397 protein-coding genes, 1 tRNA gene and 1 pseudogene (2 of these 399 cut by a window edge) are annotated in these 451,975 nt (G+C 68.2%); 213 read left to right on the top strand and 186 right to left on the bottom strand.

From position 1 onward, the window contains the following. The 4 genes from ACEN9J_RS14990 to ACEN9J_RS14975 form a co-directional block, all read left to right on the top strand. On the top strand, positions 1-559 hold the 3' portion of the coding sequence (locus ACEN9J_RS14990; protein ID WP_413764469.1) for a TauD/TfdA dioxygenase family protein. Its footprint begins 323 nt before the window's first position; the window shows 559 of its 882 coding nt (coding positions 324-882); its start codon lies off the left edge, out of view; it ends in the stop codon at positions 557-559. A 100-nt stretch (positions 560-659) separates the two neighbouring features. Then, positions 660-1,670 carry an ABC transporter substrate-binding protein gene (locus ACEN9J_RS14985; RefSeq protein ID WP_413764468.1) on the top strand — a complete coding sequence of 337 codons (1,011 nt, stop codon included), beginning with the start codon at positions 660-662 and terminating at the stop codon, positions 1,668-1,670. Further along, positions 1,670-2,572 carry an ABC transporter ATP-binding protein gene (locus tag ACEN9J_RS14980; protein WP_413764467.1) on the top strand — a complete coding sequence of 301 codons (903 nt, stop codon included), beginning with the start codon at positions 1,670-1,672 and terminating at the stop codon, positions 2,570-2,572. Before ACEN9J_RS14985 ends, ACEN9J_RS14980 begins: the two co-directional genes overlap by 1 nt. Then, positions 2,569-3,438, top strand: a complete 870-nt coding sequence (locus ACEN9J_RS14975; RefSeq protein ID WP_413764466.1) for an ABC transporter permease — start codon at positions 2,569-2,571, stop codon at positions 3,436-3,438. The genes ACEN9J_RS14980 and ACEN9J_RS14975 overlap by 4 nt, the downstream gene beginning before the upstream one ends. Positions 3,439-3,444: 6 nt before the next feature. On the opposite strand, the gene ACEN9J_RS14970 is transcribed toward ACEN9J_RS14975, so the two are convergent. Next, positions 3,445-3,843: a DUF5329 family protein gene (locus ACEN9J_RS14970; RefSeq protein WP_413764465.1), complete on the bottom strand. Its 399-nt coding sequence runs from the start codon at positions 3,841-3,843 to the stop codon at positions 3,445-3,447. 155 nt (positions 3,844-3,998) lie between these two features. Between ACEN9J_RS14970 and hisN the strand changes: the two genes are divergently transcribed. The 3 genes from hisN to ACEN9J_RS14955 are packed head-to-tail and all read left to right on the top strand — an operon-like array spanning position 3,999 to position 5,938. After that, positions 3,999-4,775 (top strand): histidinol-phosphatase, encoded by a 777-nt coding sequence (gene hisN / locus ACEN9J_RS14965; RefSeq protein ID WP_413764464.1) that lies wholly within the window; start codon positions 3,999-4,001, stop codon positions 4,773-4,775. Positions 4,776-4,784: 9 nt separating this feature from the next. After that, positions 4,785-4,979, top strand: coding sequence for a DUF2905 domain-containing protein (locus tag ACEN9J_RS14960; protein ID WP_057596561.1), 195 nt, complete (start codon positions 4,785-4,787; stop codon positions 4,977-4,979). Between the two features lie 32 nt (positions 4,980-5,011). Continuing rightward, entirely contained in the window at positions 5,012-5,938 is a 927-nt protein-coding gene (locus ACEN9J_RS14955; RefSeq protein ID WP_057596560.1) for an ROK family protein, read from the top strand. 1 nt (position 5,939) lies between these two features. Here the strand turns inward: ACEN9J_RS14955 and ACEN9J_RS14950 are convergent, their stop codons facing one another. After that, entirely contained in the window at positions 5,940-7,403 is a 1,464-nt protein-coding gene (locus ACEN9J_RS14950; protein ID WP_413764569.1) for a PLP-dependent aminotransferase family protein, read from the bottom strand. A gap of 199 nt (positions 7,404-7,602) precedes the next feature. Here ACEN9J_RS14950 and ACEN9J_RS14945 point away from each other — a divergent pair, with 199 nt between their 5' ends. Beyond that, positions 7,603-7,980 carry a hypothetical protein gene (locus ACEN9J_RS14945; protein WP_261216560.1) on the top strand — a complete coding sequence of 126 codons (378 nt, stop codon included), beginning with the start codon at positions 7,603-7,605 and terminating at the stop codon, positions 7,978-7,980. Positions 7,981-7,989: 9 nt separating this feature from the next. Here the strand turns inward: ACEN9J_RS14945 and otsA are convergent, their stop codons facing one another. The 5 genes from otsA to ACEN9J_RS14920 form a co-directional block, all read right to left on the bottom strand. Then, positions 7,990-9,375 carry an alpha,alpha-trehalose-phosphate synthase (UDP-forming) gene (gene otsA, locus ACEN9J_RS14940; protein ID WP_057596558.1) on the bottom strand — a complete coding sequence of 462 codons (1,386 nt, stop codon included), beginning with the start codon at positions 9,373-9,375 and terminating at the stop codon, positions 7,990-7,992. Further along, the gene (locus ACEN9J_RS14935; protein WP_172705435.1) at positions 9,372-11,336 is read right to left on the bottom strand and encodes a glycoside hydrolase family 15 protein; all 1,965 of its coding nucleotides are present in this window, start codon (positions 11,334-11,336) and stop codon (positions 9,372-9,374) included. The genes otsA and ACEN9J_RS14935 overlap by 4 nt, the downstream gene beginning before the upstream one ends. 71 nt (positions 11,337-11,407) lie before the next feature. Beyond that, positions 11,408-12,208, bottom strand: coding sequence for a trehalose-phosphatase (otsB, locus tag ACEN9J_RS14930; protein ID WP_261216571.1), 801 nt, complete (start codon positions 12,206-12,208; stop codon positions 11,408-11,410). A gap of 90 nt (positions 12,209-12,298) precedes the next feature. Beyond that, positions 12,299-14,146, bottom strand: coding sequence for an ATP-binding protein (locus ACEN9J_RS14925; protein WP_412179587.1), 1,848 nt, complete (start codon positions 14,144-14,146; stop codon positions 12,299-12,301). Between the two features lie 98 nt (positions 14,147-14,244). Further along, entirely contained in the window at positions 14,245-15,504 is a 1,260-nt protein-coding gene (locus tag ACEN9J_RS14920; RefSeq protein ID WP_413764463.1) for a multifunctional CCA addition/repair protein, read from the bottom strand. Positions 15,505-15,670: 166 nt separating this feature from the next. Between ACEN9J_RS14920 and ACEN9J_RS14915 the strand changes: the two genes are divergently transcribed. Then, positions 15,671-16,396, top strand: a complete 726-nt coding sequence (locus ACEN9J_RS14915) for an OmpW/AlkL family protein (RefSeq protein WP_057596555.1) — start codon at positions 15,671-15,673, stop codon at positions 16,394-16,396. Positions 16,397-16,442: 46 nt separating this feature from the next. On the opposite strand, the gene ACEN9J_RS14910 is transcribed toward ACEN9J_RS14915, so the two are convergent. The 3 genes from ACEN9J_RS14910 to ACEN9J_RS14900 form a co-directional block, all read right to left on the bottom strand. Next, on the bottom strand, positions 16,443-17,126 hold the full coding sequence (locus ACEN9J_RS14910) for a glutathione S-transferase family protein (protein ID WP_057596554.1): 684 nt from the start codon (positions 17,124-17,126) through the stop codon (positions 16,443-16,445). 113 nt (positions 17,127-17,239) lie between these two features. After that, complete coding sequence (locus ACEN9J_RS14905) at positions 17,240-17,818, bottom strand: MgtC/SapB family protein (RefSeq protein ID WP_057596553.1); 579 nt, start codon at positions 17,816-17,818, stop codon at positions 17,240-17,242. A gap of 1 nt (position 17,819) precedes the next feature. After that, complete coding sequence (locus ACEN9J_RS14900; protein ID WP_296741918.1) at positions 17,820-19,826, bottom strand: lytic transglycosylase domain-containing protein; 2,007 nt, start codon at positions 19,824-19,826, stop codon at positions 17,820-17,822. A gap of 36 nt (positions 19,827-19,862) precedes the next feature. Here ACEN9J_RS14900 and ACEN9J_RS14895 point away from each other — a divergent pair, with 36 nt between their 5' ends. Beyond that, positions 19,863-20,480 carry a 5-formyltetrahydrofolate cyclo-ligase gene (locus ACEN9J_RS14895; protein ID WP_057596551.1) on the top strand — a complete coding sequence of 206 codons (618 nt, stop codon included), beginning with the start codon at positions 19,863-19,865 and terminating at the stop codon, positions 20,478-20,480. A 117-nt stretch (positions 20,481-20,597) separates the two neighbouring features. On the opposite strand, the gene ACEN9J_RS14890 is transcribed toward ACEN9J_RS14895, so the two are convergent. Then, on the bottom strand, positions 20,598-21,581 hold the full coding sequence (locus ACEN9J_RS14890; RefSeq protein WP_057596550.1) for a LysR substrate-binding domain-containing protein: 984 nt from the start codon (positions 21,579-21,581) through the stop codon (positions 20,598-20,600). A gap of 178 nt (positions 21,582-21,759) precedes the next feature. Between ACEN9J_RS14890 and ACEN9J_RS14885 the strand changes: the two genes are divergently transcribed. Continuing rightward, positions 21,760-22,083: a DUF2917 domain-containing protein gene (locus tag ACEN9J_RS14885; RefSeq protein WP_057596549.1), complete on the top strand. Its 324-nt coding sequence runs from the start codon at positions 21,760-21,762 to the stop codon at positions 22,081-22,083. 121 nt (positions 22,084-22,204) lie between these two features. Here the strand turns inward: ACEN9J_RS14885 and ACEN9J_RS14880 are convergent, their stop codons facing one another. Continuing rightward, positions 22,205-22,636, bottom strand: coding sequence for a BLUF domain-containing protein (locus ACEN9J_RS14880; protein WP_057596548.1), 432 nt, complete (start codon positions 22,634-22,636; stop codon positions 22,205-22,207). Positions 22,637-22,813: 177 nt separating this feature from the next. Between ACEN9J_RS14880 and ACEN9J_RS14875 the strand changes: the two genes are divergently transcribed. Then, positions 22,814-23,506, top strand: coding sequence for a Crp/Fnr family transcriptional regulator (locus tag ACEN9J_RS14875; RefSeq protein ID WP_082322025.1), 693 nt, complete (start codon positions 22,814-22,816; stop codon positions 23,504-23,506). A gap of 13 nt (positions 23,507-23,519) precedes the next feature. Here ACEN9J_RS14875 and ACEN9J_RS14870 read toward each other — a convergent pair whose 3' ends face one another. Next, positions 23,520-24,410, bottom strand: coding sequence for a DUF6279 family lipoprotein (locus ACEN9J_RS14870; RefSeq protein WP_413764462.1), 891 nt, complete (start codon positions 24,408-24,410; stop codon positions 23,520-23,522). Here ACEN9J_RS14870 and glmU point away from each other — a divergent pair. Further along, a complete protein-coding gene (gene glmU, locus ACEN9J_RS14865; RefSeq protein WP_413764461.1) occupies positions 24,409-25,836 on the top strand; it encodes a bifunctional UDP-N-acetylglucosamine diphosphorylase/glucosamine-1-phosphate N-acetyltransferase GlmU in 1,428 nt (475 codons plus the stop codon). The two genes, ACEN9J_RS14870 and glmU, sit on opposite strands and share 2 nt — an antisense overlap. 6 nt (positions 25,837-25,842) lie before the next feature. Here the strand turns inward: glmU and ACEN9J_RS14860 are convergent, their stop codons facing one another. Continuing rightward, positions 25,843-26,343 (bottom strand): Lrp/AsnC family transcriptional regulator, encoded by a 501-nt coding sequence (locus ACEN9J_RS14860; RefSeq protein WP_413764460.1) that lies wholly within the window; start codon positions 26,341-26,343, stop codon positions 25,843-25,845. Between the two features lie 158 nt (positions 26,344-26,501). On the opposite strand from ACEN9J_RS14860, the gene glmS reads away from it, so the two are divergent. Genes glmS through ACEN9J_RS14835 form a run of 5 tightly spaced genes read left to right on the top strand, consistent with a single transcriptional unit; the run spans position 26,502 to position 30,907 of the window. Then, positions 26,502-28,385, top strand: coding sequence for a glutamine--fructose-6-phosphate transaminase (isomerizing) (gene glmS / locus ACEN9J_RS14855; protein ID WP_413764459.1), 1,884 nt, complete (start codon positions 26,502-26,504; stop codon positions 28,383-28,385). Positions 28,386-28,404: 19 nt separating this feature from the next. Next, entirely contained in the window at positions 28,405-28,920 is a 516-nt protein-coding gene (gene mug / locus ACEN9J_RS14850) for a G/U mismatch-specific DNA glycosylase (RefSeq protein WP_413764458.1), read from the top strand. A 34-nt stretch (positions 28,921-28,954) separates the two neighbouring features. Then, a complete protein-coding gene (locus ACEN9J_RS14845) occupies positions 28,955-29,548 on the top strand; it encodes a helix-turn-helix domain-containing protein (protein WP_413764457.1) in 594 nt (197 codons plus the stop codon). 11 nt (positions 29,549-29,559) lie between these two features. Further along, entirely contained in the window at positions 29,560-30,090 is a 531-nt protein-coding gene (locus tag ACEN9J_RS14840) for a GNAT family N-acetyltransferase (RefSeq protein ID WP_209546308.1), read from the top strand. A 25-nt stretch (positions 30,091-30,115) separates the two neighbouring features. Continuing rightward, complete coding sequence (locus ACEN9J_RS14835) at positions 30,116-30,907, top strand: class I SAM-dependent methyltransferase (protein ID WP_413764456.1); 792 nt, start codon at positions 30,116-30,118, stop codon at positions 30,905-30,907. Between the two features lie 6 nt (positions 30,908-30,913). On the opposite strand, the gene ACEN9J_RS14830 is transcribed toward ACEN9J_RS14835, so the two are convergent. Then, the gene (locus ACEN9J_RS14830) at positions 30,914-32,008 is read right to left on the bottom strand and encodes an NADH:flavin oxidoreductase/NADH oxidase (RefSeq protein ID WP_261216637.1); all 1,095 of its coding nucleotides are present in this window, start codon (positions 32,006-32,008) and stop codon (positions 30,914-30,916) included. Positions 32,009-32,037: 29 nt separating this feature from the next. Beyond that, positions 32,038-33,030 carry a DMT family transporter gene (locus ACEN9J_RS14825; protein WP_261216603.1) on the bottom strand — a complete coding sequence of 331 codons (993 nt, stop codon included), beginning with the start codon at positions 33,028-33,030 and terminating at the stop codon, positions 32,038-32,040. Positions 33,031-33,167: 137 nt separating this feature from the next. Here ACEN9J_RS14825 and ACEN9J_RS14820 point away from each other — a divergent pair, with 137 nt between their 5' ends. The 4 genes from ACEN9J_RS14820 (at position 33,168) to ACEN9J_RS14805 (ending at position 41,142) form a co-directional block, all read left to right on the top strand. Next, positions 33,168-34,049 (top strand): LysR family transcriptional regulator, encoded by an 882-nt coding sequence (locus tag ACEN9J_RS14820; protein WP_413764455.1) that lies wholly within the window; start codon positions 33,168-33,170, stop codon positions 34,047-34,049. 115 nt (positions 34,050-34,164) lie between these two features. Beyond that, positions 34,165-39,000 (top strand): CapA family protein, encoded by a 4,836-nt coding sequence (locus tag ACEN9J_RS14815; protein WP_413764454.1) that lies wholly within the window; start codon positions 34,165-34,167, stop codon positions 38,998-39,000. Beyond that, entirely contained in the window at positions 38,997-39,950 is a 954-nt protein-coding gene (locus ACEN9J_RS14810) for an alpha/beta hydrolase family protein (RefSeq protein ID WP_413764453.1), read from the top strand. Before ACEN9J_RS14815 ends, ACEN9J_RS14810 begins: the two co-directional genes overlap by 4 nt. A gap of 121 nt (positions 39,951-40,071) precedes the next feature. Beyond that, the gene (locus ACEN9J_RS14805) at positions 40,072-41,142 is read left to right on the top strand and encodes an aldose epimerase family protein (RefSeq protein ID WP_413764452.1); all 1,071 of its coding nucleotides are present in this window, start codon (positions 40,072-40,074) and stop codon (positions 41,140-41,142) included. Between the two features lie 139 nt (positions 41,143-41,281). Here ACEN9J_RS14805 and ACEN9J_RS14800 read toward each other — a convergent pair whose 3' ends face one another. The 3 genes from ACEN9J_RS14800 to ACEN9J_RS14790 form a co-directional block, all read right to left on the bottom strand. Beyond that, positions 41,282-41,968 (bottom strand): Crp/Fnr family transcriptional regulator, encoded by a 687-nt coding sequence (locus tag ACEN9J_RS14800; protein WP_413764451.1) that lies wholly within the window; start codon positions 41,966-41,968, stop codon positions 41,282-41,284. Between the two features lie 69 nt (positions 41,969-42,037). Beyond that, complete coding sequence (locus ACEN9J_RS14795) at positions 42,038-43,006, bottom strand: helix-turn-helix domain-containing protein (protein WP_413764450.1); 969 nt, start codon at positions 43,004-43,006, stop codon at positions 42,038-42,040. A gap of 88 nt (positions 43,007-43,094) precedes the next feature. Beyond that, positions 43,095-44,033 (bottom strand): SMP-30/gluconolactonase/LRE family protein, encoded by a 939-nt coding sequence (locus tag ACEN9J_RS14790; protein WP_413764448.1) that lies wholly within the window; start codon positions 44,031-44,033, stop codon positions 43,095-43,097. A 147-nt stretch (positions 44,034-44,180) separates the two neighbouring features. Between ACEN9J_RS14790 and ACEN9J_RS14785 the strand changes: the two genes are divergently transcribed. Further along, positions 44,181-44,957 carry an SDR family NAD(P)-dependent oxidoreductase gene (locus ACEN9J_RS14785; RefSeq protein ID WP_057594590.1) on the top strand — a complete coding sequence of 259 codons (777 nt, stop codon included), beginning with the start codon at positions 44,181-44,183 and terminating at the stop codon, positions 44,955-44,957. A 140-nt stretch (positions 44,958-45,097) separates the two neighbouring features. Here the strand turns inward: ACEN9J_RS14785 and ACEN9J_RS14780 are convergent, their stop codons facing one another. Next, complete coding sequence (locus ACEN9J_RS14780) at positions 45,098-46,057, bottom strand: LysR family transcriptional regulator (protein WP_057594591.1); 960 nt, start codon at positions 46,055-46,057, stop codon at positions 45,098-45,100. A 145-nt stretch (positions 46,058-46,202) separates the two neighbouring features. Here ACEN9J_RS14780 and ACEN9J_RS14775 point away from each other — a divergent pair, with 145 nt between their 5' ends. The 10 genes from ACEN9J_RS14775 (at position 46,203) to ACEN9J_RS14730 (ending at position 59,280) form a co-directional block, all read left to right on the top strand. After that, positions 46,203-47,669 carry an aldehyde dehydrogenase family protein gene (locus tag ACEN9J_RS14775; protein WP_413764447.1) on the top strand — a complete coding sequence of 489 codons (1,467 nt, stop codon included), beginning with the start codon at positions 46,203-46,205 and terminating at the stop codon, positions 47,667-47,669. A 64-nt stretch (positions 47,670-47,733) separates the two neighbouring features. Then, positions 47,734-48,699: an ABC transporter substrate-binding protein gene (locus ACEN9J_RS14770; RefSeq protein WP_413764446.1), complete on the top strand. Its 966-nt coding sequence runs from the start codon at positions 47,734-47,736 to the stop codon at positions 48,697-48,699. A gap of 8 nt (positions 48,700-48,707) precedes the next feature. Further along, a complete protein-coding gene (gene chvE, locus ACEN9J_RS14765) occupies positions 48,708-49,778 on the top strand; it encodes a multiple monosaccharide ABC transporter substrate-binding protein (RefSeq protein ID WP_057594594.1) in 1,071 nt (356 codons plus the stop codon). A gap of 38 nt (positions 49,779-49,816) precedes the next feature. Continuing rightward, complete coding sequence (gene mmsA, locus ACEN9J_RS14760) at positions 49,817-51,343, top strand: multiple monosaccharide ABC transporter ATP-binding protein (RefSeq protein WP_413764568.1); 1,527 nt, start codon at positions 49,817-49,819, stop codon at positions 51,341-51,343. Beyond that, a complete protein-coding gene (gene mmsB / locus ACEN9J_RS14755; protein WP_413764445.1) occupies positions 51,330-52,538 on the top strand; it encodes a multiple monosaccharide ABC transporter permease in 1,209 nt (402 codons plus the stop codon). The genes mmsA and mmsB overlap by 14 nt, the downstream gene beginning before the upstream one ends. Before the next feature lie 4 nt (positions 52,539-52,542). Further along, a complete protein-coding gene (locus ACEN9J_RS14750; RefSeq protein ID WP_413764444.1) occupies positions 52,543-54,072 on the top strand; it encodes a sugar ABC transporter ATP-binding protein in 1,530 nt (509 codons plus the stop codon). Between the two features lie 298 nt (positions 54,073-54,370). Further along, positions 54,371-55,417: an ABC transporter permease gene (locus ACEN9J_RS14745; protein WP_413764443.1), complete on the top strand. Its 1,047-nt coding sequence runs from the start codon at positions 54,371-54,373 to the stop codon at positions 55,415-55,417. Continuing rightward, complete coding sequence (gene yjfF / locus ACEN9J_RS14740; protein WP_261216626.1) at positions 55,414-56,439, top strand: galactofuranose ABC transporter, permease protein YjfF; 1,026 nt, start codon at positions 55,414-55,416, stop codon at positions 56,437-56,439. Before ACEN9J_RS14745 ends, yjfF begins: the two co-directional genes overlap by 4 nt. 11 nt (positions 56,440-56,450) lie before the next feature. After that, entirely contained in the window at positions 56,451-58,190 is a 1,740-nt protein-coding gene (locus ACEN9J_RS14735; RefSeq protein WP_413764442.1) for an IlvD/Edd family dehydratase, read from the top strand. 172 nt (positions 58,191-58,362) lie between these two features. Continuing rightward, on the top strand, positions 58,363-59,280 hold the full coding sequence (locus tag ACEN9J_RS14730; RefSeq protein WP_413764441.1) for a dihydrodipicolinate synthase family protein: 918 nt from the start codon (positions 58,363-58,365) through the stop codon (positions 59,278-59,280). A gap of 15 nt (positions 59,281-59,295) precedes the next feature. On the opposite strand, the gene ACEN9J_RS14725 is transcribed toward ACEN9J_RS14730, so the two are convergent. Beyond that, entirely contained in the window at positions 59,296-59,544 is a 249-nt protein-coding gene (locus ACEN9J_RS14725; RefSeq protein ID WP_057594601.1) for a DUF3297 family protein, read from the bottom strand. 86 nt (positions 59,545-59,630) lie between these two features. Between ACEN9J_RS14725 and ACEN9J_RS14720 the strand changes: the two genes are divergently transcribed. After that, on the top strand, positions 59,631-60,539 hold the full coding sequence (locus ACEN9J_RS14720; protein ID WP_413764440.1) for a LysR family transcriptional regulator: 909 nt from the start codon (positions 59,631-59,633) through the stop codon (positions 60,537-60,539). Here ACEN9J_RS14720 and ACEN9J_RS14715 read toward each other — a convergent pair. From ACEN9J_RS14715 to cphA (ACEN9J_RS14625), 19 genes are all read right to left on the bottom strand, one after another. Further along, positions 60,520-61,710, bottom strand: a complete 1,191-nt coding sequence (locus tag ACEN9J_RS14715) for an ABC transporter substrate-binding protein (protein ID WP_413764439.1) — start codon at positions 61,708-61,710, stop codon at positions 60,520-60,522. The genes ACEN9J_RS14720 and ACEN9J_RS14715 overlap by 20 nt on opposite strands. Before the next feature lie 56 nt (positions 61,711-61,766). Beyond that, positions 61,767-62,474 (bottom strand): ABC transporter ATP-binding protein, encoded by a 708-nt coding sequence (locus ACEN9J_RS14710; RefSeq protein ID WP_057594604.1) that lies wholly within the window; start codon positions 62,472-62,474, stop codon positions 61,767-61,769. Then, the gene (locus tag ACEN9J_RS14705; RefSeq protein ID WP_093353660.1) at positions 62,461-63,225 is read right to left on the bottom strand and encodes an ABC transporter ATP-binding protein; all 765 of its coding nucleotides are present in this window, start codon (positions 63,223-63,225) and stop codon (positions 62,461-62,463) included. The genes ACEN9J_RS14710 and ACEN9J_RS14705 overlap by 14 nt, the downstream gene beginning before the upstream one ends. Continuing rightward, positions 63,218-64,219 (bottom strand): branched-chain amino acid ABC transporter permease, encoded by a 1,002-nt coding sequence (locus tag ACEN9J_RS14700; protein ID WP_057594606.1) that lies wholly within the window; start codon positions 64,217-64,219, stop codon positions 63,218-63,220. The genes ACEN9J_RS14705 and ACEN9J_RS14700 overlap by 8 nt, the downstream gene beginning before the upstream one ends. Beyond that, positions 64,219-65,085: a branched-chain amino acid ABC transporter permease gene (locus tag ACEN9J_RS14695; protein ID WP_057594607.1), complete on the bottom strand. Its 867-nt coding sequence runs from the start codon at positions 65,083-65,085 to the stop codon at positions 64,219-64,221. The genes ACEN9J_RS14700 and ACEN9J_RS14695 overlap by 1 nt, the downstream gene beginning before the upstream one ends. Before the next feature lie 248 nt (positions 65,086-65,333). Continuing rightward, entirely contained in the window at positions 65,334-66,239 is a 906-nt protein-coding gene (locus ACEN9J_RS14690; RefSeq protein WP_057594608.1) for an NAD(P)-dependent oxidoreductase, read from the bottom strand. A gap of 18 nt (positions 66,240-66,257) precedes the next feature. After that, entirely contained in the window at positions 66,258-67,706 is a 1,449-nt protein-coding gene (locus ACEN9J_RS14685; protein ID WP_413764438.1) for an aldehyde dehydrogenase family protein, read from the bottom strand. 97 nt (positions 67,707-67,803) lie between these two features. Then, a complete protein-coding gene (locus ACEN9J_RS14680; RefSeq protein ID WP_413764437.1) occupies positions 67,804-69,210 on the bottom strand; it encodes an amidase in 1,407 nt (468 codons plus the stop codon). 4 nt (positions 69,211-69,214) lie between these two features. Beyond that, a complete protein-coding gene (locus ACEN9J_RS14675) occupies positions 69,215-70,708 on the bottom strand; it encodes an ABC transporter substrate-binding protein (RefSeq protein ID WP_413764436.1) in 1,494 nt (497 codons plus the stop codon). Positions 70,709-70,744: 36 nt separating this feature from the next. After that, positions 70,745-71,557, bottom strand: coding sequence for an ATP-binding cassette domain-containing protein (locus tag ACEN9J_RS14670; protein ID WP_413764435.1), 813 nt, complete (start codon positions 71,555-71,557; stop codon positions 70,745-70,747). Then, positions 71,554-72,537, bottom strand: a complete 984-nt coding sequence (locus tag ACEN9J_RS14665) for an ABC transporter ATP-binding protein (protein WP_413764434.1) — start codon at positions 72,535-72,537, stop codon at positions 71,554-71,556. Before ACEN9J_RS14665 ends, ACEN9J_RS14670 begins: the two co-directional genes overlap by 4 nt. Positions 72,538-72,787: 250 nt before the next feature. Next, on the bottom strand, positions 72,788-73,675 hold the full coding sequence (locus ACEN9J_RS14660) for an ABC transporter permease (protein ID WP_413764433.1): 888 nt from the start codon (positions 73,673-73,675) through the stop codon (positions 72,788-72,790). Continuing rightward, a complete protein-coding gene (locus ACEN9J_RS14655) occupies positions 73,672-74,622 on the bottom strand; it encodes an ABC transporter permease (RefSeq protein ID WP_057596054.1) in 951 nt (316 codons plus the stop codon). The genes ACEN9J_RS14660 and ACEN9J_RS14655 overlap by 4 nt, the downstream gene beginning before the upstream one ends. 223 nt (positions 74,623-74,845) lie before the next feature. After that, on the bottom strand, positions 74,846-75,928 hold the full coding sequence (locus tag ACEN9J_RS14650; RefSeq protein ID WP_093355354.1) for a tartrate dehydrogenase: 1,083 nt from the start codon (positions 75,926-75,928) through the stop codon (positions 74,846-74,848). 472 nt (positions 75,929-76,400) lie between these two features. Next, positions 76,401-76,667, bottom strand: coding sequence for a hypothetical protein (locus ACEN9J_RS14645; RefSeq protein WP_057593807.1), 267 nt, complete (start codon positions 76,665-76,667; stop codon positions 76,401-76,403). A 212-nt stretch (positions 76,668-76,879) separates the two neighbouring features. Then, the gene (locus ACEN9J_RS14640; RefSeq protein ID WP_261217906.1) at positions 76,880-77,398 is read right to left on the bottom strand and encodes a hypothetical protein; all 519 of its coding nucleotides are present in this window, start codon (positions 77,396-77,398) and stop codon (positions 76,880-76,882) included. 41 nt (positions 77,399-77,439) lie between these two features. Continuing rightward, complete coding sequence (locus tag ACEN9J_RS14635; protein ID WP_057593804.1) at positions 77,440-77,838, bottom strand: hypothetical protein; 399 nt, start codon at positions 77,836-77,838, stop codon at positions 77,440-77,442. 206 nt (positions 77,839-78,044) lie between these two features. Further along, positions 78,045-80,612, bottom strand: a complete 2,568-nt coding sequence (gene cphA, locus ACEN9J_RS14630; protein ID WP_057593802.1) for a cyanophycin synthetase — start codon at positions 80,610-80,612, stop codon at positions 78,045-78,047. A 69-nt stretch (positions 80,613-80,681) separates the two neighbouring features. Next, positions 80,682-82,919 (bottom strand): cyanophycin synthetase, encoded by a 2,238-nt coding sequence (gene cphA, locus ACEN9J_RS14625; protein WP_261217902.1) that lies wholly within the window; start codon positions 82,917-82,919, stop codon positions 80,682-80,684. Positions 82,920-83,058: 139 nt separating this feature from the next. Between cphA (ACEN9J_RS14625) and ACEN9J_RS14620 the strand changes: the two genes are divergently transcribed. Both ACEN9J_RS14620 and ACEN9J_RS14615 read left to right on the top strand, forming a co-directional pair. Beyond that, positions 83,059-85,338: an ABC transporter ATP-binding protein gene (locus ACEN9J_RS14620; RefSeq protein WP_413764432.1), complete on the top strand. Its 2,280-nt coding sequence runs from the start codon at positions 83,059-83,061 to the stop codon at positions 85,336-85,338. After that, positions 85,338-85,823, top strand: a complete 486-nt coding sequence (locus ACEN9J_RS14615; RefSeq protein WP_296742385.1) for a DUF1854 domain-containing protein — start codon at positions 85,338-85,340, stop codon at positions 85,821-85,823. The genes ACEN9J_RS14620 and ACEN9J_RS14615 overlap by 1 nt, the downstream gene beginning before the upstream one ends. 151 nt (positions 85,824-85,974) lie before the next feature. Here the strand turns inward: ACEN9J_RS14615 and ACEN9J_RS14610 are convergent, their stop codons facing one another. The 4 genes from ACEN9J_RS14610 to ACEN9J_RS14595 all read right to left on the bottom strand — a co-directional run bounded on the left by ACEN9J_RS14610 (position 85,975) and on the right by ACEN9J_RS14595 (position 90,287). Further along, positions 85,975-86,685 (bottom strand): hypothetical protein, encoded by a 711-nt coding sequence (locus ACEN9J_RS14610; protein WP_413764431.1) that lies wholly within the window; start codon positions 86,683-86,685, stop codon positions 85,975-85,977. Further along, positions 86,682-88,214 carry an alkaline phosphatase gene (locus ACEN9J_RS14605; protein WP_413764430.1) on the bottom strand — a complete coding sequence of 511 codons (1,533 nt, stop codon included), beginning with the start codon at positions 88,212-88,214 and terminating at the stop codon, positions 86,682-86,684. Before ACEN9J_RS14605 ends, ACEN9J_RS14610 begins: the two co-directional genes overlap by 4 nt. A 31-nt stretch (positions 88,215-88,245) precedes the next feature. Then, positions 88,246-89,715 (bottom strand): alkaline phosphatase, encoded by a 1,470-nt coding sequence (locus ACEN9J_RS14600; protein WP_413764429.1) that lies wholly within the window; start codon positions 89,713-89,715, stop codon positions 88,246-88,248. 161 nt (positions 89,716-89,876) lie between these two features. After that, entirely contained in the window at positions 89,877-90,287 is a 411-nt protein-coding gene (locus ACEN9J_RS14595; protein WP_208512512.1) for a DUF2177 family protein, read from the bottom strand. A 159-nt stretch (positions 90,288-90,446) separates the two neighbouring features. Between ACEN9J_RS14595 and queC the strand changes: the two genes are divergently transcribed. Beyond that, positions 90,447-91,175 (top strand): 7-cyano-7-deazaguanine synthase QueC, encoded by a 729-nt coding sequence (gene queC / locus ACEN9J_RS14590; RefSeq protein WP_413764428.1) that lies wholly within the window; start codon positions 90,447-90,449, stop codon positions 91,173-91,175. On the opposite strand, the gene ACEN9J_RS14585 is transcribed toward queC, so the two are convergent. Both ACEN9J_RS14585 and ACEN9J_RS14580 read right to left on the bottom strand, forming a co-directional pair. Further along, positions 91,133-92,923, bottom strand: a complete 1,791-nt coding sequence (locus ACEN9J_RS14585; protein ID WP_413764427.1) for an ABC transporter ATP-binding protein/permease — start codon at positions 92,921-92,923, stop codon at positions 91,133-91,135. The two genes, queC and ACEN9J_RS14585, sit on opposite strands and share 43 nt — an antisense overlap. 118 nt (positions 92,924-93,041) lie before the next feature. Further along, positions 93,042-93,608, bottom strand: coding sequence for a phosphonate degradation HD-domain oxygenase (locus ACEN9J_RS14580; protein ID WP_413764426.1), 567 nt, complete (start codon positions 93,606-93,608; stop codon positions 93,042-93,044). Between the two features lie 243 nt (positions 93,609-93,851). On the opposite strand from ACEN9J_RS14580, the gene ACEN9J_RS14575 reads away from it, so the two are divergent. From ACEN9J_RS14575 to ACEN9J_RS14520, 12 genes are all read left to right on the top strand, one after another. Next, positions 93,852-94,883, top strand: a complete 1,032-nt coding sequence (locus tag ACEN9J_RS14575; RefSeq protein WP_057593792.1) for a putative 2-aminoethylphosphonate ABC transporter substrate-binding protein — start codon at positions 93,852-93,854, stop codon at positions 94,881-94,883. Between the two features lie 71 nt (positions 94,884-94,954). Next, positions 94,955-96,031, top strand: coding sequence for an ABC transporter ATP-binding protein (locus ACEN9J_RS14570; RefSeq protein ID WP_057593791.1), 1,077 nt, complete (start codon positions 94,955-94,957; stop codon positions 96,029-96,031). Between the two features lie 287 nt (positions 96,032-96,318). Beyond that, a complete protein-coding gene (locus ACEN9J_RS14565; protein WP_413764425.1) occupies positions 96,319-98,031 on the top strand; it encodes a putative 2-aminoethylphosphonate ABC transporter permease subunit in 1,713 nt (570 codons plus the stop codon). Beyond that, positions 98,028-99,161: a TIGR03364 family FAD-dependent oxidoreductase gene (locus ACEN9J_RS14560; RefSeq protein ID WP_413764424.1), complete on the top strand. Its 1,134-nt coding sequence runs from the start codon at positions 98,028-98,030 to the stop codon at positions 99,159-99,161. Before ACEN9J_RS14565 ends, ACEN9J_RS14560 begins: the two co-directional genes overlap by 4 nt. A 29-nt stretch (positions 99,162-99,190) precedes the next feature. After that, positions 99,191-100,015, top strand: coding sequence for a phosphonoacetaldehyde hydrolase (gene phnX, locus ACEN9J_RS14555; RefSeq protein ID WP_413764423.1), 825 nt, complete (start codon positions 99,191-99,193; stop codon positions 100,013-100,015). Positions 100,016-100,090: 75 nt separating this feature from the next. Beyond that, positions 100,091-100,225, top strand: a complete 135-nt coding sequence (locus tag ACEN9J_RS14550; protein WP_412179451.1) for a hypothetical protein — start codon at positions 100,091-100,093, stop codon at positions 100,223-100,225. Between the two features lie 121 nt (positions 100,226-100,346). Further along, positions 100,347-101,609, top strand: a complete 1,263-nt coding sequence (locus ACEN9J_RS14545; RefSeq protein ID WP_413764422.1) for an MFS transporter — start codon at positions 100,347-100,349, stop codon at positions 101,607-101,609. A 67-nt stretch (positions 101,610-101,676) separates the two neighbouring features. After that, the gene (locus ACEN9J_RS14540) at positions 101,677-102,417 is read left to right on the top strand and encodes a GntR family transcriptional regulator (RefSeq protein ID WP_413764421.1); all 741 of its coding nucleotides are present in this window, start codon (positions 101,677-101,679) and stop codon (positions 102,415-102,417) included. A 118-nt stretch (positions 102,418-102,535) separates the two neighbouring features. After that, positions 102,536-103,579: an ABC transporter substrate-binding protein gene (locus ACEN9J_RS14535; protein WP_057593783.1), complete on the top strand. Its 1,044-nt coding sequence runs from the start codon at positions 102,536-102,538 to the stop codon at positions 103,577-103,579. A 4-nt stretch (positions 103,580-103,583) separates the two neighbouring features. Next, positions 103,584-104,399: an ABC transporter ATP-binding protein gene (locus tag ACEN9J_RS14530; protein WP_261217737.1), complete on the top strand. Its 816-nt coding sequence runs from the start codon at positions 103,584-103,586 to the stop codon at positions 104,397-104,399. Next, positions 104,396-105,211, top strand: coding sequence for an ABC transporter permease (locus ACEN9J_RS14525; RefSeq protein WP_057593781.1), 816 nt, complete (start codon positions 104,396-104,398; stop codon positions 105,209-105,211). The genes ACEN9J_RS14530 and ACEN9J_RS14525 overlap by 4 nt, the downstream gene beginning before the upstream one ends. Before the next feature lie 7 nt (positions 105,212-105,218). Continuing rightward, complete coding sequence (locus ACEN9J_RS14520) at positions 105,219-106,460, top strand: pyridoxal phosphate-dependent decarboxylase family protein (protein WP_057593780.1); 1,242 nt, start codon at positions 105,219-105,221, stop codon at positions 106,458-106,460. Between the two features lie 49 nt (positions 106,461-106,509). On the opposite strand, the gene ACEN9J_RS14515 is transcribed toward ACEN9J_RS14520, so the two are convergent. The 23 genes from ACEN9J_RS14515 to gspG form a co-directional block, all read right to left on the bottom strand. Then, positions 106,510-108,522 (bottom strand): lipoxygenase family protein, encoded by a 2,013-nt coding sequence (locus ACEN9J_RS14515; protein WP_413764420.1) that lies wholly within the window; start codon positions 108,520-108,522, stop codon positions 106,510-106,512. A 203-nt stretch (positions 108,523-108,725) separates the two neighbouring features. Further along, positions 108,726-110,150 carry an 8-oxoguanine deaminase gene (locus ACEN9J_RS14510; RefSeq protein WP_413764419.1) on the bottom strand — a complete coding sequence of 475 codons (1,425 nt, stop codon included), beginning with the start codon at positions 110,148-110,150 and terminating at the stop codon, positions 108,726-108,728. Position 110,151: 1 nt separating this feature from the next. Further along, complete coding sequence (locus ACEN9J_RS14505; RefSeq protein WP_413764418.1) at positions 110,152-111,567, bottom strand: nucleobase:cation symporter-2 family protein; 1,416 nt, start codon at positions 111,565-111,567, stop codon at positions 110,152-110,154. A 119-nt stretch (positions 111,568-111,686) separates the two neighbouring features. Then, the gene (locus tag ACEN9J_RS14500) at positions 111,687-112,589 is read right to left on the bottom strand and encodes a LysR substrate-binding domain-containing protein (protein ID WP_413764417.1); all 903 of its coding nucleotides are present in this window, start codon (positions 112,587-112,589) and stop codon (positions 111,687-111,689) included. A 47-nt stretch (positions 112,590-112,636) separates the two neighbouring features. Then, positions 112,637-114,898 (bottom strand): phosphocholine-specific phospholipase C, encoded by a 2,262-nt coding sequence (locus ACEN9J_RS14495; RefSeq protein ID WP_413764416.1) that lies wholly within the window; start codon positions 114,896-114,898, stop codon positions 112,637-112,639. A 32-nt stretch (positions 114,899-114,930) separates the two neighbouring features. Then, complete coding sequence (locus ACEN9J_RS14490; RefSeq protein ID WP_057593774.1) at positions 114,931-115,119, bottom strand: hypothetical protein; 189 nt, start codon at positions 115,117-115,119, stop codon at positions 114,931-114,933. Between the two features lie 235 nt (positions 115,120-115,354). Then, the gene (locus ACEN9J_RS14485; RefSeq protein WP_261217723.1) at positions 115,355-117,607 is read right to left on the bottom strand and encodes a phosphocholine-specific phospholipase C; all 2,253 of its coding nucleotides are present in this window, start codon (positions 117,605-117,607) and stop codon (positions 115,355-115,357) included. A 14-nt stretch (positions 117,608-117,621) separates the two neighbouring features. Next, on the bottom strand, positions 117,622-119,814 hold the full coding sequence (locus ACEN9J_RS14480; protein ID WP_057593773.1) for a phosphocholine-specific phospholipase C: 2,193 nt from the start codon (positions 119,812-119,814) through the stop codon (positions 117,622-117,624). A gap of 46 nt (positions 119,815-119,860) precedes the next feature. Further along, complete coding sequence (locus tag ACEN9J_RS14475) at positions 119,861-120,052, bottom strand: hypothetical protein (protein WP_057593772.1); 192 nt, start codon at positions 120,050-120,052, stop codon at positions 119,861-119,863. A 54-nt stretch (positions 120,053-120,106) separates the two neighbouring features. Then, entirely contained in the window at positions 120,107-122,209 is a 2,103-nt protein-coding gene (locus tag ACEN9J_RS14470; protein ID WP_413764415.1) for a LamG-like jellyroll fold domain-containing protein, read from the bottom strand. Between the two features lie 231 nt (positions 122,210-122,440). Then, a complete protein-coding gene (locus tag ACEN9J_RS14465) occupies positions 122,441-123,415 on the bottom strand; it encodes a 5'-nucleotidase (RefSeq protein WP_413764414.1) in 975 nt (324 codons plus the stop codon). A 17-nt stretch (positions 123,416-123,432) separates the two neighbouring features. Further along, positions 123,433-124,017 carry a hypothetical protein gene (locus ACEN9J_RS14460; protein WP_296735323.1) on the bottom strand — a complete coding sequence of 195 codons (585 nt, stop codon included), beginning with the start codon at positions 124,015-124,017 and terminating at the stop codon, positions 123,433-123,435. Positions 124,018-124,056: 39 nt separating this feature from the next. Then, on the bottom strand, positions 124,057-125,295 hold the full coding sequence (gene gspF / locus ACEN9J_RS14455; protein WP_057593768.1) for a type II secretion system inner membrane protein GspF: 1,239 nt from the start codon (positions 125,293-125,295) through the stop codon (positions 124,057-124,059). 15 nt (positions 125,296-125,310) lie between these two features. Further along, positions 125,311-126,702: a GspE/PulE family protein gene (locus ACEN9J_RS14450; RefSeq protein ID WP_057593767.1), complete on the bottom strand. Its 1,392-nt coding sequence runs from the start codon at positions 126,700-126,702 to the stop codon at positions 125,311-125,313. A gap of 61 nt (positions 126,703-126,763) precedes the next feature. After that, on the bottom strand, positions 126,764-129,094 hold the full coding sequence (gene gspD, locus ACEN9J_RS14445) for a type II secretion system secretin GspD (protein WP_413764413.1): 2,331 nt from the start codon (positions 129,092-129,094) through the stop codon (positions 126,764-126,766). Positions 129,095-129,101: 7 nt separating this feature from the next. After that, the gene (gspN, locus tag ACEN9J_RS14440; protein WP_057598074.1) at positions 129,102-129,902 is read right to left on the bottom strand and encodes a type II secretion system protein N; all 801 of its coding nucleotides are present in this window, start codon (positions 129,900-129,902) and stop codon (positions 129,102-129,104) included. 28 nt (positions 129,903-129,930) lie between these two features. Then, positions 129,931-130,497 (bottom strand): type II secretion system protein GspM, encoded by a 567-nt coding sequence (gene gspM, locus ACEN9J_RS14435; protein ID WP_057598076.1) that lies wholly within the window; start codon positions 130,495-130,497, stop codon positions 129,931-129,933. After that, complete coding sequence (gspL, locus tag ACEN9J_RS14430) at positions 130,494-131,705, bottom strand: type II secretion system protein GspL (RefSeq protein WP_413764412.1); 1,212 nt, start codon at positions 131,703-131,705, stop codon at positions 130,494-130,496. The genes gspM and gspL overlap by 4 nt, the downstream gene beginning before the upstream one ends. Positions 131,706-131,833: 128 nt before the next feature. After that, positions 131,834-132,832, bottom strand: a complete 999-nt coding sequence (gene gspK, locus ACEN9J_RS14425) for a type II secretion system minor pseudopilin GspK (RefSeq protein WP_057594108.1) — start codon at positions 132,830-132,832, stop codon at positions 131,834-131,836. Beyond that, positions 132,829-133,539, bottom strand: coding sequence for a type II secretion system protein J (locus ACEN9J_RS14420; RefSeq protein ID WP_413764411.1), 711 nt, complete (start codon positions 133,537-133,539; stop codon positions 132,829-132,831). The genes gspK and ACEN9J_RS14420 overlap by 4 nt, the downstream gene beginning before the upstream one ends. Further along, positions 133,539-133,931 (bottom strand): type II secretion system minor pseudopilin GspI, encoded by a 393-nt coding sequence (gene gspI / locus ACEN9J_RS14415; protein ID WP_057594106.1) that lies wholly within the window; start codon positions 133,929-133,931, stop codon positions 133,539-133,541. Before gspI ends, ACEN9J_RS14420 begins: the two co-directional genes overlap by 1 nt. Continuing rightward, on the bottom strand, positions 133,928-134,407 hold the full coding sequence (locus tag ACEN9J_RS14410) for a prepilin-type N-terminal cleavage/methylation domain-containing protein (RefSeq protein ID WP_057594105.1): 480 nt from the start codon (positions 134,405-134,407) through the stop codon (positions 133,928-133,930). Before ACEN9J_RS14410 ends, gspI begins: the two co-directional genes overlap by 4 nt. Beyond that, a complete protein-coding gene (gspG, locus tag ACEN9J_RS14405) occupies positions 134,382-134,822 on the bottom strand; it encodes a type II secretion system major pseudopilin GspG (protein ID WP_057594104.1) in 441 nt (146 codons plus the stop codon). The genes ACEN9J_RS14410 and gspG overlap by 26 nt, the downstream gene beginning before the upstream one ends. A 50-nt stretch (positions 134,823-134,872) precedes the next feature. On the opposite strand from gspG, the gene ACEN9J_RS14400 reads away from it, so the two are divergent. Then, complete coding sequence (locus tag ACEN9J_RS14400; protein WP_413764410.1) at positions 134,873-135,499, top strand: type II secretion system protein N; 627 nt, start codon at positions 134,873-134,875, stop codon at positions 135,497-135,499. 51 nt (positions 135,500-135,550) lie between these two features. On the opposite strand, the gene ilvA is transcribed toward ACEN9J_RS14400, so the two are convergent. After that, complete coding sequence (gene ilvA / locus ACEN9J_RS14395) at positions 135,551-137,143, bottom strand: threonine ammonia-lyase, biosynthetic (RefSeq protein ID WP_172705316.1); 1,593 nt, start codon at positions 137,141-137,143, stop codon at positions 135,551-135,553. Between the two features lie 70 nt (positions 137,144-137,213). On the opposite strand from ilvA, the gene ACEN9J_RS14390 reads away from it, so the two are divergent. Then, complete coding sequence (locus ACEN9J_RS14390) at positions 137,214-138,344, top strand: hypothetical protein (RefSeq protein ID WP_057594102.1); 1,131 nt, start codon at positions 137,214-137,216, stop codon at positions 138,342-138,344. 199 nt (positions 138,345-138,543) lie between these two features. On the opposite strand, the gene ACEN9J_RS14385 is transcribed toward ACEN9J_RS14390, so the two are convergent. Then, positions 138,544-139,833 (bottom strand): porin, encoded by a 1,290-nt coding sequence (locus ACEN9J_RS14385; RefSeq protein WP_261210123.1) that lies wholly within the window; start codon positions 139,831-139,833, stop codon positions 138,544-138,546. Between the two features lie 253 nt (positions 139,834-140,086). Here ACEN9J_RS14385 and ACEN9J_RS14380 point away from each other — a divergent pair, with 253 nt between their 5' ends. Then, positions 140,087-140,536, top strand: coding sequence for an OsmC family protein (locus ACEN9J_RS14380; RefSeq protein WP_057594099.1), 450 nt, complete (start codon positions 140,087-140,089; stop codon positions 140,534-140,536). Between the two features lie 12 nt (positions 140,537-140,548). On the opposite strand, the gene coq7 is transcribed toward ACEN9J_RS14380, so the two are convergent. After that, positions 140,549-141,178, bottom strand: coding sequence for a 2-polyprenyl-3-methyl-6-methoxy-1,4-benzoquinone monooxygenase (coq7, locus tag ACEN9J_RS14375; RefSeq protein WP_413764409.1), 630 nt, complete (start codon positions 141,176-141,178; stop codon positions 140,549-140,551). Between the two features lie 280 nt (positions 141,179-141,458). Here coq7 and ACEN9J_RS14370 point away from each other — a divergent pair, with 280 nt between their 5' ends. The 8 genes from ACEN9J_RS14370 (at position 141,459) to ygiD (ending at position 150,954) form a co-directional block, all read left to right on the top strand. Further along, positions 141,459-142,730 carry a porin gene (locus ACEN9J_RS14370; RefSeq protein ID WP_296731284.1) on the top strand — a complete coding sequence of 424 codons (1,272 nt, stop codon included), beginning with the start codon at positions 141,459-141,461 and terminating at the stop codon, positions 142,728-142,730. Between the two features lie 223 nt (positions 142,731-142,953). Then, on the top strand, positions 142,954-143,934 hold the full coding sequence (locus ACEN9J_RS14365; RefSeq protein WP_057594098.1) for an ABC transporter permease: 981 nt from the start codon (positions 142,954-142,956) through the stop codon (positions 143,932-143,934). A gap of 1 nt (position 143,935) precedes the next feature. After that, entirely contained in the window at positions 143,936-145,210 is a 1,275-nt protein-coding gene (locus ACEN9J_RS14360; protein ID WP_057594097.1) for a M20 aminoacylase family protein, read from the top strand. A gap of 32 nt (positions 145,211-145,242) precedes the next feature. Continuing rightward, positions 145,243-146,826, top strand: a complete 1,584-nt coding sequence (locus tag ACEN9J_RS14355) for an ABC transporter substrate-binding protein (RefSeq protein ID WP_261209644.1) — start codon at positions 145,243-145,245, stop codon at positions 146,824-146,826. Between the two features lie 72 nt (positions 146,827-146,898). Further along, positions 146,899-147,810 (top strand): ABC transporter permease, encoded by a 912-nt coding sequence (locus ACEN9J_RS14350; protein WP_057594095.1) that lies wholly within the window; start codon positions 146,899-146,901, stop codon positions 147,808-147,810. 18 nt (positions 147,811-147,828) lie between these two features. After that, on the top strand, positions 147,829-148,899 hold the full coding sequence (locus ACEN9J_RS14345) for an ABC transporter ATP-binding protein (RefSeq protein ID WP_057594094.1): 1,071 nt from the start codon (positions 147,829-147,831) through the stop codon (positions 148,897-148,899). Beyond that, positions 148,896-149,924, top strand: coding sequence for an ABC transporter ATP-binding protein (locus tag ACEN9J_RS14340; RefSeq protein WP_413764408.1), 1,029 nt, complete (start codon positions 148,896-148,898; stop codon positions 149,922-149,924). The genes ACEN9J_RS14345 and ACEN9J_RS14340 overlap by 4 nt, the downstream gene beginning before the upstream one ends. A 91-nt stretch (positions 149,925-150,015) precedes the next feature. After that, on the top strand, positions 150,016-150,954 hold the full coding sequence (gene ygiD / locus ACEN9J_RS14335) for a 4,5-DOPA dioxygenase extradiol (RefSeq protein WP_413764407.1): 939 nt from the start codon (positions 150,016-150,018) through the stop codon (positions 150,952-150,954). A 1-nt stretch (position 150,955) separates the two neighbouring features. Here ygiD and zwf read toward each other — a convergent pair whose 3' ends face one another. After that, entirely contained in the window at positions 150,956-152,425 is a 1,470-nt protein-coding gene (gene zwf, locus ACEN9J_RS14330) for a glucose-6-phosphate dehydrogenase (protein ID WP_413764406.1), read from the bottom strand. Between the two features lie 152 nt (positions 152,426-152,577). Between zwf and ACEN9J_RS14325 the strand changes: the two genes are divergently transcribed. From ACEN9J_RS14325 to ACEN9J_RS14310, 4 genes are read left to right on the top strand one after another with little or no spacing between them, the layout of a single operon-like run. Continuing rightward, positions 152,578-153,591, top strand: a complete 1,014-nt coding sequence (locus tag ACEN9J_RS14325) for an ABC transporter substrate-binding protein (RefSeq protein ID WP_413764405.1) — start codon at positions 152,578-152,580, stop codon at positions 153,589-153,591. Then, positions 153,592-155,877 (top strand): ABC transporter permease, encoded by a 2,286-nt coding sequence (locus tag ACEN9J_RS14320; protein WP_413764404.1) that lies wholly within the window; start codon positions 153,592-153,594, stop codon positions 155,875-155,877. Next, positions 155,874-156,920 carry an ABC transporter ATP-binding protein gene (locus tag ACEN9J_RS14315; RefSeq protein WP_057594088.1) on the top strand — a complete coding sequence of 349 codons (1,047 nt, stop codon included), beginning with the start codon at positions 155,874-155,876 and terminating at the stop codon, positions 156,918-156,920. The genes ACEN9J_RS14320 and ACEN9J_RS14315 overlap by 4 nt, the downstream gene beginning before the upstream one ends. 23 nt (positions 156,921-156,943) lie before the next feature. After that, positions 156,944-157,606, top strand: coding sequence for an HAD family hydrolase (locus tag ACEN9J_RS14310; protein WP_057594087.1), 663 nt, complete (start codon positions 156,944-156,946; stop codon positions 157,604-157,606). On the opposite strand, the gene ACEN9J_RS14305 is transcribed toward ACEN9J_RS14310, so the two are convergent. Next, positions 157,552-158,223, bottom strand: coding sequence for a lipocalin family protein (locus ACEN9J_RS14305; protein WP_057594086.1), 672 nt, complete (start codon positions 158,221-158,223; stop codon positions 157,552-157,554). The two genes, ACEN9J_RS14310 and ACEN9J_RS14305, sit on opposite strands and share 55 nt — an antisense overlap. 263 nt (positions 158,224-158,486) lie before the next feature. Between ACEN9J_RS14305 and tal the strand changes: the two genes are divergently transcribed. From tal to ACEN9J_RS14290, 3 genes are all read left to right on the top strand, one after another. After that, entirely contained in the window at positions 158,487-159,443 is a 957-nt protein-coding gene (tal, locus tag ACEN9J_RS14300; protein WP_413764403.1) for a transaldolase, read from the top strand. 2 nt (positions 159,444-159,445) lie between these two features. After that, the gene (gene pgi / locus ACEN9J_RS14295; RefSeq protein WP_057594084.1) at positions 159,446-161,011 is read left to right on the top strand and encodes a glucose-6-phosphate isomerase; all 1,566 of its coding nucleotides are present in this window, start codon (positions 159,446-159,448) and stop codon (positions 161,009-161,011) included. Between the two features lie 106 nt (positions 161,012-161,117). Further along, the gene (locus ACEN9J_RS14290; protein ID WP_057594083.1) at positions 161,118-161,450 is read left to right on the top strand and encodes a DUF805 domain-containing protein; all 333 of its coding nucleotides are present in this window, start codon (positions 161,118-161,120) and stop codon (positions 161,448-161,450) included. A gap of 73 nt (positions 161,451-161,523) precedes the next feature. Here the strand turns inward: ACEN9J_RS14290 and ACEN9J_RS14285 are convergent, their stop codons facing one another. Continuing rightward, the gene (locus tag ACEN9J_RS14285; RefSeq protein ID WP_413764402.1) at positions 161,524-162,582 is read right to left on the bottom strand and encodes a 4-hydroxythreonine-4-phosphate dehydrogenase PdxA; all 1,059 of its coding nucleotides are present in this window, start codon (positions 162,580-162,582) and stop codon (positions 161,524-161,526) included. Positions 162,583-162,617: 35 nt separating this feature from the next. Beyond that, positions 162,618-163,607 (bottom strand): Bug family tripartite tricarboxylate transporter substrate binding protein, encoded by a 990-nt coding sequence (locus ACEN9J_RS14280; protein ID WP_413764401.1) that lies wholly within the window; start codon positions 163,605-163,607, stop codon positions 162,618-162,620. A gap of 125 nt (positions 163,608-163,732) precedes the next feature. Here ACEN9J_RS14280 and ACEN9J_RS14275 point away from each other — a divergent pair, with 125 nt between their 5' ends. From ACEN9J_RS14275 to xylB, 11 genes are all read left to right on the top strand, one after another. Continuing rightward, positions 163,733-164,668, top strand: coding sequence for a LysR family transcriptional regulator (locus ACEN9J_RS14275; protein WP_413764400.1), 936 nt, complete (start codon positions 163,733-163,735; stop codon positions 164,666-164,668). Between the two features lie 174 nt (positions 164,669-164,842). After that, positions 164,843-166,153, top strand: coding sequence for an ABC transporter substrate-binding protein (locus ACEN9J_RS14270; RefSeq protein WP_261209665.1), 1,311 nt, complete (start codon positions 164,843-164,845; stop codon positions 166,151-166,153). 63 nt (positions 166,154-166,216) lie between these two features. Further along, on the top strand, positions 166,217-167,074 hold the full coding sequence (locus ACEN9J_RS14265; RefSeq protein WP_057594079.1) for a carbohydrate ABC transporter permease: 858 nt from the start codon (positions 166,217-166,219) through the stop codon (positions 167,072-167,074). Positions 167,075-167,087: 13 nt separating this feature from the next. Further along, a complete protein-coding gene (locus ACEN9J_RS14260) occupies positions 167,088-167,921 on the top strand; it encodes a carbohydrate ABC transporter permease (protein WP_261209668.1) in 834 nt (277 codons plus the stop codon). Positions 167,922-167,939: 18 nt separating this feature from the next. Further along, a complete protein-coding gene (locus tag ACEN9J_RS14255; RefSeq protein ID WP_413764399.1) occupies positions 167,940-168,980 on the top strand; it encodes an ABC transporter ATP-binding protein in 1,041 nt (346 codons plus the stop codon). 91 nt (positions 168,981-169,071) lie between these two features. Continuing rightward, positions 169,072-170,454: a D-arabinitol 4-dehydrogenase gene (gene dalD / locus ACEN9J_RS14250; protein ID WP_413764567.1), complete on the top strand. Its 1,383-nt coding sequence runs from the start codon at positions 169,072-169,074 to the stop codon at positions 170,452-170,454. Then, positions 170,451-171,239 (top strand): L-iditol 2-dehydrogenase, encoded by a 789-nt coding sequence (locus ACEN9J_RS14245; RefSeq protein ID WP_057594075.1) that lies wholly within the window; start codon positions 170,451-170,453, stop codon positions 171,237-171,239. The genes dalD and ACEN9J_RS14245 overlap by 4 nt, the downstream gene beginning before the upstream one ends. A 113-nt stretch (positions 171,240-171,352) precedes the next feature. Continuing rightward, on the top strand, positions 171,353-172,024 hold the full coding sequence (locus ACEN9J_RS14240) for a transaldolase family protein (protein ID WP_413764398.1): 672 nt from the start codon (positions 171,353-171,355) through the stop codon (positions 172,022-172,024). 23 nt (positions 172,025-172,047) lie between these two features. Beyond that, on the top strand, positions 172,048-172,998 hold the full coding sequence (locus tag ACEN9J_RS14235; RefSeq protein WP_413764397.1) for a carbohydrate kinase family protein: 951 nt from the start codon (positions 172,048-172,050) through the stop codon (positions 172,996-172,998). Positions 172,999-173,045: 47 nt separating this feature from the next. Beyond that, a complete protein-coding gene (locus ACEN9J_RS14230; RefSeq protein ID WP_057594072.1) occupies positions 173,046-173,999 on the top strand; it encodes an AraC family transcriptional regulator in 954 nt (317 codons plus the stop codon). A gap of 36 nt (positions 174,000-174,035) precedes the next feature. Beyond that, on the top strand, positions 174,036-175,493 hold the full coding sequence (xylB, locus tag ACEN9J_RS14225; RefSeq protein WP_413764396.1) for a xylulokinase: 1,458 nt from the start codon (positions 174,036-174,038) through the stop codon (positions 175,491-175,493). 14 nt (positions 175,494-175,507) lie between these two features. Here xylB and ACEN9J_RS14220 read toward each other — a convergent pair whose 3' ends face one another. After that, entirely contained in the window at positions 175,508-179,170 is a 3,663-nt protein-coding gene (locus ACEN9J_RS14220; protein WP_413764395.1) for an indolepyruvate ferredoxin oxidoreductase family protein, read from the bottom strand. Between the two features lie 91 nt (positions 179,171-179,261). Here ACEN9J_RS14220 and ACEN9J_RS14215 point away from each other — a divergent pair, with 91 nt between their 5' ends. Then, positions 179,262-179,777 carry an Lrp/AsnC family transcriptional regulator gene (locus tag ACEN9J_RS14215; protein ID WP_261209683.1) on the top strand — a complete coding sequence of 172 codons (516 nt, stop codon included), beginning with the start codon at positions 179,262-179,264 and terminating at the stop codon, positions 179,775-179,777. A gap of 84 nt (positions 179,778-179,861) precedes the next feature. On the opposite strand, the gene groL is transcribed toward ACEN9J_RS14215, so the two are convergent. Both groL and ACEN9J_RS14205 read right to left on the bottom strand, forming a co-directional pair. After that, positions 179,862-181,514: a chaperonin GroEL gene (groL, locus tag ACEN9J_RS14210; RefSeq protein ID WP_261209685.1), complete on the bottom strand. Its 1,653-nt coding sequence runs from the start codon at positions 181,512-181,514 to the stop codon at positions 179,862-179,864. Positions 181,515-181,545: 31 nt separating this feature from the next. Continuing rightward, positions 181,546-181,836: a co-chaperone GroES gene (locus tag ACEN9J_RS14205; RefSeq protein ID WP_007835162.1), complete on the bottom strand. Its 291-nt coding sequence runs from the start codon at positions 181,834-181,836 to the stop codon at positions 181,546-181,548. A 205-nt stretch (positions 181,837-182,041) separates the two neighbouring features. On the opposite strand from ACEN9J_RS14205, the gene ACEN9J_RS14200 reads away from it, so the two are divergent. The 4 genes from ACEN9J_RS14200 to arsH are packed head-to-tail and all read left to right on the top strand — an operon-like array spanning position 182,042 to position 184,852. Then, positions 182,042-182,368, top strand: coding sequence for an ArsR/SmtB family transcription factor (locus tag ACEN9J_RS14200; RefSeq protein WP_413764394.1), 327 nt, complete (start codon positions 182,042-182,044; stop codon positions 182,366-182,368). A 29-nt stretch (positions 182,369-182,397) separates the two neighbouring features. Then, entirely contained in the window at positions 182,398-183,684 is a 1,287-nt protein-coding gene (locus ACEN9J_RS14195; protein ID WP_413764393.1) for an arsenic transporter, read from the top strand. A 33-nt stretch (positions 183,685-183,717) separates the two neighbouring features. Beyond that, complete coding sequence (gene arsC / locus ACEN9J_RS14190) at positions 183,718-184,149, top strand: arsenate reductase (glutaredoxin) (RefSeq protein ID WP_057596046.1); 432 nt, start codon at positions 183,718-183,720, stop codon at positions 184,147-184,149. After that, positions 184,118-184,852 (top strand): arsenical resistance protein ArsH, encoded by a 735-nt coding sequence (arsH, locus tag ACEN9J_RS14185; RefSeq protein WP_296741096.1) that lies wholly within the window; start codon positions 184,118-184,120, stop codon positions 184,850-184,852. The genes arsC and arsH overlap by 32 nt, the downstream gene beginning before the upstream one ends. On the opposite strand, the gene ACEN9J_RS14180 is transcribed toward arsH, so the two are convergent. Beyond that, entirely contained in the window at positions 184,849-185,811 is a 963-nt protein-coding gene (locus ACEN9J_RS14180; RefSeq protein WP_261209711.1) for a LysR family transcriptional regulator, read from the bottom strand. The genes arsH and ACEN9J_RS14180 overlap by 4 nt on opposite strands. Before the next feature lie 105 nt (positions 185,812-185,916). Here ACEN9J_RS14180 and ACEN9J_RS14175 point away from each other — a divergent pair, with 105 nt between their 5' ends. Genes ACEN9J_RS14175 through ACEN9J_RS14165 form a run of 3 tightly spaced genes read left to right on the top strand, consistent with a single transcriptional unit; the run spans position 185,917 to position 188,281 of the window. Next, positions 185,917-186,888 carry a Bug family tripartite tricarboxylate transporter substrate binding protein gene (locus ACEN9J_RS14175; protein ID WP_413764392.1) on the top strand — a complete coding sequence of 324 codons (972 nt, stop codon included), beginning with the start codon at positions 185,917-185,919 and terminating at the stop codon, positions 186,886-186,888. An 11-nt stretch (positions 186,889-186,899) separates the two neighbouring features. Continuing rightward, the gene (locus ACEN9J_RS14170) at positions 186,900-187,286 is read left to right on the top strand and encodes a 5-carboxymethyl-2-hydroxymuconate Delta-isomerase (RefSeq protein WP_413764391.1); all 387 of its coding nucleotides are present in this window, start codon (positions 186,900-186,902) and stop codon (positions 187,284-187,286) included. Continuing rightward, positions 187,283-188,281 (top strand): polysaccharide deacetylase family protein, encoded by a 999-nt coding sequence (locus ACEN9J_RS14165; RefSeq protein ID WP_413764390.1) that lies wholly within the window; start codon positions 187,283-187,285, stop codon positions 188,279-188,281. The genes ACEN9J_RS14170 and ACEN9J_RS14165 overlap by 4 nt, the downstream gene beginning before the upstream one ends. A 14-nt stretch (positions 188,282-188,295) precedes the next feature. Here ACEN9J_RS14165 and ACEN9J_RS14160 read toward each other — a convergent pair whose 3' ends face one another. Both ACEN9J_RS14160 and ACEN9J_RS14155 read right to left on the bottom strand, forming a co-directional pair. Then, complete coding sequence (locus ACEN9J_RS14160) at positions 188,296-189,462, bottom strand: calcium:proton antiporter (RefSeq protein ID WP_413764389.1); 1,167 nt, start codon at positions 189,460-189,462, stop codon at positions 188,296-188,298. Positions 189,463-189,600: 138 nt separating this feature from the next. Then, a complete protein-coding gene (locus ACEN9J_RS14155; protein WP_261209722.1) occupies positions 189,601-190,236 on the bottom strand; it encodes a TetR/AcrR family transcriptional regulator in 636 nt (211 codons plus the stop codon). A gap of 350 nt (positions 190,237-190,586) precedes the next feature. Here ACEN9J_RS14155 and ACEN9J_RS14150 point away from each other — a divergent pair, with 350 nt between their 5' ends. The 10 genes from ACEN9J_RS14150 to ACEN9J_RS14105 all read left to right on the top strand — a co-directional run bounded on the left by ACEN9J_RS14150 (position 190,587) and on the right by ACEN9J_RS14105 (position 203,173). Continuing rightward, the gene (locus ACEN9J_RS14150; protein WP_413764388.1) at positions 190,587-191,258 is read left to right on the top strand and encodes a TetR/AcrR family transcriptional regulator; all 672 of its coding nucleotides are present in this window, start codon (positions 190,587-190,589) and stop codon (positions 191,256-191,258) included. Continuing rightward, positions 191,255-192,004 carry a winged-helix domain-containing protein gene (locus ACEN9J_RS14145; RefSeq protein ID WP_261209726.1) on the top strand — a complete coding sequence of 250 codons (750 nt, stop codon included), beginning with the start codon at positions 191,255-191,257 and terminating at the stop codon, positions 192,002-192,004. The genes ACEN9J_RS14150 and ACEN9J_RS14145 overlap by 4 nt, the downstream gene beginning before the upstream one ends. Before the next feature lie 312 nt (positions 192,005-192,316). Further along, positions 192,317-192,844, top strand: coding sequence for a fimbrial protein (locus ACEN9J_RS14140; protein ID WP_296741117.1), 528 nt, complete (start codon positions 192,317-192,319; stop codon positions 192,842-192,844). A gap of 180 nt (positions 192,845-193,024) precedes the next feature. Continuing rightward, positions 193,025-193,768: a molecular chaperone gene (locus ACEN9J_RS14135; protein WP_413764387.1), complete on the top strand. Its 744-nt coding sequence runs from the start codon at positions 193,025-193,027 to the stop codon at positions 193,766-193,768. Continuing rightward, positions 193,755-196,508: a fimbria/pilus outer membrane usher protein gene (locus ACEN9J_RS14130; RefSeq protein ID WP_413764386.1), complete on the top strand. Its 2,754-nt coding sequence runs from the start codon at positions 193,755-193,757 to the stop codon at positions 196,506-196,508. The genes ACEN9J_RS14135 and ACEN9J_RS14130 overlap by 14 nt, the downstream gene beginning before the upstream one ends. An 83-nt stretch (positions 196,509-196,591) precedes the next feature. Next, positions 196,592-197,620 carry a fimbrial protein gene (locus ACEN9J_RS14125; RefSeq protein ID WP_413764385.1) on the top strand — a complete coding sequence of 343 codons (1,029 nt, stop codon included), beginning with the start codon at positions 196,592-196,594 and terminating at the stop codon, positions 197,618-197,620. A 341-nt stretch (positions 197,621-197,961) separates the two neighbouring features. Then, positions 197,962-198,468, top strand: a complete 507-nt coding sequence (locus ACEN9J_RS14120) for a fimbrial protein (RefSeq protein ID WP_413764384.1) — start codon at positions 197,962-197,964, stop codon at positions 198,466-198,468. A 184-nt stretch (positions 198,469-198,652) separates the two neighbouring features. Beyond that, positions 198,653-199,462 (top strand): molecular chaperone, encoded by an 810-nt coding sequence (locus ACEN9J_RS14115; RefSeq protein ID WP_413764383.1) that lies wholly within the window; start codon positions 198,653-198,655, stop codon positions 199,460-199,462. Positions 199,463-199,490: 28 nt separating this feature from the next. Further along, positions 199,491-202,160 (top strand): fimbria/pilus outer membrane usher protein, encoded by a 2,670-nt coding sequence (locus ACEN9J_RS14110; RefSeq protein WP_413764382.1) that lies wholly within the window; start codon positions 199,491-199,493, stop codon positions 202,158-202,160. After that, positions 202,157-203,173: a fimbrial protein gene (locus ACEN9J_RS14105; RefSeq protein ID WP_413764381.1), complete on the top strand. Its 1,017-nt coding sequence runs from the start codon at positions 202,157-202,159 to the stop codon at positions 203,171-203,173. The genes ACEN9J_RS14110 and ACEN9J_RS14105 overlap by 4 nt, the downstream gene beginning before the upstream one ends. A gap of 15 nt (positions 203,174-203,188) precedes the next feature. Here the strand turns inward: ACEN9J_RS14105 and ACEN9J_RS14100 are convergent, their stop codons facing one another. After that, positions 203,189-203,461, bottom strand: a complete 273-nt coding sequence (locus ACEN9J_RS14100) for a hypothetical protein (protein WP_413764380.1) — start codon at positions 203,459-203,461, stop codon at positions 203,189-203,191. A 310-nt stretch (positions 203,462-203,771) separates the two neighbouring features. On the opposite strand from ACEN9J_RS14100, the gene ACEN9J_RS14095 reads away from it, so the two are divergent. Beyond that, entirely contained in the window at positions 203,772-205,040 is a 1,269-nt protein-coding gene (locus ACEN9J_RS14095) for a hypothetical protein (RefSeq protein WP_413764379.1), read from the top strand. Positions 205,041-205,200: 160 nt separating this feature from the next. On the opposite strand, the gene ACEN9J_RS14090 is transcribed toward ACEN9J_RS14095, so the two are convergent. Next, positions 205,201-206,802 (bottom strand): phospholipase D-like domain-containing protein, encoded by a 1,602-nt coding sequence (locus ACEN9J_RS14090; protein WP_413764378.1) that lies wholly within the window; start codon positions 206,800-206,802, stop codon positions 205,201-205,203. 212 nt (positions 206,803-207,014) lie between these two features. Here ACEN9J_RS14090 and ACEN9J_RS14085 point away from each other — a divergent pair, with 212 nt between their 5' ends. From ACEN9J_RS14085 to ACEN9J_RS14070, 4 genes are all read left to right on the top strand, one after another. Continuing rightward, positions 207,015-209,126 carry a TonB-dependent siderophore receptor gene (locus ACEN9J_RS14085; RefSeq protein ID WP_413764377.1) on the top strand — a complete coding sequence of 704 codons (2,112 nt, stop codon included), beginning with the start codon at positions 207,015-207,017 and terminating at the stop codon, positions 209,124-209,126. A 52-nt stretch (positions 209,127-209,178) separates the two neighbouring features. After that, complete coding sequence (locus ACEN9J_RS14080) at positions 209,179-210,369, top strand: PepSY-associated TM helix domain-containing protein (RefSeq protein WP_413764566.1); 1,191 nt, start codon at positions 209,179-209,181, stop codon at positions 210,367-210,369. Positions 210,370-210,373: 4 nt separating this feature from the next. Next, the gene (locus ACEN9J_RS14075) at positions 210,374-210,580 is read left to right on the top strand and encodes a hypothetical protein (RefSeq protein WP_261209750.1); all 207 of its coding nucleotides are present in this window, start codon (positions 210,374-210,376) and stop codon (positions 210,578-210,580) included. Positions 210,581-210,670: 90 nt separating this feature from the next. Then, positions 210,671-212,809, top strand: a complete 2,139-nt coding sequence (locus ACEN9J_RS14070; RefSeq protein ID WP_413764376.1) for a TonB-dependent receptor domain-containing protein — start codon at positions 210,671-210,673, stop codon at positions 212,807-212,809. Between the two features lie 63 nt (positions 212,810-212,872). Here ACEN9J_RS14070 and ACEN9J_RS14065 read toward each other — a convergent pair whose 3' ends face one another. Genes ACEN9J_RS14065 through ACEN9J_RS14055 form a run of 3 tightly spaced genes read right to left on the bottom strand, consistent with a single transcriptional unit; the run spans position 212,873 to position 215,609 of the window. Further along, complete coding sequence (locus ACEN9J_RS14065) at positions 212,873-213,748, bottom strand: ABC transporter permease (RefSeq protein ID WP_209544717.1); 876 nt, start codon at positions 213,746-213,748, stop codon at positions 212,873-212,875. Positions 213,749-213,777: 29 nt separating this feature from the next. After that, positions 213,778-214,596 carry an ABC transporter ATP-binding protein gene (locus ACEN9J_RS14060; RefSeq protein WP_413764374.1) on the bottom strand — a complete coding sequence of 273 codons (819 nt, stop codon included), beginning with the start codon at positions 214,594-214,596 and terminating at the stop codon, positions 213,778-213,780. A gap of 2 nt (positions 214,597-214,598) precedes the next feature. Further along, positions 214,599-215,609: an ABC transporter substrate-binding protein gene (locus ACEN9J_RS14055; protein WP_261209759.1), complete on the bottom strand. Its 1,011-nt coding sequence runs from the start codon at positions 215,607-215,609 to the stop codon at positions 214,599-214,601. A 161-nt stretch (positions 215,610-215,770) separates the two neighbouring features. On the opposite strand from ACEN9J_RS14055, the gene ACEN9J_RS14050 reads away from it, so the two are divergent. Then, complete coding sequence (locus ACEN9J_RS14050) at positions 215,771-216,445, top strand: response regulator transcription factor (protein ID WP_261209761.1); 675 nt, start codon at positions 215,771-215,773, stop codon at positions 216,443-216,445. Continuing rightward, positions 216,442-217,875 (top strand): sensor histidine kinase, encoded by a 1,434-nt coding sequence (locus ACEN9J_RS14045; protein ID WP_261209763.1) that lies wholly within the window; start codon positions 216,442-216,444, stop codon positions 217,873-217,875. The genes ACEN9J_RS14050 and ACEN9J_RS14045 overlap by 4 nt, the downstream gene beginning before the upstream one ends. 3 nt (positions 217,876-217,878) lie before the next feature. Here the strand turns inward: ACEN9J_RS14045 and metK are convergent, their stop codons facing one another. Continuing rightward, complete coding sequence (gene metK / locus ACEN9J_RS14040; protein WP_093352062.1) at positions 217,879-219,060, bottom strand: methionine adenosyltransferase; 1,182 nt, start codon at positions 219,058-219,060, stop codon at positions 217,879-217,881. Between the two features lie 221 nt (positions 219,061-219,281). Here metK and ACEN9J_RS14035 point away from each other — a divergent pair, with 221 nt between their 5' ends. Together ACEN9J_RS14035 and ACEN9J_RS14030 are read left to right on the top strand one after the other, a co-directional pair. Further along, positions 219,282-220,178, top strand: coding sequence for a lysophospholipid acyltransferase family protein (locus tag ACEN9J_RS14035; RefSeq protein WP_261209767.1), 897 nt, complete (start codon positions 219,282-219,284; stop codon positions 220,176-220,178). After that, a complete protein-coding gene (locus tag ACEN9J_RS14030) occupies positions 220,175-221,059 on the top strand; it encodes a lipid A biosynthesis acyltransferase (protein WP_296741162.1) in 885 nt (294 codons plus the stop codon). The genes ACEN9J_RS14035 and ACEN9J_RS14030 overlap by 4 nt, the downstream gene beginning before the upstream one ends. Here the strand turns inward: ACEN9J_RS14030 and ACEN9J_RS14025 are convergent. Both ACEN9J_RS14025 and yihA read right to left on the bottom strand, forming a co-directional pair. Continuing rightward, positions 221,049-221,957, bottom strand: a complete 909-nt coding sequence (locus tag ACEN9J_RS14025; protein ID WP_413764373.1) for an alpha/beta fold hydrolase — start codon at positions 221,955-221,957, stop codon at positions 221,049-221,051. The two genes, ACEN9J_RS14030 and ACEN9J_RS14025, sit on opposite strands and share 11 nt — an antisense overlap. 74 nt (positions 221,958-222,031) lie before the next feature. Further along, positions 222,032-222,763, bottom strand: coding sequence for a ribosome biogenesis GTP-binding protein YihA/YsxC (gene yihA, locus ACEN9J_RS14020; RefSeq protein WP_261209772.1), 732 nt, complete (start codon positions 222,761-222,763; stop codon positions 222,032-222,034). Positions 222,764-222,834: 71 nt separating this feature from the next. Between yihA and ACEN9J_RS14015 the strand changes: the two genes are divergently transcribed. From ACEN9J_RS14015 to ACEN9J_RS13995, 5 genes are all read left to right on the top strand, one after another. Beyond that, positions 222,835-223,518: a c-type cytochrome gene (locus tag ACEN9J_RS14015; protein ID WP_261209774.1), complete on the top strand. Its 684-nt coding sequence runs from the start codon at positions 222,835-222,837 to the stop codon at positions 223,516-223,518. A 132-nt stretch (positions 223,519-223,650) separates the two neighbouring features. After that, the gene (locus tag ACEN9J_RS14010; protein ID WP_261209776.1) at positions 223,651-225,825 is read left to right on the top strand and encodes a cytochrome c biogenesis protein ResB; all 2,175 of its coding nucleotides are present in this window, start codon (positions 223,651-223,653) and stop codon (positions 225,823-225,825) included. After that, complete coding sequence (ccsB, locus tag ACEN9J_RS14005) at positions 225,822-227,138, top strand: c-type cytochrome biogenesis protein CcsB (protein ID WP_261209778.1); 1,317 nt, start codon at positions 225,822-225,824, stop codon at positions 227,136-227,138. The genes ACEN9J_RS14010 and ccsB overlap by 4 nt, the downstream gene beginning before the upstream one ends. 118 nt (positions 227,139-227,256) lie before the next feature. Continuing rightward, entirely contained in the window at positions 227,257-228,267 is a 1,011-nt protein-coding gene (gene msrP / locus ACEN9J_RS14000; RefSeq protein ID WP_413764371.1) for a protein-methionine-sulfoxide reductase catalytic subunit MsrP, read from the top strand. 46 nt (positions 228,268-228,313) lie between these two features. Further along, positions 228,314-228,934, top strand: coding sequence for a sulfite oxidase heme-binding subunit YedZ (locus ACEN9J_RS13995; protein ID WP_413764370.1), 621 nt, complete (start codon positions 228,314-228,316; stop codon positions 228,932-228,934). A 42-nt stretch (positions 228,935-228,976) separates the two neighbouring features. Here the strand turns inward: ACEN9J_RS13995 and lysA are convergent, their stop codons facing one another. Next, on the bottom strand, positions 228,977-230,260 hold the full coding sequence (lysA, locus tag ACEN9J_RS13990) for a diaminopimelate decarboxylase (RefSeq protein WP_413764369.1): 1,284 nt from the start codon (positions 230,258-230,260) through the stop codon (positions 228,977-228,979). Continuing rightward, the gene (gene lptM / locus ACEN9J_RS13985) at positions 230,257-230,472 is read right to left on the bottom strand and encodes an LPS translocon maturation chaperone LptM (RefSeq protein WP_296741184.1); all 216 of its coding nucleotides are present in this window, start codon (positions 230,470-230,472) and stop codon (positions 230,257-230,259) included. Before lptM ends, lysA begins: the two co-directional genes overlap by 4 nt. A 63-nt stretch (positions 230,473-230,535) precedes the next feature. Here lptM and cyaY point away from each other — a divergent pair, with 63 nt between their 5' ends. Further along, positions 230,536-230,868, top strand: a complete 333-nt coding sequence (gene cyaY, locus ACEN9J_RS13980; RefSeq protein ID WP_261209787.1) for an iron donor protein CyaY — start codon at positions 230,536-230,538, stop codon at positions 230,866-230,868. A gap of 16 nt (positions 230,869-230,884) precedes the next feature. On the opposite strand, the gene ACEN9J_RS13975 is transcribed toward cyaY, so the two are convergent. Then, positions 230,885-233,308 carry a penicillin-binding protein 1A gene (locus ACEN9J_RS13975; RefSeq protein WP_261209789.1) on the bottom strand — a complete coding sequence of 808 codons (2,424 nt, stop codon included), beginning with the start codon at positions 233,306-233,308 and terminating at the stop codon, positions 230,885-230,887. A 238-nt stretch (positions 233,309-233,546) separates the two neighbouring features. Here ACEN9J_RS13975 and ACEN9J_RS13970 point away from each other — a divergent pair, with 238 nt between their 5' ends. From ACEN9J_RS13970 to ACEN9J_RS13920, 11 genes are all read left to right on the top strand, one after another. After that, entirely contained in the window at positions 233,547-234,626 is a 1,080-nt protein-coding gene (locus tag ACEN9J_RS13970; RefSeq protein ID WP_057596021.1) for a pilus assembly protein PilM, read from the top strand. Then, on the top strand, positions 234,623-235,249 hold the full coding sequence (locus ACEN9J_RS13965; protein WP_261209794.1) for a PilN domain-containing protein: 627 nt from the start codon (positions 234,623-234,625) through the stop codon (positions 235,247-235,249). Before ACEN9J_RS13970 ends, ACEN9J_RS13965 begins: the two co-directional genes overlap by 4 nt. Before the next feature lie 6 nt (positions 235,250-235,255). Then, the gene (locus ACEN9J_RS13960; protein ID WP_296741194.1) at positions 235,256-235,936 is read left to right on the top strand and encodes a type 4a pilus biogenesis protein PilO; all 681 of its coding nucleotides are present in this window, start codon (positions 235,256-235,258) and stop codon (positions 235,934-235,936) included. Further along, a complete protein-coding gene (locus ACEN9J_RS13955; RefSeq protein WP_413764368.1) occupies positions 235,933-236,475 on the top strand; it encodes a pilus assembly protein PilP in 543 nt (180 codons plus the stop codon). The genes ACEN9J_RS13960 and ACEN9J_RS13955 overlap by 4 nt, the downstream gene beginning before the upstream one ends. Continuing rightward, on the top strand, positions 236,472-238,628 hold the full coding sequence (gene pilQ / locus ACEN9J_RS13950; RefSeq protein WP_413764367.1) for a type IV pilus secretin PilQ: 2,157 nt from the start codon (positions 236,472-236,474) through the stop codon (positions 238,626-238,628). The genes ACEN9J_RS13955 and pilQ overlap by 4 nt, the downstream gene beginning before the upstream one ends. Before the next feature lie 23 nt (positions 238,629-238,651). Further along, a complete protein-coding gene (locus tag ACEN9J_RS13945) occupies positions 238,652-239,215 on the top strand; it encodes a shikimate kinase (protein WP_261209802.1) in 564 nt (187 codons plus the stop codon). 94 nt (positions 239,216-239,309) lie between these two features. Continuing rightward, a complete protein-coding gene (gene aroB / locus ACEN9J_RS13940) occupies positions 239,310-240,431 on the top strand; it encodes a 3-dehydroquinate synthase (RefSeq protein WP_413764366.1) in 1,122 nt (373 codons plus the stop codon). A gap of 37 nt (positions 240,432-240,468) precedes the next feature. After that, the gene (locus ACEN9J_RS13935) at positions 240,469-241,620 is read left to right on the top strand and encodes a deoxyguanosinetriphosphate triphosphohydrolase (RefSeq protein WP_413764365.1); all 1,152 of its coding nucleotides are present in this window, start codon (positions 240,469-240,471) and stop codon (positions 241,618-241,620) included. After that, positions 241,617-242,882 carry a CynX/NimT family MFS transporter gene (locus ACEN9J_RS13930; RefSeq protein WP_413764364.1) on the top strand — a complete coding sequence of 422 codons (1,266 nt, stop codon included), beginning with the start codon at positions 241,617-241,619 and terminating at the stop codon, positions 242,880-242,882. The genes ACEN9J_RS13935 and ACEN9J_RS13930 overlap by 4 nt, the downstream gene beginning before the upstream one ends. Beyond that, positions 242,879-243,454 carry a DUF1415 domain-containing protein gene (locus ACEN9J_RS13925; RefSeq protein ID WP_413764363.1) on the top strand — a complete coding sequence of 192 codons (576 nt, stop codon included), beginning with the start codon at positions 242,879-242,881 and terminating at the stop codon, positions 243,452-243,454. Before ACEN9J_RS13930 ends, ACEN9J_RS13925 begins: the two co-directional genes overlap by 4 nt. 62 nt (positions 243,455-243,516) lie before the next feature. After that, positions 243,517-244,359, top strand: a complete 843-nt coding sequence (locus ACEN9J_RS13920; RefSeq protein WP_296783229.1) for a class I SAM-dependent methyltransferase — start codon at positions 243,517-243,519, stop codon at positions 244,357-244,359. A gap of 18 nt (positions 244,360-244,377) precedes the next feature. Here ACEN9J_RS13920 and ACEN9J_RS13915 read toward each other — a convergent pair whose 3' ends face one another. Then, complete coding sequence (locus ACEN9J_RS13915) at positions 244,378-245,085, bottom strand: DUF1266 domain-containing protein (protein ID WP_296783053.1); 708 nt, start codon at positions 245,083-245,085, stop codon at positions 244,378-244,380. A gap of 84 nt (positions 245,086-245,169) precedes the next feature. On the opposite strand from ACEN9J_RS13915, the gene ACEN9J_RS13910 reads away from it, so the two are divergent. From ACEN9J_RS13910 to ACEN9J_RS13870, 9 genes are all read left to right on the top strand, one after another. Further along, complete coding sequence (locus tag ACEN9J_RS13910; RefSeq protein WP_413764362.1) at positions 245,170-245,865, top strand: transposase; 696 nt, start codon at positions 245,170-245,172, stop codon at positions 245,863-245,865. 183 nt (positions 245,866-246,048) lie between these two features. Continuing rightward, positions 246,049-250,803 (top strand): glutamate synthase-related protein, encoded by a 4,755-nt coding sequence (locus tag ACEN9J_RS13905; protein ID WP_413764361.1) that lies wholly within the window; start codon positions 246,049-246,051, stop codon positions 250,801-250,803. 39 nt (positions 250,804-250,842) lie between these two features. Continuing rightward, the gene (locus tag ACEN9J_RS13900) at positions 250,843-252,321 is read left to right on the top strand and encodes a glutamate synthase subunit beta (RefSeq protein ID WP_413764360.1); all 1,479 of its coding nucleotides are present in this window, start codon (positions 250,843-250,845) and stop codon (positions 252,319-252,321) included. A gap of 171 nt (positions 252,322-252,492) precedes the next feature. Next, positions 252,493-253,320: an ABC transporter ATP-binding protein gene (locus ACEN9J_RS13895; RefSeq protein WP_261209818.1), complete on the top strand. Its 828-nt coding sequence runs from the start codon at positions 252,493-252,495 to the stop codon at positions 253,318-253,320. Further along, complete coding sequence (gene mlaE / locus ACEN9J_RS13890; RefSeq protein ID WP_261209820.1) at positions 253,317-254,099, top strand: lipid asymmetry maintenance ABC transporter permease subunit MlaE; 783 nt, start codon at positions 253,317-253,319, stop codon at positions 254,097-254,099. Before ACEN9J_RS13895 ends, mlaE begins: the two co-directional genes overlap by 4 nt. 39 nt (positions 254,100-254,138) lie before the next feature. Further along, positions 254,139-254,627, top strand: coding sequence for an outer membrane lipid asymmetry maintenance protein MlaD (gene mlaD / locus ACEN9J_RS13885; protein WP_057596777.1), 489 nt, complete (start codon positions 254,139-254,141; stop codon positions 254,625-254,627). A 26-nt stretch (positions 254,628-254,653) separates the two neighbouring features. After that, positions 254,654-255,406 (top strand): VacJ family lipoprotein, encoded by a 753-nt coding sequence (locus ACEN9J_RS13880; protein WP_261209822.1) that lies wholly within the window; start codon positions 254,654-254,656, stop codon positions 255,404-255,406. A gap of 194 nt (positions 255,407-255,600) precedes the next feature. Beyond that, positions 255,601-256,263 carry a phospholipid-binding protein MlaC gene (locus ACEN9J_RS13875; protein WP_413764359.1) on the top strand — a complete coding sequence of 221 codons (663 nt, stop codon included), beginning with the start codon at positions 255,601-255,603 and terminating at the stop codon, positions 256,261-256,263. A gap of 34 nt (positions 256,264-256,297) precedes the next feature. Next, positions 256,298-256,573, top strand: a complete 276-nt coding sequence (locus tag ACEN9J_RS13870; protein WP_261209826.1) for a lipid asymmetry maintenance protein MlaB — start codon at positions 256,298-256,300, stop codon at positions 256,571-256,573. A 15-nt stretch (positions 256,574-256,588) separates the two neighbouring features. Here the strand turns inward: ACEN9J_RS13870 and ACEN9J_RS13865 are convergent, their stop codons facing one another. Next, positions 256,589-258,169, bottom strand: a complete 1,581-nt coding sequence (locus tag ACEN9J_RS13865) for a serine hydrolase domain-containing protein (protein WP_413764358.1) — start codon at positions 258,167-258,169, stop codon at positions 256,589-256,591. 159 nt (positions 258,170-258,328) lie between these two features. Here ACEN9J_RS13865 and ACEN9J_RS13860 point away from each other — a divergent pair, with 159 nt between their 5' ends. From ACEN9J_RS13860 to ACEN9J_RS13800, 13 genes are all read left to right on the top strand, one after another. Continuing rightward, positions 258,329-259,276, top strand: coding sequence for an ABC transporter ATP-binding protein (locus ACEN9J_RS13860; RefSeq protein ID WP_057596772.1), 948 nt, complete (start codon positions 258,329-258,331; stop codon positions 259,274-259,276). After that, positions 259,273-260,037, top strand: a complete 765-nt coding sequence (locus ACEN9J_RS13855; RefSeq protein ID WP_261209832.1) for an ABC transporter permease — start codon at positions 259,273-259,275, stop codon at positions 260,035-260,037. The genes ACEN9J_RS13860 and ACEN9J_RS13855 overlap by 4 nt, the downstream gene beginning before the upstream one ends. Positions 260,038-260,056: 19 nt before the next feature. Then, a complete protein-coding gene (locus tag ACEN9J_RS13850; protein ID WP_093351969.1) occupies positions 260,057-260,299 on the top strand; it encodes a BolA family protein in 243 nt (80 codons plus the stop codon). Positions 260,300-260,345: 46 nt separating this feature from the next. Continuing rightward, positions 260,346-261,629, top strand: coding sequence for a UDP-N-acetylglucosamine 1-carboxyvinyltransferase (gene murA, locus ACEN9J_RS13845; protein WP_296741234.1), 1,284 nt, complete (start codon positions 260,346-260,348; stop codon positions 261,627-261,629). Next, positions 261,626-262,267, top strand: a complete 642-nt coding sequence (hisG, locus tag ACEN9J_RS13840; protein ID WP_057596768.1) for an ATP phosphoribosyltransferase — start codon at positions 261,626-261,628, stop codon at positions 262,265-262,267. Before murA ends, hisG begins: the two co-directional genes overlap by 4 nt. Before the next feature lie 23 nt (positions 262,268-262,290). Next, the gene (gene hisD, locus ACEN9J_RS13835; RefSeq protein ID WP_413764357.1) at positions 262,291-263,661 is read left to right on the top strand and encodes a histidinol dehydrogenase; all 1,371 of its coding nucleotides are present in this window, start codon (positions 262,291-262,293) and stop codon (positions 263,659-263,661) included. Between the two features lie 68 nt (positions 263,662-263,729). Beyond that, positions 263,730-264,572, top strand: coding sequence for a hypothetical protein (locus ACEN9J_RS13830; protein WP_296783025.1), 843 nt, complete (start codon positions 263,730-263,732; stop codon positions 264,570-264,572). Between the two features lie 8 nt (positions 264,573-264,580). Then, entirely contained in the window at positions 264,581-264,940 is a 360-nt protein-coding gene (locus tag ACEN9J_RS13825; RefSeq protein ID WP_296734732.1) for a hypothetical protein, read from the top strand. Positions 264,941-264,975: 35 nt separating this feature from the next. Continuing rightward, positions 264,976-266,067, top strand: a complete 1,092-nt coding sequence (hisC, locus tag ACEN9J_RS13820) for a histidinol-phosphate transaminase (RefSeq protein ID WP_413764356.1) — start codon at positions 264,976-264,978, stop codon at positions 266,065-266,067. Beyond that, positions 266,064-266,699, top strand: a complete 636-nt coding sequence (gene hisB, locus ACEN9J_RS13815; protein ID WP_413764355.1) for an imidazoleglycerol-phosphate dehydratase HisB — start codon at positions 266,064-266,066, stop codon at positions 266,697-266,699. Before hisC ends, hisB begins: the two co-directional genes overlap by 4 nt. Positions 266,700-266,750: 51 nt before the next feature. Then, positions 266,751-267,416, top strand: a complete 666-nt coding sequence (hisH, locus tag ACEN9J_RS13810; protein WP_261209851.1) for an imidazole glycerol phosphate synthase subunit HisH — start codon at positions 266,751-266,753, stop codon at positions 267,414-267,416. Positions 267,417-267,482: 66 nt separating this feature from the next. Beyond that, the gene (gene hisA / locus ACEN9J_RS13805; RefSeq protein ID WP_261209853.1) at positions 267,483-268,226 is read left to right on the top strand and encodes a 1-(5-phosphoribosyl)-5-[(5-phosphoribosylamino)methylideneamino]imidazole-4-carboxamide isomerase; all 744 of its coding nucleotides are present in this window, start codon (positions 267,483-267,485) and stop codon (positions 268,224-268,226) included. 16 nt (positions 268,227-268,242) lie between these two features. Further along, on the top strand, positions 268,243-269,427 hold the full coding sequence (locus ACEN9J_RS13800) for an AAA family ATPase (RefSeq protein WP_413764354.1): 1,185 nt from the start codon (positions 268,243-268,245) through the stop codon (positions 269,425-269,427). A 12-nt stretch (positions 269,428-269,439) separates the two neighbouring features. On the opposite strand, the gene ACEN9J_RS13795 is transcribed toward ACEN9J_RS13800, so the two are convergent. Together ACEN9J_RS13795 and ACEN9J_RS13790 are read right to left on the bottom strand one after the other, a co-directional pair. Continuing rightward, entirely contained in the window at positions 269,440-270,336 is an 897-nt protein-coding gene (locus ACEN9J_RS13795; RefSeq protein ID WP_413764353.1) for an amino acid ABC transporter substrate-binding protein, read from the bottom strand. A gap of 13 nt (positions 270,337-270,349) precedes the next feature. After that, complete coding sequence (locus tag ACEN9J_RS13790) at positions 270,350-271,657, bottom strand: dicarboxylate/amino acid:cation symporter (RefSeq protein ID WP_413764352.1); 1,308 nt, start codon at positions 271,655-271,657, stop codon at positions 270,350-270,352. A gap of 180 nt (positions 271,658-271,837) precedes the next feature. Here ACEN9J_RS13790 and ACEN9J_RS13785 point away from each other — a divergent pair, with 180 nt between their 5' ends. The 3 genes from ACEN9J_RS13785 to ACEN9J_RS13775 all read left to right on the top strand — a co-directional run bounded on the left by ACEN9J_RS13785 (position 271,838) and on the right by ACEN9J_RS13775 (position 274,908). Further along, the gene (locus ACEN9J_RS13785) at positions 271,838-272,674 is read left to right on the top strand and encodes a D-hexose-6-phosphate mutarotase (protein WP_413764351.1); all 837 of its coding nucleotides are present in this window, start codon (positions 271,838-271,840) and stop codon (positions 272,672-272,674) included. Positions 272,675-272,700: 26 nt separating this feature from the next. Continuing rightward, positions 272,701-273,483, top strand: coding sequence for an imidazole glycerol phosphate synthase subunit HisF (gene hisF, locus ACEN9J_RS13780; protein ID WP_413764350.1), 783 nt, complete (start codon positions 272,701-272,703; stop codon positions 273,481-273,483). Between the two features lie 345 nt (positions 273,484-273,828). Beyond that, on the top strand, positions 273,829-274,908 hold the full coding sequence (locus tag ACEN9J_RS13775; protein ID WP_413764565.1) for a polysaccharide biosynthesis/export family protein: 1,080 nt from the start codon (positions 273,829-273,831) through the stop codon (positions 274,906-274,908). 9 nt (positions 274,909-274,917) lie between these two features. Here the strand turns inward: ACEN9J_RS13775 and ACEN9J_RS13770 are convergent, their stop codons facing one another. From ACEN9J_RS13770 to ACEN9J_RS13730, 9 genes are all read right to left on the bottom strand, one after another. Beyond that, entirely contained in the window at positions 274,918-276,129 is a 1,212-nt protein-coding gene (locus ACEN9J_RS13770; RefSeq protein ID WP_413764349.1) for a glycosyltransferase family 4 protein, read from the bottom strand. After that, positions 276,126-277,985, bottom strand: coding sequence for a heparinase II/III-family protein (locus ACEN9J_RS13765; protein WP_413764348.1), 1,860 nt, complete (start codon positions 277,983-277,985; stop codon positions 276,126-276,128). Before ACEN9J_RS13765 ends, ACEN9J_RS13770 begins: the two co-directional genes overlap by 4 nt. Further along, positions 277,979-280,096 carry a bi-domain-containing oxidoreductase gene (locus tag ACEN9J_RS13760; protein ID WP_413764347.1) on the bottom strand — a complete coding sequence of 706 codons (2,118 nt, stop codon included), beginning with the start codon at positions 280,094-280,096 and terminating at the stop codon, positions 277,979-277,981. The genes ACEN9J_RS13765 and ACEN9J_RS13760 overlap by 7 nt, the downstream gene beginning before the upstream one ends. Before the next feature lie 26 nt (positions 280,097-280,122). Next, positions 280,123-280,875, bottom strand: coding sequence for an AglZ/HisF2 family acetamidino modification protein (locus ACEN9J_RS13755; RefSeq protein ID WP_413764346.1), 753 nt, complete (start codon positions 280,873-280,875; stop codon positions 280,123-280,125). Between the two features lies 1 nt (position 280,876). Beyond that, positions 280,877-281,500 (bottom strand): imidazole glycerol phosphate synthase subunit HisH, encoded by a 624-nt coding sequence (gene hisH, locus ACEN9J_RS13750; RefSeq protein WP_413764345.1) that lies wholly within the window; start codon positions 281,498-281,500, stop codon positions 280,877-280,879. Beyond that, positions 281,497-282,633, bottom strand: a complete 1,137-nt coding sequence (locus tag ACEN9J_RS13745) for an N-acetyl sugar amidotransferase (RefSeq protein WP_413764344.1) — start codon at positions 282,631-282,633, stop codon at positions 281,497-281,499. The genes hisH (ACEN9J_RS13750) and ACEN9J_RS13745 overlap by 4 nt, the downstream gene beginning before the upstream one ends. Positions 282,634-282,653: 20 nt before the next feature. Beyond that, a complete protein-coding gene (locus ACEN9J_RS13740) occupies positions 282,654-283,610 on the bottom strand; it encodes a glycosyltransferase family 4 protein (RefSeq protein ID WP_413764342.1) in 957 nt (318 codons plus the stop codon). Between the two features lie 67 nt (positions 283,611-283,677). Beyond that, a complete protein-coding gene (locus ACEN9J_RS13735) occupies positions 283,678-285,003 on the bottom strand; it encodes a hypothetical protein (RefSeq protein ID WP_413764341.1) in 1,326 nt (441 codons plus the stop codon). A gap of 10 nt (positions 285,004-285,013) precedes the next feature. Continuing rightward, entirely contained in the window at positions 285,014-286,195 is a 1,182-nt protein-coding gene (locus tag ACEN9J_RS13730; protein WP_413764340.1) for a hypothetical protein, read from the bottom strand. Positions 286,196-286,243: 48 nt separating this feature from the next. Here ACEN9J_RS13730 and ACEN9J_RS13725 point away from each other — a divergent pair, with 48 nt between their 5' ends. Beyond that, positions 286,244-286,375 carry a hypothetical protein gene (locus ACEN9J_RS13725; protein ID WP_413764339.1) on the top strand — a complete coding sequence of 44 codons (132 nt, stop codon included), beginning with the start codon at positions 286,244-286,246 and terminating at the stop codon, positions 286,373-286,375. Between the two features lie 32 nt (positions 286,376-286,407). On the opposite strand, the gene wecC is transcribed toward ACEN9J_RS13725, so the two are convergent. From wecC to ACEN9J_RS13700, 5 genes are all read right to left on the bottom strand, one after another. Further along, positions 286,408-287,700 carry a UDP-N-acetyl-D-mannosamine dehydrogenase gene (wecC, locus tag ACEN9J_RS13720; protein WP_413764338.1) on the bottom strand — a complete coding sequence of 431 codons (1,293 nt, stop codon included), beginning with the start codon at positions 287,698-287,700 and terminating at the stop codon, positions 286,408-286,410. Positions 287,701-287,713: 13 nt separating this feature from the next. Next, on the bottom strand, positions 287,714-288,829 hold the full coding sequence (gene wecB, locus ACEN9J_RS13715) for a non-hydrolyzing UDP-N-acetylglucosamine 2-epimerase (RefSeq protein ID WP_413764337.1): 1,116 nt from the start codon (positions 288,827-288,829) through the stop codon (positions 287,714-287,716). Position 288,830: 1 nt separating this feature from the next. Beyond that, positions 288,831-289,202, bottom strand: coding sequence for a MarR family EPS-associated transcriptional regulator (locus ACEN9J_RS13710; protein WP_413764336.1), 372 nt, complete (start codon positions 289,200-289,202; stop codon positions 288,831-288,833). Between the two features lie 279 nt (positions 289,203-289,481). After that, positions 289,482-291,746, bottom strand: coding sequence for a polysaccharide biosynthesis tyrosine autokinase (locus ACEN9J_RS13705; protein WP_413764335.1), 2,265 nt, complete (start codon positions 291,744-291,746; stop codon positions 289,482-289,484). Next, on the bottom strand, positions 291,743-292,177 hold the full coding sequence (locus ACEN9J_RS13700; RefSeq protein WP_413764334.1) for a low molecular weight protein-tyrosine-phosphatase: 435 nt from the start codon (positions 292,175-292,177) through the stop codon (positions 291,743-291,745). Before ACEN9J_RS13700 ends, ACEN9J_RS13705 begins: the two co-directional genes overlap by 4 nt. Positions 292,178-292,483: 306 nt before the next feature. Between ACEN9J_RS13700 and hisI the strand changes: the two genes are divergently transcribed. The 7 genes from hisI to tatC all read left to right on the top strand — a co-directional run bounded on the left by hisI (position 292,484) and on the right by tatC (position 295,706). After that, positions 292,484-292,873, top strand: a complete 390-nt coding sequence (gene hisI / locus ACEN9J_RS13695) for a phosphoribosyl-AMP cyclohydrolase (RefSeq protein WP_413764333.1) — start codon at positions 292,484-292,486, stop codon at positions 292,871-292,873. Continuing rightward, positions 292,870-293,250, top strand: a complete 381-nt coding sequence (locus ACEN9J_RS13690; protein ID WP_057595256.1) for a phosphoribosyl-ATP diphosphatase — start codon at positions 292,870-292,872, stop codon at positions 293,248-293,250. The genes hisI and ACEN9J_RS13690 overlap by 4 nt, the downstream gene beginning before the upstream one ends. A 47-nt stretch (positions 293,251-293,297) precedes the next feature. Further along, positions 293,298-293,687 (top strand): DUF4870 family protein, encoded by a 390-nt coding sequence (locus ACEN9J_RS13685; protein ID WP_296783012.1) that lies wholly within the window; start codon positions 293,298-293,300, stop codon positions 293,685-293,687. Then, positions 293,677-294,036 carry a histidine triad nucleotide-binding protein gene (locus ACEN9J_RS13680; RefSeq protein WP_057595254.1) on the top strand — a complete coding sequence of 120 codons (360 nt, stop codon included), beginning with the start codon at positions 293,677-293,679 and terminating at the stop codon, positions 294,034-294,036. Before ACEN9J_RS13685 ends, ACEN9J_RS13680 begins: the two co-directional genes overlap by 11 nt. A gap of 62 nt (positions 294,037-294,098) precedes the next feature. After that, positions 294,099-294,344: a Sec-independent protein translocase subunit TatA gene (tatA, locus tag ACEN9J_RS13675; RefSeq protein WP_413764332.1), complete on the top strand. Its 246-nt coding sequence runs from the start codon at positions 294,099-294,101 to the stop codon at positions 294,342-294,344. Positions 294,345-294,356: 12 nt separating this feature from the next. Continuing rightward, positions 294,357-294,818 carry a Sec-independent protein translocase protein TatB gene (gene tatB, locus ACEN9J_RS13670; RefSeq protein WP_209544646.1) on the top strand — a complete coding sequence of 154 codons (462 nt, stop codon included), beginning with the start codon at positions 294,357-294,359 and terminating at the stop codon, positions 294,816-294,818. 81 nt (positions 294,819-294,899) lie between these two features. Then, positions 294,900-295,706 (top strand): twin-arginine translocase subunit TatC, encoded by an 807-nt coding sequence (tatC, locus tag ACEN9J_RS13665; RefSeq protein ID WP_413764331.1) that lies wholly within the window; start codon positions 294,900-294,902, stop codon positions 295,704-295,706. Between the two features lie 888 nt (positions 295,707-296,594). Here tatC and ACEN9J_RS13660 read toward each other — a convergent pair. Together ACEN9J_RS13660 and ACEN9J_RS13655 are read right to left on the bottom strand one after the other, a co-directional pair. Further along, positions 296,595-297,668, bottom strand: a complete 1,074-nt coding sequence (locus ACEN9J_RS13660; RefSeq protein WP_413764330.1) for an acyltransferase family protein — start codon at positions 297,666-297,668, stop codon at positions 296,595-296,597. A 290-nt stretch (positions 297,669-297,958) separates the two neighbouring features. Next, the gene (locus tag ACEN9J_RS13655) at positions 297,959-299,122 is read right to left on the bottom strand and encodes a S1C family serine protease (RefSeq protein ID WP_413764329.1); all 1,164 of its coding nucleotides are present in this window, start codon (positions 299,120-299,122) and stop codon (positions 297,959-297,961) included. A gap of 308 nt (positions 299,123-299,430) precedes the next feature. On the opposite strand from ACEN9J_RS13655, the gene ACEN9J_RS13650 reads away from it, so the two are divergent. The 3 genes from ACEN9J_RS13650 to pdxA are packed head-to-tail and all read left to right on the top strand — an operon-like array spanning position 299,431 to position 302,614. Next, entirely contained in the window at positions 299,431-300,783 is a 1,353-nt protein-coding gene (locus ACEN9J_RS13650) for an MFS transporter (protein WP_413764328.1), read from the top strand. Continuing rightward, positions 300,780-301,553 carry a Nif3-like dinuclear metal center hexameric protein gene (locus ACEN9J_RS13645; protein WP_203204648.1) on the top strand — a complete coding sequence of 258 codons (774 nt, stop codon included), beginning with the start codon at positions 300,780-300,782 and terminating at the stop codon, positions 301,551-301,553. The genes ACEN9J_RS13650 and ACEN9J_RS13645 overlap by 4 nt, the downstream gene beginning before the upstream one ends. After that, the gene (gene pdxA, locus ACEN9J_RS13640) at positions 301,550-302,614 is read left to right on the top strand and encodes a 4-hydroxythreonine-4-phosphate dehydrogenase PdxA (protein ID WP_413764327.1); all 1,065 of its coding nucleotides are present in this window, start codon (positions 301,550-301,552) and stop codon (positions 302,612-302,614) included. The genes ACEN9J_RS13645 and pdxA overlap by 4 nt, the downstream gene beginning before the upstream one ends. 37 nt (positions 302,615-302,651) lie before the next feature. Here pdxA and mscL read toward each other — a convergent pair whose 3' ends face one another. Further along, positions 302,652-303,083, bottom strand: a complete 432-nt coding sequence (gene mscL, locus ACEN9J_RS13635; RefSeq protein WP_057595247.1) for a large conductance mechanosensitive channel protein MscL — start codon at positions 303,081-303,083, stop codon at positions 302,652-302,654. A 388-nt stretch (positions 303,084-303,471) separates the two neighbouring features. Here mscL and ACEN9J_RS13630 point away from each other — a divergent pair, with 388 nt between their 5' ends. The 4 genes from ACEN9J_RS13630 to ACEN9J_RS13615 all read left to right on the top strand — a co-directional run bounded on the left by ACEN9J_RS13630 (position 303,472) and on the right by ACEN9J_RS13615 (position 308,279). After that, complete coding sequence (locus tag ACEN9J_RS13630) at positions 303,472-304,086, top strand: sugar transferase (protein WP_413764326.1); 615 nt, start codon at positions 303,472-303,474, stop codon at positions 304,084-304,086. After that, complete coding sequence (locus tag ACEN9J_RS13625) at positions 304,083-304,748, top strand: acetyltransferase (protein WP_413764325.1); 666 nt, start codon at positions 304,083-304,085, stop codon at positions 304,746-304,748. Before ACEN9J_RS13630 ends, ACEN9J_RS13625 begins: the two co-directional genes overlap by 4 nt. 6 nt (positions 304,749-304,754) lie before the next feature. Next, positions 304,755-305,939 carry a DegT/DnrJ/EryC1/StrS family aminotransferase gene (locus ACEN9J_RS13620; RefSeq protein WP_413764324.1) on the top strand — a complete coding sequence of 395 codons (1,185 nt, stop codon included), beginning with the start codon at positions 304,755-304,757 and terminating at the stop codon, positions 305,937-305,939. 345 nt (positions 305,940-306,284) lie between these two features. Then, positions 306,285-308,279, top strand: coding sequence for a polysaccharide biosynthesis protein (locus tag ACEN9J_RS13615; protein WP_413764323.1), 1,995 nt, complete (start codon positions 306,285-306,287; stop codon positions 308,277-308,279). 328 nt (positions 308,280-308,607) lie between these two features. Here the strand turns inward: ACEN9J_RS13615 and ACEN9J_RS13610 are convergent. The 4 genes and pseudogenes from ACEN9J_RS13610 to ACEN9J_RS13595 all read right to left on the bottom strand — a co-directional run. Beyond that, positions 308,608-309,142, bottom strand: a pseudogene (locus tag ACEN9J_RS13610) (transposase); the annotation flags it as partial. 650 nt (positions 309,143-309,792) lie between these two features. Next, positions 309,793-312,891, bottom strand: coding sequence for a YjbH domain-containing protein (locus ACEN9J_RS13605; RefSeq protein ID WP_413764564.1), 3,099 nt, complete (start codon positions 312,889-312,891; stop codon positions 309,793-309,795). Next, positions 312,888-313,649, bottom strand: coding sequence for a YjbF family lipoprotein (locus ACEN9J_RS13600; protein WP_413764322.1), 762 nt, complete (start codon positions 313,647-313,649; stop codon positions 312,888-312,890). Before ACEN9J_RS13600 ends, ACEN9J_RS13605 begins: the two co-directional genes overlap by 4 nt. Beyond that, positions 313,649-313,909 (bottom strand): hypothetical protein, encoded by a 261-nt coding sequence (locus ACEN9J_RS13595; RefSeq protein ID WP_413764321.1) that lies wholly within the window; start codon positions 313,907-313,909, stop codon positions 313,649-313,651. The genes ACEN9J_RS13600 and ACEN9J_RS13595 overlap by 1 nt, the downstream gene beginning before the upstream one ends. Positions 313,910-314,297: 388 nt before the next feature. Here ACEN9J_RS13595 and ACEN9J_RS13590 point away from each other — a divergent pair, with 388 nt between their 5' ends. The 7 genes from ACEN9J_RS13590 (at position 314,298) to ACEN9J_RS13560 (ending at position 319,568) form a co-directional block, all read left to right on the top strand. Further along, positions 314,298-315,026 carry a LuxR C-terminal-related transcriptional regulator gene (locus ACEN9J_RS13590; RefSeq protein ID WP_413764320.1) on the top strand — a complete coding sequence of 243 codons (729 nt, stop codon included), beginning with the start codon at positions 314,298-314,300 and terminating at the stop codon, positions 315,024-315,026. 191 nt (positions 315,027-315,217) lie between these two features. Then, on the top strand, positions 315,218-315,835 hold the full coding sequence (gene petA / locus ACEN9J_RS13585) for a ubiquinol-cytochrome c reductase iron-sulfur subunit (protein ID WP_057596962.1): 618 nt from the start codon (positions 315,218-315,220) through the stop codon (positions 315,833-315,835). 14 nt (positions 315,836-315,849) lie between these two features. Further along, complete coding sequence (locus ACEN9J_RS13580; RefSeq protein WP_261209932.1) at positions 315,850-317,286, top strand: cytochrome b; 1,437 nt, start codon at positions 315,850-315,852, stop codon at positions 317,284-317,286. Between the two features lie 29 nt (positions 317,287-317,315). After that, positions 317,316-318,092: a cytochrome c1 gene (locus tag ACEN9J_RS13575; RefSeq protein ID WP_261209935.1), complete on the top strand. Its 777-nt coding sequence runs from the start codon at positions 317,316-317,318 to the stop codon at positions 318,090-318,092. A 95-nt stretch (positions 318,093-318,187) separates the two neighbouring features. Next, complete coding sequence (locus ACEN9J_RS13570; RefSeq protein WP_057596959.1) at positions 318,188-318,799, top strand: glutathione S-transferase N-terminal domain-containing protein; 612 nt, start codon at positions 318,188-318,190, stop codon at positions 318,797-318,799. Positions 318,800-318,844: 45 nt separating this feature from the next. After that, positions 318,845-319,435, top strand: coding sequence for a ClpXP protease specificity-enhancing factor (locus tag ACEN9J_RS13565; RefSeq protein WP_261209938.1), 591 nt, complete (start codon positions 318,845-318,847; stop codon positions 319,433-319,435). A gap of 57 nt (positions 319,436-319,492) precedes the next feature. Continuing rightward, positions 319,493-319,568 (top strand) — tRNA-Thr (locus ACEN9J_RS13560). Between the two features lie 31 nt (positions 319,569-319,599). Here the strand turns inward: ACEN9J_RS13560 and ACEN9J_RS13555 are convergent. The 7 genes from ACEN9J_RS13555 to ACEN9J_RS13525 all read right to left on the bottom strand — a co-directional run bounded on the left by ACEN9J_RS13555 (position 319,600) and on the right by ACEN9J_RS13525 (position 326,955). Beyond that, complete coding sequence (locus tag ACEN9J_RS13555) at positions 319,600-319,929, bottom strand: hypothetical protein (protein ID WP_413764319.1); 330 nt, start codon at positions 319,927-319,929, stop codon at positions 319,600-319,602. 30 nt (positions 319,930-319,959) lie between these two features. Beyond that, positions 319,960-320,364: a hypothetical protein gene (locus tag ACEN9J_RS13550; protein WP_413764318.1), complete on the bottom strand. Its 405-nt coding sequence runs from the start codon at positions 320,362-320,364 to the stop codon at positions 319,960-319,962. Positions 320,365-320,398: 34 nt separating this feature from the next. Beyond that, a complete protein-coding gene (locus ACEN9J_RS13545) occupies positions 320,399-321,859 on the bottom strand; it encodes a hypothetical protein (protein ID WP_413764317.1) in 1,461 nt (486 codons plus the stop codon). Further along, positions 321,859-322,089 (bottom strand): hypothetical protein, encoded by a 231-nt coding sequence (locus tag ACEN9J_RS13540; protein ID WP_413764316.1) that lies wholly within the window; start codon positions 322,087-322,089, stop codon positions 321,859-321,861. Before ACEN9J_RS13540 ends, ACEN9J_RS13545 begins: the two co-directional genes overlap by 1 nt. Further along, complete coding sequence (locus ACEN9J_RS13535) at positions 322,089-323,411, bottom strand: hypothetical protein (RefSeq protein WP_413764315.1); 1,323 nt, start codon at positions 323,409-323,411, stop codon at positions 322,089-322,091. Before ACEN9J_RS13535 ends, ACEN9J_RS13540 begins: the two co-directional genes overlap by 1 nt. A gap of 2 nt (positions 323,412-323,413) precedes the next feature. Further along, positions 323,414-325,069, bottom strand: coding sequence for an LVIVD repeat-containing protein (locus ACEN9J_RS13530; RefSeq protein WP_413764314.1), 1,656 nt, complete (start codon positions 325,067-325,069; stop codon positions 323,414-323,416). Positions 325,070-325,302: 233 nt separating this feature from the next. Then, on the bottom strand, positions 325,303-326,955 hold the full coding sequence (locus tag ACEN9J_RS13525; protein ID WP_413764313.1) for an LVIVD repeat-containing protein: 1,653 nt from the start codon (positions 326,953-326,955) through the stop codon (positions 325,303-325,305). Positions 326,956-327,225: 270 nt separating this feature from the next. On the opposite strand from ACEN9J_RS13525, the gene ACEN9J_RS13520 reads away from it, so the two are divergent. After that, positions 327,226-328,107 carry a helix-turn-helix transcriptional regulator gene (locus ACEN9J_RS13520; protein WP_413764312.1) on the top strand — a complete coding sequence of 294 codons (882 nt, stop codon included), beginning with the start codon at positions 327,226-327,228 and terminating at the stop codon, positions 328,105-328,107. A 3-nt stretch (positions 328,108-328,110) separates the two neighbouring features. Here the strand turns inward: ACEN9J_RS13520 and ACEN9J_RS13515 are convergent, their stop codons facing one another. The 9 genes from ACEN9J_RS13515 to ACEN9J_RS13475 form a co-directional block, all read right to left on the bottom strand. Further along, entirely contained in the window at positions 328,111-330,243 is a 2,133-nt protein-coding gene (locus ACEN9J_RS13515) for an SWIM zinc finger family protein (protein ID WP_413764311.1), read from the bottom strand. Beyond that, entirely contained in the window at positions 330,240-331,364 is a 1,125-nt protein-coding gene (locus ACEN9J_RS13510; RefSeq protein ID WP_057596088.1) for a VWA domain-containing protein, read from the bottom strand. Before ACEN9J_RS13510 ends, ACEN9J_RS13515 begins: the two co-directional genes overlap by 4 nt. Continuing rightward, a complete protein-coding gene (locus tag ACEN9J_RS13505; RefSeq protein ID WP_413764310.1) occupies positions 331,361-333,757 on the bottom strand; it encodes a DUF5682 family protein in 2,397 nt (798 codons plus the stop codon). Before ACEN9J_RS13505 ends, ACEN9J_RS13510 begins: the two co-directional genes overlap by 4 nt. 1 nt (position 333,758) lies before the next feature. Beyond that, positions 333,759-334,901: an ATP-binding protein gene (locus tag ACEN9J_RS13500; RefSeq protein WP_413764309.1), complete on the bottom strand. Its 1,143-nt coding sequence runs from the start codon at positions 334,899-334,901 to the stop codon at positions 333,759-333,761. Positions 334,902-334,988: 87 nt separating this feature from the next. Then, positions 334,989-338,423 carry a DUF4132 domain-containing protein gene (locus ACEN9J_RS13495; RefSeq protein WP_413764308.1) on the bottom strand — a complete coding sequence of 1,145 codons (3,435 nt, stop codon included), beginning with the start codon at positions 338,421-338,423 and terminating at the stop codon, positions 334,989-334,991. Between the two features lie 61 nt (positions 338,424-338,484). Next, complete coding sequence (locus tag ACEN9J_RS13490) at positions 338,485-342,762, bottom strand: DUF4132 domain-containing protein (RefSeq protein ID WP_413764307.1); 4,278 nt, start codon at positions 342,760-342,762, stop codon at positions 338,485-338,487. Positions 342,763-343,097: 335 nt separating this feature from the next. Then, entirely contained in the window at positions 343,098-343,919 is an 822-nt protein-coding gene (locus ACEN9J_RS13485) for an SDR family NAD(P)-dependent oxidoreductase (protein WP_413764306.1), read from the bottom strand. A gap of 197 nt (positions 343,920-344,116) precedes the next feature. Next, positions 344,117-345,838: a single-stranded-DNA-specific exonuclease RecJ gene (gene recJ, locus ACEN9J_RS13480; protein ID WP_413764305.1), complete on the bottom strand. Its 1,722-nt coding sequence runs from the start codon at positions 345,836-345,838 to the stop codon at positions 344,117-344,119. After that, positions 345,838-346,719, bottom strand: a complete 882-nt coding sequence (locus ACEN9J_RS13475) for a hypothetical protein (RefSeq protein WP_413764304.1) — start codon at positions 346,717-346,719, stop codon at positions 345,838-345,840. The genes recJ and ACEN9J_RS13475 overlap by 1 nt, the downstream gene beginning before the upstream one ends. A gap of 197 nt (positions 346,720-346,916) precedes the next feature. Here ACEN9J_RS13475 and ACEN9J_RS13470 point away from each other — a divergent pair, with 197 nt between their 5' ends. Both ACEN9J_RS13470 and lolD read left to right on the top strand, forming a co-directional pair. Beyond that, positions 346,917-348,173, top strand: a complete 1,257-nt coding sequence (locus tag ACEN9J_RS13470; protein ID WP_261209974.1) for a lipoprotein-releasing ABC transporter permease subunit — start codon at positions 346,917-346,919, stop codon at positions 348,171-348,173. Then, positions 348,166-348,843 (top strand): lipoprotein-releasing ABC transporter ATP-binding protein LolD, encoded by a 678-nt coding sequence (lolD, locus tag ACEN9J_RS13465; RefSeq protein ID WP_261209975.1) that lies wholly within the window; start codon positions 348,166-348,168, stop codon positions 348,841-348,843. Before ACEN9J_RS13470 ends, lolD begins: the two co-directional genes overlap by 8 nt. Before the next feature lie 7 nt (positions 348,844-348,850). Here lolD and ACEN9J_RS13460 read toward each other — a convergent pair whose 3' ends face one another. Then, positions 348,851-349,645: a sigma-70 family RNA polymerase sigma factor gene (locus ACEN9J_RS13460; protein WP_413764303.1), complete on the bottom strand. Its 795-nt coding sequence runs from the start codon at positions 349,643-349,645 to the stop codon at positions 348,851-348,853. Positions 349,646-349,726: 81 nt separating this feature from the next. On the opposite strand from ACEN9J_RS13460, the gene ACEN9J_RS13455 reads away from it, so the two are divergent. After that, the gene (locus ACEN9J_RS13455; RefSeq protein ID WP_413764302.1) at positions 349,727-350,341 is read left to right on the top strand and encodes an ATP-dependent Clp protease proteolytic subunit; all 615 of its coding nucleotides are present in this window, start codon (positions 349,727-349,729) and stop codon (positions 350,339-350,341) included. On the opposite strand, the gene ACEN9J_RS13450 is transcribed toward ACEN9J_RS13455, so the two are convergent. Next, positions 350,338-352,179, bottom strand: coding sequence for an amidase family protein (locus tag ACEN9J_RS13450; protein WP_261209981.1), 1,842 nt, complete (start codon positions 352,177-352,179; stop codon positions 350,338-350,340). The two genes, ACEN9J_RS13455 and ACEN9J_RS13450, sit on opposite strands and share 4 nt — an antisense overlap. A gap of 170 nt (positions 352,180-352,349) precedes the next feature. On the opposite strand from ACEN9J_RS13450, the gene ACEN9J_RS13445 reads away from it, so the two are divergent. Beyond that, a complete protein-coding gene (locus ACEN9J_RS13445) occupies positions 352,350-352,709 on the top strand; it encodes an ankyrin repeat domain-containing protein (protein WP_413764301.1) in 360 nt (119 codons plus the stop codon). Positions 352,710-352,736: 27 nt separating this feature from the next. Here ACEN9J_RS13445 and ACEN9J_RS13440 read toward each other — a convergent pair whose 3' ends face one another. After that, entirely contained in the window at positions 352,737-353,126 is a 390-nt protein-coding gene (locus tag ACEN9J_RS13440; protein ID WP_057597741.1) for a RidA family protein, read from the bottom strand. A 204-nt stretch (positions 353,127-353,330) separates the two neighbouring features. Between ACEN9J_RS13440 and ACEN9J_RS13435 the strand changes: the two genes are divergently transcribed. The 15 genes from ACEN9J_RS13435 (at position 353,331) to ACEN9J_RS13365 (ending at position 369,832) form a co-directional block, all read left to right on the top strand. Beyond that, positions 353,331-354,902, top strand: coding sequence for an ABC transporter substrate-binding protein (locus ACEN9J_RS13435; RefSeq protein WP_261209985.1), 1,572 nt, complete (start codon positions 353,331-353,333; stop codon positions 354,900-354,902). 174 nt (positions 354,903-355,076) lie between these two features. Beyond that, positions 355,077-356,018, top strand: coding sequence for an ABC transporter permease (locus tag ACEN9J_RS13430; RefSeq protein ID WP_261209987.1), 942 nt, complete (start codon positions 355,077-355,079; stop codon positions 356,016-356,018). A 3-nt stretch (positions 356,019-356,021) separates the two neighbouring features. Beyond that, the gene (locus ACEN9J_RS13425) at positions 356,022-356,861 is read left to right on the top strand and encodes an ABC transporter permease (RefSeq protein WP_093351813.1); all 840 of its coding nucleotides are present in this window, start codon (positions 356,022-356,024) and stop codon (positions 356,859-356,861) included. Beyond that, the gene (locus tag ACEN9J_RS13420; RefSeq protein WP_261209990.1) at positions 356,861-357,898 is read left to right on the top strand and encodes an ABC transporter ATP-binding protein; all 1,038 of its coding nucleotides are present in this window, start codon (positions 356,861-356,863) and stop codon (positions 357,896-357,898) included. Before ACEN9J_RS13425 ends, ACEN9J_RS13420 begins: the two co-directional genes overlap by 1 nt. Beyond that, entirely contained in the window at positions 357,895-358,875 is a 981-nt protein-coding gene (locus tag ACEN9J_RS13415) for an ABC transporter ATP-binding protein (RefSeq protein ID WP_261209992.1), read from the top strand. Before ACEN9J_RS13420 ends, ACEN9J_RS13415 begins: the two co-directional genes overlap by 4 nt. Positions 358,876-358,877: 2 nt before the next feature. Next, on the top strand, positions 358,878-360,179 hold the full coding sequence (locus ACEN9J_RS13410; RefSeq protein WP_261210133.1) for an amino acid deaminase: 1,302 nt from the start codon (positions 358,878-358,880) through the stop codon (positions 360,177-360,179). An 11-nt stretch (positions 360,180-360,190) separates the two neighbouring features. Continuing rightward, on the top strand, positions 360,191-361,102 hold the full coding sequence (locus ACEN9J_RS13405; RefSeq protein WP_261209994.1) for a MurR/RpiR family transcriptional regulator: 912 nt from the start codon (positions 360,191-360,193) through the stop codon (positions 361,100-361,102). Next, positions 361,099-362,574 carry an N-acyl-D-amino-acid deacylase family protein gene (locus ACEN9J_RS13400; protein WP_413764300.1) on the top strand — a complete coding sequence of 492 codons (1,476 nt, stop codon included), beginning with the start codon at positions 361,099-361,101 and terminating at the stop codon, positions 362,572-362,574. The genes ACEN9J_RS13405 and ACEN9J_RS13400 overlap by 4 nt, the downstream gene beginning before the upstream one ends. Before the next feature lie 105 nt (positions 362,575-362,679). Next, positions 362,680-363,804, top strand: a complete 1,125-nt coding sequence (locus ACEN9J_RS13395; protein WP_296738175.1) for a substrate-binding domain-containing protein — start codon at positions 362,680-362,682, stop codon at positions 363,802-363,804. A 13-nt stretch (positions 363,805-363,817) separates the two neighbouring features. Continuing rightward, on the top strand, positions 363,818-365,083 hold the full coding sequence (locus ACEN9J_RS13390; protein WP_413764299.1) for a toxic anion resistance protein: 1,266 nt from the start codon (positions 363,818-363,820) through the stop codon (positions 365,081-365,083). Continuing rightward, positions 365,080-365,586 carry a substrate-binding domain-containing protein gene (locus ACEN9J_RS13385; RefSeq protein WP_413764298.1) on the top strand — a complete coding sequence of 169 codons (507 nt, stop codon included), beginning with the start codon at positions 365,080-365,082 and terminating at the stop codon, positions 365,584-365,586. Before ACEN9J_RS13390 ends, ACEN9J_RS13385 begins: the two co-directional genes overlap by 4 nt. Beyond that, a complete protein-coding gene (locus tag ACEN9J_RS13380) occupies positions 365,583-366,674 on the top strand; it encodes a vWA domain-containing protein (protein ID WP_413764297.1) in 1,092 nt (363 codons plus the stop codon). The genes ACEN9J_RS13385 and ACEN9J_RS13380 overlap by 4 nt, the downstream gene beginning before the upstream one ends. Positions 366,675-366,678: 4 nt before the next feature. After that, positions 366,679-367,323: a hypothetical protein gene (locus ACEN9J_RS13375; RefSeq protein ID WP_261210003.1), complete on the top strand. Its 645-nt coding sequence runs from the start codon at positions 366,679-366,681 to the stop codon at positions 367,321-367,323. Between the two features lie 270 nt (positions 367,324-367,593). Next, entirely contained in the window at positions 367,594-369,159 is a 1,566-nt protein-coding gene (locus tag ACEN9J_RS13370) for a TerC family protein (protein ID WP_261210136.1), read from the top strand. Between the two features lie 58 nt (positions 369,160-369,217). Beyond that, positions 369,218-369,832: a flavin reductase family protein gene (locus ACEN9J_RS13365; RefSeq protein WP_261210005.1), complete on the top strand. Its 615-nt coding sequence runs from the start codon at positions 369,218-369,220 to the stop codon at positions 369,830-369,832. Between the two features lies 1 nt (position 369,833). Here ACEN9J_RS13365 and ACEN9J_RS13360 read toward each other — a convergent pair whose 3' ends face one another. The 18 genes from ACEN9J_RS13360 to ACEN9J_RS13275 all read right to left on the bottom strand — a co-directional run bounded on the left by ACEN9J_RS13360 (position 369,834) and on the right by ACEN9J_RS13275 (position 389,074). Continuing rightward, positions 369,834-370,550, bottom strand: a complete 717-nt coding sequence (locus ACEN9J_RS13360) for a CPBP family intramembrane glutamic endopeptidase (protein ID WP_413764296.1) — start codon at positions 370,548-370,550, stop codon at positions 369,834-369,836. A gap of 147 nt (positions 370,551-370,697) precedes the next feature. Next, the gene (locus ACEN9J_RS13355; protein ID WP_261210009.1) at positions 370,698-371,618 is read right to left on the bottom strand and encodes a c-type cytochrome; all 921 of its coding nucleotides are present in this window, start codon (positions 371,616-371,618) and stop codon (positions 370,698-370,700) included. A gap of 126 nt (positions 371,619-371,744) precedes the next feature. Then, positions 371,745-372,308, bottom strand: coding sequence for a methyltransferase family protein (locus tag ACEN9J_RS13350; protein ID WP_413764295.1), 564 nt, complete (start codon positions 372,306-372,308; stop codon positions 371,745-371,747). Positions 372,309-372,353: 45 nt separating this feature from the next. Further along, positions 372,354-373,112 (bottom strand): SDR family NAD(P)-dependent oxidoreductase, encoded by a 759-nt coding sequence (locus tag ACEN9J_RS13345; protein ID WP_413764294.1) that lies wholly within the window; start codon positions 373,110-373,112, stop codon positions 372,354-372,356. After that, entirely contained in the window at positions 373,112-375,175 is a 2,064-nt protein-coding gene (gene paaZ / locus ACEN9J_RS13340) for a phenylacetic acid degradation bifunctional protein PaaZ (RefSeq protein WP_413764293.1), read from the bottom strand. Before paaZ ends, ACEN9J_RS13345 begins: the two co-directional genes overlap by 1 nt. 61 nt (positions 375,176-375,236) lie before the next feature. After that, on the bottom strand, positions 375,237-375,977 hold the full coding sequence (locus ACEN9J_RS13335; protein ID WP_261210016.1) for an ABC transporter ATP-binding protein: 741 nt from the start codon (positions 375,975-375,977) through the stop codon (positions 375,237-375,239). Continuing rightward, positions 375,974-377,890: an ABC transporter permease subunit gene (locus ACEN9J_RS13330; protein WP_413764292.1), complete on the bottom strand. Its 1,917-nt coding sequence runs from the start codon at positions 377,888-377,890 to the stop codon at positions 375,974-375,976. Before ACEN9J_RS13330 ends, ACEN9J_RS13335 begins: the two co-directional genes overlap by 4 nt. After that, positions 377,887-378,915 (bottom strand): branched-chain amino acid ABC transporter permease, encoded by a 1,029-nt coding sequence (locus ACEN9J_RS13325; protein ID WP_261210021.1) that lies wholly within the window; start codon positions 378,913-378,915, stop codon positions 377,887-377,889. The genes ACEN9J_RS13330 and ACEN9J_RS13325 overlap by 4 nt, the downstream gene beginning before the upstream one ends. A gap of 114 nt (positions 378,916-379,029) precedes the next feature. Then, positions 379,030-380,175: an ABC transporter substrate-binding protein gene (locus tag ACEN9J_RS13320; protein WP_261210023.1), complete on the bottom strand. Its 1,146-nt coding sequence runs from the start codon at positions 380,173-380,175 to the stop codon at positions 379,030-379,032. Between the two features lie 45 nt (positions 380,176-380,220). Then, positions 380,221-381,315 carry a 1,2-phenylacetyl-CoA epoxidase subunit PaaE gene (gene paaE, locus ACEN9J_RS13315; protein ID WP_057593735.1) on the bottom strand — a complete coding sequence of 365 codons (1,095 nt, stop codon included), beginning with the start codon at positions 381,313-381,315 and terminating at the stop codon, positions 380,221-380,223. Positions 381,316-381,326: 11 nt separating this feature from the next. Then, the gene (paaD, locus tag ACEN9J_RS13310) at positions 381,327-381,845 is read right to left on the bottom strand and encodes a 1,2-phenylacetyl-CoA epoxidase subunit PaaD (RefSeq protein ID WP_057593736.1); all 519 of its coding nucleotides are present in this window, start codon (positions 381,843-381,845) and stop codon (positions 381,327-381,329) included. A gap of 11 nt (positions 381,846-381,856) precedes the next feature. Then, a complete protein-coding gene (gene paaC / locus ACEN9J_RS13305; RefSeq protein ID WP_057593737.1) occupies positions 381,857-382,636 on the bottom strand; it encodes a 1,2-phenylacetyl-CoA epoxidase subunit PaaC in 780 nt (259 codons plus the stop codon). Between the two features lie 10 nt (positions 382,637-382,646). Next, a complete protein-coding gene (gene paaB / locus ACEN9J_RS13300) occupies positions 382,647-382,943 on the bottom strand; it encodes a 1,2-phenylacetyl-CoA epoxidase subunit PaaB (protein ID WP_057593738.1) in 297 nt (98 codons plus the stop codon). Beyond that, entirely contained in the window at positions 382,940-383,947 is a 1,008-nt protein-coding gene (gene paaA / locus ACEN9J_RS13295; protein ID WP_057593739.1) for a 1,2-phenylacetyl-CoA epoxidase subunit PaaA, read from the bottom strand. The genes paaB and paaA overlap by 4 nt, the downstream gene beginning before the upstream one ends. Before the next feature lie 41 nt (positions 383,948-383,988). Next, on the bottom strand, positions 383,989-386,454 hold the full coding sequence (locus ACEN9J_RS13290) for a penicillin acylase family protein (RefSeq protein WP_413764291.1): 2,466 nt from the start codon (positions 386,452-386,454) through the stop codon (positions 383,989-383,991). A 31-nt stretch (positions 386,455-386,485) separates the two neighbouring features. After that, a complete protein-coding gene (gene paaK, locus ACEN9J_RS13285; protein ID WP_057593741.1) occupies positions 386,486-387,796 on the bottom strand; it encodes a phenylacetate--CoA ligase PaaK in 1,311 nt (436 codons plus the stop codon). A gap of 30 nt (positions 387,797-387,826) precedes the next feature. Then, positions 387,827-388,267: a hydroxyphenylacetyl-CoA thioesterase PaaI gene (gene paaI, locus ACEN9J_RS13280; RefSeq protein ID WP_057593742.1), complete on the bottom strand. Its 441-nt coding sequence runs from the start codon at positions 388,265-388,267 to the stop codon at positions 387,827-387,829. Between the two features lie 3 nt (positions 388,268-388,270). Further along, the gene (locus ACEN9J_RS13275; protein WP_413764290.1) at positions 388,271-389,074 is read right to left on the bottom strand and encodes an enoyl-CoA hydratase-related protein; all 804 of its coding nucleotides are present in this window, start codon (positions 389,072-389,074) and stop codon (positions 388,271-388,273) included. A gap of 165 nt (positions 389,075-389,239) precedes the next feature. On the opposite strand from ACEN9J_RS13275, the gene ACEN9J_RS13270 reads away from it, so the two are divergent. Both ACEN9J_RS13270 and ACEN9J_RS13265 read left to right on the top strand, forming a co-directional pair. Further along, positions 389,240-389,842: a phenylacetic acid degradation protein PaaY gene (locus ACEN9J_RS13270; RefSeq protein WP_057593744.1), complete on the top strand. Its 603-nt coding sequence runs from the start codon at positions 389,240-389,242 to the stop codon at positions 389,840-389,842. A gap of 52 nt (positions 389,843-389,894) precedes the next feature. Further along, positions 389,895-390,530: a TetR/AcrR family transcriptional regulator gene (locus tag ACEN9J_RS13265; protein ID WP_057593745.1), complete on the top strand. Its 636-nt coding sequence runs from the start codon at positions 389,895-389,897 to the stop codon at positions 390,528-390,530. Between the two features lie 22 nt (positions 390,531-390,552). On the opposite strand, the gene ACEN9J_RS13260 is transcribed toward ACEN9J_RS13265, so the two are convergent. From ACEN9J_RS13260 to ACEN9J_RS13245, 4 genes are read right to left on the bottom strand one after another with little or no spacing between them, the layout of a single operon-like run. Then, a complete protein-coding gene (locus ACEN9J_RS13260; RefSeq protein WP_057593746.1) occupies positions 390,553-391,590 on the bottom strand; it encodes a VWA domain-containing protein in 1,038 nt (345 codons plus the stop codon). 55 nt (positions 391,591-391,645) lie between these two features. After that, positions 391,646-392,647, bottom strand: coding sequence for a DUF58 domain-containing protein (locus tag ACEN9J_RS13255; RefSeq protein WP_413764289.1), 1,002 nt, complete (start codon positions 392,645-392,647; stop codon positions 391,646-391,648). A gap of 26 nt (positions 392,648-392,673) precedes the next feature. Further along, positions 392,674-393,693 (bottom strand): AAA family ATPase, encoded by a 1,020-nt coding sequence (locus tag ACEN9J_RS13250; protein ID WP_057593748.1) that lies wholly within the window; start codon positions 393,691-393,693, stop codon positions 392,674-392,676. Positions 393,694-393,736: 43 nt separating this feature from the next. Then, complete coding sequence (locus ACEN9J_RS13245; protein ID WP_413764288.1) at positions 393,737-394,723, bottom strand: S1C family serine protease; 987 nt, start codon at positions 394,721-394,723, stop codon at positions 393,737-393,739. Between the two features lie 113 nt (positions 394,724-394,836). On the opposite strand from ACEN9J_RS13245, the gene ACEN9J_RS13240 reads away from it, so the two are divergent. The 7 genes from ACEN9J_RS13240 to ACEN9J_RS13210 all read left to right on the top strand — a co-directional run bounded on the left by ACEN9J_RS13240 (position 394,837) and on the right by ACEN9J_RS13210 (position 401,739). Further along, entirely contained in the window at positions 394,837-395,697 is an 861-nt protein-coding gene (locus ACEN9J_RS13240; RefSeq protein ID WP_261210042.1) for a TatD family hydrolase, read from the top strand. 154 nt (positions 395,698-395,851) lie between these two features. Then, positions 395,852-396,310: a hypothetical protein gene (locus tag ACEN9J_RS13235; protein ID WP_413764287.1), complete on the top strand. Its 459-nt coding sequence runs from the start codon at positions 395,852-395,854 to the stop codon at positions 396,308-396,310. Between the two features lie 124 nt (positions 396,311-396,434). After that, the gene (locus ACEN9J_RS13230) at positions 396,435-396,989 is read left to right on the top strand and encodes a DNA-deoxyinosine glycosylase (RefSeq protein ID WP_413764286.1); all 555 of its coding nucleotides are present in this window, start codon (positions 396,435-396,437) and stop codon (positions 396,987-396,989) included. 4 nt (positions 396,990-396,993) lie between these two features. Further along, the gene (locus tag ACEN9J_RS13225) at positions 396,994-397,773 is read left to right on the top strand and encodes a spermidine synthase (protein WP_296741606.1); all 780 of its coding nucleotides are present in this window, start codon (positions 396,994-396,996) and stop codon (positions 397,771-397,773) included. Positions 397,774-397,777: 4 nt separating this feature from the next. Continuing rightward, a complete protein-coding gene (locus ACEN9J_RS13220) occupies positions 397,778-399,568 on the top strand; it encodes a GspE/PulE family protein (RefSeq protein ID WP_413764285.1) in 1,791 nt (596 codons plus the stop codon). A gap of 160 nt (positions 399,569-399,728) precedes the next feature. Further along, the gene (locus ACEN9J_RS13215) at positions 399,729-400,214 is read left to right on the top strand and encodes a tripartite tricarboxylate transporter TctB family protein (protein WP_057593755.1); all 486 of its coding nucleotides are present in this window, start codon (positions 399,729-399,731) and stop codon (positions 400,212-400,214) included. A 13-nt stretch (positions 400,215-400,227) separates the two neighbouring features. Then, entirely contained in the window at positions 400,228-401,739 is a 1,512-nt protein-coding gene (locus tag ACEN9J_RS13210; protein ID WP_057593756.1) for a tripartite tricarboxylate transporter permease, read from the top strand. A 78-nt stretch (positions 401,740-401,817) separates the two neighbouring features. Here ACEN9J_RS13210 and ACEN9J_RS13205 read toward each other — a convergent pair whose 3' ends face one another. Next, entirely contained in the window at positions 401,818-402,741 is a 924-nt protein-coding gene (locus ACEN9J_RS13205; protein ID WP_413764284.1) for a LysR family transcriptional regulator, read from the bottom strand. Positions 402,742-402,840: 99 nt separating this feature from the next. On the opposite strand from ACEN9J_RS13205, the gene ACEN9J_RS13200 reads away from it, so the two are divergent. From ACEN9J_RS13200 to ACEN9J_RS13180, 5 genes are read left to right on the top strand one after another with little or no spacing between them, the layout of a single operon-like run. Further along, a complete protein-coding gene (locus ACEN9J_RS13200) occupies positions 402,841-403,824 on the top strand; it encodes a Bug family tripartite tricarboxylate transporter substrate binding protein (protein WP_413764283.1) in 984 nt (327 codons plus the stop codon). A gap of 23 nt (positions 403,825-403,847) precedes the next feature. After that, the gene (locus ACEN9J_RS13195; protein WP_413764282.1) at positions 403,848-405,461 is read left to right on the top strand and encodes a gamma-glutamyltransferase family protein; all 1,614 of its coding nucleotides are present in this window, start codon (positions 403,848-403,850) and stop codon (positions 405,459-405,461) included. Positions 405,462-405,483: 22 nt separating this feature from the next. Continuing rightward, positions 405,484-406,428: a DMT family transporter gene (locus ACEN9J_RS13190; protein ID WP_057593760.1), complete on the top strand. Its 945-nt coding sequence runs from the start codon at positions 405,484-405,486 to the stop codon at positions 406,426-406,428. A gap of 41 nt (positions 406,429-406,469) precedes the next feature. Next, on the top strand, positions 406,470-407,270 hold the full coding sequence (locus ACEN9J_RS13185) for an SDR family oxidoreductase (protein WP_057593761.1): 801 nt from the start codon (positions 406,470-406,472) through the stop codon (positions 407,268-407,270). A 46-nt stretch (positions 407,271-407,316) separates the two neighbouring features. Further along, positions 407,317-409,677, top strand: coding sequence for a DUF5672 family protein (locus ACEN9J_RS13180; protein WP_413764281.1), 2,361 nt, complete (start codon positions 407,317-407,319; stop codon positions 409,675-409,677). A gap of 21 nt (positions 409,678-409,698) precedes the next feature. On the opposite strand, the gene ACEN9J_RS13175 is transcribed toward ACEN9J_RS13180, so the two are convergent. Next, positions 409,699-410,604, bottom strand: a complete 906-nt coding sequence (locus ACEN9J_RS13175; RefSeq protein WP_057593762.1) for a DMT family transporter — start codon at positions 410,602-410,604, stop codon at positions 409,699-409,701. 103 nt (positions 410,605-410,707) lie between these two features. Between ACEN9J_RS13175 and ACEN9J_RS13170 the strand changes: the two genes are divergently transcribed. The 3 genes from ACEN9J_RS13170 to ACEN9J_RS13160 all read left to right on the top strand — a co-directional run bounded on the left by ACEN9J_RS13170 (position 410,708) and on the right by ACEN9J_RS13160 (position 413,372). Then, the gene (locus tag ACEN9J_RS13170) at positions 410,708-411,694 is read left to right on the top strand and encodes a quinone oxidoreductase family protein (RefSeq protein ID WP_082321973.1); all 987 of its coding nucleotides are present in this window, start codon (positions 410,708-410,710) and stop codon (positions 411,692-411,694) included. 131 nt (positions 411,695-411,825) lie between these two features. Beyond that, entirely contained in the window at positions 411,826-412,281 is a 456-nt protein-coding gene (locus ACEN9J_RS13165; RefSeq protein WP_057593763.1) for a response regulator, read from the top strand. A gap of 71 nt (positions 412,282-412,352) precedes the next feature. After that, positions 412,353-413,372 carry a bile acid:sodium symporter family protein gene (locus tag ACEN9J_RS13160; protein WP_057593764.1) on the top strand — a complete coding sequence of 340 codons (1,020 nt, stop codon included), beginning with the start codon at positions 412,353-412,355 and terminating at the stop codon, positions 413,370-413,372. A gap of 621 nt (positions 413,373-413,993) precedes the next feature. Here ACEN9J_RS13160 and ACEN9J_RS13155 read toward each other — a convergent pair. From ACEN9J_RS13155 to ACEN9J_RS13130, 6 genes are all read right to left on the bottom strand, one after another. Continuing rightward, the gene (locus ACEN9J_RS13155; protein WP_413764280.1) at positions 413,994-415,340 is read right to left on the bottom strand and encodes an amidase; all 1,347 of its coding nucleotides are present in this window, start codon (positions 415,338-415,340) and stop codon (positions 413,994-413,996) included. 14 nt (positions 415,341-415,354) lie between these two features. Next, the gene (locus ACEN9J_RS13150) at positions 415,355-416,077 is read right to left on the bottom strand and encodes a DUF2848 domain-containing protein (RefSeq protein WP_208511290.1); all 723 of its coding nucleotides are present in this window, start codon (positions 416,075-416,077) and stop codon (positions 415,355-415,357) included. 4 nt (positions 416,078-416,081) lie between these two features. Then, on the bottom strand, positions 416,082-417,398 hold the full coding sequence (locus ACEN9J_RS13145) for an MFS transporter (RefSeq protein WP_093348525.1): 1,317 nt from the start codon (positions 417,396-417,398) through the stop codon (positions 416,082-416,084). 41 nt (positions 417,399-417,439) lie between these two features. Further along, positions 417,440-418,123, bottom strand: a complete 684-nt coding sequence (locus tag ACEN9J_RS13140; protein ID WP_413764279.1) for a hypothetical protein — start codon at positions 418,121-418,123, stop codon at positions 417,440-417,442. Between the two features lie 144 nt (positions 418,124-418,267). Then, a complete protein-coding gene (locus tag ACEN9J_RS13135; RefSeq protein WP_208512148.1) occupies positions 418,268-419,185 on the bottom strand; it encodes a LysR family transcriptional regulator in 918 nt (305 codons plus the stop codon). 65 nt (positions 419,186-419,250) lie between these two features. After that, on the bottom strand, positions 419,251-420,369 hold the full coding sequence (locus tag ACEN9J_RS13130) for a serine hydrolase domain-containing protein (RefSeq protein WP_413764278.1): 1,119 nt from the start codon (positions 420,367-420,369) through the stop codon (positions 419,251-419,253). Between the two features lie 212 nt (positions 420,370-420,581). Here ACEN9J_RS13130 and ACEN9J_RS13125 point away from each other — a divergent pair, with 212 nt between their 5' ends. The 3 genes from ACEN9J_RS13125 (at position 420,582) to ACEN9J_RS13115 (ending at position 424,600) form a co-directional block, all read left to right on the top strand. After that, on the top strand, positions 420,582-421,094 hold the full coding sequence (locus tag ACEN9J_RS13125; RefSeq protein ID WP_057596386.1) for a sigma-70 family RNA polymerase sigma factor: 513 nt from the start codon (positions 420,582-420,584) through the stop codon (positions 421,092-421,094). Then, a complete protein-coding gene (locus tag ACEN9J_RS13120) occupies positions 421,091-422,065 on the top strand; it encodes a FecR domain-containing protein (RefSeq protein ID WP_413764277.1) in 975 nt (324 codons plus the stop codon). The genes ACEN9J_RS13125 and ACEN9J_RS13120 overlap by 4 nt, the downstream gene beginning before the upstream one ends. 111 nt (positions 422,066-422,176) lie before the next feature. Then, positions 422,177-424,600, top strand: coding sequence for a TonB-dependent siderophore receptor (locus ACEN9J_RS13115; RefSeq protein ID WP_413764276.1), 2,424 nt, complete (start codon positions 422,177-422,179; stop codon positions 424,598-424,600). Positions 424,601-424,612: 12 nt separating this feature from the next. On the opposite strand, the gene ACEN9J_RS13110 is transcribed toward ACEN9J_RS13115, so the two are convergent. Genes ACEN9J_RS13110 through ACEN9J_RS13090 form a run of 5 tightly spaced genes read right to left on the bottom strand, consistent with a single transcriptional unit; the run spans position 424,613 to position 429,537 of the window. Then, on the bottom strand, positions 424,613-425,395 hold the full coding sequence (locus ACEN9J_RS13110; protein ID WP_413764275.1) for a citryl-CoA lyase: 783 nt from the start codon (positions 425,393-425,395) through the stop codon (positions 424,613-424,615). A gap of 10 nt (positions 425,396-425,405) precedes the next feature. Next, the gene (locus ACEN9J_RS13105; RefSeq protein WP_413764274.1) at positions 425,406-426,140 is read right to left on the bottom strand and encodes an SDR family oxidoreductase; all 735 of its coding nucleotides are present in this window, start codon (positions 426,138-426,140) and stop codon (positions 425,406-425,408) included. Then, the gene (locus tag ACEN9J_RS13100) at positions 426,137-427,693 is read right to left on the bottom strand and encodes a class I adenylate-forming enzyme family protein (RefSeq protein WP_413764273.1); all 1,557 of its coding nucleotides are present in this window, start codon (positions 427,691-427,693) and stop codon (positions 426,137-426,139) included. The genes ACEN9J_RS13105 and ACEN9J_RS13100 overlap by 4 nt, the downstream gene beginning before the upstream one ends. Positions 427,694-427,697: 4 nt before the next feature. Beyond that, complete coding sequence (locus ACEN9J_RS13095; protein WP_261217760.1) at positions 427,698-428,675, bottom strand: tripartite tricarboxylate transporter substrate binding protein; 978 nt, start codon at positions 428,673-428,675, stop codon at positions 427,698-427,700. A gap of 40 nt (positions 428,676-428,715) precedes the next feature. Next, on the bottom strand, positions 428,716-429,537 hold the full coding sequence (locus ACEN9J_RS13090) for an SDR family NAD(P)-dependent oxidoreductase (RefSeq protein WP_413764272.1): 822 nt from the start codon (positions 429,535-429,537) through the stop codon (positions 428,716-428,718). A gap of 69 nt (positions 429,538-429,606) precedes the next feature. Here ACEN9J_RS13090 and ACEN9J_RS13085 point away from each other — a divergent pair, with 69 nt between their 5' ends. Continuing rightward, positions 429,607-430,635: a LacI family DNA-binding transcriptional regulator gene (locus ACEN9J_RS13085; RefSeq protein ID WP_413764271.1), complete on the top strand. Its 1,029-nt coding sequence runs from the start codon at positions 429,607-429,609 to the stop codon at positions 430,633-430,635. 18 nt (positions 430,636-430,653) lie between these two features. Here ACEN9J_RS13085 and ACEN9J_RS13080 read toward each other — a convergent pair whose 3' ends face one another. From ACEN9J_RS13080 to ACEN9J_RS13065, 4 genes are all read right to left on the bottom strand, one after another. Beyond that, positions 430,654-431,025 (bottom strand): nuclear transport factor 2 family protein, encoded by a 372-nt coding sequence (locus ACEN9J_RS13080; RefSeq protein ID WP_261217756.1) that lies wholly within the window; start codon positions 431,023-431,025, stop codon positions 430,654-430,656. A 130-nt stretch (positions 431,026-431,155) separates the two neighbouring features. Next, the gene (locus ACEN9J_RS13075; protein WP_413764270.1) at positions 431,156-431,503 is read right to left on the bottom strand and encodes an NIPSNAP family protein; all 348 of its coding nucleotides are present in this window, start codon (positions 431,501-431,503) and stop codon (positions 431,156-431,158) included. A 70-nt stretch (positions 431,504-431,573) separates the two neighbouring features. After that, positions 431,574-432,335 (bottom strand): hypothetical protein, encoded by a 762-nt coding sequence (locus ACEN9J_RS13070; protein ID WP_057596396.1) that lies wholly within the window; start codon positions 432,333-432,335, stop codon positions 431,574-431,576. Between the two features lie 104 nt (positions 432,336-432,439). Continuing rightward, a complete protein-coding gene (locus tag ACEN9J_RS13065; protein ID WP_413764269.1) occupies positions 432,440-438,460 on the bottom strand; it encodes an alpha-2-macroglobulin family protein in 6,021 nt (2,006 codons plus the stop codon). 183 nt (positions 438,461-438,643) lie between these two features. On the opposite strand from ACEN9J_RS13065, the gene opgC reads away from it, so the two are divergent. Continuing rightward, positions 438,644-439,786 carry an OpgC domain-containing protein gene (gene opgC / locus ACEN9J_RS13060; protein ID WP_057596398.1) on the top strand — a complete coding sequence of 381 codons (1,143 nt, stop codon included), beginning with the start codon at positions 438,644-438,646 and terminating at the stop codon, positions 439,784-439,786. A 37-nt stretch (positions 439,787-439,823) separates the two neighbouring features. Here opgC and ACEN9J_RS13055 read toward each other — a convergent pair whose 3' ends face one another. The 8 genes from ACEN9J_RS13055 to ACEN9J_RS13020 form a co-directional block, all read right to left on the bottom strand. After that, entirely contained in the window at positions 439,824-440,084 is a 261-nt protein-coding gene (locus ACEN9J_RS13055) for a hypothetical protein (protein WP_261217747.1), read from the bottom strand. Next, the gene (locus ACEN9J_RS13050) at positions 440,081-441,226 is read right to left on the bottom strand and encodes a hypothetical protein (RefSeq protein ID WP_057596400.1); all 1,146 of its coding nucleotides are present in this window, start codon (positions 441,224-441,226) and stop codon (positions 440,081-440,083) included. Before ACEN9J_RS13050 ends, ACEN9J_RS13055 begins: the two co-directional genes overlap by 4 nt. Next, a complete protein-coding gene (locus tag ACEN9J_RS13045) occupies positions 441,226-441,573 on the bottom strand; it encodes a PAAR-like domain-containing protein (protein ID WP_413764268.1) in 348 nt (115 codons plus the stop codon). Before ACEN9J_RS13045 ends, ACEN9J_RS13050 begins: the two co-directional genes overlap by 1 nt. After that, complete coding sequence (locus tag ACEN9J_RS13040) at positions 441,570-442,736, bottom strand: DUF2169 domain-containing protein (RefSeq protein WP_413764267.1); 1,167 nt, start codon at positions 442,734-442,736, stop codon at positions 441,570-441,572. Before ACEN9J_RS13040 ends, ACEN9J_RS13045 begins: the two co-directional genes overlap by 4 nt. Beyond that, entirely contained in the window at positions 442,729-444,954 is a 2,226-nt protein-coding gene (locus ACEN9J_RS13035; protein ID WP_412180230.1) for a type VI secretion system Vgr family protein, read from the bottom strand. Before ACEN9J_RS13035 ends, ACEN9J_RS13040 begins: the two co-directional genes overlap by 8 nt. Before the next feature lie 240 nt (positions 444,955-445,194). After that, positions 445,195-445,935 carry an SGNH/GDSL hydrolase family protein gene (locus tag ACEN9J_RS13030; protein WP_057597841.1) on the bottom strand — a complete coding sequence of 247 codons (741 nt, stop codon included), beginning with the start codon at positions 445,933-445,935 and terminating at the stop codon, positions 445,195-445,197. Between the two features lie 88 nt (positions 445,936-446,023). After that, complete coding sequence (locus ACEN9J_RS13025) at positions 446,024-446,782, bottom strand: anti-sigma factor domain-containing protein (protein WP_261208783.1); 759 nt, start codon at positions 446,780-446,782, stop codon at positions 446,024-446,026. Between the two features lie 22 nt (positions 446,783-446,804). Then, complete coding sequence (locus ACEN9J_RS13020) at positions 446,805-447,380, bottom strand: RNA polymerase sigma factor (RefSeq protein ID WP_256222759.1); 576 nt, start codon at positions 447,378-447,380, stop codon at positions 446,805-446,807. Between the two features lie 198 nt (positions 447,381-447,578). Between ACEN9J_RS13020 and ACEN9J_RS13015 the strand changes: the two genes are divergently transcribed. Then, on the top strand, positions 447,579-448,136 hold the full coding sequence (locus tag ACEN9J_RS13015; RefSeq protein WP_261208774.1) for a DUF3455 domain-containing protein: 558 nt from the start codon (positions 447,579-447,581) through the stop codon (positions 448,134-448,136). Between the two features lie 279 nt (positions 448,137-448,415). After that, positions 448,416-449,750 carry a hypothetical protein gene (locus tag ACEN9J_RS13010; protein WP_261208773.1) on the top strand — a complete coding sequence of 445 codons (1,335 nt, stop codon included), beginning with the start codon at positions 448,416-448,418 and terminating at the stop codon, positions 449,748-449,750. Between the two features lie 6 nt (positions 449,751-449,756). Here ACEN9J_RS13010 and ACEN9J_RS13005 read toward each other — a convergent pair whose 3' ends face one another. Next, on the bottom strand, positions 449,757-451,202 hold the full coding sequence (locus ACEN9J_RS13005) for an efflux transporter outer membrane subunit (protein ID WP_413764266.1): 1,446 nt from the start codon (positions 451,200-451,202) through the stop codon (positions 449,757-449,759). Further along, positions 451,202-451,975, bottom strand: partial view of an efflux RND transporter permease subunit gene (locus ACEN9J_RS13000; protein WP_261208770.1) — the end only. 2,400 nt of this gene lie beyond the right edge of the window; 774 of the gene's 3,174 nt are visible here — the last part of the coding sequence; its start codon lies off the right edge, out of view — the gene reads right to left on this strand; it ends in the stop codon at positions 451,202-451,204. Before ACEN9J_RS13000 ends, ACEN9J_RS13005 begins: the two co-directional genes overlap by 1 nt.

The following is a 451,975-nucleotide window of genomic DNA, read 5'->3' as shown; positions in this document are numbered from 1 at the left end:
CGCGGGCGTCTACTGGCATTCCGACATCTCCTACAAGCCCAAGCCCAGCCTCGGCTCCCTGCTGCATGCGCAGGAACTGCCGAGCGAGGGCGGCGACACGCTGTTCGCCGACCAGCACCTGGCCTGGGAAGCACTTTCGCCCGAACTGCAGCAACGCATCCTGCCGCTCAAGGCCGAGCACAGCTACCTCGCCAAGTACGAGGAACTGCGCGCCAGGAACCCGTGGCGGCCCAAGCTCTCGCAGGCGCAGATCGACCAGGTCGCGCCCGCGGTGCAGCCGGTGGTGCGCACGCATCCCGAGACCGGGCGCAAGGCGCTGTTCGTCAGCGAGCACTTCACCACCCGCATCGTCGGCCTGCCGAAGGAAGAAAGCGATGAACTCCTGTCTGAGCTGTTCGCGCACAGCGTGAAGCCCGAATTCGTCTACCGCCACCAATGGGCGCCCCATGACCTCGTGTTCTGGGACAACCGCTCGCTGATGCACCTGGCGGCGGGCACGCCCGACCACCTGCGCCGCCGGCTCAACCGCACCACCATCGTGGGCGACGAGCCCCGATAGACCGACCACCTCCGCAGACGAACGTCCTCGACGGACCGGCGACGCCGGGTCCGCGCGGAGCGCTGCACCCCGAATTTCTTCCCTTGGAGTCCTTCCCGCCATGAACCGCTTCACCCGCCAGGCCGCATCCCTCGTCGCCGGCCTCGGCCTGCTGGCCGGCAGCCTCGCCGCGCACGCCGAGGGCCAGATCCGCATCGCCGAGCAGTTCGGCATCGTCTACCTGCTGCTCAACGTGGCGCAGGACCAGAAGCTGATCGAGAAGCACGCGAAGGCCGCGGGCGTCGACGCCAAGGTCGAATGGGTCAAGCTCTCGGGCGGCTCGGCGGTCAACGACGCGCTGCTGTCGGGCAACATCGAGATCGCGGGCGCGGGCGTCGGCCCGCTGCTCACGCTGTGGGACCGCACCAAGGGCAAGCAGAACGTCAAGGGCGTGGCCTCGCTGGGTAACTTCCCCTACTACCTGGTGAGCAACAACCCGAACGTGAAGACCATCGCCGACTTCACGGACAAGGACCGCATCGCGCTGCCCGCGGTCGGCGTGTCGGTGCAGTCGCGCGTGCTGCAGTTCGCCTCGGCCAAGCTCTGGGGCGACAAGGAGTTCAACAAGCTCGACAAGATCAGCGTGGCGCTGCCGCATCCCGACGCGGCCGCGGCCATCATCAAGGGCGGCACCGAGATCACGACCCACTTCGGCAACCCGCCGTTCCAGGAGCAGGAGCTCGCGGGCAACCCCGCGGCGCACATCGTGCTGAACTCCTACCAGGTGCTGGGCGGCCCCTCGTCGGCCACGGTGCTCTACGCCACCGAGAAATTCCGCAACGAGAACCCCAAGACCTACAAGGCCTTCATCGACGCGCTCGACGAGGCCGCGAAGTTCGTCAGTGCCAATCCCGAGAAGGCGGCCGACATCTACCTCAAGGTCAGCAACGCGAAGCTGGACCGCGAGCTGCTGCTGAAGATCATCAGGAACCCCGAGGTGCAGTTCAAGACCACGCCGCAGAACACCTACGCGCTGGCCGACTTCATGCACCGCGTGGGCGCGATCAGGAACAAGCCGGCCTCGGTGAAGGACTACTTCTTCGACGACGCGCACAACGCCTCGGGCAATTGATGAGCACGGCGGCGGTGCTGGATTCGCGGTCCGATGCCCTGGCCCACCGGCAAAGGGTGGCGCCCGCGGCCGGGTCCTCCTTCCCGGAGCTGGCACGCGGCGAGGCGCGCGCGCGGGAGGCCGCGGCGCCGCTGCTGCAGGTCGACGGCGTCAGCCTCGAGTACCGCACGCCCGAGCGCGTGGTGCGCGCCACCCACCGCGTGAGCTTCGACGTGCACCAGGCCGACCGCTTCGTGCTGCTCGGCCCCTCGGGCTGCGGCAAGTCGACCCTGCTGAAATCGGTCGCGGGCTTCATCGCGCCGGTCGAGGGCGAGATCCGGCTGGCCGGCGAGCGCGTGCTGCGGCCCGGGCCCGACCGCATCGTGGTGTTCCAGGAGTTCGACCAGCTGCCGCCGTGGAAGACCGTCCGGCAGAACGTGATGTTCCCGCTGCTGGCCTCGCGCACGCTGGGCCGCAAGGAAGCGGCCGAGCGCGCGCTGCACTACCTCGACAAGGTGGGCCTGTCGAAATTCGCCGACGTGCATCCGCACCAGCTCTCGGGCGGCATGAAGCAGCGCGTGGCGATCGCGCGCGCGCTCGCGATGCAGCCGCGCGTGCTGCTGATGGACGAGCCCTTCGCCGCGCTCGACGCGCTCACGCGCCGGCGCATGCAGCAGGAGCTGCTGGCGCTGTGGGAAGAGGTGCGCTTCACGCTGCTGTTCGTCACCCACTCGATCGAGGAGGCGCTGGTGGTGGGCAACCGCATCGCGCTGCTGTCGCCGCATCCCGGGCGCATGCGCGCCGAGATCAACAGCCACGGCTTCACGCTCGACAGCCTCGGCGGCACCGAGTTCCAGCAGACCGCGAAACGCATCCACGACATGCTGTTCGACGAAGCACACGGCACCGAGGCTGGCCGATGAGCGCGATCCTTCCCCCCGTGCGCCCCGAGTACGAGCGCACGCTCGAACCCTTCACCGCGCTGCCGGTCGAGCGCCGGCTGCCGCTGGGCGCGCGCCTGGCCTCGCAGGCCTGGCTGCGCAAGGGCCTGATCCTGGTCGCGATCGCGCTGCTGTGGGAACTGGCGGCGCGCTGGCAGGACAACGACCTGCTGCTGCCCACCTTCAGCGCCACCGCGCGTGCGCTGGTCGAGGGCCTGGCCAGCGGCGAGCTGCTCGAGAAGGTGCGCATCTCGCTCGCGGTGCTGGTGCAGGGCTACCTCGCGGGCGTGGCGCTGGCCTTCGCGCTGACCACGCTCGCGGTGTCCACGCGCATCGGCCGCGACCTGCTGGACACGCTGACCTCGATGTTCAACCCGCTGCCCGCGATCGCGCTGCTGCCGCTGGCGCTGCTGTGGTTCGGCCTGGGCCGCGGCAGCCTGGTGTTCGTGCTGATCCACTCGGTGCTGTGGCCGCTGGCGCTCAACACCTACGCGGGCTTCCAGGGCGTGCCCGAGACCCTGCGCATGGCCGGGCGCAACTACGGCCTCACGGGCCTGCGCTACGTGCTGCAGATCCTGGTGCCGGCCGCGCTGCCGTCGATCCTCTCGGGGCTCAAGATCGGCTGGGCCTTCGCCTGGCGCACGCTGATCGCGGCCGAGCTGGTGTTCGGCGCCTCTTCGGGCAAGGGCGGGCTGGGCTGGTACATCTTCCAGAACCGCAACGAGCTCTACACCGACCGCGTGTTCGCGGGCCTGGTGCTGGTGGTGCTGATCGGGCTGCTGGTGGAAAGCCTGGGCTTCAAGACGCTCGAGCGCCTGACGGTGCGCAAGTGGGGCCAGCAGCGCTGACGCGCTTCAGCCGGCCTTGCCGGTCTTCTTCGCGTCCTCGCGCAGGCTGCGCAGCTCGGCGCGCAGGAACTCGTTCGATTCCCTGACCACGCCGTTGGTGAGCTTCACGCGGTAGGCCTGGCCGGTCATCTCCGAGCGCGTGGCGCAGCGCTCGATGAAGTCCTCGGCGGTCACGATCTCCTTTTTGAAGTGCTCGTACTTGGCCTGCATGTGCTTGGCGGCGTCGGCGGCGTTGTACTCGCTGCCGTTGCGCAGGAAGGTCATCGAACCCATCTTCGCCACGCGCTGGATCAGCGTGTCGATCAGCCGGTGCTCCGACTCGGACGGGGTGGCGTGGACGAGGGCGGCGGCGGTGCCGAGCAGGGCCGCGAGCAGCGCGCGGCGCAGGGGCTGGAAGCTGGTCATGTCGTCTCCACTCGGCAATTTTCGGGCCATGCTAGGACGCGGTGCGGCGGCGGTCAAACCCCGGGCCGATCCAAGTTCGGCCTGGACCCCGGCGCAAGGTCGGGTCTAATCCGGGGTCCGCGGCAACCCCGCCGCCTTGCCCGCAGTCCTTCGCCATGAGCACTTCCAACGCCGATCTCCCGAGCCTCGCGCAGGCGCTGGCCGACGCCGCCGCCGCCCAGTCGATGCGCCATTTCCGTACCCCGCTGGACATCATCACCAAGGCCGACGAAAGCCCGGTCACGCTGGCCGACCGCGCGGCCGAGAGCGCCATGCGCGAGCTGCTCGCGCAGCGCGCGCCGGCCGACGGCATCTACGGCGAGGAACACGGCGCCGAGCGCCTCGAGGCCGAGCGCGTCTGGGTGCTCGACCCGATCGACGGCACCCGCAGCTTCATCACCGGCTCGCCGCTGTGGGGCACGCTGATCGGCGTGCTGCAGGGCGAGCGCGTGGTGTTCGGCATGGTCGACATGCCGGTGCTCAAGGAACGCTGGGTCGGCCAGGCCGGCGTGGGCGCCACGCGCGACGGCCAGCCGGTGCACGCGAGCGCCTGCGGCGAGGTCGCCAAGGCGCGCATCGTCACCACCTCGCCCGACATCTTCGCGCCCGCCGACTGGCAGGCCTTCGACCGGCTGAGCCGCCAGTGCGCGATGCGCCGCTTCGGCGGCGACTGCTACGGCTATGCCCAGCTCGCGGGCGGCACCATCGACCTGGTGGTCGAGACCGGCCTGCAGCCCTACGACTACCTCGGCCCGGCCGGCCTGATCGAGGCCGCGGGCGGCGTGATCACCGACTGGGAGGGCCGGCCGCTGGGGCTCCAGTCCGACGGCCGCGTGATCGCGGCGGCCACACCCGAACTTCACCGACAAGCACTGGCCGTCCTGCGGGGCTAGACTGGTTTCATGCTTCGCTGGCTGATCGTCGTCGTCCTGGCGCTGGTGCTCATGAGCGGCCTGACCGCCTGGCTGCGCCGCTTCGGCTTCGGGCGATTGCCCGGCGATTTCGAGTTCCGCGCCTTCGGCCGCGAATGGCAGCTGCCGATCGCGAGCACGGTGGTGCTCAGCATGCTGGCCGCGCTGGTGGCCCGGCTGCTGTAGGCGTTTCGCCCCTGAAAGAGAAGACAACCGCAATGAGAGCCTGCGTCGACATCGGCGGCACCAAGGTGGCCGTGAGCCTTTCCACCTCGAGCGACGCGCCGCTGATCGGCCGGCGCAGCGAGCCGACCGCGAAGACCGGCGACAACGATGCCGTGGCACGGCAGATCATCCGCATGATCGATGCCGTCTGTGCCGAGCAGCACATCGATCCCGCGAGCATCGACCGCGTGGGCGTGTCCTCGGCCGGTCCCTTCGAGCTGCGCGAGGGCAAGGTCGAACTCGCCACGCCCAACATCTGCGGCGGCATCGCGGGCCCCGCGCGCGGCCTGCCCAACGACTGGATGACGGCACAGGTCGAGGCGCCGCTCGCGCAGCGCTACGGCTGGGTGCGGGTCGAGAACGACGCCGTGGCCGCGCTCGAGGCCGAGCGCCACTGGGGCGCGCTGCAGGGCTTCGACCATTGCGCCTACGTCACCTGGAGCACCGGCGTGGGCGTGGGCCTGTGCGTGGACGGCCGCGCGCTGCGCGGCAAGAACGGCAACGCGGGCCATGCGGGCCACAGCTTCGTGGTCGACGACGGCAGCGGCGCGCTCTGCGGCTGCGGCAACATCGGCGACGTCGAGGCGCTGGTGGCCGGCAACTCCATCGACCGCCGCTTCGGCCAGCCCGCGCCCGACCTGTTCGCCGCCGCCTCCGCCGGCGAGCGGCATGCGCTCGAGGTGGTCGACGCGCTCAGCCGCGTCATGGGCCGCATGCTCTACAACCTGGTCGCCACGCTCGACCTGCAGCGCATCAGCCTCGGCGGCAGCGTGTTCTGGCACCACCGCGACTTCCTGCTGCCGCGGCTGCAGGCGCAGATCGACGGCCGGCTGCCGCCGCTGACGCGCGGCGTCGAACTCGTGCCCGCGGGCCTCGGCGACAAGGTCGGCGACTACGCCGCGCTCGCGCTGCTCGATTGAATCAGGCCTTCGGGCGCGGTGCCTCGCGCGCGCGGCACCGCGCCGCGAGTTCGCCCAGCCGCTTCAGGCCCGCGTCGACGGCCGGCGAATAGGGCCAGCCGCAGTTGATGCGCAGGTAGTGGTCGAAGCGCCCCGAGTTCGAGAACTGCGCGCCCGGCGACACCAGCATGTGCTCGCGCAGCGCCGCCTCGAACACCTCGACCGAGGAGCGCTGCTCGGGCAGCTCCACCCACAGCTGCAGCCCGCCGCGCGGCAGGTTCAGCCGCGTGCCGGGCGGGAAGTACTTCGCGATGGCATCGGCCGTCTGGTCGCGCTGCACGTGCAGGCGTTCGCGCAGGCGGCGCAGGTGGCGGTCGTAGGCGCCGCTGGCGATGAACTCGCCCGCGGCGATCTGCGCCAGCGCCTCGTTGTTGCGCGTCTGCGCGTACTTGAGCATTTCCACCTGCGCATGCCAGCGCCCGGCGGTGATCCAGCCCAGGCGCAGCCCCGGCGCCAGCACCTTGTGCAGCGAGGCGCAATAGATCACGTTGCCCGTGCGGTCCCACGACTTCACCGCGCGCAGCGGCACCTCGGTTTCCACCAGGTCGCTGTAGGTGTCGTCCTCGACCAGCGCGATGCCGTGGCTCTCGCACAGATGCGCCAGGCGCTGCTTGTGCGCATCGGGCATCACGCTGCCGATGGGGTTCTGCAGGTGCGGCACCACCACCACGGCCTTGATGTCGTCGTAGGTGTGGATGGCCAGGTCCAGCGCCTCGATGGAGATGCCGGTCTGCGGGCTGGTCGGGATCTCCAGCGCGCGCATGCCCAGGCTCTCGAGCACCTGCAGCAGCCCGTAGAAGGTGGGCGACTCCACGGCCACCGTGTCGCCGGGCTTGGCGACGGCGCGCAGCGCGAGGTTCAGCGCCTCGATGCAGCCGTTGGTGACGAGCACCTCGTCGGGCGACACCGTCATGCCGATGCGCAGGTTGCGCTGCGCGACGGCCTCGCGGAACTGCTCGTGGCCCTTCTGCGACGAGGCGGTGGTCAGCAGCTCGGGCCGCTGGCGCAGTGCGCGCGTCATGGCGTTGCGCAGCGCCTCGGCGGGGTACAGCTCGGGCGCGGCGCGCGCGATGGCGAAGTTCAGCTTCACGCCCGCATGCCGCCCGCGCGCCATGAAGGTGGCCATGCGGGTGCGCATGCTGACGAACTGCGCCGGGTCCGGCGGCATGTCGGCCACCGGCTCTTCCATCGGCGCGATGGCCATGCGCTGGGGCCGTCGCACGAAATAGCCCGAGCGGTCGCGCGCCTCCACCCAGCCGTCGCTCTCCATCGCGCGGCACAGCTGCAGCGCGGTCGAGAGGCTGATGTCGTGCAGGCGCATCAGGCTGCGCAGCGAGGGCAGCTTGTCGCCCTGCTTGAGCGAGCCGGTGTGGATCGCGTCCACGTAGTGCGCCGCCAGTTGTCGGTAGAGCGGTAGCGAGTCCATGGCCTCGATGCTCGCGCGATCGTTCATTGAAAAACAGATGCAGTTGCGAGGGAAAACGACCATAACAGATGGCCGCCGGCCCTGGCTGTTGCGGTGCGAATCGCGCGGCGGTGTGCCTGTTTTCCGGGCGGGGGAATTCCTACGATCGAAGCGCTTCCAGCCCTTCCTTCACCGATTTCCGAACCCCCGAGGTACCGCCATGATCACCACCCTCTCGCAAGCCCCCGATGCCGTCTTCCTCGAGGCCGGCGATTCCTTCCGCACGGCGGTGGACGCCGGCACCTGGCTGCAGGTGGCCGAGGGCCGCGTGCGGGTGTCGTCGCCGCCGCGCTGGATCGGCGAGGCCGTGTGGACCGCGCACACGGTGCTCGGCGAGGGCGAGATGCATGGCGTGGAGCACGGCGGCTGGATCGAGCTGACGGCGCTGTCGCCGGTGCAGCTGCGCCTTCATGCGCCGGTCGCCGCGGGGGGCCGGCTGCCCACGCGGGCCGAGCCGCCGGCCGAGCCGGTTTCGGCCACCTGGGCCCTGCCGCGGCGGCCGGTGATGCGGCTGATGCAGCTGCTCACCGGCTGGTGAGCGGCCGCCTCAGCGCACGCTGGCCGCCTCGCGCAGCGTCTCGAGGAAGCTGCGCCGCCACCAGTGGATGTCCTGCGCGCGGATGCGCGAGAGCAGCGCCTGGTGCCGTTCGCGGCGTTCCTCCAGCGGCATCTGCAGCGCCTGCTGCACCGTCTCGGCGGTGCCGTGGGTGTCGTAGGGATTGACCAGCAGCGCTTCCTGCATCTGCTCGGCCGCGCCCGCGAAGCGCGACAGCACCAGCACGCCGGGGTCGGCCGGGTCCTGCGCCGCCACGTACTCCTTGGCGACCAGGTTCATGCCGTCGCGCAGCGGCGTCACCAGACCCACGGCCGCGGCGCGGCACAGGCCCGGCACGCGCTTGCGCGCCACCATGCGGTGGATGTAGCGCACCGGCATCCAGTCGAGCTCGCCGTAGTCGCCGTTGATGGCGCCGCACAGCGACTCGAGCTCGCGCCGGATGTCGGCGTAGGCATCGACCGTCTCGCGCGTGGGCGAGGCGATCTGGATCAAGGTGGCGCTGCGCCGGTTCTCGGGGTAGTGGGCCAGCAGCTCGCGGAAGGCGCGCACCCGGTTCGGGATGCCCTTGGAGTAGTCGAGCCGGTCGATGCCCAGCAGCAGCCGGCGCTGCGAGTACTCGCGCTTCATGGTCTCGTACATGTCGCGCGCTTCCTTGGCATGGGTGAGCGCCGCGAACTCGTCGACGTCGATGCCGATCGGGAAGGCCGCCGCGCGCACCGTGTTGCCGTAGGCGCGGTACATCTCTGCGCCCAGGCTCTCGCCCTTGGCCTCGTTGTGCACGTAGTGCTCGAAGTGCTGCACGTCCTGCTGCGCCTGGAAGCCGATCAGGTCGTAGGCGAACAGCGAGCGCATCAGCCACTCGTGCTGCGGGATCGCCGCCAGGATGATCTGCGGCGGCAGCGGGATGTGCAGGAAGAAGCCGATGCGCTGCCTGCAGCCCATGGCGCGCAGCTCGGCCGCCAGCGGGATCAGGTGGTAGTCGTGCACCCAGATGACGTCGTCCTCCTTCAGCAGCGGCATCAGCTTGCGCGCGAACAGCTGGTTCACGCGCCGGTAGCCGCCGATGAAGTTGGCGTCGAAATGGGCCAGGTCGAGCCGGTCGTGGAACACCGGCCACAGCACGTCGTTGCTGTAGCCCAGGTAGTAGCTGTCGTGGTCCTCGCGGCTCAGGTCGATGGTGGCCAGCGTGACCTTGCCGGCCTGCTGGCGCCGCAGCTCGCCTTCGCCGGTCGGCCCGTCCTCGACGATCTGGCCGCTCCAGCCGAACCACATGCCGCCCGACTGCTGCAGGCTTTCGCCGAGCGCGACGGCCAGGCCGCCGGCGGCGGGCTTGCGCGGATCGGCCACGCGGTTGGAGATGACGACGAGGCGGCTCATATCGCTGAATCCCAAGGAGCGGACAAGCGCATGGCCGCGTTGATGATGCCGACCATCGAGTAGGTCTGCGGGAAGTTGCCCCACATCTCGCCCGTGACCGGATGCGTGTCCTCGGACAGCAGCCCGAGCGGATTGCGCGCGGCCAGCATGGTCTCGAAGATCTGGCGCGCCTCGGCCTTGCGGCCGATCTTCGCGAGCGCGTCGATGCGCCAGAAGGTGCAGATGTTGAACGCGGTCTCGGGCTTGCCGAAGTCGTCGGCCGCCTCGTAGCGGCGCATGTAGGGACCGTCGCACAGCGTCTTCTCCATCGCGTCGACGGTCGAGACGAAGCGCGGGTCGCGCGCGTCGATCAGCCCCACCTCGGCCATCAGCAGGATGCTGGCGTCGAGCTCGCGGCCGCCGAAGCTCTCGGCGAAGGCCTGGCGCTCCTCGCTCCACGACTTGGCGAGGATCTCCTCGCGCATGCGCGAGGCATGGCCGTGCCAGTAGGCGGCGCGCTCGGCGAAGTTGATGCGCGTGTCCACGGGCTTGCCGGCCGAGGCGGCCTCGGCGCGCGCGTTCTTGTCGAGCGCGCGCGCGATCTTCGCGAGCCGGTCGCAGGCGGCCCAGCTCATGAGCGCCGAGCTGGTGTGCACGCGCGCGCGGGTGCGCAGCTCCCACATGCCGGCGTCGGGCGTGCCGTAGACGGCGATCGCGCGCTCGCCCACGGCCTCGAGGTGCGGGAACTCCGCCTCGCCCGCGCGCTGCAGCAGCCGGTGGTCGTGGAAGGCCTGCGCGGCGCCCAGCACGATGTTGCCGTAGACGTCGTGCTGGAAATGCTCCTGCGCCTGGTTGCCCACGCGCACCGGGCCCATGCCGCGGTAGCCGGGCAGGCTCTCGACGAAGGACTCGGGCAACTCGCGTTCGAGCCCGATGCCGTACAGCGGCTGGATGTGCTCGCCGTGCGAGCCGATCACCACGTTGCCGAGCCAGCGCAGGTAGTCCTCCATGGTGCCGACCTCGCTCAGCGAGTTGAGCGCGCGCACCACGAAGAAGGCGTCGCGCAGCCAGCAGTAGCGGTAGTCCCAGTTGCGCTGGCTGTCGGGCGCTTCGGGGATGCTGGTGGTCATCGCGGCGACGATGGCGCCGGTGTCCTCGTAGAGCGACATCTTCAGCGTGATGGCCGCGCGGATCACCGCGTCCTGGTACTCGAAGGGGATCGCGAGCCGCTTGGACCACACGCGCCAGTAGGCGATGGTCTCCTGCTCGAAGCGGCGCGCGGTGTCGGCGATGCCGTCGAGCAGGGTCTCGTCGACGCCGAACATGAAGTTGTATTCGCGCGAGACCACGAAGGGCTGGCGCGAGAGGATGTGCGAGATCGAGGCGTCGGTGTTGAGCCTGAGCGTCACGTCGGGGCCGACGTAGCGGATGTGGTTGCTGCCGCGCGTGACCTCCACCGGCTCCTGCGCGCCCCACTGGAAGCGCGGGTCGAGCGCCACGCGCATGCGCGGCGCGCCCGCGATCGGGCGCACGCGGCGCACCAGCATCAGCGGGCGGAAATAGCGCGCGCGGCTGTAGAAGCGCGGCGCGAAGTCGGTGATCTCGATGCCCTGGCCCGCGCTGTCGAACAGCTGGGTGCGCAACACCGCGGTGTTCGGCTCGTACCACTGCTTGGCATGCGCGAAGTCCTCGATCTCGAAGCCCCAGGCCGCCGCGCCCTCGCCCGGATGCAGCAGGGCGTTGAACACCGGGTCGCCGTCGAAGCGCGGCAGGCAGCACCAGACCACGCGCGCGCGCCCGTCGATCAGCGCGCTGAAGGCGCAGTTGCCGATCACGCCGAGGTTGAGCGAGCAGTCGGCCGGGCGCGGAAACTCGCGCGCCTTGGGCGCGGTGGCCGTGCCTTCGTCGACCGGGGCATCGTCGTCGGGACCGGCCGCGCCGGCCACCGACTCGCCGCCGCGGTCCTCGGGGGCCTTGGGCATCTGCCGCGCCTGCGGGTCGTCGTGGCGCGCGGCGGGCACGTCCTGTTGTTCTTCCTGCTGCGGGGTGTCGCTCATCCGGGGTTCCTTGGCGATGCTTCTTCGGGGGCGGGCCGGGGCGCGTTGGCGAGCCGGTCGCGCGCCTGCACCAGCCATTCGTAGACGGCGCGCGGCGACTCGAGCCGGTGCAGCGCCAGGCTCGGACCCGAGCCGACCTTGATGCCGATGCCGCCGCGCGGCTGCACCACGGCGAAGCCGCTCTCGTCGGTGGTGTCGTCGCCCGCGAACACCGGCACGCGGCCCGCGAACGGCGGCTCGTGCATGAAGGCGTCGATGGCGATGCCCTTGTTGACGCCGGCGGGCTTGACCTCGAACACGAACTTGCCATGCAGCAGCTCGAGCTGCGGCTGGTCGGCGATGGCGCGCGACATGGCGTCGCCGCACACGGCCTCGAGCTGCGGCGCGAGCCGGTAGTGCAGCGCGATGGCCGCGTGCTTGCGCTCGACCAGCAGGCCTTCGTGCACGCGCGCGAGCTCGTTGGCGATCTCGAGCACGGGCACCAGGTCGGGCGGATGCTGCTCCTGCATCGCGCCCTTGGCGTCGCGGCGCTGCACGCCGTGCTCGCCGGCGGCCGGCAGGCGCAGGGGCGCGAGGAAGCGGTCGAGCACGTCGATCTGGCGGCCCGACACCACGGCGAGGGCGCCGCCGAGCTGGTCCTTGAGGTCGCTCAGCAGCGCGACCAGGGCGGGGGGGACTTCGATCGCCTCGGGCGTGGCCGCGAGGCCCACCAGGGTGCCGTCGAAATCGAGGAAGAGGGCCGCGTCCCGGCCCAGGGGAGGAGGCAGCGAATCGTTGCTGCGGATGGGATTGGACATCGGGAAAGACCTTAGCACGGCCTCCGCGCGCACCGTGTCGGCCAAAACCGGACGTGCCCCGGGGCCGGGGCCGCGACCCGCGCGAGCGGTTCAGCGTGTGCCGTGGGGCGCGAGTTCGGCCAGCGCGCGCAGCAGCGCCATGGCTTCCACCGGCTTGAACAGCACCGGCACGCCCGAGGCGCGCACGCGCTGCAGCCGCTCGGGCGCGGTCTCGCCGGTCACCAGCATCAGCGGCGCCGCGAGTGCGAAGCGCGCGCGCAGGCGCTGGCCGACGTCGAGGCCGTTGTCGCCGTTGGCGAGCCGATAGTCGCACAGCAGCGCACGGAAGGGCGCCGGGCCCGAGGCCAGCAGCGCGGCCGCTTCCGCCTCGCCGGCCACGGCCTCCAGGTCGATGCCGTGGGCCCGCAGCAGCTCGGTCATCGCCGCGCGGATCTCGGCGTCGTCGTCGATCAGCAGGATGCGCCCCGGCACCGGCACCGCCGGGGCGGGTACGGCCTCGGCGCGGACGGCCCAGGGCCCGGGGGCGGCCTGCGCGTCGCAGCGCGGCAGCACGAGCCGAAAGCGCGTGCCGCGTCCCACGCGCGAGCGCAGCTGCACCGGATGGCCGAGCAGCCGCGAGAGCCGGCGCACGATGGCCAGGCCGATGCCCAGCCCGTGCGAGCGCTCGCGCCCGGGGTTGTCGACCTGGTAGAACTCCTCGAACACGCGCTCGAGCTGGCCCGGCGCGATGCCGATGCCCGAATCGACCACCTCGATCCACACCGAATCGCCGAGCCCGTCGCCGTTGCGCCGCACGCGCGCGCGCACCGACACGCCGCCGCGCGCCGTGTACTTGAGCGCGTTGTCGAGCAGGTTCGACAGCATGCGGTGCAGCAGCCGCGGATCGCTGCGCACCCACAGGCCGCTCGCGCGCAGCCGCAGCTGCAGCTGGCGCTGCTCGGCCTGCGCCGAGAACATGGGGTTGAGCGCGCGGAACAGGCCGTCGAGCGAGACCGGCTCGAGCACCGGCTCGACCACGCCGGCATCGAGGCGCGAGACGTCGAGCATGGTGTCGAGCGAGCTGCCGAGCGCATTCACCGCGCGCATCAGCCGCTGCGCGTTGCGGCTGCCCGGATGCTCGTTCTCGAGCGCGGCGCCGAACAGCGCAATCGCATGCAGCGGCTGGCGCAGGTCGTGGCTGGCGGTGGCCAGGAAGCGGGTCTTCTCGATGCTCGCGCGCTCGGCCGCGGCGATCTGTTCGCCCAGGCGCGTGGCCAGCGCCTCGTTCTCGAAGCGCAGCACCAGCGAGTCGGTGAGCAGCCGGTGCTGCTGCCGGCCCACGCGCAGCGTGAACAGCAGGTAGGCCAGGCTGAACATCGACAGGAACAGGTGCATGCCGTCGCCCTGCCAGGCCAGCGCGACGATCAGGCTCAGCATCATCGGCAGGGTGTAGCCGTAGAGCGCGGGCTTGAGCGGCCACAGCAGCTGCATGGCGCGCGCGCAGCTGCCGATGATGACGACCGTGAGCACCGAGGTCGCGGACAGGTCGTCGCGCGAGATGAAGAGCCAGGGCGCCGTGGCGGTCGCCAGGCTCACCAGCATGACGGTGCGCGCATGGCGGCGCGCCCACAGCGGGGTTTGCCGCAGCGGCAGGCCGGCGTGCCAGCGCGGCATCAGGAACAGCGCCAGGCCGAGCAGCAGGTGGGCCGCCATCCAGGCCAGGATCCAGGCGCGCGGCGAGGCGATGTACATCGCGGCCCCGAGCGCGGCGCCGAGGCCGAAGTGCACCACGATCGAGGCGTCGTAGGCGCCGTAGACCGCGGCCAGGTGCTCGCGCAGCACGCGCAGTGCCAGGTCCTGCGGCACGGCGGCCGCGACCGGCGCCGCGGCATGCGTGGCGGTCGGGTCCGGCGAGGAGCGGGGGGGCGGGGCGGCGATCACCCGACCCATGCTAGCCATGGCGCGCGGCGTCGGAAGTGCCCTAAGTCATGGAACCTCCGCCATAGGCATGAAGACATGCCGCGGCGCGCGTGGTATTGCGCGCGCCGCCTGGGTGCTCAGCCGGCCGCGGCCTTCACCGCGTCGATGCGCGCGCGGTGGATCGCCTCGCCGATCCTCGGCCCGGTGGCGCCGGCCTGCTGCGCCTGGCGCGCGACCGCGTCGGTGGCCACGGCCGCGGCCGCGGCCAGCACCGAAAGCAGACGCTCGCGCTGCGGATAGTCGCGCTGCTCGAAGCCGAGCCGGCCGCGCGCGTCGCATTCGCAGGCCAAGAGCGCCTCGGCGAAGCGCGCGGGCTTGCGGAAGGCATCGCAGCGCTCGAGCAGCCGCACCAGCGCGGCGGCATCGAGCTCGCCGCTGCGGTGGATGTTGCCGTGCTCGCGCGCCACCACCTCGGCCAGCTCGCGGATGTCGACCGGCACGCGCCAGCGGTCGCACACCGATTGCAGCAGCTCGGCGCTGCGCTTCTCGTGACCGATGTGGCGCGGCAGGATCTCCGGCTCGGTGGTGCCCTTGCCGAGGTCGTGCATCAGGCAGGCGAAGCGCACCGCGAGCGAGGCCGCGAGCCGCGCGCTGGTGTCGAGCACCATCATCAGGTGCACGCCCGTGTCGATCTCGGGATGGTGCTGCGCGGGCTGCGGCACGCCCCAGAGCCGGTCGACCTCGGGCAGCAGCACCGCGAGCGCGCCGCAGGCGCGCAGCACCTCGAACATGCGCGAGGGCCGCGTCTCCATCAGCCCCCGCGAGAGCTCCTGCCACACGCGCTCGGGCACCAGCGCATCGACCTCGCCGGCCGCGACCATCTCGCGCATCAGTGCCTGCGTGTCGGGCGCGACCTCGAAGTCGTCGAAGCGCGCGGCGAAGCGCGCCACGCGCAGGATGCGCACCGGGTCCTCGCGGAAGGCGTCGGTGACGTGGCGCAGCCGCTTCTCGCGCAGGTCGCGCTGGCCGTGGAAGGGATCGGCCAGGTCGGTGGGGGCGGGGTCGAAGCTGCCGTCGGCGGCCACGCGCTCGGCCGGCAGCGCGATCGCGTTGATGGTCAGGTCGCGCCGCGCGAGGTCCTGCTCGAGGCTCACGTCGGGCGACGCATGGATCACGAAGCCGCGGTAGCCGGGCGCGCTCTTGCGCTCGGTGCGCGCGAGCGCGTATTCCTCGCGCGTCGATGGATGCAGGAATACCGGGAAATCGCGCCCCACGGGCAGGAAGCCCTGTGCCACCATGGCCTCGGGCGTGGCGCCGACCACGAGCCAGTCGTGGTCCGACACCGGGCGTCCGAGCAGGCGATCGCGCACCGCGCCGCCGACGAGATAGGTTTTCATGCGCCCAGTGTAGGGATACCCCGCAGGGCTTAAAAAGAACGGTCGTTCGATAATCCACGAGCAAATCGAACGACCGTTCGCTCGTTCGAGGCGCTCGAACGCTTCACCGGCTGCAGACCGGCACCGCGTTTGGAGGGGGCATTTCAACCAAAGGAGTATTCACATCATGAAAAAGACCATGTTGGCGTTGGCAGCCCTGGGGGCACTGACGTCCGGCAGCGCCTTTGCACAGAAGGCCGGCGACTGGGTCGTCGGCGCGGGCTGGTTCCATCTGTCGCCGCAGGACAAGAGCAAGCCGCTGACGCTCACCGCGCCGGTGCAGAGCGTGCTCGCGGGTTCGGGCGCGAGCGTGAGCGATTCCGACACGCTGGGCCTGAGCGCCATGTACTTCGTCGACGACCACTGGGCCGTCGAAGGCGTGCTGGGCATTCCGCCGAAGTTCAAGCTCAACGGCACCGGCACGCTGGCACGCGTGGGCCAGCTCGGCGAAGCGCGGCAGTGGAGCCCGACCATCCTCGGCAAGTACTACTTCAACGAGGCCAACTCGGCCTTCCGTCCCTTCGTGGGCCTGGGCGCCACCTACGTCTGGTACAGCGACATCAACCTGACGTCGAACCTGCAGGAAGCGCTCGGCAGCCAGCTGCACCAGCGGCCGCTGTCGACCGTGACCACGGCCAAGCTCGACAGCTCCTTCGCGCCCGTGCTCAATGCCGGCCTGGCCTACCAGTTCGACAAGCACTGGGGCATTTCCTTCTCGGTCTCCTACATCCCGCTGAAGACCAAGGCCAAGCTCACGACGACCTCGATCACGGGCCTGCCGATCGCGACCAGCGAGGCGCGCCTGAAGCTCAACCCGATCGTGACCTACGTGTCGGCGACCTACCGCTTCTGAGCGGCGCGACGCGGCCTGGCCGGCTCGCGCAGATCGCGAACGACGATCAGCGCGAGGTCCGGTAGGGCTCGTCGAAGGCCACGAAATCCTGCTCCGCGAGCGCCTGCTCGATCCACGCGGCGACGCCCGGCAGGGCCGCCACCCGCTCGATGTAGGCCCGCGCCGCGGGCGGCACCGGCAGCCCGTAGCCGCGGATGCGCATGCACACCGGCGCGTAGAAGGCGTCGGCGATGCTGAATTCGCCGAACAGCATCGGGCCGCCATGGGTGTCGAGCAGCTCGCTCCACATGCCCGCGATGCGCTGCAGGTCCTCGACCACGCCGGGCTGTTCCTTCAGCACGCGCGCGCCGACCTCGGCCAGCGAGGCCTCGATGTTCATCGGGAAGTGGCTGCGCAGGTTGCCGAAGCCCGAGTGCATCTCGGCGCTGATGCTGCGCGCGCGGGCCCGCGCGGCCTTGTCGCGCGGCCACAGCGCCTTGTCGGGGAACTGCTCGGCCAGGTACTCGGCGATGGCGAGCGAATCCCAGACCGTGAGGTCGCCGTCGATCAGCACCGGCACGCGCGCCGTGGGGTTGACCGCGCCGACCACGGCCTTGAAGTTGGAACCGGCCTCGAAGGCGTCGAAGCGCACCATCACTTCCTCGAAGGGAATGCCGGCCTGCTTGAGCAGCACCCAGGGACGCATGGACCACGACGAGTAGTTCTTGTTGCCGATGTAGAGCTTGAGCATGGGATTCCTCCGGTTGGTTCGTGGCAAAGCCTTCGATGCTAGGGCGCCGGCGCCGCGCGATTGATACCGTTTGCGGCGCGCATTGATGACGGGCGCGGGCGGCGCGCCGCTGTCTATCGCCGGTCGCTGTCGTCGGTGCGCGGCACGGGCTCGGCGCTCGAGGCGATGACGCGCGGCGCCGCCTGGCCTTCGCCCTTGGGCGGCCCGATCGCGCGCTCGATCAGGCTCACGAGCTTCGGCACGAACTGCAGCACCACCAGCGCCAGCAGTGCGCTGATCACCGCCGTGGCCTCGCGGCCCAGGCCGCAGGCCATGCCGATCGCGGCCGTCATCCACAGCCCGGCGGCGGTGGTGAGGCCCTGCACGTGATGCTCGTCCTTGCCCTGCTTGAGGATGGTGCCCGCGCAGAGGAAGCCGACGCCGGCCACCAGGCCCTGGATCACGCGGCTCATGTCGGCCGGCACGATGCCGGTTTGCTGCGGCACGAGCACGAACAGGGCCGAGCCGATGGCCACCAGCATGTGGGTGCGCACGCCGGCCGCCTTGCCCTGCTGCTCGCGCTCGAAGCCAAGCACGAAGCCCAGCAGCGCCGCGAGCAGCAGCCGCACCAGGATGCGCGTGAGCTGGGCGAGATCGCCCACGTCCGAGAACTCCGCGGCGATGGTGTCGAGGACCTCGTCGCGCCAGCTCATCTCAGGGCAGGTCCTTGTTGGGCTCGGGCATCGCGGCGTCGCGCGGGCCGACCCGGCCCAGGCGTTCCTTCAGCGACTGCGGCCGGCCGGTGATGATCGCGGCGTAGTTGGTGGTGTTGGCCAGCACCTTCTTCACGTAGTCGCGGGTTTCGTTGAACGGCACGTTCTCGGCCCAGATCGCGGCATCGAGCACCGGGCCGTTGCGCCAGCTGCGCGGGCGGCCCGGGCCGGCGTTGTAGGCCGCGGCGGCCAGCGCCATCGAGTCGTCGAAGTCGTCGAGCGCGAGCTTCAGGTAGTTGGTGCCGATGGTGATGTTGGTCTCGCGGTCGTTGATCTGGCCCGGCGTGAAGTCGGTCATGCCGATCTTGCGCGCGGTCCAGCGCGCGGTGGCGGGCATCACCTGCATCAGGCCCGAGGCACCGACGCCCGAGCGCGCGTCCATGATGAAGCGGCTCTCCTGGCGGATCAGGCCGTAGACGTAGGCCGGGTCGAGGCCGATGTCCTGGCTCTTGCGCAGCACCGTGTCGTGGAAGGGCATCGGGAAGCGCTGCTCGACGTCGATCACGCCCTTGGTGCGCTCGCTGGTGTTGATGCAGCGGTCCCAGACCTCGCGCTGGCAGGCGAAGTCGGCCGCGGCCAGCAGCGCGCGGTCGTCCATGCCGCCCCGGTCGTGCAGGTTGGTGGCGTAGTTCCATTCGCGCGTGCCCTCGGGGCGCAGGCCGATCGCGATGGCGTAGAGGCCGCGGTTGAGCGAGGGGTTCATGCGCGCGGCATTGCGTTCCTCGGGCGTGAGCGGCGCGGGCCGGGTGGCGGCCATCACGCGCTGGCCCAGCTCCTCGAGCGCCAGCATCTCGTAGAAGCCGCGCGTACCCGCGATGCCCTGGTAGAGCTCGCGCGCCTGGGCGCGGCGCTCGTCGCCGCCGGCATTGACCAGCGCGCGCGCCTTCCAGTAGGTCCAGGTCGGGTCCTGCTGGCTGGCCTCGCTCATGGCGTTGATGGCGGGCGCCACGTCCTTCCACTGGCCGGCACGCAGCGCGGCGCGCACGCGCCAGCCGAGCATGTCGTCCGACAGGTCGGCGTTCTTGGTCACGTTGCCGAAGTAGCTCACGGCCTGCGGCCAGAGCTTGATCGCCGATTGGCGGCCGATGATGCCCCAGATCCAGTTGCGCTCCTCGGCCGAGAGCATCGCGCTCCACTTGGCGTCGAGCTGCGAGGCGGCCTGCTCGGGGTCGGCCATCGCGATCTTGATCAGTGCCAGCGTCACCAGCTCGCGGCGCGACTTGGCGGCCACCGGCCCGCGCGCGACCAGGAACTTGGCCGCGCTCGCGTTGACCTCCTCGAACAGCGGCAGCGCATCGGGCGAGGCCAGCGTGACGGCGCCGCGCGCGGCCTGCGGCCGGTTGGCCTCGATGGCCAGGCGCGCCTTCTTCCAGGCGTCGTTGGGCGTGAGCAGGCGCGCGGCGATCATGCGGTCGGCGGCCGTGAGGCAGCCGTCGTCGCTGTCGCGCTGGGCGAACCAGTTGCGCCGGATCTCGTCGGCCTGGGCCTGGGTGGCGCTGCCGCTGCGCAGCGCGTCGACCAGGATCGCGTAGCAGCGCACCTGGGCGTCGTCGCCCATGCGGAAGCCGCCGATGGCGGCCGAGAAGTTGTCCCAGTCGCGGCGCTGGCCCGTGAGCAGCAGCCAGTCGTTGCGCAGCCGGTCTTCCTGGTAGGTGCCGGGATAGCGCGCGAAGAAGTCCTGCACCTCGTTCGCGCCGGCTTCCTGCAGCCGCGCCTTGAGTTCCCAGTAGGCGGCCCAGGGTTCGAGCACGTGGCCGCGGGCCTGCGGCAGCAGCGCCGCGAGCCGGGCCTTGTCGCCGCGCTGGAAGGCCTGCTTCATCTGCAGCAGCACTTCGTCGTTGGTGTTGCCTTGGGCCGATGCGGACGCGGGGGCGAGGAGGGCCAGCGCGCAGGCCGCCAGGGCCGAAAGAACCAGTGCCGGCGCGGCGCGGCGCGGGCGACGGCACATGGATGCCAAAATGCTTGGAAACTGCATCGGGAGATTATGGACAAGTCAAAGGATGCCGCCACGTCGGCGACGGCGAGTTTTCTCAAGGATCAGCTGCGCAAGGCGTTGATCGAACAACGTCTGGGGATGCCGGACCGGCTGACACGCGCGGACCTGCTGCAGCGCGTGATGCGCATCTGGCTGGTCGGCCGGCCCGACACCGTGATCGGCGCCTACTGGCCGATCAAGGGCGAGTTCGATCCGCTGCCCGCGCTGCATCGGTGGAAGGAGGACGGCGAACTGATCGACGAGCCGCAGCGCCGCCGCATCGGCCTGCCCGTGATCGACAAGGTCCACAAGACCCTGACCTTCCACGCCTGGTACCCGGGCTGCCAGATGGAAGAGGACGCCTACGGCATTCCCAAGCCCAAGGACACCGAGCTGATCGTGCCGACCCTGCTGTTCGTGCCCTGCGTGGGCTACAGCGCGGGCGGCTACCGGCTCGGCTACGGCGGCGGCTTCTACGACCGCACGCTGGCGGCGCTCGAGCCGCGGCCCTTCACGGTCGGCCTGGGTTTCGCGAACGGCTTCCTCGAGGACTTCGAGCCCGAGGCGCACGACCTGCCGCTCGACGCCATCCTCAACGACAACGGCGTGGTCTGGCCGATCGGCTGAAACGCGCAAACAGCCGAATGCAGAAGTCGCGAAAGGAAAACACAGGAATTCTGTTCTGCGACTTCTGCGTGACTTTGGTATTTCTTCTGCGTTCGGCTACCCGACCCCGTATTCGTCTCAGTCCATGTTGTCGATGGTGTCCGGGTCGGGCACCTCGCCGATGGTCTCGCGCGTGGTGCCGGCCTGCGCCAGCAGCCAGTCCCAGAAGGCCTTGATCTCGGGCCGCAGCGCGCTGCGCGGGCCGGCGATCAGCCAGTAGGACATCGGCGAGTCCATGCGGTGCTGCGGCAGCACCTCGATCAGGTCGCCGTTGGCCAGGCTCTCGGCGATCAACGAGCTGCGCGCCAGCACCACGCCCTGGCCGGTGAGCGCGGCCTGCACCATCTGGTAGGCGTAGTTGAAATAGAGCCAGCGCTTGGGCTGGGCGCGTTCCAGGCCGTGCAGCTCGAACCAGCGCCGCCAGGTCAGCCATTCGAGGTGGGTGCGGTGGGCGTCGCCGGCCTCGATCAGCGTGAAGCGTGCGATGTCCTCGGGCTTCTTGATCGGCGGGCTGCTCTTGATGAGCCAGGGGCTCGCCACCGGCGTGAGGTTTTCGCCGAACAACCGCACGGCCTGCGGGGGCATGGCCTCGCGCGGGCCGTAGCGCAGCGCGATGTCGACGTCGGCCACCTCGAGGTCGACCGCGAGGTCGCTGGCGTCGATCCGGATGTCGATCTCGGGGTTGTCGCGCTGGAAGGCCTCGAGCCGCGGGATCAGCCACATCGAGGCGAACGAGGCGAAGGTGGTCAGCGACACGCTCTTGCGCCCGGCGCTCTGGCGGATCTGCCGCACCGCGGTGTCGACGCGCGGCAGCGCCTGCTGCACCGCCAAAAGCAGCTGGGCGCCCGCGCTGGTCAGCTCGACCGCGCGCGTGTGGCGCAGGAACAGCGGCACGCCCACTTCCTCCTCGAGCGACTGGATCTGGCGGCTCACGGCCGACTGGGTCAGGGCCATTTCCTCGGCCGCGGCGCGGAAGTTCAGGTGCCGCGCGACCGCCTCGAAGGCCCGCAGGTGGCCGGCGGAGATCGGGCGGGAGCGCAGGTGGGTTTGCGAATGCTGCATGGATCGGGGGCCGGCGCCTGCCTCGGGATTGATGCGAAACCGGAATCAGTAGGCTACCTCCTTTTCATTGGACTGCCAACGGCCGGGAAACGATCATTCATTCCCGAACCGCGCCATTGCTGCCTCCTTCTCCAAGCACCCATTGATTCGCGATTCGGCAAACACCTAGGAGCCCATCATGTCCACTGCCGTCTGCACCACCTCTACGCTGTCCACCCTGTCGCTGCCCAACCGCAACACCGCCGCCGCGATTCCGCCGGCCGTGCGCCGCGGTGCCTGGCAAATCGCGCCCGGCGAGGCGATGAGCCTGAAGGCGCGCGGCGAGAGCGTGCTGCGCGTGCGCCAGGGCCGGGTCTGGATCACGCCCGATGCCACGCTCGAGAGCCCGAGCGAGGACCTGGTGCTCGCCCCCGGCGAATCGCTCACCGTGGCGGCCGGCCAGCGCATCGTGATGGAAGCCTGGGACGGCTACGGTGCCACGTACACGTGGGACGCCGCCTGATCCCGCGGGTTTCCTGATCGATCCTGGGCCATCGGGCGGCGGCGCGAGCCGCGCCCGTCATACAAGGGGCCGGACGGCGCTTCGCGCATCGTCCGGCCCTTTTTCTTTGGCGCGGCCGTCTTCAGCCGTTGATGTCGAAACTGCGGCGCAGCGCCAGGAAATGCTTGAGCGCGACCTCGCCGTCGAGCGCATGCACGCCGGCCATCAGGTCGGGGCCCTCGCTCTCGGCCAGCCCGAGCCGGAAGCCGCTGTAGCGGCGCGCGGCCAGTTCGCCTTGCCAGGCCACGCGCACGTCGACATGGCGCGGGTCGCGCGCGATGCGATCCATCAGCGAGCGCAGGGCATCGGGCGGTCCCTCGATGTGCTGGCAGAAGCGCTGGCCGTCGAAGACCAGCAGCCCGGTGATGCCGAGTTCGCCGTTGCGCACGCGGGCTCGCGCGACGATGCTGGCCACCGTGTCGGGCGGCAGGTCCGGCGCAAGCTCGCTGCAGTAGAGGATCTCGGAGAGCGCCGGGGCGGGCGCGGGAGCTTGCGTCTGTTCGTCGGAAATCATGGGCCGGGATGGGAAAAGCGAGCGCAGTGTAGGCAGCCGTCCGACATCACGAAATGTAAAAAGACATACCGGGACCACCCCCCTCGATGCCTATAGTCGGTGGTGCTCGACCAGTACCCCACACCCGCCGCCCCGGAGAACGGGCCCCATCCCTGCAGCCGTTGCGCGCTGCGTCAGCTGCCGGCCTTTTTGCCGGTGTCCGCCGACCAGTTGCGCACCATCGAATCGTTCCGCATCGGCGCGCGCCGCGTCGAGGCCGGCGGCTCGATCATCGAGGAACACCGGCGCAGCCCGCAGCTGTTCACGCTCTACTCGGGCTGGGCCTTCCGCTACAAGACCCTGAGCGACGGCCGGCGGCAGATCCTCAACGTGCTGCTGCCCGGCGACTTCGTCGGGCTGCAGGACGAGTTCGCCGATGGCCAGACCCATGGCGTCGAGGCCCTGACCGAGGTCTCGCTGTGCGTGTTCGCGCGCGACCGGCTGTGGGAGCTGTTCCATGCCGAGCCCAAGCTCGGCTACGACATCACCTGGCTGGCCGCGCGCGAGGAAAAGATGATCGACGACAACCTCGTGACCACCGGCCGGCGCAGCGCCGTCGAGCGCGTGGCGATGCTGCTGATGCACCTGTACCGCCGCGCCGAGCGCGTGGGCATGGTGCGCGACGGCTGGGTCGAGTTCCCGCTCAACCAGCAGCACATCGCCGATGCGCTCGGGCTGTCGCTGGTCCACACCAACAAGACCTTGCGGCGGCTGTCGCAGCTCGGGCTCTACAAGCTCGATGACCGCTGGCTGCGCATCCTCGAGCCGCGCGCGCTCGAGGCGCTGGGCGACTACTTCGAGCGGCCGCTGCGGCCCACGCCGCTGATCTGAAGCCGGGGCCGGCTCAACCGGCCGCCTCCGAGAGCTGCCGCAGGTCCTCGCGGTAGCCCTGCAGCCGCTTCACCGCCTGCGCGCGCTGCGCCGCGCTGGTGCCGTTGTGCAGCGCGGCCAGGTTGCGGCAGCCTTCCTGCAGCAGCGCCTGCTGCTGCTCGCGCCAGGGGCCGGGTGGCGGGTCGGCGATGCGCTGCAGGTAGGCGTGCAGCGCGGCGCGCGCCTCGGCCGGCGGCGTGCGGTTCGCGACGAAGCCGCGCAGCAGCACCAGCGCCTCCTGCTGGCGCTTGCGGCGCTCCACGTCCTGCAGCTTCGGGTCGAACACCGACTGCGCCACCTGCTGGCGCAGCAGCTCGCGCTGCTCGGGCGAAAGCCGGCCGTAGAAATCCTCGAAGCGGTCGAGGAACTGGTCGTAGCGCTTCTCCTGCACCCGGGCCGGCGAGCGGTCGAGCCAGTCCTTGCGGTAGTCGGCGTTGTTCTTCGCGTACTTGCGCTCGAGCTGCTGCAGCTGGGCCTCGCCGAGGCTCAACGCCAGCTCGGTGCCCGCGGGCTCGGCGCGCTCGCTGACCGCCAGCAGCCGGTCGCGGATGCGGTCGGTCATGGCGCAGGCCTGGGCCGGCGTGATGTCGCCGGGCGCCAGCGCCTCGGCCTCCTGCAGCAGCGCCGCGATCTTCGGCAGTTCGTTGCGCCGGTGCCATTCGAGCAGCCGCGCGAGGTCGTCGCGCACCTTGGGCGTTTGCGAGCCGTCGAAATCGAGGTAGCCGTCGAGCCACCAGTAGCTGAGCTCGGGCAGGTTGTTGTAGGCCAGCCGGATCGCGCTGCAAGCCCCCAGGACGGCCGCCAGCGCCAGCACGCCGATAATCCGCGCCAGCTTGAAACAACGCATCCGGGTAGAAAAAGGCATGAATCAGATTCCGAAGCAGGGCGACCAGGGACCGGTCGACGTCGTGATCATGGCGGCCGGCAAAGGCACGCGCATGAAGAGCAGGCTTCCCAAAGTGTTGCATCGTTTGGGCGGGCGCGCACTGTTGTCGCACGTGACCGGCACCGCCGCGCGCATCGGCGCCCGGCACGTGGTGATCGTCACGGGCCACGGCGCCGAGCAGGTCGAGGCCGCCATGGCCGCCTCGCCCGAGGCCGCCTCGCTGCGTTTCGCGCGCCAGGAGCCGCAGCTGGGCACCGGCCACGCGGTGCAGCAGGCCACGCCGCTCTTGCCCGACGACGGCACGGTGGTGATCCTCTCGGGCGACGTGCCGCTGATCGCCGAGGACACGCTGCGCACCCTGATCGCCGCCAGCGGCGGCGAGCGGCTGGCGCTCTTGACCATCGAGCTGGACGACCCCGCCGGCTACGGCCGCATCATCCGCAACGCCGCGGGCGGCGAGGTGACCGCCATCGTCGAGCACAAGGACGCCAGCGAGGCGCAGCGCGCGGTGCGCGAGATCAACAGCGGCGTGATGGCCGCGCCCGCGAAGCTGCTCAAGGGCTGGCTCGAGCGGCTGGACAACCGCAATGCCCAGGCCGAGTACTACCTGACCGACATCGTCAAGCACGCCGCGGCCGACGGCGTGCCGGTGGTGGCCCACATCACGACCGACGGGCTGCAGGTGGCCGGCATCAACAGCCCGGTGCAGCTGGCCGAACTCGAGCGCGCCTTCCAGCGCCGCCAGGCCGAGGCCCTGATGACCCAGGGCGTGCGGCTGGCCGACCCGGCGCGCTTCGACCTGCGCGGCACGCTCGAATGCGGCGGCGACGTCGAGATCGACGTCAACTGCGTGTTCGAGGGCCAGGTCGCGCTCGGCGAGGGCGTGCGCATCGGCGCCAACTGCGTGATCGCCAATGCCCGCATCGAGGCCGGCGCCGTGATCCATCCCTTCACCCACATCGACGGCGAGAAGGCCGGCGTGACGGTCGGCGAGCGCGCGCTGATCGGCCCCTTCGCGCGGCTGCGCCCCGGCGCCCAGCTCGGCACCGAGGTGCACATCGGCAATTTCGTCGAGGTCAAGAACTCCACCCTGGCCGCCGGCGCCAAGGCCAACCACCTGGCCTACCTGGGCGACGCCACCGTGGGCGCGCGCGTCAACTACGGCGCGGGCAGCATCACGGCCAACTACGACGGCGCCAACAAGCACCGCACCGTGCTCGAGGACGACGTGCACATCGGCAGCAACTGCGTGCTGGTGGCGCCGGTCACCATCGGCGCGGGCGGCACCGTGGGCGGCGGCTCCACCGTCACCAAGACCACGCCGGCGGGCGCGCTGACCGTGGCGCGCGGCAAGCAGATCAGCCTGTCGAACTGGCAGCGGCCGCAGAAGAAGCCGAAGGCCTGACGGGCCTCAGCCCGCGGGCGCCAGCGGTGTCAGCGGCACCCGCGGCTCGAACTTCGCGCGCTTGAGGCTGAAGAAGGCCTTGACATTGCGCACGTTGGCGTCGGCGGTGAACAGCCGCTGCACCAGCGCCCCGTAGGCGGGCATGTCGCGCGCGGCCACCACCAGCACGAAATCCGGCCCCGGCGACACGCGCCAGCACTGCTGCACCGCGTCGTCCGCGATCACGCGCGCCTCGAAGGCCTCGAGCGACCCGGCGTCCTGCCGGTCGAGCGAGATCTCCACCACCGCCTGCAGCCCGTGGCCCAGCACGGCGGCCAGCCGGTCGGGCGACAGCAGCGCCAGCTGGCGCTCGATCAAACCCTCCTGCCACAGCCGCTGCACCCGCCGCAGGCAGGTCGGCGGCGAGATGCCCACGGCCGCCGCCAGCTTCTGGTTGGTGGCCGAGGCGTCGCGCTGCAGGGCGTCGAGCAGCTTCAGGTCGATGGCGTCGAGTGCGATGGATTCCATGATTCGTGAAATTATGGAATAAAAATTCATTGACCTGAATGTGTGAAAGAAAAGTCCAAATTCATTGAAATTTAGACGGCAAATTTCTTTTCACCCTGCCTACCATTCGCAGCAATTCTTTTCGTTCTCCCTCATTCCTTTCCAAAGGCAAGACAACCATGTGCGGCATCGTCGGCGCGGCTTCCCATCGAAACATCGTCCCGGTCCTGGTCCAGGGCCTGCAGCGGCTCGAATACCGCGGCTATGACTCCTGCGGCGTGGCCGTGCACGCGGGCGGCCTGACGCGCGCGCGCACCACCTCGCGCGTGGCCGACCTCCAGACCCAGGTGGCCGAGGACAGGCTCGAAGGCCTGACCGGCATCGCCCACACCCGCTGGGCCACGCACGGCGCGCCCGCGGTGCACAACGCGCATCCGCACTTCAGCCACGGCCCGGGCGCCGGCGCGCAGGAAGCGCGGCCCGGCCGCATCGCGCTGGTGCACAACGGCATCATCGAGAACCACGAGGCGCTGCGCGCCGGCCTCGAAGCCAAGGGCTACGTGTTCGAGAGCCAGACCGACACCGAGGTCATCGCCCACCTGGTCGACAGCCTCTACGACGGCGACCTGTTCGAGGCCGTGAAGGGCGCCGTGCGCCAGCTCACGGGCGCCTATGCCATTGCCGTGATCTGCCGCGACGAACCGCAGCGCGTGGTCGGCGCGCGCGCCGGTTCGCCGCTGATCCTGGGCGCGGGCAAGGACGGCACCGAGAACTTCCTGGCCAGCGACGCGATGGCGCTGGCCGGCGTCACCGACCAGATCGTGTACCTCGAGGAAGGCGACGTGGTCGACCTGCAGCCCGGCAAGTACTGGATCGTCGACCGCGCCCACAAGCCGGTGCAGCGCCCGGTGCGCACCGTGCAGGCCCACAGCGGCGCGGCCGAGCTCGGCCCCTACCGCCACTACATGCAGAAGGAGATCTTCGAGCAGCCGCGCGCCATCGGCGACACGCTCGAGGGCGTGGAAGGCATCGTGCCCGAGCTGTTCGACGGCATCGGCCAGGACGGCAAGCAGAGCGGCGCCAGCGCGCACCGCGTGTTCAAGGAGATCGACCGCATCCTGATCCTGGCCTGCGGCACCAGCTACTACAGCGGCTGCACCGCCAAGTACTGGCTCGAGGGCATCGCGAAGATCTCGACCCAGGTCGAGATCGCGAGCGAGTACCGCTACCGCGACTCGGTGCCCGATCCGCGCACCCTGGTCGTCACCATCAGCCAGTCGGGCGAGACCGCCGACACCCTGGCCGCGCTCAAGCATGCGCGCTCGCTCGGCATGGAGCAGACCCTGACCATCTGCAACGTCGCCACCAGCGCCATGGTGCGCGAATGCAAGCTGGCCTACATCACGCGCGCCGGCGTCGAGATCGGCGTGGCCTCGACCAAGGCCTTCACCACCCAGCTCGCGGGCCTGTTCCTGCTCACGCTGGCGATCGCGCAGTCGAAGGGCCTGCTGAGCGCGGAAGACGAGGCGCGCTACCTCAAGGAGATGCGCCACCTGCCGGTCGCGCTGCAGTCGGTGCTCGCGCTCGAGCCGCAGATCATCAACTGGGCCGAGGACTTCGCGCGCAAGGACAACGCGCTGTTTCTGGGCCGCGGCCTGCACTACCCGATCGCGCTCGAGGGCGCGCTCAAGCTCAAGGAGATCACCTACATCCACGCCGAGGCCTATGCCGCCGGCGAGCTCAAGCACGGCCCGCTCGCGCTGGTGACCAGCGAGATGCCGGTGGTCGCCGTGGCGCCCAACGATGCCCTGCTCGAGAAGCTCAAGAGCAACCTGCAGGAAGTGCGCGCGCGCGGCGGCGTGCTCTACGTGCTGGCCGACGGCGACTCGAAGATCAAGAGCAGCGAAGGCCTGCACGTGATCCACATGCCCGAGCACTACGGCGCGCTGTCGCCGCTGCTGCACGTGGTGCCGCTGCAGCTGCTGGCCTATCACACGGCCTGCGCGCGCGGCACGGACGTGGACAAGCCGCGCAACCTGGCGAAGAGCGTGACGGTGGAGTGAGCGGGCAGGATCGGCCCGAATGGCTTCCCAAGGCCTGCGGGACCTCCTGGCCCCCGGCCTCGCCATCGTCTTCTGCGGCATCAACCCGGGCCAGCGCGCGGCCGCGTCGGGCCTGCACTTCGAAGGCCGGGGCAACCGCTTCTGGCGCGTGCTGCACCTGGCAGGCTTCACGCCGGTGCAGATGCAGCCCGCCCAGGCGCCGCTGCTGCTGCAAAGCGGCTACGGCCTGACCACGGCCGTCGACCGGCCGACGGCGCGCGCGAGCCAGCTGGCGACGCATGAGTTCGCGGCCGCCACCGAGGCCTTCACCCGCAAGATCGCCGCCTGCGGCCCGCGCCGCCTCGCGTTCCTCGGCAAGGCCGCCTACGCGGGCATGACGGGACACCGGCAGATCGCCTGGGGCCGCCAGCCCGAGCCCTTCGCCGGCATCGAGACCTGGATCCTGCCCAATCCCAGCGGACTCAATCGCGCGTTCTCGCTCGATGAGCTGGTGGCGGCCTACAAGGCGCTGCGCGAGGCCGCCGCGCCGGGTTGACCAGTATTCCATCATGTTGGAAAATAAATCCAACATGAAAGAACAAGAGCCCGTCCCCCTCAACGACCGCATCGCCCGCCGCGTGCGCGAACTGCGCGCCGCGCGCGGCCTCTCGCTCGAGGCGCTGGCGGCGCAGAGCGGGGTCAGCCGCTCGATGATCTCGCTGATCGAGCGCGGCGAGAGCAGCCCCACGGCGGTGGTGCTCGAGAAGCTCGCGACCGGGCTCGGCACCATGCTGGCCTCGTTGTTCGACGAGCCGCGCCCGCGCGCCGATCCGGTGGCGCGCCGCGCCGACCAGCCGCAATGGCGCGATCCCTCGTCGGGCTATCTGCGGCGCAACGTGTCGCCCGGCGGCATCGCCTCGCCGCTGCAGATCGTCGAGGTGCTGTTCCCGCCCAAGGCGCGCGTGGCCTACGAGTCGGGCGCGCGCGAGTCGCAGGTGCACCAGCAGGTCTGGATGCTCGAGGGAACGATCGAGATCACGGTGGGCGAGGAGCGCCACCGGCTCGACGCCGGCGACTGCCTCGCGATGGTGCTCGACCGGCCCGTCGCCTACTTCAATCCCACGCGCGAGACCGCCCGCTATGCGGTCGCGATCGTGAGCCCCCATCCCGATGTCTGGAAGTGAGAACGAACGCCATGAACCCCACCAGCCTCCACCCGGTGCGCCGCCTGCGGGCGGTGGACGCGGCGCAACTGCAATCGCTGGCCGAGCTGCTGATCGACTGCGTCGACGGCGATGCCTCGGTGAGCTTCATGCATCCGCTGTCGCTCGAGCAGGCGCTGGCCTTCTGGCGCAAGGTGGCCGACGGCGTGGCGCGCGGGGAGCGCGCGCTGATGGTGGTGGAGGACGCGCAGGGCATCGTCGGCACGGTGCAGCTCGTGCTCGACCAGCCCGACAACCAGCCGCACCGCGCCGACCTCGCGAAGATGCTGGTGCACCGGCGCGCTCGGCGCCAGGGGCTCGGCGCGCTGCTGATGCAGGCGGCCGAGCAGGCCGCGCGCGACAGCGGCAAGACGCTGCTGGTGCTCGACACCTCGAGCCCCGAGGCCGAGCGGCTCTACGAACGCTCGGGCTGGCAGCGCAGCGGCACCATCCCCGGCTATGCGCTGCTGCCGCGCGGCGGCTTCTGCGACACCACCTACTTCTATCGCACGCTCGCGCCCTGAGGCCGTCATGCGGCAGACTGGCGCGATGACCGAATTCGATCGACTGCTGGCCGAGGCTGCGCGCAAGCCGCTGGTCGGCTGGGACCTGTCCTGCGATGGCCGCATCGCGACCACCGCCGTGCCCTGGGATTTCGAACGGGCGGTGGTCCACCGCGCGCGCCAGTCGCCCGACCTGCTCGACATGGGCACGGGTGGCGGCGAGTGGCTCGGCCGGCTGCCGCTGCGGCCCGCGCGCACCGTCGCCACCGAGGGCTGGGCGCCCAACGTCGCGGTGGCGCGCGAGCGGCTCGCGCCGCTGGGCATCGAGGTGGTGGCGGTGGAGGGCGCGCTCGACAACGGCGCGCGAAGCGATGGCGATGACGATGCGCACGACGAGGCGCCGCTGCCCTTCGCCGACGGCGAGTTCCACCTGGTGGTCAACCGCCACGAGTCCTTCGTGCCGGCCGAGGTGGCGCGCGTGCTCGCGCGCGGCGGCCACTTCCTCACGCAGCAGGTGGCCTCGGACTTCAATGCCGACCACCACCGGCTCGCGGGCCTGGCACCGGCCGAGCCGCCGCCCGAGTGGCGGCTCGACATCGCGCGGCGCCAGCTCGAGCGCGCGGGCTTCGAGATCCTGCGCGCGGAGGCGGGCGCCGAGCTGCTGCGCTTCGCCGACGTGGGTGCCTTCGCCTGGTACCTGAAGAACGTGCCCTATGTCTGCCCCGACTTCACGATCGAGGGCACGCGCGATGCGCTCGAGCAGCTGCATCGCCGGCAGCAGGCGGGCGAGGCGATCGAGGTGCGGCAGACCTTGTTCTGGCTCGAGGCGCTGCGCTGAAGGCGTTCAGCGCGCCCCGAACTTCGCGTTCTCGAACAGGTCCTTGAACTCGCGCGGCTGCGAGCGCCAGTACTGCACCGGCGCCTTCACCTGCGCGCCGAGTTCGGCGGCCGCGTGCCAGGGCCAGCGCGGGTCGTAGAGGATCGCGCGCGCCAGCGAGATGGCGTCGGCCCTGCCCTCGGCGAGGATGGCCTCGGCCTGCCGCGCCTCGGTGATCAGGCCGACCGCGATCACCGGGATGCCGACCTCGGCCTTCACGCGTTCGGCGAACGGCACCTGGTAGCCCGCGCCCAGCGCGATCGCCTGCTTCGGCGACACGCCGCCGCTCGAGACATGGATGGCCGCGCAGCCGCGCGCCTCGAGTGCCCGGGCGAAGGCCACGGTGCCCTCGAGGTCCCAGCCGCCTTCCACCCAATCGACCGCCGACACGCGCACCCACACGGGCCGCTCGGCCGGGAAGACGGCACGCACCGCGTCGAACACCTCGAGCGGAAAGCGCAGCCGGTTCTCGAGGCTGCCGCCGTAGGCGTCGTCGCGGTGGTTGGCCAGCGGCGACAGGAACTGGTGCAGCAGGTAGCCGTGCGCGGCATGGATCTCGATGCCCTCGATGCCGAGCCGCGCGGCACGGCGGGCGGCGGCCACGAAGGCCTCGCGCACGCGCGCCAGGCCCTCGGTGTCGAGCGCGAGCGGCACGTCCTCGCCGGGCGCATGCGGCACGGCCGAGGGCGCGAAGGCCTTCCACCCGCCGGGCTCGCCGGGGCGGATCTGCGCGCCGCCTTCCCAGGGCGCGCGGCTCGAGGCCTTGCGCCCGGCGTGGCCGAGCTGCATTGCCACGGGCATCGACGAATGGGCGCGCATGGCGGCGAGCACGCGTGCCAGGCCCTTCTCGTTGGCGTCCGAATAGAGACCGAGGTCGCCCGGCGTGATGCGGCCCTCGGCCTCGACCGCGGTGGCCTCGAGGATCAGCAGTCCCGCGCCCGACAGCGCGAGATGGCCGAGATGGATCAGGTGCCAGTCGCCCGGCGTGCCCTCGCTCGCCGAGTACTGGCACATCGGCGCGATCAGGATGCGGTTGTCGAGCGAGAGCGGGCCGATGCGCATCGGCTCGAAGAGGCGGGGGGTGTCGCTGCTCACGGTGTCGTGGCTCCAGGGGTGCGGTAGGTGCAGGGATTCTGCGGGGGCGGCGCGATCCTTGCCGCGGGCAGGGCGTTGGCCTTGCGGTTCAGGGCGGTATGGATCAGGAGCGCAGCCACCACCATCGCCATGCCCAGCAGTTCGTTCGCCGTGGGCAGGGTGCCGAGCGCCGCGCTCATCAGCAGCGCCGACACCGGCACGAAGTTGAGGAAGGCGGTGCCGGTGACGGCGCCGAGCGTGCGCACGCCATGGTTGAAGGCCAGCACCGAGGCGGCCGAGGGCACCACGCCGACGAACAGCAGCGCCTGCCACGACAGCCGCAGCCCTTCGAGGCTGGGCGCCGCCGACCAGCCGAGCAGCGCGGCACCGACCGCGGCCGCCAGCAGCACCGGCCACGCGGCCAGCACCGTGAGCGCGCTGTACTCGACCGCGTCGAGTTCGGGAAAGCGCGCCGCGCCGCGCGTGTACCAGACCCAGCCCAAGGTGCCGGCGAAGGCGATGGCGTCGCCGAACAGCGTGGCGTTGCCCGCGCCGCCGTGGCCGCCATGACCGCCGATGAGACCCGAGACGATCGCCACGCCCGCGAGCGCCAGCGCGGTGGCGAGCAGCGCGGCGCGCGTGGGGCGCACGCCGTCGAGCAGCCAGCGCACGAGCTGCGTGGTCATCGGCGTGGTGGCGATGATCACCGCGCCGTGCGAGGGCACCGAGTGCGCGAGGCCGATCAGCAGCAGCACGCTGAACACCCCGAAGCCGGCCGCGCCGCGCAGCGCCAGCGCGCCCGCATGGCGGCGCAGCCTGCGCCAGGGCGCGGCGCCGCGCGGCAGCACCAGCAGCGCGAACAGCAGCGCCGACAGGCTGTAGCGGATCAGCGTGAACCACACGGGTTCGACGTGGTGGAGCACGCCCTTGCTGACGAGGAACAGGGAGCCCCAGCCGGAGGTGGCGAAGAGCAATGCGGCGATGCCGTACAGGCGTTGGGATCGGGACATGGGGGGCTTTCGGACGATGAGGGAGTCGATGTCCGAGGATCGGGGCGGGGCCGCGCGAATGCCATTCGCTTCTTTGGAGCGGGCCCTCCGAAAAAACGAAGGGACCGCGCGCCGCCGCGCGCTCACAATCGGCCGCCATGGAGCTCTACCAGCTGAAGACCTTCGTCGCCATCGCCCGCGAGGGCAGCCTCACGCGCGCCGCCGAGCGCGTGTTCACCAGCGCGCCCGCCGTGAGCGCGCAGCTCAAGGCGCTCGAGGACGAACTCGGCGTGCGCCTGTTCGAGCGCACGCCGCGCGGCATGACGCCCACGCCCGCGGGCCAGAGCCTGCTCGAGGAGGCCGAGCGCACGCTGGCCTCGGCGCTGCGCATGCGCTCGGCCGCCGAGCAGCTGCGCGGCGCCGCGCAGGGCGTGGTGCGCTTCGGCACCGTGGTCGACCCGGTCTCGCTGCGGCTCGGCGACGTGCTCGTGAAGCTGGCCGAGCGCCATCCGCAGGTCACGCTGCAACTGCGCCAGGGCCTGTCGTACGAGACCGCCTCGGCGGTCGAGCGCGGCGAGCTCGACTGTGCCTACACGCTGAGCGACGTGGCTTCGCGCGAAGGCCTGGCGCTGCACCGGCTGGCGCCGGTCGACCTGGTGGTCGTGCTGCCGCTGCCGATGGCCGACGCCCATCCGGGCCTGTCGCTCGAGGCGCTCATCGAGCAGCCCTGGGTCGGCACGCCGCCCACCTGTGTGCTGCGCGCGCACCTCGACCGCCTGTTCGCCGGTGCCGGCCGCGAGTACCGCCAGGGCCGCACCGCCGACAGCGAGAGCGCGGTGCGCAGCATGGTCGCGAGCGGCATGGGCGCGGGGCTGATGCGGCTCGACCAGGCCGAGCAGGGCGAGCGCCACGGCGAGCTCGCGATCTGGCCCGGCTGGCGCGCCCACACCTGGCTGTGCTGGATCGAACCGGCCGCGGGTGCGCGGGCGCCGGCGGTCGAGGTGGTGCGGCAGGCGGTGTTCGAGGCCTGGGGCGTCTGAGGCCATCCGCCCCTGTGGCAAGGCGGCCCCTGTCAGCCTCCGGTCAGCGCGAAACGCCGGCACGCGGGTACGATGCGCGCGGCCTGCCGCTGGCGGGGTCTTCCTCCTTTCTCGCATGCCCGAACCGACCCTTTCTCTCGCCGAACTCCTGAACCGCGCCAGGCAGGCACTGGCGGGTCCCGAGGGCGTGTTGCCCGCGCTGCCGCCGGCCACGCCGGTCACCGGCAGCGTGGTCTTCCTCGCGATCGGCGAGGGCGGCAGCCGCGCGCGCGTGGTCTCGGGCCGCGGCGCCGATGCCGCGCAGGCCTGGGAGGAAGCGGCCGAGGCGCTGGCCGATGCCGCGCAGCGCGGCGAGCGGCCGCCGCAGCGGCTGCGCGCGGAGCTGGTCGAGCACGTGCTGCCGATGCACTGGGGCGAGTTCAAGGAACTGCTCGCGAAGACGCGGCGCAACTACTTCCAGCAGGGCGTGTCCTTCGACAGCCGCTTCGAGTTCGCGCTGCTCGCGCCCGAGGCCAACGGCAGCGCGGTCTTCTACGACGGCAGTGTGGACCACTGCCTGCCCAATCCCGGCAACCTGCGGCTGCACACCCGGCGCCGCTTCGGCAAGGAGCTCGACTTTCCCGACGACGATGCCGCGCCCGTGTGGTGCTTCACCACGCGCGCGGTCTACGTCGATGCGGGCGGCGCCTGGCCGATCGTGCCCGAGGGGCAGGAGGCCAACCTGCGCCGCCTCGACGACTGGAACGCCGCGCGGGTGCGCGGCATGGTGGAGGACGCCAGCCGCTATCTCGCGGCGCAGGTCAAGCCCACGGGCGAGTTCCACTACGGCTGGTTCCCCTGCTTCGACCGCGCCATCCCGACCTACAACACGCTGCGCCACGCGAGCTCGACCTATGCGCTGCTCGAGGCCTGGGAGCTCACGCGCGATGCCGCGCAGAAGGAGGCCATCGACCGCTCGCTGGCCTTCCTCGCGGGCTCGCTGATCCGGCCCGCGGTGCTGCCCGACGGCAGCCGCGCGGCCTTCCTGGTCGACGTGGCGCACGAGATCAAGCTCGGCGGCAACGCCGTCTGCCTGCTGGCCTTCGTCAAGTACACCGAGCTCACGGGCGACCGCCGCTTCCTGCCGCTGCTCGAGCAGCTCGCGCTCGGCATCCGCCACATGCAGGACCCCGAGAGCGGCCGCTTCGTGCACGTGCTGCATCGGCCCAGCCTCGCGGTGAAGGAGGCTTTCCGCGTCATCTATTACGACGGCGAGGCCGCGTTCGGCCTGATGCGGCTGTACGGCCTCACGCGCGATCCGCGCTGGCTCGCGATGGTCGAGAAGGCCTTCGACCACTTCATCGCCGCCGAGCACTGGCGCGCGCACGACCACTGGCTCGGCTACTGCGTCAACGAGCTCACGCGCCACCGGCCCGCGCTGCGCTACTACGAGTTCGGGCTGCGCAACGTGGCCGACTACCTCGACTTCGTGCTCGAACGCGTCACCACCTTCCCGACCCTGCTCGAGCTGATGATGGCCGCGCGCGAGATGGTGCTGCGCATCGAGGCCGATCCCGAACTGCGCCCCCTGCTCGAGGGCCTGGATCGCGACAAGTTCGAGCGCGCGCTCGAGCACCGCGCGCGCTACCTCGCGAACGGCCACTTCTGGCCCGAGCTCGCGATGTTCTTCCGCCATCCCGAGCGCATCGCGGGCGCGTTCTTCATCAAGCACCACAGCTTCCGCGTGCGCATCGACGACGTGGAGCACTACCTGTCGGGCTACGTGGCCTACCACCGGATGCTGAAGGCGCGCGAGGGCGGCGAGATCGCCGCGCCGTCCGTGCCGCAGGCCGCCACGCAGGCGCCGGCCGACACGCCCGCGACGCGCACCGGCACGGTCGCCTTCGGCGGCGACGTGAACCTCGCCCGCCGCCTGCACTACCGGCGCCTCGAGCTCGGCGGCGCGCGCCGCATGCTCAGCGGCATCCCCGCGCTGCGCGAGGCCGACCTGCGCATCGTCAACCTCGAATGCGTGGTCGCCACCACCGGCGAGCAGGGCGTGGACAAGGGCGAGGCCGGCTCCTACTACTTCCGCGCGCGGCCCGAGATGCTGGACGTGCTGACCACCGCGCGCGTCGGCATCGTCGCCACCGCCAACAACCACAGCGGCGACTACGGTCCGGGCGCGCTGATGGAGCAGCAGTGGCACCTGCGCGCCGCGGGCATCGCCTGGGCCGGTTCCGGGCGCGACCTCGAGGCCGCGCTGCGCCCGGCCTTCGCGATGGCCGGCGAGGTGCGCGTGGCGCTGTTCTCGCTCGACGCCACCCAGCCCCAGTTCGCGGCCGGCCCCGACAGGCCCGGCGCCGCCTACCTGCCGCTCGACGAGCCCGCGGCCTGGACCGCGCTGCTCGCGCCGCGCATCGCGAAGGCGCGCGAGTCGGCCGACGTGGTGCTGGTGGCAGTGCACTGGGGCGACAACCTCGAGACCGAGCCCTCCGAGGCCGAGATCGCGGTCGGCCACGCGATCGTCGACGCGGACGCCGATGCCGTGCTCGGCACCTCGGCGCACGTGCTGCAGGGCATCGAGGTCTACCGCGGCCGGCCGATCGTGCACGACGCGGGCGACCTGCTGTTCGAGGCGGTGCGCAACGACTTCGTCGACGCGGGCGTGTTCACGCTCGCGCTGAGCCCGCGCGGCGTCGAGCAGCTGGTCTTCACGCCGATCGGCGTGGGCTTCGGCCGTTCGCGCCAGTACGCGAACGAACGCGCGCGCGGCGCGGCCGCGCGCTTCGCGCGCCAGTGCGAGGCGCTGGGCACCGCCATGACGGTACAGCCCGAGGGCCGCTGCACGCTCGCGCTGGCGCCGCCCGAGCGCGCCTCGCGGCTCGCCGCCGACGCGCCCGCGCTGCCCGAGCAGGTGTTCGCGCGCGTCGCGCCGATGCTCGCGCCGCGGCCCGAATGGCTGGTCGACGTGCTGCCGCCCGATTCGCGCCACATCGCGCCGATGCGCTTCGGCCCGCTCGAGCTGCTCGGCATCCGCTGCACGCCGACGCAGATCTCGGGCCGCCGCATGCTGTGGGTCGAGTCGTTCTGGCGCGCGGTCGAACCGGTGGCCGACGACCTGCGTATCCAGTTCCGTGCCATGCCGATGCGCAGCACCTACATGCCGCCCTGGGGCGAGAGCATGGACCACGATCCCTGCGACTGGATGTGGCCCACCAGCCGCTGGCAGCCGGGGCGCATCCACCGCGACCGCTACGGACTGCGCCCGCCCGCGAGCAGCCTGCTGCGCAGCGACGTGCTGCAGCTCGAGGTGCGGGTGGTCGGCAGCGCCCGGCCCGCGCGCCTGGGCGAGGAGAGCGAGGAGACCGTGCCCGCGCCCGAATGGCCGGCGCGGCGCCTGCCCGTGTGGTGCGGGCTGCGTGCCTCGCAGGTGGCGCTGCCGCTGCCCGAGCGGCCCGCGCCCGCGCTGTTCGCGCTGCGTCCCGGCGCGTCGGCCACGCCCGAGCCGGTGTGGACCGCCGAGGCGCTGCAGCGCATCACGCACGGCCAGTGGCTGGTCGAGCCGCCGCCCGGCTGGCTCGCGCGCTCGGTGGTGCGCGGGCCCAAGCACATGGAGCTGCTGCCGGCGCCGGCGCTGTTCGTCGCCTCCGACTACGAGACGCTGGCCGCGCACGAGCGCTACAGCCGGCCGCGCAGCACCGTCAACTGGGACCGCCACCTGCTGCTGCCCGGCCTGCAGGACCAGCTCGCGGGCGCGATCGTGCAGCACCCGGTCGAGGGCCTCGCGAGCGACTTCCCGCTGCTGCAGGTGGAAGACCCGATCCGTGCCCTGCTGCGCCTGGGCGCCGCCGCGCGCGAGCGCTACCGCGGCCTGCTGGTCGGCGTGACCGGCACCGTGGGCAAGTCCTCCACCATCGCGATGCTGCGCGACCTGCTGCCCGCGCAGGCGCGCGTGCACACCACCATCGACAACTACAACTCGCGCGTCGGCGTGCCGGCGATGCTGGCCAGCCTCGGGCCCGACGTCGACGTCTGCATCCTCGAGATGGCGCAGAGCTCGCTGTGGATGGACCGCGGCCCGATCTCGCTGATGGCGCGCCCGCACGTGGCGATCGTCACCGAGATCGGCCTGTCGCAGACCCGGCAGGCCGTGAGCGTCGAGCAGACGGCCGAATACAAGTCGCGCATCTTCCTCGGCCTCGAGCCCGGCGGCGTGGCGATCGTGCCCGACCACATCCCCTGCCTGCTGCCGGTGGTGCAGGCGGCCGCGCGCACCGCCGGCGCGGTCTGGGTGGTGGGGCCGGGGCCGCAGGCCGACGTGCGCGTGCTCGGCATCGAACCCGAGGGCCACGGCTGCCGCGTGCGCATCGCGCTGCGCGGGCGCACCCATTCCTACCTGTTCCCGGTCGCGAGCGAAGGGCTGGTGCGCAACTCCACGCTCTCGTTCGCGGCGCTGGTCGCGATGGGCTTCGATCCCGAGGCCGCCTGCGCGCGCATGCCCGGCGTGCGGCTGCCGGCCTCGGTGATGCAGGTGCATGCGCTGCGCACCGGCAACGGCGTGCAGGCCACGCTGATCGACGACAGCTGGAACGCCGAGGTGATGTCGATGCGCAATGCGATGGCGTTCGTGCGCGACTACGGACGCGGGAATGGTGCCACGCCGGTCGCGCGCCGCATCGCCATGCTCGGGCGCATCGTCAACCTCGACCACGAGGCCGAGGCCATGCACCGCAGCCTCGCGGCGCCGCTGCTGGCCTCGGGCATCGAGCACGTCGTGACGCACGGCCAGGAGATGCGCTGGCTGCGCGAGGAGATGCCGGCCGCGATGCTGGGTCCGCACTTCGAGAGCGCGGCCGAGGCCGCCGGCTATCTCGGCGCCTTCCTGCGCGACGGCGACCTGCTGCTGGTGAAGGGCGACCGCGACCGCTCCGACTTCGGCGACATCCCCGAACTGCTGCAGAAGCTATGAACCTGCGTTCGACCGCCATGCTGCTGTGCGCGCTCGCCGTGGCGCTGGTGCAGGCTGCCTGCGCGCAGCGCGCCGAGATCCGGCCGCCCGCGATCCGCGCCATCGGCGACGAGGTGCTGCACTGGAACCAGCCGGCGGTGCGCGAGAACTGCCCCGAGGGCCGCTTCGGCTTCCTCTGGGTGCAGCCGGTCGAGGGGCCGGCCTGCATCCGCTATTTCGCGAGCAGCGACATCGAGGGCGCGCGCATTGCCATCGTGCAGTTCTCGGGCGACCGCGACGCCGTGATGGACCAGCCGCCCGCGCGCATCTCGGGCAACACCGAGGCGCTGCGCACGGCCGATGCGCAGAAGAACCGAGACCGCGCTGGCGTGCCGTGGATCTTCGTCGCGCGGCCCGGCACCTACGGTTCCTCGGGCAACCACCGCCAGCGCCGCCAGCCGGTGGAGTTCCATGCGCTCGATGCCGCGCTCGACGCGCTGATGCAGCGCCACCGGATCCAGCGCCTGGTCATCCTCGGCCACAGCGGCGGCGCCACCGCGGGCGCCGCGCTGCTCACGCTGGGCCGCACGCGCGTGGCCTGCGCGGTGCTGACCTCGGGCGCCTACGGCCTGCTCGAGCGCGCGCGCCTGCTCGGGCGTTCGCGCGACGGGCGCACCGACACCACCGGCAGCACGCGCTTCTACGACCCGCTCGATCATGTCGACGGCGTGGTGCCCGATGCGGCGCGCCGCATCGTGCTGATCGGCAACCGCGAGGACCAGAACACGCCCTTCGCGCTGCAGGAGCGCTTCGCCGAGGCGCTGCAGCGCGCCGGCCATCGCGTGGAGATCCGTACCGCGGCCGCGGAGCCGCCCGACTTCCACGACCTCAAGGACCGCGCGGGACCGAACGCCGCCGCGGCCTGCGCGCGCGAAGCCATGTACGCGGAGCCGCGCGGCACCGAGCGCTGAAGGGCGGCCGGGCCGCGTACATTCACGCCCATCGAACGCAAGGCGAAGGCACGTCCATGAGCGCCGCGCCGGGCCGCCCCAAGCAAGCTCGCACCGCAGTGCGAAGCACGAAGGTACTTTAATGAGCGAACCGAGGATCTCCCAGCGCAGCTACGGCCGCATGCCCGATGGCCGGCCCGTCATCGAGTACACGCTCGACAACGGCCTCGGCCTGCGGCTGCAGGCGATCAACCTCGGCGGCATCGTCACCGCGCTGCTGGTGCCCGATCGCCAGGGCCGCGCCGCCAACGTGGTGCTGGGCCTGCCCGACCTCGCGGCCTACCTCGGGCCGCATCCGCATCTGGGCACCATCGTCGGCCGCTTCGCCAACCGCATCGCGGCCGGGCGCTTCGAGCTCGACGGGCAGGCGTACCAGCTCGCGCTCAACGACGGGCAGAACTCGCTGCACGGCGGAGCGCAGGGCTTCGGCAGGCGCTTCTGGAGCATCTACGCGCTGCCGGGCGAGCCCGGGCGCATCGGCATCGAGCTGCGCCATGTCAGCGCGCATGGCGACGAGGGCTACCCGGGCGAGCTGCGGCTCGCGGTGCGCTACGAGCTGAGCACCACGGCCAACACCTGGCGCATCGGCTACCGCGCCGAGACCGACCGGCCGACCGTGCTGAACCTGAGCCACCACGACTACTTCAACCTCGCGGGCGAGGGCAGCGCGATGGCGCACCGGCTCACGCTGCCGGCCAGCCGCTACTGCCCGGTCGATGCCTCGCTGATCCCGACCGGGCTGGCCGAGGTCGAGGGCACGCCCTTCGACTTCCGGCAGCCGATGCCCATCGGCGAGCGCATCCGTGACGGCCATGCGCAGATGCTCGCCGCGCGCGGCTACGACCACAACTGGGTGCTCGACCGCGCGCAGGAACGCGACGGCCTCGCGCTGGCCGCGCGGCTGGTGCACGAAGCCTCGGGCCGCACGATGGAGGTGCACACCACCGAGCCCGGCGTGCAGTTCTATTCGGGCAACTTCCTCGACGGCAGCCTGCTGGGCAGCGGCGGCGCGGCGATTCGCCAGGGCGACGGCCTGTGCCTGGAGACGCAGCACTTCCCCGATTCGCCGAACCGGCCGGAATTTCCCTCCACGGTGCTGCGGCCCGGCGAGGTGTTCCGCAGCGTGACCGAGCACCGCTTCGGCATCGCCTGAAGCCCGGCGCCGGGCTCACAAGGTGTGAAGAAACCGTAGCGAGCGCCCCGAGGTCGCGCCGAGGACCGCAGCCGTACTCACGTACGGTGAGGACCGCAGGTGCGAGATCGGGGCGCGCAGTAGGTTTATTCACACCTTGTCAGGCCGCCGACAGCCGGTCGTCGGGCACCGTGCCGAAATCCGTCAGCGCGAAATCCTCGGGCACGTGCACGGCGCGCGCATCGCGCCGCAGCAGGCCGCGCTGTTCCATGGCGCGCATGGTCTTGTTGACCACCTCGCGCGACAGCCCCGAGTACGAGGCGATCATCGATTGCGAGATGCGCTTGTCGAAGCCGCCCGCATGCGCCGGCGCCAGTTGCGTGAGCTGGTGCAGCACGTGGCCCACCAGCGCGCCCGAGGACAGCGTGGAGACGCGCCGCAGCCGTCCGCGCAGCAGGGCCAGCCGCTTCGCGACCAGGCCCAGCAGGCGCAGCGCGATCTCGGGCCGGCGCGCGCACAGCTCGCGCAGCGCCGCCGCCGACACCAGGTGCACCGACGAGGGCAATGCGGCGACCAGCGCCTGCGTCGAGCGGTAGCGATCCTCCGGCAGCCCGAGATCGAGGAAGAAGTCGTCGGCGCGGATGAACTCGCTCGTGAAGTCGGCGCCCGGCGCGCGGCCGCGCGGCACCACGCGCAGCAGTCCGCTCGCCACGCAGTAGACGCGGTCGGTGTCTTCGCCGGCCTCGAGCACGGTCTCGTTGCGCCGGAAGTAGCGCAGCTCGCTGTGGCGGGTCAGCCATTCCCGTTCCGCCATCGGAAGGCCGGCCGTGAGGGGATGCAGGTACATGGCTGCGATGATTGGCGAGCGCGGCCGCCGCGTCTTCTCATTGCGCGCAGGCGCCCCGCGGCGAAACGATCAGTGGCCGCCGGCCCGTGCGCGCGCGTCGCGCGGCGTCATGGCATAGGCGGCGCGGAAGGCGCGGTAGAAGGTCGCGAGGCTGTCGAAGCCGCTGCGGTAGGCGATGTCGGTGACCGAGCGTTCCGGTGCCGCCGCCAGCTGCCGCGAGGCGTCGGCGAGCCGCAGCGCCGTCAGCGTGCGCGCGAACGAATGGCCGGTGGGCTCGAACAGCACGTGCACCTGGCGCAGCGAGATGCCCAGTTCGCGTGCCACGCCCGAGGGCGAGAGTTCGGGCAGCCGCAGGTCGCGCTGCAGGATCTCGCGCGCCGCGTGCAGCAGGCCCGCGCGCAGCGCGGCACGGCTCTCGGGCAAGCCCGGCGCGAGGCGGCCGCGCGCCAGCAGCGTCAGCCGCACGGCATGCACCACCTCGGCCCCGGCGTTGGCAAGTTCACCGGGTCGCGTCGTCAGCGCGCGGAACAGCGCCAGCAGCGGTCGCGCGAAGGCGGCCGTGCGCGTGAGCGGTGCCGCGAACAGGTCGTCGGCGCGCGCGCCCAGCAGCATGCCGGGCGCGAGCGGTATGCGCAGCGAGCGGAAGTCGAAGCCGTCGCCGCGGATCGGCGTGGCCTCGAACGGCAGGTCGGCATGGTGGACCACGAGGTCGCCCTCGCGCACCAGCAGGGGTTCGCCGCGGCCGCTGCCGACCCAGCCCGGGCCGCGCACCTGCAGGCCGATGCACAGGCTCTGGCCCGCGACGCGCGCGATGTCGGCGCGCGTGCGGCTCACGCGGTAGGAGGAGGCGCGCAGCTCGGAGACGCTGGCGCAGACGCTTGCGTCGCCGACCGGCGTGGAGAGGAAGTGCCCTTCGAAGGCCGTGCGCCGTTCGCGCGGCACCTCGATCGTGACGCCGAACAGGTGCTTGCCGCGCACTTCGCACCAATGGTCGAAGCGGTCCTGCGGGCGGAGGTCGTCGGTCGAGAAATGCAGCATGGCCGTCGGAGCGAAGCGACGGATTCTCCGGCGACTTCGCGTCGCCGGCATGGCAATCCCCGGTGTCCGTGGGGCCGACGGGGTCGGGTCAGCCCGCGAACAGGTTCGCCGCTACGCCAGGGCCGTCGATGCGCACCGCGAACAAACCGCCGGCCAGCGGCTCGGCGGCGAGCTGCGCCTCGCTGCGGCCGTTGCGCGCGGTCGAGATGTAGAGCGTGCGCAGGTCGGGGCCGCCGAAGGCGCAGTCGGTGACGTTGCCCGCGGGCAGCGCGATGCGCGCGAGTTCCCGCGCGCTCACCGGATCGTGGCAGCTCACGCAGGCGCCGTCCCAGTGCGCGATCCACAGCCGGCCGGCCGAGTCGGTGGTCATGCCGTCGGGCAGGCCGTCGGTGGCGGGGAAGCGGTGCCAGAGGCGGCGGTTCGACACCGTGCCGGCCTCCATGTCGAAGTCGTAGGCGTAGAGATGGTTGAGCACCGTGTTGTTGAAGTACAGGGTGCGGCCGTCGGCCGACCAGGTCGGGCCGTTCGTGACCTCGAAGCCGTCGTCGTGACGGCCGCAGCGGCCGTCGCCGTCGAAGCGGTAGAGCGCGCCGGTGGGCGCCTTGCAGTCGAAGTCCATGCTGCCGCCCCAGAAGCGGCCGCGCGCGTCGCACTTGCCGTCGTTGAAGCGGTTGCCCGCGCGCTCGGGCTCGGGCTGGTGCAGGTAGGCGGGCGAGGCGGTCTCGTCCTCGGGCGCCGTCGCGGGATCGAAGAAGGCGAAGCCGCGGCGCTGCGTGATCACCAGGCCCGGGGCGGCGGCGCGCTCGGCGATGGCCGTGATCTCCTCGGCGAAGCGCCAGCTCCGGCGCTCGCCGCTCGCGGGGTGGAAGCGGAACAGCCGCGGCGTGAGGATGTCGATCCAGTAGAGCGCCTGTTCGCGCGGCGACCACATCGTGCCTTCGCCGAGGTTGGCGCCGGCATCCCAGATGCATTCGGGCGTGCCGAGGATCGTCGGCGCGGGGAGGGGGCTTGTCTCTGCGGCGGTCATGCGTGCCTTCTTGGTTGGGTGCCTCGTGGCGGGTCTTCTTGACGCCGCGGATCGTATCAAGGCATATTGATAACTGAAATCAAAAATAACGGTATGCATTGATATTCAATTTGCAATGCATCAAGACCACCCCGTCCGGAGACCTCCTTGACCGCTTCCTCCTTCCTTGCCATCCACCCCAGCCTCTCGGGCCGCACCGTGTTCGTCACGGGCGGCGGCAGCGGCATCGGCGCGGCCATCGTGTCGGCCTTCGCCGCGCAGGGCGCCAGGGTGGCTTTCGTCGACATCGCCGAAGCCGCCAGCGCCGAACTCGCGCAGCGCATCGCACAGGCCGGCCACGTGGCGCCCTGGTGGCGTGCCTGCGACGTGCGCGACATCGCCGCGCTGCAGGCCGCCATCGCCGATGCGGCGGCCGAACTCGGCGACTTCGCCGTGCTGGTCAACAACGTCGCGAGCGACGACCGCCACACGCTCGAGTCGGTCACGCCCGACTACTACGACAACCGCATGGCGATCAACGAGCGCCCCGCGCTGTTCGCGATCCAGTCGGTGGTGCCGGGCATGAAGCGCCTGGGCGCGGGTTCGATCGTCAACCTCGGCTCCACCGGCTGGCAGACCAAGGGCTCGGGCTACCCCTGCTACGCGATCGCCAAGTCCTCGGTCAACGGCCTCACGCGCGGGCTCGCGGTGGAACTGGGCCGCGACCGCATCCGCATCAACACCGTCTCGCCCGGCTGGGTGATGACCGAGCGCCAGGTCGCGCTGTGGCTCGATGCCGAGGGCGAGCAGGCCCTGAAGCGCAACCAGTGCCTGCCCGACAGGCTGATGCCCGAGGACATCGCGCGCATGGTGCTGTTCCTGGCCTCGGACGATGCGCGGATGTGCACGGCGCAGGAGTTCACCGTGGATGCTGGGTGGACCTGAGAGAGACAGCCGAACAGCCGGACGCAGAGGACGCGAAGGTTTCGCGAAGGGCGCGAAAGGAATACCAAATTTTTTGAGGTCTCTTTTGCGTACTTCGCGAAACCTTCGCGTTCTTCGCGTCCGGCTGCCCGCCCCCGAATTCAGTCGATCTCGAGCTTGCGCCCGTAGACGCCCAGGCTCGCCGTCTTCAGCGCCTTCATCATCACCTTGGCCGCCGGCGACAGCAGCCGGTCGGTGCGCGTGATGATGCCGAAGGCGTCCATGTGGCAGGGCATGTCCAGCGGCAGCAGCGACACGATGCCGTGCGCGGCGTAGTAGCGCGCCACGTCGGTCGCCAGCACCGCCACCATGTCGCTCTGCTGCAGCATGCGCGTGATGAACAGCAGCGCCGAGCTCTCGATGGTGTTGATCGGCGGCTGCAGCCCCTCCTCCTGGAACATCAGCTCGAAGCGGTGCCGCAGCACGCTGCCGGCCGGCGGCACGATCCAGCCCTCGCCGACCACGTCGCGCAGCGTGAGGCCGCTCACGCCCAGCAGCGGATGGCCGGGGCGCACCAGCGCGCACACCGGCTCCTCGGTCAGCGCCTCGTAGCGCAGCTGCGACTTGTCGTGCTCGGCGAACAGCCGCGCCACCAGGATGTCGAGCTTGCCCTGCTCGAGCCGCTCGATCAGCACCGGGCTGGTCTCGATCTCGAGCGAGATCCGCAGCTGGGGCTGCTCGCGCTTGACCATCGCCACCGCGGGCGGCAGCAGCGTGAGGCCGGGCGCGGTGATCGCGCCCACGCTCACCTGGCCGAAGCGGCCGGCCTTGAGCGCGGTGAGCTCGTCGTGCGCCTGGTTCAGGCTCGCGAGCGCCACCCGCGCGTGGCGGATCATGGTCTCGCCGTACCAGGTCGGCCGCATGCCGCGCGGCAGCCGCTCGAACAGCGGCACCTCGAGAACGTCCTCCAGGTCCTTGAGCAGCTTGGAGGCCGCCGGCTGCGTCATGTTGAGCACCTGCGCGGCGCGGTGGATGTTGCCTTCCTCGGCCAGTGCCACCAGCAGCAGCAGCTGGCGCGTCTTGAGCCGCGCGCGGATAAACCAATGGGTGTAGTTCGTCATGAAGGCTGAGAACCTCGGTTCGCCGGGTTTTCCAGAATGTCTCGATCGATATTCATTTTGTCGAAAAAATGATTGGATCGATATCCGTTTCATTCCTAGACTGCCGCCCACCCCCCACAACAACAGAGACAAGGTCGGCGCCACGGTGTTCCACGGCGAGATCCATCAGAACGTGCGGCAGTACATCAACGGCCGCTGGGAAACCAGCGCGACCACCGGTGTGAGCACCAATCCCTCGGACACCAGCGAAGTGGTGGCCGAGTACGCACGGGCCGACCGCCGCCAGACCGACGCGGCGATCCGCGCCGCCTCCGACGCCTTCCCCCACTGGAGCCACAGCACGCCGCAGCGCCGCGCCGACGTGCTCGACCGCATCGGCGCCGAGCTGCTGGCGCGCAAGGACGAGCTGGGCCTGCTGCTGGCGCGCGAGGAGGGCAAGGTGCTGCCCGAGGCCGTGGCCGAGGTGGCGCGCGCGGGCCAGGTGTTCAAGTTCTTCGCGGGCGAGGCCTTCCGTGGCGGCGCGGGCGCCGGCGGCGGCGAGAGCCTCGCCTCGGCGCGCGCGGGCGTGCAGGTCGACGTCACGCGCGAGCCGCTCGGCGTGGTCGGCCTGATCGCGCCCTGGAACGCGCCTTTCGCGGTGCCGGCCTGGAAGATCGCGCCCGCGCTCGCGCACGGCAACAGCGTGGTGTTCAAGCCGGCCGAGCGGGTGCCGGCCTGCGGCTGGGCGCTGGCCGAGATCATCAGCCGCGCCGCGCTGCCCGCGGGCGTGTTCAACCTCGTGATGGGCAGCGGCCGCGAGGTCGGCCAGGCGCTGGTCGACAGCCCGCACGTCGACGCGCTGAGCTTCACCGGCTCGGCCGCCGTCGGCGAGCGCGTGCTGCGCGGCGCCACCGCGCGCCGGGCCCGGGTGCAGCTCGAGATGGGCGGCAAGAACGCGCTGGTGGTGCTGGCCGACGCCGACCTCGAGCGCGCGGTCGACTGCGCGGTGCAGGGCGCCTACTTCTCGGCCGGCCAGCGCTGCACGGCCTCGAGCCGGCTGATCGTCGAGGCCTCGGTGCACGATGCCTTCGTGGCGCGGCTGCGCGAGCGGCTCAAGGCGCTGCGCGTGGGCCATGCGCTCGAGCGCGGCGTGGAGATCGGCCCGGTGGCCGACGCCGAACGGCTCGCGGGGCATCTCGCCTGGGTCGACATCGCGCGCGCCGAGGGCGCCGAGCATGTCTGGGGCGGCGAAGCGCTGGAGCGCGCCACCACCGGTCACTACATGAGCCCGGCGCTGTTCCTGGCCGAGCCCGGCCACCGCATCGCGCGCGAGGAGATCTTCGGCCCGCTGGCCTGCGTGCTGCGCGCCACCGACTACGAGCATGCGCTCGCGCTGTGCAACGACACGCCCTTCGGCCTGTGCGCCGGCATCTGCACCAACTCGCTGAAGCACGCGATGCATTTCAGGCGCCATGCCGAGGTCGGCATGACCATGGTCAACCTGCCGACCGCGGGCGTGGACTTCCACGTGCCCTTCGGCGGCCGCAAGGGCTCGGGCTACGGCCCGCGCGAGCAGGGACGCCATGCCGCCGAGTTCTACACGCAGGTCAAGACCGGCTACATGCTGGCCTGACCCGCACCCAGGTCCCCCTAAGGTTTCCGACAAGCAGCCCCCCATCCACAACAGGAGACGACCCATGACCATGAACCGCCGCACCCTCAACGCCGCGCTCGCCGCCGCCGCCCTCGGCGGTCTGCTGCCGGCTTCCGTCCTCGCGCAGAAGAAGCTCGTGCTGGGCTTCGCGCAGGTCGGCGCCGAAAGCGAATGGCGCACCGCCAACACCGAGTCGATCAAGGCCTCGGCCAAGGAGGCGGGCATCGAGCTCAAGTTCTCCGACGCGCAGCAGAAGCAGGAGAACCAGATCAAGGCGATCCGTTCGTACATCGCGCAGAAGGTCGACGTGATCGCCTTCTCGCCCGTGGTCGAGTCGGGCTGGGACACGGTGCTGCGCGAGGCCAAGGCCGCGAAGATCCCGGTGGTGCTGACCGACCGTTCCGTCAACAGCAAGGACGACACGCTCTATGTGACCTTCATGGGCTCGGACTTCGTCGAGGAGGGCCGCAAGGCCGGCCGCTGGCTGGTCGAGAAGATGAAGGACCAGAAGGGCGAGATCAACATCGTCGAGCTGCAGGGCACGGTGGGCTCGGCGCCCGCCATCGACCGCAAGAAGGGCTTCGAGGAAATCATCAAGGCCGACCCGAAGTTCAAGATCGTGCGCTCGCAGACCGGCGACTTCACGCGCGCCAAGGGCAAGGAGGTGATGGAAGCCTTCCTCAAGGCCGAGGGCAAGAAGATCAACGTGCTCTACGCGCACAACGACGACATGGCGATCGGCGCGATCCAGGCCATCGAGGAGGCCGGCCTCAAGCCCGCGAAGGACATCGTGATCATCTCCATCGACGGCGTGAAGGGCGCCTTCGAGGCCATGATCGCCGGCAAGCTCAACGTCTCGGTCGAATGCAGCCCGCTGCTGGGCCCGCAGCTGATGCAGGCGGTGAAGGACATCAAGGCCGGCAAGACGCTGCCCAAGCGCATCGTGACCGAGGAGGGCATCTTCCCGATGGAAGTGGCCGCCAAGGAATTCCCGAATCGCAAGTACTGAGGACGACCATGAAGCGCAACTTCCTCAAGGCGGCCGTGGCGGGCCTCGCGCTCGCCGCCGCCGGCATCGCGCCGCTGGCCCGGGCGCAGGACAAGGGCCTGATCGCGATCTCGATGCCCACCAAGTCCTCGGCGCGCTGGATCGCCGATGGCGCCAACATGGTCAAGTACTTCAAGGAGAAGGGCTACAAGACCGACCTGCAGTACGCCGACGACGACATCCCGAACCAGCTCGCGCAGGTCGAGAACATGGTGACCAAGGGCTCGAAGGTGCTGGTGATCGCGGCCATCGATGGCACCACGCTGTCCGACGTGCTGCAGAAGGCTGCCGACAAGGGCGTGAAGGTGATCGCCTACGACCGGCTCATCAAGGGCTCGAAGAACGTCGACTACTACGCCACCTTCGACAACTTCCAGGTCGGCGTGCTGCAGGCGCAGTCGATCGAGAAGGCGCTCGACCTCAAGGCCGGCAAGGGACCGTTCAACATCGAGCTGTTCGGCGGATCGCCCGACGACAACAACGCCTTCTTCTTCTACAACGGCGCGATGTCGGTGCTCGACCCCTACATCAAGAGCGGCAAGCTGGTGGTGCGCAGCAAGCAGACGGGCATGGACAAGGTCGGAACCCTGCGCTGGGACGGCGCGGTGGCGCAGGCGCGCATGGACAACCTGCTGTCGGCCTTCTACACCAAGGAGCGCGTCGACGCGGTGCTCTCGCCCTACGACGGGCTGTCGATCGGCATCCTGTCGTCGCTCAAGGGCGTGGGCTACGGCTCGGGCTCGCAGCCGATGCCGGTGGTGTCGGGGCAGGACGCCGAGATTCCCTCGGTGAAGTCGATCCTGCGCAAGGAGCAGAGCTCGACCGTGTTCAAGGACACGCGCGAGCTCGCCAAGGTCACGGTGGCGATGGTCGACGCCATGCTCTCGGGCAAGACGCCCGAGGTCAACGACACCAAGACCTACAACAACGGCGTGAAGGTCGTGCCCTCGTACCTGCTCAAGCCGGTCAGCGTCGACGGCAGCAACTGGAAGCAGGTGCTGGTCGACAGCGGCTACTACAAGGAAAGCCAGGTCAAGTGAACGAGCGCGACGCGCACGGCGGCGGCACGATCCTCGAGATGCGCGGGATCACCAAGACCTTCCCGGGCGTGAAGGCGCTGTGCAACGTCAACCTCGCGGTGCGCGCGGGCGAGATCCACGCGGTGGTGGGCGAGAACGGTGCCGGCAAGTCCACGCTGATGAAGGTGCTCAGCGGCGTCTATCCCTGCGACTCGTACGACGGCGAGATCCTGTTCGAGGGCGAGCCGCGCCGCTTCAGGGGTATCGCCGACAGCGAGAAGCTCGGCATCATCATCATCCACCAGGAGCTCGCGCTGGTGCCGCTGCTGTCGATCGCCGAGAACATCTTCCTCGGCAACGAGATCGCGCGCGGCGGCGTGATCGACTGGTTCGCGGCCTATGCGAGGACGCGCGAGCTGCTCGCCAAGGTCGGCCTGAAGGAAGCGCCGACCACGCTGGTGACCGACCTCGGCGTGGGCAAGCAGCAGCTGGTGGAGATCGCCAAGGCGCTCGCGAAGGAGGTGCGCCTGCTGATCCTCGACGAGCCCACCGCGAGCCTCAACGAGACCGACAGCGACGCGCTGCTGCGCCTGCTGCTCGAGCTCAAGCGCCAGGGCATCGCCTCGATCCTGATCTCGCACAAGCTCAACGAGATCGCCAAGGTGGCCGATGCGATCACCGTGCTGCGCGACGGCGCGACGGTCGAGACCATGGACTGCCGCGCCCAGCCGATCAGCGAGGACCGCATCGTGCGCGGCATGGTGGGGCGCGACATGGCGCACCGCTATCCGCCGCGCGAGCCGAGGATCGGCGAGACGGTGTTCGAGCTGCGCGACTGGCGCGTGCACCATGCGCAGCATGCCGACCGCGAGCAGATCCACGGCGTGGGCCTGCGCGTGCGCCAGGGCGAGATCGTCGGCATCGCGGGCCTGATGGGCGCGGGCCGCACCGAGCTCGCGATGAGCGTGTTCGGCCGCTCCTACGGCCAGCGCATCAGCGGCGAGGTGCTGATGCACGGCAAGACGGTGGACGTGAGCACGGTGCGCAAGGCCATCGACCACGGCATCGCCTACGTGACCGAGGACCGCAAGGGCCTGGGCCTGGTGCTCGAGGAGGAGATCCGCAAGAACGTGAGCCTCGCGAACCTCGGCGCGGTGGCCGACGGCCTGGTGATCGACCCGGGCCGCGAGTTCCAGGTGGCGAACGAGTACCGCAAGGCGCTCAACATCCGCTGCGCGGGCATCGAGCAACCGGTGGTCAACCTCTCGGGCGGCAACCAGCAGAAGGTGGTGCTGAGCAAGTGGCTGTTCACGAAGCCCGAGCTGCTGATCCTCGACGAGCCCACGCGCGGCATCGACGTGGGCGCCAAGTACGAGATCTACACCATCATCGATCGGCTCGCACGCGAGGGCAAAGGCATTCTCATGATCTCTTCCGAACTGCCGGAGCTGCTCGGCATGTGCGACCGCATCCACGTGATGAACGAGGGGCGCTTCGTCGCCGAATTCACGGCCGCCGAGGCCACACAGGAACGCATCATGCACGCCATCGTGCGCGCGGGGAGCACGGTCCATGTCGCGGCCTGAAGCGCAGGCGGTGACCGCCGCCGTGGCCGCCGAGCCCCGGGGCCTGCACGCGGGCTTCCTCAAGAACAACCTGCGCGAATACGGCATGCTGATCTCGCTGGTCGCGATCATGGTGCTGTTCCAGGTGCTGACCGACGGCACCCTGCTGCGGCCGCTGAACCTCACGAACCTGCTGCTGCAGAACAGCTACGTGGTGATCATGGCGCTGGGCATGCTGCTGGTGATCGTGGCCGGCCACATCGACCTGTCGGTGGGTTCGGTCTGCGGCTTCATCGGTGCGCTGGCGGCGGTGCTGATGGTGGAGTACGAATGGCATTTCGTGCCGACCGCGATCGTGAGCATCCTCGCGGGTGCGCTCATCGGCGCGGCGCAGGGCTGGTTCGTGGCCTTCCGCAAGATCCCCTCGTTCATCGTCACGCTCGCGGGCATGCTGGTGTTCAAGGGGCTCACGCTGGCGCTGCTCGCGGGCCAGTCGGTGGGGCCGTTCCCCGAGGCCTTCCAGCGCCTGAGCTCGGGCTTCATCCCCGACCCGATCGGCGGCGCGGCGCTGCGCACCACCTCGCTGGTCGTGGGCGCGCTGGCGGCCGCGGCATTGGTGTTCTTCAAGCTGCGCGGCCGTGCGAAGCTCGCGGCGCACGGCATGGCGCAGGAGCCCTATGCCTTCTTCCTGGCGAAGAACCTGTTCTTCGCGGCCATCATCCTGTTCTTCAGCTACCTGCTGGCCACCTACAAGGGCCTGCCCAACGTGCTGATCGTGATGGCGGTACTGATCGTGGCCTACGACTTCGTCACCAACCGCACCACCATCGGCCGGCGCATCTATGCGCTGGGCGGCAACGAGAAGGCGGCGCGGCTGTCGGGCGTGAAGACGCAGCGCCTGGCCTTCCTGACCTTCGTGAACATGGGCGCGCTGGCGGCGCTCGCGGGCCTGGTATTCGCGGCCCGGCTCAACACCGCCACGCCCAAGGCCGGCCTGGGCTTCGAGCTCGACGTGATCGCGGCCTGCTTCATCGGCGGCGCCTCGGCCTCGGGCGGCGTGGGCAAGGTGATGGGTGCGGTGATCGGCGCCTTCATCATGGGCGTGATGAACAACGGCATGTCGATCCTCGGCATCGGCATCGACTACCAGCAGGTGATCAAGGGGCTGGTGCTGCTGGCGGCGGTGTTCATCGATGTCTACAACAAGAACAAGTAGCGCCATGGCCGACTCCGCGACCTCCGCGCCCCTGCCCGTGCTCGCGCTGCGCGGCATCCGCAAGCAGTTCGGCGGCATCGCCGTGCTCGACGACGTGCAGCTCAAGCTGTACCCGGGCGAGGTGCATGCGCTGATGGGGCAGAACGGCGCGGGCAAGTCGACGCTGATCAAGGTGCTGACGGGCGTGCTGCCCTCGAGCGGCGGCGAGATGTTCCTCGACGGGCAGGCGATCCATCCGGCCTCGCCGCTCGATGCGCAGAAGCTCGGCATCAGCACGGTCTACCAGGAAGTGAACCTGTGCCCGAACCTGTCGGTGGCCGAGAACGTGTTCGCGGGTCGCTATCCGCGCCGTGGCGCGCTGCAGGGCTTTCGCATCGACTGGCGCGCGGTGAACCGCCGCGCGGAGGAACTGCTCGCGCGCATCGGGCTCGAGATCGACGTGACGCGCTTGCTGTCGAGCTATTCGGTGGCGGTGCAGCAGATGGTGGCGATCGCGCGCGCGCTCGGCGTGTCGTCGAAGGTGCTGATCCTCGACGAGCCCACCTCGAGCCTGGACGACGACGAGGTCGAGAAGCTGTTCGAGGTGCTGCGGCGGCTGCGCGCGGAGGGCATGGCGATCGTCTTCGTGACGCACTTCCTCAACCAGATGTACGCGGTGTCCGATCGCATCACGGTGCTGCGCAACGGCCACTGGGTGGGCGAATGGAAGGCGGCGGACCTCGGACCGCAGGCGCTGATCGCGGCGATGCTCGGGCGCGAGCTGGCGGCGCAGTCGGCGCGCCCCGCGGCATTGCCGGTCTTCGACGAGGCGGCCCCCGCGCTGCTGCAGATCGAGGGGCTGGCACAGGCCGGCCAGCTGCAGCCGACCGACCTGCGCGTGCGTGCCGGCGAGGTGGTCGGCATCGCGGGCCTGCTGGGCGCGGGCCGCACGGAACTGGCGCGGCTGCTGTTCGGGCTCGAGACGCCCGACCGCGGGGTGTTGAAGATCGAGGGCCGCACGCTGAGCTTCTCGAACCCGGCCGATGCGATCCGCGAGGGTCTGGCGCTGTGCCCCGAGGAACGCAAGACCGACGGCATCGTGGCCGAACTCTCGGTGCGCGAGAACATCGCGCTCGCGCTGCAGGCGCGCCTGGGCACGCGCAAGTTCCTCTCGCATGCCGAACAGACGGCGATGGCCGAGCGCTTCGTGGCCTCGCTGGGCATCAAAACGGCAAGTGTCGAGACCCCCATCGGATTGCTGTCGGGCGGCAACCAGCAGAAGGCCATGATCGCGCGCTGGCTCGCGACCGAGCCGCGCATCCTGATCCTCGACGAGCCCACGCGCGGCATCGACGTGGCGGCCAAGCAGGAGATCATGGAAGAGATCCTGCGGCTCGCGCGCGCGGGGATGGCGGTGATCTTTATTTCTTCCGAGATGAGCGAGGTGGTGCGGGTCGCGCATCGCATCGTGGTCCTGCGTGACCGGAAGAAGGTGGGGGAGTTGCCGGGCGGGGCCACCGAGGACGAGGTGTACGACATGATTGCTGCGGCATGAAGCGCTTGTCTTGCTTTGTTCGTTCGGGACGGGCGCGCGCCGATGGGGTACTCCCCTCCGCGAATGTCCCCCGCCTTCGGCTCCTCCTTTATTTCGCTGCGGGGAGTACCCCATCGACGCGCGCCTGGACGCAGCGGTTGTTGAACCGCCGGCACCACCGCAGCGCCTCTCGTGCACAGGGCAGTGGGTGCTTCCCGCAGCGAAATCAAGGAGGAGCCCGAAGGGCGGGGGACATTCGCGGAGGGAAGTACCCGCTGTCCTGTGCACGCGCCCCAGCCCTCAAGCAGAGACCCTACCAATGACAGCAACAAAAAGCCGAGTGCACAAGGCCATGCACCACCGCCTGACCTGGCCCCTGGTCACGCTGTTCCTCCTGCTGGCCGTCAACACAGCCTTCAACCCCAGCTTCCTCCACCTCGAATGGAGAGAGGGCCATCTCTACGGCAGCCTCATCGACATCCTCAACCGCGCCGCCCCCCTGGTGCTGGTGTCGCTGGGCATGACCCTGGTCATCGCCACCCGCGGCATCGACATCTCGGTCGGCGCCGTCGTGGCCATCGCGGCGGCTCTCGCGGCCTGGATGATCGGCGGCTCGGTGGCCAGCGACGTGAGCCGCTTTCCCATGAGCCTGGCCATCGTGGCGGCCATCGGCATCGCGTTGCTGTGCGGCCTGTGGAACGGCCTGCTGGTCGCCAAGGTCGGCATGCAGCCGATCATCGCCACGCTGATCCTCATGGTGGCCGGGCGCGGCATCGCCCAGCTCATCGCCGACGGCCAGATCATCACCATCTACTACAAGCCCTTCTTCTTCCTCGGCAGCGGCTACCTGCTGGGCCTGCCGTTCTCGCTGTTCATCGTGGCCACCGTGTTCGTGCTGCTGTATCTCGCCATCACCCGCACCGCGCTGGGCCTGTTCATCCAGGCCGTGGGCATCAATCCGACGGCCGCGCGCGTGGCGGGCGTGCAGGCGCGGCGGCTGATCGTCGGGGCCTATGCCTTCTGCGGTGCCTGCGCGGGCGTGGCGGGCCTGCTGATCAGCTCCAACGTCAAGAGCGCGGACGGCAACAACGCCGGCCAGCTGATCGAGCTCGACGCGATCCTCGCCGTGACCCTCGGCGGCACCGCGCTGACCGGCGGGCGCTTCAGCCTCGTGGGCAGCGTGATCGGCGCGCTCATCATCCAGACCCTGACCTATGCGATCTATTCGCTCGGCGTGCCGCCCGAGATCAACCTCGTGGTGAAGGCCGGCGTGGTGTTCGCGGTGATGCTGCTGCAGTCGCCCGAGTTCAGGTCGGAGATCCGGACGCTGGTGCAGCGGCCGGCGCATGACGGAGCCAAGGCATGAGCGCGGTGATCGAGGCGGCACCACAGTCCTCCGCCGTGCGTACAGGGGGGAAGGAGCGCAGCGGGCTCAATCCCAAGTACCTGCCGCTGGCCGCGACCATCTCCCTGTTCGTGCTCGTCGCCACGCTGGGCTCGGTGTTCTACGACGGCTTCTTCTCGGCCCAGGTCTTCCTCAACCTGCTGATCGACAACGCCTTCCTGATCGTCGTCGCCGTCGGCATGACCTTCGTGATCCTCTCGGGCGGCATCGATCTTTCGGTGGGCTCGGTGATCGCGCTCACCACCATGGTGTCGGCCGCGCTGGTCGAGAAACACGGCTGGAGCCCGGCGGTCGTGATCCCGCTCGTGCTCGCCATGGGCACCGCCTTCGGCGCCTTCATGGGCCTGCTGATCGAGCGCTACCGGCTGCAGCCCTTCATCGTCACGCTGGCCGGCATGTTCCTCGCGCGCGGCCTGTGCTACCTGATCAGCATCGACTCGATCAGCATCACCAACGAGTTCTACACCGAGGTCTCGCAGATCCGCATTCCGATCTGGGGCGAGGCCTCGATCTCGCTGAGCGCGGCGATCGCCGTCGGCGTGCTGCTGGCCGCGGTCTTCGTCGCCCACTGCACGCCCTTCGGCCGCGCCGTCTACGCCATCGGCGGCAGCGAGCATTCGGCCATGCTGATGGGCCTGCCGGTGCGTCGCACGCTGATCGGCGTCTACACCCTCTCGGGCTTCTGCTCGGCGCTGGCCGGCGTCATCTTCACCTTCTACATGCTCTCGGGCTACGGCCTGCATGCCGTGGGCCTCGAGCTCGACGCCATCGCGGCGGTGGTCATCGGCGGCACCCTGCTCACCGGCGGCGTGGGCTATGTCGCCGGCACGCTGTTCGGCGTGCTGATGCTCGGGATCATCCAGACCCTGATCTCCTTCGACGGCACGCTGAGCTCGTGGTGGACGCGCATCGTCGTCGGCGCGCTGCTGTTCGTGTTCTGCCTGCTGCAACGCTTCTTCACCTCGCGCGCCCCGCGCCGCTGATCGACCTCCCCATGACCCCCAAGAAATTGCGCTCCGCCGAATGGTTCGGCACGGCCGACAAGAACGGCTTCATGTACCGCAGCTGGATGAAGAACCAGGGCATCCCCGACCACGAGTTCGATGGCCGGCCGATCGTCGGCATCTGCAACACCTGGTCGGAACTCACGCCCTGCAACGCCCACTTCCGCAAGATCGCCGAGCACGTCAAGCGCGGCATCTCGGAGGCCGGCGGCTTCCCGGTCGAGTTTCCGGTGTTCTCCAACGGCGAATCGAACCTGCGGCCCACCGCCATGCTCACGCGCAACCTCGCGAGCATGGACGTCGAGGAAGCCATCCGCGGCAACCCGGTCGATGCCGTGGTGCTGCTGACCGGCTGCGACAAGACCACGCCCGCGCTGCTGATGGGCGCGGCGAGCTGCGACATCCCGGCCATCGTGGTCACGGGCGGGCCGATGCTCAACGGCAAGCTCGACGGCCGCAACATCGGCTCGGGCACGGCCGTGTGGCAACTGCACGAGTCGCTCAAGGCCGGCGAGATCGACCTGCACCAGTTCCTCTCGGCCGAAGGCGGCATGTCGCGCTCGGCCGGCACCTGCAACACCATGGGCACGGCCTCCACCATGGCCTGCATGGCCGAGGCGCTCGGCACCTCGCTGCCGCACAACGCGGCCATTCCCGCGGTCGACGCGCGGCGCTACGTGCTGGCGCAGATGTCGGGCATGCGCGCGGTCGAGATGGCGAAGGAGGGCCTGACGCTCTCGAAGGTGCTCACGCGCGAGGCCTTCGAGAACGCCATCCGCGTCAATGCCGCCATCGGCGGCTCGACCAATGCCGTGATCCACCTGAAGGCGATCGCGGGGCGCATCGGCGTCGAACTCGAGCTCGAGGACTGGACCCGCATCGGCAGCCACACGCCGACCATCGTCGACCTGATGCCCTCGGGCCGCTTCCTGATGGAGGAGTTCTACTACGCGGGCGGCCTGCCCGCGGTGCTGCGCCGCCTCGGCGAGAACGGCCTGCTGCCGCACCCGGGCGCGCTCACCGTCAACGGCCGCTCGCTGTGGGACAACGTGCGCGACGCGCCCAGCCTCGACGACGAGGTGATCCGCCCGATCGACAAGCCGCTGATCGCCGACGGCGGCATCCGCATCCTGCGCGGCAACCTCGCGCCGCGCGGTGCCGTGCTCAAGCCCTCGGCGGCCACGCCGGAGCTGCTCAAGCATCGCGGCCGCGCGGTGGTGTTCGAGAACCTCGAGCACTACAAGGAACGCATCGTCGACGAGTCGCTCGAGGTCGACGCCAGCTCCGTCCTCGTGCTGAAGAACTGCGGCCCCAAGGGCTACCCCGGCATGGCCGAGGTCGGCAACATGGGCCTGCCGCCCAAGCTGCTGCGCCAGGGCATCAAGGACATGGTGCGCATCTCCGACGCGCGCATGAGCGGCACCGCGTACGGCACCGTGGTGCTGCACGTCGCGCCCGAGGCGGCCGACGGCGGCCCGCTGGCGGCGGTGCGCGACGGCGACTGGATCGAGCTCGACTGCGATGCCGGCCGGCTGCACCTGGACATCGGCGACGAGGAACTGGCCGCGCGGCTGGCCGCGCTCGGGCCCTCCGACGCGCAGCCCATGAACACGCGCGGCGGCGGCTACCAGAAGCTCTACGTGAACCACGTGCTGCAGGCCGACGAGGGCTGCGACTTCGATTTCCTGGTCGGCTGCCGTGGCGCTGCTGTGCCGCGCCATTCGCACTGATGAATTCGGGAGCGGACAGCCGAACGCAGAAGGAAGACAAAAACTACGCAGAGGTCGCAGAAGGGAGAAGAAAAATCTTGGAGTTCCTTCTTCGACTTCTGCGCAACCTTCGCGACTTCTGCGTTCGGCTGTCCGATCCCGCTTTCTCGATAACCCACATCCGCCAAACACCATGACCCCCCGATACCGCGGCATCTTCCCGGTGGTGCCCACCACCTTCGACGCGCAGGGCGCGCTCGACCTCGAGAGCCAGAAGCGCTGCGTCGACTTCATGATCGACGCCGGCTCCGACGGCCTGTGCATCCTGGCCAACTTCTCCGAGCAGTTCGTGCTGTCGGACGAGGAGCGCGAGGTGCTCACGCGCACCGTGCTGGAGCACGTGAAGGGCCGCGTGCCGGTGATCGTGACCACCACCCACTACAGCACGAAGGTGTGCGCCGAGCGCAGCCGGCGCGCGCAGGACATGGGCGCCGCGATGCTGATGGTGATGCCGCCATATCACGGCGCCACCTTCCGCGTGCCCGAGGACCAGATCTTCGCGTTCTATGCGCGGCTGTCGGACGCCGTGGGCATTCCGATCATGGTGCAGGACGCGCCGGCCAGCGGCACCGTGCTGTCGGCGCCGTTCCTCGCGCGCATGGCGCGCGAGATCGAGCACCTGGCCTATTTCAAGATCGAGACCGCGGGCGCGGCCGCCAAGCTGCGCGAGCTGATCCGCCTGGGCGGCGACGCGGTCGAGGGCCCGTGGGACGGCGAGGAGGCGATCACGCTGATGCCCGACCTCGATGCCGGCGCCACCGGCTCGATGACCGGCGGCGGCTATCCCGACGGCCTGCGCCCGATCCTGGTGGCGCACCGCGAGGGCCGGCGCGAGGAGGCCTTCGCGCGCTACCAGCAGTGGCTGCCGCTGATCAACTACGAGAACCGCCAGGCCGGCCTGCTGGCCTGCAAGGCGCTGATGAAGGAGGGCGGCGTCATCGCCTGCGAGGCGCCGCGGCATCCGCTGCCGGCGCTGCATCCCGACACGCGCGCGGGACTGATCGAGACCGCGCGGCGGCTCGATCCGCTGGTGTTGCGCTGGGGGCGCTGAAGAACGACTGCCGCGTCAGCGGTAGTAGACCTCGACCGTGCCCTTGAGCTTGAGCAGCAGCGGATGGCCCTTGCGGTCCACCGTCTTGCCGGCCGGCACCTTGATCCAGCCTTCGCTGATGCAGTACTCCTCGACGTCGAGGCGTTCCTTGCCGTTGAAGCGGATGCCGATCTCGTGCTCGAAGGCCGTGGGCAGGTGGAAGGGGCTGCGCGCGTCGGTCGAGAGGCGGTCGGGCAGGGGCGGGCGTTCGGTGGCGTCGGTCATGGCAAGGATTGTCGGTCGAAGGGGTCGGCCGCGGCAGTGGGCGCGCGGCGGCGTGCAATGATAGTGGCCGACCGACCCCCGCCCCCATGAGACCCGACCTGGATTCCCTTGCGCTGTTCCTGCGCGCCGTCGAATGCGGCAGCCTCTCGAAGGCCGCCGCCGAGAGCCACATGGTGCTGTCGGCCGCGAGCCGCCGCATCGCGATGCTCGAGAGCCAGTTCGGCGTGACCCTGTTCCAGCGCAGCTCGCGCGGCGTGACCGTGACGGGCGCGGGCGAATCGCTCGCGGTGCATGCGCGGCTGATCCTGCGCGACGTCGACCGCATGCGCGCCGACCTGTCCGACTACGCGCAGGGCGCCACCGGCCGCGTGCGGCTGCAGGCCAATGCCTCGGCGATGGGGCAGTTCCTGCCCGACGACGTGGCGAGTTTCCGGCGCGGCTATCCCGAGATCCGCGTCGACGTGGAGGAGCACCGCAGCGTGTGGATCGTGCAGGCGATCCGCGAGCGCCAGGCCGACGTCGGCGTGATCACCGGCGAGACCTCGGATGCCAGCCTCAACTTCATCCCCTACCGCATGGACCGGCTGGTGGCCGTGGTGCACCGGCGGCATCCGCACCGCGGCCGCGAGGTCTCGTTCGAGCAGCTGCTCGACTTCGACTTCGTCGGCCTCGAGAGCGACTCCGCGATCGCGCGCACCATCGAGGACGCGGCCGCGATGGCGCGCAAGGTGCTGCGACTGCGCGTGCAGGTCAAGAGCTTCGAGGCTGTGTGCCGGATGATCGAGGCCGGCATGGGCGTGGGCATCCTGCCCGAGGGCGCGGCCGCCACCTACCGCAAGGAGATGGGGCTGCGCTTCCTGAATCTCACCGACGCCTGGGCCTCGCGCCGCATGTACATCTGCACGCGGCAGGAGACGCTGGGCTTTCCGCAGCGCCGGCTGGTGGACCACCTGCTGGCGCGCAGCGTCGCGCCCGTCACTTCATCAGGTCGCTGAGGTTCACCGGCTTGATCTTGCCGCCTTCCACCGTGGCCACCAGCGGGTCGACGATGGTGCCGCCCACGCTGTCCACGCCCTTGAAGCTGCCGGCATTGATCTTCTCGGGCAGCGCCTTGAGCGCATCGCCGAGCTTGGCGCGGATCGCCGCCGCGTCGCTGGTGGTGCCCGCGAGCTTCATCGCGCCGGCCAGCGCGTGCACCAGCGTGTAGTTGTAGGAAGACTCGGTGGTCGCGTCCTTGTCGGCGCCGTAGGCCTTGCGGTAGGCCTCGGCGAAGCTCTTCGGGCCCACGCGCTCGTCGTAGGCCACCGGCAGCACGCCGATCGAGCCCTCGAGCGCGCCGAGGCCGCCCGTGACCTTGGCCATCTCGTCGAACTTGGCCTGGTCCATCACCAGGAAGCCGCCCTTGAAGCCGAGCTCGCGCGCCTGCTTGGCCACCAGCGCGGTGGGCTCCGAGGGGCCGCCGACGAACAGCACGTCGGGCTTCTCGGCCAGCACGCGGCTCACGCCGCTGTAGAAGTCGGCCGAGCGGTTGTAGGACATGGGGTTGTTCGAGGCGATGGTGCCGCCGGCCTTCTCCCAGGCCGGGCCGAACAGCTGGCTCCAGTTCTTCGCGTACTCGTGGTCGCCCGGCAGCATGCCGACGCGCTTGCCGAACTTCTTCATCTCGTAGCGCGTGAAGGGCTCGATGTAGGAGTTGAAGGTCGGCGGGATGCGGATGGTGAGCTTGTTGCCGGTCTCGGTGATCTTCGGCGTGCTCGAGTACGCCATCACGATGAACTTCTCCTGCTCGTTGAAGGCCTGCATCGCGTAGATGCCGCCCGAGTGCGGCACGAACACCGCCGGCGACTGGTGCTGCTGCACCAGCCGGCGCGCGTTGATGGCGGCATCGGCCGGCGAGTACTTGTCGTCGAGCGCGACCAGTTCGAACTTGTACTTCTTGCCGCCGACCTCGAGGCCCGCGGCATTCACCTCCTTGATCGCCATCTCCATGCCGTTGACCACGTTCTTGCCGTAGAGCGCGGCGCCGCCGCTCAGCGGGCCCGTGAAGCCGATCTTCACCGTGTCCTGCGCGAAGGCGGTGCCGGCTCCGAAGGCGGCGGCCAGCGCGGCGGCCACGGGCAGCGCGGCAAGGCGGCGGCGGGTGCGAAGGGGCGTGGTGGATGTCATGGCGTTGTCTCCTGTAGTTGGGGGGCGAGGAAAAAAGCGGGGGACCGGCGCGCGGCTCAGGCGCCGATGTAGGCGGCGCGCACCGCCTCGTTGTGCAGCAGCGATTCGCGATCGCCCTCGAGCGCGATGCGGCCGCGCTCGATGACGTAGGCGCGGTGCGCGATGGCCAGCGCCGAGTAGGCGTTCTGCTCGGCCAGCAGCACCGTGGTGCCCTGCTGGTTGATGCGCTGGATCACCTCGAACACCTGCTTCACGATCAGTGGCGCCAGGCCCAGCGAGGGCTCGTCGAGCAGCAGAACCCTGGGCCGCCCGAGCATCGCGCGGCCGATCGCCACCATCTGCTGCTGGCCGCCCGACAGCGACCCCGCGGGATCGTTCTGCTTGGCCGCGAGGATCGGGAACAGCGAGAACACCTCGTCGAGCGAGCGCTGGATGCCGGCCTTGTCGCCGCGGTGCACGTAGGCGCCCAGCGTGAGGTTCTTGCGCACCGTCATCATCGGGAACAGCTTGCGGCCCTCGGGGCAGTGCACCAGGCCCGAGGCCACGATCTGCGCCGGGCGCTGGCCCGTGATGTCGCCGTCGCCCAGGCGGATGCGGCCCGCGCTCGGGCGGCGGATGCCGCTGGCGGCCATGAAGATCGAGGTCTTGCCGGCGCCGTTGGCGCCCAGCAGCACCACCAGCTCGCCCGGGTCGGCATGCAGGCTCACGCCGCTGAGCGCGCGGAAGCTCCCGTAGTGGAGGTCGACGCCCTCAAACCGCAGCATGGTCGGTCCCCAGGTAGGCCTCGATCACCTGCGGATCGCGGCGGATCTCGGCGGGCGTGCCCTCGGCGATCTTGGCGCCGTTGTTGAGCACGACGATCTTGTCGGCCAGCTGCATGATCATGTCCATCTTGTGCTCGATCAGGCACACGGTCTTGCCGTGCGCCACCAGCTTGCGGATCAGCGCCGCCAGGCCCACGGTCTCCTCGGGGTTCACGCCGCCCGCGGGTTCGTCGAGCAGCAGCAGCTGCGGGTCGGTCGCCAGCGCGAGCGCGAAGGCCACGCGCTTGCGCTCCTCCTGCGTGATGTCGGCCGCGATGCGGTTGGCGATGTGCGAGAGGCCCACGAAGTCCAGCGCCTCCTGCGCCTTGTCGCGGCACAGCTTCTCTTCCTCGCGCAGGCGGCGGCTGCCGATCAGCACGTCCCACAGGCCCGAGTGGGTGCGCAGCCGGTGGCCCACGATCAGGTTGTCGAGCACGGTGGCGTTGTCGAACAGGTGCGTGGTCTGGAAGGTGCGCGCGATGCCCAGCCGCGCTACGTGGTCGGGGCGCATGCCGGTGACGTCGCGGCCCTCGAAGGCGATGCGTCCCGCGCTCGGCTTGTGCGTGCCCGCCACCAGGTTGAAGAAGGTGGTCTTGCCGGCGCCGTTGGGGCCGATGATGGCGCTGATCTGGCCGCGCTCGAAGCGCGTGCTCACGCTGTCGACCGCGGTCAGGCCGAAGAACTGCTTGGTGAGGCCCTCGATCTCAAGCATGGCGCCGCACCTCCTGCACGGTGGCGGCGGAGGCCGCGGCCCGCCGCGCGTCCGCCTTGCGCGCGCGGCGCTTGAGCCAGGTGCCGACGATGCCGTCGGGCAGGAAGATGATCAGCGCGATCAGCACCGGGCCGAACACCACCATGCGGTAGTCCTGCAGGAACTGCAGGCTCTGCGTGAGGCCGGTGACCAGGAAGGTGCCCACCAGCGGCCCGAGCAGCGTGCCGATGCCGCCCACCAGCACGAACATCACGAGGTCGAAGGTCACGGCCTCGCTCGCGAGGTCGGGGCCGAGGAAGCGCACCTGGCCCGCGTAGAGCGCGCCCGCGAAGCCGGCGTAGATCACCGACAGCACGAAGGACAGCGTCTTGGTGCGCATCAGGTCGGTGCCCAGCGCCTCGGCCAGCTCGTCGCTGTTGCGCACCGCCATGAAGCTGCGGCCCAGCAGCGAGCGCACGATGCGCGCCATGACCCAGATGCCCAGCGCGAGGAAGGCCAGCACCAGGTAGTACTGCGACAGCGGCGTGCCGAACTGCAGCGGCCCGATGCCCGTGGGCGAGGGGATGCCCATGATGCCCACCGGACCGTGCGTGAGGCTCTCCCACTTCTCGATCAGGAGGAACATGATGTAGCTCACGCACAGCGTGAAGATCGAGAAGTAGTGGCCCTTCAGGCGCAGCGACAGGATGCCGATGAAAAAGCCCAGCACGCCCGTGACCACGCCCGCGAGCGCGAAGGCGATCCAGAACGGCACCTGGTGGTCGACCGTGAGGATGCCCACCGTGTAGGCGCCCACGGCCATGAAGGCGCCGTGCGCGAGGTTGAACTGGCCCGTGTAGCCGGTGATCAGGTTCAGGCCCAGCGCGGCGATGGCCATGATGAAGGCCTGCGTCGCCACCGAGATCAGGTAGTTGTTGGGCGCGAACAGCGGAAAGGCCAGCGCGATCAGCGCGAGCACGGCCCAGCCGGCCTTGCCTTGCAGCAGCGATCCCATCAGCGCGCTCCCTTCGGCGTGAACAGGCCCTGCGGGCGCAGCGACAGGATCACCACCAGCAGCACGAAGGCGATGATGTCCTTGTAGTCGGTCGAGAAGTAGAAGCCGCCGAAGCTCTCGGCCATGCCGATGATCAAGCCCCCGACGATGGCGCCCGGGAAGCTGCCCATGCCGCCGAGGATGATGATCACGAAGGCCTTGGTGATCACCAGGTTGCCCATGCTCGGGTAGACCAGGTTGATCGGCGCATAGAGCACCGCGGCCACCGCCGCCAGCGCGCCCGAGATCGCGAACACCAGCAGCGTGACGCGCGTGGCGTCGATGCCCACCAGCGCCGCGCCGTCACGGTTCTGCGCCATCGCGATGATGGTCGAGCCCAGCACCGTGTGGTTGAGGAACAGGTGCAGCAGCACCATCAGCCCGAAAGCGCCCGCGATGATCAGGAGGCGCTGCAGCGGCGCCGTGAGCCCGAACACCTCGACGATCTGGCCGTAGGGCGTGGGCATGCGGTGGAAGTCGGCGCCGAAGATGGCCTGCGCGCCGGCCTCGATGAACAGCAGGATGCCGATGGCGGCGATCATGTCGTGCAGCTCGGGCGCGTTGCGCAGCGGATGGAACACCAGCCGCTCGGCCAGCATCGCGATCACCGCGACCACCACCGCCGCGCCGGCCATCGCGAGCCAGTAGTTGAGGCCCAGCCGGGCCATCAGGTAGTAGCCCGCGAAGGCCCCGGCCATGTAGAAGGCGCCGTGCGCGAAGTTCGGCACGTGCAGGATGCCGTAGACCAGCGTGAGGCCCAGGGCCACCAGGCTGTAGACACCGCCCACGGTCAGGCCGTTGAGCAGTTGCTGAAAGAACAGTTCCACGTCGATCCTCGCAGTTGCCGTCAAGGCATTCACCCGCGCACCGGCTCTGGAGGTCGGTGTCGCCGGGGTCCAGCGGGGGATTGTGGAAGCGCGGTGTGGCCGCGTCGACTGAGGTTTGCCCGAACTTGCCTTGTCGCTTCAGCGACTTCGAAAAACGGGTATGGGGTTGCGCGGGGCCCGGCGGTCACGCGGGCGTCGCGCGGATCTGCGCAGGAAACGCCCGCGCGAGGGCGTTCCCGCGCGGGTGCTCAGCGCTTGAGCGCCTCGACCAGGTCCAGCACCATGCGGTCGCCGCCGAAGGTGTCGACGCCGCGCGTGAGCAGCGCGTCGACCGCCTGCGCGATGCCGTGCGCGGCCGCGGACTGCTCGGCCATGTCGTTGTAGTAGCCCAGGTCCTTCTTGGCGTTGGCCATCGAGAACTTGAGCGAATCGGTGCTGCCGGTCAGGAGCTTGGGCTTGACGCGCTCGAGCGCGACACCGTTGCCGCCGCCCTTGGCCAGCACGTCGACGAAGACATCGGGCTTGACGCCCGCGCGCTCGGCGCAGGCCGCCGCCTCGCACAGCAGCGCCACGGTGCCCAGCGAGACGAAGTTGTGCAGCAGCTTCATCGCATGGCCGGCGCCGATGCCGCCCACGTGCGTGACGTTCTCGGCGAAGGCGCGCAAGAGCGGCAGGCAGGAGGCCAGCACCTCGGCGTCGCCGCCCACCAGCAGGTTGAGCCGGCCCTCGGCCGCTTCCTTGGCGGTGCGGGTCATCGGGGCGTCGAGGAAATGGCCGCCCCTGGTCTCGACGGCGCGCGCCACGCGCGAGGTGGATTCGGGCACCGCGGTCGAGCAGTCGACCACCACGGTGCCGGGGCGCAGCGCGGAGAGCGCGCCCTTCTCGCCGAGCATCACGGCCTCGACCTGCGGCGTGCCGGTCACGCAGAGGATCAGCACGTCGACCTCGGCCGCGAGCTTCGCCACGTCGGGCGTGGAGGTCGCGCCGGCCGCGAGCAGGGCGTCGATCGGCTGGTTGCCCGGGTGCTCGAGCACCGTGAGCGCATGGCCGTGGCCCACGATGTTCTGCGCGATGCCGCTGCCCATCAGGCCCACGCCCACCAGGCCCACGCGGCGCTTGGGAGCGGCCGCCTTCTCTTGTTCGTTCAATGCCATGGTTCGTTTCCGCCTTGCTTATCCGTGCTTGATCGCGATGGTCTTGAGGGTGGTGAAGCCGAGCAGGGCCTCGAAGCCCTTCTCGCGGCCGAAGCCCGAGGACTTCACGCCGCCGAAGGGCAGTTCCACGCCGCCGGCCGCGCCGTAATTGTTGATGAAGACCTGGCCGCAGTGCATCTTGTGCGCCATGCGCAGCTGGCGCGCGCCGTCGCGCGTCCAGATGCCGGCCACCAGGCCGAAGTCGGTGCCGTTGGCCAGGCGCACGGCCTCGGCCTCGTCGGCGAAGGGCGTGAGCGCCAGCACCGGGCCGAAGATCTCGCGCTGCGCGATGTCGCTGTCGCCGGGCACGTCGCGGAACAGCACGGCCTCCTGGTAGAAGCCCTGGGCCGATGCACTGGGCGCCACGCTGCCGCGCGCGGCCACCTTCAGGCCCTGGGCCTCGGCGGTGGCGACCATGTCGCGCACCTGGCGGAACTGCTTCTCGTTGATCAGCGGGCCCATGTCGAGGTCGTCGGCCGGCGGCCCGGCGCGCACGGCCGAGAAGCGCTTCGAGAGCCGCTGCACCACCTCTTCGTAGATCGACTGCTCGACCAGCACCCGGCTGCCCGCCGAGCAGGTCTGGCCGGCGTTCTGGATGATGGCGTTGACCAGCACCGGCTCGGCCGCGTCGAGGTCGGCATCGGCGAACACGATCTGCGGCGACTTGCCGCCCAGCTCCAGCGTCACGGGGCAGTGGCGCTCGGCGGCCGCCAGGCCCACGCTGCGGCCGGTGACGGTGGAGCCGGTGAAGGAGATGTGGTCGATGCCCGGGTGCGCGCACAGCGCCGCGCCGGCTTCCTTGCCGTAGCCCGTGACCACGTTGAGCGTGCCGGCCGGAAAGCCGACCTCGGCCGCCAGCTCGGCCAGGCGCAGCAGCGAGAGGCTCGCGTCCTCGGCCGGCTTGACCACGCAGGCGTTGCCCGCGGCCAGCGCGGCGCCCACGCTGCGGCCCGCGATCTGCATCGGGTAGTTCCAGGGAATGATGTGGCCGGTCACGCCGTGCGGCACGCGCACGGTGAGCACGGTGTAGCCGCGCTCGTAGGGCAGGGTGTCGCCGTGCAGCTTGTCGCAGGCGCCGGCGTAGTACTCCATGTAGCGCGCGAGCGCGGTGGCGTCGTTGCGCGCCACGCGCAGCGCCTTGCCGGTGTCGCGCGCCTCGAGCTGGGCCAGTTCCTCGTGGTGGGCGATGACGGCCGCGCCGAGCTTGGCCATCAGCCGGCCGCGCTCGAGCGCGCTCAGTGCGCCCCAGGGGCCGTCGAAGTTCTCGCCGACCGCGCGGCGCGCGGCCTTCACGGCGGCATCGATGTCGCCCGCGGTGCCGCGCGCGAGCTGGCCGAAGCGCTCGCCGTCGCTGGGGTCGATCACGTCGATGGTGGCGTTGCCTTCCGAGGGCACGCGCCGGCCGTCGATGAAGTGGGTGGGGTTCATGGGGGTGTCTCCTTGCGGGCGGCGCCGGCGGGGCGGCGCGGAAAAACGGGGGCGGTGCGCGAGAGGCTCGCGCGCCGCCAAGTGTCGGACAAGCGCTTCAGCCGAGTTCGGGCCAGGGCTTCTGCGGCTCGCGGATCTGCTCGAAGGCGCGGCTGAACTGCAGCACGCCGAGGTCGTCGAAGCGCCGGCCGATGATCTGCAGGCCGATCGGCAGGCCCTCGGCGGAGTAGCCGCAGTTGATCGAGGCCGCCGGCTGTTCCGACATGTTGTAGGGCACGGTGAAGCCGATGTGCTCGAGCGAGCGCAGCGGGTCGTTGGTGGGCGAAGCATGCTCCGCGGGCGCGGGCATGTTGGGCGACACCGGCGAGAGCACGAAGTCGAAGCCGACCGTGGCCGCCACCGCCGCGGCGCGCGTGGCGATGAACTGGCTGTAGGCCTCGTAGATGTGCTCGCCCGAGAACTCGGCCGCGCTCTCGGCCCAGGTCAGGATGTAGGGCAGCATCTTCGCGCGCTGCTCGGCGCTCATCGTGCGCAGGTCGCTCAGCGAGCGCATGCGCCAGAAGTGGTCCATGCCCTGCAGCATCTTCGGCGTCATGAAGGGCTGCATCGGCTCGACGTGCGCGCCTGCGTCCTCGATGCGCTTCGCGGCGCGGCGCACCGCCTCGGCGATCTGCGGATCGAGCGGCAGGCCGCAGCCCGCGTCCATCAACAGGCCCACGCGCTTGCCCTTGATGAAATCGGGCTCGACCGCGAAGGCGGCCCAGTCGATCGCGCCGGGCGGCAGCTCGGAGTAGTCGCGCGCGTCGGGCTGGGCCATCGAGGCCATCATCAGCGCCGAGTCCTCCACGGTGCGCGTCATCGGGCCGGCGCAGCGGCCCATGTAGGGCGTGCTCAGCGGAATGCGGCCGAAGCTGGGCTTGAGCGAGTAGATGCCGCACCAGCTCGCGGGCAGGCGCAGCGAGCCGCCGATATCGGTGCCCACGTGCAGCGGGCCGTAGCCGGCCGCGGCCGCCGAGCCGGCGCCGGCGCTCGAGCCGCCGGGCGTGCGCGACAGGTCCCAGGGATTGCGCGACAGATGGTGGAAGGTCGACAGGCCCGAGGACAGCATGCCCACGTCGGGCATGGTGGTCTTGGCCACCAGCACCGTGCCGTCCTCCTTGAGGCGCGCGGCGGGCGGCGAGTCCTGCGCCATCGGCACCAGCGGATAGGCCGCGGTGCCCAGCGGCATCGGGTCGCCCGCGGTCGCGAGGTTGTCCTTGATGGTGACGGGCACGCCGTCGAGCGCGCCGCGCTGCGTGCCGGCGAGCCAGCGCGCCTCGGAGGCGCGCGCCTGCTCGAGCGCGAGCTCGGGGCGGAACAGCCAGGTGGCGCAGAGCCTGGGCTCGAGCGCCTCGATGCGCGCATTGACCGAGCGCGCCACCTCGACCGGCGAGAGTTCGCGGCGCGCGTAGGCGGCGACTAGCTCGGCCGCGCCGAGGTCGTACAGGTTCTTCGTCGTCGTCATCGCATCAGCTCCACGAGATGGCCGCGAGGTCGTTCACCACGATCGGCATGCTGGGCCACAGGCCCTTGACTTCCTTGCGCGCGATGGTCGGGAACACGGCCTGGTAGAGGAAGCCGTTGACCGCGTCGGTCGCGAGCATCTTCTGCGCGTCGCCCAGCAGGTCGGCGCGGCGCTTCTTGTTCTCCTCGTTCTGGATCGCGGCGAACAGGTCGCGGAACTTCTTCGAGTCGTAGCCCCAGTAGTAGTCGGGCTCGGTGTACTTCACGAGGTCGAAGGGCTCGACGTGCGCGACCATCGTGAGGTCGAAGTCGTGCGCGCCGCCGAAGGTGCTGTTGAGCCACTGGGCCCATTCCACGTTCTGGATCTTCACGTTGATGCCGATCTGCGCGAGCTGCGCGGCGATCACCTCGCCGCCCTGGCGCGCGTACGACGGCGGCGGCAACTGCAGGCGCAGCTCGAGCGGCGTCTTCACGCCGGCCTCGGCCAGGAGCTTCTTCGCCTTCTCGACGTCGAAGGGATTCATCGCGGTGGTGTCGACGAAGCCCGGCGCGCCCAGCGCGTAGTGGCTGCCGATGGGCTTGCCGAAGCCGTCGGCCGCGCCCTGCACGATCGCGTTGCGGTCGATCGCCGCCAGGATCGCGCGGCGCACGCGCACGTCGTCGAGCGGCTTCTTGCGGTTGTTGATGGTGAGGATCACCTTGCCGCGCGTGCCGACTTCGATCACCTGGAAGCGGTTGTTGCCCTTGAACTGGCTCACCGAGCGCGTGCCCGCGCGCGGGAAGATGTCGATGTCGCCCGACAGCAGCGCGGCGGTCTGGGCCGCGGTGTCCGACATGAAGCGGAACACGAAGCGCTCGATCTTGGCTTGAGCCGGATCGCGGTAGGTGGTGGACTTGACCAGCGTGCACGAGGCGCCGCGCTGCCAGCCGCCGAGCTTGTAGGGGCCGGTGCCCACGGGCTGCGTGGCATTGGTGTCGGCGCTCTTGGGCTCGACCAGGCAGGCGGTGGACTGGCCCAGCATGAAGGGCAGGTCGGGATTGGGCAGCGTGCTGTTCACGCCCACCGTGTGCTCGTCGAGCACCACGGTGCCGATCTCGCTGAAGAAGCGCTTGTCCTTGTTGGTGCTCTTGGCGTTGCCCGCGCGGTCGAAGGAGAACTTCACCACCGCCGCGTTGAAGGGCTCGCCGTTCTGGAACTTGACGCCGCGCTTGAGCTTGAAGACGAAGGTCTTCATGTCGGGCGAGGAGGTCCAGCTCTCGGCGAGCATCGGCGTCACCGAGCCGTCGGCATTGACCTTGGTCAGCGTCTCGAAGATGTTGTACTGCGTGATCTCGGCGATGGCCGAGGCCGCGCCCGTGGTCGGGTCCAGGCCCGGCGGTTCGAGCGGCATGCCGATGGTCAGCGTGTTCTTGCCGGCCTGCGCGCGCGCCTGCGGCAGGAAGACGCCCGGGATGGCCGCGGCCATGGCGGACGTCATGAGGGTGCGACGCTTCAACATACTTCGATAGCTCCTGGAAAAGACAACAGAAAAAATTCAGTGGGCCGGTGCCTGCAGCACGGCGCCGAGCAGCGTGCGCGTGTAGGGGTGCTGCGCGTTGGCGAAGAGCTCCTGCGGCGTGCCGCGCTCGACGATCTGCCCCTTGAAGACCACGCAGACTTCGTCGCACAGGTGGTTGACGACGGCGAGGTCATGGCTGATGAGCAGGTAGCTGATGCCGAACTGCTGCTGCAGGTCCTGCATGAGATTGAGCACCTGGGCCTGCACGGAGACGTCCAGGGCGCTCACGGGCTCGTCGGCGACGATGAGCTTGGGGCGGGTGATCAGGGCGCGTGCGATCGCGATGCGCTGGCGCTGGCCGCCAGAGAACTCGTGCGGGTACTTGTCGAGGTCGGTGGGGCGCAGGCCCACGGCGGCGAGGGACTCGGCGGCGCGCTCGCGCTGCTCCTTCCTCGAGACCTGGGCCAGCGCTTCGAGCGGCTCGGCCACGATGCGCGCGACCGTCTGGCGCGGGTCGAGGGAGCCGTAGGGGTCCTGGAAGACCATCTGGAAGTCGCGCCGGGCCGTGCGAAGTTCGTCTCTTGAGAGGGCATGCAACTCGCGCCCTTCGAGCTTCACGCTGCCCGAGGTGGGCTTGTCCAGCGCCATCACGAGCCGCGCGATGGTCGACTTGCCCGAACCCGATTCCCCGACGATCCCCACGCTGCGCCCGGCCTGCACCTCGAAGCTCACGCCATTGAGGGCCTTGACGGTGGGCGGCGGGCCCAGCAGCTTCTCGCGCGGCAGCGCGTAGTGGCGCACGAGGTCGGTGACTTGCAGCAGCGGTGTGTTGGTGGTGGTCGTGCTCATGCCACGGCCTCCGCTTCGATCTCGTCGAGTCGGATGCAGCGCACCGCATGGTCATCTGGCAGCATCACCGCCGGTGGCCGCGTCGACTGGCAGGCATCGACCGTGTAGCTGCAGCGCCCCGCGAACGGACAGCCCGCGGGCAGGTCCACCAGCTCGGGCACGCTGCCGCGAATCGTCGCCAGCCGCTGGCCTTTGGGCGCCCCGATCACCGGCCGCGCCGCGAACAGCCCCTTGGTGTAAGGATGGGCCCGGTTCGCGAAGAGCGCGCGCGTCGGCCCGCTCTCCACCACGCTGCCGCCATACATCACGAGCATGCGCTGCACGCTGTTGGCGATCACGCCCAGGTCGTGCGAGATCAGGATCAGCGCCATGCCCATCTCGGCCACCAGGTTCTGGATCAGGTCGAGCACCTGCTTCTGGATCGTCACGTCCAGGGCCGTGGTGGGTTCGTCGGCGATCAAGAGGTCGGGCCCGCAGGCCAGCGCCATGGCGATGCCGATGCGCTGGCGCTGGCCGCCCGAGAACTGGTGCGGATAGGCATCCAGGCGCGAGGCCGCGTCGGGAATGCCCACGCGCTGCAGCAGGTTCAGCGCCTCGGCGCGAGCCTGCTTCGCTGTCAGCCCGCGGTGCAGCCGCAGCGGCTCGCCGACCTGGCGCGCGATGGTGTGGACCGGGTTCAGGGCCGTCATCGGCTCCTGGAAGATCATGCCGATGCGGTTGCCGCGGATCCGGCACAGGGCCGACTCGGGCTGCCCGATGAGCTCCTGGCCGTCCAGGCGGATGCTGCCGGTGACCTTGGCGGTGGTGGGCAAGAGGCCCATGAGGGACATGACCGTGATGGACTTGCCGCAGCCCGACTCGCCCACGATGCCGAGGGTCTGGCCGCGCTCGAGCGAGAAGGAGACGCCGCGCACGGCCTGGGCGGGGCCGCGCTGGGTCTGCAGGCCGATGTGGAGGTTGTCGACTTCGAGGAGGGGCATGTCAGAAGGCGGGAGCGGGCAGCCGGACGCAGAGGACGCGAAGGATTCGCGAAGGACGCGAAAGAACAGCCTGAAAGGGGTGGGGTGCGCGCGTGCGCAAGCCCTGCCCCGTGGCGAGAAGGCGTGAGCGAAGGTGGCGCGGCGTTCGCCCGGCAACAGCCCACTTCATTTGGTATTCCTTTCGCGTCCTTCGCGTAACCTTCGCGTCCTCTGCGTCCGGCTGTCCGAATTCAGTCATCACCCACCCCCTTCACCGAGCCCGCGCCAGGCGCGGATCGAGCAGGTCGCGCAGGCCGTCGCCCAAGAGGTTCAGGCCCAGCACCGCCAGCGCGATGGCCATGCCCGGGAAGACGGCCAAGAGGGGCTGCTGGAACATCAGGGTCTGCGCCTCGCTGAGCATGCGGCCCCAGGAGGGCTGGGGTGGCTGCGTGCCCAGGCCGAGGTAGGACAGGGCGGCCTCGGCCAGGATCGCGATGGCGAAGCGGATGGTGATCTGCACGATCAGCACCGCCGAGATGTTGGGCAGCACGTGCTGCATGGTGATGGCGAAGCTCCCCTTGCCGCAGGCACGAGCGGCGGCCACGTACTCGCGCGACCAGATGGCGTTGGCCGAGGCGCGTGTGATGCGCGCGAAGGTGGGGATGTTGTAGATGCCGATGGCGATGATGGCGTTGACGATGCCCGCGCCGAAGACGGCCGTCATCATGATGGCCGAGAGGATGGCGGGGAAGGCCAGCGAGAAGTCGGAGAAACGCATGATGGCTTCCTCGACCCAGCCCCGGCGCGCGGCGGCCAGCAGGCCCAGGGCGGTGCCCACCACCAGGCCGATGCCCACGGCGATGACGCCCACCAGGATGGAGGCACGGGCGCCCACCAGCAGCAGCGAGGCCACGTCGCGCCCGAAGGCGTCGGTGCCCAGCCAGTGGCTGGCCGAGGGCGCCTGCATCTTGTTGGCCATGTCCATGGCGTAGGGCGAGTAGGGCGTCCAGAGGTAGGAGACCAGGGCCGCGAGCAGCAGCAAGGCGGCGAGCACGCCGCCGATGACGAAGCTGCGGTGGTGGCGCGCGCGCTGCCAGAAGCCGGGCAGCTTGAGGGCGGCGGCCGAAGGCACGGCCAGGGAAGCGGGAGTGGCGCTCATATGTCGCTCGCCTTGATGCGCGGGTCGATGACGGCATAGAGCACGTCGACCACGAAGTTGACGATGACGACCATGGCCGCGAGCAGCATGACGCAGTTGCGCACGACGATGAGGTCGCGGTTGCTGATGGCCTGGAAGATCAGGCGGCCCAGGCCCGGCAGGTAGAACACGTTCTCCACCACGATGGTGCCGGCGAGCAGCTCGGAGAACTGCATGCCCATGACGGTGATGACGGGGATCAGGGCGTTGCGCAGGACGTGGGTCCAGAGCACGGCGCGCTGGGTGACGCCCTTGGCGCGCGCGGTGCGCACGAAGTCCTCGCGCATGACCTCGAGCACGGCCGAGCGGGTGATGCGCGCGAGGATGGCGGCTTGCACGACGGCCAGGGACAGGGCGGGCAGCAGCAGGGACTTGAGGCCGGCGAAGACACCCTCGCCCCAGCCGTCGAAGCCGCCGGCGGAGAACCACTGCAGCTGCACGGAGAAGACGAGGATCAGCAGGATGGCGAACCAGAAGTTGGGGATGGCGATGCCGACCTGGGTGAGGCCCATGAGGCCGACGTCGCCGAGCTTGTTGTGGCGCGCGGCGGCGGTGACGCCCACGAGCAGGGCGAGCACGGTGGTGAAGGCCATGGCCAGCAGGGCCAGGGGGACGGTGAGTGCGAGGCGCTCGAGGATGAGGTCGAGCACGGGGGAGCTGTAGGCGTAGGAGTCGCCGAGGTCGCCGGTGAGAAGTCCGGCGATCCAGTGCCAGTAGCGGGTCCAGGCGGGTTGGTCGAGGCCGAGCTTGGTGGCCAGGGCGGCGACGGCTTCGGGGGCGGCGTCCGGGCCCATGAGCATCTGCGCGGCATTGCCGGGCAGGATCTCCAGGACGAGGAAGACGATGATGGAGGCGCCGATCAGCGTGCCGATCAGCGTGGCAAGGCGCTTGATTAAGAAGAGGCTCATCGCTTTGCGTGTTTGTTTCTGTTCGGGGCGCGTGCACAGGACAGCGGGTACTCCCCTCCGCGAATGTCCCCCGCCTTCGGCTCCTCCTTTATTTCGCTGCGGGAAGCACCCACTGCCCTGTGCACGGAGGCGCTGCGGTGGTGCCGGCCGTCGGCACGCGCCTGGCCCGACCCACGCACCTCCTCTTGCAGGGTGCGATGAATCGGAAAGCGGAAGCTCGAACTCATGCCGAGATGCACTCGGCGATCGCACGCCCCACGTCGACGGTGTTGGCGGTGCCACCCATGTCGCGGGTGCGCGGGCCTTCGCTGAGCACGGTCTCGATGGCCGAGAGCACGGCGGCCGAGGCTTCGGCGTAGACCGGGTTGTCGCCGCCGAGGTGGTCGAGCATCAGCGCGGCCGACCAGATCTGGCCGATGGGGTTGGCGATGCCCTTGCCCGCGATGTCGGGGGCCGAGCCGTGCACGGGTTCGAACAGCGAGGGGAACTTGCGCTCGGGGTTGAGGTTGCCCGAGGGCGCGATGCCGATGGTGCCGGTGCAGGCCGGGCCCAGGTCCGACAGGATGTCGCCGAACAGGTTGGAGGCCACCACCACGTCGAACCAGTCGGGGTGCTGCACGAAGTGCGCGCACAGGATGTCGATGTGGTACTTGCTCGTCGCCACGTCGGGGTAGCGCTTCGCGATCTCGGCCAGGCGCTCGTCCCAGTAGGGCATCGTGATCGAGATCCCGTTGGACTTGGTCGCGGCCACCAGGTTCTTGCGCTTGCGGCGGCTCGCCAGCTGGAACGCGTAGTCGATGATCCGGTCCACGCCGGTGCGCGTGAACACCGCTTCCTGGATCGCCATCTCGCGCGGCGTGCCCTCGAACAGGCGACCGCCGACCGAGGTGTATTCGCCCTCGGTGTTCTCGCGCACCACCAGGAAGTCGATGTCGCCGGGCTGGCGGTGCGCCAGCGGGCCGGGCACGCCGGGCATCAGGCGCACCGGGCGCAGGTTCACGTACTGGTCGAACTCGCGGCGGATCTTGATCAACAGGCCCCACACCGCGATGTGGTCGGGCACCTTGTCGGGCGCGCCCACCGCGCCGAAGTAGATCGCGTCGTGGCCCTGGATCTTGTCGTCCCAGTCGGCCGGCATCATCAGGCCGGTGCGCACGTAGTGGTCCGAACCCCAGTCGAAATGGTCGAACGAGAAATCGATGCCGAAGCGGCGGCCCACGGCATCCAGCACGCGAAGGCCCTCGGGCATCACCTCGACGCCGATGCCGTCGCCGGGAATGACGGCGATCCTGTGTTTTGCTTGCATTTGATCCAGTACCCGGTTGATGAGGGAGGGCGCGGGGCGCCCGTCATGCGGGGCGCGCGCCTGCCGCGTCGGAGTCTAGGACTGGATCGGCGGGGCGGGATCGGGAATGGCACGTACGCCGGCTTGCCAATATTGGAAGGGGCCGAGGCCGGTCTTTCCAGGGAGGCTGCTGAAAGATCGGGCTCGTTTCAGCGATCGGTCTTCGAATATTTGGAAGGCTGGAGGCCGAATCGGCGACCGCTGGACATGGGCACGACACGCGCGCGTGCCAGCGCCGCGGCCGCCCGCGCTCCCGCCGCGCGCCCGCGCAAAGGCAGGCGCGTCGCGTGGCGCGGGTTCGGGAAGCGGAAGGGAAGCGGATCGGCCGGCTGCGACGGTGCAGCGGTCGCGTCGAACGCGAGGGGAATCGGGGGAAGGGGAGAGGCGGGGAGCGGGAGCGAGGAAAACGAAAAAGGCGCGGGACCGTCGGATCTCAGTTGCTGCTGCTCTTGGTGTCGAGCTCGCTGACCTGCAGCGACAGATCGAACAGCTTGGACTTGCTGGCGTAGTAGCGGTCGAGGCGCCACTCCTTGAGGATGTCCATCGCCAGCTGGAAGCTCTTGTAGTCGAGGCTGTAGAGCGTGACGAGTTCGAAGCTGCGTTCGGATTCGAGGGCCAGCACGAGCTGGGCGAGGATCTTGGCCGATTCGTTGGCCGGGTCCGTTTCGATGAATCGGCGAGCGACCTTGATGGCATTCATGGGTGGAAAGTTTCTCGGTAAGGCAGGAGCCGAGAACTATAGCTAGCAGCCCCCAGGGCTTTTATGACAATTCTGTGACATTGCGGGGCATCGATTTGCAGTCCTGCAAGACCTCGCCAAGAGGGAAAACACCCGGATTTCGGGGCGTCGAGGCAGTTTTTCGCATGAAAAAGGCGCCCCGAAGGGCGCCTCGTGGCGGATGCCGATGGCGATCAGCGGATCGGCTGCGGTGCCGGGTAGGGCATCGGCGCGGCCGGATAGGCGGCCGGCGGCACCATCACGGGCTCGGGCGCGCGCATCATCGGCGCGGGCGGTGCCACCGGGTAGGGCGCGGGCGCCGGCATCACGACCGTGGTGACCGACTCGCGGATCACGCCGCCGCCCATCACGCTGCCGTCGACCGCGGCACGGGTGTTGCCCTCGCCACCGAGCACGCGGGCCTCGCAGTCGGCGCGATCGCCCGGCGGCTGCAGTGCGCAGCGTTGCAGCGCGTTGCGGCGGTAGTCGGGCGCGCTCGTGAGGCCGCCGCGCGCCGCTTCCTGGCGTGCCGCGCCGGCTTCGCGGATGCAGGCCGCGCGGTCCTGCTGGTTGTGGCCGCAGACGGCCAGCTCGCGTTCGTAGGTGGCGTCGCCACGGCGCGATTGCGCGCTGGCGGTGCCCGCGCTGGCCAGGGCGCCGAGCGCCACGAGGGCGGCGATGGCGCCGCGGGTGAAAAGAAGACGGTGGGTCATGGTGTGCTCCTCGAAATGAGCCGATGGAACGGGTGAAGGGTTCAGCGCGCCGGTGCCGGCTGCGCGGGCAGGGGCGTCACGGTTTCGCGGATCACGCCGCCGCCCATCACGCTGCCTTCGGTGGTGGTGCGGCCGGCGCCCGCGCTGCCGCGGATGCGCGCTTCGCAGTCGGCGCGATCGGCCACCGGCTGCTCGCGGCAGCGCGCGAGCGCGTTGGCGTCGTAGCCGCCGGGACTGGCGCTCGTCAGGCCGTTGCGGCCGGCCTCCTGCCGTGCCGCGCCGGCTTCGCGCAGGCAGGCCGCGCGGTCCTGCTGCACGCCGTCGCAGGTGGCGCGCTCCTTCTGCATGCGGGCGTCGGAACCGGGCGCCTGGGCATGGGCGCCGAGCGCGACCAGCCCGGCGGCGAGCGCGAGGATGCGAAGGGAGCGCAGCGGCCGCATCGGCCGGCGGGACGGGATCGTTCCCGCGTGAATCGTTGGGGTCATCGGGCCTCCTGGAAAGGACGCGACTCCCTCGAGAGCGAGGCAGTGCGCGACTGGAGGCCCAGTGTCCGGCCGCGCGGCGCGCGCGGCCTGTGGGACGGCACAGATTGCGGACCCGGCGGGACGCGCCCCCGCGTGTGGGACGAATCCCGCAGGCCGAGGGCTCAGCCCTCGGCGATGCGCTTCGCGAGGTGAGCGAGCGCTTCGTCGACCTGGTCGACCAGGATCAGCGAGAGGTCGCCGGGCTGCAGCCGGGCCAGCGCGGCGTCGATGGCGATGAATTCGCCGCGGATCTCGTCGATCTGGCGCGTGCGGGTCGCGCCCTGCAGGCCCTGGCGCAGCAGGCCCATCACCTCGCCGTCGGCGCGGCCGCGCTGGGCCGCGTCCTGGTAGAGGATCACGTCGTCGAAGGCCTGGCCCAGGATCGCGGTCTGGTCGCGGATGTCGGAATCGCGCCGGTCGCCCGCGCCGCTGATGACCACCGAGCGCTTCTTCGCGGGCATGGTGTCCACGGCCGAGACCAGCGCGCGCATGGCGTCGGTGTTGTGGCCGTAGTCGGCGATCACGGTGGCGCCGCGGTAGTCCATCACGTTGAAGCGGCCGGGCACGCCGGCGGCGTCGTTGAGGAAGCTCGCGAGGCCGCTGCGGATGGTGTCCCAGTCCAGGCCCACGGCCCAGGCCGCGGCCACGGCGGCCATCACGTTGTCGACCTGGAAGCCGATGCTGCCGCCGCGCGTGATCGGCACGTCGCGCAGCGCGATGCGTTCGCGCCACGAGCCTTCGGCCGCCACCACCGTGTCCTGGTCGACGTAGACGGTGCGCTTGCCCTGCGCGCGGTGCGTGGCCATCACCGGATGCTGGCGGTCGGCCGCGAAGAAGATCACCTCGCCCGGGCAGTTGGTGGCCATCGCGGCGACGTTGGGGTCGGCCGCGTTGAGCACGGCGTAGCCGCCGGGCGCCACGTTGCGCACCACCACGCGCTTGAGCACCGCGAGGTCCTCGACGGTGGTGATGTAGTTCAGGCCCAGGTGGTCGCCGCTGCCGATGTTGGTGACCACGGCCACCGAGCAGCGGTCGAAGCCCAGGCCCTCGCGCAGCACGCCGCCGCGCGCGACCTCGAACACGGCCGCGTCCACGTCGGGATGCAGCAGCACGTTGCGCGCGCTCTTCGGGCCGCTGCAGTCGCCGCTGTCGGTCTGGCGGCCATCGACGTACACGCCGTCGGTGTTCGTCATGCCGGTGCGCAGGCCGCTGGAGGCGACGATGTGGTTGATCAGCCGCGTGGTGGTGGTCTTGCCGTTGGTGCCGGTGACCGCGATCACCGGGATGCGGCCGTCGTCGCCATGGGCGAACAGCGCATCGACCACCGCCTCGCCGACCGCGCGGCCGCGGCCGAACGAGGGCGAGATGTGCATGCGCAGGCCCGGTGCGGCATTGACCTCGACGATGCCGCCGTGCTGCTCTTCGAGCGGGCGCAGCACGCTCTCGCAGACCACGTCGACGCCGCAGATGTGCAGGCCGACCATCTGCGCCGCGTCGACCGCGCGCGCCGCCACCTCGGGGTGCACGGTGTCGGTCACGTCGGTGGCGGTGCCGCCGGTCGAGAGGTTGGCGTTGTTGCGCAGCACCACGCGCTGGCCCAGCGCGGGCACGCTCTCGGGCGTGAGGCCCTGCGCCTCGAGCCGGCCGACGGCGATGTCGTCGAGGCGGATCTTGGTCAGCGAGGTGGCATGGCCCTCGCCGCGGCGCGGATCGAGGTTGACCGTGTCGACCAGCTGGCGCACGGTGGCGCTGCCGTCGCCGATCACGTGCGGCGGATCGCGGCGCGAGGCGGCCACCAGGCGGTCGCCCACCACCAGCAGGCGGAAGTCGAAGCCCGGCAGGAATTTCTCGACCATCACCTCGCCGTAGGCGTCGGCGGCCTTGTAGGCGGCGTCGAGCTGCTCGCGCGTCGTGATGTTGACGGTCACGCCCTTGCCCTGGTTGCCGTCCTGCGGCTTCACCACCACGGGCATGCCGATCTCCTGCGCGGCGGCCCAGGCGTCGTCCATGTCGGCCACCGGGCGGCCCAGCGGCACCGGCACGCCGGCGGCGTTGAGCAACTGCTTGGTGAGCTCCTTGTCCTGCGCGATCGACTCGGCCACGCCGCTGGTGCTGTCGACCTCGGCGGCCTGGATGCGGCGCTGCTTCGAGCCCCAGCCGAACTGCACCAGGCTGCCGGTGGTGAGGCGGCGGTAGGGGATGCCGCGCGCGACGGCGGCATCGACGATGGAGCCGGTGCTCGGGCCCAGGCGTTCCGATTCGTCGAGGTCGCGCAGCTCGGTGATGGCGGCGGTGGCATCGAAGGCGGTGCCGTTCTGCGCCGCGGCGATCAGCGCCTCGGCCAGCTCGAGCGCGCGGCGGCCCACGGCCTCCTCGGTGTATTGCACGACCACCTGGTAGACGCCTTCTTCCAGCGTGGGCGAGGTGTGGCCGAAGTTGACCGCGCAGCCGGCCTGGGCCTGCAGCGCCACGGCCGCGTTCTCCAGCACGTGGGCCAGCGCCAGCGGCTGGCCCAGCACCATCGGGTGCAGCTCGCCGATGGTCGGGAAGGCCGCGCGCAGGCGGTCCTCGAAGCCGGCCAGCCGGCCGATGGCGTTCTCGTCGCCTTCGCAGGCAACGACCGCCTCGATGGCGGTGTGGCGGCTCCAGAGGTTGGGGCCGCGAAGGGCGCGGGTGCGGGTGACTTTCATGGGGCGGCGCGGTTCTTCAGGGGGTATCGGCGGGTGCCCCCGCGCGGATGCGCGGAGGAACCGGGTGGATCAGGCGAGCTGGAGCTGGGGCGAGGGCTGGCTCTGCGAGAGCTGCAGCGAGGCCAGTGCCGCCTGCAGGTCGGCCTCGAAGGCCTCGATGCCCGCGCCGATGAGGTTGAGCGGAATGCCCAGCGCCCAGGCCGCGGCCACGGCGGCCAGCAGGCTCTCGAGGCTGACGCCGGCATGGGTGGCGCGCCAAACGGTGAGGCGGCCCAGGCCCGGCAGGAACGACTCGCTGGTGCCGTTGGCCAGCACCACGCGGTCCTGGCGGATCAGCACCGCCTTGCCGCCGGCGGCCTGGTGGGCCGTCAGCGACGCGGCCTGCGCGTCCACGCTGTAGAGGATCACGGCGCCGTCGCACAGCGGCGCCAGGCCGGCCACGCGTTCGTCGTCGGCGTTGAGCACCGCGGTGCCCTCGGGCAGCACCACGTCGACCTGGGTGCGCAGCACCTTGACCATGTGGTCGCTCTCGCGGATGTCGAAGTCGCCCAGCTGCTCGAAGCCGCCGAGGTCGGTCACGATGCCGACCTCGCAGCGGTCGTAGGGCAGGCCGTCCTGCAGGATGGTGCGCGCGCCGTTCTCGATCACCACGGCCTGCACCTGGCGGTTCATCAGCAGGCGGTGGCCGGCTTCCCAGTTGGCGCTGTCGCGCGCGTCGACGCGGCGGCGCTCGAGGAACAGGCCGTCGCGGCAGGCCAGGCCGGTGTGGCGGCCGCCGAGGCCGACCAGCCAGGCCACCAGGCGGGCGATCACCGCGTTGTCGCGCGAACCGGCCACGCCCACCACGGGGATGCGGCCTTGCGAGTCATCGGGGAACAGGTGGTCGCAGATCGCGCGGCCCACCGGGCGCGGCGAGCCGACGGCCGGCTTCAGGTGCATCAGCAGGCCGGGGCCGGCGTTGACTTCGACGATGGCGCCGCCCTGCGGGCCGAGCGGCTTGGAGATGTCCTCGCACACCAGGTCGATGCCCGCGATGTCCAGGCCGACCACGCGCGCGGCCAGCTCGACCATGTGCGCGACCTCGGGATGGACGCTGTCGGTGCAGTCGATCGCGACGTTGCCGTTGCGCTGGATCAGCACGCGGCGGCCGGCCTCGGGCACCGATTCGGGCTCCAGGCCCTGGCGGCGCAGGTCCGACAGGATCGCGCCGTCGCGCGCGCCCAGGAAGGACAGCGGGAAGTCTTCCGTGTCGCCGCGGCGCGGGTCGCTGTTGATCTGCAGGTCGATGAGCTCGCTGCAGTTCGACTTGCCATCGCCCGTGACCCAGACGGTCTCGCCGCGCGCGGCCGCCACCATGCGGCCGCCGACGACCAGCACGCGGTGCTCCTCGCCGCGGATGTAGCGCTCGACCAGCACTTCGCTGCCGTGGCGCTCGGCCACGGAGAAGGCGGCCTCGATGTCCTCGCGCTTGGTCAGGTCCAGGATCACGCCGCGGCCGTGGTTGCCGTCGGAGGGCTTGACCACCACCGGCACGCCCATGTCCTCGGCCACTTCCCAGGCCTCGGCCGGGCTGGCGACCGCCTGGCCGCCGGGCACCGGGATGCCGCAGCCCGCGAGCAGCGACTTGGTCAGCACCTTGTCGCTGGCGATCGATTCGCCGATGGCGCTGGTGTAGTCGGTCTCGGCGGTCCAGATGCGCTGCTGGTTGGCGCCGTAGCCCATCTGGACCAGGTTGCCGCTGTTCAGGCGCATGTAGGGGATGTCGCGGTCGATCGCGGCATTCACGATCGCCTCGGTGCTCGGGCCGAGGTAGCAGTCGTCGACCTTCGACTTGATCGCCTCGATCGCGGCCTGCACGTCGGCCGGGCCGATCGGGTCGTCGTTGATCGCGGCCATCATGATGCGGTGGCCCTCGGCCAGCGCCACCCGCGCCACCTGCTCGTCACGCGAGCGGAACACCATGCGGTAGGTGCCCGAGACCGAGGTCTCGCGGGTCTGGCCGAAACCGGTGGCCATGCCGGCCAGGTTCAAGAGCTCGATCACCACGTGCTCGAGCACGTGGCCCGACCAGGTGCCTTCGCGCAGCCGCTGGATGAAGCCGCCGCGCTCGCCGACGCCGCAGTGGTGCTCGATCAGCGCCGGCAGCAGGGTCGTCAGCCGGTCGCCGAAGCCTTCGATCTTGTTGGAGGGGAATTCCTCGAGCCGGCCGAGGTCCAGCCAGACTTCGAGCACCGGGCGGTAGGTCCAGATGCTCGGGCCGCGCAAATAGTTGATGCGCAGCAGGCGAATGTCGTCGAAACGGGTCATGCAAACGTTCGATGTGCTTTGGCCGAGCACCGCGGCGCCTTCAAGCGCGCCCATGGCGATCGGTCAGAATCGGCGCCCCGCGAAGGGCGTCATGGCGCGGTCCCAACGGGCCGCGACGGGCAAGAGTCAAAGAAACACAATGCAACATCACGATCCAGTCGGCACCCAGGAGGGCGAAAACGAAGCGGTTTCAGAAGCTCTGAAAAGCCGGCTCGCAGTCGCGGAAAACGTTCTGGCAACACTGTCGGTTGACCTCGATGAAGAACTTCGTTTCGGTTTTGGCCTGGTGGCGCTCACAGATCGCCGGCTGCTGGCGCTGGACCCCGGCGGCAAAGGCGTGTGGCGTGAGTGGTCGCTCGCCGACCCGGCGCTCGAACTGCAGCTGAGCGACCAGTCCGGGGTCGGCCTGCTCGATCTCGTCGACGGGCGCGGGCGGCTGGTGCGCTGGCGCTACACCCTGGCCCAGCAGGTCGCCGCGCTGCGCCTGCTGCGGCTGTTCGGCCAGCGCGCCAACGCGGCGGGTGTCGCGCGCGCGACACCCGAGGCCGACGGCGACGAGGTCGACACCGAGCTCCAGACCCCGCCCTCGACCTGGGTGCTGCTGCGGCTGGGCCGCTTCGCCCGGCCCTACCGCAAGCAGCTGATCGCCGGCTTCTTCCTCACGGTGCTGTCCACGGCCGCCACCCTGGTGCCGCCCTACCTCACGATCCCGCTGATGGACGACATCCTGATCCCGTTCCAGAACGGGCAGAAGATCGATCCGATGCGCGTGGGCCTCTACCTGAGCGGGCTGCTCGGCGCGGCGCTGGTCGGCTGGGGCCTGGGCTGGGCGCGCACCTACCTGCTGGCGCTGGTGTCCGAGCGCATCGGCGCCGACCTGCGCACCACCACCTACGAGCACCTGCTCACGTTGCCGCTCGACTACTTCGGCGGCAAGCGCACCGGCGACCTGATGGCGCGCATCGGCTCCGAAACCGACCGCATCAACGTTTTCCTCTCGTTGCACGCGCTCGATTTCGCCAACGACGTGCTGATGATCGTCATGACGGCGGCGATCCTGATCTCGATCAATCCGCTGCTGGCCGTGGTCACGCTGGTGCCGCTGCCCTTCATCGCCTGGATGATCCACGTGGTGCGCGACCGGCTGCGCACCGGCTTCGAGAAGATCGACCGCGTCTGGTCCGAGGTCACCAACGTGCTGGCCGACACCATCCCCGGCATCCGCGTGGTCAAGGCCTTCGCGCAGGAGCGCCGCGAGGCCGAGCGCTTCCGCGCCGCCAATGCCTACAACCTGCAGGTCAACGACAAGCTCAACCGCACCTGGTCGGTGTTCACGCCCACGGTGTCGCTGCTGACCGAGATCGGCCTGCTGGTGGTCTGGGCCTTCGGCATCTGGCAGGTGGCGCGCGGCAGCATCACGGTGGGCGTGCTGACCGCCTTCATCGCCTACATCGGCCGCTTCTACACGCGCATGGACTCGATGAGCCGCATCGTCTCGGTGACGCAGAAGGCCGCGGCCGGCGCCAAGCGCATCTTCGACATCCTCGACCACGTGAGCAACGTGCCCGAACCCGCGAACCCGGTGAAGGTGGAGCGGGTGCAGGGCGCGATCGCGATGCGCGGGCTGGGCTTCCGCTACGGCTCGCGCGCCGTCATCCACGACCTCGACCTGCGCATCGAGCCCGGCGAGATGATCGGCCTGGTGGGCCACAGCGGCTCGGGCAAGAGCACGCTGGTCAACCTGATCTGCCGCTTCTACGACGCCACCGAGGGTGCGATCGAGGTCGACGGCACCGACATCCGCCGCTTCGCCGTGGCCGACTACCGGCGCCACGTCGGGCTGGTGCTGCAGGAGCCCTTCCTGTTCTTCGGCACCATCGCGCAGAACATCGCCTACGGCAAGCCCGACGCCACGCGCGAGGAGATCGTGGCCGCGGCGCGCGCCGCCCATGCGCACGACTTCATCCTGCGCCTGCCGCACGGCTACGACTCGCTGGTGGGCGAGCGCGGCCAGGGCCTGTCGGGCGGCGAGCGCCAGCGCATCAGCATCGCGCGCGCTCTCTTGATCGACCCGCGCATCCTGATCCTCGACGAGGCCACCTCGGCGGTCGACACCGAGACCGAGAAGGAGATCCAGAAGGCGCTCGACAACCTCGTGCAGGGCCGCACCACGATCGCGATCGCGCACCGGCTCTCGACCCTGCGCAAGGCCGACCGCCTGGTGGTGATGGACCGCGGCGAGATCGTCGAGGTCGGCCCGCACGACGCACTCATGGCGAAGCAGGGCGCCTACTGGCGTCTCTACCAGGCGCAGCTGCGCCAGGGCGACGACGACGCCAGCGAAGGCGCGGCCAACGAGCGCGTGGGCGCGCAGGGCATCCCGGTGAGCCATGCGGCGCACCCGGCGGGAGAGGCATGATGGAAACGACGACGATCACCCCGCCCGACTTCGGGCTCGAGCGCGATGCCTTCGGCCGGCTGGTGCTGACCGATGCGCAGGGCCAGCGGCACGTGGGCATTTCCGCGGTGCGGGCCTTTCCGCTCAGCGCGCCGGGCGAGGGCATCTCGCTGGTCGGCGGCGAGGGCCGCGAACTGGTGTGGATCGACCGCGTCGATCAGCTGCCGTCCGCGGCGCGCGCGCTGCTCGAGGAAGAACTCGCGGTGCGCGACTTCGCGCCCACGCTGCTCAAGCTGCACGCCGTGTCGAGCTTCGGCGTGCCCAGCACCTGGACCGTGAGCACCGACCGCGGCGACACCCGCTTCGTGCTCAAGGCCGAGGAGGACATCCGCCGGCTCGAGCATGGCGCGCTGCTGATCGCGAGCGCGCATGGGGTGCAGTTCCGCATTGCCGACGTGAAGGCGCTCGACCGGGCGTCGCGCAAGCTGCTCGAGCGTTTTCTCTGAATACGGGAGCGGGGGCAGAACGCAGAGGGCGCGAAGGTACGCAGAAGTCGCAGAAGTAGAAGAAGGGAACAGCCGAAGCAAATGGGTTTCCTTCTGCGACTTTTGCGAGCTTTGGGTTCCCTTCTGCGTTCGGCTGTCCGATCCCGATTCTTCAGTCCAGCAAATCCGAATAGTCGCCGCGCTCGTAGGCCTCGACCGCCTGCCAGGGTAGCGTCTTCGGCGCCGCGATCGGCATGGCGGTCATCGTGTTGAGCGAGGTGCCGTGCGCGTTGCGCTGCTCGATCCTGCGCGCATAGCGGCCGGCCACGTCCCAGTCGATGCGCACCGTGCTCTCGCCCTGCTGCTGCTCGTAGCGCTGCACGCCCGGGCCCGCGGCGCCCAGGGACTTCATGCGCGGCAGCACCGCCGGGTCGACCAGCCAGTAGGCAGGCGCCCACGAGCCGCCGTAGCCGACGTTGCCGTAGTTGGCCGCATCGACCTCGATCAGCTTGCGCTGCGCGCGCAGCACCATGCCGACCTCCACCTTGCCGCTGGCATCGCGGCGCAGCCACAGGGGCGCGGCCGTGTTGTCGGCATGCGCATGGCCGATGTGCACCTTGGCGTCGCGGGCCTCGTGCTCGTGGTCGGCGCGCAGCGCGGCCGGCAGCTCGCGTTCGATCCACACCGTGCCGGCGCGGCGGAACATGCGGTCGGCGTAGCGGCTCTCGCGCTGCACGCCGTCCTTGCCGATCGACAGCACGTGGTGCTGGATGCGCAGGTTCTGGTCGGGTGCCTGGGCGTCGCCCGCGGCACCCGCCGCCAGCGGGACGGCCGCGAGGACCGTTGCAGCCAGCAACGCCTGGAGCTTCGCGGCCGCCGTCACAGGCCCGCCGCCTGCCGGACCTTGTCGAACACCTTGATGTTCTCGAGGGTGCCCTTGAAGATCTTCGAGCCCGCGCCGCCGGCGAACAGCATCACGTCGCCGCCGCCATGGGTTTCGGAGCCGGGCGCGCCGAGGTTGATGCCGACCTCCTGCAGGAAGTTGTCGTCCTCGGTGTTCATCGCGCTCTGGTCGTCGCGGTTCGGCGCGCGCGCCGGCGCGATCCACGGCTTGTTGCCGTCTTCCGGGTTGACCTGGCTGCCCGCGCTCGCGTTGGGCCGGCCGCCGTTGCCGAACACCAGCGTGGTGTAGGGCTTGCCGTCGGCGGCCTTCGAGGGCTTGCCGTCGGCGTAGCCGTTGACCTTGCCGAGGATCGGGTTGCCGATCTTCGGATAGCCGTTGAAGGCGATCGCGTGGTCGTGGTCGGCCGTGACCACCACCAGCGTGTTCTTCAGGCCCGGGTCCTTCCTGTTCATGTAGTCGAGCGCGGTCTGGATCGCGGCGTCGAAGGCCAGCGTGTCTTCCAGCGCGCGCTTGGCGTTGGTGCCGTGCAGCGCATGGTCGATGCGCCCGCCCTCCACCATCAGGAAGAAGCCCTTGTCGTTGCGGCTGAGCACGCCCAGCGCCTTCTCGGTCATCTCCGACAGGCTCGGCTGGTCGAGGTTCTGCTTCACGCGGTCGAGCTCGTAGGCCATCTCGCTCTGCGAGAACAGGCCCAGCAGCTTGCCGGTGGCGGCGGTGTCGACGGCGCGCAGCTTGGTGCCGGTGTCGACATAGGCGTAGCCCTTGGCCTGCATCGCGGCCACCAGGTCCACGTTGTCGGTGCGCTTGCTGCTCGGGTTGACCGACTTCGGCAGGTAGTTGCGCTGGCCGCCGCCCATCAGCACGTCGATGCCGTCGAGCAGCTTGGGGTTGTAGTTGGCATGGCCCGGCGTGCTCTGCTCGGCGATGGTGTTGTAGCCGTTGCGGTTGCAGATGTGGGCGTAGGTGGTGGCCGGCGTGGCGTGGCCCACGCGCGTGGTCGACACCGCGCCCACCGCGCGGCCCTTGGCCTTGGCGAGCTCGAGCAGCGTGTCCACCGCCTTGCCGTTGGTCGGCGGGCAGGTGGTGTTCTCGCCGTTGATGTACTGGGTGCCCGTGCCGTCGACGGCGGTGGTGTCGCTCGACATCGAGATCACCTCGTTGCGCATCTTCACGCCGGTCATGTAGGCGGCCATCGAGGGCGCGCTGTCGGTGGTCTGGCCGTCGAGCGAGAAGGTCTTCACGCGCGCCGCGAAGGGCAGCGACTGCATGACGAGGTGGGCGCGTTCCGGGCTCGCGAGCGAGCCGGGCCTGGCCGCGAGCTGCTTCTCGCCCTTGTAGATGCGCGCGGCCGTCACGGTGACCGGGCCCATGCCGTCGCCGAGGAAGAAGATGACGTTCCTGGCTTCGCCGGCGGCGTGCGCGCTGCCGGCCAGGGTGCCGGCGGCGGCGCACAGGATCGCGGCGGCCAGGCGGGTGTTGCGGGTGATGCGGTTCATGGTCGTGCTCATGGTGATGGGGTCGGTGGCTGCGGTGCGTGCCTCAGAGGCCGACCGCCTTCCGGATCAGGCCGAACACGTCCGTGTTGGTGATCACGCCGGAGAAGTTCTCCGCGCCCAGGCCCTGCGCGCCGAGGAACACGTCGGCGCCGCCATGCGTTTCGGAGTCGCTGGCCGCGTCCATCGGCACCACGGCTTCCTGCCTGTAGTCCTTGCCTTCGAGCTCGGCGTCGCCGATCGGGCCGCGCGAGGACAGGCGGCGCGGGCCGTTGCCGAAACCGATGATGGTGTACGGGTTGCCGTCCACGTCCTTGCTGGTCTTGCTGGTGTCGACGTAGTCCTTCACCAGGCCGAGCACGCCCGGCTTGCCGGCCTCGGTCTTGCCGGTGCGCGCGGCATAGCCGTTGAGCTGCAGCGTGTGGTCGTGGTCGGCCGTGACCACCACCAGCGTGTTCTTCAGGCCCGGGTCGATGGCCTTCATCTTGTCGAGCGCGAGCTTGATGGCGTCGTCGAAGGCGCCCGTGTCCTGCAGCGCGCGGCGCGCGTTGGTGGCGTGCAGCGCATGGTCGATGCGACCGCCTTCCACCATCAGGAAGAAGCCCTTCCTGCGCGCGGCCAGCGCGTCGATGGCCTTGCCGGTCATCTCGGCCAGGCTCGGTTCCTTGCCGGCGTCGCGGTCCAGGTCGTAGGCCATGTGGCTCTTGGTGAACAGGCCGGCGATCTTGGTCGTGCCGTCGGCCGGCAGCTTGTCGAACTCGGCCTTGCTGGCGGCGAAGCCGTACTTCGCGCTCTTCAGTTCGGCGATCAGGTTGCGCTTGTCGTTGCGCTTGCCGCCGTCTTCCTTGGGCGTGAAGTAGTCGGTGCCGCCGCCGAAGACGACGTCGACGCCGTCGCCCAGCCTGGTGTTGTAGCCGGCGCCGCCGGGCACCAGCGCGGCGGCGATGGTGTTCTCGGCGTCGCGGTGGCACACGTGCGCGTAGGTGGCCGCGGGCGTCGCGTGCGTGATGCGCGTGGTGGTCACCACGCCGGTCGCGTAGCCACGGGCCTTGCTCTGCTCGAGCAGCGTTTCCACCGCGCGGCCGTTGCTCGGGGGGCAGGTGCTGTCGAAGCTGGCGTGGTAGGCCTTGCCCGCGGCATCGGTGGCCTGGGTGTCGGGGCTCATCGAGATGACTTCGTTGTTCATCTTCACGCCGGTCATGTAGGCCGACATCGAGGGCGCGCTGTCGGTCACCTGGGCGTCGTTCGAATAGGTGTGGACGAAGGCCGTCTCGGGCAGCGTGTCGATCGTGAGGTCGCCGTCCTCGCCGACCTTGTAGATGCGCGCGGCGGTCAGCGTGGGGATGCCCATGCCGTCGCCGAGGAAGAACAGGATGTTCTTCGGCGCTTCCGCCGCCGGCGGGTTGGTGGTGGGTGGAATCAGCGGCAGCAGGCCGCCGTGGCTGTCGCTGCCGCCGCAGGCGGACAGCAGCAGTGAAACGCCCAGCAGCGCCGGGGCAATGAAGTGTCGGGTCATGCGACTCCCTTGGTGGTTATCCGTTCGGCGCGCCTCCTGCGCGCCGTTTCTGGAGAAGCAATCTAGGGAGGCCGCATGACTCTCGCGTGACGCGATGCACGCGGGCATGAAAAGTTCGACGCGCCGTTAAAAAAAGCGCGCCATGCCCGGCCGGCGCGATTTCAGCGGGATGCCGCCCAGCGCAGCGCCGCCCCGCCCGCCGTTGCCGCCACGCCGCTCGCGAAGGTGCCCCAGGCCATGTCGAGCAGCGACAGGCCCAGCGGCCAGCCTTTCATGATCGAGAGGTTGGTGAGGTCGTAGGTCGCGTAGGCGAACAGGCCGAGCAGGGCGCCCAGCAGCGCGGTGCGCGCGAGGCTCGCGGCCTCGGCGCCGGGCAGCACCGCGAAGAACACCAGCCCCACCGGGTACAGCAGGTAGAACAGTGCCGCGAAGCCCAGTTTCGGCTCGGAGGCCATCAGGTGGCCCAGCCCCTGCTGGTAGAGGTTCTTGGCGATCACGCCGAGCCAGAGCGAATCGATCAGCGCCATCACCAGGAAGGTGGCGGCCCAGGCGGCGAGGTGTTTGGTGGTCATGGCGGCGGTGCGGATGGGTGGGGTGTCGCGGCCATCGTAGCGAGGCCCGGGGGCCGCGGGTAGCGCCGGCGGCGCGGGCTGCGAAAATCGCGCGTTCGGACTACAGCTCCGTCGTTCCCGCGCACCGATGCGCCTTGCCGTTCATTCCTCGAGCCCATCATGCCCCTGCACACCACCGCCCTCGTCCTGTTCTCCGGCGGGCAGGACTCCACCACCTGCCTGGCCGATGCCCTCTCGAAGTACCAGCGCGTCGAGACCCTAGGCTTCGACTACGGCCAGCGCCACCGCGTCGAGCTCGACGTGCGCGCCGGCATCCTCGCCTCGCTGCGCGAGCGTTTTCCCGACTGGGCGCCACGCCTGGGCCAGGACCACGTGCTCACGCTGGCGGCGCTGGCGCAGCTCGGCGGCTCCTCGCTGACCGAGGAGGTCGCGTTCGAGATGCAGGCCGACGGCCTGCCCAACACCTTCGTGCCGGGACGCAACCTGCTGTTCCTCACGCTGGCCGGCGCGCTGGCCTACCGGCGCGGGCTGCAGGTGATCGTCACCGGCGTCTGCGAGACCGACTTCTCGGGCTACCCCGACTGCCGCGACGACACCATGAAGGCGATGCAGCTCGCGCTGTCGCTGGGGCTGGAGCGTCGGCTGGTGATCGACACGCCGCTGATGTGGATCGACAAGGCCGAGACCTGGCAGCTCGCGCACCGCCTCGGCGGCCAGCCGCTGGTCGACCTGATCGTGGAGGAGACCCACACCTGCTACCTGGGCGACCGCACGCACCGGCAGGCCTGGGGCTATGGGTGCGGCGAGTGTCCGGCGTGCGAGCTGCGCGCCAAGGGCTGGGATTGCTACGTGGCCGCCGCCGGAGCCGCCGAGGCTTCGAGCCGGTAGCGCGCGCCGCCGGCCGCGCCATCGGCCTGCGGCACCAGCGTCCAGCGCTGGCCATGGAACTCGCCCACCGCCGCGCGGTGCGCGATCGACACCATCGAACCGCCCGCTGCCTGCACCATCGCGCCCAGCCGCCGGTAGAGCGTGCTCTCGGCCTGGGCATCGAGCGCGCTCGTGATCTCGTCGGCGAACAGCCAGGCCGGCTTGCGCAGCAGCACGCGCGCGATCGCCAGGCGCTGCTGCTCGCCGCCCGAGAGCTTCTGGCTCCAGGCATCGCTGTCGTCGAGCCGGCCGGCAAGGTCGGGCAGCAGGGCGTCGTTCAGGGCCTGGCGCAGCTGGTCGTCGCTGAAGTCGGTGGCGGGGTTGGGGTAGGTCAGCGCATCGCGCAGCTTGCCGTCGGGCACGTAGGGGCGCTGCGGCATGAAGGCGACGTTGTCGGGCACCTGCAGGCGCCCCTTCGAGAATGGCCAGATGCCCGCGAAGGTGCGGAACAGCGTCGACTTGCCGCTGCCCGAGGGGCCTTGCAGCAGCACGCTCTCGCCGGACTTCACGGCCAGCGCGGCGCCGGCGAGCAGCGATGTGCCGTCGGGCAGCGAGACCGCGAGATCGTCGGTGCGCAGCTCGGCGTTCTGCTCGCGCTGCAGCGGCATGGACTGGGCCGCGTGGGCGCGCATGGCGTCGTCGAAGCTGGTCAGGCGGTCGGTGGTCGCGCGCCAGATCGCCACGCGGTCGTAGTTGTCGACGAACCAGCTCAGCGAGCCCTGCACCTTGTCGAAGGCCGAGCCGATCTGCATCAGCTGCCCCAGCTGGATGGCGCCGCCGAAGAAGCGCGGGCCGGCGACCAGGAACGGGAAGATCACCGCGGCCTGGCCGAAGAACGAGGTGAAGGTGACCAGGTTCTTCTGCTGCTTGATGAGCAGCAGGTAGTTGCGCAGGACGCTGCCGAAGCGCAGGTCGAGCTGGGCGTGCTCCACCTTCTCGCCCTTGTCGAGCGCGATGGCCTCGCTGTACTCGCGCACCCGCACCAGGTGATGGCGGAAGTCGGCCTCGAAGCGCTGCTGGCGGAAGTTGATGCCGATCAGCGGCCGGCCGACGAAGTGGGTGATGGCCGTGCCGACCACGCAATAGACGACGGCCAGCCAGACCATGGCGCCCGCGATCTGGTAGGTGCTGCCGCCCAGCGAGAAGGAGAAGTTGCCCGACAGGCCCCAGAGGATGCCGACGAAGCTCACCAGCGTGACCACGGCATTCAGCAGGCCCATCGACAGCGTCATCGTGTAGTCGGTGAACAGCTGCATGTCCTCCTGGATCCGCTGGTCGGGGTTGTCGGGCGCATGGCCGTTCTGGTTCGCGTAGCGCGCGAGCTCGAGGTGATAGAAGGTGCGGTCGGACATCCAGCGCGACAGGTAGTCGCGTGTCATCCAGGTGCGCCAGCGCAGCTGCAGCAGCTGCGTCACGTAGAACTTGAGCACCTGCACCGCGATGTTGAAGAAGGCGATCCAGCCGAAGACCCGGACCTCGCGCCAGAAGCTCACGGCGTCCTTGTTCTGCAGCGCGTCGTAGAAGCGGCCATACCACTGGTTGCCCAGCACGGCCACGTACACATAGAACAGGTTCAGTGCGACGATGCCCAGCAGCATGAGCCGCGCCCGCCATTTCTCCTCGGAGCGGAAGTAGGGCGCCGCGAGCGCGAAGACGCGCCGCAGCACCTGCAGGAAGCTGCGGGCGCGTTCGTTGACGGTGGGAGACATGCTGGCTTTCCTCGCTGGCGCAGGCGCGCCGGTCATCGTGAGGAGGCCATAGTAGACAAATGTTTCTTAAACCGGGCTGAAACATGCCGGCACGGCATGCGACCGGCCCGCGCTGCCCTCACCAGGTGTTCAGCATCACGCGCGCCGCGGTCGCCAGGAAATGCGAGAGCGGCGGCGTCTTCAGGCCGTCGACCTTCGCCTCCTCGTCCCACAGTCGCAGCCGGATCGCATCGCCCGACCACGGATGGTCGGCGAAGCGCCGCGCGGCCGCGTCGTTCATCGGCCCGCCCTGCAGTTGCAGGCTGCGCACCGAATCGGGCGAGAGCCGCGCGAAGTAGTCGGGCCGGGTCGCGCAGAGGTAGCGCTTGGCATCCACGTGCAGCCGGATCGGTTCGCGCACCTCGAGGCCGAAGGCGCCGCGCAGCAGCGGCAGCGCGATGTACTGGTGGCGGTCGTCGATGCCGAGCTCGGTCGGCGAGCGCTCGAGCGTCTGGTGCTCGGTGATCAGCATGTGGCCCAGGTCGTGCAGCAGCGCGGCCGTGACCAGCGCATCGCCGGCCTCGGCCTGCTCGGCCAGCCAGGCGCATTGCAGCGCGTGCTCGGCCTGCGACACCGGCTCGCCCGCATAGGCGACGCCGCCGCGTTCGGCAAACAGGCGGGCGATCTCGGCGAGGTCGAGTGTCATTGTTCTGAAACGAAGCGCGGGCGACAGCACACCGAAGTTCGCGGATCTCGATGACAAGGCCGTGACCGCTGGTGCGAGCCCGGTCGCGGGAAGGGTTTTGGCATGCCCCAACGCATGCGTTTGACAAATCCCTGTCACACGCCGCTGCCAGCATCGCCGCGTCCACGGCAGGCCTGCGCCACCGTGTTGCGTTTTCGTTTTTCTTTCGCTTTCCGCTTCATTTCTTTCCCGAGGGATCTCACCATGCTGCGTCGTTGTCTTCGCTGGGCCGCCGTGCCCGCCCTGCTTTCGCTGGCCTTCGCCGCCACCGCCCAGGGCCGCACCGAGCTGCTGGTCTATACCGCGCTCGAGGCCGACCAGGTGCAGGCCTACAAGGCCGCGTTCGAGAAGGAGAACCCGACCATCGAGCTGAAGTTCGTGCGCGACTCCACCGGCATCGTCACCGCCAAGCTGCTGGCCGAGAAGGCCAACCCGCAGGCCGACGTGGTGTGGGGCCTGGCCGCCACCTCGCTGATGCTGCTCGACAAGGAAGGCATGCTGCAGCCCTACGCCCCCAAGGGGCTCGACGCGGTGAAGCCCACCATGCGCGATCCGGCCAACCCGCCCAAGTGGGTGGGCATGGACGTGTGGTCCTCGGCCATCTGCTTCAACACCGCCGAAGCGACCAAGAAGAACCTGCCCAAGCCCACGAGCTGGGCCGACCTCACGAACCCGGTCTACAAGGGCCAGATCACGATGCCCAACCCGGCCGCATCGGGCACCGGCTACCTGATGGTCTCGGGCTGGATCCAGATGATGGGCGAGGACAAGGCCTGGAAGTACATGGACGCGCTGCACCAGAACATCGGCATCTACAGCCAGTCGGGCAGCAAGCCCTGCCGCCAGGCCGGCGCCGGCGAGTTCGCGCTCGGCATGTCCTTCGAATACCGCGCCAACAAGACCAAGCGCGACGGCGCGCCGATCGACATCGTGCTGCCCAAGGAAGGCCTGGGCTGGGACATGGAAGCCACCGGCATCATCAAGACCAGCAAGAAGCAGGAAGCCGCCAAGGCACTGGCCGACTGGGCCGTGACGAAGCAGGCCAACGAGCTCTACGCGAAGAACTTCGCGGTGCTGGCGCTGCCGGGCATCCAGGAGAAGCTGGAATTCGTGCCGGGCGACGTGGAGAAGCTGCTGGCCAAGAACGACTTCACCTGGGCCGCCGCGAACCGCGACCGCATCCTGGCCGAGTGGTCGAAGCGCTACGAATCGAAGTCGGAAAAGAAGCCGATGTGAAGAGCTGACGGCTCCTTGCATTCCTCTCTTCCTCTCCCGATTCCTTCTTCTCTCCCAGCAGGCAGCCGCGCATGACGACGAGCTTTCTTTCCCTCCGCGGCATCGAAAAATCCTTCGGCGCGACGCGCGTGCTCGACGGCATCGACCTCGACATCGAACCCGGCGAGTTCGTCTGCCTGCTCGGCCCCTCGGGCTGCGGCAAGACGACCTTGCTGCGCATCGTCTGCGGCATCGAGCGCGCGGACCGCGGGCAGATCCTGCTCGGCGGCCAGGACATCGCGGGCCTGCCGCCGGCGGCGCGCGGCTTCGGCGTGGTGTTCCAGTCGTACGCACTGTTCCCCAACCTGACGGCGGCGCAGAACATCGCCTACGGCCTGCATCCGACTGGCGCGCTGGCGCGCGAGATGGCCAAGCGTTCGCGCGAGATGCTCGACCTGGTGGGCCTGGCGGCGCATGCCGACAAGTACCCGGTGCAGCTCTCGGGCGGCCAGCAGCAGCGCGTAGCGCTGGCGCGTGCGCTCGCGCCCAATCCGCGCCTGCTGCTGCTCGACGAGCCGCTGTCCGCGCTCGACGCGCAGGTGCGAGCGAGCCTGCGCACCGAGATCCGCGCGCTGCAGAAGCGCCTGGGCATCGTCACCATCATGGTCACGCACGACCAGGAAGAGGCACTCTCGATGGCCGACCGCGTGGTGCTGATGCACGACGGGCGCATCGAGCAGGCCGGCACCCCCGACGAGCTCTACCGCCAGCCGCGCACGCGTTTCGTCGCGGGCTTCGTCGGCCGCATGAACATGCTGCCGGCCACGGTGCTGGCCGATGGCAAGGTGCGCGTGCGCGATGCCGAGCTGTTCTGCGCCCCCGGCAACCTCAGCGTGGGTTCGCAGGCCACCGTGGGCATCCGTCCCGAGCATGTGGTGGTGAAGCGCTTCGGTGCCGAACTCGGCGCCAACAGCTTCGCGGCACGCCTGCTCGACACCGAGTTCTTCGGCAACCGCACCGCCGCGCGCCTGGCCTGCGAGCCGCTGGGCATCGAGATCGAGGCCGAGCTGCCGGCCGATGCGCAAGGCAATGGCGGCGAGCCGCTGGTGCCGAGCAGCATGGTGCATATCCAGTTGCCTTTGCATGCGCTGTCGGTGCTGGCGCATTGAATGACGTGTTGTCTTGCGATGCAAGGTTCGGGGCGGACTCACGCCGACGGGGTACTCCCCTCCGCGAATGTCCCCCGCCCTTCGGGCTCCTCCTTGATTTCGCTGCGGGGAGTACCCCATCGACGTGAGTCTGGAGCAGGTCGGTTGAACCGGCTGGCACCACTGCTGCGCCTCCGTGCACAGGGCAGTGGGTGCTTCCCGCAGCGAAATAAAGGAGGAGCCGAAGGCGGGGGACATTCGCGGAGGGAAGTACCCGCTGTCCTGTGCACGCGCCCCGGACAAAAAAAATGAGCAGCACCCCAGACGTCATCGCTACACCCATGGCGCCGATACGCGCCAACGCCGTAGACCGCGAACGCTGGCTCACCGGCGCCGCTGTACTGCTCGTCGTCGCATTGCTGCTGGTCATCGTCGCACTGCCCGTAGGCGCACTCGTCGGCCAGAGCTTCTTCGACCGCGAAGGCGCCTTCGTGGGCCTCGCCAACTTCGCGCGCTACCTCGACAACCCCGCCCTGGTCCAGTCCGCCTTCAACAGCCTCTGGCTGGCCGCGATCAGCGCCGTCATCTGCACCGCCATCGCCTACGTCTACGCGTATGGCCTCACGCTCTCGTGCATGCCGGCCAAGGGCGTGCTGCGCGCCGTCGCGCTGATACCGCTGCTCGCGCCCTCGCTGCTGCCCGCCATCAGCCTGGTCTACCTGTTCGGCAACCAGGGCCTCTTCAAGGGCCTGCTCGGTGGCGCGTCCATCTATGGCCCGCTGGGCATCGTGCTGGGCTCGGTGTTCTGGACCCTGCCGCATGCGCTCCTGATCCTCACCACCGCGATGGCGACCTCCGACGGCCGCCTCTACGAGGCCGCGCAGACCCTCGGTGCTTCGCGCTGGCGCATGTTCCGCACCGTCACACTGCCGTCCACGCGCTACGGGCTGATCGTGGCCGCGATGGTGGTGTTCGTGCTGGTGATCACCGACTTCGGCGTGCCCAAGGTGGTGGGCGGCCAGACCGGCGTGCTCGCGACCGACATCTACAAGCAGGTGGTCGGGCAGCAGAACTTCCAGATGGGCGCGGTGGTGGGCTTCGTGCTGCTGATCCCGGCCGTGCTGTCCTTCCTGGTCGAGCGCCACGTGCGTCGCAAGCAGGCGGCCGCGCTGTCGGCGCGCGCCACGCCCTACCAGCCCGAGCCGGTACGCACGCGCGACCGCGCGCTGCTGGTGTTCTGCGCGCTCACGGCCTGCGCCATCCTCGTGATGATCGGCATGGCCGTGTTCGCCTCGCTCGCCACCTATTGGCCCTACCAGCTCGCGCCCTCGCTGAAGAACTACGACTTCAGCAACATGGACGGCGGCGGCTGGGGCAGCTACTTCAACTCGCTGCGGCTCGCGGTCTGCGCCGCCGTGGCGGGCGCGCTGCTCAGCTTCGTCTCGGCCTACCTGGTCGAGAAGCCGCGCCACTTCGGCCTGCTGCGCGAACTGCTGAACCTGCTGGCCAACCTGCCGCTCGCCGTGCCGGGCCTGGTGCTCGGCGTGGGCTACATCTTCTTCTTCATCTCGCCCTCGAACCCGCTGCGCGCCATCTACGGCAGCATGACCATCCTCGTGGTCTGCACCGTGGCCCACTTCTTCTCGGTTGCGCACCTCACCTCGCTGACCGCGCTGCGCCAGCTCGACCGCGAGTACGAACTGGTCTCCGAATCGATGGGCATCCCGTTCTGGCGCACCCTGTGGCGCGTGCACCTGCCGGTCGCGCTGCCCACGGTGCTCAATGTCGGCGGCTACTTCTTCGTCAATGCGATGACCACCGTCTCGGCCGTCGTGTTCCTCTATTCGCCGCAGACCACGCTGGCCGCCATCGCCGTGCTCAACATGGACGATGCCGGCGACGTGGCGCCCGCCGCGGCCATGGCCTCGCTGATCATGCTCACGGCCGCCGCCGGTCGCGGCCTGTTCGCGCTGGCCGGCCGCTGGGCGCTCGTGCGCACCCAAGCCTGGAGACACCGTTGACCGCCGCTCCCAACTCCTCCTCCTTCGACGTCATCGTCGTCGGCGCCGGCATCGTCGGCCTCGCGCATGCCTACACCGCCGCCAGGCGTGGTCTCAGGGTCTGCGTGGTCGAGCGCGACGCCGCCTGCATCGGCGCCTCGATCCGCAACTTCGGCTTCATCACCGTGACCGGCCAGGCGCCGGGCGACAGCTGGCGCCGCGCCATGCATTCGCGCGACGTGTGGCAGGAGATCGCGCCGCAGGCCGACATCGACATCGTGCACCGCCACCTGTGGCTCGCGGCCTACCGGCCCGAGGCGCATGCGGTGCTCGAGGCCTTCATGCGCACGCCCATGGGCGAGGCCTGCCAACTGATCGATGCCGCCGAGGCCCAGGCCAAGGCGCCCGCGCTGCACCTGGCCGAGGCGCGCTCGGTGCTGTTCAGCCCGCACGAGCTGCGCGTGGAATCGCGCACCGCGATCGGCCGGCTCGCCACCTGGCTGGCGCGCGCGCACGGCGTCACCTTCCGCTTCGGCGAGGCCGTGCTCGAGGTGCAGACGCCGCGCGTGCGCACCTCGCGCGGCGAGCTGCATGCCGAGCGCGTGGTGGTCTGCACCAACAGCGAACTGCACGGCCTGTTCGCCGATCGCATCGCGGCCCACGACCTCACGCTGTGCCGGCTGCAGATGCTGCGCGTGCAGCCCGAGGCCGGCTTCCGGCTGCCGGGCGCGGTGATGATGGACCTGAGCCTGGTGCGCTACGAGGGCTACAGCACGCTGCCCGAGGCCGCCGCGCTGCGCGAGCGCCTGCAGCAGGAAGAAGCGGCTTCGCTCGCGCACGGCATCCACCTGATCGTGGTGCAGAGCGCCGACGGCTCGCTGGTGGTCGGCGATTCGCACCACTACGCCGCCGCGCCCGAGCCTTTCGCGCTGGAGGAGGTCGACCGCCTGATCCTGCGCCACCTGCGCAGCACGCTCGACCTCGAGAGCGCGCAGATCGTCGAGCGCTGGAACGGCGTCTATCCCTCCTCGAAGACCACGCCCTGCGTGATCGACGCGCCCGACGACGCGACCCGCGTGGTGCTGGTCACCAGCGGCACCGGCGCCAGCACCGGCTTCGGCATCGCGCACGACGTGTTCGCCGGCTGGTGATCCCTTTTCATTCACGCGAGTTCTTCTTCATGTCCGCCACGCATTCCTCCAGGCTCCAGGCCGTCGTCTTCGACTGGGCCGGCACCATCCTCGACTTCGGCTCCTGCGCGCCCATGGGCGCCTTCGTGAAGCTGTTCGAGCAGTTCGGCATCGAGATCACCATCGCCGAGGCGCGCGGCCCGATGGGCATGGCCAAGTGGGACCACATCAAGGCGCTGGGCTCGCAGCCGCGCATCGCCGCGCAGTGGGAGGCGAAGCACGGCCATGCCTTCAACGATGCCGATGTCGACCGGCTCTACGAGGTGTTCACGCCGATGAATGCCGCCAGCGCGCGCGACCATGCCGACTTCATTCCGGGCGCGCTCGACGCGATCGCGGCAGCGCGTGCGCGCGGCATGAAGATCGGTTCGACCACCGGCTACAACCGCCCGATCATGGAGGTGGTCGCGGCCATCGCCGCGCAGGGCGGCTACGTGCCCGACAACCTCGTGTGCGCGGGCGACCTCGCGGCCGGCCGGCCTTCGCCGCTGATGATGTACCGCTGCTTCGCCGACCTCGGCGTGTGGCCGGCCCACGCCGTGGTGAAGGTCGACGACACCGGCGTGGGCCTCGAGGAAGGCCTGAACGCGGGCACCTGGGCCGTGGGCCTCGCGGTCAGCGGCAACGTGATGGGGCTGACCCTGGCCGAATGGCAGGCGCTCGGCGCCGACGAGCAGCAGGCACGCCGCGAGCAGGCCACCGAGCAGCTGAAGGCGGCCGGTGCCCACTACGTGATCGACAGCGTGGCCGAGCTCATGCCGGTGCTCGACGACATCGAGCGCCGCCTCGCGGCCGGCGAGCGGCCCGGGCGCTGAGTTCCGTTTTCACGGCGGCGCGATCGGGCCCGCGTCCGACTTGACCGCCCATCGGGCGGGCCTAGCATGCCCGCCATGCGACACCTCTTCCTCGCACTCTGCTGCTGCCTCGGCCTGATGGCCGCCGGTTGCGACGACAAGCCCAGGCCGGGCGGTCCGATGCCCAAGGCCTCGGCCGCGCAGCCGCTGGTCGCGCCGTCGGTGGGCTGACAAGCCCCCGGGCATTGCCGCGCCGTTGGCGCGCGGCGCGTTCGTGCGCCATCGCGGCTGGCCTTGTATGCTCGACCTCGCCGTCGCCCTGACGGACGCATGCAGGACAAGAAAGAGAACGATGACGGAGACGCTCGCCGCACGCCACCCCTCCCACCAGCCCGATTCGCGCTACGCCATGGTGCGGCTGGGCCTCACGCTGCTGATCATGACCGTCGGCAGCAGCGGCATGTACGTGGTGTCGGTGATGCTGCCCTCGGTGCAGGCCGAGTTCGGCATCGACCGCGCGCAGGCCTCGCTGCCCTACACGCTGCTGATGCTGGGCTTCGGCATCGGCGGCGTGCTCATGGGCAAGCTGGCCGACCGCTTCGGCATCATGTGGCCGCTGCTCGGCGGCGCCGTCTGCCTCGGTCTCGGCTACGTCGCCTCGGGCCTCGCCGGCGGCATCGTCTCCTTCACCATCGCCCAGACCCTGCTGGTCGGCCTGCTCGGCAGCTCGGTGGCCTTCGCGCCGCTGGTGGCCGACACCTCGCTGTGGTTCGTCAAGCGGCGCGGCATCGCGGTGGCGATCTGCGCCAGCGGCAACTACGTGGCGGGCGCGGTGTGGCCGCCGATCGTGCAGCACTTCATCGAGACCGTGGGCTGGCGCCAGACCTACATCGGCATGGGACTGTTCTGCAGCGTCACGATGGTGGCGCTGGCCTTCTTCTTCCGCGCGCGTCCGCCGGCGGCCGTCGCGGCACCGCCCGTTGCCGGTCACGGCGGCGCCGCGGTGCGCAACCTCGCGCGGCCCTTCGGCTTCAGCACCGGCGCGGCGCAGGGCCTGCTGTGCGTGGCGGGCGTGGCCTGCTGCGTGGCGATGGCGATGCCGCAGGTGCACATCGTGGCCTACTGCAGCGACCTCGGCTTCGGCGCCGCGCGCGGCGCGCAGATGCTCTCGCTGATGCTGGCCTTCGGCGTGGTGAGCCGGCTGGTGTCGGGCGCCATCTGCGACCGCATCGGCGGGCTGCGCACGCTGCTGCTCGGCGGCGCGCTGCAGTGCGTGGCGCTGCTGCTGTTCCTGCCCTTCGACGGGCTGGTGCCGCTGTACGTGGTGTCGGCGCTGTTCGGCCTGTTCCAGGGCGGCATCGTGCCCTCGTACGCGATCATCGTGCGCGAGCACTTCCCGGCCTCCGAGGCGGGCGCGCGCGTGGGCACGGTGCTGATGTTCACGCTGTTCGGCATGGCGCTCGGCGGCTGGATGTCGGGCAAGGTGTTCGACCTCACGGGCAGCTACCACGCGGCCTTCCTCAACGGCATCGGCTGGAACCTCGTCAACGTCTCGATCGCGGCCTTCCTGCTCTACCGCGTCATGGGGCGCGGCCGCCGCGTCGCGCCGGCCTGAGCCGCCGTCCGGGCGGTCTGGGGCGGCAGAGTATATTCAAGCGACAGATTCTTCGAGCCGACCCCCGATGCCCGCTTCCAAGCCCACCGCCCGCCGACCCGACGTCCGCCCGCGCGCGCGCCGCGCCGCCCATGCGGAAGCGGTGTCGCCGGACGACGCGCAGGGGGCGCGCGCCGACACGCTGACCGATCAGGTCTACCAGCAGCTTCGCCAGTCGCTGATGACCGGCGCGCTGCTGCCCGAGCAGGTGCTGACCGTGCGCGGCGTGGCCGAGAGCCAGGGCGTGAGCCTGACGCCGGTGCGCGAGGCGGTGCAGCGGCTGGTGGTGGAGCACGGGCTCGAGGTGGTCAACGGCCGCACCATCCGCGTGCCGCGCCTCGACGTCGAGACCTACCGCGAGATCCTCAAGATCCGCATGGAGCTCGAATGCCTGGCGGCCAAGGAGGCCGCGCCGCGCATCTCGAACGACGAGATCGAGCGCCTCGACGGCGTGGTGCAGGCGCACCTGGCGGCGATCCGGGCCGGCGACGCGCACCGCACCCTGCTCGAGAACACCGAATTCCATCTCTCGATATATCGAGCCTCGGGCCAAGCCATCCTGATCCGCATCATCGAGAGCCTGTGGCTGCGCGTCGGCCCCACGCTCAACCTGCTGTTCCCGCAGTACTGCGGCAGTCTCACGGGCCACGAGACGCATCTGACCGCGATGGACGCCCTGCGCCGGCGCGACGGCGACGCGCTCGGACAGGCGATGCGCGACGACCTGACGCACGGCTCGCGCTACCTGATCCGGCTGCTCAAGCCCTGAAAAAGCGGCTGGGTCGGGTTTTTGCGTAGACAGAATATATTCTGATCGCCTAAAGTGCGGCCCAAGGCCTCGTTGCCGGGGCTCCAGTTCCTTCGTCTGTTCGAAGAAAGGCCGTCGCATGAAGTTGAATCTCTCCCGCCGCGAGTTCCACCTGGCCAGCGCCCACATGCTGCTGGCCTCTTCCGCCGGCTCGCTGCTGCTCGGGGCCTCGGGCCCGGCCGCCGCGCAGGCGCGTTCGGTCAAGCTCGGCACCTTCGGCGCCATCGATGCGCAGAACTACATCCGCGCGAAGAACATGGCGGCCAAGACCTTCGGCGCCGGCACCAGCGCCGACTTCGTGACCGTGCGCGCGGGCTCCGAGGTGATCGCGGCCATGGCCGGCGGCAGCCTCGACATGTGCAACATCGGCTCCAGCCCGATGATGGTCGGCTACGCCAACGGGCTGAAGGCCTCGATGGTCTACGTCTACAAGAACATCGTCGACAGCGAATGCCTGGTGGTGCAGGGCAACTCGGGCATCACCACGGTGGCGGGGCTCAAGGGCAAGAAGATCGGCCTGCCGTTCAACACCTCGGTGCACTTCGCCGCGGTGGCGGCGCTCAAGACCGCGGGCATCGGGCTGGCGGACGTGCAACTCATCAACATGCGCGCCGACCAGATCGCCTCGGCCTGGCAGCGCCGCGAGATCGATGCCAGCTACATCTGGGTGCCGGTGCTGCCGCGCCTGACCGAGGACGGCGGCAAGATCATCTTCAAGACCGGCGACCTCAACAAGAACAACCTGCTGATCTTCGACGGGCTGCTGGTGCGCGACGAGTTCAAGCAGAAGTCGCCCGACCTGGTGCTGGCCTTCCTCAAGGACTACGAGCAGATCGCGCGCACCTTCAAGCAGGAACCGAAGGAAGTGGTCGAGACCATGACGAAGTTCCTCAACGTCGACGAGGCCGCGGTGATGCGCTCGCTCAACACCTTCTACCCGGTGCCCGCGCGCGAGCAGCTGCAGAGCCACTGGATGGGCAAGCCCGGCGAGAAGGACACGGGCGTGCTCAAGACCTTGCAGACGCAGGCGCAGTTCCTGCTGGAGTCGGCGCAGATCTCGGCCATGCCCAAGGACCTGAGCGGGCTCGTCGATTCGAGCTTCGTCGCCAAGATGGCCGCCTGAGGCCATGGGACTGCCACCGCAGCAGGCGGGCACGCCCAAGGTCCGTTTCGAGGAAGTCTCCAAGCGCTTCGGCGACGGCCCCGACGCGGTGCAGGCGCTGGAGCCGATCACGCTCGACATCGCCGAGGGCGCCTTCGCCTGCCTGCTCGGCCCCTCGGGCTGCGGCAAGAGCACGCTGCTGAACATCCTCGCGGGCTTCGAGCAGCCCACGGCCGGCCGCGTGCTGATGGACGGCCAGCCGGTGCGCGGCCCCGATCCGCGCCGCGGCGTGGTGTTCCAGCAGGGCGCGCTGTTCACCTGGATGCGCGTGATCGACAACGTGGCCTTCGGGCCGCTGGCCACGGGCAAGTCGGCCGCCGAGGCCACGCGCATCGCCTCGCAATACCTCGAGATGGTCGGCCTCGCGGGCTTCGCGAAGCGCTATCCCTACGAGCTCTCGGGCGGCATGCAGCAGCGCGTGGGCATCGCGCGCGCGCTCGCCAATTCGCCCGAGATCCTGCTGATGGACGAGCCCTTCGCCGCGCTCGACGCGCAGACGCGCGAGCTGCTGCAGGAGGAGATCAAGCGCATCTGGCACGAGACGCGCAAGACCGTGCTGTGGATCACCCACAGCATCGACGAGGCGCTGTTCCTCGCGACCGAGATCGTCGTGATGTCGGCACGCCCGGGCCGCATCAAGGCGAAGTTCCATCCGGGCTTCGCGCAGAGCGACGACCCGGCCGTGGTCGCGAGCGCCGAGTTCGCGCGCATGAAGGCCGAGATCTTCGGCCTGCTGCGCGAGGAGGCGCTGGCCGCGCAGCACCAGGAGGCCCAGCGATGAGCGCCGCGCCCAACCGGCCCAACGGCGCACGCACCCGCGCGCGCTGGATCAACCTCGGCTCCTTCGCCGCGCTGTTCGTGCTGTGGCTGCTCATCACCGTGCCGATCGTGGGCGACCAGCCGCTGGTCGCGCCGCTGTTCCTGCCTTCGCCGATGTCGGTGTGGAACACCTTCCTCCAGCTCATGCAGAACGGCTACCAGGGCAAGACGCTCGCGCACCACCTGGGCATCAGCCTGTTCCGCTTCGGCGCCTCCTTCGTCCTCACCGTGCTGGTGGCGGTGCCGCTGGGGCTGTGGATGGGCATGAACGAGACCGTGAAGGCGGTGCTCGATCCGCCGATCGAGATCACGCGGCCGATGCCCAAGCTCGCGCTGCTGCCACTGCTCATCATCTGGTTCGGCATCGGCGAGGTCTCGAAGATCGTGATCATCGTGCTCGCGCTGTTCCCGATCCTCTCGATCAGCGCCATGCAGGCGGTGCGCGCGGTGGGCCGGCGCAAGGTGCAGGCGGCGATGGCGCTCGGTGCCTCGCGCGCCATGATCTTCCGGCGCGTGATCTTCCCGGCCAGCCTGCCGGGCATCTTCACCGGCATCCGCGTGAGCATCGGCCTGGGCGTGACCATGCTGGTGGGCGCCGAGATGATCGCCACCAACGCGGGCATCGCCTACATGGCGATGTCGGCCTCCGACTTCCTGCTCACCAACGTCGTGATCGTCGGCGCGCTGATCATGGCGATCCTCGGCTACCTGCTCGACCTGCTGGCGCGGGCACTCGAAAACAAGGTCGTCCATTGGGGCGGCAAGGAAGGATGAAGCGACCATGGCACTGACACTCCCCGAGCAAGGCACGTCCTGGCCCGAGCTGCAGCGGCGGCTCGAGGAGGCCGGCCGCGGCGACGCCGACTGGCGCAACGGCCGCGTGCCGATGTTCATCCACTACGCGGGCGAGGACGTGCTCGAGGTGGCCAAGAAGGCCTACCTGATGTACTTCTCCGAGAACGGCCTGGGCCCGCGCGCCTTCGCGAGCCTCGCGACCTTCGAGCGCGAGGTGGTGGAGATGGGCCTTTCGCTGCTGCACGGCGGCCCCGAGTCGCGCGGCGCCATGACCACCGGCGGCACCGAGAGCATCTTCCTCGCGGTCAAGTGCGCGCGCGACCGCGCGCTGGCGCGGCGCCCCGGCATGGCCAGGCCCGAGATCCTGATGCCCCGGAGCGCGCATCCGGCCTTCGACAAGGCCGCGCACTTCCTCGGCCTGGTGCCGGTGCGCACGCCGCTGGCGGCCGACTTCCGCGCCGACCCGGCGGCGATGCGCGCCGCCTTCACGCCCGACACCGCGATGGTGGTGGGCTCGGCGCCGGCCTTTCCGCACGGCGTGGTCGATCCCATTCCCGAGATCGCGGCACTGGCGCGCGAGCACGGCTGCTGGATGCATGTCGATGCCTGCGTGGGCGGATACTTCGCGCCGTTCGCGCGCGAGCTCGGCGCCGACATTCCCGACTTCGATTTCGCGGTCGAGGGCGTGACCTCGATCTCGGCCGACCTGCACAAGTACGGCTACACCGCCAAGGGCGCCTCGACCCTGTTCTTCGCCGATCCCGAGGCCTTCGCGCTGATGGGCTACTACTTCGACGACTGGCCGCGCGGCCAGTACTTCACCCACACGCTGGTGGGCACGCGCGCGGGCGGCGCCATCGCCGCGGCCTGGGCGGTGATGAACTACCTGGGCCATGCGGGCTATCTGCGCGTGACCGAGCGCGTGCTCGCGACGCGGCGCGCGATGCAGCAGGGCCTCGATGCGCTGGGCCTGCCCACGCTGGGCCGGCCCGAGCTGTCGATCTTCGCCTTCGGCTCGCCCGCGCGCGACATGGGCGCCATCGGCCGCGGCCTCGGCGCGCGCGGCTGGACCGTGGGCTACGTGAAGAACCCCGACGGCATCCACCACATGCTGAACCTCACGCACGAGCCGGTGGTGGGGCAGTACCTGGGCGACGTGGCCGCGGTGCTGGAGGATCCGGCGACGTTGGCGGATGGCGGTGCTGGCGGGGTGGTGGCGCAGTATTGAACGCGGGAGCGGACGGAAACCCGAATTCGACAACCTGTCCAGCGTCCGCTCAGATGTTCGTGCTCGACGGAATCCGGCTCGGCAGCAGGTGCTCGTAGGGCCGCGAGCGCGTCGTGTTGCGCTGCTTGATCGTCGTTTCGATGTTCGCCAGCGCCGCGCGGAAGCGCTCGAGGGGCCCGCCCTGGCCCGCGATCGCGGGATCGATCAGCACCGGCAGGTGCGGAAACGCGTTGTCCTTGTACTCGCCGAGCGGCCGGTAGTAGACGCCGCCGAGGATGTGGAACAGCAGGATCTGCTCCTGCGCCGCGAGCCGCGCGGGCAGCATCTGCGACCAGGTGGCCTCCGACTGGCCGGCCGTCGAGGCGGGCGCCGGCGTGCCGGCCATGCCCGCGCTGAAGGGCGCGTAGGTCATCACCGAGAGCTGCGGGAAGTTCACGGCCGCATGCTGCGCGCTGGTGTTGAAGACGATGGCCGTGATCACGTCGGCCAGCCTGGCGCGCGTGGAAATGGCCGGCAGCCCCTTCACCTTGCCGTGGGTCGATAGGTCGACGGCCCAGGCCTGCAGCTCGTGGTCGCCGCTCACGTCGGCGTCGCTGAGGTAGTAGGTCGCGACGTACTCGCCCACCCATTGCGCGATCGCGTTCCACAGCAGCAGCGCGTCGTCGCGGTACGGGTACTCGGGCAGCTCGTTCGGGTTGTCGACGCCGCGCGCGCGCAGCTCGTCGGGCAGCATCAGGTTGGCCTGGAAGTCGTAGGCCAGGCGGTCGCGGCCGCACTCGCGCTGCAGGGTCTCGATCGGCGCCGCGAGGATGCCGTCGCCCGTGGTCAGCGGCGCCATGATGATCAGCGTGGCCGCCTCGTTGATGAACATCGCGCCCTCGAGGTGCGGCGACAGCAGGCGGCTCAGCGGATGCGCGGTCGCGAGCTGGCGCTGCGTGGCCATCGCGAAGGCCTCCGACATCAGGTGCGTGCGGCCCAGGTGCACGAACATCTCGTGGTAGTTGAAGTCGGCCACCTGCACCGTGGTCTTGGCCGACTGCCAGGCCCAGTAGGCCTCGGCGTTCGAGGCGTCGTCCACGCGCAGGAAGATCGGATGCTGCGCCGGGTTCTGGCCGCACTGGATGGCCACGGGCACCAACGAACGGCCCGCCCTGGGCCGCGCGAACAGCGCGATCGGCATGAAGACATAGGCGGTGCCGGTCAGCGGCTTGGTCACCGGGCCCGTGGGCGCCATGTCGCCCAGGCCCTCGTAGTCGAGCAGGTAGAGGCGGCCCTCGGCGGCCGCGTCGGCGAGGCTGTCGGCGTTGCCCATGGCCTGCCGGTACTGCGCGTCGGTCAGCGGAAACTTCGATGGCAGCACGCTGGCCTTGCGGATCAGCATCGGGTTCGGGCCGGCCACGCGCATCCAGGCGAACAGCGCGTTGTCGCGGAAGACCTGCGCGATCGACGGCTTCTCGATGGTCGCGAACAGCGCGTCGTACTGCGCCACGGTGCGCGGCCCGCCGAGCAGGCCCTGCGTCATCAGGTCCTGGTGCACCTGGCGCAACTGGGTGGCGATGTCGCCCGCGGTGCCGGTCAGCGTGCCCAGCAGCGCGAGCGCCGCGGCCGGCAGCGTGAGCAGGCCGGCGTTCTGCGACAGCAGCTGCGCGAAACTGGCCTGCAGGGCCGCGAGCCGCGTGCGCAGGTTGTCGAGCGTCTGCAGGCTGCCGCTGGCGAGCGGGCTGGTGGCGAAGGAGGCCGCGAAGTTCACGGCCGCCTCGAGCGCGCGCGACAAGGTCAGCAACTGGTGCTCGAGCGCCGGCAGCTCGGCTGGCGGCACGACAGTGCCCATCGGCACGCCCGCGAGGTTGAGGTGCGACTCGGTCCAGAGGTAGGTGGCCTGCCGGCTCACGAGTTCGAGCCGGCGCAAGGTGGCGCTGATCGGATCGATCTTCTGCGGCAAGGTGGGCTTGAGCACCGGCAGCGCGGCCGAAGCGGTGGATGGCACGCCGGCCAGCAGGCTGCCGAATCCCGCTGCGGTGCCGGCCGCGGCCGCGCCCTTGAGGAGTTCTCTGCGTTTCATCGCTAGTGTTCCCTGTTGTTGTCGTGCATCTGGAACATCGGCCGATGGTTCTCGCCCTGGCCGACAAAATCGAACGCTCGTTCTATTCGAGCCAGCGGATTCTGCGGACGAGGCATGACGCCCGCAATGCGGGTAGCTGCCTAGGGCGAAGGTTCGCATCCGGCGTTGCGGAAGCGCACGCCGGTCAGGTGCTGTTCAGCGTCTCAGGCCGTGTGCGGATGCCGCGCGCGCTCGTACAGCGTGCTCGCGAGCTCGCGGTGCCGCGCGAGCAGCGGCGGCAGCTCGAGATCGACGAAGCGGCCGTCGCGGATGCGCACCTGGCCGTCGATGATGCTGAGCGCGGCCGAGGCCGGCGTGCAGAACACCAGCGCCGCCACCGGGTCGTGCCCCGCGCCCGCGTGCGACACGCCGCGCAGGTCGAAGCCCACCATGTCGGCCGACATGCCCGGCGCGAGCGCGCCGATGTCGTCGCGGCCCAGCACGCGCGCGCCGCCCAGGGTCGCGATCTCGAGCGCCTCGCGCGCCGTCATCGCGGCCGGGCCATGGCCCACGCGCTGCAGCAGCATCGCCTGGCGCGCCTCGCCGAGCAGGTGGGCGCCGTCGTTCGAGGCGCTGCCGTCCACGCCCAGGCCCACCGGCACGCCGGCGCGGCGCATGGCGCCGATGGGCGCGATGCCCGAGGCCAGCCGCATGTTCGAGCACGGGCAATGGGCCACGCCGGTGCCGGTGCGGCCGAACAGGGCGATGCCCGCGGGGTCGAGCTTCACGCAGTGCGCATGCCAGACGTCGCGGCCGACCCAGCCCAGGTCCTCGGCGTACTCGGCCGGCGTCATGCCGAACTTCTCGCGCGAGTAGGCGACGTCGTTGTCGTTCTCGGCCAGGTGCGTGTGCAGCGACACGCCGCGCTCGCGCGCGAGCAGCGCCGAGTCGCGCATGAGCTCGCGCGAGACCGAGAACGGCGAGCAGGGCGCGAGCACGATGCGCCGCATCGAATGGCGCGAGGCGTCGTGCCAGCGATCGATCAGCCGCTCGCTGTCGCGCAGGATCGCGGCCTCGCTTTCCACCACCTCGTCGGGCGGCAGGCCGCCGGCGCTGCGGCCCACGCTCATGCTGCCGCGCGCGGCATGGAAGCGCATGCCCATCGTGGCGGCCGCCTCGATCGAATCGTCGAGCCGCGCGCCGTTGGGGAACAGGTAGAGGTGGTCGCTGGTGGTGGTGCAGCCCGAGAGCATCAGCTCGGCCATCGCGGTTTGGGTCGACACGCGAATCATCTCGGGCGTGAGCCGCGCCCACAGCAGGTAGAGGTTGGTGAGCCAGCCGAACAGCTCGGCGTCCTGCGCCTCGGGCACCGCGCGCGTGAGGCTCTGGTACATGTGGTGGTGGGTGTTCACCAGCCCCGGCATCAGCACGTGGCCGTGCAGGTCGATGGCCTCGGCACCGCCGCTGCGCAACGCCTCGAGGTAGATCGGCGGCAGCTCGGCCGTGGCACCGACCCAGGCGATGGCCGGCCCGTCGATCACCAGCGCGCCATCGGCGATCTCGCGCCGCGCGGCGTCCATGGTGACGAGCACGTCGGCGTGGCGCAGCACGCGCAGCGGCCGGGGCGAGGAGGCGATGGAGGAAGTCATGTCATTCGGTTCCGTGCGAGGTGCGTGCCGCCAGTGTGAAGGAACGCTCCCTCGACTGCACGCCGTTGTAGAAGAGATTGAGCAGCACCGCGGCGACCGTGCCGAGCACGATGCCGCTGTGCGTCAGCGGATGGGTCCAGGCCGGGAAGTGCTGGAAGAAGTTCGGCGACAGCGTGGGAATGAGCCCGAGGCCGACGGAGATCGCGATCACGTAGAGCGCATGGCGCTCGCGCGTGTAGTCGATGCTGCCGAGGATGCGGATGCCGGTCGCCGCGACCATGCCGAACATCACGATGCCCGCGCCGCCGAGCACGAAGGAGGGCACCGAGGCCACCACGTGCGCGACCTTGGGGAACAGCGCGAGCGCGATCAGCAGCACGCCGCCGCCGGCCGCCACGTAGCGCGAGCGCACGCCCGTGACCGTGACCAGCCCCACGTTCTGCGAGAACGAGGTGTAGGGGAAGGTGTTGAACACGCCGCCGATCACCGTGCCCAGGCCGTCGGCGCGCAGGCCGCGCGAGAGCGCGTCGGTGTCGATCCTGCGGCCCGTGATCTCGCCGAGCGCGAGGAACATGCCGGTCGATTCGACCAGGGTGATCAGCATCACGATGCACATCGAGGCGATGGCCGTGAGCTCGAAGCGCGGAAGGCCGAAGTGGAAGGGCGTGGTCACGGCCATCCAGCTCGCTTCCTCGAGGCCGTCGAACTGCATGCGGTCGAGCGCCAGCGACAGCAGCACGCCGAAGACGATGCCCAGCAGCACCGCGATGTTGGCGATGAGGCCCTTGCCGAAGCGCGTGATCGCGATGATCGCCGCCAGCACGGCCGCGGCGATGGCGAGGTTCACCGGCTCGCCGTAGGCCGGGTTGGCCACCGCATGCGCCACGCCCTCGATGCTGCGCGTCGAGGTGGGCTGCCCGCCCGCGGCCCAGTGGATCGCCACCACCATCAGCGAGACGCCGATCAGCGTGATGACGGTGCCCGTCACCAGCGGCGGGAACACGCCGAGCACGCGTCCCATCAGCGGCGCGAGCGCGATGCCGAACAGCCCCGCCACGATGGTGGCGCCGTAGATCGCGGGCAGGCCCAGCGAGGGATCGATGCCGATCGCGATCATCGGGCCGACGGCCGCGAAGGTCACGCCCATCATCACGGGCATGCGGATGCCGAAGCGCCAGAAGCCGATGGCCTGCACCAGCGTGGCGATGCCGGCGGCCAGCAGGTCGGCATTGATGAGAAAGGCGATGTCGGCCTTCGAGAGGCCGAGCGCGCCGCCCACGATCAGCGGCACCGCCACCGTGCCCGCGTACATCACGAGCACGTGCTGCAGGCTCAGCGCGCCGCAGCGCATGATGGGAAGCTTCTGGTCGACCCCTTCGCCGTCTCCTGCGGGGGTCTTTTTGTCGTTCGAAAGCATGGGACTTTTCCTTCCGGCCGATGACCGGCGCGGCAGTCTAGGAGCCATGCCTTCGAACGCGCAAAGTCAATAAATGGCGCGCCCCGTGCACAAAAAGTGGACGGGCCCCGGCGCCGCGCTCAGGGCGCGAGCAGCTCGTCGAGGCAGGTCGTCACGTGGTTGGCGAACAGCTCGGCCGCGGGGCTCGGCGACTGCGCTGCGCGGGTTTCGAGCGTGAGCGTCTGGGCCGGCAGGGTGGCGTCGCGCAGCGGCACGAAGACCAGCGAGCCGTCGTGCATCTCCTCGGCCACGTCGAGCCGGTTGAGCAGCGTGATGCCCTCGCCCTCGCGCACCAGGCGGCGCATCAGCGCGGTGGAGGTGGTCTCGATGACCGGCGAGGTGCGCAGGCCCGAGCGCTCGAAGGCTGCATCGATGATCGGCCGGATCGACAGCGAGGGCGCGGGCAGCAGCAGCGGATGGCCCACGCACTCGGCCAGCACGGTGCTCGCATGGGCCGTGAGCGCGTGGCCGGGCGGCACCACCGCGCCGATCGGCCATTCGCTCGCGAACAGCGTGCGAAAGCCCGCCGTGGCGGGTACGTCGTAGGCCAGCGCGAGGTCGGCATCGCCTTCGCGCACGCCGTGCAGCACGGCCGCGATCGGCAGGCCCAGCAGCTTGAGCTGGATGCCGGGATGGGCCGCGCGAAAGCGCCGCACCACGCCCGGCAGGAAGGCGTCGGCGAGGCCGGCGGTGGTGGCCAGCGTGACCTCGCCCTGGCGCAGCCCGCGCATGGCCTCGATGCGCTGGCGCACGCCGTCGAACTCGCGCAGCGTGCCGCGCGCATGCGCGAGCACCAGCTCGCCCACCGGCGTGAGCTTGAGCGTGTTGTGGATGCGCTCGAACAGCGGCGCGCCCAGTTCCTCCTCGAGGTTGAGGATCTGCCGGTTGATCGCGGTCGGCACCACGTGCAGCTGCGCGGCCGCCTTGCGGATCGAACCCGCGCGAACCACCTCGACGAAGTACCGGACCACCTTGGCGTGCATGACATCTCCCGCGCCACCGTGGGCGCGGGGGGATCATGCATGCGGGCTCAGAGGTCGGGCAAGCCCAGCGCGGGATCGCTGACCGAATGCTTGCCGGTCTCGACGCGGCCGGCGAAGCGGCGGTAGTAGGCCGGATCGGCATCGCAGGTGACGGCGAAGTCGTACCACTGGCCGCTGGCCGCGAGCTCCCAGTGCAGTTCGGCCTTGGCGCCGCCCGCGACGGTCGCGGTCCACGGGCCGTCGTCGCGGTAGGCCTTGGCGCGCACGCTGAACTTCGCCGCGGCCTGGCCGCCGTTCATCATCTCGAGGTAGACGTTGCCGTTGGCGATGTCGTAGCACACGCGCAGCTCGGGCACGGCCGCGCCGCCGGCGCGCAGCGCGTTGAGGTCGCCCTGGAAATGGCGGTGGTAACCGTTGGGGCCGAGCACCCAGAGGTCGTAGCGGCCGGCGTTGTCGGCGGTCGCGTTCCAGCGGTCGTCGAGCGACTTGCCGGCTTCGACCATGTAGCGGCGCGGCAGGCGGTCGAGGTTGAGCCGGTCGTAGACATGGAACACGGCGGCCGCGTTGCCGGTGTTGGCGAACAGCAGCTGCAGCGTGCCGCCGGCCGTGTCGGCGCGGGCGCTGGTGTGCAGCTCGTAGGGCAATGCGCGCGAGGGCCGCGTGCCCGTGGCCTGGCGCGGCAGCAGGCCATTGGCCGGCGGCGTGACCTGCGGCAGCGCCTGCTGCGCGGCGCGCAGCTGGTCGGCCTCGGCCTTGGTGCGGCGGCCCGCGAGCGTGGGCAGCGCCTCGCCGTTGGGATCGGCGAAGTTGAAGGCGCTCGTGAGGTCGCCGTTGACCGCGCGGCGGAACGGGCCGATGTTGCTTTCCTTCACGCCGAAGCGGGCCTCGACGAAGCGCAGCACCGAGGTGTGGTCGAAGGTCTGCGAGTTGACCCAGCCGCCGCGGCTCCAGGGCGAGATCACGTACATCGGCACGCGCATGCCGGGGCCGTAGACGTTGCCGTCGGGCGTGGGCTGCGACTGCGTCATGCCCGGCGGCTTGGGATGGTTGAAGTACTCGAAGCTCAGGTCCGCGTCGGACATCGTGGTCTTGCCCGCGAAGGCCTTCGCCGAGGGATCGGCCGATGCGATGGGCGAGGGCGCCGAGGCCGAGGGCACGTGGTCGAAGTAGCCGTCGTTCTCGTCGAAGTTCACGAACAGCACGGTCTTGCTCCAGACCTCGGGCACGGCGGTGAGCGCCTCCAGCACCTGCTGGATGTACCACGCGCCCTGCACCGGGCTCGAGGGGCCGGGGTGCTCGGAGTACACGTCGGGCGGGATCACCCACGACACCGCCGGCAGCCGGCCGGCCTTCACGTCGGCGCGGAAGGCATCCATGATCGCGCCCGCGTCGAAGGCCGCCTGGTCGGCCACCGGCAGCGTGTTGGCCGTGCCCTTGTAGAGCGGGTTGCCGGCGTCGTCGCCGGGCGCGTAGGCCGGCGATGCGCCCTGCGGCAGCGAGGTGCTGACCGGCTTGGCCGAGGCCTCGTTGGCCTTGCGGAAGTTCTTGAAGCCCAGCAGCGGATTGCAGCCGTAGTTGTTCGGGATGTTCTGGTAGACCATCCAGCTCACGCCCGCGTCCTGCAGGCGCTCGGCATAGGTCTTCCATTCGTAGCCCTCGGTCGAGGGACCGGTCGAGCTCCAGGCATTGACGTTGTTCACGTAGGCCACGTTGCCGCCCGTGGGTCCGTTGGTGCCGGTCCAGTGGAACGAGCGATTGGCGTGCGTGCCGGTGTGCATCGCGCAGTGGTAGTCGTCGCAGATCGTGAAGGCGTTGGCCAGCGCGAACTGGAACGGCAGCTCGGCCTCGGCGAGGTAGCCCATCGACTGCACGTAGGGCGCGGTGCTGCTGACCTTCTTGTAGCGCGGCCACTGGTAGAGGCGGCCGCCGTCCCAGGCGTTGTGCGAGTCGACCCAGGTGTGCGGCGTGCTGCTCACGCGCTGCGCGTTGCCTTTGCTGCCGTCGAGGTGATAGGGCAGCACCACCTTGCCGTTCTCGTCGAGCTGCTGCCACACGTTGAGGCCGTTGGGCAGCGGGATCGGGAAGCGGTCGCCGAAGCCGCGCACGCCCTTGAGGGTGCCGAAGTAATGGTCGAACGAACGGTTCTCCTGCATCAGGATGACGATGTGCTCGACGTCCTGGATGGTGCCGGTCTTGTTGTTGGCGGGGATCGCGAGCGCGCGACGGATGGCGGGCGGAAAGGCCGAGAGCGCGAGCGCGGCGGCGCCGGTGGTGGCGCTGCCGGTGAGGAATTTGCGGCGTGAGGTCATGGTCTTGTCGTGTTGTTTTTCGGGCCGTTGTATCAGGGCGCGCAGCGCATCACGGGCTGCGTGGTGGCGGGCGGGTTCTGCGTGCCGCCGTCGCCGCCGCCGGGGTTGCCCGTGCCCGGCAGGCCGCCGAAGCCGCCGCCGCTGCCGCCACCGCAGGCGGCGAGGGTGCAGGCCAGGATCAGCGCCGGCAGCAGCCGCGCGCGCGAGAAGAAGAGATGCATGGGAAATCCTCGCAGGTGTGTTTTCTTGTGAAGAGGCGACGAGGAGCGCGCCGCCACTGCCCACGGTAGGAAGCGGCAATGACAGTCGAGTGAAGAACGCGGCCGAGGTGTAAGCGCGCGTTGCGCCTGCGCGCGCGATGAATACCAAAGCCGGACAGGCAGCGCGCGAAGGGCTCGCGCGTACCGTGTCCGGCCTGGTGGGAAGGCTGCGGAAGCCCTCAGCGATGCATGGGCCTCAGAGGTCGGCCATGCCCATCGCGGGATCGCTGACCGAGTGCTTGCCGGTCTCGACGCGGCCCGCGAAGCGGCGCGCGAAGGTCGGATCGGCATCGCAGCCCACGACGAAGTCGTACCAGGCGCCGCTCGACGAAAGATCCCAATGCAGCTCGGCCTTGGCGCCGGGCTGCACGGTCGCGGTCCACGGGCCGTCGTCGCGGTAGGCCTTGGCGCGCACCGTGAACTTCACAGCCTTCTTGCCGCCGTTGAGCAGCTCGAGGTAGACGTTGCCGTTGGCGATGTCGTAGCACACGCGGACTTCGGGGGCGGCCGCGTCGCTCGCGCGCAGGCTGCCGAGGTCGCCCTTGAAGTGGCGGTGGTAGCCGTTCGGGCCGAGCACCCACAGGTCGTAGAAACCGCTGTTGTCGCGGCCCGCCATCCAGGTGTCGTCGAGCGTCTTGCCGGCCTCGACCATGTAGCGGCGCGGCAGGCGCGCGAGGTTGAGCTTGTCGTAGACGTGGAACACGGCGGCCGCCTTGCCGGTGTTCGCGAACAGCAGCTGCACCGTGCCGTCGAGCGGTGCCGTGCGCGCGCTGGTGTGCAGCTCGTAGGGCAGGGCGCGCGAGGGCCGCGTGCCGGTGGTCTGCCGAGGCAGCTGCGGATCGAGCGGCAGCGGCACCTGCGACAGCGCCTCCTGGTTGCGCCGGATCTGGTCGACCTCCGCGCGGGTGGCGCGGCCGGTCAGCGTGGGCAGCGCTTCGCCGTTGGGGTTGGCGAAGTTGAAGGCGCTCGTGAGGTCGCCGCACACCGCGCGCCGGAAGGCGCTGATGTTGGGCTCCTGGACGCCGAAGCGGGTTTCGAGGAAGCGCAGCACCGAGGTGTGGTCGAAGGCCTGCGAGCTGACCCAGCCGCCGCGGCTCCACGGCGAGATCACGTACAGCGGCACGCGCGGGCCCGGGCCGTAGACGCGGCCGTCGGCCTTGGGCTGGCCGCCGCTGCCCAGCGGCGCGGCATGCGTGAAGTACTCGGGACCCATCGCCGAGTCCGACAGCGTGGTCTTGCCCGCGTAGCTGCCGTCGCCGTTGGGCGAAGGCGCCGAGGGCGAGGGCAGGTGGTCGAAGTAGCCGTCGTTCTCGTCGAAGTTGATCAGCAGCACGGTCTTGCTCCACACCTCGGGCACGGCGGTGAGCGCGTCCAGCACCTCCTGCAGGAACCAGGCGCCCTGGATCGGGCTCGAGGGACCGGGATGCTCGCAGTAGATCGACGGCGCGTTCATCCAGCAGACCTGCGGCAGCTTGCCTTCGCGGATGTCGCGCTTGAACGCGTCGAGGTAGTCCTCGGGCTTCGTGCCGGGCAGCGTGTTGGCCACGCCCTTGTAGAGCGGGCTCTTCGCGTCGTCGGTGGCGCGGTCATAGGCCTTGTAGGGCAGCGCCTGGCCGGTGTCGGCATAGGGCTTGTTGGGCTCGCCGCCGCTGGAGACCGGATATCCCGAGTCGATGTTGGCCTTGCGGAACTGCCGGAACGCGCCGAGCATGTTGTCGCCCCATTCGTCGGGCATGTTCTGGTAGCTGATCCAGCGCACGCCCGCATCTTCCAGGCGCTCCGCGTAGGTCTTCCAGGTGTAGCCCACGTTCAGCGAGCCGGGCTTGCCGTCGATCCAGTCCCATTCGTTGCGCACGAAGGCGGTGTTGGTCGCGGTCGGGCCGTTGGTGCCGGTCAGGTGGAAGGAGCGGTTGGCGTCGGTGCCGGTGTGCATCGCGCAGTGGTAGGCATCGCAGATCGTGAAGGCGTTGGCCAGCGCGAACTGGAACGGGATCTCCGTCGCCTTGTGATAGCCCATGGCCTTGCTGGTCTTGTAGCGCGCCCACTGGTACATGCGCCCGCCGTCCCAGGCGTTCTGGCTGTCGGCCCAGTCGTGCGGCGTGCCGCCGTCGCGCTGCGCATTGCCCTTCGAGCTGTCGAGGTGGTAGGGCAGGATGGCCTTGCCGCTGGCATCGCTCTGCTGCCAGACGTTCATGCCCTTGGGCAGCGGGATGGTGAAGCGGTCGCCGAAGCCACGCACGCCGGCGAGCGTGCCGAAGTAGTGGTCGAACGAACGGTTCTCCTGCATCAGGATGACGACGTGCTCGACGTCCTGGATGGTGCCGGTCTTGTTGTTGGCGGGAATGGCGAGGGCGCGGCGGATGCTCGGCGGAAAGGCCGAGAGCGCGAGCGCGGCGGCGCCGGTGGTGGCGCTGCCGGTGAGGAACTTGCGGCGTGCGTTGTCGGTCATGGTGCGTGCCTCCTTCACAGATCGCCCAGGCCCATGGCCGGATCGCTGACCGAATGCTTGCCGGTCTCCACGCGGCCCGCGAAGCGGCGCTGCCAGCTCGCATCGGCGTCGCAGCTCACGACGAAGTCGTACCAGGCGCCGCTCGACGAAAGATCCCAGTGCAGTTCGGCCTTGGCGCCGCCCGCGACGGTCGCGCTCCACGGACCGTCGTCGCGGTAGGCCTTGGCGCGCACCGTGAACTTCGCGGCGGCCTGGCCGGCATTGAGCATCTCGAGGTAGACGTTGCCGTTGGCGATGTCGTAGCACACGCGCACCTCGGGCACGGCGGTGCCGCCGGCGCGCAGCCGGCTCAGGTCGCCCTTGAAGTGGCGGTGGTAGCCGTTCGGGCCGAGCACCCAGAGGTCGTAGAAGCCGCTGTCGTCGCTGACCGCGTTCCAGGCGTCGTCGAGCGTCTTGCCCGGTTCCACCATGAAGCGGCGCGGCAGGCGGTCGAGGTGCAGCCGGTCGTAGACGTGGAACACGGCGGCGGCCTTGCCGGTGTTGGCGAAGATCAGCCGCACGCTGCCGCCGATCGCATCGCTGCGCGCGCTGGTGTGCAGCTCGTAGGGCAGCGCGCGCGAGGGCCGCGTGCCGGTGGCCTGGCGCGGCAGCTGCGGATCGAGCGGCAGCGGCACCTGGGCCAGCTTCTCCTGGTCGCTGCGCAGCCGGTCGGCCGCGCCGCGCGTGGTGCGGCCCGCGAGCGTGGGCAGCGTCTCGTTGTTCGGGTTCGCGAAGTTGAAGGCGCTCGTGAGGTCGCCGCACACCGCGCGCCGGAAGGCGCTGATGTTGGTCTCCTTCACGCCGAAGCGCGCCTCGATGAAGCGCAGCACCGAGGTGTGGTCGAAGGCCTGCGAGTTGACCCAGCCGCCGCGGCTCCATGGCGACACCACGTACATCGGCACGCGCACGCCGGGGCCGTAGACGCGGCCGTCGGGCGCGGGCTGGCCGGTGGTGCCCGGCGGCTTCGGATGGTTGAAGTACTCGGGCTTGAGCGCGTCGACCGGCAGCGTGGTCTTGCCCGCGGGCGTGCCGTCGGGGTTGATCGAGGGCGCGGCGGGCGAGGGGTAGTGGTCGAAGTAGCCGTCGTTCTCGTCGAAGTTGATGAGCAGCACGGTCTTGCTCCACACCTCGGGCACCGCGGTCAGCGCATCGAGCGTTTCCTGGATGTACCAGCCGCCCTGCACCGGGCTCGAGGGGCCGGGGTGCTCGGAGTAGGTGGCTGGCGCGACGATCCACGACACCTGCGGCAGCTTGCCGTTCCTGATGTCCTGGCGGAACTGCTCGAGGAAGCCGCCGTCGCCCATGGTGTTGGCGATGCCCTTGTAGAGCGGGTTGCGCGCGTCGTCGCTCGCCGGGTCGTAGACCGGCGAGGGGCCGTCGTTGCTGACCGGCTTGCCCGAGGCCTCGTTGGCCAGGCGGTACTGCTTGAAGCCCGCGAGCGGGTTGTCGCCGAAGTTCTCCGGCATGTTCTGGTAGACGATCCAGCTGACCTTGGCCTCCTGCAGGCGCTCGGGATAGGTCTTCCACTCGTAGCCCTTGGCCGAGCTGTCGATCGAGTCCCACTCGTTGTTGACCGTGGCCACGCCCGCGCCGGTCGGGCCATTGGTGCCGGTCCAGTGGAACATGCGGTTCGAGTTGGTGCCGGTGTGCATGCTGCAGTGGTACTCATCGCACAGCGTGAAGGCATTGGCGAGCGCGAACTGGTAGGGCAGTTCGGCTTCCTTGAAGTAGCCCATCGCCGCGTTGGTCTTGTAGCGCGCCCACTGGTAGGTGCGCCCGCCGTCCCAGGCGTTCTGGCCGTCGCTCCACGAGTGCGGCGTGCCGCTCACGCGCTGGGCGTTGCCCTTGGTGCTGTCGAGGTGGTAGGGCAGGATGGCCGTGCCGCTGGCATCGCTCTGCTGCCAGACGTTCATGCCCTTGGGCAGCGGAATCGTGAAGCGGTCGCCGAAGCCGCGCACGCCCATGAGCGTGCCGAAGTAGTGGTCGAAGGAGCGGTTCTCCTGCATCAGGATGACGATGTGCTCGACGTCCTGGATGGTGCCGGTCTTGTTGTTGGCGGGAATGGCGAGGGCGCGGCGGATGCTCGGCGGAAAGGCCGAGAGCGCGAGCGCGGCGGCGCCGGTGGTGGCGGTGCCGGTGAGGAATTTGCGGCGTGCGTTGTCTGTCATCGCGGGGTCGTCCTTGGCGTTCTTCCGGTTTGGAAAGCTCGAACGCTCAGGGCGCGCAGCGCTTCACGGGCTCGGTGGTGGCCGGCGGATTCGGCGTGCCGCCGCCGGGGTTGCCCGCGCCGGGCAGGCCGCCGAGGAAGCCGCCGCCGCCATCGCCGCCGCCGCAGGCGGACAGCAGGCAGGCCAGCAGCAGGGCGGGCGCGAAGCGAAGCAGGTGAAGGGGACGTGGGACTTGCATGGTGATCCTCTCTCTCGGGGTCGTTGTGTGTGGGGGAACGGAATGCGATGGCGCTCAGGGCTCGAGCGTGGACAGCGGCTGGCCCGACTTGAAGATGCTCGTGAGCTCGTCGGCCGCGAGCGCGCGGTTCCAGATCGCGAACTCGTTGAAGTCGAGCGGGCCGCGCGGCGAGCTGGTCCAGCGCTTGTAGTACTGGCCGGTGCCGTCCTCGTTGAGGCTCAGGCCGTTCTTCAGGCCGCCGAGCTGGGCCACGATGTCCGCGGTCATGTCGGCGCTGCCGGTCTGCAGCGCGCGCGCGGCGTCGAACAGGTAGCCGGTCATCTTGAGGTTGGCCTTGTCGATCACGACCGCCACGTAGGCCCACTGGCCGGCGCTCAGGCGGTAGCCGTTGCTGTCGGCGCGGCCGCCGCCCTTGCCGACGTTGAAGCGCAGTTCGCAGCCGTCGAACAGGCCGATCGCGAGGCCGGCGTTGCTGCCGCTGTCGTAGTTCTTGTTGGCGATCACCGAGGCGCCGTCGCCCGCGCCCACGCTGCAGCTCGCGTCGGTGCGCAGCCAGAAGCCGATGGTGTAGGCCGTGACCGAGGGCGCGGTCGCCACGTCGGCGGTCTGCACCAGGCGATAGCCGGCGGTGCCGTCGGCGGTCTTCACGCTGCTGTCCACGCGCAGGGCCTTGGCCTTGTACGGGGCCTTGAAGCCATCGTCCACGAGGCTGCCGCCGTCGGCGCCGGCGGCCCAGGGCGCGAGCGTGGAGGCGCTCTTGCGGTCGGCGGGCGGCAGCGCGTCGAGCGGGTAGTAGTTGACCAGGCCGTTGCGCAGCGTGGGCGCGAGCGTGGCGGGCTTCACGTAGGTGACGCGCGCCGGCAGCGCGAGGCTCGCATCGCCCGCGACCACGGTGTAGTCGAAGGCCAGGATGCCGTCGCTGGCCGCCTCCACGGGATCGTTGTAGGCGGTGGCACCGGCCGCGAGCGTGGCGACCAGCTTGCCGTCGCGCAGCACCTTCACCGGCACGTTCGCGTTGCCCGCGAGCGTCCACGAGAGATCGACGCTGGCCTTGTCGGCGCCGGTCGTCGCCACCAGGCCGCGCAGCGCGGTGGCGGCCTGCAGCGGCTGGCCGTTGAAGCGATAGGCCTCGGCCGCGGGCAGCGCGCCGAGGTGGCGCAGCACGGTCGGCGCGATGTCGGTCGCGGCGGCCAGCTTCGTCAGCGTGGCGACGTCGGCGGGCGCGGCCTCGCCGGTGGCGGGCAGCGCGGCCAGCGTCTTGTTGCTCGCGACGAAGATCGTCTTGGTCTGCGCGCTCTGCGTGCCGGTCGCGTTGCCGAAGGCATCGAGGCCGTTGGGCGTGGTGAGCACCACGAGCCAGTCTTCCTTCGCATCGTTGGCGCTGCGCCGCGCGATGCGCGCGAGCAACTGGCCGACCGCGGCGGCGGTGTCGGACACGGCGCGCTGGTAGGCCTCGCCGCGCGGGCCGGAGGGCGCCGCCGCGGCGGGCGCGCCGTACTGCGCCACCAGCAGGTCCCAGCCCTGGTCGATGAGCTGCGCGGTGCGTTCGGTCACGCAGGCGTCGGCGCCCGCGCAGTCGACAGCGGCATCGAGCGTGCCGCTCTCGTTCGCGAGCAGCGAGCGGTAGTTGGCGCCGGCCGTCACCGAGGCGGTGAGGTAGCCGGCGTCCTTCTTCAGCTTCGCGAGCGCGAACACCGAGGGCGCGAGCTTGGCGTCGATGCGCTGGTCGGCCGTGTCCCACTGCACCGAGTGGCGCTGCGCCCAGGTGCCGGTCACGAGCGTGGCCCAGCCGGGGCTCGCGGTGGTGCGCTGCTCGGTGAGCGCGCCATTGGCGCCGCCGGTCCAGGCCGGCGCGAGCTTCAGGCCCTGCAGCGCGGGCACCTTGTTCTGCGCCATCGCATCGCGCAGCGCGGCGTGGGTGAGGCCGTCGATCTGCACCACCAGGGCCTTGGGGCCGCTCTTGCCCTGGTTGGTGGTGGGCAGGTTGTCGTCGCCGTTGCCGCCGCCGGCGGGTGGTGTCGCGACCGGCGGGAAGACCACGCCGCCGCCGCCACCGCCGCCGCATGCGGCGAGCGCCATGGCCGCGGTCAGCGGCAGCAGCCAGCGGGTCGCGGCGCGTGATCGGAATGCGGGGAGCGCGTGAAGTTTCGGACGCATCGTGGAGCCCTGGAATGAGATGGAACGGAGTGCCGGTGACAGTCGGCCGGAGGCAAAAAAAAGTGCCCGGAGGGCACGTGTGCGGACGCCGCGAAGATTAGGGAGAACCCGTGACGCAGCAGTGAATCGCGCATGACAATGCGAAGGCATGCGCGTGACAGCGCATCGCCGGTTACTGCGAAAGAATGAAGCTGGAGGTGGCCGGCGGGTTCGGCCCCGCGCCCTGCGCGCCTAGCGCGAGCGCGGCTTCGCGGGCTTCGCCGCGCGTTGCTTCGATGGCGCCTTCGCGGCCTTCGCCGCTTCGCGCACGGGCTCGTTGCTGATCCCGCTCGAGACATGCCCCGCCGGCACATGCCGCGCCGCCGCATCGACATGCCCGGTCTGGTCGTCGAAGAAGAAGTCGGGCTCGAACTCGCGCAGGAACTCGCCCTTGGGCAGGCCGCCGAGGAACATGGCCTCGTCGACGCGGATGTTCCAGTTCATCAGCGTGCGGATGGCGCGTTCGTGCGCGGGCGCGCTGCGCGCCGTGACCAGCGCGGTGCGGATGCGCATCTGCGCATTGCCCGCCATCTGCAGCCGGTGCAGCGCGGCCAGCAGCGGCTTGAACGGGCCGCCGGGCAGCGGCAGGTCGACCTTGCTCGCCTCGTGCGCCTGGAAGGCATCGAGGCCCTCGGCCTGGAACACGCGCTCGGCCTCGTCGCTGAACAGCACGGCGTCGCCGTCGAAGGCGATGCGCACCTCGTTGGGCCAGGCATCGCTGGCCTTCACCGATTCGACCAGCACGCGCGCGGCCGGGAAGCCCGCGGCCAGCGCCTCGCGCACGTCCTGCGCGTTGACCGACAGGAACAGGTGGGCGCGCAGCGCGCGCAGGTAGCCGAAGGGCGGGCGGCCCTGCGTGAACACGCCGCGCTGCAGCTTGATGTCGGCCGCGGCGCTGGAGCGGAAGATGCGCATGCCCGAGACCGGGTCGTTGCGCGAGAGGATCACGACCTCGACGCGCTGCACGCCGTCGTCGTTGAAGCGCAGCAGCTTGCGGATCAGCGAGTAGGCGATGCCGGGCGCGGCCGGCACGTCGAGGCGCTCGAGCTGCAGCTTCATGTAGCCCGCGTCGTCGCCCGACTCGAAGATCTCGTTCTCTTCTTCGAGGTTGAACAGGGCGCGCGAGGAGATCGCGACCACGAGCTTGTCTTCGAGGGTGACGGGCATGGCGTGCGGTTGGACGGTCAGGAGTCGTCGCGGCCATCGTCGGCCGCATCGAACGAGAAGTAGAGCGTATCCGACCAGTGGCCCAGGCCGAGCTCGCGGATCGGCGCCTCGACCACCTGCTGCGCGGGCGGCAGCAGGCGTTGCCAGATGTTCTTCGGCCGCGGCGCGAGCGTGGCGAGCGTGCGCTCGATCTCGGCGTCGAGGTCGCCCAGGCCCTGGCGCAGCTTCTCGACCGCTTCGGCCACGGGCGCGTCGCCCATGCCCAGCACCTCGGCCGGCTCGAGCACGAACCATTCGTCGGGCCGCGTGCGTTCGTTCAGGAAGCGCAGCGCCTCCTCGCGCATCGGCGAGATCGCGGGATGCTCGATGCGCGCGAGGAAGGCGGCCGCGCGCGCGATGCCCGGGCCGCAACGCCCGGCCAGCGCGAGCGGCTCGGGCTCGTTCCAGATCGCCGAGCGGCAGGGCCGCGTCTCGCACGAGACCAGCAGCCGGAACAGCAGCGGCACCGCGTACGCATGCTCGGAGATGCCACGCAGCGTGGACGGGCTGGCCTGCGCATCGGGCAGGGCGGTGCTGGCATAGAGGTAGCTTCGATTCGCCATCGGCTTGCTCCTTGCCCGCGGCCGGACCGCGCGCGGGCGCTACTTCACGAACTGGTTGAGCTGGATGATCGGCAGCATCACGGCCAGCACGATCAGCATCACCACGCCGCCCATCGCCACGATCAGCAGCGGCTCGAGGATGGTGGCCAGGTGCATGGCACGGCGCTGCACTTCGGCGCCGAGCTGGTTGGAGGCGCGCTGCAGCATCAGCGGCAGCGTGCCGGTCTGCTCGCCGAGCCGCGCGAACATCGACACCAGGCCCGGAAAGCGTTTCTTCTGCGCCAGCGCCGAGGCCAGCGGCGCGCCCTCGCGCACCAGCACCAGCGCATCGAGCGCGTCGGCGCGCATGGCGCGGTTGCTCAGGGTCTCGGCGGCGGCCTGCAGCGCGCGCAGGATCGGCACGCCGGCGGTGGCCAGCATGGCGAGCGTGCTCGCGAAGCGCGCCGCGTTGTAGCCGCGCGCGAGCTTGCCCACCAGCGGCAGCTTGAGCCAGGCGGCGTCGAACTTGAGGCGGAAGGCCTCCTGCGCCAGCGCCAGCCGCGCGCCGATGGCGGCCAGCAGCACGGCGCCGAGCATCCACCAGCCGTAGTTGCGCACCGCGGCGCTGAGGCCCAGCATCACGGTGGTGAGGAAGGGCAGCGAGCGCTTGGTGCCCGCGAACACCTGCGCCACCTGCGGCACCACGTAGCTCACGAGGAAGATCACGATCACGATCGCCACCAGCGTGACGATGGCCGGGTAGAGCGCCGCGCCGACCAGCTTCTGCTGCAGCGCCTGGCGTTCCTCGAGATCGTCGGCCAGGCGGTCGAGCACCAGGCCGAGGTTGCCGCTCTGCTCGCCGGCGCCGATCACGGCGGTGTAGATCGGCGAGAACTCGCGCGAATGCGCCGACAGCGCGCGCGCGAATGGCGAGCCGGCGTTGACCTCCGCGCGCAGCGAGGCCACGAGGTTGCGTTGCTGTTCCGATTCGGCCTCGTCCGTGAGCGCCGTGAGCGCGCGCTCGAGCGGCAGGCCCGAGGAGACCAGGCCCGCGAGCTGGCGCGTCCAGACCGCGAGGCCGGTGGAATTGAAGACCCGCTTGCCGCCGCCGAGCCAGCGCGACAGGCCGCTCGCCTGGCCGGTGCCGTTGACGTGGTCGCTGCCGACCGGCTTGACCGACAGCGGGATCAGCGCCTGGGCGCGCAGCATGCTGCGCGCGCTGCGCGCGGTGTCGGCTTCGAGCACGCCTTCGCGCGACTGGCCGGCGGCATCGATGGCTTCGAAGGAATAGGCGGGCATGGCGGAACTCGCGCGCTAGTCGCGCGTGACGCGCAGGAGCTCGGCGCGCGAGGTGATGCCGGCCTGCACCAGCCGTTCGCCGTCCTCGCGCATCAGGCGCAGGCCGCCCTGCGCGCCGGCCTTGAGCAGCTCGCTCTCGGCCGCCTTGCTGTGGATCAGGCCCTGGATGGTCTCGTCGGCCACCAGCAGCTCGAAGATGCCGGTGCGGCCCTGGTAGCCGGTCTGGCCGCAGGCCTCGCAGCCGGCGCCGCCGCAGCTGGTGCAGACCTTGCGCACCAGCCGCTGCGCGAGCACGCCCAGCAGCGAGGAACTCAGCAGGAAGGGCTCGACGCCCATGTCGGTGAGACGCGTGACGGCGCTGACCGAGTCGTTGGTGTGCAGCGTGGCCAGCACCAGGTGGCCGGTGAGCGAGGCCTGGATCGCGATCTGCGCGGTCTCGAAGTCGCGGATTTCGCCGATCATGATCACGTCCGGGTCCTGCCGCAGGATGGCGCGCAGGGCCTTGGCGAAGGTGAGCTCGATCTTGGCGTTGATCTGGGTCTGGCCCACGCCCGGCAGCTCGTACTCGATCGGGTCTTCCACCGTCATGATGTTGCTGCGGCTCGCATCGAGCCGGGCCAGCGCGGCATACAGCGTGGTGGTCTTGCCCGAGCCGGTGGGGCCGGTCACGAGGATGATGCCGTGCGGCTGCGTGATCAGCTTCTCGAAGCGCTCCAGCGTGTCGCCCAGCATGCCCACCGATTCGAGCGTGAGCTTCGACTCGCTCTTGTCGAGCAGGCGCAGCACGGCGCGTTCGCCGTGCGCGCTCGGCAGCGTCGACACCCGCACGTCGACCGCGCGCGTGCCGATGCGCAGCGAGATGCGCCCGTCCTGCGGCAGCCGCTTCTCGGAGATGTCGAGGTCGGCCATGATCTTCAGGCGCGAGATCAGCGCGGCATGCAGCGCGCGGTTGGGCTGCACCACCTCGCGCAGCGTGCCGTCGATGCGAAAGCGCACCGACGACGTGCGCTCGTAGGGCTCGATGTGGATGTCGCTGGCGCCGTCGCGCGCGGCCTGCGTGAGCAGCGCGTTGAGCATGCGGATGATGGGCGCGTCGCCCGCGCTTTCCAGCAGGTCCTCGACCGCCGGCAGCTCCTGCATCATGCGCGAGAGGTCGGCGTCGCTCTGCACTTCGCTGACCACCGCGGCGGCGCTCGATTCGCCCTGGGCGTAGGCGGCGCTGATGCGCTGCGCGAGCGGGCCGTCGGCCAGCACCTCGAAGGCCTGCACGCCGTACTTGCGCGTGACCTCGCCGACGGCGCTGCGCGCGGGGTGGCTCGACATCCACAGCGTGTAACGGCCGTCGTCGGCTTCCTCGAGCAGCAGTTGCTGGCTGCGGGCGAAGGCGTAGGGCAGGGGATAGCGCATGGGGCGGGTCGGCGGGGCGTGGTCGGTGCGTGGTTCGAGCGGGGCGGGCGGCCTTCGGGCCTCAGGGCATTTCGCGTTGCGTGGCCGGGTCGGCGGTGGGCGGCAGGGCGCCGCGCAACGGGCTGGCCGGCAGCTTGCGGTTGTCGGGCGCGGGGATCGGCGGCGGGATCAGCTGCGTGCCTTCCTCGCGCAGGCTGCCCGAGGGAGCGCGCGGCGCGCGCGTCAGCGGCGTGTCGGGCAGGATCGGCGCGGCGTCGACCTTGTTGAGCATCGGGTTGCCGGTGTCGGGCTGGGCCTGGACCTGCAGGGCGCGGATCTGGTCGTAGCGGTCGAAGGCGAAGGCCTCGGTGGAGGCGGCGTCGCGCATCACGACCGGGCGCAGGAACATCATAAGGTTGTTCTTCTCGCGCGAGCGGGTCTCGTTCTTGAACAGGTTGCCCACGACCGGGATGTCGCCGGCCAGCGGCACCTTCTCGATCTTGTTGCCGTAGTTGTCGGACAGCAGGCCGCCCAGCATGACGAGGCCGCCGTCTTCCACCAGCACGCTCGATTCGAGCGAGCGCTTGTTGGTGGTGGGGCCGTTCGGGTCGGTCAGGCTGCCGGGCAGCACGGTCGAGATCTCCTGGAAGATGCTCATCTTCACGGTGCCGTTCTCGTTGATGGTCGGGCGCACGCGCAGCGTGAGGCCGACGTCCTTGCGTTCGACGGTGGTGAAGGGGTTGAGGCCGCCCGTGGTGGGGTTCGAGTAGGAGCCGGTCGGGAAGGGCACGTTCTGGCCGATCACGATCTTGGCCTCCTCGTTGTCCAGCGTCAGCAGGTTCGGCGTGGACAGCACGTTCGTGTCGTTGTCGCTGGCGAAGAAGTTGGCGATGGCGCCCAGCACGTAGTGGCCGCCGATCTTGCCGCCGATGCCGATGTTGAAGCCCTGCGGCAGCGAGATGCCCTGCGGGTTGCGCGTGGCGATCGCCGCCGTGAGCGCCAGCAGGTTGGTGCCGGTCAGGCTCGAGTTGGTGCCGAGCACCGCGTTGTTGCCGAGCGCGCTCTGCCATTGCACGCCGAACTGCGCGGCCTTGGTCGCGTTCACCTCGACCACCAGCGCCTCGATCATGACCTGGGCGCGGCGGCCGTCGAGCCTGTCGATCACGGCGCGCATCTGGCGGTACTGCGGCTCGGGCGCGGTGATGATCAGCGAGTTGGTCGACGGGTCGGCCTGGATCTGGCCGCCGGTCGAGGGCTGGTTGGCGTTGTTGAGCGGCGCGCTCGCCTGCGGCGAACTGCCGTTCTGCGAGTTGCTGTTGCCGAAGTTGACCGGCATGGCGGCCGACAGGTTGGGTTGCGACTGTGCCGCGGCCGCGCCGGCGCCGCCGGTCGCGCCGGGCTGGCCCTGGTTGTTGGTCTGCGCCGCCGCCATCGCCGCGCGCAGCGTGGCCGCGAGCCGTACCGCGTCGGCGTTCTTCAGGTAGACCACGTAGATGTTGCCGGCCGCGCCGTTGCTGCTGTCGATGGCGGGTCGGTCGAGCTTCTCGACCAGCGTGCGCACCAGCGCCGCGCGCGCCGGGTTGGCCGCGCGCAGGATCAGCGCGTTGCTGCGCGGATCGGCCATTAGCGTGGTGCGGAACGAGGCATCCGTGCCGCCCGGGGCCGCGGCCGCGCCGGGCTGGCCGGTGGCGCCGCCGCCGTCGACCAGGCGCTGGATCAGCGGCACGATGTCGGTGGCGATCGAGTGCTTGAGCGGGATCACGTCGATGTCGGAGGCGTTGGGCACGTCGAGCGCCGCGATGATGCGCGCGAGGCGGCGCATGTTCTCGGCGTAGTCGGTGATCACGAGCGAGTTGTTGCCCGGGTTCACGTTGATGGTGTTGTTCGGCGGGATCAGCGGCCGCAGCACCGGCAGCAGGTTGTTCGGCGACTCGTAGTTGAGGCGGAAGATCTGCGTGATGATCTGGTTGCCCGCCACCGCGGCGGTGCCGCCCGTGGTGGTGGTGACGGTGCTGGTCTGCAGCTTGGCGTCGGCCTCGGGCACGATCTTGTAGAGGCCGTCGGCCTCGACCACCGCGAAGCCCTGCAGCCGCAGCGCCGAGGCGAACTGGTTGAAGGCGGCCGAGGGCGGGATCGCGCGGTCGGTCACGAGGTTCATCGTGCCCTTCACGCGCGGATCGACCACCACGTCGCGTCCCGTGACCACCGCCATGGTGCGCGCCACGGCCTCGATGTCGGCGTTGGCGAAGTTCAGCGTGATCGGCTCGCCGCGGCGTGGCGCCTCGCCCTGCGCGAAGGCCGGCATCAGCGCGAGCGGCGCGGCCTGCAGGAAGGTGGCGGCGATCAGCAGCCGGACCGCATGCGCGACCAGGCCACGGGGGGCGCGGGGGAAGGAGCTCAGGGGCGTCGTCATGGTCAGGTCAACCCAGGGTGATGATCGAGCGCGCGTTGTCGCGCCGCCCGATGATGTTCAACAAGTTGGAGAGAGCGTCTTCGCTGCCCGGCGCGGCACTGGCCTCGCCGTTGAAGCGGAATGCGGTGCCGTTCCAGCTGCCGCTGCCGTTGAGCTCGAGGCTGCCCTGGCGCGTGCTCAGCAGCAGCGAGGGGCGGTTGCCGCCCTCGAGCGCGAGGCGGTAGCTGCCCATCGGCCGCAGGGTCGAGAGGCTGGAGGAAACGTCGGTGGCGTCGAGCGTGGCCTGGCCCGCGATGCGCAGCACCGGGCCGTCGGTGCGCAGCGAGAAGGCGCGCGTCGAGAGGTCGAGCGTGCCTTCGAGCTTGAGCGTGTTCCAGGGCGCGCCGAGGCCGCTGAGCATGGTGGCGGGCCAGCGCGAGCGGCCATCGCCCCAGTCGATCTGCACGCCGCCGGCGCGCGGGCCGGCGCGCAGTTCGAGCGGCTGGGCGGCGCAGCAGGGCAGGTCGAGCGAGGCCGACACGCCGCCCCAGCCCGGCCGCAGGCGCCAGTTGAGCGTGCCGGGCAGCGAGACGGCTTCGCCGCCGCCCGCGCCGCTCGCGAACACCACGGCCGCGGCGCCGTTCCAGACCGTGCCGCGCGGATTGACCAGCAGCAGCCGGCCCTCGCTCCAGCTCGAGAGGCCGGCCGCGAGCCAGCGCGCGGGCGCGAACAGCACCAGCGCGACCAGCGCGCCGACGACGATGCCGAGCACGGCCCAGCGCCAGCCGCGGCGCGGCTTGGGGGAAGACAGCGGGGCGCGCGTCAGCATGGACGGGGGCACCGGTGGAGGGGGCGGCTCATCGCGCGGCCGGCAGCGTCATGACGAGGGTGCCCTCCCAGCGGATCTGCGGCGGCTCGGGCGTCTTGTCGCGCGCGGCGGCCTGCGCCGGGCCGGTGGGCGGGGTCGGCGTGGCGGCGACGGCGCGCGTGAGATGCGCCTCGCGCGGCACCGCATGCGCATTGCCGCGCGCCTGCGCGAGCCATTGCGCGAGCGCGTCGGCGGCGGTGGGACGCAGCGTGACGGTGGCGACGTCGCCGGAGCCGCCGCCACCGGTCATCAGCTGGCCGCTGGCGCCGATGCCCTGGCGCACCGAGGTCTCGAGCGCGCGCAGCGCGTCGTCGCGCGCCAGCCGCGGTTGCGACTGCAGCGCCTTGGCGCGGTTCTGCAGGGTGGCCATCTGCTGCAGCTGCGCGTCGAGCTTCGCGTGCTCGGCCGGCGCGGCCCAGAGGGTGCGCAGCGCGGGCGCGAGCGCGATCCACCACAGCAGGGCCAGCGCCACCAGCGAGACGGCGGCGATCACCATGCGGCGCTCGCGCATCGCGAGGACGGCCCAGCGGGCCTTGAGTTCTTCGGTGAATTTCATCGGGTGGCCTCGGCCTGTACCAGCAGCAGATCGCCCTCGGTGCGCACGCCGTAGCCGCGCGGCGCCATCGCGGACGTGAGCTGCGAAACCTCGGAGGGCTGCAGCCCGAGGCCGCGCAGACGCAACTGGCCGGCCACGTAGTCGATGGCGCTCGGCACGCGGTCCGGCGGAAGATTGCCGGCGAGCGCGCCGAGCATGGGTTCGAAGTCGCCGCTGGTCACGTCGCCCACGGCGAGCTGCAGCGCGGCGACTTCGCGCTGCATCTGCACCGGCGCGTCGACCACCAGCTTGACGGCGGGGAAGGTCTGCGTGAGCACGCCCTTGACGGCTTCGCGTTTGGCCTCGAGCGCGCTGCGCTCCTTCCAGGCCCAGGCGTTGAGGCCGACGAGCTGCACCAGCACCAGCACCACCGCGCCCCAGCGCGCGGCGCGCCATTCGGGCGCGTAGCGCAGGGTCTGGACCACGGAGGCGAATTTCTTGCCGGCGCGCGCGCGGCCCGTGACCGCGAGGTCGAACTGCGCGAGCTCCCAGCGCGAGCGCGCGGCCTGCAGCCAGCGCTGCGGCGCCTGCACGATCGGCACGCGTTGCTCGAGCAGCCGTTCGGCCGCCGCGGCCACGGCCGGCTCGGCCGAGATCACGGCGGTGTCGGCCGGCAGGCCGGCCGAGAGTGCGAGGCCGGCGCCCGCGAGCGGCAGCGAGACCACGCCGTCGGCGTCGCAGACCGTGAGCTGCGGGGCTTCGGGCTCGCCGGTGATCAGCAACTGCGGCGGGCCGTCGGCCGGCTGCGGCGCGAACTCGGGAACGATGCGGGTGACGCGCCGGCCGCTGGCCTCGAGCGCCTGCACCACCGAGCGCAGCCAGATGCGGTTGCAGGCCGCGACCCACACCGGATCGCCGGCGCGCGCCTCGGGCTCGAGGGCGAAGTGCAGCGCCTCGGGGTCGTCGAGCAGGTGTTCCTCGAGCAGGCCGTCGAGCACGGCGCGCAGCTTGGAGGCGCTGCCCATGCTGCCCTTGGGCAGCGTGACGCGGTGCCACGAGAGCGCGGTCGACGGCACGCCGAGCGTGACCTCGCTGCCCGAGGGCAGCAGCGCGAGCAGTGCGCGGCCATGGTCGCGCAGCACGATGCCGTCGTCGCCGGCCTGGGCCCAGTCGTACTCGCCCGCGGCGTCGGCCGGAGGCAGGGGAGCGATGAGCAGCAGCGGGGTCATGGGGGTGTGGGGAAAAGCCGGTGATTGTAGGTGGGCGTCTTACAAAGGCGCACTACGTTTTTCATAGCGTACCTGACAGATGTGACGGGCGTTGGAAGGCTTTTATGCTCGGAAAAATGTAACGGGCCTCAGGGTTTGACCGAGGTGTAGGTGGCGCCGGTGCCGCGCGTACGCCACAAGGTCTTGACGGTGACGCCATCGCGTTGCAGCAGCGAACGCTCGTCGACCCAGGTGCGGTCGATGCGCAGGCGGCCGTAGACCTCGAAGAACTGCGTGGCGACGCCGTGCTGCTCGGCGTTGAACAGGCCGCCGTCGGCGGGCAGACCGGCATTGGCGTCCGCGAAGGTCTTGAAGTACGTGCGCGTGCGTCGTTCCACCAGCTGGCGCGCGTTGGCGATGGTGAGCGAGGGCAGGCTTGCGGCAATGACTTCGGCGGACGCCGTGTTGAGGTTGATCGGCGTTCGGATCGGCAGCACCGTGACGTAGGGCTCGAGCGCGGCCGCGGTCGCAGGCGAGAGGCCGAGCCACACGAGCTGCGACACCTCCTGCGGCATCAGCGGCGCGCTGGCGCCGTCGTCGGCCGGTGCGCCGGCCGAGGCATCGGTGGTGGTGTTCAGGGTGCGCGTCAGCGAGGCGACCATCGCGTTGAGTTCGGCGCCCGGCAGGTTCAGCAATCCGAACAGCTTGGTGAAGGCGGCGACCGCCGCTGGCACCGGCTTGCCCGCATTCACCAGCGTCAGCACGTTGAGCTTGGACTGCGCATCGACGATGCGGCCCGAGAGGAAGGCATCGGGCAGGCCCTCGAGCTGGTCGCTCGAGACGTTCTTGTCGGCCGCCAGGAAGCTGGTGAGCCGCGCTTCCTCGAGCGGCACGGCCCAGGGCTCGGCCAGGTGGTCGGGGCCGCCGGCGCGGCCGTCCTCGCGCAGGATCAGGCGCGACCAGTCGAGCGCGCCGACCAGCACCCAGGCCGCCTGCACGCGCGCGCGCTCGGCCGATTCGACCTCGGACGCGCGCCACTGCTGCCACAGCGCGGCGGCGGCGAAGGTGGCGACCAGCGTCACGGTGAGCATCGCGGCCAGCAGCGCGGCGCCGGCCTGCCGATGGCGTTGGTGGTGGCGTGGCGTCATGAGCGTTGCGATCCCACGGTGGGCCGCACCCAGTCGCGCGTGAGCGTGCCCGAGAGGCCGTCGCCCGGCGGCAGGGTGAGCACCAGCCGAACGCCGTCGGGCATGCTGACGATCGAGCCGGTCGGGGCCTGCGGATTGGCTGGCGTGGCCTGCAGTTCGCTCGCGGGCACCCAGACGTCGTTGCGGAAGTAGTAGAGCTGCCAGCTCTGCACCGGGATCAGCACCGTGTCGCTGAAGCCGTTGGGGCCGCCGTAGCTGCCTTGCGCACCGCCGTTTTCCTGCGCCCACGCGGCGGCCTGGGTCCAGGCCTGCTGCCAGGCGCCACGGGTGCTGAAGGGCGGCGACTGCCAGCGGCGCCAGCGCACGCCGTCGGGGCCGGCGCGCAGCGTCCAGGCCACCACCAGCACGCCGGGGTTGGCGGCGTCGCCGCCGCTGCGCGTGAGGCGCAGCACGCGGCCGTCCCAGTCGATCGGCCGCGTCTGCGCGAGCGCGACCACCGCGTCGAGGTCGGTGCTCCATTGCGCCAGCGTGGTCTGCAGCGTGAGCACCGCGTCGGCGCGCAGCTGGTTCTGCGAGGTGGCGCGCGACATGCCGTCGAGCCCACGCCAGCTGACCAGCGCGAGCAGCGCCATCACCGCGATCGCGACCAGCAGCTCGATCAGCGTGAAGCCGCGGGCGCGGGTTGTGCGGGCAGGCCTGCGGTTCATCAGTAGCGCCCCACCACCGTCGACAGGCGCAGGATCGGCGCATCGACCGCGTCGCGCACCTGCACGTCGACGCGGTTGAAATTGGGATTCAGCGTGGGGGACACGGTGGTCGTCACGTTGAAGCTCGCGCCGGCCTGGGCGCAGATGGAGCCCGAGATGCCCACCCCCGGCATCTGGCGCGCGAGCCGGGCTTTGGCCAGTTCGTTCTCGGCGCACAGGTCGGCCAGCAGCAGGTCGGACTGGCGCTGCGCGTTGCGAGTGAGCGCCATCGTCGCCTCGGAGCCCGCGGCCAGCGCGAGCGCGACGATGCCGAGCGCGATCAGCACCTCGATCAGCGTGAAGCCGCGGCGGCGCCGCGCGGCGGCCGCGGCGCGGGGGGCGCGCTGCCTCATGGATTGCTGACCGAGAAGGGGCGCAGGCCGTCGGTCGCGATGCGCAAGGTGCGCGCGGGCGGGCCGTCGGAGGACAGCAGCACCTGCTGGGGCGCGATGATCGGATCGGGGCCGAGCAGCAGCGCCGCGACCGGAATGCCGTTGGCGAAGAAGGCCTGCGCCGTCATGCCCTGCGAGGCCCAGCCGTTGGGCAGCGTGCCGGGCGGCAGGCCGTCGAACACGAAGCTGCCGCCCTCGACCAGGCGCCAGCGCACCGCGATGCCGCTGGCGCGCGACTGGGCACGGGCCGATTCGAGCAGCGCGGCGAGGCGGTCGGCCTCGCGGTCGAGCCGGGCCTGGCCGCTGTCGCGCATCGCGAAGCTCACGCCGGCCGTGGCGATCGCGATCACCGCGATCACCACGATCAGTTCGATCAGCGTGAAGCCCGCGGCCCGGCGGCCGGCGCGGCGTCTATTGCCAGCTGCCGATGTCGGCATTCTTGCCCTCGCCGCCGGCCTGTCCATCGGCGCCGAGCGAGAGCACGTCGATTTCGCCCTTGATGCCTGGGTTCATGTACTGGTAGGGATGACCCCAGGGGTCGTTCGGGAGCTTTTCGACGTAAGGCTTCCAGTTGGGGGCCGCCGGGCCGGTGGTCGGGCGCACCAGCAGCGCCTGCAGGCCCTGTTCGGCCGTGGGATAGCGCTGGTTGTCGAGGCGGTAGAGCTTGAGCGCCTGCATCAGGTTGTTGATGTCGGTCTTGGCGGCCGTCACGCGGGCGTCATCGGCCCGCTCGATCACGTTCGGCACGATCAGCGCGGCCAGCACGCCGATGATGACGAGCACCACCATCAGCTCGATCAGCGTGAAGCCGCGCTGGGCGGAACGGGTGGCGGCGCGAAGGAGTTTGGTCATGGATTTCGGTGACATGGTTCGGAAAGCGCGCTGCATGATAATCCGCGGCCATGACAAGTCCCTATACCGCCGCGCGCTGGCATGCGCCCCTCGCAACCACGGGCCTGTGGGCGCTCGCGGCCGGTGCGGCCGTGTTCTGGGGCCTGCGGCTGGCGTCGCCGGTGCAGACCGTCGCCGCGGCCGCTGCCGCCGGACGGCCCGCCGCGGCGGCCGACAACGACGCGGTGGCGCGGATCTTCGGCGTGCTGCCGGCCTCGAACAACGCGCCGGTGGCGCCCGAGGCGGCCAGCCGCTTCGCGCTCGCGGGCGTGGTGGCCGACCCCTCGAGCCAGGGCGCGGCGCTGATCGCCATCGACGGCAAGCCGCCGCGGCCCTTCCGCGTGGGCTCGCGTGTCGGCGAGGGCTACGTGCTGCAGTCGGTCGGACTGCGCTCGGCGACGCTGGGCACGCGGATGGATGCGCCGGCCGCGTTCACCTTGCAGCTGCCGGTGAAGGCGCCGATCAACGTGAGCGTGCCGCCGCCGATCGGTTCGGCACCCGTGATGCAGGCGCCTCCGAATCCTGGCGTACTGCCTGCGACCATGCCCGCGATGGCGCCTGCCGCCGCCGCGCTGCAGCCGCAGCCAGACGGGGCGGCAACGCCGCAGCCCGGGCAGGGCGGGGCGACCGCGCAGTAGCGCCGCGTTGGGCGGAAAGAAAAAAACCGGCAGCGCGCCGGTTTTCTTCTTTCAGGCCTGGAGGAACAGGCGGTACGCGGGGTTCGCGGTTTCTTCCACGTAGGGATAACCCAGGGTTTCGAGGAAAGCGTCGAATGCTTCGCCGTCGCCGGCGGGCACCTGCAGGCCGACCAGGATGCGGCCGTAATCCGCACCCTGGTTGCGATAGTGGAACAGGCTGATGTTCCAGTTCGGACGCATCAGGCTCAGGAACTTGAGCAGCGCGCCGGGACGCTCGGGGAAGATGAAGCGCAGCAGGCGCTCGTCGTGCGCGAGGCCGGTGCGCCCGCCGACGAGGTGGCGCAGGTGTTCCTTGGCGAGTTCGTCGTGCGTGAGATCGAGCGCGTCGAAACCGTTCTCGCCGAAGGCCTTGGCGATGACCGCCGACTCGCCGCGCGTCGAGGTCGTGAGGCCGACGAAGACATGGGCCTGGGCCGCGTCGCTGATGCGGTAGTTGAACTCGGTCACGTTGCGCAAGCCGCCGCCCGGAGTGGCCGCGTTCGTGTCGGCGTCGCCGATCGGCATCTGGCCGACCAGCTCGCACAGGCGCCGGAAGCTGCCGCGCTCCTCGGGGATCGTGACCGCGAACAGCGCTTCGCGCTCCTCGCCGACTTCCGCGCGTTCGGCCACGAAGCGCAGGCGGTCGAAGTTCATGTTCGCGCCGCTGAGGATCGCCGCGTAGGTCTCGCCATGGCGGCCATGCTGCGCCGCGTACTGCTTGATCGCCGCCACCGCCAGCGCGCCCGAAGGCTCGACGATGCTGCGCGTGTCGACGAACACGTCCTTGATCGCGGCGCAGACCGCGTCGGTGTCGACCGAGACGTAGTCGTCCACCAGGTCGCTCGCGACGCGGAAGGTTTCCTCGCCCACCAGCTTGACGGCGGTGCCGTCGGCGAACAGGCCCACGTCGGACAAGGTCACGCGCTGGCGCGCCGCGACCGATCGCATCATCGCGTCGGAGTCGTTCATCTGCACGCCGATCACCTTGATCTCGGGACGCACGGCCTTGATGTAGTTGGCCACGCCCGAGATCAGGCCGCCGCCGCCGATCGCGACGAAGACCGCATCGAGCCGGCCCTGGTGCTGCCGCAGGATCTCCATCGCGATCGTGCCCTGGCCCGCGATCACCTCGGGATCGTCGAAGGGGTGGACGAAGGTCAGCTTCTGTTCGGCCTGCAGTTCGAGCGCGCGCGTGTAGGCGTCGGAATAGCTGTCGCCATGCAGCACGACCTCGCCGCCGAAGCCGCGCACCGCATCGATCTTGAGCTTGGGCGTCGTCACCGGCATCACCACCACCGCGCGCGCGCCGAGCTTGCGCGCGCCGAGGGCCACGCCTTGCGCATGGTTGCCGGCCGATGCGCAGATCACGCCGTTGGCGAGTTGCTCGGCGCTCAGGTGCGCCATCTTGTTGTAGGCACCGCGCAATTTGAAGCTGAAGACGGGCTGCTGGTCCTCGCGCTTGAGCAGCACCGTGTTGCCGATTCGCTCGCTCAGCGCGCGCGCTTTTTCGAGGGCCGATTCGACCGCCACGTCGTACACGCGGGCGTTGAGAATTTTTCGGAGATAGTCAGCAGGTGTCAGTGCCGACGAGGGTGCATGGCGCACGATTGTTCCTGGGGAGAATTTTGTTAACAACGAATGATAAGAGGCATCGGGATTGCATACGGGAGATGACATGGACACAAATGTCATAACTCTCTTTCCCAACGCGCCTGCCGCCAATGATTCCGGTTTTTTTGGACGCACCTATCCCGCAGTCCCACCGGCCGCCGAAAAGTTCAAAGACGGACAGAATCTGTTATCAATTTCTGTCAGTGATCTTTCCGAAAAGTTGATGCACGCGGAGGCCGCGCGCGTTCAACGTGGGGAGATAGGACGCGCCACCTGGCAGGTGATGGGCAACAGATTGCGTGCGCATGTCCTTCCGCTGCTGGGGGATTTGCCCGCGCAGGCGTTCGGCACTCGCGATGCGCAGCGGCTCATCGATCGGCTCGGCGACGAGGGCTTCACGAGCACGACGATCGCGCAGTACCTCGTGCTGCTGCGCAAGGTCGTGATGCATGGCGTGCACATCGGTGTGTTGCGCGAAGCGCCGCTGTTTCCGAAGGTGAAGGTGCGCAGCCGGCCGCGCGGAAGCTTCAGCGTGGCCGAGTACCGCGCACTGATCGCCGCGGCGCGCAGGTTGCGCGGCCGATCGCATCCCGTGCTCGATGCACTCGCGCCCGGCGAGCGCTTCTGGATCGCGCGCGAACTGCTGGTGATGCCCGACGAGATGCCGTGGCTGATCCGCTGGATGGTCAACACCTTCGTGCGGCCGAGCGACATCAAGCTCATGAAGCACAAGCACATCGAGGTGGTGCGCGCGAAGCATGTCTACCTGCGCATGAACCTGCCGGAGACGAAGCGCCACAGCCAGCCCATCGTGAGCCTGCAGCCCGCGGTGCGTGTCTACGAACGCCTCGTCGCGCACCGCGCGCGACACGGCTTCGATGGCGCGGACGACTACATCTTCCTGCCGCAGCTCAAGAACCGCGAGCACGCGCTCGCGGTGCTCAACTTCCTCTTTCACTGGGTGCTCGAGGTCGAAGGCATCGAGAAGGGGCCGCTGGGGCAGGACCGCACGCTCTACTGCCTGCGCCATACCGCCATCACGTTGCGTTTGCTCTATGGGCAGGGCATCGACATGCTGACCTTGGCGCGCAATGCAAGAACGAGTGTCAACATGGTCGAGCGCTTCTATGCGTCGGTGCTCAATGGGGAAATGAATGTGGGGCTGTTGCAAAGCCGTCGGGGACGCACGGTGTGAGAGGGCTGCGATGAACCCGCCAGTCCTCGAGCCTTGAGGCCGGCGCCGCAGGCGCGGAAGAGGCGGATTCGGAAAGAGCGTCGACACAACGCTCGACACAGACGACCAAAAAGCCGCCCGGCGCGAACCGGGCGGCTTGGGATGAGAAGGATTCGATCTGGCGGGAGCCAGCATCGGAATCGGCTTCTTTCAGATCGGCTTAGAACGCGTGGCGGATGCCGATGTCGTAACCGGTGGCCGTGCGCGGAGCCCAGCCGAGGTTCTTCGCGGCGTCCAGGTAAGCGGGGGTGCCGCCCGTGGTCGCGCCCATCACGCCGGGGTTATTCTGGCCGTCCTTGATGCGGATGCGAGCCACCGTGGCGTACAGCGCGGTGCGCTTCGACAGGTTATGCACGTAGCCGATCGCGAACTTGTTCGCCGAGGCATCGCGGTTGCCGCCGAAGAGCGCTTCCGCGACGCTGAGCGGCGCGCCGTTCTTGAACTTGACCGTCGAGTACGAAGCGCGGATCAGGCCCGGGCCGACCGGCACCGTCACGCCCAGCAGGTAGCCGTTGTACTTGTCGCTCTGCGAGCTGGTGGCGAAGTAGGGGACCGACTGCAGCGTGAGGGGGTTCACGAAGCTCGAGCTCGCGCCCGTTTCGTTCTTGTCCTTCACGCGGGACACCTCGCCGAAGAGCTTGACCGGACCGAAGTCGTACGAAGCGCCGAGGTTGAAAGTGCTGATCTTGCGATCCTGCGAGCCGGTGATGAGCGACAGGTTGTTGATGGTCACGCTGTCGGCGGCGGTGCTTTGCCCGTAGGCGGCAGCCACGTCGATCGGGCCGTTGGCGTAGCCGAAGCGGCCGCCGACGTAGCGACCCTTGGTCGACGGGCTTTCGGGCAGGCCGCTCGACTTCACGTTCTCGTGCAGCGCGTACTGGATCTGGCCGTAGAAACCGCCCAGGTTCGGAGGCAGGAAGTATCCGATGCTGTTGCTGGCGCGGTAGTAGTTGTCGGTCTTGTCCACGGCGGAGCCGGGGCCGGACGAGGTCGACAGGTTGCTGTTGATCGTGGCGATGAGGTTGGTGCCGACGCCATTGGTGCCGAACGGATCGAACACGGTGTCGTTCCAGAAGGTCGAGGTGTAGTCGCGACCGAGGCGGACTTCACCGAAACCACCCGACAGGCTCACGGTCGAGCGGCGGCTGAAGTCGGCGACGCCCTTGGAGCCGTCGTCGTTGCTGATGGGGGCCTCGAGCCAGAAGCTGGCGGCCAGGCCGCCGCCGAGGTCCTCGGTGCCGCGGAAGCCGAGGCGGCTGGAGTTGTAGCCCGAACGCGAGAGCGCGGTCTGGCTTTGCTTCACGCCGACGGGTGCCACCAGGAAGGGGTTCGCGAGCGGGCTGTAGTAGGTGCTCTTCGTCGAGTAGTTGCTGACTGCGGCATCGACCACACCGAACAACGTGACGGAAGACTGGGCCGAGGCAACACCGGCAACAGCCAGGGCAGCCAGAGCAACTGCCCTTTGGAGCGGATGGCTAGAGTGGGCGCGGCGCCCAAGAAAAAAGCCCCGGGCCTTGCGGCTCGGGGCTAAATCCACCAATTGGAAGGGTGGAGGAGACAACTTGCACGCACCGGGGTGCGCAATGAAATAAAGTATATCGGTTGTTTGTTGCGATGCAACAAGCGAGTGACGCTTTTCCCACACAGATAACGATGCCGGGCGTGATTTTTGCCAGACATCCGGAACCGGAGTTCAAAAAAAGATGGAATGCACTGTAAGTTGGACCGGCAATGCGGGCGCGCGTTCGTCGATGGGCTTCGTGGCCGAGACGGGCAGCGGCCACGTCCTGATGATGGACGGGGCGCCCGATGCGGCCAAGCCCGAGAACGGCGGCCAGAACCTGGCGGCGCGTCCCATGGAGACGGTGCTGGCCGGCACCGGCGGTTGCACGGCCTACGACGTGGTGCTGATCCTCAAGCGCGGCCGCCACCAGGTGGAGCGCTGCAGCGTCAAGCTGACCAGCGAGCGGGCCGAGAAGGATCCCAAGGTGTTCACCAAGATCCACATGCATTTCACCGTGGCCGGCAAGGGAATTCCGGCCTCCGCAGTGGAGCGAGCGATCGCTCTCAGCCATGAGACCTACTGTTCCGCCAGCATCATGCTGGCCAAGACCGCGGAGATCACGACCAGCTTCGACCTGATCGAAGCCTGATCCTCCCGGGGGTCAGATCCGGTGCGCCACGGTCGTCATCACCCGTGAGGCGACGCGCATCAGGGCCTTGGCGGGCGGCGGCAGCTCGGCGGCGCCCGCGGCCACGGCGTTGTCGGCGTGCCGGGCCTCGTCGGCCTTCATCTGTTCGACCACCGCGCGCGAAGCGCTGTCCGCGGGGGGGAGCCGGTCCAGGTGGCTGTCCAGGTGGGCCTCGACCTGGCGCTCGGTTTCCGCCACGAAGCCCAGGCTCAGCGGATCGCCGAGCCGCCCGGCGACCAGGCCAAGCCCGAAAGCACCCGCGTACCAGAGTGGATTGAGCATCGAGGGGCGTGCGCCGAGCGCGTCCAGGCGCTCGCGCGTCCAGGCCAGGTGGTCCGTTTCCTCGTGCGCTGCCTCGAGCAGTTGCGCGCGCAGCAGGGGATCGCGCGCCACGGCCGCCTGCGCCGTGTAGAGCGCCTGCGCGCACACTTCCCCGACATGGTTGACGCGCATCAGCGCGCCGGCCTCGCGCCGCTCCGTGTCGCTCAATTCCCCGCCGGGCTGGGCGGGGACGGGGCTCGCGCGGGTGGCATGCGGACGGGCGAACAGCGTCCGCAGCGCGAAATCGGCGGCGGTCAGCAGGGGGTCGAGCGAAGTCGTCATGAAGGGATTGGAACGCAACTTGCCAAAGCACCAATTCCGGCAAGTTTGTTTCACATCATGAGATGGAAAGGCCCTAAGTCCTTTGTTGCATCACTGCAACGAAACGCGGGGAGGGTAGGAGATTTCGGCCGAATTGTTTTGCCCTGCCGCAGCGGCTCTGGTGCAATAGCGACAACTTCCCAAAAGGAGGTTGGCCCGGGGTCCGGTGGGAGCACAGAAGTGCCAGTCACGGTGAGCCCTTCGCGCCGGAGCCCTATGTTTAACCTTGGAGAAACTTGCAATGAAAAAATCTCTAGTTGCTCTGGCTGCCCTGGCTGTTGCCGGTGTTGCCTCGGCGCAATCGTCCGTGACGCTGTTCGGCGTGGTTGACGCTGCAGTCAGCGGCTATTCGACCAAGAGCAATCTGTACTACACGAACCCGTTCGCGGTTCCGTTCACGGTGCCGGGCTCGCTCAAGCGCAGCCAGACCGCTCTGTCGAACTCGGGCTACAACTCCAGCCGCATCGGCTTCCGTGGTACGGAAGACCTCGGTGGTGGCCTGGCAGCCAGCTTCTGGCTCGAAGCCCCGATCACGAACGACGACGGCAAGGGTGGTATCTCCAACTTCGCTCGCCGCTCGACCGTGAGCCTGTCGGGTGGTTTCGGTGAAATCCGTCTGGGTCGTGACTACACCGCCACGTTCTGGAACGACACCGTGTTCGACCCCTTCGGCACCAACGGTGTCGGTTCGAGCGCGATCTTCCGCACCAACGTGAACCTGGCTGCTACGCACGGCGGTACGCCGAACGGCGCCGCAGGCTCGGACAGCTATGTCCGCACCAGCAACGCCATCGCCTACTTCCTGCCCCCGAACCTGGGCGGTTTCTACGGCCAGTTCCAGTACGCTCTGCATGAGAACGTCAAGACCGACGAACTCAACGGCAGCCCGTCGAAGAAGGGTCGCTACATCGGTGGCCGCTTCGGCTACGCGAATGGTCCCCTGGACGTCGCAGCCGCCTACGGCATCGACACCAAGGACAGCCTGACCGACCTGACCGTCGCTGGCAAGGATCGTCTGAAGACCTTCAACCTGGGCGCTTCGTACGACTTCGGTCCCGTCAAGCTGTTCGGTGAACTGTCGCAAGTCAAGGACGCGTACAACCTGAGCTCGACGGTCACCCTGGGTGGCTTCCCGTACCTGCTGACGCAAGGCGTGTCGAACAAGTACAACGGCGCTCTGATCGGTGCGACGATCCCCGTCGGCCCCGGCCTGATCCGCGCTTCGTACTCGCAAGTGAAGTACAAGCCTGACTCGGCCATCGTGCCGTTCAACTTCTACAACAACGGTAGCAGCCGCGCCAGCCAGTTCGCTGTTGGCTATGTGCACAACCTGTCGAAGCGTACGGCTCTGTACGCTACGCTGTCGCGCATCTCCATCAAGGACGGCCAGAACAACCCTGGCGTGATGGGCATCACGACCGGCGGTTCGCCGGCCTACGGCACCCTGACGGGCTACACGTACGCTCCGAAGAGCGCCACGGGTTACGACTTCGGTATCCGTCACGCTTTCTAATTTGATGCTGGCGCAAGCCAGCTTCGAATCGAAAGATCAAAAAGCCGCTCGACGCAAGTCGAGCGGCTTTTTTTCATGGGCATTCCATCGGCCCTGGCGATGCCGGGATACCCTCGCGCACCGTTGCGAGATCGCATGCGCACCAAGCGCGTGCACCCCGGGGGAACCCCCGTGCGGGCACGCAGTTTGCACTGCTAGCATGCCTGCTCTTTTTCAGAACTGAATGATTGCCTTCGTACTGCGCCGCCTGATCCAGGCCGTGATCGTGATGGTCGCGGTCGCGTTCATCGCCTTCCTTCTCTTCCAATACGTGGGCGATCCGGTCGTGTTCCTGCTGGGCCAGGACGCCCGGCCCGAACAGATCCGCGAAATGCGCTCCGCGCTGGGGCTCGATCGGCCCTTCTTCGTGCAGTTCTGGCATTTCCTGGTGAATGCGGCGCAGGGCGAATTCGGCCTGAGCCTGCGCCAGGGCGCCAAGGTCTCGCGCCTGATCGGCGAGCGCTTCCCTGCCACGCTCGAACTCGCGCTGGTTGCGGCCGTGCTCGCGCTGCTGATCGGCATCCCGATGGGCGTGTACACCGCGCTGCGCCGCGGTACCTTCATGAGCCAGGTCTTCATGACCGTCTCGCTGCTCGGCGTGTCGCTGCCCACCTTCCTGATCGGCATCCTGCTGATCCTGGTCTTCGCCGTCACGCTCGGCTGGTTCCCGAGCTTCGGCCGCGGCGACACCGTGCAGATCGGCTGGTGGTCCACCGGCCTGCTCAAGCCCGACGGCTGGATGCACATCGTGCTGCCCGCGATCACGCTCGCGATCTTCCAGCTCACGCTGATCATGCGGCTGGTGCGCGCCGAGATGCTCGAGGTGCTGCGCACCGACTACATCAAGTTCGCGCGCGCACGCGGCCTCTCGAACCGCGCCATCCACTTCGGCCATGCGCTCAAGAACACGCTGGTGCCCGTGATGACCATCACCGGCCTGCAGCTCGGCGGCCTCATCGCCTTCGCGATCATCACCGAGTCGGTGTTCCAGTGGCCGGGCATGGGCCTGCTGTTCATCCAGGCCGTGACCTTCGCCGACATCCCAGTGATGGCCGCCTACCTGTGCCTGATCGCGCTGATCTTCGTCACCATCAACCTCATCGTGGACCTGCTGTATTTCGTGGTCGATCCACGGCTGCGCATCGGCAAGGCGGGAGGACATTGACATGAGCGCCACCCCCACCGCGGCCACTCCGCGCCTGCAGGCCAACGGCCGCGCCTTCGCCCACATCGCGAGCTTCTATCCCGAGATCGAGGCCTTCCGGCGCGACCTGCACGCGCATCCCGAACTGGGCTTCGAGGAGGTCTACACCTCGGGCCGCGTGCGCGAGGCACTGCGCGCCTGCGGCGTCGACGAGATCCACGACGGCATCGGCAAGACCGGCGTGGTCGGGGTGATCCGCGGCCGCTCCACCGCGAGCGGCCGCATGATCGGCCTGCGCGCCGACATGGACGCACTGCCGATGCGCGAGGACAACGACTTCGGCTGGCGCTCGTGCACCGAGGGCCTGATGCACGGCTGCGGCCACGACGGCCACACGGCGATGCTCGTGGGCGCCGCGCGCTACCTCGCCGAGACGCGCAACTTCGACGGCACCGCGGTGCTGATCTTCCAGCCTGGCGAGGAAGGCTACGCCGGCGCGCGCGTGATGATCGAGGACGGCCTGTTCGACCGCTTCCCGGTGCAGTCGGTCTATGCCATGCACAACTGGCCCGCGATGCCGGCCGGCACGGTCGGCATCAACCGCGGCGCGATGATGGCCGCGGCCGACCGCATCACGATCGAGATCAAGGGCAAGGGCGGCCATGGCGCGCATGCCTACCTCACGGTCGATCCCGTGGCCGTGGCGGCGCATCTGATCACCGCGGTGCAGACCATCGTCTCGCGCAACGTGCGGCCCATCGACGCGGCCGTGATCAGCATCTGCGCGATGCAGGCGGGCGACCTCGGCGCCTTCAGCGTGGTGCCGGGCGAGGCCACCCTCGTGGGCACCGTGCGAACCTTCAGCGCGCGCGTCCAGGCGCAGGTCGAGCAGCGGCTCGGCGAGCTCTGCAAGTCCGTGGCCGCGGGCTTCGGCGCCACCGCCACGCTGAAGTACGAACGCATCTACCCGGCCACCATCAACACCGCGCCCGAGGCCATGTTCGCGGCCGACGTGGCCGAGTCGCTGGTCGGCGCCTCCAATGTCGACCGCAGCCTCGAGCCCAGCATGGGCGCCGAGGACTTCTCGTTCATGCTGCAGAAGAAGGCCGGTGCCTACCTGCGCCTGGGCCAGGACGCGCGCCGCGGCGCCTTCCTGCACAACAGCCGCTACGACTTCAATGACGAGATCCTGCCGCTCGGCGCCGCGTTGCACGCGGGGCTGATCGAGCGGGGCATGCCGCTCGCCGCGACCCGCGGCGGGCAGCCGGAGAGAGCTGCCGCCACCGCGGCGCCTTGATTGTTTTGATCCCAACCCGAGGAGTGTTTCCCATGAGTCTCAGAAGAAATGTGGCCGCGGCCGCGGTCGTGTGCGCCCTGGGCGCCGTCAGCATGGTCGCCGGCGCGCAGACCATCCGCATCGCCAACCAGGGCGACGCGCTGTCGCTCGATCCGCACTCGCTCAACGAATCGCTGCAGCTCAGCGTGACGGCGAACGTCTACGAAACCCTCGTGGGCCGCAACAAGGACCTGAGCCTCGCGCCGCTCCTGGCCACCAGCTGGAAACAGACCTCGCCCGACGTCTGGCGCTTCGAGCTGCGCAAGGGCGTGGTGTTCCACGACGGCACGCCGTTCACCGCCGACGACGTGGTGTTCAGCTTCGCGCGCGCGCAGGGCGACGGCTCCGACATGAAGGCCACGCTCAGCGAGATCAAGGCCGTGCGCAAGGTCGGCGAGCTCGCCGTCGAGATCGAGACCAACGGCCCGTTCCCTATCCTGCCCGACGTGATCTCGCTGACGATGATCATGAGCAAGAAATGGTGCGAGGAGAACCAGGCCACCAAGCCGGTCGACCGCCGCAAGGGCATCGAGAACACGGCCTCGTTCAAGGCCAACGGCACCGGCCCGTTCCGCGTGCGCGAGCGCCAGCCGAACGTGCGCACGGTGTTCACGCGCAACGGCACCTACTGGGGCAAGATCGACGGCAACGCGCAGGAGATCGTCTTCACGCCGATCGCCAACCCCGCCACCCGCGTGGCCGCGCTGGTCTCGGGCGAGGTCGACGTGATGGAGCCGGTGCCCGTGCAGGACATCGCGCGCATCAACGCCGCGCCCAACGCGCGCGTGATCACCGGCCCCGAGCTGCGCACCATCTTCCTGGGCATGGACCAGAAGCGCGACGAGCTGCAGTACTCGAACATCAAGGGCAAGAACCCGTTCAAGGACAAGCGCGTTCGCCAGGCCTTCTACCAGGCCATCGACATCGCCGGCATCCAGCGCACCGTGATGCGCGGCGCCTCGCGGCCCACGGGCCTGCTGGTCGGCCCCGGCATCAACGGCTGGACCGCCGAGCAGGACAAGCGCCTGCCCTTCGACGTCGAGGCCGCCAAGAAGCTGCTGACCGAGGCCGGCTATCCGAACGGCTTCGAGGTCTCGCTCAACTGCCCGAACGACCGCTACGTCAACGACGGCCAGATCTGCCAGAGCGTGGCCGCCAACCTCGCGAAGATCGGCGTCAAGATCAACCTCGTGGCCGAGACCAAGGGCACCTACTTCCCGAAGATCCTGCGCCGCGACACCAGCTTCTACATGCTGGGCTGGACCCCGACCACCTACGACTCGCACAACGCGCTGAGCTCGCTGACCTCCTGCCCCGACGACAAGGGCACGGGCCAGTTCAACCTGGGCGCCTACTGCAATCCGAAGCTCGACGAGGTCACGAAGAAGATCCAGTCCGAGAGCGACAAGACCAAGCGCAACGAGCTGATCAAGGAAGCCTTCAAGATCCATGCGGACGACGTCGGCACGCTGCCGCTGCACCAGCAGTCGCTGGCCTGGGGCGTGAGCAAGAAGGTCGAGCTGGTGCAGCTGGCCGACAACTTCATGTATTTCAAGTGGATGAGCGTCAAGCCCTGACGCGGCCCTTCGCTGCTCTTGCGGCCTGACCATGGGCCCGCTTCTTGCGGGCCCATTCCTTTTGCTTCCACGATGAAAAAAACCATAGTCCGCTGGTTCGACAGCGACGTCGGCTACAGCTTCCGCACCTCGCCGGTGGCGATCGTCGCGGCGCTGATCGCGCTGACCTGCCTGTTCTGCGCGGTGTTCGCCGGCTGGGTGTCGCCGCACAACCCCTTCGATCTCGCATCGCTCGAACTCGGCGATGCGCGCCTGCCGCCGGCCTGGACCACCGACGGTTCGGCCAAGTACCTGCTGGGCACCGACGATCAGGGCCGCGACATCCTCTCGGCCGTGATCTACGGCGCGCGCATCTCGCTGATCGTCGGCGTGGTGTCGGTGGTGCTGTCGGTCTTCGTCGGCGTCGTGCTGGGCCTCTTGGCCGGCTTCTTCGGCGGCTGGCTCGACACCTTCCTCATGCGGCTGTGCGACGTGATGCTGTCGTTTCCGCCGATCCTGGTCGCGCTGCTGATCGCCGGCGTGGGCCGCGCGCTGTTCCCGCATGCCAACGATTCGCTGGCCTTCGGCGTGCTCATCATCTCGATCTCGCTGACCGGCTGGGTGCAGTACGCGCGCACCGTGCGCGGCTCCACGCTGGTGGAACGCAGCAAGGAATACGTGCAGGCCGCGCGCGTCACCGGCGTCGCGCCGCTGCGCATCATGCTGCGCCACGTGCTGCCCAACGTGCTCGGGCCGGTGATGGTGCTGGCCACGATCCAGGTCGCGACCGCGATCATCACCGAGGCCACGCTGTCCTTCCTCGGCGTCGGCGTGCCGCCGACCTCGCCCTCGCTGGGCACGCTCATCAGCATCGGCAACCAGTACCTGTTCTCGGGCGAATGGTGGATCACCGTGTTCCCCGGCGCGATGCTGGTGCTGATCGCGCTCAGCGTGAACCTGCTGGGCGACTGGCTGCGCGATGCGCTCAACCCGCGGCTGCGCTGAAGAAGCGGGAGACACGCCATGACACTGCTCCAGGTCAAGAACCTCGTCGTCGAATTCCCGAACCGCCGCGGCACCCTGCGCGCGCTCGACGACATCTCCTTCGACATCGCACCCGGCGAGATCCTCGGCGTGGTCGGCGAATCGGGCGCGGGCAAGTCGCTCACCGGCGCCTCGATCATCGGCCTGCTCGAGCCGCCGGGCCGCGTGGCCGGCGGCCAGATCCTGCTCGAGGGCCAGCGCATCGACAACCTCGGCTTCGACGCCATGCGGCCGATCCGCGGCCGCAAGATCGGCGCGATCTTCCAGGACCCGCTGACTTCGCTGAACCCGCTTTACACGGTGGGCCGGCAGCTCATCGAGACCATCCGCACCCACCTGCCCGTGACCGAATCGGAAGCGCGCAAGCGTGCCATCGGCCTGCTGCAGGACACCGGCATTCCCGCCGCCGAGCAGCGCATCGACCATTTCCCGCACCAGTTCTCGGGCGGCATGCGCCAGCGCGTGGTGATCGCGCTCGCGCTCGCGGCCGAGCCCAAGCTGATCGTGGCCGACGAGCCGACCACCGCGCTCGACGTGTCGATCCAGGCGCAGATCATCCAGTTGCTCAAGCGCGTCTGCAAGGACCGCGGCGCGGCCGTGATGCTGATCACGCACGACATGGGCGTGATCGCCGAGACCTGCGACCGCGTGGCCGTGATGTATGCGGGCCGCATCGCCGAGATCGGCCCGGTGCACGAGGTCATCCACCAGGCGGCGCATCCCTACACCGCGGGCCTGATGGCTTCGATCCCCGACATGGCGAGCGACCGCGAGCGGCTGAACCAGATCGACGGCGCGATGCCGCGGCTCAATGCGATCCCCAGGGGCTGCGCCTACAACCCGCGCTGCCCGCGCACCTTCGCGCGCTGCCTCGAGGAGCGGCCCGAGCTGATGCACGCGGGCGCCACGCGCGCCGCCTGCTGGCTGCACGACGCGACCGATCCGCACACCGGCCAGGCCGAGATCGCGGCGAAGCATCACGACGTGCTCGCGGCCGGCGAACGCGCCACGCCCGAGGCGGCGGAACCGATCGTGGAGGTGACGCGATGAGCGCCGTGATCGAACCCGGCAAGGCCACCGGCGGCGAACCGCTCGTGGTGGCCCACGACCTCGCGCGCACCTTCGACGTCTCGCCGCCCTGGCTCAACCGCGTGCTCGAGCGCAAGCCGCGCGTGCTGCTGCATGCGGTCGATGGCGTGAGCTTCTCGATCGAGCGCGGCAAGACGCTCGCGCTGGTCGGCGAATCGGGCTGCGGCAAGAGCACGGTCGCACGGCTGCTCGTGGGCCTGTACGCGCCCACGCGCGGCGGGCTGCAGTTCGACGGCCAGGACGCGCACGCGGCCTTCAAGACCGCCGAGGGCCGCAAGCTGCGCCGCCGCATCCAGATGATCTTCCAGGACCCCTACGCGAGCCTCAACCCGCGCTGGATCGTCGAGGACATCATCGGCGAGCCGCTGCGCGAGCACGGCATCTTGAGCGATAGGGCCCAGCTGCGCGAGCGCGTGGGCCAGCTTTTGCAGTCGGTGGGCCTGTCGCCGCTGGACATGAGCAAGTACCCGCACCAGTTTTCGGGCGGCCAGCGCCAGCGCATCTCGATCGCGCGCGCGCTGGCCACGCAGCCGGAGTTTCTGGTCTGCGACGAGCCCACCTCGGCGCTGGACGTGAGCGTGCAGGCGCAGGTGCTCAACATCATGAAGGACCTGCAGCGCGAGCAGGGCCTGACCTACCTGTTCATCTCGCACAACCTCGCGGTGGTGCGCCACGTGGCCGACCAGGTGGGCGTGATGTACCTGGGGCGGCTGGTGGAGGTGGCGGACAAGCAGAAGCTGTTTTCGACGCCGCAGCATCCGTACACGCGCATGCTGCTCGACGCGATCCCGCAGATGAAGCACACGGGGCGCGCGCGCACGCCGGTCCAGGGCGAGGTGCCGAATCCGCTCAATCCGCCCGCGGGCTGCGCTTTCCATCCGCGCTGCCCGCATGCCAATGCGCGCTGCTCGGCCGAGCGGCCGAAGCTCCAGAGCATCCGCGGCGTGCAGGTGGCCTGCCATGCGGTGGAGGAAGGGCGGATCTGAAGATCGGGTCGGGCGCACGAAGATGTGCGCAAAGGCACAGCCGGGCGCGCCGCATCGCGGCACAGTGGCGCGGCTCCTTACGCACCGCGCCATGCCCTTTCCGATGACCCCTCTTCCTTCCGACGCCAGTGCGCTGCGCGCGCTCGACCGCCGCGGCTTCCTCATGGGCTCGGCGCTCGGCGCGACCGCCGTGCTGGGCGCGCTGGCCTCGGTCTCGCAGTCGGCGTCGGCCGCCGGTGAGGCGCCCGCGCGGCGCATGCCGGTGATCTTCATCGGCCATGGGTCGCCGATGAATGCGCTGGCCGACAACGGCTTCACGCGCCGGCTCGCGGCCTGGGGCCGCGAACTGCCGCGGCCCACGGCCATCCTCAGCGTTTCGGCGCACTGGCTCAGCAGCGGCGCGACCGGCGTCGGCGTGCAGGCCCGGCCCCGCACCATCCACGACTTCGGCGGCTTTCCGCAGGCGCTGCACGACATCGACTACCCGGCGCCCGGCCATCCCGCGCTCGCGCGCGAGGCGGCCGCGGCGGTGAAGCAGTCGCCGGTGGTCGCCACCGAGCAATGGGGCCTGGACCACGGCACCTGGACCGTGCTCAGGCATCTCTATCCGAAGGCCGACGTGCCGGTGTTCCAGCTCAGCATCGACTACGACAAGCCCGCGGCCTTCCACTACGCGGTGGGGCGCGACCTCGCCGCGCTGCGCGACAAGGGCGTGCTGGTGATGGGCAGCGGCAACGTGGTGCACAACCTGCGCGCCACCGACCGCGGCACGCCCGACGGCCCGGCGGCGAGCCGGCCCTGGGCCCAGACCTTCGACGATGCGGTGAAGGCCGCGCTGGCCGGGCGCGACGACCGCGCGCTGATCGGTTATGAAAGGCTCGCGGGCGCATCGACCGCGGTGGCCACGCCCGATCACTACTTCCCGTTTCTCTACGCGCTCGGCGCCGCGGGCGCGGGCGAGCGCGCGAAGACGGTCCACGAGGGCTTCCAGTCGGGCACGCTGAGCATGCGCTGCGTGCAGTTCGGCTGAGCTACTGCTCCTCGCCCCACGAGAACCCGTCGCGCGCGATCATCGCGCTCGACGCGCTCGGGCCCCAGGTGCCGGCCGCGTAGGGGCGCGGTCCGCCGTCGCTGGCCCAGCTGTCGATCAGCGGCTCGACCCAGCGCCATGCCTCCTCCTGCTCGTCGCTGCGCACGAACAGGTTGAGCCGGCCGTCGATCACGTCGAGCAGCAGCCGTTCGTAGGCACCCACGCGCTCGGAACCGAAGCGCTTGTCGAAGTCGAGGTCCAGCTGCACCGGCGCGAGCTGCGCCGCGCTGTCCTGGCGGCCGTTGCTGCGGCGGTTGTCCTGCGCCTGCGCGAGCATGTGCAGCTCGAGCCCGTCCTTGGGCTGCAGGTTGATCACGAACTTGTTCGCGCTGCCGGCCGGCGCGCGGAAGATCGCGTGCGGCGTCGGGCGGAAGTTGACCTCGATGCGCGCGTCGCGCGAGGCCAGCCGCTTGCCGGTGCGGATGTAGAAGGGCACGCCGGCCCAGCGCCAGTTGGCGATCTCGGTGCGCAGCGCGACGAAGGTCTCGGTGCGGCTCTCGCGGTCGACGCCGGGTTCGTCGCGGTAGCCGGGCACGCGCTCGCCGTAGGCCGTGCCGGCCGTGTACTGGCCGCGCACCGTGTGCAGGCCCAGCGTCTCGGGCGTCCAGGGCTTGAGGGCGCGCAGCACCTTGAGCTTCTCGTCGCGGATCGCGTCGGCGTGCGAGTTGATCGGCGGCTCCATGCCGATGGCGCACAGCAGCTGCAGCGCATGGTTCTGCACCATGTCGCGCAGCGCGCCGGTCTGGTCGTAGAAGGCGCCGCGCTTCTCCACGCCGAGGTCCTCGGCGATCGTGATCTGGATGTTGGCGATGTGCTCGCGGCGCCAGATGGGCTCGAACAGCGCGTTGCCGAAGCGCATCGCGAACAGGTTCTGCACCGAGGGCTTTCCGAGGTAGTGGTCGATGCGGAAGACCTGCTTCTCCTCGAGCACCTTGCCCACCGCGGCATTGATCGCGCGGTTGGAGGCCAGGTCGTGGCCCAGCGGCTTCTCGAGCACGATGCGGGTGCGCGCGCCGTTGAGGCCGGCGGCCGCGATCTGCTCGACCACCTGCGTGAACAGGCCCGGCGCGGTGGCGACATACATCACGACCGTTTCGGCATCGCGCTGCTTGAGCAGGTCGGACAGGCGCGCATAGTCGTCGGGCTTCGACAGGTCCATGCGCAGGTAGTGCAGCATCGAGGCGAACTTCTCGAACTCCTCGGGCGAGGGCCGCTTGGCGCCCTCGACGGCATTGAAGCGCGACTGGATCAGCTCGCGGTACTGGTCGTCCGACAGGTTGTCCCGCGCCACGCCGACGATGCGCCCGTCCTTCGGCAGGCTCCCGTGCCGGAAGGCCTGGAACAGAGCGGGCATCAACTTGCGCCATGCGAGATCGCCGGTGCCGCCGAACAGAACGAGATCGAAGCTCATGGGAACACTTTCCTTGGGTCTGGGGCGAGAGTAGGCAATGCGCCGGTCCGCCAATCGCGATGGTACTTGTACCAATTCCACGCACTTGTACTAAAGCTACGCTGCACCCACGGCCGGGAGGCCTTTTTTTATTGGACAAAGCGGAGAACTCCATGAAGAAGCTTCTTGTTGCGGCGGCGCTGCTGGGTGGATCGGCCATGGCATCGGCCCAGGGCACGGTCAACGTGATCTGCTCGGTGCAGGCCGAGTGGTGCAGCGTGATCTCGACCGTGTATGCGCGCACCACGGGCACCCGCATCAACATGGCGCTCAAGGGCTCGGGCGAGGCGCTCGCCCAGCTCATCGCCGAGAAGGACAACCCCAAGACCGACGTCTGGTTCGGCGGCACCGGCGACCCGCACCTGCAGGCGGCCGAGCAGGGCCTGACGCTCGAGTACAAGTCGCCCTCGCTGCCGCAGCTGCATCCCTGGGCCCAGCAGCAGGCCAAGCAGTCGGGCTACAAGACCGTGGGCATCTACTCGGGCCCGCTGGGCTTCGGCTACAACCCCGAGCTGCTGGCGAAGAAGAAGCTGCCGGTGCCCAAGACCTGGGCCGACCTGCTCAAGCCCGAGTACAAGGGCGACATCCAGGTGGCCAACCCCGCCTCGAGCGGCACGGCCTACACCATGATCGCCACGCTGGTGCAGCTCATGGGCGAGGACAAGGCCTTCGAGTACCTCAAGGCGCTGCACAAGAATGTCGGCCAGTACACGCGCTCGGGCACCGGCCCGATCAAGGCCGTGGCGCGCGGCGAGACCGCGGTGTCGATCAGCTTCGTGCACGACGGCCCGGGCGAGAAGATGCAGGGCTTCCCGGTCGAGACCATCACGCCGAGCGACGGCACCGGCGCCGAGATCGGCTCCATGAGCATCATCAAGGGCGCGCGCAACCTCGAGGCCGCGAAGAAGTTCTACGAATGGGCGCTCACGCCCGCCGCGCAGGAACTCGGCGCCGCCAACAAGCAGTTCCAGCTGCCGAGCAACGTCAATGCCAAGCTCGATCCGCGCATTCCCGACTTCAAGAAGATCAAGTTCATCAACTACGACTACGCCAAGTACGGTGCCAGCGCCGAGCGCCGCCGCCTGATCGCGCGCTGGGAGAAGGACGTCAACTCGCTGCCGCGCTAAGTGGAAGCGCGTTCCATCGGAGCCTCGCCCCGCGCGGCGGCCCCGCGCAATCCGGCATCGGAGGCCGCGGCGCGGCGCACCCAGCGCTGGATTCGCGCCTGGGTCTTGCTGGGCCTCGCGGCCTACCTGTTGCTGCCCTGGTATGCGATCCAGGATGCGACCTGGTACGAGGCCGTTCCGCAGGTCTTCGGCGGCGCCGAGGGCGCCAATGGCCTGATGCAGGCGGCCCTGCAGGGGCGCGCCTGGCTGTTCGTCGGGCTGGCGGGCCTGCTGGTCTGCGCCATCGGCGCCTGGCTGCCGCCGGGCCGCGCGCAGGGGCGTTGGCTGCTGGCCGGCGGCGCGGGCGGTGCGCTCGGGCTCGCGCTCGCGGGCTTCGCGATCGGCGCGCGCGGCTGGGCCTTCGCGGCGCTCGAGGCGCGTTTCGGCGAGCTCGGGGTCAACCAGTTCGGCATCGGCGCCGGCGGCTTCGTGGCGCTCTGTGCGCTGGTGCTGCTCGCGGCCTTCGGCATCGCGCGGCTCGGCCGCTTCAAGGGCGACCTGTTCGTGGCCGCCTCGGTGCTGGGCTGCGGCGTGCTGATGGCGCTGTTCATCGCCTATCCCGTGAGCCGCGCTCTGTCGGGCGCCTTCCTCGACGAGGATGGCCGCGTGTCGATGGCCGCCTTCCTCGCGCGGGTCTTCACCGAGCGCATCTGGGGCCTGGGCTGCCTCGCGGGCGGAGTGCGCTGCGGCGTGGCCTGGAACACGCTGGTGCTGGCGCTGCTCACGGCCGCGGGCACCACCTTCCTCGGCACGCTGATGGCGCTGATGGCCGAGCGCGGCAGCCGGCGCGGACAGGGCGCGCTGCGGGTGCTGGCGCTGCTGCCGATCATCACGCCGCCCTTCGTGGTGGGCCTCGGCCTGATCCTGCTGTTCGGCCGCGCGGGCATCGTCAACCAGCTGCTCGAAAACCTGTTCGGCATCGAGCCCACGCGCTGGTTCTACGGCATGCCCGGCGTGCTGGTGGCGCAGCTGTTCGCCTTCACGCCGATCGCCTTCATGATCATGCGCGGCGTGGTGCAGGGCATCGCGCCCAGCCTCGAGGAGGCCGCGCAGATGCTGCGCGCCGACCGGCGCCGCGCCTTCTTCACCATCACGCTGCCGCTGCTCAAGCCCGGGCTGGCCAACGCCTTCCTGGTGGGCTTCATCGAGAGCATCGCCGACTTCGGCAACCCGGTGGTGGTGGGCGGCCAGTTCTCGGTGCTGTCGACCGACATCTTCTTCGCCATCGTCGGCGCGCAGTACGACCAGGGCCGCGCGGCTTCGCTGGCCTGGGTGCTGACCTTGTTCGCGCTCGGCGTGTTCGCGCTGCAGCGCGGGCTGCTCGGCAGGCAGAACTACACCACCGTCAGCGGCAAGGGCGACGCCGGCATCCCGATGGCGCTGCCCGACGGCGTGCGCCGCACCATCCACTGCATCGCGCTGCCGTGGATCGCCTTCACGGCCGTGGTCTACCTGTTCGCCTTCGCGGGCGGCTTCGTGCAGACCTGGGGGCGCGACTACAGCTTCACCCTGCAGCACTTCAAGACCGCGTTCGCGCTCGAGTGGGGCCAGTTCGGGCTGGTGTGGGCCGGCACGGCCTGGAACTCGCTGCTCACCACGCTCAAGCTCGCGGGCATCTCGGCGCCGATCACCGCGGCACTGGGCCTGCTGATCGCCTGGCTGCTGGCGCGCAACGAGTTCAAGGGGCAGGGCGCCTTCGAGTTCGGCGCGCTGCTGGCCTTCGCGATCCCGGGCACGGTGCTCGGCGTGAGCTACATCCTGGCCTTCAACGTGCCGCCGTTCGAGCTCACGGGCACCGGGCTTATCATCGTGCTGTGCTTCATGTTCCGCAACCTGCCGGTGGGCGTGCGCGCGGGCACGGCGGCCTTCAAGCAACTCGACCGCTCGCTCGACGAGGCCTCGCTGATGCTGCGCGCCTCGACCTCGCAGACGCTGTTCAAGGTGGTGCTGCCGCTGCTCAAGCCGGCGCTGGTGGCGGCGCTGGTCTACAGCTTCGTGCGCGCGATGACGACCGTGAGCGCGGTGATCTTCCTGGTCACGGCCGAGAACGAACTCGCCACCACCTACATCATCGGCCGCGTCGGCAACGGCGACTACGGCATCGCGCTGGCCTATTGCACCGTGCTGATGATCCTGATGTCGCTCGCGATCGCGCTGGTGCAGTGGGTGGTGGGCGAACGCAGGCTGGGACGGCGCGGCACGGCGCCGGGGCACCAGGGGCATCACAAGATGGAGGGGCTGGCATGAGCACGGGCATCGAGTTTCGCGACGTCACCAAGCGCTACGGTGCCGACCGCAACGCGCCGCTGGCGGTCAAGGGCATCAGCTTCGAGGTGCCCGAGGGCACGCTGACCACCATTCTCGGCCCCTCGGGCTGCGGCAAGACCACCACCCTGCGCATGATCGCGGGGCTCGAGTCGCCGACCTCGGGCGCGATCTTCATGGGCGGGCGCGACGTCACCACGCTCGGACCGGCCGAGCGCAACGTCAGCATGATGTTCCAGAGCTATGCGCTGTTCCCGCACATGGACGTGATCGGCAACGTGGGCTATGGCCTGCGCATGAGCGGCGTGAAGAAGGACGAGGCCACGGCGCGTGCGCGCGAGGCGCTGCGCGGCGTGGGCCTGGTGGGCTTCGACCAGCGGCTGCCGAGCGAGCTCTCGGGCGGCCAGCAGCAGCGCGTGGCGCTGGCGCGCGCGCTGGTGCTCGAGCCCGCGGTGCTGCTGTTCGACGAGCCGCTGTCGAACCTCGACGCGCGGCTGCGGCGCGAGATGCGCGAGGAGATCCGCTCGCTGCAGCAGCGGCTCGGGCTCACGGTGGCCTACGTCACGCACGACCAGAGCGAGGCGCTGGCCGTGAGCGACCAGATCATCGTGATGGACCATGGCGTGATCGCCCAGCGCGGCACGCCCGAGCAGCTCTACGGCCGGCCCGAGAGCGAGTTCGTCGCGGGCTTCATGGGCGAGGCGATGGTGTTCCCGGCCGTGGCCGGCGCCGACGGCGACGTCACGCTCGGGCCGCTGCGGCTGCGGCCGCGTCATGCGGTGGCGCCGGGCGCGGTCAAGGTGGCGGTGCGGCCCGAGGCCTGGCGCATCGGCGAGGCTTCGGCGGCCGACACCGGCCTGCCGGCCACGCTGAAGAAGGTGGCCTACCTCGGCAGCTTCTACGAGTACGGCTTCGACACGCCGCTGGGCGCGGTCTTCGTGGTCTCGACCGACCTGTCGAACCCGCTGGCCGCGGGCGCGCAGACCCGGCTCTCCCTGGGGGCGCACGGCGTCAGCGTGGTGTAGCGCGCGCATGGAACAATGGCGCCATGAACGTGGTTTTCGATCTTGGCGCCGTGCTCTTCGCCTGGGAGCCCACCCGGCTGGTCCAGGCCCATCTGGCGGAGCATGCTCCCACTGAATCCGCCGCCGCGGCCCTGGGCCGCGCGCTGTTCCATCACGACGACTGGACCAGCTTCGATTGCGGCACCCGCACGCTCGAGGAATCGGTCGCCCGCATGGCCGCGCGGCTCTCGCTGCCGGCCGACCGCCTGCTGGCCATGCTCGACGGACTCGGCGAACGCCTGGTGCCGATCGATGTCACGGTGGCGCTGCTCGAGGAACTGTTCGAGCGCCGCGAGGCCGGCGAGCCGCTGAAGCTCTATTACCTCTCGAACATGCCCTCGCCCTATGCGCGCGCGATCATGGCGCGCCACGGCTTCATGCGGCGTTTCGACGGTGGCGTGTTCTCGGGCGACGTGAAGTTCCTGAAGCCGCACCGCGAGATCTACGAACTGCTCGCGGTGCGCCATGCGCTGGCGGCGGAGCGGACGGTGTTCATCGACGATTCGGCGCCCAACGTGGAAGCCGCGCGCGCCTTCGGCTGGCACGCGATCCACTGCACCGCGCCGGCCGCGCTCGCGACCCAGCTCTCGCGCTACCTGCCGGTGCGCTCGACCTTGTCGATGTCGAAGCCCAGGCTGCCCGCGTAGTCGAGCTCGGCCTGCAGGGTCGCGTCGTCCAGGCAGGGGGCGCGCGACAGCACCCACAGGTACTCGCGGTTCGGCGTGCCGACCAGCGCCACCTGGTAGTCGCGGTCCAGCTTCAGGATCCAGTAGTCGCCCCACACCACCGGCAGCCAGGCCAGCCACGAGGGCGCGAACCGCACCTCGAGCCGGCCCGCGCCGGGCTGGCCGGCCACCGGCACCACGCGCGCGGTGCCCAGCGATTCCTCGAAATTGCCGTCGGCGCGCTCGCAGCGGTTGAGCACCTCGATCGTGCCGTCGGGCCGCGGCGTGTAGTGGGCCGTGACCGGGCCGGCGCAGGACTTCTGGAAGCGGTTGGGCAGCCGCGCCTGCTCGTGCCAGAGACCCGCATAGCGGTGCAGGTCCACGGGCGCCACCACCTGCAGCGGCGCGCGCATCAGCGGGGCGCCGTCGGCCGGGCCGGCCAGCCGCACGCGCGAGCGGCGCGCGGCATCCAGCGCGAGCCAGGCCGCCGCGCCGCCGATCACGAAGGCCGTGGCCAGCGTGCCGATGGCGGCACTGGTGCGGCGGTCGTCGAAGGGGGCGAGGTCGGTGGAGGCTGCGGGAGGAAGTCTGCGCTGCATGGAGGGGGCTCCTGGGTCGGGACGGCGAATCCGACGATTCGCGAAGGAAGGACTCGCCAGACTAGACGCGCCCGCCAGCCGTCGCCGTCAGCCGTGGACCACAGCGCCTGTAGGGCGGCATGGGGCCGAAACCCTGCTGGCCGCATGTTGTTCGCGCCGTCATGGAACCGGGCCTGAAGCCGTGCTACGGTGCGCATGAAAGCATCGGCCCGCATGCAACAACGTGCAGGCCACGTCGCCATCACCGCAACATAATCATTGCCATGAACCAACTCGATGCACTCCGTCAATGGACCACCGTGGTCGCCGACACCGGCGACTTCAAGCAGCTCAGCGCCTCCAAGCCGCAGGACGCGACCACCAATCCGTCGCTGATCCTCAAGGCGGTGCAGAAGCCCGAGTACCGTCCGCTGCTCGACGAGAGCGTGAAGAAGCATGCGGGCAAGCCGCTCGACGAGGTCATCGACCGCCTGCTGGTGCGCTTCGGCACCGAGATCCTCTCGATCATCCCGGGCCGCGTCTCGACCGAGGTCGATGCGCGCCTGTCGTTCGACACCGCCGCCACCGTGGCGCGCGGCGAGCGCATCACGGCGCTCTACAAGGCCGAGGGCATCGACACCGAGAAGCGGCTGCTGATCAAGGTCGCCTCCACCTGGGAAGGCATCGAGGCCGCGCGCCAGCTCGAGAAGAAGGGCATCCGCACCAACCTCACGCTGCTGTTCTCGTTCGCGCAGGCCGTGGCCTGCGGCGCGGCCGGCGTGCAGCTGATCTCGCCCTTCGTCGGCCGCATCTACGACTGGTACAAGAAGTCCGAGGGCGCCAAGTGGGACGAGGCCGCCAATGCCGGCGCCAACGACCCGGGCGTGAAGTCGGTGCGCCAGATCTTCGAGTACTACAAGGCCAACGGCATCGAGACCGAGGTGATGGGCGCGAGCTTCCGCAACGTGGGCCAGATCAAGGCGCTCGCCGGCTGCGACCTGCTGACCATCAGCCCCGAGCTGCTGGCCGAACTGGCCGCGAGCAACGAGCCGCTCGAGCACGCGCTCGACGCCAAGGCCGCCGCCCAGGGCAAGGCCGAGAAGATCGCCTACGACGAGGCCGGTTTCCGCTTCGCGCTCAACGAGGACGCGATGGCCACAGAGAAGCTCGCCGAGGGCATCCGCGCCTTCGCGGCCGATGCCATCAAGCTCGAGAAGCTGATGCAGGAAAGCGGCCGCTGATCATGGCGACCCCGCTTCGCTGCGACCGCGCGCCGGCCTGGGCGCAGCTGCAGTCCTACTTCGAGACCGCGGGCCGCCAGTTCGACCTGCGCCATGCCTTCGTCGACGACGCCGGCCGCTTCGCGCACTTCAGCCAGGAGGCGCCGTACCTGTTCGCCGACCTGTCGAAGAACCTGATCGATGCGCGCGTGGAAGCGCTGCTGTTCGCGCTCGCGCGCGAGTGCGGCCTCGAGGCGCACCGCGACGCGATGTTCGCGGGCGAGCACATCAACAACACGGAAGACCGCGCGGTGCTGCACACGCTGCTGCGCGCGCCGGCCGATGCCAAGGCCGGCAAGACCGCGCCGCAATTGCGCGAGGTGCACGAAACGCTCGACGCCATGCTCGCCTACGCCGAGAAGGTGCGCGGCGACCACACCATCACCGACGTGGTCAACATCGGCATCGGCGGCTCCGACCTCGGCCCGCAGATGGCGGTGCTGGCGCTCGCGGAGTTCGCGGCGCCGGGCAAGCATTTCCATTTCGTCTCGAACGTCGACGGCCACGAGCTCGACGGCGTGCTCGAGGGCCTCGCGCCCGAGCACACGCTGTTCCTGATCGCCTCGAAGACCTTCACCACGGCCGAGACGATGACCAACGCGCAGTCCGCCAAGCGCTGGTACGAGCAATCGGGCGGCACCGACATCGCGGGCCACTTCGCGGCGCTCACCACCAACGTGGATGCGGCCAACAAGTTCGGCATCGAGACCACCTTCGGCTTCTGGGACTGGGTGGGCGGGCGCTATTCGCTGTGGTCGGCCATCGGCCTGCCGATCGCGCTGGCCATCGGCGCCGAGGGCTTCCGCCGGCTGCTGGCGGGCGCGCATGCGATGGACGAGCACTTCCGCACCGCGCCGCTGGCGCAGAACCTGCCGATCCGCCTCGGCCTGCTCGACGTCTGGTATCGCAATTTCCACCGCTTCACGAGCCGCTGCATCGCGCCCTATCACAGCGCATTGAAGCGGCTGCCGGCCTACCTGCAGCAGCTCGAGATGGAGAGCAACGGCAAGCAGGTCGATGCGACCGGTGCCGCGCTGCCGCCGGGCCTGGGCACCTCGCCCGTGCTGTGGGGCGAGCCGGGCACCAACGGCCAGCATGCCTACTTCCAGATGCTGCACCAGGGCACCGACGTGATCCCGCTGGAGTTCCTCGCGGTGCGCGATGCCTCGCACGACCTCGAGGGCCACCATCCGAAGCTGCTGGCCAACGCGCTCGCGCAAGCGCAGGCGCTGATGGTGGGCAAGCTCGACGCGGGCGGCCACAAGAACTTCCCGGGCAACCGGCCCAGCAGCTTCTTCGTGTTCGAGAAGCTCACGCCCGAGGCGCTCGGCGCCTTCATCGCAATGTACGAGCACCGCGTGTTCACCAGCGGCGCGCTGTGGGGCATCAACAGCTTCGACCAGTGGGGCGTGGAGCTCGGCAAGGTGCTCGCGAAGGACATCGAGCCGCGGCTCGCCTCGGGCGACGTCACGGGGCTCGATGCCTCGACCGCGGGGCTGCTGCAGCGCCTGAGTCCGCCCGCGCAATAGCTGCTTGGCCATTTGAAGTACGCCATTCGTTGCCATTGCCGTTGAAGAAGGCGCCGATATGATGGCCCCGGGAAATTTCCCGGGGACCTCAAGAGGAGCCGAGCAAATGGATTTTCAAACAGCGGTCAAGACCTGCTTTCAGAAGTACACGGATTTCAGTGGGCGCGCCTCGCGCTCCGAGTTCTGGTGGTTCATATTGGCCGAGGTGGTCGTGCTGATCGTCGCCAGCCTCATCCACCAGATCGTCTACCTGATCGCCGCGCTGGGTTTCCTGCTGCCCGTGCTGGCCGCGGGCTCGCGCCGCCTGCACGACATCGGCAAGAGCGGCTGGTTCCAGCTGCTGATGATCATTCCGCTGGTCAACCTCGTGCTGATCTATTTCTTCGTGCAGCCCAGCCAGCCCGAGGCCAACGCCTACGGCCAGCCGCCGGGCGCCTGAAGCCCCCCGGGACTCGCAGAACAACGATTCGACAGGGCCGCGCATGCGGCCCTTTTTTCTGGTCGCCGCCGACTCAGGCCTCGGCCGTCGCGGCCGCGCGCACCGGCGCGCCGCTGGCCATGCGCAGGCACAGGTCGAAGGCCTGCTGCAGGCCCTCGATCTGCGCGATGCCCCGGCCCGCGATGTCGAAGGCGCTGCCGCTGGCCGAGGTGGCCACGGGCACGGGCAGGCCGCCGTGCAGGGTCACGCCCTGCTCGAAGCCCATGAGCTTCATCGCGATCTGGCCCTGGTCGTGGTACATCGAGACCACCGCGTCGACGTCGCCGCGCCGCGCGCCGATGAACACCGTGTCGGGCGAGAACGGGCCGCGCGCGTCGTAGCCCTCGGCGCGCAGCTTCTCGATGGCCGGGCCGATGATCTCGATTTCCTCCATGCCGATCGAGCCGCCGTCGCCGGCATGCGGGTTGAGCCCCGAGACCGCGATGCGCGGCTGCGCCACGCCCGACTGGCGCAGTGCCGCGGCGATGATCTTCACCGCGTCGCGCACGCCTTCGCCTGTGATGTGGCTCGCCACGTCCTTGAGCGGAATGTGCGAGGTCACGCGCGAGGTCCACAGCGCGCCCGTGAGGTTGAACTCGCAGACGAAGCCCGGCACCGCGAAGCGCGCCTGCATGTAGCGCAGCTCGTCCTCGTGCACCAGGCCGCCCAGGCGCAGCGAATGCTTGTTGAGCGGCGCGAACAGGATCGCGTCGACCTGGCCGCGGCGCACGGCCGCGGTCGCGAGCTCGAGCGCCTCGAAGGAGGCGCGGCCCGAGGCCTCGTTCGATTCGCCGAGCACCGGCTCGGCGCCCTCCATCCAGTCGCAGGCCAGCAGCGAGGGCCGGCCGTCCTCGAAGCGCAGCGTGTCGAGGCTCTCGGTCGCGAGCGGATCGAGCCTGGCGCCGGCGATGCGCTCGCCCGCAGCCAGCACCACTGGGTCGGCGATCAGCAGCACGCGCGCGGCGTCGAGGTTGCGCTGGCGCGCGAGCAGCTTGACCGCCATCTCGGGGCCGACCCCGCTGGGGTCGCCGAGCAGCACGGCGATGCGGGGCTTGGCGGAGGTCACGGTCGGGATCTTCGAAGGAGTGGACATGGCGATCGTCGGTGGAGAAAAAGCGGGGGACGGCCTCATTCGGCCTTGATGTTGGCGGCGCGCACGAGCTGGCCGTAGTGCTCGAACTCCTGCCGGTTCATGGCCGCGAAGGGCTCGCCGATCAGGTTGCCGGGCTCGCCGCCCAGGGCCTTGATGCGGGCCTGCACGTCGGGCAGCTGCAGGCTGCGCGCGAGCTCGGCGCTCAGGCGCTCGACGGCCGGGCGCGGCGTGCCGGCGGTCACGTAGAGGCCGTACCAGGTCGAGACGTCGGCGCCCTTGACGCCCTGCTCGGCCAGCGTGGGCACGTCGGGCAGCTCGGGCGAGCGCTGCGGCGCGCTCACGGCCAGCGCGCGGAACTTGCCGGCCTTGATCTGGCCCATGGCCGAGGAGGTGCTGTCGAACATCATCTCGACCTCGCCCGCGATGATGTCGATGTGCGCCTGCGAGCTGCCCTTGTAGGGCACGTGCACCGACTTCATGCCGGTGGCCAGGTTGAAGGCCTCGCCGCCCACGTGCTGGGTGCTGCCGATGCCCGAGGAGGCGTACTTGAAGCCGCCGGGCTTGGCCGCCATCGCGGCCAGCAGGTCCTTCACCGACTTGTAGGGCGAGCTGGCCGACACCACCAGCACGTTGGGCATCACGGCCACCAGGCCCAGCGGTTGCAGGTCCTTCAGCGGGTCGTACTTGAGCTTGAGGATGTGCGGCGCCACCGCCTGCGCGGTGTTGGTGGCCAGAAGCAGCGTGGCGCCGTCGGCCGGCGCGCGCGCCGTGAGTTCGCCCGCGATGGTGTTGGAGGCGCCGGGCCGGTTCTCGACCACCACCGGCTGCTTGAGCGCGGGCGAGAGCTTGTCGGCCAGCACGCGCGCGAGGATGTCGGTGCCGCCGCCCGGCGAGGCGCCGACCATGATGCGCAGCGGCTTGTCGGGGTAGGCGGGCGCGGTCTGGGCGGTAGCAAGGCCGGTGGCCAGCGCGAGCGCGGCGGCGAAGGCGCATCGCTGGCGGAAGGCCGGGGAAAAGGGGCGCATCGGGGTTGTCTCCTGCTTGTTGGTCTTGGATGCCATTGCTTTCCATGCATGGCGAGGCCGCAGGTTAGGCCGTTCGCTCCCCTCGATCCAATCGAAATTGGCGGGGTCTCCATATACTTTTGGTGATGACCCTCCAGAAAGCCTCGCCCGATGCCTCGCTGATGCTGCAGGTGCGACCGCGCCAGCTATTGCTGCTGGTGCGCCTCGACGCTCACCGCCACCTGGGCCGCGCGGCCGAGGCCATGAACATCAGCCAGCCCGCGGCCACCAAGCTGCTGCAGCAGCTCGAGGATTCGCTCGGCGAGAAGCTGTTCGAGCGGCTGGCGCGCGGCATGGAGCCCACGCCCTACGGAGAGATCCTGGTGCGCTACGCCCACCGCGTGGTCAGCGACTTCGGCAGCGCGCGCGAGGAGATGCTGGCGCTGCGCTCCGGCCTCAGCGGCGCGCTGCGCGTGGGCAGCGTGCCGGGGGCGGTGCCCGAGCTGCTGGCGCCCGCGCTGGTCGAGTACCGCCGGCGCCACCCGCAGGTGGCGGTGTCGGTGGTGGTCGAGACCAGCGACGTGATGCAGGCCCAGCTCGAGCAGGGCGAGGTCGACCTGGTGCTGGGCCGGCTCACCGACGGGCACGACGAGTCGCGCTACGCCAGCGTGCCGCTGCTCGGCGAATCGCAGGTGGTGGTGGTGCGCGGCGGCCATCCGGCCTTCGAGCGCGAGGGCCTCACGCTGGCCGACCTGGCGGCCTGGCAATGGGTGCTGCAGCCGCCGGGCTCGCCGCAGCGCGGGCGCTTCGAGGCCGCCATGCGCGAGGCCGGCGTGCAGGCGCGGCTCGACATTCTCGAGACCGCCTCGCCGATCGCCATCACGGCGCTGCTCGAGAGCTCCGACATGGCGGCCGTCATGCCCGCCTCGCAGGCCCGGCACTACGCGCGGCTCGGGCTGCTGCGGGTGGTGCCGATCGAGCTGCCGGTGCGCGTGCCGCCGATCTGCCTGGTCACGCGCGAGGGGCGGCCGCTCTCGCCCGCGGCGGCCCAGTTCCGCCGGCAGCTGCTGGGCACCGGCTGAACCCTTTGGATTGCACAAAACACATGCTGTATTGCATTGACTAGGGATTTCACTAGCCAATCGGTGCATGAAAGTACTGTCGATGACATTCGAAGTACCAAAATCGCAAGCCGGTTTATCCAGAATCCGGGCACGGCGACCCAAGGGGGCGTCGCTCACCCTCTAGGAGACAACATGCAGCGTTTTCTGAAAGCGGGCCTCGTCCTCGCACTCGCCGGCACCGGCCTCGTCGCCCAGGCGGCCACCGAACTCGTGATCGCGACCGTCAACAACGGCCACATGATCGAGATGCAGAAGCTCACGCCCTTCTTCGAGAAGGCCAATCCCGACATCAAGCTCAAGTGGGTCACGCTGGAGGAGGGCACGCTGCGCCAGCGCGTGACCACCGACATCGCCACCAAGGGCGGCCAGTTCGACGTGATGACCATCGGCCTGTACGAAGCGCCGATCTGGTCGAAGAAGGGCTGGCTGCAGCCCATCGCCACCGATGCCGCCTACGACGCCGACGACCTGCTGCCCGCGATCCGCGACGGCCTGTCGTACCAGGGCAAGCTCTACGCCGCGCCGTTCTACGGCGAGAGCTCGATGCTCATGTACCGCAAGGACCTGGCCGACAAGGTCGGCTTCCAGATGCCCGAGCAGCCGACCTGGACGCAGGTGAAGGAACTGGCCGGCAAGATCCACGACCCGAAGGCCGGCGTCTACGGCATGTGCCTGCGCGGCAAGCCGGGCTGGGGCGACAACATGGCCTTCCTGACCACGCTGGTCAACACCAACGGCGGCCAGTGGTTCGACATGCAGTGGAAGCCGCAGATCGACACCAAGCCCTGGAAGGACGCGATCGGCTTCTACGTCGACCTGATGAAGGCCTACGGCCCGCCGGGCGCCTCGGCCAACAGCTTCAACGAGAACCTCGCGCTCTTCAACGAAGGCAAGTGCGGCATGTGGGTCGACGCGACCATCGCGGCCTCGTTCATCAGCGATCCCAAGCAGTCGAAGGTGGCCGACAAGGTGGCTTTCGCGCAGGCACCGGTGGCCGTCACGCCCAAGGGCGCCAACTGGCTGTGGACCTGGAACCTGGCGATCCCCGCCAGCTCGACCAAGGCCGCCGCCGCCCAGACCTTCGTGAAGTGGGCCACCTCCAAGGACTACATCAACCTGGTCGCCAAGGAGCAGGGCTGGGGCGCGGTGCCCACCGGCACGCGCAAGTCGACCTACGCGAACCCCGAGTTCCAGAAGGTCGCGAAATTCGCCGCCGCCGAGAAGAAGGCCATCGACAGCGCCAACCTCAGCGACAGCACGCTGCCCAAGTCGCCTTATGTCGGCGTGCAGTACGCGGCCATCCCCGAGTTCCAGGCCATCGGCGTGGCGGTGGGCCAGCAGATGAGCGCGGCGCTCGCGGGCAAGGTCACGGTCGACCAGGCGCTGAAGACCTCGCAGACCACGGCCGAGCGCGAGATGAAGAAGGCCGGCTACTACAAGTAAGCCGCGCGGCCTGCGCCCCCCCCCTGGGGGCGGGCGCCAGACAGAAGAGAGAAGGGATCACCCATGAAAAGACTCCTGCCCCGCGCGCTCATGGCGCCGGCCGTGCTCACGCTCTTCCTCTGGATGATCGTGCCGCTCGCGATGACGTTGTACTTCTCGTTCGTGAACTACAACCTCATGCAGCCCGGCGACCATCCCTTCGCGGGCCTCGCCAACTTCGAGTACTTCGTCACCGACCCGGACTTCTGGCCCGCGACCTGGAACACGCTGCTCCTGATCGGCAGCGTGATCGGCATCACCGTGGTGCTCGGTGTGCTGCTCGCGCTGCTGGTCAACGAACCCTTCCCGGGCCGCGGCATCGTGCGCGTGCTCTTGATCTCGCCCTTCTTCGTCATGCCCGCGGTCAACGCGCTGCTGTGGAAGCACATGATGATGAACCCGATCTACGGCATCCTGGCCGACGTGTGGCGCATGTTCGGCGCCCAGCCGATCGACTGGCTCACCGACGTGCCCCTGCTGTCGGTGATCATCATGGTGGCCTGGCAATGGCTGCCCTTCGCCTGCCTGATCTTCATCACCTCGCTGCAGTCGCTCGACCGCGAGCAGATGGAGGCCGCGCGCATGGACGGCGCGAGCGCGTTCCAGCGCTTCTTCTACCTCACCGTGCCGCACCTCGCGCGCCCGATGGCGGTGGTGATCATGATCGAGATGATCTTCCTGCTCAGCGTGTTCGCCGAGATCGCCATCACCACCAACGGCGGCCCGGGCAACGAGAGCACGAACATGACCTACATGATCTTCAAGCAGTCGCTCATGAACTTCGACGTGGGCGTGGCTTCAGCGGGCGCGCTGTTCGCGGTGGTGCTGGCCAACATCGTGGCCGTGTTCCTGATCCGCATCATCGGCAAGAACCTGGACTGAGGAGCGCCACGCCATGCAACAAAAAGCGCCCAGCAATTTCCTGCCGCAACTGCTGCGCACCGTCGGTGCCTGGGCCGTCGCGCTGCTGCTGTTCTTCCCGCTCGGCTGGCTGTTCCTCACGGCCTTCAAGACCGAGCTGCAGGCGATCCACGTGCCGCCGCTGTTCATCTTCGAGCCCACGCTCGACAACTTCGGCGAGGTGCAGCGGCGCAGCGACTACCTGCTGTACGCGCGCAACTCGCTGATCACCAGCCTGGGCTCGACCATCCTCGGCCTGTTGATCGCGGCGCCGGCCGCGTACTCGATGGCCTTCTTCCGCACGAAGAAGACGCGCGACATCCTGATGTGGATGCTCTCGACCAAGATGATGCCGGCCGTGGGCGCGCTGGTGCCGATCTACGTGCTCGCGCAGACCGCGGGCATGCTGGACTCGCTGAGCGCGCTGACCATCGTGTTCACGCTGTCGAACCTGCCGATCATGGTCTGGATGCTCTACAGCGCCTACAAGGACATCCCGAACGAGATCCTCGAGGCCGCGCGCATGGACGGCGCGAGCCTGTGGACCGAGTTCCGCCATGTCGTGATGCCGCTGTCGGTCGGCGGCCTCGCCTCCACCGGCCTGCTGTGCCTGGTGCTGAGCTGGAACGAAGCCTTCTGGGCGCTCAACCTCACCTCGGCCAAGGCCGGCACGCTGGCCACGCTCATCGCCTCGTACTCGAGCCCCGAGGGCCTGTTCTGGGCCAAGTTGTCGGCGGCCTCGCTGATGGCCATCGCGCCCATCGTCGTGTTCGGCTGGTTCAGCCAGAAGCAACTGGTGCAAGGCCTGACCTTCGGCGCCGTCAAGTAAAGAAAGGGAGACACCCCCATGGCCTACCTCGAACTCAAGAACATCAAGAAGAGCTTTGGTGACGTCAACATCATCAAGGGCGTCGACCTCGAAATCCAGAAGGGCGAATTCATCGTCTTCGTCGGGCCTTCGGGCTGCGGCAAGTCGACCCTGCTGCGGCTGATCGCGGGACTCGAGCCGATCACCAGCGGCAACCTGCTGCTCGACGGCAAGGACATCACCTGGGCGCCCTCGGGCAAGCGCGACCTCGCGATGGTGTTCCAGAGCTATGCGCTCTATCCGCACATGAGCGTGTACGACAACATGTCCTTCGCGCTCAAGCTCGCGGGCACGAGCAAGTCCGAGATCAAGACCAAGGTCGAGCATGCGGCCAAGACGCTGAACCTCACGCAGTACCTCGACCGCCTGCCCAAGGACCTCTCGGGCGGCCAGCGCCAGCGCGTGGCCATCGGCCGCGCCATCGTGCGCGCGCCCAAGGTGTTCCTGTTCGACGAGCCGCTGTCGAACCTCGACGCGGCGCTGCGCGGCAACACGCGCGTGGAGATCCACAAGCTGCACCGCGCGCTGGGCGCGACCACCATCTACGTCACGCACGACCAGGTCGAGGCCATGACCCTGGCCGACCGCGTGGTGGTGCTCAAGGACGGGCTGATCGAGCAGGTCGGCACGCCGCTCGAGCTCTACGACCGCCCGGCCAACCAGTTCGTCGCGCAGTTCATCGGCATGCCCTCGATGAACATGGTGGCGGCCAGCGCCATCCCGAGCTTCTCGGCCGCCACCGGCGGCCGGCTGCCGAGCGACGGCTTCCTCGGCGTGCGGCCCGAGGGCCTGCGCGTGCATCCGAAGGCCGGCGCGCCGGTGTCGGACGTGCAGGGCCGCGTCGAGCTGATCGAGGCGCTGGGCGCCGACACGCTGATCCACGTCGACGTGGGCGGCGTGCCGCTGGTGGCGCGCCAGAACGACCGCACGCCGCTGCAGGCCGGCGACGACGTGGCGGTCGAGCTCGATCCCTCGGTGCTGCACCTGTTCACGCGCGACGGGCGCGCGGTCGCGGCCTGAATCCCCTCTCTCGTTTCACTCTTCCTCTTCCGGGACATTCTTCGTGACTCTCGCAGCAGCACCCCTTCCACCCGCTCCCTCGGAGTTCACGGTGCTCCACCTCGGCCTCGGGTCCTTCCACCGGGCACACCAGGCGGTCTACCTGCAGCGGCTGATCGACGCGGGCGACACGCGCTGGTCGATCTCGGGCGCCAACATCCGGCCCGACATGGCCGAGGTCGTCGAGGCGCTGCGCGCCCAGGGCGGCCGCTACACGCTCGAAACCGTGTCGCCCGCGGGCGAGTACCGCTACGAGCAGATCGAGGCCATCCGCGAGGTGCTGCCCTACGAGCCCTCGCTCGCCGGCCCGATCGCGCGCGGCGCCGCGCCGTCCACGCGCATCGTCTCCTTCACCGTCACCGAGGCCGGCTACTACCTCGACACCAAGGGCCGGCTCGACCTGTCCTTCGCCGACCTCGCCACCGACATCGCGCGTGCCGCCAAAGGCGAGGCGGGTGGCGCGGGCGTGACCATCTACGGCGCCGTCTGCGCGATCCTGCGCGCGCGCAAGGCGGCCGACGCGGGCCCGCTCACGCTGCTGAACTGCGACAACCTGCGCCACAACGGCGAGCGCTTCCGCGCTGGCCTGCTCGAGTTCATCGAGCGCGCGGGCGATGCCGAGCTGCTGGCCTGGACGCAGGCCAACACCCGCTGCCCCAACGCCATGGTCGACCGCATCACGCCGCGCCCGCCGCCCGAGCTGCGCGCGCGCGTGCAGGCCGCCACCGGTCGCGACGACGCGGCCGCGATCACCGGCGAGAGCTTCATCCAGTGGGTCGTCGAGGACGACTTCGCGGCCGGCCGCCCCGACTGGGCGCGCGTGGGCGTCGAACTGGTCGACTCGGTGCAGCCCTACGAGGAAGCCAAGATCCGCATCCTCAACGCCACCCACAGCTGCATCGCCTGGGCCGGCACGCTGGTGGGGCTCGGCTTCATCCACGAGGGCACGCACGACGCCGCCATCCGCAAGATGGCCTTCGACTACGTGAGCGACGATGTCATCCCCTGCCTGAGCCCGAGCCCGATCGATCTCGCGGCCTACCGCGACGTGGTGCTCGACCGCTTCGGCAATCCCGCCATCCGGGACACCAACCAGCGCGTGGCCGCCGACGGCTTCTCGAAGATCCCGGGCTTCATCGCACCCACCGTGCGCGAGCGGCTGGCCGCGGGTCAGCCCATCGACAGCGTGGCGATGCTGCCCGCGCTGTTCCTGGCCTTCCTGCAGCGCTGGCACCGCGGCACCTTGCCCTATGCCTACCAGGACCAGGGCATGGACGAAGCCGTGGCGCATGCGATCTGCGACGCGGCCGACCCGGTCGCCGCGCTGTGCGCGGACGCGGGCCTGTGGGGCCCGATAGCGGGCGATGCGCGGCTGGTCGATGCGGTGCGCCGCGCGAGCGGGCGCGTCTCGGACTTCGTGAGCGCGAAGGCATGAGCACCCGGCTGCAGGATCGCCATGTGCTGCTGACCGGCGCCGGCGGCGGCATCGGCCTGGCGGTCGCCGAGGCCTGCATCGCCGAAGGCGCGCGCTGCAGCGTGGTCGATCGCGCGGCCGCGCCCTCCGAGGCGGTGCGCGCGCTGCAGCAGCGCCATCCCGATCGCCTGGCCTACATCGCGGCCGACGTGACCGACATGCAGGCCATCGCGCGCCTGCTGGTCGAGGCGCAGGTGGCCTTCGGGCCGATCCACGTGCTGTTCAACAACGCCGCCGTGTTCGATCTCGCGCCGCTGCTGGACAGCGACGAGGCCTCGTTCGACCGCCTGTTCGCCGTCAACGTGAAGGGCATGTTCTTCGTCATGCAGGCCGTGCTGCGCCACATGGTCGAGGCCGGCACCCGCGGTGCCTCGGTCATCAACATGGCCTCGCAGGCGGGGCGGCGCGGCGAGGCGCTGGTGTCGCACTACTGCGCCACCAAGGCCGCCGTGATCAGCTACACCCAGAGCGCGGCGCTCGCGATGGCGCCGCACGGCATCCGCGTCAACGGCATCGCGCCCGGCGTGGTCGACACGCCGATGTGGGACCAGGTCGACAGCCTGTTCGCCCGGGCCGAGGGACTGGCCCTCGGCGAGAAGAAGCGGCGCGTGGGGCTCGAGGTGCCGCTGGGCCGCATGGGCCTGCCGGGCGACATCGCGGGCGCGGCCGTGTTCCTGGCCAGCGACGAGGCGCGCTACATCACGGCGCAGACCTTGAACGTCGATGGCGGCAACGTCATGAGCTGAGGTGGCGATGCACGCTGCAGCGAAGTCAGGAAAGTATCGGAGCGCTTGCCTTCCTTGCGGTGAAGCGCGGGCCGCCCGGTGAGAAGATAGCCGGCCCCCGCCGCACGCGATCCATGAACGACGATTTCCATCTCTACCTCGACAGCGCCGACCTCGCGGAGTTGCGGGCCTGCCTGCCGCACCCGGTCGTCCATGGCGTGACGACCAACCCGACCTTGCTTCGGCGCGCCGGTGTCGGTCGCGCCGACGTGCCCGGCCTGCTGCAGCGCTGCATCGAGCTGGGTGCGCGCCAGGTGCAGGCTCAGGTGTACTCGAGCGAGGTCGACGGCATGCTCGAGGATGCGCGCTCGCTGCTGCCGAAGTTCGACGCCGGCCAGCTCGTCATCAAGATTCCCGCCACGCGCCAGGGCCTGGTGGCCGGCGCGCGGCTGATCGCGCAGGGCGTGCCCGTGACCTGGACCGCCGTCTACGCGCCCGAGCAGGCGCACTTCGCGGCGCAATTGGGCGCGGCCTATGCGGCGCCGTACCTCGGGCGGCTCGAGGATGCCGGCCAGGACGGCCTCGCGCTGATCGCGCGCATGCAGTCGCTGGTCGCGCAACGGCCCGCGGCGGGCACGCGGCTGCTGGTGGCGAGCATCCGCTCGCGCGAGGCCTACCTGTCGCTGCTCGCGCTGGGCGTCGGCGCCATCACCATCCCGCCGCGCCTGTTCGCCGAACTGCTCGACCATCCCGCCACCTTGGCCGCCGAGCGCGGCTTCCTGGACGATGCCCGGGCCCTGAACTGAACGAAGAAAATCCTGTTCCCACCATGCGCATTGCACTCACGGGCGAAGCCCTGATCGATTTCACCGCCAGCGAGGCCGGCGCACTGGCTTTCCTCGGCCATGAGGGCGGTTCGCCGCTCAACACGGCCGTGGCCTGCGCGCGCCTGGGCCAGCACACGGGCTTCTTCACGCAGCTGTCGACCGACCTGTTCGGCGAGCGGCTGATGGCCTTCCTCGAACGCAATGGCGTCGACACCGGCTTCATCCTGCGCAGCAGCGCGCCCTCGACCCTGGCCTTCGTCGAGCGCACGCCGCAGACCAACCGCTATGCCTTCTACACGCACGGCAGCGCCGACGCGACCTGGGCGCCCGAGCCGCTGCCGCAGCTGCCGGCCGACTGCCGCTTCCTGCACTTCGGCTCGATCTCGCTGCTGCAGGAGCCGGCCGCGACGCGCATCGCCGACCTCGTGAGCGCCAACGCGGGCCGCTGCGTGATCGTGTTCGATCCCAACGTGCGGCCCAGCCTGATCCCCGACCTCGCGGCCTACCGGGCGCGTGTCGCCAACTGGTTCGCGATGGCCGACCTCGTGAAGCTCAGCGACGAGGATGCCGCGCTGTTGGCACCGGATCGCCCGGTCGATGCGCTGGCCACCGAGATCCTGGCCGCGGGCGCGCGCGCCGTCATCGTCACGCGCGGCGGCGAGGGCGCCACGCTGTGGCGCGCGGGCAAGGCGCCGCTGTCGGTGGCCGCGCCGCGCGTGCAGGTGGTCGACACCATCGGCGCCGGCGACACCTTCACGGCCGGCCTGTCGGTCGCGCTGCTCGACCAGGGCGTGGAGCACCGCGACCAGCTCGCGGCGCTCGGCGACGACGGCTGGCGCGCGGTGATGCGCTTCGCCGCCACCGCCGCGGCCCTGAACTGCACCCGCGAGGGTGCCGATCCACCGGTGCTGGCGGCCGTGCAGGCGGCGCTGGCGCAGGGAGACAATCTCTAGCACCCTTGCATTGGCAGCGGGCGCGGCCCGCCAGCGAGCATGCAGCCATGACCACCACCACCCGCAAGCGTTCGATTCCCCGCCAGCGCCAGCCCGAGCTGGAGCGCGACTTCGCGCGCTCGCCCTCGCTGGGCTACGAGGCGCCCGAGGAGACTGGCCTGGTGCGATGCCTGGCGCACGGCTTCCCGAGCCCGCTGGTGCGCTGGCACTTCCACGAGGACTACGAGCTGCACCTGATCACCGAGACCTCGGGCAAGGCCTTCATCGGCGACTGGATCGGGCCGTTCCAGCCCGGCCACCTGGTGCTGTGCGGCCCGCGGCTGCCGCACAACTGGATCTCGCTCGACGTGCCCGAGGGCGGTGCCGCCGGGCGCGACCGCGTGATCCAGTTCCGCCACGAGCCGATCGAGCAGGCCGCGGCGCAGATTCCCGAGCTGCGCGAGGTCATGCAGCTGCTCGAGCGCGCGCGCCACGGCATCGAATTCTTCGGCCTCTCGCAGCAGGCGCAGCAGCACTGGGACGACATCAAGGCCGCGCGCGGCGTGCGCCGGCTCGGGCTGTTCCTGGGCTTCCTGGCCGACCTCGCGCAGTGCACCGACTACCGGCTGCTGTCGAGCGTGCAGATGCAGGGCGCGCAGGGCGCCGATGGCGATGCGCAGGTCGATCAGATCAACGGCATCGTCAACCGCATCACCAACAACATGACCGAGCAGCTCTCGATGGCCGACCTGGCCGCCGAGCTCGGCATGAGCGAGAGCCGCTTCAGCCGCTTCTTCCGGCGTTCCACCGGCAACAGCTTCACCGACTTCGTCAACCGCGTGCGCATCAACAGCGCCTGCCACCTGCTGATGCAGACCGACCATTACGTGACCGACATCTGCTACCAGGTCGGCTTCAACAACGTGGCGAACTTCAACCGGCGCTTTCTCGAGATCAAGGGCATGACGCCGAGCGAGTTCCGCCGCCAGGCCGACACCCGCTTCGGCAACGGCATGGCCTGAACGCCGCCTTTCATCCAAACCCACCGGGAGCTTCTCTTGTATCTGGGACTCGACCTCGGCACGTCCGAGCTCAAGGCGCTGCTGCTCGCCGACGATCACCGCATCGTCGGCGTGGCGCGCGCATCGCTGACCGTGGACCGACCGCATCCGCTGTGGTCCGAACAATCGCCCGCGCAATGGTGGCAGGCGCTCGAGCAGGTGATGGCGCAGCTGCGCGTCGACCAGCCGGCGGCGCTCGCGCAGGTGCGCGCCATCGGGCTGTCGGGCCAGATGCACGGCGCAACGCTGCTCGACGCGGCCGGCGAGGTGCTGCGCCCGGCCATTCTCTGGAACGACGGCCGCAGCGGCGCGCAGTGCGAGGCGCTGACGCGCGCGGTGCCGCGCCTGGGCGAAATCGCGGGCAACCTCGCGATGCCGGGCTTCACGGCGCCCAAGCTGCTGTGGGTGCGCGAGCACGAGCCCGAGATCTTCGCGCGCGTGGCGCGCGTGCTGCTGCCCAAGGACTGGCTGCGCTTCATGCTGAGCGGCGAGGCGGTCGGCGAGATGTCCGACGCGGCCGGCACGCTGTGGCTCGACGTCGGCGCGCGCGACTGGTCCGACGAGCTGCTCGCGGCCACCGGCCTCACGCGGGCGCAGATGCCGCGGCTGGTGGAGGGCAGCGAGGTCTCTGCCATGCTGAAGCCCGCGCTCGCCGAACGCTGGGGCTTGGCTGCGGACGTGAAGATCGCCGGCGGCGCGGGCGACAACGCCGCCAGCGCGGTCGGCATGGGCATCGTGGAGCCGGGGCAGGGCTTCGTCTCGCTCGGCACCTCGGGCGTGATCTTCGTCGCCTCGAGCCGCTTCGAACCGAATCCCGCGCAGGCGGTGCATGCCTTCTGCCATGCGCTGCCGGGCCGCTGGCACCAGATGTCGGTGATGCTCTCGGCCGCGAGCGCCGTGAGCTGGGCCTCGCGGCACCTGGGCTTCGGCGACGAGGCCACGCTGCTGGCGGCGGCCGCGCGGCTCGACGACGCGGCGCGTGCGCGCGCGCCGATCTTCCTGCCCTACCTGTCGGGCGAACGCTCGCCGCACAACAACGCGAACGCGCAGGGCGTGCTCTTCGGGCTCACGCAGGCGCACGGCGCCGACGACATCGCCTATGCCGTGGTCGAGGGCGTGAGCTTCGGCCTGCGCGACGGGCTCGACACGCTGGCGCGGCCCGCGGGCGCGCTGGCGCTGGTGGGGGGCGGCGCGCGCAGCAGCTGGTGGGCGCAGCTGCTGGCCGACATCCTCGAGGTGCCGCTGACGCTGGCCGAGGGCGGCGAGGCCGGCGGCGCGCTGGGCGCCGCGCGGCTGGCCTGGCTGGCCGATGGCGGCGCGATCGCCGCGGTCTGCACCGCGCCCGCGGTGCGGCAGCGCTTCGATCCGAAGGCCGAGGCCGCGGCGGGGCACCGCGCGCGGCATGCGCGCTTTCGCAAGCTCTACCCGCTGCTGCGCGCGTCCTTCGAGGCCTGAGTGCCTCCGCGGCCTCAGTGCGCCGCGACGATCGCGATGCCCTTGATCTGCCCCGCGGCCTTGGTCGAGGCCGGCGCCGGATAGCGCTGCGGCCGCAGGCGGTGCAGCAGTTCGGCTTCGCGTGCACGCGCCAGCGCGAGGTTGCCGATCTTCACGTGGCCGTAGCCGCGAATCGTCATCGGCAGCGCGGCGATGTCGGCCAGCAGCTTCTGGTCGGCGGCCGCCATGTCCTGCGCCAGTTCGTCGAGCCGGGCCTCGAAGTGGGCGATCAGCTCGCGCTCCAGCCGCCGCTCCTGCGTATGGCCGAAGGGATCGAAGGGCGTGTGGCGCAGCGCCTTGCCGTGCGCGAGCACGCGCATCGCCGGCAGCATCCAGGCGCCGAAGCGGATCTTGCGCGGGGCCTGGCCGTTCTTCGGCGGTGCGAGGAAGGGCGGGGCCATGTGGAACTCGAGCTGGATCTTCTCGCCCTCGAACTGTTCCATCAGGCTGCGCTGGAAGCTGCCGTCGGTGTACAGGCGCGCCACCTCGTACTCGTCCTTGTAGCTCATGAGCTTGAGCAGGCTGCGCGCCGCGTTGCGCGTGAAGGGCAGCGAGGCATCGCCGCCGAGCGCCGATTCGCGCTGCTGCAGCGCGCGGATGCGGGTCTCGAAGCGCCGCGCCCAGGCGGCGTTCTGGTAGCCCGAGAGATGGGCCACGCCGCGCGCGACGATGGCCTCGAGGTCGTTGCCGTCGGCCGCGTTCGCGAGGTCCATCGTCGACGCGGGCTGCAGCGTGTCGCCCAGGCGCTCGAGCCCTTCGGGATCGGCCGCGGCCATGCGGCCCAGCGCGAAGGCCAGGCGATTGGCGGCGACCGCCACGCCGTTGAGCTCGATGGCGCGCATCAGCGCCTCGAAACCCAGCGGCACCAGGCCGAGCTGCCATGCATAGCCCACGGCGAGGATGTTGGCGGCCAGCGTGTCGCCGATGAACTCCTCGGCCAGTGCCTGCGCGTCGAAGGTCTTCACCTGTTCCTCGCCGGCCGCGAACTGCAGCTTCTCGAGCAGCAGGTCGATGTGCAGCTCGGCGTCGGGATTGCGCAGCGACTCGGCGACCGGGATCTCGTGCAGGTTCGCGAGGATGCGCGTGCGGCCGTGGCGCACCGCCTGCAGCGCCTCGGGCGAGGCACCGACGACGAGATCGCAGGCCAGCACGGCATCGGCCTGCTGGGTGTCGATGCGGGCCTGGTTCAGGCGCTCGGGATGGCTCGCCATGCGCACGAAGCTCAGCACTGAGCCGCCCTTCTGCGCGAAGCCCATGAAGTCGAGCACGCTCGCGGCCTTGCCCTCGAGGTGCGCGGCCATCGCGACCAGCGCGCCCACGGTCACCACGCCGGTGCCGCCGACGCCGGTGACCAGCAGGTCGTAGGGCGCGTTGTCCCAGTCGTGGCCCGGGGGCTGCGGCAGCGCGGCGGCGCGCGCCAGCACGGCGTCCTTCTCGCGCTGCAGCGCGCCGGCCTTGCGGCGCAGCGAGGCACCGGTCACGCCGACGAAGCTCGGGCAGAAGCCCTGGGCGCAGGAGTAGTCCTTGTTGCAGTGGGTCTGGTCGATCTGGCGCTTGCGGCCCAGCGGCGTCTCGTGCGGCACCACGGCCACGCAGTTGCTCTGCACCGTGCAGTCGCCGCAGCCTTCGCACACCGCCTGGTTGATGAACAGGCGCTTGGGCGGATCGGCGAGCTCGCCCTTCTTGCGCCGGCGGCGCTTCTCGGCGGCGCAGGTCTGCTCGTAGATCAGCACGGTGACGCCCGCCACCTCGCGCAGCTCGCGCTGCACCGTGTCGAGCAGGCTGCGGTCGTGGAAGCCGGTGCCGGCCGGGAAGCGGTCCTTCTGGCCGTCGTACTTGCGGATGTCGTCGCTGACCACCACCACGCGCGCCACGCCTTCCGATTCGACCTGGCGCGCGATCGCGTCGACGGAGATCACGCCGTCCACCGGCTGGCCGCCGGTCATCGCGACCGCGTCGTTGAACAGGATCTTGTAGGTCATGGTGGCCTTGGCCGCCACCGCCTGGCGGATCGCCAGGTAGCCCGAGTGGTAGTAGGTGCCGTCGCCGAGGTTCTGGAACACGTGCGGCACGCGCGTGAACTTGGAATGCGAGATCCAGTCCACGCCCTCGCCGCCCATCTGCACCAGGCCCGCGGTGCCGCGCTCCATCCAGCTGGCCATGAAGTGGCAGCCGATGCCGGCGCGCGCGGTCGAGCCCTCGGGCACCTTGGTGCTGGTGTTGTGCGGGCAGCCGGCGCAGAAGTAGGGCAGGCGCTTGACCGCATCGCTGGCGTTGGCCAGCAGGTCGGGCGGCGTGAAGTCGCGCACGCGCTCGGTCGGGCGGCCGATGCCGTCGGCGCCGCCGACGTGGCGCTCGAGCCATTCGGCCACGCGCTCGATCAGCCGCGAGGGCCGCAGTTCGCCGAGTGCCGAGATGAAGGGCCGGCCGTCGCGGTCGTGCTTGCCGACCAGCGCCGGGCGTGCGTCGGCCGGCGCGTTGTAGAACATGTCGCGCAGCTGGCTCTCGACGAAGGCGCCTTTCTCCTCGATCACCAGCACCTCGGCCAGGCCCGCGGTGAAGGCGCGCATGCGCGTCTGCTCGAGCGGGAAGCTCAGGCCCACCTTGTAGATGCGCACGCCGGCCGCGGCCAGGCGCTCGGTCGGGATCTCGAGCCGGCGCAGCACCTCCATCAGGTCGTAGTGGGCCTTGCCGCAGGTCACGATGCCGACGCGCGCCTCGGGGCTCTCGACCGCCACGCGGTCGATGCTGTTGACGCGCGCGAAGGCGGCCACTGCCTCGTGCTTGTCGGCCAGCCGCGACTCGATGCGCAGCGAGGGCAGGTCGGGCCAGCGGTAGTGCAGGCCGTCGGCCGGCGCGTGGTGGCCGGTGGCCTCGCGCACGCCGTCGGCATCGAGCCAGGCGGCGCTGCGCGCGAGGATCAGGTCGAGGTCGACCGTGCTCGAGCTCTCGACCACCTCCGACAGCGCCGGCATGCCGACCCAGGTGCCCGAATAGCGCGAGAGCGCATAGCCGTAGAGCCCGAACTCCACCAACTCGGCCACGTTGGCCGGCTGTAGCACCGGCATGCCCCAGGCCGCGAAGGCCTGGTCGGACTGGTGCGGCATCGACGAGGACACGCAGCCGTGGTCGTCGCCCGCCACCACCAGCACGCCGCCGTTGGGCGAGGCGCCGTAGGCGTTGCCGTGCTTGATCGCGTCGCCCGCGCGGTCCACGCCCGGGCCCTTGCCGTACCACATGCCGAACACGGCCTCGACCTCGCGCTCGGGGTCGGACTCCACGCGCTGGGTGCCGAGCACCTGGGTGGCGGCCAGCTCCTCGTTGATGGCGGGCACGAAGCGCACGCCCTCCTGCTCGAAGCGGCTGCCGGCCTTCCAGATCGCCTGGTCGACCATGCCGAGCGGCGAGCCGCGGTAGCCGCTGACGAAGCCGCGGCTGTCGAGGCCGCGCGCGGCATCGCGCTGGCGCTGCATGCACAAGAGGCGCACCAGCGCCTGCGTGCCGGTGAGAAAGACCACGCCCGAGCTCGCCCAGAGGTTGTCGGCGAGCTGGTAGCCCGGACGGGCGAGGGTGGTCGTGGCGGCGGTTTCGGCGGCGCGGGTGGGGGCTGCGGCCGAAGAGAGGTCATTCGAATTCATTGCGAGATTGTTGTTCTCGCTCAGGAGGAATATTCTCTTGAATCACTACAGGGTGACCCTGCAACCAGGAATATCCATCTCGAAAATCGCCATGAACGACGAATTCATTCCTCTCGACCATCATTCGCTGCGCATCCTCGACGAACTGCAGCGCGACGCGCGCCAGACCGTGCAGCAGATCGCCGACGCGGTGGGACTGTCGCCCACGCCCTGCTGGCGCCGCATCAAGGACATGGAGGCCAGCGGCGTGATCCGCGGCTACACGGTGATCGTCGACCGCGAGAAGGTGGGGCTGAACCTCGCCGCCGTGACGGAGGTGAACCTCGACCGCCACAGCGAGGCCAAGGTGCGCGACTTCGAGCGTGCCGTGGCCGCGAGCCCGCAGGTGGTGCGCTGCGCCTCGGCCACCGGGCCGGCCGACTACATCCTCACGGTGCTGGTGCCCGACATCAAGCACTACGAGCAGTTCCTGCACACCACGCTGTTCGAGCAGGCCGGCGTGACGCACGTGCGCTCGGCGATCGTGCTGCGCGAGGTCAAGGCCGACGCGCCGCTGCCGATCGACATGGCGTCGACCGCGGCGGGGCCGAGACGGCGCTCGAAATGAAAAAGGCCGGGGCGAACCCCGGCCTTCTTCGTGTCTGGACGACCCGCCCGCCGAACGCCGAAGCGCTCGCCGGGCGAGAGGCAATTACATGCCCATGCCGCCCATGCCACCCATGCCGCCCATGTCGGGCATGCCGCCGCCGGCAGGAGCTTCGTCCTTCGGAGCGTCAGCCACCATGGCTTCGGTCGTCAGCAGCAGCGAGGCCACCGAGGCGGCGTTCTGCAGCGCGGTGCGGGTCACCTTGGTCGGGTCCAGGATGCCCAGCTCGAGCATGTCGCCGTACGAGTCGTTGGCGGCATTGAAGCCGTAGTTGCCCTTGCCGGCCAGCACCGCGTTCACCACCACCGAGGCTTCGCCGCCGGCGTTGTTCACGATTTCGCGCAGGGGGGCTTCGATGGCCTTGAGCACCAGCTTGATGCCGGCGTCCTGGTCGGCGTTGTCGCCCTTGACCTTGTCGCCCACGGCTTGCTTGGCGCGCAGCAGGGCCACGCCACCACCGGCAACCACGCCTTCTTCCACTGCAGCGCGGGTGGCGTGCAGGGCGTCTTCGACGCGAGCCTTCTTTTCCTTCATTTCGACTTCGGTGGCGGCGCCGACCTTGATCACCGCAACGCCGCCGGCCAGCTTGGCCACGCGCTCTTGCAGCTTTTCACGGTCGTAGTCGCTCGTGGCTTCCTCGATCTGCACGCGCACTTGCTTCACGCGGGCTTCGATGTCGGCAGCAGCGCCGGCGCCGTCGATGATGATGGTGTTTTCCTTGCCCACTTCGATGCGCTTGGCCTGGCCCAGGTCGGCCAGCGTCACCTTCTCGAGGGTCAGGCCGACTTCTTCGGCGATGACCTTGCCGCCCGTCAGGATGGCGATGTCTTCGAGCATGGCCTTGCGGCGGTCGCCGAAGCCAGGCGCCTTGACGGCCACGACCTTCAGGATGCCGCGGATCGTGTTCACGACCAGCGTCGCCAGGGCTTCGCCCTCGACTTCTTCGGCAATGATCAGCAGCGGACGACCGGCCTTGGCGACTTGTTCCAGAGTGGGGAGCAGGTCACGGATGTTGCTGATCTTCTTGTCGAACAGCAGCACGAAGGGGTTGTCGAGCAGCGCCGATTGCTTCTCGGGGTTGTTGATGAAGTAGGGCGACAGGTAGCCGCGGTCGAATTGCATGCCTTCGACGACGTCCAGTTCGCTGTCCAGCGACTTGCCGTCTTCGACGGTGATCACGCCTTCCTTGCCGACCTTGTCCATCGCGTCGGCGATGAGCTTGCCGATGGTTTCGTCGCTGTTGGCCGAGATCGAGCCGACTTGAGCGATTTCCTTCGACGTGGTGGTGGGCTTCGAAGCCTTCTTCAGCTCTTCGACCAGGGCCGTCACGGCCTTGTCGATGCCGCGCTTCAGGTCCATCGGGTTGATGCCGGCGGCCACGTACTTGAAGCCTTCGCGCACGATGGCTTGTGCCAGCACGGTCGCGGTGGTGGTGCCGTCACCGGCGTTGTCCGAAGTCTTGGAAGCCACTTCCTTCACGAGCTGGGCGCCCATGTTCTGCAGCTTGTCCTTGAGTTCGATTTCCTTCGCGACCGACACACCGTCCTTGGTCACGGTGGGGGCGCCGAACGAGCGCTCGAGCACCACGTTGCGGCCCTTGGGGCCCAGGGTCACCTTGACCGCGTTGGCCAGGATGTTCACACCCTCGACCATGCGTGCGCGGGCTTCACCGCCGAAGACTACGTCTTTTGCTGCCATGTTCTATTACTCCGAATGGGGATCTGTTGAATTACTTCTCGACGACCGCGAACAGGTCGTCTTCCTTCATGACCAGCAGTTCGTCGCCGCCGACCTTGACGGTCTGGCCGCTGTACTTGCCGAACAGGACGCGGTCGCCGACCTTGACGGTCAGTGCGGCCAGTTCGCCCTTGTCGTTGCGCTTGCCCGGGCCCACGGCCAGGACTTCACCCTGATCGGGCTTTTCGGCGGCGGCGTCGGGAATGACGATGCCCGAGGCAGTCTTGGTTTCGCTGTCAACACGCTTGACGATCACGCGATCGGCCAAAGGACGAAGTTTCATTGCATCTCCTGGATAAGAAACTGGGTGGTGGTTTTTTGGGCGCCCATCCCGCAGGACCGGTTGCCCGTCGACTGGAGGCGAGGCTTGTTAGCACTCAACCACAGCGAGTGCTAATCATAAGGGCAATCGCCGGGGTTTCAAGCGCCGGAGCGGGCCGAGCCGGAAGTCGGTTGCCACGATTCAATATTTCAACGATGATTGAAATATGAAAGAAGAAGTCGTCATCCGTTCCCTCATGGCACTTGCCCAGAGCGTGCGCCTGCGCGTGTTTCGCGCCCTGGTCGTGGCCGGCCCGCAGGGCATGACGCCTGGCGCGCTGACCGAAACGCTGGGCGTTCCGGCCACGGGCCTGTCGTTCCATCTCAAGGAGCTGGGTCGCGCGGGCCTGGTGTCGCAGGAGCGGCAGGGGCGCCACCTGATCTACCGCGCCTCGTTCGACCGGATGAACGGGCTGCTGGCCTATCTGAGCGAGAACTGCTGCCAGGGGCAGCCCTGCGAAGTCGATGCGCAAGGCGCGTCCTGCGACTGCTGACGGTCGGCGCCGCATCGTTTGCTCGCCCCATGCTCACCGCCGTTCTCATCTTTCTCGCGACCCTGGTGCTCGTCATCTGGCAGCCGCGCGGCCTCGGCATCGGATGGAGCGCCGCGCTGGGCGCGCTGGTGGCCCTGGCGCTTGGCGTGGTGCACCTCGACGACGTCGCGCGGGTCTGGCAGATCGTCTGGAACGCCACCGCCACCTTCATCGCCGTGATCGTCATCAGCCTGCTGCTCGACGAGGCCGGCTTCTTCGAATGGGCCGCGCTGCACGTCGCGCGCTGGGGCGGCGGCAGCGGCAGCCGGCTGTTCGCCTTCATCGTGCTGCTGGGCGCGGCCGTCTCGGCGCTGTTCGCCAACGACGGCGCCGCCCTGATCCTCACGCCGATCGTGATGGCCATGCTGGTGGCGCTGGGCTTCACGCCGGCCACCACGCTGGCCTTCGTGATGGCGGCGGGCTACATCGCCGACACCGCGAGCCTGCCGCTGATCGTCTCGAACCTCGTCAACATCGTCTCGGCCGACTTCTTCGGGATCGGCTTCAACGCCTATGCGGCGGTGATGGTGCCGGTCAACCTCGTTGCGGTGGTCGCCAGCCTGCTGGCCCTGCTGCTCTACTTTCGTCGCGACATCCCCGCGCGCTACGACGCCAGCCGCCTCAAGCGCCCGGCCGATGCCATCCGCGACCCGGCCACCTTCCGCGCGGGCTGGGTCGTGCTGGTGCTGCTGCTCGTCGGTTTCTTCGGCCTCGAGCCGTTGGGCGTGCCGGTCAGCGCCGTGGCGGCGGTTGGCGCGCTGCTGCTGCTGGCCGTGGCGGCCCGCGGCGAGGTCATCGCCACGCGCAAGGTGCTGCGCGGCGCGCCCTGGCAGATCGTCGTGTTCTCGCTGGGCATGTACCTGGTGGTCTACGGCCTGCGCAATGCCGGCCTGACCGAGCAGATCTCGACGCTGCTCGACGTGTTCGCGCAAGGCGGCATCTGGGGCGCGGCCCTGGGCACGGGCTTCCTGGCGGCCGCGCTGTCTTCCGTGATGAACAACATGCCGACGGTGCTGGTCGGCGCGCTCTCCATCGATGCCTCGGGCGCCACTGGCGTGGTGAAGGAGGCGATGGTCTACGCCAACGTCATCGGCTGCGACCTGGGCCCGAAGATCACGCCGATCGGCAGCCTCGCCACCCTGCTGTGGCTGCACGTGCTCGCGAAGAAGGGCACCACCATCGGCTGGGGCTGCTACTTCAAGGTGGGCGTCGTCATGACGGTGCCCGTGCTCGCCCTGACCCTCGCCGCGCTCGCACTGCGCCTGAGCTTCGGCTGATCTGCTTTCTCACCAGCGACATCCCTCCCTTCCATGAGCGACATCACGATCTATCACAACCCCGACTGCGGCACGTCGCGCAACGTGCTCGCGCTGATCCGCAACAGCGGCGAGGAGCCGACCGTCATCGAGTACCTCAAGCATCCGCCGGACCGCGCAACGCTCGAGCAACTGGTCGCCGACATGGGCATCGGCGTGCGCGACCTGCTGCGCCAGAAGGGCACGCCCCACGACGAGCTCGGGCTGGCCGATGCAAAGTGGACCGATGCGGAGCTGATCGGTTTCATGCTCGCGCATCCGATCCTCATCAACCGCCCGATCGTCGTCACGCCGTTGGGCACGCGCCTGTGCCGGCCATCGGAGGCCGTGCTCGACCTGCTGCCGCACGCCCAGCGCGGCGCGTTCTCGAAGGAAGACGGCGAGCCCGTCATCGATGCGAAAGGCCAGCGTGTCGCCAAGCCCTGACCTGCCGAACCTGGATGCGGAGGCCTTCCGGCTGCCGGACCCACGGCACCTGTGGCCCGCCGAGCGTTCGACGCATGCGCCGCGCATCCTGTTGCTCTACGGCTCGGTCCGCGAGCGCTCGTACAGCCGCCTGCTGACCGAAGAGGCCGAGCGGCTGCTGCGCGCGCTGGGCGCGCAGACCCGCGTCTTCGATCCGCGCGGCCTGCCGTTGCCCGACAGCGAACCCGAGGACCATCCGAAGGTGCAGGAACTGCGCGCGCTCGCGCAGTGGTCCGAAGGCATGGTCTGGTGCTCGCCGGAACGCCATGGCGCGATGACCGGCATCATGAAGGCGCAGCTCGACTGGATCCCGCTGTCGGTCGGCTCCGTGCGGCCGACGCAGGGCAAGACGCTGGCCGTGATGGAGGTGTCGGGCGGCTCGCAGTCCTTCAATGCGGTGAACCAGCTGCGCGTGCTCGGACGCTGGATGCGCATGATCACCATCCCGAACCAGTCCTCGGTGGCCAAGGCCTACCTCGAGTTCGACGAAGCCGGGCGCATGAAGCCCTCGCCGTACTACGAACGCGTGGTCGACGTCATGGAGGAGCTGGTCAAGTTCACGCTGCTGACGCGCGACTGCGCCGGCCATCTGGTCGATCGCTACAGCGAGCGGCGCGAGAGTGCCGAGGCCTTGTCGCGGCGCGTGAACCTGCGAAGCATCTAGCGCCGTGCCTTGCCGGGCGCGGTCCAGCCCGACGGCAGGGCCGGCGCGCCCGCGACCAGCGCATCCCAGAGATGGCGCGACGCGTTCGTGTGATGGCGTGTGCGCGAACGCACGAGGCAGGCCTTGCGCTGCAGTTCGACGCTGTCGATCGGCACCGCGTCGTGCACCGCCAGGCTCGATGCGGCCGCGGCGTTGAGGATCGCGACCATGCCGCTCTCGCGCGCGGCCGCCACCAGGTCTTCGAGTGCATCCGATTCGAGCCGGACCTGCGGCTTGAGGCCCTGCGAGGCGAAGGCCGCGTCGAGCTCGCGGCGCATCATGTATTCGCTCGGCAGCAGCGCGAGCCCGCAGGGCGCGAGCTGCGCCAGCGTGAGCCGCCGCGCGCGCCGCGGCAGGGCGCCGACGGCGACGGCCCGCTCGACGAAGCACTGCGCGATCTCGAGGTCGGCATGGGGATGCGGATCGAAGCTCACCGCGAACTCGAAGTCGCCGCGCAGCACGCCTTCCTCGAGCGCGTGCGCGGTGCGCCGCCGCAGCGCCACGGACAGCGCGGGCCAGCGCGCCTGCGCCGCGCGCATCACCGGCACCACCCAGCAGGCGCCGTAGGACTGCACGAGTCCCACGCGCACCAGGCCCGAGATGGTGTCGGCTCGCTCGGGCACCTCGCGCAAGGCCGACTGCAGTTCGAGCAGGCTGCCCGCGATGCGGCGTTCGAGTTCGTGCCCAGACAGCGTGGGGACCGCGCGGCCGCCGGTGCGGTCGAACAGTGGCACGCCGAGCACCTGCTCGAGCAGCGCGATCTGTTCCGACAACGCGGGCTGCGAGATCGAGCATTCGCGCGCCGCCTCGTTGAAGCTGGGCGCGCGCATCGCGGCGCTGAAGTAGCGCAGTTGCCGCAGCGAAACGAGCTCGAGGGGATCGCGTGCGCGCTGGGCGCGGCTGCTGGGGCGTGCGGTCATGGCGATCGGATTATCCGATGAGGTGTGCCGAAAAATGCGATTTGCCGCGGCCGGCGCATGCTCTGAAACTGCCTCCCGAGACGAGACATCAGGAAGCACCGATTCATGCAGCGACGAAATTTTCTCCAGGCCGGCGCGGCCCTTGCGATCCCCGGCCTTGCCGGCGCATCGCACGCACAGGCCTTTCCCTCCAAGCCGATCCGCATCGTCTGCCCGTATCCGGCCGGCGCCACCACCGACGCGATCTCGCGCCTGATGGCGCATGCGCTGCAGACGGAGAGCGGCGCCACGGTGCTCGTGGACAACCGCGGCGGCGCGGGCGGCAACATCGGCACCGAAGCCGTGGCGCGCGGCGAGGCCGACGGCCACACGCTGCTGCTCGCGGCGCTCGGCCCGATGGCGGCGAATGCGGCGCTCTATCCCAAGCTCAATTACGACCCGGCCAAGGACTTCGCGCCGCTGGCCTGGACCGCGTCGGTGCCGCTGGTGATGGTGGCGCATCCCGCGTTCCCCGCGCCGAACCTGCGCGCGGCGCTCGAGGTGCTGCGCAAGGCGCCGGGCCGCTACTCCTACGCCTCGGCGGGCAACGGCACGCCGCAGCACCTGGCGGCCGAACTCTTCAAGCGCGAGGCGCAGGTGTCGATCCTGCACGTGCCGTACCGCGGCTCGGCGCCGGCGCTCAACGATCTGATGGGCGGCACCGTGCAGCTGCTGTTCGAGGCCACGCCGGCGGTGCTGCAGCACATCGTGTCGGGCCGGCTCAAGGCGCTCGCCGTGACCAGCCCCGCGCGCATCCCCGCGCTGCCCGAGGTCCCGACGCTCAAGGAGAGCGGCGTCGATGCGCAGATCGGCGGCTGGTACGGCTTCGTCGCGCCCGCGGCCACGCCGAGCGAACGCCAGGCCTGGCTGGTCGAGCACATGGGCCGCGCGCTGGCGCAGAAGAACACGCGCGACAAGCTCGCGGAACTGGGATCGATCACGGTCGACAGCTCGCCGCAGGCCTTCGCGCGGATGATGGCCGGCGAGCGCATCCGCTGGCAGCAACTGATCCGCGAGGCCGGCATCAAGCTGGACTGAGGTCGCGCGCCATGCCCCACATCGTTGTCGAGGCGTCGCCTCCCCTGCTCGCGGCCATCGATTGGCCGCGGACCCTGCGGACGCTGCACCGCGCGCTCGCGGACAGCGGATCGGCCGCGCTCGGCGATCTGAAGTCGCGCGTGCAACCCATCGTGGCCGAACTCTGCGGCGACGAGTCCGGCGCGCAGCAACTGATCGCCACGCTGGTGCTGACGAATCCGCGCGCGAGCGAGGTGAGCCAGCGGATGGCCGACACAACGTTCACGGTGCTGTCCCGCGCGGTCGAGGCACTGTCGCCCGGCCAATGGGTGCAGTGCTGCGTGTTCCTGCGCGAACACCCCAAGGCGAACTACTGGAAGCAGCAGTGGAACCCGCCCTCGAAACCCCACCATCCATGAAAGGGATCTTCCAGATGAACGCCAACCCCTCCATCGGCAGCCTCGAGCGCCGCAACATCCTGCGCGGTGGCGCGGGCACGGTGGCGGCCGCCGCGCTGTCCGGCCTCGCGGCGGGCGAAGCGCGGGCCCAGGCGCGACCGAAGGCCGCTACCGGCCGCCACTGGCCGAACGGTGCGCGGCTCGTGATCTCGGTGTCGATGCAGTTCGAGTCGGGCGCGCAGAGCGAGCACGACAACGGCTCGCCGTTTCCGCCGATGGATGCGAAGTACCCGGACCTGCCGGCGCGCACCTGGTTCGAATACGGCGTGCGCGAAGGCATCCCGCGGCTGCTCGACCTGTGGGACCGGCATGGCGTGAAGGTGACTTCGCACATGACCGGCCAGGCCGTGGAGCGCAACCCGCAGCTCGCGCGCGAGATCGTGCAGCGCGGCCACGAAGCCGCCGCGCATGGCCAGACCTGGACCCCGCACTGGGACATCTCGCCCGAGCAGGAGCGCGCCTCGTACCAGGCCAACATCGATGCGCTGCTCAAGGCCACCGGCACCCGTCCCGCGGGCTACAACGCGTTCTGGCTGCGCGGCACGCCACGCACGCTCGGCATCCTGCAGGAACTGGGCTTCACGTACCACATCGACGACCTCTCGGCCGACGAGCCGATGACCACGCAGGTCAACGGCAAGCCCTTCGCGGTCGTGCCCTACACGCTGCGCATGAACGACATCGCGCGCTTCGGCGCGGAGGGTCCGCTCACGGCCGCGGCCTTCGGCCAGGAGCTCAAGGACGAGTTCGACCAGCTCTATGCCGAGGCGGCCGGACGCCGGCGGATGATGTCGATCTCCACCCACGACCGCATCGGCGGCACGCCCGCGCGCGTGAAGGCGCTGGGCGAGTTCCTGGCCTATGCGAACAAGCACCCGGGCGTGGCCTTCGAACGCAAGGACCGGATCGCGCAGTGGGCGCTGTCCATGCAGGGCGTGCCGAGCCGCACCTATTGAACGGGAGCCTCGGCTCAGGGACTGAAGAGGAGCAGCCCGAAGATCGCGAACAGCGCCAGGTGCATCCAGCCCTGGACCGCCGAGGTCTTCTGGCCGTTGAAGCTCAGCATGCCCAGCGCCACGGTGGCGATGTAGAGCACCGTCTCCGTGTTCGAGATGCCCATGATCACCTGCTTGCCGGTCACGAGGCCGATCACGAGCACGGCCGGCACCGTCAGTCCCACGGTGGAGACGAAGGCACCGAGGCACAGGTTGATGGCGCGCTGCATCTCGTTGTTCATCGCGGCCTTCACGGCCGTGATGGACTCGGGCGTGAACACGATGATGGCGATCAGGACACCGCCCAGGGCGGTGGGCGCGCCCGCCGCCGCGATGCCGTAGTCGGTGACCACCGCGAGATGGTGGGCGAGCAGCACGATCGGCAGGATCAGCGCGATCAGCAGGGCCGAGCGCAGCACGAGGAACTTCGTGTCCGTCCGCGCGGGCTGGGGCAGCAGGCCGACGGCATGGCGGGCCGGGTCGGCATCGCCGCCCGGCGCGGGCTCCATGTAGAGCTTGCGGTGGCTGCGCATCTGCAGGCCGAGGAAGACCGCATAGACCACGGCGGTGATGGCCGAGATGCCGATGGCCTGGACGCGTGTGAACGCACCCGCGCCGCTCAGATACTTCGGCAGCACCAGCGCGATGCTGGCGAGCAGCACCACCATCGACAGGTACGAGGCGGTGCCCTGCGCGTTGTAGCGCTGATGGCCGTTGCGGCCGTGGCCCGCGATCAGGCACAGGCCCATCACGAGGTTCATGATGATCATCATGACGGCGAAGATCGAGTCGCGGCCGATGGTGGGGAAGTCGCCCGGCCCCAGCAGCACGGAGGCGATCAGCACCACCTCGATCAGCACGATCGACAGCGTCAGGATCAGGGTGCCGTAGGGCTCGCCCAGCGCATGCGCGAGATGGTCGGCTTCCTTCACCACGCCGAAGGACGCGGCCAGGATCGTGACGAACAGCGCCGCGAACGCGATGCCCGCGGTGACCGGTGTCATCGAGGGGCCGAGCCAGCCGGCGCCGAAGACGGTAAACGCGCCGACGACGGCCCAGGCTGCTATCAGCAGCAGCCAGGTCTGCGGTGGGACGGAGGTGGTGGCGGCGGTGAGGGGCTGCGCGCTGCGAGGATGGACCATGGTTGAACTTCACAGGAAGTGCAGGGTCGTCCCCGGGGCGGCGATCGCGCCCTGGAGTCGTCCCCGGGGCCGAGCGTGGCAGTCACGCTGCGGCGGACTCTATCACGGGGAGCGCGCGTCGCCGGGACCCGGCTGCCCTCAGGTCGCCTTGCGTGGCGGCGAAGGGGCCACCATGGCCATGAGGCTGTCCATGCTCTTCTCGACGATCTCCATGTCGAGGTCGGGCTCGCGCGCCGCGCGAAGCACCAGGCCGTCGATGAAGCAGCCGAGGGCCATGGCGCGGATCTGGATCTCCTTCTCGCTCACTGTCTCCCCGGCTTGGACGGAGAGGTCCGTCAGCCAGGCGATCAGCGACGCCCTGGCTTCCTTGTCGGCGTCGACGATGTGCTTGGCGATCGCCTCGTTGCGCGTGCTTTCCGCGCTCATTTCCAGGATCAGCGGCGGGCTTGGAACATCGGGGTCGCCCGCGAGCCACCGGCGCAGGTATTCGCAGATGCGGGCCGTCACCACCTTCGGCGTCAGTCCGGCGATGCCCGGGCCGAAGCCGGCCTTGACCTGCAGGCGCATGAGGCCGAGAACGATCTCCTCCCGGCTCGAGAAGTAGCGGTAGATCAGCCCCGGGCTCATCTGCGCGGTCTCGCTGATGCGGGCGATGGTGCCCGCATGCAGCCCGTCCTGGATGAAGCAGGTTCTCGCGGCCTTCAGGATCCTCAGCTTCTGCAACTCGGCCCGCTGTTCGCTGCTGGGAGACGAGCGCTTGATCTTGTTATTCACGCGTGAATTTCCTTGAGGTGTGGTGTCGGCTGGCTGGGGAGCTTACGTCGGCGCTCATGGAGTAAAGAAAGTATAAATGCTCATTCATTTTTCATGATCTGAGAGGCAAGCTTTCGCGGCGCTGGCGCCCTTGTTTCTGCTGTTTGCGGTTGCATTCGTTTTCCCCGAAGAAGGCCGCTGTTTGCTGACAATCGACTGATCTTGCCGAGGGGTGGGCGAGAACTAGTTCCTCCTTTCCGGGGAAATATGACACTTGTCCCTAGGAATCTGGTCAGCAGTGTCGTGGTTGCGCGAAGACTGGAGTAACCTAAAAAAAACTGAATGTTCACTCTCTTTTTGTGGCGCGGATTGTGTTTACGAAGAAGTGGGCCGAAAGGATTCAATTGCAGGGAAACAAATTGCAGGCGGCTGGCGCGGTACGGGAGGGTGCGGTCCGCGATCGCATTCTCCTGGCCGCGAGTGCGTGCTTCGCGGAGCGCGGCATCCGGCCCGTCTCCATGGTGCATATCTGCGACGCGGTCGGCATGAGCCCTTCCGAGATTCGCCTTCACTTCGAGACCAAGGACGACATCGTGCTGGCCTTGCTGGAGCGCCTGCAGGGCATGGGCCTCGGCGACTTGCCGGATCTGCGGCCCGAGACCGTGGCGGCGTTCGTCTGCGAGCGGCTGCGCAGTTGGCGCGCAACGGGGGCATCGAATGCCGCCTTCGTGCTGGAGGCGGTCGCCGAAGGTACTCGCAGGGCGCGCGTGGCCGGCGCAACGGCCGAAGCGCTGGCGCTCGAGCGTCATGCGCTCGTCGCGCTGTTGCAGGCCCGCATGCGCCAGGCCTGCAAGGCGCTGCCCGAGGCCGAGGTGCGCGGCCGGGTGTTCGCCTTGCAGTGCTTCGTCGAAGGCGTGGTGCTGCGCGTCGCTCGCGAACCGGACATGGATCTCGACATCGTCGGCGAAAGCGTCAGGCGCTTCGTTGCCCAGGCGGTCCCGAGCTTCGAGCCGGAAACACCGACCCTCGGAGTCTGCGCATGAGTCCCGCCACCAACACCGGGCAGGGCCTTTCGAGGTCGATTTCCTCGCTGGCGCTGGTTTTCGGCGACGAGCGCAATCGCGGCACCCTGCGCAGCGCGCTCGACTCGCAGGGCTTCGCCTCGGCTGCCTTCGATTCGGTGCAGACCTTGTGGGAGTCGATGTCCTCGGGCCGTCACTACGACGCGCTGATCGCATGTGCCGACAAGGGATGGAGCCAGCGGCGCTGGGCGAATCTTCGGACCATGGTGAAGCTGCCCATCCTGGTCGTCGTGTCGCGCGATGCCCTGGAACTCGCGGCCACCTTCGACGAGGACTCGCTGAATGGCGAGCGGATCGAATTCGCCACGGCGCCGGTGGATGGCGCCGAACTGGCGATGCGGTTGCGATTGCTCCACACGCGCAGGCAAGGGGGACACGTGCCGTCTGCCGAGGAAGACCTGATCTGGGGCAGTTTTCATTTCAAGCGAGCGGCGCGCGTGGTGTTGGTCGATGGCGTGGAAGTGCGCTTGCAGCCGCGCGAATTCGAGGTCGCCTGCATCCTGTTCCAGAACCTCGGCAAGGTCGTCGCCCGCACGGAGATCGAGGAGCGGTTGTTCGACCGGCCCAGCAGCCCCGGTTCGCGGGTGCTCGACGTGCACGTGACGCGTGTGCGCCGCAAGCTGGGACTGGGCCCGGAGAAGGGTATCAGGCTGTTGACGATCTACGGAGTCGGGTACCGCCTGGTCGCCCTGAATCCATCGCCCTAGTTGCCGGCCTGGCGAGGCCTTCGCTGCCGTCGACGTGGGTGGGCAGCGTGGCCGACGGTCGTCCGTGAGGCGGCGAGCCACGGGGCATTGTCATCGCGACTCAATCGTCTGAATCGACGTCAAGCCATGCGGGATTCATGCTCAATTCAACTCAATGGGAGATCGCTGATCGAAAACTCGTAGTCAAGAAATCAACCAAGGAATATCAATTCATCTCCGGGCTTTCTGCGTTCCCGCGGCAGCCGGCGATGTTTGTCTCGCAGGGCCTGCCGCCATCGAGCGGGCTCTCATCGATTGAAATCAAGGAATCCAATGCTCAAGCATCCCCTCTCCAAACTCTTCGCGTTCGTGGCCGTCGGCGCCCTCTCTCAAGCCGCGATGGCCTCTGACGGCACCATCAATTTCCAGGGCGAAATCATCGATGCCACCTGCTCGGTGGCGCCCAGCAGCCAGAACAAGACCGTGCAACTCGGCAAGATCGTGAGCCGGGCGTTCACCGGCATCGGCACCATTTCCACGCCGGTCGACTTCAGCATCGATCTGCTCGACTGCAAGACCGACACGCTCAAGAATGCCCAGGTCACTTTCTCCGGCACCGCCGATGGCGACAACCTGGCCATCGCCAATTCCGGGCAGACCGTGGCGGCAGCAACGGGCGTATCGATCCAGTTGAAGGATTCGACTGGCAATCCGATCAAGCTGGGCACGCCGTCTCCCAAGTACATCCTGGGCAACGGCACCAACTCGCTGCAATTCAAGGCGAACTACTTCGCGACCAAGGACTCGGTCACGGTCGGCCCGGCCAACGGCATGGCCCAGTTCACCGTCGCCTACAACTAAGTTCGGGCGTTCCACGGCCGCGGCTCCTGCAGCCGCCGGCCGTTGGCGCCGCCTCGAGGCGGCGCTCCTCTCCGCTTTTCTTTTTTCTTCATGTTTCGTACGGCGGCGCGCCGCCGCATGGGGCGCGTGCGCCCGAAAACTCCTATGTGCAGCAAGCAGACATTCGGTTGGGCCCTGGCCATGGCATTGGGACTGGGCATTTCATGGCACGCCGATGCGGCGGTATCGCTCAGCGGTACGCGCGTGATCCTCGGCGAGAAAGAGCGCGAGGCCTCGATCCCCATGCGCAATACCGGCGGCTCGCCCTATGTCATCCAGGCCTGGGTCGATGCGGGCGAGGGCCTGACCGACGTGCCGCTGCTGGTCACGCCGCCGCTGTCGCGGCTCGATCCCGGCAAGGAAAACATCCTGCGCATCCTGCGGATGCCCGGCGAATTGCCGCGCGACCGCGAATCGGTGTACTGGCTCAACGTCAAGGAGATTCCCGAGAAGACGCAGGAAGAGAACGTGCTGCAGATCGCGGTGCGTACCCGCATCAAGCTGTTCTATCGTCCCGCCGCGCTGTCGGGCCAGCCGGCGGATGCGCGCACGCAGCTGCGCTGGAGCGTCGCTGCCGGTGCGCAGGACCAGGGGGCGGTGCTGAAGATCCGCAACCCCACGGCCTATCACGTGACCTTCACCGGCTTGACCGTCAATGCCGGTCAGCAGGTGATCCGGGCCGTCATGGTCGCGCCGCTCGCGGAGTCGAGCTTTCCGCTCGATGCCATGAAGACGCCGCAACCGATCGAGATCCGATTCACCACGATCAACGACTACGGTGGCGAAACGCCCGAGGAACGCGTGCGCGTGCCCGTGGCCGTCGAGCCCGTGGCCTTGACGCCCGAGGTCGTCGATACGCCATCCACCAGCGATGCAGCACGCTGAGGTCATGCGCCGCATCCTGCGCGCCGCGCCGTTCCGTCGCACGCTGTGTGCGACGGTCATCGCGAGCCTCGGCATTCCTGCGTTGGCGCAGCAGGTCGCCGGTTCGCGTTTCGAGGAAGAATTCCTCGGCATCGGCGGCGGCAAGCAACCGCGCGCCGATCTCTCGATCTTCGCCTTCGGCAATCGGGTACTGCCCGGCACCTATGCCGTCGACGTGACGGTCAACGGGCGGGCCGTTGGCCGCAGCACCATCCGTTTCGACGACGTGCCGGGCACGACCGATGCCGTGGCCTGCCTCACGCGCGGCATGCTGGACGGATGGGGTGTCAACGTGGAGGCCTTCCCCGCGCTGGCCGGCGCGGCCGACGATGTCTGCGTGGACCTGCCGGCCAGCATTCCCGAAGCGACCGTGAGCTACGACGCGGGCCAGCTCGCGCTGTCGCTCGGCATTCCGCAGGCGGCGCTCAAGCGCGCGGCGCGCGGCGCGGTCGAACCGGCGCGCTGGGACAGGGGCATCACCGCCGCCATGCTCGACTACCAGCTGAACTTCGCGCGCCACGGCGGCGACAACCAGCGCGAGCGGCCGAACCTCTTCGCGAATTCGCCGAGCCTCTTCGACGCCAATCCTTTCCTCGACCGCAGGCGCCAGGATGCCCAGCGCAACACGCTGTTCGCGGGCCTGCGCGGCGGCTTCAACATCGGCGACTGGCGCCTGCGCCACTACTCGACCTACAACCGCGACACCAACGGCCGCGGCCGCTGGCAGGCCGTCACCACCACGCTGCAGCGCGACCTGCCTTCGATCCAGGGGCAACTGCAGATCGGCGACGGCAACACGCCCGCCAACTTCTTCGACAGCGTGCCGTTTCGCGGCGTGCAGATCGGCACCGACGAGGCCATGCTGTCCGACAGCCAGCAGGGCTACGCCCCCACCATCCGCGGCATCGCGCAGACGAACGCGCGCGTCACGGTGCGCCAGAGCGGCTATGTCGTCTACAGCACCTTCGTCGCGCCGGGGCCGTTCGTGATCGACGACCTCTATCCCACGGACTCCGGCGGAGACCTCGAAGTCACGGTCACCGAAGCCGACGGGCGCGAAAGCCGATACATACAGGCCTTCTCGGCGGTGCCGACGCTGCTGCGCGAAGGCACCTGGCGCTACGGCGCCACGGTGGGCAAGTACCGCAGCGCCTTCGGCTACAGCAGCAGCTACATCGGCGACATGCGCCAGGGCGGTGCCGGCACGCTGCTGGCACCGTGGCTGCGGGAACAAGGCGCGCGCATCGAGCCGGTCTTCGTGCAGGCGACCCTGGCGCGCGGCCTGGGCAACGACTACACGGTCTACGGCGGCTTCATGGCCTCGAGCCGCTACCAGTCGGTGCTGGCCGGCGTGGGCAGGAACATGCGCAGCTTCGGCGCGCTGTCACTCGACCTCTCGACCGCCAGCACCACGGCGCCGCGCGGCCTGCCGACCGATCCGGCCGGCACGCCGATGGCGTTCGCGCTCGGCGGGAAGGAGCGCCAGAGCGGCCAGTCGCTGCGTTTCCTCTACGCGAAGTCCTTCGTCGACAGCGGCACCAACTTTCGCGTCGCGGGCTACCGCTATTCCACCAGCGGCTACCGCACCTTCCAGGAAGCCGTGGACATGCAGGCGCTGTCGCCGTCCGAGCGCCTCCACAGTCGGCGCAACGAGCTGCGTTTCGAGCTCGCGCAGAAGGTCGGCGACTGGGGCTCGCTCTTCGCCTCCGCGCGCCAGCAGAGCTATTGGGGAACCTCCTTCAAGGACCGGCTGGTGCAGGTGGGCTGGTCGGGCAGCTACAAGCAGTTCAGCTACAGCGTCTTCTACAACCGCAGCGCCTACCAGGACCGCCGTGCCACGAGCCAGCTCATGTTCACGCTGAGCATTCCGCTCGGCACTTCCGCGGCCAGCGCGCAGTACGCGGTCTCGCGCGATCGCGAGGGAAACACCAGCCAGCAGGTGAGCCTGTACGGCGCGGCCCTGGAGGATCGCCGCCTCAGCTACAGCGTGAGCGCCAGCCATGCGAGCGAGCAGGGCGCCGGCGGCAGCGTGGGGGGCAGCTATCTCGCGCCTTTCGGCCGCTTCGACCTCGGCCACTCGCAGGGCCGGGGCTTCCGCCAGACCACCTTCGGCATGGCGGGCGGGCTGCTGGTGCATGGCGGCGGCATCACGCTGTCGCAGCCCCTGGGCGAGACGGTCGCGCTGGTGCAGGTGCCCAAGGCCGGCGGGGTCGGTTTCGACGCGCGTCCGGGCGTGGTGACCGATGGCTCGGGCAGTGCCGTCATCCCGAACCTCAGCCCCTACCGGCTCAACCGCGTGGCGGTGCGCACGCAGGACCTGGGGGACACGACGGAAGTGAAGTCCGCCGCCACCGAACTCGTGCCGACGCGCGGCGCGGTGGTGCTGACGACCTTCGAGACCTCGGTGGGCTACCGGCTGATGCTGACGCTCACCGACGGCCGTGGACAGCCGCTGCCCTTCGGTGCGCGCATCGAGAACGACGCCGGCCAGGAGGTCGGCATCGTCGGCCCCGAGGGCCGGGCCTATGTGACCGGCGCGGGCCAGAACGGCCGCCTCGCGGTGCGCTGGGGCCAGCGCTCGGCGAACCAATGCGCGGTGTCGTACAGCCTGCCCGAAGAGGCCAGTCCCTCGCCCGTTCGCCAGTTCGCGGGCCGGTGCACCGATGAGGCGCAGGCCGTCTCGCTCAAGGGCCGTCGATGAGATCGCGTCCTTCGTTCGTCCAGGCGAATTGCTACAGGGGCGACGCGTGCCCGAACTCCCACGTTTCATGAAGTAGAGAAGACATGTCAATCAGAACGATGGCGCGAAAGATCCGCGTGTTGGCGCTCTGGACTGCTGTCGCCGTGGCGGCGACCGCGGCGCAAGCGGCCGATTGCTTCTATTCGGACGCCATACGAATTGGCGATTTCAGCTTCGACTTCGGCCAGGTGATCGTGGACAACAATCAACCTGTAGGAACTGTCCTGGCGCATCGGGAGGGCAACCTGAGAAATGCCTGGATCGCCGACTGCGGCCTGGGTCAGTCGCTCGCCGTCCAGGCTCGAGGAGGGCAGGGCGCGCTCGTGAGCAACACTTCCATGTGGGAGAAGGTCTACTCGACGAATGTGCCTGGAGTGGGATACCGGATCCAGGTCATGGGAGGACGAGACGATGCCCAGGGCGCTCTTCCCTACGATTTCGTGGTCTACAACGTCATTTCGAGCAATGTCTCGTCGCAGTACCGAGGCTGGTTCAAGTTCAACTTCGATCTGATCAAGACGGCAAAGCGCGTCGGCAACGGGCCGTTGACGCCTGGGCTCTACGGAGAAGTAAACGTCGCCAACAAACCGCAGGACTATTATTTTCGTATTCGCCTGAATGGCGGCAAGGTCGTCGCACCTTCGTGCACCGTGACCGAGCCATCGCGCAAGCTCCTCGTTCCGATGGGCCGCGTGCCGATCCGCGATCTCACCGGTGGCATCGGAACCGTTGCACGCGATACGCCGTTCAACATCGAGGTCGCTTGCCAGGCGGCACCGGGCTCCGTGCAGTCCACCGTATCGATGACCATGGACCCCACGAACGCGACCACGCTGCCGGGCGTGCTGGGGATCAACGAAGCCGGCTCGGCGGGAACCACGGCCAGCGGCGTCGGCATCCAGGTGCTCGACGCCCAGCGCCGACCCGTGGAGTTCGGCAAGGCGATGAGGGTGGGTGAGTCGAAAGACTTCACCTATGCCGTGCCCTTCGTCGCGCGCTACATGCGCACCGGTGGCGAGCTGAAGCCGGGCATTGCCAACGGGACCGCGACCATCACGCTGACGCATCAGTAGGCGGCTGCGCACGCGCGTCGTTTCCGTTCGCCTTCTGCCTTGAATTTCGAGACTTCTCGCGTCGATCGCTAATAAATCCTAGTTAAATTGAATGATAAAAATAAATTCACTATTTCAAATTAACCATTGGTCGCTAATATGAAGGATAGTTAATCACGTTGCCGGATCATATTGTTTTGTGGGATGTGTTTCTATTGCATTGCTGGATAGGATTTCATTGGTCTGCAGAAGATGTGCAGGCTAATTATTAGTATCTACTTTTATTAAGGAATCCAATGCTGAAGAATGCATTCACCAAGCTCGCAGTAATCGCCGCTGTCGGTGCCCTGTCGCAAGCCGCAATGGCCGCCGACGGCACGGTCAACTTCACGGGCGAAATCACCGACAGCATCTGCTCGGTGGCGCCCGAGAGCGTGAACATGACCGTGCCTCTCGGCAAGGTGTCGAAGAACGCCTTCCCCGCAGTGGGATCGGGCTCCACCGTGGCCAAGTTCACCATCAACCTGCGTGACTGCCCCGCGGGTACCAACAAGGCCAAGGTGACCTTCTCCGGCGCCAGCGTCCCCGGCAACATCGCCGCGGCCGAAGGCCTGCTGAAGGTCAACAACTCCGGCTCGACCGTCGAAGCCGCCAAGGGCGTCGGCATCGAGATCGGCGATGCGAATGGCCTGAAGATCCCCCTGGGCGCGGCCTCGTCCGAATACATCCTGGGTGCCGGTGACAACAACCTGAAGTTCCAGGCGCGCTACGTGTCCTTCTTCCCGGTGACGCCGACGGCGCCGTCCACGGACGCCCTGACCGCCGGTCCGGCCGACGGTACCGCGCAGTTCTCGATTGCCTACAACTAATCGGGCTTGATGGCATGGGGTCCTTGCGGCCCTATGCCTTCATCGACGCGCTTTCGGCGGCGTAAGGCCGCGCAGCTTTCGCGTCGGAATTTCCTTTTATCGGCTTTTTCTTCGAGGCGTCGTTGTCGATGCGTCGGGGTGCTTGCGTGCGCGTGATGGGCGTGGCTCGCGCAGGGGACTAGATATGTGCAGCAATCAAAGAATTCGGTGGGTCTTCGGTGCCCTGGTGATGTTCGGGCTTCAGGCGCTGGCGGGTGCGAGCGTGATGCTCTCCGGCACGCGCGTGGTCCTGAACGAGAAGGATCGCGAGACTTCCCTTCCGATGAAGAACACCGGCACCTCGCCCTATGTGGTCCAGGCCTGGGTCGACGCCGGCGAAGGCAACATCAAGACCCCGTTGATCGTCACGCCGCCGCTGTCCCGGCTCGATCCGGGCAAAGAGAATCTCTTGCGCATCATGCGTGTCGGCGGCGAATTGCCGAAGGACCGCGAGTCGGCGTTCTGGCTCAACGTCAAGGAGATCCCCCAGAAGCCGAACCAGGAGAACGTGCTCCAGGTGGCGATACGCAACCGGCTCAAGCTGTTCTACAGGCCCTCCAATCTTCCGGGCTCGGCCGCGGAGGCGCGCGGCCTGCTCAAGTGGTCCGTGAGCGAGGGGCCTCAGGGTCAAGGCGCCGTGCTCAAGGTCGGCAATGCGAGTGCCTTTCACGTCACCTTGCTGAAACTCACGGTCAACAAGGGCCAGGGCCAGGACAAGAAGGACCAGGAGGAGCTCGATGCGGGCATGGTCCCGCCGTTCGGAGAGCTGAGCTTTCCGATCCGCACTCTCAAGAACCCGCAGGCCATTCAGATCAACTTCACGACGATCAACGACTACGGCAGCGAAACGCCCGAGGAGTTCGTCAGGGTGCCCGAAGGCGCTCAACCCGTGGCCTTGACGCCCGAGCTGGTGCCGAAGGCCGAAGCCGCCGCCACCAACCGCACGCAGCGCTAGACCGATGCGGTGCACATATGTCCGGCGAATGCGCGCAGGCGCGCCGTTTCGCCTCAGCCTGTGCGCAGCTGCGCTCGGTGCCATGGGCGTCTCCGCTCTCGCGCAGCAATTCGCCACCTCGACCTTCAACGAAAGCTTCCTCGGCGTCGGTGGCAACCAGCAGAGCGCCGACCTGTCGCTGTTTGCCTTCGGCAATCGTGTACTGCCGGGTCAGTACACCGTGGACGTGTCGGTCAACAGCCGAGGCGCGGGGCAGATGTCGATCCGCTTCGATGCCAAGGAGGGCAAGAACGACGCCGAGCCTTGTCTCACGCGCGGCATGCTCGACGAGTGGGGCGTCAACGTGGCGGTGTTTCCCGCCCTGGCAACGCTCACGGACGAGGCTTGCGTTGATCTGGGCGCGGCTGTTCCCGATGCCTCCTTCAGCTACGACAGTGGCAAGCTGCACCTGGCACTCAGCATTCCGCAGGCGGCGCTGAAGCGCTCGGCGCGCGGTGCCGTCGATCCCGGCAAGTGGGATCGGGGCATCACGGCCGGCATGGTCGACTACCAGATCAACTTCTCGCGCCATGGCGGCGACAACTACCGTCGCGGGCCCGATCCCTTCGCCATACCGCGCAGCGCGTTCGACGGCAATCCCTTCCGCGAGCCCTACGAAGAGCCCCGGCGCAACAGCCTGTTCGTCGGCTTGCGCGGCGGCTTCAACTACCGCGACTGGCGCTTTCGCCACTTCTCGACCTACAGTCGCGGCACGGACGGCAAGTCCCGCTGGCAGGCGGTCAACACCTATGCCCAGCGCGATCTGGGCTCGCTCAATGCCCAGTTGCTGATCGGCGATGGCAACACGCCCGGCAACATGTTCGACAGCATGCCGTTCCGCGGCGTGCAACTCGCCTCCGACGAGGCCATGCTCCCCGATAGCCAGCAAGGCTACGCCCCCACCATCCGCGGCATTGCGCAGACCAACGCGCGCGTGACGGTGCGGCAGAACGGCTACACGATCTACAGCACCTTCGTGGCGCCGGGTGCGTTCGTGATCGATGACCTTTATCCCACGGCGTCGAGCGGCGACCTGGAGGTGATCGTCAAGGAAGCGGATGGCCGCGAGATCAAGTACATCCAGGCCTTCTCCGCAGTGCCCACGTTGTTGCGCGAAGGCACGTGGCGCTTTTCCGCCACGGTCGGCAAGTACCGCCGCGCGCCCGGCGACGACTACATTCCCTACGGCGGCGGAATCGCGCAATCGCCATGGGGCCTGCCGCTGCGATCGCATGCCGAGCCTGCATTCGTGCAGGCCACGGTGGCGCACGGCCTGGGCAACGACTACAGCATCTACGGCGGGTTCATCGCCTCCGGGCGCTACCAGTCGGTGATGGCCGGCGTGGGCAAGAACATGCGCGCCTTCGGCGCCGTTTCCGCCGACCTGTCGGCCGCGCGCGCCGTCATGCCGCTGCCGCTGCTGGTCGACAGGACCTACAACGGCCAGTCGGTGCGCTTCCTCTACTCCAAGGCCTTCGATGCGGGGACCACCGTCCGGGTGGCGGGTTATCGCTATTCCACCAGCGGCTACCGCACTTTCCAGGAAGCCGCGGACATGCAAGGCCTCGATCCGAGCGAGCGTCTCAACAACCGTCGCAATGAACTGCGCCTGGAGCTCTCCCAGTCGCTGGGCGACTGGGGCTCCATGTTCGCCTCGGCGCGCCAGCAGAGCTACTGGGGTACCAGCGCCAAGGACAGCCTGGTGCAGATCGGGTACTCGGGGAACTACAAGCAGTTCGGCTACAGCATCTACTACAACCGCAGCAGCAGCTACCGAAGCAACAAGCCCAGCAATCAGATCATGCTCACCGTGAGCATTCCGCTGGGTGGCTCCGGTGCCAGTGCCCAGTATGCGATGACGCAGGAGCGCAAGGGCCGCGCCAGCCAACAGGTCAGCGTGTTCGGCACCGCGCTCGAGGATTCACGTCTCAGCTACAGCGTATCGGCCAATCGGGTCGATGACTCCGGGTCGACCGGCAGTGCCAGCGCCAGTTATCTGTCGCCGGTGGGGCGCTTCGACCTCAGCCATTCGCAGGGCGCCAGCTATCGGCAGACCAGCTTCGGCGTGGCGGGTGGCCTGTTGGCGCACGGCGGTGGCGTGACCCTGTCGCAGCCGCTGGGGGACACCATCGCACTGGTCCAGGTCCCCAAGGCGTCCGGCGTGGGCATCGAGTCGCGCCCCGGGATCGCCACCGACTGGGCAGGCAACGCCGTGGTCGCCAACGTCAGTCCCTACCGGGAGAACCGCCTGGCTCTGCGCACCCAGGACCTGGGCGAAACGGTGGAGGTCAAGAACGCGGCAATTGCGGTCGTCCCCACGCGCGGTGCGGTGGTCCTGGCGAAGTTCGAAACGGCCGTGGGTTATCGGCTGATGCTGACCCTGAGCGACCGCAAGGGCGAGCCGCTGCCTTTCGGCTCGGTGGTCGAGAACGAGGCGGGCCAGGAAATGGGCATCGTGGGTCCGGATGGACAGGCCTTCGTGACGGGGGCTGAACAGAGCGGGCGCCTCACGGTGCGATGGGGGCAGCGCGAGGAGGACCGCTGCACGGTGGTCTACAGCCTGCCCGAGGAACTCAACCCGCCTCCGATCCGGGAGCTGAACGGCCAATGCGAGACGCCCGCTGGATCGAAGGGCGCGCAACCAAAGGAGGTGAAATGAACCGCAGCCATCCATTCCATGCCATGCAGGCCGCGCGCCGTTTCCTCGGCCTGGCCGCGACGGCGTTCGCGCTGTCGTTCGGCGCCCAGGCCGAGTGCGTCATCACCCCAGGCTACATCGAGAAGACGGTCAACATGTCGATGGGCCGGGTGTACATCCCGAACGATCTCCCGGTCGGCGGCCTGATCAGGCGCGTGCTCTTCCCACTGACCTTCACCGGCAACGACAAGCCCTGGAACTGCCTCCCTAACGGCGGTAGCGTGAGAGGCGTGATGCTGCAGGGCACGGCGGTGCCTGGCTACGACCATGTCTTCACCACCGACGTACCTGGCGTGGGCGTCCGGCTTTCGCGTTACTTCAGTGAGTCCGAAGTCAGCTACTACCCGCACGATCGCTTCACTAGCAACGATTTCGGATGGTTCAAACCGGGCTCGGCCTTCCAGGTGGAGTTGTTCAAGATCGCGGCCCGCACAGGCAGCGGCCCCTTCGCGCAGGGCACCTACACCCGGTATTTCTCCCTGGGGTCGGACCAGCGCTCGGTGCTCACGACCTTCCTGCTGGGGGAAGGCATCACGATCATCACACCCACCTGTTCGGTGGACGCCGGCTCGCGCAACATCCTGGTGGATTTCGGCAAGGTGGCCAAGGGCGACTTCAGGGGCAAAGGCAGCACCGCGGCCGAGCGCAAGTTCAGCATCAAGCTCAACTGCCAGTCGGGACTGGGCGTCCAGAACATGGTGCTGCTGCGCATGGATGCCGTGCAGGACCCGTCGAACGAACCAGGCGTGCTGCGCATCACCCCGAGCGGGACCGTACTGACGGCGCAGGGCGTCGGTATCCAGATCGTCGACGACAAGCAGATGCCCGTGAAGTTCGGCGATGACGCGGAGGTCGGCCTGTCGAAGGACGGCTCTTACATCGTGCCCTTCACGGCGCGCTACTACCAGACCGGCGACAAGATCGGGGCGGGGCGGGCGGACGGCACCGCCACCTTCACGATCATGTACAGGTGATCGCGCCGGCGATCCTTAGAGCTGATCCGTCGGCACGAACCACGAGAACAGCAGCAACTGCAGCCGCGTCAGCATGCTCGAATCGGGCTCGCTGTCGAGCACCTCGTTGTTGACATCCCCCGTGCCGATCCACTGCACGTTCTCGCCATCGGGCTTGAGCACGACGCGGTAGACGCCCTCGATGTCGTCGAGCTGGTAGGCATAGAGGAGGGCCTGGGTCAGGTCGAAGCTGCGCACGCGCACGCCGAATTCGGTGTTGAACAGGGCCGAGCGCGGGTCGAGGCTCATGGATCGGTGCGCCCCTCATTCGCGGTCGATTTACGCGGTGGACCGGATGGAGGGTGACGGTATTTCTTGCGTGGTCGTGAAGGGAAATCAGGCGAAGGACTGCTGCGATTCTCGGAGATCCGCTGCAGCGTCTTGCAGCGACTGTAAGTCGAGTGAAGACAGAAGCGAGGGAAAAGGAGGGCGAAGAGCACGCGTTCTGTCGATCCATGGCAGCCCAGGAGGCGAGCCAATTTTTTCAATTGAATCGAGGAGAGGGATCATGATGTTTATTGCAAGATGGAACAGTCTCAGTAGAGGATGGATTGTCGCGGTGACTGCGTTGCTGGCTGCTTGCGGCGGCGGCGGGGAGCCAGGCATCGGACTTGGAAGCGGCACCGGCTCGCCCCCAATTGCCTCCGCGGAAAAGAGTGCTGCGGAACCGGTGGCCTCGGCGCAGGACGAGAAGCTTCCTCTTCCGGGGTACGCCGATGGCCCTGCCGATTCGGCACGCTTCCGTGTACCACAGGCGATCGCGGTGGACCGCCTGGGCAACAAGTTCGTGATCGACGTGATGGCCTATGGCGATTCGGTCATCCGGAAGATCACTCCCGATGGGAATGTCAGTACCTTGACATCTCCCACAGCGGACAATCCGTACAACCTTCTTCGGTGGAGGCCCCAGCAGAGCTTCTACATGAATGTCCTCGGCGTCGGCCCCGGCATCGTCGTCGATAGCCGGGGCGCGCTCTATGTCTCCAATGCGTCGCGGGGAACCATTGAGAAGGTGGATGTGGATGGTGTGGTGACCCTGTTCGCCGGAGTGCCGGACAGGGCTGGTAACGCCGATGGACCGGCTGGCAAGGCCCTGCTCAATCACCCGATGGCACTGGCGATCGACAGTGAAGACACGATCTATTTCACCGATCACGACGCGCAAAGAGTGAGAAAGATCTCGCCAGCGGGAGTCGTCACCACGATCGCAGGGCGTCCATTGCTCCCATCCCCTAATTATTCCGCGTGGTCCGAGGCTCCTGTCGATGGGACAGGCTTCAACGCGCGATTTGTGTCTCCAACGAAAATTGCCGTAGATGCTCAGAAAAACATTTATGTCCTCGACACCTCTTCCGTCGACAAATCGATGATCCGAAAGATCACTGCGGAAGGTGTGGTCACGACCCTGTTATCGACCAGCGGAAATCTCTGCGGTAGCGATTCAAATCCAGGAGGCACACTGGGTGCGTCGTTCGACGGACTGGCGGTCGACGCCGCTGGCAACGTCATTGTTGCGGACAGCGTCAACCATGTCCTGCGGAAGTTGTCGCCGACCGGTCAGTTCTCGACCTTTTCGGGGGCAGAGTATTCGCCCTGCCTGTCGCTGCCCAAGCCATCGCGCTATGAGAACGGGCCGCCTGCATCGGCGCGCTTTGGATTGGAAATCGGCAACATCGCGATGAGCCCACAAGGCGACCTTTATGTGGTGGATGCGGGGAACCATGTGATCCGCAAAGTGGATGCGGCAGGCAACGTGAGCACCCACGCTGGCGTGCGCAGTTGGTCCCCGTGCGCTCGTGAGGATGCTCCGATCCTCGTGGAACCCTGACCCCCAAAGCGAGTGGCGGTGCCGCTTGGCGCCGTACTCGGATCCGACCGTATTGGGATGTTGCTCGTCGCATCATTCTCGTGCGGTCGTCCGCAGCCTGATCGGCAGCGACCGGGTACAAGGAAACGGTCCGACCCTAACGGTCCAAGCCGGCTTGCACTCAGAGTTGATCGGTCGGCACGAACCATGAAAACAGCAGCAACTGCAGCCGCGTCAGCATGCTCGAATCGGGCTCGCTGTCGAGCACCTCGTTGTTGACGTCCCCCGTGCCGATCCACTGCACGTTCTCGCCATCGGGCTTGAGCACGACGCGGTAGACGCCCTCGATGTCGTCGAGCTGGTAGGCATAGAGCAGGGCCTGGGTCAGGTCGAAGCTGCGCACGCGCACGCCGAACTCGGTGTTGAGCAGGGCCGAGCGCGGGTCGAGGTTCATCGAGCCCAGCATCACCCATTCGCGGTCGATCAGCGCGAGCTTGGCATGCAGCCGGCCGCGCGCCTTCTTCAGCAGGTCGCGGAACTGGCCGCTGCGCTTGAGCTGCTGGGTGCTGACCTCGTAGAGCTCGACGCCGAGCTTGAGCATGTCGACGCGGTAGCGGTTGTAGTTGATGTTGACCAGCGGCTCGTCGCTATCGGCCAGCGAGTTGGTGATCACGCTGACCTGCACGCCGCGCCGGCGGCCTTCGCGGATGCGTGCCATGCCCTCGTCGCCCGGGATGAAGTAGGGCGAGATCACGAGCACGCTCGAGCGCGCGGTGGCGGCCAGTTCGTGGAAGCGCTGCGCCACCGATTCGGTGGGATGCCGCATCACGCCGAGCGCCTTGTTCGGGCTGTCGGCGGTGGCGTGCGCATCGGCGCGCATCCATTGCAGGGTGGTGATGTTCAGCAGCTGCAGGCCGAGCGGCGGGTCGCCGAGCACGTCGCTGTCGCCCGGCGGGTCGGGCCAGGGCGCGAAGCGCAACGAGGTGGCGGTTTCGAAGTCGGCCTTCAGCACGGCCGGCGTGCGGTGGTTGATGGCCACGGTCTCGATCGGATAGACGACGTCGCTGTTCCAGTAGGTGTCGAAGACCGCGGCCGATTCGGCCACCACCGGGCCGGCCATCAGCAGTTCGAAGTCGATGAAGTTGGCGACCTCGCTGCGCAGGAAGTATTCGTCGGCGAGGTTGCGCCCGCCCGCGATGGCGATGGCGCCGTCGGCCACGAACAGCTTGTTGTGCATGCGGTGGTTGAGCCGCCGGAAATCGCCGAAGAACTCCATCCAGCGCGTGGCCGAGTGGTCGCGCGCGTTCACGAAGGGGTTGAACAGCCGCACCGAGGCATTCGACTCGGCCGCCAGGCCGAGCAGCAGCGGGTCCATGCCGGAGGTATAGAAGTCGTCGAGCAGCAGCCGCACGCGCACGCCGCGGCGCGCGGCATCGCGCAGCTCGCGCAGCAGCAGGCGGCCGGTCTTGTCGTTGCCGAGCTGGTAGGTCTGGACGTCGATCGAGCTCTGGGCGCGGCGGATCAGCTCGAGCCGGGCATCGAGCGCGAACGAGGCCTCGATCAGCGGCCGCACGCTCGACAGCCCGTCGCGCGGCGCATCGAGATGGGCGGCGGCGCGGCCGAGCAGGGTGGCATTGGAAGCGGGGATGGCGAGCACCGGCGTGTCGGCCGCCCGTGGCGGCAGGCCGGCACAGCCTGAGAGCACGAAGGCGGCCGCCAGCGCGAGCAGCCATGCCGCGGCGCCGCGCAGGGCGGGGAACCGGGAGGCGAGGGAGGTGTGCATGACGGCGGACGCGAATGTTGCAGGGGCGGCAGGCGAAGCTTGACGGGACTATCCCGCGCCTGGTGCGTGCCGATGCCAGCTGCGTTGCGCCGGAACAACGAATCGCCATCTTCCGCAGCGCCCCCTGCACCCTCCCGGAATTGTCAAAAATGTGAACTACTTCGTTCTAGAATGAGAATGATTCTTAATGTCTTGTGAGGAGCGGAGTGGGAATGGCGGTCTTGTTGACGCGGCGCAACGGTTTGGCGCTGATGGGGTGTCTCGCGATCTACGCGAACCAGCAGGTGCTGGCGCAAACGGCCGCCACGACGGCACTGCCCGAAATCCGGGTCGAGGCCCCGGCCGAAACGGCGACCACGCCGGTGAACGGCTACCGCGCGAGGAATGCGGCGACCGCCACCAAGACCGACACGCCGCTGGCCGAGACGCCGCAGTCGGTGACGGTCGTGACCCGCGACCAGATCCTGGACCAGGGCGCCACCAACCTGCAGGACGCGCTCACTTACGCGGCCGGCGTGCGCTCCGACGCCTACGGCCTGGACTCGCGCTCCGACAGCTTCCTGGTGCGCGGCAGCGATGCCTCGGTCTACCTCGACGGGCTGCAGCTCTTCTCCGCGGGCTGGTACACCGCGACCGCGCGGCCCGATCCCTACACGCTCGAGCGCCTCGAGGTGCTGCGCGGCCCGTCGGGCATGCTGTTCGGCGCCGGCACGGCCGGTGGCGTGATCAACATGGTCAGCAAGCGGCCGCAGACGCAGGCCGCGCGCGAAGTGGGCGTGCAGTTCGGCTCCTGGGGCCGCAAGCAGATCCAGGCCGACCTGACCGGACCGCTGACGGCCGACGGCGACTGGTCGTACCGCCTGGTGGCGCTGCAGCGCAAGTCCGACACGCAGGTCGACTACGTGCCCGACGACCGCACGCTGGTCATGCCCTCGCTGACCTGGCGCCCGAGCGCCGCCACCTCGCTGACCCTGCAGGGCCTCTACCAGAAGGACAAGACCGGCAGCACCTCGCAATTCCTGCCGTGGCAGGGCACGATCCTGCCGAACGTCAACGGCAAGCTGCCCGTGAGCCGCTTCATCGGCGAGCCCGGCGACGGCTACGACACCGAGCGCAAGACCTTCGGCTGGCTGTTCGAGCACCAGTTCAACGACCACTGGTCGTTCCGGCAGAACTTCCGGATGTCGCGCACCTACAACGACTCACACTACCACTATGCGGACTTCTTCTCCATCCCCGGCGGCTGGGGCATGGACCCGATCGGCCAGCGCGTGATCGGCCGCATCAACGACAAGTCGCTGACCTGGACCCGCATGACGGGCATCGACAACCATGTCGAGGGCCACTTCGACACCGGCGCGCTGCGCCACACGCTGCTGGTGGGGGCCGAGTACTCGCGCCAGCGCCAGGACAAGTACGAAGGCTCGGCCTACAGCGCCATCGACGCCTACACCCCGGTCTACGGCCTGGGCTACGTGCCGGTGACCGACCTGAGCTGGAAGCCCCGCACCACGCAGCGCAATGCCGGCGTGTACCTGCAGGACCAGATGAAGCTCGACAACTGGATCTTCGTCGCGGGCCTGCGCCATGACCGCAGCACGGCCGGCACCGAAGGCAGTGCCTCGGAGACCACCACCGCCACCTCGCGCCGGCTCGGCGTGATGTACACGCTGCCCTCGGGCTGGGCGCCCTACCTGAGCTACACCGAGTCGTTCACGCCGCAGGCCGGCACGGACGCCAACGGCCGGCTGTTCAAGCCGCTGCGCGGCGAGCAGGTCGAGGCCGGCGTCAAGTACCAGCCCATGGGTTCGCCGACCAGCTTCACGGCCTCGGTCTTCTCGCTCAAGGAAAAGAACCGCACCGTCTCCGACAGCACCAATCCGAACTACGGCCGCCAGGTCGATTCGAGCAAGAACAAGGGCCTCGAGCTCGAGCTCAAGACCACGCTCGCGCGCGACCTCGACCTGATCGCCAACTACACCTACATCGAGGTCGACCCCAAGCTCACCGACACGCCGCGCAACCAGCTCTCGGTCTGGGGCAAGTACCGCTTCGCCGTCGGCGGCATCACGGGCTTCTCGGCCGGCGCCGGCGTGCGCTACATGAGCGGCTTCCGCGACATCGAAAGCACGGGCGCGGGCCCGCGCGTGCCGTCGGTGGCGCTGCTCGACCTGATGCTGGCCTACGAGTCGGACAAGTGGCGCTATGCGCTCAACATCAACAACGTGACCGACAAGATCTACTTCAGCACCTGCCTGGCCCGCGGCGACTGCTGGTACGGCACGCGCCGCAACGTGGTCGCCACCGCGACTTACAAGTTCTGAGGTTTTTCGAGCCGCCGCCACGCCGAGCCTCGGGGACAATTCCGCCATGTCGATGAACAGCCGAAAAATCAAGACCTGGGCCTGGGTGCACAAGTGGAGCAGCCTCGTGTGCACGGTCTTCATGCTGCTGCTGTGCCTGACGGGCTTGCCGCTGATCTTCCACCACGAGATCGGCCACCTGCTGGGCACCGAGGTCGAGGCGCCGAAGATGCCCGCGGACACGCCGCGCGTGAGCCTCGACCGCGTGCTCGAGGTGGCGCGCGCGCAGCACCCCGACCGCGTGGTGCAGTTCGCCTCGCAGCCCGAGGACGACGACGGCCTCTGGTTCGTCACGCTCACGCCCACGCCCGCACCCACCGACGACTTCAAGTCGGTCGCGGTCGATGCCCGCACCGGTGCCATCCTCGCGCAGCCGAAGTTCGACGAGGGCTTCATGTACGTGATGTTCAAGCTGCACGTCGACCTGTTCGCGGGCCTGCCGGGCAAGCTGTTCCTCGGCTTCATGGGCTTCCTGCTGCTGGTCGCGATCGTCTCGGGCGTGGTGCTGTATTCGCCGTTCATGCGCAAGCTCGACTTCGGCACGGTGCGCCGCGAGAAGCGCCCGCGCCTGAAGTGGCTCGACCTGCACAACCTGCTGGGCATCGTCACGCTGGTGTGGCTGTTCGTGGTGGGCGCCACCGGCATGATCAACACCTGGGCCGACCTGGTGATCAAGTACTGGCAGTACGACCAGCTCAGCACGCTGCTCGCGCCCTACAAGAACGAGCCCGTGGTCGCGGTGAGCGAGCGCGGCTCGGTGCAGCGCTCCTACGAGGCGGCGATGCAGCAGGCACCGGGCAACCGGCTGTCGTTCATCGCCTTCCCGGGCACCTCGTTCTCGAGCCCGCACCACACCACCTTCTTCCTGCAGGGCAAGGAGCCCTTCACCTCGAAGCTGCTGCAGCCGGTGCTGGTCGATGCGAAGACCGCGCAGGTCACGGCGGCGCCGAAGCTGCCCTGGTACCTCACGGCGCTGCTGGTGTCGCAGCCGCTGCACTTCGGCGACTACGGCGGCATGCCGATGCAGATCCTCTGGGCGCTGCTCGACATCGCGACCATCATCGTGCTGGGCAGCGGCCTGTACCTGTGGCTCAAGCGCGGCAACACCGTGCCCGCGGCGGCTTCCAGGGCGACCGCCGAACGTCCGCAGCGCGAGGAGGGCGGCGCACCGCAGGCCGATCCCGCGCCCGCATTGAAAGCCTGAGCCCATGACCGCAAAGCATCCGCAGCACCACGGCTTCTGGCGCCTCTGGGGCTGGCCGATCGCCCTCGGCCTGCTCACCATCTTCGGCCTGATCTCGGCGCTGTTCAGCGATGGCGGCCTGGGCGACGTGCTGGCCTGGATCACGCTCGGCATCCCGGTGGCGGTGGGCGTGTGGTACGGCTGGTGCCGGCCGCGTCCGGCCAGCGAGTAGCGCGTCGCATCGCATCGATGCGCGCATGGCGCGCGCCACGGTGAGAAACCCCGAGGTCCGGCCGCGGCGCGACACCGCAGAATCGGCGGCATGAAACCCGTTGCCGCCGCTGCCGTCGCCTGTCTCCTGCTCGATCTCTCTGCGGCTTCGCGTGCGCAGTCCGTGACCGAGGCGCCGTCGCCGTTCGCGGGTGCCTCTCTGCGCGAGATCACCGTCTCCACGCCGCGCGGCGAGGTCGCGCCTTTCAACGTGCCGGGCTCGGTCGATCGCGTCGACGGCGAGTCCATGCGCGATGGCCGCCTCGGCGTGAACCTGTCCGAGAGCCTGGGCGGCGTGCCCGGGCTGCAGGTGCAGAACCGGCTCAACTACGCGCAGGACCTGCAGCTCTCGATCCGCGGCTTCGGCGCGCGCTCGACCTTCGGCGTGCGCGGCGTGCGGCTCTATGTCGACGGCATTCCCGCCACCCTGCCCGATGGCCAGGGCCAGACCTCGAACATCGACATCGGCTCGCTCGACCGCGTCGAGATCCTGCGCGGACCGTTCTCGGCGCTCTACGGCAATTCCTCGGGCGGCGTGCTGCAGGCCTTCACCGCCTCGGGCGAGGGCCGGCCGAAGCTGGCCTACTCGGCGGCGGGCGGCAGCAACGGCACCTGGCGCCAGTCGCTGCAGGCCAGCGGCTCGCAGGGCGCCGTCGACTACCTGCTGGGCGCCAGCCGCTTCCAGACCGACGGCTGGCGCGAGCACAGCGCCGCGCGGCGCGACATCGCCAACGGCAAGCTCGGCATCGCGCTCGACAACGGCGACCGGCTCACGCTGGTCGTCAACAGCGTGCGCATCGATGCGCAGGACCCGCTGGGCCTCACGGCCGACCAGTACGCGCTGGCCCCGCGCCTCGCGCCGCTGGCCGTGCAGTACGACACCCGCAAGACCGTCGAGCAGACCCAGGCCGGCCTGCTCTACGAGCGCCGCCTGAGCCAGACGCAGCAGCTGCGCCTGATGGTCTACGGCGGCGAGCGCAAGACCACGCAGTACCAGTCGATCCCGCCCTCGGCGCAGCAGAACCCGCTGCATGCGGGCGGCGTGATCGACCTCACGCGCCAGTACGGCGGACTCGACCTGCGCTGGACCGGTGCCTTCACCCTGGCGGATCGTCCGTTCGAGCTGGTGGCGGGCCTGGGCTACGACAGCCTGCGCGAATGGCGCCGCGGCTACGAGAACTACCTCGGCAGCGGCGCGGCCCAGATCCTCGGCGTGCAGGGCCGGCTGCGGCGCTACGAGCGCAACGAGGTCTGGAACCTCGATCCCTATGCGCAGGCCACCTGGCGCTTCGCCGAGCGCTGGACGCTCGAGGCCGGCCTGCGGCGCAGCAGCGTGCACTTCGATTCGGGCGACCGCTACATCGTCGGCAGCAACCGCGACGACAGCGGCAGCGCGCGCTATGCCAAGACCCTGCCCGTGGCCTCGCTGCGCTTCCAGGCCACGCGCGACATCGCGCTCTACGGCTCCATCGGCCGCGGCTTCGAGACCCCGACGCTCAACGAGCTGTCGTACCGCGCGGGCGGCGCGAGCGGGCTCAACTTCGCGCTGCGGCCCTCGGTCAACGACAGCCTCGAGCTCGGCGCCAAGGCGCGGCTCGGCGGCGGGCTCTTGACCGCGGCGCTGTTTAGCACCCGCACGCGCGACGAGATCGTGACCGACACCAACATCGGCGGCCGCGCCACCTTCCAGAACGCGGGCCGCACGCGGCGCAACGGCTTCGAGCTGGCCTGGCAGCACGAGACCGAGAACCACTGGCGCACCCAGCTCGCCTACACCTGGCTCGACGCCACCTACCGCGATGCCTTCTGCTCGCCCTCGCCGTGCGCGGCCGCCAACACGGTGGCCGCGGGCAACCGCATCCCGGGTATCGCGCGGCAGTCGCTGTTCGCCTCCTTGGGCTGGGTACCGCCCGAGGGCTGGCGCGCGGGCGTGGAGATGCGCGCGCTGGGCCGCATCCAGGCCAACGACCTCAACAGCGCGAGCGCGCCGGGCTACGCGGTCGCGGCCGCCTATGCCGGCTATCTCAAGAAGTGGGAGCGCTGGGAGTTCAACGCCTTCGCGCGCGTGGACAACCTGTTCGACCGCCGCTATGCCGGCTCGGTCATCGTCAACGAAGGCAATGCGCGCTATTTCGAGCCCGCGCCGGGGCGCAACTGGACGGTGGGCATGAGCGGTTCGTACCGCTTCTGAATCTTCGAGCCACCATGAAGAACGGCGGGCACTGCCCGCCGTCGCGATGGATGGCCAAGGGCCTCAGAAGGCCGCGGGCCGCCACTTCAGCAGCCGCTTCTCGAGCGAGCTCAAGAGGAAGTCGGCCGCCAGCGCGACCACCGCGAGCACGATCATCGCCGCGAACACGCCGCTGGCATTGAAGGCGCCCTGCGCGGTCGAGATCAGCAGGCCGATGCCTTCCTTGGCGCCGAGGAACTCGCCGACCACCGCGCCGACCAGCGCGAAGCCGAAGCTCACGTGCAGGCTCGCGAGGATCCAGGACATCGCCGAGGGGATCACCACCGCCATCGTGAGCTGGCGCGGCGAGGCGCCGAGGATCTGCGCGTTCGCGATCATGTACTTGTCGGCTTCGCGCACGCCCTGGAAGGCATTGCCGAAGACCACGAAGAACACCATCACCACCGCGAGCGCCACCTTCGAGGCCATGCCCAGGCCGAGCGCGATCACGAAGATCGAGCCGAGCACCACGCGCGGGATCGAGTTGGCGATCTGGATGTAGAGGCTGAACACGTCCGACAGCAGCTTGTTGCGACCGAGCACGATGCCGCAGATCACGCCGGCGATGGAGCCGATCAGGAAGCCGATCACCGTCTCCTCGAGCGTCACCGCGACCTGCATCCAGAGCGACCCCTGGGCCGTGCCGTCGCGCATCCACTCCACGAGCTGGTCGTAGATCATGGTGGGCATCGAATAGAAGAACGGGTCGATCCACTTGAGGCGCGCCGCGATCTCCCAGCCGCCGAGCGCGACCACCAGCACGACCAGCCGCAGCGCGATGATCATGCGGCGCCGGCCGCGGATGGCCGCCTGCGCGATCTCGGATTCGCGCGCGAGCGCGGCGTCGCTGAGGGCCGAGGGAAGCTGCGCGGCGGCAGGCGTGGTGGTGGATGTGCTCATGGCGGCGTGGGAGGGTGTGACAGCGTTGTTCATTGGATGACGACCTCTTCGCGCAGGTCGTCCCAGATGTGCTTGGAGAGTTCGATGAACTGCGGGTCGTAGCGCACCTGCGCCATCACGCGCGGGCGCGGCAGGTCGATCTCGTAGACGCGCTTGAGCGTGGCGGGCCGCGCCGAGAGCACGAACACGCGGTCGGCCAGCGCGATCGCCTCCTCGAGGTCGTGGGTCACGAAGACCACGCTGCCGCCGTTGTTCGACCACAGCTGCAGCAGCTCGTCCTGCATCAGCGTGCGGGTCTGCATGTCGAGCGCGGAGAAGGGCTCGTCCATCAGCAGGATCTCGGGGTCGTTGATGAAGGTCTGGGCCAGCGCCACGCGCTTGCGCATGCCGCCCGAGAGCTGGTGCGGGTAGTGCTTGCCGAACTTGGCCAGGCCCACGCGGTGGATCCACTGCTGCGCCAGTTCCATCGCTTCCTTCTTCGGCTTGCCGCGGAAGATCGGGCCGGCCGCCACGTTGTCCTCCACGCTGCGCCACGGGAACACCGCGTCGGCCTGGAACACGAAGCCGATGCGCGGATCGACGCCGGTCACCGGCTGGCCCATCACGCGCACATTGCCGACGGTGGGCTTGAGCAGGCCGGTGATCATGTTGAGCGTGGTCGACTTGCCGCAGCCCGTGGGCCCGACGATGGCGACGAACTCGCCGCGCGCCACCGACATGCTGAAGTTGCGCAGCGCGACCGTGGCGTTGCCGTCCTGCGAGATGAAGCGCAGCGACACGTCGTCGAAGTCGATCGCGGAGGTGGCCGCGACGTTGCCGCCGCCGGAGGAGGGAGAGCCGTGGCGCATGGTCATTTCGCCGCCGCGAGGTAGGCGTTGCTGTAGGTCTTCGAGAGGTCGATGTTCTTGCTCTTCACGAGCGGCTTGTAGGTGGCCAGCACCTTGAGCACGGTCTCGGGGCCGCCCGCGGGCATCTTCGCGTCGGCGGTGAACATCGGCAGCGAGGCCTTGAGCGCCTGCACGTAGAGTTCCTTGTCGTTGCCGTAGTAGTCGCGCGGCACCTTCTCGGCGATCTCCTCGGCGCTGTGCGACTGGATGTACTGCATGGTGCGCGCGAAAGCGCGCGCCAGCTTGCCGGCCTCGGCCTTGTGCGACTCGGCCCAGGCGTTCTGCACGTAGAGGCTGGCGGCCGGGTAGAGGCCGCCGAGCGCCTTCACCGTGTCGGCCTCGGTGCGCAGGTCGACCAGCACCTTGGCGTCGCCGCTCTTGATCATCTGCGACACCGTGGGCTCGGTCGTCATGCCGGCCTGGATGCGGTCCTGCTTCATCGCGGCGATGAAGGTGTTGCCGGCGCCCACGGGCAGCAGCGAGTAGTCCTTCGAGGCCACGCCCGCGCGGTCGGCGAGGTAGCGCGTGAGGAAGTCGGTCGACGAGCCCAGGCCGGTCACGCCCAGGGTCTTGCCGCCCTTGGCATCGGCCATGCTCTTGAAGCCGGCCGCGTCGGCCTTGGTGCTGACCAGCTCGACCTCGCCCGGCACCTTGCAGAAGACGGCGATCGCCTGGATCTCCTTGCCCTTGCTCTGCAGGTCGATGGTGTGGTCGTAGAAGCCGACCACGCCCTGCACGGCGCCGGCGATCAGCTGGTTCTCGGCGTCGACGCCCGCGGGCTGCGACTGCAGCTCGACGTTCAGCCCCTCGTCCTTGAAGTAGCCCAGCGCCTCGGTGAGCTTGGCCGGCAGGTAGATGATCTTGTTGATGCCGCCCACCATGATGGTGATGGGGGCGTCGGCGGCCTGGGCGAAGGGCGTGGCGAAGGCGGCGCAGAGCGCGGCGGCGAGCAGGGTGCGGCGGGTGGCGGACATGGGGTCGGGTGTCTCCGGTCGGGGTTGTTCGGTCAGGCCAGTCTAGGAATCGCCATCCTTCGGCCAGCTTTCAGCGCCGGGCGCGATTCCTCATGGTTATCCCTAGGCTGCCGCCTTTCCCGTGGCCCTTCCTAGAATCCACGGCCACTCCCGCCGACCGCATGAAGCTGCTGCTGATCGAAGACAACCCGCAACTCGCGCACTGGCTTGCCAGCCTGCTGCGCGAACAGGACTTCGTGGTCGACCACGTCGCCAACGGCGAAGCCGCCGACCTGCAGCTGGCCCAGGCCGCCTACGACGTGGTGCTGCTCGACCTCAACATCCCGGGCCTGCCGGGCAAGGCGGTGCTGCGCCGGCTGCGCGAGCGCGGCGACACGGTGCCGGTGATCATCCTCACGGCCACCGCCTCGCTCGACCAGAAGGTGTTGTGCCTGGAGATCGGCGCCGACGACTACCTGGTGAAGCCCTTCGAGATCCGCGAGCTGGTGGCGCGCATCAAGGTGCTGGTGCGCCGGCAGATGCCGGGCAAGGCCAACGACATCGCCTGCGGCGACCTGCGCTACGACCTGCGCACGCGCCAGTTCGCGCTGGCCGGCGAGGAACTGGCGCTGCCGCCGCGCGAGCGCACGCTGCTCGAGACGCTGATGCTCAAGGCCGGCAGCACGGTGTCGAAGCAGGCGCTGATCGATGCCATCTTCGGCCTCGACGACGAGCCCAGCGCGGATGCGGTGGACATCTACATCCATCGGCTGCGCAAGAAGCTCGAGGCCAGCCAGGCGACCATCATCACGCTGCGCGGCGTGGGCTACCTGCTGCGCACGCGCCAGGAAGAATGAAGCGCTCCAGCCTGCGCCTGCGCCTCGCGCTGTGGCTGCTGCTGCCGCTGTCGCTGTTCGTGGCGGTCTGCGGCTGGCTCAACTGGCGCAATGCGGCGGAAGTGGCCGACTACGTGCAGGACCACGACCTGCTGTCCTCGGCCAAGGTGCTGTCCGACCGCCTGATCTGGGAGGACGACGACGTGCGGGCCAGCGTGCCGCCATCGGCGCTGAGCCTGTTCGTCTCGCCCGAGCACGACCGCGTGTTCCTCAGCGTGACGGGCGCCAACGGCGAGGTGCTGGCCGGTTCGCCCGACTTCCCGCTGCCGGCCCGGCGCAAGCCCGAGGGCGTGGACCGCGCCCAGTGGTACGACGCGGAATTCGCGGGCCTGCCGCTGCGCGCGGTCGTCACCACGCGCTCGATGTACGAGATCGGCGGCGCGCGCGACATCACCATCGCCGTGGGCAAGACCGAGCGCAGCCGCGACCACATGCTGCGCACGCTGTGGTGGCCGTCGATGGAGTACCTGCTGATCGCGCTGGCGCTGGCCATCGCGCTCGCCGTGGCCGCGCTGACGCTGGAGCTGCGGCCCATCGTGCGGCTGAGCCAGCAGCTCGCGCAGCGCGATCCCCTGCATCTCGACCTGGTGGTGGATCCCGGCGCGCTGCATACCGAGCTGCGGCCGGTGGCCGACACCATCAACCGCTTCGTCGCGCAGTTGCGCGCGCACTCGGAGGCGCAGCGGCGCTTCATCGCCGACGCGGCGCACCAGCTGCGCACGCCGCTGGCGATGCAGGCCTCGCAGATCGAGTACGCGCGCTACACGCGCCAGCACCGCGGCGAATGGGACACGCGCCGCGCCGACATGGATGCGATGTGGCTCGCGATGCAGACCAGCAATCGGCGGCTGGTCGACGTCACCAACAAGCTGCTGCTGCTCGCACAGGCCGAGCACGGCGATGCGCACACGCGGCTCGAGCGGGTCGACCTCGCGGCGGTGGCGCTGCGCTGCGTCGAGCAGCTCGCGGCACTGGCCGACCGGCGCCGCATCGACCTGGGACTGGAAGCGCCCGGCACGGCGTTCGTGCGGGCGCAGCCGGCGCTGCTCGATGCGCTGGTCACCAACCTGCTCGACAACGCGTTGCGCTACACGCACGAGGGCGGCCGGGTGACGCTGGGCGTGGGCGTAGGTGAGGCCGCGGACGCGGTCGTGCTGAGCGTGGAGGACAACGGTCCGGGCATCCCCGCCGAGGCACGCGAGCGCGTGTTCGAGCGCTTCTACCGGGTGGCGCAGGACAGCGAGGGAACGGGGCTGGGGCTGGCCATCGTGCGCGAGATCGCGCGGGCCTTCGATGCCGACGTGGACCTGGCGGCCAACCCGCGCGAGGCGAGCGGGCTGCTGGTCACGGTGCGTTTTCCGCCAGCGGGGCCGGCGGAAAACGCGGGGTAGGCCTCAGAGGCCGGCGGCAGCGCGCAGGGCCGCGGCCTGCGTGGTCGCTTCCCAGGTGAACTCGGGCTCCTCGCGGCCGAAGTGGCCGTAGGCCGCGGTCTTCTGGTAGATCGGGCGCAGCAGGTCGAGCATCTGGATGATGCCCTTCGGACGCAGGTCGAAGTGCTCGCGCACGAGCTCGGCGATCTTCTCGTCGGGGATCACGCCGGTGCCTTCGGTGTAGACCGTGATGTTCATCGGCTGGGCCACGCCGATGGCGTAGGCCACCTGGATCTGGCACTGGCGCGCCAGGCCGGCGGCCACGATGTTCTTGGCCACGTAGCGCGCGGCATAGGCGGCCGAGCGGTCGACCTTCGACGGGTCCTTGCCCGAGAACGCGCCGCCGCCGTGCGGGCAGGCGCCGCCGTAGGTGTCGACGATGATCTTGCGGCCCGTGAGGCCGCAGTCGCCCTGCGGGCCGCCGATGACGAAGCGGCCGGTCGGGTTGATCAGGTAGCGCGTGTTCTGCAGCCATTCCTTGGGCAGCACGGGCTTGATGATCTCCTCGATGATGGCTTCGTTGAACGAGGCCTTCATCTTGGTCGGCGTCTCGCTCTGGTCGGGGCTGTGCTGGGTCGAGAGCACCACGGTGTCGATGCTGTGCGGCTTGCCGTCGACATAGCGCATCGTCACCTGGCTCTTGGCGTCGGGGCGCAGGAAGGGCAGGCGGCCGTCCTTGCGCAGCTGGGCCTGGCGCTCGACCAGGCGGTGCGCGTAGTAGATCGGCGCGGGCATCAGCTCGGGCGTCTCGTCGCAGGCGTAGCCGAACATCAGGCCCTGGTCGCCGGCGCCGGTGTTCAGGTGGTCGTCCGATGCGTGGTCGACGCCCTGGGCGATATCGTTGGACTGCTTGTCGTAGCAGACCATGACCGCGCAGCCCTTGTAGTCGATGCCGTAGTCGGTGTTGTCGTAGCCGATGCGCTTGATGGTGTCGCGCGCGACCTGGATGTAGTCGACGTGCGCGTTGGTCGTGATCTCGCCGGCGAGCACCACGAGGCCGGTGTTGGTCAGCGTCTCGGCGGCCACGCGGCTGCGCGGGTCCTGCTCGAAGATCGCGTCCAGGATGGCGTCCGAGATCTGGTCGGCCACCTTGTCGGGGTGGCCTTCGGAGACGGATTCGGAAGTGAAGAGGAAGTCGTTCGCCATTTGTTCAAAGCTCCTTGAAGTGGTTTGGCGCGTTGCCAACTCTGCGGAGCCCTGGCGAACGCTTTAGCAGATTGCCGATGAGCCATCGGCGGGCACAATCGCCATGCGGCGCCTGTGCTTGTCGCCCTGCAAGTTGTTCCGTAACTCGGCGACAATTTCGATTCTATTCGAGCCGCGCCAAACCGTGCGCGCGCGTCCTTGACCCCATTCCCGACCTGTCCATGATCGCTCTCTTCCGATTGCTCGCCCGCGTACCGATGCCCGTGATGCATTGGTTCGGCGCGGGGCTCGGATGGCTGGTATGGGCCCTCGCGCCCGGCTACCGAAGGCGCTTCCGGGCCAATGCGCAGAGCGCGGGCTTCGGGCCCGGCGCCTATCGCCCGGCCATCGCCGCGGCCGGCAAGATGGCCTCCGAGCTGCCCTGGTTGTGGCTGCGTCCCCATGGCGAGACGGTGCTGCCGCGCGTGCTGCGCTGGGAGGGCGTCGAGGCCTTCGAGGCCGCGCTGCAGGCGAAGAAGGGCGTGATCCTGGTCGCGCCCCACCTGGGCAGCTGGGAGATGTGCGGCCAGGCGATCGGCGAACGCTTCCACGAGCGTTACGGACCCATCACCGCGCTGTTCCGTCCCGCGCGCAAGAAGTGGATGGCCGAGTTGATCGCCGCCGGCTCGCGCGACCGGCCCGGGCTGCAGACCCTGCCGACCAGCATCACCGGCGTGCGCGGCCTGATGCGCACGCTGCGCAACGGCGGCTACACAGGCATCCTGCCCGACCAGGTGCCGCCGCTGGGGCAGGGCGTGTGGGCGCCGTTCCTCGGCCGGCCCGCCTACACCATGAGCCTGCTGCCGCGGCTCGCGCAGCAGACCGGCGCGGCCTGCTTCCTCAGCGTGTGCGAGCGGCTGCCGCGCGGCGCGGGCTACGTGATCCGCTTCGAGCCGATCGTGGGCACCGCGCTGACCGATCCGAAGGCGCCGCTCGAGGACGCGGCCGCCGCGATGAACGAGGCCATCGGCCGGCTGATCCGCAGCCTGCCGGGCCAGTACGTGTGGGACTACGCGCGCTACAAGCAGCCGAAGGCCGATGCGCCCGAGATGGCCGAAGTCGGGGGGGCGGCACGATGAGCCTGGGTTCCCGTCTGGGCATCGGCTTCATGCGCGCGATCGCGCCGCTGCCGCTGCCGCTGGTGCGCGGCTTCGGCGCCTTCCTGGGCCGCGTGCTGCACACGCTCGCGCTGCCGCGCCGGCGCGTGGTCGACACCAACCTCGCGGTCTGCTTCCCCGAGAAGTCCGAGGCCGAGCGGCGCGCGATCGCGAAGCAGAGCTTCGTCTACGTGGCGCAGTCGTGGCTCGACCGCAGCTGGCTCTGGCATGCGCCCGAGAAGGTGGTGGCGAGCCGGCTGAAGATCGTGGGCGCGGCGCCGGAGATCCGCGAGATCGCCGAGGGCAGCGCGCCCATGATCCTGTTCGCGCCGCACTTCTACGGTCTCGACGCCGCGGCCACCGCGCTCACGATGCACACGGCGCGGCCCTCGGCCACCATCTACACGACCCAGCGCGATCCGATGGTCGATGCCTGGATCCGCGAGGGCCGCACGCGCTTCGGCGACGTGGCGGCGCTCAACCGGGTCGACGGCATCAAGCCGGTGCTCGCGGGGCTGCGCAAGGGCGGGCTCCTGTACCTGCTGCCCGACATGGACTTCGGCCGCGACCAGACCATCTTCGTGCCCTTCTACGGCGTGCAGGCGGCCACCGTGCCCTCGCTCTCGCGCTTCGCGCGGCTGGGCAAGGCGAAGGTGGTGCCGATCGTCGCGAAGCTCACGCGCGGCGGCTACGAGATCGAGGTGCTCGAGACCTGGCGGAACTTCCCGACCGACGACGTCGAGGCCGACACCGCGCTGATGAACACGCGGCTGCAGGGCTACATCGATCCGATGCCGGCCCAGTACTACTGGGTGCACCGGCGCTTCAAGACCCGCCCCGAGGGCGACCCTCCTATTTACTGAGGAAGGCCTCGATCTCGCCCGCCACGAGCCGCGGCTGCTCGTGCACGATCCAGTGGGTGGCGCCCGGCACCTTCTTGACCACCAGATCGGGCACGTACTCGTCGAGCCCCTCGAGGAGGCCCGGCAGCAGCGCGGCATCGTCGAGCGCCCAGAACACGAAGGTCGGGACGTTCACCACCAGCCGCTCGCGCGGCAGCACCGGAATGCCGTCGACGGTCTGGCCCGGCAGCGGCGGCTTCATCGGCGTCACGCGGTAGAGGTTGCAGGCACCGGTGAGGCCCGCGCTCCAGACCTCGCGGTACTGCTGCTTCACTTCCTCGGTGAGCCAGCCGAAGCCGTCGGGCCCGGCCTTCATCAGCAGGAAGAAGGGCCACATGCGCTTGAAGTCGTCGGCCGCGAGCAGGGCCTCGGCATCGGGCCGCGCGAGGAAGTTCATGTAGGCGCTGGCCTGCTGCTGCGCCGGGCTGTTGCGCAGCTCGCGCGTGAAGGTGCCGGGGTGCGGCGAGTTGATGATCACCAGCTTGCCGACCTGCTGCGGGAAGGCGTTGGCATAGCCCCAGCCGAAGGCGCCGCCCCAGTCGTGCGCGACCAGCGCGGCCATGGTGCCGTCCTTGCTCTCGGTGGCCACCAGTTGCTGGATGTCCTGGATCAGCAGGTGCGCCTTGTATTCGGCCACGTCGGTGGGCGCGCTCGACTTCTCGAAGCCGCGCAGGTTCGGTGCGACGCAGCGGTAGCCGCCATGCGCGGGATCGGCGAAATGGGCGAGCAGTTCGTCCCAGATGAACGCGGCCTCGGGAAAGCCGTGCAGGAACACCATCAGCGGGCGGCCGGGTTCGCCGGCGGCGCGGCAGCTCAGGGTGGTGCCGTTGGGCAGGCTTCGTTGGAAGGTCTCGATCATGCGTCTGTCTCCTCTTTGCTATCGTTTCAATAGTGAATTAGGCAGAAGGGACGGCCGCTGCAGCCGGGTCTGCCTCAGGACTCTTCGGGCGGCTCGGGCTCGGCGGCTGGCTCGTCCGTATGGACCCAGCGCGACAGCAGCTCCGCCGCCTCGCCCACGCCCTGCTTCTTCAGCGCCGAGAACAGTTTGACCTCGCCGCCGCCGGCCTGCAGTCGCACGATGGACAGCACCTTCGCGCCCTCGGAGCGCGTGAGCTTGTCGGCCTTGGTCAGCAGCACCAGGAACTTGAGGCCCTGCTCGACGCGCGGGCGGATCACCTCGAGCAGGATCTCGTCGAGCTCGGTCAGGCCGTGGCGCGGATCGCACATCAGCACCACGCCGCGCAGGTTCTCGCGCGTCATCAGGTAGTTGCCCATCACGCGCTGCCAGCGCAGCTTGGCCTCGCGCGGCACGGCCGCGTAGCCGTAGCCGGGCAGGTCGGCGAGCACCGCGTCGTCGACCTTCTGCCGGCCGATGCCGAACAGGTTGATGTGCTGCGTGCGCCCGGGCGTCTTCGAGGCGAAGGCCAGCCGCGTCTGCTGCGTGAGCGTGTTGATGGCGGTGGACTTGCCGGCGTTGGAGCGGCCGACGAAGGCGATCTCGGGCAGGTCGAAGGGCGGCAGGTGCTCGAGCTGCGGGGCACTGGTCAGGAAGTGCGCGGTGTGCAGCCAGCCCAGCGCGGCACGTTCGCGTTCGGCGGTCTGGGGGTCTTGGGCGGGGGCCGCGCGGGAAGGAAATGCGGTGCTCTTGCGCGACGGCGTGGTCATCAATGGGCTTTCGGAACGGGGCGCCATTGTAGAATCGCGGGGTTTTGCGCCAATAAATTCGAGCCCCCGATATGAAGTTGTTTGCCAATTTTCTGCTTGCGGCCCTCGTGGGGATCGCTGGTACCGCAGTCAGCACTGGTGCTTTTGCCGAGGAGACGGCAGCCGCACCGACCACACCGGTCAAGGCCAAGCCCGACCCGGCCAAGGGCGACACCATCTTCAATGCCACCCCGGCCAACAGCCAGAGCTGCGCCTCCTGCCACAACGCGGACGGCAACTCGGCGATCCCGGCCAACCCCAAGCTGGCGCAGCAGCACCCCGAATACATCCTCAAGCAGCTCGAGGACTTCAAGTCCGGCAAGCGCAAGAGCGCGATCATGAAGCCGCTGGCCTCGGCGCTGTCCGAGGAGGACATGCGCAACATCGCCTGGTTCGTCGGCTCCAAGAAGATCAAGCCCGGCTTCTCGAAGGACAAGGACACGATCGCCCTGGGCGAGCGGATCTACCGCGGCGGCATCGCCGACCGCCAGATCCCGGCCTGCGCCGGCTGCCACAGCCCGAACGGCGCCGGCATGCCCGCGCAGTACCCGCGCCTGGGCGGCCAGCACGCCGACTACACGGCGGCCCAGCTCACGGCCTTCCGCGGCGACGGCACCACGGTGCGCGCCAACAACGCCGTGATGACCGGCGTGGCCGCCAAGCTCAACGACCGCGAAATCAAGGCCGTGGCCGACTACATCGCCGGTCTGCGTTGATCCCGCACGCGCGAGCGTGAACTAACCGCCGAGAACAACCCCAAAACAGGGCGGGCCGATCCAGCAGGATGGCCCGCCCTTTTGCGTTTCGCTTCTTCCGGACGCCTTTTCTTCTCTCTTCTCTAGCAACCGATGTCAGTTTCCACTCACGGCCTTCGCGTCCATCGCGGCCCGCAAGCGCTTCGCGCGGCGGTGGAACTGCTGTCGTCGATGCGCTTCGCGATCGCGCTGCTCACGATCATCTGCATCGCCTCGATCATCGGCACCGTGCTCAAGCAGCACGAGCCGATCAACAACTACATCAACCAGTTCGGGCCGTTCTGGGCCGAGGTGTTCCGCGCCGCGCGGCTCGACTCGATCTACAGCGCCTGGTGGTTCCTGCTGATCCTGCTGTTCCTGGTGATCAGCACCACGCTGTGCATCGTGCGCAACACGCCGCGCATCGTGGTCGAGCTGCGCACCTTCAAGGAAGACATCCGCACCCAGAGCCTCAAGGCCTTCGGCCAGCGCGCGCAGACGCAGCTCGGCGAAACGCCCGACATGGCGGCCAACCGCATCGGCCAGCTGCTCGTGAGCGGCGGCTGGAAGGTCAAGCTGCAGCAGCGCGAAGCCACGGGCGACGGCAAGACGCCGGCCGGCTGGATGGTCGCCGCGCGAGCCGGCGGCGCCCACAAGCTCGGCTACATCGCGGCGCACAGCGCGATCGTGCTGGTGTGCATCGGCGGCCTGCTCGACGGCGACCTGGTGGTGCGCGCGCAGACCTGGTTCAACGGCAAGAGCGTGTTCACCGGCGGCGGCATGATCGCCGACGTGCCGCCGCAGCACCGGCTCTCGGCCAGCAACCCGACCTTCCGCGGCAACATCCTGGTGCCCGAGGGCGGGCAGGGCAGCGTGGCGATCCTCAACCAGGCCGACGGTGTGCTGCTGCAGGAGCTGCCGTTCTCGATCGAGCTCAAGAAATTCATCGTCGACTACTACTCGACCGGCATGCCCAAGCTGTTCGCGAGCGAGGTGGTGCTGCACGACCGCGAGACCGGCGAGCAGGTGCCCGCGCGCATCGAGGTCAACCACCCGGCCAGCTACAAGGGCGTGGAGATCTACCAGTCGAGCTTCGACGACGGCGGCTCGACGGTGAAGCTCAAGGCGGTGCCGATGGCGGCCGCGGCCAAGCCCTTCGAGGTCGAGGGCGTGATCGGCGGACCGAGCAGCGAGATCACCAACGGCAAGGAGAAGCTGACGCTGGAGTTTGCCGCGCTGCGCGTGATCAACGTCGAGAACTTCGCCGACGGCGGCGCCATGGGCAGCGGCGCCGACGTGCGCAAGGTCGACCTGCGCCACGACATCGAGTCGCGCCTGGGCGCGGCCAACAAGACCAACAAGCCCAAGGTGCTGCGCAACATCGGCCCGAGCATCGGCTACAAGCTGCGCGACGCGGCCGGCCAGGCGCGCGAGTACCAGAACTACATGGTGCCGGTCGACACCGGCGACGGCCAGCCGGTGTTCCTGCTGGGCATGCGCGAGAAGCCCGAGGAACCGTTCCGCTACCTGCGCGTGCCGGCCGACGAGCAGGGCTCGATGGACGGCTTCGTGCGCATGCGCGCCGCGCTCGAGGACCCGGCCACGCGCGCGCGCGCCATCGAGCGCTACATCGCCAAGGCCAGCGATCCGAAGCGCCCCGAGATGGCCGACCAGCTGCGGGTGTCGGCCACGCGCGCGCTGGCGCTGTTCGCGGGCAGCGAGCCCGCGCGCGCCGATGCCGCTTCCGCGGGCGGCTGGCAGGCGATCGCCGAGTTCATGGAGAGCAATGTGCCCGAGGCCGAGCGCGAGCGCGCGGGCGCGGTGCTGGTGCGCATCCTCAACGACGTGCTGTACGAGGTGCTGAACCTCAGCCGCGAAGGCGCGGGCCTCGCGGCGCTGCCGGGCGACGAGAAGTCGCAGGCCTTCCTCACGCAGGCGGTGATCGCGCTGAGCGACGCCCACTTCTACCCGGCCCCGGTCGCGATGATGATGACCGACTTCACCCAGGTGCAGGCCAGCGTGTTCCAGGTGGCGCGCGCCCCCGGCAAGAACGTCGTCTATCTGGGCTGTCTGTTGCTGATCGTCGGGATTTTTGCCATGCTGTACGTGCGCGAGCGTCGGCTCTGGGTGTGGCTGACACCCGCCGGCGCCGCCGGAGACAACACCACCGAGACCGCCGCGACGATGGCGTTCTCGGTCAATCGCAAGACCATCGACAGCGATCGGGAGTTCGAGCATCTCAAGCACAAGCTGCTCGCCCTGAAGAAAGAAGAGCCAGCCTCACCATGAACACCACCACCCTCACGCTCAACGAAAGCTGGCTCTCGCGGCGCAACCTGTTCGACTGGGTGTTCGCGGCGCTGGTGCTCGCGGGCGGCCTGTTCGCCTTCGCGCGCCACGCGGGCTCGATGGACTCCTACGAGAAGCCGATCCTGGTGGGCGCGCTGCTGTGCGTGATCGCCATGGGCTGGTTCTGGCGCCCGCTGCGGGTGCTGGCGATCGTGGTCGCGGCAGCCTCGCTGCTGGCCATCGCGTCCTACCAGGGCGACCTGGCGCGGGCCGACACCGTGTTCTGGCTCAAGTACTTCCTCTCGAGCCAGTCGGCCATCCTCTGGATGAGCGTGCTGTTCTTCATGAGCACGCTGTTCTACTGGCTGGGCTTCTTCGGCGGCAAGCAGGGCGATGCGCTCGAGGCGATCGGCTCGCGGCTGGCCTGGGCCGCCATCACCATGGCGCTGATCGGCACCATGGTGCGCTGGTACGAAAGCCACCAGCTCGGCCCCGACATCGGCCACATCCCGGTCAGCAACCTCTACGAGGTGTTCGTGCTGTTCTGCTGGCTCACGGCCGCGTTCTACCTCTACTACGAGGAGCACTACCGCACGCGCGCGCTCGGCGCCTTCGTGATGCTGGTGGTCAGCGCGGCGGTCGGCTTCCTGCTCTGGTACACGCTGGTGCGCCAGGCGCACGAGATCCAGCCGCTGGTGCCCGCGTTGCAGAGCTGGTGGATGAAGCTGCACGTGCCCGCCAACTTCATCGGCTACGGCACTTTCTCGCTCGCGGCCATGGTGGCCTTCGCCTACCTGGTGAAGGAGCAGGCGGGCGAGACCCGCTGGTACAAGCTCACGCCGATCTGGCTGCTGGGCATGGCGCTGTGCTTCGTGCCGGTGGCGTTCCGCCAGCGCGTGCAGGAAGCCGGCGGCAGCTACTGGGTGGCCTATGCGGCGATCTCGGCGCTGATCGCGGCCGGCATCCTGCTGGGGCGCAAGCGCATCGCGGCGCGCCTGCCGGCCAACGAGGTGCTCGACGACGTCATGTACAAGTCGATCGCGGTCGGCTTCGCCTTCTTCACCATCGCCACCGTGCTGGGCGCGCTGTGGGCCGCCGATGCCTGGGGCGGCTACTGGAGCTGGGACCCGAAGGAGACCTGGGCGCTGATCGTCTGGCTCAACTACGCGGCCTGGCTGCACATGCGCCTGGTCAAGGGCCTGCGCGGCACCGTGGCGGCCTGGTGGGCGCTCGCGGGGCTGGCGGTCACGACCTTCGCCTTCCTCGGCGTCAACATGTTCCTGAGCGGCCTGCACAGCTACGGCACGCTGTAGACACGCGCGAACGGGCTTTCGCGAAGAATTGAAACCGCGCGCCCCGCGTGCGCGTAACCGAATCGGGGGTGGCCACGAACTACCTTCCGAACACAACGATTCCAGCGAAAGGCCCGTCATGTCGTTCCATTCCCGTCCGTCGCGCCGCAACAGCGGCTTCATCCATCCGCGCTCCAGCGAGATCACGCCGCGCGCCCTCTATGAAGGGCGGCGCGACCTGCTCAAGCTGATGGCGGGCGGCGCGGCCGGTGCCGCGCTGGCCTCCTTCGCGGGCCGCGAGGCGCTGGCGCAGACGGCGCGGCCGAACAAGCTCGAGGCGCTGCCGGGCGCGAAATCCGCAGTGCCCGGTGCGCAGACGATGGAGAAGCTCACCGACTACAAGGACGCGACGAGCTACAACAACTTCTACGAGTTCGGCACCGACAAGGGCGACCCGGTCAAGAACGCCGGCACGCTCAAGACCCGGCCCTGGACCGTCGAGGTCGAGGGGCTGGTGAAGAAGCCCGGCAAGTACACGATCGAGGACCTGCTCAAGCTCAGCGCGCAGGAAGAACGCATCTACCGGCTGCGCTGCGTCGAGGGCTGGTCGATGGTGATCCCGTGGGTCGGCTATTCGCTGGCCGAACTCATCAAGAAGGTCGAGCCGCAGGGGAACGCCAGGTTCATCGAGTTCGTGACCCTGGCCGATCCCAAGACCATGCCCTTCGTCGGCTCGCGCGTGCTCGACTGGCCCTACACCGAGGGCCTGCGCATGGACGAGGCGATGCACCCGCTCACGCTGCTGGCCTTCGGCATGTACGGCGAGGTGCTGCCGAACCAGAACGGCGCGCCGGTGCGGCTTGTGGTGCCGTGGAAGTACGGCTTCAAGTCGGCCAAGTCGATCGTGAAGATCCGCTTCGTCGAGAAGGAGCCGAGCACGGCCTGGAACAAGGCGGCGGCGCAGGAGTACGGCTTCTATTCGAATGTGAACCCGAACGTCGACCATCCGCGCTGGAGCCAGGCGACCGAGCGCCGCATCGGCGACGGCGGCGGCCTGTTCGCCAAGCGCAACAAGACGCTGCTGTTCAACGGCTACGAAGCGCAGGTCGGCCAGCTCTATGCGGGCATGGACCTGAAGAAGAACTACTGAGGCGGGCGCGCACCCCCGCAACCCGCGGGGGCGCGACCCGGACGCCATGAACAAGCTGCTGCTGCATCCCGCCGCCAAGCCCTTCGTCTTCGTGCTGTGCCTGCTGCCGTTCGCGTGGCTGGCCTACGGCGTGGTGGTCGACCAGCTGGGCCCCAATCCCCAGGAGTACCTGATCCGCGCGACCGGCGACTGGACCCTGCGCTTCCTGTGCATCGTGCTGGCGGTCACGCCGCTGCGCGTGACGACCAAGTGGAACGGCCTCGCGCGCTTGCGCCGCATGCTGGGTCTCTACGCCTACTTCTACGTCGTGCTGCACCTGCTGTGCTACGCGTGGTTCGACATGGGGTTCGACTGGGGCGAGATCGCGAAGGACATCGCCAAGCGGCCGTTCATCCTCGTGGGCTTCTCGGCCTTCGTGCTGCTGACGCCGCTGGCGCTGACCTCGTTCAACCGCGCGATCAAGGCCATGGGCGCGAAGCGCTGGCAGCTGCTGCACAAGCTGGTCTACCTGATCGCGGGGCTGGGCCTGCTGCACTTCTTCTGGATGCGCGCGGGCAAGAACAACTTCGCCGAGGTGTTCGTCTACGCGGCGATCATCGGCGTGCTGCTGGCCTGGCGCGCCTGGCGCTGGCTGCGCGGCCGCAAGGCCGGCGTGCCTGCGGCGTAAGCCGGCGCGCGGGCGCGGCCGTCGAACTAGCCGCGGCCCGGCTCAGCCCCTGGCAGCCTGCAGCTCGGCCTGCAGCTGGTCTTCCATCGTCTCGCGCCGGCGGATCAGCGTGGCCGCCGCGCCGCTCACGAGCACCTCGGCCGCGCGCGCGCGGGTGTTGTAGTTGCTCGCCATGCTCATGCAATAGGCGCCGGCCGAGAGCACGCCCAGCAGGTCGCCGGCCACCACGTTGAGCTCGCGGTCGCGGCCGATCCAGTCGCCGCTTTCGCAGACCGGGCCCACCACGTCGTAGGTGGCGCCTGCGCCGGCGCGCTCGCGCAGCGGCACGATGCGGTGGAAGGCCTGGTACATCGCGGGACGCGGCAGGTCGTTCATGGCCGCGTCGACGATGCAGAAGTTCTTGTCCTCGCCGGGCTTGGTGTAGAGCACCTCGGTCAGGCACACGCCCGCATTGCCGACCAGCGAGCGGCCCGGCTCGATCACCAGCTTGCGCTGGCCGAAGCCGCGCGCGTCGAGCCGTGCGAGCAACTGCTGCCACAGCGCATCGGCCTGCGGCGGCGTGTCGCCGTTGTAGTCGATGCCCAGGCCGCCGCCGAAGTCCAGGTGGTGGATGGGAATGCCCGCGGCCTCGATCGCCTCGACCAGGTCGAGCACGCGCTCGACGGCGTCGAAGTAGGGCGAGGCGTCGGTGATCTGCGAGCCGATGTGGCAGTCGATGCCGACCACCTCGAGACCCGGCAGGCTGGCCGCATGGCGATAGGCCTGCACCGCGCGGTCGTGCGCGATGCCGAACTTGTTGCCCTTGAGGCCGGTGGAGATGTAGGGATGGGTCTTGGGGTCGACGTTGGGATTGATGCGGATGCTGATCGGCGCGCGCGCCTTCTCGGCCTGCGCGACCTCGTTGAGCACGTCGAGTTCGGCCTCGCTTTCGACGTTGAAGCAGGCGATGCCGGCCGCGAGCGCCTGTCGCATCTCGGCGCGGGTCTTGCCGACGCCCGAGAAGATGATCTTCTTCGGATCGGCGCCGACCGCGAGCACGCGCGCGAGTTCGCCGCCCGAGACAATGTCGAAGCCGCAGCCGGCCTCGGCGAACACGCGCAGCACGCCGAGCGAGGAGTTGGCCTTCATCGCGTAGCAGACCAGCGCGTCGCGGCCCTCGAAGCCGCGCTGGTAGGCGGCCAGGGCGTCGAGCATCCACTGCTTCGAGTAGACGAACAAAGGCGTGCCATGCTCGCGCGCGAGCGCGTCGAGCGACACGCCTTCGACCTGGAGCGCGCCGTCGCGCTGCGCGATGTGGGGATGGCCAGGCAGGGGAAGGGTGCTCATCGGGCGGCTCCGCTGCTGGCGGTGGCGGGCTTCGGCGCGGCCTGGCCAGCGCCGGAAGACGGGGTGGCATCGCTGGTGCCGCCGGGCATGCTGGGCGTCAGCAGGTCGGGCAGCGTGGCGCGCTGCGAGGCGGCCGGATCGGTCGGCAGGTAGAGGGCACCGCGTTGTCCGCAGGCGGCCAGGCCGAGGGTGGCGGCGACGAGGCAGACCATGAGCGCAGTGCGGCCGCGGGCGCTCACTAGAATTTGGTGGACATTCAACATAACGAAATTGTAATGACGGACTCCGAATACATGGACCGCGCCGAAGCCGCGCTGGCAGCGATCGAGCAGGGCTGCGATCGCATCAACGACGCCACGGACGCCGACATCGACAACCAGCGCGTGGGCGGCATGATCACGATTTCGTTTCCCAACGGCAGCCAGCTGATCGTGAACCTGCAGAAGCCGCTGCAGGAGATCTGGCTCGCGGCGCGCTCGGGCGGCTACCACTACCGCTTCGACGGCCGGGCCTGGATCGACACCAAGAGCGGCGAGGAGTTCTTCGGCAACCTCTCGCGCGAGGCGACGCTGCAGGCGGGACAGTCGCTGAGCTTCGCCGCGGGCTGAGGCCCGCGGCTCGGACTCAGTTGCGGAACAGGTCGAGGATGCGGCTGCGCTCCTCGGGCGGTGCCGGCGGACTCACCGGCGCGCCGCTCAGCGATTCGGCCGGCGCCGCCGGTGCCGTATCGACACCCAGGCTGGCCACGCCGCGGCCCGGCGCATAGTCGTCGTAGTACCACTCGCCGCCCACGTTCACCACGCCGGAAGGCGGCGCCGTCGAGAGGTCGGTGACCGGCGTGCCCTTGATGGCCGTTTCCATGAAGTTGATCCAGATCGGCAGGCTCAGGCCGCCGCCGGTCTCGCGGTCGCCGAGGTTGCGAGGCGTGTCGTAGCCGATCCACGAGATCGCGGTCATGGTCGGCTGGAAGCCCGCGAACCAGGCATCGAGCGAGTCGTTGGTGGTGCCGGTCTTGCCGTAGAGGTCGGGCCGCTTGAGCATCGCCTGGGCCTTGGCCGCGGTGCCGGCGCGCGCCACCGACTGCAGCAGGCTGTCCATGATGAAGGCGTTGCGCTGCGGGATGGCGCGCAGCGCCTCGTTGAGCAGCGGCGGCTGCTTGTCGACCAGCAGCTTGTCCTTGTGGTCGGTGATGCGCGTCACGAGGTAGGGATTGACGCGGTAGCCGCCGTTGGCGAACACCGAATAGCCCACCGCCATCTGCATCGGCGTGACCGAGCCCGCGCCGAGCGCCATCGGCAGGTAGGCCGGGTGCTTCTCGCGCTCGAAGCCGAAGTTGGTGATCCAGTCCTGCGCGTAGCGCGTGCCGATCGACTGCAGGATGCGGATCGAGACCAGGTTCTTCGACTTCATCAGCGCGGTGCGCATCGACATCGGGCCGTCGTAGCCGCCGCCGTAGTTCTTGGGCTCCCAGGGCTGGCCGCCGGTGGTGCCGGCATCGAAGAACAGCGGGCCGTCGTTGATCACGGTGGCGGGCGTGAAGCCCTTCTCGAGCGCGGCCGAATAGATGAAGGGCTTGAAGCTCGAACCGGGCTGGCGCCAGGCCTGCGTGACGTGGTTGAACTTGTTCTTGCCGAAGTCGAAGCCGCCGACCAGCGCCTTGATCGCGCCGTCGCGCGGGTCCATGGCGACGAAGGCGCCCTCGACCTCGGGCAGCTGGGTGATCTCCCAGGTGTTCTTGGGCGTCTTCACCACGCGGATCACCGCGCCGCGGCGGATCTTGATGTTGGGTGGTGCCTTGTCGGAAAGGCCCGACTGCGCGGGCTTGAGGCCTTCGCCCGTGATCTGCACCGCGTCGCCGTTGCCGCGCACCGCGTCGATCTGCTTGGCCGTGGCCTTGAGCACCACGGCGGCCATCACGTCACCGTTGTCGGGATGGTCGCTGAGCGCGTCGTCCACCGCTTCGTCGAGATCCTTGGCGTCGTTCGGCAGCTCGACGAACTTCTCGGGGCCGCGGTAGATCTGGCGGCGCTCGTAATCCATGATGCCCTTGCGCAGCGCCTTGTAGGCGGCGGCCTGGTCGGCCGCCACGAGCGAGGTGTAGACCTTGAGGCCGCGCGTGTAGGTGCTGTCGCCGTACTGCGCGTACATCAGCTGGCGCACCGTCTCGGCCACGTACTCGGCATGCAGCCGGTTCGGGTCGGCGGCATCGCGCAGGTGCAGTTCTTCCTTCTTGGCGGCCGCGGCCTGCTCGGCGGTGATGAAGCCTGCTTCCTGCATGCGGTCGATCACGTAGAACTGCCGGCCGCGCGCGCGCTGCGGGTTGTTCACCGGGTTGTTCGCGCCGGGTGCCTTGGGCAGGCCGGCCAGCATCGCGGCCTGGGCGATGGTGAGCTCGGACAGCGGCTTGCCGAAGTAGGCCTCGGAGGCGGCGGCGAAGCCGTAGGCGCGGTTGCCGAGGTAGATCTGGTTCAGGTAGATCTCGAAGATCTGGTCCTTGCTCAGCAGGTGCTCGAGCTTGAAGGTCAGCAACACCTCGTAGATCTTGCGCGTGAGCGTCTTCTCGGAACTCAGGTAGACGTTGCGCGCCACCTGCATGGTGATGGTGGAGGCGCCCTGGCTCTTCACGCGGTTCATGTTCGCGAGGCCGGCGCGAATCATGCCCTTGTAGTCGACGCCGCCATGGTCGTAGAAGCGCGCGTCCTCGGCCGCCAGCACGGCGTCCTTCACCACCTTGGGAATGGCGGAGATCGGCGTCAGGTTGCGGCGCTCCTCGCCGAATTCGCCGATCTGGATGCCTTCGGCCGAGAACACGCGCAGTGGCAGCTTGGGCCGGTAGTCGGAGAGCTCGGAGATGTCGGGCAGGTTCGGATAGGCGACCGCCAGCGCCACCGCGACCACGCAGATCACCGACAGCACGCCGGCCGCGGCGATGCCCAGGCCCCAGAACACGAAGCGCAGCAGCCATTTGAGCCAGGCGGGCCGGGTGGAGGCGGGTGGGGTGTTGGCTGGGCGCTTGGAGTTTGGCGTTGGCCGTGTGTTTTCTTGCATGGAGGGCCCGAGAGTCACCGCGCATTATAAAAAGCCACCCCCTCGGCGGGCCCTCTTGTTTGCCAGGGTCCCAAGTCCTAATCCGAAAGTTACAAAGCGAGGCTTTAACGTCAGGTTTTGGCAACGATCGGGCCTGCCGTCCCGATGCGCCCCTTGGATGGCGTCGGGCGTGCTGCTAGCATGCAACCGAATTCAATTTTTTCCATTGGTTACAAATGCAGGGGAAGAGGGACAGAACTTGGCTGCTCTTGGAACATTGTTTCGTCGTCAGAACGCCCCCCTGCTCGGGCTGGATGTCAGTTCGTCCAGCGTCAAGCTGGTCGAGCTCGGCCGTGAAGCCAGCGGCAAGCTGATCCTGGAACGCTGCGCCATCGAGCCGCTCGAGCGCGGCTGGATCACCGATGGCAACGTCGAGAAGTTCGACGAAGTCGCCGAGGCCGTGCGCCGCGTGGTGCGCAAGAGCGGCACCCGCACCCGCAATGTGGCGCTGGCGCTGCCGCCCTCGGCGGTGATCACCAAGAAGATCATTCTTCCGGGCGGTATGAGCGAGCAGGAGCTCGAGATCCAGGTCGAATCGGAAGCAAATCAATACATTCCTTTCTCGCTCGATGAAGTGAGTCTCGATTTCTGCGTGACCGGGCCGAGCCTGAGCTCGGCGGGCGACGTCGAAGTGCTGATCGCCGCCTCGCGCAAGGAAAAGGTGCAGGACCGCGAAGGCTTGGCCGAAGCGGCGGGCCTCAAGGCCATGATCCTGGACGTCGAGTCCTATGCCTCGCGCCTCGCCACCGCGCGCCTGATCGAGCAGTTGCCGGGCAAGGGCCAGGATGCGATCGTCGCCCTGTTCGAGGTCGGCGCCTTCACCACCAGCATGCAGGTGCTGCGCAACCAGGAAGTGCTGTACGACCGCGACCAGGCCTTCGGCGGCGCCCAGCTGACCCAGATGATCGTGCGCCAGTACGGCTTCTCGGCCGAGGAGGCCGAGGCCAAGAAGCGCAGCGGCGACCTGCCCGACGACTATGGCTCGGGCGTCCTCAAGCCCTTCGTCGAGAGCATTGCCCAGGAAATCGCGCGCGCGCTGCAGTTCTTCTTCACCAGCACGCCGCACAACCGCGTCGACTACGTGATGCTGGCCGGCGGCTCGGCCTCGCTGCCGGGCCTGAGCAACGCGGTGACGCGGCAGACCTCCTTCGCCTGCTCGCTCGTGAATCCCTTCGACGGCATGGAGCTCGGTTCGAACATCCGCGAGAAGAAGGTCCGGCGCGAAGCGCCTTCCTACCTGACCTCCTGCGGCCTGGCCATGCGGAGGTTCCTGCAGTGATCCTGATCAATCTGCTCCCTCACCGCGAGGCTGCGCGCAAGCGCCGGCGCGAGGCCTTCTTCGGCACCCTGGCCGGCGCCGCGCTGCTCGGCGGCCTGATCGCCTGCCTGGGCTACCTCTGGTTCGAGGCCCAGATCTCGGCCCAGCAGTCGAAGAACCGCTTCCTGCAGGGCGAGATCAAGAAGCTCGAGGTCGAGATCAAGGAGATCTCGACCCTGCAGGACGAGATCGCGGCGCTGCGCGCGCGCCAGCAGGCCGTCGAGGACCTGCAGGGCGACCGCAACCTGCCGGTGCATCTGCTCAACGAACTGGTGCGGCAACTGCCCGACGGCGTCTACTTGTCGAACATGAAGCAGGACAACCAGACCGTCACGCTGCAGGGCATGGCGCAATCGAACGAGCGCGTGTCGGAGCTGCTGCGCAACCTCGGCAACAACAGCCCCTGGCTGGTGAAGCCGGAGCTGGTCGAAATCACTTCCGCCACCGTGAGCCTGAGCGCGAACCAGCGCGACCAGCGTCGGGTGGCGAACTTCACCATGCGCATCGGCCTCAAGCGGCCGACCGATGCGCAGAAGGCGGCGGCCGACAAGGCGCTGGCCGCCGCGGCGCAGTCCAAGGGCTAGGCGATCATGGCAAGCACCCGCTCCTCTCCCAAGGTCGATGTCGGCGCCGCGATGCGCCGCTTCGGCGACCAGTTCCGTGGCCTGAACACCAACGACCCCGCGAGCTGGCCTTCCGTGCCGCGCTATGCGCTGTGCCTGGGGCTGACCGTCGTCGTGGTGGTGGCCCTGTGGTTCGTCTGGCTCACGAATTCGAACGACGAGCTCGAATCGGAGCGCGGCAAGGAAGTCGCGCTCAAGGCCGACTATCAGAAGAAGGTGGCCCAGGCGGCCAATCTCGACCTGCTGAAGAAGCAGCGCGAGCAGGTGCAGCAGTACGTCACGCTGCTCGAGAAGCAGTTGCCGAGCAAGGCCGAGATGGATGCGCTGCTGTCGGACATCAACCAGGCCGGGCTCGGTCGCAGCCTGCAGTTCGAGCTGTTCCGTCCGGGCCAGGTCGTGGTGAAGGACTACTACGCCGAATTGCCGATCGCGGTGCGCGTCACCGGCCGTTATCACGACATGGGTGCGTTCGCGGCCGATATCGCGAGCCTCTCGCGCATCGTCACGCTCAACAACCTAAGCGTGACGCCGCAGAAGGACAAGGACGTGCTGACGATGGATGCGACCGCGCGCACCTATCGTTATCTCGACGAGGAAGAACGGTTGGCTCAGAAACGCGCCGCGGCGCCGAAGGGCGCGAAGAAATGAAGGCGATAGTCAAGCTGTCGTGGCTGGCGGTGGCTGCCTTGGGATTGAGTGCCTGCGGCGATTCTGACCAGGAAGATCTGCAGCGTTGGATGGTCGAGCAGCGCGCGCAGGTCAAGCCGAGGGTTCCGCCGATCGCGGAGCCGAAAAGATTCACGCCGCAGGCCTATACGGAGGCCTCCTCGTTCGAACCCTTCAGCATGCAGAAGCTCACACAGGCACTGCGCCGTGAATCGAACCAGCCGGGCAATTCCGATCTGATCGCTCCCGAACTCGCGCGTCGCAAGGAGGCTCTCGAGGCTTTCCCGCTCGATTCCATGGCGATGGTCGGCAGCATGAATCGCAACGGTCAGCCCGTGGCGCTGGTGAAGGTTGACAACCTGCTTTACAAAGTGCGTGTCGGCGAGTACATGGGCCTCAATTACGGCCGCATCACGCGGATCAACGAAAGCGAAGTCGCCCTGCGCGAAATCGTGCAGGACGCGGCTGGCGAATGGATCGAACGCGCAGCATCGCTGCAGTTGCAAGAGAAGGCGAAATGAACCTAGAAAAATCGAAGATGGCGCGGCGGCTGCGAAGCGTCGCCCTGGGACTGCTGGCATGGGGCGCGTTCGCCGTGGCCCAGGCGCAGAACGCCATCGAGGCGGTGACCAGTTCGACGCAGTCGGGCGCGGAGGTGATCCGCATCGATCTGGCGCAACCGCTCACCGCGGTACCGAATGGGTTCGCAGTCCAGACGCCCGCGCGCATCGCGCTCGATTTTCCCGGTGTCACGAATGCCATCGGGCGTTCCGCGATCGAGATGAATCAGGGCAACCTGCGTTCGGTCAATGTGGTGCAGGCCGGTGAGCGCAGTCGCGTGGTGCTGAACCTCAAGCAGGCGACTGCGTACAAGACCGAGATCCAGGGCAAGTCACTGCTGGTGACGCTCGAACCCGCGGCGGGTGTGGCGCTCGCGACACCGGTTTCCGCGACCTTCGCCGAGAACCGGAATCGCGACACCCTGCCGCTGCGCGACGTCGATTTCCGTCTAGGCTCGGACAACACCGGCCGCGTCATCATTGATCTGGCCAACAACCAGGTGGGCGTGGATCTGCGTCAGCAAGGCAAGAGCCTGGTGGCGGAGTTCACCAAGTCCACGTTGCCCGAGGGTCTGCGCCGCCGGCTCGACGTGGCCGACTTCAATACGCCGGTACAGGCTATCACGGCCCAACAAGCCGGTGATCGTGTGCGACTGACGATCGAATCCAAGGGTGACTGGGAGCACAGCGCCTACCAGAGCGACAACCAGTTCGTGGTGGAAGTCCGCGCGCGCAAGGTCGATCCGACCAAGCTGACGCAAGGCACCGGTTACACGGGCGAGAAGCTCTCGCTCAACTTCCAGAACATCGAGATCCGTTCGCTGCTGCAGGTGATCGCCGACTTCACGAACTTCAACATCGTGACTTCCGATTCGGTGACGGGTGCGTTGACTCTGCGATTGAAGGACGTGCCCTGGGACCAGGCACTCGACATCATCATGCAAGCGAAGAACCTCGGCATGCGCAAGAATGGCAGCGTGCTGTGGATCGCGCCGAAGGACGAGATCAATGCCAAGGAAAAGCTCGAGTTCGAGGCCAAGGCCACGATCGAAAACCTTGAACCCTTGCGGACGCAGTCGTTCCAGTTGAACTACACCAAGGCGATCGCTATAGCGCAAGGTTTGACTGGCACCGGGTCATCTGGGGGCGGAGGAAGTTCGGGAACTGCCACTCGTATTCTCAGTCCGCGTGGCAGTGTCATTGCCGAGGCGCGCACCAACCAATTGTTCGTCTCTGATATCCCTTCGCGCTTGGCGCAAGTGGCAGAACTCATCCAGAAGCTTGACGTGCCCGTGCGTCAGGTACTGATCGAGGCGCGAATCGTTGAGGCGACTGATACCTTCGGCAAGTCGCTCGGGGCTCGGTTAGGTGGTGGCATTGCCAATGAGCGGGTCGCTTCCGTCAACGGTAATCGTGCTTTCGGGACCATTGGCGCCATGCCTCTGTCCGGCACGGGGTCTGGTTCCGGTGGCAACAGCGGTGGCGCCACCACGACCACTTGGACCAATTCGAACTTCGTGAATCTGCCGGCCAGCGATCCGACAGGCAATGGCTCTTCGCCCGGCACCTTCGCCATCTCGCTGTTCAACTCCAGCTTCTCCCGCATGCTGAACCTCGAGATCTCGGCGCTCGAAGCCGACGGCAAGGGCAAGCTGGTCTCCAGCCCCCGCGTCATCACGGCCGACCAGACGAAGGCCCTGATCGAGCAGGGCGAGGAAATCCCCTACCAGCAGGCGACCTCGAGCGGCGCCACCTCGATCTCGTTCCGCAAGGCCGTGCTCAAGCTCGAAGTCACGCCCCAGATCACGCCCGAGGGCAACATCATCCTGACGCTCGACGTGAGCAAGGATGCCCGGGGTATCAACACCACGGCCGGTCCGGCCATCAACACCAAGCACGTCCAGACCGAGGTGCTGGTCGAAAACGGCGGCACGGTCGTCATCGGTGGTATCTTCGAGCTCAACGAATCCAATGACGAGTCGCGCGTGCCGGTGCTGGGTGAAGTGCCCTATCTGGGGGCGCTGTTCCGCACACGCACTCGCATTGCGAACAAGACCGAAATGCTCGTCTTTATCACCCCGAAGATGATTACCGACCGCAACGCCGCGCGCTGACGCGCGGGCGTAGCAGCCACGGCGTGGCCGTCGCACTCGTCGGATTGCCCGGCGCCGGAAAGTCCGCGGTGGGCCGGCGGCTGGGGCAGCGTCTCGACCTTCCCTTCGTCGACACCGACCACGAGATCGAGCAGCGCATCGGCTGCTCGATCCGCGACTACTTCGAGCGCGAAGGCGAAGCCGCCTTCCGCGACCTCGAGCAGCAGGTGATCGCCGAGCTGGCTGCTGGCGCGCACGGCGTGCTGGCCACCGGGGGAGGCGCGGTGCTGCGCGAGGCCAACCGCCGGCAACTGCGCGGTCATTTCCACGTGATCTACCTGCGGTCCTCGCCCGAGGACCTGTTCCGGCGGCTGCGCCACGACGTCAAGCGCCCGCTGTTGCAGGTGGCCGATCCGCTGGGCCGGCTGCGCGAGCTGCACGACGCGCGCGATCCCTTCTACCGCGAGACGGCCCACGACGTGGTCGACACCGGCCGTCCCACGGTCGCGACGCTCGTGAATATCATCGTGATGCAGCTCGAGCTGGCGGGCATCGTGTCGCCCGGCGCGCATCCCGAGGGGCCCGAGCCGACCGTGTCTTCGGACTGAGCCCGCGCGACCCGAGGCGCATCGACCCTCGCGCGCCCGGGCGCTTGGCGCCGGCGTTCCGGCCCGTCGGCGCCGCACCGCCTAAACTCCCGCCATGCCATCGCCCGCCGCCTCCGTTTCCCCGCCCCCCCTCGAACGCGTCGACATCCCGCTCGGCGACCGCAGCTATCCCATCCTCATCGGCGCCGGCCTGTTCGACGATCCCCGGACCTACGGCGTCGTGCCGCAGGCGGCCAGCGCGCTGATCGTCAGCAACACCACGGTCGCGCCGCTCTACGCCCAGGCGCTTCGCGAGGCGCTGGCCGGCCGGTTCCGGCAGGTGCATCTGCTCGAGCTGCCCGATGGCGAGGCCTACAAGAACCTCGAAACGCTGAACCTGATCTTCGATGCGCTGCTCGGTCACGGCAGCGACCGCAAGACCGTGCTGTTCGCGCTCGGCGGCGGCGTGGTGGGCGACATGACCGGCTTCGCGGCCGCCAGCTACATGCGCGGCGTGCCCTTCGTCCAGGTGCCGACCACGCTGCTGGCGCAGGTCGATTCCTCGGTCGGCGGCAAGACGGCCATCAACCATCCGCTGGGCAAGAACATGATCGGCGCGTTCTACCAGCCGCAGCTGGTGGTCTGCGACCTCGGCACCCTGCAGACCTTGCCGCCGCGCGAGCTCAGCGCCGGCCTGGCCGAGGTCATCAAGTACGGACCGATCCACGACATGGCCTTCCTCGACTGGATCGAGTCGAACATCGAGGCCCTGGTGGCGCGCGATCCCGCCGCGCTCGCGCATGCGGTCAAGCGCAGCTGCGAGATCAAGGCGCTGGTGGTTGGCCAGGACGAGCGCGAGACCGGCCTGCGCGCGATCCTCAATTTCGGCCACACCTTCGGCCATGCGATCGAATCGGGCCTGGGCTATGGCGAATGGCTGCATGGCGAGGCCGTGGGCTGCGGCATGGTGATGGCGGCGCGGCTGTCGCAGCGCCTCGGCGGCGTGGATGCGGCCTTCGTCGAGCGCCTGACCCGGCTGATCCAGCGCGCCGGCCTGCCCACGGTCGGCCCCGACCTCGGCGCCGACCGCTACCTGGAACTGATGCGCGTCGACAAGAAATCCGAGGGCGGCGAGATCCGCTTCGTCGTGATCGACGAGCCGGGTTCCGCGATCATGCGCGGCGCGCCCGATGCGCTGGTGCGCGAGGTGCTCGCGCAATCCTGCGCGGCGGCCTGAACCCCCTTCCGATGGCCGGCATCGCCCCCGCGGATCCATGAGCCTCGCGCCCTACGCCTCGCATCCCGCGCGTTCGCGCGGCCGTCGCCATCCCGAGCCGCCCGCGCCCACGCGCGATGCCTTCCAGCGCGACCGCGACCGCATCGTGCATTCGACGGCGTTCCGGCGGCTGGTCTACAAGACCCAGGTGTTCCTCAATCACGAGGGCGACCTGTTCCGCACGCGGCTCACGCATTCGCTCGAGGTGGCGCAGCTCGGCCGTTCCATCGCGCGCGCGCTGCGGCTCAACGAGGACCTGGTAGAAGCCATCGCGCTGGCCCATGACCTGGGCCACACGCCCTTCGGCCATGCGGGGCAGGACGCGCTCAATGCCTGCATGGCCGAGCACGGCGGCTTCGAGCACAACCTGCAGAGCCTGCGCGTGGTCGATGCGCTCGAGCATCGATATCCGCAGTACGACGGCCTCAATCTCAGCTTCGAGACGCGCGAGGGCATCCTCAAGCACTGCTCGCGCGCCAACGCCGAGAAGCTCGAGGCGGCCGAGCCCGGCGGCGTGGCGCACCGCTTCATCGACCGCACCCAGCCAGGCCTCGAAGCGCAGCTGTGCAACCTGGCCGATGCGATCGCCTACAACGCCCACGACATCGACGACGGCGTGCGCTCCGGCCTGATCGCGGTCGAGCAACTGGCCGAGGTCGAGCTGTTCGAGCGCTACCGGCGCGAGGCGCTGGCCGAGTACCCGGCGCTCAGCGGCCGCCGCGTGCTCTACGAGACCATCCGCCGCATGCTCAGCGCCCAGGTCTACGACGTGATCGATGCCACCCGCGCCACGCTCGAGGCGCTCGCGCCCGGCGATGCCGATGCGGTGCGCCGCGCGCCGCCGGTGGTCGCGTTCAGCGAGGGCATGCGCGCGCAGTCGGAGACCCTGCAGCGCTTCCTGTTCCGCAATCTCTACCGCCATCCGCAGGTGGTGCAGACCACCGACCAGGCGCGCGAGGTGGTGCGCGAACTGTTCGATGCCTACCTCGAGCGCGGCGCCGAGATGCCCGAGTCCTTCGCCGAGCGCGCCGACCGCCCGCGTGCCGTGGCCGACTACATCGCGGGCATGACCGACCGCTTCGCGATGCGCGAGCACGAACGGCTGACCGGCCGGCGCGGCATTGCGCGCGCCGACGGGCCGACGGCATGACATCGCCCGGCGCGCGCCCGCGCATCCCCGCGGCCGCCTTCGCGGTCGTGGTCGCGGGCGTCAGCGCCGCGCTGCACCTGGGCAAGCTGCCGCCCGCGGTGCCGGCGCTGCAGGCTTCGCTGGGCATCGGCCTGGTCGAGGCGGGTTTCCTGCTCTCGCTGGTCCAGGTCGCGAGCATGACGCTGGGTCTGCTCGCGGGCCTGGCGGCCGACACCATCGGCCTGCGCCGCAGCATGCTGGGCGGACTGGCGGTGCTGACCCTGGCCAGCCTCGCGGGCGGCGCGGTCGGCAGCCACCTGCCCGCAGAGCAGGCCGTGCCCTGGCTGCTGGTGCTGCGCGCCGTCGAGGGCGTCGGCTTCCTGCTGGCGGTGATGCCGGGCCCGGGCCTGATCCGCGCCCTCACGCCTTCGGGCGCCGACAAGGCCGCGCTGGGGCTCTGGGGCGCCTACATGCCGTTCGGCGTGGCGCTGGCCCTGTTGCTCGGCCCGGTACTGATCGGCTGGAACGGCTGGCCCGGCTGGTGGTGGGCGCTGTCGCTGGTGTCGGCGCTGGCGGCGGCCTGGCTGTTCGTCGCGGTGCCGGCCGACCGGCAGCGCGCGCCGATCGCCGCCGCCGTGCCCGAGAGCGGCTGGTCGCGCCTGCGCACCACCGTCGGCGCGCGCGGCCCCTGGCTCACGGCGCTGAGCTTCGCCGTCTATTCGGCACAGTGGATGGCGGTGATCGGCTTCCTGCCCGCGATCTATGCCGGCGCGGGCGTGCCGGCCGGCTGGAACGCGGTGCTCACGGCACTGGCGGCCGCGATGAACATCGTCGGCAACATCATGGGCGGGCGTTGGCTGCAGCGCGGCATCGCGCCCGAGCGGCTGCTGCAATGGGGCTTCCTGATCATGGCGCTGGGCGGCATCGCGGCCTTCGCGGAACTGCGCGGGCCGGGCGCCGATGCCATCGGGCTGCCCGCCTCGCTGCGCTTCGTGGCCGTCTGCGCCTTCTCGCTCGCGGGCGGCATGGTGCCGGCCACGCTGTTCCTGCTCGGCGTGCGCTTCGCGCCCGGGCCGGCCACCGTGTCGACCACCGTCGGACTGATGCAGCAGGCCTCGTCGCTGGGCCAGTTCCTGGCGCCGCCGACTGTTGCCTGGGTGGCGCACCGCGTCGGCGGATGGCACTGGACCTGGGTCGCGACGCTCGCCTGCTCGCTGACCGGCATCGCGATCGCGCGCCGGCTCGGCCGTGCGCGGCTGGCGCTGGAGACGGCGACGCCATGAGCAGCGGTGCCTTCGTCGCGGCCGAGCAGGCCGTCGCCGACACGCGCCGCTGGCTCGAGCGCGCGGTGATCGGCCTCAACCTGTGCCCGTTCGCGAAGGCCGTGCACGTCAAGAGCCGGATCCACTACGCCACCTACCTGCCCGCCGAGCATGACGACCTGCTCGACGCATTGCTCGCCGAGGCCCGGCAACTCGTCGCGCGCGATGCCACCGAGCGCGACACCACATTGCTGATCGCGCCGAGCGCGCTTTCGGACTTCCTCGATTTCAACGACTTCACGGCACGCGCCGAGCGCAGGCTTGCCAAGGCCGGCTTCGACGGCGTGCTGCAGCTCGCGAGCTTCCATCCGCAATTCCAGTTCGGCGGCACCGAGCCCGACGACATCGGCAACGCCACCAACCGCGCGCCCTATCCCACGCTGCACCTGCTGCGCGAAGAGAGCGTGGACCGCGCGGTCGAGGCCTTTCCCGATGCCGAGGAGATCTTCGGCCGCAACATCGACACCCTCGAGGCCCTCGGGCCCGAAGGCTGGGCCGCGCTCGATGTCGGCCCCGGGAGCACCCCCACATGAATGCCCACGCTTTGAACAAGATCCGCGACGACCATTCCGCCAAGGGCGGCAAGACCGCCAAGATGGCGAAGGCCGATGCCGAGCTCGCCGAGGCCTTGCGCCCGGGCCAGTCGGTCGAGCTGCTCAAGGAGCTGCACATCCTCACGCGCGAGGGCCGGCTCAACCAGGACTCGCGCCGCAAGCTCAAGCAGGTCTACCACCTGTTCCAGTTCATCGAGCAGCTGCTGCGCGAGCTGCCCGAGGGCGGCGCCAACGCCACGCTGGCCGACCATGGCGCGGGCAAGTCGTACTTGGGCTTCATCGTCTACGACCTGTTCTTCCGCACGGGGCAGGGCGGTCACGTCTACGGCATCGAGACGCGCGCCGAGCTGGTCAAGAAGTCGCGCGAACTCGCGCAGCGGCTGGGCTTCGACCGCATGTCCTTCCTCAACCTCACGGTGGCCGAATCGGCCACCGCGGGCGAGCTGCCGCCGCGGATCGACGTGGTGACCGCGCTGCATGCCTGCGACACCGCCACCGACGACGCCATCGCCTTCGGCCTCGCGAAGAAGGCCCGCTGCATGGTGCTGGTGCCGTGCTGCCAGGCGGAGGTGGCGGCCTGCCTGCGCGAGACCAAGGCGCTCGCGCTCTCGCGCACGCCGCTGGCCGAGCTCTGGCGCCATCCGCTGCACACGCGCGAGATCGGCAGCCAGCTCACCAACGTGCTGCGCTGCCTGTACCTCGAGGCCAACGGCTACAGCGTCACCGTGACCGAGCTCGTGGGCTGGGAGCACAGCATGAAGAACGAACTGATCCTCGCGCGCCATACCGGCCAGCGCAAGGCGAGCGCGGCCGCGCGGCTGCGCGAACTGCTGGCGCAGTTCGGGCTCGACGCGTTGGGCGATACGCGCTTTAGTCTCGACTGAGCCTGACGCCGCGCCGGCTCAGCGCGAGGCGAGCAGCGCAGGCAGCGCGTCGCGCGTGGGCCAGGCCAGCGTCTTCCATGGGCTGCGCTCGTCTTCCAGCAGCCGTTCGGTCACCGAAGCCAGCACCTTGCGGCCCATGAAGTTGCTGCCCGCGGCATCGCGCTCGCCTTCGAGGAAGCTGCGGCCGTAGCTCTCCCAGCCATCGAAGCGCTCGACCGCCAGCGCCACCGCCGGCTCGAGCGCGTCCAGCGCCTCGCGCGCTTCCAGGTAGCCGACCGCCGCCGAGCCGGTCGCGAGGTGCGCGAAGCGGGCGATCCACACGGCCAGTTCGCCATCCGTGCTCCGGGCCATCGCCTCGGCCGCGTCGTGGGTGTCGGCGATGGCTTCGCGTGCCTGCGCCTCGCCGTCCGCGTCGAAGTCGCGTGCCAGCAGCTTCTTCCACGGCCCGACTTCCTCGTCGGGGATCGGCACGCACAGCAGGTGCACCGCGCCGCGGTTCGCTTCCCTGGCGGCCTTGAGCTCGGGGGCGAAGGTCTCGCGGTAGATCGCGGCCAGCGCCACGGCCATGTTCTCGTAGCGCGACGAGGCAGCGAGCCGGGCCTCGAGCGCCGCGCCGTCCTGCTGCGCCTTGGCCTCGCGCTCGGCGGTTTCCTGCGCCAGCTCGGCGCGTCCCTCCGCCATGCCTTCCTTGACCGTATCGAGCATTTCCTTGAAGAACTTGAACATCGAATGGCTCCTCCCCCGCCAGGATGGGATGGTTCGGCGGGCGGCTTAGGATACAAGTCCCGCGCGTCAACCCCTTCCTGGCCCATGGCCCGCCTTCCCCGCCTCACCCTTGCCGGCCTGCCGCACCATGCGATCCAGCGCGGCAACAACCGCCAGCCGATCTTCGTGGACCGTGCCGACCACGAGAAGCTGCTCGCCCTGCTGGCCGACAGCGCCACGCGCTTCGGCGTCGCGGTGCACGCCTACGTGCTGATGGACAACCACTTCCACCTGCTGGCCACGCCCGACAGCGCCACCGGACTGCCGCAACTCATGCAGTCGGTCGGGCGCAGCTACGTGCGCTACTTCAACGACCGCCATGGCCGCAGCGGCACCCTGTGGGAGGGGCGCTACAGGTCGACCCTGATCCAGACCGAGCGCTACCTGCTGACCTGCATGGCCTACATCGACCTCAACCCGGTGCGCGCGGGGCTGGTGATCGATCCGCGCGAGTTCGCGTGGTCCAGCCATGCGCACTACGCGGGGTTGCGGCACGACCGGCTGCTCACGCCCCATCCGCTGTACTGGGAGCTCGGCAACACCCCGTTCGCGCGCGAGGCGGCGTATGTCGAACTGGTGCGCGCGGGGGTCCGGGCCGCCGACCAGTCGGCGCTGACCGAGGCCACGCTGCGTGGCTGGGCGGCCGGCGACGCCGATTTCCTGGAAGCGTTGCAGAAGAACACCGAGCGCCGCGTGCTGCCGGCCAAGGCCGGGCGGCCGCCTTCGGGCACCAAGAGCTGAACTGAAAAGGGCGGAAGCCGCTGTCCAGTCGTGGTCTTTCGCTATCTGATTTGATGTGTCCCCAATTAAATTCTGACAAGAAAACTCAAGATTTAATCGGAATCTGACCCCTATTAAAGTGTTTGGCATTCTTTGTGCATCGCAATATGCTCCCAATCCCTGCGAAAACTGAAGGAGTGCGCCATGACGACGGCTGCCGAGATTCAACATCTCCAACAACACGGTCTGTATTCCGGTGCCGACGAGCACGATGCCTGCGGCGTCGGCTTCGTGGCCCACATCAAGGGCGAGAAGAGCCACGCCATCGTGCTGCAGGGCTTGAAGATCCTCGAGAACCTCGACCATCGCGGCGCAGTGGGCGCGGACAAGCTGATGGGCGACGGCGCCGGCATCCTGATCCAGCTGCCCGACCACCTGTACCGCGACGAGATGGCCAAGCAGGGCGTCACGCTGCCCCCACCGGGCGAGTACGGCGTCGGCATGATCTTCCTGCCGAAGGAACACGCCTCGCGCCAGGCCTGCGAGCAGGAAATGGAACGCGCGATCAAGGCCGAAGGCCAGGTGCTGCTGGGCTGGCGCGACGTGCCGGTCAACCGCGACATGCCGATGTCGCCCACCGTGCGCGAAAAGGAACCGCTGCTGCGCCAGGTCTTCATCGGCCGCGGCAACGACGTGATCGTGCAGGACGCGCTGGAACGCAAGCTCTACGTGATCCGCAAGACCGCGAGCGCCAACATCCAGCGCCTGAAGCTCAAGCACAGCAAGGAATACTACGTTCCGAGCATGTCGAGCCGCACCGTGGTCTACAAGGGCCTGCTGCTCGCCGACCAGGTCGGCACCTACTACCTCGACCTGCAGGACAAGCGCTGCGTCTCGGCCCTGGGCCTGGTGCACCAGCGCTTCTCGACCAACACCTTCCCCGAGTGGCCGCTGGCCCACCCGTACCGCTACGTCGCGCACAACGGCGAGATCAACACCGTCAAGGGCAACTACAACTGGATGAAGGCGCGCGAGGGCGTGATGTCCTCGCCCGTGCTGGGCCCCGACCTGCAGAAGCTCTACCCGATCAGCTTCGCGGGCCAGTCCGACACCGCCACCTTCGACAACTGCCTCGAGCTGCTGACGATGGCCGGCTACCCGATCAGCCAGGCCGTGATGATGATGATTCCCGAGCCCTGGGAACAGCACAGCACCATGGACCCGCGCCGCCGCGCGTTCTATGAATACCACGCCGCCATGCTCGAGCCCTGGGACGGCCCGGCCTCGATCGTGTTCACCGACGGCCGCCAGATCGGCGCCACGCTCGACCGCAATGGCCTGCGTCCCTCGCGCTACTGCGTGACCGACGACGACCTCGTCATCATGGCTTCGGAGTCGGGCGTGCTGCCCGTGCCCGAGCAGAAGATCGTGCGCAAGTGGCGCCTGCAGCCCGGCAAGATGTTCCTGATCGACCTCGAGCAAGGGCGCATGATCGACGACGAGGAGGTCAAGGCCACCCTCGCCAACAGCAAGCCCTACAAGCAGTGGATCGAGAACCTGCGCATCAAGCTCGACAGCGTGCAGGCCGAGCCGGTGGCCGCGCCGATCTCGCAGGTCGCGCTGCTCGACCGCCAGCAGGCCTTCGGCTACACCCAGGAAGACATCAAGTTCCTGATGAGCCCGATGGCGCAGGCCGGCGAAGAGGGCATCGGCTCGATGGGCAACGACAGCCCGCTGGCCGTGCTCTCGAGCAAGAACAAGCCGCTGTACAACTACTTCAAGCAGCTGTTCGCCCAGGTCACGAACCCGCCGATCGACCCGATCCGCGAAGCCATCGTGATGTCGCTGGTGTCCTTCATCGGCCCGAAGCCCAACCTGCTCGACATCAACCAGGTCAACCCGCCGATGCGGCTCGAGGTGAGCCAGCCGATCCTCGACTTCGCCGACATGGCGAAGCTGCGCGACATCGGCAAGTACACGCAGGGCAAGTTCAAGAGCTACGTGCTCGACATCACCTACCCGCTCGCCTGGGGCGACGAAGGCGTCGAAGCCAAGCTGGCCTCGCTGTGCGCCGAAGCCGTCGATGCCATCAAGGGCGGCCACAACATCCTGATCGTCAGCGACCGCGGCGTCGGCCCGACGCAGGTCGCCATCCCCGCCGTGCTGGCGCTGTCGGCCGTGCACCAGTACCTGGTGCGCGAGGGCCTGCGCACCACGGCCGGCCTGGTGGTGGAGACCGGCTCGGCGCGCGAGGTGCACCACTTCGCCGTGCTCGCGGGCTACGGCGCCGAGGCGGTTCATCCCTACCTCGCGATGGACACCCTGGCCGGCATGCATGCCGACCTGCCGGGCGCGCTGAGCGCCGAGAAGGCGATCTACAACTACGTGAAGGCGATCGGCAAGGGTCTGTCGAAGATCATGTCGAAGATGGGCGTCAGCACCTACATGAGCTACTGCGGCGCCCAGCTGTTCGAGGCCATCGGCCTGAACAGCGAGACCGTCAGCAAGTACTTCACCGGCACGGCCAGCCGCGTGGAAGGCATCGGCGTGTTCGAGATCGCCGAGGAAGCCATCCGCATGCACAAGGCCGCCTTCGGCGACGACCCGGTGCTCTCGAACATGCTCGACGCCGGCGGCGAATACGCCTGGCGCACGCGCGGCGAGGAGCACATGTGGACGCCCGACGCGATCGCCAAGCTGCAGCACAGCACGCGCGCCAACAACTGGAACACGTACAAGGAATACGCCCAGCTCATCAACGACCAGAACCGCCGCCACCTCACGCTGCGCGGCCTGTTCGAGTTCAGGATCGATCCGGCGAAGGCGATTCCGGTCGACGAGGTCGAGTCGGCGGCCGAGATCGTCAAGCGCTTCGCCACCGGCGCGATGTCGCTGGGCTCGATCAGCACCGAAGCGCACTCGGTGCTGGCCGTGGCCATGAACCGCATCGGCGGCAAGAGCAACACCGGCGAGGGCGGCGAGGACCCCGCGCGCTACCGCAACGAACTCAAGGGCATCCCGATCAAGCAGGGCGACACGCTGCGCAGCGTGATCGGTGCCGAGAACGTCGAGGTCGACCTGCCGCTGAAGGACGGCGACTCGCTGCGCTCGCGCATCAAGCAGGTGGCCTCGGGCCGCTTCGGCGTCACGGCCGAGTACCTGCATTCGGCCGACCAGATCCAGATCAAGATGGCCCAGGGCGCGAAGCCGGGCGAGGGCGGCCAGCTGCCGGGCGGCAAGGTCACCGAGTACATCGGCAAGCAGCGCTACGCGGTGCCGGGCGTGGGCCTGATCTCGCCGCCGCCGCATCACGACATCTACTCGATCGAGGACCTGGCCCAGCTGATCCACGACCTGAAGAACACCGCGCCGCACGCCAGCATCAGCGTGAAGCTGGTCAGCGAGATCGGCGTCGGCACCATCGCCGCGGGCGTGGCCAAGTGCAAGAGCGACCACGTCGTGATCGCCGGCCATGACGGCGGCACGGGCGCCTCGCCCTGGTCGTCGATCAAGCATGCGGGCAGCCCGTGGGAAATCGGCCTGGCCGAGACCCAGCAGACGCTGGTGCTCAACCGCCTGCGCAGCCGCATCCGCGTGCAGGCCGACGGCCAGATGAAGACCGGTCGCGACGTCGCCATCGGCGCGCTGCTGGGCGCCGACGAGTTCGGCTTCGCCACCGCGCCGCTGGTGGTCGAGGGCTGCATCATGATGCGCAAGTGCCACCTCAACACCTGCCCGGTGGGCGTGGCCACGCAGGACCCGGTGCTGCGCAAGAAGTTCTCGGGCAAGCCCGAGCACGTCGTCAACTACTTCTTCTTCGTCGCGGAGGAAGTGCGCCAGATCATGGCCCAGCTCGGCATCCGCAAGTTCGACGACATGATCGGCCGCGCCGACCTGCTCGACATGCGCAAGGGCATCGAACACTGGAAGGCCTCGGGCCTCGACTTCAGCCGCCTGTTCGCGCTGCCGAACGTGCCGGCCGACGTCTCGCGCTTCCATGTCGAGAACCAGGACCACGGCCTCGACAAGGCACTCGACGTCCGGCTGATCGAGAAGTCGCGTCCCGCGATCGACAAGGGCGAGAAGGTGCAGTTCATCGAGGTGGCGCGCAACGTCAACCGCTCGGTGGGCGCGATGCTCTCGGGCGCGCTGACCAAGGTGCATCCGCAGGGCCTGCCCGACGACTCGATCCGCATCCAGCTCGAGGGCACGGGCGGCCAGTCGTTCGGCGCCTTCCTGGCGCGCGGCATCACGCTGTACCTGATCGGCGACGCCAACGACTACACCGGCAAGGGCCTGTCGGGCGGCCGCGTGGTGGTGCGCCCCAGCCTCGACTTCCGCGGCGAGGCCGCGCGCAACACCATCGTCGGCAACACCGCGCTGTACGGCGCGACCACCGGCGAGGCCTACCTGTGCGGCGTGGCCGGCGAGCGCTTCGCGGTGCGCCTGTCGGGCGCCACGGCGGTCATCGAAGGCACCGGCGACCACGGCTGCGAGTACATGACCGGCGGCACGGTGGCCGTGCTCGGCAAGACCGGGCGCAACTTCGCGGCCGGCATGAGCGGCGGCGTGGCCTTCGTCTACGACGAGGACGGCCAGTTCGCCTCGCGCTGCAACATGGCGATGGTCTCGCTCGACAAGGTGCTGACCTCGGCCGAGCAGACCGCCAGCGTGCATCGCAAGATCTGGCACGGCGGCGAAACCGACGAGGCCCAGCTGAAGAAGCTGCTCGAGGACCACCACCGCTGGACCGGCAGCAAGCGCGCGCGCGAGCTGCTCGACACCTGGGCCGTGTCGCGCACCAAGTTCGTCAAGGTCTTCCCCAACGAGTACAAGCGCGCCCTGGCCGAGCTGCACGACCGCAAGGTCGAGCTCACCAGCACCGGCAACAACGCGCACGTCGGCCTCGAGCCGCATGCGATCGCCGCCGCGCCCAAGACGGTGCCGGCCGCCGCCTGAAGGCGCGGGTGAACGAAGACACAACGAAGGAACAGCACGATGGGAAAGATCACCGGTTTTCTGGAGCATGAGCGCATCGAGGAGGGCTATCGCCCGGTCGAGGAGCGGCTCAAGCACTACAAGGAATTCGTCGTCGGCCTGGATGCCGACCAGGCGAAGGTGCAGGGCGCGCGCTGCATGGACTGCGGCACGCCGTTCTGCAACAGCGGCTGCCCGGTCAACAACATCATTCCGGACTTCAACGACCTGGTGTACCGCAACGATTGGCGCAACGCCTTCGCGGTGCTCGACTCGACCAACAACTTCCCGGAGTTCACCGGCCGCATCTGCCCCGCGCCCTGCGAGGCGGCCTGCGTGCTCAACGTGAACGATGACGCGGTCGGCATCAAGTCGCTCGAGCACGCCATCATCGACCGCGCCTGGGACGAAGGCTGGGTCGCGCCGCGCGTGGCCAAGCACAAGACCGGCAAGAAGGTCGCCGTGGTGGGCGCGGGCCCGGCCGGCATGGCCGCCGCCCAGCAGCTCGCGCGCGCCGGCCACGATGTGACGCTGTTCGAGAAGAACGACCGCATCGGCGGCCTGCTGCGCTACGGCATCCCCGACTTCAAGATGGAGAAGTCGCACATCGATCGCCGCGTCGAGCAGATGAAGGCCGAGGGCGTGGTGTTCCGCACCGGCGTGGTCGTCGGCGCCGCCAAGGATCCGCTGGGCAAGGGCTCGAAGGTCACCAACCTGGCCAAGGAAAGCGTCACGCCCGAGCAGTTGCAGAAGGACTTCGACGCCGTGCTGCTGACCGGCGGCGCCGAGCAGTCGCGCGACCTGCCCGTGCCCGGCCGCGACCTCGACGGCATCCATTTCGCGATGGAGTTCCTGCCGCAGCAGAACCGCGTCAACGCGGGCGACAAGGTCAAGGGCCAGCTGCGCGCCGATGGCAAGCACGTGATCGTGATCGGCGGTGGCGACACCGGCTCCGACTGCGTGGGCACCAGCAACCGCCATGGCGCCGTGAGCGTCACGCAGTTCGAGCTGATGCCGCAGCCGCCCGAGGAAGAGAACCGCCCGCTGACCTGGCCGTACTGGCCGATCAAGCTGCGCACCAGCTCCAGCCACGACGAGGGCTGCGAGCGCGAGTTCGCGATCTCCACGAAGGAGTTCATCGGCGAGAAGGGCAAGATCACCGGCCTGAAGACCGTTCGCGTCGAATGGAAGGACGGCAAGATGCAGGAAGTGGCCGGCAGCGAGCAGGTGCTCAAGGCCGACCTCGTGCTGCTCGCGATGGGCTTCGTGAGCCCCGTGGCGACCGTGCTCGATGCCTTCGGCGTCGAGAAGGATGCGCGCGGGAATGCGAAGGCCAGCGTCGACTTCATCGGTGGCTATGCCACCAACGTGCCGAAGGTCTTTGCCGCCGGCGACATGCGCCGTGGCCAGTCGCTGGTGGTCTGGGCGATCCGCGAGGGCCGCCAGGCCGCGCGCTCGGTCGACGAGTTCCTGATGGGCTTCAGCGACCTGCCGCGCTGATTCCGGGCACCGCGCCCGCCGTCTCCAGGGCGGCGGGCTTCTCCTCCAAACGGAGCAGGCTGCCACGGCTGAAATTTGTTTCAATTCGGCGGGGCTTCTCGCGGCTCCTTTATCATCCGCGGAAACCGCATGCCGGGATGCCTCCTCAGGGCGCCCGGCTTTTTTATTGAGATGGACCCAGCCGCACAGCCACAGCCCTTCGTAGAGTTTCGCGACGTTCGCTTCGGTTATGGCGCGCGCGCGATCCTCGATGGCGTCTCGTTCTCGCTGCCGCGCGGCAAGGTCACGGCGCTCATGGGCGCCTCGGGCGGCGGCAAGACCACCGTGCTGCGCCTGATCGGCGGCCAGCAGCGCGCCCAGCGCGGCGAGGTGCTGTTCGACGGCCAGGACGTCGGCCGCATGGACCCCACCGCGCTCTATGCAGCGCGGCGCCGCATGGGCATGCTGTTCCAGTTCGGCGCGTTGTTCACCGACATGAGCGTGCTCGACAACGTGGCTTTTCCGCTGCGCGAACACACCGAACTGCCCGAGGCGCTGGTGCGCGACATCGTGCTGATGAAGCTCGACGCCGTCGGCCTGCGCGGCGCGCGCGACCTGCTGCCCAGCGAAGTCTCGGGCGGCATGGCGCGGCGCGTGGCGCTGGCGCGCGCGATCGCGCTCGACCCCGACTTCGTGATGTACGACGAACCCTTCGCCGGCCTCGACCCGATCTCGCTCGGCACCGCGGCGCGGCTGATCCGCCAGCTCAACGACACGCTGGGACTCACCAGCATCATCGTGTCGCACGACGTGGAAGAGACCTTCCGCATCGCCGACCAGGTGATCGTGCTCGCCAACGGCGGCATCGCCGCGCAGGGCACGCCCGACGAGGTGCGCAACAGCAGCGATCCGCTGGTGCACCAGTTCGTGCATGCGCTGCCCGACGGGCCGGTGCGCTTCCACTATCCGGGCGTCAGCATCGAGGACGATTTCGGTCCCGCGCATGGAGGCCATCCATGAGCTGGTGGAACCCGCGCGACGTCGGCTTCGCCGTGCGCAGCAAGCTGGCCGATCTCGGCCATGGTGCCAAGCTGTTCATGCGGCTGGCCTTCCAGGGCTCGCGCAGCCTGCGCCGCTTCGCGCTGGTGCGCGACCAGATCCATTTCCTCGGCAACTACTCGCTCGCGATCATCGCGGTGTCGGGTCTTTTCGTGGGCTTCGTGCTCGGGCTGCAGATGTACTACGCGCTGCAGCGCTACGGCTCCTCCGAGGCGCTCGGCCTGCTGGTCACGCTGAGCCTGGTGCGCGAGCTCGGGCCGGTGGTGGCGGCGCTGCTGTTCGCGGGCCGCGCCGGCACCTCGCTCACGGCCGAGATCGGCCTCATGAAGGCCGGCGAGCAGCTCAGCGCCATGGAGATGATGGCGGTCGATCCGGTGCAGCGCATCCTCGCGCCGCGCTTCTGGGCCGGCGTGATCACCATGCCGCTGCTGGCGGCCGTGTTCAGCGCGGTCGGCATCCTCGGCGGCTACGTGGTGGGCGTGCTGATGCTCGGCGTCGATCCCGGCGCGTTCTGGGGCCAGATGCAGGCGGGCGTCGATGTCTGGCGCGATGTCGGCAACGGCGTCATCAAGAGCATCGTGTTCGGCTTCACCGTGACTTTCATTGCGTTGCTGCAGGGCTATGAGGCGCAGCCCACGCCCGAGGGCGTGTCGCGCGCCACCACCCGCACCGTGGTGGCGGCCTCGCTGTCGGTGCTGGGGCTCGATTTCCTGCTCACCGCCATGATGTTCAGTATCTGAAGGGGCTCGCCCCGATCGTTCTAGATAGAGAGTGCAACCATGCAACGTTCCAACAACGACATCTGGGTCGGCCTGTTCGTGCTGCTCGGGGCGGCCGGGCTGCTGTTTCTCGCGCTGCAGTCGGCCAACCTGCTGAGCCTGAACTTCCAGAAGACCTACACCGTCACCGCGCGCTTCGACAACATCGGCGGCCTCAAGCCGCAGACGGCCGTCAAGAGCGCCGGCGTGGTGATCGGCCGCGTGCAATCGATCTCGTTCAACGACAAGACATTTCAGGCCGACGTGACGCTGGCTTTGCAAAACCGTTACAGTTTTCCCAAGGACAGTTCGCTGAAGATCCTCACCAGTGGCCTGCTCGGCGAGCAGTACATCGGGATCGAGGCGGGTGTCGAGGAGAAGAACCTGCAGGCCGGCGACACGATCACCGCCACCCAATCGGCGGTGGTGCTCGAGAACCTGATCAGCCAGTTCCTCTACAGCAAGGCCGCCGAGGGGAGTTCCACGCCGGCCAACACCAACAAGAAATGAAAAACCGTCACCCCATGTCGAATGCTATGAAGAACATAGCGACCTATGCCCGCTGGATGGGCATTTCTGCTCTTCTGTCGGTGCTCGCCGCGTGCGCCACCGGCCCGCAGGCCAATCCGCTCGACCCGTTCGAGCCCTTCAACCGAGGCGTGACCCGCTTCAACGACACCGTCGACGAGAACGTGCTCGTGCCGGTGGCCACCACCTATACCCGCGTGCTGCCTTCGCTGGTGCGCACCGGTGTCACCAACTTCTTCAACAACGTGGGCGACGTCTGGAACCTCGCCAACAACGTCGCGCAGGGCAAGGTGCAGAACAGCGCCCAGACCTTCATGCGTTTGAACGTCAACACGATCTTCGGTCTCGGCGGCCTGCTCGACATCGCCACCGAGGCGGGCATCGACCGCCACGACGAGGATTTCGGCCAGACGCTCGGCTACTGGGGCGTGGGTTCGGGTCCGTACCTCGTGCTGCCGCTGCTCGGCCCCTCGACCGTGCGCGATGCCGCGGCGCTGCCGGTGGACCGCTGGGGCGATCCGATCTCGCACATGAACGACGTGGCGTGGCGCAATTCGCTCAACGTGTTGAACCTGGTCGACACCCGTGCCAAGTACCTGCGCGCCGGCCGCCTGCTCGACGATGCGGCGCTCGACAAGTACACCTTCACGCGCGACGCCTATCTGCAGCACCGCCGCAGCGACATCTACGACGGCAACCCGCCCGACGAGCGCGAGGACATCGACCCCAAGGACGGCGCCAAGGGCAGCGACGGCAAGTAGGCCTTTGCCGCTGCCCGGAGCGCGGCTTTTCGAGGTCAGGAGGCCACGGCCTTCGCTTGCATCCGGTTGCAGGCTTCATCCGACGTTCAGGAACCCGGTAGGCCGGTAGCCTGTCGAAACCGTTCCAGACTTGGCGCGGCTGCTCTCTTTTTCGAAGGGCCGCGCGGCAGATTCAACCAGAGGGACTCACGATCATGACAAAAACCCAGACCTTGATTCAACGACGCAGCCTCGGCCGCCTGGTGCTGGCCGGCGCGCTGCTGATCGGCGCCGGCGTCGCCTTCGTGCGCCCCGCGCAGGCCGCGGACGAAGCGCCCGACGCGCTGGTCAAGCGGCTGTCGACCGACGTGCTCGAGACCATCAAGGCCGACACCTCGATCAAGGCCGGCGACGTCAACAAGATCATGCTGCTGGTCGACAGCAAGATCATGCCGAACGTCAACTTCCAGCGCATGACCGCCTCGGCCGTCGGCCCGGCCGGGCGCCCGGCCACGCCCGAGCAGCAAAAGCGCCTGCAGGAAGAGTTCAAGACCCTGCTGGTGCGCACCTATGCCGGCGCGCTCGACCAGGTGAGCGACCAGACCGTCACGGTGCGCCCGTACCGCGGTTCGCCCGACGACAAGGAAGTGCTGGTGCGCACCGAGGTCCGCGGCCGCGGCGACCCGGTCCAGCTCGACTACCGCCTCGAGAAGACGCCCGGCCAGGGCGGCGGCTGGAAGGTCTACAACCTCAACGTGCTCGGCGTGTGGCTGGTCGATACCTACCGCACCCAGTTCTCGCAGGAGATCAACGCCCGCGGCATCGACGGCCTGATCACCGCGCTGGCGGCCCGCAACAAGGGCGGCGGCAAGGGCTGAGCCCGGCCGGGCCCATCGAGAAGGAGCCGAGGCCATGCTGGTCCTGCCGACGAAGCTCACGCACGACGAGGCGCCCGCCTGCATGCGCATGCTGCAGAAGGGCCTCGCCGGTCAGGGCGACGCCTCCGCCACCGTGGTCGACGCCAGCGCGCTGGTGCAGTTCGACTCGTCGGCGCTGGCGGTGCTGCTCGAATGCCGCCGCGAGGCCAGCGCGCTCGGGCGCGGCTTCGCGGTGAAGGGCCTGTCGCCGCGGCTGCGCGAGCTGGCGGCGCTCTACGGCATCGCCGGACTACTGCCGGCCGCGCCCTGAGGGCGCTCCTCATCCTCAGGAGGCGGGAATCGCCTCCATCAGCAGCTTCAACGCATCGTTCAGCGGCCGGCCATAGGCCGGCGCGCCCTTCGAGTGCCCGATGCGCACCACCACCAGGTCGTGCGAGGGCACGATCAGCACCACCTGTCCGTCCGCGCCCAGCATGTAGTAGGCCGAGGTCGGCACCGGGAACGCTGTGGTGTTGTTCATCGTCCCGTTGAGCCAGAAGAAGCCGCCGTAGATCGGTCGCTTGTCGGCCGCCCAGCCCGGCGCCACGGTGCGCACGAAATTCACGAAACCCTCGGGCAGGATGCGCTCGCCGTTCCAGACGCCGTCCTGCAGGTACAGGTTGGCCAGCCGCGCCCAGTCGCGGCCCGACATGAAGTCGTAGCCCTGTGCCAGGAAGTTGCCGTAGGGATCGGTCTCCAGCACCATCGAGCGGATGCCGATCCGGTCGAACAGCTCGCGCTGCGGGAACGAGAGGTACTCCTCGCCGCGCTTCTCGACCGCGAGGCGCACCAGGTAGCTGGCCAGCACGGGATCGGTGTTGCGGTAGCGGCCCACGAGGTTGGGCTGCCACTGCTGGGGCCGCGTGGCGGCGTAGTTGAAGGCGTTGATGCGCCCCGTGTAGAAGTAGATGTGGTCGGGGTAGGTGCCGTTCGGGTCGAAGTCCGGATCGTCGGGCGCCTTGATGCGCAGCCCGCTCGACATGTGCAGCAGGTCCGAGATGCGGATCTTCTGGCGGCCGTCGCCTTCGCCCTGCCACTCGGGGATCGGTGCCGGCTGGTCGAGGGTGTAGACGCCCTGCCGGATCAGCACGCCCATCATGGTGGCCACCACGCTCTTGCCCATGGACCACGACTCCAGCGGCGTCGTCGGGCCGATGCCCGGCATGTAGCGCTCGGCGAGGATCCGCCCCTTGTGCGTGACCACGAAGGCCGAGGTGTAGGCCTCGGGCACGCCGAAGGCGGCGCTCACGGCCTGGTTCACCTTGGTCATGTTCACGTTGGCCGGGAACGGGGTGCTTGGCAGCACGTCGCCCATCGGCCAGGGCTGGGTGGACGGGTCGGGCAGCGCGCTCTTGACCTCCAGCGGGGTGAAGAAGACGTCGTCGCGCCCTGGCGGCAGCGTCACGCAGCCTTGCGAGCCGAACTGGCGCGCGGTCAGCGTGGGCCCGCCCGGGATGGCGATGCGCACTTCGCGCTTCGCGCGGTCGACCACCGGCTTGCCGACCTTCTTGCGCTCCGAATAGGGCCCGACGAAGTAGCCGACGGTCTCGGCGGCGACGTCCGGGTCGAGCCCGGTGATGAAGACCGCCGAGCACATCGCCTTGGCATAGCCCGAGGTGTTGTGCTCGAGCACGTTGCCGGGCGGCGGCACGTAGGGGGTGGCGAGTTCCAGCGACCGGGCGCGCGCGATCAGGGCTTCGCGCGAGGGCAGTTCGGCCGTGGTGTTGGTCGGCGGGTTGCCCCCGACGATGGGCAGGCCGCCGCCCCCCCCACCGCCGCCTCCACCGCCGCAGGCGGACAACAGGCTTGCAAGAACCAGGGCTCCGGCGGCCAGCCAGGGCCGGGGAGGACGGTGCAACGATCGCATCACGAGGGCTCCTTGCGACGGCCGGCGGTGGCGGTGCCCCGCCCGGCGTCGGGCGCGATTCTGACCCCAACCGGCCTCGCGGTCCTTAAGGGTCCGCCGGGCTTGCATTCCCGCACGAACTGCGCTGGAGGACCCGCGCCCTTAAAATCCCGGCCTCCCATGCCCGCGATCTCATTCCAATCGGTCTCCAAGACCTATCCTCCCTCACGACAGCAGCGGGCCCAGGGCAAGACCGGGCTGCGGGCGGTCGACGAGGTCAGCTTCGACATCGAGCCCGGCGAGTTCTTCGGCCTGCTCGGTCCCAACGGGGCCGGCAAGACCACGCTGATCAGCATGCTCGCTGGCCTGTCGCGGCCCACCGCCGGGTCGATCCGCGTGCATGGCTTCGACGTGCAGCGCGACTACGCCCAGGCCCGCCGCCAGCTCGGCATCGTGCCGCAGGAGTTGGTGTTCGACCCCTTCTTCAACGTGCGCGAGTCGCTGCGCATCCAGTCGGGCTACTTCGGCATCACCAACAACGAGGCCTGGATCGACGAGCTGCTGCAGAGCCTGGGCCTGGCCGACAAGGCCACCGCCAACATGCGCCAGCTCTCGGGCGGCATGAAGCGCCGGGTGCTGGTGGCGCAGGCGCTGGTGCACAAGCCGCCGGTGATCGTGCTCGACGAGCCCACCGCGGGCGTCGACGTCGAGCTGCGCCAGACGCTGTGGCAGTTCGTCGCGCGGCTCAACAAGCAGGGCAGCACGGTGTTGCTGACCACCCATTACCTCGAGGAAGCCGAGGCGCTGTGCAGCCGCATCGCGATGCTCAAGCTCGGGCGCGTGATCGCGCTGGACCGCACCAGCGAGCTGCTGAAGTCGGCCGCGAGCAACGTGCTGCGCTTCAAGACCGATGCGATGCTGCCCTGGGAAATCGCCCAGCATGCGCGCATCACGGGCCGCATCGTGCAGCTGCCGGCGCAGAACGCGCACGAGGTCGAACAACTGCTGGCCGCCATCCGGCAGGCCGGCGTGGCGGTGGAAGACGTGGAAATGCGCAAGGCCGACCTGGAAGACGTGTTCATCGACCTGATGGCGGGCGAGCAGACGCCGCTGGAGGTCGCGCGATGATGGCTGTCACGGGTTGGCGCGCGCTGCTCTACAAGGAGACGCTGCGCTTCTGGAAGGTCGGCTTCCAGACCGTCGGCGCGCCGGTGCTCACCGCGCTGCTCTATCTGATGGTGTTCGGCCATGTGCTCGAGGACCACGTGAAGGTCTACGGCACCGTCGGCTACACCGCCTTCCTGATCCCGGGCCTGGTGATGATGAGCGTGCTGCAGAACGCGTTCGCCAACAGCTCGTCCTCGATCATCCAGAGCAAGATCATGGGCAACCTCGTGTTCGTGCTGCTCACGCCGCTGTCGCACTGGGGCTGGTTCCTGGCCTACGTGGGCTCCTCGGTGATCCGCGGGCTGGCGGTGGGGCTCGGCGTGTTCCTGGTCACGATCTTCTTCGCCATGCCGGATTTCGCGGCGCCGGTCTGGATCCTGGTGTTCGCGCTGCTCGGCTCGGCCATGCTGGGCACGCTGGGCCTGATCGCCGGGCTCTGGGCCGAGAAGTTCGACCAGATGGCCGTGTTCCAGAATTTCCTGATCATGCCCATGACCTTCCTGTCGGGCGTGTTCTATTCGATCGGCTCGCTGCCGCCGTTCTGGCAGTCGGTGAGCCACCTGAACCCCTTCTTCTACATGATCGATGGCTTCCGCTACGGCTTCTTCGGCGTCAGCGACGCCTCGCCGTGGCTGAGCTTCGGGATCGTCGGCAGCGCCTGGCTCGTGGTCAGCGCGATCGCGGTCCACCTGCTGAAGATCGGCTACAAAATCCGGGGCTGAACGGCCCCTTTCACACCCCATGACCGCAGACCAACTCAAGGCCATCATCCAGTCCCACCTGCCGTGCGAGCACATCGCGCTCGAGGGGGACGGCCGACATTGGTACGCCACCATCGTCTCGGCCGAATTCGAGGGCAAGCGCTCGATCCAGCGCCATCAGCGGGTCTACGCCACCCTCGGTGCGAAAATGCATACCGATGAGGTGCATGCGCTCTCGATGAAGACCTATACGCCGTCCGAATGGGCGGTGGCTGAAAAATAACTCTCCGGGCCTGCGGGCCCTTTGCGAGCCACTCGCTGGACCTTCGATGGACAAACTCCTGATTCGCGGCGGGCGCCAGCTCCGCGGCGAAGTACTCATTTCCGGCGCCAAGAACGCCGCGCTGCCCGAGCTGTGCGCGGCCCTGCTGACCGACCAGCCCGTGGTGCTGCACAACGTGCCGCGGCTGCAGGACGTGTCGACCATGCTCAAGCTGGTGCGCAACATGGGCGTGTCGGCCGAACGCGACGACAACGGAACCGTGCGCCTGAACGCCGGCGACCTGACCCGCCCCGAGGCCCCGTACGAACTCGTGAAGACCATGCGCGCCTCGGTGCTGGCGCTGGGCCCGCTGCTGGCGCGCTTCGGCCACGCCAAGGTGTCGCTGCCGGGCGGCTGCGCCATCGGCTCGCGGCCGGTCGACCAGCACATCAAGGGCCTGCAGGCCATGGGTGCCGAGATCGTGGTCGAGCACGGCTACATGGTCGCGCGCCTGCCGGCCGGCCGCACGCGACTGAAGGGCGCGCGGATCCTGACCGACATGGTGACCGTCACCGGTACCGAGAACTTCCTGATGGCCGCCGCGCTGGCCGAGGGCGAGACGCTGCTCGAGAACGCCGCGCAGGAGCCCGAGATCGTCGACCTGGCCGAGATGCTGATCCGCATGGGCGCGAAGATCGAGGGCCACGGCACCAGCCACATCCGCATCCAGGGCGTGGAGAAGCTGCACGGTTGCGAGCACGCCGTGGTGGCCGACCGCATCGAGGCCGGCACCTTCCTGTGCGCCGTGGCGGTCGCGGGCGGCGAGGCCCTGCTGCGCCATGCGCGCGGCGACCACCTCGACGCGGTGATCGACAAGCTGCGCGACGCCGGCTGCGAAGTGGGCTGCGAGCAGGACGGCATCCGCATCGCCTCGAAGGGGGCCGAACAGCTCGAGGCCCAGAGCTTCAGCACCACCGAATACCCGGGCTTCCCGACCGACATGCAGGCGCAGTTCATGGCGCTCAACGTGATCGCGCACGGCGCCTCGATGGTCACCGAGACCATCTTCGAGAACCGCTTCATGCATGTGAACGAGATGGTGCGCCTGGGCGCGCGCATCCACGTCGAGGGCAAGGTGGCGATGGTCGAGGGCGTGCAGCAGCTCTCGGGCGCCACCGTGATGGCGACCGACCTGCGCGCCTCGGCCAGCCTGGTCATCGCCGGCCTGGTGGCCGAGGGCGAGACCCTGGTCGACCGCATCTACCACCTGGACCGCGGCTACGACCGCATGGAAGCCAAGCTGCGCGGCCTGGGTGCCGACATCGAACGCGTGACCGGAGCCATCGCATGATCACCCTGGCGCTTTCCAAAGGCCGCATCTTCGAAGAGACCATGCCGCTGCTGGCCGCCGCCGGCATCGAGGTCACGGAAGACCCCGAGAAGTCGCGCAAGCTGATTCTCGGCACCACCCGCCCCGACGTGCGCGTGGTGCTGGTGCGTGCCTCCGACGTGCCGACCTACGTGCAGTACGGCGGCGCCGACCTCGGCGTGACCGGCCTGGACGTGCTGCTCGAGCACGGCAACCAGGGCCTGTACCAGCCGCTCGACCTGCGCATCGCCGCCTGCCGACTCAGCGTGGCCGTGCGCGCCGACTACGACTACGCCTCGGCCGTGCGCCAGGGCTCGCGCCTCAAGGTCGCGACCAAGTACGTGGGCCTGGCGCGCGACTTCTTCGCCAGCAAGGGCGTGCACGTCGACCTGATCAAGCTCTACGGCAGCATGGAGCTCGCGCCGCTGACCGGCCTGGCCGACGCCATCGTCGACCTGGTCTCGACCGGCAACACGCTCAAGGCCAACCAGCTGGTCGAGGTCGAGCGCATCATGGACATCAGCGCGCGCCTGGTCGTCAACCAGGCCGCGCTCAAGCTCAAGCGCGAACCCATCCGCCGCATCATCGACGCCTTCGCGTCGGCCATTCCCTCCGCCTGATCCCTCGAACCGCACTTCGCCAAATGACCCTGCAAGCAGCCCCCGCCCGACTGTCCACGACTTCAGCCAGCTTCGATGCTGAATTCAAGGCGCGGCTGCATTGGTCCGCGGATGCCGATGCCGCGATCGAGAAGACGGTGGCCGACATCCTGGCCGACGTGCAGGCGCGCGGCGACGCGGCCGTGCTCGAGTACACGCGCCGCTTCGATGGCCTGGGTGCCACCGCCGTGAGCGAACTCGAACTGACGCAAGCCGACTTCAAGCAGGCCTTCGACTCGCTGCCCGCCGTGCAACGCGAGGCACTGCAGGCCGCGGCCGACCGCGTGCGCAGCTACCACGAGGCGCAGAAGAAGGCCTCGGGCGAGAGCTGGAGCTACCGCGACGCCGACGGCACGCTGCTGGGCCAGAAGGTCACACCGCTCGATCGCGTCGGCATCTACGTGCCCGGCGGCAAGGCGGCCTATCCGTCGAGCCTGCTGATGAACGCGATTCCGGCCCACGTGGCCGGCGTGGGCGAGATCATCATGGTCGTGCCGACTCCCGTGAAGGGCAGCGTCGCCACCGGCGGCGCCGGCGGCGAATCGTCCGGCAAGGGCGAGCGCAACGTGCTGGTGCTGGCGGCCGCCTACGTGGCCGGCGTCACGCGCGCCTTCACCATCGGCGGCGCGCAGGCCGTGGCCGCGCTGGCCTACGGCACCGCGACCATTCCCGCGGTCGACAAGATCACCGGTCCCGGCAATGCCTACGTGGCCGCCGCCAAGCGCCGCGTGTTCGGCACCGTGGGCATCGACATGATCGCGGGCCCGAGCGAGATCCTGGTGCTGGCCGACGGCAGCACGCCGCCCGACTGGGTGGCGATGGACCTGTTCAGCCAGGCCGAGCACGACGAGCTCGCGCAGAGCATCCTGCTGTGCCCCGACGCCGCCTACATCGACCGCGTGCAGGCCGAGATCGACCGCCTGCTGCCGACCATGCCGCGCGCGGCGATCATCGCCGCCTCACTGAACGGCCGCGGCGCGCTGATCCACACGAAGAGCATGGAAGAGGCCTGCGAGATCAGCAACCGCATCGCGCCCGAACACCTCGAGGTCAGCAGCAGCGAGCCGCAGCGCTGGGAGCCGCTCTTGCGCCACGCCGGCGCGATCTTCCTCGGCGCCTTCACCAGCGAGAGCCTCGGCGACTACTGCGCCGGCCCGAACCACGTGCTGCCCACCAGCGGCACCGCGCGTTTCTCGAGCCCGCTGGGCGTGTACGACTTCCAGAAGCGCTCGAGCCTGATCGAGGTCAGCGAGGCCGGGGCCCAGGTGCTCGGGCCGATCGCCGTCACGCTGGCCGAGGGCGAGGGCCTGCAGGGCCACGCCGAGGCCGCGCGCATGCGGCTGCGCAAGCTTTGAGGGGCGCGCCCGCGCGTCCGGTCCGGATTCCGTTTCCGTCCACAACCCGCTCGGGAGGAGCAAACCTGATGATGAATCAACGTCTGCGTCGTTCGCGCCTGTTCAAGTTCGCCCTCGGCCTGCTGGCCGGTGCCGCGCTGCTCGTGGCCTGCACCCCGATGCCGCGCACCCAGACCCAGAGCCAGGCCGAGGCGGTGCCGAGCACGGCCGCCGCCGCCGCACCGGCGCCGCGCCTCGGCACCCAGTGGGGCGAGGGCCGTGAATCGAACACGCGCAGCGTGCAGGTCCAGCGCTACACGCCCGACCAGCCCGACGAGGTCGCCTCCATCGGCTACAACGACGCCGCCAGCGTGCGCCGCGGCGTCGGCGCCAACCCCGAGCGCCGGCTCAACCTGCAGCTGGCGCAGGGCGACGTCGAATGGTCGGTGATCGACGAATCGGGCCGCGCGATCCCGCTGCAGCGCGCGCGCCGCGGCAGCGGTGGCGACGAGAACTTCCGCCTCGCGGGCGCCGAGGGCGCGCGCTACACGCTGCGCTTTCGCAACCTCAGCGACCGCAGCTACGAGGTGATCGCCACGGTCGACGGCCTCGACGTGCTCAACGGCAAGCCCGGCAGCCTGCGCAACGGCGGCTACGTGCTGCGGCCGCTGCAGGTGATCGACATCGAGGGCTTCCGCAAGAGCCAGTCCGAGGTCGCGGCCTTCCGCTTCGCCACGCCGGGCCGCGCCTATGCCGCCAACACCGAGGCCGGCGACGCGCGCAACATCGGCATCCTCGGCGCCGCGCTGTTCGAGATCACGCAGCCCGACGCCCCGCGCCGTCCGCGCCGTGGCTCCGATGCCGCGCAGCCCAATGCCTTCCCGGCCGACGGCGCGACCGGCTACGCGCCGCCGCCGCGCTACGCGAAGTGAGGTCCGCCATGCAGCGCACGCGTCTCCTGCTGCTGCCGCTCGCGCTGGCCGCGGCCAGCCTGGGCGCGCAGGCCATGAGCATCCGCGAGTTCCACACCCTCGAGGTGAAGGAGAAGAAGCAGGGCAAGGCCTACGCCAGCTACTACCTCGTGGGCGTGCTCGAGGGCCTGCGCGAGGCTGGCGATGCCGCGCGCCGCGCGGGCCAGAAGCCGCTGTTCTGCGTCGACGGCCGCCGGCTCGAGCCCTCGATGGCACGCTCGCTGTTCGAGGCCGAGCTCAAGCGCAATGCCGAGCTCTACGAGGCCGACATGCCGGTGCAGCTGGTGATGTCGACCGCGCTGCAGAACAGCTTCCGCTGCGCTTCCTGATTTTTTCCATCGACCGTTTTTTCTCCGAGCTCCCGATGTCCGACACCACCGTCCCCGTTCCCGCGCTCCAGCGCATCCGCGCCGACGTGCGCGCCATGCATGCCTATGCCGTGCAGGACGCGCGCGGCCTGGTCAAGCTCGACGCGATGGAGAACCCCTTCGGCCTGCCGCCCGCGCTGCAGGCCGAACTCGGCGCGCGGCTCGGCGCGCTGGCGCTCAACCGCTACCCGGGCGAGCGCGGCGCCGACCTGCAGCGCGCGCTGGCCGCGCAGGCGCGCCTGCCCGAGGGCTTCTCGCTGGTGCTGGGCAACGGCTCGGACGAGCTGATCTCGCTGCTCGCGATCGCCTGCGACCTGCCGGGTGCCAGCGTGCTGGCACCGCTGCCGGGCTTCGTCATGTACGCCATGAGCGCCCAGCTCCAGGGCCTGCGCTTCGTGGGCGTGCCGCTCACGGCCGACTTCGAGCTCGACGAGGCCGCCATGCTGGCCGCGATCGCGCGCGAGAAGCCGGCCATCGTCTACCTGGCGTACCCGAACAACCCGACCGCCAACCTCTGGGACGACGCGGTGCTCGAGAGGATCGTCGAGGCCCAGGGGGCGCAGGGCGGCCTGGTGGTGATCGACGAGGCCTACCAGCCCTTCGCCGCGCGCAGCTACATCGACCGCCTCGCGAAGCACCGCCACGTGCTGCTGATGCGCACCCTCAGCAAGTTCGGCCTGGCCGGCATCCGGCTGGGCTACCTGATGGGCCCGGCCGCGCTGATCGCCGAGATCGACAAGGTGCGTCCGCCCTACAACGTCAGCGTGCTGAACTGCGAGTGCGCGCTGTTCGCGCTCGAGCATGCCGAGGTGTTCGAGGCCCAGGCGAAGCAGATCCGCGAGGAGCGCGAGCGGCTGATGATGGGGCTCGGCCGGCTGCCGGGCGTCAAGGTCTGGCCCAGCGACGCCAACATGATCCTGCTGCGCGTGCCCGATGCTTCCCGCACCTTCGACGGCATGAAGGCGCGCGGGGTGCTGGTGAAGAACGTTTCTAAAATGCACGAACTGCTCGCGAACTGCCTGCGCCTGACCGTCGGAACGGCCGACGAGAATGCCAGGATGCTCGCGGCGCTCGAAGCCTCACTATGACCACCCCCCAAGCCGCTCCCGCGGCCACCCCCGACGCCCTCGCCGTGCGCACCGCCACGGTCGCGCGCAACACCGCCGAGACGAAGATCACCGTCAGCGTCAACCTCGACGGCACCGGCCGCGCCAAGCTGGCCACCGGCATCGGCTTCTTCGACCACATGCTCGACCAGATCGCCCGCCACGGGCTGATCGACCTCGAGATCGACTGCCAGGGCGACCTGCACATCGACGGCCATCACACGGTGGAAGACGTGGGCATCACGCTGGGCCAGGCCGTGGCCAAGGCCGTGGGCGACAAGAAGGGCATCCGCCGCTACGGCCATGCCTACGTGCCGCTCGACGAGGCGCTCAGCCGCGTGGTCATCGACTTCTCGGGCCGGCCTGGCCTCGAGATGCACGTGCCCTTCACCAGCGGGATGATCGGCGCCTTCGACAGCCAGCTCACCTACGAGTTCTTCCAGGGCTTCGTGAACCACGCCTTCGTCACGCTGCACATCGACAACCTCAAGGGCGTCAACGCGCACCACCAGTGCGAGACCGTGTTCAAGGCCTTCGCCCGCGCCCTGCGCGCCGCGCTCGAGCTCGATCCGCGTTCGGCCGGCGTCATCCCCTCGACCAAGGGCTCGCTCTGATCCTGCAAGCGGAACAGCGTGCCATCGCACGCTCCGCCTGTCATTGAAGCTATGAAAACTGTAGCAAACAACGCCAACACCGTCGCCGTGGTGGACTACGGCATGGGCAATCTGCATTCCGTCGCGCAGGCGGTGCGCCATGCCGCCGACCAGGTCGGCGTCGAGGTGTTCGTGACTTCCGATCCCGAGGTGGTGCGCAAGGCCACGCGCGTGGTGCTGCCGGGGCAGGGCGCCATGCCCGACTGCATGCGCGAGCTGCGCGATTCGGGGCTGCTCGAATCGGTGCTCGAGGCCGCGGCGACGAAGCCGCTGTTCGGCGTCTGCGTGGGCATGCAGATGCTGCTGTCGCGCAGCGACGAGGGTCCGACCGACGGGCTCGGCCTGATTCCGGGCGAGGTGGTCCGCTTCGAGCTCGAAGGTCGGTTGCAGCCCGACGGCAGCCGCTTCAAGGTGCCGCAGATGGGCTGGAACCAGGTGCGCCAGGCGCAGCCGCACGCGGTGTGGGCCGGGGTGCCCGACGGCAGCCACTTCTATTTCGTGCACAGCTTCTATGCGCGGCCGGTCGATGCGCGCCACAGCGTGGGCGAAGCCGAATACGGGGCATGCTTTACCGCCGCCATCGCACGCGATAACATTTTTGCCACCCAGTTCCACCCGGAGAAGAGTGCGGACCACGGGTTGCAGCTCTACCGAAACTTCCTCCACTGGAATCCCTGAACACCTCGTTCCCCTGACCGGGCGCCGCCGGCCGGCGTCCTTTCGTTGCACTCTCGCGTCACTTTCATGCTCCTCATCCCAGCGATCGACCTCAAAGACGGCCATTGCGTACGCCTGAAACAAGGCGACATGGAACAGTCCACCATCTTCAGCGAAGACCCCGCGGCCATGGCGCGCAAGTGGGTCGAGGCGGGTGCCCGGCGCCTGCACCTGGTCGACCTGAACGGGGCTTTCGCGGGCAAGCCGCAGAACCACGCGGCGATCAAGGCGATCCTGAAGGAGGTCGGCGACGACATCCCGGTGCAACTCGGCGGCGGCATCCGCGACCTCGACACCATCGAGCGCTACATCGACGACGGCCTGCGCTACGTGATCATCGGCACCGCCGCCGTGAAGAACCCGGGCTTCCTCAAGGACGCCTGCAGCGCCTTCGGCGGCCACATCATCGTGGGCCTCGACGCCAAGGACGGCAAGGTCGCCACCGACGGCTGGAGCAAGCTCACGGGCCACGAGGTGGCCGACCTGGGCAAGAAGTTCGAGGACTACGGCGTCGAGTCGATCATCTACACCGACATCGGCCGCGACGGCATGCTGTCGGGCATCAACATCGACGCCACGGTCAAGCTCGCGCGCGCGCTGAGCATCCCCGTCATCGCCTCGGGCGGCCTGTCGAACATGGCCGACATCGACCAGCTCTGCGCGGTCGAGTCCGAAGGCGTCGAGGGCGTGATCTGCGGCCGCGCCATCTATTCGGGCGACCTCGACTTCGGACAGGCGCAGGCGCGCGCCGACGAACTGGCCGGCGCCTGAGGGGGCCTGGCGGCGCGTGCTGTCCGCGCTCGCCATCGCCAACTACCGCTCGCTGCGCCAGCTCACGGTGCCGCTCGCGCGGCTCACCGTGGTCACCGGGCCCAACGGCAGCGGCAAATCGAGCGTCTACCGCGCCATGCGCCTCTTGGCCGAGATCGCCAACGGCGGCGCGATCCGTTCGCTGGTGCGCGAGGGCGGGCTGTCCTCCACGCTGTGGGCCGGGCCCGAGCGCTTCTCGGTCGCCATGCTGCGCGGCGAGATGCCGGTGCAGGGCACCACGCGCAGCGAACCGGTCGCGCTGAAGCTGGGCTTCGCGGGCGCCAGCGCCGAAGACTTCGGCTACGCGATCGACATCGGCCTGCCGCCGCCGATTCCCTCGACCGCCTTTTCGCGCGACCCCGAGATCAAGCACGAGGCCATCTGGGCCGGTCCGCTGCTGCGGCCGTCCACGCAGCTGGTCGACCGCAAGGGCGCCTCGCTGCGCTTGCGCGACGGGCGCGGCTGGCAGCCGGTGGGCCGGCCGATCCCGTCCTTCGCGAGCATGATGACCGAGCATGCCGACCCGCGCGACGCGCCCGAGATGCTCACCTTGCGCGAGCAGATGCGCTCCTGGCGCTTCTACGACCACTTCCGCTCGGACGCCGAGGCGCCGGCGCGCCAGCCGCAGCTCGGCACCCGCACGCCGGTGCTGGCCAACGATGGTGCCGACCTCGCGGCCGCGCTGCAGACCATCCGCGAGATCGGCGACGGCGAGGCGCTCGATCGCGCCGTGGACGACGCCTTTCCGGGCGCGCGCATCGAGATCGACGCCGAGGGCGACCGCTTCCAGACCTTGATGCACCAGCACGGCCTGCTGCGCGCGCTGACCGCCGCCGAGCTGTCCGACGGCACCTTGCGTTACCTGCTGTGGATCGCGGCGCTGCTCACGCCGCGCCCGCCCGCGTTGCTGGTGCTCAACGAACCCGAGACCAGCCTGCATCCCGACCTGCTGCCCGCGCTCGGACGGCTGATCGCGCATGCGGCGCGCGAGTCGCAGGTGATCGTGGTGTCGCATGCCTCGCGGCTGATCGCCGCGCTCGAGGAGGCGGCCGCGGGTGGCGTCGAGCTGCAGTCGGTGGTGCTCGAGAAGCGCCTGGGCGAGACCCGCATCGCGAACCTCGACATGAGCGAGATTCCGCGCTGGGAGTGGCCGGCGCGCTGAAAGCGGCCCCGGCTACTCGGCCTTCACCGACATCGTCTTGATGATCGTCTCGAGCTGCGCGCTCATCGGCAGGTCGAGGCTGGCGCCCGTGGGCAGCTTGCGCAGGAACCAGCGCTTGTACTGGCGCTCGATCTCGCCGTCTTCGGCCAGCACCTGGAAGCTGTCGTTGATCACCTTCGCGAGCTGCGGGTCGCCCTTGCGGTACATGATCCCGTAGGGGTCGTAGGAGAGGAAGTCGCCGACCACGCGGTAGTCGGCCTGGGCGTTCTCCTGCGCGATCAGGCCGTAGAGCAGCACGTCGTCGGTCGCGAAGGCATCGGCCTGGCCGCTCTTCACGAGCGCGAAGGACTCGGCATGGTCGCGCGCCACCTGCAGCTGGATGCCGAGCTTGAACTTCTCGGAGAGATCGCGAAGCGTCTTCTCGTTGGTGGTGCCGGCCGTCACAGCCACCTTGCGGCCCGCGAGGTCGCGGAACGAGGCGATCGGCGTGCCCTTCTTCACCAGCACCTTGGTGCCCGAGACGAAGATCGTCGGCGAGAAGCTCACGCGCTTCTGGCGTTCGAGGTTGCTGGTGGTCGAGCCGCATTCGAGGTCGACCTTGCCGCTCGTGACCGCGTCGAAGCGCGAGTCGGAGGTGACCGGCTCCCACCGGATCGCGAGCGTGCGGTCGACCGCGTTGCCGATCGCCGTGACCAGCTCGCGGCACAGTTCGATCGAATAGCCGACCGGTTCCTTGCGCGTGTTGAGGAAGGAGAAGGGCACCGAGGATTCGCGGTAGCCGATGGTGATGGCGCCGCTGGCACGCGCCTTGGCGAGCGTGCCGGTGAGAAGCTCCTGGGCCTGCGCCGCGCCGGCCGCGAGCAGCAGGGCCGCGCAGGCCAGGGCGGTCCTGCCAGGCATTGTTGTCATGCCGTGCATCGCCTCAGCCATGCGCCGGATGCGCGATCGTCGCGGCCGCTTCCTCGTCGAGCCGGGCCGCGTTGAGCTCGGCCTCGCTCTCGGGCAGCAGCTCGCCTTCCCACTTGGCGACCACCGCGGTGGCGATGGAGTTGCCCACCGCGTTGGTGGCCGAGCGGCCCATGTCGAGGAAGGTGTCCACGCCCAGAATCAGCAGCAGGCCGGCCTCGGGAATGTCGAAGTGGTTGAGCGTGGCGGCGATCACCACCAGCGAGGCGCGCGGCACGCCGGCCATGCCCTTGGAGGTGAGCATCAGGATCAGCAGCATCGTGATCTGCGTGCTGATCGGCATGTGGATGTTGTAAGCCTGCGCGATGAACAGCACGGCGAAGGTGCAGTACATCATCGAGCCGTCGAGGTTGAACGAATAGCCCATCGGCATCACGAAGCTCGAGATCTTGCGCTTGACGCCGAAGCGGTCGAGCGCCTGCAGGATCTTCGGGTACGCGGCTTCCGAACTGGCGGTGGCGAACGAGAGCAGGAAGGCTTCCTTGATCAGCACCAGGAGCTTGAACACGCGCGGCCCGAGGAAGGTGAAGCCCGCGAGGATCAGCACGCCCCACAGCACGAACAGGCCGAGGTAGAAGTCGCGCATGAACACCGCGAACTTGATCAGGATGCCCAGCCCGTTGACCGCCACCGTGGCGGCCATGGCGGCCAGCACCGCGAGCGGCGCGAGCTTCATCACGTAGCCCGTGATCTTCAGCATCGCGTGCGAGAGCTCCTCGGTGGCGGCGACCAGCGTCTTCGCCTTGTCGCCGAGCGAGGCCAGCGCCACGCCGAAGAACATCGAGAACACCACGATCTGCAGGATCTCGTTGTTGGCCATGGCCTCGACGAAGGACTTCGGCACCGTGTGGCTCACGAAGTCCTTGAAGGTGAACTTGGAGGTCGCGAGGTTCGCCGAGGCGCCGATGTCGGGCAGCGGCAGGCCCAGGTTGGCGCCGGGCTCGAGCAGGTTGGCCATCACCAGGCCGATCACCAGCGAGATCAGCGAGGCGGTGAGGAACCAGCCGATGGCCTTGCCGAACACCCGGCCCACCGACTTGGCGTCGCCCATGTGCGCGATGCCGACCACGAGCGTGGAGAACACTAGTGGCCCGATCAGCATCTTGATCAGGCGCAGGAACACGTCCGAGACGATCGAGACGTAGCCCGCGATCTCCTTGGCGGTTCCCTTGTCCGGGAAGCTCGCGAAGATCATGTAGCCGAGGATGATGCCGAGCACCATGGCAATCAGGATCCACGCCGCCATCGGCAACTTCTTCTTCATTCGATTCCCCTTGTCCTGGTTGTGTGAGCGTTTTTTTGGGCAGGCACAGGGTATCCAAGAAGGCCCCGGGCTTGCAATCGGGGCCTGACCATGCAGTCTTTAGGCCCCATGGCCGCGCCGCGCGAGGCGCCGATGTTGCGCGAAGCCGGAGCGATCGGAGCGCTGCCTACAATTCCTCACATGCACACCAGCTCGATCGAGTTCCGCGGCCAGCCCGCGCTGCGCGCCTCCGGTGCCGACGGCAGCACCCTCACCGTGGCCCTGCACGGGGCCCACCTGCTCTCCTGGACCACGGCCGACGGCAGGGAAAGGCTCTACCTGAGCCCGCGCGCCGTGTTCGACGGCAAGACCGCGATCCGCGGCGGCGTGCCCATCTGCTGCCCGCAGTTCAACCAGCGCGGCATGCTCCCCAAACATGGCTTCATGCGCAATCTGCCTTGGGAGAGCCGGGGCGTGGATGCCGAATCGGGCGCGCTGACCCTGCGGCTGCGCGACGACGATGCCACCCGGGCCCTGTGGCCGCATGCCTTCGAGGCGCGGGTCGCGTTCACGCTCGATGCCGGGCAACTGCGCACCGCGCTGAGCCTGCGCAATCTCGGCGGCGGGCCCTTCGCATTCACGGCGGCACTGCACACCTACCTGGCGGTGGACGACATCGCCGAGGCCCGGCTCGAAGGCCTGCAGGGCGCCAACCGCTGGGATGCGGTGCGCGACGACCGCCATGTGGAAACCGCGCCGGCCCTGCGCTTCGAATCCGAGTTCGACAGCGTCTATGCCGCGCCGGCCCAGCCGCTGCGGCTGGTGCAGCCCGGCGGCACGCTCGAGATCGCCCAGGGCGCCACCTGCACCGAAACCGTGGTCTGGAACCCGGGCGCCGCGCTCGGTGCGAAACTCGCCGACATGCCCGAGGACGGCTTTCGCCACATGCTCTGCGTCGAGGCCGCGCGCATCGACGAGCCCGTGCAACTGGCGCCCGGCGCCGAATGGCAGGGCTGGCAGCAACTGCGCGTCCTCTGATTCCTTCTTTTCCCCGTTACCCCACCATGCTCGCGAAACGCATCATTCCCTGCCTCGACGTCACCGGCGGCCGTGTCGTCAAGGGCGTCAACTTCCTCGAACTGCGCGACGCGGGCGACCCGGTCGAGATCGCCGCGCGCTACAACGCGCAGGGCGCCGACGAGCTGACCTTCCTCGACATCACCGCCACCAGCGACGGCCGCGACCTGATCCTGCCGATCATCGAGTCGGTCGCCTCGCAGGTCTTCATTCCGCTGACCGTGGGCGGCGGCGTGCGCACCGTCGAGGACGTGCGCCGGCTGCTCAATGCCGGTGCCGACAAGACCAGCTTCAATTCGGCCGCCATCGCCAATCCGCAGGTGATCAGCGACGCCTCGGCCAAGTACGGTGCCCAGTGCATCGTGGTCGCCATCGACGCCAAGCGCCGCACGCCCGAGGAAGCGGCCAGCCGCGGCCCGGGCTGGGACGTCTACAGCCATGGCGGGCGCAAGAACACCGGCCTCGACGCCGTCGAATGGGCCACCGAGATGGCGCGCCGCGGCGCCGGCGAGATCCTGCTGACCAGCATGGACCGCGACGGCACCAAGAGCGGTTTCGACCTGGCACTGACCCGCGCGGTCAGCGACGCCGTCAACGTGCCGGTGATCGCCTCGGGCGGCGTGGGCAACCTCGACGACCTGGCCGACGGCATCCAGAAGGGCGGGGCAGACGCCGTGCTGGCCGCGAGCATCTTCCACTACGGGCAGCACACGGTGGGCGAGGCCAAGGCGCGGATGGCCGAGCGCGGCATCCCCGTGCGGCACTCATAGTTCGATGCAAGCAGCTTTGGCCAAGGTAATTTGCTTCCCACTTCACCTTGTCTTGTCAATGGCATCGCTGGACTTTGTGCTCAAAAACCTGGACGCATCTACTTGCATAAACTTTTTTCTTGGTGCAGGCCCGTTCGGCAATCGATGCGAAAACAAGAATATCATCGGCAGCCAGCTGGTTTGTCGTGCTACTGCTCGGACGAGAACTGAATGGATTTATGGAATCCTTACGTAAATTAAATATTAACCTGGATGCTAGCCTTGAAATTTTCTAAGAATGTATCAGCCCTTTCTGGGGCAATCTTCATTGGCGCGGTTCTTCAGGGTTGCACTATCGTGCCTGGTATGGGGAACGTCAGCGCGTATACGGAAAAAGGCGAGCTGCCGCCTAAATTTCAATATTTAGAGGATGAGGCTCCGGAAGGGCGAATCACTCCGATCTCTGTGGCGTTAGTTAAAACGCTATCTGAATTCGGTCCAAAGGACTTGCCAATCGAGGTTCGGGCACTGTTTGGCAAGCCCGAACTTTACAAGATTGGACCAGGTGATGTCGTCGGCGTTATCGTCTATGACCATCCTGAACTTCTGCCTAATGCTGGTGCCGTGATTTCTCAGCAAACCGACCCCACTGGAGTAAGCGTGGCGCCAGGGTTCATCGTGGGCGGGAATGGCGAAATATCTTTCCCCTATGTAGGAAGGGTAAGAATAGAAGGCTTGACCGAGGCTGAAGCTTCGGATTTGATCGCCGGGCGGTTGGCAAAAAATATCCAAAGTCCACAGGTAACTGTTCGAATTCAGTCCTTTAGAAGTCGAAGAGCCTATGTGGAAGGGCAAGTCCGTAATCCGGGCTCGCAGATTTTTACTGACCTGCCAATGACGGTCGCGGAGGCAATAAATCGCGCAGGCGGCATCTCGGACGCTGGCGATCGTTCTGCTATCGTCCTAACTCGAAGCGGACAGTCTGTAAGAATAGATTTGCAAAGATTGAGAGAGGGTGGAAAAGATTTGACAGATATCCCATTGAGGAATGGAGATACCATTACTGTCGGTACCCGCGAAGATACCAAAGTATATGTAATGGGCGAAGTGCTACGTCCAACTGCTTTGCCTCTTAGAGGAACTGGTCGGCTAACCCTCAATGAGGCGTTAGGAGAGGCAGGAGGGCCATCTTTAGATACTTCGAATCCTGCCCAAATTTACGTAATTCGTAAAGGCGCAACGGGGTTGCCTGCAATTTTCCAGTTGGACGCAAAAAATCCTGCGGCATTTGCCTTGGCAAGTCAATTCCCGCTGCGGCCGCAAGACGTTGTTTACATCGACCCCGTTCCACTTGTTCGTTGGAATCGCGTAATCAGCCTCATCCTGCCTTCCGCGGGAGTTGTAAATTCGGGCAGCGAAACTATCGATCGAGTTCGTGGCTGGTGAGTTACTGTCCTAGGTTTTTTCGATCCAAGTGACCCAGTTTTCTGCTAACTGACTACGATCGAATTTTCGGGCTGCTAGATCATGGCTTCGAGTACCCATTTCCTTCAATGCTGTCCTATTCGAAGCGGCTTCTTCTAATGCGTCGGCAAATGCAACAGCGTTTCCGGGCGGTACGCTAAAACCGCATCGGTGTTCATTAATTAAATCCGCCAACCATCCCGGATAATTGTTGAGCACTGGAAGACCCGCCGCGATGTAATCAAAAAATTTGTTTGGAGAGGTGCCGTAGTAAAATGCAGGAACATTAGCCAGAACTTGCAATCCTAAATCTGCGGCAGCCATCAAGCCGGCAAGTTGAGATTTATTAACCGGATCGTGGAAGACGACATTAACCAGACCCTCTCTTTGGGCTCTGTCTTGCAGGGTTTTCTTAAGTTTTCCTTGACCGATTAGAAGAATCTTAATGTCTGATCGATCTCTTTTCTTTAGCTCTGCCGCTGCATCTAGCACGGAATCTAGTCCGTTAGCTAGACCATGAGTTCCTGCAAATACAGCCATTAGATCTGTTGAGGAAATTTGCGCGGGTCTCCAAGGCTTTGAACGGTCAGAGAATATACTGAGATCACAACCGTTCGGTATCAGTGAAACGGCATCCGGACGTACTCCGCGATGCAAAATTCCTTCTACTATTCCTGGGGACAAGCCAATGAGCCGATGCGCGGAGCGATAACTCATCCATTCTAAAGCGCCAAGGGCCGCAAGTAGGACGGGATTTCGGATGACACCCATAGCACGAGGCAGCTCCGGCCACAAATCGCGAACTTCGAAGACAAATTTTTTCCCTCGAAGCCAGCGAGAGCAAATTCCCGGAAGGCCAGCAGTCAGCGGCGTGCTAGTCGAAAATAAAATATCGTATTTCTCAGAAAAAACCAATCCGACACTACGTATTGCAAATTTGAGAAATGTTATCGCTCGTTTTACAAAGCCATCAGCGTTTGAGTAAGCCAGGTCAAACTCGATGATTTCAATCCCATCGGCCAACCCTCTACGTCGCCCACCAACAAACGGTTGAGTTAACCCAGTTTCGCCGGCACCGTAACTTCCGCAGACCATTGTGACGTGATGACCACGCTGGAGAGCCTTGCGGGCCATCTCGTAGGAGCGAATACCAGTAGATCCTTTTGGGGTGGAAAAATGCTGGTGAAAATAGAGTATTCTCATGTATCCCAATTGCCGGTAGTTGTTATGGTTCCCGAGTTGGCAACTTCCAGTTCTAAAACTTGCAAAACGTTCTTCTCCAAATAATTTCGCGACTCCCAGCCCTCAACAAGTTCAACTCGTTTGAAAGATATGTCGCTGTTAATGCTTAAAGAAAACATTGGATAGTTGCTCGAGGTCGCGATTATTTTTCCGCTTCTTTCTTCAATGGCCCAACTACCTGGCGCCAGCCGCCAGCGTAAAACTGCTTTTACGGTGAAGCCATCGATGGTATCGTTAACTTCAAAGCAGCGTGAACCCAGTTTCACTTTCCGGCTATGACGTGCGCCATATCTATCTCGATAGCTGGCGCCAAACGAGGTTTGATCCTCCGTCTCTTTCAATTTTTCAATCGCCGAGGTTTTTAGCCAATCTCCAAATAAAAATCGGCTTAACCTTGGCATCTGTTGTCGATCGTCAAATTGAATAGTGTTGTGACCGGCCGCTCCGTTAAAGTAACTTATGGTATCTTCATCTGTGTTGTAGCTATAACTGCCTGCATCTCTTAATAAATTCACTGCACCGACCCAGAAGTCCAGGTGAAGGGCGTCGGCTTGGCTCGGTCTGAATTGAAATCTCGGGTACCTCAGCAAAAGCATCGCATCTTCCCGAAGCAGAACTGCAAATCCCGTATCGTCTGCTATGCAACTCTCCCTAGGCGATGCGGAATCGTTCGGCAAGCTGATTTCCAACCAGTTCAACGCATCGTTCCAGCTTCCCGCCTGTGAATAGGCCCGCTTTCTTCCAAACAAAACCATCGCCAGCTGCACGCTCGGGCGGTAATCTCGATATTGCGTATTCGAAAGCTGAATTAATCTCGCTCCATCGTTCGCACCGACATTTGGGCCGTCTCCGTCGATGGGGTTAATCATCAAATATAGCCATTGCGTTGCGGCGAGGGCTTTCTGATGCCAACAATCTGAAAATTTCTTGAGACTTAAGCGTTGACGCCATAATTCCGCCACGCAAAATGTATCAAGCATTAAACGGTGGTAATTCAAAGAATATTGGCTGAAGCCGCCGAATTTTCCGATGAGGCGCGTTGCTCTATCTTCTAGCAACTCATATCCCATCTGTTGCCACTTATCCCCTTGCGGATCCCCTAGACTGCTTAGCCAGCTTCCTCCTACAAAAAGTGCCGCACCCTCGGACGTGCCATGGTTATTTTGCTGGGCAACTGCATACTGAATAGTGGGTGCAATACGCATCAAATGAGCTTTGATCAGCTTCGTTAGACTTGGCGTTGCACTGCCAATTTGGTCCAATATGATGGCAGCAACTGCCAGATGCATAACCCGAATCGATGCTTCCTGCCCGCATTTCCAGTTAGGTCCTTTGTATGGGGGGTTGTTGCTGCACCAATCATTAAGCCAAGAGTTTAGCCGATCCAAGGAGTGGAAATCTCCCAGCCGAGCCCGTTGCGCCAGTGCCAAGACCCAATCAAACCTAGAGAACTCCCATATTAGCTTTATATCTCCAACAGAAGGATCGAAATCTGGTATTTCCCACCAATTTCGAAGCGGATTGGGAAAATCCGCCCCTGTTAACGGATTGGCATGCCAATTCGGAGGGGAATATTGAATTTCTGTTTTTAAGCTGCTGAAGAGCAACGAAAAATCGTTCCAATCCGTAACGGGAGTCAAACGGCAAGGCTGAAAAGAACCGGGGGGGAGAAAAAACTCTCCTCTCGGTAATGTGGATGATATGCGCAGTACTGGATGAATGCGGATTTTTAATCTTAATTTATAGCTTGCTACTCGAAATACATTCAAAATTCCCAATTTGAATGCCGTTCGGGCTTTGTGAAAGATCTCTAGCATTGTTCCCGTACTTCTCGGGCGGCATCAAGAGTAGCCTTTGCAACCTCAAAAATCTCGTTGCTAGGAATGGCGGGAACTCCACTTTTTATTCCGCGCAAAAAAGCATCTGCGCATTCTTTTTGTCCCTTGTTTTGCGCCCACAAGTTCATTTTTTTAAAACCAGTCCAACCATATCCTGTCAGTTTTCTAAAATTGTCCAGCTGTAAAACTTGGCCATTTGCAAAAACTTCAACGCGTTCCTTGGGGAAACTGGCTGCACCGTTTGCCAGGTACATGATCGTCCCGAACGAGCCGTCTTCAAATCCGAGGGTAATGCTGGTCTTGTCTTCAAAAATTTCGATACCGGGAGAGTAACCCATTCGGCGTGCTTGTACAGAAACGATCGGAGATCCAGCCAAATGACGCATCAAATCAATAAAATGGCAGGCCTCTCCGATGATCCGCCCCCCCCCGACTGAATTGTCCTGAGTCCAATGATTGGCGGGGATGGCTCCAGCATTCATTGTCATAATGAATGCCTTCGGCTGCTTAATCGGACGCAGGAGTTCTTTAATTTTACAAATTTGAGGGGAAAATCTGCGATTGAATCCCACCATCAATTGGGGCGAATTCCCCCTCGCCAAAGCTTGATCGAAACTGTTTCGTATTTTTTCGAGTCCGGCATAATCGATTGCCAGGGGTTTTTCTACAAAAACACTTTTATTGGCATCAATCGATTGTATAACAAGATCCGCATGCGTATCATGGCGCGTGACAATCACGACCGTATTGATTGCGTCATTTTTTAGGATTGAATCCAATTCGGTCGAGGCTTTACTGAATCCAGATTTTTTTCCATGAATGACACCGTTGACGCCACCTTCCGTCACAATGGTGTGAAATTGTGCCCCGGCGGACTTAAAAGCCGGAATAAGCATTCGAGAGGCATAGTTTCCGGCACCTATAAAGCCCAAAACCGGATCTGAAGACGAAAAGGATGAATTTCCCCCCAAGTTTGTTGAACGAATCATTCGCTCAGCAAAGGTGGAATTGTATTGAAGGAGCAGCCCAAGCCCGGCTTTATCTGCTGTCAAAGCTTCGTATGCTTCTGAAGCTTTCTCAAAGGCAAAACGATGCGTGATCAACTGCTTGACATCCAATTTTCCGCTGTCAAGCATGTCCAAAACGGCTTCGAAGTTTCGTTGTTCGGTCCACCGAACGAATCCCAAAGGATAATCCTGTCCTTTATCCTCATAGGCAGGATCGTAGCGGCCAGGTCCATAAGAGCATGAAACCTGGAAACTCAGTTCCTTTTCATAAAAATCTGCTCTTGAAAGTTCGAGGCCAGTGACTCCGACAAGAACTATACGACCTCTTTTTCTGCACATCCGCGCAGCTTGGGTTACGGGGTCATTAGAGCTCGTAGATGCTGTGATGATGACGCCGTCAACCCCGCGCCCGTGACTAAACGCCATTCCAGCGTCAAGAACATTTTCGCCCTTTCCAGGATTGCATATTTGTGCGCCGTATTGTTGGGCCAATGCCAGTTTCGAATCATCGAAATCGATGGCCAGCACCCTGCAGCCATGGGCGCGAAGCAACTGAACTGTTAATAAGCCGATCAGCCCGACTCCAGTTACCACGAAGCTTTCGCCCAGGGTTGGCTGTGCTAGGCGGATGCCTTGCAACCCAATGCTGGCGACTACGACAAATGAAGCCGATTCGTCGTCTACCGAATCAGGGATTCGGGCACAGAGATTTTTTGAAACTTTTACAACATCTGCGTGAGGTCCATTGGAAACCACGCGATCGCCAACTTTGAATTCGCTGACATTGGCACCCACTTCTGCAACAACACCAACATTGCAATATCCGAGGGGAAGAGGTTGCGCCAATTTTGATTTAACTGCTTCGATGGTTGTTATCAGCCCATCGGTCCGAGCCTTTTCCAACACCGTTCTTACTTTTTCGGGCTGTTGTCTAGCTTTATCGAGATATGAAGCCTTTCCAAAGCCAACAAGCATGCGCTCCGTTCCGGCCGAGATCAAACTGATCGAAGAATTAATGAGCAACGACTCACGTCCAACCCGGGGTGCAGGCGCCTCCATCAAAATGGACTCTCCGGTTGCCATGTTTTGAAGTATCTGTTTCATTTTTTCTAGCGAACTCGAGAAGGACGCGCGTAGCTAATGAGGACCGCGCGATATTGGCCCTTAAATACAAAAAAGGACCCGGCGGCTGCTCCAACGACGCCAACGCTGTCAATTAATGCTTGCATATGATCCAGGCTTCCGCAACCACCCAGCATGGTGATCGGACAACTCACGGTGCTTCTAATTTGATTAGCCAAGTCGAGATCGTAGCCTTCGGATGTGCCATCACGGTCTATTGAATTAACAATTATTTCTCCTGCGCCAAGTTCTAAAGCTTCGACGCAGGCGTCAACCAGCGGAGTTTTTACTTTATTTTTTCCGTTGTGGGTGTAAATTGTGTAGCCGGGAAAGATTTTGTTTTTCTTGACATCAAACGTGACGCAAACACTTTGAGAGCCAATAGCGTCGGCGATTTCTCTAATTAGCGGTGGCCTCTCGACTGCGGCAGCGCTGATCGATACCTTTTCAAACCCAATATTAATAATATTCGATGCCGTCTTGGCGTCTTTCACTCCGCCGCCATAGCACAAAGGCATTCTGGACTCGGTCGCGATGTGCTTTAAAAGTTCGAAATTTGGCGAAGTTTGACGAGAAGTTGCATCGATATCGAAAAATGCAAGCTCATCCACTTCTTTTTCATTGAATATCTTGACCGCATTGATGGGGTCCCCGATGTATTTCGAATTATCAAAGCGTACCGTTTTTACCAGTCCATTATTTCGAAGAAGCAAGGTGGGGATGATTCTCGAGCGTAGCATTCTAGGCTTTCCCGATCATGGAGAAATTTCGAAAAATCGCTACCCCGTTCGCATGACTTTTCTCGGGGTGAAATTGAACGCCCATAATGTTTGAATGCGCGACAGCACAGGTAAATGGAGCGCCATATGTCGCGCTGGCGATTTCATCGCTTGGATACAAGGTACGGTAGTAGTAGTTGTGCAGGAAATAAAAGCCCAAAACTGGATCAATTCCAGAAAGAAGCGGGTGGGGTTCGACATGAGTAAGGGTATTCCAGCCCATGTGAGGCAGCTTCAACTGCGTTGATATTGTTTGCGGATCAAATCTACAAACTTTGCCTTTGATCCAACCCAAACCTTTCTCCTCGCCTTCTTCGCTCGATTCCGCAAGGATCTGCATTCCTACGCAGACACCTAGAATTGGCTTTTTTTGCTGTAAAACCTCGTAGTCAAGCATGCTCAAGAGGCCAGAGCTCTTGAGATGCCGCATTGTCGAGTCAAAAGCACCGACACCAGGCAAAATGTAACGCTCGGCACCACTCAATTCCTTTATGTCAGCGCTGATAAAGTGGGGAATTTTCAATTGTTTGTAGATGTTGGCAATTGCGCCAATATTGCCGGATCCGTAATTGATTATGCCGATCATCTTTTGACAGACCTTTCAACGCCTATGCTTTTTAGGAATTTTGCCCCTAGGTCAAACATCCACTCTTGATTTTTATAATCTCGATATGATTTCAAAGGCAGATTTTGATATTCCTTCAACTGAGACGAGGAAATTCCGAGCTTTGCAGCGATGAAATCAAAATCTTCCTCGATGGTGCTCTCGTCAAATGCAGGGGTTTTAAGCCTCCGAAGAGCTTCGGCTCTTGTCATTTGCTTTGTCAATATCAAACTGGAAAATTGAACTCGCCGGGTGTCGAACCCGAATCTTGTTGGTAGCCAGTAGGATTCAAAGAATCGAGTAAAACGGGACTCAAAGTGCTTCTGAGGATACGCTTTCCATCCATACTTTTCTTGGAGCGTCGATATCGCCATCTCCTTGGTGTAGGGTAGATAATTCAGCGGCTTTATTACCTGTACGCCTTTGAGGTATCTTAAATAGAGTTTATGGAAAAGAACGCTACTGAAGGGATAGGTGCTCAGTGTCATGGTTCCAAATTTCTTTTGAATGTCCTTGAGCTGAGCCATGTCGGTACCGTAATAGAGCCATTCTTTTGGATTCCTTACGCATTCCGTGGAAATGTTTCCACCATTGAGAATGTATTTGATGTTGTGTTTATTCGCAAAATGATAGAGTGTGGCTATGAACGCGTGATCCTGAGGAATGTCGAGATGCGAAACCCCGGATTTAAAGAAGGCGAGTTGAAAGTCTCGCATCTCTTCCCAGTTGATAACCTCGGTGTATAAATCCAGGCCTAATTTTTCGACAATTACTTGAATGTTGTTTACGGCGATATCTGTATTCCATCCGCCATCAACGTGGAAGACCAGCGGACGAAGACCAAATTCAGCCACCATGAGGTGCAAAAGATAAGAGCTGTCAAGGCCTCCGCTCATACCCATGATGCAATCAAAGGGCTTTCCTTTTGAGGCTGCTTTGATCTGCTTCACCTGCTCAAATATCGCAGCTTTGCCTTTTTCATCAGTGTGCCAATTGGGCGCAACGTTCTTTTCAAAATCGTTGCAATGATCGCAGACTCCATGGCTGTCGAAGCTGATCATGCTGTCCGACGTATCCATGACGCAGTTGGCGCAGATTGCGTAATCTCTTTTCATTTTCGTATTGGGCTTGACGGTTAATTTATATCTGCCATCACCGCGCGAAGATCGCTGACTTTACGCGCGAACGAGTACAGGGACTTTAGGCGTTTGGTGGACTGCAATTCCAGGTCTTCTGACAATTCTTTGTTGGCCAATAGATCTTTTATCGCTTGAGCTAGCTGCTTCGGATTGCCTGGCTTTACATATATGCCATTTTCACCAATAACATTTCTAACCTCCCCCACGTCACAGGTGATGATATTGCATCCGGCAGCCATGGCCTCCGCGGTAGCGAGTCCAAAACCTTCGTAGTGCGAAGGCTGCAAATAAATTCTAGACTTTGCGAAAAGATTCAATTTTTCTTCGTGGGTGACTTCACCAAGCATTTTAATTTGATTTTCGAGCCCGGTCTTTTCAACTTGCTGTTTGAGCGCCATAAACCCATCGCCTTGCTTGCCAGCCAAAACTGCGTTTACCACAGTCCCACTGTCGCGCAAAATTCTTATTGCTTCAACGATGTCCCATACGCCTTTGCGTTTCAAATTTTCGGAGCCCGACCAAGCGATATTGAGAAGTCCTGAACGTGGCGCGTCAAGCTTAGCAATATTAAAGTAATCGTCTGCTATTGCGCAAGGAAAGTAATGGCTCTTGCTGAGTTTGAAGTAGGCTGGAACTTCCTTGAACTCCGCCTCACTTACAAAAAGATTTGCAGATGCTAATTTGACTCCGAGCCAAATGAGAAAACGTTGATGAATCGGACGGGAAAAATAATCCAAACCTAGAGATTTGTTTTCCAATCGAAAATTAAAAACCCCAGTAACTAAGGCGGGCCTCCCTAACAGGCGTGTAAAAATGACGGGGATAAATGCATACGTCCACCACCAAACAAAAAGAATATCGAATTTCAAAGGAATATCGCGGTAGCGAGTGCAGATGATTACTTCGTATCCAAGAACTTTGAAGGCCTCGATATCTTGGCGGTAATATTCCATGGATTGGATATTTTCGATGGTATCTCGGCAATAAAATGCTATCTTTTTTTTCATGGAATTGAGGGAATTACGCTATTTTTGGCGATCGAACTGACTTCGACGAGCTAAAAAATTTGATCATCGAAAGTGTCATTGCGGAGAAGACGATAAAATATGTCGCCGAGCTATCGTCGCCGCGCAAGAGAAGCAAAGTAGAAGAAAGAAAGGAGCTTATCAATGCAACTTGAAGAGGGCCGCGTCTTTTTCGAATAAATCGATCAAGAAAGCCCAGCCCCAGAGGGAATAGGGCCGCAAAAATAAAACCTCCCCACCACTCGAAACTTAGGACCAGCAGCCCGATCAGGCTAGGGGGCATGTTTCCACGCCTAATCTGATCGCCAGCATCAATAGCATCAGAGAAGATTGCTGAAATATCCTCTACTTTGAGCCCGAAGCTATAGTCAACTGGGAGAAAGAAAAAAAGCTGGCGACGCAATAACCCCAGAGGAATGGAAAATCCATCATTGAGATTCATGTGCAGAGCTGTAGCGCTTACATTGTAATAATATGGAAGATCGCCGCGCGTCAAAAGTTGTTCGATCATGTTGGGAATCTCTGTCGCCAAATCGACGGAATCTCCAACGGCATAACTAAAAAGAATTCCCCGCCCAATTTGCCAGAACGCTAAGATAGTGGCTAAAAAAATGAGCCAGAAGGTCTGCTTTTTGCTTAAAAAAATCGAATAATTGCTCCTGACATACTGCGCCGCAAATATTCCTGAGGCAATATAGATCAACCATTTGCGGTCTTTGGATAGAGCTCCATAGCCGATTAAAATAAGCAGGCTTGCTGCCAAGAGAAAATATTTTTTATTTGACAATGTCAAATAAACTGCGGCGGGGGCGAGGGCGATAAAATAAGATGAAATGACCGTTAATGTCGATGAGTATGCTTCGTTTTGGAACCACTCGAACCGACTTGCTATCAGTAATTCGCCAATCGAAAGTCCGGTTGAGTCAACATAAAGAAAAACTCCCAATGCCAACAAGCTAAAAATAAATAGCGAAAGAGAATGCGAGCGTTGCCACTTTTCCATTGATCCAGCGCCGATTTCTGTTGGAGAAGGAATGGGTTTGGAGGTTGAAAAGTAGATTCCAATAAGTATTATGAAATTATACGCTTGGAAGATAATATAAACGAAGGGGTCGGAGATCGCGTCTATTCTGCGGGAGTCAACGGAAATTGCCCCTTCAGCAAGCATTCGACCTATGACCGGATAGATGCAAAAAAGCGGAACGTAGCAAAGCAGAAAAACGCTTGAGGCAAAATTTCTGAATCGCTTTTGTATGGCGTTTTGCCATAAAAGAGCGCAGCCAAAAAAAGCCATTAGTGCTTCAATGAAACCTATGAGCATGACTGTCGCCTTATCGGTTTGCCTTTGCAAAGCTGCTGTGACAACTTAAGTAAGCTGCACTGGTTGCCGCTACGATAATTAAAAGATAAACAGCGAGTGCCGAACTCTTGCCTTCGGAGAAGATCCAGAACAGGAACAGTGCCGATCCTTGAGCCGAAAATTTGATGAAAGAGTATCTGCTGAGCATAGAAGATACGTCGGACCTTACTTGCACGATAGACTGTAAAAATAGAAAAGCCAACTCCACCGAAATAAATGTCGAAAAAATGACGATGTCGAGATTTGAGTAAGGAATATTTTTTGCGACCAGCAACAAAATTGGCTTACCGGTAAGCACTAAAAATACAGGCACGATGGAAATAAACGCAAGGTTTATTCGCCGCATCTTCTTCAGGTAAGAAGGATTTATCAAGTCTGCTTGGCGAGATTTTAGAATGACTTCATAAACTTGATAGACGTTCATCAAAACGAATGCGTGAAGTACCGATAACTTGGCGAGAGCCTCGGTATCGAGCATGAAGCTGCTTATCCATATAAAGCCCCCGTACGTCAACAATCCCGTTAAATTATTTACCATGAACGGCGCGGATTTGACATACAGATTTTTGATTTTTCTAAACAGACTTGGCTCGCCCGATGTTTTTAATTTGACTTGTGGCTCTCGTGGTAAATATTTTCTTGCAAAAACTATGGTGGCAATTCCTGCCACGAGAAATGCTGCGTTTAAAATAATCAAAGCAAACTTGACGTTTTGGCCGAGCGATAGTGCTGTTGCGATAAGGACCGCTGCGGCCAAATAAACACATAGCTCTATTATTTTTCTGATCTTGTATTGATTGACTGCGTTTAGGAGTGCGCTAAACGGAATTGATATTATTCGGCATCCGATTAATGAGGCCATTGTTACCCGGTAGAAGACTATTTCTTCCTTCAGTGCAACATAGACAAATAAAGAGGCCAGCACTGCCAAAGGCATGAGCGCGACAATGGCCAAGCGAAGTATTTCTGTCCGATTCTCGGGGAGAGAGTGAATAAATTGCGTCGTAGCATACTGCCCAATCCCAAGATCAGAAGCCGTTGCAATGATCAGGATGGACGAAGTGACTGCCCACGTAACGTAATCTTGCGAGGTTGAACTGGACAGCACTATCCAGTTGATCATCAATGCAGCCAGCGATTTGCCGAGGTGCATTATGAGGCTTATTCCTGAGTCGGATAATAGAAATTTTCGAATCATGAAATGCGCGACCACGATTTGAGCGAAAAATACGGCAAGCCGTTGACTTTTTCGGTGATCTCAATTACCGCCCGCCAAAAAAAGTTTTCCACGCCATCAAACCCCATTCGCGTTTCCAGCGAATGGGGCGCATAACCGACTCGAGTTCAGAGCTCGCTGATTTCGTGTTAATTCGAAGCTTGAGTTACTCCGCAAGCGTCTATAACTCGTGCTTTCATAAGATTCGTGATTTTCAATGCCTTGAATGGTTTGTGACCGACTAAAAAAATAACGATATCTGCTTTCTCCAGTGCATCTTCAGCGCCGGTAAGCATCGCACTGCTGATTAAAACTGGTGGTAGTTCTTTGATATTCGGTTCTACGACAAGCAGAGGGCCGTTGCAATTTTTTGCGATCATGGTCGCAATTAGCAATGCGGGGCTCTCTCGTAAATCGTCAATGTCGGGCTTGAATGCGAGGCCAAAGCATGCAATAGTGAACTGATGATCGGAGTTCAACGATTTCTCTCGACGTAAATCGGTGATCGCCTGCTGAAGCTGATCAATAACCCAGTGAGGCTTGTTGTCATTAACCAGTCTCGCCGTGTGAATCAATTTTGACTCGTCGGGCGATGCGCTGACGATAAACCAAGGATCGACTGCGATGCAGTGTCCCCCTACACCAGGTCCCGGTTGTAGGATGTTTACGCGAGGATGGCGATTGGCGAGATTTATCAGCTGCCAAACGTCAATGTCAAGCTTCTGGCATATGATGGAAAGTTCGTTTGCAAATGCAATGTTTACGTCCCGAAAGCTATTTTCGGTCAGCTTGCACATTTCAGCGGTTCGTGAGTTCGTGGTTATGCATTTGCCCTGAACAAAAATTTGATACAAATCAACTGCCGCTTTCGAGCACCTGGGGGTCATACCACCGATTACGCGATCGTTTTGAATTAGTTCACGGAGTATGTGTCCCGGCAAGACTCGCTCAGGGCAATATGCAATTCTGATATCGCTTTTTTCCCCATGAGTTTGAGGGAACGTCAGATCCGGACGAATCTCGGCTAACCAGCTCGCCAATTTTTCAGTTGTACCAACAGGGGAGGTGGATTCAAGAACCACAAGATTTCCCGCTTTGAGAACGGGTGCAATCGATCGGGCCGCGCTCTCCACGTAAGCAAGATCCGGCTCGTGAGGTCCGCTTTGTCCGTCCTTGAAAGGGGTCGGAACGGCAATCAGAAAAGCATCCGCCGGCTCGGGAATGGTTACCGCGCGAAGAAATCCCTCCTTCACGGCAGCATGAACTACCATATCCAAATCTGGTTCAACGATGTGGATTTGTCCTCGATTGATCGTGTCAACAGCATTTTGATTAAGGTCAACCCCAATGACCTTGATTCCTCGGCTGGCAAAAACTGCAGCAGTTGGAAGACCGATGTAGCCCAAGCCGATCGTCGATACCGTGGAATATAAAAAGTTCATGATTTAATTGAATTCAAAGTTCGTCTAAGATTTTTTTTATTTGAAGACACGCTGTTCCGTCTCCATAAGGATTGTGAGCGCATGCCATTTTTTTATAAGAATCTGGATCGTCGATTAGCGATAGAGTCTCTCCCAAAACATTTTGGCGATCGGTGCCAATCAACTTGGCCGTCCCAGCGATTATTGCCTCCGGCCTTTCTGTCGTATTGCGCATCACTAATACCGGCTTTCCCAGCGCTGGTGCTTCCTCTTGAATTCCACCAGAATCAGTTAATATGCAGTAACTACGCTTCATTAAATAGACAAACGGGAGATAGTCTAGGGGGGAGCTGAGGTGGACATTTGGAACAGATCCTAGAATTCTATTGACTGGCTCTTGTACATTTGGGTTCAGATGAACTGGATAAATGATTTGGACCTCGCGTTGCTCTGCGATATCGCGAAGGGCCAAGCACATCGATTCAAAATTCGTGCCGAAATTTTCACGTCGATGTCCTGTAACGAGGACTAGTTTTTTTGTTGCATCGATATGACTGAACTGATCTTCCAGTTCATGTCGCATCTTTGTATCGTTGTCCAGGCGCTTGCTGATACGCATAAGCGCATCAATGACCGTGTTTCCAGTGACGTGAATCAGGTCGCTCTTTACTCCTTCATTTAAAAGGTTTTCCCTTGACTGCTGCGTCGGGGTGAAATGTAGCTGAGCTAATCTCGCGGTGATCTGGCGATTTGCTTCTTCTGGCCAAGGAGATAAAAGATCATGCGTTCGAAGCCCTGCTTCAACGTGAGCAACCTTAATTTGGTGATAGTAGGCAGCTAAACTTGCTGAAAGCGTGGTCGACGTATCTCCATGGACAAAAATCCAATCCGGCTTGAAATTTTTTAGAACATCTTCCATGCCCTGGAGAATGCCGCAAGTGAGTTGAGTCAGACTCTGCTTGGGCCGCATCAAGTTGAGATCGAAAGCGGGACTGATATCGAAGAGATCCAGTACTTGATCTAGCATTTGTCGATGTTGCCCGGTAACGCAGACCTGAACATCAAAACGATCGTTGGTTCGCAACTCTTCGATCAACGGCCCCATTTTTATGGCTTCGGGGCGAGTGCCAAATACAATAAGTATTTTCAATTTATTCTGCTTGTGTAAATTTCAAGTGGTTGAAATCTGCGTCGGATTCCAATCTTAGAGACTCGATTTCACTTTTTAGGGAATCATATTCTTCAAGCTTTCTTTTTAAGAATCGACCTGCAAGAAAAGCCTTTTCTGTTATCCCTTGTGGGGTAAGAACATAAACGTACCCAAATTTGTTTTTTGATTGGCCGAAATTTTGAACCTTTACCCAGCCTTTGTCGATCAAAGCGTTTAGGCAGTAATTCAAGCCGCCAGTACTCACGCCAAGCTGATTGGCTATTTCGCGCTGCGTGATATCAGGGTTTTTTTGAAGAATACGCAGAACACGAAAGTAGGTATCTTCTTGGAGCTTGGACCGTCTGCTGGACATCTGTGGGTTTGGTGGTTGGGTAAGCGTCAGTTGGATGGTTTGTTCGAATTCGAGCAATTTTATCGCAAAAAGCCAGAAAATCTACGCGAAGCAGACAGCTCGCAAGCAAACGTACTAGCTGAATCGTACGAAGCTCAACGGTTTTCCGTGGAGGGGTGTTAAAAGCTGCTGGTTGTCGCGTTTGCAGCTTTCGATGAGGACGGTTTTTACTCGTGTTCGGTGCGGCGGCGCGCCGCTGCTATCTAGCAGACGGCGCTCGCCTATCCACTTATTCAACCGCTATTGGGCGTTGTATTTGTATTCGGTATAGCGATAACCGCCGTAGCGATAGCCGTGGCTACCATAATGCCGGCGAGTCATGTCCATCGCATTGAAAATTACTCCACTAGGGGCTTTTCCGCCTTGTTTGAGTCTTTTGGTGCTTTCCACGAGTTCACCCATTTGAGTCAAATCTGCACGAGCAACCATCAAAACTGCGGAGGTAAGAGCTGAAACGGCAGTTGCATCTGCAGCGACCAAGACGGGAGGCGTATCGATAATCACGAGATCGTAGCGCGGCGAAAGCTCATCCAGAAGGCGAGCAAAGGTGTCAGACATCAACATGTCCGCCGGATTAACGGGATAGCGTCCGGTAGTCAAGACGTCGAGATTCGGCTGTGCTTCGCGATGAAGTGCGTCCTCGAGGCGAATATCGCCAATAAGCAGCTCGGATAATCCTTTCTCTCGTGCAAAGCCAAATTGTTTGTTTATATGGCCCTTCCGCAGGTCTGCATCAATTAGCAGAACATGCTTGCCGGAATTGGCCATGATCGACGCAAAATTTGCCGAAACAAAGCTTTTGCCAATTCCGGGAGTCGGTCCCGTAATCATAATTCTGTTGTTTTCGGCTTCTAGCAGCGCAAATTGCAATGCTATTCGCATGCTTCTGAGGCTTTCTACTGCGGTACTTTCGGGATGGGTAACCGTCAGGAGATGAAGGCCGGGAGCGCCAGAATTGATGCTTTTTTCCAATAATTGTTGCTCCGGGGTGAAAGGGATGACGGATAGGACGCTCAATCCTGTATGGCTTTCAATTTCCTGCGGGTTCCTAATGCCTCGGAAAAGCACACTTTTGGCAAGTGTCAGAGCGGCACCAGCAAAAAAACCCAACGCAAGAGCAAGAACAACGATGCGGGTCTTCTGAGGTTTTACCGGATCGAATGGTTCAACTGCAACATCGAGCAACCGGACGTTGCCGGTCTTGCCCTCTTTCACCAAGCGAAGCTGCAGGGCGTTATTCAACAAAGATTGATAGAGCTGGCTTCCCACCCGTACATCGCGTTCAAAACGAAAGGTATCTTGCTGAATTGTTGGCATCCGCCCGACCCGGGCGTTGAGAGCACCCATGTCTTTTTGTATGAGTGCGATCTGTTGATCTATTGTTTGAATGCGGGGGTGGTTACCTGTGTAGAGAGAGGTTAGCTCTCGCCGCTTTTGCTGCGCTTCCAGCAGTTTGGCCTGCAAGTCCCCGATTTGCTTCAGAGTCGCCTTTGCCTCTTCATCAAATGCAACAGTGGAGTTTTGATTTCTGAATCGCGTGTAAGCGTCTTCCGAGCGCTCCAGTTGCCGCTTGAAGTCCGGGAGTTGGGCATCCAAAAAATCTAAAGTCCGCTCGGCTTCCGCAGCTTTGCGTTCTCGATTTTGCTCGACATATTTAGTCCCGATTGCGTTTAGGATGGCTTTTAATCGGCCTCTGTCGCTGTCCTCGAGCGCTACCTTGATGACGTTGGATTGCCTGCCTTGTTCCCCCGTTTGAAGACGTTTTTGAAGGTCTTCAATCGCTTGCAAGCGGGAGGCTCGTTGAACAATAAATTCTGCGCCGACATTGGCATCTAGCTGCTCGATTTTTAGGTCGATGGATCCAGAAGGTATTTCGGCGTGAAGTGCTTGCCCAACAACTCCTTTTATCGGACTTGAAAAGGTTTTGTGATGCAGCTCAAAATGTCCGTTCTCCAAGGTCAAAATCGTAAAAGGTTTTCGATCCTGAAGCTCTTCGGGGACATCGAATTGGCTAATCACAATTGACTCATTGCCGTAGACGGTGCCTCGCATTCCGAACAGGGAAAGTGGCGTGGATTTGCTTTTTGCTCGTCGCGAGAGCCATTCTCCGATCAGCGGAGCGAAGTGTGGTTTGGCGTTGATGTAGTAGCGCGTAGAATCCACAGCTCCTCCCACAACCAGGCGGGAGCGTATAACTTCTATTTCTCCAGCGGATGGGGTTTTGATTTCAAATAGGCTGGAGGCATCCCCCAAGAAGCCTTTTGCATCTGGGGCTGCGTCTTCGACTTGAATCAGTAGATTTGAGTAATAAATCGGGCTTGTTAGTAACGCATATCCGGTGCCTGCAATTGCTGCAAGAATGGTGACAATAAGAATCAGCCATTTCCCATCAATCAATATATCCAGGTACTCTGTCAGATGTATTGAAGTATCCCCGTCTTCCGGGGTGCTGTTGTTTGCAACTGCGTTTTGTTGAGGGGCGCTCACGGTATAAGAAGAATTCATTTGATTTTTGAAATGCGATCGGCCCAAACTTGAACGCCGGAATCAATGAGTCCTAGAGCGCTGTCGAAAGCTGCACGTCCTAATTTATAAGGATCGGGGATGTCAATCTTTTTTCCTTCCCCAAGGCGAAAAACCTTTCCTCGAGTAAAGGGATAGCGGGATTCGATGTGTCGGCGCTGGTCGCTGTCCATTGTTAAAATAAGATCGCTGTTTTGACACAATTCTTGGGTCAACTGTCTCGCGCGGTGAGTCCCAATGTCTAATCCGCGTTCTCCCATGAGAGTTTGCGCAATTGGATCAGCGCTATGGCCTACTAGAGCTCCGACTCCTGCGGAACTTACGGAAAATTCGGGCAGGGCTCTGGCCATTAGTGCCTCGCCCATCGGGCTTCTACAAATGTTGCCGATGCAAATAATCAAAATTGACTTCATGAATTACTAGTATCACATTGGGCTTAGTAATCTAGAGGTTTATCTAGCGTTTAGTTCGAAGACGTGATGGATGGTCTTCTTGCGAGATCTCTAGCAGAGCCCTCGCCAGTCTGTGGATGTTGCGGAGTGTTAGCTATGCTCAGAATCCTCGATCGTTGCCTAATCGCAACAGTTGTCGATGCACTCAGTGACATAGAAGGCCTGAGCTTAAGTGAGGAGCAGCTGATTGAAGCGAAACTTTGCCTCCCAGGGTCTTGGAGTGCGAGCAGCGAATGCCATATCGTAGTTCCAAGCGACAATCTCTCGATGAAGTGGCTCGATGAAGTGAAATGGGACGCCAACGGCCTCGTGCCGGTGATCGCCCAGGAACAAGGCACCAACGACGTGCTGATGTTCGCGTGGATGAACCGGGAGGCGCTCGAGAAGACCGCCGAACTCGGCCGCGCGGTGTATTTCAGCCGCTCGCGCGGCAAGCTCTGGTTCAAGGGCGAGGAATCGGGCCACGTGCAGACCGTGCACGAGATCCGCCTCGACTGCGACAACGACGTGGTGCTGCTCAAGGTCACCCAGTTGGGCCACGAGCCCGGCATCGCCTGCCACACCGGCCGCCACAGCTGCTTCTTCAACAAGTACGAGAACGGCCAGTGGACCGTGACCGAGCCGGTCTTGAAAGACCCGGAATCGATCTACAAATGAGCGGCACCGTGAACACCAACGACGCCCTCGCACGCCTGGCCGCGGTCATCGAAAGCCGCCTGCCCGCCAATGGCGGCGACCCCGAGAAGAGCTACGTCGCGCGGCTGCTGCACAAGGGCCCCGACGCCTTCCTCAAGAAGATCGGCGAGGAAGCCACGGAAGTGGTGATGGCGGCCAAGGACGCCGACCACGGCGGCGACCGCACGAAGGTGGTCTACGAAGTGGCCGACCTCTGGTTCCACACCATGGTGGCGCTCGCGCACTACGGCCTGTCGCCCGCCGAGGTGGTGGCCGAGCTCGAGCGGCGCGAAGGCACCAGCGGCATCGAGGAAAAGGCGCTGCGCAAGGTGCAGGCCCGCGAAGCCGCCAGCGAGTGACCGCCTGAGCGCCGAGGGATGACTCTGACGACCGAAAGGACATCGCCATGCCCAACGACATCGTGAACCTTCAGCCCGACGACTCGCTCAAGACCTGGGGCTGGGTCAGCTACATCCTGCACCTGATCGTCGCCATCGGCGCCGTGGTGCCCGGTGCCCAGGCCTCGGTGCTACTGCTGCTGGTGGCGCTGGTGATCGACTTCGTGAAGCGCGACGACGCGGCCGGCACCTGGCAGGCCTCGCACTTCAGCTGGCGCATCCGCTCGGTGCTCTGGGCCGGGCTGCTGTACATCGTCACCTCGTGGCTCTGGCTGCTGCTCTTCGTCCCGGGCTGGATCGCCTGGAGCCTGATTTCGCTGTGGTTCCTCTACCGGATCGTGAAAGGCATGATCCGGATGAACGACGGCCGTCCCATGGAACCCAACGATGTCATCTGATCCGAACTGCATCTTCTGCAAAATCGTCGAGGGCAAGATCCCGTCGCGCAAGGTCTACGAGGACGAGGACGTCTTCGCCTTCCACGACATCGCGCCCTGGGCGCCGGTGCATTTCATGCTGGTGCCCAAAAAGCACATCGCCTCGATGGCCCAGTTGACGCCCGACGACGCGGCGCTGATGGGCAAGATCATGACCCTGGCGCCCAGGCTGGCGCTGGAGCAAGGGTGCAACCCCTACCCGGAAGGCGGCTACCGGGTGGTGGTCAATACGGGGACCGAAGGGGGGCAGGAGGTGCATCATCTCCATGTCCATGTCATGGGCGGTCCGCGCCCCTGGCTTCGCGGCTGAGCCGTTAAGTAAATTTGTCACATTCGCCGCGACTAAAATCGGCACATTCTTAGGAGTCTTCCATGGGTTCTTTTTCCATCTGGCACTGGCTGATCGTGCTGCTCGTCGTCGTCATGATCTTCGGTACCAAGAAGCTTCGTAACATGGGTTCCGACCTCGGCGGTGCCGTCAAGGGCTTCAAGGACGGCATGAAGGACGGCGCCTCTTCCGATGCACCGACCGCCACCGGCCCCACCGCCCAGGTCACGAGCCAGTCGGCCGCCACCGACAAGCCGACGATCGACGTCGAAGCACGCCACAAGTCCTGATCCGGGCGACACGTGCTGGACCTCGGCATTGAGAAGATGGCGCTGATCGGCGTCGTCGCGCTGATCGTCATCGGACCCGAAAAGCTGCCGCGCGTGGCGCGCACCGTCGGCACGCTGCTCGGCAAGGCGCAACGCTACGTCAACGACGTCAAGGCAGAGGTCAACCGCTCGATGGAGCTCGACGAGCTCCGCAAGATGAAGACCACCGTCGAGGACGCGGCGCGCGACGTGGAGCAGAACATCCACTCGGGCGTCAGCGACCTCGAGAAGCAGTTCTCCACTCCCGCGGGCGAAACCCTCTCGGCGCTGGCCGAACCGGAACCGGTGATGCCGGTCTACAAGCATCCGCGCAAGAACTGGCGCCTCAAGCAGGGCGCCACGCCGCAGTGGTACAAGTCCCGCAACGGCGTGCGCACCAAGGCACTGTCGGGCGCGGCGCGCGTCGCGCGCTACCGGCCGCACAAGGTCAGCTAGCAGCGACGCGGCGCGGTTTTCCCTCCACCCAGCGTTCCCACGCGCGCCGCCCGTCGGCAGCCCACGCTTTCCATCTCCTCAATGGCTGATTCCGACTCCAAGAACAAAGAAGACGAGCTCGCCGGCACCGAGCAGCCTTTCGTCGCGCACCTGATGGAGCTGCGCGACCGGCTGCTCTACTGCGTCTACGGCATGGCGATCGCCGGCATCCTGCTGGCGATCTGGCCCGGCCCGGGCGGGCTGATCGACATCATCGCGATGCCGATCCGCGCCCACATGCCGCCCGACGCCAAGCTGATCGCCGTGGGCGTGTTCTCGCCCTTCTTCGTGCCGCTCAAGGTGCTGATGATGGCCGCGGTGCTGCTCGCGCTGCCGTGGCTCATGTACCAGGCCTGGATGTTCGTGGCACCGGGCCTCTACACCCACGAGAAGCGCTTCGCGCTGCCGCTGATCATCTTCGGCAGCCTGCTGGCCTATGCGGGCATCGCCTTCGTGCAGCTGTTCGTGCTCGACAAGATGTTCGGCTTCATCCAGAAGTTCACGCCGGCCGCGGTCGCGGCCACGCCCGACATCTCCTCGTACGTCGAGGCCATCCTGTCGCTGTACCTCGCCTTCGGCGTCGCCTTCCAGGTGCCGATCGTCGTGATGCTGCTGGTGCGCTTCGAGATGGTGACCATCGAGAAGCTGCGCTCCTTCCGCGGCTACTTCATCGTCGTGGCCTTCATCGTGGCCGCCGTGCTGACGCCGCCCGACGTGGTGTCGCAGCTCGCGCTGGCGATCCCGATGTGCGTGCTGTACGAGGTGGGGATCATCGGGGCCAAGTACTTCTCGCGGGCCTCGAGGTCGCCGGAGGAGGAGGAAGCTGGTTCCGCTTCAAAAACGCCTTGATAAATTCTGCAGAGATCGGCGAGGGTGTGTTGGCTGCGCAACAGTCTTCACCGCCAAGTGACTTGCATAATTGAATTCATGGTGGACCTGTGCGTTGCGATGGCGCTAAATATCCTTCAGTAACCTGTGCGTGCTCGCAATCAGTGTGACCTTCTTGCACGCACTTGTCGGCCACCAGCAGATACCTGCAGCAAGCTTTGAGCGCCAGATTGCATCTCATCACCGTATGATGATTGTCGCCATATAGAGCGTCGCCACCCATCAGCTCGCTCATTTCCAGATACGCCGAATGTATCTGGCGACGTCAAATTTCGAGGCGCCACTCGCAGTTGGTTGACTTTGCGGAGCTTGGGCCGCCCGATCAGCAGCGCGGCAATGGCCGCGTCGATATCCGATATCCCGCCCAGTTCTCGCGCCAGAGATGGTGGATTTCCGCAAGCACCTTAGCTTCGCCGCCGCCAGTTGAACCCGATCTGCCCTTGATCCGTTGGCGGGGGCATGCGCGCTATGTGTCTGCCGCTCCCATGCAAGTGCTGCAGCTCTGCATCAGCCACCGAATCAAAAAAGCGCTGGCGTTCTAGGTGCAGGTGACGACTAACCTTTTGAAGCTTGCTTGAGGCCAGGGGCCAGTCATGCAGTTGGCGATTGCGGCAATTTGGTGTCGACCAGACTTGCACCACGTAGAAATTTTGGAGCGATTCAATTTTCTATCTTGTGATAAGCCAAGGCTTATATTTTGCAGAGCACTATATCAGTGGGAAGGTCCTGAAAATGCACGAATATCAAACATGAAATTTGAAACCGCAAAGCATCAGTCATCTCTTGGAAAGGCTCGTCTTTCCGCTGCCTGTTAATTATTTTTGGGGGCAAGGTTCTATTAATAGAAGCTTAGGGGTGCTGGAGAGGGCCAATGGGTTTTAGGGAGTTTTTCTTTAAAAGCAAAGCGGGCTTTTCAATGAAAAACCAAGATGTGAATGCAAATGCAATGGTTAGGACGAGTGCTGCCAAAATGCTCGGCGTGGAAAAAATGAGCAGGAGGTTTATAATTGGCATGTGCCAAACGTATGTCCCATAGCTAATGTCGAAACTGAGTTTTAGATATTTTGTTCCGAAGGCTAGCCACGTTATTATGGCGACATAGAAGAAGAAATAAAAAATCCCCAGGCGGTTATTTGTTGCTCCAAATAGAGGGTTTGAATCAAGTCCGAGCCAAATGAGTATTCCAAGGGGAATGACTCCAAATGGAAGAAATCTCATGCAGGACTTGATGATGCTGTAATGTTTCGCTGCCAAAATTCCAAAACCAAACATCCAGCCCCACACAATCGGAGTCAAGGACAGAATATCGTAGAACGTTTTTTCTCGAAATATTGGCTTTGTCCATATGATGGGGCCAAAGGCGTAGATCAAAAACGATGTGAATGTAAAAAGAAGCGTTGCCGAGCGCAAACTACGCTCTGTCCGTGCTATGACCGGAACAAGTGCATAGAAAATTATTTCAGTAGTCAATGTCCAAAGCGACCCATTTATAACGCCCACTCCAACATCTCGAAAAAGCGCAGGGTTGTAAGCTTGTCCCAGTGTTATTTGTGCAAGAAACCAAGTTGAGTAGATTGGAAATTTCTCAATTAATTCTTGGGGGCCGTGGGAAAGCAGCACAATGACCATTCCGCCTGTTGTTACGAAAACCAACCCGGGAAATAGTCGCAGGAATCTATTTTGAAAATAACGCGACCCTTGAGCGTTGAGATAGGAGGCGTAAATTAAAAAACCGCTAACGAAAAAGAAGGCGGGCACTCCCGGAAAGTGCCTAAGAAATTCCAGAAAAACATATTTTTTTTCAAAATGCTCTGTTGCATGAGAAAAGACAACTTGCAACGCGAAAGCCAACCTTAGCCACTCCAGATTGTTTTGCTTGGGGAAGTGAATTTTCGGAAAGTGGAATGCGATTGATTTTGTCAAAAATTTCTCCTTTTGCAATCAGGCTTTGCGTTTTTAATTAATGCATGAGCTCAATTGCTCGGAGTTGGGCATGGATTCCGTCGCTTTTTATGTCTGTCATGCTGTCGGAGGCGGTGTTGATCCGTCGACTTCTTTTCTACTGTGCAATGTGCACTTGTGCTAAGCGGTGAAGTTAAATGCATAGCGGCATTTGCGATGCTTGGAAATGACTCCAAAGATCTGAACTTTCTTGTCCCTCAAAAAAGAAAAAAGGTGCAGGGCATCAAGGTCAGGAATTTGTCGCTCGCGGTTCATTCTGTTTGGTTCGGTACCAGCCGCACCGGACTCTTCGGCCGCAGGCCCGGCATCACGTCCAGTTCCATCTTGTCGCTGCCGCGCTGCAGCGCGAAGCGCGCGGTGCTGCCGGGCTTGAGGCCGGCCACGGCGGTCAGCAGCGCCTGCACGCTGTCGGTCTTCTTGTCGCCCACCGCGGTGATCACGTCGCCGGGGCGGATGCCGGCCTTGGCGGCCGGGCCGTTCTGCAGCACGCCGGTGATGATCACGCCCGCGTCGGCCTTCACGCCGAAGGTCTCGGCCAGTTCGGGCGACAGCTCGTTCGGCTCGACGCCGATCCAGCCGCGACGCACCTGGCCTTCCTTCACGATGCCCTCGAGCACGATCTTGGCCATCGACACGGGAATGGCGAAGCCGATGCCCATGCTGCCGCCCGAGCGCGAGTAGATCGCGGTGTTGATGCCCAGCAGGTTGCCGTTGACGTCGATCAGCGCGCCGCCCGAGTTGCCGGGGTTGATGGCCGCGTCGGTCTGGATGAAGTTCTCGAAGTTGTTGATGCCGAGCTGGTTGCGGCCCAGCGCCGAGACGATGCCGCTGGTCACGGTCTGGCCGACGCCGAAGGGATTGCCGATGGCCAGCACCTGGTCGCCCACCTGCAGTTCGTCGGAGCTGCCCAGCACGATCACTGGCAGCTTGTCGAGCTCGATCTTGAGCACGGCCAGGTCGGTGTCGGGATCGGTGCCGATCACCTTGCCGCGCGCGTGGCGGCTGTCGTTGAGCGTGACCTCGATCTCGTCGGCGCCCTCGACCACGTGGTTGTTGGTGAGGATGTAGCCGTCGGTGCTCACGATCACGCCGCTGCCCAGGCCCACCTGGGGCTGGTCGTCCTGGTCGCCGAAGAAGAAACGGAACCAGGGGTCGTTGCTGCGCGGATGGCGCTGTGCCGCCTTGCTGGTGTTGATGCTCACCACCGCCGGCGAGGCCTTCTTGGCCGCGGCGCTCAGGCTGCCGGGCGCGGGCACGCCGGGCGTCGAGCTCGCGGGCGCCTCGATGATCGACACCACGCCGCCCAGCGAGGTCGTGCGCCGGTTGATCCATTCGGGCTTGAGCGTGGCGACCACGAAATAGGCCGCCAGCAGGACGGTCACGGCTTGGGCGAAGAGCAGCCAGGTGCGTTTCATGAAAACTTGGTGAAAAGGCGCGAAGGCGAGGGCGCTGAGGGGGAAAAGGCCGCGGAGCGCGGCATCGTCGACGATTGTCTCTCAACGGCAGGGGGCGAAGACCGCGCCGGCCGGTCGAGATTCACGGAAGGTCGAGGCGCCAATAAGGGATAACCCCTAGCATCGTGGCCCCGGGCCTACCGGCCCGGCTCTCCCTCGCCCCCGCCCCGCCCATCCGGTGGACGCGGCCGGGCATTTCGTCGGCGCACCGCTTTCGCTTCCCATCCGGCCCCGCGGCCCCGGTGCGCGGCCACGACTTTCCGCCCGCCATGACTTCACACGCAACCACCCCGGACGGCGCAGCGCCGGCCCCGGCCCGCGCGCTCGATGCCCGCGACTACAAGACGCTCGCCCTCTCCGCCCTCGGCGGCACGCTCGAGTTCTACGACTTCGTCATCTACGTCTTCTTCGCCACCGTGCTGGGCGCGCTCTTCTTCCCGGCCGACATGCCCGACTGGCTGCGCCAACTGCAGACCTTCGGCATCTTCGCGGCCGGCTATCTGGCCCGGCCGGTCGGCGGCATCGTGATCGCGCATTTCGGCGACCTGCTCGGCCGCAAGCGCATGTTCACGCTGTCGATCTTCCTGATGGCCGCGCCCACGCTGGTGATCGGCCTGCTGCCCACCTACGCCAGCATCGGCGTGGCGGCGCCCCTGCTGCTGCTGGCCATGCGCGTGCTGCAGGGCGCGGCCATCGGCGGCGAGATGCCCGGTGCCTGGGTGTTCGTCGGCGAACACGTGCCCGCGCAGCGCTACGGCTTCGGCATCGGCACGCTGACCTCGGGCATCACCGGCGGCATCCTGCTGGGCTCGCTGGTGGCCGTGGCCATCAACCGGCACTACGCGCCCGAGCAGGTGCACGACTTCGCCTGGCGCATCCCCTTCATCCTCGGCGGCGTGTTCGGACTGGTGTCGGTGTACCTGCGCCGCTTCCTGCACGAGACCCCCGTGTTCCGCGAGCTGGCCGACCGCCGCAGCGTGGCGCGCGAGCTGCCGCTGCGCACCGTGCTGCGCGAGCACCGCGGCGCCAGCGTGTTCGTCGCGCTGCAGACCTGGGTGCTGTCGGCCGCGATCGTGGTGGTGGTGCTCTACACGCCCACCTACCTGCAGAAGGTGCACCACATCCCGGCCGCGCTGGCGCTCGAGGCCAATGCGCTGGCCACCCTCACGCTGACCATCGGCTGCGTGATCGTCGGCTGGGCCAGCGACCGCATCGGCACGCGTGCCGTCATGCTGATCGGTTGGGGCGGCCTGTTCGCGACCGCCTATCTCTTCTACACCGGCCTGCCCGGCACGCCGGCCACGCTGTTCTGGCACTACGGACTGGTGGGGCTGTTCGTGGGCAGCATCGCCACCGTGCCGATCGCCGGCGTGCGCGCCTTTCCGGCGCCGGTGCGCTTCACGGGGCTTTCGTTCGCCTACAACATGTCGTATGCCGTCTTCGGCGGGCTCACGCCGGTGATCCTCACGCTCTGGCTGCAGCACGATCCCATGGCGCCCGCGCACTACGTGGCGGTGCTGGCCGCGCTGGGCTTCGTGCTCGCGCTCTGGCCCCTGGCCGCCCGTGGCCACCCCATGCGGGCTGGCGTTGCGTCGGGCGGGGGCGCGACAATGTCGCGATGAGCACCACCCGCCACGAACTGCTGCACGCATTCGACCTGCTGCTCGCTCCCGAGCGCTTCAAGGACTACGGACCGAACGGCCTGCAGGTCGAGGGCCGCACCACCGTGCGCAAGATCGTCTCGGGCGTGACCGCGAGCCGCGCGCTGATCGAGGCCGCGATCCGCGCCGAGGCCGATGCCATCTTCGTCCATCACGGCCTCTTCTGGCGCGGCCAGGACGGCCGCGTCACCGGCTGGATGAAGCAGCGGCTGGCGCTGCTGCTGAACCGCGACATCAACCTCTTCGCCTACCACCTGCCGCTCGACGCGCATCCCGAGCTCGGCAACAACGCGCAACTCGGCCTGCAGCTCGGCCTGCTGGCCCATCCCGGATCGGCCGGGCGCTTCGGCGAGCAGGAGCTGGGTTTTCTCGGCGGCCTCGAGGACGGCGAGACCCTGGCCAATGCGAAGGCGCTTGCCGTCCATGTCGAGAAGGTGCTCAAGCGGCCTGTGACGCTGGTCGACACCGCCCATCGTCCGATCAAGACCATCGCCTGGTGCACCGGCGGCGCGCAGGGCTACTTCGAGGCTGCCATCGCGGCCGGCGCCGATGCCTTCATCACCGGCGAGATCTCGGAACCGCAGGCGCACTACGCGCGCGAGATGGGCGTGGCCTTCCTGGCCTGCGGCCATCACGCCACCGAGCGCTACGGCGCGCCCGCTGTGGCCGAGCACGTGGCCGCGCAGCTCGGGCTGCAGCACGAGTTCATCGACATCGACAACCCGGCATGACGGGCGAGGCATCCGTGGGCGGAAGGCCCGTCGCCATCACGCTCGGCGATCCCGCGGGCATCGGGCCCGAGATTGTCGGCAAAGTGTTTCGCGATGCGCCCGAGGCCGCGCGCGGCGCCTTCGTGGCGGGCGACGTGGCGACGATGCGGGCGGCTCTGCAGGCCCTGTCGGCGCCTGGGCATCCGGCGTGGCCCTTGGTCGAGATTGCTTCGCCAGCCGAGGCGCTGGACGTTCCGCCAGGTTGCGTGCCCGTGCTGCAGGCGATCGCGCCGCCCGTGGGGGTGGTGCATGGCCGCATCAGCGCCGAGGCGGGGCGCGCGGCGGGCGATGCGGTGGTCTGGGCGGCGCGGGTCGCGCTGCGGGGCGAGATCGCCGCCATCGTCACCGCGCCCTTGCACAAGGAGGCGCTGTCCGCCGCGGGATTCCCTTTTCCGGGCCACACCGAACTGCTGCAGGCCGAGGCCGCTGCGCATCTGGGCCGCGACGTGGCCGAGGTGCCCGTGCGCATGATGCTGGCCAACGACGAGCTGCGCACAGTGCTTGTCAGCATCCACATGTCGCTGCGCCAGGCGATCGAGGCCGTCACCTTCGACGGCGTGCTCGAGACCTTGCGCATCACCCATCACGCACTCTCGCGCACCCTGGGCCGCGCGCCGCGCATCGGTGTCGCGGGGCTCAATCCACATGCTGGGGAGGGCGGACTCTTCGGCTCGGAAGAGCAGGAGATCATCGTGCCCGCCATCGCCGCGGCACACGCCGAAGGCATCGCCGCCGATGGCCCGCATGCGCCCGATACCGTGTTCATGCGCGCGCGCGCGAAGCAGTCGGGCGTGGCCGACAGCGGCGAGTTCGACGTGGTGGTGGCGATGTACCACGACCAGGGACTGATCCCCGTGAAGTACCTGGGCGTGGAGAAGGGCGTGAACGTGACGCTCGGGCTGCCGTTGGTGCGGACCAGTCCCGATCACGGGACGGCGTTCGATATAGCGGGCACCGGCCGCGCGGATGCATCGAGCCTGGTCGAAGCGCTGCGCATGGCGCGCGCGCTGGCCGGTATCTGAGGAGGGATGCGCGGCCCGCAACGGGCCCCGCTGCGCATCAGGAGCGCTTGAGGCTGTCGCGGATCTCGCGCAGCAGCACGATGTCCTCGGGCGGCGCGGCGGGGGCGGCTGGGGCGGCTTCTTCCGTGCGGCGCAGGCGGTTGATCTGCTTGACCATCATGAAGATGATGAAGGCGAGGATCACGAAGTTGACCACGATGGTGATGAAGTTGCCGTACGCCAGCACCGGCACGCCGGCCTTCTTCAGCTCCGCCAGCGTGTTGGCGACACCTGCCGGCACCGTGCCCAAAACCACATAGAGGTTCGAGAAGTCCAGCTTGCCGAACACCAGGCCGATGACCGGCATGATGATGTCGGCCACCAGCGAGTCGACGATCTTGCCGAAGGCCGCGCCGATGATCACGCCGACCGCCAGGTCGACGACGTTGCCCTTGACGGCAAACTCCTTGAATTCGCTGAGGATGGTCATGGTGAGGGGTGCAAGCGCACTGAGGGTGAGAGGAGCGTCAGTATGCCTTCGTGGGCAGACTTGTTCTGATCGTTGCGACTGGCTCAGACTCCACCTCTTTCGGTGGATGCCACACAATGGAGAGTCGCCTATGATTCGTGCTTGGATAAAAATCGCGATCTGATCACTGGCTTTGCGCGCCTGCGAAGCTTGGGCTTTCCACGATAATTTGGCGCTTCCGATAAGCGAGTGTAAAGCCAAATCTAAAATGAATGATCCTCGCGCTGACCTTGGTACAGGGCTTCTCCTGTAATTAGCGAGTCGCCGCAAGTCAATTTGGCAGTTGTCTTTCGATAAGCTGAAATATCGAACAATCAGGTATCAGGTAAAGCAAGTTTTGGCGGGTAATATGAAGAAGCGAATTTTTGATTTGATAATTAGTGCTCTGGCTCTATTGGTGCTTGCGATACCCTTGGCCATTTTGGTGTTGTTGGTTCGTTATAGGCTAGGAGCCCCGGTATTTTTTCGTCAAACGCGCCCAGGGCAAGGCGGTAGATCATTCGAAATGATCAAATTTCGGACAATGACAAACGCGCGCGACATGAGGGGGGAGTTATTGTCGGATGCGGATCGGCTAACCCCTTTTGGCCGCTTTCTGAGGGGAAGCAGTTTGGATGAGTTGCCTGAGCTATGGAATGTGTTTCGTGGAGATATGAGTCTTGTCGGGCCACGTCCGCTCCTGATGGAATACTTGCCTCTGTACTCAAAAGAACAGGCTCGTCGGCATGAGGTTCGACCCGGTATCACTGGCTGGGCACAGATCAATGGACGGAATACTCTCAGTTGGGAGGAAAAATTCAAATTGGATGTTTGGTATGTAGATAACCGAACGTTATGGCTCGATTTAAGGGTGCTTTGGTTGACCGTGAAGAAGGTGATCGTGCGCGAGGGAATCAGCGCTGCGGGTGAAGCGACGATGCCCCGATTCACCGGCTCGGCGAAGACGCTGAGCCGCGAATCATGATCGCCTCGCTTTATGCGGTTTATGGAGCAAGCGGTTGCGGCCGTGGAATCATGCCATTGGCTCGGGCGCAATTGCAGAAACTTGGAATTGAATCCGATCGCTTGGTGTTTATAGACGATAATTGTGACTCGCAGATGGTCAATGGCCATAAGGTTCTCCGATATGCAGATTTCGTTCGCGAGAATGCGGCGGAGCGACATGTTGTGATTGCTATCGCGAGCGGAGCGGTTCGAGAAAAGCTTGCAAACCGATGTGCTGAAGATGGAGTGCACCCATGGAGTGTTGTAGCCGATAGCACTCTAATCATGGACGACGTCGTGATTGGAGAGGGCTGCGCGCTAAGTCCTTTTGCTACGATTACATCCAATATTCGCATTGGTAAACACTTTCACGCCAATCTATACAGCTACGTGGAGCACGATTGTTTCATTGGTGATTTCGTTACTCTCGCTCCTGGTGCTAAATGCAATGGAAACATTGTCATAGAAGATCACGCTTATGTCGGATCTGGTGCAGTTATAAAACAAGGAAAGCCAGGCAGGCCAATTATCGTGGGAAAAAATTCCATTGTTGGCATGGGTGCTGTTGTTACGCGGGATGTTCCGGCTGGAGTCACCGTCGTCGGGAATCCCGCTCGTCCACTAATTTCTCAAAAAGGTTAAATCAACGTGTTGAATACTGCATTTTCCCCATGGCCAAGCTTCACTGCCGAAGAAGGCGATGCGGTAAATCGTGTCCTTTTGTCCAACAAGGTGAATTATTGGACCGGCATTGAATGCCGGGAATTTGAGAAAGAATTTGCTTCTTGGGTGGGGACGCCGTATGCAGTAGCTTTGGCAAATGGAACCTTGGCGCTCGATCTTGCACTTAAGGCTCTAGGCATAGGTCCGGGCGATGAAGTGATCGTCACGCCCCGAACTTTCATTGCTAGTGTGTCGTGTGTGGTGAACGCCGGAGCCATCCCGGTGTTTGCCGATGTAGATGCGAGCAGCGGAAATATTTCTCCGGCAACCATAGAGCGTGTCATTACTCCAAGTACTCGGGCGGTAATTTGTGTTCATCTCGCCGGTTGGCCTTGCGACATGGATGGCATTATGGATCTTGCAGTCAAGCATGATTTGAAAGTTATCGAGGACTGCGCACAGGCCCATGGCGCGCGCTATAAAGGACGAATGGTTGGTTCTATCGGTCACGTAGGCGCTTGGTCGTTTTGCCAAGACAAGATAATAACCACTGGTGGTGAAGGAGGGATGGTCACAACCAATGATGAATCGCTTTGGCGGGCGATGTGGGAGTTCAAAGACCACGGTAAAAGCCATGATGCGATCTATAACCGTCAGCACCCTCCCGGATTCCGGTGGTTGCATGAAAGTTTTGGTACGAACTGGCGAATGTTGGAAATGCAAGCGGTGATTGGGCGTATTCAACTGAGAAAAATGGCCGATTGGACCTCGACTAGAAATAAAAATTCCGAGGCTATTTTCGAGATCGCGCGCAAGCACGATGATATCGTCCGGGTACCGGATCTGCCTTCAGGTTTTGTTCACGCGCAATATAAGACATATTTTTATGTACGGCCGGAGCGGTTGGCATCGGGGTGGAGCCGCGATCGTATTGCAGAAGAAATTTTGGCTAGGGATGTGCCTTGTTATCAAGGATCTTGTTCCGAGGTTTATTTGGAGAAGGCTTTTCATGGCACGAATTGGTGCCCTAACCCACGGTTGCCAGTGGCGCGTGAACTGGGTGAAACCAGTTTGATGTTCTTGGTGCACCCTACACTTACTAAAGAAGAACTCAATAAAACGTGCATAGCACTTGATGACGTACTTCGACGAGCCTCCGGTCGATCGTGAGCGTCAAATGTGTCTCATGCATATAGCATCTAAATGCTAAAGCATCCTAAATTGGTAGTGCGGTGATTGCTTGGCAAGATCGGCATATGTATGCGCCTAGAGTTTTACTTCAGCGTCATTTGTTTTCTTTAAGGGCGTAAATGCATTAATACTGAAGGATGTGCTTTGGTGAAGTTGGCTTTCGTGCGAAAAGGCAGACTTGACTCCCATGAATAGGGGATGCAGGGCTGCTGAGTTCTTGACACAATTATTCACAATAAGACTAGAGTTCGCTTGGGTTACCCTAGGGAAATTGGGCACAATCCATGGTAGATCGCCAATTTATTGGTTTGGTAGGAGTCGCGTTTGATCAATCGTATGGCGGAGCAATTGCTCGCCTTGCCTCGTCCTGCTAAGCGTTTGTTTGCACTTCTCGTAGATGCAGCGCTCTGCGTGTTGTGTGTATGTTTCGCGCTTAGTTTGCGATTTGAGCAGTGGACAATGCCGGTAGGTCCGCAGTGGTGGGCTGCTCTGCTGGCAGTGCTAATTGCTCTCCCGCTTTTTGTTGTTTTCGGGCTTTATCGCGCAATCTTCAGATACGCTGGCGCGCTTGCATTAATGGCCACTGTGCGCGCGTGTGCATTATTTGGTCTCTTTTACGCTGCAATTTTTTCGGTCTTGGGTGTTGCAGAGGTTCCGCGAACGATTGGGCTATTGGTTCCAATTTTGCTTTTTTTATGTGCTAGTGGGCTGAGAATATTGGTGAGGTATTGGCTCGGTGGTATGTATATGAGCGCAGTCGATCGAAAATCTCTGCCGCAGGTAGTTATATATGGTGCAGGTGGTGCAGGCTTGCAGTTGGCTGCTGCATTAGCGCAGAGTCGTGACATGGTCGTTCGGGCGTTCGTTGATGATGCCAAGCATCTTCAGGGAAGCACGTTGAATGGAATCGGCATAAAACCTCCCAGTTGGTTGCGAGCTAACGCAGCAGCTCTTGGCATCACTGACGTGCTGCTGGCGATGCCTTCGGCTTCTCGAGGACGTCGCGTTGAGATCTTGAACGAACTGCTGCCGTTGCACTTGCATGTCCGCACATTGCCTGCGCTTGCTGATTTAGCGCATGGGCGTGTTCAGGTTCATGACCTTTTGGAAATCGATATTGAGGACTTGTTGGGGCGTGACCCCGTCTCTCCTGTTGATGATCTTTTGCACAAGCACATTCGTCACCAGGTTGTGCTTGTTACGGGCGCTGGAGGCTCAATAGGGAGCGAGCTATGCAGGCAAATCGTTCGACTTTCGCCTGCTAAATTGCTTTTGCTGGAATTGAGTGAGTTTGCTCTTTACGCAATTCACCAAGAACTTCAAGCAATTGCTCCAAATATTAAGGTGATTCCGTTGCTTGCGTCGGTGCGGGATGCATCTCGTCTGCGGGAAATCATGCGAGCTTGGCGCCCAGACACCGTTTATCACGCGGCGGCATATAAGCATGTTCCTCTTGTCGAGCACAATCCTGTCGAAGGAGTGAGAAATAACGCTCTGGGAACACTGACTACGGCGCAGATTGCAATGGAGTGCCAAGTTCGTCGATTCGTGTTGATTAGTACCGATAAAGCAGTGCGACCGACAAATATTATGGGGGCAACTAAGCGAGTTGCGGAGTTGGCGCTTCAAGCGTTGGCGCAGAAAAATTCTGGAACTTGCTTTTCTATGGTTCGTTTTGGCAATGTTCTGGGGTCCAGTGGCTCGGTTGTACCATTGTTTCGTCGTCAAATTGAAGCAGGAGGGCCGATTACGCTAACCCACGCAGATATTACGCGCTACTTCATGACAATTCCCGAGGCGGCGCAATTGGTAATTCAAGCCGGTGCCATGGCGCAAGGCGGAGATGTTTTTGTGCTTGATATGGGCGAGCCGGTGCGTATTATCGACTTGGCGCGACGGATGGTGGAATTGTCCGGCCGCACGGTACGCGATGCTGCTACGCCTGATGGTGATATCGAAATTTCTGTTACAGGTCTTCGTCCTGGTGAAAAATTATATGAGGAATTGTTGATCGGAGATAATGCAATGCAAACATTGCATCCTCGCGTCATGAAGGCTCACGAGTCCTGTCCCCCGGCAGACGAGGTCTGGCGTCAATTTTCTATTTTGGGGCCTATTCTTGATAGTAATGATGTCCCTGCATTGAAGGCATTGCTTTCGCAGATGCTCCCTGGTTATCGCCCGCTGGCAGAAGTGGTTGATTGGGTGCATCTCGAACTTCATGAGCTTCCAGTGCAAGTAGTCTCAATGAATCAAGAGGAAATTCTGAAAGAGTCCAGCCCGATTGTGGCTTCAGGCGCTGCTGTTGCACTCGCTTAGCAGGCTCTCGAAGGTGATCTCGAACATCGGTGCAACACTCCTTAACCCTCGGGAAAGTGATGTACGTCAGCGGTTGAGGGCAGAAGAGCGACGGGTGGACCAAGGCCGTAAGCTGACAAGGCAGTAGCGCCGCGGCGATTGGCAGGATGCTGAACCGAGCTCCAAGCGCCATTCACCACAGGGTTTCGGCGCGACGGCCACCAGCAGAGGGTGAAGTGATGCGGGGACGTGCGCGACGTGGTCCTGGCTATGACGTGGTATCCGCTGGCAAGCGAGCACTGCGAATGAGCGGCCGTCTTTGCAGTCAAGCGGTAGGCGCGGTCGAGTCCTATGTAGAGCTGTGTTTGGTAATGGCGTTGAGCATAGCCAGCAGCTTGCGCATGCAGGCGACCAAGGCGACCTTCTTGCGTTTACCTGCCGCCAGCAGGCGCTCGTAGCAAGTTTTGAGCACCAGGTTGCGGCGTATCGCTGTGAGGGGGCCATGTACAGGGTTCGTCGCGCGTAGGCTCGCTTACCCTAGCTGGAGCGCTGGCCACGTACTTGGCGACGGTCGCGATTCAGGGACGCCACGCCGCACCAGCAGCGATGCGGCGCCGGTCGAGCTTGCCGAGTTCGGGCAGTTCTGCCTGCGGCACGGCAACGCTAGCCGCGCCAATTCCCCGCACGCTGGCCAGCGCGTGCGCCAGTTGGGCGTGACGGTGCTGAAACTCGATCACGCGCTGGATGCTCGGGCGCGCAAGCGTAACCGTAACCGCCTGCGCCAGGCGCAGGCGCTCCGAGGTCAGCATCTGTACCAGCCGGGGCCGGCGCAGGACCAGGGCTTGCCGTTGGTGCGGTTCAGCCTTCGCCAGCGGCTTGGCGAAGCTCGCCCCTCCCTGTCTATGCGAACTTCAAGTTCATGCAATCGTCCGGGCTGCGGAGAAAGACGGTCCGGCTCAGGCGGTGGTGCTCACTCTCGGGCTTGAAACATTCCAGAGGAGGGCGAGCTGCCCGAGCCGGTCCGAGGCATAAAGAGAAGGCGACATGTCCGCCGCACGAGCAAGCTTCGTCCGCACACTGTGTTGTGGCTAGGCAAGATGGGACTATTGGGAAGACGCTGGTCGCCATTTGCGCTCGCCCCAAGGGGAACTGCGCAGGGAGTTGACGTCGCCGCTGCGTCAGGCTCGTGGGGCGCACCGGCCTCACAACCGTAATGCCGAGCAACGTGGCAAGTTGGCGGACATGCTCGGCATTCGTGTGCGTCCGCCCGAGATGAACGACCGACTGCTGCCAGGGCATTTGGAGGGCGGCAGGGGGTACGCAACCAGTCAGGCGTGGGCATCTTGGTGTACCAAGGACCTGTTTCGTGATGATTGTGAAGGTCGATGGTGCGATGGGTGCTGGATGTCTTCAGAGGCTCCGAAGCCGCATTTGGTCCGCAGGATAGATAAAGCGCTTCGCTAGACCTGATCCACGGCCAAGGCAAGTGCCATTCGAGCTTCAGCCCAATCAATGCATTCTATCGGCCCATACTTTATTTGGCCGGTTCGAAGTTAAGTATATTGTCTCCTGCTCGAGGGATGTTGTTGGTCGGTGGCCCAACCGAAAAAGCCTTTGGATCGCGGATGGAGGTCATGTCGTAGAGCGGATTGATGCGACCTAGTTTAGCCCCGCCGTCTCGAATTAGGGGTGACCAAGCAAATGCTGCTGTGAATTTGCTTGACTTGGGTAAGAAGGCGTCAAAAGGAATTGCAACGTAAATCCCTTTGTCAAAACTGCCTTCGCCAAAATCTCGAGAAGAGACATTTGTCTTCGTTGCGTACGCGCCAAGGACTACGCCGTTGTCGAAACTCTTGCTCACATTGAGTGTCATGCCTCGATCGCCCGCAAGATATTGCCCCAAGCTAACACTGGCTCTAACGCCATTCCATCCAGTATCCCAGTACAGCGTGGCGTGGCCAGTGTTGACTTTGTAATCACGTAACCCGAAATCCTGCTCGAAGGCACGTTGACGTACGTGATTGAAGTCAATGCCGAATGCAATTCGGCTCTGCGAGGGCCTATACAACCACTCAGCGCCCACCCCTGCAAACATGGGTTCTAACGCTCCACCATATACGCTGTAGTACTGATCCTCTGCTAGTCGGCCAACATGCGTGAGTTGAAATACTGGAAGTGTCAATCGCTTTGTTGTGGCATATTCGCGTTGGAAGGTTCGAACTCGCGGCAAATTGCTTGGAGCGGTATAGGTGAACTTGTCGAAGTTGTCAATCATTCGCCAATTCAACGCACCATTAAACCAAGTGCTCTCGCTGAAGCGGTACTCGAGAGTTGCTTGAATGCCGATTTGATAGAGCAAAAATGCATCCGGGCCGCCAACAATTTGAGTCGTGCTGGGAGTGATTCCAAAAACGTATCGCTCGCGTTTGCGTTCCCAGGGGGCCATAGTTGGCGGCAAAATGGTACTGTCAGGCGTGGAAAGGGCTTCCTGGTTCGTGCTAGCGCTGCCGATATTTGCGGTGGGCGCTGGCAACGGACGCATCGAATCTTCACTGTTGTCAGCTGGAGGCGAATAATCTCGCTGGCTAATAGCGCGCTTTTCGCGTGGTGTCATCGCTTTGTAGTGTCGATTGACCCACTCGTTGCGATTCACCACTTGGGCGTGCAGCGCCAACCCCCGCTCTCTGTAGTGGAGAATAAAATACTTAATGGCTTCTGGCGCGTCTCGATGCAATAACGCAATGATGGTCTCAACGCGTGGTTCTCGATAAATCGTGATGCTTTCCGAAATCCATACATGTAACTTGTCGCCGTCGGGAGCGATACGTTGGACCGCCCATTCCGTACGAGCTTCGATATCGGCGGCTGTGCTCGGCCAGCCAGGAGGATTCTTGGATGGGACAGGCGTAAAACGTGGCAGCGGCGCATCGGCTACTTTGGGCGACTGCAGCTTCGCTAGATTGCTCGAAAGAGATACTCCCAACATGACCTTGTCGCCCCGTTCGAAGCCGAGCGAAAATGAAACGGTGGGTGAATAGCGATATTCAAGCCCCACATTAAAGGGAGATCGTTGGCGTTGATTGTTCCCAGAGGGCTCGTGCTGGTAATTATTGCCCTCGTATTCGAGTTTTAGGGTTATTGGATCCCAGGGGGTCCGCCATTCGACGCCGCCGAACAGTGCGGAGGGACCTCTAAAGAAGCTGCTGAAGTTGGCCTGCCCCCCGGTATCGACTGCGCTCCCGGGTCTGACCTTGAAACGATTGCTGATAAGGGTCAGCGGATTCTTGATATTGCCGCTGCTGCCCATGTAACCCCAGCCGATGCCAAGGCTGAAATCGAAGTCGCCATAACGTTTGCTGGCGACGAGATATTCGGAGGAGAAAAGCCCGGTACCGCCGAAGTCGCGGAAACCAAGCGCGAGTTCGGGGACGTAGGCCGTTTCCTTTGCCAGCCGAACTTTGAAGTCGATACTCTTGTCCTTGTTCGACTGTCCAGTGGTGCTGGCGGCATAGGCGACGTTGCTGATCGAGCTGTAGCGAAAACCCGCTTCCAGCCAGTCCAGCGGCTGAAACATGAAGTTCAGCCGTGAATAGGGATAGACGTTGGTGAAGGAAAGGCGAAAGTCGCCGAGTTCACCCATCCGTGCGGTCGGTGTCTGCAAAAGGCCGGTTTCGCCCCAGTCGCTGCTGCTGGTCCGAAAAGTCTTTGGTCGGGTGACCGGCTCGGGCAAAACGGAGCGCACGGGAGCAAAGCCAACCGAAGCATTCGCTGGCGGCAGTGAAGGTCGATTGGCGAGGACCGATGTCGCATTCCTGGAGGCCATCGGTGTGGCGGCCGCCTTGCCGAGTTCCGCGGCATTGGCAGCCTGAGGCGAAGGCCCCTGGGTTGCCAGAAACTTGATCAATCCCTCAGACGTCGCAACCAGATCGGGCATTGCTCGAGGAGGCGCCCAGATCCATGAACCAGGCGCTGGTTCATCGGAGGGCTGCGCATTCCAGGGCGCAACTGCGACGCGCGCGGTGCGGCCGTCCGGCTGGGCAACCCAAGCCCAGTCGGCGTCAGGAAGTTCGCAGGCCTTGGCGTAATCCCAGGCCGTGCGGCCGGGCTCATGCTGCACATGGCAGAGTTCGCCATTCGAGCGGACCACTGCGATCGTTTTCAAGTCGCGCGGCCCCGCGACGAATTGCTGCCCGGCAGACAGAACGGGGTCTTCCTCGGGATGGGCCTCCAGCCATCGCGGATCGACGATGCCCAGGGCGACACGCCCCGTCACTGGAAGCTCCTGCAGCCAGGCGATCAGGGCCAAGCGGTCTGCCTGGGTTGAACGCGTTGATTGGCGGGTATCTGCTTCGAGACGGACGAGGAGGGTGTTCTTCAGAAACTGCTGCGCAAGCCGTTCCTCGGGGACCTGCCAAGAAAGTCCCGGAGACGCCGTCTCCGGTGGCTGGCGTAGCAGCCAGGCGCTGAAACGTTCGCCTGGACGCACCTCGACTTCCGGTCGACTCTTCTGACCGCCTGGGGCTGCAGGAGGGGGTTGTTGGGCCCAGGCACCACACGAAGCGATCAGCGCGCAAGCGGCCGCGATGTGACGTGGCCATGAATTGTTGCGGCTACGAGAACCCGGCGCGGTCATGTCCCGGCGCTCGCCGAAGCATTGGCCGTTGGTGAGGTGGGTGTCCACCGCTCAAAGCTCATACACAAACTGCTGGAAATGCACTGCTCGGAATAAATGACCACGGGAGAGCCTGTTTTTCTCGACACCCCGAAGCGGGCCGTGGGAACGGACGCGGTCGCGGGAAGCGACACGCTGCGCTCCTCATACCATTGCAGCGAACTTGGGTCGATGCCGGCGAGGGACGTGTCGTTGGGCGTTGGGATGGCGATTCGCGTGATTTCGTCGCGAATCCCGAATCGATATCCGGGCATGACATCGCGTTCGCGCTGGTAACGCTGCACCGGCGTGCTACTGCCGCTCGAGGCAGAAGGCCAATCGGGCCAGTCCATGAAGCGAACCGTACGCCAGTCCGTCGAAAGACCGGTGGTTCCGACGAGGCGGCCGTTCAGCAGGCGAACGACTTCGCCGCTGTTGCTGTACCAAACTTCCACGGCGCCTTCAGGACGCGAATCGATATAGCCGAGCACCATGTAGATGGTGCGGCCGCCGATGGTGGTTTTCAGGTAAGCGAAGTTGGGATTGAAACTCGACGGGGTGGCCGAAGATGGTCCGTTATAGAGGGCACGAGCCGTGTCCAACATCGCCGAGGAGCCCGAAGAACAACCGCCAACGCCCAAAAAAAACGTTGCCAAAAGGCAACATTTTATAAGTCGCGTGGCGATACCGACGCGGGGAGCTTTTAGCGAATGCCCTCCGTCAAGGAGGGCTCGCAGCATCAGCGGGTGCCGGTGGTGCCCGTGCCGGTGGTACCGGTGCCGGGGATCAGGCCGAAGCCGCCACCCGAGTTGCCACCGTTGCCGCTGACCGCGGCGACGAAGACGGCGGCGCCAGCGCCCGCAGCCACCCACTGTTCGGTCGTGAGACCGCCGGTGGCATTGTTGGTCGCATTGTTCGCGCCAGCCGGGGTTTGCGCGAAAGCAGACGAAGCCGCCAGGGCGGAAAGAGCGACAGCAGCAACCAGTTTGGTGGTCTTCATAAGGTTCCTCTCAGAGATTTTTGAGCAATCGATTCGAGATTAGCAGCAAAGAAAGTGCCTCGCAACCCATTTGCATCTGGTTTCCTGCGATGCGATACCGGCACCTACTTTTGGAGGGGCGTTGCGGAGTTGATGTTACGTAGCAACAACTATCTGCGGGGCCGTAACAAGACCACTCGAGCGCCGGAAATCTACCGTGTTCCGGGGGGCGGGAGAGGTAGTTCGTACTGAAAAGTTCAATGAAATCAGCCACTTGGAAGGTCGAGGGCGCAGGTGTCGGTGTGCGCGGGGTTGCAGGCATCGATCCTGCGTTTGCGTAAACCAACGTTAACTTTTTTCAGACCCGCAACCCAGTTGCCGCATCGGGAGATTCAAGGTGGAAATTCTGTTGGAAAAGACCGACGCCAGCGTGATGGCGAGGAATTCGAAGTTCCAGAGCGTACTGATCGTCCACGACGATCTTCAGGTGACCGAGCGCCTGCGCAGCGTCGTGTCCGTGCTCGAGCCGCGGGCCCGGGTGCTGGTCGCCCGTTCGTGCGCGCAGGCTCGCGAGATCCTGGCCCGCAGTTCCTGCGCGCTGGCGCTGATCGGCATGGACCTGCCCGAGGACGGCGGTGTCTCGACGATCCTGCATCTGCGCGAAGCGCACCCGCACATGGAGCGCATCGCCGTCTCGGCGCTGCCCGACACGCAGCGTGTGCGCGCCGCGGTGTCGGCCGGCGTGGCGGGTTACCTGCTCACCGACGCGCTCGACACCGAGCTGGTCTTCCTGCTGCGTTCGCTCGAGCGCGGCGGCGCGGCCATGGATCCGCGTGTTGCCCGCTGCGTGCTCGAACGCATGTTCGGCACCGCGCGCCGCGCGCCGGCCAGCAGCAGCAGCACGCAAGTACCGTCGGCGGCTGCCGAAACCGAGGCGCCGAAGTCCGTGCTGTCGGTCAGCGAGCTCAAGGTGCTGAACCTGATCGCGCAGGGCTGGAGCAATCGGCAGATCGCCGAGGCCTTCTATCTCTCGATCAACACGATCGAGTTCCATGCCAAGAGCATCTACCGCAAGCTCGCGGTCAAGTCGCGCACGCAAGCCGTTCGCGAAGCGATGCAGCACGGCCTGCTGAACTGAATCTCCCCTCGTGAAACGCCCGCGGCGACGAGCCGCGGGCGTTTTCGCGTGCGCGCCTTCCGCGCCCCGCCGATGTCGGATCGGAGCGTCATTCGTGCGACCGCGCGGTCTTGCAACCGTTGAATTCGCACGTTGCGCCCCGCTACAATCGTCGGTTGACCCTGCTCCAGCGAAGAAGATAGAGGATCCCCATGAGTGACATGACCGCCGGCTCCCCCCGGATCGACACAAGCAAGCGGACCTGGTTGATCGCGTCCGGCTGTGCCGGTGCAGTGGGAGGCGTGGCCACCGCGATTCCCTTTGTCAGCACGTTCCAGCCCTCCGAAAAGGCCAAGGCCGCCGGCGCTGCCGTCGAGGTCGACATCTCCGGCCTGAAGGTCGGCGAGAAAGTCACCGTCGAGTGGCGCGGCAAGCCGGTCTGGATCCTCAAGCGCTCGCCCGAGCAGGTCGCCGAGCTCCCGAAGCTCGATGCGCAGCTCGCGGACCCGCAGTCCAAGCGTCATCCCGACGAATTCACCCCCAAGTACGCCCAGAACGAGCACCGCTCGATCAAGCCCGACGTGCTGGTCGTGGTCGGCATCTGCACCCACCTCGGCTGCTCGCCGGTGGACCGCCTGCAGGCCGGCCCGCAGCCCTCGCTGCCCAACGACTGGGAAGGCGGCTTCCTCTGCCCTTGCCACGGTTCCACGTTCGACCTGGCCGGCCGCGTCTTCAAGAACAAGCCCGCGCCCGACAATCTGCCTGTGCCGCCGCACATGTACCTGTCGGACACCAAGCTCCTGATCGGTGAAGACTCCAAGAAGGCCTGAGGCAGAAGAAGAACATGGCTGAATTCCACGAAATCTCCCCCAACGCCCCGGCCAGCGCCAAGCTGCTGAACTGGGTCGACAACCGCTTCCCGCTGAGCAAGCTGTGGAACGACCAATGGGGCAAGTACTACGCGCCGAAGAACTTCAACTTCTGGTACATCTTTGGCTCGCTGGCGATGCTGGTCCTCGTGATCCAGATCGTCACCGGCATCTTCCTCGTGATGCACTACAAGCCCGACGCGAACCAGGCCTTCGCATCGGTCGAGTACATCATGCGCGATGTGCCATGGGGCTGGCTGATCCGCTACATCCACTCGACGGGCGCGTCCGCGTTCTTCGTGGTGGTCTACCTGCACATGTTCCGCGGCCTCATGTACGGCAGCTACCGCAAGCCGCGCGAGCTGATCTGGGTGTTCGGCTGCGCGATCTTCCTGTGCCTGATGGCCGAAGCCTTCATGGGCTACCTGCTGCCCTGGGGCCAGATGTCCTACTGGGGCGCCCAGGTGATCGTGAACCTGTTCGCCGCCATCCCGTTCATCGGTCCTGACCTGGCCCTGCTGATCCGCGGCGACTACGTGGTGAGCGACGCCACGCTCAACCGCTTCTTCAGCTTCCACGTGATCGCCGTGCCGCTGGTGCTGCTCGGCCTGGTGGTGGCCCACCTGATCGCGCTGCACGAAGTGGGTTCGAACAACCCCGACGGCATCGAGATCAAGGCCAAGCGCGGTGCCGATGGCCATCCGCTCGACGGCATCCCGTCGCACCCGTACTACACGGTGCACGACATCTTCGGCGTGGTGGTGTTCCTCACGATCTTCTCGGCGGTGATCTTCTTCGCCCCCGAAGCCGGCGGCTACTTCCTGGAGTACAACAACTTCATCCCGGCCGACTCGCTGAAGACGCCGAACCACATCGCGCCGGTCTGGTACTTCACGCCCTTCTATTCGATGCTGCGCGCGACCACCGACGACATGGTCAACGTGTTCTCGCTGATCATCGCCGCGGCCGCGATCTGGAACTTCGTCAAGGGCAAGTCGGGCGTGGCGCTCAAGGTCGCGATCATCGTCGTGGCTGCCGTGGCGATCTTCCTGCTCAAGACCTTCGACGCGAAGTTCTGGGGCGTGGTGGTGATGGGCGGTTCGGTCATCATCCTGTTCTTCCTGCCGTGGCTCGACCACAGCGAAGTCAAGTCGATCCGCTACCGTCCGGGCTGGCACAAGTACGTGTACGGCGTGTTCGTGTTCTTCTTCCTGATCCTGGGCTACCTCGGCATCCAGCCGCCCGGCGTCTGGGGCAACCTCGTGATCGGCTCGTTCGCGCTCGACATCGCGCAGACCATCTCGCAGATCGGCACGCTGTTCTATTTCGGTTTCTTCCTGCTGATGCCGTGGTGGAGCCGCAAGGGCGAGTTCAAGACGGTGCCCGACCGCGTGACCTTCGCCGCCCACTGATCAGCGCAAGACAGCTCGAGAGACACACGATGAAGAAAAGCATTTCCGGCTGGCTCGCGGCCCTGGGTTTGGCACTGGGCCTGACCTTCTCCGCGGCCGCTTCGGCCGAGTCCGGCGGCCTCGCCTGGGACAAGGCACCGAACAAGACGAACGACGTGGCCGCGCTGCAGAACGGCGCCAAGCTGTTCGTCAACTACTGCCTCAACTGCCACTCGGCCGCCTTCATGCGCTTCAACCGCCTGCAGGACATCGGCATCAGCGAGCAGCAGATCAAGGACAACCTTCTGTTCACGACCGAGAAGGTCGGCGAGACCATGAAGGCCAACATCGATGCGCGCCAGGCCAAGGAATGGTTCGGCACCACGCCGCCCGACCTGACGCTGGTCGCACGCTCGCGCGCCGGCCACGGCGGCACCGGTGCCGACTATCTCTACACCTACCTGCGCACCTACTACCGCGACGACACCAAGGCCACCGGCTGGAACAACTTGGCCTTCCCGAGCGTGGCCATGCCGAACCCGCTGTGGGAGCTGCAAGGCGAGCGCCGTCCGGTCTACACCAAGGTCGAGCAGCATGGCCATGAGGTCGACGTGTTCGCCAACAAGTGGGAACAGGTCACGCCCGGCACCATGACCCCGCTGCAGTTCGACACCGCCGTGGGCGACCTGGTGAGCTACATGCAGTGGATGGCCGAGCCCGCGCAGAACACGCGCATCCGCATCGGTGTCTGGGTGCTGCTGTTTCTCGCGATGTCGGTGGTTTTCGTGTGGCGACTGAACGCCTCGTATTGGAAAGACGTCAAGTAGTTCCATCCTTGCCGACCGGAGCGTCAAGTGCGCCGGTCCCGTGGAGTGGGTTGCCAACGCGACCCACTCTTTTTGATTTTTAGGAGTCTTTCGCCATGATGGTGCTGTATTCAGGTACGACCTGCCCCTTTTCCCACCGCTGCCGCTTCGTGCTGTTCGAGAAGGGCATGGACTTCGAGATCCGCGATGTCGATCTCTACAACAAGCCTGAAGACATCAGCGTGATGAACCCCTACGGCCAGGTTCCGATCCTGGTCGAGCGCGACCTGATCCTGTACGAGTCGAACATCATCAACGAGTACATCGACGAGCGCTTCCCGCATCCGCAGCTGATGCCCGGCGACCCGGTCGACCGCGCGCGCGTGCGCCTGTTCCTGCTCAACTTCGAGAAGGAGCTGTTCGTTCACGTGTCCACGCTCGAGAACCGCACCGCCAAGGGCAACGAGAAGGCGCTCGAGAAGGCACGCTCGCACATCCGCGACCGCCTCACGCAACTCGCCCCGGTGTTCCTCAAGAACAAGTACATGCTGGGCGACAACTTCTCCATGCTCGACGTGGCCATTGCGCCGCTGCTGTGGCGCCTGGACTACTATGGCATCGACCTCAGCAAGAACGCCGCGCCGCTCCTGAAGTACGCCGAACGCATCTTCTCGCGCCCGGCCTACATCGAAGCACTCACGCCCTCCGAAAAGGTCATGCGCAAGTAATCCTCGCGCAGGTCCGTTTTCCGCTTCGCTTCATCGCCGTCCTTCATGATCAACGCGCTCGAGTCGTCTTCCACCCGCCCGTACCTCATCCGGGCGCTGTACGAATGGTGCACCGACAACGGGTTCACGCCCTATGTCGCGGTGCAGGTCGACGACACCGTCCAGGTGCCGCGCGAGTACGTGAAGAACGGCGAGATCGTGCTGAACATCAGCTTCGACGCGACCAGCTCGCTGAAGCTCGGCAACGACTTCATCGAGTTCAAGGCCCGTTTCGCGGGCACGGCGCGCGAGATCAGCGTGCCCGTGGGCCGCGTGATCGCGATCTATGCGCGCGAGAACGGCCAGGGCATGGCCTTTCCCGCGCCGCCTCCCGCGGCCGACACCGGCATGGGCCTCGACTCTCCGGCCGCCACGGGCGTGCCGGCACCGGCGAGTCCCGTCCGTTCGGCACTGCGCGATGCCTCGCGCGGCGCTGGCGAGAGCGAGGCCAACCGGGTCGTGCACCTGGTGACGGCCGACGATGCGGGCAGCGATGTGACGGAGATCGGCGACGGCCCGGATGCCGACCCGACCGACGAGCCGCCGCGCCCTCCGGCCGGTGGCGGCGCGCGGCCTTCGCTCAAGCGCATCAAGTAGTCGGCCTGGGCCCTGGTGGGGACCCCCACTAGAATCCGCTGCAGGTTTTTCTTTTCAGCCGCTTTAGCTCAGTTGGTAGAGCACCCGCCTTGTAAGCGGAAGGTCGTCCGTTCGATTCGGACAAGCGGCACCAAACACTCCCTCCCAAACCGGAATCGGCCCGCTCAGCGCTTGGGTTGTTCGCGCAGCCTCAGCACGAAGGTCTTCGCGCTCGGCACCAGGAAGAAGCGCCGTGCCTGCCAGCGTGCCTGACGATGCGCCTCGAGCCAGGCGGCCGCATGCTCCAGTTCGGGTCCCTGCAGGTTCGCGGCGCCTTCGCGCTGCAGCCGGGTCCAGGCCTTGAAGCACTGGACCACGCGCGCCGAGCTGCCGAGTTGCGATTCGAGCTGAATGCGATAGGTGAAGCCGGCCACCATCGTGTCCTGTACGGTGACTTCCTCTCCCTGCACCTCGATGACATAGGGGCGCTCGCCGCCCAATGTTTCGACCGTCATGGGGGCCGAGTATGCCAACACGCCATGGCGTCATGGCCGGATCTCGAGAATGGCCACTTCGCGGTGGCTCTGGTCGTTGCCATGCAGGTGCAGCGGGTAGCGGCCCGCATGCAGCGCCGCGAGGCGCAGCGTGGCCGTCTGGCCCGCGGCCACCGGCACCATCTCCTGCATGTAGCCGTGGATCATCAGCTGGCCGGCCTGCGCCGAGCTCACGGCGATCGAGACGATGTCGCCGCGCGCGACGGGCAGCACCGGCAGCGGCGTGCTCTCGGCCTCGGCGGCCGCGCCGATCCGCACCTCGAACTGCGTGCCGGTGCGCGCGGGTGCCGCGGCGGACGTGGCCGGGTCGGTCGACGGCCGCGCCGCGAGATAGCCGAGCGCCATCAGCGCGACGATGGCGAAGCCGCCGAAGGCGTAGACCAGTGAGGATTTCATGGCGGTTCCAGGGGAATGAACAAGGACGCGGCGCCTATCCCGCCAGCGGCAGCGAAAGAATCCACAGCCCCACGGCCGTCAGCGCGACCATCAGCAGCAGCATCGGCACCTGGCTCGCGAGCGCGCGGCCCGTGTGGCGGAAGATCCGCAGCGCCTCCGCATGGGCCAGCACCACGCTCGCGATATGCCCGGCCAGGATCAGCCCGACCTGGGTGTGCCAGACGATGTTGAGATCGATGATGCGCGGCGGCATCGCGGCGCGTGCCGTGCCGAACAGGTTCCAGCCCCGGCCCAGCGGATCGGACAAGAGCGGCAGCAACTGCGCGCCCTGGGACCACAGCAGCGTGTAGTAGTGGGTCGCGTGGTAGACGAAGGCGATCGGCACCAGCGTCAGTGCGAAGCGGCAGGCCAGCGCGCGCGTGGAGAGCTCGGAGGCCGCCACGCGCCGCGTGAGCGCGAGGAAGAACAGGTAGACGCCGTGATAGACCCAGGGCGAGAGGCACAGCGCCAGCCACTGCCAGCCATGGAACAGGCTGGCCGCCGTCGCATAGGGCTGGGCGCTGTGGGCCTTCACGGCCGGCTCGACCAGCGGATAGAGGGTCTTCCAGAACAGCCGGCTCCAGGGCCAGGTTTCGTGCGCGCCGTCGTAGGCGGTCGACGAGAGCATGAACAGGATGAACAGCACCAGGCTCACATGCCCCGGATGGCGCTCGAGCAGCCCCGACAGCGGCAGGCGCCAGCGCAGCGCCACGCCGCGGCAGCCGGCGCGCCGCCACGCGATCGGCGCCATGCGGCCCACGAGCGAGAGGAACAACCCGAAGAACTCGCCATGCCGGAACCAGGCCGCGCTGCCGAAGAGCCAGGCCATCGCCACGGTCAGCAGCGTGTAGGCGGTGAGCATCAGCGCCAGTTGCCGCGGCGTGCCGTGGCCGAACAGCTCGATCCAGATGAAGGCGATGTAGAGCGCCAGCGCCGGGTAGTAGGCGAGCCACGCGGGATAGGCGATGCGTCCGCCGAAGCGCATGCCGCAACGCGCGCGCAGCAGCTCGCAGAGCGTGCGCCACGGGTTGCAGAACACGAACAGGTCGCCGACGACCGCGGTGGCATAGGTCAGGCCCAGCACGAACACGATCCAGAACAGGGTCATGTTGAGGTTGCGGAACGGGTTGTCGGTGCCGAGGAAGCCGCAGGCGATGGTGAGCGCGAGCAGGCCCACCGACAGGGCGCGCAGGCCTTGCACGACGAAGGCCGGGACGAACACATGCGTCCCCACGCGCCGCGCGTTCGGCGAGGTCTCGCTCCGCGCGGGCGGCACGGCCGCGAAGATCCCCACGATCACGAACGACAGCACCAGCGCCGCGGTCGCGCCATAGGCATACATCCAGAACGGCACCGGCAGCGTGTACTGCACGCCGAAGGAATGCGCGAACGCGAGGCCCGGCACGGCCGCGGCGGCGAGAAGAAGGGCGGGGCGGCAACGGACGGGCGAACGCATCAGCGCGATGCCTTTCGCGGGTCGGCAACAGTGGTCGCGGACGACAAGGCCAGGGGTTGGACCGCCCCGGGCACATGGCAGACCTGCGTCTCCACCAGGTAGAGAAAGCGCGCATCGCGGTCCGCGCGCTCCAGCCCGAGCGCGAGCAGGCCCGCCAGTGCGGCCCAGGCGGCGGCCAGCAGCAGCGCGACCGCATGCCGGCCGATCCATCGGCGCGCATCCATCGCCATCAGTGATCCCTCACGCCCTGCAGCGACACCACCGACCAGCGCCCCGCGCGGCGCTGCGCGACCAGCAGCAGCTCGTCGTAGGGCGCATGCCGCAGCTTCGCGATCGCGAGCATCCGGGGCTCGCCGTCCGCGAGCGCGGGCAGCGGCCGCACGATGTAGGGCAGCAACGGCGGCGCATAGGACTCGATCGCCATGAGCGGAAAGAAGGCATCGGCCAGCCGCGGATAGCGCGCGTAGGCGGAGCGGTCGCGCGCGAGCGCATCGACGCGCTGCAGCTGCGCGCGCGTGAGCGCGGACGGCGCATGGGCCAGCGCGGCCGCGGCGCCGTGATCGTGCAGGCGCCACAGGCGCAGCCGCGCCGCGAGGTCGCGCTGCGCGGGCGTGCCTTCGCCCTTGGCCAGGCCCAGCGCGGCGGCCGGATCGCCATCGCCGAGCCAGGCCGCGAAGAAGTCGTCGAAGAAGCGGTGCACCTCCTCGGGCACGCCATGCTGCGTGGAGGCCGCCTCCTGCAACCGCGGCAACCGGCGCCCCGACCAGGTCGCGGTCCAGGGCTGCGCGCCATCGGGCAGGCTGATGCCTTCGAGAAAGCCCGTGTCCTCCATGCCGTGCTCGCGAAACCACGCGGCCTTCGCCGCCTTGGTGGAGGCCGTCACGAAGCCACCGAGTTGCGCTTCGACGCGCGGCCAGTCGGCGGCCACGCGCGGCGCGTCCGCGATCGGCGGATAGCGCTGCAGCCATTCGAAGCTCGCGCGCGCCATCGCGAGCGCGGCGGCCGGGCGCGCCGCGGTGAGGTCGGCGCGATGGGCCTGCTCGCCGCCCGATGCCGCGGCCGGCGGCGGCGGATCGCAGGGCAGTCCCGCGATGGCGGGCGCTCCGATCCCGGCCGCGTCCGCCCCTTCGTGGGCCGATGCATCCTGCAGCGGATGCAGCGCCTCGCCGAACTTGAGCAGCAGCAATCCGGCCTTCGGCCCCGCATCGCGCAGCAGCGTGCGCAGCGCCTCGGTCGAAGCCTCGCCGGCGCCGGGGGCGTGCAGGCGCCGCGCCGCGTGAGCCGCCTCCGCGCGGCCCTCGGCATCGGCGCCGGTGCAGGCGTACTCGGTCACGAGCAGCATCGTCTCCATCGCGCCGAAGTCCACGCGCTGGTTGCCGGTCGCGATCGCATCGGCCTGCGGCGCGCTGAAGCCCGCCTGCACTGCGAGCCAGCGCGTGAGGCCGAAATGCACGTCGGCCTCCCAGGCGGTGGCGGTGAGAGGCAGGCCGCTCGCCAGCATGAGGGCGGCGCCCATCCATGCGCGCAGGTGTCGATCGAGGGTGCGCGTCATCGTCAGTTCTGCAGCATGGAAGGCGTGCTCTGCGCGAAGGGCCAGGTGTTCTCGGCGAACTTCAGCATCAGAAGGCCGTTGTCCTGGCACATGGTCGTCAGGAGCCCGCGGTCGAAGTCGAAGTCCACGCGCGAGGCGCACCAGTCGGGGCCGCCACGACCAGCCCAGGACATCTGCCGGTGGATGGAGCCGGCGCGCGGCGCGGTCACGCCCGCGGGGTTGTAGTAGGCGATCTCCTTGGGTCGCGCGGGATTGCGGATGTCGAACACGCGCACGCCCGAGTTGAAGTAGGAGCACGCCAGCGCCGTGCCGTTGTTGCGGTTGTCGACCGAGCAGTAGTGGCTGCCGTAGGTGAAGATCGACAGGCCCGCGATATCGGGCAGCACCTTGTCGCAGTTCGCGGGGTCGTGGGTCTCGAGCATCAGCTTCGACACCAGCACGGGCTTGGTCTCGTCGCTGATGTCGTAGATGCGTGCCATCGGATAGGGCGACAGCTTCGCCTCGCAGGCCAGCTTGGCATTCGCGGTGTCGCTCAGGCCCGCCGAGCCGCCTTCGTCGACCATCACCAGGTGGGGCTTGCCCGCGATGGTCACGGGGATGGTGTGCTGCGCCACGCTGCCGTCCTTGAAGGTGGTGGCCGAGATCACCTTCATCTGCGCGTTGGGCACGCGCGCCTGCACCTCGGAGGTGTCGAGGATCAGGAAGCCGTTGCGTGTCTTCGCGTTGGGATCGAGCACCTCTTCGGGCGTGGGGCCGCTGGACGTCACAGCGTAGACACGTTTGCCGTCCTCGCTCACCGAAAGGCCGTGGGCCTTGTCGAAACTGCCGCTTTGCATATCGAAGGAGGCCACCATCCGCGGCCGGGTCGAGTTCGTGATGTCGACCGCGTGGTAGCACTGGCTCATGATGTCGCCGATGTAGTAGGTCAGGCCATCGGGCGACACGTTCCCTTCGTGCCCCCTCGGACTCTTCGGCGACTGGATGCCACCGTCCTTGCCGGTGCCCACCTCCATGCTCGCGAGCAGTTGCGGCGTGCGGCAATCGGCCGAAAGGTCGTAGATGTCGACCTCGGCGCCACCGAACAGGCCACTGTTGCCTCCGTTGTCGGCCAGCAGCAGCTGGCGCCGTGCATTCACGCGCAGCGATTCCCACGGGTCGATCATCGCGGCCGTGGTGAGCGACATCGAGCGCCAGGGCCTGGCCGGGTCGGTGATGTCGATGACCGGCACGCCGGGGTTCACGCGTTCGAGCGGCTTGCCGCTGACGAAGCCGATCGGGTGCGCGGTCGCATGGTAGGCACAGGTGCGCCCACCAGGATCGCGGAAGAACGCCGACGACCAACTGCCGCCTTCGCCCTCGAACTGCCCGGCCAGCTTCAGGTTGCACGAGAAGCCCTTGAAGCCGGCCTGCCGCAGCGCCGCGGGCACCTGGCCCTGCAGCGCCGATTCGGGGCTGCCGCCCTCGGCGCAGACGGCCTTGGGCACCGTGAGCGGTGGCGGCACTTCGGTGACCGGTGACGGTGCGGGTGGCTCGACGATGCCCGTGGGCGGTGGTGGAAATGCCAGCACCGAAGTGCTGCCATCGCCGCCACCGCAGGCAGCGAGAAATGCCGTGGCCATCATGGTGGCCACGGCGCGAGGATGTCCCTGGAATCTCATGGTTTGTCTCCTTGATGAACCGGGCACGGCTTTCTCGCATGTGCGCGAAGGGCCGATGGCGCCAGGTCCGGCGGGAGTCTTTGCATGAGCACTTACTGCACTCTTACTGCAATAGCGGAAGGAATAAATGGGGATGCCTGCTGGCAAGATTCGTTGTCCATTGCGACGAGATGCGATCGAGCGCGAGCGGGGAATGCCATTCCGGGAATTGCATTCCCCGCGTCACATGGTCTTCAGTTCTGCAAGGTCGAAGGCGTGCTCTGCGCGAAGGGCCAGGTGTTCTTCGCGAACTTCAGCACCAGCAGCCCGTTGTCCTGGCACATGGTCGTGAGCAGGCCGCGATCGAAATCGAAGTCCGCGCGCGAGGCGCACCAGTCGGGTCCGCCGCTGCCGGCCACGGTCAGCTGGCTGTGGAAGGAACCGGCACGCGGCGTGGTCGCGCCCGCGGGGTTGTAGTAGGCGATCTCCTTGGGCCGCGCGGGATTGCGGATGTCGAACACGCGCACGCCCGAGTTGAAGTAGGAGCACGCCAGCGCCGTGCCGTTGTTGCGGTTGTCGACCGAGCAGTAGTGGCTGCCGTAGGTGAAGGTCGAGAGCCCCGCGATGTCGGGCAGCACTTTGTCGCAGTTCGCGGGGTCGTGCGTCTCGAGCATCAGCTTCGATACCAGCACGGGCTTCTTCTCGTCGCTGATGTCGTAGATGCGCGCCATCGGGTAGGGCGCCATCTTCGCTTCGCAGGCCAGCTTGACGTTGGTCGGGTCGCTCAGGCCCGCGGCACCGCCTTCGTCGACCATCACGAGGTGCGGCTTGCCCGCGATGGTCACGGGGATGGTGTGCTGCGCCACGCTGCCGTCCTTGAAGGTGGTGGCCGAGATCACCTTCATCTGCGCGTTGGGCACGCGCGCCTGCACCTCGGAGGTGTCGAGGATCAGGAAGCCGTTGCGTGTCTTCGCGCCGGGGTCGAGGAACTCGCCCGGCGCCGGGATGCTCGTCGACACCACGTAGGCGCGCTTGCCGTCCTCGCTGACCGAGAGCCCGTGCGTGCCGCCGAGGTCCACGGTCTTCATGTCGAACGAAGCCACCATGCGCGGCCTGGTCGAGTTCGTGATGTCGACCGCGTGGTAGCGGCCGGTGGCGATGTCGCCGATGTAGTAGGTCAGCCCGTCGGGCGACACATTGCCTTCGTGCCCCTTGGGACTGTCGGGCGGCACGATGCCGCCGTCCTTGCCGGTGCCCACCTCCATGCTCGCGAGCAGCTGCGGCGTGCGGCAGTCGGCGGAGAGATCGTAGATGTCGATCTCCGCGCCGCCGAAGCCCGCGAAGACGCTGCCGTTGTTGCCGTTGTCGGCCAGCAGCAACTGGCGCCGCGCGTTCACGCGCAGCGATTCCCACGGGTCGAGCATCGCGGGCGTGGTCAGCGACATGCTGCGCCAGGGCTTGGCCGGGTCGCTGATGTCGATCACCGGCACGCCCGGGTTCACGCGTCCGCGCGGCTTGCCGTCGAAGCCCACCGGGTACGCGGTCGCGTGATAGGCGCAGGTGCGCCCGCCGGGATCGCGGAACGACGCCGCCGACCAGTTGCCGCCTTCGCCCTCGAACTGGCCCACCAGCTGCAGGTTGCACGAGAAGCCCTTGAAACCCTGGCGCATCGCCGCGGGCACCTGGCCCTGCAGGGCCGATTCGGGCGTACCGCCTTCGGCGCAGACGGCCTTCGCGACCGTGAGCGGCGGCGGGCCTTCGGGCGGCGGCGGTGGCGCGGGCGGCTCGGCCACGCTGCTGGGCGGCGGCAGGATGGGCAGCACCGCGCCCCCGCCGCTGCCGCCACCGCATGCCATGAGAAGTGCCGTCGCCGAGGCGGCGGCGCCGATGAGTCTTGCGCGTTTCATTCCTGCGTGTCTCCGTTGTTGTGATCCACGCACCGTTCGCGCGGCGCGGGCCGCCGCGCTTCGTTGCGTGTGGGAGAAGTATTCGCGGCAGGGCGTTTCGGCGCTTCCGGGGAATTGCAGGCGCATGCGCGCCGCGCCGGCCCCGCGCGGCGGCGGTGCGGCTTCCGGAAAATTGCAGCGGCGCGGCATCGGCGACCCGTCAGCGCGCTGTAAGTCCGCTCGCAAACCATCGCCGCCCGGAGACATACATACAACCACAAGGACCAGGCCATGGGCGTTCGGCAGCGCGTGCAAGGCCGCGGCCAGCCGGTCGGCATCGACCGCGGCTGCGGCAGGCTTCTCTTCGAGGCCCGCTGGGAAGGCATCGTTCTCGAGCACGAGGCGGCCGATCCGATGGACAACGTCGAGGGCGGCCTGATCCGCCACTGCATCTCGGTCAACCTCGGCGGTCCCACGCGCTTCGAGATGCGCCTGCACGACGAACGCTTCTGGTCCGCGACCGCGCAGCCGCTGGGCATCAGCATCCTGCCGGCCGGCGCGCAGATCAAGGGACGCACCTGGGACCCGTGCGAGGCGCTCACGCTGAGCATCGATCCGCGCCAATTCCAGAGCACCGGCGAGGGCGATGGCGGCGATCGCGCGCTGGTGCCCTGCTGCAATGTGTCGAGTCCGTTGATCGCGCAGCTGCTGCTCGCGCTGCATGCCGATGCGAAGACCGGCCAACCCGAGGGGCCCGGCTATGGCGAGACACTGCTGATCGCGCTGCTCGCGCACCTGCGGCAGACGCACACGGCCGCGGCCAGCGAGGCGCAGGCCGAGGGCCTGTTGTCGAAGGCCGCGCTCGAGCGCGTCAAGGAGCACATCCGCGGCCGGCTCGAGATCGGCGTGTCGCTCGGCGCGCTGGCCGCGCTGCTCGACATGGATCCCTATGCCTTCCTGCGCGCCTTCAAGCGCAGCACCGGCGTGACGCCGCACCAGTACCTGATCCGCGCGCGCATCGAGCATGCGAAGCAGATGCTGCACCTCACGCGGCTGCCGGTGACCGACATCGCGCTGCGTTGCGGCTTCGCGAGTCCCAGCCACTTCGCCGACACCTTCAAGAAGGTGGAGCGGCGCACGGCGCTCGAGTACCGCAACTGCTGCGCTGTCTAGTCCCTACTGCCCCACGCCCTGCATCCACAGGCTCAGCAGCGCGAGCTGGCTCACCAGCGCGCCGCGCTGCGCCGCGCGCAACTGGGCGGGCACGCCGCGCAGCAGCCTGGCGCTGCGCGCGAGCCCGGCCCGCTCGAGCTGCGCGGCCTGCGTCTCGGCGCGCGAAGCGGCGCCGCCGCCCTGGTGGCGCAGGCCCTGGCGCAGCCACAGCGCGAGCAGGTCGAGCGTGTCGGTGGCGAGCGCGTTGAGCGCGGGCGGCGCCTCGTGCTCGCCCTGCAGCGGCAGCGGTTGCGGCGCGGGTGCCTCGGCCTGCAGCACCACGGCGCGCTGCACGGTCAGCAGGGCCGTCGGCTGCATCACGGGCTCGCCGTCCTGCAGCCGCACGCTGCCGGCCACGGCGCGCAGCGCGCCCCATTCGCCGGCGAGCGCGCGCGCGAGCGCATCGACGGCGCCGGGCGCGGCCGCGCGATGGGGCAGGGCGAGATGCAGCGGCGGGACATCATCGGCAGGCGCGGCCGCGTCCGTGTCGTCCGCCGCGCGCCCGATGCGCGCATGCAGCACCTGCGCCGCCGCATCCCAGTGGCTGGCCAGCACCGCCATGTGCTCGAAGGCCGCCACATGCAGCTGGCCCGAGGCGCCCGCCGCGGCACCGCTCGCCGCCTGGCGCGGCCGCACGAAGTCGGGCGGCGTCTCGCGCAGGTGCGCGACCAGTGCCTGCACGCTCGGCTGCTTGAGCGGCGCGACGAGGTCGTCCCAGGACTTCGGCGACAGCGGCATCACGCCGGTCTGGCGCGCGCCCGGCGCGATGTCGATCTGGCCGTTGGCGCGCCGGGTCGCGGTCTTGGTGATGACCTGCCCGCTCGCGAGCTGCCGCAGCGGAAAGCCCGCGACGCGGCGGCCCAGCAGGTTCGCGGGCGTGCCGCCGGCCGTGGCATCGTCGGCGCGCGACCACTGGCGCTCGAGCACGGTCACGGCCTGCGTGTCGGGGTCGGCGAACATCACGCTCGCGCCTTCGCCGCTCTCGTCGGACCAGAGTTCGGCGCCCAGCGACACCAGCCGCAGGTGATCGAGCGCGACCTCGCCCTTCACGCCCACGCCGAGGATCTGGCTCGCGGGCAGCGGCGGCGGTCCGGCCGCGCCGTCGGCATGGGCCGCCGCGCGCCGCCGCGCCCCGAGCTCGGCCCTCACGTGCAGCAGGCGCCGCGGATCGAAGCGGCTGCTGCGCGCCTGCTGCGCCTGCAGCAGCATCCAGAGTTCGTCGATGCCATCTTCCACCCAGCGCCAGCCCAGCGCGCGCGCCTGCTCGCGCGCGGCCTCGAAGCGCGCCGCGAGCGCCATCAGCGGCTGGCTCGAGCCATCGAGCCAGAGCGAGAGACTCAGCGCCTCGAGCTGCGCCTGCAGCGCGCGCGCGGCCTCGCCCTGCATCAGCGCGGTGGGGCGGTGGCCGTCGCCGGTCGCGTCGCCGTCGGCCGGCGCGCGCACCTCCACCATGCGCTCGGGCGAGCCCGCGGCCAGCGGCCCGGCCTGGCGGAAGGCCCACAGCGCCACCACCACGTGGGCACAACCGCTGCCCTGCTTGCAGTCGCAGCGCGCGTGCACCAGCGAGCTGCGCGAGAAGAAGCGCACGCTGCACATCGGCAGCCGCGCGATCGGCGGCGCGCTCGCGCTGCGCCAGGCCTGCACCGCGACCACGGGCCGCGCGGCGGCCAGGCGCTGGGCCTGTTCGATGACGGAGGGCGCGAAGCTCGCGGCGAGCGCGGCATCGTCGAAATGGGCCGGGCTCCATTCGCCGCCCGCGGCCGAGGCGTCGACCTCGTCCTCCGTCGGCGTGGCCGAGGGCGCGGGCGCGGCGCTCGCCGCCTGCGCCTGGTAGGCCAGCACCAGCATCACGCGGTGCCGGCACATGCCGCTGGCCGGACAGCTGCACTGCGCATCGCGCAGGGTGCGGCCCGGCGGCAGGCTGGTGCGCACGCCGTCGTCGAAGCGCGCGCTCACCGTGCCGTCGTCGGCGGTCTCGAGCAGCGGCAGCAGGCCGGCCGCCACGTCCTTCTGCGCGCGCTTCACGAAGCCCGCGTTGGCGAGCGCGGTCAGCGCCTCGGGCGTGAGTTCGAGCAGGTCGCCGCGCACCGCCGTCATGCCTGCACCTTCTCGGCCAGCCAGCCCGCGAGCTGGCCCGGCGTCATGGCGCCGATCTGCGCGCCCTCGCGCACCAGCCGCGCGGCCATCTCGCGGTCGTAGCTCGGCTCGGCCTTCGCATCGAGCGCGGCCAGGCCCAGCACCTTGGCGCCGGCCTCCACCAGCGCCTTCACGCGGCGCACCAGCTCGTAGGGACTGCCGCCTTCGTAGAAGTCGCTGACCAGCACCACGATGGTCTTCGCGGGATTGGCCACCAGCGACTGCGCATAGGCCACGGCCTTCGCGATGTCGGTGCCGCCACCGAGCTGCACCTTCATCAGCAGCTCGACCGGGTCCGAGACGTCGGCCGTGAGGTCGACCACCGCGGTGTCGAAGGCCACCAGCCGCGTGCGCATGCCGGGCAGTTGCCAGAGGCAGGCGGCCATCACCGCGCTGTGGATCACCGAGTCGACCATCGAGCCGCTCTGGTCGATCAGCAGGATGATGTCCCAGGGTTCGGCATGACGCTTCGTGCGGCTGATGAACACCGGCCGCTCGACGTAGAGCTTGCGCCGCTGCGGGTCGTAGCGGTGCAGGTTGGCCGCCAGGGTCTGCTTGAAGTCGAAGTTGCGCGCCACCTTCATGCGCGAGCGCCGGCGCCGGTCGCGGCTGCCGCTGAAGGCCTGCCGCACCTCGGTCGCGAGCTTCTCCATGATGCGCCGCACCACCTCGGCCACCAGCTTGCGCGCGGCCGCGAGCACCTCGGGGTTCATCAGGTGCTTGGTGTGCAGCACCGCGCGCAGCAGCGACTCCGAAGGCTCGATGCGCTCGAGCACCTCGAGGTTGGTCACCACCTCGTCGATGCCGTAGCGTTCCACCGCGTCCTGCTCGAGCCGCTCGATCACTTCCTTGGGAAACAGCGTGTGGATGGCGTTGATCCAGTCGGGCGTGCTGAGCGCCGAGGGCCCGAGGCCGGCGCTGCGTTCGCCGCGCTCGGCGCGGTCGCCGTCGCGGCCGTAGAGCCAGTCGAGCGCGGCGTCGGCGGCCTGCGCCTCGGCGCTCAGGCCGCCGCAGGCCCGCTCGGCCGGATCGCCGAGCAGCAGGCGCCAGCGCTGCAGCGGATCGGGGATGTCGAGGCTCATGGCTGTTCTTCCGTATCGAGACTCAGGCCCCAGCCGGCCAGGCGTGCGATCGCCGCGTCCTCGGCGGCGCGCGCCCCGGCCAGCCCCACGGGCGCGGCCTCGCCTTCGTGCCGGGCCGTGAGCGCGCGGCGCGACAGGTGGGTGGCATCGTGCAGCGCCAGCACCTGGTCGGCGAGCCGGCCGCGTTCCTGCGGCGGCAGCCAGGCGAAGGCGGCGCGCAGGCTCGGCATGGCGCGCACGAAGTCGGCGTTGTCCAGCGCCTGCACGGTGAGGTCCATGCCGGCGGCGAAGGCGGGTTCGGACGACAGCGTCTCGCGCGCGAGCGCGAGCAGGCCCGTGAGCGCATCGCCGAGCACTGGCGCGGGCATCGCGTGCAGCAGCTGCATCGCATCGGCCACGCCGGCCTGCGTGGCCTGCGGCACGCGGTGCGCGAGGCTCAACGTCGCGCCCAGCGCCGCGCCGCGGCTCAGCGGTGCCGCGCCGGCATCGGCCGCCTTGCGCTGCCATACGGCGAGCGCGCGCGCGGGTTCCACGTCGAGCGGTTCGGCCTGCGCGGCGTCCTCGCGGTCGGCCAGCACGTCGGCCACGATGCGGCGCAGCGCGAGGTGGCCCTGCAGGTGCGCGTCGATGTCGGCAGGCGCGATCGCCGCGGGCGGCTCGAGCAGCCACAGCGCGCGGTCGAAGCCGGCCTCGATCGCCACCCGCAGCACCGGCGCGTCGGCCATGCCGAGCAGCTGGCCGTGGCGCAGCAGCGTGTGCATCACCGCGAGGGCAGGGCCCATGGCCTCGAAGCGCGGCTCCTGCGCCATCGCCTGCTGCAGCTCGCGCAGCAGCGCGCCGCTGAGCGCCGGCAGGCCGGCCCAGGCGGCCTGGTTGAGGCCCTCGGCCAGCGGACCGATGCGGCCCTGCGCGTGGCGCAGCTCGTCCTCGAGCCGCGCGCGCGCCGCGTCGTGCAGGTTGGCGCCCCAGGCGCCGGCCTCGATCAGCGCGGCCTGCTGCTCGAAGGGCTGGCCCAGGGTCCAGACCTCGGTGCGTTCGCCCGACATCGCGAGCTTCGGTCCCTGGCTGCGCACCACGCCGGGCAGGCGCAGCAGCGCGAGCCGGTGCAGCACGCGGCTGCGCGCGCGGTCGGCGGCATCGAGCAGGTCGAGCTTGCGCTGGCCGCGCAGCTCGAGGCCGTGCGCCGCGAGCTCGTCGCGCACCGACTTCACCAGCGGCGGCTGCGGCGTGCCGTCGGCGAGCTGGCCCGCGATGTCGCCGGCCAGCACGTCCATCGCCTGCACCAGCACCGGCGCGGTGCCGGGGCGCATCGGGCCGCGGTAGGTCCAGGGCAGCGGCGCGTCCAGCGCCTCCTTGACCAGCGCGCCGGCCAGCGCGTCGAGCCAGTCGGAGCGCAGCGGCTTCTCGTGGCCGCGCAGCCGCGCCAGGCCCTGCGCGCGCAGGTGCACCGCCATCAGGTCGGCGGTGGAGGCCGGCAGTTTCCTGTCGCGCAGCCGCTGCATCACCTGCTGCAGCGCGCGGTGCGCGGCGCCCTCGGGGCCGAGCTCCCACATCCACTGGTAGTAGGCCGGCGAGGGCATGCCCGAGGCATAGCCCGCGAAGGCGTCGAGCCGCTTGAAGGTGTAGGGCACGAGGTAGGAGCCGTAGCGCACCACGGTGTCCTCGTCGGCATCGGGCGTGTCCTCGACCTCGGGTTCGGGCGTCTCGGGCAGCTGCGCCGGCAGCCCGGGCCACAAGCGCGCGAGCGCGGGCGCGTGGTAGCCGCCGCAGACCACCAGCACCGGCGCGCCGGCCTGCACCGCGGGCTGCGCCATGGCCCAGGCGATCCAGCGCGCCATCATGGTTTCGCGCGCCTGGTTGCCGAGCGAGCCCGGGTCCTCGCCGCGCAGGTGCTCGAAGTAGGTGGACAGCCGTTGCGCGAGTTCGGCGCTGTCGCGGCCGTCCTCGAACAGGTGGTCCCACAGCGCGTCGCGGCCCTGCACCGAGAGCTGCTCGGTCAGCGCGCGCTCGTAGGCGGCGGCGCGTTCCTCGTGCTGTGTGTCGGCCACGTCGGCATAGCGGTTCTCCATGCGCGAGAAGGCGTCGTGCCAGGCGGGCAGGTCGATGAAGCGGACTTCGGCGCCGACCTCGCGGCCCACCTGCAGCGCCTGCCATTCGGGTGAGTGCTCGGCGAACGGCGACCACGAGCCGTGGTGCGTCTCGCCGGCCGAGAGGTAGCTGTAGATCGCCACCGGCAGCCGGTGCGGCAGGTAGAGCTCCTCGAGCCGCGCGTTGAAGTCGGCCGGACCCTCGATCAGCACATGGGCCGGGCGCAGCGCGCGGATGCGCTCGGCCACCAGCCGCGCGCAGGCGGGGCTGTGGTGGCGCACGCCGACGATGTGGGGCGCGTTCATCTCAGGGCAGGCGGTGGCGGGCCTCGTAGTAGGCGCGCCAGTGCTCGCCGCTGCGCTTGGCGGCCTTCTGCTCGAAGTAGCGGCGCAGCTTGGCGCGGTCGTCGGCGTTGTCCTTGACCACCGTGCCCGCGATGCAGTCGACCAGGTCGGCCGGCGAGCCCTCGCGCTGCTCGAGGAACCAGGCGCGCACGCCCACCGCGTGCGCCACGTTGACCGCCTCGGCGGTCGACATCACGGCCGTGAGCCGGTCCATCGCGGCGTCGCTGCCGCCGCCGTTCTTCTCGGAGGAAGCGGGCGCGCCGCGCAGGTCGCGGAAGGTGGCCACCAGCAGCTCGAGCACCGGCTGCGGCACGGTCTTCGGAATGCCGCTCTGCGCGAGCAGGCGTGCCGACGACTCGCGCACCAGCGCGAGCTCGCGCTCGAAGTCGAGGATCGGGAACACGGTCTCGAAGTCGAAGCGGCGCTTGAGCGCGGCGCTCATCTCGTTGACGCCGCGGTCGCGCGTGTTGGCGGTGGCGATGATGTTGAAGCCCTCGCGCGCATAGAGCATGCCGTGCTCGCCCGAGAGCTCGGGCACGGCCATCACGCGGTCGGACAGCATGCCCAGCAGGCAGTCCTGCACCTCGAGCGGCGCGCGCGTGATCTCCTCGAAGCGCACCACCTGGCCCTGCTGCATGCCGATGTACAGCGGCGCCGGCACCATCGCGCGCGGGCTCGGGCCCTCGTTGATCAGCAGCGCGTAGTTCCAGCCGTACTTGATCTGGTCCTCGGTGATCGAGGCGCCGCCCTGGATGGTCAGCGTGGACACGCCCGAGATCGCGGTCGCCAGCAGCTCCGAGAGCATCGACTTCGCGGTGCCGGGCTCGCCCACCAGCATCAGGCCGCGGCCCGTGGCCAGGGTGACCAGCATGCGCTCGATGCTCGCGACCGGCGCGACGATCTTCGGCGCGATGCCCAGCTGCGCATCGCCGAGGATGAAGGCGCGCGCGGCCTTCAGGCTCATGGCCCAGCCCGGCGGGCGCGGGTCCTTGTCCTGTGCCTGCAGCTGCGCGATCTGCGCGGCGTACTGGATCTCGGCGGGCGGGCGCTGCAGGGCAGGGGAACCGGTGGATGAGATGTCTGTCGGCTTGCGGGAGGTGGCCATGGTCGGGATCGGTGTCGGATCTGAAAAGGGGCGCGGGGCGTGCCCGCGCAAACATAGCAGAGCGATAGCGGAACGGTGTAGCGCGCCTCAGCGCGCGCCCAGCGCGTCGATGTCGCGCACCGCCTCGCTGAAGACGATGGGATCGAGTTCGCCGAACGGGTGGCCGTGATGCAGCACGTCGAGCGTCTGGTCCTCGCCGGCGCCCGCGTTGTCGAGGCCGGGGCCGAAGCGCAGCGCGAGCGCGCGGCCGCCGCCCAGCCCCTGCCAGGCATGGTCGTAGGCACCGCCGCCGCCGCGCCCGCGCAGCCAGCCGCGCGACTCCAGCGCCCACAGCGGCCCGGGCCGTGCGACGCGGCCCGACCAGCGCGTGAGCGCGGTCAGCGCGCGTTCGTCCTCGCGCGGCGCATGCACGGCGCGGTGCAGCTGCTCGAAGGGCTGGATCAGCTCGTAGTCGGCGAACTGCTGCGCGAAGGCGGCGATCTGCGCGGCGCTCAGCTGCAGCGGATGGGCGACGACGATGCGCGCGGCGGCGTTGTCGTCGAAAGCCTGCGGCGTTTCGTCGGCATCGACCCATTCGCCCTCGGCGCTCACGCGGAAGGCGGCGCGCAGCAGCGTCAGGCCGCGCGCGTCGCGCCCGCCCTCGCTCACGCCCCACACCAGCCGCTCGGCCAGGTGGCGCATCAGCGGATGCCCGGCGATGAAGCGGCGGAAGTCTTCCACCGGCCAGCCGCGGCCCGTGCGCATCGCGCGTTCCAGCCGCAGCGGCTGCTGGGCCGCGACGGTGGCGGCATCCTGCTTGAGCGCCTTGAAGCGTTCCGCGGCCGCGGCCGCGAGTTCGGCATCGTCGCTCGCGCGCGGGCGCGGTGCCGTGGCCAGGCGCGCGCCGGGCCGGCCCTCGACCGATTCGCGCACGAAGGGCACCAGCGCCTCGTCGAAGCCGACATGGAACTGGCGCGGCCCGAAGTCCAGCAGCAGGCCGCCGCGTTCGTCCAGGCCGAGGTCGGGCGCGATCCGGTCCTCGAGTTCGTCGCCGCTCAGGCCGCGTTCGGCCGCGGCCTGCGCCAGCTTCTCGGCGGCCGACTGGCGCACCGTGGCGATGCGGTTCTTGCGCGCGATCGCGTCGAGCTGCATCAGCGCGACGTCGCTGCCCAGCCGTGCCAGTGCCTCGAGCACCCAGCCGATGCGCGTGGCGGTGCCGCCGGCGCCGGGCGCGCTCCAGCGCCGCACGAGGGCGCCGAGCCGGCGCGCCGTGTCGTCGGTGCCGATGAGGCCGAGCGCGCGCAGCGCCCAGTTGCCGGGCGCGCCGGCGCCCGCGGCCTCCCACGATTCGCAGACGTCCCAGCCGAAGTCGGCCAGGCTCTGGGGCTCGCAGGCGGCGCGCACGGCGTCCAGGCCCGCATAGCCCTGCGGCAGGTCGGCCGCGAAGCTCAGCATCAGGCCCAGCGGCTGCAGCGCCTCGTCGGGCAGCGCGAGGCCGTCGTCGCGCAGCCGCGGCTTGCGCCAGCCGGCCGGTTGCCAGAAGGCCGGGAGCTTGCTGCGCGCGTTGATGCGCGACGGGAAGTCGCGCAACGGGTCCTCGGCCAGCAGCGAATCGACGGCGGCCGCCACGGCCGGGTCGTCGTGGCGGCGCGCGGTGGCGCGCAGCGCCTCGGCCTGTCCCAGCGCGGCCATGGCGCGCAGCGCGGCGCGGGCCTGCTGGCGCGCCTCGCGCTCGGCACCCAGCGCGGCGGGCAGCAGGCCGGCGGCCGCATGCGGCGCGAAGCGCACCAGCCACTGGCGCGCGTGCGCGCGGCGTGTCGGCCGGCGCGCGAGCGCCTGCGCCATGAAGGGCGCGAGCTGCGTGGCGCCGATGAAGCGCGCGACGAAATACTCGTCGCCGTCGTTGGCCAGCGCCTGCAGCAGCCCCGGCAGCGCTGCGCTGCCGAAGCGCGCCACGAAGCCGCCGGCGCGCGGCGCTTCCTTGCCGCTGCCCACGGCATTCCAGAACGCCAGCCCGGTCGCTGGCGGCAGGAACCAGGCCGACTGCACCGCGATGAAGGCGCCGTACTGGCGGCGGTCGGGCGCGGCATCGTCGTGCACGCGTTGCCAGTCGGCGATGAAGCGCTCGAGCTCCTGCTGCGGCTGCGTGTGCAGCGCGGCGACGCGCTCGGGCGTCCATTCGCGCAGCCGCTCGCCGATGGCGCGCTCGGCCTCCATCGGCTGGCGGTAGACATAGGGCGTGTCGCGGTCGATCCAGTGCTGGCGGACCTCGTCGCCCCAGTCCTCCTCGGGCGGCAGCTCGAGCACGGGCAGGCCGGCCAGCACCAGCGGCGGCGTCGCATCGGCCGCGCGTCGCGCCCAGGGCGGGTCGGCGAGCACCGCGGGCCAGCGCGCGCGTTCGGCGAAGGCCTCGGGCGCCGCGCCGGCCTGGTCGGCGACCGCGCCGAGCTGGCGCCGCACGGCGGCCGGCAGCGCCGGCAACAGCGCGGGCAGGCGCTCGCCGAGCGTGCCGGCCAGGGTCTTGAGCTGTGGCACCAGGCGCGCGGCGCCGGCCTTGGGCAGGCCGCCGTCCTCGAGCACCTTCGCGAGCGCGAGGAAGCAGCGCTCGGGGCGTTCGCCCGCGACCCAGCCCAGCGCCTTGGCGCAGGCGGCATCGGCGGCGGTCATGCGCGCCAGCGCCTCGGTGGCCTCGGGCGTGTCGAAGGCGGCCAGCGTCCAGGCCACGGCCACGCTGCGCTGGCGTGCGCCGAGGTCCAGCAGCAGCGGCAGCAGCGCCTCGCCGTGTTCGCGCAGCAGCAGCGCGAGCAGCGACGGCTGGTCGAGCAGCCGCATGCCGTCGCCCGCCACCTCGGCCAGCGGCAGTCCGGCGGCCCAGCGCAGCCAGGGACCGCAGCGCTCGAGCTGCTCGGGCGTGGCCTGGTCGAACAGCTGCCGCGCGAGCGGGCGCCATTCGGGCAGCGCGATCGCGAAGCGGGCGCGCGCGGCCAGCGGCAGCTGCGGGTCGAGCGCGCGCAGCCGCTCGGTGCAGGCGGCGCGCGTCGCGGCGTCGGCCGCCATCCAGTGGCCGCGGAACTGCCACAGCGAGCTCGCGGGCTGGCCCCAGAAGGAATGGGCGCCGTCGTCGGGCGGCGCATCCTGGCGCAGCGGCTTGTGGCCGATGCGCTCGCGGCGCCAGCGCGCCGCATGCAGCAGCGCGTCGAAGGCCGTGTCGAGGCCGTGCTGCAGCACCAGCCAGTGCACCAGCGCCTCGGCCGGCTCGTCGCGGCCCGTGTAGGCCTGCTCGCGGAAGCGCGCGATCATCAGGCCCAGCAGCCGCGTGTCGGCCGCGTCCATCGCGGCCTCGAGCCAGCCGCGCGTGGCGGGCGAGCGCACTTCGAAGGGCTCGGGCAGCAGCGCGTCGATCAGGTACTCGCCGCACTTGTCGAGCACGCGCTTGCGCAGCGTCGGCAAGGTCGAGGCCTTGGGCGGCGGCTTCGCGCCGGGCTCGCCGGGCGGCAGTGCGTTCTGGAGTTCGGATGGCAGCACGAGCGGCGCGGCGCTCATTCGAAGACCTTCGTGCTTCGCACTGCGGTGCGAGCTTGCTTGGGGCGGCCCGGCGCGGCGCTCATGCTCGCAACCCTTCCATGTCGCGGATCAGCTCGCTGGCCGAGATCGGATCGAGCCGGTCCAGCGTCTCTGCGTTTTGCATGTTGCCCCAGCCCGAGGGCTTGCCGACCTGCACCTCGCCGAGCTTCTGCTCGGGGTACTCGTCGACCATGCCGACGATGATGCCGGGGTCGAGATAGAGCTCGATCACGCGGCTCGGGCCCAGCGGCTTGGTGAAGTACCAGATGCCGCCGCCGTCCTGTGCCTCGCCGCGGCGCCAGCCCTTGTTGACCAGGCCCAGCACGCGGCCGGTGGGCACGGTGGCGTCTTTCCAGCGCTCGAGCTTCTGGCTCTTCTTCTCGTCCTCGGTCAGCACGTAGGTGTCGCGGCCGATCTGCGCGAAGGGCTGCAGCAGCTCGTAGTCGGCGAACACCTGGCCGAAGGCGCCGGCGTCGGCCGGCGAGAGCTCGAGCGCGTGCGGCACGCCGATGCGGATGTCCTCGCCGGTGGGCAGTTCGAAGGGATCGTCCTCGGCGGTGGTCAGGCTGCCGTCCTCGGCCACGCGGAAGCACGCCAGCAGTTCGCCGCCGTAGCTGGCCTCGCCCTGCACGCGGTAGGCGCCCCAGATCAGCCGCTGCACCAGGTGGCGCACCAGCGGATGCTCGACCAGGAAGGTGCGGAACACCTCGGGCGTCCAGCGCCGGCGTGCGCACATCGCGACCTCGAGCCGCAGCAACTGCTGGCTCGCGATGGTGCGCACGTCCTTCTTGAGCAGCTTGAAGCGTTCGACCGCCTCCTTGCTCTTCTCGGCGTCGTCGGTCTTCTTGGGCTTGGGCAGGTCGGACAGGCGCGCGCCGTCGACGCCGTCGGCGCGCTCGCGCACATAGGGCTTGAGCGCCTCGTCGAAACCGACCTTGAAGCTGCGCGGCCCGAAGTCCAGCAGCAGGGTGCCCTGTTCGTCGAGGCCGAGGTCGGGCGCGAGCCGGTCCTCGAGTTCCTCGGTCGAGAGGCCGCGCGCCTCGGCGATCGCGTCGATCTTCTCGCGCGCGCGGTCCTGCAGGCCCTTGAACTTCACCTTCTGCGCGATGCCGTTGAGCAGCATCAGCGCCACGTCGGAGCCGATGCCGGCCAGCACGTCGAGGCCGGTGACGGCGCGCGCATGCGCGGCCTCGCCGGGCCAGGCGCGGATGAAGGGCGTGAGCCGGCGCGCCGTGTCGTCGTTGCCGAGCAGGCCCAGCACGGTGAGCGCCCAGCCTTCCTTGCTCGGGCCGCCGGCCTCGAGCCAGGCGCTGAACGCATCCCAGGCGAAGTCGGCCAGCGACTCGGGCGCGCAGGCCTCCTTGACCACCGCGATGCCGCCGTAGATCTCCTCGTTGGTCGGGAAGGTGAACATCTGGCCCAGGTGGTCGAGCGCCTCGTCGGGCAGCGCCTTGCCGTTGCGCAGCACCGGCCGGCGCCAGCCGCGCGGCTGCCAGAACTCGGGCAGCTTCGCGCGCTTGGTGGGGAAGCGGTCGAGCGGGCTTTCCTCGAGCACGGCGCGCAGCGCCTGCACCACCTCGTCCTTGCCGTAGCGGCCGGCCACTTCGAGCAGCAGCTCGGCATGGCCCTCGGCCTGCAGCAGGCGCAGCGCCGCGCCCGCCACGTCGCGCGCCTCGCCGGCCTTGCCGAGCGCGGGCGCGATCAGGCCGCAGGCCGCGTGCTCGGGGTACTTGAGCAGCCAGTCGCGGCCGGCCTGGCGCACGGTCTTGAGCTTCGCGAAGGCGCGCGCGGCCGGTGCCGCGAGTTCCACCGCGCCGTAGTTCAGCGCCAGCTGCAGGTTCTCGCCGGGCTTGGCGCGCACCACCGACAGCAGCCCCGGCAGCGCGGGCAGGCCGAAGTTCGCCATCACGAAGTCGGCGCCCTGGGTCTCGGCCTGGCCCGCCACCGCATTCCAGAACGGCACGCCGAGCTCGGGCGGCAGCAGCGCCGCATAGCGCGCGTCGAACCAGAAGAAGTAGTAGCGCTCCTGCTTGCGCGCGGCCAGCATGCCGCGCCAGGCGGCGATCAGCTTGCCCGCATCGCCCGTGCGGATGCCTTCGCGCGCGGTGTCGAGGATCGGGTCGCGCAGGCTCGCGAGCAGTTCCTTCTCGCGCGCCTCGCCGCGCTGGTGGATGTCCTGCAGCACCGCGGCGTCGGGCGAGTCCTCGGCCTCGTAGGCGGCCTGCATCAGCTTCACCTGCTCCTCGTGCGCGAGCTTGCTGGCCTTGCTCTCGAAACCCAGCTCCTTGAGCATCACCTGCACGTCGTTGCGCGCGCTCGCGAAGCGGTTCACCTGCCACGAGGTGCCGGGCCGCTGCGCCTCCTCGCGCGCGCCCGGCGCCCATTGCTCGACCGGCGCCAGCGCGAGCGGCTCGAGCGCGAGCACCGCGGCCGCCTTCTTCTGCACCTTGGCGAGCCAGGGCGGCGAGGCCAGCACGCCGGGCAGCTCGCTCGTTTCGGCGACCTCGCTCGGGCCCGACAGCAGCGCGAGCTGGCGATCGATCGCGCCCTGCGCGCCGGCATCGAGCCAGGGCCGCAGGCCGTCGACCAGGCCGCCATGCGCGCGCAGCAGCCGCGTGAGGCTGGGCGTGAGCAGGCCCGCGTCCTTGCCGCCGGCGGCCACCAGCCGCGCCAGCGCGACGATGGCGGCCTGCGGCCAGCGGTCCACCGCGAGCGACAGCCGCGCCAGTGCCGCCTTCGAGCCGCTCGCGACCTTGGCGAGCGCCGCCACTGCCTCGGGCGTGCCGATGGCCGCGAGCGTCTCGCCCGCGTGTTCCTCGGCCGCGCCGCGCTCGAGCAGCGCCACGGCCTCGGTGCCGCGTTCCAGCAGCGCCGTGGCCGTCATCTTGTAGTGGCCCCAGAAGCCGCTCGAATAGCTGAGCCGCACCTTGGCGGCCTGCGCGGCGGCGGTGGCATCGGTGATGGTCAGCAGCAGCCAGTGCAAGGTCTCGCCGCTGTCCTTCTCGCCGGCCAGCCGCAGCGCGAGCGCGTTCGAGAGTTCGGGCCGCTCCGGCAGCAGCAGCGCCGCCAGCGGCTGGCGGCTCGGGTGCAGCGAGGGCAGCGCGGCCTCGATCAGGTCGGCGCACTGCTGCCACTCGGCCTCGGGTGCGGTCGAGAGCTGCTCGCGCAGCACCTCCTCGGCATCGCCCACGGCGCCGTACCAGCCGTGGTTGACCGCGTGGCCGGGGTTGCTCGAGAAATGGCTGCGCCACTTCTTGGCTTTCTGGTCGTAGCTGCCCTCCACCTGCAGGCGCAGCGCCGACAGGTAGACCTCGATCGCGCCGGCCAGGCCGTACTGCGCGACCAGGTACTGGATCAGGAACACCACCGAGCCGGCCTTGTCGCGGCGCGTGTTGTGGTCCATGAAGGCCAGCAGCAGCGCATCGGCCTCGGCATCGGGCGTGGGCGTGGCGGGCTTGTCGCGCGCGAGCATGCGCTCGGCCGCGGGCCGCAGCGCGGCATCGGTCGCGGCCAGGTCCAGCGGCAGCTCGAGGTCGTTGCAGGCGCGGATCCAGGCCTGCGCGAGATCGAGCACCGGACGGGTCGAGGGAAAGCGCCGCGAGGCATAGGCGAACTCGCGCGTCTGCGCCGTGATGCGCAGCGGCGCGCCCTGCGCGAGCCAGGGCGGCGCGCCTTCGGCCACGGGCTGGGCGGGCGTCTCGCCGTGCGCGGCCACTGTGCGTTGCGCGAGCTCGCGCGCCGCATCCTGCGCCTTCTCGCGCACCTCGGCGGTGGTGCCCCAGCCCGACAGCAGGCCATGGGACTTGAGCTCCTCGAAGGCCATCGTGGCGCCTTGCTCGCTCACGCCGTACTGGCGCTTGAGCGCGGCGGCCGAGAACTTGTCGCCGCTCTTGACGCTGCCGTCCTCGATCGCTGCGCGCACGGCCTCGACGACGCGCTCGCACTGGCTGTCGAGGCTTTCGCTCGCGACGGGCGGCGGTGCCGGCGTGGCGGGTGCGGGCGCGGATGCGGTGACCTTCGCCGCTGCCTCCACGGGTGCGCTTGCAGGTGCCTCGGCAGGCGGTTCCGCCTTCGGCCTGGCCTCGGTCTTGCCGATGCTCGCATCGGCGCTCACGCCGACTTCCTTGTAGCCCTTGCCGGTCTTCTCGCTCACCAGCTTGGTCAGCGCGGTGGCGGTCTTCGCGGCATCGGCGAAGGACTTGGTCTGGCTCTGGCCCGCGGTGCCGATGCGGCCCCAGCGGATGTTGAGATCGTTCTCCGCCTGTTCCACTTCCCAGAACTTGCTGGCGGTTCCCTCGATCAGTTCAAAACGGCGCATGGAAAGAAAATCCTCCTGGGGTTCGTCGATGAGCGGACATCAAGAAGCGTTGCCGTACGCAAGCCCGGGGGCAGGATAGGCGCGCCATGTGAACGCCGCGTGCAAGCGGCGCATCGAAGGGCGCGGGGGTTCAAGACGCAGGCGCCCGATGTGCGTCCGGCAGTCGCATGCTGCGCGCCGGAGCGATCGGGAAAGGACAACGCATGGGCGCGATCATGCCCGCGGTGCACGCTCGCGTGCACCTCCAAAAGTCGCAAGGCCGCGTAGGGCGTCGGGAATGTACGAAGAAGGTTCCGACGTTCGCGCGACGACGGCCCGGCACGCCTCGGAAAAGCTCAGGACGAAGCGTGCGCGCTGCCCGGTTCCGCGATCCTTCGATGCTGCTCGGCCAGCGCGGGCGAGGGCATCACGCGCGACAGCGCCACCTGCATCTTGTTGCGCCAGCCCGCGATCACGCCGCTCTCGCCCTTCATCAGCGCGTCGAAGCCTTCCCTCGCCACCTCGGCCGGATCGGCCTTGTCGGACTGCTGGCCCACGCGCGTGTCGAGCATGTCGGCGCGCGCGAAGAAGTGGGTGTCGGTCACGCCGGGCATCAGGCAGGTCACGGTCACGCCCGTGTCCTTGAGCTCGTTGCGCAGCGCCATCGCGAAGGAATCGATGAAGGCCTTGGTGCCGTTGTAGACCGCCTGGAACGCGCCGGGCTGGAAGCCCGCGATCGAGCCCGTGATGAGGATGCGGCCCTGGCCGCGCTCGCGCATCGCGCGGCCCACGCGCTGCACCAGGTAGAGCGTGCCGGTCACGTTGGTGTTGATCACGTGCTGCACGTCGTGGAACTCCTGGTCGAGGAAGCCATGGCCCAGGCCGTGGCCCGCGTTGGCGAACAGCACGTCGATCGGCCGGTCCTCGCAGGCCGCGAGCAGCGCATCGACGCCGTCGCGCGTGGCGAAGTCCTCGCGCACCGCGAACACGCGCGCGCCCATCGCGCGCAACTCGGCCTCGGCCTGGGCCAGCGATTCGTCGGCGCCGATCAGCAGGTCGTAGCCATGTTCGGCCGCGCGCCGCGCGAGCTGGTAGCCGATGCCCGAGGAGGCGCCGGTCACCAGCGCGAGCGGTCGGCGTTCGGCGCCGGGGAACACGTCGGGGGAGGGTGTCTGCATGCCGGTCTCCTGCGTTGCACCGCGTGGACGCTGCCGGAAATCGGCCGTGGCGCGCCGTGCATGGAGACCAGCGTAGAAGCGCCGCGTGCCTTCCATGTAGGAATGTGTACCGAGCGCGCGCCCGCCGCGGCGCGACGGCGCATGCAATTGCTTGCAGCGGAAACCCCGGCGTAACCTGTGGCCGGGGTCCGAAGGCTTCAGATCTCCGCGCCCTCGACCAGGAAGCGCACGCGCCGCACGCCCTGCCATTCGTCGGCATCGAGCCGGAATGCCAGCTTCACGCGCGGCGGCAGCGGGTCGGTGTGGCCGAACCAGATGCCGTCGATGGGCTGGCCCTGGTGGCGCAGCTTGAGCGCGAGGTGCCGCTCGCCGACCAGCCGCTGCGACACCACCTCGACCTCCTCGCTGAAGGTGGGCGGCGCGAAGCCCTGGCCCCAGACCTCGCGGTGCAGGGTGTCGATCAGGTCCACGCGCAAATACTCGCGCGAGATCGGGCCGTCGGTGTCGATGCGGCGCGTGAGCGTGGCGGCATCCAGCCATTCGTCGGCCACCTGCGCGAGCGCGCGCTCGAAGGTCCGGAACTGCTCGCGCGCGACCGTGCAGCCGGCCGCCATCGCATGGCCGCCGAAGCGCAGCAGCACGCCCGGATGCCGCTTGGCGACGAGGTCCAGCGCATCGCGCAGGTGGAAGCCCGGGATCGAGCGGCCCGAGCCCTTGAGCTCGTGCTCCTTGCCGGGCGCGCCGCTGGCCGCGAACACGAAGGTGGGCCGGTGGAAGCGCTCCTTGATGCGCGAGGCCACGATGCCGACCACGCCCTCGTGGAAGTCGGCATCGAACACGCTGATGGCCGCGGGCACGGTCTCGGTGCCTTCGCCGTCGACCGTGAACAGCGACTCGGCCAGCAGCAGCGCCTGATCGCGCATGCCGCCCTCGATGTCGCGCCGCTCGCGGTTGATGCCGTCGAGCAGCCGCGCGAGCTCGTCGGCGCGCGCGGCATCCTCGGTCAGCAGGCACTCGATGCCCAGCGTCATGTCGGCCAGCCGGCCGGCCGCATTGATGCGCGGGCCGAGCGCGAAGCCGAAGTCGAAGGTGGTGGCCGCGGCGGCCACGCGGCCCGCGGCCTTGAACAGCGCCGACACGCCCGCGGGCATGGCACCGGCGCGGATGCGGCGCAGGCCCTGCGCCACCAGCCGTCGGTTGTTGGCGTCGAGCTTCACCACGTCGGCCACGGTGCCCAGCGCCACCAGCGGCAGCAGCGCGTCGAGCTTGGGCTGCGTCGCCACGTCGAACACGCCGCGCCGGCGCAGCTCGGAGCGCAGCGCGAGCAGCACGTAGAACATCACGCCGACGCCGGCGATGCACTTGCTCTCGAAGCCGCAGTCGGGATGGTTGGGATTCACCAGCACGTCGGCGATCGGCAGCTCGGGGCCGGGCAGGTGGTGGTCGGTCACCAGCACCTGCAGGCCGCGCGCCTTGGCCGCGGCCACGCCGTCGACGCTGGCGATGCCGTTGTCGACCGTGATCAGCATGTCGGCGCCACTCGCGGCCACGCGTTCGGCGATCGGCGGCGTGAGGCCGTAGCCGTCGACCACGCGGTCGGGCACGAGGTAGCTCACGTTCTTCGCGCCCAGCAGGCGCAGGCCGCGCACGCCGACCGCGCAGGCGGTGGCGCCGTCGCAGTCGTAGTCGGCCACGATGCACAGGCGCTTCTCGGCGGCCATCGCGTCGGCCAGCAGCACCGCGGCGTCCTGCGTGCCGCGCAGGGTGTCGGGCGGCAGCAGGCGCGCCAGGCCGTCGTCGAGCTCGTCCTTGGCGCTGACGCCGCGCGCGGCGAACAGCCGGGCCAGCAGCGGATGCACGCCGGCCTGCTCGAGCGCCCAGGCGCTGCGCGGGGGAATGTCGCGGGGATGGATCTTCATCAGAGCGCCTCCAGCACGGCGGCGGCGCGCGGCCGCTCGAACAGGCTGCGCGCCCAGCCCACGAAGCCGCGCGGCTGGATCTCGTGGCGCTGCGCCGTGCGGTCGCCGCACAGCGTGATCGCGACCGGCGCGCCCGCGTTGTAGTGGTCGAGCAGCGCGGCGATCGGGCCCGCGTCGAGCGCCTGCCAGGCCTCGGCCCAGCGGATGCCGTCGTCGTGCAGCGCGGCGGTGCGCAGCGAATCGTCGACCTGCGGCGCGGGGCCTTCGGGACCGATGGCGCCGGCCGCGAGCGCGCCGGTGCCGCTGAGCCAGAAGGAGTTGATCGGCGGCGCGCCGCGCGCGGCGCGGTCGTCGTTCACGCGCTGGGTGTAGAGCAGCATCTGCATCTCGTTCTGGAGCCGGCGCAGCGGCCGCGCGGCATCGGCCAGCGGCGACCACTGCGAGATCGGGTGGCCCACGGCGCGGTCGATGGCGGCGGTGGCGAGGTCCTGGAAGATCGGCGCGCGCGCGAGCCAGCGGCCGGGGCGCGCGGACGGATGCAGCGCGATGCCGTCCTCCTCGAAGAAGGGGCGCGCCGCAGCCAGCAGCGCGGCCGACTCCTCGGCGTCGATCTCGATCGCCGAGGGATCGCCGAGCACCACGTCGTCGATGCCGACCTGCCAGTGGCACAGCGTGACCAGGCCCCAGGCGCCGGTGTCGCTCGCTTCGGCGGCACCGTTGCGGCGTGCCTCGAGCGCGGCCCAGGGGATGCAGCCGTCGGCCGCGGCGATGCCGAGCGCGCGCGCCAGGGCGCGTTCGTGCGGCGGGGAGCGGGTGCTTTCGTCCTGCGTGTCGGTGGCCGTGACGGCGAGCCGGCCGAGCAGGGCCTCGAGCTTGGGCAACCTTAAGGTTGGGAGGGCTGCGCGGCAGGACGGGGAACCGCGGCCGGCAAAGGGAATCAGGAGATGACGGGCGGGAGCGGGTTCGGCCATGGGCCTATTGTCCGGGATGCCACAATTCCGCCCGCCTTCCTCTTCGCCTTCACCCTTTTTCCCATGAACCGACCCATGCCGTCGCCCCGAGCGCCGCAGGAGACCTGATGCGACTCCCCTACGAACTGCAGCTCGGCTGGCGCTACACGCGCGCGGGCCGCGCGACCCGGCGCAACGGCTTCATCTCGTTCATCTCGGGCGTCTCGATGCTCGGTATCGCGCTCGGCGTGGCCGCGCTGATCATCGTGCTGAGCGTGATGAACGGCTTCCAGAAGGAAGTGCGCGACCGCATGCTGGGCGTGGTCTCGCACATCGAGATCATCTCGCGCGACGGCCAGGCCCTGCCCGAGCTCGACACCATCATGGCGGCCGCGCGCAAATACCCCGAGGTGGTCGGCGCGGCGCCCTTCATCGCTACCCAGGCGCTGATCGCGCGCGGCGAGGACATGAAGGGCACGCTGGTGCGCGGCATCGAGCCCAGGCTCGAGCCCGAGGTCACCGACATCGCGGCCGCCGCGCCCAAGGGCACGCTCGACAAGCTGGTGCCCGGCGAGTTCGGCATCGTGCTGGGCGGCGAGCTGGCGCGCTCGCTGTTCGTGCAGCCCGGCGACCAGGTCACGCTGGTGGCGCCGGGCGGCCAGGTCACGCCGGCCGGCGTGGTGCCGCGCCTCAAGCAGTTCACCGTGGTCGGCACCTTCGACTCGGGCCACTACGAATACGACTCGGCGCTGGCCCTGATCAACGAGCAGGACGCGGCGCGCGTGTTCCGGCTCGAGGGCCCGACCGGCATCCGCATCCGCCTGAAGGACCTCAACCAGGCGCGCGACGTGGCCGACGAGATGGCCGTCTCGCTGCCGGGCCAGTTCCTGATCCGCGACTGGACGCGCCAGAACAAGACCTGGTTCGCGGCCGTGCAGGTCGAGAAACGCATGATGTTCATCATCCTCACGCTGATCGTGGCGGTGGCCGCCTTCAACCTGGTGTCGACGCTGGTGATGACGGTGACCGACAAGCGCGCCGACATCGCGATCCTGCGCACCCTGGGCAGCTCGCCGCGCAGCATCATGGGCATCTTCGTGGTGCAAGGCGCGATGGTGGGCGTGATCGGCACCGTGGCCGGCCTGCTGCTGGGCCTGGGCATCGCCTACAACATCGACGTGATCGTGCCCTTCCTCGAGCAGCTGTTCCATGCGAGCTTCCTGCCCAAGGACATCTACCTGATCAGCAAGATGCCCAGCGACCCGCAGCGCAGCGACATCATGCCGATCGCGATCATCTCCCTGGTGCTGGCCTTCCTGGCCACGCTGTATCCGAGCTGGCGCGCCAGCCGCGTCAACCCCGCCGAGGCGCTGCGCTATGAGTGAAGTCGTATTGAAGGCGCGCGGTCTGACCAAGCGCTTCCACGAAGGCCGCCTCGACCTGACCGTGCTGCACGGCATCGACCTCGACGTGAATGCCGGCGAGACGCTGGCCATCGTCGGCGCTTCGGGCTCGGGCAAGAGCACGCTGCTGCACCTGATGGGCGGACTCGATTCGCCGACCTCGGGCAATGTCGAGCTGCTCGGCAAGGACATCGCGCATGCCGACCCCGCCGAGCAGGGCCGGCTGCGCAACCTGCACCTGGGCTTCGTCTACCAGTTCCATCACCTGCTGCCCGAGTTCAGCGCGCTCGACAACGTGGCGATGCCGCTGAAGATCCGCCGCGTCGACCCGGCCACGGCCGCGCAGTCGGCGACGAAGATCCTCCAGAGCGTGGGCCTGGGCGAGCGGCTGCACCACCGGCCGGCCGAGCTGTCGGGCGGCGAGCGCCAGCGCGTGGCGATCGCGCGCGCGCTGGTCACGCAGCCGGCCTGCGTGCTGGCCGACGAGCCCACCGGCAACCTCGACCGCGGCACCGCCGACACCGTGTTCGAGCTGATGCTCGACCTCGCGCGCCGCCATGGCACGGCCTTCGTGATGGTCACGCACGACCAGGACCTGGCGCGGCGCTGCGACCGGGTGCTGCAGCTGGTGGCGGGGCGGCTGGCGGGCTGAGCCCGTCCTAGAGCGGCAGCGCTTCCGCTTCTTCCCGCGCTGCCTGCCGCGCCTCCAGCGGCAGCACGCACAACAGCTTCCCGCCCAGCGTCAGCACCAGCCCGAGCCGGCCGCCGATCTGCACCACCTGGCAGGCCGCGCGCGGCGCGCCCGAGTCCGAGGCCGAGCCCGGGATCGGCGCGGCATGGGCCGACAGCCCGATCGCCCGTGCCGGCGGCTGGCGCAGCATCGCGAACAGCAGCCGCGCATCGGCATCGCGCAGCGCCTGCTGGTAGAGCGGGAAGACGGCGTTGCGCCCGGTGCTGTCGGGCGCCTTCTCGCGGGGCTCGCGCAGCCGCAGCAGCGCGCGGTGCATCTGCTGGCGCCAGGCCGCCTCGGTCCGGCCCGTGGCCTCGGCCAGTTCCTTGAAGCTGACTTCGAACACCTCGCGCAGCAGCACCGCGGCGCCATCGGCGGGGCTCAGCCGATCGGCCAGGAGGCGCAGGGCCTGCCCGGTCTCTTCGGCGCGCGCGGCCTCGGTTTCGGCCGATTCCGCCGTCTCCGGCGTCGCGCCGGCCTCGTCGAGCCAGCGTCGCATCCAGCCTTCGCGCCGCAGGCGGTCGATCGCGAGGTGCTGCATCACCGTCGTGAGCCAGGCCTGGACGGTGTCGATGCCGGCGTGTTCGCCGGTCTCGAGCGCGCGCAGGTAGCTGTCCTGCACCAGGTCCTCGGCCTGCGCCGTGCCGCCGGCCAGCCGCGTCGCCGCGCGCACCAGGCGACCGCGCAGGGCCGGGAATTGCGAGAGATAGCGTTCGTCGAGCATCGGCGCAGCTTGCCACGACCGGCGACGTCACGAAAGCGTGGGCTTGTTCGTCAAGACAGCTCCCACCCCCTGGAGCTTTTCATGACCGCCATGTTCACGCTGGAATCCGAAGACGACACCCGCCCGGCCGCCACCGCCGAGCCGCGCAATTCCTACCTCGAGGAGAAGGCCTTCCGTTCGCGCACGCTGCTGATCTTCGGCAGCATCACCGACGCCGTGGCCGCCGACGTCACGCGCCGGCTGATCGCGCTCGACGCCGACAGCGCCGACAAGCCGATCGACATCCTCGTGAGCTCGCCCGGCGGCCACCTCGAATCGGGCGATGCGATCCACGACGTGGTGCGCTTCATCGCCGCGCCGGTGCACATGATCGGCACCGGCTGGGTCGGCAGCGCCGCCACCCACCTGTTCCTGGCCGCGCCGCGCGAGCGCCGCGTGTGCCTGCCCAACACCCGCTTCCTGATCCACCAACCCTCGGGCGGGGCCGGCGGCCAGGCCACCGACATCGCGATCCAGGCGCAGGAGATCGTCAAGGCCCGCCAGCGCATCGCGCACGAGATCGCGCGCGAGACCGGCAAGCCCATCGAGGTGGTGCTGGCCGACATCGAGCGCGATCGCTGGCTGTCGGCCGAGGAGGCGGTCGACTACGGGCTGGTCTCGCGCATCGTGCAGCGCAAGAGCGAGCTGCGCGCTTAGAGCGCCGAGGCGTCGGGCTTCTTGAGCTCCGGCGCCAGCGGGCTCGGCACGCGCGCCGTGGTGCTGGCCTGCCAGCCATAGGCCAGGCGGAACAGCGTGGGCTCGGCGAAGGCGCGGCCGATCATCTCGAAGGTCACGGGCTCGACCGAGCTCGAGGCATCGGTGGCCTTCACGAAGCCGGCCGGGAAGGCCAGCGCCGGGAAGCCGGAGAAGGGGCTCAGGCGGTTGTTCGAGCCCGAGTTCACGCTGGTGCTGTTGAAGCCCTGCAGCACCGGGTAGACCAGCACGTCGTAGGGCGCGCCCAGGCTCGCGCCGGTGGCGAAATCGAGGTTGTCGAGCGCAGCCGTCACGCGCGGGATCACGAAGGCGTCGCGCGGCTTCAGGTTGTTCTGGTAGGTCGGGTTGGATTCCTTGTTGGTGCCCGAGGTGATGTACGAGCGGAAGTTGGCCACGCGCGTGGGCTCCAGCGTGGCCATGGCGATCGCCACGTCTTCCGTGGTGCGCGGATGGCCGTCGGCGGTAGAGCTCCAGCTGCCGAGGTACTCGGTGAGGTTGTCGCGGAACTCGTAGGACGAGAGGCTGGCGTAGCCGGTCAGGATGGTCGCGCGGTCGGGGATCTGCACGTCCTCGATCGTCGCGCCCGCGGCCTTCATGCGGTCGAGCGCGGCATTGAGGGTGTCGAGGAAGCGCTGGTTGGCCGTGCTCGCGGCCGGGAACATCGCGCGCACGACGCCGATGCGCGCACCGCGCAGGCCATCCGCCTGGAGCGTCGCGGTGTAGCTCGCGGGCTGCGCGGTCATCGCCGCATAGGCGGCGGCATTCGCCACCAGCGGCGCGTCCCAGGCCTTGGCGGTGCGCTGGCCGCTGCCGGGCGCGGCGTCGTAGCCGGCCATGGCATCGAGCACCAGCGCGCAGTCCTGCACCTGGCGGCACAGCGGGCCGGCCGTGTCCTGGCCATGGGCCAGCGGCACGATGCCGTCCTGGCTCACGAGCCGCAGCGTGGGCCGCAGGCCGTAGAGGCCCTCGACCGCCGAGGGCACGCGCACCGAGCCGCCGGTGTCGGTGCCCAGGCCCAGCATCGCGAGGCTGGCGGCGATCGAGGTGCCGGTGCCCGACGACGAGCCGCCCGCGCTGTTGGCCGGGATGTAGGCGTTGCGCGTCTTGCCGCCGACCGACGAGCTGCCGGTGAAGCCGAACGCGAACTCGTCGAGGTTGGCCTTGCCGATGACGATGCCGCCGGCCTCGCGGATTTTGCGCAGGATGTAGGCGTCGTCGGGCGGCTGGTTGTTGGCCAGGGCCAGCGAGCCGGCCGTGGTTTTCATGTCGTGGGTGTCGATGTTGTCCTTCGCGAGCACCGTCACGCAGTGCATCGGGCCGGCCATCCGGCCGGTCTTGAAGAACTGGCGGTCGAGTTCGTCGGCGCGCGCGAGCGCGGCCGGATTGACCGCGATCACGCTGTGCAGGCCGGGGCTGTCGGGGTAGGCATCGGAGGCATCGGCATCGAAGGCCGCGATGCGGTCGAGGTAGCCCTGCACCACGTCGCGGCACGAGACCTGGCCCTTGCGCATCGCCGCATGGAAGCCTTCGACGGTGGCCTCGACCAGCGGGAAAGGTGCGCGATCGGGCTGCAGCACCACGGCATCGCCGGGCGTCTCGGGCGTGGTCGGCGGCGTGCCGGCCACGGGCGTGAACGAGAAGACGCTGTTGTCGCCGCCACCACCGCCGCAGGCGGCGAGCACGGCGCAGAACATCAGCGTGCAGGCGAAGCGCGTGGCGCGCGAGGACGAGGACGGGGAGGAGAAGCCAGGAAGCTTGCGGCGCGCGAGCGTGGAGGTCATCGTTGGTGTCGGAGTGGAGTTGAACGCCCGACAACGCAGCATCCATGCCAGCATGCGCGCATGCCTTCGGCCATGGCACGTCGCTTGCTCGAAGCGACATGTGCCCGCACGATGCTCGTGCGCCGCGCATGCCCATTACCGACCGCCATCGCAGATTCCGAGGACACGCCATGAACCCGCTCAAGCACCTGCTGATCCACGCCTGCGTGGCCCTGATGGGCTGCACCGTGGTGCCCTGGGCCGCGGCGCAGGCGGCGGCCGTGCCGAACCTCGTGCAGGCCGCGCGCCTCGGCCAGGCGCAGGCCGTGGCGGCGCTGATCGAGAAGGGCGCCGATCCCGATGCGCGCCTGCCCAACGGCCGCACCGCGCTGATGGAGGCCGCGGTGCGCGGCCACTACGAGACCGTGCGCGCGCTGATGATCCATGGCGCCGACAAGCTGCTCAAGGACGGCGCCGGCCACACCGCCTTCGACCTCGCCTTCGAGAAGCAGCATGGCGACATCGTCGCTCTGCTGCGCGACGCTTCCTGAGCCGTCGAAGCGCCGATCAGGCGCCGCTCAAGCCTTCGGCTTGTACGCCACCACGTCGATCTCGACCTTCGCATCGACCATCAGTCGCGCCTCGGTGGTCGAGCGCGCGGGCTTGTTCTCGCCGAAGTAGCTCATGTAGATGCGGTTGAAGGCGCCGAAGTCGCGCGCGTCGTCGAGCCAGCAGGTGGTCTTGCAGACGTCGTCGAGCGTGGCGCCGGCCAGCGCGAGCACGGTCTTCAGGTTCTCCATCACCTGGCGCGTCTGCGCCTCGATGCCGCCGGCCACGATCTCGCCCTGCGCATTGGCCGGCACCTGGCCCGACACGTAGATGAAGTCGCCCGCGCGCACGGCCGGCGAGAAGGGACGCACCTGGCGGTCGGAAGCGGTGGGCGGGGCGCCGAGGTATTCGAGAGGCATGGACGAGCTCCTGTCTGAAGAAGGGAAATGAAAGGGGAGGGGGTGGAAACGGCCGTCAGTATCGGCCGAAACTGAAAATCTATTTCAGTGATAACGCTGAATCAAGGGTTTTCACGGATGATTTGGCATAGATACTGCTTCAAAGTGCGGCCCGCAACGAAAGTTTTTTTCACAAACGCGTCTCGCCCCATGAAGGAGAACTCCATGCCCCACGCCGGCTCTTTCCCGCGCCTGCCCATGCTGTCGAAGCGCACCCTTCTGGGTGCCACCCTGCTCGCGGCGCTGTATGCCGTGGCACCGCTGAACGCCCAGGCGCAGGGTCCGCGCAACTTCGCCACGCTGGCGATGGTGGCCGAGCCGCAGACGCTCGATCCGATGGCCTCGACCGCCGACCTGGTCGGAACCATCATGCAGCACGTCTACGAGACGCTCTACACCTTCGACGCCAAGTGGAACGTGGTGCCGATGCTGGCCGAGGGCATGCCGAAGATCTCGGCCGACGGCAAGACCTACGCGATCGCGCTGCGCAAGGGCGTGATGCTGCACAGCGGCCGCGAGCTCACGGCCGACGACGTGGTCGCGAGCCTGCAGCGCTGGATGGACCAGTCGCCGCGCGGCAAGGCCGTGGGCAAGGAGATCGACAGCCTCAAGGCCAAGGGCCCGCTGGCGGTCGAGATCGTGCTCAAGGAACCCTATGCGCCGCTGCTGTCGCAGCTCGCGCTGCCCAGCGGCATGGCCGCGATCATGGCCAAGGAATCGATCGCCTCGCCGCTCAAGGACTTCGTCGGCACCGGCCCCTACAAGTTCAAGGAACGCCGCCCCGACCAGTTCGTGCTGCTCACGCGCTTCGACAAGTACGCGGCGCGCAAGGAGCCCGCGAGCGGCTACGGCGGCAAGCGCGAGGCGGCGATCGAGGAACTGCGCTTCGTGCCGGTGCCTAACGCCAGCACGCGCGTCGAGGGCGCGCTGGCCGGCCAGTACGACTTCGCCGACCTGCTGCCGGTGGAGGCGCTGCCGCGCCTCGAGAAGTCGGGCGGCAAGACGGTGCCGATCATGACGCCCTCGTTCGGCTTCCCCTACCTGGTGCTCAACACCAAGGAAGGCGTGGCCGCGAGCCAGCCGGTGCGCCAGGCGATCCAGACCGCGCTCGGCGAGGGCGAGATGCTCGCGGCCGGCTTCGGCGACACGCGCTTCTTCGTGGCCGAGGCCAACCACTTCCCGAAGGGCTCGCCCTTCTATTCGACGGCCGGCGCCGACCAGTACAACCAGCGCAACGCCGCCAAGGCCAAGGAGGCCGCGGCCAAGGCCGGCTACAAGGGCGAGCCGATCCGCGTGCTCACGAGCCGCCAGTACGACTTCCACTACAACATGTCGCTGCTGATGGCCGAGCAGCTCAAGCGCGCCGGCTTCAAGGTCGACCTCAACGTGGTCGACTGGGCCACGCTGGTGCAGCGCCGCAACGACGCCAAGCTGTGGGACATCTACGTCACCCACTCGGGCCAGTTCCCCGAGCCCATGCTCTCGCCGCCGCAACTCGGCGACGGCGCGCCCGGCTGGTGGGACACGCCGGCCAAGAAGGCGGCGCTGCAGGCCTTCAACGTCGAGAGCGACCCGGCCAAGCGCGGCGCGCTGTGGGGCAAGGTGCAGCAGGTGGTCTACGAGGAGGTGCCGTACATCAACGTCGGCAAGTTCAACGGGCTGTCGGCCAGGAGCCCGGCGCTCGACAACTACCAGCCGGCGACCTGGCCCTTCTTCTGGAACGCTCGTATCAAGTAACGCGGCTGCCGGATACGGGTACCGGACGCAGAGGACGCGAAGGTTTCGCAAAGGGCGCGAAAGAACAGCCAAGGAGATTCTTCAGATGAATTTCCTTTTGCGTCTTTCGCGGAACCTTCGCGTCCTCTGCGTCCGGCTGTCCGATCCCGCATTTCCCGAAAAGAACCACATCCCATGATCCGCTACATCGCATCCCGCGCCACCGGCATGCTCATCGTGCTCGCCCTGGTGGCGGTGCTGGTGTTCGTGCTCACGCGCGCCGCCTCGGGCGACCCGGTCTCGGTGCTGCTGGGCGACCAGGCCACCGCGGCCGACATCGCGCGCGTGCAGAAGGAATACGGCCTCGACAAGCCGCTGCCCGTGCAGTTCGGCTACTGGCTGCGCGAGGTGCTGCAGGGCAACCTCGGCACCTCGATCTTCCTGCAGCGTCCGGTCACGCAGGCGCTGTGGGAGCGCGCCGAGCCCACCGCGCTGCTCGCGCTGATGGCGGTGGCCATCGCCGCGCTGATCGGCGTGCCCTGCGGCATCGTCTCGGCCGTGTTCCGCGGCCGCGCGGTCGACCAGCTGTTCACCGGCATCGCGATGCTGGGCGCGAGCATCCCGAGCTTCTGGCTCGGCATCGTGCTGATCCAGATCTTCGCGGTCTCGTTCGGCTGGTTCCCGGTCTCGGGCTACGGCGCGCCCGACGCGGCGCTGGCCGAGCGGCTGCATTCGCTGGTGCTGCCGGCCACGGTGCTGGGCCTGCTGAACTCCGCGCTCATCATCCGCTTCACGCGCGCCTCGATGCTCGACGTGCTCGGCGAGGACTACGTGCGCACCGCGCGCTCGAAGGGCCTGAGCGAGACGGTGGTGGTGCTCAAGCATGCGCTGCGCAATGCGCTGGTGCCGATCGTCACGGTGATCGGCCTGACGGTGGCGCTGATGATCGGCGGCGCCGTCATCACCGAGACCGTGTTCGGCCTGCCGGGCGTGGGCAACCTCGTGGTGAGCGCGGTGCTGCGGCGCGACTACCCGGTGATCCAGGGCGCGCTGCTGGTGATCGCCGCGATCTACGTGCTCATCAATTTTTCGATCGACCTGCTGTATGCGGTGGTCGATCCGCGCGTGAAGGTCTGAGCCATGCGGATGCCAAGAATGCTTCGCCAGCTGATGCACCGCCGCATCGTGATGCTGTCCGCGCTGGTGCTGCTGGCGATCGCCATCCTCGCCATCGGCGCGCCGCTGTTCGCCTCCATCGATCCCAACGACACGGCCGTGCTGCAGCGCCTGAAGGCGCCGAGCGCCGAGCACCTGCTGGGCACCGACGAGCTGGGCCGCGACCTCTACTCGCGCATCGTGCACGGCGCGCGCTACTCGCTGGCGATCGCGGCGCTCACGGCGCTGGGCGCGGTCGTCGCGGGCACCGTGCTGGGCCTGATGGCCGGCTTCTTCCGCCGGCTCGACGCGCCGCTGATGCGCGTGGTCGACGCGATGATGTCCTTCCCCGACATCCTGCTGGCGATCGCGCTGGTGGCGATCCTCGGGCCCTCGCTGATGAACACGGTGCTGGCGCTGGTGCTGGTCTACACGCCGCGCGTGGCGCGCGTGGTGCGGGCCTCCACGCTGGTGGTGCGCGAGCTGCTGTTCGTCGAGGCCGTGCGCGCGCTTGGCGTGCGCACCTCGCGCATCCTGTGGCGCCACATCCTGCCGAACCTGATGTCGCCGATCCTGGTGCAGGTCTCGTTCATCTTCGCCTACGCGATCCTGGCCGAGGCGGGGCTGTCCTTCCTCGGCGTCGGCGTGCCGCCCGAGATCCCGACCTGGGGCACCATGGTCGCGGGCAGCCAGCAGTACGCGCACCAGGCCTTCTGGGTGGTGCTGTTCCCGGGGCTCGCGATCATCCTCACGGCGCTGTCGCTGCAGCTGCTCGGCGACGGCGTGCGCGACCTGCTCGATCCCAAACTCAAAAAGACCGCGTGATGACGACCGCCACATCCTCCCCGCGCCTCGTGGTCGACAGCCTGAGCACCAGCTTCCCCACCGAGGACGGCCTGATCCGCTCGGTGGCCGACGTGAGCTTCGCGATCCAGCCCGGCAAGACCACCGCGCTGGTCGGCGAGTCGGGCTCGGGCAAGTCGGTCACCAGCCTCACGCTGATGCGCCTGCTGCCCAGGACCGCCAACGCCCAGGTCAGCGGCGGCGCGCGCTTCGTCACGCGCGAAGGCAGGACCGTCGACCTGCTGACCCTGCCCGAGCGCGAGATGCGCGCATTGCGCGGCAACCAGCTCTCGATGATCTTCCAGGAGCCGATGACCAGCCTGAACCCGGTGTTCACCATCGGCGAGCAGATCGCCGAGAGCGTGCGGCTGCACAAGGGGCTCGATCGCCAGGCCGCGCTGGCCCATGCGAAGCGCATGCTCGACCTGGTCGAGATACCGGCCGCGGCGCAGCGCCTGCACGAGTACCCGCACCAGCTCTCGGGCGGCATGCGCCAGCGCGTGATGATCGCGCTGGCCATGGCCTGCGACCCGACGCTGCTGATCGCCGACGAGCCCACCACCGCGCTCGACGTGACCATCCAGGCGCAGATCCTGGTGCTGATGCGCCGGCTGCAGGCCGAGACCGGCATGAGCATCCTGTTCATCACGCACAACCTCGGCGTGGTCGCGCACCATGCCGACGACGTGGTCGTGATGTACGCGGGCCGCGTGGTCGAGAGCGCGCCGGTGCGCCCGCTGTTCGCGCAGCCCGAGCATCCCTACACCCAGGGCCTCTTGGCCTGCCTGCCGGGCAAGGCGCGCCAGCCGGGGCAGCCCAAGCCCAGGCGCCTGTTCGCGATCCGCGGCCAGGTGTCGAGCCCGCTGGCGCCGCCGCCGGGCTGTGCCTTCGAGCCGCGCTGCGACCATGCGCAGGCCGGTTGCGCCACGGCGATGCCGCCGCTGATCGACATCCGCCTGGACCGCCAGGCCCGCTGCACCCGCGTGCAGCCCGACGCCCACTTCGCGAGGCTCGCATGAACGCCGTCGTTTCCCCCCTGATCGAAGTCCGCGGACTCAAGAAGTATTTCGGCAGCGGCGAACGCCCGGTGCGCGCGGTCGACGACGTGTCGTTCGCGATCCAGCCCGGCGAGACGCTGGGTCTGGTCGGCGAATCGGGCTCGGGCAAGAGCACCATCGGCCGCACCGTGCTGCGCCTGCTCGAGCGCACCGAGGGCCAGGTGCTCTACCGCGGCGACGACATCGGCGCGCTGTCGGGCGAGCGCATGCGCAAGCTGCGCAGCAAGCTGCAGATCATCTTCCAGGACCCGTACGCGAGCCTGAACCCGAAGATGCGCATCGGCGCGATCCTCGGCGAGGCGCTGGCCACGCACGGCCTGCACAAGGGCGCGGCCGCGCGCGACAGGCGCATCGCCGAGCTGCTCGAGACCGTGGGCCTGCGCGCCGAGCATGCGAGCCGCTTCCCGCACGAGTTCTCGGGCGGCCAGCGCCAGCGCATCGGCGTGGCGCGCGCGCTCGCGGTGGAGCCCGAGTTCATCGTGGCCGACGAGCCGCTGTCGGCGCTCGACGTGTCGATCCAGTCGCAGGTCATCAACCTGCTGGCCGACCTGCGCGAGCGCCTGGGCCTGACCATGCTGTTCATCTCGCACGACCTCGACGTGGTCGAGTACCTGTGCGACCGCGTGGTGGTGCTGTACCTGGGCAAGGTGATGGAGGTTGCGGAAACCGACGAACTCTTCGCGCGCCCCTCGCACCCCTACACCCAGGCGCTGCTGGCCGCGAGCCCGAAGCCCGATCCCGAGCTCGCCACCGAGCGCATCGCCCTCAAGGGCGACATCCCCAGTCCGATCTCGCCGCCCTCGGGCTGCGTGTTCCGCACGCGCTGCCCGCATGCCATCGAGGCCTGCGCACGGACCGTGCCGCCGCTCGAGCAGGTTTCGAGCGGACACTACAGCGCCTGCATCCGCAAGGACCTGCTTTCTCCCATCGCCGCATGACCATGACCGACACCGCCGCTCCCTCCTTCGACGACCCGCTGCTGGGCAGCAGCTTCAAGGGCTATCCGCGCACCCAGGCGCCGCGCCGGCGCAGCGAGATCGGCGCCGCGGGCTGGAACGTGCTCGCGGGCGACCTGCCGCTGCCGCTGGCCGTGCTCAAGCGCGAGGCGCTCGAGCACAACCTGGCCTGGATGCAGGCGCGCGTGCGCGAATGGGGCATCGACCTCGCGCCGCACGGCAAGACCACCATGTCGCCGCAGCTGTTCCAGCGCCAGCTCGATGCCGGTGCCTGGGGCCTGACCTTCGCCACCGTGACCCAGCTCGCGGTGGGCGTGGCCGCCGGCGCGCGCCGCACGCTGATCGCCAACCAGGTGGTGAGCGACGAGGACCTGGCCGGCATCCAGCTGCTGCTGCGCGACCATGCGGGCCTGCGCATCGTGTTCCTGGTCGATTCGCTGGCGCAGCTCGCGCTGATCGAGGACTGGGCGCGCCGCCACCCCAACAGCGTTCCTTTCGAGGTCATGCTCGAGATCGGCGTTGCGGGCGCGCGTACCGGCTGTCGCACGCATGAAGAGGCGGTGGCGCTCGCCACGCGGCTGCGCGCGAGCGACGCGGTGCGGCTGGTGGGCATCGAGACCTACGAAGGGCAGGGCGCCACCGGCGCCAGCGAGCCCGACGCGGCCTATGCCGCGACCCTGATGGACCGCGTGGAAGCGGTGGCGCGCCATTGCGACACGCAGCAGCTGTTCGAGACCGACGAGGTGCTGGTCTCGGCCGGCGGCTCGGCCATCTTCGACCTCGTGGCCGGGCGACTCAAGCCCGCGCTGGCGTCGCCGGTGCGCGGCCTGCTGCGCTCGGGCTGCTATGTCACGCACGACCATGGCTTCTACAAGCGCATGGTCAGCGCGGTCGACGAGCGCCTCGGTTGCGATTGCGGCGAGAGCCTGGTGCCCGCGATGGAGGTCTGGGCCACGGTGCAGTCGCGGCCCGAGCCCGGCCTCGCGATCCTGGCCGTGGGCAAGCGCGACATCTCCTTCGACCTCTCGCTGCCGGTGCCGATCGCGCGCGCGGCGCGCGGCGTGCTGGTGCCCGAGGCCGTGCCCGCCGGCTGGAAGATCACCGCGCTCAACGACCAGCATGCCTACCTGCGCTGGGAGGCCGACGAGGAGGCGCGCGCGCCGGCCGTCGGCGACCGCGTGGGCCTGGGCATCTCGCACCCCTGCACCACCTTCGACAAGTGGCACTGGATGCCCGTGGTCGAGAACGACTACCGCGTGAGCGACGCGGTGGCGATGCACTTCTGACCGCGCGGCCGATGACTCCCTCGCTGCTCCAGAAGATCGCGCAGACCCGCGAGGGCGCGCCCGCCACGCGGCGCGCGATCCTCGACCTGATCCTCGAGGACCCCGACCGGGTGCTCGAGGAGAGCTTCGAATCGCTGGCCGAGCGCTCCGGCAGCTCGGTGCCGACCATCATGCGCACCTGCCGCGACCTCGGCTTCGCGGGCCTGCGCGAGTTCAAGCTCGCGCTGGCGCAGGAGCTCGCGCTCGGCGGCTCGCCGCTGCACCGCCGCGTCAACATCGAGGACGCCGCCGACGAGGTGGTGTCGAAGATCGCGCGCAGCGCGGCCGCCTCGGTCTCGGGCGTGCGCGGCCAACTCGACATGCAGGTGCTCGACGGCGCCGTCTCGGCCATCGCGGCCGCGCCGCACGTCGACCTCTACGGCGCCGGCGCCACCTCGTGGTTCATGGCCAACGACCTGCAGGCACGGCTGTTCCGGCTCGGCCTGTCGGCCAATGCCTGGGCCGACTACCACCTGCAGCAGGTGGCCGGCGCCGCGCAGCGCCCGGGCGGCGTGGTGATCGCGATCTCGCACGTGGGCGGCATGCCCTCGCTGCTCGACGCGGTCGACATCGCGCGCGGGCAGGGCGCCAAGGTGGTCGCGCTCACGCGGCCCGGCACCGCGCTCGCGGCCAGGGCCGATTTCCTGCTCGGGCTCTCGGTGCCCGACGACGCCGTGATGCACGTGGGCATCGATGCCTACCTGACGCACCTCACGGCGATCGAGATCCTCACGGTGCTGGTCGCGCAGCGGCGCGGCGAGCCGGCGGTGCAGCGCCTGCAGCGCGCGCGCGAAGCCTTCCAGCGCCACGGCATCGACGCCACCACGCACCCGCTGCAGAGCTGGGACGGCGGCGGCATCAACGAGAAAGGACACCGGTCGTGAGCGCTCCCCAAGCCGTGCTGCTCGAGGCCGGCCTCGTGGTCGACGGCTCGGGCGGCCCCTCGTGGCCCGGCGACGTGCTGCTGCACGGCGACCGCATCCTCGCGCTCGGCGAGTGCCTGCGCGCGCGCCTGCCCGAGGGCCTCGAGCTGGCCGATGTCGAGGTCGTCGACTGCCGCGCCAGGGTCATCGCGCCGGGCTTCATCGACGCCCACACCCACGACGACGCGATCGTGCTGCGCGACCCGCTGTGCCTGCCCAAGGTGTCGCAGGGCATCACCACCGTGGTCACGGGCAACTGCGGCATCTCGCTCGCGCCCTACCGCACGCCGCAGTCGAAGCCACCGCTCACGCTGCTGGGCGCCGACTCGTTCCGCCACGCGAGCATGGCCGAGTACCGCGCTGCGGTCGACGCGACGCAGCCCGCGCTCAACGTGGCCGCGCTGGTGGGCCACACCACCCTGCGCTTCGCGGCCATGGAGGCGCTCGACCGGCCCGCCAGCGCCGACGAGCTCGCGCGCATGGCGGCGCTGCTCGAGGCCTGCATGGAAGAGGGCGCGCACGGCATGTCCTCGGGCCTGTTCTATGAAGAAGCCTTCGCCGCGCCCGCCGAGGAGGTGACCGCGCTCGCGCGCGTGGTGGCGCGCCATGGCGGCGTCTACGCCACCCACCTGCGCAGCGAGATGCAGCAGATCGTCGAGGCGCTGCACGAGGCCGGCGACTCGGCCTTCGCCGCGGGCGTGCCGCTGGTGATCTCGCACCACAAGTGCGCCGGGCCCGCGAACTGGGGCCGCACCAGGGAGACGCTGCCGCTGATCGAGTCGCTCGCGCAGCGCCAGAAGATCGCGATGGACGTCTACCCCTACGTCGCCGGTTCCACCGTGCTGCGCGAGGACCTGGTCGACGGCGTGATCGACGTGCTCTTGACCTGGTCCGACCCGCATCCCGAGATGACCGGCCGGCTGGTGTCGGACATCGCGCGCGAATGGGGCGTGAGCGAGCAGGCGGCCTGCCTGCGGCTGAAGCCCGGCGGCGCCTGCTATTTCCAGATGCAGGAAGAGGACGTGGAGCGCGTGATCGCGCATCCGCTGACCATGATCGGCAGCGACGGCCTGCCGCACGACCGCCATCCGCATCCGCGGCTGTGGGGTGCGTTCCCGCGCGTGTTCGCGCGCTACTGGCGCCAGCGCCGGCTGTTCACGCTCGAGCAGGCGGTGCACAAGATGACCGGCATGAGCGCGCGCAACCTGCGCATCGCCGAGCGCGGCCTGCTGCGCGCGGGCCACATGGCCGACGTGGTGGTGTTCGATCCCGAGACCATCGCCGACACCGCCACCTACGACCGGCCCAAGGGCCTGAGCCTGGGCATCGAGCGCGTGTTCGTGAACGGCGTGCTGGCCTACCGCGGCGGCGCGACGGTGGACGAGGCGCGCGTGCTGGCGCGCGCGGGGCGCATGCTGACGCGCGGGACCTGAGCGCGGCGGCGCGCCGCGCCGCTGTCATCGGACTGTCACGAACCGTCATATTGCGTGGCTAGGATGTTCCTCGAACCCCGATGAAGGGGCCGAGGAGCAGCACCGTTGGAAATCCGCAAACTGATCGCGCCGGCGCTGGCCGTGGTCCTGCTGGCCGCGGTCGCGGGCGGCGTCTGGTATTCGAACCAGCGCGTGCGCGACGACACGGCGGCCGGCAACGCCGCGCGGATCGAGCAGGCGCGCCATGTGGCGCTGCGCGGGCTGATCGGGTCCGAGAAGGAGTCGTTCTTCGCCGACGAGCGCGTCAAGCAGGCGCTGGCCGCGCAGGGCATCACGGTCACGGTGGAGAAGGCCGGCTCGCGCACCATCGCCGAGCGCTACGACGCCGGCAGGTTCGACTTCGGCTTTCCCTCGGGCGCGCCGGCCGCGCAGCGGCTCAAGGAGCTCGCGAAGGCGCCCAACGTCTACAACCCCTTCTACACGCCGATCGTGCTCGCGAGCTGGCGGCCGATCGCCGAGATCCTGATCGCCAACGGCGTGGCCGAGAAGCAGGGCGACTTCTATTACGTGGTCGACCTGCCCAGGCTGATGACGATGATCGAGAAGGGCACGCGCTGGAAGGAGCTCAAGGCCAGCGCCGCGTTCTCCACCAGCAAGTCGCTGCTGATCAATTCGACCGACGTGCGCACCTCCAATTCGGCGGCGATGTACCTGGCGCTGGCGAGCTATCTCGCGAACGGCCAGCAGATCGTGCAGAGCCAGCAGGACGTGGACCGCGTGCTGCCGACGGTGGCGCCGCTGTTCCTTCGGCAGGGCTTCCAGGAGCAGTCCTCGGCCGGCCCGTTCGAGGACTACCTCGCGCTCGGCATGGGCAAGGCGCCGCTGCTGGTGGCCTACGAATCGCAGCTGGTGGAGTTCTGGCTCAAGCATCCCGACCGGCTGCGCGGCGACATGGTGCTGCTCTATCCGCGGCCCACGGTCTATTCGAAGCACGTGCTGGTGCCCTACACGCCGGGCGGCGCGCGCCTGGGTGCGGCGCTGGAGAACGATCCCAAGCTGCGCGAGCTCGCGCACGAATACGGCTTTCGCACCGGTGGCGATGCCAAGGGGCCGGAGAACTGGGCCGGACGCGGCGTCAAGGTGCCCGACGTGCTGGTCGACGTGATCGACCCGCCCAGCTTCGAATGGCTCGAACGCATGACCACCGCCATCGAAGGCCGCTTCAAGTGAACCCGAGGAACCCATGAACACTTCCCGTCCCGAGTCCGCTCCCGCCACGGCGGTCGCCGTTGCCGCGCCCGACGTGCTGCAGCCGCCGCAGTCCTTCGTGCTCGAGCCGCCGGCGCCCGTCGCGCCGGTGCCGGTCGAATCCGCCAGCGGGCGGGTGCGGCTCAAGCCCGAGGAGGTCGGCGAGCTCGATGCGCAGGTCGATCGCTTCATCGACGACATCACCGCGCACGACAGCCAGCATCCGCAGTTCAAGGAAGCGGTGGCGCGCATCCACTCGATGGGCAGCAAGGAGATCGAAGCCTCGGCTTCGGTCTCCAACCGCATGCTCGAACGCCCGGTGGGCTCGCTGCGCAACGGCCTGTTCGGCCAGGGCTCGCAGATCGGCCAGTCGCTGATCGACCTGCGCCACCAGGTCGAGGACCTCGATCCCTCGAAGCAGGGCGACCTGTTCTCGGCGCGCAAGCTGCTGGGCCTGATCCCGCTGGGCAACAAGCTGGTCGCCTACTTCGAGCGCTACCAGTCCTCGCAGTCGCACCTCGACGCCATCATCGAATCGCTCAAGCGCGGCAAGGACGAGCTGCTGCGCGACAACGCGGCCATCGAGCAGGAGAAGGTCAACCTCTGGACGCTGATGGAGCGGCTCGAGAAGTACGTGCACATCGGCAAGGCGCTCGACGCGCGCCTCGACGCCAAGGCGCGCGAGTTCGACGCCACCGATCCCGAGAAGGCGCGCGTTGTGCGCGAGGAGATGCTGTTCTACGCGCGCCAGAAGGTCACCGACCTGCTGACGCAGCTCGCGGTCAACATCCAGGGCTACCTGGCGCTCGACATGATCCGCAAGAACAACCTCGAGCTGACCAAGGGCGTGGACCGCGCCACCACCACCACGGTGTCGGCGCTGCGCACCGCGGTGATCGTGGCGCAGGCGCTGGCCAACCAGAAGCTGGTGCTCGACCAGATCGGCGCGCTCAATGCCACCACCGGCAACCTGATCGCGACCACCAGCGAGCTGCTGCGCGAGCAGACCGGCCAGATCCACCAGCAGGCGGCCTCGGGCACGATCGAGATCGCCAAGCTGCAGCAGGCCTTCGCCAACATCTACCAGACCATGGACGCGATCGCCGACTTCAAGCTCAAGGCGCTCGACTCGATGCAGACCACGGTCGACACGCTGAGCGACGAGGTGGCGCGCAGCCGCGGCTACCTCGACCGCGCGCGCCGCGAGACCTCGGCCGTCGCGCTGCGCGAGCCGTCGGCGGGCAGCGGGGTCGTGCTGTGAGCCTGGCGCCGGCACGGCGCTTCGCGCTCGGTGCGCTGCTGGCGCTGGCGCTCGGGCTGGCCGGCTGCGGCCGCGACGAGGCGGCCACGCCCACCGCCGCCGCGCCGCAGGCCAGTCCGCCATCGACGGCCTTCACCGTTCTCGCGGGCTCCGAGCTCAAGGACCTCGAGGCGCCGCTGGTCGAGGCCGCGCGCGCCGCCGGGGTGGAACTGCAGCTGTCGTACGCGGGCACGCTGGACATCGTGGAGCGCGTGAATGCCGGCGAGCGCTTCGATGCGATCCTGCCGCCCAACGGCGCCTATCCCGCGCTGGCGCTCGCCAAGCCGGCGGTGGCGCGCGAGAAGCTCTTCTACTCGCGCATCGCGCTCGGGGTGAAGGCCGCCAAGGCCGCGCGGCTGGGCTGGGACAAGCGCGCGCCCGGCTGGGCCGACATCGCGCGGGCCGCCAGCACGGGCCAGCTGCGCTACGGCATGACAACGCGACCAGCTCCAACACCGGCATGAGCGCGCTGTTCGCGGTCGCCTCGGCACTCGCGGGCAAGACCGAGGACCTGGCGGCGCAGGACGTGGACGAGAAGACGCTCAAGGCCTTCCTCTCGGGCCAGAAGCTCACGGCCGGCAGCTCGGGCTGGCTCGCCGATGCCTACCTGGCCGATCCCGCCGCGATCGATGCGATGGTCAACTACGAGGCCGTGATCCTGCGCCTCAACGAGCGACTGCCCGCGGCCGACCGGCTGCTGCCGATCTATCCGCGCGACGGCATGATCTCGGCCGACTATCCGCTGATGCTGCTCGACGAGGCACGGCGCGAGCCGTACAACCGGCTGGTGGCGGCCTGGAAGGGGGCCGCGTTCCAGCGCGATGCGCTGTCGGCCGCCTTCCTGCGCCCGGCCAATCCCGAGGTGCAGGCCGCGAGCGCGCTGCCCACGGCGGCGGTGTCGGAGCTGTCCTTTCCGAACCGGCTCGAGGTGATCGACGCCGTGCTCGGCACCTACCAGGCGCGCTGGCGCAAGCCCTCCACCTCGATCTTCGTGCTCGACCTCAGCGGCTCGATGCAGGGGCAGCGCCTGGAAGCCATGCGCGAGGCGCTCAAGCGGCTGTCGGGGGCCGAGGCCGGCGCCGCGGCGAGCGTGCGCTACAGCGCCTTCCAGAGCCGCGAGCGGGTGGTGCTGGTTCCGTTCGCCACGCGCGTGTCGGAGCCGGTGTGGGTGCGCTTCGAGCCCGAGCGCATCGGCGCCGCGCGCGAGGAACTGCGCCGCCAGGCCGACGCGATGCAGGCCGATGGCGGCACCGCCATCTATTCCGCGCTGGCCGTGGCCGAGGACCTCGCGCGCGAGGAGCAGCGCAGCGATCCCGATCGCTTCGTGAGCATCGTGCTGCTGACCGACGGCCAGAACAACGCGGGCCTGAAGCCCGAGGAGTTCCAGGCGCGCTACGCGAACGGGCTGCCGGCGCGCATCTTCCCGATCCTGTTCGGCGAGGGCAACGTGGCCGAGATGCGGGCGCTCGCGAAAGCCTCGGGCGGGCGCGAGTTCGACGGCCGCCGGCTGGTGCTGGCGCAGGTGTTCAAGGAAATCCGGGGCTACCAGTGACCCTGTGCAAAGGCCTGGCGTGGCGCGGCATTCGCTGAAGCTGCGCGCGCTGCTGTTCCTCTACGGCAACGGCAACATCCTCGGCTGCGCGCTCGCGCTGGCCGGTCCGGCGCTGCTGTTCGCGGGCGTCATCGACCGCGGCTGGCTCGCCATCACCGCCGGCCTCTACATCGTCGGCTGGCTGCTGGGCCGGCGCGCGCCCGAGCTCGAGCGCCGCATCGAGGACAGCCTGAGCCTGGAGGAGACGCTGCGGCGGCTCGACGAGGTGGTCGCGCGCGCCTCGCCGCACCTCACCGAGGACATGCGGCACAGCCTCGAGAGCGTGCGCGGCCTGGTGGTCGAGGTGCTGCCGCAGTTGATGGACGCCGGCGCGGGCGGCGACGACCTGTTCACCGTGCGCGAGACCGTGTTGCGCTACCTGCCCGAGACCCTGGCCAACTATGTGGCGCTGCCGCCGGCCTTTCGCGTCACGCAGCCGCTGAAGGACGGCAAGACCGCGCGCCAGCTGCTCGGCGAGCAGCTCGGCCTGCTCGATGCCAAGCTGCGCGAGGTGGTCGCCAACCTGGCGGCGAGCGATGCCGCGGCGCTGGTGGCCAACGGCCGGTTCCTCGAGAAGAAGTTCAGGCAGCCCGACTTCCTCGAAGGCTGAGGCGCCCCCGGCAAAGCCCTTGCAAACGTGGGGCCGCGCGAGGGCTTCGATAGACTGCGCGGGTGACAACCTCTTCCGAGCCTCCCAGTCCGTCGCTGGCCTGCGCCAGCCGTCCCGCTCCCCGCCGCCGCTTTCCGAGCGCGCTGTCCCCGCCAATGACACGGCCTCCGCCGGGTCCTTCGGCCTTTTCTCTCCTCCCGATTTCTCCCTCATCGCTCGCCATGGTTCGCGCCATGCCGGGCCGCACGCGCTCGCGCGCCACCTTCCATGATTGAACTGCTGTCCGACCCCGCCGTCTGGATCGGTCTCCTCACGCTCGTCGTGCTCGAGATCGTGCTGGGCATCGACAACCTGATCTTCATCGCGATCCTCGCGGAGAAGCTGCCGCCGCACCAGCGCGACCGCGCGCGGCTCATCGGCCTGAGCCTGGCCCTCTTGATGCGCCTGGGGCTGCTGTCCATCGTCTCGTGGCTGGTGACGCTGACCACGCCGCTGTTCAGCCTGTTCGGCCAGGGCTTCTCGGGCCGCGACCTGATCCTGCTGCTGGGCGGCCTGTTCCTGCTGTTCAAGGCCACGGCCGAGCTGCACGAGCGCATCGAGGGCGTGACCCATGCCGTGACCGGCACCACCGCCTATGCGAGCTTCGGCGTGGTGGTGGCGCAGATCGTGGTGCTCGACGCCGTGTTCTCGCTCGACGCGGTGATCACGGCCGTCGGCATGGTCGACCACCTGCCGGTGATGATGGCTGCGGTGATCATCTCGATCGCGATCATGCTGTGGGCCTCGAAGCCGCTGACGCGCTTCGTCAACGCCCATCCCACGGTGGTGGTGCTGTGCCTGAGCTTCCTGCTGATGATCGGCCTGAGCCTGGTGGCCGAGGGCCTGGGCTTCCACATTCCCAAGGGCTACCTCTACGGCGCGATCGGCTTCTCGGTGCTGATCGAGGCGCTCAACCAGTGGGCGCGCCGCAACGAACTGCGCCACGAGGCGCGCCGGCCGCTGCGCGAGCGCACGGCCGAGTCGGTGATCCGCCTGCTCGGCGGCCGCACGCGCGGCGAACCGGTGCCGGTGGGCGCCGCCGCGGCCGATGCCGATGCGCCCGTGGACGAACCCGCCTTCGGCATCGAGGAACGCAACATGGTCAGCGGCGTGCTCTCGCTGGCCGAGCGCAACGTGCGCTCGGTGATGACGCCGCGCGCCGATGTCTCCTGGGTCGACCTCGACGACGATCCCGAGGCGCTGCGCGAGCAGTTGCTCGACACCCCGCACGGCCTGTTCCCGGTGTGCCGCGGCTCGCTCGACCAGGTGGTGGGCGTGGCGCGCGCCAAGGACCTGCTGGGCCAGCTGCTGCGCCACGGCCGCATCGACGAGGGCCATGGCCTGCGCGCGCCGATCTACGTGGCCGAGTCGACGCGCGTGATCCGCCTGATCGACACCCTGCGCGGCGCGCGCGGCCAGCTCGCGCTGGTGGCCGACGAGCACGGCACGCTGACCGGCGTGGTCACGCCGATCGACGTGCTGGAGGCGATCGCGGGCGAGTTCCCCGACGAGGACGAGTCGCTCGAGATCCAGCAGACCGGTCCCGAGGCCTGGACCGTGGCCGGCAGCGCCGACCCGCACCTGCTCGAGCAGGCGCTGCAGACCGACGGCCTGGCGAGCGAGGACGACAGCTACACCTCGGTGGCGGGACTGCTGCTCGACCGCTTCGGCGGCCTGCCCGCGGCCGAGGCCACCTGGGTGCACGACGGCTGGGAGTTCGTCGTCACCGGCGTGGACGCGCAGCGCATCCGCGAGGTGGCGGTGCGGCGCGTGCCCGTGGTGCCGCCCGAGGCCTGAAGCGGGCAGGGCGCCGCTTTGGTAGGCTGGCGCCCCCGCTTCCCGACCCGCTTCGCGCATGACCTCCAACGCCTCCCACCGCCAGCCCGTTCCCCTCGCCAAGGCCTACCGCCTGCTCAACCACGGCCCCACGGTGCTGGTGAGCGCGGCCCACGCGGGCCGGCGCAACATCATGGCGGCGGCCTGGGCCATGCCGCTGGACTTCGATCCGCCCAAGGTGGCGGTGGTGCTCGACAAGAGCACCTGGACCCGCGTGCTGCTCGAGGGTGCGGGCAGCTTCGCGCTGCAGGTGCCGGTGCGCGCGCAGCTCGACCTGACCGAGGCGCTGGGCAGCAGCTCGGGCCGCGAGCTGGTCGAACGCGACGGCCGCGACAAGTTCGAGGCCTACGGGCTGCGCAGCTTCGCGGGCAGCGCCACCGAGGCGCCCCTGCTCGAGGGCTGCGCGGCCTGGCTCGAATGCCGGCTGCTGCCCGAGCCGCCGATCCAGCAGCGCTACGACCTGTTCCTCGGCGAGGTGATCGCGGCCCAGGCCGACGCGCGCGTGTTCTCGAACGGCCGCTGGCACTTCGAGGGCCATGACGAACTGCGCACGCTGCACCACGTGGCGGGCGGGCACTTCATCGTCGATGGCGAGGCGGTGGACGCGAAGCCGCTGGCGCAGGCCGGGCGCTGAATCAGCCCTCGCTGGTCCGGCCCGAGGCCACCAGCAGCTGCCGCAGCACCACCCCGCCGCACAGCGCGGCCGCGCCCGCGAGCAGCACGAAGCTCAGCACGCCGGCGGGCGAGGCGTCCTCGAGCCAGCCGGCCACCAGCAGCGTGGTGCAGTTGTAGGCCGCGTGCAGCGCGATGCAGGGGATCAGCGAGCGCGTGCGCTCGTAGAGCCAGCCCAGCACCGTGCCCATGGCGACGCCGACCACGAACTGGTAGATGTTCATGTGGGCCGCGCCGAACAGCAGCGCCGACATCAGGATCGCCTGCCAGCGCCCGTAGCGCTGCAGGAAGCCGCGCAGCACGATGCCGCGGAACAGCATCTCCTCGAGCAGCGGCGCCATCACGCAGACCGCGAGCACCGCCGCCACGCTGCCGTCGGCCATGCGGCTGAACATCGCCTCCTCCCAGGCCGACAGCGGCAGCGCCAGCGTCAGCAGGTTGATCGCGCAGGTGATCGCCAGCATCAGCGCCGGCACCAGCAGCAGCGCGGGCGGCACCACCAGCATCAGCGTGGCGCGCATCGAGGCACGCGAGGGATGGAACAGCGCGCGCCAGCCCAGCTTCTGCTGCTGCATCACGACCGCGAACACCAGCCCGTTGCCCAGCACGGCCGACAGCACGCCGATCTGCATCGTGCTCAGGCCGAACACGCGGTTGGCATCGCGCAGCACGGCGCCCACGAGCAGCTCGCACAGGAACAGGGCGAGGTACAGCAGGACGGCCTGCGTCGCCGAGGGGAAGGCCGGGCGTTGGGGGAGGGCATGGCGCGGGCGGGGCGGTGGCGCGCATGTTAGCCGCGCCCGGCCCGGCCCGCCTGACCGGCGCGTTCAGCCTTTGCGCGGCGGCGGCAGCTGCCGCAGGAACAGGTACAGCGCGCGCATGTCGGTGTCGCTGATCTCGCGCAGCGACTCGAAGGGCATCACGCGCACCGGCGTGCCGTCGGGGCGCAGGCCGCTGCGGAAGAGCCGGATCATCGACTCGGCGTCGGGATAGCGCGCCAGCGCCGAATCCTTGCCGGGCGCGAGCCGCGAGGCCGCGGGCCAGTCGGGCGGGCCGCCCGGGACCTTGCCGCCCGCGAGCTGCGGACCATGGCAGCCCAGGCACATGTTCGCCACATAGGCGCCATGCGCCACGCTCACGCCCTCGGCCACCGGCAGCGCGGGCGGCAGCCGGTGGTCGATCCTGGCGGCCGCGTCCTGGATCAGGCCGAAGCCGTAGAGCGCGCGCACCGGCAGCGGCATCTCGACCATGGCAGGCGTGCCTTGCACCGGCGGCAGGGCGCGGATGTGGGCCACCAGCGCGGCGAGGTCCTCGTCGGTGAAGCGGTTGTAGTCCTCGCTCGGCATGATCATCAGCGGCCGGCCGGCCGGATCGACGCCGTGCCGGATCGCGCGCACCCAGTCCTCGGGCCGGTAGGCGGCGGTCGCGTTCGCGGCGCCGGGCGCGATCTGCGGCCCGGCCACGCGCAGGCCGTTCGGCGCGTCGATGAAGAGACGCCCGCCGCCGTCGGCGCCGTGGCAGTCGACGCAGCCGCGCGAGGCATAGAGGTAGCGCCCGCGCTCGAGCGCCGCGGTGTCGCCGCGCGGGCGCAGGGCCACCGGCTTCACGTCGACGTCGACGCGGCGTTCCATCTTGTGGTGCGCCATCAGCACGGCGCCGGACAGCGCGGCCGCGGCGAGCAGGGCCAGCGCCAGCAGCGCGAGCACGCCGCGGCGCAGCCAGCGGGCGGTCTTGTTTTTCTCGGTCATGGGGAATCGTGGGATCGATGGCGGCGGCGGATCCGCGCGCGCCCTTCAAGCCCGAACGATAGGAGAAAGCACCGCGGCTGGGCATTGGCCGGATTGCCTATGCCCGGCGCCGCGCCGGCCGCGCCGTCAGAGCAGGAAGGGCACGAAGCGCCTGGTGCCGCGCATGTAGGCGCGGTAGGCGTCGCCGAAATGCGCGATGCATTCGCGCTCGTCGCTGAGCGCCGTCAGCACCAGCAGCACGGTGGCCGCGAGCGCCAGCGCGAGGCCGGGGCCGCCGATGTCCTTGAGGCAGGCGCCCCAGGCCAGCAGCATCAGCGCGGTGTACATCGGATGGCGGATGTAGCGGAAGGCGCCGTCGGTGACCAGCGAGTCGGTCTTCTCGAAGCCGAGCAGCGCGGCATCGTCGTCGCGCGCCGCGCCCGGCCGCCCCGCGGCCCGCAGCCGGCGCCAGGCATGCACCGGCAGCCAGGCCGACAGCGCCAGCAGCAGCCAAGACAGCAGCTGGTGCGGCGCCAGCGGATCCACGTGCCACACGGGCAGGTTCAGCAGGATCAGCGCCAGCATGCACTCCCAGGCGAAGAAGCGGTAGAAGCCGTGCGAGCCGCGCCGGCGCAGCGCGCCGCGCGAGACGTACAGCAGCGCGGCCGACACGGCGACGAAGAGGGCGATCTGGATCCAGGCGAAAGGCATGGGGCCCGAATCTACACGCCGGGCCGCCGGCGCCCTCACACCTTGTCAGCCCATCGTCGAGTAGCCGCCGTCCACCGGGATCGCCACGCCGGTCACGTAGTCGGCTGCGGGGCTCGCGAGGAACACGGCCGTGCCCGCGATGTCGGCCGGCCGGCCCCAGCGGCCCGCCGCCGTGCGCGCGACCACGCGCTCGTAGAGGCCCGCGACCTGGGCGCGCGCGCCATCGGTCATCTCGGTCTGGAACCAGCCCGGCAGGATCGCGTTGACCTGGATGTTGTCGGCCGCCCACGAGAGCGCGGTCGACTTGGTGAGCTGCACCACGCCGGCCTTGCTCGCGGCATAGGCGGGCGAGTAGGCGGCGCCGAAGATCGACATCATCGAGCCGACGTTGACGATCTTGCCGCCGCCCGCGCGCTGCATGTGCGGATGCGCCGCGCGGCTCACGAGGAAGGCGCTGGTGAGGTTGGTCTGGAGCACGAGGTTCCACTCGTCCAGCGTGAGCTGGTCGACCGGCTTGCGCACGGTGGTGCCGGCGTTGTTGACCAGGATGTCGAGCCGGCCGCAGCGCGCGGCCACGGCGTCGACCGCCTGCCGCACCGAGGCTTCGTCGGCCACGTCGATGGCGACCGCGAAGCTGTCGCTGCCGAGCGCCTTCAGCGTCTCGACCGCGGCGGCCGATTTCTCGGGGTTGCGCGCGGCGATCACCACGCGCGCGCCGGCCCGCGCCAGGCCCTGGGCCATGCCGAGGCCCAGGCCGCCGTTGCCGCCGGTGACCAGCGCGACCTTGCCGCCGAGGTCGAACATCAGGCCGCCGCCGCCGGCACCGGCTTCTTCGCGACCAGCGTCAGGATGTCGTAGCTCGCGACCAGCTCGCCGTCCTGGTTCGTCACCTCGACGTCCCAGGCCACCACGCCCTGGCCCTGGCCGTTGGCGTCCTTGCGGTTGCGGTCGATCTTGCGCTTGCAGGTCAGGCGCGCGCGGATGGTGTCGCCGATGCCCACGGGCTTGACGAAGCGCAGCGTGTCGAGGCCGTAGTTGGCCAGCACCGGGCCCGGCGCGGGCGAGACGAACAGGCCCGCGGCCGCCGACAGCACGAAGTAGCCGTGCGCGATGCGCTTGCCGAACGGCGACTCCTTGGCCGCGATCTCGTCGAAGTGCATGTAGAAGTAGTCGCCCGACAGGCCGCCGAAGGCCACGATGTCGGCTTCGCTCACGGTGCGGCGGTGCGTCAGCAGCGAGTCGCCGATGCGCAGGTCCTCGAAGTGGCTGCGGAACGGATGCACCTCGGTCTCGCGCACCTTGGCGCCGCGCACGTGCTCGCCGGTGACGGCCGCCAGCATGGTGGGCGAGCCCTGCAGCGCGGCGCGCTGCAGGTAGTGCTTGACGGCGCGCAGGCCGCCGAGCTCCTCGCCGCCGCCCGCGCGCCCCGGGCCGCCGTGCTTGAGCGGCGGCAGCGGCGAGCCGTGGCCGGTCGATTCGGCCGCGGCCTCGCGGTCGAGCACCAGCAGCCGGCCGTGCCAGGCGGCGGCCACGGGGATCGCCTTGGCGGCGGTCGCGGGATCGCGCGTGACCAGCGTGCCGACCAGGCTGCCGCGGCCGCGCGCGGCCAGCGCCAGCGCCTCGTCGATGCCCTCGTAGGGCATCAGCGTGCTGACCGGGCCGAAGGCCTCGATGTCGTGCACCGCATCGTGCTCGAGCGGCTTGCGGCTCAACAGCAGCGTGGGCGCGAAGAAAGCGCCCTCGGCCGTGCCCTCGCCCACGGGCGAGAAGCCCTCGCCGCCGCCGTACACCAGCTCGGCGCCCTTGCGCAGCTCGGCCACGCGCTCGGCCACGTCGGCCTGCTGCGCATGCGAGGCCAGCGCGCCCATGCGCACGTCCTCGCGCGAGGGATCGCCCACCACCGTCTTGGCCAGCCGCGCGCGCAGGCGCTCGGCCACGGCGTCGAGGTGCTGGCGCGGCACGATGGCGCGGCGGATGGCGGTGCACTTCTGGCCGGCCTTCACCGTCATCTCGCGCGCCACCTCCTTCACGAACAGGTCGAACTCCTCGTCGTCGGGCGTGACGTCGGGCGCGAGGATCGCGCAGTTGAGCGAGTCGGCCTCGGCGTTGAACGGGATCGACTGGCGCACCAGGTTCGGATGCACGCGCAGCCTGGCGGCGGTGTCGGCCGAGCCGGTGAAGGTCACGACGTCGGGGCCCTCGAGGCGGTCGAGCAGGTCGCCCGTACCGCCGATGACCAGCTGCAGGCTGCCTTCGGGCAGGATGCCCGACTGCACGATCAGCCGCACCACGGCCTCGGTGAGGTAGCTGGTGGCGGTGGCCGGCTTGCCGATGCAGGGCATGCCCGCGAGGAAGCTGGGCGCGAACTTCTCGAGCAGGCCCCAGACCGGGAAGTTGAAGGCGTTGATGTGCACCGCCACGCCGCCGCGCGGCACCAGGATGTGGGTGCCCGCGAAGCCGCCCTTCTTGCCGAGCGGGAAGGCCGGGCCCTCGTGCACCAGGTTGCCCGAGGGCAGCTCGTTGCTGCCGATGCCCGCGTAGGCCGCGAGCGTGCCGGCACCGCCCTCGATGTCGACCCAGCCGTCGGCGCGCGTCGCGCCGGTGTGGGCCGAGACCGCGTAGAGCGTTTCCTTGTTGGCGGCGATGTACTTGGCCAGTGCCTTGAGGCGCTCGGCGCGCTGCTGGAAGTCGAGCGCCATCAGCGCCGGGATGCCGACGCGGCGCGCATGGGCCAGCGCCTCGGCGAAGTTGATCGCCTCGGCGTGCGTGCTGGCGATGGCCTGGCCGTTGACGGCGCTGCGCAGCGACTGCGCGGCTTCGCGGCCGATCCAGCGGCCGGCGATGTAGCTTTGGAGGGTGGTGCTCATGGTGCTGGGTCCTTTGCTCTCTCTGTGTTGGGCCTTCCCCTGCGGGGGAGGGAGACATTCGTCAGTGGGCGTCGTCCTTCTTGCCGATGCCCAGGTAGGTGTCGATGATCCGCTGGTCGTGCAGCAGCTCGCGCGCCGGGCCCTCGAGCGCCACGGCGCCCATCTCGAGCACGTAGGCGCGGTCGGCCACCTGCAGCGCGGCACGCGCGTTCTGCTCCACCAGCAGCACCGACACGCCGTGCTTGCGCAGCTGCGCCACCACGCGCAGCACCTCGCGCACCACCAGCGGGGCCAGGCCCAGCGAGGGCTCGTCGAGCATCAGCAGGCGCGGGCGCGCCATCAGCGCGCGGCCGATGGCCAGCATCTGGCGTTCGCCGCCCGAGAGCGTGGAGGCCATCTGCGGCCGGCGTTCCTTCAGGCGCGGGAAGATCTCGAAGATCTCGTCCATGCGCGCGCGCTGGTCGCGCTTGCCCTTGCGCCACTGGTAGAAGCCGCCGAGCAGCAGGTTGTCTTCCACCGACATCTCGCCGAACAGCTCGCGCCGCTCGGGCACCAGCGCCACGCCGCGCGCCACCATGGCCTCGACGCCGGGGCGCGCGATGCGCTCGCCGTGCAGCGACAGGCTGCCGGTGGAGGGCAAGAGGCCCATCGCCGCGCACAGCAGCGTGGTCTTGCCGGCGCCGTTCGGGCCGATCACGGTGACGATCTCGCCTTCGTTCACGTGCAGGCGCACGCTGTGCACCGCCTCCACCTCGCGGTAGGCGACGCAGAAGCCGTCGAGTTGAAGCAGGGGTTGGCTCATCGCGATGCGTCCTCGAGCAGTTCGTCGTCGGCGCCGCCGAGGTAGGCCTCGAGCACGCGCGGGTTGGCCTGCACTTCGGCGGGCGAGCCGGTGGCGATCACGGTGCCGAACTCGAGCACGGTGATGCGGTCGGCGAGGTTCATCACGAACTCCATGTCGTGCTCCACCACCAGGATGCCGAGGCCTTCGGCACGCAGCTGGCCGAGCAGCTCGGACAGCGCGCGCTTCTCGAGGTGGCGCAGGCCGGCCGCGGGCTCGTCGAGCAGCAGCACCGAGGGCTGGCCCGCGAGCGCGCGCGCGATCTCGACCACGCGCTGCTGGCCCAGCGAGAGCGAGGCCGCGGGCGTGTCGGCATGCGCGCCGAGGCCGCAGCGCTCGATCTGGCGCCGTGCCTCGGCCATCAGCGCGGCTTCCTCCGCGCGGTCCAGTCGCAGCATCGCCGAGACCCAGCCGCGTTTGGCGCGCAGGTGGGCGCCGAGCGCCACGTTCTCGATCACGCTGCGCTGGCCGAGCAGGCGCACGTGCTGGAAGGTGCGGCCCAGGCCCAGCGAGGCGAAGGCGCGCGAGGGCTTGCCCGACATCGGCTGGCCGACCAGCCGCACCTCGCCGGTGGTGGGATCGTCCACGCCCGAGATCATGTTGAAGAAGGTGCTCTTGCCGGCGCCGTTGGGGCCGATCAGCGCGTGCACCTCGCCGGCCTTCAGGGTCATCGAGATGTCGTTGTTGGCGACCAGCCCGCCGAAGCGCTTGCTCACGCCGTCGGCCTGCAGCAGCAGGCTGCCCGCGGCCGGCAGCGCGCGCTGCGCGAGCTGCTCGGTGCTCGAGACGGCCGGGCCGGCGCCGGCGGCGCGCGGCAGCTCGCGCACCCAGCGGCGCGTGAGCCGCGCCAGCGTGGGCCACAGGCCGTCGGCGAAGCGCTGCAGCACGAACAGCATCAGGAGGCCGAACACCACCACCTCGAAGTTGCCGCTGGTGCCCAGGAGCGCGGGCAGGATGTCCTGCAGCTTTTCCTTCAGCAGCGTGATCAGCGTGGCGCCGAGCACCGCGCCCCAGAGATGGCCCGCGCCACCGACCACCGCCATGAACAGCATCTCGATGCCGATGTTGAGGTTGAAGGGCGTGGGGTTCACGAAGCGCTGCATGTGGGCATAGAGCCAGCCCGAGATCGCGGCCAGCAGCGCGGCCAGCACGAACAGCTTGATGCGGTGGCGCGCGGTGTCCACGCCCATCGACTCGGCCATCAGCCGGCCGCCCTTGAGCGCGCGGATGGCGCGGCCCTCGCGCGAGTCGAGCAGGTTGTGCATGGCCCACAGCGCGAGCAGCAGCACGGCCCAGATCACCACGCCGAGCATGCGCGGCGTGGCGAACGAGACGCCCGCCACCACCAGCGGCGGAATGCCGGTGATGCCGGTCTGGCCGCCGAGGAACTCCATGTTGCCGAGCAGGAAGTACAGGCTCAGGCCCCAGGCGATGGTGCACAGCGGCAGGTAGTGGCCCGAGAGCTTGAGCGTGACCGCGCCGAGCGCCCACGCCAGCGCGAAGGTCAGCACCAGCCCGAGCAGCAGGCCGAGCCAGGGCACCAGCGCGGAACCCGCGAGGCCGCCGAGCCAGCCGGCCGCGGTCGGCGAGGTGCAGATCCAGGCCGTGGCATAGGCACCCATGCCGACGAAGGCGGCCTGGCCGAAGGAGGTCATGCCGCCGACGCCGGTCAGCAGCACCAGGCCCACCGCCACCAGCGCGTAGAGGCCGATGTTGCTGAGCACGGTGACGGTGAAGGGCGGCAGCCAGCCCCAGGCCAGCGCGAGCGCGACGATGAAGACGAGCGTGAGCACGCGCGGCGTGACCAGCGGTCGGCCCTCGGGCACGGCGTTGGCGGAAGAAGAAGTCACAGGGGTCGATGAAGACGGGTTCATTCCTCGTCCTCCACGTGATGGCTGCGCAGCGAACGCCACCACAGCACCGGGATGATCAAAGTGAAGACCAGCACTTCCTTGTATGCACTGGCCCAGAAGGAGGAGAAGGCCTCGAGCAGGCCCACCAGGAGCGCGCCCGCGAGCGCCAGCGGATAGCTCGCGAGGCCACCGACGATGGCGGCCACGAAGCCCTTGAGGCCGATCAGGAAGCCGGTGTCGTAGTAGACCGTGGTGATCGGCGCGATCAGCAGGCCCGAGATGGCGCCGATGACGGCCGCCAGCGCGAAGCTCAGGTCGCCCGAGAGCTCGGTGGGAATGCCCGACAGGCGCGCGCCCACGCGGTTGATGGCGGTGGCGCGCAGCGCCTTGCCGATCATCGAGCGGCCGAAGAACCAGAACATCGCGATCACCAGCACCAGCGTGACGCCGACCACCACCAGCGACTGGCCGCTGACGGGGATGCCGCCGAGGTCGAGGCGCAGTTCGGAGAACGCGCTGGTGCGCGAGCCCTCGGCGCCGAAGAAGAAGAGCCCCAGGCCGACCAGCACGCCGTGCAGCGCGACCGAGACGATCAGGAGCATCAGCACGCTGGCATCGGCCAGCGGGCGGTAGGCGAGGCGGTAGAGCAGCGGGCCCAGCGGCGCGATCAGCACCAGCACGGTGAGCGCCTGCGCGGCCAGCGAAGTGGGCTTGAGCACCAGCACCAGCGCGGCGGCGACCGCGGGGAAGGCCACGCACCAGGTGAGCGCCGAGCGCCAGTCGACCGTGGCGCCGCGTTTCCAGCGCCAGGCCTCGACCGCCAGCACGACCACCGCCAGCGCCAGCAGCAGCCACAGCGTGGACGGCGCGCGGCCGCCCTGCAGCGCGGCCATCGAGAGCGCGCCGAAGGCGACGAACTCGCCCTGCGGGATGAAGATCACGCGCGTGACCGAAAACACCAGCACCAGCGCGAGCGCCATCAGTCCGTAGACCGCGCCGTTCACGATGCCGTCCTGCCCGAGCAGCAGGGCGATCTGCAAATCCATACGACCAACTTTCCTTCAGAAAACCTGGGGGCGAAAGAAAACCGTGCCCCTCTTGCAGGAACACCGCGGGCCGGTGGCGCCGGCCCGCGGTGTCCGTCGTTCAAGCCCGTGCGATCAGGGCTGGTATTTCCAGGCGCCGTTCTCGATCTTGACCATCACGCGCGCGCGCTGGTCCAGGCCCAGGTGGTCGGTGGCGCTCATGGTGAACACGCCGTGCGCGCCCGCCACGTCCTTGGTCTGCTCGAGCGCGTCGCGCAGCGCGGCGCGGAACTCGGGCGTGCCCGGCTGGGCCTTCTTGAGCGCGACCGGCACGGCCGAGCTCATGAGCAGGCCGGCGTCCCAGGCGTGCGCGCCGAAGGTCGAGACCGAGCCCTTGCCGTAGGCGGCTTCGTAGGCGGCCACGTAGGCGAGCGCGGACTTCTTCACCGGGTTGGCGGCCGGCAGCTGCTCGGCCACCAGCACCGGGCCGGCGGGCAGGAAGGTGCCTTCCACGTCCTTGCCGCCCACGCGCAGGAAGTCGGCGTTGGCCACGCCGTGCGTCTGGTACATCTTGCCGGTGTAGCCGCGCTCCTTGAGCGTCTTCTGCGGCAGCGCGGCCGGCGTGCCGGAGCCGGCGACCAGCACCGCGTCGGGCTTGGCGGCCATGATCTTCAGCGCCTGGCCGGTGACCGAGGTGTCGGTGCGCGCATAGCGCTCGTTGGCCACGACCTTGATCTTCTTGAGTTCGGCGGCCTTGGCGAATTCCTGCGACCAGCCTTCGCCGTAGGCGTCGGAGAAGCCGATGAAGGCCACGCTCTTCACGCCGTTGGCGGCCATGTGCTCGGCGATGGCCAGCGACATCATGATGTCGTTCTGCGGCGTCTTGAAGACCCACTTCTTCTTGGCGTCCATCGGCTCGATGATGCGGGCCGAGGCGGCCACCGAGATCATCGGCGTCTGCGCCTCGGCGGCCACGTCGATCATCGCGAGCGAGGCCGGCGTGGTGGTCGAGCCCAGGATCACGTCGACCTTGTTCTCGGCGATCAGCTTGCGCGTGTTGTTGACGGCGGCCGTGGTGTCGGAGGCGTCGTCGAGCACGATGTAGTTGATCTTCTGGCCGCCGATGGTCTTGGGCATCAGCGAGATCGTGTTCTTCTCGGGAATGCCCAGCGAAGCCGCCGGGCCGGTGGCCGAGATGGTCACGCCGACGTTGACGTCGGCCCAGGCCGACAGGGCCGTGGCGCACAGGGCGGCAATCAGCAGGGGCTTGAAGAATTTCATGGTTGGCTTGTCTCCGGTTGAAAAAAGGTTGAGGCCTGAAGTATCTCAGCGCTCGTCGAACGAGAGCGTGACGCGTTCGGTAAGGGGATGGGCCTGGCAGGTCAATACGAAGCCCGCGGCCACTTCATTCTTGTCGAGCGCGAAGTTTCTTTCCATGCGGACTTCCCCGTCCACGCACTTGGCGCGGCAGGTGCCGCACACGCCCGAGGTGCACGAGAACGGCACCTCGAGGCCGGCCGCCGAGGCCGCGTCGAGGATGCTGGGCTGGCCCTCGGTGTAGGTGATCTCGCGCTGCAGGCCGTCGCGCACGATGGTCACGCGCGCTTGCTTGGCGTCGCCGGGCTGGGCCTCGTGCACCACGGCGCCGACCTGCGCGGTCGAGCTCGCCGAGGGCAGCGCGACGCCGAAGCGCTCGATGTGGATGCGTTCCTCGGGCACGCCCGCGGCCAGCAGCGCGGCCTCGGCCTCGTCGTTCATCTGGAACGGGCCGCAGATGTAGACATGGTCGATGCTGCCCGCGGGCACCAGGCCCTGCAGGAACTCGCCGATCTTCTCGCGGTTCATCACGCCGAAGCCCAGCGGCGAGTCGGTGTGCTCGTCGGAGAACACGTGCTGCAGCACCAGGCGCGTCATGTAGCGGTTCTTCAGGTCCTCGATCTCTTCCTTGAACATCGTGGACTGGAGCTGGCGGTTGCCGTAGATCAGCGTGAAGCGGCTCTTCGGCTCGCGCGCCAGCACGGTCTTCATGATCGACAGGATCGGCGTGATGCCGCTGCCGCCCGCGATGCCGACGTGGTGGCGCGCGGACTCGCCCTCGATCGGCACGAAGAAGCGGCCTTGCGGCGCCATCACCTGGATCGAGTCGCCGGGCTTGAGGTGGGCGTTGATCCAGTTGGAGAACTGGCCGCCGCGCACCTTGCGGACGCCCACGCGCAGCTCGCCGTCGTCGACGCCGGCGCAGATCGAATAGGAACGGCGCAGGTCCTGGCCGTCGATCTCGTTGCGCAGGGTCAGGTACTGGCCCTGCGTGAAGCCGAAGACTTCGCGCAGCGTCTCGGGGACCTCGAAGGAGACGATGACGGCCTCGGGCGTGTCGGGCTCGATGGCCTTCACGCGCAGGGGGTGGAACAGGGTACTCATCGGCGTGGGGCCTAGATCGGCTTGAAATGTTCGAAGGGTTCGCGGCAGGCGAGGCAGCGGTACAGCGCCTTGCAGGCGGTGGAGCCGAAGGCCGACAGCCGCTCGGTGCGCTCGCTCGCGCAGCGCGGGCAGGCGATGCGCTCGCCGGCGAGGCGGCCGAACAGGCGGATCGGCACCGCGGTACCTGCGGCCTGCTCGGGCGTGAGATGGGCGGGCGGGGCGATGCCGTAGGCCTTGAGCTTCGCGCGGCCCTCGTCGCTGATCCAGTCGCTGGTCCAGGCCGGCGCGCGGCGCAGGGTGGCGCGCGCGGGGCCGAGGCCGGCGCGCTCGATCGCGGCCAGCACGTCGTGCTCGATGGCCTCGGTCGCGGGGCAGCCCGAATAGGTCGGCGTCAGCACCACCTCGAGGCCGTCGTCGTGCTCGATCACGTCGCGCACGATGCCGAGGTCGCAGACCGACACGGCCGGCACCTCGGGGTCGGGCACCGAGCGCAGCACCTCCCAGGCGGCGTCGACGCGCGAGGCGGCCATGGTGTCGGCAGTCACCACACGCCCCCGGGGAAGGCGCGCTGCAGGTGCTGCATCTCGGCCAGGATGTAGCCCATGTGCTCGCTGTGCACGCCCTGCTTGCCGGTGCTGCGGAACTTGGCCTCGGCCGGCGCGGCGAGGCCGGCGGCGTCGAGCACCTGCTGCATCTCGGCGAACCACGGTTCGCGCAGTTCGTTCCAGGCCGGGCCCAGGCCGCTGGCGCTGGCCTCGCGGTCGACGGCGTCGGCCTCGAACAGCTCGGGCATGTAGAGCCAGGCCTGCTTGAGCGCGGCCTCGGTGCGGCGGCGCGATTCCTCGGTGCCGTCGCCCAGGCGCACCACCCAGTCGGCCGAATGCTGCTGGTGGTAGCGCGCTTCCTTGAGCGCCTTGCCGGCGATGGCGGCCACTTCCTCGTCGCTCGAGCTCGCCAGCCGTTCCCACAACAGCTTGAGCAGGGTGGCGATCATGGTGTTGCGCACCACCGAGAAGGCGAAGTCGCCGCGCGGCAGCTCGACCAGTGTGAGGTTGAAGTAGTCGCGCTCCTCGCGCAGGTAGGCGAGCTGGTCCTCGTCGTGCTCGCGGCCGGCGCCTTCGAGCTTGCCGGCGTGGGTGAGCAGCGCGCGCGCCTGGCCCACGAGGTCGAGCGCGATGTTGGCCATCGCGATGTCCTCCTCGAGCACGGGCGCATGGCCGCACCATTCGCCCAGGCGCTGGGCCAGCACCAGGCAGGTGTCGCCGATGCGCAGCAGGTACTGCACGGCGGGCGTGCGGTTCAGTTCGATCGATGCTTGCATGGCCGGCCGCTCACATGTGGTCGACGGACTTGGGCAGCGCGTAGAAGGTCGGGTGGCGGTAGACCTTGTCCTCGGCGGGATCGAAGTACATGTCCTTGTCGCCCGGATCGCTCGCGACGATCTGCTCGGAGCGCACCACCCAGATGCTGCAGCCTTCCTGGCGCCGCGTGTAGACGTCGCGCGCCATCTGGATCGCCATCTTCGAGTCGGCGGCATGCAGGCTGCCGCAGTGCTTGTGGTCCAGGCCGGCCTTGCTGCGCACGAACACTTCCCACAGGGGCCATTCTTGTTTCTGTTCGACGGTCATGCCGCCTCCTTCATCGGTTGCTTGTTGGCATGGGCGAGTGCGGCTTCGCGCACCCAGGCGCCGTCTTCCCAGGCGTCGACACGGGCCTGCAGGCGTTCGCGGTTGCAGGGGCCGTCGCCGCCGATCACGCGCCAGAACTCGCTCCAGTCGATGGTGCCGAAGTCGTGCGCCTGGCGTTCCTCGTTCCACTTGAGGTCGGGGTCGGGCAGGGTCACGCCGAGGATGGCCGCCTGCTCGACGGTGGCGTCGATGAACTTCTGGCGCAGCTCGTCGTTGCTGAAGCGCTTGATGCCCCAGCGCATCGACTGCGCCGAGTTGGGCGACTGGTCGTCGGGCGGGCCGAACATCATGATCGAGGGCCACCACCAGCGGTTGACCGCGTCCTGCACCATCGCCTTCTGCGCGTCGGTGCCGTGGGTCATCATGGTCAACAGCGCCTCGTAGCCCTGGCGCTGGTGGAAGCTCTCCTCGCGGCAGATGCGGATCATGGCGCGCGCATAGGGCGCGTAGGAGCAGCGGCAGATCGGCACCTGGTTCATGATGGCCGCGCCATCGACCAGCCAGCCGATGGTGCCCATGTCGGCCCAGGTCAGCGTGGGGTAGTTGAAGATCGAGCTGTACTTGGCCTTGCCGGTGTGCAGCGCGTCGAACATCTGGTCGCGCGAGGTGCCCAGCGTCTCGGCCGCGGCATAGAGGTAGAGGCCGTGGCCGCCCTCGTCCTGCACCTTGGCCAGCAGGATCGCCTTGCGCTTGAGCGTGGGCGCGCGGCTGATCCAGTTGCCCTCGGGCAGCATGCCGACGATCTCCGAGTGCGCGTGCTGGCTGATCTGGCGCACCAGCGTCTTGCGGTAGTGATCGGGCATCCAGTCCTTGGCCTCGATGAAGTCGCCGGCGTCGATGCGCGCGTCGAAGCGTTCCTCGAGCCGCAACTCGTCGGCCGAGCGCAGGGCCTTCTTGCCGTCGCCGGCGTCCTTGCCCATGGTGTCCATGGCTTGTGTGTACATCGCGGTTCTCCTTGAGAGGTGAAGAGGTCGTCGATCGGTTGTCAGTAGCTCAGCTGCTTCGTGGGCCCCCCGCGGCGGTCCACGTCGGCCGGCGTCAGGGCCTCGCTCTTGCAGCCGAAATCCTTGAACAGCGCCATCTGGTCGGCGTAGTGGGGCGACTTGCGGCCGTCGGGCCCGACGAAGCCGCTCTGGCCCGGCGGGGCGGCGGTGCACAGCACGACGCCCTTGGCGCCGAGCACCACCTTGTCGTTCTGCGTGCCGCGGTTCATGTAGCTCGGCAGGGTCAGCTGCTCGTCGGCCCCGGCCTGTGGCGCGCCGATGAAGTTGCTGGTGAGGAACACATGCTTCGTCACCGGCGTGCGCCACTTGGCGGTGTCGCTGCCGAAGCGCTTGTCGAGCTCGGCCACGGCCTGCGCGAGCGTGGCGCGCAGCACGGCGTTCTTGTCCTCGCCGTTGAAGAAGTCGTAGCGCTGCGGCACGCCGGCCTTGGGGCCGAGCAGCGCGTTGTAGACCAGCTTCAGGCCGTTGCCCGGGCGGATGCTGGCCACCTGCGTGTCGCCGGCATAGCCGGTGCCCGCATAGGCCGCGAACACCTCGGGCGGCAGGTCGTCGGCCAGCACCTTGCGGTAGAGGATCGGCAGCCAGGCCGTCATGAGCGTGGTGGCCGGGCTGTCGTAGACGCCGCGCTCGGCCGGGTCCTCGTTGAGCATGTTCCAGTCCGCCAGCACCTGGGCCGCGCGGCGCGCCGGGTCGGCGGCCGGCAGGCCGCGCGTCGCCTCGAGGGCGAAGGGCACGAGGTAGCGCGCGTTGGTGTCGGCGTAGGCGGTGGTGCGGTTGAGCGCCCAGAGTTCGTCGGGCGTGAGCCGGGGCTTGGCCTCGAGCCGCGCCGTGAACTCGCGCACCCGGTCGACCACCGAGTAGTTGCCGCCGTCGCTGACCGCGCCCGGTGCCGACTGGTTGTTCCAGTTGGCGACGTAGCCCTGCGCCGGATTGAAGGTCTTCGGGTCCTCGCCGAACGGGCGGATGCCGAGCCATTCCATCGAGCCGTCGCCCACGGCGGGCAGGCGGATGTCCTGCGTGGCCGGGCGGATCGGCAGCCGGCCCGGCGAGACGTAGCCGATGTTGCCGGCGGTGTCGGCGTAGTACCAGTTGATGGTGATGGCCACGCGCGAGGCCTGCGCCAGCCACTGTTCCCAGTTCTGCGCGCGCATCGCGTGGATCCAGCCCAGCAGCGACTCGAGTTCGTAGCCGTCCCAGCTGCGCTTCATCGAATACGCGGTGCCGTTGGGCAGGTCGAAGTTGGTCACGGTGCCGTGCACGGTGGCGTAGACGTCCAGGCTCTGGTCGGGCTGGCCCTTGACCTTGATGAGTTCGGTGCGCTTGCTCATGGCGCGCATCGCGCCGTTGAAGCGGTACTGGTGGGGGTTGGCCGGGTCCAGCTTCTCCTGGTACATGTCGTTCACGTCGAGCGGGCCGGCGGTGGCGCCCCAGGCGATCTTGCCGTTGGTGCCGAACAGCACCACGGGATGCGCGAACGGCGTGTTGCCGGTCACGTCGAAGCCGGCGCCGTGCAGGCCGATGCCGAACACGTACGAGGGATTGAACCAGTTGAACTGCGGACCGTTGATGAAGACGGTGCTGCCGTCGGTGGTCTTGTTCGGGCCGGCGATCCAGAGGTTGCTGGCGATCGGGCGGGTCCAGGGCTCGGCCACGCCGCGCCGCGCGGCATCGATCTCGTTGCGCGCGACCAGCAGCTCGGGCGAGACCGGCGCCAGCGCCGCGCGATGGGCGGCGTGCGCATCGTCGGCGGCGCCCTGCGCCACGGCCTTGGGACGCGGCACGGTGGTGGGCGCGAGCGGGTCTTCCACCCAGCGGATCTGGTCGAACAGCTGGCGGCCGGCCTCGTCGCCGCGCGCCTTGCGCAGCTGCTCGAGCAGGCGCAGGTTGGCCAGTTCGCTGCTCACGTTGGAGTAGCGGTTGGCCATGGTGCCGACCCAGATCATCGCCACGTCGTAGCCGGTCCAGTCGGCCTTCGGGCGGAAGCCCGCATCGGCGAACTGCTTGGGCAGCAGGGTGGCCGGCGCGGCCAGCACTTCGTTCACGCGCGCATTGAAGCCGGCGGCATAGCCTTCAAAGATGGCCTTGTCCTCGCTCGACAGGCGCGCCATCTGCGCGCGGATCGAGGCGGGGTCGAAGCTGGCGCGGCTGCCCTTGTCGAGCGCGACATAGGCCGGGCCCATCACTTCGGCGACGGTGCCCAGCACGGCGCGGCGCGCCATCTCCATCTGGAACAGGCGGTCTTCCGCGACGGCGTAGCCGAAGCCGTGGAACAGGCCGCGCACGTCGTTGGCATAGACGTGCGGCACGCCGTAGTCGTCGCGCTTGATCGTGACCTTGCCGGCCGGGGGCATGGCCGCGCCGGTGGCCGGGGCGGTGGAGTTGGCGGCGCAGCCGGCCAGCGCCACCAGGGCGCAGGCGAGGGCGATCGATCGGAAATTCAGTGTCATCGGTGGCGGTTCGGGGGAAAGCGGCGGCGCCTCAGCGCGGGCGGTTGTCGACGACGCGCCGAGCCTTGCCGGTCTGCGTGCGTTCCATCTCGTTCGGTGCATGCACCACCACGCGGGTGGAGATGCCGACCAGCGTCTTCACGCGGTGCTGCACCCAGCCGGCGATGGCCGCGCGGTCGGCCGCGGCGGCTTCGTTCGGCGCGAGTTCGCAGTGCACCTCGACCTGGTCGAGCAGGCCTTCGCGGCTCACGTGCACCTGGTAGAGGCCGGTGAGGGCGCCGTGCGCGAGCACGATCTCCTCCACCTGGGTGGGGAACACGTTCACGCCGCGGATGATCATCATGTCGTCGCTGCGCCCGACGATCTTGCCCATGCGGCGGAAGGCGCGCGAGGTGGGCGGCAACAGGCGCGTGAGGTCGCGCGTGCGGTAGCGGATGATCGGCATCGCCTCCTTGCTCAGCGAGGTGAAGACCAGCTCGCCTTCCTCGCCGTCGGCCTTCAGTTCGCCGGTCTCGGGATCGATGATCTCAGGATAGAAGTGGTCCTCCCAGATCACCGGGCCGTCCTTGCTCTCCACGCATTCGCTGGCCACGCCCGGGCCCATGACTTCGCTCAGGCCGTAGATGTCGACCGCGTCGATGCCGGCCTTGGCCTCGATGTCGCGGCGCATGGCCTCGGTCCAGGGCTCGGCGCCGAAGATGCCGATGCGCAGCGAGCTGTCCCTGGCGTCCAGGCCCAGGCGCTCGAACTGCTCGATGATCACCTGCATGTAGCTCGGCGTGACCATGATGATGTCGGGCCGGAAGTCCTGGATCAGCTGCACCTGCTTCTCGGTCTGGCCGCCCGACATCGGGACCACGGTGCAGCCCGCGCGCTCGGCGCCGTAGTGCGCGCCCAGGCCGCCGGTGAACAGGCCGTAGCCGTAGGCGATGTGGATCAGGTCGCCGGCGCGGCCGCCCGCGGCGCGGATCGAGCGCGCGACCAGGTCGGCCCAGGTGTCGATGTCCTTCTTCGTGTAGCCCACCACGGTCGGCTTGCCGGTGGTGCCCGAGGAGGCATGGATGCGCGCGACCTGCTGGCGCGGCACCGCGAACATGCCGAAGGGGTAGTTGTCGCGCAGGTCGCTCTTGACCGTGAACGGGAATTTCGCGAGGTCGGCGAGGGTCTTGAGGTCGCCCGGCTGCACGCCCTTGGCGTCGAAGGCCTGACGGTAGTGCGGCACGTTGTCGTAGGCGCGCTGCAGCGTGTCGCGCAGGCGCTGCACCTGCAGCGCGGTGATCTCGTCGCGGCTCGCGGTCTCGATCGGTTCGAGATCGCCGGGGGCGGGGCGGGGTGCTGGCATGACGGGGTCCTCGGTTCTTTTGCGTTCGGTTCAGGCCGCGACGGCGGGGCGGCCCTTGGCGGTGTAGGAGCGGCCGCGGAAGATCGCGACGCGCTCGCCGCGCTGGTTGGTGATCTCGGTGTCGTAGACGCCGGTGCGGCCGGCCTTCGAGACCTCGAAGCAGCGCGCGGTCAGCAGGTCGCCTTCGCGCGCCGGGGCGATGAAGTCGATCGCGAAGCCCGAGGCCACGGTCAGCTCGTTGTACGAGTTGCAGGCGAAGGCGAAGGTGGAATCGGCCAGCGTGGCCATGAAGCCGCCGTGGCAGATCGCATGGCCGTTGAGCATGTCGGGGCGCACGCGCATCTCGATCGTGGCCTGGCCGGGGCCGACCTCCACGATGCGCATGCCCAGGCCCTTGGAGGCGTTGTCGTTGGCGAACATGCCGTCGCGCACGTATTCGGCGGTCTGTTGCGGGGTGCGTTCGGTGCTCATGGCTCAGCGGTCCTTGAAGACGGGGGCGCGCTTGGCGCGGAAGGCCTCGACACCTTCGCGGTAGTCATTGGCGGCGCCGAGCTCGCGCTGCAGGCGGGCCTCCTCGGCCAGTGCGGTGTCGAGGTCCATGGTCTGCGCGGCGTTCATCGCGGCGCGCGTGGCGACCAGCGCGCGCGAGGGCATGGCGGCGAGCCGGCCCGCGAGCGCGGCGGCGGCGTCGGCCAGCGCGGCGTCGTCCACCGTCTGCCAGATCAGGCCGATGCGCGCGGCTTCCTCGGCCGGCAGCTTGTCGCCGAGCATCGCGATGCCCAGCGCGCGCGCCGGGCCCACGAGCCGCGGCAGCAGCCAGGTGCCGCCGGTGTCGGGCACCAGGCCGATCTTGGTGAAGGCCTGGATGAAGCTGGCCGAGCGCGCGGCGAGCACGAGGTCGCAGCACAGCGCGAGGTTGGCGCCGGCGCCGGCGGCCACGCCGTTGACCGCGGCGACCACGGGCACGGGCATGCTGCGGATGCGCTGGACCAGCGGGCCGTAGAGCTTCTCGATGACATGGCCCAGGTCCTTGGGGGCGGCGCCGGGGCTGGTGTCGGGCGCGACCATCGGGTCGGCGAGGTCCTGGCCGGCGCAGAAGGCGCGGCCGGCGCCGGTCAGCACCACGCAGCGCACTTCGGCATCGGCCGCGGCCGCTTCGAGCGCCGCCAGCAGTTCGGCGTGCAGTTCGCTCGTGAAGCTGTTGAGCGCCGCGGGGCGGTTGAGGCTCAGTGTGCGGACGGCGCCGGCATTGCCGACGAGGACCAGGGGTTCCGACATGGGCTTGTCTCTCATCTGTGTGGGGGATGACTTCGGGTCAATTACTATTGACCGACCGTTCGGTAGATTTTAGGATCGCGAACGAATCCGGCACAAGTCCAAAGCATTCAGGGAAAACCCTGAATTGCGAGACGAAGGACCGGCACCCCACAGGAGACCGCACCCATGCCCAGCTACGCCATCGACGGCGTGATCCCCGTCGTCGACCCCACCGCCTACGTGCATCCGTCCGCCGTGCTGATCGGCGACGTGATCGTGGGCCCGAACTGCTATGTCGGCCCCTGCGCCAGCCTGCGCGGCGATTTCGGCCGCATCGTGCTCGAGGAGGGCTCGAACCTGCAGGACAACTGCTGCGTGCACGGCTTTCCCGACAACGACACGGTGATCGAGGTCAACGGCCACATCGGCCACGGCGCGATCCTGCACAGCTGCGTGGTGCGGCGCGACGCCATGGTGGGCATGAACGCCGTGGTGATGGACGAGGCCGAGATCGGCGAGAAAGCCATCGTGGCCGCCAGCGCCTTCGTGCCGGCCGGCATGAAGGTGCCGCCGCGCACGCTGGTGGCGGGCATGCCCGCGCGCGTGAAAAGAGAACTGAGCGAGGCCGAGATCGCGTGGAAGCTCGAGGGCACGCAGGTCTACCAGGCGCTCGCGGTGCGCAGCCTCGCGACGATGCGCGAGGTCGAGCCGCTGGCACAGGTCGAGGCCGGGCGGCCGCGGCTGCCTTCGATCGACGTCAAGCCGCTGATCGCGACCAGGCGCAGCTAGGATCGCGCGCTGCCCGTCACACCCTCTCAACGCCAGAACAGAAAGAACACCGATGCCCAGAGGAAGATCCGCCAGCTACGACGACCAGCGCGAGCTCATCCTCGAGCGGGCCGCGCGGCTGTTCGCGCGCCAGGGCTACCCGGCCACCTCGATGAACCAGGTGGCCGAGGCCTGCAATCTCTCGAAGGCCACGCTCTACCACTACTACAAGGACAAGCGCAGCCTGCTGATCAGCATCGCCGAGACGCACGTCTCCAAGCTGGCGGCGCTGGTGGCCGAGGAGGAGGCCTCGACGCAGACCGACGAGGAGCGGCTGCGGCGCTTCATCTACCGCATCGTCGAGGAGTACGCGGGCGCGCAGGACGCGCACCGGGTGCTGACCGACGACGTGCGCTTCCTCGAGGAAGAAGACCGCGAGCGCGTGCTCGACAAGGAGCGCGAGGTGGTCGCGGGCTTCGCGCGCGCGGTGGCCGCGCTGCGCCCGGGCACGCCGAGCGACGACCTGGCCAAGCCGCTGACCATGCTGCTGTTCGGCATGATCAACTGGATGTTCACCTGGATGAAGCCTGGCGGCCAGCTCGACCATGCCTCGATCGCGCCGGTGGTGGCCGACCTGTTCCTCGGCGGCATCGGTGCCGTGAAGGCGCCGCCGGCGCACGCGAAGAAGAAGCCGAAGCCGGCCGCCTGAAGGGCGCCGCCCGGCGGCCGCTTCAAAGAATCCGGTTGAACCAGAGCAGCGAGAGCCCGGCCGACAGCAGCGTGAGCACCGCGGCGCCGAGCGCGAACAGCGCCGAGATCTCGGTTTCCTTCTTCTCGACCGTGAGCCGCGAGCTCAGCGTCTCGTAGACCTTCTTGAGGTCGGCGGCGGTGCCGGCATAGAAGTAGTCGGCCTGGGTCTTGCTGGCGACGGCCTTGAGGGTTTCCTCGTCGAGCCGCACGCGCATCGACCAGCCCTCGAAGCCGATGGTCTCGCCGTCGACCGTGCCGATGCCCACGGTGTAGATGCGCACGCCGCGGTCGGCCGCGGCCTTGGCCGCGTCGAGCGGATCGACGCCGGTGGTGCGCTGGCCGTCGGTCAGCATGATGATCGCGGCCGAGGTGAAGGAGCCCGGCGCGACCGGCGTGAATTCCTTGGCCGGCTTGTCGGCCTGGTCGATGGCCACGCCGCGCTGGCGGCTCGGCGCGCTGAACTGCGAGACGTCGATGCCGGCCTCGGGGAACAGGGTGGCGAGCGACACCACGATGGCATTGCCGGTGGCCGTGGCGCGCTGCAGCTGGAAGCTGTCGATCGCGGTCACGAGGTCGTCATGGTTGGTGGTGGGCAGCTGCGCCACCTGCGCGCTGCCCGCGAAGGCGACGATGCCGACCTTCACGTTGCGCGGCAGGTCCTTGATGAAGCTCTTGGCGGCATCCTGCGCCGCCACCAGCCGGTTGGGCTGCACGTCGGCGGCGCGCATGCTGCCCGAGACGTCCATCGCGAGGATGATGGTCTGCTGGTTCGACGGCAGCATCACCACCGCCATCGGCCGCGCGGCCGCCACCAGCATCGCTGCCAGCGCGAGCAGGAACAGGAAGGGCGGCACATGGCGCCGGATGCTCTGGCCGGTGCCCATCGCCTCGCGCACGATCGACAGGCTGGCGTAGCGCACCGCGAGCTTCTTCTTGCGGCGCAGCAGCCAGAGGTAGAGCAGCACCAGCAGCGGGAGCGCCAGCAGCAGCCAGAGGAATTGGGGCCAGAGGAAGGTCACGGCGAAATCCTCGCGCTCGTCGTCGCCAACGTCAACTCGATATACCCGATGGTCGTCATGCAGCCACCGCCTTTACAGGACGCGAGGCACCCGAAGTGCGCACGCGCCGCTTGCGCATGTCGGCGAAACGCACGATCGCCTCGACCAGGTCGTCGGCGGTCGACAGCTCCAGCGTGTCGACGCCGGCACGGGCCAGCGCGCCGCGCAGCGCATCCTCGCGTTCGCGGGCGATGCGCGCGAAGCGGCGGCGGAAACCCGCATCGTGGGTGTCGACCCAGAGCTGCTCGCCGGTCTCGGCATCGCGCAGCGGCACCAGGCCCAGGTCGGGCATGTCGAGCTCGAGCGGGTCGAACAGGCGCACGGCCACCACCTCGTGGCGCTGCACCAGCTGGCCCAGCGGCTTCTCCCAGCCGGGCTCGCTGAGGAAGTCGGACACCACGAACACGGTCGAGCGGCGCGGCATCAGGGTGGCGGCCGACTTCAGCAGGTCGTCGAGCCGGGTCATGCCCTTCTGCGGCGGCGCCTTGTCGGCCTGGCCGGCGCGGCGCTCCATCGCATGCAGCAGGTGCAGCACATGGCGCCGGCCGCTGCGCGGCGGGATCACGGCTTCGAGATCATGGCCGTAGACCAGCGCGCCGACGCGGTTGCCGTGGCGCGTGAGCAGCCGTGCCAGCACGCCGACGAAGCCGGCCGAGATCTCGCGCTTGGCCTTCAGGCCCGAGCCGAAGTCGACCGAGCGGCTCAGGTCGAGCACGAACCAGGCCGACATCTCGCGGTCTTCGGTGAAGACGCGCACGTGCGGCGTCTGCAGCCGCGCAGTGACGTTCCAGTCGATGTGGCGCACGTCGTCGTGCAACTGGTATTCGCGCAGGTCGGCCAGGTCGAGGCCGGTGCCGCGCATCAGCGTGCGGTAGTCGCCCTGCAGCAGGCCGTCGAGCCGGCGGATCACGGTCCATTCGAGGCGGCGCAGCGCGCGCTCGGCGCCGCCGGCCTCGAGCGCGGGGCGTTCGTCGTTCGCGGCGGCCTCGGGGGCCTTGCGCCACCAGCTTTTCTTCATGGCGGGTCGTGTCGTGCGGTGCGGTTTCAGGCGGCGAGCTTCTCGTGCTCGAGCGGCTTCGGCGGCGCGGGCACCGCCCGCATGATCTTCTCGATCAGGCCATCGGGCGTCAGGCCCTCGGACAGGCCCTCGTAGGACAGCGTCACGCGGTGGCGCAGCACGTCGGGCACCAGCGCCGTCATGTCCTCGGGCAGCGCATAGCTGCGTCCGCGCAGCAGCGCCAGGGCGCGCGCGCCCTCGGTCAGGCTGATGCTCGCGCGCGGGCTGGCGCCGAAGGTGATGAAGCGGCCCATGTCCTTGAGCCCGTGCTTGTCGGGCGTGCGCGTGGCCGAGACCAGCTTCACCGCGTACTGGATCAGCGAGGGATCGACGTACACGCGCCGCGCCTCGGCCTGCAGCGAAGCGAGCTGCTCGGTGGTGGCGACCGGCACGGCCTCGACCGGCGCGCCGATCACGCGCTGCACGATCACGAACTCTTCCTCGTCGGTCGGGTAGTCGACCAGCACCTTCATCATGAAGCGGTCGACCTGCGCCTCGGGCAGCGGATAGGTGCCCTCGGTCTCGATCGGGTTCTGCGTCGCCATCACGAGGAAGGGGCGCGGCACCTTGTGCGTCTCGCCCGCGATCGTGACCTGGCGCTCCTGCATCACCTCGAGCAGCGCGCTCTGCACCTTGGCCGGCGCGCGGTTGATTTCGTCGGCCAGCAGCAGGTTGGCGAACACCGGGCCCAGCGAGGTGCTGAAGTCACCGGTCTTCTGGTTGTAGATGCGCGTGCCCACGAGGTCGGAGGGCACCAGGTCGGGCGTGAACTGGATGCGCTTGAACTGGCCCTGCACGGTGTCGGCCAGCGTCTTCACGGTCAGCGTCTTGGCGAGGCCCGGCACGCCCTCGACCAGCAGGTGGCCGCCCGCGAGCATCGCGACCATCACGCGCTCGAGGAAGCGGTCCTGGCCCACCACCACGCGCTTCACCTGGTAGAGGATCTGCTCCATCAGCTCGGCGGTGCTGGCGGGCGTGGCGAAGGAGGAGGTCTCGGTGCTGCTCATTCGGGGCTCTTTCTGGATCGGATGAAAGGAAGAGGAAGGAGGGTCAGAACGGCGGCGAGCCGGCCGCCGAGGCGGCGTTCTCGATCGGCACCGCGAAGCCGATGCCGATGAAGGTGCGCTGCTGCGTGGGATTGAGGATGGCGGTGACGATGCCGAGCACCTCGCCGTCCATGTTGACCAGCGGGCCGCCCGAATTGCCGGGGTTGGCGGCCGCGTCGAACTGGATCAGGTTGCCGAGCTCCTGCTTGCCCTCGGGCGAGCGGAACGAACGCTTGAGGCCCGACACCACGCCGGCCGACACCGAGGGGCCGATGCCGAAGGGAAAGCCCACCGCCGCCACCTGGTCGCCGGGGCGCAGGTCGGCGGTCGAGCGCATCACGGCGGGGATCAGGTCGTCGGGGATCTTCTGCGCCTGCAGCACCGCGAGGTCGTTCTCGGGCTGCACGCCGGTGATGACGGCCGGCGCCTCCAGGCCGTCGGCGAAGGTCACCTTGATGGTCTCGGAGCCCGCGACCACGTGCAGGTTGGTGAGGATCACGCCCTTGTCGACGATCACCACGCCGGTGCCCACGCCGCGCTCGACCTGGCCCGGCGGGCCGTCGTCGGCCGGCGCCTCGGGCGACTTGCCCTTGGCCATGTTGCGGCCGCGCTTCTGAGTCTTCGCCTCGGGCGTGGCCTTCTCGGAACCGTAGCCGACCACGCGCACCACCGAGGGCCGCACGATGTCGGCGGCCTTGGCGGCGGGCGAGGGCAGGGCGTTGGTCTGCAGCGTGCGCAGCACGGCCGCGTCGATGTCCTTCTGCGTGAGCTGGCGCGTGTTGCCGCGCTGCCACCAGGCCGCGCCGCCGGCCGCGAGGGCCGCGCACAGCGCGAGGCTCAGCAGCGCGAAGCTGCGGCGCCCGGGTTGCCAGCGCTGGCGCGCGGCGGCGGGCTGCGGCGCCACGGGATCGGCCGCGGCCTGCCCGGAGGCCCCGTCGTCGGACTCGATCGGCGTGCGTGGCGAGCGGCTGTACATGGCGGGCCTGCGCATGGGTGCACCTCCGGCAAAAGGATGTCGCGTGGTGGGTGTCACGCGATGAGCGTGATGAAAAGCACGGTAGCACGCTTTCTTCTGCCTTGCATCCCTTCGGGCATCATGACGCGATGGCTCTTTTCGTCGACACCCACTGCCACCTCGACGCGCCCGAATTCGGTGCGCAGATGCCCGAGATCCGCGCGCGCGCGGCCGAGCGGGGCGTCGCGCTGTGCGTGATCCCGGCCGTGGCCGCCTTCAATTTCGCGACCGTGCGTGAGCTGGCAGAGCGCCAGGGCGACGCCTATGCGCTGGGCATCCATCCGCTGTGCACGGGCGAAGCCAGGGAAGAGGACCTGGCCCTGCTCGACGCCGAGCTGGGCGCGCGGCGCGGCGACCCGCGGCTGGTGGCGGTCGGCGAGATCGGGCTCGACTACTTCGTCGAGCACCTGGACGACGACAAGCAACAGCACTTCTTTCACACACAGTTGCAATTGGCGCGCAAGCACGACCTGCCGGTGCTGATCCATGTGCGGCGCTCGGTCGACAAGGTACTCAAGCATCTGCGGCAGACCGCCGGCGGGAAGCCGTGGCGCGGCATCGCGCATGCCTTCAACGGCAGCGAACAGCAGGCGCAAGCCTGCATCGCGCTCGGGCTCAAGCTGGGCTTCGGCGGCGCCGTGACCTTCGAGCGCGCGCTGCAACTGCGCCGGCTCGCGGCCACCTTGCCGATCGAGGCGCTGGTGATGGAGACCGACGCGCCCGACATCCAGCCGCACTGGCTCTACCGCACGCAGGCGCAGCGCGACGCGGGCGAGCCGCAGGGCCGCAACGAGCCCGGCGAGCTGCCGCGCATCGCCGACGTGGTGGCTCGATTGCGCGGCATCGGCGTGGATGAACTGGCCGAAAAAACCACGCGCAATGCCATCGAGGCGATGCCGAAGCTCCAAAGTCTTCCTGGCCTGTCGGAGGGGTCCTTACCCGGGCCGTAGGCCAATGCCTTGACTTGGGGCCAAGTGCTTTCCGGGCCTGCATTTGCTGTCATCCTTGAACCGTGGAGCTTCGTTGGACAGGGGTGGCGACCTTCGTCACCGATGTCGAACGACAACGGCTCCCAGCATTTCATCCAAGAAAAGGAGTTCATCCATGAAAGTAACTTTCGCTCGCACCCTCCCCGTCGTGCTCGCACTGGCCTTCGGTGCCGTGGGCATCTCCGCCGTGGCACAGACCACCGCACCCGCAACCGCCGAACCCACGACCACCGAAAAGGTGAAGGAAGCCGGCAAGGACGCCTACGACGCGACCAAGAACACCACCAAGAAGGCCGTGAACGCGACCGAGCGTGGTGCAGAGAAGGCCTGGGACGCGACCAAGCGCACCACCAAGAAGGCCGCCAACGCGACCGAGTCGGGCGCCGAGAAGACCTGGGACGCGACCAAGAAGACCACCAAGAAGGCCACCAACGCCACCAAGAAGGCCGCCACCAAGACCGGTGAAGTGGTCGAGAACGCCGGCCACAAGACGGCCGACGGCATGCGCAGCACGGGTCACGCCATCGGCGAGAAGATCCCGGGCACGGCCGAGAACGAAGCCGCCAAGAAGTAAGCAGACGGCACGCGCCGCGCCCTCGGGCCGGCACGGTCGATATGGAAACCCGCTGCGGCGGGTTTTTCCTTTTGGGGCGCCGCAGCCGGTCCCGGCCGATCGCTTGCGGCCAGAATGCCCATCCATGCCCAGATCCAGACCCCCCGCAAGCCCGGCCCCGACCGAGCGCGAAGCCACCCCCGGGCCGTTGCTCACAGGACTTGCGCCGATCGTCTCGCCCGCCACCGTGCTGCTGATCCTCGGCAGCTTCCCGGGCGCGAGATCGCTCGAGCTGCAGCAGTACTATGCGCATCCCCAAAACCAGTTCTGGAAAATCTTGCAAGCCTTGTGGCCCCACGACCCACTCCCCTCGGGAGTAGATAGCTATCGAAAGCGTAGCGACTGGCTGATCGAGCACGGCCTCGGCGTGTGGGACGTCTATGCGGCCTGCGAGCGCGAGGGCAGCCTCGATTCGGCGATCCGCGCGGCCGTGCCCAACGACATCGCGGCGCTGCGGCTGCCGAAGCTGGCGGCCGTGGCCCACAACGGCGGCGAGAGCTTCAAGCACGCCCGGCACACCCGAACCCTGGGCGTGCCGGTCCATCAACTGCCTTCCACCAGTCCGGCCAATGCGTCGTGGAGCTTCGAGCGCAAGCTCGCCGCATGGCGCGAGGTGTTCTCTGTCCACGGACTGGTCTGACCCGATGGCCGCACGCAAGCAATCCACTTCCCGCCTTCCGGCCGAACTGCCCGAGGTCAACTTCTCCGACTGGGGCGACATCCGCTACCTGCACCTGGGCACCGAATGGGTCCAGGGCTCGATGAAGCTGGACGCGCCCTACGAGATCGAGCTCGAGTACGTGCAGCGCATGATGGCCTGGCTGCTGTTCGTCGACGGCACCGGCATCGGCAACCGCCATGCGATGCAGCTCGGCCTGGGCGCGGCCACGCTCACCAAGTTCTGCCGCAAGACCTTGCGCATGCGCACCACCGCGGTCGAGCTCAACCCGCAGGTGGTGTCGGCCTGCCGCGGCTGGTTCAAGCTGCCGCCCGACGACGCCAAGCTGCGCGTGGTGATCGCCGACGCGGCCGAGGAGATCCGCCGGCCCGAATGGCAGGGCACGGTCGATGCGCTGCAGGTCGATCTCTACGACCACGAGGCCGCGGCGCCGGTGCTCGACAGCGAGGACTTCTATGCCGACTGCCGCGCGCTGCTCACCGAGGACGGCGCGATGACGGTCAACCTCTTCGGCCGCTCGTCGAGCTACGAGCGCAGCCTCGAGAAGATCCAGGCCGCCTTCGGCGCCGACGCGGTCTGGGCCTTCAAGCCGACGCGCGAGGGCAACACGGTGGTGCTCGCGCAGCGCCAGCCCAGCCGGCCCAGGCGCGAGGCGCTTGCCGAGCGTGCCCAAACCATCCAGACTCGCTGGGGCCTGCCCGCGCCCAAGTGGCTGCGGGTCTTCAAGCCGGTCCTTTCCATCTGAATCCATGAGCGCCGTTCCCGCTTCCGCCGCACCGGCCACCCGCCCCGAAGGGCCGCTCGAGCTGCGTCGCCTGATCGAATGGCTGGCCGCCGACGGCGTGATCTCGCCGCTGGAAGCCAAGCGCACCATCGCGCGCTGCGCCCAGGCCGAGAGCCGCCAGCATCCGCTGGTGCGGCTGGCCAATGTCGCGATGACGCGCGAGAGCGACAGCAAGCCGCTCGACCTCGAGACGCTCGCGCAGTGGCTCGCGGGTCGCGCGGGCCTGTCCTATCTGCGCATCGATCCGCTCAAGGTCGACGTGGGCAAGGTGGCCGACACCATGAGCGCGGCCTATGCCGAGCGCCACAAGGTGCTGCCGGTGCAGGTGCTGCCCAACGAGGTGGTGGTGGCCACGGCCGAGCCCTTCCTCACCGACTGGATCTCCGAGGTCGAGCGCCAGTCGCGGCGCACGGTGCGGCGCGTGGTCGCGAACCCGGCCGAGATCCAGCGCTACACGGCCGAGTTCTTCGCGCTCGCGAAATCGGTGCGCGCGGCGCAGAAGGCCGGCGGCAACACCGGCGGCGCGAGCTTCGAACAGCTGGTCGAACTCGGCAAGAGCAACAGGCAACTCGACGCCAACGACCAGAGCGTGGTGCAGGTGGTCGACTGGCTGTGGCAGTACGCCTTCGACCAGCGCGCGAGCGACATCCACCTCGAGCCGCGGCGCGACCAGGGCGTGATCCGCTTTCGCATCGACGGCGTGCTGCACCCGGCCTACCAGATGCCGATGGGCGTGATGAACGCGATGGTCGCGCGCATCAAGCTGCTGGGCCGCATGGACGTGGTCGAGAAGCGCCGCCCGCTCGACGGCCGCATCAAGACCCGCAACATGCGCGGCGAAGAGATCGAGATGCGGCTGTCGACCCTGCCCACGGCCTTCGGCGAGAAGATGGTGATGCGGATCTTTGACCCCGACACCGCGGTCAAGGACCTCGACGCGCTGGGCTTCGCGCAGCACGATGCGCAGCGCTGGGAGCAGCTCGTCACGCGGCCCAACGGCATCATCCTCGTGACCGGCCCGACCGGCTCGGGCAAGACCACCACGCTGTACTCCACGCTCAAGCGCGTGGCGACCGAGGAGGTCAACGTCAGCACGGTGGAAGACCCGATCGAGATGATCGAGCCCTCGTTCAACCAGACGCAGGTGCAACCGCAACTCGATTTCGGTTTCACCGAGGGCCTGCGCGCGCTGATGCGCCAGGACCCGGACATCATCATGGTGGGAGAGATCCGCGACCTCGCCACCGCCGAGATGGCGGTGCAGGCCGCGCTGACCGGCCACCTCGTGTTCAGCACCCTGCACACCAACGACGCGCCCAGCGCCATCACGCGGCTGATGGAGCTCGGCGTGCCTTCGTATCTCATCAATGCGGTGATGCTGGGCGTGCTCGCGCAGCGACTGGTGCGCACGCTGTGCCCGCACTGCAAGCAGCCCGACGACGGCATCACGCGCGAGAAGCTCGAGGCCATCGTCAAGCCGTGGCAGATCACGGGCTCGGTGCGCGCCTACAAGCCGGTGGGCTGCGTCGACTGCCGCATGACCGGCTACATGGGCCGCATGGGCCTGTACGAATTGCTGAGCATCAGCGAGACCTTCCGCGCCGAGGTCACGAAGGAGCCCAACCTCGCCGCGCTGCGCCGCCAGGCCGTGGTCGACGGCATGCGGCCATTGCGCCTCGCGGGCGCATTGCGCGTGGCCGAGGGCCTGACCACGATCGAGGAAGTGCTGAGCGCGACCCCGCCGCTCGACGCTTGATGGGTCCCGGCGCAGCCTCGCGCCGAACACGAACTACCTACATTCGAGGCGCCCCGTGCACCGGGGTTATCCCTAAGTTCTCGATAGGTGGAACCCACATGAGGCTGACTTCCACCTGACTCCACAATCCCGCATCGAAATTTGTTCGAGGAGACTGTTCGTGAAAATCAAGAGTCAGAAAGACTTTTTCTCGGGCCTGATGTTCACCGTGGTCGGGGTCGCCTTCGCTTGGGGCGCCACCAACTACAGCGTGGGCACAGGCGCTCGCATGGGCCCCGGGTACTTCCCGCTGGTGCTCGGCATCCTGATGGCGGTGATCGGCCTGGGCATCATGTTCAGCGGCCTGACCGTCGAAACCACCGACGGCGAGAAGATCGGCAAGTGGGCCTGGAAGCAGGTGGTGCTGATTCTCGGCGCCAACCTGATGTTCGGCATCCTGCTCGGCGGCCTGCCGAGCATCGGCCTGCCGGCCATGGGGATGATCATCGCGATCTATGCGCTGGTGATCATCGCGAGTCTCGCGGGCCACGAGTTCAAGCTGCCCAGCGTGCTGATCCTGGCCACCGTGCTGGCCGTCGGCAGCTACGTGGCATTCATCTGGGCGCTCAAGCTCCAGATCCAGGTCTGGCCGACCTTCATCGGCTGAGGACGCAAGCACCATGGAACTCTTTCAAAATCTCTCGACCGGCTTCGGCGTCGCGTTCACCTTCACGAACCTGCTGTACTGCCTGGTCGGCTGTATCCTGGGCACGCTGATCGGCGTGCTGCCCGGCATCGGCCCCGTCGCGACCATCGCGATGCTGCTGCCCGCGACCTACGCGCTGCCCCCGGTGTCGGCCCTGATCATGCTGGCCGGCATCTACTACGGCGCGCAGTACGGCGGCTCCACCACCGCGATTCTCGTGAACCTGCCAGGGGAGTCATCCTCGGTGGTGACAGTGATCGACGGCTACCAGATGGCGCGCAAGGGCCGGGCGGGGCCGGCGCTTGCCGCGGCGGGCCTGGGCTCGTTCTTCGCGGGCTGCGTGGGCACGCTGATCCTGGCCGCCTTCGCGCCGCCGCTGACCGAGCTGGCCTTCAAGTTCGGCCCGGCCGAGTACTTCTCGCTGATGATCCTGGGCCTGATCGGCGCCGTGGTGCTGGCTTCGGGCTCGCTGCTCAAGGCCATCGCGATGATCGTGCTGGGCCTGCTGCTGGGCCTGGTGGGCACCGACGTGAACTCCGGCGTGGCGCGCTTCAGCTTCGACATCCCCGAACTGACCGACGGCATCGGCTTCGTGGCCATCGCCATGGGCGTGTTCGGCTACGGCGAAATCATCGCGAACCTCTCGCGTCCCGACGAAGAGCGCGAAGTGTTCACCGCCAAGGTGAAGGGCCTGTTCCCGACCAAGGAAGACTTCAAGCGCATGGTGCCCGCGGTGCTGCGCGGCACGGCCCTGGGCTCGGCCCTGGGCATCCTGCCCGGCGGCGGTGCGCTGCTGGCGGCCTTCGCGGCCTACACCATCGAGAAGAAGACCAAGCTGAAGCCGGGCGAAGTGCCCTTCGGCAAGGGCAACATCCGTGGCGTGGCGGCTCCCGAGTCGGCCAACAACGCCGGCGCGCAGACCTCCTTCATTCCGCTCTTGACGCTGGGCATTCCGCCCAACGCCGTGATGGCGCTGATGGTGGGCGCGATGACGATCCACAACATCCAGCCCGGCCCGCAGGTGATGACCAGCAACCCCGAGCTGTTCTGGGGCCTGATCGCCTCAATGTGGATCGGCAACGCGATGCTGATCATCCTGAACCTGCCGCTGATCGGCATGTGGATCAAGCTGCTGTCGGTGCCCTACAAGTACCTGTTCCCGGCGATCGTGCTGTTCTGCGCGATCGGCGTGTACTCGACCAACAACAACACCTTCGACATCTGGATGGTGGGCATCTTCGGCTTCGTGGGCTACACCTTCTTCAAGCTCGGCTGCGAACCCGCGCCGCTGCTGCTGGGCTTCATCCTGGGCCCGATGATGGAAGAGAACCTGCGCCGCTCGCTGCTGCTGTCGCGCGGCGACTGGAGCGTGTTCATCACGCGTCCGATCTCCGCCGGCCTGCTGGCTGCCGCCTTGCTGCTGCTCGTGATCGTGCTGCTGCCGGCCGTGAAGTCGAAGCGCGAGGAAGCCTTCGTCGAGGAGTGATCGACGACCGCCCGGCATCTGCCGGGCTCGCTCAATGAACGGCGCCCGCGGGCGCCGTTCGTTTTTGGCGAAGGCCTTTCAGCCCTTCGCCGCGCGCGGCTTCAGGTGCTGCCGCGCGATGTCGAGGAAGGCCATCGCCGCCGGGCTCAGCGGGTGCTTGGCCAGCCGCACCGCCACCAGCGGGTATTCGAGCACCGGCCGCGTGACCGAGAGCACGCGCAGGTTCGGCGGCATCAGCACCTCCACGTAGCGCGGCAGCAGCGCCACGCCCGCGCCGGCCTGGATCAGGCCGAAGGCGGTGGAGAGCATCGACACGTGGTGCGCCACCTGCGGATAGACATTGGCCACGCTCGAGAGCTGCCGGCTCACCGCGCGCCAGACGTTGGCGTCGGGGTTGACGTGGATGAAGGGCAGGGCCTCGAGCTGCCGCGCCTCGATGCTGGTGCGCTGCGCGAGCGGATGGTCCTCGCGCACGAACAGCGCCATGCGCTCGACGAACAGCGGCTCGGTCGCGAGCTCCGAATGCGCCTGGCCGATGTCGGAGCCGAAGCCCAGATCGGCCTCCTGCGAGAGGATGCGCGAGATCATCTGCTCGGCGGTGCTGTCGAGCAGCGTGGTGGCCAGCTTCGGGTGCTTCTGCGCGAAGCGCCCGAGCAGCGGCGGCATCAGCGCGCCGGCCGTGAGATGGCCCACCGCCAGCACCACGCGGCCCTCGCGCAACTGCGCCTGCGAGCGGCAGGCATTGACCGATTCATCGATCAGCCGCAGCGCGCGCACGGCCGTGTCGACCATCATCTGGCCGGCATCGGTCATGCGGATGCGCCGCCCGCGCACCACCAGCGGCTGGCCCAGGTCCTCCTCCATGCGCTTGACGAGGTGGCTGATGGCCGGCTGGGTCAGCTGCAGGCTCTCGGCGGCCAGCGTGAAGCTGCCCGTTTCGGCCACCGCCGCGAGCGCGCGAAGCTGCTGCAGCGAAACCTCCTCGGCGGCGATCCGTGCCATAAATTGTGCTCATAGTTGAATAAGCGGGATTATCTGGCTTGATGCGCCCGCGCTGCTTAGCATCGAATGTTCGCCATCTTGCGAAGGGAATCCAGCACCATGCAACGCCACCAGTTTCTCCACGGCCTCGCGGCCGCCTTCGCCGCGCTGTGCCTGGCCGCGCCGGCCACCGGCCTCGCGCAGGGCTACCCCAACAAGCCGATCCGCCTTGTCGTGCCCTTTCCCGCGGCCGGTGCCACCGACCTGTTCGCGCGCACGCTGGGCCAGAAGATGGGCGAGAAGCTGGGCACCACGCTGGTGGTCGACAACAAGCCCGGCGCCGGCGGCGCCATCGGCTCCGACATCGCGGCCAAGGCCGCGCCCGACGGCTACACGCTGCTGCTGGCCACCACCAGCACGCACTCGATCGGCCCGGCCATCACCAGTCGCCTGCCCTACGACACGGTGCGCGACTTCACGCCGATCGCGCACGTGGGCGACGCGCCGAGCATCATGCTGGTGCCCGTGAACTCGCCCGCGAAGACGGTGCGCGAGTGGATCGACTACGCGAAGAAGAACCCCGGCAAGCTCAACTACGCCTCGAGCGGCAACGGCACCATCGTGCAGCTCACGGCCGAGCTGTTCAAGGCGCAGGCCGGCGTGTTCGTCACCCACATCCCCTACAGGGGCACGGCGCTCGCGATCCCCGACCTGATCAGCGGCAAGGTCGACGTGCTGTTCGACTCGCTGCCCACCGGCATGCCGCACGTGCGCGACGGCCGGCTGCGCGCGCTGGGCGTGACCTCGCTCAAGCGCAGCCCGCTGGCGCCCGAGCTGCCACCGATCGCCGACACGCTGCCGGGCTACGAATCGAACACCTGGTTCGGCTTCTACGGCCCCAAGGGCCTGCCGGCCGATCTCGTGGCGCGCGTGAACAAGGCCGCCAACGAGGCACTGGCCGACCCCGAGGTCAAGGACAAGCTGTCGCGCCTGGGCATCGAGCCCGCCACGGCCGGCACGCCCGAGCAGTTCGCGAAGATGGTGGCCGCCGACGCCGCCAAGTGGAAGAAGATCGTCGTCGAACGCAAGATCACCAACGACTGAAGACACACGAGAGCACCACCGCCATGAACTTCGATTTCGGCAACCCCTACACCTCCACCCGTATCCCGGTGTTCGCGCGCAACGTGGTGTCGACCTCGCATCCGCTGGCCGCGCAGGCCGGCCGGCGCATCCTGCAGCAGGGCGGCAACGCGGTCGACGCGGCGGTCGCCACCGCGGCCGTCATGACCTTGGTCGAGCCCGTGAGCAACGGCCTGGGCAGCGATGCCTTCTGCATCCTGTGGGACGGCAAGGCACTGCACGGCCTCAATGCCTCGGGCCCCGCGCCCAAGGCCTGGACGCCCGAGTACTTCAAGGCCAAGTACGGCGCCGACGCCGCCACCCCGCCGATGCGCGGCATCGATTCGGTCACCGTGCCGGGCGCGGTGCGCGGCTGGGCCGCGCTCAGCGAGCGCTTCGGCAAGCTGCCCTTCGCCGACCTGATGGCGCCGGCCATCGACATCGCCGAGCGCGGCTACCTGGTGCCGCCGGTGGTGCAGGGCAAGTGGCTCGCGGCCACGCCGCTGCTGCAATCGCAGCCGGGCTTCGCCCAGGCCTTCCTGCCCTGGGGCCGCGCGCCCGAGGTCGGCGAACTGTTCCGCTTCGCCGCCGCCGCGCGCGCGCTCAAGGCCATCGCCCGTACCAAGGGCGAGGCCTACTACACGGGCGAGATCGCCGAGGCGCTCGCGAAGTTCTCCCAGGAGCAGGGCGGCGCGCTCACCGTGGCCGACCTCGCGGCCTACCAGCCCGAGTGGGTCACGCCGATCTCGCGCGACTACCGCGGCCACACGCTGCACGAGATCCCGCCCAACGGCCAGGGCATCGCGGCGCTGATCGCGCTGGGCATCCTCGAGAAGTTCGACATCGCCTCGCTGCCGGTCGACTCGGTGGAGTCGCAGCATCTGCAGATCGAGGCCATGAAGCTGGCCTTCGCCGACGTCTACCGCTACGTGTCGGAGCGCGGAACCATGGAGGTCACGACCGAGCAGATGCTCGACGATGCTTACCTGGCCTCGCGCGCGCGGCTGATCGACCGCAGCAAGGCGCAGGACTTCAAGGCCGGCAACCCCGTGAAGGGCGGCACCATCTACCTCACTGCGGCCGACGAGAGCGGCATGATGGTGAGCTTCATCCAGAGCAACTACATGGGCTTCGGCTCGGGTTGCGTCGAACCCGAGTTCGGCATCAGCCTGCAGAACCGCGGCCACGGCTTCAGCCTCAAGGCCGAGAGCCCGAACGTGGTGGCACCGGGCAAGCGCCCGTTCCACACCATCATCCCGGCCTTCCTCACCAAGGACGGCCAGCCGGTGATGAGCTTCGGCGTGATGGGCGGCAACATGCAGCCCCAGGGCCACATGCAGACGCTGGTGCGCATGCTCGACTACAAGCAGAACCCGCAGGCCGCCTGCGACGCGCCGCGCTGGCGCTTCAACGCGGGCCTGGAGATCAACGTCGAGGCCGCGATGAACCCGGCCACCGTGCAGGGCCTGCGCGGGCTGGGCCATCACCTCGAAGTCATCAACGACTCCTACCAGGACTTCGGTGCCGGCCAGTTCATCTGGCGCGCGGGCGATCCCTCGGTCGAGGGCTACGTGGCCGCCAGCGATCCGCGCCGAGACGGAGCGGCAGCAGGGTATTGAGCTTTCACGCGATGATCGGGGGATGACCAAGACGGCCGCGAGCACCGGCATTCCCCTTCCAGACGGCGCGAAGAGCATCGCGCCCGGCCTCGTCCTCGCCTCGCTGGGCGCGATCGCGTTCAGCGGCAAGGCGATCATCGTCAAGCTGGCCTACCGCCACGGCGTCGATGCCGTGACGCTGATCATGCTGCGCATGCTGTTCGCGCTGCCGCTGTTCGCGCTCATGGCCTGGTGGGCCGGGCGCGGCAAGCCCGCCTTGAGCGTTCGCGACTGGCTCGGCGTGATCGGGCTGGGCTTCTCGGGCTACTACCTCGCGAGCTTCCTCGACTTCGCCGGGCTGGCCTACATCTCGGCCAGCTTCGAGCGGCTGATCCTCTATCTCAATCCCACGCTGGTGCTGTTCTTCGGCTGGGTGCTGTACCGCCGCCGCGTCACGCGGCCGCAGCTCGTCGGCATGGTCATCAGCTACGCGGGCGTGCTGCTGGTGTTCGGCCACGAACTGCTGGCCGGCGAGAGCAAGGGCGGCGGCCTCGCGGCGGCCTGGGGCGCGTTCCTGGTGTTCCTCAGCGCGGTGAGCTATGCGGGCTACCTGGTCTACAGCGGCGAATTCGTGCAGCGCCTCGGTTCGTTGCGGCTGGTGGGCCTCGCGACCACCGTGGCCTGCCTGTTCTGCCTCGCGCAGTTCGCGCTGCTGCGGCCACTCGATGCGGCGCTGCAGGTGGCGCCCGAGGTGATCTGGCTGTCGGTGCTCAACGCCACCTTGTGCACCGCGGTGCCGGTGCTGATGGTGATGATGGCCATCGAGCGCATCGGGCCGGCCATCGCCGCCCAGACCGGCATGATCGGACCCCTGTCGACCATCCTCATGGGCGTGGTCATACTCGGCGAACCGTTCACCGCCTGGATCGCCGCCGGCACGGCGCTGGTGATCGCGGGCATCTTCGTTTTCACGCGCAAGGGCCGCTGAGGCCGTCGCGCTTTTCTTCTTTCTCTTCTGGAGTCGAACAAATGGATCTGGGCATTGCAGGCAAGACCGCGCTGGTGTGCGGCGCGAGCAAGGGGTTGGGCTACGGCTGCGCCGAGGCGCTGGTGCGCGAGGGCGTCAACGTGGTGATCGTGGCGCGCGGCGCCGAGGCGCTCGAGGCGGCCGCCAAGCAGCTGGCCGACGCGGCCACGGCCGCGGGCACGCCGGCTCCCTTCGTCAAGGCCGTGGCGGCCGACATCACGACCGAGGCCGGCCGCGCCGCGGTGTTCGCGCTGGGCCATGCCTTCGACATCGTGGTCACCAATGCCGGCGGCCCGCCGCCCGGCGACTTCCGCAACTGGGAGCGCGAGGACTGGATCAAGGCGGTCGACGCCAACATGCTCACGCCGATCGAGCTCATCAAGGCCACGGTCGACGGCATGGCCGAGCGCGGCTTCGGGCGCATCGTCAACATCACCTCGAGCTCGGTGAAGTCGCCGATCGAGGTGCTGGGCCTGTCGAACGGCGCGCGCAGCGGCCTCACGGGCTTCGTGGCCGGCGTGGCGCGCAGCAGTGTCGCGGCCAAGGGCGTGACCATCAACAACCTGCTGCCCGGCTCCTTCGAGACCGACCGCCTCAAGGGCACGATGAGCGGCGCGGCGCAGAAGTCGGGCCTGGACTTCGACACCGTGTGGGAGAACCGCAAGAAGTCCGTGCCCGCGCGCCGCTTCGGTACGCCGGCCGAGTTCGGTGCCATCTGCGCCTTCCTGTGCAGCGTGCAGGCCGGCTACATGACCGGGCAGAACGTGCTGGCCGATGGCGGTGCCTACCCCGGCACCTACTGAGCCGGACCGGGCATCACGCGGAACGAAGAATTCGCGGGGCAAGAAGATGAGCAGGGAGTCGTTTCAGAAGATCACGCTGGTGTCCGTCACCGGCCTGCCGGATGCGCGCGGCGCCGCCATGGCGCTCGCGTTGAGCCTGGCGCAGATGCCCGGTGCGCGCGCGCTGCTGTGCAGCCCGCAGGCGCCGGCCGATCTGGGCCGCGGCATCGCGCACCGCGCGATCGCGCCGCTCGATTACCACGAGTACAGCTGGTTCATCATGTTCGCGCTCTGGCGCCTGGTGGACACCGAGTTCGCGTTGATCGTGCAGGAAGACGGCTGGGTGCTCGACGCGGCCAACTGGAACGAGGCCTTCCTCGACCACGACTGCATCGGCGCGCCGATCCACCTCGCGCGCATCGAGCCGCCGCAGGGGCCGGCCTACTGGCGCAACCGCTTCGAATGGGCCGACGAGTACGCGCGGCCCGATCACCGCGTCACGCCGGTGCTCAACGGCGGCTTCAGCCTGCGCAGCCGACGCTTCCTGCGCGCGCTGGTCGACCATCCCGAGATCCGCGTCGAGATTCCGCCGCCCGACGCGCTCGAGGGCGAGCCGCTGCGGATGCACTGGCACCACAACCCCTTGCTGGAAGACGTGCAGCTGACCGGCGTGCTGCGGCCGGCGCTCGAGGCCCGGGGCCTGCGCTTCGCGCCGGTCGAGCTGGCGCGCGAGTTCGCGATCGAGCATGCGGGCCCGCAGCTGCACCATGGTTTCGATGCGCTGAAGATCTTCGGCCATCACTCGAAGGTGCGTCGGCTGGTGTCGCTGTCGCCGCCCACGGTGCGCTCGCTGGTGCCGCTGTCGGAGCTCGACGGCTGGTACGGCGAGCGCGACCTGCTGACGATGTTCGAGCGCCGCGGCTACCGCATCGAGTTCCCGCCCGAGGCGCAGGCCGCGGCCGTGTCGCCCGGTCCCACGCGCAGGGTCTACGACTGCTTCACCTACAACGGCGAGGCCGACATCCTCGCGGCGCGGCTGCACGAGCTCGACGAGGTGGTCGACTGCTTCGTCGTGGTCGAGGCCGACCGCAGCTTCACCGGCGCGCCCAAGCCGCTGCGCTTCGATGCCGCCGATCCGCGCATCGCGGCCTTCCTGCCGCGCATCCGCCATGTGGCGGTGCACGACATGCCCGAGGTCGACGCGGCCGCCGATGCGATCGCCGTGCCCGGCGACTGGCATGCCGACGCGCCGAAATCGGGCTTCTGGATCCGCGAGAAATTCCAGCGCAACCAGATCCTGCGCGGCCTGCACGACGCGGCGCCGCACGACCTGGTGATGGTCTCCGACGCCGACGAGATACCGCGCGCCGAAGTCGTGCGCGCCATGCGCGACGACCGCCGCCACGAGGTCTTCGGGCTGCGCCAGGCCTTCTATTACTTCTACGCCGACTACCGCAACGTGCAGGGCCCCGAGGCCGCGTCGGTCTGGACCGTGGCGGCCACGCGCGCGCGGCTCGACGGTCTCACGCCCGACCAGCTGCGCCTGCGCGTGCGCAACGGCGCCCAGCCCGCGCGGCTGATCGACGACGCGGGCTGGCACCTGTCGTACCTCGCGATGGACGAAGAGGCGGTGCGCGCCAAGATCCGCGGCTTCGCGCACCAGGAATACAACCGGCCCGAGCTGCTCGATGCGCTCGACATCCCCGCGCTGCTGGCCTCGGGGCGCGACCTCTATGACCGGCCCGGCTATGCGTGGCAACTGGTGGGCCGCGAGGAGGCGCCGCGCTGGCTGGCGAGCCAACCGGAACTGGCGCACCTGTTCGCGCCCGCCGCGCCGCCGCCGATGCGCTATGCCAAGGAGTCGTACCTCACGGTCGAGCCGAGCCCGTTCGGCTTCTGGGAGCGGCATGCGAACCGCCGCATTCTGCAGGCCTATGCGCCCTTCATCCAGGGCCGCGTGCTCGACATCGGCTGCAACCACGGCGCGAGCACCTACTGGCTGCGCGAGAACCCGCGGGTGAGCGAGGTGGTCGGCATGGACCTCAACGAACAGGCGCTGTCGCTGGCGCGCGAACTCTTCGAAGCCGTGCCCCTGCCGAGCCTGTTCGTCGAGCACGACCTCACGGCCGACGGCCCGATCGTGCCGCCGGCCGACACCGTCGTGAGCTTCCATACGCTGGAGCACATCTACGCCGACGACGTGGCGGACTTCCTCTCGTCGGCGTGCCGGTCGCTGGTGCCGGGCGGCCACTTCGTGATCTCGATCCCCTACGACCGCGCCTATCCCGATCCCTGCCACGTGGGCTTCTACACCGAGGCCAGCTTGGCGCGGGCGATGGAAGCGGCGGGACTGGAAACCATCGAGTGCTTCAAGGACGACCGCTTCGACGAGAAGGGCCTGCTGACGGGCCTGTTCCGCAAGCCCTGAGCAGCGCGCGCGAGCGCTCGTTCAGCGCCGTGTCGACACCACGATCCCGCCCACGATCAGCACGAAGGCCGCGCCGTGGTACCAGTGCGGCGCCTCGCGCAGGAAGGCCGCCGACATCACGGCCGCGAACAGCGGCGTGAGGTTCATGAAGATGCCCGCCACCTGCGGGCCCGCGCGCTGCACGCCGGTGCCCCAGCAGCGGTAGGCCAGCACCGCCGGGCCGATGCCGATGAAGGCCATGGCGGCGGCCAGCGGCCAGCCCAGGTCGAGATGGGCCGGCGTCAGCGCCCATTCGCCGGCCGCGAGCGCGCCCGACCAGGCGATGCCGAACACCAGCTGCGCCATCAGGAACGCGGCCCAGTCGCGCCGCAGCGCGGCGGGCTCGTGCGTGCGCGCGAGCAGCCAGCTGTAGAAGGCCCATGCGATGGTGCCGAGGATCATGTAGAGGTCGCCCGGCACCAGCCGCAGCGCCAGCAGCTGGCGCCATTCGCCGCGGCTGAGCACCAGCAGCACGCCGAGCATCGACAGCAGCGCGCCGCCGATCGCGCGCCCATGCGGGCGGGCGCCGAAGAACAGGCTGCCCACCGCCAGCATCCACAGCGGCAGGCTCGAGCCCACCAGCGTCACGTTGATCGGCGTGGAGGTCTGCAGCGCCAGGTACTGGAAGGCGTTGTAGAGACCGATGCCCAGCAGGCCCAGCAGCGCGTAGCGCTTCCAGTGCGCCCACAGCGGGCTCGCGGGCCGCAGCACCGGGGCCGCGAGCGGCAGCAGCAGCACGAAGGCGATCACCCAGCGCACGAAGTTCAGCGTGAGCGGCGACACCAGCTCGCGCACCAGGCGACCGACCACCGCGTTGCCGGCCCACAGCAGCGGCGGCACGACGAGCAGGAGGACGGTCAGGGGCGTGAGGCGCTGCGGCTGTGACATGGGCGCCGACTCTAACGGCTGGATGCAATGACCCGTGTCGCCGCGGAAACCCCAAACATGGCAGGATGCGCCTCTTCTTTTTTCGCGCGTGGAGACAGCACCGATGTTGAGCAAAGCCGTTCGTATCGACCGCCATGGCGGTCCCGAGGAACTGAAGATCGTCGAGGTCGAGGTCGGTGAGCCCGGCCCCGGCGAGATCCGCATCCGCCACAAGGCCGTGGGCCTGAACTTCATCGACACCTACCAGCGCAGCGGGCTCTATCCGTTCCAGATGCCGCTGCAGCTGGGCATGGAGGCCGCGGGCGTGGTCGAGGCGGTGGGCGAGGGCGTGACGCACCTGAAGGCCGGCGACCGCGCCGCCTATGCGAGCCAGCCGCCCGGCGCCTACAGCGAGCTGCGCGTGATGCCCGCCAAGTGCGTCTGCAAGCTGCCCGACGACATCTCCTTCGAGACCGGCGCGGCCATGATGCTCAAGGGCCTGACCACGCAGTACCTGCTGAAGAAGACGCTGCCGGCCGAGGGCCTGCAGCCCGGCGACTTCGTGCTGTTCCATGCCGCGGCCGGCGGCGTCGGCCTGATCGCCTGCCAGTGGGCCAAGGCGCTGGGCCTGCAGCTGATCGGCACCGCCGGCAGCGACGCCAAGTGCCAGCTCGCGCTCGACCACGGCGCGGCGCATGCCATCAACTACGGCCGCGAGAACTTCACGGCCCGCGTCAAGGAGATCACCGGCGGCAAGGGCGTGAAGGTGGTCTACGACTCGGTCGGCAAGGACACCTTCGAGGGCTCGCTCGACTGCCTGCGTCCCTTCGGCCTGCTGGCCATGTTCGGCAACGGCTCGGGCCCGGTGCCGCCGGTCAACCTCGGCGTGCTGGCGGCCAAGGGCTCGCTGTACCTGACGCGCCCCACGCTGTTCTCGCACCTGGCCACGCGCGAGAGCACGCAGGCGATGGCGGACGACCTGTTCGCCATCGTGCAGAGCGGCGCGGTGAAGATCCCGATCGTGCAGCGCTATGCGCTGGACGACGTGCAGCAGGCGCACCGCGACCTCGAGGCTCGCAAGACCACGGGCTGCACGATCCTCACGCTCTGAGCGGCGCCCCGGCCTTGTCCTACCCGGGCAGGGGTGTCATGCCTGCGTCTTGTGGCGGGCGCACTTTGTAGCCTCGTTGGCAACAAAGCCCCGCCGGCCATCCCGCCTGATCGGGATTGCCGCCCGCCGCCATGAGCACCGTCCGCACCTTCATCGTCGAAGACAACCCCACCATCCGCGAGAACCTCGTGGGCACCCTGCGCGAGGTGGCGCGGGTCGATCCGGTCGGCCTGGCCGACACCGAGGCCGAGAGCACGCGCTGGCTCACGCGCAACATGGCGCTGTGGGACCTGGCGATCGTCGACCTGTTCCTGAAGGACGGCACCGGCCTCAGCGTGCTGCAGGCCTGCCGCCACCGCGATCCGTCGCAGAAGATGGTGGTGCTGAGCAATCACGCCACGCCCGACATGCGCCGCCGCTGCCTGCAGCTCGGCGCCGACGCCGTGTTCGACAAGGCGACCGAGGTCGACGACCTGATCGACTACTGCCTGCGCTGCCGCCAGGCACGCTTCACGGCCGCCCCCACGGGCTATCCCCCACCGTCCGCGTCGCCTTCTTCGCGCCCCGCCGCCTCGACGGCGCACTAGCGCGAAAATACGGGTAATCCCTTATTCGAGCGATCGTCCCCGTCCCGGGGCCGGTCGCGCTTTGCCTTTCCATGTCCCGTTCCCGCCTCCTGCCCGACAACTTCACCCTCGCCCTGCTGTCGGTCGTCACCCTCGCGAGCCTCGTTCCCGCCAGCGGCCGTCCCGCCCAGTTCTTCGAGGGCCTGACCACGGTGGCCATCGGCCTGCTGTTCTTCCTGCACGGCGCCAAGCTCTCGCGCGAGGCGATCCTCGAGGGCATCACCCACTGGCGGCTGCACCTGCTGGTGTTCGCGAGCACCTTCGTGCTGTTCCCGCTGCTCGGGCTGGCGTTGAAGCCGGTGCTGGTGCCGCTGGTCACGCCCGAGCTCTACACCGGCGTGCTGTATCTGTGCGTGCTGCCGGCCACCGTGCAGTCGGCGATCGCCTTCACGGCGATGGCGCGCGGCAACATGCCGGCTGCGATCTGCAGTGCTTCGGCATCGACGCTGCTGGGGGTGTTCGTGACGCCGGTGCTGGTGGGGCTGGTGGTGTTGCCGCATGGCGGGCACGCGGCTTCGTCCTCGCTCGATGCGATCGGGCGGATCCTGCTGCAGCTGATGGTGCCGTTCGCGGCGGGACATCTGCTGCGGCCCTGGATCGGGGGCTGGGTGAAGCGGCGTGCTTCGGTGCTGAAGTTCGTGGACCAGGGGTCGATCCTGCTGGTGGTCTATACGGCGTTCAGTGCGGCGGTGATCGAGGGGTTGTGGCGGCAGGTGCCGGGGCATGCGCTGGTGGGGTTGCTGGTGGTGTGTGCGGTGATCCTGGCGTTGGCGTTGAGCCTTACTACCTTGTTGGCGCGCAAGCTTGGCTTCGATACGGAGGACGAGATCACTATCGTGTTCTGCGGGTCGAAGAAGAGTCTGGCCAGCGGGATTCCGATGGCGAAGGTTCTGTTTGCTTCGCATGCGGTTGGCGCCATCGTTTTGCCGCTGATGTTGTTTCATCAGATGCAGTTGATGGTTTGTGCTGTGTTGGCGCAGAGGTATGCGCGGCGGCAGGTGCGTGTTGCTGTTGAGCCTGATGCATTGGGGGCTGCTACTTCCTCTAAATAGCGGTTTGCTTTTGCTGAGGCAGGAGCCGGGAATTCCGCCCGGCGGCGGACCTACTTTCTTTTGCTTCGCCAAAAAAAAGTAGGCAAAGAAAAGGCGACCCCACTGTCTGCGACCCCCCCCGAAGCAGCGGGCAACCTGCGGTGCTCGCGTTTCGCGGGGTCTCGCAGAACTCGCTTCGCTCAAACAGCTGCGAGCCCTGATCCGCGAAACGCTGCGCTCCTCGGCGCAGCCAGAGGGGGGGGATCGGGCCATCGCTACGCTCGGCCACCAAGACCCAACGGGCCGTCGCTTCGCTCGGCCTCGGTGAAAGGTCCAGGGCCTACGCATGCGCACTCACCACACAAGGACGCGCCACGGCGCGTTGATCCTGATCCCCTCTGGCTGTGCCGAGGAGCGCAGGAGAAAGCGGGACAAGGGCCGCAGCTGTCTGAGCGCAACGAAGTGGAGCGAGTTCTGCGGACCCCCGCTTTCTCCGAGCACCGCAGGTTGCCCGCAGCGAAGCGAAGGGACACAGACAGCGGGGTCGCCTTCTCTTTGGTTACTTTCTCTTGGCGAGACAAGAGAAAGTGACTCGCCCGCCGGGGCGAGACCCGGCCAACAGCCCAAACAAGAAGAGCAACCTCACCCCACCCGCAGCACGTCCTCGACAGCCAAAGCAACCCCAGCCAACCGCGAGTCATCCCCCCAAACAGAGGACAGCATCAACCCAACAGGCAGTTCCCCAGAAGAATGACAAGGCAAGCTGAACGAACACCCGTCCATCAAATTGATCGCAAACGTATTCCGCAACAACAGTCCGTTCGCCTGGAAGAACGCCGAATCCTCAGCCAGCGAATCGATGGCGGGCGCCACGATAGGCACGGTGGGACACAACAGCGCATCGAAGCCTTCAAGCCGTCCTTCGACCCGAGAAATCCATTCCCGCCGCCGATCCAGCAGCGCGATGTAATCGGCCGCCCGCACCTCGGTCCCCAAGGCAATCCGCGCCGCAACCCGAGAGTCGAAAGCCTCGCGCTTCGAAGCAAACCGTTCCCGATGCACAGCCGAAGCCTCGATAGGCGACAACCCCCCTGGCGCATTGACCGTCCCGATCTCCGCCAGTTCGCTCAAGGGAATTTCGACGATCTGCGCCCCCGCCTTCGACAGCGCCTGCACCGCCCGCTCGAAAGCCCGCGCCACACCAGGCTCGATCGCATCGAACATCAGCGTCTTCGGCACCGCAAGCTGCAATCCCTGCGCCGGCCGGCGCCGCACCACGAGCGGCGCGTCGGCGATCGCGGCGTCGGCGACCAGGCAGTCCTCCACGCTGCGCGCCATCGCGCACACCGTGTCGAGCGAACGCGCGAGTTCGAAGGCGCCGGTGCGCGGCACGCGCGACTGCGTGCTCTTGAAGCCGACGATGCCGCACAGCGCGGCCGGAATGCGGATCGAGCCGCCGGTGTCCGAGCCCAGGCCCGCGACCGCGAGGCCCAGCGCTACCGACACCGCGGCGCCCGACGAGGAGCCGCCGGGAATGCGCGCGACCTCGGCATCGGCCGGGTTGCGCGGCGTGCCGTAGTGCGGGTTGATGCCCACGCCCGAGAACGCGAACTCGGTCATGTTGGTACGGCCCACGATGGCCGCGCCCTGCGCGCGCAGCCGCGTCACCACGGTCGCGTCGCGCGCGGCCGGAGGCTCGCCCCGGCAGGCGATGGAGCCGGCCAGGGTGGTCTCGCCGGCCACGTCGTAGAGGTCCTTGATCGAGACCGGCAGGCCGGCGAGCGGCGCGGTCTGCACGCCGGCCTTGTGGGCGGCATCGGCATGGCGCGCGGCGGCCAGGGCGGCGTCGGCGTAGAGACGGGTGAAGACATGCGCGGCCGCGGGCTGCGCGGCGCCGTCGAGCACCTGCTCGATCAGCGCCTCGTGCGTGAGTTCGCCGCGGGCGATGCGCGCGCGCAGCGCGCCGATGGTGGAGTCGTTCTGTGTCATGAAAGAGTTGGCGTTCAGGCGATCACGGGCAGGACGCGCACCGCATAGCGGTGGACGATGCGCCGCTGCAGGCGCGCGTCATGCAACTCGATTTCCATCTGCGCGGCGGGGCGGATGGCCTCGCCGCGCGCGTTGGGCAGCGCCGCCAGTGTGCCGCAGGTCATGAAAAGTCCCTCGGGCTCCTTGCCAAGACCCGGCAGGCCGTCGCGCAGCGCGGCCAGCGGGCGGATCGCGGCGAGGGTGCCGCGCTGGTAGTCGACCCAGCGGCCATCCTCGAAGATGCGCGAGCGCAACTCGATGGCGTCCTGGTGCGCCTCCACGTCGCGCCAGCGCCAGGCCGAGGCGGCCAGCGGCTTGGCGCACATCTGCTTGGAGACGGCGACCGAATAGCTCTCGACCTGGCGGTCGGTGTGGTCCGAGGCCACGCCGAGCCACCACTCGCCCCGCGAGAAGAACAGCAGCGGTTCGGCCTCGCCCGAGCTCTGGTCGCCCAGGGCCTCGATCTCGGCGGACTGCGTGAGCAGCAGCGAGGCCATGCGGTAGTACAGCGGCACGCTCGAGGGACGCGGCACGCCGAGCGCGGCCAGCTCCTCGATGTGGTGCTCGATGGCGGCGCTGTCGCGGCCGGTCCAGCCGGCCACCACCAGCGCGCTGGGCGCGACGGCGTGCAGCGCGCTGCTGCGGGTGCCGTCCTCGGCGATGCTTTCGCACGCGATGTGCAGGGTGTTGCGCGTCATCGCTTCAGGCCTCCAGCGGTTCGTGCGCGGTCTCGCGCGCCACCAGCAGCGCGACCAGCGTGAGGCACAGCGCGCCGGTCACGTAGAGCGAGACCGCGAGCGTGCTGCCGTAGGACTTGAACAGGCTGGCGATGATCAGCGGCGCAAAGCCGCCGCCGAGGATGCCGGCCAGCGTGTAGGCCAGCGAGGAGCCCGCATAGCGCACGCGGTTCGGGAACTGCTCGGTCACGAAGGCGGCCTGCGGGCCGTACATCATGGCGTGGATCACGAGGCCGACCACCACGGCGGCGCAGATCGCGAGCGGCTTGGCGCTGTCCATCAGCACGAAGAACACGAAGGCCCAGACGATGCCGCAGAGCGCGCCGATGATGTAGACCGGACGCCGGCCGATGCGGTCCGACAGGCTGCCGAACCAGGGCACCGAGATCGCGTTGCAGGCCGCGCCGATCATGGTCGCGGTCAGCGCCAGCGGGCGCGACAGGTGCAGCACGGTGGTCACGTAGGTGAGGGTGAACACCACCACCAGCGCATAGAGCACGTCGGAGCCGATGCGCGAGCCGCCGGCCACCAGCAGGCGGCGCCAGTGCTGGCCCAGCACTTCCTTGATCGGGGTCTTGGCGGTCTCCTGCTTCTGCTCCATCTCGCGGAACACCGGCGTTTCCTCCACGCCGCGGCGCAGCCACAGGCCGAACAGCACCAGCGCCACGCTCGAGACGAAGGGGATGCGCCAGCCCCAGGACTGGAAGTCCTCGGGGCTGAGCCAGGCCGAGACGGCGGCGATGAAGCCGGTGCCGATCAGCGTGCCGGCCGAGGGGCCGACCTGCGTGAACGAGGCGTTGCGGCCGCGCTCGTTCGGCTTGCCGTGTTCCATCGACAGCAGCACCGCGCCGGCCCATTCGCCGCCGAGCGCCACGCCCTGCACGAAGCGCAGCGCGACCAGCGCCACCGGTGCCCAGATGCCCCAGCTCGCGTAGGTCGGCAGCAGGCCCATGAGGCCGGTCGACACGCCCATGATCACCAGCGTGGCGACCAGCACGAAGCGCCGGCCGAGCCGGTCGCCGAGGTGGCCGAAGACGACGCCGCCGAGCGGGCGCGAGATGTAGCCGACCGCGTAGGTCGAGAAGGCGAGGATGGTGCCGGTCAGCGGATCGAAGGAGGGGAAGAAGATCGCGTTGAAGACCAGCGCCGCCATGATGTTGTAGACGGTGAAGTCGTACCACTCGAGCGTGGTGCCGATGGAGCTGGCCATCGCGAGGCGGCCCATCTTGGCGGGCTTGGCGCCGTGCGCGGCGGACGCGGCCGGGAGAGCGTGTTCGGTCATGAGGATCCTGGAACGAGGAAGAAGGTGAAGGAGGCGGTCGGTCAGGCCAGCTCGCCGGCGTGCAGCTTCCAGCCGAGCGCGAGCAGCCAGCCGCTCGCGGGATCGGCATCGAGCGCGGCGGCGGCCGTGGCGCGCGCGGCGCGCGCCGCGTCGGCGCCGCTGGTCTCGACCACCAGCATCGGCTGCAGCACGCGGCCTTCGCTGCGCTCGCGCGGCAGCGGCGTGCTCAGGGCGACGTCGGGTTGCAGCAGGAAGGACTGGACGAAGCCCGGCTGCCCGGCGAGGCGGCGGCCGGCCTCGACGGCGCGTTCGGCGAGCGCCGCTGCATCGGTGGCCACCTCGAGCGGCAGCACCGCGATATGGCTGCCGCTGCCGAAGCCGGTGACGGCGCGCACCGCGCAGACGCGGCGGATCGGATCGCGCATGCGGTCGAGGTTGGCGATCGACCACGGCGTCTGGCGCTCGAAGGCGGCGCGGTAGCCGGCCGAGCGGAACACCTCGAGCGAGGCGGTGCGGTACAGGCCGAGGTAGCGGCGGCCGCCTTCGAGCGAGAAGTAGCGCGCGCCGGAAAGGAAGCCGGGAATGCGCACGCGTTCCTCGACGTGCTCGCGGTCGTACCAGCGGTTGAAGTCGGCCTCGTCGGCCGCGGGATCGACGTCGCAGGCGACGAAGAGCAGGCCGTTCTCGGCGGCGGAAGGTTCGGAAGCGGTGGCGGTGGAAGTCATGGCGGCAGAAGCGGGAGCGGGCCTTCGAAAAAAGAAGGCGCGATCTTCCGTCGCGGGGTCAGGCTGTCACAAACGAGTTTTTCTGGGCGACAGCCACAAGAATTACTGGCCCCTCGATGGGGCGCAAATGCGCTGTTTCGAGGGTTAACCCTCTATGGCTCCGCTCCAGATTGGTGCGACCGCCGCGGCCGTGAACTGGTCGGAGGCCCGGCAGGCCAGTTCGGCCACGAGCCGGATGGCGTCGGAGTCGGCGGCCTCGAGATGGCTCACCACCAGCCGCTGCGGCGAGATCAGCGCATCGCATTCGATGATGCGCACGTCGCCGGCCGCCACGTACTCGTAGACCGGCGGCAGCGGCACCAGCGCATTGCCGAAGCCGGCCTTCACCAGCCGCGCGAGCGCCGAGATCGAGCTCACGCAATGCACCTTGCCCAGCGGGATGCCCACCGCGCGGTAGAGGTTCTTGAGCGCCTCGTGCGGCTGCGAGCCCGGGCTCATGGTCAGCACCGGCTGGCGCAGCAGCTGCTCCACCGTCTGCGTGCCCTCGGCGCTCATCTGCCCGACCCAGCCCATGGGCATCGGCAGGCAGGGCGTGCTCACGATGCCCGCGCCCGCGATGTGGTCGGTCTGCAGCGCGATGTCGAGCGCGCCCTCGCGCAGGCCGCGGTGCAGCGCCAGCGTGGTCTCGGAGGTGAGCTGCACCTCGATGCCCGGATAGGTGGAGCGCAGGTTGGTGAGAAAGCCCAGCAGCCAGGTGTGGACCACGGTCTCGATCGCGCCGATGCGCACCAGGCCCAGCAGGTCCTCGCGCGGGCGGCCCAGCGAGACGATCTCGCGGCGCAGCTCGAGCAGCCGCTCGCCGTAGTCCATCAGGCGCACGCCGACCGGCGTGAGCCGCAGTTCGCGCGCGTCGCGTTCGAACAGGCGCGCGCCGATGTCTTCCTCGAGCGAGGCGACGCGGTTCGACACGGCCGCCTGCGTGATGTGCAGCCGGTCGCTCGCGGCCCGGAAGCTGCCCAGCCGCGCGGCCCAGAGAAAGGCTTCGACGAATCGTGTGTTCATGCAGGTGTGTCCGCGGGGATTGTGCCGGCAATCGCGCGGCGGCCACCCCGGGACGGCCCGCATGGCTACTTCGCGGCGAGGGGGAGGGTGAGCGCGTCCAGCACCGGCACCACCGCGGCCGCGTCGTTGCTCGCGAGCAGCACCAGCGCCCCGTTCGTGGCCGGCGAGAACGCGAGCAGCGCGCGGTAGCCGCCGGTCTGGCCGGTGTGGAAGTAGATGCGCCGCTGCGCGCCGCCCGCGGCCGGATCGCGCATGCGCAGCGCATAGCCGACGTCGTACTCGCCCTGCGCCGACAGCGGCTCGCGCAGCCGCTCGGCCGCGGCGCCCAGCGGTCCTGCGCGGCCGGCCATCAATGCGCGTGCGAACAGGAGCAGGTCGGGCACGGTGCTGCGCAACGCGCCGGCCGCGGCCAGCGCGCCGAATTCCCAGGGCGCGCGCGCCGCATCGCCGGCGTAGCCCTGGGGCAGCCGCTTCGCGCGTGCCGCGTCGAGGTGCTGCACCGTGTCCTTCATGCCCAGCGGCACGGCGATGCGCTCGCGCACCAGCTGGTCCCAGGGCCGGCCATAGCGGTCCGACAGCAGCTGCCCGACCAGCGCGATGCCGAGGCTGCCGTAGCGCGGCGCGCACGGCGGCGCCTGCGCGAGCTCGAGCGAGGAGAGCGCCACCATCAGGTGGGCGCGCGTGGGCCTGGCGAAGGGATTGGAGTCGGGCCCCGGCGGGCGCGCCGGCAGCGCGGGCAGGTTCGGCAGACAGGCCGTGTGGGTGATGAGCTGGCGCAGCGTGATCGCGGCCACGGGCGGCGGCAGCGTGGCCTTGTCGGCGAGCAGCCGGCCCAGCGTGTCGTCGAGCGAGAAGTCGCCGCGCTCCACCGCTTGTGCGAGCAGCAGGCCGGTGAAGACCTTGCTGATCGATCCGATCTCGAACACCGGTTGCGCTTCGCCGGGCGTCATCGCCCTGGCCGTGCCGGTGTGCCGGGGCGCGTTGCGCAGGATGGCGAGGTGCGCCATGCCCTTGCGCCAGGTGCCGGCGACGACGGTGCCGGGGCGCTGGCCCAGCACCTCGGCGGCCAGCCGCGCGGGCGCGGTGTCGAAGCCCGTCGCGGGCTGGGCGTGGGCCGCGGCGAAGGCGAACGAGGAGAGTGCGAGCGCGGCGAGGCGGGCGCGCGGGAGCGGATGGCGAAGCATGGCGATGAGGGCTCGGTGTGGCGGATGGCCGCGCATCTTCGGGCGGCGGCCCATCGCGCCGCAACGCGTCCGCGGCCGGGCTTCGTCACCCGCGTAACGGCCGTAACCGGCCGGGCGCCGCGTGGCCTCATGCATAATTAAATGAGAAACGTTCTTATTAAATTGCAAGCCGGCGCGATCGAGCCATCCGCCCGGCCCGTGCCCGAATCGCCATGTCCGCCCCTGCCACCACCGCCGAATCCGCCGGCGACGTCGCGAGCCTCTATGCCGAGCACCACGGATGGTTGCGGCACTGGTTGCGCGCGCGGCTGGGCAATGCCTGCGACGCGGCCGACCTCGCCAACGACACCTTCGTCCGCATCCTCGCCAACCGGCGCCGCCAGCACTGGGGCGAGGAGCCGCGCGCGCTGCTCACCCACATCGCCAAGGGCCTGGTGATCGACCACTGGCGGCGCGCCGAGGTCGAGCGCGCCTACCTCGAGGCGCTGGCCCACCGGCCCGAGGCCGAGGCGCCGTCGCCCGAGACGCGGCTGCTGGTGCTGCAGACGCTGCAGCGCGTCGATGCGCTGCTGCGCGCCATGCCGGCGCGCACGCGCGAGATCTTCCTGCTGGCGCAACTCGATGGCCTCGGCTACGCGGCGATTGCCGCGCAGTTGCGGACCTCGGAGGTCACCGTCAAGCGCCACATGCGCAAGGCCTTCGTCGCCTGCCTGGCGGCCGCATGAACCGCGTGGGCGTTTCGCAGGAACCGGGTGCGGCGCTGCTCGGCGAGGCCGCCGACTGGATGGTGCGCCTCGGCGGCGGCCCGGCCGATCCGCGCGAGCACGAGGCCTTCGCGCGCTGGGGCCGGCAGAGCGCCGCCCATGCCGAGGCCTGGCGCCGCGCGACCTCGGTGCAGTCCCTGTTCGCGCAGGTGCCCGAGGGCGTGGGCGGCGACGCGCTGCGCCGCGTGCGCCCGCGTGGCCGGCGCCAGGCGCTGCAGCTGCTGGCCACCGTGGCGCTCGCCGCGCCGCCGGCCTGGTGGCTGTGGCGCGAGCAGCCGTGGCGGGACTGGGTCGCCGACCTGCGCACCGCCACCGGCGAGCAGCGCCGGCTCACGCTGGCCGACGGCACGACGGTGGTGCTCAACACCGCCACCGCGCTCGACGTGCGCTTCGATGCCGAATGGCGCAGGCTCTGGCTGCATGCGGGCGAGATCCTGCTGACCACCGGCCACGACGCCTTGCCGGCCTCGCTGGCGCGGCCTTTCGTGGTGCAGGCGCCGCAGGGCACGGCGCGCGCGCTCGGCACGCGCTTCACCGTGCGCCGCGAGGCCGACAGCCTGCGCGTGGCGGTCTACGAGGGCGCGGTCGAGCTGCGTTCGGCCGCCACCGGGCAGACGCGGATCGTGCCCGCGGGCATGCAGGGCGCGATCGGCCCCGCGGGGCTCGGCGCCGAGGCGCCGGCCGACCCGGCGGCGCTGATGTGGGAGCACGGCATGGTCGTGGCCAAGGACATGCGCCTCGACGCGCTGGTGGCGGAGCTCTCGCGCTACCGCGGCGGCGTGCTGCGCTGCGATCCCGCGGTCGGCGCGCTGCGCGTGTCGGGCGCCTTCCCGCTGCGCGACACCGATGCCAGCCTCGCGCTGCTGGCCAAGACGCTGCCGGTGCGCATCGGCGGCATCACGCGCTACTGGACCGTGGTCGAGGCGCGCTGAAAAAAAGCTGATCCCTTTTTCGCGCGCGCGCGGTGTACCGGGAGAAGGGCCTCGAGACCGAGGCCCGCCCTTTCGTCCACCGCCTGCATGCAGCACCAAGAAGGAAGCATCTTGTCCGTCCGCCGTTCCTCCGCGCCCCCTCCACTCGCCCGCACCGCGCGCGCCCTGTGCCTGGGGCTTGCCTTCGCCGCCCTCGGCCCGGCCGCGGGCGCCCTCGCGGCCGAGCCCGCGCCGCCCGAGGCGCGCGCCGACTACGACATTCCCGCCGGCCCGCTGAACCGTGTGCTGGCCCAGTTCGCGGCCCAGGCCGGCGTGCCGCTGTCCTTCGACCCGGCCACGCTGGACGGCCTGCGCAGCCCCGGCCTGCGCGGGCGCTTCGGCATGCGCGAGGGCTTCGCGCGGCTGCTCGCGGGCAGCGGCCACGCGCTGGTCGACAAGGGCAGCCGCAGCTATTCGCTCGGGCGCGTGGCCGCGCCGGCGGCGGTGACGCCGCCGCCGTCCCCGGCGGGCACCGCGCAGTTGCCCGAGGTGCGCGTGAACGCCGACCCGGCGCCGCCCACGCTGGCCGACGACACCGGCTTCGTCGCCCGCCGAAGCGCCATGGGCACCAAGACCGACACCGCGCTGGTCGAGACGCCGCAGGCGATCTCGGTGATCAGCCGCCAGGAGATGGATGCGCGCGGCGTGCAGACCGTGACCGAGGCGCTGCGCTACGTGCCCGGCGTGGCGATCGAGACCTACGGCCCCGACTCCAAGGGCTACGACTGGCTGATGATCCGCGGCTTCAACGGCCAGGCCACCAGCGACTACCGCGACGGGCTGCGCCAGGCCAGCTACAGCTACGCGCTGTTCCGCACCGAGCCCTACGGCATGGAACGCATCGAGGTGCTGCGCGGCCCCTCGTCGGTGCTCTACGGCCAGGCCGAGGCCGGCGGGCTGGTGAGCCGCACCAGCAAGCGGCCCACCGGCACGCGCCTGCGCGAGGTCGAGGCGGGTGCGGGCACGCACGAGGTGAAGCAGGGCGCCTTCGACATCGGCGACGTGGCCGGTGAGGACGGCCGCGTGGCCTGGCGCCTGACCGGCTTCGCGCGCGACGGCAACAACGTGTTCGACGACCGCAACGACCGCGCCTACCTCGCGGGCGCGGTGCGCTGGAAGCTCTCGGGCGACACCGAGATCACCTTCCTGGCCGACTACCTGCGCGACCGCAGCACGCTCACGAACAACTGGTCGTGGACCTGGCCCGGCCCGGTGCCCACGCACATCTCGTACTCCGAGCGCGGCTTCGACCGCTTCCACCAGAACCAGGGCTCGGTCGGCTGGGAGCTCGAGCACCGCATCGGCGAGCAGTGGCGCCTGCGCCAGAACGCGCGCGTGGGCGATGTCGACGTGCCGGTGTTCAACAAGACCATGCTCAACGGCCTGCGCGCCGATGGCCGCACGCTCAACCGCTATGCGTTCCGGCGCGAGGAGAACCTGCGCCAGGTCGCGATCGACAACCAGCTCGCGGGCCGCGTCGCGCTCGGCGACACGGTGCACGAGTTGCTGCTGGGGCTGGACCTGTCGCGCGTGAAGGCCCATGCGCAGCGCTGGATCGGCGCCGAGCCCACGCTCGACCTGCTGGCGCCGGTCTACGGCCAGGCCTTCGCGCTGCCGGCCACGGCCCAGCTCGACAGCCGCGTCGCGCAGTACCAGAGCGGCATCTACCTGCAGGACCAGGTCCGCTTCGGCGAGCGCTGGCTCGCCACGCTCGGCGGCCGCTGGGACCGCGCGCGCACCACCACCGACAACCGGCTCAACGGCCAGCGCCAGGCGCAGCGCGACCAGGCCTTCTCGGGCCGCGCCGCGCTCAGCTACGGCTTCGCCAGCGGCCTGGTGCCGTACGCGAGCTATGCCACCTCGTTCCTGCCGCTGATCGGCACCAACACCGCCACCGGCGCGGCCTTCGAGCCGACGCGCGGCAAGCAGTTCGAGCTCGGCCTCAAGTACCAGCCGCCGGGCAGCGACAGCCTCTACACGGCCGCGCTGTTCGACCTGCGCAAGACCAACGCCGCCACCACCGACGGCCTGACCGGCTTCACGCGCCAGGTCGGCGAGACGCGTTCGCGCGGCCTCGAGCTCGAGGCCAAGACCAGTCCGGCGCGGCGCTGGAACCTGGTCTTCAACTACACCTACAACGACGTCGAGGTCACGCGCAGCGACGTGAAGAGCGAACTGGGCCGCCGCCCCGCGCTGGTGCCGCGTCACATCGCCTCGGTCTGGAGCGACTACCGCTTCGACGGCGCGCTCGCGGGCTTCGGCGTGGGCGCCGGGCTGCGCTACGTCGGCAAGACCTACGGCGACGCGGCCAACCAGATCGCGGTGGGCGGACGCACGCTGCTCGACCTCGCGCTGTACTACGAGCTGCCGCACTGGCGCTTCGCGCTCAACGTGAGCAACGCGCTCGACAAGCGCTACCTCTCGACCTGCGCGAGCAGCGCCTGCTACTGGGGCGCCGAGCGCAGCGCGCTGCTGAGCGCCAGGTACAGCTTCTGAGCCCGCGGCGGTTCAGCCGCGCGCGGGCAGCACGTTGCGCGGGTCCTGCCGTAGCACCAGGTCCCAGAGCTGTTGCCCGGTCGGCGCGCGCGACTCCTCGCAGACATGCGCGACCAGCCCGGCCGCGCGCCCGACCAGCGCGAGGCCGCGGCCCAGCAGCGGGTCGAGGCCCATGTCGGCGAGCACCGCGCCGTTGGCACCGGCCGCGTTGAGCGGCAGGTGGCGGCCGTGGTCCTCGCGCAGCACCTCGACCAGCGCGAGCGCGAGGCGCCAGTGGCGCCCGAAGTAGCCGTTGGCCTTCGACACGGCCAGGAGCGTCGGCACGCGCGGATCGCCGTCGACATGGATCGGATGCCCGATGCCCGGGATACTGCGCCTGGCCTGCCGGCGCTCGCGCACCAGCGTGGCCGCGCGTTCGCGCACTTCGGCATCGCTCGCGTCGTCGGCGAGACCCTCGGCGGCCGCGAGCAGCATCTCGCTGACGTTCTGCACCGTGCCGAGGAAGTTCGAGCCCGCGCCCAGCAGGCCCGCGGCCACCGCGCCCTGCAGCGACTCGGGCGCGCCGAGCCAGGTCATGCGCGTGGCGATCGCGCTCGGCGTGAGGCCGTGGTCGGCCGCGGTCACCAGCAGCATGTTGACCATGGCCTTCTCGCGCGGCTCGGGCAGCCGCGCCATCGCGAGCAGCCACAGCATCTCGACGAAGTCGAGCTTGCCGATGATCTCGGTGGCGAGGTTCATGCCGCGCACGTGGATCGCGTCGGGGGTGGTGTAGCCGATCTCGGTCCTGATCGTCATCGCCGGCCCCTCAACCCGCCAGGCCCACGGTGATGCCGCCGCAGACATAGAGCACCTGGCCCGTCATGAACGAGGCCATCGGGTGCATGAAGGCGTCGACCGCGTGCGCCACCTCGGCGGGCTCGCCGAAGCGCTGCACCGGAATGCCCTCGGCGATGCGCCGCGTGCGCGGGCTGTCGGCGGGGTTCGCGGCCTTGAAGGCCTCGGTGGCGATCGGGCCCGGCGCCACCGCGTTGATCGTGATGCCCTGCGCCGCGAGCTCGAGCGCCCAGGTGCGCGTGAGCGCGTTGAGCGCGCCCTTGGCGGCCGAGTAGCCGCTGCGCAGTTCCTTGCCGAGCGCGGCCCGGCTCGTGATGTTGACGATGCGTCCGCCGCCGGCCGCGCGCATCGCGGGCAGCACGGCCTGCACGCACTGCAGCGCGGCGCGCGCGGTCACGCCGATCTGCAGGTCGAAGTCGTCGAGCGAGGTGTTCTCGAGCGGCGCCGGGCGGATCGCGGCCACGTTGTTCACCAGGCCGGTGAAGCGGTGGCGGCCGCAGGCTTCGGCGAGCGCGGCGGCGAGCGCCTCGCGGTCGGCCATGTCCACGCGCAGGTGGTCGCCGCTGCGCGCGTCGGGCGGCGGCTGGAGGTCGAGGCTGGTGACCTGCCAGCCGCTCTCGATGAGGCGGCGGCAGATCGCGAGGCCGATGCCCGAGGAGCCCCCGGTGACGAGGGCGTGGCGATCGGTGCTTGGCGTGGAATTCATGGCGTGGCGTGATGCGGTGAGGAGGTCTCGCTGCCGGCGCCCATGCGCCGCAGCACTTCGATGCGTGCGTCCTTCTTCGAGGCCTTGCCGTTCGCGGTGCGCGGCAGCGCGTCGAAGAAGTGCACCGCCTTCGGCGTCTTGACGGGATCGAGCCGCTCGCGCACCCAGGCGACGAGCTCGGCGGCCTCGCAGGCCGCGCCCTCGCGCAACTGCACCGCGGCATGCACGGCTTCGCCCCACTTGTCGTCGTCGACGCCGATCACCACGCAGTCGTACACGGCCGGATGGCGGCCCAGCACGTTCTCCACGTCGGTCGGGTAGACGTTGAAGCCGCCGGTGATGATCAGGTCGCGGATGCGGTCCTTGAGGAACAGGAAGCCGCGCTCGTCGAGATAGCCGCCGTCGCCGGTGCGCAGCCAGCCGTCGTGGAAGGCCTCGGCGGTCTTCTCGGGCTGCTTCCAGTAGCCCGACATCACGAGGTCGCCACGCACCACCACCTCGCCGCCCTGGCCCGGCGGCAGCAGCGCGCCGGACGGGTCCATGATCGCGACCTCGGTCATCAGCGCGGCGCGGCCCACCGACTCGAGGTTGCGCGGATCGAGCGCGTCCTCCACCGGCATGTAGGAGATGATGGCCGGCGCCTCGGTCTGGCCGTAGCCGGTCTCGACATGGCCGAACACCTGCTGCGCCTCCACGATCTTCGCGCTGCGCATCGGCGCCGCCGCATAGACGAAGTGGCGCAGCGCGCGCCAGTCGCGCCCGCGCGCCGTCGGGTCCTCGAGCAGGCTGTAGATCAGCGTGGGCGGCATGAACACCGCGGTCACGCGGTCGTGCTCGAGCTGGTCGAGCACCTCGCGCGGCTTCGTCGAGCGCGGCAGCAGCACCGTGCCGCCGCTGCCGAGCACCGGCAGCAGGAAGGTCGAGGTGCCGTGCGTGATCGAGGCCACCGCGAGGTAGCGCTCGTCGGCGTCGAGCTTCATCGCCTGCATGATCGAGACGATGGTGGTGTTCCACGCGCGGTAGCTCTGCATCACGCCCTTGGGCGCGCCGGTGGTGCCGCCGGTGAACTTGATCGCCTGGATCTCGGCCAGGTCGTGGCGCACCGGCACGGGCCGGTGGCCCGCATGCGCGGCCAGCAGCGCCGAGAGTTCGCAACCGGTGGGCGCCGTGCCGAGCGCGCCCGGCCGGTAGACCACGCGCGGCGCGCCGGTGGCCTCGAGCTTGGGCGCCTGCTCGTGCTCGGCGATCACCAGCGCGGCCTCGGTGAAGTCGACGATGCGGCACAGCTCGTCGGCGCCGGCGCGCGGATTGAGCGGTACCCAGATGCGGCCCGCGAGCAGGGTCGCGAACAGCGACACCACGTGGGCGAGGTGGTTGCCCGCGCAGATCGCGATGCGCCCGCGCGGATCGGGCACCAGTGCCTGGAACGCGGCGGCCAGCGCCTCGGTGCGGGCCAGCAGCTCGGCGTAGCTCAGCGCGCCCTCGGGGCCCGAGAGCGCGACCTTGTCGGGATGGCGGCGGGCGGCGCGCAGCAGGAAATCGATCGGCCGCATCCGCTCACTCCGCCTTCGCGCCCGAGACGCGCACGATCTCGGCCCACTTGTCGTACTCCTTGCGCACGAACTGGTCGAAGGCCGGCTGCGGCATCGGCAGGATGTCGGCGCCGAGGTCGCGGTAGCGCGCCTTCACGCGCTCGCTGCGCAGCGCCTTGTCGACCTCGTCGTGCAGCCGCGCCACCACCGGCGCGGGCACGCCGGCCGGCACGAACAGGCCCGACCAGGCGGTGGACTCGTAGCCCGCGAGGCCGGCCTCGGCCATCGTCGGCACCTCGGGCAACAGCGGCGAGCGCTGCGCGCCGGTGACTGCCAGCGCGCGCAGCGAGCCCTTGGCGATGTGCGGCAGCGAGGTCGGCAGGTTGTCGAACATCAGGTCGATCTGGCCGCCGATCAGGTCGGTCAGCGCGGCCGCGCCGCCGCGGTAGGGCACGTGCAGGATGCTCACGTGCGCGAGGTGCTTGTAGAGCTCGCCCGACAGGTGGATGCTGCTGCCGTTGCCCGAGGAGCCCATCGTGAGCTTGCCCGGCGAGCGCTTCGCGAGCGCCGTGAGCTCGGCCACCGTCCTGGCCGGCAGCGCGGGATTCACCACCAGCACGTTGGGCACCGAGCCCACCATCGCCACCGGCACGAAGGCCTTGCGCGTGTCGTAGGGCAGGTTGCCGTAGAGCGTGGGATTGATGGCGTGCGTGCCGACGGTGCCGAGCATCATCGTGTAGCCGTCGGCCGGCGCGTTGGCGACTTCGCGCGCGCCGATGTTGCCGCCGGCGCCGGGACGGTTGTCCACGATCACCGGCTGGCCCAGCGCCTGCGCGAGCTCGGTGCCCACGAGGCGCGCGAACAGGTCGGCCGCGCCGCCGGGCGGGAAGGGCACGACCAGGCGCAGCGGCTTGGCGGGCCAGGCGGGTGTCTGCGCCATGGCGCCGGTGGCGAGGGCGGCCAGCGCGAGGGCGCCGGCGCCCAGGAGGGAACGTCGTTTCAAGGCTTGTCTCCGGAAGCGGGAAGAAAAAGAGAGGAAGGGCTCAGGCCGATGCGCCGGGCGCGCGCGCGATGCCGTGACGCAGGCCGCCGTCCACCGGCAGCTCGGCGGCATTGATGTAGGCGGCCTCGTCCGAGAGCAGGAAGCAGGCGGCATTGGCGATGTCCCAGGCGCTGCCCTGGCGGCCGAAGGGCAGCGGCCCGCTCGCGCGGCCCGGGCGCGCGGCGCTGGCGGCGCGGCCCATGGGCGTGTCGATCAGGCCCGCGCGCACGATGTTGGCGCGGATGTCGCGCCCATGGCCCTCGAGCGCGACCGCGCGGCACAGCGCCGACAGCGCGGCCTTCGAGCTCTCGTAGGCCGGGTTGCGGCCCGCGGGCATCAGCGCGGCCAGCGAGGAGACGAACACGATCGCGCCGCCGTGCTGCATGGCGGGCAGCGCCGCCTGCGCGCACAGCAGGTGGCCGCGCAGGTTCACGCCGAGGATCGCGTCCCAGCTCTCGGGCGTGACCTCGGCCAGCGGCCGACGGTCGCTGATGCCGGCGTTGAGCACCAGCGCGTCGAGCACGATGCCGCCTTCGGCCAGCGTGGCGAACAGCGCGCGCACCTGGGCCGGGTCGCCGATGTCGGCGGCCAGGGCCACATGCCGCGCACCGGGCGCCTGCGCCTCGAGCGCGGCCACCGTGTGCCGCGCGGCCTCGAGGTCGCGGTCGGCGCACACCACGCGCGCGCCGCGCCGCGCGAGCCGCACGCAGATCGCGCGGCCGTTGCCCACCAGTTGGGGATCGCCGCCGGCGGCCTGGCCGCCACCCACGACCAGCACCGTACGGCTGGCGAAATCGCGCCTTGTTTCTGAGAACGTTTCCATATCGATTCCAAGGTTAAAGTGAGCGCCCTGGAGGCCGCAATCCATGGAACGTTTGCATAAGGGAAAACTATGAGCCGAACGCCCAGCCAGGCGGTCTCGCTGCGCGACGTGGCGCGCGCCGCCGAGACCTCGGTGGCCACCGTCTCGCGCGTGCTCAACCGCAGCGGCTACGTCAGCGCCGAGGTGCGCAAGCGCGTCGAGAAGGCCGCGCAGGGCATCGGCTACGTGCCGAACTTCAGCGCGCGGCACCTGAAGACCGGGCGCAGCAAGGCGATCGGCTTCATGGTCTCGAACATGGCCAATCCCTTCCTCTCGGCCTTCTTCGCGGCGGTCGAGGCGCGGCTGCAGTCCGAGGGCTTCTCGGTGCTGGTCGGCAGCACCTTCGACCAGCCGCAGCGCGAGGCGCAGCTGCTGCACCTGTTCGAGAACCGCCGGCTCGAGGGCGTGTTCGTCTCGCCGAGCCGCGAGGACCTGCCCGCGGCGCAGGACGCCTTCGCGCGCTGCAAGCTGCCGCTGGTGGTGCTCGACCGCGAGACCGGCTTCGAGGCCGACGCGGTCTGCCAGGACCACCGCCAGGGCGTGGCCACGGCGGTCGACTACCTGGTGTCGCTGGGCCACCGGCGCATCGCGCTGTTCGGCCCCAATCCCGCGATCCGGCCCGGGCGCGAGAAGCTGCTCGGCTACCGCGACGGCCTGCGGCGCGCGGGCCTCGGCTACGACGAGGCGCTGGTGTGCATGCTGAGTTCGGCCATCGAATCCTCGGCCGCGCAGATGGACGCGATGCTCGCGCTCGCGGCACCGCCCACCGCGCTGATCGCGCTCGGCACGCGGCTGCTGTCGGGCGCGCTGCGCAGCGCGCGCGAGCGCGGCCTGCGCATCCCGGCGCAGCTCTCGGTGGTGGGCATCGGCACCGACGACGCCTTCGCGCTGATGGATCCGCCGCTGACCACCTTGCGCTTCGACATCGAGGGCGCCGCGCATGCCGCGGCCGAACTGATGCTGGAGCGGGTGGAAGGGCGTGCGCCCGAGGCGCGGCGCAGCGTGCACGTGCCGCTGGCGCTCACCATCGGCGCGTCGTGCGCGGCGCCCGCGCGCTGAGGCGCGGCAGGGCGGCGTTCAGGCCGCGTAGAAGAATTCCTCGCGCACGATCTTGCCGTCTTCCACCGTGTAGAGCGCCATCTCCTCCATGGTGAAGCGCTCGCCGCTGGTCTTGAAGGTGGCGTCGATCTTGAAGCCGACGATGAAGCGGTCGTCGTGCGGCCACGGGCCCGCGACGATCATGCCGTGCACCTCGTGGTTCGAGGTCCACCATTCGCCCTTGCCGCGGATCGCCTCGATGCCGCGCACCTCGCGCGCCATGTCGGGCGGGCCGCCGGCCTCGACGCTCACCGCGTCGCTCGCATAGAGCGCCAGTGCTTCCTCGTAGGCGCCCTGGCGGCACAGCTCGACGAGCGTGTTGGCGATTTCCATCGTGTCCATCGTGGTCATGGGTAGCGGCCTTTCTGCGGATCGCAGCAACGGGGTTGGGGGGAATGGGAACGGCTGGAGTCAGTGTAGGCCGCCGGTCGCGCGGCGCCCATCGGGAAAGACCGGGAATGACAAGCGCGCCGCTCGGGACTCAGTCCGGCGCGTTGAGCGCGCGCATGCTGTCCACCGCCTCGCCCGAGGCCCAGAGCAGCGTGTTGAGGTAGGTCTCGATGCGGTCCACCAGCGCGGCGCGCGGGCCTTCGCGCCATTCGGCGCTGCCGTAGAAGGCCGACTGCTCGGCCTCGAGCGCCGCGCGATCGGCATAGGCGCGCACGAGGTGGTAGCTCTCTTCCTCATGGTCGCTGCGGCCGTAGCTCACCACGTCCATGCCCCTGGCGCGCAGCATGGGCACGGCGCGCGCGTGCATGGCCTCGTGGAAGGCTTCGAGGGTGCCGGGTTTCAGCCGGTAGGTGCGGATCTCGAGCAGTCGCCGGGTCATGAGGATGTCCTTCCTGGGTGCCGGCCACCGTTGTACCGCGTGCCGCGCCGGCGAGCCAGCGCGGCGTGCTTCAGCAGAACACGATCGCCGTGCGGTGCGCGATGCTCAGCCGCGCCGCCTCGTACAGCAGCAGCCAGGCCGCGTACTCGCGGTAGAGGCCGTTGTCGTCCTCGATCAGCGCGTCGATGCGCTCGGCCTCCTCGTCGCCGAGCTTGCCGTTGTTCAGGTGGATGCCCAGCGCGGGCGCCACGTAGACCAGTTCCTCGAGCAGGCGGTACGAGGAGCCGAGCATGCCGCCGGGCAGGCCCAGGGCTTCGTCGTCCTCCTCGTCCTCTTCCTCGTCCTCGATGTCGTCTTCCTCGGGGCCGCGCGAGAGGTCGACGTCCTCATCGTCCTCTTCCTCGTCCTCTTCCTCGGCTTCATCGTCCTCGTCGCGCTCGTCGAACAGCACTTCCTTGAAGTCCACCGGCACGTAGAAGCCCTCGGCATCCGAATGGCACAGCAGGTGGCTGTCCTCGCTGTCGAGCAGGGTCTGGATCTTCGGGTCGGCCGTGGGATCGACGTCGTCGGCCAGCGGCGTGGCCACCCAGTCGGGCGCGAGCACGCGGTGCGCGTAGGCGCGGCGCAGGTAATGGATGAAGGAGTAGGGGAAGCTCTCGATCGAGGCGCGCGAGTCGAACTCGATCGCCTCGCGCGGTTCGGTGTGCGGCGGCAGGCCGGCGGCGGCCAGCACGCGGTTGACTTCCGCCAGGTCCTCCTCGAACGCCTCGGCGCCCTCGGGATCGTCTTCGAGCAGCTCGGCAAGCATGCCGACGCAGATGGCCAGGCCCATGGATCACTCCTCGTGGTTCGTGACGGCGATGGTGACGAACCCAGATGAAGGCGGGATGACGGCCGGCCGCGCGTTGCGCCGGGCCGTCACCCGCGGCGGCGGCCTCAGCGCGCCGCTTCGACCTTGATGCGCTCGTTCGGCACCTCGCCGAACATCTCGGGCGCGTACATCGCCTCGACGCGGCTCGGCGGCAGCGCGAAGTCGCCGACGTTGTTCAGGCGCACCGTGTACTCCATCTTCACCACGCCCTTGGGCAGGTACTGGTAGTAGCTGCGGAAGGCCTCGAAGCTGCGTTCCTCGAAGGCCGGCCAGCCGGCGCCCGACTTCTTCTCGCCCTGGGTGGCGATCTGCGAGTCGCGGCCCAGGCCGCTGCCGAGGATGGTGGCGCCGCCGGGCACCGGGTCGCTGATGACGACCCAGGTCATGTCGGCGCTGGCGTTGACCTCCAGGCTCACGCGCAGCACGTCGCCGCGCGTGTACTTGCCGGCCACCGCCTGCTCGACCGGCGTCACGGTCTTCTTGATCGCATAGCCGGCCGCGAACGGCGCCTTGAGCTGCACCGCCGCGATCGACTGCATCGTGAGCCAGGGCTTGCCCGTGCCCTGCTGGGTCACGAGCAGGGTGTCGCGCACCGGCGCGCCGCCCGGCGACGCAGCCCACGGCAGGAACATGCCGTTGTTGCGCAGGTTGCCCGGCGAGGCCGGGGCGCCGAAGAAGGTGGTCTGGTTCGGCGCGCCGGTCGCGTCGCTGGCCTTCACGCGCTCGACCTTGCTCCAGTCGACCTGCGCCTTGGCCGCGCCCAGGGTGGCGGCGGTGATGCCGGTCACCGGCGTGCTCTCGAACACCTTGCTGAACTTCTCGAGCGCCAGCCCGCCCCAGAGGTTGGCGGTGGTGGTGTGCCAGGCGCCGTTCTGCTGCCGGCCGATGAAGCCGTTGGCCAGCTTGCCGATGTCGTCCTTCCAGGCCGGGTCGTCCATCACGGTCAGCAGCAGGCGCGCGGTGTTGACGTCGCCGTTGGTCATCAGCCACCACCAGTAGTCGTCGCGCTCGGTGCTGAAGATCAGCTTGGTGCCCTGGTAGGACAGCCGCGCCTTGAGCACGTTGTTGGCCTCGTCCAGGCGCTGCTGGCGCTGCGGCACGTCCTGCACGCGCTTGAGGATGTTGAGCCAGTCGATCACCGCGCTGGTGGGCCACTGGTTCGGCGCGATGGTGATGCTGCCGAGCATGGCACCCGAGGCCTTGCCGTAGCGCGACAGCGCCTCCAGCGCGGCCAGCTTGCGCACGTCCAGGTCCTTGCGCGGGCTCCAGAAGTCGCGCGTGAGGCGGCCCTCGACGAAGGCGATCAGGCCGGCTTCCATCGGCGCGCGCACGTCGTCGGCGAGCGCGAAGGCGGGATCGAGCGAAGCCGCTTCGTTGGTCGCCGCCAACAGGTACGAGGTCAGGATGTCGCTGCCGCCGTTGGCCTCGCCGTCGCGCGGCGGGAAGTAGCTCGCCAGGCCGTCGCTGTCGAGGTAGGTGGGCAGCTGCGCGAGCACGCCCTGCCACATCTTCGCGTCGCGCAGGCCGACCGACTTGCTGGTCTTCTGCTCGAGGCAGATGAAGGGGTAGTTGGCGAACCAGTCGCGCACGCCCGGCAGGCCTTCGGCCAGCTTGGGCTGCAGCGACAGCTTCAGGCCGCCGCGGCCGGGTAGGGCGTCGGCCGGCGGCGCGACGTCGATGGTGAACGGGCCGTCGACCTGCACCAGCGTGGCCTGCTGCACCGTGAGCGGCACCGAGGGCACGATGCGCTGGCGCACCTTGAGCGCGTCGCGTGCGCCGCCCAGCGTGTCCTTGGCCTCGATCTCCCACAGGATCGCCTCGGCGCGCGTCTGCGCGAGCTGCGCCGGCGCGGTCACGTTCCAGGCCACCTCGCGCGCCTCGCCGGCGGGAATGTCCACCGTCTGCGGCTGCAGGGTGAGCAGCGTGGCGCGCGGCGTGGCTTCCACCTTCATCGCCTTCTGCGTGGTGTTGCGCAGCGTGATCTGGGCGCGGAACTGGTCGTCCTCGCGCACCAGCGGCGGCAGGCCGCTGATGATCTGCAGGTCCTGCGTGGCCTGGATGCTGGCCTGGCCGGTGCCGAACAGGTCGGCGCCCGAGTCGGCCACCGCCACGATCTTGAAGGTGGTCAGCGCGTCGTTGAGCGGCACCGTCACCACGGCCTGGCCGTTGGCGTCGAGCACCACGCGCGGGTTCCAGATCAGCAGGGTCTCGAGCAGCTCGCGCGTCTGGCCCTTGCCGCCGCCGCCGCCCGCGGGCACGGCCTTGCGACCGTAATGGCGCCGGCCGACGATCTCCATCTGCGCGGTCGAGGTGCTGACACCCCAGCTGCGCCGCTGCAGCATCGCGTTGAGCAGGTCCCAGCTGTCGTTGGGCATCAGCTCGAGCAGCGCCTGGTCGACCGCGGCCAGTGCGACCTCGGCGCCGGCGGCCGGCTTGCCGTCGGGCAGCTTGGCCGTGATCGTGACCTGCGCCTTGCCGCGCACCGGGTAGCTGGGCTTGTCGCTGGCCACCGTCACGTCGAGCTGGTGGGCGCGCGTGCCGACGCGGATCTCGGCCATGCCGAGGCGGTAGGCCGGCTTGCTGAGGTCGACCATGGCGGTCGGCGCCACGTACTCCTTGCCCTCGTACCAGAAGGCGGTCCACCATTCGCGCGGCGCCTTCCAGCCCCAGCTGAAGAAGCTGTACCACGGCACCTCGCGCAGCCGTCCGCGCAGCGCGAGCACGCTCACGTAGGCGTTCGGGCCCCATTCGGGCTTGACCTGCAGCGTGACCGTCGGATCCTGGCCGTTGAGCTGCACCACGTGGGTCTCGATCACGCCCTCGCGCTCGACCGACACCAGCGCGGTCGCGAAGCGGAACGGGCTGCGCACCTGGAACTTGGCGGTCTCGCCGGGCTGGTAGCTCTTCTTCTCGGGCAGCACGTCGATGCGGTCGTTGTCCTCGCCGCCGAACCAGAGTTCGCCCTGCTTGGTCACGTAGACCGAACTGGCGGCGCGGGCGTCGCGGCCCTCGCTGTCGGTGGCGCTGGCGACCAGCTCCACCTCGCCGGCGTCCTTGAGCTCGGTCTCGCACAGCAGCAGGCCGCGCGCGTCGCTCTTGCCGCTGCAGACGGTGCCGATGTCCTTGGTCTCGGTCTTGTTGTCGTAGGTGTAGAAGCCGCCCACCATGCGCTTGCGGCTGGTGGTGGTGATGCGCGCCACCGCGCGCACGTTGAGCGTCACGCCGGCCTGGGGCTTGCCCGCGAGGTCGAGCGCGAGCGCCTGGAACTTGACCTTCTGCGCGGTCGAGACCCAGCCCTCGGTCTTGATGCCGGCGATCACGCCCGCGGGCCACAGCGTCTGCGTGCTGCGGATGGTCTGCACCTCGCCGTTCGGGTCGGCGTAGGTGGCTTCCAGCAGCAGCTCGCGCGCGGCCTTGACCTTGGGCACCTTGTCGATCGTGAGCTTGCCCGCGCCGTCCTTGTTGAGCGTGAGCGGCAGCTTGTCGGCGATCACGCGCGTGTCGCTCGCGCTGTTGAGGTCCTCCTCGCCGCCCGTGGCCTCGGGGCCGGCCGCGGTGGCCGCCTGCAGGCCCGCGGCCTCCACCGGACGCGGCGGGCTGAAGCTGAAGGCGTCGTAGTCGGAGAAGCTCAGGCTCTTGCCGCGCACCATGGCCGACACGCGCACCGGCAGGTTGGCCGCGCCGCCGCCGGCCACGTAGTTGATCTGCACGTCGGTGGGCACGGCCGTGGCCGCCACCAGCGGCTTCTTGTCGCTGGGCGCGATGCGGCCCTCGAGCACCGGCAGGCGGAATTCCTCGACGCGGAAGGTGCCGGTCGCGAAGCTGCGTCCGCCGCCGTCCTCCTCGTCCCCGTCGCTCTCCTCGCTGTTCTTCTTCGCGCCGCCGCTGCGCAGCTGCACCTCGTAGACGCCGAGCTTGGCCGCGGCCGGAATGGCGAAGCTGTTCTCGGCGCTCAGGCCGCCGGTGGCGGTCTTGCGCCAGGCCAGCGGCTGGGTGAACTGCTGGCCGCTGCCCTGGTGGGTGATGACCAGCGTGTCGGGCGTGCCCTCGGGCAGGCCGAAGCCCTTGCGGGTCTGGGTGCGGATCAGGCTCTTCATCGACACCGTCTCGCCGGCGCGCAGCAGCGTGCGGTCGAAGATGGTGTGGGCGATGCGGTCGGGCTCGGGCTGCAGGCTGGTGGGCACGTTGAAGCGCCAGGGCTCGATGCCGCGCTGCCAGTCGCTCTGCGTGAAGGCGAGGTCTTCCACGCCCTTCTCGTCCTTGGCGCGCGCGCTGACGAACCAGAAGCCCTCGCCGTATTCGTCCTCGCCGTTGCAGTTGGGCGCCTTCGAGGGCACGCCCTCGAGCATCACGGTGCCGTCGGCGCCGGTGGTACCCGAGGCCACGGCCTTGCCGCGGCAGTCGGACACGCGCACCTGCGCGTTCGCCACCACCTTGCCCTTGTCGAGCGTGGTGACCCAGGCCATCGAGTTCTCGCGGCCCAGCTTGAAGTGCACCGCGAGGTTGGTGGCCAGCGCGCTGGTGCGCACGTACATCGTGCGGTTGGCGCCCAGGCGCTCGTCGAGCAGCGCGTCGCCGAGCTTCTGCGAGGCGATCTCCAGCACGTGGAAGCCCGGCGTCAGCGGGATGCCGATGACCTCGAAGGGGCGCGGGTCGCCGCTCTCGGCCTTGGGCATGTCGAGGGTCTTCACGCCGGGCTGGCCCGAGAGCAGCGACAGGGTGCGGGTCTGCACGTAGCTCTTGTCGCTGCTGTCGAGCACCGGCGGCAGCGGCGTGCGCAGGTCCTTGCGCGCCTCGGTGCGCGCGATGGAGTAGCTGTCGTAGCGGCGCACCTTGCGCAGCCACTCGATGATCTCGGCGTCGGTCTTCGGGTTGATGTCGCTGACCTTGCCGGGCGTGAGCGCCTGCACCATCAGCTGCGGCTCCACGCGGCGCACCGTCACCGGCATCATGGCCGGGGTGTCGGGCTCGGCCAGGCGCTCGATCACGCCGAAGGGCGAGGCCGCGAACTTGGCCAGCGGCGGCATGGCGCCGGTCGCCACCTTGAGCGGGAAGCTGTCGGGCGAGGCCAGCGGTCGGCCCGAGGCGTCCTCGAACTTCGAGGGCAGCTCGATGGTGAAGGAGGTGCTCTCGGCCAGCGGCGGCGCGAAGTTGATCGAGCTCACCACGTCGTCGGCGTTCTGGGACGAGCCCTCGTCGTCGAACTTGGGCGCGAGGGTCTTGCCGCCGCCCTTGAGCTGGATCGCCGCGGCCATCTTGCGCGTGACCGGGGCGTTGAACTGCAGCGTCATCGGGCGCAGCGGCAGGCAGGCGGCCTGCGCGTTCTCGCGCTCGCATGTGAAGGAGGCCGCGAAGGGCTCGCGCACCTCGAAGCTCAGCCGGCGCTCGACGCTGTTGGCGACGCCCGAGGGCGTGGCCACGCCCTTGCCGTAGACGATCTGCAGCTTGCTGCCGGGCGTCAGCGTGCGGTTGCACTGCAGCGTGACGAAGCGCAGCGGCTCCTTGGCGGCGGCCTTGTCGCGGCCATAGGCCTTGAGCAGCTCGGTGCGCTGGGCGCCCTCGATCAGCTTCACGGGCACGCGCTCGCCGATGCCGTCGGCTGCGCACCAGACGTTCTCGCGCACGCTGTCGAGCGTGGCCGGGCCGTTGAGCTCGAGCACGAACATCTGCTGCTCGTCGATCTTGCCGTAGCTGCCGGGCTGGAAGCTGCGCACGAAGGGACCGCCGGTGGAGAACTGGTAGCGCTCGGGGCCGGTCAGCTCGCCGTTGGCGGGCTTGAAGGAAGCGATGCGGCCGATGGTGCAGCGCACGCCGGGCGGCAGGTCGTTCTCGAAGTCGTAGACCCACTGCTTGGCGTCGGTCCAGCGGCCCTGGCCCTTGCCGGCCTGCGCGTCGGTGCAGCTCACCGACAGCGGCGCCGGCGCCTTCGGATCGCCGAAGTTGACCGCGGCCTGGTCGAACTTGGCGACCACCTGGCGCACGCGCGAGACCTCGCCCTGGGGCGTGAGGCTGGTGATCTGCAGCGCGAACGCGGGGGCGGCCAGTGCCGCCGCGCCGAAGGCCAACCAGAGGGACCGCGCACTCATCGAACTGTTCACAACTATCTCCTCCTGAGGACAGCGCACGAGGGTAGCCGATTTGCATGGCGCCACGGCAGTGCCGTCTGTCATAGGCCGGTGGGCCGGCGCCTGCGAAGTCGCCCCTTCTTCTTACAATCGTTGACCCGGGCGAGCGTCGCGCGGACGAAGTCAGGAAACCGCCGCCAACCGATGAAACGCTACTGGGAAATCGACGCCTTGCGCGGGCTGATGCTCGTGCTGATGACCGTCACCCACCTGCCGACGCGGCTGACGGACCCGCTGGGCCAGCCCTTCGGCTTCGTCTCGGCGGCCGAGGGCTTCGTGCTGCTGTCGGCCTTCGTCGCCGGCCTGGTCTACAGCCGCATCGGCCATGCGCGCGGCCTCGAGTCGATGCGCAGCGCGTTCTGGCGCCGCGTGCTCAAGGTCTACCTCTGCCAGGCCGCCACCCTGCTGTTCCTGTTCACCGTCATCACCGGCGTGGGGCTGCACATCGACCAGCCGGCGGTCAAGAACCTGGTCTCGTACTACCTGGCGGCGCCGCGCGACGGCTTCATCTACGGGCTGCTGCTGATCTACGAGCCGGCGCTGCTCGACATCCTGCCGATGTACATCTTTTTCATGCTCATGAGCCCGTGGGTGCTGGCCTTCGCGATGCGCCATGGCTGGCTGCCGGTGATGGCGCTGAGCGCGGTGCTGTGGGCGGCGGCGCAGTTCGGCTTCAGCGAATGGGTCTACGGGCTGGCGGTGCGCCACCTGGGGCTGCCGGTGCCGTACCACGAGATGGGCGCCTTCAACACCTACGCCTGGCAGTTCCTCTGGTTCGCGGGGCTGGCCATCGGCGCCAGCCGCAATGCGCCGGGCGTGAAGCCGCTGCGCTTTCCGGCCTGGCTGCTGCTGCTGGCGGCGGGCGTGGCGCTGTACTGCTTCTACTGGCGCCACACCGGCATCAACGGCCAGGCGCCGTTCGGCGGCGACGTGGAGCGCAACCTGCTGTTCGACAAGTGGCTGCTCGGGCCGCTGCGGCTCGTGAACCTCGTGGCGCTGGGCATCCTCGCGGTGCGCTTCGGTCCCTGGCTGATGCGCAGGCTGCCTCGGCTGGGCTGGCTCGAGGCCATGGGCTCGGCCTCGCTGCCGGTGTTCTGCGCGCACCTGGTGGCGGTGCTGCTGGTGCTGGCCTTCTATGGCGACAGCCAGACCGCGCGGCCCTGGTGGGGCGACGCGCTGCTGCTGGCGGCGGTGTTCACGGGCATGTACCTGGTGGCGCGCGTCTCGCGCGGCGCCGATGTGCCGCCGCCGGCCGACGAAGTGCCGACCGAGCCGGCGCGCGCGTGAGGGCGCGGCGGCCGGCCCGCCCCCCTCCCGGCTCCTTCTACGCTTCCTCGAACGAGCCCGCGATGTGGCCGCGCCATTCGCTGCGCTCGATCTCCTCGAGCGTCGGGTCGGTGGTCTCGTAGTCGCTCAGCAGCGTGAGGAAGCCCTGGGCCACGTCGCCGAGGCCCTCGGGATGCAGCCAGCCCCATTCGCATTCCTCGCAGTGCACGTACACCCGCGCGTTGGTGATGTCGTTCTGGAACAGGAGGCGGCCCTGGTTGCAATTGGCGCAGGTGCTGGACCAGTAGAGGGTTCTCATTTGACGGGGTAGGAGGTGATGATCTGGTTGGTGCCGGGCACGAGCTTCATCTCGACCGAGCGAAAGAGCTCGCCGGTCGCCGCGGCGTTTCCGCCCGCGCGGCCCACGATCTCGTCCATCGGAACCCGGAGCATACCGGTGGCGTCGGGCTTGAGGCCCAGGTCCTGCGCCCGCTGCCAGGCCCGGTTGGTGGTGTCGACGCCGTCCTTGTAGAACACGCCGTGGCTGTCCTTGCCCGGCACGTCCTGGTTGTGGCGGCGCACGTGGTCCTCGCGCTTCTCGCCCTTGTAGGGGCCCTTCTTCGGCACCACGGCCTCCCAGTCGAGCGGCGTGTACTTGCGCTGCACCACCGTGCCGCGCGCCGCGGCCGCGGGATCGAGCGGCTCCAGCGGCGCACCGCGGTTCATCTCGCGCGACCTGGCGAGCGCCTCGCCCGAGGCCGCGCGGCGCTCCGCCGCGAGCCGGGCGAAGGTGCGCGTGCGGGCGACCCCCACGAGGCTGCCCGAGAGCTGGTTCACGCCCGCGACCGCCTGCTCCGAGCCGCCGAGCAGGCGCGTGAGCGCGCCCGGGCCGCCGTAGACCGGTCCCAGGAAGGCGATGCCCATGGTGTTGCCCCAGCGCAGGTTGCGCTCGTCGAGCCAGCCCTGCTCCTGCGGCGTCAGCGGCGCGCTGTAGCGCGGGCCCGGGTTGTAGACGTCGCTGACGAAGTCGAGGTCGCGCCGCACCCGCAGCGATTCCTCGGGCGGCAGCGGGGCCTTGCCGGTCAGGTGGTCGGCGAGCCGCTGGCGCTTGTCGTCGATCAGCGATTGCGGCACCTCGTCGGGCCACTTCTCGCATTCGCGCTGGAACTCCTTGGCGCGCATGAGTTCGTCGGTGGGCTCCACGCCGACGGGCCGGTCGGTGCCGGCGGTCCAGCGCACGTACCAGGGCTTGGCGTCGAACTCGGCCTTGGCGCGCGCGTAGGGTTCGCCGCAGATGCCGGGGCGGCGGCGCACCATCGGTCCCTTGGGCACCTCGAAGGTCAGCACCCGCCCGGGCGTGCCGTTGCCGAGGAAGGGCGGCGTCGTGAGCAGGGAGGACAGCGAGGGCGCGGGCACCGCCTGCCCCGGCGCCTTCTCCTCGTCCTCCGGGATCGAGCTCATCAGGCGGCCCCGTTCATCTCGCAGAGATCGCCATGGCGCGCCACGGCGCGGCTCTCGACGAACACCGTCTGCGAACCGGCGACGATCTTCACGTTGCCCGCGCCGAGCGAGACGCCCGAGCGCACGCCGGTGCCCGCGTTGCCCGCCACGCCCTTGACGATGCTGTCGACCATCAGGACCTTCTCGCCGCGCGCGAACACGGTGTGCGAGTAGGCGGCCTGCTCGGGCGGCAGCATCGAGACGATGTCGAAGGGCACGACCTGGTTGCCGACGATGCAGAAGTCGGGCGCCACGTTGACCACCATGAAGCGCGACTCCGCGTCGGCGATGTGTTTCTCGGCGCTCATCCGGTGGTCTCCATGGCTGCCGGTGCGCCGCCGATGCCTTGCGGGAGCGCTCGCTCGAACAGGTCGACCGCGACCGTGTCGAGCGCCTGGTCGAGCGTGAGCCGCCAGGTCAGGTGCACGAGCATCTCGTCCAGGTCGATGTGCACGGTGTCGAGCTTCATCGCCGTGCTGCGCTCGGTGCCGTCGCCGCCACGGCACAGGGCCTCGATCCACAGCCGCGGGAGCCGGGCCTCGAGGTCGGGCGCCGAGGCGAAGAAGCCGCTCAGCCGCAGGGTTTCGTCGCCGCGCAGGCCGCCGGCCACGACCTGGTCGGCCGGGGCGTACTGGAAGAAGCCTTCGTCGAAGTCCTCGGCATAGTCCATGTAGGGCTGGTCGCGATGGCGCTCGCGCCAGGCATCGTCGTAGGTGCCGGCCAGCGCGAGGCGCGGCTGCCAGAAGCGCGCGATCGGCGCGAAGCCGGCCGGCCGCGCGTCCTCGTGGTTGGCCTGCGAGAGCGGTGCGTCGGCATGCTCGATCTGCGGTCCGGGAAAGGGCTGCTCGACCGCATGGCGCGCGCCGGGATGCTGCCCCTGCGCCGCGCTGGCGAACCAGCCGCTGCCGCAGGGATTGGCCGCGTGGGTGCGCGGCGCGGCCGATGCGTCGTCGCCCGGGTCGAAGCCCCAGCCGCCATAGGCGAGCTCGTAGCGCAGCGGAACCGCGAGCGCGGGTTGCGGGGCGCTCAGGGTGCGCTGCGCGGCCTCGGGCTGCCAGTCCCAGTGGCGCGGTCCGGTCAGCCGCAGCGTCTTGTCCAGCAGCGGCGTCTCCTCGCGAGACAGCCGCAGCCGCGCCTGCCATGCGTCGCGCGGCGTCCAGTCGAGCGCGTGCGCGGTGCCCGTCAGGTAGACGTCGGCACCGGGCTTGACCAGCAGCAGGTCGGTGGCGGTGCGCAGGCTCGACAGCGCCGGCTGCGCGGCATCCCAGGGTTCGTCGGCGAAGACCGGGCCGCGGTGCGAGGCCGCGGCCTCGAGCCGGCCGGGCGCGAGCACGAAGCTCGCGCACAGCACCACCACGTCGTGGAAGCGCCGCCCCTTGCCCATCTTGTCGAACTGGAAGTGCACGAAGGACGTGGCGTTGCGCAGCTGGCGCAGCCGCGGCGCGGGGATCGGCGGCGCGGGCTCAGCCATGGGCGCCGGACTTGTCGATCGCGCCGACGCCGCTGGCGACCGCGCTCGTGACCGTGCCCAGGACCTGCGTCGCATGGGACGCCGCGTCGCCGCCGCCCGCGGCCACCTGCTGGGCGATCGATGCGAGCTGCCCGGCCTTGCCGAGCAGTTCGGCGGGGTTGCCGCCCATCAGCGCGCCCAGGCTGGCCAGCGGGCTGCCCGGCGGCTCGGCCGGCGGCGCGCTCGGCACCGCCGCGGGCTGCAGCGCCGCCGCGCCGCCCACGGGGTTGAGCCAGATGTGCTCGCCGTTGACGGTCACGTCGTCGCCCTGCGCGGTGATGTTGATCTTCTTGCCGGTGACCGCGATCGAGCCGTCGGCCTTGAGCTGCACCACCGAGGCGCCCACGCGCAGCGAGATGGTCTTGCCGTCCATCTCGATGTGGCTGCCCTTGTCCCCGCCCACCGAGAGCAGGTATTTCTCGCCCACCTTGGTGGTCTGCGTCTTGCCGACCATGGTGTTGTCGACCATGCCCACCAGGGTGTTGCGCAGCATGCCGACGTTGAACGAGTAGGCCAGCCCGATGTTGACCATCTTGGCGAGGCCCACGTTGTGCATGTAGGCCATGCCGATGGTGCCGAGCTGGTTGCGGCCGACCTTCTTGCTGCGGTCGCGCCCCACCGAGTGGGTTTCGTCGTGCTCGACCTCGATGTCCTGGTTGCGCTCGGCATGCAGCCACACCTGCTCGGCGCCCTTCTTGTCCTCGAAGCGGAAAGCGTTGGCATTGGCTTCGCTGCCGTCCTCGGTGCTGCGCGAGAGCAGGCCGCTCTGCGTGGCGTTGGCCGGCAGTTCCCACGGCGGCATGTTGTCGGCGTTGTAGACCCGGCCCGTGACGATCGGCCGGTCGGGGTCGCCGTTCTCGAAGTCGACGATCACCTCCTGGCCGATGCGCGGAATCTGGATGCCGCCGAAGTTGGTGCCGGCCCAGGGCGAGGAGACGCGGACCCAGCACGAGCTGTTCTCGTCCTTGGTGCAGTAGCGGTTCCAGTGGAAGCTCAGCTTCACGCGGCCGTACCGGTCGGTCCAGAGCTCGCGCCCGGCCGGGCCGGTGACGATGGCGGTCTGCGGTCCGGTGGTGCGCGGGCGCGGCACGGCGGGCGCGTCGGCGCGGTAGACCTTGCTGGTCGGGATCACCTCGAAGTCGACGCGGCACTCGAACTGTTCCTGCCCCGAGGCCTCGCCGGGCTCCTGCAGGCGCAGCCGCGCGGCGGTGACGAGGTATTCGCGGTTGGCCTCGTTCTGCGGATGGCGCTCGAGCGTCAGGGTGCAGCCCGGCACCACCGCGCGCAGGTTGCCCGAGCCGCTCGCGCGCTCGCCGCGGCTGCCGGTCTCCTCCATGCGGCGGCGCACCAACTGCTCGCCCTCGGACTCGACCGTGTAGTCGCCGGGCCAGCCATAGCGCTCGCGTTCGTTCTGCGCGGTCTTGCGCGGCATCGCGCTGACCTGCTGCAGCCGTGCCTTGGGCCGCTCGAAGTCGAAGTCGTCGGTGACCCAGCGCCCGCTCTGCAGCGCCTCGAAGGCGCAGAAGCTGTCGCAGTGCTCCTCGCGCACCGTGTCCTCGGCCGCGTGGAACGGGATCTTCTCGTAGCCCGCGTTCGCGAAGGGCCGGTGCGCGTCCATCTCGTCGACGATCGCCAGCGTGTGCTTGTCCTCGGCATGCTCGAAGTGGAAGTACAGCCCCCATTCATGCAGCAGCCGCGCGACGAAATCGAAATCCGTCTCGCCGTACTGCACCTGGAAATCGCGCGCCGGATAGCTGCGCGAGGCGCGGATGTCGAGCGCGAAGCCGTAGGGCGAGAGCACCTCGCGCACGATGTCCAGCACCGTCTTGTGCTGGAAGATGCGGTAGTCGCTGCTGCGCGTGGCGAGCGTGAGCCAGGGCTCGATCTCGGCTTCGTAGAGCGCGCGGCGGTTCTCCAGCCGCAGGAAGCGCACCCGCGTGACCAGCCCCGAGAGATGGCGCCACTCGCCGTTCGCGCCCGGACGGCCGTCGAGCAGGATGTGCACCGCCAGCGGTTCGCCCACGAGCTGCTTGATGGCGACGTTGGCGGCCTGCCGCTCGTTGAGGCCGGGCTGCTCGCGCGTGCTCAGCGTGACCGTGTAGGCGAACAGCCGGCTCAGTCCCTCGTGACCCTCGACCGCGACCGGCTCCAGCGCGGAGTCGCCGCCCCATTGCGGCATCGCGGGCGAAGTGACTCGCAGGACGCGTTGGGCTCGCGAAGCGCTCGGCATGGATCTCTCCCTGAACGTCCCGCCGTGGCTGCATGGCGCCCGGCGGGTGTTGACCATGCGTCGTTTTTACACGGCCGGCGCGGGTCCTCGATGACCGGGCGTGCGGGCCCGACGTAGGACACCGCCGGCAATGGGCGAAAGCCGGCGGGAAAGTTCAGTCGAAAGAATTCGAATCCGCGCGCGACCGCCTCAGGGCGCCGGCACGAGGTGCGAAGCGATCACCGACTGCCACAGCCGGTAGCCCTCGTCGGTCATGTGCAGCCGGTCGCCGCGGAACAGCTCGGGCCGCGGCTTGCCGTCGGCCCCGAGCATCGGCGTGAAGATGTCGATGTACTCGCTGTTGGGCAGCCGGTTGAGGTAGGCCGAGACCATGTGGTTGGTCTCGCGGATCAGCGGCATCAGGTGCTCGCGCGAGGGGCTGGGCTTGACCGAGACGAAGCTGATGCGCGCATCGGGCAGCTCGTTGCGCACCGCGTTGGCGAAGCGCACGAAGGCATCGAGCACCTGCAGCGGCGTGCGGCCCTCGGCGAGGTCGTTGTCGCCCGCGTAGACGATCACCTGGCGCGGCCGGTAGCGCACCACGAGGTCGTGCGCGAACAGGCTGCAGTCGGCCAGCGTGGAGCCGCCGAAGCCGCGGTTGACGATGCCGGGCACGTTGGCGAAGTCCTGCGAGAGGCGGGTCCACATGCGCACCGTGGAGCTGCCCACGAACACCACGCCGCCGGGCGGTGGCAGGCCGTCCTGGTCGGCGCGCGCGAAGGCCTCGAGCTCGCGGTGCCAGCGCACGCGCGCGGCGAGGTAGTCGGCCGAGGAGACGACCGGGTCGAAGCTGGCGGCGGGCGCCGGGGCGAGGGCGGGTGCCTGGGCCTGGGCGGCGAGCGAGGCGGCCAGCAGGCACAGCGCGGCGAGCGCGGTCTTCGTCGAAAGCATGGAACGAAAAGGAAAAGCGGGCGGGCGGACCATCGGGAAAGCCGAAGCTGGGCGAACAACGGGCGCCGCGCACGGCACCCGCCAGGCCTCAGATTGTCTTCTCGATCAGTGCACCCTTGAAGAGCACCGGGCCGGTCGGCCCGCCTTCGCTCGGTACGCCGCCCTTGGGCTCGAGGCTGATCGCGAGCGTGGGCACGGCGCGCACGTCGGCTTCGCTGGCCGGCAGCCGCAGGCCCGGCGCGCGGTCGAGCACGCCCAGCGAGCGCGGCGCGCCGCCCGGGGGCAGGGCCCACAGCTGCAGCGACTTGTCGGCGCCTTCGCTGAAGCCGCCCACGCGCTGCAGCACCAGCTGGCGCTTCTTCGGATCGAAGGTCACGAGCATTGAGGCCGCGTCCTTGTCGTCGGACAGCACGGCCACGTACTGCACCGCGGGCGCGTTCTGCAGCTGGTCGCGCAGGTTCAGGCCGACCGTGACCGCGAGCACCGTGGCCAGCGCGCCGGCCGCGGTCGCGCCGCGCCACAGCGCGAGGCTGCCGAGCCAGCCGCCCGCGGGCTTGCGCTGCTGGGCCGCCGCGGCCGCCTCGCGCTGGCGGGTCAGCGCGAGCTGCGCCTGCTCGGCGTCGATCATGTTGCGGATGCGGGTCCAGACGGCCGGGTCGGGCACGACCGGGCTCTGCAGCTCGGTCATGCTGGCCAGTCGGCCCTGCCAGACCAGCGCGGCGGCGCGCACCGGCGCCTGTTCGCGCGCGAGGGTCTCGAAGCGGCGGCGCGCGCCGCCACGCAGGGTGCCGAGCGCGTGGCTCGCGGCCAGCAGCTCCAGCAGTTCGGGATGGGCGGTGAGTTTCATGGCGGGGCTACTTTCTCTGCGCCTACGCGAAGCGTCCCATGCAGACGCGCAGTTTCTCCAGGCCGCGCCGGATCCAGGTCTTGACCGTGCCCAGCGGCAGCTTGAGCTGGTCGGCCAGTTCGCCATGGCTGAGCTCGCGCAGGTAGGCCAGGCTGACCACCTCGCGCTGCCGGCCCTCGAGCTGGCTCAGGCACTGGTGCAGCGCCCAGGCCTGCTCGCTGGCATCGGCCGTGTCGGCCGGGTTCGGTGCATCGGATTCGAGGGTGTCGGCCAGCAGCTCGTCGAATTCCTGCGTGAGCTGGGCCCGGTCGGCGGTGCGGCGGCGCAGCAGGTCGAGCGCGCGGCTGCGCACGATCAGCCCGAGCCAGGCCAGCGGCGGGCTCAGGCTGGCGCGGTAGTCGCCGGCCACGCGCCAGACGGTGAGAAAGCTCTCCTGCAGTACGTCCTCGGCCCATTCGCGCTGCCGGACCACGCGCATCGCGAGGCCCATGAGCTTCGGGGCGGTCCGGTCGTACAGGATGCGCAGGGCGGCTTCGTCGCGATGGCCGATCCGGTCGATCAGCGCCATCAGCTCGGCGTCGGGGCTGGGTGCGGTCATTCGCCGATTGTGGGGCATCGCTTTGCATCCCTGGAATACGGCCGCGCGGCGGCGCCGGATTCAACCGGCCTTGCGCGCGTGCTGAATCCGTTCGGCCGTCGCGCGCGTACAGGGGCAGGAGGCCGTCGAAACGTACGACAACAACGGACCGCTTCTTCTTTCACCTCTCCCGAAGCCGATCTGAAAAAGGAAACGATCATGCATATCCGCACCCTGAACGCCCTGGCCGCCGCGCTGGCCGTGGTCGGGCTCGCCGCCTGCTCCGGCATGGGCGCCAAGCCCGCCGCGACGTTCTCGCAGGCCTCCCTGCCCGACGCGGTGAAGGTGCCGGCCGGCCACATGGTGGTCATGGAAACCGTGGGCACCGGCGATATCACCTACGAATGCCGGGTCAAGGCCAATGCCGCCGGCCAGTACGAATGGTTCTTCGTCGGCCCCGACGCCAAGCTCTGGGATCGCGGCGGCAAGCAGGTCGGCAAGTACTACGGTCCGCCGGCCACCTGGGAAAGCGCCGACGGTTCGAAGGTCACGGCCACGCAGGTCGCCGTCGCTCCGAACGGCAGCGGCAACATCCCGCACCAGCTCGTGAAGGCCAACCCGGCCACGGGCGCCGGCGCGATGCAGAACGTGAGCTACATCCAGCGCGTGGCGACCCAGGGCGGCGTCGCGCCGGCCGCGGCCTGCGGCGCCTCGAACATGGGCCAGAAGCAGGTCGTCAAGTACCAGGCCGACTACATCTTCTACCGCGCGGGCTGAGCCTCGCGCCGCCATCGCGAAGACCGGGGCGTGCCCCCGGCTTCCGGTGGCTTTTGCACGCGCGAACCACCCATTTGGGTGGGCGTTGGAAACATTTGCGAACGTATACTGCCCCGCACATAGAACAGCAGCGGGAGCGCCGAGGCGCGCGGGGTGGAGCATGAGGAACATCGCGATCGTGATCGCGCGCCGCGTGGGCGCGTGCCATGGCTTCATCGGCGGGCGCGCGCGTGCGCCGATGGCCCGCCGCTGCGAGGCCCGGACAGCGGGGGCCGCGCCATGAGGGCCCATGACCGCCGGCTCGACGACGAGCCGCCCGCGCCACCGCCGTTCTGGCACCGCCTCAACAGCTTCTTCGCCTTTCCCTTCCAAATGCGCCCGCTCATGTACGGGCTGGCGCTCGCGCTGTGCAGCCTGCTGTTCGAGGCGGTGTTCTTCCTGCCCGACGTGCTCGCGATCCTTCTGATCGAGCTGGGCATCGTGCTGGCCGCGAGCCGCTACGGCTTCAAGGTGGTGGCGCTGGGCTCGCGCGGCATCTGGCGCTCGGCCGACTTCCCGCGCACGCTCGACGACGAGTGGGTCAACCTGCCGTGGAAGCTGTTCGCGATCTCGCTGGTGCAGGGCATCGCGATCGGCGCGCTGGCCAGGCTCGATCCGATGCTCGCCACGGTCGGCGTGTTCGTCATGTCCTTCACCTTCCCGGCCGCGGTGATCGTGCTGGTGCAGTCGTGCAGCTTCTTCCAGGCGATGAACCCCGGCTACGTGTGGGAGACGATGCGCATCATCGGCTGGCCCTATGCGCTGCTGTGCTTCTTCCTGTTCCTGCTGAGCACCGGCGCGCAGATCGCGATCGCCATGCTGCTGCCGGTGATCGACGGGCGCATCGCGCTGCCGATCATCAACTTCGCCTTCATCTACTTCGGCTGGGTGATGGCCAGCCTGCTGGGCTACGTGATGTACCAGCACCATGCGGCACTGGGCATCGACCTGCTGCCCGGCGGCGGCGTGGACGACGGCGCGCCGGTGGACCGCCGCACGCCCGAGCAGATCGCGGCGCAGCGCCTCGACGCCGAGGTCGCGCAGTGCATCACCGAGGGCGACCTCGCGGCCGCGCTCGGCCTCGCCTACGAGGCGCAGCGCACCGCGCCTTCGGACGACCTCGCGGCGCAGCGCCGCTACCACCGCGTGCTGGCGCTCGTGCCCGACAAGAAGGACGCGATGCTCGACCAGGCGCGCCGCTTCATCCCGCTGCTGATGCGACGCGACCTCGCGTCCGAGGCGCTCAGGGTGTTCAAGGCCTGCCGCGAGAAGGACAAGGCCTTCGCGCTCGAGGACCCCGCGATGGTGATCGCGATGGCGCGCGCCGAATGGCGCGGCGGCGATGCCCACGGCACGCTGGCGCTGCTCGCGGGCTTCGACCGGCGCTTCCGCGGCCATGCCGCGATCCCGCAGGCCTACGAGCTGGCCGCGCGCGTGCTGGTGCAGGGGCTGGGCCGTTCGGACATGGCGCAACCGATCCTGACCACGCTCGAGAACCGCTACCCGGACAGCGAGCAGACGCAGGAAGTGCGCTGGCTGCTGCGGCCGGCGCCGGGCGTGGCGGCGTCGGCCTGAGCGGCCTCAGCTCTCCTTCCAGCCCCCGCCCAGCACCTTGTAGATCGTGAGCCGGTTGGTCTGCTCGGTGAGCTGCAGGCCGATCAGCGTCTGCTGCGCGGCGTAGTAGGCGCGCTGCGCATCGAGCACGTCGAGGTAGCTGCTGGCGCCGCTGCGGAACAGCGACTGCGACAGCGAGAAGCTGCGCGAGGTGGCGTCGAGCAGCGAGCGCTGCGCGTCCAGCCGCTCGGCCAGCGTGCGGCGCTCGGCCAGCGCATCGGCCACTTCGCGGAACGCGGTCTGCACCGTCTTCTCGTAGCTCGCGAGCTGGATCTTCTGCTGCGCCTCGGCCACGCGCAGGTTGGCGCGGTTGGCGCCGCCGTCGAAGATCGGCACGCTGATCGAGGGCGCGAAGCTCCAGGCGCTGCTGCCGCTGGCGAACAGGCCCGACAGCGTGCTGCTGGCCGTGCCCGCCGAGGCGGTGAGCGCGATGCGCGGGAAGAAGGCGGCGCGCGCGGCACCGATGTCGGCGTTGCTCGCGCGCAGCGCATGCTCGGCCGCGAGCACGTCGGGCCGCTGCTGCAGCACGCTCGAGGGCAGGCCGGCCGGCGGCACCAGCAGCCGCGCGGCGGGCGCGGGCTCGGCGGGGGCGGCCGTGGCCGTGCTCGGGTCGGTCGCGGCCGGCGTGGGCAGCAGCTCGGCCGGCGGCGTGGCGCCGACCAGCAGCGCGAGCGCATTGCGGTCCTGCTCGACCTGGCTGTCGAAGGCGGCCGCGTCGGCGCGCGCCGCGTCGACCGTGCTCTGGGCCTGCGCGAGCGCGAGGCCCGACTGCGCGCCCAGCCCATGGCCGCGCTGGATCAGGTCGAAGGAACGGCGCTGGCTCTCGAGCGTGTGGCGCGCGAGCTGCAGCCGCTGCTCGTCGGCCGCGAGCTGCAGCCAGGCGGTGGCGACCGAGGCCACCAGGCTGATCTGCGTGCCGCGCTGCGTGGCCTCGGTCTGGAAGAAGCTCTGCAGCGCCGACTCGCTCAGGTTGCGCACGCGGCCGAACAGGTCGATCTCGTAGCTCGTGAGGCCGAGGTCGGCGCTGTACTGCGTGGCGTAGCGCGGCTCGCCGCCGGTCGAGAGGCTGCCCGGCGTGCGCGAGCGGCTGCCGCCGGCGCCGGCGTCGATGGTGGGAAAGAGCCCGGCGCGCGCGATGCCGTACTGGGCGCGCGCGCGCTCGATGTTGAGCGCGGCCACGCGCAGGTCGCGGTTGTTGGCGAGCGCGAGTTCGATGACGGCGCGCAGCTTCGGCTCGACGAAGAAGTCGCGCCAGCCCGCGTCGAGCGGCGTGGTGGCTTCGACGTTGGCCGAGGGCAGGGTCTGCGGCACCGGCAGCGCGGGCGCCTGGTAGTCGGGCGCGAGGTTGACGCAGCCCGCGAGCACGGCGGCGGCGACGAGCGTCAGCGAACGCAAGGGGAGGGCGTGGCGCATCAGTGGCCTCCTTGCCCGGCGGTCTGCGCGGGTGCGAGGGGCTCGTCCTTCGGCGCGGGCTTGCGCCGCCCCGCGAGCCAGCCGCGGATCAGCGCGAAGAACAGCGGCACGAAGAAGATGCCGAGCGCGGTGCCCACCACCATGCCGCCGAGCACCGCGGTGCCGATCGACTGGCGGCCGCCCGCGCCAGCGCCGGTGCCGATGGCCAGCGGCAGCACGCCGAAGCCGAAGGCCAGCGAGGTCATCAGGATCGGGCGCAGCCGCAGGCGCACCGCCTGCAGCGTGGCATCGAGCACGCTCCTGCCCTGTTCCTGCAGCTGCTTGGCGAACTCCACGATCAGGATCGCGTTCTTCGACGACAGCCCCACGGTGGTCAGCAGGCCGACCTGGAAGTACACGTCGTTGCTCAGGCCGCGCAGGCTGGTGAACAGCAGCGCGCCCACGATGCCCAGCGGCACCACCAGGATCACCGAGAACGGCACCGACCAGCTCTCGTAGAGCGCGGCAAGGCACAGGAACACGAACAGGATCGAGATCGCGTAGAGCAGCGGCGCCTGCGCGCCCGACAGCCGCTCCTGGAACGAGGCGCCGGTCCATTCGTAGCCGATGCCCGGCGGCATCTGCTTCATCACCTCCTCGACCGCGGCCATCGCGTCGCCCGAGCTCACGCCCGGCGCGGCATCGCCCACGAACTCGTAGCTCGGGCTGCCGTTGTAGCGCTGCAGCTGCGGCGAGCCGTAGCTCCAGCGCGAGCTCGAGAAGGCCGGGAACGA

This window comes from Variovorax sp. Varisp41, from assembly GCF_047325085.1.
Taxonomy (GTDB): Bacteria; Pseudomonadota; Gammaproteobacteria; order Burkholderiales; family Burkholderiaceae_C; genus Variovorax.
The sequence above is the reverse complement of the archived record's forward strand: the minus strand, read 5'-3'. Positions and strand labels throughout refer to the sequence as shown.

Excerpts from the sequence above, each read along its gene's own strand:
- ACEN9J_RS14985 (WP_413764468.1), top strand. The coding sequence starts at position 660 with ATGAACCGCTTCACCCGCCAGGCCGCATCCCTCGTCGCCGGCCTCGGC.
- ACEN9J_RS14980 (WP_413764467.1), top strand. The coding sequence starts at position 1,670 with ATGAGCACGGCGGCGGTGCTGGATTCGCGGTCCGATGCCCTGGCCCAC.
- ACEN9J_RS14975 (WP_413764466.1), top strand. The coding sequence starts at position 2,569 with ATGAGCGCGATCCTTCCCCCCGTGCGCCCCGAGTACGAGCGCACGCTC.
- ACEN9J_RS14970 (WP_413764465.1), bottom strand. The coding sequence starts at position 3,843 with ATGACCAGCTTCCAGCCCCTGCGCCGCGCGCTGCTCGCGGCCCTGCTC.
- hisN (WP_413764464.1), top strand. The coding sequence starts at position 3,999 with ATGAGCACTTCCAACGCCGATCTCCCGAGCCTCGCGCAGGCGCTGGCC.
- ACEN9J_RS14960 (WP_057596561.1), top strand. The coding sequence starts at position 4,785 with ATGCTTCGCTGGCTGATCGTCGTCGTCCTGGCGCTGGTGCTCATGAGC.
- ACEN9J_RS14955 (WP_057596560.1), top strand. The coding sequence starts at position 5,012 with ATGAGAGCCTGCGTCGACATCGGCGGCACCAAGGTGGCCGTGAGCCTT.
- ACEN9J_RS14950 (WP_413764569.1), bottom strand. The coding sequence starts at position 7,403 with ATGGACTCGCTACCGCTCTACCGACAACTGGCGGCGCACTACGTGGAC.
- ACEN9J_RS14945 (WP_261216560.1), top strand. The coding sequence starts at position 7,603 with ATGATCACCACCCTCTCGCAAGCCCCCGATGCCGTCTTCCTCGAGGCC.
- otsA (WP_057596558.1), bottom strand. The coding sequence starts at position 9,375 with ATGAGCCGCCTCGTCGTCATCTCCAACCGCGTGGCCGATCCGCGCAAG.
- ACEN9J_RS14935 (WP_172705435.1), bottom strand. The coding sequence starts at position 11,336 with ATGCCCAAGGCCCCCGAGGACCGCGGCGGCGAGTCGGTGGCCGGCGCG.
- otsB (WP_261216571.1), bottom strand. The coding sequence starts at position 12,208 with ATGTCCAATCCCATCCGCAGCAACGATTCGCTGCCTCCTCCCCTGGGC.
- ACEN9J_RS14925 (WP_412179587.1), bottom strand. The coding sequence starts at position 14,146 with ATGGCTAGCATGGGTCGGGTGATCGCCGCCCCGCCCCCCCGCTCCTCG.
- ACEN9J_RS14920 (WP_413764463.1), bottom strand. The coding sequence starts at position 15,504 with ATGAAAACCTATCTCGTCGGCGGCGCGGTGCGCGATCGCCTGCTCGGA.
- ACEN9J_RS14915 (WP_057596555.1), top strand. The coding sequence starts at position 15,671 with ATGAAAAAGACCATGTTGGCGTTGGCAGCCCTGGGGGCACTGACGTCC.
- ACEN9J_RS14910 (WP_057596554.1), bottom strand. The coding sequence starts at position 17,126 with ATGCTCAAGCTCTACATCGGCAACAAGAACTACTCGTCGTGGTCCATG.
- ACEN9J_RS14905 (WP_057596553.1), bottom strand. The coding sequence starts at position 17,818 with ATGAGCTGGCGCGACGAGGTCCTCGACACCATCGCCGCGGAGTTCTCG.
- ACEN9J_RS14900 (WP_296741918.1), bottom strand. The coding sequence starts at position 19,826 with ATGTGCCGTCGCCCGCGCCGCGCCGCGCCGGCACTGGTTCTTTCGGCC.
- ACEN9J_RS14895 (WP_057596551.1), top strand. The coding sequence starts at position 19,863 with ATGGACAAGTCAAAGGATGCCGCCACGTCGGCGACGGCGAGTTTTCTC.
- ACEN9J_RS14890 (WP_057596550.1), bottom strand. The coding sequence starts at position 21,581 with ATGCAGCATTCGCAAACCCACCTGCGCTCCCGCCCGATCTCCGCCGGC.
- ACEN9J_RS14885 (WP_057596549.1), top strand. The coding sequence starts at position 21,760 with ATGTCCACTGCCGTCTGCACCACCTCTACGCTGTCCACCCTGTCGCTG.
- ACEN9J_RS14880 (WP_057596548.1), bottom strand. The coding sequence starts at position 22,636 with ATGATTTCCGACGAACAGACGCAAGCTCCCGCGCCCGCCCCGGCGCTC.
- glmU (WP_413764461.1), top strand. The coding sequence starts at position 24,409 with ATGAATCAGATTCCGAAGCAGGGCGACCAGGGACCGGTCGACGTCGTG.
- ACEN9J_RS14870 (WP_413764462.1), bottom strand. The coding sequence starts at position 24,410 with ATGCCTTTTTCTACCCGGATGCGTTGTTTCAAGCTGGCGCGGATTATC.
- ACEN9J_RS14860 (WP_413764460.1), bottom strand. The coding sequence starts at position 26,343 with ATGGAATCCATCGCACTCGACGCCATCGACCTGAAGCTGCTCGACGCC.
- glmS (WP_413764459.1), top strand. The coding sequence starts at position 26,502 with ATGTGCGGCATCGTCGGCGCGGCTTCCCATCGAAACATCGTCCCGGTC.
- mug (WP_413764458.1), top strand. The coding sequence starts at position 28,405 with ATGGCTTCCCAAGGCCTGCGGGACCTCCTGGCCCCCGGCCTCGCCATC.
- ACEN9J_RS14845 (WP_413764457.1), top strand. The coding sequence starts at position 28,955 with ATGAAAGAACAAGAGCCCGTCCCCCTCAACGACCGCATCGCCCGCCGC.
- ACEN9J_RS14840 (WP_209546308.1), top strand. The coding sequence starts at position 29,560 with ATGAACCCCACCAGCCTCCACCCGGTGCGCCGCCTGCGGGCGGTGGAC.
- ACEN9J_RS14835 (WP_413764456.1), top strand. The coding sequence starts at position 30,116 with ATGACCGAATTCGATCGACTGCTGGCCGAGGCTGCGCGCAAGCCGCTG.
- ACEN9J_RS14830 (WP_261216637.1), bottom strand. The coding sequence starts at position 32,008 with ATGCGCATCGGCCCGCTCTCGCTCGACAACCGCATCCTGATCGCGCCG.
- ACEN9J_RS14825 (WP_261216603.1), bottom strand. The coding sequence starts at position 33,030 with ATGTCCCGATCCCAACGCCTGTACGGCATCGCCGCATTGCTCTTCGCC.
- ACEN9J_RS14820 (WP_413764455.1), top strand. The coding sequence starts at position 33,168 with ATGGAGCTCTACCAGCTGAAGACCTTCGTCGCCATCGCCCGCGAGGGC.
- ACEN9J_RS14815 (WP_413764454.1), top strand. The coding sequence starts at position 34,165 with ATGCCCGAACCGACCCTTTCTCTCGCCGAACTCCTGAACCGCGCCAGG.
- ACEN9J_RS14810 (WP_413764453.1), top strand. The coding sequence starts at position 38,997 with ATGAACCTGCGTTCGACCGCCATGCTGCTGTGCGCGCTCGCCGTGGCG.
- ACEN9J_RS14805 (WP_413764452.1), top strand. The coding sequence starts at position 40,072 with ATGAGCGAACCGAGGATCTCCCAGCGCAGCTACGGCCGCATGCCCGAT.
- ACEN9J_RS14800 (WP_413764451.1), bottom strand. The coding sequence starts at position 41,968 with ATGTACCTGCATCCCCTCACGGCCGGCCTTCCGATGGCGGAACGGGAA.
- ACEN9J_RS14795 (WP_413764450.1), bottom strand. The coding sequence starts at position 43,006 with ATGCTGCATTTCTCGACCGACGACCTCCGCCCGCAGGACCGCTTCGAC.
- ACEN9J_RS14790 (WP_413764448.1), bottom strand. The coding sequence starts at position 44,033 with ATGACCGCCGCAGAGACAAGCCCCCTCCCCGCGCCGACGATCCTCGGC.
- ACEN9J_RS14780 (WP_057594591.1), bottom strand. The coding sequence starts at position 46,057 with ATGACGAACTACACCCATTGGTTTATCCGCGCGCGGCTCAAGACGCGC.
- ACEN9J_RS14770 (WP_413764446.1), top strand. The coding sequence starts at position 47,734 with ATGACCATGAACCGCCGCACCCTCAACGCCGCGCTCGCCGCCGCCGCC.
- chvE (WP_057594594.1), top strand. The coding sequence starts at position 48,708 with ATGAAGCGCAACTTCCTCAAGGCGGCCGTGGCGGGCCTCGCGCTCGCC.
- mmsA (WP_413764568.1), top strand. The coding sequence starts at position 49,817 with ATGCGCGGGATCACCAAGACCTTCCCGGGCGTGAAGGCGCTGTGCAAC.
- mmsB (WP_413764445.1), top strand. The coding sequence starts at position 51,330 with ATGTCGCGGCCTGAAGCGCAGGCGGTGACCGCCGCCGTGGCCGCCGAG.
- ACEN9J_RS14750 (WP_413764444.1), top strand. The coding sequence starts at position 52,543 with ATGGCCGACTCCGCGACCTCCGCGCCCCTGCCCGTGCTCGCGCTGCGC.
- ACEN9J_RS14745 (WP_413764443.1), top strand. The coding sequence starts at position 54,371 with ATGACAGCAACAAAAAGCCGAGTGCACAAGGCCATGCACCACCGCCTG.
- yjfF (WP_261216626.1), top strand. The coding sequence starts at position 55,414 with ATGAGCGCGGTGATCGAGGCGGCACCACAGTCCTCCGCCGTGCGTACA.
- ACEN9J_RS14735 (WP_413764442.1), top strand. The coding sequence starts at position 56,451 with ATGACCCCCAAGAAATTGCGCTCCGCCGAATGGTTCGGCACGGCCGAC.
- ACEN9J_RS14730 (WP_413764441.1), top strand. The coding sequence starts at position 58,363 with ATGACCCCCCGATACCGCGGCATCTTCCCGGTGGTGCCCACCACCTTC.
- ACEN9J_RS14725 (WP_057594601.1), bottom strand. The coding sequence starts at position 59,544 with ATGACCGACGCCACCGAACGCCCGCCCCTGCCCGACCGCCTCTCGACC.
- ACEN9J_RS14720 (WP_413764440.1), top strand. The coding sequence starts at position 59,631 with ATGAGACCCGACCTGGATTCCCTTGCGCTGTTCCTGCGCGCCGTCGAA.
- ACEN9J_RS14715 (WP_413764439.1), bottom strand. The coding sequence starts at position 61,710 with ATGACATCCACCACGCCCCTTCGCACCCGCCGCCGCCTTGCCGCGCTG.
- ACEN9J_RS14710 (WP_057594604.1), bottom strand. The coding sequence starts at position 62,474 with ATGCTGCGGTTTGAGGGCGTCGACCTCCACTACGGGAGCTTCCGCGCG.
- ACEN9J_RS14705 (WP_093353660.1), bottom strand. The coding sequence starts at position 63,225 with ATGCTTGAGATCGAGGGCCTCACCAAGCAGTTCTTCGGCCTGACCGCG.
- ACEN9J_RS14700 (WP_057594606.1), bottom strand. The coding sequence starts at position 64,219 with ATGGGATCGCTGCTGCAAGGCAAGGCCGGCTGGGCCGTGCTCGCGCTG.
- ACEN9J_RS14690 (WP_057594608.1), bottom strand. The coding sequence starts at position 66,239 with ATGGCATTGAACGAACAAGAGAAGGCGGCCGCTCCCAAGCGCCGCGTG.
- ACEN9J_RS14685 (WP_413764438.1), bottom strand. The coding sequence starts at position 67,706 with ATGAACCCCACCCACTTCATCGACGGCCGGCGCGTGCCCTCGGAAGGC.
- ACEN9J_RS14680 (WP_413764437.1), bottom strand. The coding sequence starts at position 69,210 with ATGACGACGACGAAGAACCTGTACGACCTCGGCGCGGCCGAGCTAGTC.
- ACEN9J_RS14675 (WP_413764436.1), bottom strand. The coding sequence starts at position 70,708 with ATGTTGAAGCGTCGCACCCTCATGACGTCCGCCATGGCCGCGGCCATC.
- ACEN9J_RS14670 (WP_413764435.1), bottom strand. The coding sequence starts at position 71,557 with ATGAGCACGACCACCACCAACACACCGCTGCTGCAAGTCACCGACCTC.
- ACEN9J_RS14665 (WP_413764434.1), bottom strand. The coding sequence starts at position 72,537 with ATGCCCCTCCTCGAAGTCGACAACCTCCACATCGGCCTGCAGACCCAG.
- ACEN9J_RS14660 (WP_413764433.1), bottom strand. The coding sequence starts at position 73,675 with ATGAGCGCCACTCCCGCTTCCCTGGCCGTGCCTTCGGCCGCCGCCCTC.
- ACEN9J_RS14655 (WP_057596054.1), bottom strand. The coding sequence starts at position 74,622 with ATGAGCCTCTTCTTAATCAAGCGCCTTGCCACGCTGATCGGCACGCTG.
- ACEN9J_RS14650 (WP_093355354.1), bottom strand. The coding sequence starts at position 75,928 with ATGCAAGCAAAACACAGGATCGCCGTCATTCCCGGCGACGGCATCGGC.
- ACEN9J_RS14645 (WP_057593807.1), bottom strand. The coding sequence starts at position 76,667 with ATGAATGCCATCAAGGTCGCTCGCCGATTCATCGAAACGGACCCGGCC.
- ACEN9J_RS14640 (WP_261217906.1), bottom strand. The coding sequence starts at position 77,398 with ATGACCCACCGTCTTCTTTTCACCCGCGGCGCCATCGCCGCCCTCGTG.
- ACEN9J_RS14635 (WP_057593804.1), bottom strand. The coding sequence starts at position 77,838 with ATGCGGCCGCTGCGCTCCCTTCGCATCCTCGCGCTCGCCGCCGGGCTG.
- cphA (WP_057593802.1), bottom strand. The coding sequence starts at position 80,612 with ATGAAAGTCACCCGCACCCGCGCCCTTCGCGGCCCCAACCTCTGGAGC.
- cphA (WP_261217902.1), bottom strand. The coding sequence starts at position 82,919 with ATGACCCGTTTCGACGACATTCGCCTGCTGCGCATCAACTATTTGCGC.
- ACEN9J_RS14620 (WP_413764432.1), top strand. The coding sequence starts at position 83,059 with ATGCAACATCACGATCCAGTCGGCACCCAGGAGGGCGAAAACGAAGCG.
- ACEN9J_RS14615 (WP_296742385.1), top strand. The coding sequence starts at position 85,338 with ATGGAAACGACGACGATCACCCCGCCCGACTTCGGGCTCGAGCGCGAT.
- ACEN9J_RS14605 (WP_413764430.1), bottom strand. The coding sequence starts at position 88,214 with ATGAGCACGACCATGAACCGCATCACCCGCAACACCCGCCTGGCCGCC.
- ACEN9J_RS14600 (WP_413764429.1), bottom strand. The coding sequence starts at position 89,715 with ATGACCCGACACTTCATTGCCCCGGCGCTGCTGGGCGTTTCACTGCTG.
- ACEN9J_RS14595 (WP_208512512.1), bottom strand. The coding sequence starts at position 90,287 with ATGACCACCAAACACCTCGCCGCCTGGGCCGCCACCTTCCTGGTGATG.
- queC (WP_413764428.1), top strand. The coding sequence starts at position 90,447 with ATGCCCCTGCACACCACCGCCCTCGTCCTGTTCTCCGGCGGGCAGGAC.
- ACEN9J_RS14585 (WP_413764427.1), bottom strand. The coding sequence starts at position 92,923 with ATGTCTCCCACCGTCAACGAACGCGCCCGCAGCTTCCTGCAGGTGCTG.
- ACEN9J_RS14580 (WP_413764426.1), bottom strand. The coding sequence starts at position 93,608 with ATGACACTCGACCTCGCCGAGATCGCCCGCCTGTTTGCCGAACGCGGC.
- ACEN9J_RS14575 (WP_057593792.1), top strand. The coding sequence starts at position 93,852 with ATGCTGCGTCGTTGTCTTCGCTGGGCCGCCGTGCCCGCCCTGCTTTCG.
- ACEN9J_RS14570 (WP_057593791.1), top strand. The coding sequence starts at position 94,955 with ATGACGACGAGCTTTCTTTCCCTCCGCGGCATCGAAAAATCCTTCGGC.
- ACEN9J_RS14565 (WP_413764425.1), top strand. The coding sequence starts at position 96,319 with ATGAGCAGCACCCCAGACGTCATCGCTACACCCATGGCGCCGATACGC.
- phnX (WP_413764423.1), top strand. The coding sequence starts at position 99,191 with ATGTCCGCCACGCATTCCTCCAGGCTCCAGGCCGTCGTCTTCGACTGG.
- ACEN9J_RS14550 (WP_412179451.1), top strand. The coding sequence starts at position 100,091 with ATGCGACACCTCTTCCTCGCACTCTGCTGCTGCCTCGGCCTGATGGCC.
- ACEN9J_RS14545 (WP_413764422.1), top strand. The coding sequence starts at position 100,347 with ATGACGGAGACGCTCGCCGCACGCCACCCCTCCCACCAGCCCGATTCG.
- ACEN9J_RS14540 (WP_413764421.1), top strand. The coding sequence starts at position 101,677 with ATGCCCGCTTCCAAGCCCACCGCCCGCCGACCCGACGTCCGCCCGCGC.
- ACEN9J_RS14535 (WP_057593783.1), top strand. The coding sequence starts at position 102,536 with ATGAAGTTGAATCTCTCCCGCCGCGAGTTCCACCTGGCCAGCGCCCAC.
- ACEN9J_RS14530 (WP_261217737.1), top strand. The coding sequence starts at position 103,584 with ATGGGACTGCCACCGCAGCAGGCGGGCACGCCCAAGGTCCGTTTCGAG.
- ACEN9J_RS14525 (WP_057593781.1), top strand. The coding sequence starts at position 104,396 with ATGAGCGCCGCGCCCAACCGGCCCAACGGCGCACGCACCCGCGCGCGC.
- ACEN9J_RS14520 (WP_057593780.1), top strand. The coding sequence starts at position 105,219 with ATGGCACTGACACTCCCCGAGCAAGGCACGTCCTGGCCCGAGCTGCAG.
- ACEN9J_RS14515 (WP_413764420.1), bottom strand. The coding sequence starts at position 108,522 with ATGAAACGCAGAGAACTCCTCAAGGGCGCGGCCGCGGCCGGCACCGCA.
- ACEN9J_RS14510 (WP_413764419.1), bottom strand. The coding sequence starts at position 110,150 with ATGACTTCCTCCATCGCCTCCTCGCCCCGGCCGCTGCGCGTGCTGCGC.
- ACEN9J_RS14505 (WP_413764418.1), bottom strand. The coding sequence starts at position 111,567 with ATGCTTTCGAACGACAAAAAGACCCCCGCAGGAGACGGCGAAGGGGTC.
- ACEN9J_RS14500 (WP_413764417.1), bottom strand. The coding sequence starts at position 112,589 with ATGCACGCCAAGGTGGTCCGGTACTTCGTCGAGGTGGTTCGCGCGGGT.
- ACEN9J_RS14495 (WP_413764416.1), bottom strand. The coding sequence starts at position 114,898 with ATGACCTCACGCCGCAAATTCCTCACCGGCAGCGCCACCACCGGCGCC.
- ACEN9J_RS14490 (WP_057593774.1), bottom strand. The coding sequence starts at position 115,119 with ATGCATCTCTTCTTCTCGCGCGCGCGGCTGCTGCCGGCGCTGATCCTG.
- ACEN9J_RS14485 (WP_261217723.1), bottom strand. The coding sequence starts at position 117,607 with ATGACCGACAACGCACGCCGCAAGTTCCTCACCGGCAGCGCCACCACC.
- ACEN9J_RS14480 (WP_057593773.1), bottom strand. The coding sequence starts at position 119,814 with ATGACAGACAACGCACGCCGCAAATTCCTCACCGGCACCGCCACCACC.
- ACEN9J_RS14475 (WP_057593772.1), bottom strand. The coding sequence starts at position 120,052 with ATGCAAGTCCCACGTCCCCTTCACCTGCTTCGCTTCGCGCCCGCCCTG.
- ACEN9J_RS14470 (WP_413764415.1), bottom strand. The coding sequence starts at position 122,209 with ATGCGTCCGAAACTTCACGCGCTCCCCGCATTCCGATCACGCGCCGCG.
- ACEN9J_RS14465 (WP_413764414.1), bottom strand. The coding sequence starts at position 123,415 with ATGCCCGTCACCCTCGAAGACAAGCTCGTGGTCGCGATCTCCTCGCGC.
- ACEN9J_RS14460 (WP_296735323.1), bottom strand. The coding sequence starts at position 124,017 with ATGGCGAATCGAAGCTACCTCTATGCCAGCACCGCCCTGCCCGATGCG.
- gspF (WP_057593768.1), bottom strand. The coding sequence starts at position 125,295 with ATGCCCGCCTATTCCTTCGAAGCCATCGATGCCGCCGGCCAGTCGCGC.
- ACEN9J_RS14450 (WP_057593767.1), bottom strand. The coding sequence starts at position 126,702 with ATGCGCTATCCCCTGCCCTACGCCTTCGCCCGCAGCCAGCAACTGCTG.
- gspD (WP_413764413.1), bottom strand. The coding sequence starts at position 129,094 with ATGACGACGCCCCTGAGCTCCTTCCCCCGCGCCCCCCGTGGCCTGGTC.
- gspN (WP_057598074.1), bottom strand. The coding sequence starts at position 129,902 with ATGCTGACGCGCGCCCCGCTGTCTTCCCCCAAGCCGCGCCGCGGCTGG.
- gspM (WP_057598076.1), bottom strand. The coding sequence starts at position 130,497 with ATGAAATTCACCGAAGAACTCAAGGCCCGCTGGGCCGTCCTCGCGATG.
- gspL (WP_413764412.1), bottom strand. The coding sequence starts at position 131,705 with ATGACCCCGCTGCTGCTCATCGCTCCCCTGCCTCCGGCCGACGCCGCG.
- gspK (WP_057594108.1), bottom strand. The coding sequence starts at position 132,832 with ATGACGCCACGCCACCACCAACGCCATCGGCAGGCCGGCGCCGCGCTG.
- ACEN9J_RS14420 (WP_413764411.1), bottom strand. The coding sequence starts at position 133,539 with ATGAACCGCAGGCCTGCCCGCACAACCCGCGCCCGCGGCTTCACGCTG.
- gspI (WP_057594106.1), bottom strand. The coding sequence starts at position 133,931 with ATGAGGCAGCGCGCCCCCCGCGCCGCGGCCGCCGCGCGGCGCCGCCGC.
- ACEN9J_RS14410 (WP_057594105.1), bottom strand. The coding sequence starts at position 134,407 with ATGCCGACATCGGCAGCTGGCAATAGACGCCGCGCCGGCCGCCGGGCC.
- gspG (WP_057594104.1), bottom strand. The coding sequence starts at position 134,822 with ATGACCAAACTCCTTCGCGCCGCCACCCGTTCCGCCCAGCGCGGCTTC.
- ACEN9J_RS14400 (WP_413764410.1), top strand. The coding sequence starts at position 134,873 with ATGACAAGTCCCTATACCGCCGCGCGCTGGCATGCGCCCCTCGCAACC.
- ACEN9J_RS14390 (WP_057594102.1), top strand. The coding sequence starts at position 137,214 with ATGGACACAAATGTCATAACTCTCTTTCCCAACGCGCCTGCCGCCAAT.
- ACEN9J_RS14380 (WP_057594099.1), top strand. The coding sequence starts at position 140,087 with ATGGAATGCACTGTAAGTTGGACCGGCAATGCGGGCGCGCGTTCGTCG.
- coq7 (WP_413764409.1), bottom strand. The coding sequence starts at position 141,178 with ATGACGACTTCGCTCGACCCCCTGCTGACCGCCGCCGATTTCGCGCTG.
- ACEN9J_RS14370 (WP_296731284.1), top strand. The coding sequence starts at position 141,459 with ATGAAAAAATCTCTAGTTGCTCTGGCTGCCCTGGCTGTTGCCGGTGTT.
- ACEN9J_RS14365 (WP_057594098.1), top strand. The coding sequence starts at position 142,954 with ATGATTGCCTTCGTACTGCGCCGCCTGATCCAGGCCGTGATCGTGATG.
- ACEN9J_RS14360 (WP_057594097.1), top strand. The coding sequence starts at position 143,936 with ATGAGCGCCACCCCCACCGCGGCCACTCCGCGCCTGCAGGCCAACGGC.
- ACEN9J_RS14355 (WP_261209644.1), top strand. The coding sequence starts at position 145,243 with ATGAGTCTCAGAAGAAATGTGGCCGCGGCCGCGGTCGTGTGCGCCCTG.
- ACEN9J_RS14350 (WP_057594095.1), top strand. The coding sequence starts at position 146,899 with ATGAAAAAAACCATAGTCCGCTGGTTCGACAGCGACGTCGGCTACAGC.
- ACEN9J_RS14345 (WP_057594094.1), top strand. The coding sequence starts at position 147,829 with ATGACACTGCTCCAGGTCAAGAACCTCGTCGTCGAATTCCCGAACCGC.
- ACEN9J_RS14340 (WP_413764408.1), top strand. The coding sequence starts at position 148,896 with ATGAGCGCCGTGATCGAACCCGGCAAGGCCACCGGCGGCGAACCGCTC.
- ygiD (WP_413764407.1), top strand. The coding sequence starts at position 150,016 with ATGCCCTTTCCGATGACCCCTCTTCCTTCCGACGCCAGTGCGCTGCGC.
- zwf (WP_413764406.1), bottom strand. The coding sequence starts at position 152,425 with ATGAGCTTCGATCTCGTTCTGTTCGGCGGCACCGGCGATCTCGCATGG.
- ACEN9J_RS14325 (WP_413764405.1), top strand. The coding sequence starts at position 152,578 with ATGAAGAAGCTTCTTGTTGCGGCGGCGCTGCTGGGTGGATCGGCCATG.
- ACEN9J_RS14315 (WP_057594088.1), top strand. The coding sequence starts at position 155,874 with ATGAGCACGGGCATCGAGTTTCGCGACGTCACCAAGCGCTACGGTGCC.
- ACEN9J_RS14310 (WP_057594087.1), top strand. The coding sequence starts at position 156,944 with ATGAACGTGGTTTTCGATCTTGGCGCCGTGCTCTTCGCCTGGGAGCCC.
- ACEN9J_RS14305 (WP_057594086.1), bottom strand. The coding sequence starts at position 158,223 with ATGCAGCGCAGACTTCCTCCCGCAGCCTCCACCGACCTCGCCCCCTTC.
- tal (WP_413764403.1), top strand. The coding sequence starts at position 158,487 with ATGAACCAACTCGATGCACTCCGTCAATGGACCACCGTGGTCGCCGAC.
- pgi (WP_057594084.1), top strand. The coding sequence starts at position 159,446 with ATGGCGACCCCGCTTCGCTGCGACCGCGCGCCGGCCTGGGCGCAGCTG.
- ACEN9J_RS14290 (WP_057594083.1), top strand. The coding sequence starts at position 161,118 with ATGGATTTTCAAACAGCGGTCAAGACCTGCTTTCAGAAGTACACGGAT.
- ACEN9J_RS14285 (WP_413764402.1), bottom strand. The coding sequence starts at position 162,582 with ATGTCCACTCCTTCGAAGATCCCGACCGTGACCTCCGCCAAGCCCCGC.
- ACEN9J_RS14280 (WP_413764401.1), bottom strand. The coding sequence starts at position 163,607 with ATGCGCCCCTTTTCCCCGGCCTTCCGCCAGCGATGCGCCTTCGCCGCC.
- ACEN9J_RS14275 (WP_413764400.1), top strand. The coding sequence starts at position 163,733 with ATGACCCTCCAGAAAGCCTCGCCCGATGCCTCGCTGATGCTGCAGGTG.
- ACEN9J_RS14270 (WP_261209665.1), top strand. The coding sequence starts at position 164,843 with ATGCAGCGTTTTCTGAAAGCGGGCCTCGTCCTCGCACTCGCCGGCACC.
- ACEN9J_RS14265 (WP_057594079.1), top strand. The coding sequence starts at position 166,217 with ATGAAAAGACTCCTGCCCCGCGCGCTCATGGCGCCGGCCGTGCTCACG.
- ACEN9J_RS14260 (WP_261209668.1), top strand. The coding sequence starts at position 167,088 with ATGCAACAAAAAGCGCCCAGCAATTTCCTGCCGCAACTGCTGCGCACC.
- ACEN9J_RS14255 (WP_413764399.1), top strand. The coding sequence starts at position 167,940 with ATGGCCTACCTCGAACTCAAGAACATCAAGAAGAGCTTTGGTGACGTC.
- ACEN9J_RS14245 (WP_057594075.1), top strand. The coding sequence starts at position 170,451 with ATGAGCACCCGGCTGCAGGATCGCCATGTGCTGCTGACCGGCGCCGGC.
- ACEN9J_RS14240 (WP_413764398.1), top strand. The coding sequence starts at position 171,353 with ATGAACGACGATTTCCATCTCTACCTCGACAGCGCCGACCTCGCGGAG.
- ACEN9J_RS14235 (WP_413764397.1), top strand. The coding sequence starts at position 172,048 with ATGCGCATTGCACTCACGGGCGAAGCCCTGATCGATTTCACCGCCAGC.
- ACEN9J_RS14230 (WP_057594072.1), top strand. The coding sequence starts at position 173,046 with ATGACCACCACCACCCGCAAGCGTTCGATTCCCCGCCAGCGCCAGCCC.
- ACEN9J_RS14220 (WP_413764395.1), bottom strand. The coding sequence starts at position 179,170 with ATGAATTCGAATGACCTCTCTTCGGCCGCAGCCCCCACCCGCGCCGCC.
- ACEN9J_RS14215 (WP_261209683.1), top strand. The coding sequence starts at position 179,262 with ATGAACGACGAATTCATTCCTCTCGACCATCATTCGCTGCGCATCCTC.
- groL (WP_261209685.1), bottom strand. The coding sequence starts at position 181,514 with ATGGCAGCAAAAGACGTAGTCTTCGGCGGTGAAGCCCGCGCACGCATG.
- ACEN9J_RS14205 (WP_007835162.1), bottom strand. The coding sequence starts at position 181,836 with ATGAAACTTCGTCCTTTGGCCGATCGCGTGATCGTCAAGCGTGTTGAC.
- ACEN9J_RS14200 (WP_413764394.1), top strand. The coding sequence starts at position 182,042 with ATGAAAGAAGAAGTCGTCATCCGTTCCCTCATGGCACTTGCCCAGAGC.
- ACEN9J_RS14195 (WP_413764393.1), top strand. The coding sequence starts at position 182,398 with ATGCTCACCGCCGTTCTCATCTTTCTCGCGACCCTGGTGCTCGTCATC.
- arsC (WP_057596046.1), top strand. The coding sequence starts at position 183,718 with ATGAGCGACATCACGATCTATCACAACCCCGACTGCGGCACGTCGCGC.
- arsH (WP_296741096.1), top strand. The coding sequence starts at position 184,118 with ATGCGAAAGGCCAGCGTGTCGCCAAGCCCTGACCTGCCGAACCTGGAT.
- ACEN9J_RS14180 (WP_261209711.1), bottom strand. The coding sequence starts at position 185,811 with ATGACCGCACGCCCCAGCAGCCGCGCCCAGCGCGCACGCGATCCCCTC.
- ACEN9J_RS14175 (WP_413764392.1), top strand. The coding sequence starts at position 185,917 with ATGCAGCGACGAAATTTTCTCCAGGCCGGCGCGGCCCTTGCGATCCCC.
- ACEN9J_RS14170 (WP_413764391.1), top strand. The coding sequence starts at position 186,900 with ATGCCCCACATCGTTGTCGAGGCGTCGCCTCCCCTGCTCGCGGCCATC.
- ACEN9J_RS14165 (WP_413764390.1), top strand. The coding sequence starts at position 187,283 with ATGAAAGGGATCTTCCAGATGAACGCCAACCCCTCCATCGGCAGCCTC.
- ACEN9J_RS14160 (WP_413764389.1), bottom strand. The coding sequence starts at position 189,462 with ATGGTCCATCCTCGCAGCGCGCAGCCCCTCACCGCCGCCACCACCTCC.
- ACEN9J_RS14145 (WP_261209726.1), top strand. The coding sequence starts at position 191,255 with ATGAGTCCCGCCACCAACACCGGGCAGGGCCTTTCGAGGTCGATTTCC.
- ACEN9J_RS14140 (WP_296741117.1), top strand. The coding sequence starts at position 192,317 with ATGCTCAAGCATCCCCTCTCCAAACTCTTCGCGTTCGTGGCCGTCGGC.
- ACEN9J_RS14135 (WP_413764387.1), top strand. The coding sequence starts at position 193,025 with ATGGCATTGGGACTGGGCATTTCATGGCACGCCGATGCGGCGGTATCG.
- ACEN9J_RS14130 (WP_413764386.1), top strand. The coding sequence starts at position 193,755 with ATGCAGCACGCTGAGGTCATGCGCCGCATCCTGCGCGCCGCGCCGTTC.
- ACEN9J_RS14125 (WP_413764385.1), top strand. The coding sequence starts at position 196,592 with ATGTCAATCAGAACGATGGCGCGAAAGATCCGCGTGTTGGCGCTCTGG.
- ACEN9J_RS14120 (WP_413764384.1), top strand. The coding sequence starts at position 197,962 with ATGGCCGCCGACGGCACGGTCAACTTCACGGGCGAAATCACCGACAGC.
- ACEN9J_RS14115 (WP_413764383.1), top strand. The coding sequence starts at position 198,653 with ATGTGCAGCAATCAAAGAATTCGGTGGGTCTTCGGTGCCCTGGTGATG.
- ACEN9J_RS14110 (WP_413764382.1), top strand. The coding sequence starts at position 199,491 with ATGCGCGCAGGCGCGCCGTTTCGCCTCAGCCTGTGCGCAGCTGCGCTC.
- ACEN9J_RS14105 (WP_413764381.1), top strand. The coding sequence starts at position 202,157 with ATGAACCGCAGCCATCCATTCCATGCCATGCAGGCCGCGCGCCGTTTC.
- ACEN9J_RS14100 (WP_413764380.1), bottom strand. The coding sequence starts at position 203,461 with ATGAGCCTCGACCCGCGCTCGGCCCTGTTCAACACCGAATTCGGCGTG.
- ACEN9J_RS14090 (WP_413764378.1), bottom strand. The coding sequence starts at position 206,802 with ATGCACACCTCCCTCGCCTCCCGGTTCCCCGCCCTGCGCGGCGCCGCG.
- ACEN9J_RS14085 (WP_413764377.1), top strand. The coding sequence starts at position 207,015 with ATGGCGGTCTTGTTGACGCGGCGCAACGGTTTGGCGCTGATGGGGTGT.
- ACEN9J_RS14080 (WP_413764566.1), top strand. The coding sequence starts at position 209,179 with ATGAACAGCCGAAAAATCAAGACCTGGGCCTGGGTGCACAAGTGGAGC.
- ACEN9J_RS14075 (WP_261209750.1), top strand. The coding sequence starts at position 210,374 with ATGACCGCAAAGCATCCGCAGCACCACGGCTTCTGGCGCCTCTGGGGC.
- ACEN9J_RS14070 (WP_413764376.1), top strand. The coding sequence starts at position 210,671 with ATGAAACCCGTTGCCGCCGCTGCCGTCGCCTGTCTCCTGCTCGATCTC.
- ACEN9J_RS14065 (WP_209544717.1), bottom strand. The coding sequence starts at position 213,748 with ATGAGCACATCCACCACCACGCCTGCCGCCGCGCAGCTTCCCTCGGCC.
- ACEN9J_RS14060 (WP_413764374.1), bottom strand. The coding sequence starts at position 214,596 with ATGCGCCACGGCTCTCCCTCCTCCGGCGGCGGCAACGTCGCGGCCACC.
- ACEN9J_RS14055 (WP_261209759.1), bottom strand. The coding sequence starts at position 215,609 with ATGTCCGCCACCCGCCGCACCCTGCTCGCCGCCGCGCTCTGCGCCGCC.
- ACEN9J_RS14050 (WP_261209761.1), top strand. The coding sequence starts at position 215,771 with ATGAAGCTGCTGCTGATCGAAGACAACCCGCAACTCGCGCACTGGCTT.
- ACEN9J_RS14045 (WP_261209763.1), top strand. The coding sequence starts at position 216,442 with ATGAAGCGCTCCAGCCTGCGCCTGCGCCTCGCGCTGTGGCTGCTGCTG.
- metK (WP_093352062.1), bottom strand. The coding sequence starts at position 219,060 with ATGGCGAACGACTTCCTCTTCACTTCCGAATCCGTCTCCGAAGGCCAC.
- ACEN9J_RS14035 (WP_261209767.1), top strand. The coding sequence starts at position 219,282 with ATGATCGCTCTCTTCCGATTGCTCGCCCGCGTACCGATGCCCGTGATG.
- ACEN9J_RS14030 (WP_296741162.1), top strand. The coding sequence starts at position 220,175 with ATGAGCCTGGGTTCCCGTCTGGGCATCGGCTTCATGCGCGCGATCGCG.
- ACEN9J_RS14025 (WP_413764373.1), bottom strand. The coding sequence starts at position 221,957 with ATGATCGAGACCTTCCAACGAAGCCTGCCCAACGGCACCACCCTGAGC.
- yihA (WP_261209772.1), bottom strand. The coding sequence starts at position 222,763 with ATGACCACGCCGTCGCGCAAGAGCACCGCATTTCCTTCCCGCGCGGCC.
- ACEN9J_RS14015 (WP_261209774.1), top strand. The coding sequence starts at position 222,835 with ATGAAGTTGTTTGCCAATTTTCTGCTTGCGGCCCTCGTGGGGATCGCT.
- ACEN9J_RS14010 (WP_261209776.1), top strand. The coding sequence starts at position 223,651 with ATGTCAGTTTCCACTCACGGCCTTCGCGTCCATCGCGGCCCGCAAGCG.
- ccsB (WP_261209778.1), top strand. The coding sequence starts at position 225,822 with ATGAACACCACCACCCTCACGCTCAACGAAAGCTGGCTCTCGCGGCGC.
- msrP (WP_413764371.1), top strand. The coding sequence starts at position 227,257 with ATGTCGTTCCATTCCCGTCCGTCGCGCCGCAACAGCGGCTTCATCCAT.
- ACEN9J_RS13995 (WP_413764370.1), top strand. The coding sequence starts at position 228,314 with ATGAACAAGCTGCTGCTGCATCCCGCCGCCAAGCCCTTCGTCTTCGTG.
- lysA (WP_413764369.1), bottom strand. The coding sequence starts at position 230,260 with ATGAGCACCCTTCCCCTGCCTGGCCATCCCCACATCGCGCAGCGCGAC.
- lptM (WP_296741184.1), bottom strand. The coding sequence starts at position 230,472 with ATGGTCTGCCTCGTCGCCGCCACCCTCGGCCTGGCCGCCTGCGGACAA.
- cyaY (WP_261209787.1), top strand. The coding sequence starts at position 230,536 with ATGACGGACTCCGAATACATGGACCGCGCCGAAGCCGCGCTGGCAGCG.
- ACEN9J_RS13975 (WP_261209789.1), bottom strand. The coding sequence starts at position 233,308 with ATGCAAGAAAACACACGGCCAACGCCAAACTCCAAGCGCCCAGCCAAC.
- ACEN9J_RS13960 (WP_296741194.1), top strand. The coding sequence starts at position 235,256 with ATGGCAAGCACCCGCTCCTCTCCCAAGGTCGATGTCGGCGCCGCGATG.
- ACEN9J_RS13955 (WP_413764368.1), top strand. The coding sequence starts at position 235,933 with ATGAAGGCGATAGTCAAGCTGTCGTGGCTGGCGGTGGCTGCCTTGGGA.
- pilQ (WP_413764367.1), top strand. The coding sequence starts at position 236,472 with ATGAACCTAGAAAAATCGAAGATGGCGCGGCGGCTGCGAAGCGTCGCC.
- aroB (WP_413764366.1), top strand. The coding sequence starts at position 239,310 with ATGCCATCGCCCGCCGCCTCCGTTTCCCCGCCCCCCCTCGAACGCGTC.
- ACEN9J_RS13935 (WP_413764365.1), top strand. The coding sequence starts at position 240,469 with ATGAGCCTCGCGCCCTACGCCTCGCATCCCGCGCGTTCGCGCGGCCGT.
- ACEN9J_RS13930 (WP_413764364.1), top strand. The coding sequence starts at position 241,617 with ATGACATCGCCCGGCGCGCGCCCGCGCATCCCCGCGGCCGCCTTCGCG.
- ACEN9J_RS13925 (WP_413764363.1), top strand. The coding sequence starts at position 242,879 with ATGAGCAGCGGTGCCTTCGTCGCGGCCGAGCAGGCCGTCGCCGACACG.
- ACEN9J_RS13920 (WP_296783229.1), top strand. The coding sequence starts at position 243,517 with ATGGCGAAGGCCGATGCCGAGCTCGCCGAGGCCTTGCGCCCGGGCCAG.
- ACEN9J_RS13915 (WP_296783053.1), bottom strand. The coding sequence starts at position 245,085 with ATGTTCAAGTTCTTCAAGGAAATGCTCGATACGGTCAAGGAAGGCATG.
- ACEN9J_RS13910 (WP_413764362.1), top strand. The coding sequence starts at position 245,170 with ATGGCCCGCCTTCCCCGCCTCACCCTTGCCGGCCTGCCGCACCATGCG.
- ACEN9J_RS13905 (WP_413764361.1), top strand. The coding sequence starts at position 246,049 with ATGACGACGGCTGCCGAGATTCAACATCTCCAACAACACGGTCTGTAT.
- ACEN9J_RS13900 (WP_413764360.1), top strand. The coding sequence starts at position 250,843 with ATGGGAAAGATCACCGGTTTTCTGGAGCATGAGCGCATCGAGGAGGGC.
- ACEN9J_RS13895 (WP_261209818.1), top strand. The coding sequence starts at position 252,493 with ATGGACCCAGCCGCACAGCCACAGCCCTTCGTAGAGTTTCGCGACGTT.
- mlaE (WP_261209820.1), top strand. The coding sequence starts at position 253,317 with ATGAGCTGGTGGAACCCGCGCGACGTCGGCTTCGCCGTGCGCAGCAAG.
- mlaD (WP_057596777.1), top strand. The coding sequence starts at position 254,139 with ATGCAACGTTCCAACAACGACATCTGGGTCGGCCTGTTCGTGCTGCTC.
- ACEN9J_RS13880 (WP_261209822.1), top strand. The coding sequence starts at position 254,654 with ATGAAGAACATAGCGACCTATGCCCGCTGGATGGGCATTTCTGCTCTT.
- ACEN9J_RS13875 (WP_413764359.1), top strand. The coding sequence starts at position 255,601 with ATGACAAAAACCCAGACCTTGATTCAACGACGCAGCCTCGGCCGCCTG.
- ACEN9J_RS13870 (WP_261209826.1), top strand. The coding sequence starts at position 256,298 with ATGCTGGTCCTGCCGACGAAGCTCACGCACGACGAGGCGCCCGCCTGC.
- ACEN9J_RS13865 (WP_413764358.1), bottom strand. The coding sequence starts at position 258,169 with ATGCGATCGTTGCACCGTCCTCCCCGGCCCTGGCTGGCCGCCGGAGCC.
- ACEN9J_RS13860 (WP_057596772.1), top strand. The coding sequence starts at position 258,329 with ATGCCCGCGATCTCATTCCAATCGGTCTCCAAGACCTATCCTCCCTCA.
- ACEN9J_RS13855 (WP_261209832.1), top strand. The coding sequence starts at position 259,273 with ATGATGGCTGTCACGGGTTGGCGCGCGCTGCTCTACAAGGAGACGCTG.
- ACEN9J_RS13850 (WP_093351969.1), top strand. The coding sequence starts at position 260,057 with ATGACCGCAGACCAACTCAAGGCCATCATCCAGTCCCACCTGCCGTGC.
- murA (WP_296741234.1), top strand. The coding sequence starts at position 260,346 with ATGGACAAACTCCTGATTCGCGGCGGGCGCCAGCTCCGCGGCGAAGTA.
- hisG (WP_057596768.1), top strand. The coding sequence starts at position 261,626 with ATGATCACCCTGGCGCTTTCCAAAGGCCGCATCTTCGAAGAGACCATG.
- hisD (WP_413764357.1), top strand. The coding sequence starts at position 262,291 with ATGACCCTGCAAGCAGCCCCCGCCCGACTGTCCACGACTTCAGCCAGC.
- ACEN9J_RS13830 (WP_296783025.1), top strand. The coding sequence starts at position 263,730 with ATGATGAATCAACGTCTGCGTCGTTCGCGCCTGTTCAAGTTCGCCCTC.
- ACEN9J_RS13825 (WP_296734732.1), top strand. The coding sequence starts at position 264,581 with ATGCAGCGCACGCGTCTCCTGCTGCTGCCGCTCGCGCTGGCCGCGGCC.
- hisC (WP_413764356.1), top strand. The coding sequence starts at position 264,976 with ATGTCCGACACCACCGTCCCCGTTCCCGCGCTCCAGCGCATCCGCGCC.
- hisB (WP_413764355.1), top strand. The coding sequence starts at position 266,064 with ATGACCACCCCCCAAGCCGCTCCCGCGGCCACCCCCGACGCCCTCGCC.
- hisH (WP_261209851.1), top strand. The coding sequence starts at position 266,751 with ATGAAAACTGTAGCAAACAACGCCAACACCGTCGCCGTGGTGGACTAC.
- hisA (WP_261209853.1), top strand. The coding sequence starts at position 267,483 with ATGCTCCTCATCCCAGCGATCGACCTCAAAGACGGCCATTGCGTACGC.
- ACEN9J_RS13795 (WP_413764353.1), bottom strand. The coding sequence starts at position 270,336 with ATGACAACAATGCCTGGCAGGACCGCCCTGGCCTGCGCGGCCCTGCTG.
- ACEN9J_RS13790 (WP_413764352.1), bottom strand. The coding sequence starts at position 271,657 with ATGAAGAAGAAGTTGCCGATGGCGGCGTGGATCCTGATTGCCATGGTG.
- ACEN9J_RS13785 (WP_413764351.1), top strand. The coding sequence starts at position 271,838 with ATGCACACCAGCTCGATCGAGTTCCGCGGCCAGCCCGCGCTGCGCGCC.
- hisF (WP_413764350.1), top strand. The coding sequence starts at position 272,701 with ATGCTCGCGAAACGCATCATTCCCTGCCTCGACGTCACCGGCGGCCGT.
- ACEN9J_RS13775 (WP_413764565.1), top strand. The coding sequence starts at position 273,829 with ATGGGGAACGTCAGCGCGTATACGGAAAAAGGCGAGCTGCCGCCTAAA.
- ACEN9J_RS13770 (WP_413764349.1), bottom strand. The coding sequence starts at position 276,129 with ATGAGAATACTCTATTTTCACCAGCATTTTTCCACCCCAAAAGGATCT.
- ACEN9J_RS13765 (WP_413764348.1), bottom strand. The coding sequence starts at position 277,985 with ATGCTAGAGATCTTTCACAAAGCCCGAACGGCATTCAAATTGGGAATT.
- ACEN9J_RS13760 (WP_413764347.1), bottom strand. The coding sequence starts at position 280,096 with ATGGCAACCGGAGAGTCCATTTTGATGGAGGCGCCTGCACCCCGGGTT.
- ACEN9J_RS13755 (WP_413764346.1), bottom strand. The coding sequence starts at position 280,875 with ATGCTACGCTCGAGAATCATCCCCACCTTGCTTCTTCGAAATAATGGA.
- hisH (WP_413764345.1), bottom strand. The coding sequence starts at position 281,500 with ATGATCGGCATAATCAATTACGGATCCGGCAATATTGGCGCAATTGCC.
- ACEN9J_RS13745 (WP_413764344.1), bottom strand. The coding sequence starts at position 282,633 with ATGAAAAGAGATTACGCAATCTGCGCCAACTGCGTCATGGATACGTCG.
- ACEN9J_RS13740 (WP_413764342.1), bottom strand. The coding sequence starts at position 283,610 with ATGGAATATTACCGCCAAGATATCGAGGCCTTCAAAGTTCTTGGATAC.
- ACEN9J_RS13735 (WP_413764341.1), bottom strand. The coding sequence starts at position 285,003 with ATGCTCATAGGTTTCATTGAAGCACTAATGGCTTTTTTTGGCTGCGCT.
- ACEN9J_RS13730 (WP_413764340.1), bottom strand. The coding sequence starts at position 286,195 with ATGCACCTCGGCAAATCGCTGGCTGCATTGATGATCAACTGGATAGTG.
- ACEN9J_RS13725 (WP_413764339.1), top strand. The coding sequence starts at position 286,244 with ATGCGCGACCACGATTTGAGCGAAAAATACGGCAAGCCGTTGACTTTT.
- wecC (WP_413764338.1), bottom strand. The coding sequence starts at position 287,700 with ATGAACTTTTTATATTCCACGGTATCGACGATCGGCTTGGGCTACATC.
- ACEN9J_RS13710 (WP_413764336.1), bottom strand. The coding sequence starts at position 289,202 with ATGTCCAGCAGACGGTCCAAGCTCCAAGAAGATACCTACTTTCGTGTT.
- ACEN9J_RS13705 (WP_413764335.1), bottom strand. The coding sequence starts at position 291,746 with ATGAATTCTTCTTATACCGTGAGCGCCCCTCAACAAAACGCAGTTGCA.
- ACEN9J_RS13700 (WP_413764334.1), bottom strand. The coding sequence starts at position 292,177 with ATGAAGTCAATTTTGATTATTTGCATCGGCAACATTTGTAGAAGCCCG.
- hisI (WP_413764333.1), top strand. The coding sequence starts at position 292,484 with ATGAAGTGGCTCGATGAAGTGAAATGGGACGCCAACGGCCTCGTGCCG.
- ACEN9J_RS13690 (WP_057595256.1), top strand. The coding sequence starts at position 292,870 with ATGAGCGGCACCGTGAACACCAACGACGCCCTCGCACGCCTGGCCGCG.
- ACEN9J_RS13685 (WP_296783012.1), top strand. The coding sequence starts at position 293,298 with ATGCCCAACGACATCGTGAACCTTCAGCCCGACGACTCGCTCAAGACC.
- ACEN9J_RS13680 (WP_057595254.1), top strand. The coding sequence starts at position 293,677 with ATGTCATCTGATCCGAACTGCATCTTCTGCAAAATCGTCGAGGGCAAG.
- tatA (WP_413764332.1), top strand. The coding sequence starts at position 294,099 with ATGGGTTCTTTTTCCATCTGGCACTGGCTGATCGTGCTGCTCGTCGTC.
- tatC (WP_413764331.1), top strand. The coding sequence starts at position 294,900 with ATGGCTGATTCCGACTCCAAGAACAAAGAAGACGAGCTCGCCGGCACC.
- ACEN9J_RS13655 (WP_413764329.1), bottom strand. The coding sequence starts at position 299,122 with ATGAAACGCACCTGGCTGCTCTTCGCCCAAGCCGTGACCGTCCTGCTG.
- ACEN9J_RS13650 (WP_413764328.1), top strand. The coding sequence starts at position 299,431 with ATGACTTCACACGCAACCACCCCGGACGGCGCAGCGCCGGCCCCGGCC.
- ACEN9J_RS13645 (WP_203204648.1), top strand. The coding sequence starts at position 300,780 with ATGAGCACCACCCGCCACGAACTGCTGCACGCATTCGACCTGCTGCTC.
- pdxA (WP_413764327.1), top strand. The coding sequence starts at position 301,550 with ATGACGGGCGAGGCATCCGTGGGCGGAAGGCCCGTCGCCATCACGCTC.
- mscL (WP_057595247.1), bottom strand. The coding sequence starts at position 303,083 with ATGACCATCCTCAGCGAATTCAAGGAGTTTGCCGTCAAGGGCAACGTC.
- ACEN9J_RS13630 (WP_413764326.1), top strand. The coding sequence starts at position 303,472 with ATGAAGAAGCGAATTTTTGATTTGATAATTAGTGCTCTGGCTCTATTG.
- ACEN9J_RS13625 (WP_413764325.1), top strand. The coding sequence starts at position 304,083 with ATGATCGCCTCGCTTTATGCGGTTTATGGAGCAAGCGGTTGCGGCCGT.
- ACEN9J_RS13605 (WP_413764564.1), bottom strand. The coding sequence starts at position 312,891 with ATGACCGCGCCGGGTTCTCGTAGCCGCAACAATTCATGGCCACGTCAC.
- ACEN9J_RS13600 (WP_413764322.1), bottom strand. The coding sequence starts at position 313,649 with ATGCTGCGAGCCCTCCTTGACGGAGGGCATTCGCTAAAAGCTCCCCGC.
- ACEN9J_RS13595 (WP_413764321.1), bottom strand. The coding sequence starts at position 313,909 with ATGAAGACCACCAAACTGGTTGCTGCTGTCGCTCTTTCCGCCCTGGCG.
- petA (WP_057596962.1), top strand. The coding sequence starts at position 315,218 with ATGAGTGACATGACCGCCGGCTCCCCCCGGATCGACACAAGCAAGCGG.
- ACEN9J_RS13580 (WP_261209932.1), top strand. The coding sequence starts at position 315,850 with ATGGCTGAATTCCACGAAATCTCCCCCAACGCCCCGGCCAGCGCCAAG.
- ACEN9J_RS13575 (WP_261209935.1), top strand. The coding sequence starts at position 317,316 with ATGAAGAAAAGCATTTCCGGCTGGCTCGCGGCCCTGGGTTTGGCACTG.
- ACEN9J_RS13570 (WP_057596959.1), top strand. The coding sequence starts at position 318,188 with ATGATGGTGCTGTATTCAGGTACGACCTGCCCCTTTTCCCACCGCTGC.
- ACEN9J_RS13565 (WP_261209938.1), top strand. The coding sequence starts at position 318,845 with ATGATCAACGCGCTCGAGTCGTCTTCCACCCGCCCGTACCTCATCCGG.
- ACEN9J_RS13555 (WP_413764319.1), bottom strand. The coding sequence starts at position 319,929 with ATGACGGTCGAAACATTGGGCGGCGAGCGCCCCTATGTCATCGAGGTG.
- ACEN9J_RS13550 (WP_413764318.1), bottom strand. The coding sequence starts at position 320,364 with ATGAAATCCTCACTGGTCTACGCCTTCGGCGGCTTCGCCATCGTCGCG.
- ACEN9J_RS13545 (WP_413764317.1), bottom strand. The coding sequence starts at position 321,859 with ATGCGTTCGCCCGTCCGTTGCCGCCCCGCCCTTCTTCTCGCCGCCGCG.
- ACEN9J_RS13540 (WP_413764316.1), bottom strand. The coding sequence starts at position 322,089 with ATGGCGATGGATGCGCGCCGATGGATCGGCCGGCATGCGGTCGCGCTG.
- ACEN9J_RS13535 (WP_413764315.1), bottom strand. The coding sequence starts at position 323,411 with ATGACGCGCACCCTCGATCGACACCTGCGCGCATGGATGGGCGCCGCC.
- ACEN9J_RS13530 (WP_413764314.1), bottom strand. The coding sequence starts at position 325,069 with ATGAGATTCCAGGGACATCCTCGCGCCGTGGCCACCATGATGGCCACG.
- ACEN9J_RS13525 (WP_413764313.1), bottom strand. The coding sequence starts at position 326,955 with ATGAAACGCGCAAGACTCATCGGCGCCGCCGCCTCGGCGACGGCACTT.
- ACEN9J_RS13520 (WP_413764312.1), top strand. The coding sequence starts at position 327,226 with ATGGGCGTTCGGCAGCGCGTGCAAGGCCGCGGCCAGCCGGTCGGCATC.
- ACEN9J_RS13515 (WP_413764311.1), bottom strand. The coding sequence starts at position 330,243 with ATGACGGCGGTGCGCGGCGACCTGCTCGAACTCACGCCCGAGGCGCTG.
- ACEN9J_RS13510 (WP_057596088.1), bottom strand. The coding sequence starts at position 331,364 with ATGAGCCTCGACATCCCCGATCCGCTGCAGCGCTGGCGCCTGCTGCTC.
- ACEN9J_RS13505 (WP_413764310.1), bottom strand. The coding sequence starts at position 333,757 with ATGAACGCGCCCCACATCGTCGGCGTGCGCCACCACAGCCCCGCCTGC.
- ACEN9J_RS13500 (WP_413764309.1), bottom strand. The coding sequence starts at position 334,901 with ATGGCCACCTCCCGCAAGCCGACAGACATCTCATCCACCGGTTCCCCT.
- ACEN9J_RS13495 (WP_413764308.1), bottom strand. The coding sequence starts at position 338,423 with ATGAGCGCCGCGCCGCTCGTGCTGCCATCCGAACTCCAGAACGCACTG.
- ACEN9J_RS13490 (WP_413764307.1), bottom strand. The coding sequence starts at position 342,762 with ATGCGCCGTTTTGAACTGATCGAGGGAACCGCCAGCAAGTTCTGGGAA.
- ACEN9J_RS13485 (WP_413764306.1), bottom strand. The coding sequence starts at position 343,919 with ATGCAGACACCCTCCCCCGACGTGTTCCCCGGCGCCGAACGCCGACCG.
- recJ (WP_413764305.1), bottom strand. The coding sequence starts at position 345,838 with ATGAAGATCCATCCCCGCGACATTCCCCCGCGCAGCGCCTGGGCGCTC.
- ACEN9J_RS13470 (WP_261209974.1), top strand. The coding sequence starts at position 346,917 with ATGCGACTCCCCTACGAACTGCAGCTCGGCTGGCGCTACACGCGCGCG.
- lolD (WP_261209975.1), top strand. The coding sequence starts at position 348,166 with ATGAGTGAAGTCGTATTGAAGGCGCGCGGTCTGACCAAGCGCTTCCAC.
- ACEN9J_RS13460 (WP_413764303.1), bottom strand. The coding sequence starts at position 349,645 with ATGCTCGACGAACGCTATCTCTCGCAATTCCCGGCCCTGCGCGGTCGC.
- ACEN9J_RS13455 (WP_413764302.1), top strand. The coding sequence starts at position 349,727 with ATGACCGCCATGTTCACGCTGGAATCCGAAGACGACACCCGCCCGGCC.
- ACEN9J_RS13450 (WP_261209981.1), bottom strand. The coding sequence starts at position 352,179 with ATGACCTCCACGCTCGCGCGCCGCAAGCTTCCTGGCTTCTCCTCCCCG.
- ACEN9J_RS13445 (WP_413764301.1), top strand. The coding sequence starts at position 352,350 with ATGAACCCGCTCAAGCACCTGCTGATCCACGCCTGCGTGGCCCTGATG.
- ACEN9J_RS13440 (WP_057597741.1), bottom strand. The coding sequence starts at position 353,126 with ATGCCTCTCGAATACCTCGGCGCCCCGCCCACCGCTTCCGACCGCCAG.
- ACEN9J_RS13435 (WP_261209985.1), top strand. The coding sequence starts at position 353,331 with ATGCCCCACGCCGGCTCTTTCCCGCGCCTGCCCATGCTGTCGAAGCGC.
- ACEN9J_RS13430 (WP_261209987.1), top strand. The coding sequence starts at position 355,077 with ATGATCCGCTACATCGCATCCCGCGCCACCGGCATGCTCATCGTGCTC.
- ACEN9J_RS13425 (WP_093351813.1), top strand. The coding sequence starts at position 356,022 with ATGCGGATGCCAAGAATGCTTCGCCAGCTGATGCACCGCCGCATCGTG.
- ACEN9J_RS13420 (WP_261209990.1), top strand. The coding sequence starts at position 356,861 with ATGACGACCGCCACATCCTCCCCGCGCCTCGTGGTCGACAGCCTGAGC.
- ACEN9J_RS13415 (WP_261209992.1), top strand. The coding sequence starts at position 357,895 with ATGAACGCCGTCGTTTCCCCCCTGATCGAAGTCCGCGGACTCAAGAAG.
- ACEN9J_RS13410 (WP_261210133.1), top strand. The coding sequence starts at position 358,878 with ATGACCGACACCGCCGCTCCCTCCTTCGACGACCCGCTGCTGGGCAGC.
- ACEN9J_RS13405 (WP_261209994.1), top strand. The coding sequence starts at position 360,191 with ATGACTCCCTCGCTGCTCCAGAAGATCGCGCAGACCCGCGAGGGCGCG.
- ACEN9J_RS13390 (WP_413764299.1), top strand. The coding sequence starts at position 363,818 with ATGAACACTTCCCGTCCCGAGTCCGCTCCCGCCACGGCGGTCGCCGTT.
- ACEN9J_RS13380 (WP_413764297.1), top strand. The coding sequence starts at position 365,583 with ATGAGCGCGCTGTTCGCGGTCGCCTCGGCACTCGCGGGCAAGACCGAG.
- ACEN9J_RS13365 (WP_261210005.1), top strand. The coding sequence starts at position 369,218 with ATGACCTCCAACGCCTCCCACCGCCAGCCCGTTCCCCTCGCCAAGGCC.
- ACEN9J_RS13355 (WP_261210009.1), bottom strand. The coding sequence starts at position 371,618 with ATGACCGAGAAAAACAAGACCGCCCGCTGGCTGCGCCGCGGCGTGCTC.
- ACEN9J_RS13350 (WP_413764295.1), bottom strand. The coding sequence starts at position 372,308 with ATGCCTTTCGCCTGGATCCAGATCGCCCTCTTCGTCGCCGTGTCGGCC.
- ACEN9J_RS13345 (WP_413764294.1), bottom strand. The coding sequence starts at position 373,112 with ATGTTCGACCTCGGCGGCAAGGTCGCGCTGGTCACCGGCGGCAACGGC.
- paaZ (WP_413764293.1), bottom strand. The coding sequence starts at position 375,175 with ATGAGCACCACCCTCCAAAGCTACATCGCCGGCCGCTGGATCGGCCGC.
- ACEN9J_RS13335 (WP_261210016.1), bottom strand. The coding sequence starts at position 375,977 with ATGAGCCAACCCCTGCTTCAACTCGACGGCTTCTGCGTCGCCTACCGC.
- ACEN9J_RS13330 (WP_413764292.1), bottom strand. The coding sequence starts at position 377,890 with ATGAACCCGTCTTCATCGACCCCTGTGACTTCTTCTTCCGCCAACGCC.
- ACEN9J_RS13325 (WP_261210021.1), bottom strand. The coding sequence starts at position 378,915 with ATGGATTTGCAGATCGCCCTGCTGCTCGGGCAGGACGGCATCGTGAAC.
- ACEN9J_RS13320 (WP_261210023.1), bottom strand. The coding sequence starts at position 380,175 with ATGAAATTCTTCAAGCCCCTGCTGATTGCCGCCCTGTGCGCCACGGCC.
- paaE (WP_057593735.1), bottom strand. The coding sequence starts at position 381,315 with ATGAGTACCCTGTTCCACCCCCTGCGCGTGAAGGCCATCGAGCCCGAC.
- paaD (WP_057593736.1), bottom strand. The coding sequence starts at position 381,845 with ATGGCCGCCTCGCGCGTCGACGCCGCCTGGGAGGTGCTGCGCTCGGTG.
- paaC (WP_057593737.1), bottom strand. The coding sequence starts at position 382,636 with ATGCAAGCATCGATCGAACTGAACCGCACGCCCGCCGTGCAGTACCTG.
- paaB (WP_057593738.1), bottom strand. The coding sequence starts at position 382,943 with ATGACCGTCGAACAGAAACAAGAATGGCCCCTGTGGGAAGTGTTCGTG.
- paaA (WP_057593739.1), bottom strand. The coding sequence starts at position 383,947 with ATGTACACACAAGCCATGGACACCATGGGCAAGGACGCCGGCGACGGC.
- ACEN9J_RS13290 (WP_413764291.1), bottom strand. The coding sequence starts at position 386,454 with ATGACACTGAATTTCCGATCGATCGCCCTCGCCTGCGCCCTGGTGGCG.
- paaK (WP_057593741.1), bottom strand. The coding sequence starts at position 387,796 with ATGCCAGCACCCCGCCCCGCCCCCGGCGATCTCGAACCGATCGAGACC.
- paaI (WP_057593742.1), bottom strand. The coding sequence starts at position 388,267 with ATGAGCACCGAACGCACCCCGCAACAGACCGCCGAATACGTGCGCGAC.
- ACEN9J_RS13275 (WP_413764290.1), bottom strand. The coding sequence starts at position 389,074 with ATGTCGGAACCCCTGGTCCTCGTCGGCAATGCCGGCGCCGTCCGCACA.
- ACEN9J_RS13270 (WP_057593744.1), top strand. The coding sequence starts at position 389,240 with ATGCCCAGCTACGCCATCGACGGCGTGATCCCCGTCGTCGACCCCACC.
- ACEN9J_RS13265 (WP_057593745.1), top strand. The coding sequence starts at position 389,895 with ATGCCCAGAGGAAGATCCGCCAGCTACGACGACCAGCGCGAGCTCATC.
- ACEN9J_RS13255 (WP_413764289.1), bottom strand. The coding sequence starts at position 392,647 with ATGAAGAAAAGCTGGTGGCGCAAGGCCCCCGAGGCCGCCGCGAACGAC.
- ACEN9J_RS13250 (WP_057593748.1), bottom strand. The coding sequence starts at position 393,693 with ATGAGCAGCACCGAGACCTCCTCCTTCGCCACGCCCGCCAGCACCGCC.
- ACEN9J_RS13245 (WP_413764288.1), bottom strand. The coding sequence starts at position 394,723 with ATGCGCAGGCCCGCCATGTACAGCCGCTCGCCACGCACGCCGATCGAG.
- ACEN9J_RS13240 (WP_261210042.1), top strand. The coding sequence starts at position 394,837 with ATGGCTCTTTTCGTCGACACCCACTGCCACCTCGACGCGCCCGAATTC.
- ACEN9J_RS13235 (WP_413764287.1), top strand. The coding sequence starts at position 395,852 with ATGAAAGTAACTTTCGCTCGCACCCTCCCCGTCGTGCTCGCACTGGCC.
- ACEN9J_RS13230 (WP_413764286.1), top strand. The coding sequence starts at position 396,435 with ATGCCCAGATCCAGACCCCCCGCAAGCCCGGCCCCGACCGAGCGCGAA.
- ACEN9J_RS13225 (WP_296741606.1), top strand. The coding sequence starts at position 396,994 with ATGGCCGCACGCAAGCAATCCACTTCCCGCCTTCCGGCCGAACTGCCC.
- ACEN9J_RS13220 (WP_413764285.1), top strand. The coding sequence starts at position 397,778 with ATGAGCGCCGTTCCCGCTTCCGCCGCACCGGCCACCCGCCCCGAAGGG.
- ACEN9J_RS13210 (WP_057593756.1), top strand. The coding sequence starts at position 400,228 with ATGGAACTCTTTCAAAATCTCTCGACCGGCTTCGGCGTCGCGTTCACC.
- ACEN9J_RS13205 (WP_413764284.1), bottom strand. The coding sequence starts at position 402,741 with ATGGCACGGATCGCCGCCGAGGAGGTTTCGCTGCAGCAGCTTCGCGCG.
- ACEN9J_RS13200 (WP_413764283.1), top strand. The coding sequence starts at position 402,841 with ATGCAACGCCACCAGTTTCTCCACGGCCTCGCGGCCGCCTTCGCCGCG.
- ACEN9J_RS13195 (WP_413764282.1), top strand. The coding sequence starts at position 403,848 with ATGAACTTCGATTTCGGCAACCCCTACACCTCCACCCGTATCCCGGTG.
- ACEN9J_RS13190 (WP_057593760.1), top strand. The coding sequence starts at position 405,484 with ATGACCAAGACGGCCGCGAGCACCGGCATTCCCCTTCCAGACGGCGCG.
- ACEN9J_RS13185 (WP_057593761.1), top strand. The coding sequence starts at position 406,470 with ATGGATCTGGGCATTGCAGGCAAGACCGCGCTGGTGTGCGGCGCGAGC.
- ACEN9J_RS13180 (WP_413764281.1), top strand. The coding sequence starts at position 407,317 with ATGAGCAGGGAGTCGTTTCAGAAGATCACGCTGGTGTCCGTCACCGGC.
- ACEN9J_RS13175 (WP_057593762.1), bottom strand. The coding sequence starts at position 410,604 with ATGTCACAGCCGCAGCGCCTCACGCCCCTGACCGTCCTCCTGCTCGTC.
- ACEN9J_RS13170 (WP_082321973.1), top strand. The coding sequence starts at position 410,708 with ATGTTGAGCAAAGCCGTTCGTATCGACCGCCATGGCGGTCCCGAGGAA.
- ACEN9J_RS13165 (WP_057593763.1), top strand. The coding sequence starts at position 411,826 with ATGAGCACCGTCCGCACCTTCATCGTCGAAGACAACCCCACCATCCGC.
- ACEN9J_RS13160 (WP_057593764.1), top strand. The coding sequence starts at position 412,353 with ATGTCCCGTTCCCGCCTCCTGCCCGACAACTTCACCCTCGCCCTGCTG.
- ACEN9J_RS13155 (WP_413764280.1), bottom strand. The coding sequence starts at position 415,340 with ATGACACAGAACGACTCCACCATCGGCGCGCTGCGCGCGCGCATCGCC.
- ACEN9J_RS13150 (WP_208511290.1), bottom strand. The coding sequence starts at position 416,077 with ATGACGCGCAACACCCTGCACATCGCGTGCGAAAGCATCGCCGAGGAC.
- ACEN9J_RS13145 (WP_093348525.1), bottom strand. The coding sequence starts at position 417,398 with ATGACCGAACACGCTCTCCCGGCCGCGTCCGCCGCGCACGGCGCCAAG.
- ACEN9J_RS13140 (WP_413764279.1), bottom strand. The coding sequence starts at position 418,123 with ATGACTTCCACCGCCACCGCTTCCGAACCTTCCGCCGCCGAGAACGGC.
- ACEN9J_RS13135 (WP_208512148.1), bottom strand. The coding sequence starts at position 419,185 with ATGAACACACGATTCGTCGAAGCCTTTCTCTGGGCCGCGCGGCTGGGC.
- ACEN9J_RS13130 (WP_413764278.1), bottom strand. The coding sequence starts at position 420,369 with ATGCTTCGCCATCCGCTCCCGCGCGCCCGCCTCGCCGCGCTCGCACTC.
- ACEN9J_RS13125 (WP_057596386.1), top strand. The coding sequence starts at position 420,582 with ATGTCCGCCCCTGCCACCACCGCCGAATCCGCCGGCGACGTCGCGAGC.
- ACEN9J_RS13120 (WP_413764277.1), top strand. The coding sequence starts at position 421,091 with ATGAACCGCGTGGGCGTTTCGCAGGAACCGGGTGCGGCGCTGCTCGGC.
- ACEN9J_RS13110 (WP_413764275.1), bottom strand. The coding sequence starts at position 425,395 with ATGACGATCAGGACCGAGATCGGCTACACCACCCCCGACGCGATCCAC.
- ACEN9J_RS13105 (WP_413764274.1), bottom strand. The coding sequence starts at position 426,140 with ATGAATTCCACGCCAAGCACCGATCGCCACGCCCTCGTCACCGGGGGC.
- ACEN9J_RS13100 (WP_413764273.1), bottom strand. The coding sequence starts at position 427,693 with ATGCGGCCGATCGATTTCCTGCTGCGCGCCGCCCGCCGCCATCCCGAC.
- ACEN9J_RS13090 (WP_413764272.1), bottom strand. The coding sequence starts at position 429,537 with ATGGAAACGTTCTCAGAAACAAGGCGCGATTTCGCCAGCCGTACGGTG.
- ACEN9J_RS13085 (WP_413764271.1), top strand. The coding sequence starts at position 429,607 with ATGAGCCGAACGCCCAGCCAGGCGGTCTCGCTGCGCGACGTGGCGCGC.
- ACEN9J_RS13080 (WP_261217756.1), bottom strand. The coding sequence starts at position 431,025 with ATGACCACGATGGACACGATGGAAATCGCCAACACGCTCGTCGAGCTG.
- ACEN9J_RS13075 (WP_413764270.1), bottom strand. The coding sequence starts at position 431,503 with ATGACCCGGCGACTGCTCGAGATCCGCACCTACCGGCTGAAACCCGGC.
- ACEN9J_RS13070 (WP_057596396.1), bottom strand. The coding sequence starts at position 432,335 with ATGGGCCTGGCCATCTGCGTCGGCATGCTTGCCGAGCTGCTCGAAGAC.
- ACEN9J_RS13065 (WP_413764269.1), bottom strand. The coding sequence starts at position 438,460 with ATGAGTGCGCGGTCCCTCTGGTTGGCCTTCGGCGCGGCGGCACTGGCC.
- opgC (WP_057596398.1), top strand. The coding sequence starts at position 438,644 with ATGAAACGCTACTGGGAAATCGACGCCTTGCGCGGGCTGATGCTCGTG.
- ACEN9J_RS13055 (WP_261217747.1), bottom strand. The coding sequence starts at position 440,084 with ATGAGAACCCTCTACTGGTCCAGCACCTGCGCCAATTGCAACCAGGGC.
- ACEN9J_RS13050 (WP_057596400.1), bottom strand. The coding sequence starts at position 441,226 with ATGAGCTCGATCCCGGAGGACGAGGAGAAGGCGCCGGGGCAGGCGGTG.
- ACEN9J_RS13045 (WP_413764268.1), bottom strand. The coding sequence starts at position 441,573 with ATGAGCGCCGAGAAACACATCGCCGACGCGGAGTCGCGCTTCATGGTG.
- ACEN9J_RS13040 (WP_413764267.1), bottom strand. The coding sequence starts at position 442,736 with ATGGCTGAGCCCGCGCCGCCGATCCCCGCGCCGCGGCTGCGCCAGCTG.
- ACEN9J_RS13035 (WP_412180230.1), bottom strand. The coding sequence starts at position 444,954 with ATGCCGCAATGGGGCGGCGACTCCGCGCTGGAGCCGGTCGCGGTCGAG.
- ACEN9J_RS13030 (WP_057597841.1), bottom strand. The coding sequence starts at position 445,935 with ATGCTTTCGACGAAGACCGCGCTCGCCGCGCTGTGCCTGCTGGCCGCC.
- ACEN9J_RS13025 (WP_261208783.1), bottom strand. The coding sequence starts at position 446,782 with ATGAAACTCACCGCCCATCCCGAACTGCTGGAGCTGCTGGCCGCGAGC.
- ACEN9J_RS13020 (WP_256222759.1), bottom strand. The coding sequence starts at position 447,380 with ATGACCGCACCCAGCCCCGACGCCGAGCTGATGGCGCTGATCGACCGG.
- ACEN9J_RS13015 (WP_261208774.1), top strand. The coding sequence starts at position 447,579 with ATGCATATCCGCACCCTGAACGCCCTGGCCGCCGCGCTGGCCGTGGTC.
- ACEN9J_RS13010 (WP_261208773.1), top strand. The coding sequence starts at position 448,416 with ATGAGGGCCCATGACCGCCGGCTCGACGACGAGCCGCCCGCGCCACCG.
- ACEN9J_RS13005 (WP_413764266.1), bottom strand. The coding sequence starts at position 451,202 with ATGCGCCACGCCCTCCCCTTGCGTTCGCTGACGCTCGTCGCCGCCGCC.